Below are 332804 nucleotides of genomic sequence, written 5' to 3'. Positions count from 1 at the left end.
TTGTGTTAAATTATATCTCGCGGGGTGGAGCAGCCCGGTAGCTCGTCAGGCTCATAACCTGAAGGCCGCAGGTTCAAATCCTGCCCCCGCAACCAAATCCCACACAGACCGCCATACACACTGATACAAAAAGCCCGCCTCGTGCGGGCTTTTGGCGTTTCCAGACGTGCGAGTTAATGCCTCAGCAGGTGTCCGCAATAGGGACAGGCGATGATCAATAGCCGATCTGCCTACATGCCCGTTCGAGTGTCTGAACCACGCGTTCGCCCCGGTAGGTCAAGCGTGCATAGTCCTCGGATCAACCCATTTATCGGTTCTTAAGCAAAGAATGACAGCTTAGCTCCAATCGGTGGTGAGGGTGCATTCGTGGTAAATGGTTTGATGTCGCGGGTTCGCATTCAGACGAAGGTGCTCGTACTTTTGGCGCCATTCGTCATTAGTCTATGCGCAGTGGGACTGACGGGGTACTACGCGTCCAGCCTTCTCGAGGGACGCATGGAGATCTCCAACCATGTTTTGCAGTCCCTGAACGGGTTCAAACATGTTTCTTCCAGCATGACCGGCTTTCTGATGAAGCCGTCGCAGGAAGCTCGTGATACCGCGCTTGCCGACGCCCGAGAGCAACTGACAAACCTGCAGCAGACGATCGAGAGGCTAAGGCCGACGACCGATGTGGGGCTTCTTGACCGGGCGCTTGATCAGTCGCAAATCATACCGCAAAAGATCGAAGCGATCTGGCAAATCGAAACGGGACAGCAGAAAATTCTGAGCGATGTGGACGCTGCTTCCGCGGCACTTCTTGACCTGCAAGGGCAGGTTGGCAAGCGCTCGTTCATGCTGATGGCCAGTGCGAAAAAGATGGAAAATGCCAACAAGAGCGGCCTGAGCAATTCCGTCTCCATCAGCGCCGCCGCCGGTATCGCGACAAAACTTCGCAATGACTATGCGAGCGTGACGACGCCGGCTGACAAAGTTGGCCTGTTAGCCAAATATGCCCCCGATTTGCAAAAGGCAAAGGAACAGCTTTCTCCTGCTGTAGGGACCGACAAACAAGCCATCGCCGCCCAGTATGCCGCTGCTGTGGATGCTGTCGCCAACGCTTCGAAGGTGTCGCCTGACACTTTGGATGTCCCAGCAACGGATGCCGCCGTCGCCGATCTTGCTGCAACTGGCGACAGTCTCAAGACGATTGGCGACGATCTGATGCGGACCTCCGTGTTGGCGCTTGCCGCGTCGGACAAAGATATCTCTCAGGCGACCAATGTCGGCAACGAACTGCGCGCCATCGTTAACAGCAATAATGAGATCCGCGTCGGCTTCGCCGAACTCGCCGGCAATCCAGACGACGCGCGAGTGAAGAAAGTCCAGCAGTCGATCTACATGTATCAGACCGAGCTCGGCCGTCTCGCCGGCGTGGTGAACGACGATCCGGTCTTTGCCGAGATTCCGAAGAAGGCTCAACCCGTCCTCGATCTGCTTGCGGCGAACGCGGCAGCGCTTTCCGAAGGTGCGGTGCGCAAACTGGCTGAGTTCGACAGCGCTGCGGGGCAGATCGACAACACCTGGAACCTGCTTGCTCAATTCGCCGAGACGCAGAGGCAAAATGCTGGGCAGGATCGTCAACAGGCCAATAGGATATCCGGAGGCGCGATTGTCATCGGCATCCTGATTGCTATGACCGCGGGTGCCGCACTGGTCGTCACCCTGAAGGGACCGATCACCCAGATTACCGCAGCGATGCGCAAGATCGCAGAGGGACGGCTCGATACCACAATCACCGGCGAGGCACGGGGCGACGAAATCGGGGAAATGGCTCGTGCGCTTTCCGTCTTCAAACAAAATGCGCTGTCGAATGTCGAAATGGAACAACAGGCCGAGATCGCGCGCAGTGATGCGGAATCTGAGCGCGCCCGCAACGAACTCCAGCGACGTAGCGCCAAGGTCCAGGTTGACGCCGCAATCGAGGCGCTTGCAGAGGGGCTCACGCGGCTGTCGCGCGGGGAGTTGAATTTTTCGATCGATACGCCCTTTGCCGCCGAACTCGACCGGATCCGCACCGATTTCAACATGTCGGTGGCGGGTCTCAGAGAGACGCTCTGCGATATCCGCGAGACGTCTTCCCTCATCAACGACAATGGCCGACAGATGGCGGAAGCCGTTGATGACCTGGCCCGTCGAACGGAGAAGCAGGCGGCTGCACTTGAGGAAACCGCAGCGGCAGTGGAGGAGATTTCTTCCGCCGTCAACACCTCGTCAGGACGGGCAGCAGCAGCGCTTGCGCTTGTCCAACGCGCCAAACAGGGCGCCGACGCCTCGGCTTCAGTGGTCCAAAACGCGGTTTCGGCCATGGGACGGATTGAGGACGCGTCGGGCAAGATCGTTCAGATTGTCAGCGCCATCGACTCCATCGCTTTCCAGACCAATCTCTTGGCCCTAAATGCGGGAGTCGAAGCGGCGAGAGCGGGTGAGGCCGGCAAGGGCTTTGCTGTCGTGGCACAGGAGGTGCGGGAGCTGGCGCAGCGATCGGCTCGTGCAGCCAAGGAAATCGGCGAGCTCATCAACAATTCCGTCCGCGAGGTTGCGTCCGGCTCTGAATTCGTCGGCCGCACCGGCGATGCGCTGATGGAGATTTCCAGCGAGATCGTCCACATCGTCGGCCATATTGAACTCATTGCCTCGTCAAGCCGCGAACAGGCAACGACACTCCATTCGATCAACGCGTCGGTCAACGATATTGATCGTATGACGCAGCAAAATGCGGCGATGGTGGAAGAGACGAATGCTGCTACCCAACAGCTATCGTCCGAGGCGCTTGCACTTACCGACATGATTGCACGCTTTCGGCTTGAAGGCCGCGAGAGCCCGGCTTCAAGAGGGTACGAGGCTGCGGCATGACGGCAGCATGTATTCGCAAAGCACTTGCTTTGAGATGCATGGTTTCCGATCAGAAAGCTGATGAGCGATACGTTTCCCTTGATCAGTTTTCAGGCGCACGATAGTTGCTAAATTAGCAATATTCTAATATACGTGGAGCCGGCGTTTTAATATTTTCGCAGCGGTAAGCAACGTCCCTCAAATTTGCGGGCGTTTATTATCCTATTCAGCAGGGCGTTCAATTTCATGAAGTAGATTAGAGATTTATAGGGGGGAGGAATAATGGGAAAATGGGGATCTTCTCTGCTGACGACTCCGCATGGAAGGCGTCGTCTTCGGTTTGCTATCTCGGGATTGCCACCGCTCTGCGCAGTGGTGCTCTTCGCAGGCGTCGCGTCCGCGCAGGCGCCGACTGAGGAGCAGCGCAATGCGATCAGGGCGGAATGCCGTTCCGATTTCATGGCGCAATGTTCCGGCGTCACGCCGGGCGGGATGGAGGCACTCACCTGCCTGCAACAGCATAGCGCCACACTTTCAGCCGGCTGTAAGAAAGCTGTGTCGGCGGTTAGCAAACCGAAGTCGACATCGGCGGAGCCGTCTCCGGCCGCGCCGGCAACCACCGGAGCGGTCACCCCGGCGCCCGCGACCGGCGCGCCGGCGCATCAGCCGACGCAGGCGCAGCGCAACGCCGTCAAATCAGCCTGCCAACGCGATTTTATGGCGCAATGTTCCGGCGTGACGCCGGGCGGCGCAGAGGCGCTCAGCTGCTTGCAGCAGCACAACGCCGCTCTGTCGGCACCGTGCCAGCAGGCCGTTGCTGCGCTCGGAGGGGCAGCCGGATCAACCCCGGCCACCGGCGGCGGCGCTGCGGCGGTCGCGACCACGCCTGCTCCTCAGGCCATGATGCCGGCCTTCTCGCCACGCGAGGAACTGATGATCCTGCGTGAAACCTGTGGATTGGACTTCCGGGCCTTGTGCCGGATGGTGCCGCTCGGCGGAGGGCGGGGTATCGCTTGCCTCCGGGACAATCTGCAACGCGTATCGCCGGCCTGCCACAGAGTGTTGACTTCGGGATTATAGCCTGGTCAGACCCCGATCTGTGAAAGCGGTAATCCGAACAGTATCGCGCTTCAGCGTCATTCGGTGAGCGCAACGCGGTAAAGACCGGCAGGTGGCCGGTCTGGCACATGCACAGTTCGCGTCTGCACACTTCATCTCCGGCCGGAATCGGTTCGGCACCTGCATATCCGATGAAATCAATGACGGCACATATGAAAGGCATTGTCATGTCATCGACTTTCTGTTTCCCGCGATTGAAGCGGATGCTTGTTTATACCTCGCTCGCTGCCGGCCTGGCGCTGCCAACGAGCGCTTGGGCGGATGATGCAAAAGCCCTGCTCAAGACGATGTCCGATTTTCTGGCGGCGCAGAAGACGATATCCTTTACCTATCAATCGTCGCTCGAAGCCGTGACGCCCGAGTTCGAGAAGCTCCAGTTCGTCAGCTCCGGGACAGCCAACCTGACCCGTCCAGACAAGCTGCGTGTCACCAGAACCGGCGGTTTTGCCGATCTCGACGTCAGTTTCGACGGTTCGTCGCTGACAGTGCATGGCAAGAACCTCGACGCCTATGCCAAGATCGATGGCAAGGGTTCGCTCGACGAACTGATCGACAGGCTTATGACCGCGGGGGTCGAAGCGCCCGGCGCCGATCTCCTGTCCTCCAACGTCTATGATGTGCTGATGTCTGAGGTGACCGATGCCAAGCACATTTCCAGTGCTTTCGTGGATGGCGTCGAATGCGCATACCTGGCCTTCCGGACGCCTGAAATCGACTGGCAGATCTGGATCCAGACCGGCTCGCAACCGATACCGCGCCGTTACGTCATCACCAGCAAGCACGTCGTCCAGGCGCCGCAATACACGCTCGAAATCAGCGATTTCAAAAGCGGCGCCGATGTCGCGGCCGTTGCCTACAGCATCGAGGTTCCGGCCAATGCGAAGACGGTCGATCTCAGCGAGCTGCAATCGCTTGATGAGCTTCCGGCGCCTGCCGATACGGGAGAGGTGAAATGACCTATAACAAGCTGTTCTTCGCTCTCGGCCTCGCCGGCGTTCTGACATTCACCGATTTTCGCATCGAGGGGCAGGGATTTCTGCCGTTGTCGATCGGCTTCGCCACGCCGGCGGGCGCCGTCATCGGCAGGCCGCTGACGCCGCTCTCTTATGCGGGCGTGGCCCGCCGGACGACGCGGCGGGTCGTCACACGCACGACGACGACCATCGCCGTGCTTCCGGCGGGCTGCCGCTATGGTCCCTATTATGGTGGCTATTATTATCGATGCGGCGCGTATTATTACGCCAAGAGCGGCAACGTTTATGTGCAGGTGATCGTCCAATAATGCTGCGCGCCTACCGGACGTTCGATATCTCCGCCTCCGTCGCGCTCGCGGCCGTGTTTGCGGTCGCTCCGCGCCGTTTCAAATATTCCTCGAGGCGCTGCAGCAGGACGTAGAAGGACGGTACGAAGAGCACGGCAAGGCAGGTCGAGGCGATCATGCCGCTGAAGACCGATATGCCGATCGACTTGCGGGCCGATGCGCCGGCGCCCGTCGCCAGCACCAGCGGCAGGACGCCGAGGATAAAGGCGAAGGACGTCATCAGAATTGGCCGGAAACGCAGCCGGGCGGCCTCGACGGCCGCATCCAGGATCTCCATGCCTTCCGCCCGCTTTTCCCGCGCATATTCGACGATGAGGATGGCGTTCTTCGATGCAAGTGCGATCAGCAGGATAAGGCCGATCTGCGTATAGAGGTTGTTGGCAACACCCGCTGCGGTGAGTGCCGCTACCGTGCCAAGAAGGGCGAGCGGCACGGCGAGTATGACCGCCAGCGGCAAGATCCAGCTTTCATACTGACCGGCGAGCACGAAATAGACGAGCAGCATGGCGAGCGCGAAGATGAAATAGATCTGCCCGCCCACGGCCTTCTCCTGATAGGAGAGCGCCGTCCACTCGAAGCCCGTGCCCGGCGGCAACGTCTGGTCGGCAATCTGTTCCATGACATCGAGCGACTGGCCGGAACTGAAGCCGGCGGCAGGGCCGCCGACGATGGTTGCTGTGGGGTAGAGATTGTAGAGGCTGATCAGGGAAGGACCTTGCGTCGTCGTGACATTGACGACCGTGCCGAGCGGCACCATCGTCCCGTCGCCGGCCTTGACCTTCAGATTGCGGATGTCTTCGGCGCTGACCCGGAAATCGGAAGCGGCTTGCGCATAGACCTGGAAGGTGCGGCCAAATTTGTTGAACTGGGTCACATAGCTCGATCCGACATAGCCGGAGAGAGCGGAAAAGACCTGGCCCACGGTAATTCCCAGCGTCTCCGCCTTGATGCGATCGACGGAAACGGCCAGCTGCGGCACGTTCGAGCGAAAAGGCGTGCTCAGCCTTTGCAGCGACGATTGGGCACTGCCGTTCCTGACGATCGTATCGGCAAGCGATTGCAGCAGCGGGTAGTCGGAAATGCCGTTCCTGATCTCGACCTGCATGGTAAAGCCGCTGGCATTGCCGACGCCCTGGATCGGAGGCGGCACGATCACCAGCGTCTTGGCCGTGAGCACGCTTTGCAGCGCGCCGTTCAGATGTTGGTAGATCGACAGCAGGTCCTGCCCCTTCTGTTTGCCGCGTTCATCCCAATCCTTCAGCACGACATAGGCGACGCCGGCATTCTGTAGGCTGGCATTGTTGTCGAGAACGGAGATGCCGCTGATGGTCAGCACCTGGTCGACGCCGGGTGTGGCTTCGGCGATCTTGCCGACCGCGTCCATGACAGCATCGGTGCGCTCCTTCGAGGCGCCGTCCGGCAATTGCGCATTGATCAGCACATAGCCTTGATCCTCGATGGGCAGGAATGCGGTCGGCAGGCGGGCGAGCCCCCAGGCGGCGACCGCGATCAGCACCAGTGCCGCGATCGCCATGATGCCGGCGTGGCGGGTCATCGATCCGATCAGCCCGGCATAGCCGCGCTCGCCTTTGTCGTAGACCTTGTTGAAGCCGCGATAAAGGATGTTGCGTTTTTCGGGCGGGACCGGTGGACGCAGCCAAAGGGCGCATTGCGTCGGTTTCAGCGTGACGGCATTGATCGCGCTGATCAGCGCGGTCGCGGCAATCACGAGGGCGAACTGCCGGTAGAGCTGCCCGGTCAGGCCGGGCAGGAAGGCGGCCGGAATGAAAACGGCCATCAGCACCAGCGTGATGCCGATGACCGGGCCGAGCAGTTCCTCCATCGCCTTCTCGGCGGCCTTTCGGCCGGACATGCCCGCCTCGATGTGCCGGGCGACACCTTCGACGATGACGATGGCATCGTCGACGACGATACCGATGGCGAGAACGATGGCAAAGAGCGTCGACAGGTTGACGGTGAAGCCCAATGCCGCCATGGCCGCGAAGGCGCCGATGATGGTGACCGGAACGGTGGTCGCCGGCACGAGCATCGCCCGCCAGTCCTGCAGGAAGACGAGAATGACGATGAGAACGAGAACGCCGGCCTCGATCAAGGTGACGTAAACCTCGTCGATGGAGGCCTCGACGAATTTCGTCGTGTCGAACGGTACATGATATTCGAGGCCCGGCGGAAAGCTCTTCGAGAGCTCTTCCATTTTCGCCCGCACGGCCTGTGCAACCGAGATCGCATTGGCTTCCGGCAGTTGGAAAATGCCGATGCCAGCCGCCGGCCTGCCGTTCTGCATGAAGGACTGGCTGTAGGTCTGGGCGCCGAGTTCGACGCGGCCGATATCGCGGATCCGGGTCACACGGCCGCCCTGTCCGCTTTCCACTTTGACGACGATATTCTCGTAGTCGGCCGCCTCGTTCAGCCGGCCATTGACGTTCAGCGTATATTGGAAGACCTGCCCCTTCGGCACCGGCGGAATGCCGATCTGGCCGGCGGCGACCTCCTGGCTCTGCTGCTGCACGACGCTGACGACATCCTGCGGGGTCAGGCCGCGCGCCTGCAGCAGGTTCGGATCCATCCAGATGCGCATGGCATATTGACCGGCGCCGAACACGGTGACGTTGCCGACACCTGGCAGGCGGGCGAGTTCATTCTGCAAGTTGATGACGGCGTAGTTCGACAGGAACAGGCTGTCATAACGGCTGTCTGGTGAGGTCAGGCTGACGAAACCGAGGATCGCCGTCGACTTCTTCTGCGTCGTCACGCCCTGAAGCTGTACCGCTTCGGGAAGCGACGACATCGCTATGGCAACGCGGTTTTGTACCAGGACCTGAGCCTGGTCGGGATCCGTGCCGATGGCAAAGGTCACGGTCAGCGAGTAAGTGCCGTCGCTGGCGCTGGTTGACTGCATGTAGAGCATGTCCTGCACGCCGTTGACCTGCTGCTCGATCGGCAGCGCCACGGTGTCGACCAGGGTCTGGGCGCTGGCGCCGGGAAAGCGCGTCGTCACTTGCACCGTCGGCGGAACGACATTCGGATATTGCGCCACGGGCAGTTGGATGAGGGCCACCGCGCCGATGAGCACGAAGACCAACGCCAGGACGTTGGCGAGTACCGGTCGCTCGATGAAGAAGCGCGAGATCATGCTGCTGTCCTCAGACGTTCAGATGAACCATGATGGCGAATTCATTGCGTGGTGGTCTTGGCCTTGGCATCGCCGGCGGCAGTTGCCGGCGGGTTCATTTCCATCTTCTCGGGCGTGACCTTGCTGCCGGGAATGGCCTGCTGGATACCTTGGGTCACCACCCAGTCGGCTGCATCGAGGCCTGACTCGATGACGCGGAGCGAACCTTCACGCTGGCCGGTCTTGACCTGCTTCTGCTCGATGACATCGTCCTTGCCGAGAACGAGCAGATAGCTGCCCAGCTGGTTCGTGCCGATCGCATCGTCGCGCACCAGCAGGGCCTTGTCGTTATGGCCGACCGGCACGCGGACCCGGACGAAGAGACCAGGCAACATGGCGCGGTCCTTGTTGTCGAACACGGCGCGCACCTGAAGCGTGCCTGTGGAGGCATCGAGCTGCGGCGATACGTAATCGAGATGGCCCTTGTGCGGATAACCTTCTTCCGTCTGCAGGCCGATTTCCGCCGGTATGGTTGGAAGGTCCGTCTGCTTGAAGGTGTGCCCCTGCTTTGCCAGGGTTTCCTTGATCGTCAACACCTGGGTTTCGCTGACGTTGAAATAGGCATAGAGCGGATCCAGCTGCACGATGCTGGCGAGTTTGGTGGGACCGGATACGCCGACCAGCGCGCCGATATCGACGAGGTGGTCGGTGACGGTGCCGTCGAAGGGGGCAAGCACTTCCGTGTATCCCAAGTTGATCGTCGCGAGCTCGAGATTGGCCTGGGCATTGAGGATGGAGGCATTCGCCTCGTCGAGCGTCGCCTTGGCGCTGTCGACTGCGGTCTGCGTGGTGACCTGTTGCTTCGACAGATTGAGCTGTCGGTCGTATTCCTGCTGCGCGCCGACCTGAGACGCCTGTTGCGAGGCGAGCGATGCCTTTGCCTGATCCAGTTGCGCCTGATAGGTGTCGCGCTCGATGCCGAAGAGCTTGGTGCCCTTCGTTACCGTCATGCCGTCCTGATAGTCGATGGATTGGATGTAGCCTTGAACGCGCGCCTCGATATCGACGGAATTGAGCGGCGCCGTGTTGCCGGTGAGCTCGAAATAGAGAGTGACCGGTTGCTGGACCGGCTGGGCGACGCGAACTGGAGGTGGTGGAGGAGCAACATAGGTGTTGCCGCTTTCCTCGCAGCCAGCAAGAATTGCCATGCCGGCGAGCGCCACAGACAGGCACAGACCCTGATACAATCTCACACGCATTGCCGCCGCCCCGATGTTGAAGAGCCCCAGTCTTCATGCGTGCCTCGGCGGAGACGACCCCTCTCCGAAAAGTTCCGGGCATGCGATATTATGTCGCGGCATTGCTAAAAATTGCAATAGCTGCTGGTGCACAATTGAACTGTGTTGGCATCGTCTTTTGGGAGACGTCAATACGACTACGGTTTCCCGAGCCGTTCGATGGCGGATTGCAGAGGGGCATCCGAAACACGGATCAGCCCGACATAGGGATTGGCCATATCCGAAACCAGAAAGATCGCGCCGGCGACGGACAGGGCGCAGACAAGCAGAATGGACAGCACCGTCGGATTGGCCGGCGCCTGCAGCCCGAAGGTCGTAAAAAGCAGCCCGAGCCAACAGACGAGAACGGCAAGGAAGGCCCAGGGTAAACCCTCCTTACCGGATTCGACCAGCAGCCAATGGGTCTCGGCCAGCATGCCGCTCACCTCAAGAGCGCGCGCCTGCAGAGAGCGCTGCACGGCATCCTTCGGCAGCAGGGATCGAAGGTCGCCCTGAACCGCTTCGATATCCTGATATTCTCCCAGCGCCTCGGCGGATGGCTCGTCGGTCGTCTCCGTCGTCCAGCCGCGGCTCAGCCGTTTCTCGATGAGTTCACGCAGCAATTGACGCGCCTTGTCGGTTTCCGGCCCGTATTGCGCCATGACGCGGTCAAGCAGGAGGACCCGCGCCGCCGCCGTTCTCATCTCCACTTCGGCATTGTCATAGCTCGACTTGGCGGATGCGATAAGAAGGCCGAGCGCCAGGGCCGACAGCGTTCCGACCACCGCGGTCGCCAGCCTGATGACATCCTTGGATTCCGCATTGAGATGATGATCCGGCAAGTGGGCGCGCACCATCAACCCGATCGATGTCGCCGTCGACAGAAAGATAAATACAAGCCCGCCAAGCAACAGTGAGCTCAAGTCCGGCCTCCGTATCGTTCACGATCCTGCAGCCACTATGATCGCCAAAATATGCAAATCTCCCGTTATCATAGCGGAAGACGGTCGAAGCTTGGAACTCTTTACTTTCCTGATCTTGCGGCCGGGCGTCATTGCTGGAAAATCAGCAGCACATAGGCCAGGAAAAGCACCAGATGGACGGCACCCTGCATGAGATGGGTGCGGCCGCTGGCAAAGGTGATGATGCTGACGGCAAGAGTGAGCAGGAGCATCACAAGATCTCCATGCTCGAGGCCGAGTGTCACGGGGTGTCCGTAAAGCTGACTGACAACAAGCATCGCCGGCACCGTCAGCCCGATCGTCGACAGCACCGAACCAAGGAAGATGTTGACGGAGCGCTGCAGATTGTTGGCGATGGACGCACGCACGGCGCTGATGGCCTCGGGCGTGGCGACGAGGACGGCCATGACAACACCGCCAAATGCGGTTGGAGCATGCAAGGTTTCGATAATGTAATCGATCGGCCGGGCAAGCTGTTCGACCAGAAAGACGACAGGACCCATGTAGGCGAAAAGCAGGATGGCATGAGGCCATACCGGCCCATGGCGAGGAGCACGTTCGCCGGGAGGTTCGTGACGGTTGCTGTCGTCGCTGAAATAGTCCCGATGGCGGCCGGCCTGAAGAAACAGAAACGTGGCGTAAAGGCCGACCGATATGATGCCCAGTATCAATTGCCGCGCCGCCGATGGATGTTGTCCGTCCGGGCCTGCAAGAAATGTCGGCATCACCAGGCTCAGGGTCGCCAGCGGTACGATGACTCCGAGATAGGCATTGGCGCCCTGCAGGTTATGCTGTTGTTCCGGTCGCCGCCATGCACCCAGCAGCAAGGACAGGCCGACCATGCCGTTCAGGATGATCATGACGACTGCAAACAGAGTATCGCGCGCAAGCGTGGGATTGTTTTCGCCGTGAAGCATGACGGCCGAAATCGCCATCACCTCGATCGAGGTGATGGCAAGCGTCAGAATGAGCGTGCCGTAAGGCTCCTTCAGCCGCTCCGCCAAGTGATCCGCGTGCCGCACTACCGACAGAGCGGAACCGAGGACGGCAGCGAACAGCCAGACAAAAACGACAGTGAACCAAAGCGGATCGGAAAGCTGTCCGAAGAGCTGCTCCTGGAAAACAAGAAACGCCAGGCTGGTCGCGACGCTGACGCCCAGGAACCATTCCTTGCGTAGCAGGCTGTTTGCGCCGACAGCGCGCAATGCCGGACCGTGCGTCATTGAAGCCACCCGTCTTCTGGCAAATGTCGCCGCAATGCGATCCCCAAGACCATTGTGTCCGTCCGCTGTCTCGCGCCCATCACGTGGGCAGGCGGAGACGAGGCTGCCTCAAGGCGAACCGAACCTCAAGCCAGATCGTGTGTCATTGACTAAAACTTGCAGGTCTCTCTCGTCTGATCATCCACTGACGGCGGCTCACGTCGCATCTTCCGTTATTCGCGGCCGGTCGCTGGGATTGCCGCGCCGGTGACGACGGCTGCGGCCGGCGAAATCAGGAAGGCGATGAGGCGGGCGATCGATTGCGGCGAGACCCAGCCGTCCGTCTTCGCATCGGGCATGGCCGCGCGGTTCTCAGGCGTGTCGATCGTCCCTGGCAGGATGCAGTTGGCGGTGACGCGGTCGTCGCGGCATTCGGCAGCGATCGCTTCGGTCAGCCGGATAACGGCGGCTTTCGAGGCGGCGTACGCGGCCTGCCTGGCGCCGGCCTTCAGTCCGGGTGCGGCAGCAACATGAACGATGCGGCCGTAGCCTGATGCCTTCATGGTCGGGAGAACCGCGGCGCTGATCGTCAGGGCGGTGCGGGCGTTTGCAGTCATCATCGTCTCCCATTGGGCAGGAGCGTCCGGTCCGACCGGCCCCATCTGGAAGCCGCCGACGGTGTTGACCAATGCGCTAACGCCGCCGAAACGCTTGACGGCCCGCGCAACAGCGGCGGCGCAGGAGGCGTAGTCGGTGAGATCGGTTCCGGCGATCGACAGAAACTCGGTGGAGGCGGGAAGAGTGGCGGCCAAGGCTTCCAGCTCGTCGCTCGAACGGTTCATGCAGACGAGTTTTGCGCCGGCGCCGGCAAGCTCACGGACAACGGCGCTGCCGAGGTTGCCGCCGGCGCCCGTGACAATCACGGCTTTCTGGTCGTTCATGATAGTTGATCTCCTGACGGTGCCGCTGCTGGACGATGCGCGCATTGTTGATCCAGGCTGCGCGCCAGCGCAAGCCCGCCGCAAGGCTTATGTCGACACGTCTTGCGGAACTGCCGGCGAGTTGCCGCGGGCAGCTTCGTCTATCATCACCCGATGGTCGTGCCGGCCGGCTGTCAGTGATATTTCGCCCGTTCGCGGCCGAGGATGACAGGCGCGTCGAGGCTTGAGATGGGACGGGTGACATCGCCCGGGATGTCGCCGGTGAGCTGGAGATCGAGATAGCGGGCGCAGCAGACTCGCAGGAAGGACGTGAAGTTTCCGAGATCATGTCCGGCATCGATCGATTCATGGTGCAGCCGGGTGATCAACTGAACGACATTCATGCCGTCGCGCCGCGCGATTTCCTCCAGCTTCGACCAGAAGAAGTTTTCCAGCCTGACGCTGGTGACCATGCCGTCGATGCGCAGCGACCGGGTGGTGCTTTCCCAGAGCCGTGCATCCGCCTTGATGAAGAGTTCACACATGTCGTCCTCCCGTGCCGCCTTTTTAGGCGGCGTTGGTTTCCAACAGGGCTGCGGCATCCAGCACAGCCATGAACTGGCGTAGCCATGAGGGATGCGCCGGCCAGGCCGGCGCCGTAACCAGATTGCCGTCCGAGACCGCATCGCTGATGGCGATGTCGGCATAGATGCCGCCGGCAAGTTCGACTTCCGGCCGGCAGGCGGGATAGGCTGAGCAGGTGCGGCCCTTCAGCACGCCGGCAGCGGCAAGCAGCTGCGCGCCATGGCAGATGGCGGCGACGGGTTTTCCGGCGTCGAAGAAATGGCGGACGGATTTGATGACGTCGGCATTGAGGCGCAGATATTCAGGTGCGCGGCCGCCGGGGATGACGAGCGCATCGTAATCTTCGGCCCGCACGCTGTCGAAAGTGGCGTTCAGCGCAAAATTGTGGCCGCGTTTTTCGGAATAGGTCTGGTCGCCCTCGAAATCGTGGATGGCGGTAGCGACGGTCTCACCGGCCTTTTTGCCGGGGCAGACGGCGTCGACCGTATAGCCGCAGGCAAGCAGCGTCTGGAACGGCACCATCGTTTCGTAATCTTCGGTGAAATCACCCGTAATCATCAGGATCTTTGAGGCTGGCATCGTTTCCTCCCTTTGAAACCAACAGGCGGAGAGTAGCAAAGCGCGAGAGGCAGAGGGTACTATGGGAATACTACAGACGAAATTCCCTGGAACAGGATGATTTTAGGTCCGGTTGGCCCACAATCTGAATCCCGTTCTAAATTAGCTAGTTAGAGGATGATGTCGCCCGAAAGCCGCTTACACTTTTCGGCATCATGCTCTAGACGGACCTTACTGTCACATCCGGGATGGCGCAGGCCTCGCCGCCGCCGAGGAGGCGGGAGCGGGTGAGGAAGCGCTTCTCGCGGCCGTTGTCGAGCGAGAACATGCCGCCGCGGCCGGGCACGACGTCGATGATCAGCTGCGTATGCTTCCAAGCCTCGAACTGGCTGGCGCTGATATAGACCGGCACGCCGCCGATCTCGCCAAGCTTGACGTCGCTGTCGCCGATCATGAAGTCATCGGCGGGATAACACATCGGCGAGGAACCGTCACAGCAGCCGCCGGACTGGTGGAAGAGGATATCGGGATGATCCCGCCTGATCTCGCCGATCAGAGCGAGTGCCGCGTCGGTTGCAAGAACACGCGGTTCGCCGTTGACGGTCGTTTCCATTGTTCTTCCTCCGAAGTTTCGGGAGGGGTTTGAGACCCTCCCGCCATGTTGCATCTCAGAAGAAGCCAAGGGCTTTCGGGCTGTAGCTCACCAGCATGTTCTTGGTCTGCTGGTAGTGGTCGAGCATCATCTTGTGGGTTTCGCGGCCGATCCCCGATTGCTTGTAGCCGCCGAAGGCGGCATGGGCCGGGTAAGCGTGGTAGCAATTGGTCCAGACGCGGCCGGCCTGGATCTCGCGGCCGAAACGGTAGCAGCGATTGGCGTCTCGGCTCCAGACACCGGCGCCGAGGCCGTAGAGCGTGTCGTTGGCGATTTCGAGCGCCTCCTTCTCGTTCTTGAAGGTCGTGACCGAAACCACCGGTCCGAAGATCTCCTCTTGGAAGACGCGCATCTTGTTGTGGCCCTTGAAGATCGTCGGCTTGACGTAATAGCCGTTCGCCAGTTCGCCGCCGAGATCGTTGCGCGAGCCGCCGGTCAGAACCTCCGCACCTTCCTGCTTGCCGATATCAAGATAGGCGAGGATCTTTTCCAGTTGCTCCGACGAAGCCTGGGCGCCGATCATCGTCGCGCTGTCGAGTGGGTTGCCCTGCTTGATCGCCTCGACGCGTTTGACGGCCTTTTCCATGAAGCGGTCGTAGATCGATTCCTGGACGAGGGCGCGGCTCGGGCAGGTGCAGACTTCTCCCTGGTTGAGGGCAAACATCGCAAAGCCTTCGAGCGCCTTGTCGAGGAAGTCGTCGTCATCAGCCATCACATCGGCGAAAAAGATGTTCGGCGATTTGCCGCCGAGCTCCAGCGTCACCGGAATGAGGTTCTGGCTGGCATATTGCATGATCAGCCGGCCGGTCGTCGTCTCGCCGGTGAAGGCGATCTTGGCGATGCGGGGGCTGGTCGCCAGCGGCTTGCCGGCTTCGAGGCCGAAGCCATTGACGATGTTGAGCACGCCGGGCGGCAGGAGATCACCGACGAGTTCGGCCCAGAGCAGGATCGAGGCAGGCGTCTGCTCGGCGGGCTTCAGGACGACGCAGTTGCCGGCGGCAAGCGCCGGAGCGAGTTTCCAGGTGGCCATCAGGATCGGGAAATTCCAGGGAATGATCTGGCCGACGACGCCGAGCGGTTCGTGGAAGTGATAGGCGATGGTATCATGGTCGATCTCGCCGATCGAACCTTCCTGAGCGCGGATGCAGGAAGCGAAATAGCGGAAGTGGTCGATCGCCAGCGGAATGTCGGCCGCCATGGTTTCGCGGATCGGCTTGCCGTTGTCCCAGGTCTCGGCCTGGGCAAGCAATTCCAGCTTGTCTTCCATGCGCTGGGCGATCTTCATGAGGATATTGGAGCGCTCGGCAGCAGAGGTGCGGCCCCATTTTTCCTTGGCCGCATGGGCAGCGTCGAGCGCAAGATTGATGTCTTTTTCATTCGAGCGGGGAATGTCGCAGAGCTTGCCGCCGGTGACGGGCGTAACGTTTTCGAAGTATTTGCCTTCGATCGGCTCACGCCATTCGCCGCCGATATAGTTGCCGTATTTCAGTTTGAACGGCGACTCGACGATTTTCTGATGAAGCATGTCATCCTCCCTTGATGATCCAGGTTCCCAAGCGAACCAGTGGGAGGAAAATGAATATGTTTTGGCGCAGGGACTAGGGTGGGTCTTCCATACCGCAGTGCACAGTGTCGCAGAGCTGCGACAGCATCGGGTCGCGAGTGCCGCAGCGGCGGAACCCTTGAGGCTGATCAGTGGAGATCGAGCTTCTTCATCTTCCTGTGCAGCGTAGCGCGGCTGATGCCGAGCGCGGTCGCCGCCCGTGAGACGTTGCCGCCGGCGCGCGACAGCGCCCGAAGCAGCGCTGCCTTCTCCGCCTCGATGATCTCATCCTGCTGCGAGACGCCAGCCTCATGCAGGGCATCGGCGGCCGGAATGCCGGCGGCGATGCGTCTGTCGTCCAGCTGCAACGCGATGCGGGCGGCGCGCGTCGCGCCGAGCACCAGATCGTGCCTGTCGACGGCGAGCAGAGCGGCGGCGGAATTGGCGCCGGCCGGGACCATGAGGAAACGGGCGCCTGTAAAGGCCGAACGGAAGAGGTTGAGCTCGATGCGCATCGCCGCATCGCGCACGGTTTGCGTCAGGATCGCCAGCGTCATCTCGTTGACGTCTTCGCGGCAGGTGGAGATATCAAGCGCCGCGGCTAGCCGGCCACGATGATCGCGGATCGGCGCCGTCGTGCAGCTGAGGCTGGTGTTCGAGCAGAAAAAATGCTGATCGCGGAATATGGCGACGGCACGCTCGTCTGCAAGTGCGGTGCCGATGCCGTTGGTGCCGATGCTCGCCTCTGTCCAGATCGAGCCGGTCCAGAGGCCGAGTTCGCGGAATTCCTTGTCGTCGCCGGCAGCTCCCCGGCGCTCCAGCGCGATGCCGTTCTTGTCGGTCAGAAGCAGGCAGCAGCCGGCTTTGCCGACGGTGGTAAAGAGACGATCGAGCTCTCCCGTCGCGCTGGCGATCAGCTGTTCGGATTGCTCGCGTGCATTGCGGAATTCCTGATCGGTAAGGCGCAGCGGTGCCCGTTCGTCCTCGGGCGCGAGCTGGTGCATGGTCATGCATCGACGCCATGAGGCGACGACCGGAGAACTGGCTGCGGCGGAATCGCGCTGGGCAGACGTGTAGACGTGCTCGGCGTGCGCTGAGTGTTCGTGCATCGGCTCCTCCCACCGAAGTTCAGCATAGTCTGATGGAAAAGCGGCCGGTTTGCAATTGCAAGTGTCGACGGCCATCCCCCCTTCGCCCCGGCAATCAGGGCACAATGCTGGAAAGCGTCAGCGATCTTTGCACGACATCATCCGTCATTTCATTGATCTAGATCCGGTTCGAGATCATCGGCATCGACCGCAACAGCCAGGCCTCGATGCCGCGCGCGGCCGCCCGGCCGGTCGCCAGGCAGGCGGTGAGAAGATAACCGCCTGTCGGTGCTTCCCAGTCGAGCATTTCGCCGGCGACGAAGGTGCCCGGCAGCGCCTTCAACATGTAGCCTTCGTCGATGCCGCTCCAACAGATGCCGCCGGCCGAGGAGATCGCTTCGGCGATCGGGCGGGTTTCGATCACCGGCACCGGCAGGGCCTTGATCAGGCCGGCCAGGCGTTCGGGATCTGTCCGGTCGCGCTCGGGCGCGAATTCGCGCAGCAGCGCGGCCTTGACGCCGTCGAGGCCGGCGCTCTTGCGCAGGCGGTTTGAAAAGCTGGATTTGGGGTCCTGCCGCGCAAGATCGTGGCGCAGCCTTTCGATGGTGCGGCCGGGTGCGAGATCGAGCGTCAGGACGGCGCTGCCATGGTTCAGCAGTTGGTCGCGGAGGCTGGCGGTATGGGCATAGATCAGGCTGCCCTCGATGCCGCTTCCGGTGATGACGAATTCGCCGGGAAGGGTGCCGGCCTCGGAGGTTGCGGTGACCGATTTCACCGGCTCGCCGGCGAAACGCTCGCCGAAGTTTTTGCTCCAGTCGACGACGAAGCCGCAATTGGCGGGTTTGAAAGCCTCGATCTCAACGCCCCTTGCCGATAACAAGGGTAGCCAGCTTGCATCGGAGCCGAGGCGCGGCCAGCTTGCGCCACCGAGCGCCAGCAGGGCTGCGTCACAACGGATGATGCTGCGCCCTTCGGGCGTTTCGAAGACATAGCCGTCTTCAGCAAAACCGATCCAGCGATGGCGCGTGCGCAGCGTGACGCCCTGTGCTTCCAGCCGCCTGAGCCAGGCGCGCAGCAAAGGCGAGGCCTTCATCACCTTCGGGAAAACCCGGCCGGATGAGCCGACGAAGGTCTCGGTCCCGAGGCCTGCGGCCCAATCCCTGATATCATCTGGGGTAAAGGCATCAAGGGCGGCGCGTAGATGGACGGAGGCGGGGCCGAAACGCGTGGCGAAACGGGCATAATCCTCGGAATGGGTGATGTTGAGACCGGATTTGCCGGCCAGCAGGAACTTGCGGGCGAAGGTCGGCATGGCGTCGTAGACCGTCACCGCATGACCGGAACGGGAAAGCAGTTCGGCAGCCGCGAGACCCGCCGGGCCGCCGCCGATGATGGCAATCCGCTTCTGGTTCATAGAGGTCTTCGCCCGATTCTGTCTGCATTGAGTTTTGGCGCGGGCGCGGATCGCCTGCAAGGGCTGAGATCAGTGGTGCGGATGCGTGCACTGGCCGTGGTCGGCGAGAACCTCGATGACGCGGCATTGATCGACGCGGCCGTGGCCGCAGCCTTCCACCATGGTTTCCAGCTCGGCCTTCAGCGCCTTCAGGCTGCGGATGCGCTGCTCGACCTCGATGAGGCGGGCCTTGGCGATGGCGTCGGCCGAGGCGCAGGACTGGTGCGGATCATCCTGCAGGGTGAGCAGCGTGCGGATCGCCTCGATCTCGAAGCCGAGTTCGCGGGCGTGGCGGATGAAGGCGAGGCGGCTGACATCGGCCGGTTCGAAGGAGCGCTGGTTGCCCTCGCTGCGGCTCGGGGCGGCGAGCAGGCCAATGCTTTCATAGTAACGCACTGTCGGCACCTTGACGCCGCTTTGGCGCGCGGCTTCGCCGATCGTGATCTTTTTCATGATTTTCCTCTTGCACCTCTAGTCGCTAGAGGATGTAGGAGGGATGCTTCTGTTTGACAAGGAAGCGGATCATGGCTGAGAGCGAGACACGATACCGGGTCGGCGGCATGGATTGCGCCGCCTGCGCAACCAAGATCGATACCGCGGTCAGACGCGTGGCGGGTGTCGCCGATGTTTCCGTTTCGGTGATGGCGGGCACGATGACCGTCCGGCATGACGGCAGCAGCGATCTCAAGGCGATCGAGAAGAAGGTGACAGGGCTCGGCTATTCCGTCGCGCCGCTTGCCGGAAGCGCGGCACCCGCGCAGGAAAACGGTGCGCGGCATCGTCACGACCATCAGCATGACCATGGTGATCACGCGGGCCATGACCATGACCATGACCATGACGGCCATGATCATGTAAGTCATGACCACTCGCACGATCATGGCGCGAAGGAAATCGAGGGCCTGCACGGGCACGACCATGCGCCGATGGCCGGTCCCTGGTGGCAGAGCCGGAAGGGCCGGCTGACCATCCTTTCGGGTGTCGCACTCGTTGCCGCCTATGCCGTCGGCCATCTGGTGCCGGCGATTGGTTCTTACGCCTTCATCGTCGCCGTGCTGGTCGGCCTGGTGCCGATTGCACGGCGCGCCGTCATGGCCGCTTTCTCGGGAACACCGTTTTCGATCGAGATGCTGATGACCATCGCCGCCGTTGGCGCCGTCATCATCAATGCCGGCGAGGAGGCGGCAACCGTCGTGTTCCTGTTCCTCGTCGGCGAGCTGCTGGAAGGGGTGGCGGCGGGCAAGGCGCGCCAAAGCATCCAGTCGCTGGCGGCCCTGGTGCCGAAGAATGCGCTGCTCGAAGACAATGGCCAGACGCGGGAAGTGCCGGCGGAAAGCCTTGCCGTCGGCGCCGTCATCATGGTGCGTCCGGGGGACCGGATCTCGGCGGACGGCATCATTGTTTCCGGCGAGAGTGCGATCGACGAGGCGCCGGTGACGGGTGAGAGCACGCCGGTGCGCAAGGGTGTCGATGCCGTTGTTTTTGCCGGCACGGTGAATGGCGATGTGCTGCTCCGGGTTCGCGTCACGGCGGCGGCGGCCGACAATACCATCGCCCGAGTCGTCAAGCTGGTGGAGGAGGCGCAGGAATCGAAGGCGCCGACCGAGCGTTTCATCGACCGCTTCTCGCACTATTACACGCCCGGCGTGGTCGTGGTCGCAGCATTGGTTGCCATCGTTCCGCCGCTGCTGTTCGGCGGGTCGTGGGGCGAATGGATCTATAAGGGTCTCGCCATCCTGCTGATCGGCTGCCCCTGCGCGCTTGTCATCTCGACGCCGGCGGCAATCGCCGCTGCGCTTTCGGCGGGGGCGCGGCGCGGGCTGCTGATGAAGGGCGGCGCGGTGCTGGAAACGCTCGGCAAGGTGACGATGGTCGCCTTCGACAAGACAGGCACGCTGACCGAGGGCAGGCCACAGGTGACCGACATCATTTCCTTCGGATTGAAGGAGGCGCAGGTGTTGTCGCGCGCGGCGGTGCTGGAGCAGGGATCCAGCCATCCCTTGGCCCTGGCTATCCTCAACCGCGCCAAGGCGGACGGCGTTCCCGTGCCGCCAGCCTTTGAGCTGGAAGCGCTGCCGGGCAAGGGTGTCAGCGGCAAGGTCGGCGGCGAGACGCTGGACCTGTTGTCGCCGCCGGCTGCCCGTGCGCTCGGGGCGCTCAGCGCGGAGCAGGATGCACGCATCACGGCGCTCAACGACGAGGGCAAGAGCGTATCGGTGCTGCTTGTCAACGGTATCGCGGCCGGCCTGATCGCCATGCGCGACGAGCCGCGCGAGGATGCCGAGGCCGGGCTCGCTAGCCTCAAATCGGCAGGCGTCAAGGCGATGATGCTGACGGGCGACAACAAGCGGACGGCGGCAGCCGTGGCCGGCATGCTCGGCATCGACTGGCTCGGGGAGATGATGCCTGAGGACAAGCAGCGTGTCGTCGGCGAATTGAAGCGCCAGGGCTTGATCGTCGCCAAGGTCGGCGACGGCATCAACGATGCTCCGGCGCTGGCCGCTGCCGATATCGGCATCGCCATGGGCGGCGGCACCGATGTGGCACTGGAGACCGCGGATGCCGCCGTGCTGCACGGACGCGTCGGCGACGTGGCGCGGATGATCGAACTTTCCAAACGCACGATGGGCAACATCCTGCAGAACATCAGCATCGCGCTGGGGCTGAAGGCGGTGTTCCTGGTGACGACGATCATGGGCATTACCGGGCTCTGGCCGGCGATCCTCGCCGATACCGGTGCCACCGTGCTGGTGACGATCAACGCGCTGCGGCTGCTTCGGATAAAGATATAAGCATTCCCCGACTTCATCCTCCGGCGCCCGTCACCGGCGGGATGTCCCATCGACGATTCGGGCCTGATCTCGAACCGAAATCTTTGGACCGGTCATAGGTCGGCTCCCCTCGTGGGGCTTCTCCACAGCCTGCTGTCTTTAAGCTTTGGTTATCCATGTTCTTCACAGGAATGTAGCGATTTCAAACCTGTCGTAACGCAATGCACAAACCATCCGTTGACGCGAATTTGGATTGGCGTACTATATCTAGTGTTCGAGGTTCCATCGATTCGTAGGGAGCGATGGCTAAGACGGGAATACGGTGCGTTTCGCCATGACGGCGCAACAACGCCGGAGCTGCCCCCGCAACTGTGAGCGGAGAGCAACTGTCCGATTTCAGGTCACTGAGGCATGAGGCCTTGGGAAGGCTGGGGCAGGGTGCTTTGACCCGTGAGCCAGGAGACCTGCCTCGAACAAAACGTCCACGGGCGGGGTGTCCGGAAGGTCGCGTTTGCATGGCTGCGGGGATCTCCGCATCGCGTTGCGCAGGCCCGAACCTCCGCCCCTGAAACCTTCGCATTGAGCCACTTCGGGGTGAAGTCATGTCAGTATCTCAATTCAGGCCGCCACCCGCGCAATATAAAGGGCACGTCGCGCCCGGCGGCTGAACGAGCCGCATAGCTGCAAAATACAGAGCCTTTTCGACGGATATCGAGAGATTTCCGATCGATGTCCTGCGTCCCAATCGCGTCGTCACGAGGAATACTATGACCATTACCGTCTACAGCAAGCCTGCCTGCGTCCAGTGCACTGCCACCTACCGCGCCCTCGACCGTCTGGGTGTCGATTATGACATCGTCGATATCTCGCAGGATGCCGAAGCGCTCGATCGGGTCCGCAGCCTCGGCTACATGCAGGCGCCTGTCGTCATCGCCGGCGAGCAGCACTGGGCGGGCTTCCGCCCCGACATGATCAGCGCGCTCTCCTGAGTGAGGACAAGCGGTGGGGTTGATCGTCTATTATTCCAGCCGATCCGAAAATACCCATCGGTTCGTCGCCAAGCTCGGACTGCGCGCGGCGCGCATTCCGACCGGTGGCGTTGACGCGTTCCATATCCACGAACCCTTCGTGCTTGTTGTGCCGACTTATAGCGGCGACGGCGGCAAGGGTGCCGTTCCCAAGCAGGTGATCCGTTTCTTGAACGATGCGGAAAACCGAGGACACATCCGCGGCGTGATCGCCGCGGGCAACAGCAATTTCGGCGAGACATACGGGCTCGCCGGCGACGTGGTCTCGCGGAAATGCCTGGTGCCGTATCTCTACAGGTTCGAGCTCATGGGCACGGAAGACGACGTCGCCAACGTCAAACACGGGATGGAACGATTTTGGACACGGGAACAACTCTGACGCGGGATGCGGGCGCAAAACCGCATAACACTTTTGCTCATCCCGCCGGCGAACGCCCTTTGAAAGCGGCGGAAACGCTCGACTATCACGCGCTGAACGCCATGCTGAACCTCTATGACGAGGATGGGCGGATCCAGCTCGACAAGGATCGTTTGGCGGCCAAGCAGTATTTCCTGCAGCATGTGAACCAGAACACGGTGTTCTTTCACAATCTGAGGGAAAAGCTCGATTACCTCGTGACCGAGGGTTATTACGAGCAGGAGGTTCTCGACCAGTATTCCTTCAATTTCGTGCGAGACCTGTTCGACCAGGCCTATGCCAGGAAATTCCGTTTCCCGACCTTCCTCGGCGCCTTCAAATATTACACCAGCTATACGCTGAAGACCTTCGACGGAAAGCGCTATCTCGAGCGCTACGAGGACCGCATCTGCATGGTGGCGCTGGCGCTTGCGCGCGGCGACGAGGGCCTTGCCCGCGACATGGTGGACGAGATCATTTCCGGCCGTTTCCAGCCGGCGACGCCGACCTTCCTCAATGCCGGCAAGAAGCAGCGCGGAGAGCTGGTTTCCTGCTTCCTGCTGCGCGTCGAGGACAATATGGAATCGATCGGCCGGTCGATCAATTCGGCGCTGCAATTGTCGAAGCGCGGCGGCGGCGTGGCGCTGTCGCTGACCAATATCCGCGAGGCCGGCGCGCCGATCAAGCAGATCGAGAACCAGTCGTCTGGCATCATCCCGGTGATGAAGCTGCTCGAAGACAGTTTTTCCTATGCCAACCAGCTCGGGGCGCGGCAGGGCGCGGGTGCGGTCTATCTCAACGCCCATCACCCCGACATCATGCGCTTCCTCGATACCAAGCGTGAAAATGCCGACGAGAAGATCCGCATCAAGACGCTGTCGCTCGGCGTCGTCGTGCCCGACATCACCTTCGAGCTCGCCAAGAACAATGAAGACATGTACCTGTTCTCGCCCTATGACGTGGAACGCGTCTATGGCGCGCCTTTCACCGAGATTTCGGTGACGGAAAAGTACCGCGAGATGGTGGCGGATGCCCGCATTTCAAAGAAGAAGATCAAGGCGCGCGAATTCTTCCAGGTGCTTGCCGAAATCCAGTTCGAGAGCGGCTACCCCTATATCATGTTCGAGGACACGGTGAACCGGGCGAACCCGATCGCCGGACGCATCTCGATGAGCAATCTCTGCTCGGAGATCCTGCAGGTGAGCGAGGCGAGCGACTATAACGACGACCTCTCCTACAAACATCTCGGCAAGGATATTTCCTGCAATCTCGGCTCGTTGAACATCGCTGCGGCCATGGATTCGGCCGATTTCGGCAAGACGATCGAGACGTCGATCCGGGCGCTGACGGCCGTTTCCGACATGAGCCACATTTCCTCGGTTCCCTCGATCGAGAAGGGCAATGACGAGAGCCATGCGATCGGCCTTGGCCAGATGAACCTGCACGGCTATCTCGCCCGCGAACGCATCTTCTACGGCTCGGAGGAAGGCGTCGATTTCACCAACATCTATTTCTATACGGTCACCTATCACGCGATCCGCGCCTCGAACCTCTTGGCGGTCGAACGCGGCACAAGCTTCAAGGGCTTCGAGAATTCGAAATATGCTTCCGGCGACTATTTCGACAAATATACCGACCAGCTCTGGGAGCCGGCGACGGAGAAGGTCAGGGCGCTGTTCGAGACGGCGGGCATCCATATTCCGACAAGGGAAGACTGGGCCGCGCTGAAGAAGGCGGTCATGGCCTCCGGCCTCTATAACCAGAACCTGCAGGCGGTGCCGCCGACAGGCTCGATCTCCTACATCAACCACTCGACCTCCTCGATCCACCCGATCGTCTCGAAGATCGAAATTCGCAAGGAAGGCAAGATCGGCCGCGTCTATTATCCGGCACCGTTCATGACCAACGACAATCTCGATTATTATCAGGATGCCTACGAGATCGGACCGGAGAAGATCATCGACACCTATGCGGCGGCGACCCAGCATGTCGACCAGGGGCTGTCGCTGACCTTGTTCTTTCGCGACACGGCGACGACGCGCGATATCAACAGGGCGCAGATCCATGCCTGGAAGAAGGGCATCAAGACGATCTACTACATCCGCCTTCGCCAAATGGCGCTGTCCGGCACTGAGGTGCAGGGCTGTGTGTCTTGTACGCTGTGAGTTGATTTCGGCCGCGAGCCTTTAAGCAAATGGCCCCCTCATCCGCCTGCCGGCACCTTCTCCCCGATGGGGAGAAGACATTTGCGGCAGGCGCGACATCCCCTCTCCCCTGGGGGAGAGGGCAGGGTGAGGGGGCTCCGAGCGCCATCAGATCTATTGAGGACATAATCACCATGAACATCGCCGTAAAGCCGATCAGCCGCGTGCGCGCCGTCAACTGGAACCGTATCGAGGACGATAAGGATCTCGAAGTCTGGAACCGGCTCACCGGTAATTTCTGGCTGCCGGAAAAGGTGCCGCTTTCGAACGACATTCCTTCCTGGGCGACGCTGACGCCGGTCGAGCAACAACTGACCATCCGCGTCTTCACCGGGTTGACGCTGCTCGACACGATCCAGAATGGCGTCGGTTCCATAAGGCTGATGGAAGATGCGGCAACGCCGCATGAGGAGGCGGTGCTTTCCAACGTCTCCTTCATGGAGGCTGTGCATGCGCGCTCCTATTCCTCGATCTTCTCGACGCTGTGCTCGACGCCCGATGTCGACGATGCCTATCGCTGGTCGGAGGAGAATGAATTCCTGCAGCGGAAATCGGCGCTGATCATGGAGCAGTACGGCTCCGGCGATCCGCTGAAGAAGAAGGTCGCGAGCGTCTTCCTCGAAAGCTTCCTGTTCTATTCCGGCTTCTACCTGCCGATGTACTGGTCGAGCCGCGCCAAGCTCACCAACACGGCCGACATGATCCGCCTGATCATCCGCGACGAGGCGGTGCACGGCTATTATATCGGCTACAAGTTCCAGCGCGGGCTGGAGCGGCTCGGTGATGAGAGAAGGCAGGAGATCAAGGATTTCGCCTTCGAGCTGCTGCTCGAACTCTACGATAACGAGGCCAGATATACCGAAGCGCTCTATGACGGCGTCGGGCTGACCGAGGACGTCAAGAAGTTCCTGCACTACAATGCCAACAAGGCGCTGATGAACCTCGGCTATGAGGCGCTTTTCCCGGCTGATGCCTGCAAGGTCAACGCGGCGATCCTGTCGGCACTTTCGCCGAATGCCGACGAGAACCACGACTTCTTCTCCGGCTCCGGCTCCTCCTATGTCATCGGCAAGGCAGTGGCGACCGAGGACGAGGACTGGGATTTCTGAGGTTTGATCGCCGTCTCCCCCTTATCATTTGCTTCCCTATCGCCCACATTCAGCTGAAACTAAATTCAGTACTCGCCGATATGGCGCAGCAGGAGTTTTTGATGTCGTCTCTTTTGGACAAGGCCGGGACTACCGTCGAAGCGGATGATGGCGTCTGGCCGATCCGCAGGAGACGGATCCTCGACTGGCTGGTGAACGAGACGCGCGGCGAGCGGTTCATCGACAACATCCTGGTGGAGATGTGCGAGAAGCTATTGGCTTCAGGGGTGCCGGTGGCGCGCGCGACATTGCATTTCAGGACGAACCATCCGCAATGGATTGGCGCCCGCATCCTCTGGAAGGAGGGTCTGACGGAGGCGAAGATCAACACTTTCGCCTATGGTGTCGAAAATACCCCGGAGTTCCTGAAAAGTCCCGTCAATGCGATCCATCAGGGTGCGGAGGAGGTGCGCAAACAGCTGGAAGATACAGCCGACGGCGACGAGGATTCATTCTACCAGGAACTGCGCGACGACGGTCTCACGGAGTATATCGCCTGGCCGGTCGAGCATACGTTCGGCAAACGGCACGTCGCGACATTTTCCACCAGCCGGCCGGGCGGTTTTACGAATGATCATATCGATTCCCTGCGCGACCTGCTGCCGGCCCTGACCCTCGTCAGCGAAATCCGGCTGAAGAACATCATGGCGCGCACGCTGCTGCAGACCTATGTGGGACCGCATGCGAGCGAGCAGATCCTGTCGGGTGTTACGACGCGTGGCAGCGGCGCGACCGTCGGCGCGGCGATCATGATCTGCGATCTGCGCGACTTTACGGCGATTTCGGATCTCTGGCCGCGCGACGACGTCATCCATCTGCTCAACGATTATTTCGACGCTATGTCCGACCCGATCGAGCGCTATGGCGGAGAGATCCTGAAGTTCATGGGCGACGGCTTGCTGGCGATCTTCCCGCTGAGCAAGGAAACGGCCTGTCATGATCTGCTGCAGGCGATCCGTGAGGGCCAGGAGTTGATGGCGCAATTGAACCAGCAGCATGCGAGCAATGGGCGCGAACCGCTGCGCTACGGCGTCGGCGTGCATGTCGGCGATGTCATGTACGGCAATATCGGCTCGCGCCGGCGGCTGGATTTCACCGTCATCGGGCCGGCGGTCAATGTCGCCTCGCGGCTGGAAAGCCTGACCAAGGAGGTCAAGCGTCCGGTGCTGCTATCGCGGGCCTTCGTCGAAATGGCGGGCTGCGCGGAGGAGATGGACAGTCTCGGCACCTTCCCGCTGCGCGGGCTCGGCGAACCGGTCGATGTCTTCGCCTTTCCAGAGGGCAGGTAGCTCAGACCCCTCGCTTGTTTCCCCAAAGCAGCACGTGCAGTTGAGGCAGCACGCGGGCTGCAAACCATTGGTCCGCCGTCACCTTGTCGACAAGCCAGTGCATCCGATCCATCACACCGTCGATATCAATGCGGGCGTAGTCATCGTCGGGCGGCGGCGGGGTGTGGTTGCCGGGTTGGAGGAACAGGGGAATTTGCGGATAGCGCTCACCTGCCCGTCGGGCGAATGCGTAGTCGGCATCGTCGAAGACGACGATCTTCAGGACGATCTCGGGGCCGCTGGCGGCTAGGTGAAGACAGTGGTCCACCTGGTCCCAATCCGTCGGCATGCCGCTGGATGGCGGTTTGGGGCTGATGACCAGGACGTCGAGATCGCGAAACCAGGCCTGGGCTATGCTTCCCTGCGTTTCCAGTGCAAAGCGGTATCCTTGGGAATGGCCAAGTTCGATCAGCGGCCTTAAGGGTTGTATCGCCGGATTGCCTCCGGAAAGGGAAACCGTCAGTGGCTTTGCCCCGGAGAGTTCGGTGACCTTATGCCAGATCGCCTCGGGGGACATCGGAATCCATTGATCGCGGAACGCGCTGTCGACCGCGTGCAGGCTGTCGCACCAGGAACATCGATAATCACAGCCGCCTGTTCTGACGAACACCGTCGGCAGCCCGATCAAGGCGCCTTCACCCTGGATGGTCGGGCCAAAGATCTCGCTGACGCGAATGGTTCCGCCACTCACGGTCTGTACTCCGCCCAGGTTTTCGGCGTCTCGCTGACGCGAACGGAGGATGTCTCCGGGAAGCGCTGCTTGCACCAGTCGTAAAAGTGCCTTGCCAGGAACTCGGAGGTGACTTTCGAATGGCCGAAGACGTCGTTCAGGTGCCGATGATCGAAGGTTTCGTCGATATAGCGCTTGAGCGACGAGAGGTCGTGGTAGTCACGAACGAAGCCGTCATCATTCAGGCTTTCGGCGGAGAGCTCGATGACCACAATGTAGTTGTGGCCGTGGAGCCGAGCGCATTGATGGTCGGCGGGCAGATGATCCAGCTGATGGGAGGCGGAGAGGTGAAACTCCTTGGTGATGCGGTACATCAACGCGCCTCCGTCGCCGAATATTGGGACAGGGCCGCTTTCCAGAAGTCCCGGTCATCGTACTCCGTCGGATCGGGAACGCCGGCCAGATGGAAGGCCTCGCGGCGTTCGACGCAGGTTCCGCAGCGCCCGCAGTGGAGCCTGCCGCCCTTGTAGCAGGACCATGTTTCCGAAAACGGCGTGCCGTGTTTTTCGCCGTCAACCACGATCGCCGCTTTGGGAACATCGACATACGGTGCAAGCAATTTCACGCTGGCATAACCCTCCAGCGCTTCGTTCTGCATGCGCTGGAAGGCGTCGATGAAGCCCGGCCGACAGTCGGGGTAAATGAAGTGGTCGCCACCATGCACGGCGACGGCAACGGCATCTGCCTTTTGCGCTGCCGCCAGACCGAAGGCGATGGCCAGCATGATGGCGTTGCGGTTCGGGACGACCGTGGCTTTCATGGTCTCCTCGGCATAGTGGCCGTCGGGAACCTCGACATTGTCGGTCAGGGCCGATCCGCTGAGATGGCCGCCGATGCTGGCAATGTCGATAATATGATGGGGAACGGAAAGGCGTGCGGCACACTTCGCGGCGAATTCGAGTTCCTTGCGATGCCGTTGGCCGTAGTCGAAGGAGATTAGGCCGATAAGCTGTTTTTCCGCGGCTATCCTGTGGGCAAGCGAAACGGAGTCCAGTCCGCCGGAGCAGACGACGATGGTTTTCATATTTTGGATCCCTTGTTTTGACCGGGTGGGCTGCGACCGGATTACGCGGTGCTTCTAGGACAAATCACGCGTCATGCAAACAGTTTTAAGAGGTCGGCCGTCACAGCCGAGCGGTTAACCGACCGGAAAGTTGATCTGCGGCGGCAGCAGAAGCTGCAGATCTTCGGCGTCCGGATTGTTGATGCGCTGCAGCAGCATGCGGCCGAGATCCTCGCCGGCGGCCGTCAGGTCCTCGTGGATCGTGTCGACCTTCGGCTGCAACTGGCTGAGAAGGCGGGACGTCTCCTTGGCGACGATATCGTAATCGATGGCCAGTAAACGGCCGGCATCGCTCATGCCGCTGATGACGGCGAGCGCCGAAACTTCGCCGGGACAGATGAAACCGTCAGGAGCATCCGGGGCATCAGCGCGGCCGCGAATGAAGTCGCGCAGCACACCCGCCGGTGTATCGAGATCGATGGCCTCAGGGATCTCATAGGCGATGCCTGCTTCGCGCACCGCCGTCATGAAACCATGCAGAATATGCTGGCAGAAGGTCAGCCGTTTCGGCGGCAGGATCACCGCCACCTTTCTGCGGCCCTTGGCGATCAGCCGGCGCGTCGCCTCATAGGCAAAGGTGAAATTGTCATAGTCGACATAGGGGTGCGGCGTCGAAAATTCGGTGCGGCCGTGACAGATGAAGGGAAAGCCGGTTTCGAGCAGGAGGCGGACACGGGCATCGAGCGGTTCGGTGCGTGTGAAGATCAGCCCGTCGGCGAGGTGGTTACGGATAATGTATTCGGCGGCTTCGACGTCGGTCGTCGACAGGAAGTTCGGGGCGACGACTAGATGGTAGGCGGTCTCTTTCAGCGCCTTGGCGATGCCGTACATGATCGAGGTGCTGAAGCCGACCACCTCCTCGTGCGAATCGAGCAGAATGGCGATGACGTTGGTGCGGCCGGTCTTCAGACGCTGCGCGGCCCGGTCGGGGAGATAGCCGATCTCGCGGGCGATACGGTGCACGCGTTGACGGGTCTCCAGCGAAATCTGCGGCGCGTCGGAAAGCGCCCGTGACACCGTCGTCACGGCAAGACCGGCGATCGTGGCGATCGTTCGCAAGGTCGGCTTGCCGCGCCTGTGTGCGATATCGAAATTTTCGCCGCGTTGCGGCCGGGACGGTTCGGTCACCCTGAGCTTTCCATGGTGGATTTGCCGACACAATAACACGATGAATCCGGCACGCAATCAACGAATGAAAACGTTTTAAATTTTTACGTTTTGTTAATCTTACAGAAAATATCTATTAGTTTCAATGCCATGGCGAAATAACCATATTTTTCTCGACAGTCGAGAAAGGACTTGACGATCAAAGAGTTATAACGTTTTAAATTAGCAACCGCGCGGAGGAGCGCGGTCGTATGTCGACCGCCACAATGGGTGGAAAACATCGGGCGGCAGGGAGGGTCCCGCCGCCGATTTGCAAATGGGAGGAAATTCATGCGCAAGTTTTTGAGCTCGGCAGCGATTGCTGTCGTGATGATGGCCGGCCTGAGCGCAGCGCAGGCAGCCGACGTGAAGGAAGTGCAGATGCTGCACTGGTGGACGTCGGGCGGCGAGGCAGCGGCGCTGAACGTTCTGAAGCAGGATCTGTCGAAGGAAGGTTTTGCCTGGAAGGATGTTCCGGTGGCCGGCGGTGGCGGTGACGCGGCGATGACGGCGCTGAAGGCGATGGTGGCGGCCGGCACCTATCCGACAGCCTCGCAGATGCTGGGGTATACCGTGCTCGATTATGCCCAGGCCGGCGTCATGGGTGACCTGACGGAGACGGCGAAGAAGGAAGGCTGGGACAAGTCGGTGCCGGCGGCGCTGCAGAAATTCTCGGTCTATGACGGCAAGTGGGTCGCAGCCCCGGTCAACGTCCACTCGGTCAACTGGCTGTGGATCAACAAGGCGGTGATGGACAAGATCGGCGGCACCCAGCCGAAGACCTTTGACGATCTGATCGCCCTGCTTGACAAGGCCAAGGCCGCCGGCGTCATCCCGCTCGCCCTTGGCGGCCAGAACTGGCAGGAAGCGACGATGTTCGATTCCATCGTGCTGTCGACCGGCGGTCCGGAGTTCTACAAGAAGGCCTTCAACGACCTCGATGAAGAGTCGCTGAAGTCCGAGACGATGAAGAAGTCCTTCGATAATCTGGCGACGATCGTCAAATATGTCGATCCGAACTTCTCCGGCCGCGACTGGAACCTCGCCACCGCCATGGTCATCAAGGGTGACGCGCTGGTGCAGGTGATGGGCGACTGGGCCAAGGGCGAATTCGTCGCCGCCAAGAAGACGCCGGATACCGACTTCCTGTGCTACCGCTTCCCCGGCACCGACGGCAGCGTGATCTACAACTCCGACATGTTCGGCATGTTCAACGTCCCCGACGACCGCAAGGCGGCGCAGGTGGCGCTGGCAACCGCAACGCTGTCGAAGAGCTTCCAGTCGGCCTTCAACGTCGTCAAGGGTTCGGTGCCGGCTCGTACCGACGTTCCCGATACCGACTTCGACGCCTGCGGCAAGAAGGGTATCGCCGACCTGAAGGCTGCCAATGAAGGCGGCACGCTGTTCGGCTCGCTGGCGCAAGGCTATGGCGCACCGCCGGCGATCGCCAATGCCTATAAGGACGTCGTCTCGAAGTTCGTCCACGGCCAGATCAAGACCTCCGACGAGGCCGTGACCCAGCTGGTCCAGGCGATCGACGACGCCCGCTGAGATCAATTGTGATGACAATGCTTCCCCGCGTGACCCGCGGGGAAGCTTCAGGCTCCGCGCCGATCATGCAGGATGATCATGCCCGGACGATATCGAGGAGCCATCATGCGGGGAGGAGATGACATTCCATGAGCACAGTTGCGACCACCGATCCGGTTCTGACGCCGCGGCAATCGACGGGTATCTCGTTGCGCGGCCGGCTGCAGGATGCGCTGCCGAAGATCGTGCTGGCGCCGAGCTTCGTCATCACCATCATCTTCGTCTACGGCTTCATCATCTGGACGGCCTATCTGTCCTTCACCAATTCCAAGACCTTTCCCTCCTATGCGCTGACCGGTGCACGCGCCTATCAGCGGCTGTGGCGCTGGACCTTCGAGAGCGATCCGCCGTCTTCCTGGTATACCTCGATCACCAACATGGCGATCTTCGGCTTCCTCTATGTCGGCATCTGCCTGGCGCTCGGTCTCTTCCTCGCCATCCTGCTCGACCAGAAGATCCGCGGCGAGGGGCTGCTCCGGCCGATCTTCCTCTATCCGATGGCGCTCTCCTTCATCGTCACCGGCGTTGCCTGGAAATGGTTCCTCGACCCCGGCCTCGGCCTGGAACAGACGCTGCACTACTTCGGCTGGACGAGCTTCCACTTCGACTGGATCAAGAACAAGGACTTCGTCATCTACACCGTCGTCATCGCCGGTGTGTGGCAGGCATCCGGCTTCGTCATGGCGATGTTCCTGGCGGGCCTGCGCGGCATCGACGGCGAGATCATGAAGGCCGCCCAGATCGACGGCGCCTCGCCCTTCCAGCTCTACCGCCGCATCGTCATTCCATTGCTGCGGCCGATCTTTCTGTCGGCCTTCATCGTGCTCGCCCATATGGCGATCAAGTCTTATGACCTGGTGGTGGCGCTGACCTCGGGCGGGCCGGGCGGCTCGGCCTGGCTGCCGTCCAACTTCATGTATGAATACACCTTCAAGCGCAACGAGATGGCCGTCGGCTCGGCCAGCGCCATCATCATGCTGATGACCATCTCGGCGATCATCGTGCCCTATCTCTATTCCGAACTGAAGGAGAAGGCCCGATGAGCAGCGTGACCTCTCCGGCAATCGCAACCCCGCAGGCCAGCGACAACAGCAACAACAACAGCAACAGCCGCTGGATCGGCCGCACCGTCATCTACGGCCTGCTCGTGATCTTCGCCATCCTCTACCTGATGCCGCTCTTCGTCATGCTGACCACCTCGTTCAAGACCATGGACGAGATCCAGAACGGCAACATGCTGGCGCTGCCGCAATCCCCGACCTTCGATCCCTGGATCAAGGCCTGGGGCGAGACCTGTGTGGGTCTGACCTGCGCCGGCATCAAGGGCTACTTCTGGAACTCGATCAAGATGGTGGTGCCGGCCGTCGCCATCTCCACCATCATGGGGGCGCTGAACGGTTATGTGCTCACCAAATGGCGCTTTCCCGGCCACACGCTGGTGTTCGGGCTGATGCTGTTTGCCTGCTTCATCCCGTTCCAGTCGGTGCTGCTGCCGATGGCGACGATCCTGGGAGCGCTCGGCCGCTTCGGCATGACGCTGCAGAATGCCACCGGCTTTGCCTTTGGCTTCGGCAATCCGACGGTCAATCTGGTCTTCGTCCATGTCGTCTACGGCCTCGGCTTCACGACGCTGTTCTTCCGCAATTTCTACGAGGCCTTTCCGACCGAGCTGGTGCGGGCCGCCCAGGTCGATGGCGCCAGCTTCTTCCAGATCTTCCGCCGCATCATGCTGCCGAACTCGCTGCCGATCATCGTCGTCACCGTCATCTACCAGTTCACCAATATCTGGAACGACTTCCTGTTTGCCTCGGCCTATGCCGGCACCGGCGATTCCATGCCGATGACGGTGGCGCTGAACAATGTCGTCAACACCTCGACCGGGGTGGTCGAATACAATGTCAACATGGCGGCGGCGATGATCGCCGCCGTGCCGACGCTCATCGTCTATATCCTCGCCGGCCGCTACTTCGTGCGCGGTCTGATGGCGGGCGCTGTCAAAGGGTAATCCATGGCCTTCCTCGAAATCTCCGGTCTGAAAAAGCGCTTCGGCGCCGTCGACATTCTCAAGGGCATCGACCTCGAACTCGACAAGGGCGGCTTTCTCGTGCTGGTCGGCCCGTCCGGCTGCGGCAAGTCCACCCTGCTCAACACCATTGCCGGGCTGGAGACGATCACCTCGGGCGATATCAGGATCGACGGACGCGACATCAGCGGCCTGCATCCCTCCAAGCGCGACATCGCCATGGTGTTCCAGTCCTATGCGCTCTATCCGAACATGACGGTGGCGGGCAACATCGCCTTCGGCATGGAGATCCGCGGCGTGCCGAAGGACGAACGTGCCAAGGCGATCAAACAGGTCTCCGACATGCTGCAGATCGGCCATCTGCTCGACCGCAAGCCGAGCCAGCTGTCGGGCGGCCAGCGCCAGCGCGTCGCCATGGGGAGAGCCTTGGTGCGCAACCCGCAGGTCTTCCTGTTCGATGAACCGCTCTCCAATCTCGATGCCAAGCTGCGGGTCGACATGCGCACCGAGATCAAGCGGCTGCATCAGCGCATGGGCACCACCTTCGTCTATGTCACCCATGATCAGATCGAGGCGATGACGCTGGCGACCAAGATCGCCGTGCTGAAGGACGGCGTGCTGCAGCAGTTCGGCACGCCGGCCGAGATCTATAACAGCCCCTCCAATATCTTCGTCGCCGACTTCATGGGATCGCCGGCGATGAACCTCTTGACCGCCACCGTCGAAAACGGCGCCGGCGGGCTCGAAGTCTCGCTGGAGCGGCCGAATGCCGCCCCGCTCAAGCTCCCCGTCATGGCTGGCAACAATGGCCTGACCACCTATACCGGCAGACAGGTGATCTTCGGCATCCGCCCCGAGGCCTTGACCGATCCGGATGGCGCCGACCGCAAGGCGCGCATGCTGAGCGAGGGCGACTGCCTGATCGAAGTCGTCGAACCGGCCGGCTCCGACACCTTCGCCGTCACCAAGCTCGGCGGCAAATCCGTCGTCGCCCGCCTGCGCGCCGATGCCGGCATTGCACCTGGCCAGACAACCCGACTGGCCTTCAATCTCGATAAGGCCGTGTTCTTCGATCCAGAAAGCCAGGCGAGGATCGGGTGATGGCCGTCAGGCGGCCGTCACGCTTGTTGTCACCGGTGCGAAACGCGTAGAAACGACTTCGACGGTGATCTCGCCGGTGAAGCCCGTCGCCTCCAGCCAGAAGCCTGATGTGCCGCCCTGCAATGGCACAGTGGCCGGGCCGACGATCCTTGCCGGGCCGTGCACCTTCAGCGAAATGCTGTCATTCATGAAGGGCAGGCGCTGGCCGCTCTGGTCGAGGGCGCGGATGATGACGCGTGTGCTGTCGCGTTCGCGGGCTCTGAGCGTCGAACTGTCGGCAACGACCTCAAGTGTCGTCGGCAACGGATCGGCCGCCAGCGTCAGGCTGGCCACCGGTTTGCCGTCGATATAGCCGGTGAAGGTGCCGTCGATCCATTCGAGACCCCAGGTGCCGAGCTCATCGGCGGTGAAGTGGCGATGGTCGAGCACGACGGGCGGATGCGGCAGATGCGGGTAGTTTTCGCGGTCCGGGCCGATGCGTTTGGAAAGCGCGCCATATTGCAGCTCCACCTCGTCGCAGTTGGTCAGGATGATCAGCGGCAGCACGCCGCCGATATTGCGTTCGCCACGCGCCCAGAAGGTTGCCGGCTTCATGACGATCTCGTCTGATGGATCGCACTGGCTGATATAGGCATAGGCCGCGAATTTCGGCTCGCGGAACATGTCCATGACGCCGTGATAGCAGATGCGGTCGCCGGAGCCGAAATCCTTGTGCGTGTTGTAGTCGAACATGCACCAGCCGATGGCGCCGGATATATCGGCATCGCCGTAGGCGGCGTTCAGCACGTCCAGGTGCCGGCGTACATGCTCGGCCTGGCGCTGCTCCTGATCGTAAATCTTCGTCGGGTGCATGTGGCCGTTGAACTCGGTGATGAGGTACGGCACCTTGTGGGACAGTCCGGTATTTTCCTGCTGGCCGCGCAGCGTCGTGCGAGGGCGGTTGGCGCCCGGCAGTTCCTCGTTGCCGAGGATGAAGTCGTTCATCGTGTAGACGTCCTCGAGCAGTTCGCTCTCGGTGATATAACGCACGCCGCCGGTCTGGCGGGTGCTGTCGAGCTCGCGGGCGAGCCGGTTGGTCTCGGCGTAGAAATCGTGATTGTCCTGCGATTCATTGATGCGCACGCCCCAGATGATGATCGAGGGGTGATTCCAGTCGCGCTCGATCATGCGGCGGACGTTCTCGATCGATTCCTGCTGCCAATCGGCATCGCCGATATGCTGCCAGCCGGGGATTTCCTCGAAAACCAGCAGGCCGATCGTGTCGCAGCGGTCGAGGAACCATTTCGACTGCGGATAATGCGAGGTGCGGACGATATTGCACTTCAGCACCGTCTTCATGATGTCGGCGTCGCGCTCCTGGGCGGAGCGGCCGGCGGCATAACCGACATAGGGGAAGGCCTGGTGACGGTTGAGGCCGCGCAGCTTCAGCGGCTTGCCGTTCAGGAGAAAACCTTCCGGCGTGAATTCGGCGGTGCGGAAGCCGAACCGCGTCGAGACACGGTCGGAGCCGTGCTCGGTCCTGAGTTCGACGGTGACGTCATAGAGTGTGGGATCGGTGATGTCCCAGAGGGTGATGCCGGTGAGGCCGCCGAAGGAGAGCGTGGTGCGGCTGCCGATCGTTTCGGTGGCGGCGGTGGCGACCACCGTGCCGTCGGCCTGCTTCAGCGTGGCGGTGACGGTCGCCGAGAAGCTGCGGCTCTCGGGATTGGCGATATCGACGCGCACGGTTGCCGATTTCTCCGGGCGAAGAACGTCCGTGGTTTCGATCTTGAGATTGCGGATCGACACCGGGTCGGTGACCTTCAGCCAGACGTCGCGGTAGATGCCGGCATAGGTGAGATAATCGATGCGGCCGCCGAAAGGCGGAATGGCCGGGTTCTCGCTGCCGTCGATCTTGACGGTGACGAGGTTCTCTCCCCTGGCGAGCCTGCCGGTGAGGCGGGCCTCGAAGGGCGTGTAGCCGTCCTTATGGGCGACGATTTCCTCGCCGTTCAGATAGACGACGCTGTCGGCCATGGCGGCATCGAAGACGAGCGAGACCTCGCGCCCCTCGAACTCCGGCAGCCAGCGCAGCACCTTCTGATAGGTGAAGGCGCGCTGGTAGCTGGTCTCATCGAAATAGTTGAAGGGCAGTTCGACGGCGGTGTGCGGCAGGCTGACCGATTTGGCGGCATCGAAAGTTTCGAGCAAACGCTGGCCGAAGCCCTCATGGAAACTCCAGCCTTCATTGAAGGAGACGACGGAACGCATTTCAGGCTCTCCAGCTTACGGCATCAGGGACATTGCGGCGCCTTTCGGCGCGTGAAAATCTGGTCATCGGTATTCCTCCTCGATGCAATGGATGTGTGCCGCTATGCGGTCGAGCCCCAGCGGGCGGTGCAGGTGAGTGTGATGCTGTGCGGGCCTTCGATCTCGGCGTCATGGCGTTCGATCAGTTCGACGACGGCATCGATGAAGGCGACGTGGTCGAGGCTCAGCGTGGTGAGGTCGTTGCAATCCCAGGCGGCCATGGCGATGCCGTCCTGGCCGACGATGGCGATATCGTCAGGCGTGTTCTTGCCGATCACCCGGCGGGCGGCATCGCGTGCGCCGATCGCCATGACGTCGTTGCCGCAGATGATGGCATCGACCTTGTCGCGGTGCAGCAGCAGCACGGCTTCCTTGAAGCCGGAATCATAGGAATAGTCGCCGAAGGCCTGCGCCTCGAAAGAGAGGCCGCGCTTGGCGAGCGCATCGGCGAACCATTTGCGCCTGAGCTTGTCGATCCAGCTTGAATTGGTGCCGGAGAGGTAGGCGAAACGCTTCTTGCCGTCGCGGACGATCTTGTCGATGATCTCGTCGGCGGCCCCAGAGCCGTCGATGCGGATGCTGGAGACGTTTTCGTTGTCGAGCGGCTCGAAGGAGACGATGATCGGCTTCGTCGTGTGAAAGATGTCGACGGCATCCTGCATCGACACCATGTCGGAAAAGACGACGACGTGATCGACCTGATAGGTGGAGGCGAGGCGCATCAGCTGCAGCCGGTCGGAATGATCGGCGCAGCAGAGGATGATCGGCAGCAATTGTCTTGCCTGCAGGCGGTGGACGAGAAGCTGCTGTTCCTCGGCTTCGCAGGGGTTGCCGATCGCATTGACGACCAATGCGACGAGGCGCGAGCGCTGGTTGTTCAGCGAGCGGGCGATCGCATTCGGCTGGTAGCCATGTTCACGGGCGACGGCGAGGATGCGATCGCGGGTGGCGCTGCCGATGCGTGAATCCGGGGAGAAGGCGCGGGAAATGGTGGCGGAGGAGACGCCGGCGAGTTTCGCCAGTTCCTTCGAAGTGATCCGCCGTCTGTTCATTCCGCTCATCTTCAGCGCCTATCAGGCGACGATCCTGACGGAAGCGCCGTCGGCCGCTGCCGATTCCTTGATTGCATCCCATAGCCTAGCGAATCTGAGGCCCATTTCAACGGAGCCGGAGTTTTCCATCTTTCCCGCGCGAATGGCGAGGAAATTTTTCATCGGATTGCCGAGAATCTCGGCCTCCTCGCGCGGCTCGGCGCTCCGCCCGACGCTGATCTCGCGCCAGCCGCCCCAGGCATCGATGCGCACGATCGCCTTCGAATAGAAGAAGGTGATGTAGGAAGCGCAGCCCGGAGGGCCTTCGCCGGCGGCTGTCAATGTCGTCAGCGCGCCGTTTTTCAGCCGGGCGGAGACGGCGGTGGCGATGTCGACCTGCCTGCCGTGGTTGTTCATGTAGGCCGAAACGCTGTCGAAATCGGAATTGGCGAGCAGGCAGACGGTGTTCATCATATGGGCGCCGGTATCGAACATGAAGCCGCCGCCTGAAATTTCAGGCTGCTGCTTCCAATGACCATGATAGTTCGACGACCAGCTTTCCCAGATCATGCCCGATATGGCGATCAGTTCGCCGAATTCGCCGGCGAGCGCCCGCCGGCGCGTGTCGAGCACCAGCGGCGAGAGGCCGCCCTGGAAGGCAGTGACGATGGTGACGCCGCTCTTCTTCTGCGCGGCGATCAGCCTCTCGGCCTCGGTGACTGTCGTCACCATCGGCTTTTCGAGGAAGAGGTCGAGGCCGGCCTCGGCAACGGCAGTTGCCTGCTCGGCATGGAAGGCATGCGGGGTGGAGATGTAGACGATGTCGAGTTCGTCCCGGCACTGGCCGAGCATCTGACGATAGTCCTCGAAGCTCTTCGGTTCGGGGGCGCCAGCGGCGAGGCAGACGTCGAGCAGGCGCTGGCGCGAAGCCGCCGTGGTGTCGGCGAGTGCAGCAAATTCGATCTCCGGCATCTTGACCCAACTCGTGGCATATTCCGCCGCCTTCAGGCCGGCACCGATGACGCCGAGGCGCAATTTCCCAGTCATGAAATTTCCTCCCTGATTGCATTTGTGCACACGATTACACAAACGTTACGGTGATGGCAATATCTAATTAAATAAGTAATATCAGTGTATTAATACCCAATAACGAATCTTTTTAAAAACCGTCTTGTCAGCATTGGGAATGCGTGTACATTTTCGCGGTCGGTGCTGGAGGGCGCCGTGTCTCTAAAAAAGGGAGGACTTCCGTTGAAGAAGATGGTTCTTGGCGGCCTGTGCGCCGTTCTGCTGAGCGCGGTTTCGACGCTGGCGCAGGCTGAAACAATCCGAATTGCAAATCACGGTCAGGCCGGCATCGACGCGATGAAGTCGACGGTCGAGCGGATCGAAAAGAAATATGGCGTCACCGTCGAGGTGATCGAATATCCGGCGCCGGACAAGGATTACCTGACGAAACTCCTGACGGAGCTTGGCGCCGGCAACGCCCCCGACCTGTTCTCCATCCCGACGACGGCCGCCGTCGCCGACATGGTGGAAGCCGGCTACCTCGCGCCGGTGACCAAGGAGTTCAAGGCCTGGGATGGCTACGCCAAACTCTATGATGTCGCCAAGGAGCTTGCCGTCAGCCCGGATGGAGAGACTTATGTGATGCCGTTCATGCTCGGCATCCAGGAAATCTATTATCGCAAGGACGTACTCGAAAAGGCCGGCATCTCGACCGAACAGCCGAAGACCTGGCAGGAGCTTCTCGATCGTGCCGCCGAAATCAAGCAGAAAACCGGCGCCTATGGCCTGCTGTTCCCGGCCGGCGTTTCCTGGGGAAGCGGTGCCTTCGACGAAGGCTTCCAGCACCTGCTCGTCGGTTCGAAGACGCCGCAGCTCGTCGATGCCGACGGCAAGCTCGATCTGAATGGCGAAGGCATCAAGGATGTCTTCAACGTCTACAAGGAACTGATCGACAAGGATCTGATGCCGACGCAGCCGCTGCTCGGACCCGAGCCCTGGGTCGTGCCGAAGTACCAGATGTTCCCGGAAGGCAAGCTTGCCGCCACCACCTGCGGCTCCTGGTGCTATATTTTCGACTGGGGCCGCGAGAGCAAAAATCCGATTCCCGACGTGACGAAGGTGGTCGGCACCTGGACAGTACCGGGCCAGAGCAGCGGCCAGTATGTGCTTGCCAATCTCGCCGCGCCGTGGGCGGTCAATTCCAAGTCGGCCAACACCGAATTGGCGATCAAGGCGCTGATGGAGATCGGCTCGATCGAGACACAGGTTTCCTACGCCGCCCGCATCGGCAATATTCCCGCCAGCAAGGACGCGGCCGACAATGCCGAGTTCCAGAAGCTGACGGAACTGGTTCCGATCCATGCGGCGGCCGGGAACGGCGTGTTCCTGAAGCAGGCCTCCGGCTTCGGCACGGTCTCCGAAGGTGTGGCGCGGGCCACCGAAGCGCTGCTGCGCAAGGAAACCGACGCCGCCGGCGCCCAGAAGATCCTTGTCGACTACGTCAAGGAAACGCTCGGCGACGACATGGTCAAGTAAGCCTCCGCTTTCTTTCCCAGCGAACGGGGACGCGGCGACATCGCCCGCGTCTTCCCCTTTTCATTCGATAAGCCGGCTTCATTCGACAAGGTTGTGAGCTTCCATGGCCCGAAACTCTCATGAAAAGCGCGCCGAGCGGCAGTGGCTGCTGATCCTGCTGCCCTCGCTGGTGCTGCTTCTGGCCTTCGTCATCTATCCGGCCCTCTATTCCATCTATCTGAGTTTTACCAATGAGGCGCTGACCGGGGCGGCGGCGCTGCGGCCCCGCTTCGTCGGTCTCAGGAATTATACGCGGCTCCTCAACGACGCGAAGTTCTGGAACGCGCTGTTCGTCACCTTCGTCTTCGTCATCGGTTCGGCAGTGATCGGCCAGTTCGTGCTTGGGCTGATCTCGGCAATGGCGCTGCGCCGGCCGATCCGCTTCCGGCGGCTGTTCTCGTCGATCATCCTGTTGCCGAATGCCGCCCCTGAGGTCGTCGCCGGCTTCATGTGGATCTCGATGCTGGCCGGCGGCGACAATGCCACGCTCAGCCGCATCGTCAGCTTTTTCGGTGTCGCGCCGGCCGACTGGCTGCAGGTCTTCCCGCTGTCGATGATTATCGTCGTCAACACTTGGCGCGGCATCGCCACGGCGATGATCCTCCTGACCGCGGGCCTCAGCACCATACCGGGGGAGATTTACGAGGCGGCCCGCATGGATGGCGCCACACCGTCGCAGATGTTTCGCCGCATCACCCTGCCGCTGATGATGCCGACGATCCTGCTCTACATGCTGATCTCGGCCGTCTCCACCATTGCCGTCTTCGGCCTCGTCTATGCGCTGACGCGCGGCGGGCCGGGCGGGGCGACCGAGGTCGTCAGCATCTATATCTATAACCAGTCCTTCACGGCCTTCCAGCTGGGATATGGGGCGGCGGTCGCGGTCGTCGCGCTCGTCATCTCGCTGATATTGGGCATCGCCTATGTCCGGGCCATGAAGGTGGAGGTCTGACATGGCCGTCGTTTCCCCGAGCGAGACCGCAAACAAAGGCCGCTCCGACCTCATCGCCTATGCGACGCTGTCGCTGATCTCGATCTTCTGCGCGGTTCCCTTCTTCTGGGTGCTACTCGCCTCTCTCGACGGCAATGCGCAGCTTTTCCTGCACTGGCCGGAGCAGTGGACCTTCGCCAACTATATCAAGGTCTTCACCAAGGAGGACGGGGCGAAGTGGCTGTTCAACTCGCTCTTCGTGGTCGGCGGTGCGACGCTGCTGGTCATGGTGCTTGCCGGGCTCGGCGGTTATGCGCTGTCACGCACCAGGGCCTGGTGGAAGCTGCCCTTCCTCTACGCGATCCTGCTCATCCGGGTGCTGCCGCCGACGGCGCTGGTCGTGCCGCTCTACAAGTTCCTGCTGACGCTGAACAATGCGGAAGCGGCAGTGCTCAGGCCGATCTTCGGCAGCTATGCCCGCGACATCATGCGCTGGACCGGCTTTATCGACGGTTATCTCGGGCTGATCCTGGTGCTGGCGACCATGCAATTGCCGCTGGCGCTCTGGATCATGAAGACCTTCTTCGACGGGCTGCCGAGGGATTACGAAGAGGCGGCGCTGATGGATGGAGCGACACTGATCCAGCGCATCCGCCGGGTGCTGATCCCGCTGGCGCTGCCGGGGCTTGCGGCCGCCGGGCTGTTCGCCTTCATGTCGGCCTGGGGTGACTTCCTTCTGCCGCTGATCTTCCTGTCGTCACCGGAACTGCAGACGCTGCCGCTCGGTCTCTTCCGGGCCTTCCTGCGCATCAACGAGATCGATTACGGCCTTCTGACGGCTTTGGCCTTCATCTACCTGCTGCCTGCCGTCGTCGCCTTCGGTTTTGCGCGGCGCTTCCTCGTCCAGACATTCTCGGGCGGCGTGAAGGGCTGAGATCAAGAAAGAGAAACAGATGATCAATCTCAGAAACGTTCGCAAATTCTACGGCGCGCTCGAGGTCATCAAAGGCGTCGACATCACAGTGGAAGACGGCGAATTCGCCGTCTTCGTCGGCCCGTCGGGCTGCGGCAAGTCGACGCTGCTGCGGATGATCGCCGGCCTCGAAGGCATCGACGACGGAGACCTCATCCTCAACGGCAAGCGTATCAACGACGTGCCGCCCGACAAGCGCGGCATCGCCATGGTGTTCCAGTCCTATGCGCTCTATCCGCATATGAGTGTTGCCGAAAATATCGGCTTCTCCCTCAGCCTGAAGAAGGTGCCGGAGGCGGAAATCCGCCGGCAGGTCGAAGCCGTCGCCGAGATCCTGCAGCTGACCGACTATCTCGACCGCCGCCCTGCCGCCCTTTCCGGCGGCCAGCGCCAGCGTGTGGCGATCGGCCGGGCCATCATCAAGAAACCGGCGCTGATCCTGTTCGACGAGCCGCTGTCGAACCTCGATTCGGCGCTACGCGTGCAGATGCGCGCCGAGCTGCAGCGTCTGCACCGCGAGCTGAAGGCAACTGTCGTCTACGTCACCCACGACCAGGTGGAGGCGATGACGATGGCCGACCGCATCGTCGTGCTGAACAAGGGCCTGGTGGCACAGGCGGGGGCGCCGATGGCACTCTACCATCAGCCGGAGAATGAATTTGTCGCGACCTTCATCGGCTCGCCGAAGATGAATGTCATCCCGGTCACCGCGACGCAGGCATCAGCGGGCAGGCTGCATCTCGACAGCCCGATCGGGCTTTCGCTCGATCTTGCCGATGCGAACGGGGTCGTGCCGCAGGGCGAGGCCAAGCTCGGCATCCGGCCGGAGCATTTGAAGATCGCGCCGGAGGGGCGGGGAAATTTCACCGCCGAGGTGGTCATCGTCGAGCGCCTCGGCGTCGAGACCTACATGACCGTCGGCTCGCCGCAGCAACCGATCGTGGTGCGCGCCGAAGGCGATATCGCGGTGCGGCCGGGCGACCGCGTGCCGCTGATGGCCGATCCGGCTGCCTGCCATCTGTTCGATTCCGCCGGCCGAGTGATCCGTCCGGCAACTGCCTGACACCTGAACCATCGCCCAAACATCGAGGAATGCCATGACAATCAAGATCACCATCTGGAACGAAGGACGCCACGAACAGCTCCACAGGGAGGTCCAGGAGATCTACCCCGACCGTATCGACGGCGCGATCGCCGCCGGTATTGCCCATCCGGATTTCGAAATCCGCCGCGGCACGTTGGATGATCCCGATGAAGGCCTGCCGGACAGCGTGCTCGATGATACCGACGTGCTGCTCTGGTGGGGGCATATGGCGCATGACGAGGTCAGCGACGGGCTGATCGACCGCGTGCAGCAGCGTGTGCTGAAGGGCATGGGCCTGCTGGTCCTGCATTCCGGCCATCATTCCAAGCTCTTCCGCCGGCTGATGGGCACCAACGCCAACCTTTCCTGGCGCGAGACGCCGGATGGCGACCTCGAACGCGTCTGGGTGGTCAATCCCTCGCATCCGATCGCCGAGGGACTGCCGCCCTATTTCGAGGTCAATGCCTCGGAAATGTACGGCGAGCCCTTCGATATTCCGCAGCCGGACGAGCTTGTGTTCATCTCCTGGTATTCCGGTGGCGAGGTGTTCCGCAGCGGCTGCACCTTCCAGCGCGGGCGCGGGCGCATTTTCTTCTTCAGCCCCGGCCACGAGACCTACCCGATCTATCACGACAAGATCGTGCATAAGGTGATCTCGAACGGCATCCGCTGGGCGCAGCAGAAACACACAGATGGCCGCATCCTGGAAAACTGGCATCGGGCCGAGCCGCTGCATGGGCGTCCCGACAGCTGAAGGCCTGATCTATGGATATTGTGCGCCGGTCGTCTTGATATAAATCGAATAGACCGAACGCGTCGCGGTGATGAAGAGCCGGTTTTTCTTGGGGCCGCCGAAGGTGAGGTTGGACACCGTCTGCGGCACCCTGATCTTGCCGAGCAGCGTTCCCTCGGGCGAAAAGCAGTGGACGCCGTCGGAGGCGCTCGTCCAGAGATTGCCTTGGACATCGAAGCGGAAGCCGTCGGGATTGCCGACGTCGAGGCTGCAGAAGTAACGGCTATTCGCAAGCCTCCTGCCATCGATGACGTCGAAAACGCGGATATGGCGCGGCACGTCATGTTTTGCCGAGCCGGAATCGGCAATATAGAGCTTCGTCTCGTCGGGCGAGAAGGCAAGGCCGTTCGGCTGGATGAAATCTTCGACGACGGCGTCTATCGATCCGCTTGCCGGATCGATCCGGTAGACGTTGCGGGTCGGCTGCTCGGGCTCGGCCTTGTGGCCCTCGTAATCCGACAGGATGCCGTAAGTCGGATCGGTGAACCAGGCCCCGCCGTCGGAGTGCACGACGACGTCGTTCGGCGAATTCAGCCGCTTGCCCCTATAGCTGTCGGCGAGAACGGTGATGGTGCCGTCCGTCTCGGTGCGGGTGACGCGGCGGCCGCCATGTTCGCAGGAGACCAGCCGGCCCTGCCGGTCGCGGGTATTGCCGTTGACGTAGTTGGATGGTGAACGGAAGACGGAGACCGTTCCATCCGGTGTCCATCGCATCATCCGTTCATTCGGGATATCGCTCCAGAGAAGGCAGTTCAGGTCGGAAAACCAGACCGGGCCTTCCGTCCAGCGGCAGCCGGAATAAAGCTCCTCGAGGGTGGCGCTGCCGATGATCATTGCACCGAAGCGTTCGTCGCGGATCTCATAAATCGGATTGTCGCCCATGCCGGTTTCCTCCCTGAATGCTGCCGTTCTTTTCCTAGCGGCAAAAACCTGGAGGTGCCAGAGCCCGGCGACGGAATTGCCGGGCTCTGCCTTTCTCAGAGGGCTGCGACCGGATGCGGCGAGCCGTCGTAGGCGCCCCAGATCGACTGATCGAAGCAGATGACCGAGCCGGTCATCAGGCCGGATTCGGAAGACGACAGGTAAGCGCAGGCGCGCGCCACCTCGTGCGGATCGACGAGACGGCCGAAGGGCTGGCTTGCCTCCGCCTTCTCCAACCAGTCGGCCGGTGCCTCGTGATATTCGCGCTGGATCCGGTCCTCGCCTTCGGAGGCCATCCAACCGATGTTCAGACCATTGACGCGGATGCGGTTGCGCAGCAGCGCGTAGGCGGTGTTCTTCGTCAGCGTTTCCAGCGCGCCCTTGGAGGCGCAATAGGCGGCGATGAAGGGCTGGCCGGCTTTGGCCGACATCGAGCCGATGTTGACGATGGTGCCTTCGATCTTTTCGCGGCGCATGACCTTTATCGCTTCCTGCATCAGGAAAAACGGCGCGCGCACATTGACGGCGAACATGGCGTCGAAGAGCTCCGGGCTGGTATCGAGAATGGTGCCGCGATCGGTAATGGCGGCGGCATTGACCAGCGCGTCGACACGGCCGAAGGCCTCATCGCAGGCGCGCACGACATTCTGCGCCTCCTCGACCTTGCCGAGGTCGGCCTTCATATAAACGACCCTGGCGCCGGTCACGTCCGAAATCTCCGCGGCCTTCGCATTACCTTTGGCTTCGTTGCGGCCGCAGATGACGATACCCTTTGCGCCGCGCTCGGCGAAGAGGCGGGCGATGGTGGCGCCCAAGCCTTGCGTGCCGCCCGTAATGATGGCGATCTTGCCGTCGAGACGGCCGTGGTCTGTGCTCATGTGGTTCCTCCGTTGTGATGATGTGCGAATGGCCTCCCGCGGATGCGGGAGGCTTGTGTCAGTACGGATACAAGAGACTTACGCTTCCAATCAGCTCAGCTTCTTCTGCGCCTGCGCCGCAAGTGCTGCGGTAAAGGCCTCGTCGCTCCAGCCTTCCTTCAGCGCCTCGTGCATCAGTTGCGCCTGTGTCTTCGGCGCCAGTCCGCCGAGCGGCGGGTCGCGGTCGAGATTGGTCGGGAAGGAATAACCTTCGGCGCAGGCGGCGACGGCGTTGGCGGTTTCATCAGGCGAGAGCTTTTCCTGCAAGCTCTTCAAGGCGGGAAACAGCCTGGCGCTCATCTTCTCGCGGTTGACGGTTTCCATCGCCCGGCCGAAGGCGGAGGAGACTTGCAGGAGGTTGGCGACACGCTTGATGTCGGCCGAGCGGTTGGTGCCGGCGGCATGGAAAAGGGCGGGATTGAAGAAGACGACGTCGCCTTTTTCGAGCGGCATCTGGACATGATGGGTTTCGAAATAATCGCGGAACTCCTGCCGTTTCAGCGCGAGATAACCGGGCACATAGGTTTGGCTGTGCGGCAGAAAGAGCGTCGGGCCGCTTTCGAGCGGCATGTCGCAATGGGCGACCGCGCCCTGCAGTGTCAGTACCGGCGAGAGCCGGTGCACATGCGCCGGAAACTGCTCGATCACCGCAGACGACTGAAACCCGAGATGGTAATCGCGATGCGCCGACTGCGCCGCGCCGCCCGGATTGACGCGATTGACCTGCGCCGTCATCTGGTAGCTCGGGCCGAGCCAGGCTTCGCTTGCCAGCGCGATGATGGGATTGCCGTAATATTCGGCGAAATTTGCCGGATCGGCGAGGCAATGTTTTTCCAGCGAATTCCAGATGCGATCGTTGGCGCCAGGCTTGGCGAAGTGATCGCCGCCGCCGGTCGCGGTGCGGTGCTGCTCCTCGATGATCGCATCGAAGATCGTGCTGGCGCGGTCGATGATGCCGGTGTCTTCGTAAGCGCGCTTGAACACGACGACCCCAGGACCTTCGCTGAAGACCTCGCAGATTTCCGCCAACACGGCGCGCCGGCCTTCCGGCGTTGCGGCGGCTGCCATCACCTTGCGGCTGTCATAGATCAGCACGTTTTTTTCGACCGCAGACGCTGCGGGGTAATCGGCAAGCACCGTCGTTTTTTCCGCAAGGTCGCGAAAATCGTCGAGATCGCAGGCCTCTTCGCTCAGCCAGACGCGGTCGGCGCGCAGTGTCTGCGGGTTGTCGGTTTTCATGGCGGGCTCCTCCCTCTTTCCGATGGAGGCACTATACGCCGCGATGCCAGGTGATATAGATCAGAAATCCATCAAAAAACCATCAGGCCCGGCCATGGTCCATCTCTTTCTCGTCAAGGACATCGCCTTCCAGGCAGGCCTGAGCACCGCGACCGTCGACCGGGTGCTGAACGGCAGGCCGGGCGTGCGCCGGCAGACGGAGATGCGGGTGAAGGCGGCGATCGCTGAGCTGGAGAAGCAGCAGGCGGGGGCGATGGGCAGCGGGCGTGTGCTGGCGATCGATATCGTCATGGAGACGCCACAGCGTTTCAGCGATGCGGTGCGCACTGCCTTCGAAGCGGAGATGGCGGCCTTCCTGCCCGGCGTCTTCCGCTGCCGGTTCCATTTCGCCGAGGTGATGAAGCCGGCCGAACTGGTGCAGCTTCTCGATCGCATCCGGCTGCGTGGTACGCACGGCATTGTGCTCAAGGCGCCTGACGTCGCCGAGGTGGCTGCCGCGGTTGCCCGGGCGGATGCGGCGGGCATTCCCGTGGTGACGCTGGTGACCGACCTGCCGAATTCGGCCCGCATCGCTTATGCCGGCGCCGACAACCGGGCGGCGGGAGAGACCGCCGCCTATCTGATCGGCGAATTCCTTGGAGACCATGGCGGCAAGGTGCTGGTGACTCTGTCGAGCGGGCGGTTCCGCGGCGAGGAGGAGCGCGAAATCGGCTTTCGCCGCAGCATCCGCGCCCATTATCCCGACATCGGCATTACCGAAATCAGCGAGGGGCACGGCACCGATGCCGCCACGGGAACGCTTGCGGCGGCAGCGCTTGCCGCCGATCCCGCCATCAACGCCGTCTATTCGATCGGCGGTGGCAACCGGGCGGTGCTTTCGGCCTTCGATGCGGCCCAACGTCCCGTCCGCGTCTTCGTCGCCCATGATCTCGATGCCGATAATCGCGCCCTGCTTGCCGCGCGTCGGATCGGCTTCGTGCTGCATCACGATCTCAGAACCGATGCGCGCTCGGCCTTCAGGGCGATCATGAGCCGGGCACAAGCGTCGGGGCGGGCGGTTTCGCCCTCGCTTTCAACGGTCGAAATCATCACGCCCTACAATATGCCCGCGGGCGATTGAGCCAATTGACTTTCCTTCCGTGCCGAATTCGGGCTACAGCTCAGACCAAGCACGAGTGAAGGTGAGCGCCATGGATTACAGCGACGTCAGCACGATTGCAGCCTGGGTGACCGAGCAGGGACTGAAGGGTGTTTCCGAAGCCGAGCTCATGACCGGTTTCTGCGCGGCCTGTCGTAATGCCGGCCTGCCGCTCGACCGTGGTCTGGCGCTGATGGATACGTTGCATCCGGTGCATGAGGGCCGTGCTTTCCGCTGGGACAGCGTCGAAGAGATCCAGACAGAGTTCGAATATGGTCCGACGAGCTCGGGGGAAGCGGCGTCGAACTGGCAGCGTTCGGCTTTCTATCATCTTTGGTCTCGCAACGAGCGGGAGATCCGCCGGCGTCTCGGTTTCGGCGATCCGATCGATTTCAGCCTGCTCGATACGATCGCTGAAGCCGGCCACACGGATTTCGTGGCGATGATGCATCGTTTTTCCGAGGCTGGCACGATCGGCGAGATGGATTGCTTCTTCTCGCATTTCGCGACGAAACATCCTGAGGGCTTTTCCGATCACGACCTTGCCATCCTGCGCAAGCTGGTGCCGGTGTTGGGGCTGGCGATCAAATGCATCGCGCTTGGGCGCATCGCCCGCACCATCGCGGAGGTCTATCTCGGCGAGGACGCCGCGCGCCAGGTGATGGAAGGCAAGATCAGCCGCGGCAAATCGGAGCGGATTTCCGCAGCACTCTGGTTTTCCGATCTGCTGAACTACACCAAGATCTCCGACAGCGTACCGCCGGAGGAGATCATCCCGCTGCTCAACGACTACAGCGAGGCTGTGATCACGGCGATCCACGCATCCGGCGGCAACGTGCTGAAGCTGATCGGCGACGGCGTGCTGGCGATCTTCAAGGGCGAGGTTCCGGCGGAGGCTTGTTCCGCGGCCCTACGCGCCGAATCCCTTCTGCGGGAAAAGCTCGGCACGTTGAATGATGAACGCCGGGCGGCCGGCCGGGCCGCGACCGACGTCTATATCGGCCTGCATATCGGCGACGTCTTCTACGGCAATATCGGCAGCCAGGACCGGCTGGACTTTACCGTCATCGGCCCTGCCGTCAACGAGGTCAGCCGCATCGCCTCGATCTGCCGCTCGGTCGATCTCAACCTCTTGATGTCCTCCGATTTCGCCTCGGCGATCCCGGAGGAGGAGCGCGCGACACTCGCCTGCATCGGGCGTTACGCATTGCGCGGCGTACAGCGCGCCCAGCAGCTCTATACGCTGGAAAGCGCCCGGCTGAACGGCTGACCGCGGCAGAATCGGCAAGGACTATCGCAGCAGACCCTGACCGCCGTCGATCCAGATCGGCGTGCCGGTGATGTGTCGGGCGCGGTCGGAGGCGAGGAAGAGGATGGTTTCGGCGACGTCCTCGCTCTTGCCTGCCCTGCCGCCGGCGATCGGGATATCCCCCTGCGGCCAGATGACCGGCACCTCGGTCTCTTCGCGATGGCGGCTGTTCGTGTTGGCGCCGATATTGGTCTCGATCTCGCCGGGGCAGACGGCATTGACGCGAATGCCGTGCCGACCAAGTTCGAGGGCGAGCTGCTGGACCATGGCGACCTGGCCGGCCTTGGTTGCGGTGTAGGCGGTGGCGCCCGGCGTGGTGAAGGTACGGGTGCCGTTGATGGACGAAACGACGACGATCGAACCGCCGCGGCGCTTCAGATGCGGAACCGCCAGATGCAGGGTCAGATAGGTGCCGCGCAGATTGACGGCGATGGTCTTGTCCCATTCATCCGGCTGCAGATCATCGATCGGCGCCCAGACTCCGTTGATCCCGGCATTGGCGACAACGATGTCGAGGCCGTCGAAGGTGTTGGTCAGTTGCTTCACGGCGCCCCGCATTTGAGCTTCGTCGCTTGTATCTGCCGTCAACGCCATCGACTGGCCGCCGGCGGCCTCGATCTCGGCGCAGGTTTTCTCGACTTCTTCCGCTGTGCGGCTCAATGCTGCGACCCTTGCTCCCTCGGCGGCAAGCCGCAAGGCGGCGGCTTTGCCGATGCCCGAACCGGCGCCTGTCACCAATGCGATCTTTCCTTTCAGTTCCATGGGCTCTCCTTGCCGTTTTGCCGGTAAGCCAATGTTCGGCGCGGTTGTTTGGTTCCGCAAGGAGCGCCGGTCGTTCGGGCTATCTGAGGAGGCTGTGGTTCAACGCCCATTTCTCCGGCCCATGGACGGCGGCAAAGAGCAGGCCGGCGAGGAAGGTAAAGTGATCGATGAAGAAGCCGAACTCGGCCTGGTTCTGCTGCCAATGGGATGGGCCGTGGAAGGCGAAGGCGAGGAAGATCACATAGATGCCTGCGAGCAGGCTGGCCTCGGTGAAGAAGGCTCCCGATATGAGGGCAAGCGCCAGCGCGATCTCGAAGAAGGCGGCGACCCAGGCCAGGAATGTCGCCATCGGAAAGCCTGCGGCGGTGATATAGCCCGCCGTCGCGGCGATATCGGCGAATTTGAAGCCGGCGGCCATGAAGAACACAAAACTGAAGATGATGCGCGCGACGATGATTGCGATTGCTCTGGCCATCATGAAATCTCCTCTTTGAGTTTCCACTATGACGGAGGAGACACGCGATATCCTACACGGTGAACGAAAAAAGGCCGCTTTGAGCGGCCCAATCACTTTGAGTGGCGCATAATCCTTTCCGAAAATCGGTTCCGATTTTCGGGGTTATGCGCTCTCACCACTCGGCGAAGCTGCCGTCGGCGTGCCGCCAGATCGGGTTGCGCCAGCGATGGCCCTCCTTGGCGCGTTCGATGACATAAGCCTCGTCGACCTCGATGCCGAGGCCGGGACCCTGCGGGATCGAAACGAAACCATCGGCATAGTGGAACACCTCCTTGTTGGAGATGTAGTCGAGGATGTCGTTGCCCTTGTTGTAGTGGATGCCGAGGCTCTGTTCCTGGATGAAGGCGTTGTAGCTGACGGCATCGACCTGCAGGCAGGCGGCGAGCGCGATCGGGCCGAGCGGGCAATGCGGCGCCAGCGCCACGTCATAGGCTTCGGCCATCGCCGCGATCTTGCGGCATTCGGTAATGCCGCCGGCATGGGAGAGATCCGGCTGGATGATGTCGACATAGCCGTCGGACAGAACCTGCTTGAAGTCCCAGCGCGAAAAGAGCCGTTCGCCGAGCGCGATCGGCGTCGAGGTATGGTTGACGATATCGCGCAGCGCTTCCTTGTTTTCCGAAAGCACCGGCTCCTCGATAAACATCAGCTTGTAGGGATCGAGCTCCTTGGCGAGAACCTTCGCCATCGGTTTGTGCACACGGCCGTGGAAATCGACGCCGATGCCGATATGCGGGCCGATCGCTTCGCGGATGGCGGCGATGGTTTCGACTGCCTTCTCCACCTTCTCGTTGGTGTCGACGATCTGCATCTCCTCGCAGCCATTGAGTTTGATCGCCTTGAAACCGCGGGCAACCACCTCCCTGGCATTGTTGGCGACATCCGAGGGACGGTCGCCGCCGATCCAGGAATAGACCTTGATACGATCACGGAGCTGGCCGCCGAGGAGCGAATGGATCGGCTGGCCGAGCGCCTTGCCCTTGATGTCCCAGAGCGCCTGGTCGATGCCCGAGATCGCGCTCATATGAACGGCGCCGCCGCGATAGAAGCCGCCGCGATACATCACGGTCCAGTGGTCCTCGATCAGGAAGGGATCCTTGCCGATCAGATAGTCTTCCAGTTCGTGGACGGCCGCCTGAACAGTCAGCGCCCGGCCCTCGACGACCGGTTCGCCCCAGCCGACGATGCCCTCGTCGGTCTCGACCTTCAAAAACAGCCAGCGCGGCGGCACGATATAAGTGGTGAGTTTGGTGATCTTCATCGCTGTCTTTCAGTCTCTTCCCGGGTTTGCGATCGGCATGTCCGCAGGTGGTGATCCATCATTTCGTTCTGCCGATCGCCTTTTCGGCGGCGGCAAGGTCGCGCACCGCAAGATCGAGCATGCGGTTGGCGCATTCGCGGGCGCCCGCCTTGTCGCGCATGCGCAGGGCCTCTACCAACTGGCCGTGAACGATGACCGCATCCTCGCGATTCTCGACGGCGATGTTGGAGGCATGCAGCGCATATTTCAGCGCCGCATGGATGGCGCTCGACAGGCGGCGGAAGACCTGGTTGTGGCTGGCGGTGAGCAGCACCGTATGGAACATGACATCGGCCTCGGTGAAGCTTTCCGGGTCGCGGGCACTGTCGCGCATCTGCCGCCAGGCCTTGTCGAGATCGGCGATCTCCTGGGCGCTGGCCCGCTCGGCGGCATATTCCGCAGCTGCCGGCTCGATGGTGCGGCGGGCTTCGAGAATGCAGCCGAGCAGGTCGAAATCCTTGATGTAAGGGCCGATCCACTCGAGCACGTCGGCATCGAGTATATTCCAGTCGTCCCGGTCGCAGACGGTGGTTCCGACCCGCGGTTTGCCGCGGACGAGGCCCTTTGATTCCAGCACCTTCAGCGATTCGCGAATGACGGTGCGGCTGACGCCGTAGAGCTCGCACAGGTCGTTCTCGCGCGGCAGCGGCGTGCCTGAGGGATAGCGGTCCGCGCAGATATCCTGAGCGATCGCCGCCGTGACGTTGCGGCCTACGCGCGGTCGGCGCTTTTCGGCCGCGTCCTGTCGCTCGATTGTTTCCAACTCACCTCTCCGCTCTATCTCCGGCGCGAAGCAATCGAACCTCATTATCCGAATTCGATCCGCTTTGCGACGCTTCCTCCCGGCCTCTCGTCAATAATCCTATTATTCCAATCATCATACATTGGCAATTGACTGGTATGATGATTTATCATAATTCATAGGGCGCTGCCGGGGAGGCAGCTGCTCGGTTTTTAGAGTTCAGGGAGAGAGACATGCGCTTGTTCAAAGCAGCCATCCTGGCTGGCACCTTCGCCATTCTGGCGGCCGGCTCGGCATTTTCCGCAGACGTCAAGATTGGGTTCATCGTCAAGCAGCCCGAGGAGCCGTGGTTCCAGGACGAATGGAAATTCGCCGACCAGGCCGCCAAGGAAAAAGGCTTCACCGTCGTCAAGATCGGCGCCGAAGACGGCGAGAAGGTGCAGTCGGCAATCGACAATCTCGGCGCCCAGGGTGCGCAGGGCTTCATCATCTGCACGCCCGACGTCAAACTCGGCCCCGGCATTGTCGCCAAGGCTGAAGCCAACCAACTGAAGCTGATGACGGTCGACGACCGCCTCGTCAGCGCCGATGGCAAGCCGTTGGAAGACGTACCGCATATGGGCATTTCTGCCACCAAGATCGGCGAGACCGTCGGCCAGGCCATCGTCGACGAAATCAAGAAGCGCGGCTGGGATATGAAAAATGTCGGTGCGGTGCGGGTCTCCTACGACCAGCTACCGACTGCCGTCGACCGCGTCGAAGGGGCGATCTCGGTGCTGAAGTCCGCCGGCTTCCCGGCCGAGAACATCTATGACGCGCCGCAGGCAAAGACCGACACGGAAGCGGCGCTCAATGCGGCAACCACCGTTCTCAACAAACATGCTGATGTGAAATATTGGGTCGCCTTCGGCCTCAACGACGAAGCCGTTCTCGGCGCCGTCCGTGCCTCCGAGTCGGTCGGCATTCCGGCGGCCAACGTCATCGGTGTCGGCATCGGCGGCGCGGAATCGGCGATCAACGAATTCAAGAAGCCGGCTGCGACGGGCTTCTTCGGCACCGTCATCATCTCACCGAAGCGTCACGGCTATGAGACGGCGCTCAACATGTATGACTGGATCGCCAACGGCAAGGAGCCGGCAAAACTGACGCTGACCGCCGGTTCCCTGGCGCTGCGCGGCGATTACGACAAGGTTCGCAAGGATCTTGGCATCGAGTGATCGTCCTTTGAGGATGATGTATGCCCGGCGGCCGCTCAGCGCCGCCGGGTCTTTCTCGACGGAGCGACGATGGCTTTCCTCGAATTCAACAATATTTCCAAGGGTTATCCCGGCGTGCAGGCGCTGGCGGATGTTTCCTTCCCTGTCGAGAAGGGCGCCGTCCACGGCCTGATGGGCGAAAACGGCGCCGGTAAATCGACGCTGATCCGGGTGCTGTCAGGCGACCAGGCCGCCGATAGCGGCACCATCCTCATCGACGGCGAGGAGCAGAAATACGGCTCCGTCCGCGACGCCTTCCATGCCGGCGTCATCGTCATCCATCAGGAACTACAGCTCGTTCCGGAGTTGACGGTCGCCGAAAATCTCTGGCTTGGGCGCTTTCCGGCCAAGGGCGGCGTCATCCATTCGAAGACGTTGATCGAGACGGTGCGCACGAAGCTGGAAGAGATCGGCATCGAAGTTGATCCCGCGGCCAAGGTTGCCTCACTTTCGATCGGCGCGCGGCAGATGGTCGAGATCGCCAAGGCCGTCATGCTCGATGCACGGGTAATCGCGCTCGACGAGCCGACCTCCTCGCTTTCCTCGCGCGAAAGCGAGATCCTGTTTTCTCTCATCGAGACACTGAAGGCGAAGGGAACTGTCATCCTCTATGTCTCGCATCGTCTCGACGAAATTTTCAGGCTTTGCGACAGCCTGACGGTGCTGCGCGACGGCAAGCTTGCCGCCCACCATCCTCAAATCGGCGAAACGACGCGCGAACAGATCATCTCGGAAATGGTCGGACGCGAGATCAGCAATGTCTGGGGATGGCGCGAACGTCCGCTCGGCGCCGTTCGGCTAGAGGTCAAGGGCCTGTCGGGGCCGAGGCTGCGCCACCCGATCAGCTTTTCGGTCCGCCAGGGCGAGATTCTCGGCTTCTTCGGTCTGATCGGCGCCGGCCGCAGCGAGATGGCGCGGCTGCTTTACGGCGCCGATGCCCGGCATCAGGGCCAAGTGACGATCGACGGCGTCGCCGTTTCGCCGAACAATCCGAAAGCGGCGATCAATGCCGGCATGGTGCTGTGCCCCGAGGACCGCAAGTTCGACGGCATCGTCCAGGGCCGATCGATCGAAGAGAATATCGCGATCTCGTCGCGCCGGCATTTTTCGCCCTTCGGCATTCTGAGCCTGAGACAAGAGGCGGCGCTCGCCGACCAGTTCATCGCCAAGCTTCGGGTGCGAACGCCGTCGCGCAAGCAGGACATCATCAATCTCTCCGGCGGCAACCAGCAGAAAGTCATTCTCGGCCGCTGGCTGTCCGAGCAGGGCATCCAGGTTCTCGTCATCGACGAGCCGACGCGCGGCATCGACGTCGGGGCGAAATCGGAAATCTACGAAATCCTCTACGAGCTTGCCGCCGGCGGTATGGCGATCGTGGTGATTTCAAGCGAGTTGCCCGAAGTCATGGGCATCTCCGATCGCATCATGGTGATGTGCCAGGGCAGGGTGGCGGCCAATGTCGCCCGCCAAGATTTCGACGAGCGCAGCATCCTGACGGCGGCGCTCCCCGACAAGAATGCCGCAGGCACCATTTAAGACTGGGAACACGGACGATGCATTCGGTGAAAAAAATCCTTCTCGGCGAACAGGGACTGGTGGTGATCTTCACTGCTGCCTTCGTGATCGTCTCGCTCTTCGTGCCGAACTTTCTGACCGAGCGAAACATGCTGGGGCTGCTTCAGTCGGTCGTCACGATCGGCATCGTCGCCTGTACGATGATGTTCTGCCTGGCGTCTCGCGATTTCGACCTTTCAGTCGGATCGATCGTCGCCTTCTCCGGCATGATCGCGGTGATGGTCTCGAATGCGACGGGCTCCATTCCCCTCGGGCTGCTCGCCGCCTTGCTGTGCGGCGCCCTCGTCGGCTTCGTCAACGGCATCGTCATCGCCCGCTTTCGCATCAATGCGCTGATCACCACGCTGGCGACCATGCAGATCGTGCGCGGGCTGGCGCTGATCGCCTCGGATGGTCGCGCCGTCGGCATCAACGATCCTGCCTTCTACCAGCTTGCCCTGTCGCGTTTCCTGACCGTGCCGACGCCGATCTGGATCATGCTGATCCTTTTCATCCTCTTCGGTTTCGTTCTCAACCGCACCGTCTTCGGCAAGAACACCCTGGCGATCGGCGGCAATCCCGAGGCCTCGCGGCTTGCGGGCGTCAACGTCGTCAACATGCGCATCTGGATCTTTGCGCTGCAGGGTCTCGTCTGCGGCGTTGCCGGCATCCTGCTTGCCTCGCGCATCACCTCCGGCCAGCCGAATGCAGCGACGGGACTCGAACTCTCGGTGATTTCGGCCTGCGTTCTCGGCGGTGTTTCGCTGGCCGGCGGCAGGGCGGCGATGAGCGGTGTGATCGTCGGCGTGCTGATCATGGGCATTGCCGAAAATGTCATGAACCTCTTGAATATCCAGGCATTCTATCAATATGTCGTACGTGGGCTGATCCTGCTGATCGCGGTGCTGCTCGACAATTTGAGGTCTTCAGCTGCGGGGCGACGCGGATGAACCAAGGAAGAGCCGGCGACGAAATCGAATTGCGGCACGGCGACCTCGTCGTCCGGGTCAGCCATCGGGGTGCCGCCGTCACCGCCGCAACATATCGGGACGTGCCCTTTCTCGTTGCGGCCGGCGGGCCTGAAGAAACGATGGCGAATTTCGCGATGGTGCCGTTCGGCAACCGCGTGGAAGGCAATGTCATGTCCTTTGCCGGTCGCGACTATACCTTCCAGCCGAATACTGCCGATTCGCTCTATCGGCATGGCGATGGCTGGCTCAGCCTCTGGCAGCTTGAAGACTCGAGCCCGGAGCACGCGCAGTTCTGCTTTTCCCGGGGCGCCGACAGTGTTTCACCTTATGCCTATCTCACCCGGCAGGAGATCCGTCTCGCCGGCAATGCGCTGGTGCTGACACTTTTCGTGGAAAACCGGGGCGAAACCGCTCTTCCCTTCGGGCTCGGTCAGCATCCCTTCTTCGCGCGGACGCCAAAGACGAGGCTGATGATTGCGGCCGATCGTTACTGGAACGAGCGACCCGACCATCTTCCCGATATGCCCGGCTCCGTGCCCGATGATTTCGATTTCAGGTCCGGCAGGCTGTTGCCGCAGAAATGGATGAACAATGCCTTCGAGGGTTGGAACGGACGGGCTGCTATCACCTGGCCGGAACTTGGAATTCAGGCGGCGCTCGAAGCCGATGGTGCGCTCGATCGCTTCATGCTCTATATGCCCGTCACCCGCGGCGACTTCTTCTGCCTCGAGCCGATGAGCCACTTGCCGAACGGCCACCACCTGCCCGATTTCGGTGGGCTCAGGCGGCTTGCGCCGGGGGAGGCTCTTGCCGGCACGGTGACGATCCTGATGTCGGAACTGCCGGTTCAATCGGAGGTGAGATAGATGGGCAGCCGCCTGCATGGCAAGAACATCCTGATCACGGGTGCCGCGCAGGGTATCGGTCTTGCGATGGCAAAGGCTTTCATGCGGGAGGATGCCGCCGTTTTTCTCGTCGATCGCGATGCGGCGCGGCTGGCGAAGGCAGCGAAAGCGCTTCAGAGCAGTGGCGGCCGGCTTGGTTATCTGCCGGCCGACATTACCGATGCCGGAACGATCACGACGTTGGTGGCCCAGGCGAAGGAAGAGATCGGAGAGCTGAACGCGCTCGTCAACAATGCCGGGGTGAATGTCTTTGCCGAACCACTCGAGACGACGGACGAGGAATGGAACCGCTGCTTCGACATCAATCTCAAGGGCGCCTGGAACTGCTGCAAGGCGGTGCTGCCCGGCCTGATCGAACAGGGCGGCGGCGTCATTCTCAACATTGCCTCGACGCACGCTTTCACCATCATCCCGCACACATTTCCCTATCCGCTGGCAAAACACGCCCTGCTCGGGATGACGAAATCCCTGGGTCTCGAATATGCGGCCCGCAATATCCGCGTCAACGCACTGGCGCCGGGCTATGTCTCGACACAGAAGGTGATCGATTACTGGAACAGCTTCCCCGATCCGGAAGCGGCAAAGGCCGAAACGATGAGGCTGCATCCCGGCGGGCGCATCGCGACACCGGAGGAGATCGCCATGGCGGCCGTGTTCATGATTTCGGACGAATGCCCGTTCATGAATGGCACTTGCCTGACGATCGACGGTGGTCTCAGCGTCTTGCAGCATCCCGGCTGAAAGGGCTTCGATTTTCGCTGATTTTTACAGGCCTGTCGTCTTCTCCGGATAGAGCATTATATTGCCCTTCGGGAAGGCTATTTGATCTCCCGCGGGCATGGAGCGGCGCCCTGCCGCTTGCTCGAAAGCACAATCGAAACAGGAGGACGGCATGCAGATCAATCGTACGGCTTCGGCCCATTGGACCGGTGGCCTCAAGGACGGCAAAGGCCTGATCTCGACGCAGAGCGGCGCCCTGAAGGACTATCCCTACGGCTTCGCAAGTCGCTTCGAAGGCATTGCCGGCACCAACCCGGAAGAACTGATCGGCGCAGCCCATGCCGGTTGCTTCACCATGGCGCTGTCGTTGATCCTCGGCGAAGCCGGCTTTACCGCCGAGCATATGGAAACCTCCGCCAAGGTAACGCTGGAAAGCGTCGAGGGCGGCTTTGCCATCACCGCCATCCATCTTTCGCTCTCTGGCCGTATTCCCGGTGCCGATGAGGCGACCTTCACCGAGCTTGCCAACAAGGCCAAGGCCGGTTGCCCTGTGTCCAAGGCGCTCGCCTCCGTTCCGATCACGCTCGACGTCAAGCTCGCCTGATTTCCGGCCGCCGATGAGGTGCCGCGCGCGTTTCGCGTCGCGGCACTTTTCAAGTGCGCCCGATCGCCATCGTCCATCTGCTTCAGAAAATCCCTCACACGACCAAATGGCCGTCCTGCCGAGAGCTGTACTGCGCTCAGGGATGTTGACAAGTGACGCCTGATATTTTACGACTGACGAAATTCAAAATTCGTCAGTCGTAATTCGAGGCATCGAAAATCATGGACGAGATTGCGGAAAACACGCTCGACATCACTCGGCAGGAGAATGTCACCCGCATTCTTGATGCGGCCGAGCGGCTGTTTCGGCATTATGGCTACAGCAAGACGACGGTGGCCGACATTGCCCGCGATCTTGGCATGTCGCCCGCCAATATCTATCGTTTCTTCGCCTCCAAGGTGGAAATCCACCAGGCGCTCTGCGGGCGCATGCTCGCCACCGCGTATCAGATCGCCTACGACATCCGCCATCAGCCGATCAGCGCCAGTGAGCGGTTGCGCCGCTATGTCGAGACCCAGCATCAATTGACGCTGGATCTGATGCTCGATGAGATGAAGGTGCATGAGATGATCATCGTCGCGATTGAGCGCGACTGGCACGTCATCGAAAAACATATCGACCGCGTCCATGATCTCATTGCCGAAATCATTGCCGAAGGCATTGCCGCCGGCGAGTTCGTCGAGCAGGACCCGGTCGTTGCCTCGCGCTGCTTCGGCGCGGCGACGATCAATCTCTGCCATCCGCAAATGGTGGCCCAATGCCTTGCCAAAACCAACCGCGCAAGCGTCGACGAACTGATCGACTACGTGATCAGGGCGCTGAAGAAATAATGGACGGCAGCCGCCGTCGAGACCCCCGAAACGATCCAGGAGTGCGGAAGATGTTTTCGCTCAAGACCCTCAGCTACCGCATGCCGTCCGTCACCAGTCTCGCGCTCGTCGGCGCGATCGGCATCGGCGTTTCCGCGTGCTCGGAAGAGAAGGCTGAGGTCAAGCAAGTCGTCCGGCCGGTGAAGGTCGTCGAGATCGCCAAGGCCAGCGACACGCGCAAGCTCGATTATTCCGGCTCGGTCAAGGCGCGCACGGAGATGAACCTCGGTTTCCGCGTCGCCGGCAAGATCACCGAACGCCTCGTCGATATCGGCGACCGGGTGACACCGGGCGATGTTCTTGCCCGCGTCGACGCCACGGATTACCAGCTGGCGGTCAGGACGGCCGAAGCCAATCTCGCCGCGGCCGAAAGGGGTGTCGAAACCACCGATCTCGTCAACAAACGCGCCGAGCAGCTTTTCGACAAGAGTGTCGCCCCGAAGTCGCAGGTTGAACAGGCCTCACTCAGCCATGACCAGGCGATCTCGCAGCGCGATGCCGCCCTTTCGGCGCTCGACCAGGCGAAAAACCAGGTGAGCTACACCGAGCTCAAGGCCGGTCAGAACGGCATCGTCACCGCGATCAATGCCGATACCGGCCAGGTCGTCGGCTCCGGCACCGCCGTCGTCACCGTTGCCGTCGACGGCGAGAAGGAAGTGCAGATCGCGGTTCCGGAAAACGACATTGCCGAATTCAAGCCGGGCAAGACAGTCAAGGCCAGTTTCTGGGCCGACGACAGGCTGGTGCTCGACGGCAAGGTGCGGGAGGTTTCCGGTAGCGCCGACCAGCAATCGCGCACCTTTGCGGTTCGCGTGAGCTTGCCGAACGATCCGCAGGTGCTACTCGGCATGACGGCGACGATCGAGGCCAATGTCAGCAATGGCAACAGCTATGTCTCGATCCCGCTCAGCGCGCTCGCCGAGAAGGACGGCAAGAAGATGGTCTGGACCGTCGATCGCGATACGTCGACTGTGCATGGCCGCGACATCAAGGTCGCCGATTTCACCGGCGACGGCGTGCATGTGATCGAGGGCCTCGACAGCGGCGATCTCGTCGTTGCGGCCGGCACGCAGTTCATGAGCGAAAACCTGAAGGTGAAGGTGCCGGACCAGCAGTCGGCCCTGGCCGCCACGGACCAGACCGTCCGCTGATCGGGCCATAGGATAGGGAATAAGACCATGGACGCCACCACCACCGAGAAGCGGCCCTTCAACCTGTCGCGCTGGGCAATCGGACATCCGAGCATCGCCCGTTTCCTCTTCGGGCTGATCATCATCACCGGCGTGCTCGGGCTGATGCGCATGGGCCAGCGCGAGGATCCCGAATTCACCTTCCGCGTCATGGTCGTTCAGGCGATCTGGCCGGGCGCTTCCATACAGGAGATGGAAGATCAGGTCGTCAACAAGATCGAGCGCAAGCTGCAGGAAACTCCGCATATCGACTGGGTCAAGTCCTATACGCGGGCGGGCAGTGCGATCATCACCCTGCAGGTCAAGGGCGATACGAATTCGAAGGATGTGGCGGACGCTTTCTACCAGGTGCGCAAGAAGGTCGGCGACATCTCCAGCGAGCTGCCGCAGGGCCTGCTCGGCCCCTATTTCAACGACGAGTTCGGCGACACGTTCATCACACTGCATTCGATCAGCGGCGACGGCTATTCCTATCCGGAACTGAAGAAATTCGCGATCCAGGCGCGCGACATGCTGCTGACGACGCCGGGCGTCGAGAAGGCCGTGATCATCGGCGACCAGCCTGAGAAGATCTATATCGACGTCTCGTCCAAGGCGCTCGCCGAGCGCGGCCTGACGATCCTCGATCTGCAGAATGCCATCAAGGGCCAGAACAATGTCGATCCGGCCGGCTCCGTCGATACCGGCTTGCGCTCGGTGCGCATATCCGTCGAAGGCGACGTGAAGAAGGCGACCGATATTCGCGAGCTGCGCCTTCGCGCCGGCGGCCAGGTGACGCGGCTTGGCGATATCGCCACCGTCAGTTCCGGGCTCGAAGATCCCTATCAGCGCAAGTACCGTTTCAACGGCCACGAGAGCGTTCAGGTCGGCGTCGTCATGGCCAAGGGCTTCAACGTCACCGATGTCGGCAAGGATGTGGAGGCGACCTATCAGCGCTTCGAGGAGGCGCTGCCTTATGGCGTCTCGGTCGATCAGATCGCCAACCAGCCCGACGTGGTGACGGACGCGATCAGCGAATTCATGCATGCGCTCGGCGAAGCCCTCGTCATCGTGCTGGTTGTCTCGTTCCTGTCGATCGGCTGGCGTTCGGGCCTCGTCATCGCCATCGCCATTCCTCTGGTGCTCGCAGCCACCTTCGCGCTGATGTACGAACTCGGCATCGACCTGCAGCGCATCTCGCTCGGCGCGCTGATCATCGCGCTCGGCCTGCTCGTCGACGATGCGATGATCGTCGTCGAGATGATGGAGCGAAAGCTGGAGGAGGGGCTCGTCAAGATCGAAGCGGCGAGCTTCGCCTATTCCTCGACCGCCTTCCCGATGCTGACGGGTACGCTGATCACCACGGCCGGCTTCATCCCCGTCGGCTTTGCCGCATCGACGGCCGGCGAATATGTGCGGTCGCTGTTCTATGTGGTCGGTATCGCGCTGGTGACCTCGTGGTTCGTCGCGGTCTACTTCACGCCGTGGCTCGGCTATATGATCCTCAAGCAGCGCCATCACGCCGGCGAGCATCACGATGCCTTCGACACCGGCTTCTATCGCCGGCTGCGCGGCACGGTCGGCTGGGCGGTGCGCCACCGGGTCATCGTGCTGCTTCTGACGCTCGGCACCTTCGTCACCAGCCTCTGGGCCTTCCAGTTCATCCCGCAGAATTTCTTCCCGCAGTCCTCGCGGCCGGAAATCCTCGTCGATCTCTGGCTGCCCGAGGGCACCAGCATCAAGGAAGTCGAGGTGCAGGCAAAGGCGCTCGAAGCCAAGATGATGGACGACCCCGACAAGAAGTTCATCGCCACCTATATCGGCGAAGGCGCGCCGCGTTTCTTCCTGCCGCTCGACCAGCAGCTGCGCAATCCGAACTTCGCCCAGTTGCTCGTCATGGCCAATGACGAACCGGCGCGCGAGCGGCTGATCACCAAGCTGCGGACGATCCTTGCGGAAGACTTCCCCGACATTCGCGGCAAGGTCGACCGCCTCTTCCTCGGCCCACCGACTGGCTGGCCCGTGCAAATGCGCGTCATGGGGCCGGACCGCGGGGAAGTCAGGGCGATCGCCGATCAGGTGAAGGCGCGTTTCCAGGCCAATCCGATGCTCGGCGCCATCCATGACGATTGGCTGGAGCAGGTGCCGGCGATGAAGTTGGTGATCGACCAGGATCGCGCCCGGGCACTCGGCGTCACTTCGCAGCGCGTTCGCCAGATGTTGCAGACTGCCATGTCGGGTGCGGCGCTCGATGATTTCCGCGACGGCGAGGAGACGGTCTCGATCGTCGCCCGCGAGCCGGATGCCAGCCGTTCGCTGCTGTCGGCGGTCAACTCTGTCTATGTGCCGACGGACTTCGGCGGCTTCGTGCCGGTCTCGCAGGTCGCCAAGGTCGTGCCGGTCATGGAGCAGGGCATCGAATGGCGGCGCGACCGCCTGCCGACGATCACCGTGCGTGCGACGCTGCCCGACGATGTGCAGCCGAACGATGTGGTGATGAAGATGTATGCCGACATGAAGGACCTGCGCGACAGCCTGCCGGCCGGCTATAAAGTCGAGATCCAGGGCGGCGCCGAGGATGCGGCGGAAAGCCAGATGTCGATCGCCGCCAAGGCGCCGATCATGCTCGCCGTCATCATCGTGCTGCTGATGATACAGCTGCAGCATTTCGGCAAGGCGATGCTGGTGCTCGCCACCGGGCCGCTCGGCATTATCGGTGCGGCGGCGGCACTGCTGATCAGCGGTGCGCCCTTCGGCTTCGTGGCGATCCTCGGGGTCATCGCGCTGCTCGGCATCATCATGCGCAACTCGATCATCCTGGTTGACCAGATTGACCAGGATATCAAAGCCGGCATGCACCGGCAGGAGGCGATCGTCGGCGCGGCCGTGCGGCGTTTCCGGCCGATCATGCTGACGGCGCTGACCGCCGTGCTGGCGCTTATCCCGATCTCGCGCGGCGTCTTCTGGGGTCCGCTCGCCTACGCGATGATGGGCGGCATCCTGGTTGCCACAGTGCTCACCATTCTGGTTCTGCCCGCCGGTTACGCCCTTTTCTTCGGCCGGGAGCCGAAGGCGAAGGACGAGCCAGGCCAGCATGCCGACGCCATCCAGGAAGAGGCGGATGACAGGCATCCGCCGGCGTTGGCAGCAGAGTGAGGACGGCGCGGCGAAAGCCGCGCCGTTTTCCTTGCAGGCCCGCAGATCCCGACCAAGATGCACCGCTGTTGAACCCGTAGAGCCTGGTTGGAAGGCTTTGAACGGTTTTCATGCTGCAGCCCGCCCTGAACCTGCGCGCCGATTCCATTGCCGCCTCGAAAAAGCTAAGCTGGGAAAGCACGCCGGGAGTCCAGTCGCGATCCCGGTCATTCATCGACGGGGCAGGGCACGACCATGGCCGATTACCATCTGGAAGCAAGCTGGAGCCCGATCGAGGGCAGCTTTGGGCGCTTGACCTTCACGCTGTTCAATCTTTCGGCCGAGCCGCTCTCCGGCTTCTCGCTGGCCTACACCTCGGAAACGCGCGTTGCCGACAAACATGTCTGCGATGGCGGCAGCCTCAAACGGCAGCTCGCGCATTTCCACGAATTCCTACCGAGCGACGGCCTGAGCGTGGCGCCCGGGGGGCGCTGGCGGTTCACCGTCGAGGGCCTGACCAGAGAGCCGAAACATGTGACATCAGGTATCAAATCGGCCTATCTGACACTTGGCGACGGGCGCCATGTTCCCGTCGGTTTCGGCGATCTCATGCTCGAAGGCCGGGAAGGCGGCGTGGCGCCGCCGCTTCTGCCGCCGGGTCGGGCCGAGGAGCCCTATGCGCTGCTGCCCTGGCCGCTGGCTCTCGGGCTGAAGGCAGGAGAGCTGCCCGTCGTCCTTTATTCGGCCGAGCGGACGCGGCCCGATGCGGTCAAGGCGCTCGCCCTGGTTCTGGAACTCTACCAGCGGCTCTATCCGGCCGACAACGTCCCGTTCTCCCTCAGTGCCGTCAAAGGCGGACGGGCCATTCGTTTCGTCACCGAATCCTCGATCGCCGCCTTTGCCTATGAATTGCGTTTCACCGCGCATGAGATCGTTCTGTCGAGTGCCGATGCCGCTGGGCGGCAATACGGGCTGATCAGCCTGGCGCAGCTGCTGCATGGCGGCCGCGCCGATCGTGAGAGCTTCAAATTCCCCAATTTCGGCACGATCGCCGACCAGCCGCGTTATGACTGGCGCGGTTGTCATCTCGACGTGTCCAGGCAGTTTTATCCGGTGGCCGATATCATGCGGCTGATCGATATTCTCGCCTGGAACAAGCTCAACATCTTCCACTGGCATCTGACCGACGACGAAGCCTGGCGGCTGGAGATCAAGGCCTATCCCGCACTGACGGAGATCGGCGCGCGGCGCGGGCCTGATGAAGTGCTCATGCCGCAGCTCGGCGACGGGGCGGAACCGCGCTCCGGCCATTACACCCAGGACGATGTCAGGCGGATCGTTGCGCATGCGGCCTCTCTGCACATCGACGTGGTGCCGGAAATCGATATTCCCGGCCACAGCAGCGCGACGCTGCTGTCGTTACCCGCGCTTGTCGACGGGCAGGAGGCGCCGGACAGCTACCGCTCGGTGCAGGGTTATCCCAACAATGCCCTCAATCCGGCTGTCGAATTCACCTATGAATTCCTCGGCAAGGTGTTCGACGAGATGGTGGCGCTGTTTCCCAGCGAATATCTTCATATCGGCGGCGACGAAGTGGCGCAGGGCTCCTGGCTTTCCTCGCCGCTCTGCAAGGCATTGATGGAGCGGGAGAAACTTGCCGGCACCGCCGAGCTGCAATCCTATTTCCTGAAACGTATCAAAGCCATGCTGTCGGAGCGCGGCAGGAAGCTCGCCGGCTGGAACGAGGTCTCGCATGGCGGCGGCGTCGAGCGCGACGGCACGCTGCTGATGGCCTGGGAAAAGCCTGCCGTCGGCATCGAGCTGGCACAGGAAGGCTACGACGTGGTGATGACGCCGGGCCAGGCCTATTATCTCGACATGGCGCAGGCCGAAGCCTGGGCCGAACCCGGCGCGGGCTGGGCGGGGTTCAGCCCGCCGGAACACACCTATGCTTATGAGGCCGAGGGCGAGCTGCCGGAGGCGCTGCAGCAGAAGATGCGCGGCATCCAGGCCTGCATTTGGACCGAGAACTTCCTGTCCCGCGCCTATTTCAACCGGCTGGCTTTTCCGCGCCTTCCGGCCGTTGCCGAGGCTGCCTGGACGCCTTTGGCGCGCAAGGACTGGGATCGGTTCGCAGCGATCGTGCGGATGTGGCCGGTGCTTTAGGGAGTCCTCTGGATTTAGGCCGCCTCGGCCTTCAACCCCAGCAGGGCTGCGCCGATCAGGCCGGGCTCGATGCGGCATTCGCTGCGCACCACCAGCGGGCGCTCGAACTTGCGCAGGATGCGGGCGCGCACGGCGTGGTCGAGTTCAGCCAGCAGCGGCTCGACATTGGAAAGCCCGCCGCCGACCGGGACGATGGTCGCGCCGGTGATGTTGATCGTTAGCGCCAAGGGCGAGGCGACGAGATCGACATAGACGTCGATCGTGCGTGTCGCCTTCTCCTCGCCCTGGCGCCACTGGGCGATGATCTCCTCACTGGAAAGGTCGAGATTGTGCAGCGTCTGATGCAGCCGCTCCAGGCCGCGAGCGCCGCCGACGGTGTCGACGCAGCCCTTCTGGCCGCAGCCGCAGGCATAGGCGGGAATGGCGACGGGTGGATTGCCTGCTGCGGATGCGATGATCGGCCCGTGACCCCATTCGCCGGCAAAACCGCCGGCCTCATTGACGAGGCGTCCGTCGGCAACCAAGCCGCCGCCGACGCCGGTGCCGAGGATGGCGCCGAAGACGATGCGGTGGCCGCGGCCGGCGCCGAGGCCGGCTTCGGCCATGGCGAAACAGTCGGCGTCGTTGGCAATCAGCACCGGAAGGCCGAGCTCGGTTTCGAGGTCGGCCGCGAGCGTGCGGCCGTGAATGCAGGGAATGTTGGCGCAGATCAGGCGCTGGGTATCGGGATCGACGACGCCGGCGATGGAAAGCGCGATGCGGCTCGGCCGTTCGCCGGTTTCAGCGATAATGTCGCGCAGGGTCTCGACGAAAGCGGCGAAATCATCCTTCGGCGTCGGGCGGCGGCCGAGGGGAACGATGTCTGTCTCGGAGCGGGCGATGCCCCCTTTGATGGCGGTGCCGCCGATGTCGAATGAAATGATCATTGCACTCTGCCGTTTCTCTGGTCTCCGCGTCTGCTTGCATTGTTGGCGGGGAATTTCAAGCGCTCATTCGGCGGCGGTGTTGGCTGCTTCAGGGGCGTGCCGTGTGGCACCCCGCTGTTCTGTCGGATATCTCGCCCACGGGTGGGGCGATTGGATAGCCGGGATCGGCTCCGATCGCAGCTACAATTTCTAACCCGCAAGTCATTCAATTGGCATATTGCATCGCCAGAATCCGGCCCTACACTTTCATCAACCGCCGGATCCACGATCATCGATACGAGAGAAAACAGTACCATCCGAAGACCACGTCCCAAAGGCCGCCGCCTCTCATCCATTTTACGGCAGATGGCCGCCGACCAGAGCCGTGAGCGGATCTCGATCGGTGATCTATTCGACACGATGGGCGACAGGGCGATCAGCGCGTTGATGCTGATCTTCGCGCTGCCGAACGCCTTTCCCACGCCGCCCGGCACTTCGGCCGTGCTCGGCGCGCCATTGGTCTTCCTGGCCGCGCAATTGACCTTCGGGCTGAAACCCTGGCTGCCGAGGGTGATTGCCGACCGTTCGATGCGGCGGGAGGATTTCGAGAATATCGTCGGCCGCATTCACCGCTGGCTCGCCTGGGCCGAGCGCATGCTGAAGCCGAGGCTTGCGATCTTTGCCGAGCCGCCGGCGGAATATCTCGCCGGGGCCGCATGTCTGCTGCTGTCGATCGTGCTGCTGCTGCCGGTCCCGCTCGGCAACATCCTGCCGGCGATCACGATCTCGGTCTTCGCTTTCGGCATATTGGGCCGTGACGGTCTCTTCGCGCTCATCGGCTTCGTGATGACGGCCGTGTCGCTCGTCATCGCCGGCGGGGTGATCTACGGGCTGGTGAAGGCGGCGATCTATCTCGTCGTGCAATGGTTCGCCTGAGTGGGGTTTGGCTAAGTGCGGGTTGCCTAAGCGGGGTTGCATGAGCGGAGTTTGCATCGGTGATAGCGGTTATTTGGCGGGGCTCTTTGCAACAGGCTCGACATTTGCCGGAATTTTGTTTTGATCTGGCGCGATACAAATTCAAATCATGTTCGGCGGCGGCACGCCGGCTCACTTTGCGCGGTAGGCATTAAATGGCAAAAAGATCAGAGACCCCTGCACGGCTCGACGATGCGGCTCGGGCTGGCTGGCTCTATTACGTCGCCGGGCGCACGCAGGATGAAATCGCCGCTGCGATGGGCATCTCGCGCCAATCGGCGCAGCGGCTGGTGTCGCTGGCGGTCGCCGAGCGCCTGATCAAGGTGCGGCTCGATCATCCGATCGCCGCCTGCCTGGAACTCGGCAGTCAGTTGCGCCGGAAATTCGGGCTGAAACATGTTGAGGTGGTGCCGAGTGATCCCGCGTCGTCATCGACGACGGTCGGTATCGCCGAGGCGGCGGCCGCCGAGATCGAGCGGTGGCTGAAACGGCCGGAGCCAATCGTCCTCGCCATCGGCACCGGCCGCACGCTGAAAGCGGCCGTCGACCAACTGCCGGCGATCGAATGTCCGAATCACCGCATCGTTTCGCTGACCGGCAATATCGCCCCGGACGGGTCGGCGGCCTATTACAACGTCATCTTCAGCATGGCCGATGCGGTGAAGGCGCGGCACTATCCGATGCCGTTGCCGGTGCTCGTCACCTCGGCGGAGGAACGGGAGCTGCTGCACGGCCAGCAACTGGTGCGTTCGACGCTCGACATGAGTGCGCAAGCCGATGTTACCTTCGTCGGCATCGGCGAACTCGGCATCGACGGGCCGCTCTGCGTCGACGGTTTTCTCGAGAAGGACGAGATGATGGAGCTGATGCGCGGCGGCGCGGTCGGCGAGATCTGCGGCTGGATCTTCGATGTCGACGGCAGGTTGCTCGACAACCCGATCAACGAGCGCGTCGCGTCGGCGCCGATCCCGTCCCGCGACGCGTCGATCGTCATTGGACTGGCCAAGGGCAAGCGCAAATTCAAGGCGATCAGGGCTGCCATTGTCGGCCATCAAATCAATGCTCTGATCACCGATGAAGAAACTGCTGAGTTTTTGCTCAGGAATTGAGCAAAAAATATTCTAGTTAAATCAATGAGATGACTATCGCCTTCGGCATCGCAGCAACGATTGCCGATTGACATTCTTTGTTGATTGTTGAGTAATTGCCCATGAGCAAAGCGAATGCTCACACTCCATCTTCTGGGAGGAAGATATGACATTGAGAACTTTTCTGCTGGGCGCCTGCTCAGCACTGGCGTTTGCCGGCATGGCTTCGGCCGAGACGCTGACAATCGCGACCGTGAACAACGGCGACATGATCCGGATGCAGAAGCTGACGGATGATTTCAAGGCGAAGAATCCCGGCATCGACCTTGAATGGGTAACCCTCGAAGAAAACGTGCTGCGCCAGAAGGTCACGACCGACATCGCGACCAAGGGCGGCCAGTACGACGTCTTGACGATCGGCACCTATGAAGTTCCGATCTGGGCAAAGCAGGGCTGGCTGGTGCCGCTCGACAATCTCGGCGCCAACTATGACGTCGACGACCTGCTGCCGGCCATCCGCAGCGGCTTGACCCTGGACGGCAAGCTCTATGCGGCGCCGTTCTACGGCGAAAGCTCGATGGTCATGTACCGCAAGGACCTGTTCGACGCCGCCGGCCTGAAGATGCCCGACGCCCCGACCTGGGACTTCATTGCCGACGCTGCCCGCAAGATCACCAACAAGGACAAGGAAGTCTACGGCATCTGCCTTCGCGGCAAGGCCGGCTGGGGCGAGAACATGGCCTTCCTGACGGCCATGTCCAACTCCTTCGGCGCTCGTTGGTTCGATGAAAGCTGGAAGCCGCAGTTCGATCAGCCCGAGTGGAAGGACACGCTCGACTTCTATGTCAAGCTGATGAAGGATGCCGGCCCTCCGGGCGCCTCCTCCAACGGCTTCAACGAGAACCTGGCGCTGTTCCAGACCGGCAAGTGCGGCATGTGGATCGATGCGACCGTTGCTGCATCCTTCGTCAGCAACCCGAAGGAATCGACCGTCGCCGACAAGGTCGGCTTCGCGCTCGCTCCGGATAAGGGCCTCGGCAAGCGCGGCAACTGGCTGTGGGCCTGGAGCCTCGCCATCCCGGCAGGTTCGCAGAAGGCCGAAGCGGCCGAGAAGTTCGTCGCCTGGGCCACGAGCAAGGATTACACCAACCTCGTTGCCGAAAAGGAAGGCTGGCTGAATGCACCTCCTGGCACCCGCAGCTCGCTCTATGCGAATGCGGAGTATCAGAAGGCGGCCCCCTTCGCCAAGACGACGCTCGACTCGATCAACTCGGCCGACCCAAGCAAGCCGACTGTCAAGCCGGTCCCCTATGTCGGCGTCCAGTTCGTGGCGATCCCGGAATTCCAGGGCATCGGCACGGCGGTCGGTCAGCAGTTCTCGGCAGCCCTTGCCGGCCAGATTTCGGTCGACCAGGCCCTGCAGAGCGCACAGCAGCTCGCCACCCGCGAAATGACCAAGGCCGGCTACATTAAATAAAAGCCTCCCGAGCAAGAGGCGGATCCTTGACAATCCGCCTCTCTGGGCCGCCGATTGCCCGAACTGCATCGGCGGCCTCTTTTTTCAGACAAAGCTGCCTTGCGGCCGCTCCCCGCTTCAGTCCAGATCGGTGATTGCCATGGCGACCTTACATACCCGCTCCGCTGCGCGCCTGATGATTGCGCCCTCCGTGCTGCTGCTCTTTGCGTGGATGATCGTCCCGCTGGCGATGACGATCTATTTCTCGCTGCTGAACTACAATCTGCTCAGCCCCGGCATGGAAAGCTTCGTCGGTTTTCTGAACTACGAATATTTCCTGTCCGACCCGGCCTTTATCGCGGCGCTGATCAACACGCTGCTGCTCGTCGCCGGCGTGCTGTTGATCACCGTCATTGGCGGCATCGCCTTTGCACTGCTGCTCGACCAGCCGATGTACGGCCAGGGCATCGTGCGGATCCTGGTGATCGCGCCGTTCTTCGTCATGCCGACGGTGGCAGCCCTGGTCTGGAAGAACATGTTCATGAACCCGGTCAACGGGTTGTTTGCCCATCTTGCCAAGGCGCTCGGCCTGCAGCCGATCGACTGGCTGGCCAATGTGCCGCTGTTTTCCGTCATTCTCATCGTCGCCTGGCAATGGCTGCCCTTTGCCACCCTCATCATGCTGACGGCGCTGCAGTCGCTCGATGAGGAGCAGAAGGAGGCGGCCGAGATGGACGGCGCCGGGCCGATCTCGAAATTCATCTACATCATCCTGCCGCATATGGCGCGCGCCATCACCGTGGTGATCCTGATCCAGACGATCTTCCTGCTTTCGGTCTTCGCCGAAATCCTCGTCACCACCAATGGCGGGCCGGGTACCGACAGCACCAACCTCACCTATCTCGTCTACGCCCAGGCGCTGCTGCAGTTCGATATCGGTGGCGCATCGGCCGGCGGCATCGTGGCTGTTATCCTCGCCAATATCGTTGCGATCTTCCTCGTGCGCCTCGTCGGCAAGAATCTGGAGGCTTGAGATGGCCAGAAAAGTCACAACGAAGCGCAAGCTCATCGTCACCGCAATCGCCTGGACGCTCGGCATCCTGATCTTCTTCCCGATTCTGTGGACCTTTCTCACCAGCTTCAAGTCGGAAGCCGACGCCATCGCCTCGCCGCCGCAGTTCCTGTTTTTCCATTGGACGACGGAAAACTATGCCGAGGTGCAGAGCCGGTCGAACTATCTCAGCCACTTCATGAACTCGGTGATCATCTCCTTCGGCTCGACGCTGATCGGCCTGATCATCGCCATTCCGGCCGCCTGGGCCATGGCGTTTTCGCCGACCAAGCGGACCAAGGACGTGCTGATGTGGATGCTGTCGACCAAGATGATGCCGCCGGTCGGCGCACTGATCCCGATCTATCTGATGTTCCGCAATTCAGGTCTGCTTGACACGCGCACCGGCCTGGTGATCGTGCTGACGCTGATCAACCTGCCGATCATTGTCTGGATGCTCTACACCTATTTCAAGGAAATCCCCGGCGAGATCCTCGAAGCGGCGCGCATGGACGGGGCATCGCTGATGAAGGAGATCGTCTACGTGCTGACGCCGATGGCGGTGCCCGGCATTGCCTCGACGCTGCTTTTGAACATCATCCTGGCCTGGAACGAGGCGTTCTGGACGCTCAACCTCACCGCTTCGAAGGCGGCGCCGCTGACGGCCTTCATCGCCTCCTATTCCAGCCCCGAGGGCTTGTTCTATGCCAAGCTGTCGGCGGCATCGACGATGGCGATCGCGCCGATCCTGATCCTTGGCTGGTTCAGCCAGAAACAACTCGTCCGCGGCCTGACCTTCGGCGCTGTGAAATAAGATAAAGGGAGAGAAACATGGGCAGCATTACCCTTCAGAAGGTTTCGAAGGTCTTCGGCGAAGCCAAGGTCATCCCGTCGATCGATCTCGACATCAAGGACGGCGAGTTCGTCGTCTTCGTCGGCCCGTCGGGCTGCGGCAAGTCCACCTTGCTTAGGCTGATTGCCGGGCTCGAGGACGTCTCCGGCGGCAAGATCGTCATCGACGGCAGGGACGCCACCGAAAAGGCGCCCTCGGAGCGCGGCCTGGCCATGGTGTTCCAATCCTATGCGCTCTATCCGCATATGAGCGTGCGCAACAACATCGCCTTCCCACTGAAGATGGCGGGTGTCGACAAGGCGGAGATCGACCGCAAGGTGACGGATGCCGCCCGGGTGCTGAACCTGACCGACTATCTCGAACGCAAACCGCGCCAGCTGTCCGGCGGCCAGCGCCAGCGCGTGGCGATCGGCCGCGCCATCGTGCGCCAGCCTTCGGCCTTCCTGTTCGACGAACCGCTGTCGAACCTCGATGCGGCACTGCGCGTCAACATGCGCCTCGAAATCAGCGAGTTGCACCAGCAGCTGAAGACGACGATGGTCTACGTCACCCACGACCAGGTCGAGGCGATGACCATGGCCGACAAGATCGTCGTGTTGAACAGGGGCAATATCGAGCAGGTCGGCTCGCCGCTCGAGCTCTATAGCCGCCCGCGCAACCTGTTCGTCGCCGGCTTCATCGGCTCGCCGAAGATGAATTTCATCAAGGGCCAGAATGCGGCCCAGCTCGGAGCCCATACGATCGGTATCCGTCCCGAGCATGTGCTGCTGTCGATGGAGAGCGGCGACTGGAAGGGCAGGGTCGTGGTCGCCGAACATCTCGGCTCCGACACTTTCCTGCATATCGATGCCGAGGGCATCGGCATGGTGACGGCGCGCGGCAGCGGCGATTTCGCGGCCAAGGCGGGCGATACGGTCTATCTGACGCCGGACCGTTCACGCATCCATAAATTCAACGAGGGCGGCCTTGCCATCTGAGCAGGCGGCCGGGGGGCAGGCATGCGAGCCGGACGATGACGCCCGGCCGTCTCGGCAAGACCTTCAAGAGGACTGAAACATGACGTGCAAATTATCGCTGGCAACGCTTTCGGATGTGGCCCGCACGGCGGCTATCCCTGGATATGACAGGGCATCGCTGAAAGCCGGCATCGTGCACTTCGGCGTCGGTAATTTCCACCGCGCCCACCAGGCGATCTATCTCGACGATCTCTTCAATGCAGGCACGGATCACGATTGGGCGATCGTCGGCGCCGGCGTGCTGCCGTCGGATGCCGCCATGCGCGAAAAACTTGCGGCGCAGGATTTCCTGACGACGGTGGTCGAGCAGGACAACAACAAGACGGCGGCGCGCGTTACTGCGCCGATGATCGACATCCTGCCGGTCGGCGATGCGAGCGCCATCATCGCCAGGCTCGCCGATCCCGAGATCCGGATCGTCTCGCTGACGATCACCGAGGGCGGCTATTTCATCGACGCATCGGGCAGGTTCAATCCGGCTCATCCGGCGATCGCTGCCGACGGACAGAATCCCGATGCGCCGAAGACGGTGTTCGGCCTGATCGTCGCCGGCCTGAAGGCGCGCAAGGCCAGGGGCATCGGACCGTTCACCGTCATGTCCTGCGACAACATTCCCCACAACGGCGTTGTCACCGCCAATGCCGTCGTCGGCACGGCCGCACTTTCAGACCCTGCCCTTGCCGACTGGATCAGGGCGAATGTCGCCTTCCCGAACGCCATGGTCGATCGCATCACGCCGGCGACCAGCCAGCGTGAGGTCGATTTCCTCCGCGACAATTTTGGGATCGAGGACAATTGGCCGGTTTATTGCGAGGAATTCAAGCAATGGGTGCTGGAGGATAAGTTCACTGCCGGCCGGCCGGCGCTGGAAAAGGTCGGGGTGACCTTCGTTCCCGATGTCACGCCCTACGAGCATATGAAGATCCGCATCCTCAACGGCGGGCATGCCGCGATCGCTTATCCGGCGGCGCTGATGGATATTCATTTCGTTCACGATTCCATGGAAGAGCCGCTGATCCGCGCCTTCCTCGCCAAGCTCGAAAAAGATGAGATCATCCCGATCGTCCCGCCGGTGCCGAACACGTCGCTGACGGATTATTTCGCCCTGATCGAGCACCGCCTGCTCAATCCGAAGATTGCCGACACCATTCCGAGACTGGCGCAGGACGGCTCGAACCGCCAGCCGAAATTCATCCTGCCGTCGACGCTCGACAATCTGCATCAGGGCAGGGACGTCGTCGGCCTGGCGCTGGTTTCAGCACTCTGGTGCCGTTATTTCGCCGGCAAGACCGACAGTGGCAAGGATATCGTCTTCAACGACGCCAGTGCCGATCGCCTGCATGCGGCGGCGCTGAAAGCCAAGGACGATCCGTCAGCCTTCCTCGCCTTCGACGATATTTTTGGCGAAGTGGCAAAATCCGAACTTTTCCGCAAGCGTTTCGCCCATGCACTCAAAACCCTGTGGGAAAAGGGCACGCGGGAGACGCTGCAACTCTATCTCGACGGCAAGCTCGCAGTGTAAGGGAATGGGATGGCGGCACGCTGTTGTCACCATCCATCCGGCCTTGCGAGCAAAGCGGGACGGTCATGCGTCCGAATTGAACTCAGGTTGGGTCTTCCATGGCTGATGCTGAAACACGGCTGGTCATCTTCGATTGCGATGGCGTGCTTGTCGACAGCGAGCCGATTTCGATCAGCGTGCTCGTCGGCGCCATGAACGATCTCGGCGTCTCGATCACCGAGGACCAGGCCTATGAGCGGTTTCTCGGCCGTAGCCTGTCGACCCTCATCGATACGCTCGAAACCGAATTCAACGTCCATGCCGGCGAGGAATTCCTCGAGCGCATCCGCACCGATCTCTATGCCCGTTTCCGCACCGAGTTGAAGCCGATAGAGGGTGTCGCCGCGACGATCGACGGACTTGGCGTGCCCTGTTGCGTTGCCTCGTCCAGCCAGATGGAGCGAATCCGCCTGTCGCTGTCGGTGACCGGACTTCTGGGCAAGCTGCCCGACATCTTCAGCGCGACGATGGTCAAGCGCGGCAAACCGGCGCCCGATCTTTTCCTGCATGCGGCGCGTGAAATGCGGGTCGAGCCGGCACATTGCCTTGTCGTCGAGGACAGCCCGGCCGGTATTGCTGCCGCCAAGGCGGCGGGCATGACGGTCTTCGCCTTCACCGGTGGGTCCCACGCCAATTTCGCCGGATACCGCGCCGAACTCGATCGTCTTTCGCCTGAGGTGGTGTTTGACGCCATGCCGGATTTGATACACCTTGTCCGCAACCATAAGCTGGACGGGACCAAGATTTGATGCGTGATCATGTGGTTGCGGTGGATATCGGCACGGGCAGCGCGCGCGCCGGCGTCTTCGACGCACGCGGCCGCCTGCTCGCCAAATCCGAACATCCGATCGTGATGAACCGGCCGCGTGAAAACCATGCCGAGCACGATTCCGAAGATATCTGGTCGGCCGCCTGCACGGCAGTGCGCAGGGCGATGGAGCAATCCGGCATCGCCGCCGCGTCGGTTGGAGCGATCGGCTTCGACGCCACCTGTTCGCTGGTCGTCCGCGACGTCGAGGGACGTCAGCTCAGCGTTTCCACCGGCGGCGAGCGGCGTTTCGACACGATCGTCTGGCTCGATCACCGGGCGCTGAAGGAAGCCGATTTCTGCACGGCGACGGAGCACAGGGTGCTCGAACATTCCGGGCATGTGATGTCGCCCGAGATGGAAATGCCGAAGCTGATGTGGTTGAAGAAGAACCTGCCGGCCACCTGGGAAAAGTCCGGCTACTTCTTCGATCTCGCCGATTTCATGACGTGGAAATCGACCGGTTCGCCTGCCCGTTCACGCTGCACGCTGACGGCGAAATGGAATTATCTCGCCCATCTCGAAAAGGGCTGGCAGCAGGATTTCCTGGAGCGGATCGGCCTCGAGGACCTTCATGAGCGCGGCCATCTGCCGGACGAGACCACGCCTGTCGGAGACAGTGTCGGGCAGTTGACACCGGAAGCGGCGGAAGCGCTGGGGCTGACGACGGATTGCCATGTCGCTGCCGGGATGATCGACGCTTATGCGGGTGCACTGGGCGCGCTCGGCGGCTATGCCGCCGATCCTGTAAAACGCGAGCAACAGCTGGCGCTGATTGCCGGAACGTCGAGCTGCATCGTTACCTTCTCCCGGGAACGCAAGCCGAGCCATGGCATGTGGGGACCCTATTACGAGGCGGTCTTCCCGCAATCCTGGCTGGTGGAGGCCGGGCAATCGGCGACCGGCGCGCTGCTCGACCACATCGTGCGTATGCATGCGGCCGGCGGCGAGCCGACGGCGGCGCTGCATCAGAGGATCGTCGCGCGCATCGCCGAATTGAGGGCCGAGGAGGGCGATGCCTTCGGTGCGCGGATTTTCGTGCTGCCGGATTTCCATGGCAACCGCTCGCCGCTCGCCGATCCGCATGCCGTCGGCGTCGTCAGCGGGCTGACGCTCGATACGTCCTTCGACGGGCTCTGCGCGCTCTATTGGCGGTCTGCGGTGGGGATTGCCCTCGGCATCCGCCATATCCTGGAAATGATGAAGGAATATGGCTACATGCCCGATACGCTGCATATTGCCGGCGGGCATGTGAAGAACCCGGTGCTGATGGAGCTTTACAGCGATGCGACCGGCTGCAAGGTCGTGGTGCCGAAAATGAACGAGGCGGTGCTGCTCGGCACGGCGGTCGCCGCATCCGTCGCCTGCGGTTTGTACAAGGATCTGGCGGCGGCCGGCGAGGCGATGTATCCAGGTGGCGACGAACGGCTTCCCGACAAGGCGAAACAGGCGCTCTACGACCGCGACTACCGCCGTCTTCTCGCCATGCACCGCCATCGCGCCGAACTGGAAACGATGCTATAGGGCGCCGCTCGTCTTTTGAGACGCGCTAAGGACCTCAGTGGTTTGCGGCCTCGCCGAGCACGGTCGCGAATTCCATCATGCGGCGACGGCGAAGGGCCGCTTCTTCTCCGACTTCGAGGATAACGGATTCCGACAGGCAATCGAGCAGCGCGATCAGCGGCGGAAGGTTGTCGAGATCGGGCGCGCGCGCTGGCGGCAAGGGCAGCATGACGTTCGACTGGTCCGCCATCCAGTCCGCCTGTTGCGGCGAAATGAGCACGACCTTATAGCCGTAACGCCGCGCCGTCCTGGCCAGCAGTCGCGCCTTGGCGAAGCGGCGACAGTCGATAATGACAAGCAGCGCGTCATCGACCGCCAGCCGGGCGAAGAGCTCGGCAAAACGGTTGTCGGCGGCGTCGAGCGTGCGCACGCCGTCGCGGGCCTGTGTCAGCCGCTGGCAGAAATGATTGGCGAGGCTCGCGAGCCGCGCATGCGTGGCGATTGATACTTCTCGGGCCGTGCTGATCAAGCCGACGGCTTCTGACCAATGCGGCTGCGCCGTCAGATGATAGATATGATGGAGCGCCTGGATCTGTTCGGCAACCAGCACGGCGAGCGGTTTGCCCTCCGCGGCGTCCTGATGCAGCTCGCTCATGGCGCTCTGCAATTGCGCCGGCGACGTGGTCACGGTCTCGCGAATCTCGACCTTGACGCTGTCCAACCCTTGATAGCCGAGCGCGCGCAGGAACCGGCCGACGGTCATCGGCGAGAGATCCAACCTGTCAGCGACGGATGCAGCTGTCTCGAACGGCAGGTCATTCAGGTGTTCGGTGAAATATTTCGCGATACGGCGTTCGGCTGGTGTGCCGTTTTTTGCGTATTGCCTGAGTTTTTGCACAAAGTCTTCCACATCGGCCTCCCCGTCTTCCCTCAGAGGCGTTCCGTGGATGCGCTGTTGCGACCCCTTGTCTTTGCAACTATTTCGGAAGCTGCTTCTCAGGCCCGTGCGTATTTCATATACGTCACAATATTATATTAGTATTTAGTTTTCGACAAGTTTTCTATTACTGCATGTAATTTTATTCTCTTGTCGGCGACCCCCACCTTTCCTACATCTTGCGCGCAACCGGAGACGCCTGAGACATGATTCTTGACGCCGCTCGACTATCGCTCACCAATCTCTTCGCGGCGGAAACGCGCTCGGTCTTCTGGAAGGTGCTCGGCCTGACGATTCTCGTGCTCGTCGGCCTCTGGTTTGCGCTGCGCGGGGCCTTCGTGGCCTTTCTCTTTCCATGGCTCACGAGCTTCTTTCCCGATGTGCCGGATTGGGCGGGGTGGTTCGCTTTCGTCTTCGCGATCCTTGCCGGTATCGGCCTCGCCCTGATGCTGGCGCTGTTGCTTTCGCCGGTCACGGCGCTGATCGCCGGCCTGTTTCTCGACGATGTCGCCGACGTCATCGAAAAACGCGACTATCCCGGGGATGCGCCGGGCACCGCCATGCCGCTCGGTCCGGCGATGGCAAGCTCGATCAAGTTCCTCGGCGTGGTGATCCTCGGCAATATCGTCGCCTTGCTGCTGCTGTTCATCCCCGGGGTCAATCTGGTCGCGTTCTTTCTGGTGAACGGCTATCTGCTCGGACGGGAATTCTTCGAATTCGCCGCCATGCGATTCCGTTCGCCTGAGGAGGCACGGCTCTTCCGCGCCAAGCATGCTTCCACCGTCTTTCTCGGCGGGCTGGTGATCGCCCTTTTCCTGGCGATCCCCTTCGTCAATCTTCTGACGCCGCTCTTTGCCGCCGGCATGATGGTGCATCTGCACAAGCTGGTTTCCGCCAGGGATGTCGCGTTGCACCACCCCTGAGGCTCAGCCCGGCAGGGCGGCGGTGTCGTACATCGCCGCGAATTCGGCGCTCGGCGGGATCGGCTTGATGATGTCGATCAGGACGCCGTTCGGATCTGCGGTGATGAAATGCCGCTGGCCGAAATCCTCGTCACGGATCTCTCTCAGTATAGGCAGGCCGGCGCTCCGGCAGGCGGCATAGATCGCATCGACGTCGGCGACCTCGAAATTAAGGAGCAGGCCGGACACCCTGCCGCGGGCCATGGCCGGGATGGTTTCGTGGCTGCCGTCAAGGATGGCAAGCGCGATATGCTCTTTCTCTATCGATTGCAAGTGAACGTACCAGTCGCTTTCGAACAGCGCCTTGAAGCCGAAATGCCTGCAATAGAAGCTGGCAGTGCCGGCGACATCGCCAGTCATGATGACAGGATAATAGCTCGTCGATTTCATCTTTTTCCTCCATCTTTCCATTTACATACATTCTGTATGTTTTTCCATTAGCATACATTCTGTTTGTATGTAAAGAAAACGCATGAGCCGCAGCAATCGCGAGAGAACGGAACAGACGAGGCAGGCGCTGATCGATGCCGGTCGGCGTCTTTTCGTCGAGAAGGGTTATGCCGAGACCGCGACGCCGGAGATCGTGGCGGCGGCGGGTGTGACGCGAGGCGCGCTCTATCATCATTTTGAAGACAAGAAGGCGCTTTTTCGCTCGGTGATCGAATGCGAGGCGCGCGCAGTGGCCGGGACGATCGAGGCGCATTCGGCGTCGCACGACGCGCCGCGTGCCGCGCTGATCGCCGGTGCCTCGGCCTATTTCGACGCGATGATGGCAGAAGGGCGCACACGGCTGCTGCTGATCGAGGCGCCTGCCGTTCTCGGCCTGCCGGCGACCGCGACGATCGACGCAGAAAATGCGGAAGCGACGCTGCGGGCAGGGCTTGCAGCCATGCTTCCGCAAGCCGGTGCTACGCTCGCACCGCTGACCTTGCTGCTATCGGCAGCCTTTGACCGCGCGGCGATCGCGATCGAGGCGGGTGGGGAAAGGCGGGAATACGAGCAGGCGATCGCTGTTCTACTCGACGGCCTCGCCGATCACCTGCGGCGGTAGCGTGACCAGCGCCGCCGGTATATCCGAACTCTTCTCCGGCGACTTACAGAGATCGGCGATGATACAGCGTTCGCATTCGGGGCGGCGCGCCTTGCAGGTGTAGCGGCCGTGCAGGATCAGCCAGTGATGGGCGTGATAGAGGTAATGTTTCGGGATCACCTTCATCAGCCGTGCCTCGACCTCATCGGGCGTCTTGCCGGGGGCGAGCCTGATGCGGTTGGCGATGCGGAAGATGTGCGTATCGACGGCCATCGTCGCCTGGCCGAAGGCCATGGAAAGCACGACATTGGCGGTCTTGCGGCCGACGCCCGGCAATCTGACCAACTCCTCGCGCGTCTCAGGCACCTTGCCGCCGAATTGCTCGACCAGCATCTGTGAGAGCGCGATGACGTTTTTCGCCTTGTTGCGATAGAGGCCGATCGTCCTGATATAGTCGCGCAGCCGTTCCTCGCCGAGATCGAGCATCTTTTCCGGCGTATCGGCAATCCTGAAGAGCGCGCGTGTCGCCTTGTTGACGCCGACATCGGTCGCCTGCGCCGAAAGTGCCACGGCGACGACGAGTGTGAAGGCGTTGGTGTGTTCGAGCTCGCCTCTCGGTTCCGGCCGCTGAACGGAGAAGCGGCGGAAGATCTCCTCGCGCTCGGCCAGTGAATAGACCGTGCGCACCGCTGCCGCCGGTTTGCGGCGGGCGATCACATTCGCACCCTGAGGCATCTTGGTAACGGATTTGAGTTTCGGATTTGCCATGGAAACTCTATACTCAGCAGCCATGATGGAAAGCAACGCCGACAGCTCCAACGAGCAGCCTGTTTTCGCCGCCGAGCTCTTTCCCCACCGGTCACTTGGCCGTCGGGGCTTCAAGGTGCTGCTTGCTTTGTCCGGCGCCGTCTGCTTCCTCTACGGCATGTTCTTCGTCGTGACAGGCGCCTGGCCGATCGGCTTCTTCTTCGGACTGGATTTCGTGCTTTTGTACGGCGCCTTCTGGCTGAATTACCGCTCCGGGAAAGCGCGCGAACAGGTGACGGTGTCGCGCATGGACGTGTCGGTGCGCAAGTTTGCACCATCGGGACGGATGGTGGAGCATCATTTCAATCCGTTCTGGGCGCGTTTCCTCGTTCGCCGGCACCAGGAGATCGGCATCCTCTCCATGCATATCTTCGGCGAGGGGCGGCGCACGGATATCGGATCCTTCCTCAATCCCGACGATCGGGAAAGCTTCGCCAAGGCCTTCAAGGGCGCACTCGCGAGGGTCAAGCAGCGGATCTGAGACTATCCGGCGGATGCGCAAGAATCGGGTGGTTTGCTCACCCCCTATTGACTATCTCCTTGTGACAAGGAGAAAGACGATGAATATGATTGCCAACCTTCAGACAGACATCACGCCTGACGGCCCTGATTATGACATTGTCCGTCGGGTAATCGAACTCATCACCGAGGATTACCGCGATCAGCCTTCGCTGGAGGCGATCGCGGCGCGGCTCAACCAGTCGCCGACCCAGCTGCAGAAGACCTTCACCCGCTGGGCCGGCCTGTCGCCCAAGGGCTTCCTGCAGGCGGTGACGCTCGACCATGCCAAGCGGCTGCTGCGTAGCGAAGACATGCCGTTGCTCGAGACGTCGATCGAGGTCGGCCTCTCCGGGCCGAGCCGCCTGCACGACCTTTTCGTCACCCATGAGGCGATGTCGCCCGGCGAATGGAAGGCCAAGGGTGGCGGCCTCACCATCCGCTACGGCTTCCACATCTGCCCCTTCGGTGTCGCGCTGATCATGGTGACCGACCGCGGCCTTGCCGGCCTCGCCTTCAGCGATTCCGGCGACGAGAAGGCCTGCCTCGAGGATATGACCTGCCGCTGGCCGAACGCCTCTTATGTCGAAGACCTGCAGGCGACGGTTCCCTATGCGGCCCGCATCTTCGAACCCGGCAAATGGTCCTCGGAGCAGCCGCTGCGCGTCGTGCTGATCGGCACGGACTTCCAGGTGCGCGTCTGGCAGAGCCTGCTGAACATCCCGTTCGGCAAGGCCGTGACCTATTCCGATATCGCCAACGATATCGGCCGGCCGACGGCGCAGCGCGCCGTCGGTGCGGCGGTGGGGGCTAACCCGATCTCCTTCGTGGTGCCATGCCATCGGGCGCTCGGCAAGAACGGCGCATTGACGGGCTACCATTGGGGCCTCACCCGCAAACGGGCGATGCTCGGCTGGGAATCGGCGCACGCCTGATGGCTTCCCGGGCGGAGCGGCGGGCCGTTCAACCCCCGACCCGTTCGTCTTGCTCCGCTCGCTATCGCTCCTGCGCTTCTCCCCACTGGGGAGAAGGCGCGGACGGCGATGTCTCCGCCAGTTCCAGCAATGCCCGCGCAGCCCTTTCGTCGGTGATCAGCGTATTGCAGCCAATGCGCTTGATCGTGGCGCGGATCGCCACGGCCCGATGAGCGCCGCCGGAAGAGAGCACGATATGTTTGGCCTCCTTCAGCGTGTCGAGATCGACGGACATGACGCGCCGATTGATCGAGTGGTCGACCGAATTGCCGTCCTTGTCGAGGAAGTTGAACATGGTGTCGCAGACGCAGCCAGCATCGATCAGTTCCTGCAACTCGGCCTTGGAGATCCAGCCCTCCGACAGTGAGGTCGAATGCGGGCCGATATCGCCGCAGCTGACGATCGCCAGATCGAGGTTCTCGGCGAGACGATAGATCGTGTCCAGCCCGCATTTTTCGATCAGATTGCGCTTGGTCTCGATGGAATCGACGAGAAGCGGCGCCAGGAACATGTAGCATTCGGCGCCGAGCTGATTTGCCAGCCGCCATGTGTAGTCGATCGGGTTGGTCTGGTGCACGGCGACGATGCCGCCAAGCAGCGACACGACCTTGCAATTGGTGCGGCGCGGCGGCCGGAAGCTTGACAGCGAGGCGGTCATGGTGCGGCCCCAGCCGACGCCGATCGTATAGTCGTCGGGAATGGCTTCGGAGAGGAACTGGCCAAGCGCCAGGCCGACATTTTTCGCCAGCGAATTCACATCACAGCTGATCGGTGCGGGTACGACGATCGCCTCGTCGAGGCCGTAGGCGCGCTCCAGCTTCACCGAAAGTTCAACGCAATCGCCGATCGAATCGTTGATCCAGATCTGGACTTCGCTGCGTTTCATCGCCTCGTCGAGCAGGCGGATCACGGTGGTGCGGCTGATGCCGAGCTGTTCGGCCACGTCTTTCTGGGTGAGGCCCTCGTTATAATAGAGCCATGCCGCCCTCAGCCGCAGCGAGGATGCTTCGGAATAGGCCGTGTGCGTGCCGCGTTTGAGCTTGACCACATCTCCTCCGCAGGATGCCCGCCCTCAATCCCCCATGGGATGAAGGGCCGTAACGACGCTTTTGTTGGGGGATAATGACGGGTGTGACACTTATGTCAATTGAAATGCACAAATGTCCTTGACTTTTCCTTGGGTGAGTGGCGATAGTCCGGGTGACACAAGTCGTTCTTGTCCGTCGAGGAGGACATAGTGCGGGCATGCCGAAAGTCACGACCGGCCTTCCAGCCGCAGGCGGCATCGCTTGCGTTCGAGCCGTCGTTCGTTGGCGGCTGGAACACGGCGACTGTCCTTCACGTTTATAAATCATCCGTGACGGATGCGCGCATTTTCGCCTGCAGCATGCAAACAACCTGCCGGTAGATCACCTTTGCCGGGCGGAACTCGCGCCGGTCGCAGCCCAAGTTCAACAAGGATTATTGACCATGACATCCAAGCTTGACCAACTTCGCGAGATTACCACCGTCGTCGCCGATACCGGCGACATCGAGGCCGTCGCCCGCCTGAAGCCGGTTGATTGCACGACGAACCCGAGCATCGTGCTGAAGGCACTCGGCACGCCCATGTTCGCCGACGCCATCAAGGAAGCCGTCGCCTGGGGCAAGAAGCAAGGCGGCAATCCCGAAGCCGTTTCATCCGCCGTCGCTGATCGCCTCGCCATCTCCGTCGGCGCTGCGCTTTCCAAGCTTGTTCCGGGACGCGTATCGACCGAAGTCGATGCCGACCTTTCTTTCGATACACAAGCTTCGATCGACAAGGCTCACAGCATCATCGCCGGGTACAAGGAACGCGGCATCGAGAAGGATCGCATCCTGATCAAGCTCGCCTCCACCTGGGAAGGCATACGCGCTGCCGAAGTGCTGCAGAAGGAAGGCATCGATTGCAATCTGACGCTTCTCTTCTCGAAGGCACAGGCCGTTGCCTGCGCCGACGCCAAGGTGTTCCTGATCTCGCCCTTCGTCGGCCGTATCCTCGACTGGTACAAGAAGTCGACGGGCAAGGATTACACCCCTGAGGAAGACCCGGGCGTCATTTCGGTTCGCGACATTTACAATTATTACAAGGCCAACGACATCAAGACGATCGTCATGGGTGCTTCGTTCCGCAGCGCTGGCGAAATCGAAGCGCTGGCCGGTTGCGACCGCCTGACGATCGCTCCGAACCTGCTCGACGAACTCTCCAAGGACGAAGGCAAGCTCGAGCGCAAGCTTTCGCCCGAGATCATCAAGCCGGCTGCGAAGATCACCGTCGACGAGAAGACCTTCCGCTGGCTGATGAACGAAGATGCGATGGCGACGGAAAAACTCGCCGAAGGCATTCGCGCCTTCGCCAAGGATCTGGGGACGTTGCGGACCATGGTGCAGAAGGAACTGCAGCTCGCCGCCGCCTGATCGGCACGGCATGCAATCGGAGGCGCGGCTGCCGGCTGGCAGGCGCGCCTTTTTCGTGCTGTTATCAAGGGTATATGCTGTCGGAGACCGATATGGCGGATGAGGAAAGGACGAATTCGCTTGCGGCATTTGTCTACAAGCATGCGAGCTTCATCATCGCCACTCTTGCTGGACTGGCGGTCTTCCTGGCTGTGACCTCGCGTGAGGTCAGCGCCGGCAATATCCTGTTCGGCTGGAATGTCAGCGCCGGCGTTTTTGTCGCGCTGAGCTGGCGCAAGATGCTGCGGGCGACGGTTGACAGCATCCGAAAACGCTCCGCGGATCTTGATTTCTCCGATACCGTGCTCTTGGCTCTTTCGATCGGTGCCGCACTTGCCAGCATCGCCGGCATCGGCATCGAGCTTCATTCGATCAAGGAGGCGGCACGTGACGTCGCGCTGGCACGGGCAAGTGCGGCGATTTTGACGATCCTGATCTCCTGGTTCTTCCTGCATACGCTCTTCACCATCCACTATGCCCATTATTTCTACGGCGGGGCGGACGAGGAGGGCGGGCTCAAATTTCCCGATGGGATCGAAGAGCCCGGCTACTGGGATTTCCTCTATTTCTCCTTCACCATCGGCGTTGCCGCACAGACGGCGGATGTCGCGGTCAGTTCGACCAGCATGCGCAAGCTGACGCTGTTGCATGCCGTGCTGTCGTTCCTCTTCAATACGACGATCCTGGCGCTGGCGATCAATGTCGGGGCAAGCCTGCTATAATGCATCTTGCCAGAGCGGCTGCGAGGATCTGAGGAGCCGAAGGCATGAGCGGGCCGCGCCGCCTGCTCTTCAAACCGGAGGGTATGATGGAAAGCGCCTCAAGCCGGTCCCGACCGGCCGATTTCGTTCTGCTCCTCGGCAGGTTTCTGCTGGCGCTGATCTTTCTGCATGAGGGCTGGTCCCTTGCGGCAGATCTCACTGCGACCATCGACATTTTCGCAAAACTGGGGCTGTCGACGCCGATGGCACTTGCTACCATCGCCCTTCAGATCGGCGCCGGCCTTTCCGTCGCGGCAGGTTTCCTCACCCGGCTTGGCGTACTGGCGCTGGCGCTCTTCTGCCTGGCGACCGCCTTGCTCTTCCATACGAATTTCGCAAGCCAGAACGAGTTGCTGCATTTCGAGAAGGACCTGGCGATTGCCGGCGGCATGTTCGTGCTTTCGGCTTCCGGCGCGGGATCGATATCGATCGACAGGCTGCTCAGAAAGAGGGCCTCGATGCATCCCTGGCTCAGGGCAGCGTTGTCGTAAATAGCGAGGTCCGCCGCGCTTGCCTGAACTTCGCGGGCGCTTCGCGGCGCAATAAAACCGAATAAAACCGAACAAACAGCAGCGCCGATGCGGGCTAAACTTCTGGCGACAGGTCAGGAGTATGCCAGTGATGTCATCAGTGCAAAGCAACCAGCAAAAGCCAATTCTCGTCTTTCTCGGCAAAGGCGCTGCCTGCGGTATCGTCTCGAAGCTGAATGAGAACGGATATGCCGCGACGGCTGTGTCTTCCATACCGGAGCTCTTCGACGCTTTGCGCTCGGACCGATATTGTCTGGCGGTAACGATGCGGGCGGATATCGACCTGGTGCGAAACATCAAGCCGATACCAGTCATCAATCTGGAGGTGTTTTTCCATGCCATCAAGCCGACAGCAAAGTCGGTTCCTTCCTCGAAAGAATTCGACAGCGATGCCTTTCTGAGAAGGATCGCGGCGCTCACGGAGTCAAAGACAGCCAGGATTGCTGCGGTCCAAAGAACGCCAACTCTCAATGAGACGGTGATTGCAGCCGCGGCGAAGGCATCCCGGTGGCGTGCCGCCACATCTCTGCTTCTAAGTCGCCGCGCCTCGCCCCGCGCAGAGCGAGCCGACTAGCGGTGGCCGAATTCCCGTCGCAGAACCGGACTTCGCTGGGCCTGGATCCGGACCATCCGGCCCCGCCTTGCCGACCGATCACGCGCCTTGCGGACGGATCTCATCGGCGTCGTTCCATCGGGTTTCGTCGGTTTGAAGGCGTCATTCCAAAACGCGAAGTCTTCACTTGGTGCGGGTGTCTTTTGATGTTCCAGCTATTGGGGGCGGCCTCGGCAAGCGGGTACATCATTACGGCACTGTTTCTGCTCGTGGCGATCGGTCGTCTCGCCAGAAACGCCCTTCACAAACTCACCGCCCGGCTCCCCAAGCGTTCCGCGTTGAAGCACTATGCGACGGCGAGCCTCTCGCTGTTATTCTTTTGTCTGCTGGTCATCCGCGTCTGTTTCGTCGCCACGGTTATCATCGACAGCACAATCCGAGATGACCATGTGAAAGTCAGTGGCGATCCCGAATGGCAGTTTTGATACCGGGCGCCGTGTCGGCGACGTTGGCATCCCTGTTCGCAACATTTCGCAACATTATCGAACATAGCATTGCACGAGACCTGATAAGGCGGAGCCGTATCGGTGTGGCAGCTGATATCGTACGGAGAAAAATGCCTGGCGACACGACATTGGAGATTTTAACCACCGTGATCGATGGCGGATGAGGCCGCCTGATTGATAAAGGCGGAAACGTGATAATTTCGCGCCGACAGGACTCCTGGCAAGAGAGCAAATGACGATGGCATATGAAATGGCAGTTCCCAATCAGGCTCATATCCTCATCGTCGAAGACGATTCCGCGATCGCCGATATGCTGGTGGACCTCGTCCGGACCAGCGGCTTCGAAGCCTTGTCGGTGGAGAGCGGCGCGGCCATGGACCGAATGATGGCGCGACAGCAATTCGATCTCATCGTCCTCGATGCGATGTTGCCGGGGGAGGACGGCTTCAGCATCTGCAGGCGGCTTCGCGCTTCGCGCTCGGTGCCGATCCTGATGCTGACGGCGCTCCAGGAGGATATCGACCGCATTCTCGGCCTGGAGCTCGGTGCTGACGACTATGTCACGAAACCATTCAACTCACGCGAGCTGCTGGCCCGGATCAAGAGCATTCTCCGCAGATCATCATATGCGCACCATCACGAGGAAACGCTTGGGCCTATGACGTTTTCGGGATGGCGCATCGATCCGAAAAGCCGTCAACTTCTCGACGCGGACGGCGCGCAGGTTTCCCTGACAACCGCGGAGTTCGATATCCTCCTGGCCTTCTGCTGCAATCCCAATAAGGTTCTGACGCGCGAACAGCTTTTGTCGATGACACATGCAGGGTCGGCAGGGCCGGTGGAACGCAGCATCGACGCCCACATCAGCCGGGTCAGGCAAAAAATAGAGCCAAATCTGAAAGACCCGACGTTCATCAAGACTGTACGCTTGGGGGGCTATCTTTTCGCATCCAAGGTAGAGCGTCTCTCGTGAGAAATTTCCGGCGCGCTTCGATCCAGAGCCAGATCCTCATATTGGCGACCTTTCTTGTCGTGCTGGTTTCCGTCGTGGCGACCGCGATGGAGCCCTATATCTACGGCCGTCATGATCGCGGCTTTCAAAACGGCCTGTTTGCCGGCAGGGCGGCGATGGTCGCCGAGCAATTTGCACAGGCAAGGTCAGTCGAGGACGAAGCCGCGGTTCTCAAGAGAGCAGCGGCACTCGGCGTTGAGGTCGAAAAATTGTCCCTGGATCAGCCGCTTGCCGGCAAACAGCCGATGATAGCTGCAAGCGAGATCGTGGCGCGCATCGACGCGCTGCTCGCCGACAATATTTTCGCGGCATTTCATCGTTTCGTCATGGGTCCATCGCATCCAGACGTGCTGACTGTCGGAATTGACGACAGGCGTGCTCTCATCTTTCAACTGCCGGTTTTTCCCAGCTATCTGTGGTTCGTTCCGGCAGCTGCAAGCGGATTTTTGAAAATCGTCATTCCGTTGGTGCTGCTCGCATATTTCAGCAGCCGGCTCATTACCGAACCTCTGAGGCGCTTTGCCGCCGCTGCCAAACGCGCGAGCATGGAAGGCAGCCTGGAAAAGCCTTTCGAACCGGATGGTGCAGCCGAGATCCGAAGCCTGGCGGAATCGCTCAACGTCATGAGCGACCGGATCCAGAGCATGGCGGAGGATCGAACAAGAGTGCTGAGCGGCGTGGGCCATGATCTCAGGACACCGCTGACGCGATTGCGGATGCGTGCCGAGCGTTCCGCAGAGCCGGAACTTCGCAGCCTGATGCTCGCCGATATCGCCACTTTGAATTTCATGATCGACGAGTGCCTGGCCTATTTCAAAGATCCCTCGGTGAGGGCGGTCGATCGAAAGGTCGATATCTCAAGCCTGCTGCAGACGATTGCGACCGATTTCTCCGACACCGGCGTCGATGTGCGGTTCATCGGTCCGCGGCGATTGGCGTTTGTCTGCAAACCTCAGGCGCTGACCCGCGCGATGACCAATCTGGTCGAAAACGCGTCCCGTTATGCAACGCAGGTCGACATCGAGTTGCAAGGCCGTGACGATGGCGGGATCCGGATAGAGGTGAGGGACAATGGTCCCGGTCTGACGGACGAGCTCAAGGCGAAGGTTCTGGAGCCATTCTTCAAGGGGGACAAATCGCGGCAGATCGCCGCCGCAGGCGGTTCCGGGCTTGGGCTTGGTCTTCCGATCGCCCAAGGGATCGTCACCAAAGCGCATAACGGACAATTGACGTTGTTGGACGGGAAACCACGCGGCCTGGTCGTCGTGATCGATCTGCCCGCTCGTCAGGTGATCCAGCCCGAAGGCTCGCCGTCGATCCCTTCATCACACTGACTGCCGGCCGACCGACGGCGTGGTCATGCGTCGCGTCGCGCTGCTTGGTCGCAAAGAGGGTTTGCGAACATTTCCGCATATCATAACAAACACAGCAACATCCGAATTCCATAAAACCGGTGCCAGCAGATGCCGTTCGGCATTTCCAAAGCTGGAGCCAAGCCATTGATAAAAAATTTGAAAATCGGCGCCGCACTGATGCTCGCCTGCTTGAGCGTTGCCGCATGCACGACCCCTGACCCGACGGTGTATTCCGGACTTGCTTCGGCATCACAGCTTCGACCGAACATTGAGGATAAGACCGGCCGCGTGCCATATCGCTATCAGACGAATGTCATCTGGAGCCAGTACAACAGGATCATCGTAGATCCCGTTACGGTCTATAACGGCCCTGACAATCAGTTCGGCAAGGTTTCTGAAAAGGACAGGATTTTCCTCGCCAGTTACATGCAGCAGCAATTCACGGAAAAATTGAAGACACGCTTTGCCGTCGTCAGCACCCCTGCTCCGGCAACGCTCAGATTGCATCTGACGCTGACGGGCGCGAAGGCAACAACTGCGGTGCTCGGAACGGTCACGCGCATCGACGTCGCCGGCGGATTGTACAACACCGTCCAGGCGGCGCGCGGCCGAGAAGGCTCGATGACCGGTTCGGTGAACTATGCCGTGGAGATCTATGATGCTGCGAGCAATCGTCTCCTGTCTTCCTATGTCACCAAGCAATATCCGAATGCGATGAATATCGGTGCAAGCTTCACGGCGATGGATGCCTCGATGGTCGGCGTCCGGAAAGGCGCCGACGCGCTCCTTGCGGAGTTGAAATAGCCGGATGGGTCAATGAGCGTGGACATGTTCTACGTCCACGCTCATTGCCGCTGCGTTTCCGCTCACAAGATCGCCTGGCCGGCCATCAGCGCAAGGACGAGGAAAATCAGGAAGATCACCAGCGCGATGCCGAAAAGAACGCGGGCGATCGTCGCGGTTGCTGCCGATACGCCGGAGAAACCGAAGAAGCCGGCGACGATCGAAATCACGAAAAATATCAGAGCCCATTTCAGCATGGCGTCATCCTTTGCGTTTTGCCTGGGAAGACGCAGCAACCGGGAAAATGTTCCAGATCGTCGGAATGGAATGGCTCTGATCTTCGGCCTGCCCCTCCCGGTGCTGCTGATGGGTGTAACGTCGAATTTCGTATCCTTGCCTTCTCCCGATCAGCCGTGATTGATCATCACGTGGCGCACGGCGGTGTAGTCCTCCAGCGCGTAGACCGACATGTCCTTGCCGTAGCCCGACTGTTTGAGGCCGCCATGCGGCATCTCGTTGACCAGCATGAAATGGGTGTTGATCCAGGTGCAGCCATATTGCAGGCGGGCGGCGGTCTTCATGCCGCGGCCGATATCCCTCGTCCAGATGGAGGAGGCGAGGCCGTAATCGCTGTCGTTTGCCCAGGCAACGGCATCGTCGGCATCGGAGAAGCGGGTGACCGAGACGACCGGGCCGAAGACCTCGCGGCGGACGATCTCGTCGTCTTGCAAGGCGCCTGCTATGACGGTCGGGGCGAAGAAGAAGCCTTTGTCGCCGGAAACCTTGCCGCCAGTGGTGATCTCCATATGCTTGTGTTCGGAAGCGCGGGCGACGAAGCTTTCGACACGGTCGCGCTGGCGCCTGGAGATCAGCGGCCCGATCTCATTTTCGGTATCGTCGGCCCGGTTGAAGCGGATGCTTCCGACGGCTGAGGAGAGATCGGCGACGAAATTGTCATAGATCCTGGCGTCGGCATAGATGCGGCAGGCCGCGGTACAGTCCTGACCGGCGTTGTAATAGCCGAAAGTGCGGATGCCGGCGACGACGGCATCGATATCGGCGTCGTCGAAGACGATGACCGGCGCCTTGCCGCCGAGTTCCAGATGGGTGCGCTTGACCGTCTTGGCGGCGGCCTGCAGCACCTTCTTGCCGGTGGCGATATCACCTGTGATCGAGACCATGCCGATCTTGGCATGGTTGATCAGGGCGTTGCCGACGCTTTCGCCGCGCCCGAGAATGACGTTGACGACACCTTCGGGAAGGATGTCCGAGAGCAGTTTCGCCATCTTCAGCGAGGTCAGCGGCGTCTGTTCCGAGGGCTTGAAGACGACGGTATTGCCGCCGGCGATCGCCGGCGCCAGCTTCCAGGCCATCATCATCAGCGGATAGTTCCACGGCGCGATCGAGCCGACGATGCCGATCGGATCGCGGCGGATCATCGAGGTGTGGCCGGGCAGGTATTCGCCGGCGGCCGGGCCGTGCAGGTTGCGCACGGCGCCGGCGAAGAAGCGATAACAATCGACGATCGCCGGGATTTCGTCGTTCAGCACCGCATTGATCGGCTTGCCGCAGTTCAACGCTTCCAGAGTCGCGAAGCCGACAGCATCCTTCTCGATGGCGTCGGCGATCTTCAGCAGGTAGCCGGAACGCTCGCCCGGCGTCGTTTGCGACCAGCGTGCGAAGGCCTTTTCGGCAGCATCGACGGCGGCATCGACCTGGGAAAGCGAGGCTTCGGCAAGGTCGATCACCGTCTCGCCTGTCTTCGGGTTGAGGATGTGTTCTTCCGTCTCCGTGCCCTTTTCGAAGCGGGACCCGATCAGCATTTGGGTATCCATGATGTTCTCCCTTTTATTTGCCGGCGCCGGCGATCTGGTCGCCGTCGCGGGTGAGGTAGTAGGCTGCCAGGATCGGCAGGAAGGTGACGAGCACCACGAGCATGGCGACCACGTTGGTGACCGGGCGCTGGCGCGGGCGGATGAGTTCTTCGAGCATCCAGATCGGCAAGGTTGATTGCTGGCCGCCGGTGAAGGTGGTGACGATGACCTCGTCGAAAGACAGGGCGAAGGCAAGCATGCCGCCGGCAAGAAGAGCGGTGCCGATGTTCGGCAGGATGATATGGCGGAAGGTCTGGAAGCCGTCGGCGCCGAGATCCATCGAAGCCTCGATCAGCGAGCCGGAGGTGCGGCGGAAGCGGGCGACCGCATTGTTGTAGACGACGACCACGCAGAAAGTGGCGTGGCCGAGCACGATGGTCCAGACCGAAAACGGGATGTCGAACAGGCTGAAGGCGGAGCGCAGCGCAATGCCGGTGATGATGCCGGGAAGGGCGATCGGCAGGATGACCAGCAACGAGATCGCCTCGCGGCCGAAGAATTTCGTCTGGCTGACGGCCGCAGCACAGAGCGTGCCGAGCACCAGCGCGATCGCCGTGGCGATGACTGCGACCTGTACGGAGAGGCTGAGCGCCGACCAGACATCCGGCCGGTTCCAGGCAACGGGGAACCATTGCAGGGTCAGCCCCGGTGGCGGCCATTGATAGCTCTTTTCCTCGGTCGTGAAGGCATAGACGAAGATCAACAGGATCGGCAGATGCAGGAAGAGCAGTCCGACGGCTGCGGCGATCTTCAAAGCCAGCGGCGATGTCTTGAGGTCAGAGCGCATCGAAGGCCCCCATCTTCTTGGCGAGCGACAGGTAGAGCGCCATGATGACGATCGGCACGACGGAGAAGGCGGCCGCCAGCGGCACGTTGCCGGCCGTTCCCTGCTGGGCATACACCGCCTGGCCGATGAACAGCCTGGACGAGCCGATGATCTGCGGGATGATGTAATCGCCCAATGTCAGCGAGAAGGTGAAGATCGAACCGGCGACGATGCCGGGCAGCGCCAACGGCAGCAGCACGGTGCGGAAGGTCTGGCGCGGCGTGGCGCCGAGATCCGCCGAGGCCTCGATCAGGTTGCCGGGCACGCGCTCCAGGGCCGCCTGCGTCGGCAGGATCATATAGGGAAGCCAGATATAAACGAAGACGATGAAGGTGCCGAGGTAGCTCACCGACAGCGAATTGCCGCCGATGACGGGCAGATTCAGGACGGCGTCGAGCAGCCAGGAGAGATGGAGCTTCTCAAAGATCCAGGTGAGGATGCCTTCCTTGGCGAGGATCAGCTTCCAGGCGTAGATCTTGACGAGATAGCTCGACCAGAGCGGCAGCATGACGCCGAGATAAAAGAGCGCCTTCCATTTGCCTTGCGCATAACGCGCCGCGTAATAGGCGATCGGAAAGGCGATCAGGGCGGAAGCGACGGTGACCAGCGCCGCCATGACGACGGTGCGGATGATGATGTCGAAATTCGCAGGATTCAGCAGCTGGGCATAGGTCGAGAGGGTGAATTCGTAATTCACCAGGCCGGAGAAATCGTCGATCGAGAAGAAGCTCTGCAGAAGCAGGGCGATCAGCGAGCCGATATAGATGATCCCCAGCCAGAGCAGCGGCGGCGTCAGCATCAGCAAGAGCAGCAGCTTCGGGTGCCGCCAGAAGGCATCCGACAATTGGCCGAAGAAGCCGCCGCGCCCCGGAAGGATCGATGTCTTGCCGCCTGACATGGTGAGCGCCGTCATGCCGCATCGTCCATATAGTGGATATCGGCCGGCTGCCAGGCGAGGTGGATGCCGGCTCCGACATCCGGCACCGGCGTGCCTGCCGGCAGCATGACATGCAGCCGGCTGCCCTTGAGGTCGACGCTGAGACGCGTGGCTGCGCCGAGGAAACTTGCGTTTTCGACTTTCGCCTCGACGCCGTCGCCTGTCAGCCGGATCGCCTCGGGACGCAGGCTTGCCCAGCGTTTCTCACCGCCGAGCAAGGCCATGAGATCGGGCGCGATGACGTTCGAGGAGCCGACGAAATCGGCGACGAAGCGGGTCTTCGGGCAGCGATAGATATCCTGCGGCGTGCCTTGCTGGACAATGTTGCCATCGTTGAAGACGGCGACGCGATCGGCCATCGACAGCGCCTCGCCTTGATCGTGGGTGACGAAGACGAAGGTGATGCCGAGCGCGCGCTGCAGGCTCTTCAATTCCTCCTGCATCTGCTCGCGCAGCTTCAGGTCGAGCGCGCCGAGCGGCTCGTCGAGCAGCAGCACTTTCGGCTTGTTGACCAGCGCGCGGGCGAGCGCCACGCGCTGCCGCTGGCCACCGGACAGCTGACCGGGGCGGCGGGCGCCGTAGCCCGGCAGCTTGACGAGTTCCAGAGCATCGCCCGCCGCCTTCATCCGCTCCGCCTTGCCGACACCCTTGACCATCAGCCCATAGGCAACATTGTCGAAGATATTGAGGTGCGGAAAAAGCGCGTAGTCCTGGAATACGGTGTTGACGTTGCGGCGATAGGGCGGAACGCCGTCGGCCGTCTCGCCGAAGATCTGGATATGGCCCGATGTCGGCTGTTCGAAGCCGGCGATCAATCTCAGGCAGGTCGTCTTGCCGGAGCCGGAAGGTCCGAGCATGGCGAAGAATTCGCCGGGCGCGATCTCGAGATCGACGCCGTCGACGGCGCGAACCTGGCCGAAATGGCGCGATACCTGCTGGAAGCGGACGGCTGACGTCATGGGAGTTCCGGGTCCTGTGTGTTCAGAGAGAGGCTCGGTCTTGGTCAATAAAGACCCGGCCCCAAACCCCTCCCCCACAAGGGGGAGGGGCTTAACCTGCCGTACCCTTTCGCAAATACCTTGGTGTTTCGGCAGGATTCGGCGGTGCCGCTCAACGCCCTCTCCCTTGTGGGAAGGGAATCTTATGCGCGCGGACCGGCCCTGTTCATCGCCCGCCGATCACGCCGATATAATCCGACACCCAGCGATGATAGGGCACGCATTCGCTCTGCGTCGCGCATTTGGTCACGGGCGTCTTCCAGAACTTGATCTTGTCGAAATGATCGAAGCCGTTGGTGGCGCAGCCGGTTTCACCCATCAGTTCGTTGCCCTTGCAGGCGGCGGGAACCGAGGGCACGGCGCCGAACCAGGCGGCGGCATCGCCCTGGACCTTGGCCTTCAGCGAATGTTCCATCCACATATAGGCGCAGTTCGGATGTTCGCTGTCGGCATGCAGCATGGTGGTGTCGGCCCAGCCGGTAACGCCTTCTTCCGGAAAGGTGGAGGCGATCTTCTGCTTGTCGGCCTGCAGCAGGTTCACCTGGAAGGGCCAGGAGCCGGAAGCGACGACGCCTTCGTTCTTGAAGTCGTCGATCTGGATCATTGCGTCGTGCCAGTAGCGCGAGACGAGCTTGCGCTGGCCGCGCAATAGGTCGAGGGCGGCCTTGTACTGGTCCTCGGTCAGTTCGTAGGGATCCTTGATGCCGAGATCCGGCTTGTGGGCCATCAGATACATGGCGGCGTCGGCGATGTAGATCGCGCCGTCATAGGCCTGGACGCGGCCCTTGTTCGACTTGCCGTCGGGCAGCGTCTGCTCCTCGAAGACGACGCCCCAGCTGGTCGGCGCCTTGTCCTTGAAGGCATCGGTATTGTACATCAGCACGTTCGGGCCCCAGAGATAGGGCACGCCGTAATGGACGCCGCCGACCGTATACCAGGGGCCATTCTGCAGACGCTCGTCGACGGTCTTGAAGCTCGGGATCAGATCGGTGTTGATCGGCTGGACGCGTTTGCCGGCGATGAGGCGCAGCGAGGCGTCGCCGGATGCCGTGACAAGATCGAAACCGCCTTCGTTCATCAGCGAGACCATTTCATCCGAGGTGGCGGCGGTCTTGACGGAAACCTTGCAGCCGGTCTCCTTTTCGAAATCGGTGACCCAGTCATAGTTCTTGTCGGTTTCGCCGCGTTCGATATAACCGGCCCAGGCGACGATGCTGACCGCACCTTCGCCCTTGCCGAGCGCCTTCAGCGGTTCGGCGGCGATCACCTGCGTCGCGAAGCTCAGGCAGGCAAGCGCTGCCGTGCAGGATTTCAAGAGATTCGTCATCATCGTCTCCCGGTCTGATGCCACTTCTGTGGCGGTTTGTTCCCGGATGAAAAGGTGACGCGAAAAGGTCGCTTTCGCAAATTCATTTATCAGAAGGGCGTTATCGGAAATTCCGATATCAGCGGATGCGGCCGGAACGCAGGCTTTCGGCGATGCCGACGAAATCGCGCGCCGCCTGCGGCAGGCTGGAGCCCTTGCGCCAGACCATGCCGACCTGGACGACCGGCAGCGAACCGGAGACGTCGCGGCTCTCGATGCGGTCGCCTTCGAGCGACCATGGTCGGTAGACGAGATCGGGAAGCAGCGCCACGCCGGCGCCCGTTGCGACCAGGCTGCGTACTGCCTCCACCGAGCGGGTGCGGAAGGCGACATGCGGGCGGGCGCCGAGTGCCGAGAGCAGTTTGCCGGTATTCTCCTCGATTTCGTCGACCGTCAGCATGATCAACGGTTCGCGGGCGATGTCGGCGACCGAGATGATGTCGGCCGACACCAGCGGATGGCCCATCGGCAGCCACAGTCGATAGGGCGAGGTTTCGAGGATTTCCGCCTGCAGCGCCATGCGGTCGCGCAGGTTTGAGATCACCATGACGGCGACATCCAGTTCGCCGCCGACCAGGAGATGTTCGAGGTAACCGCCATTGTCCTCGATAGCGCTGACCTCGATGCCCGGGCAGGCGCGTCGGTATCGCGCCAGGAGATCGGAGAGGACGTAGCCGGCGACGAGCGAGGTGACGCCGATGTTCAGCGTGCCGGAAAGGGTGCTTTGCTGGCCGGAGAAGCTGGTCCGCGCATCGGAGACGGAGGCGAGGATCTTTGTCGCGTGGCGCAGGAACTGATGGCCGTTATGGGTGATCGTCAGGCCGCGCGGATGACGCTCGAAGAGTTCGACGCCGAGGTCGGTTTCGAGCTCCTTCAGCGCTTCCGTCACCGAGGATTGCGAGATCGAAAGGTTCTGCGCGGCGCGCGTCACCGACCCCTGTTCGGCGACGGCGACGAAATATTGAACCTGGCGAAGCGTGAAAGCCATGGGCGTTTAGAGCATGGCGAAACAGGCCGTGGCAAGCGGCCTAAAAAAGTGGACCTTTTTTGGTGTTTTTCCAAAATGGCGCAGGCTTTGCGCGCCCACTTAAACTTTCTGAAACGTCATTTCCTTAGCGTTCTCAGCACTAGTCCTGCGTTGGAGTTTCAGATGGCGGAGCAGTTGGCGTGAAGGCCTTACTGCGCATCTTCCGGCCCTCCCGGAAATTGGCAATCATCATCGGTGGAGTCGCTCTTCTGGCGGGCGTTTCCGGCGGTGCGGCGGTCTATGTCGGCAAGGACAGGCTGATCGGCGCTGCTGGTGGCGGCTACGGGCTCGAATGCAGCGACGTCAACCTGGTGACGATCCGCAAGCAGAACCACGTCTGGGTGCGCAAATACATCAAGACCGAACCGACCGACGGGATGACGCGCGTCAGGACCGCGCTTCGTGTCGCCCAGGCCGTTTATGCCGCGCAGAAGCCGGATCTGGTGCAGGTGGTGGTGCTCGACGAGAACGGCCCGACGTTGCGTGCCGACATTCGCGGCCGGGCGATCGGCGCCGATGTCGTCTATATCCCGCATCCCGATCAGACCGTTCCAGGCCTTAACGACAAGTCCTATACGGCGCGCTATTATGACGGCAAGGCCAGCGAAAACGGGCTGTTCTTCGGCGAGCGCATAGACATGCCGTCCGAGGAGGTCGCCATGATCAGCGCCGCCTTCAAGGATCCCGAGGATTGCGTCGACCCGGTCGCGGTCGGCTCGACGAAGAACGGGGAAAAAGCCAGGGAAACGAAGGCTGCCGGCGGCGGCCATGGTGCCGCACCGGCGGGCGAAAGCGAAGCTGCGCCTGCCGCAGAGGGCGGGAGCGCCGATGTGGTGGCGGAGGCCCCGGCCGAAGAGCCGCCGGAAACCGCGCCTGCCAAGAAACACTGATTAAACGGCATGAAAAAGCGGAGCGCCGGCTACAGCGCCGCGCGTCTTTCAGACGCGCAAAGGACGCTGTCGCACTTTGAATGGCTGCATAATTTTATCCGTAAATCGATTCCGATTTAAGGAATTATGCAATGGCACTCCGCTTCGTTTCTCTGCGTCTTTTTCCGTCAGTCGGCCTTGTTGCGGCGGGCCGGGAAGAGGATGACGTCGCGGATCGACGGCGCGTTGGTGAGAAGCATGATGAGGCGGTCGACGCCGATGCCGAGGCCGCCGGCCGGCGGCATGCCCTGATCGATCGCGTCGAGGAATTCCTCGTCCAGTTGCTTTTCCTTCTCGCCGCGGGCATGCGCCTGTTCGAGCTGCTCGACCATGCGGCGGCGCTGCTCTTCGGGATCGTTGAGTTCCGAGAAGGCGTTGCCGAGTTCCCAGGCGTTGCAATAGGTCTCGAAACGTTCGACGAGGCGCGGCTCGCCCGGCACTTCCTTGGCGAAGGGCGAGATGTCCTTCGGGAAATGCGTGACATGCGACGGCTGAATCAGTGTCGATTCAACCTTTTCCTCGAAGATGAAGGCGAGGCATTCGCCCCAGGTCCAATCCTTCTCGACCGCGAAGCCGGCAGCCTTGGCGGCGGCGCGTGCCTCGTCATCGGTCTTGATGGCGCGGAAATCGATGCCGGTGGCTTCCTTGACGGCATCGGGCATCGGCACGCGCTTGAACGGTCCCTTGAAGGAGATCCGCTTGTCGCCGAAGTCGAATTCCGTCGTGCCGTGAATGGAGAGCGCCAGGGTCTCGAACAGCCGCTCGACGAGGTCCATGACGTCCTCGTAGTCGGCATAGGCCCAATAGCATTCCATCATGGTGAATTCGGGATTGTGCCGGGTGGAGACGCCCTCGTTGCGGAAGTTCCGGTTGATCTCGAAGACCTTGTCGGTGAGGCCCGAGACCAGCGTGCGCTTGAGGAACAGTTCCGGCGCGATGCGCAGATACATGTCGAGCTTGAGCGTGTTGTGATGCGTCTTGAACGGCTCGGCGGTGGCGCCGCCATAGACCGAATGCAGCATCGGCGTCTCGACTTCCATGAAGCCGTCATTTTCCATGAAGCGGCGGATGCCGGAGACGATCTTCGAGCGCTGCTGGAAGCGGAGCTTCGAATCCTCGTTGGTCATGATGTCGAGATGGCGCTTGCGGTACCGCAGCTCGATGTCGGAGAGGCCGTGCCACTTCTCGGGCATCGGCAGCAGCGACTTCGTCAGCATTTCGATCTTCTGCGCATTGATCGTCAGCTCGCCACGCTTGGTGCGGCGGACGATGCCGGTGACGCCGATGATGTCGCCGATGTCGATCATCGGCAGCAGGGCGCGGGCCTCCTCGCCGGTGACGTCCTTGTGCGAGAAGATCTGGATCTTGCCGGAGGCGTCATGGATATCCATGAACATGCCGGAGTTGCGCGAGGAATAGACGCGGCCGGCGACGGTGACGACATCCTGCGTCTCTGTATCCGGCTCCAGGCTCTCGTATTTCGCGGTCAGCTCGGCATTGCCCATCGTCCGATGGAAATGCGCCGGATAGACCTCGCCGATCTGTTCGCGCAGCAGCTTCAGCTTCTGGGCGCGCACCTCAGTCGCGTCGGAGGAGAGGGTGTTTTCGGTCTTGTTGTCAGCCACTGTCGAAATCCTCTGACTGTTCTTACTTCGAGCCGACGAGGGCGGCGACCGCCTGTGCGGCGAGCTTCAGGCGCTGGCGTACGACGGAGCGGCCGAGGATCGCCATGGAATCAAAGAGCGGCAGGGACCGCGACGAGCCGGACACGGCGACGAAGAGCGGCGAGACCACGACCTTCAGTTTCTTGCCCATGCGGTCGGCGATCGCGCGCAGCTCGGCCTCGATCGTCTCGACATTCCATTCCAGGATCTTTTCGAGATCCGGCTGAACGGTGTTGAGGATCTCGAGGATCTCCTCCGGCGGCGACTTGATCTTGGCAAAGTCGGAAGGCTGCAGGCCGAGATCGGACTTCAGCAGGAAACCGGCGAGATCGGGCAGCTCGCCGAGCTTGGAGATGCGCGTCTGCGACAGCCGCAGGCCTTGCTTCAGACGATCGTTTTCCATCGCCCAGCTCAGCACGCGCGCCTGGAATTCTTCTTCCGACAGCTTCTCGCGGATCCAGCGGCCGTTCAGCCAGTCGAGCTTCTGAATATCGAAGATCGCACCGGCCTTGGAGAGGTTTTCCGGGTCGAATTTTTCGGAGAGCTCGTCTATCTCAAGCAGCTCTTCGCCTTCGGCGATCTGGATGAAGAACAGGCCGAGGAAGTTCATCAGCGCTTCCGGGATATAGCCGAGCGCGGAGTAATAGGAGATCGAGGTCGGGTTCTTGCGCTTCGACAGCTTCGATTTGTCGGCATTGCGCATCAGCGACAGATGCATGAAGACCGGCTGATCCCAGCCGAAGTAGCGATAGAGCAGGATGTGCTTCGGCACCGAAGCCAGCCATTCCTCGCCGCGCGCCACATGGGTGATCTTCATCAGATGGTCGTCGATGACGTTGGCCATATGATAGGTCGGCATGCCGTCGGCCTTGATGAGGACCTGCATGTCGACCGAATCCCACGGAATGGAGACATCGCCGTAGACCCCGTCCGTGAAGTCGCATGAGCCTTCGGCCGGAATCTTCATGCGGATGACGGTCGTTTCGCCGGCGGCCATGCGCGAGGTGACCTCCTCGACCGTGAGGTTGAGGCAGAGACCATCGTACTTCGGCGGCTTGCCGGCGGCGCGCTGGGTTTCGCGCATCTGCTCCAGCCGAGCGGGCGTGCAGAAACAGCGGAAGGCATGGCCCTTGTCCAGCAATTCCTGCCCGTAAGGCTGGTACATTTCCTTGCGGTCGGATTGGCGATAGGGGCCGTAGGGGCCGCCGATATCCGGGCCTTCCTTCCATTCCAGCCCGCACCATTTCAGTGCGTCCAACACCTTCGTTTCGAATTCCGGGGTCGAGCGCGTCGCATCGGTATCCTCGATGCGCAGGATGAACTCGCCGCCGTGCTTCTTGGCGAAAAGATAGTTGAAGAGAGCGATGTAAGCGGTGCCGACATGCGGCTCGCCGGTCGGCGAGGGAGCGATGCGGACGCGGACGCCGGTGGCTGTCCCGGAAACTGTCATTGTGTGTGCCCGTCAATGAATGCCGGACGGCTTTCATGGGGAAAGCGACGTTCGGCCGGAAGGATGCAGATATCTTCATCGGCAAACCGGCCGGAAAAGGGCATGCGCCCGCACTCTCCGCCGATCGTCCGTTCGGCTGGCCTTAGGCCATATTCAACCGGGCGCGTCAAGAAAAACCAGTTTGCAAAGGCCTGATGGCGGCGGGTGAGGGCGCGGCGCTTCGGCCGCGCCCTCCAGCCCAAGCCTCAATGGGCGGCGTCGCGTTTTCGCTTGCGGGCGTTGCGCGCGAACATGTTCAGCACCTCGACCAGCGCCGAGAAGGCCATGGCGGCGTAGACGTAGCCCTTCGGCACGTGGAAGCCCATGCCTTCGGCGATCAGCGTCGTGCCAATCATCAGCAGGAAGGCGAGCGCCAGCATGACGATCGTCGGGTTCCTCTCGATGAAGTTGGCCAGCGGGGTCGCCGCAACTAGCATGACGGTGACGGCGGCGACGACTGCGATCACCATGATCGGCAGATGCGGCGTCATGCCGACGGCGGTGATGATGCTGTCGACTGAGAAGACGAGGTCGAGCAGCAGGATCTGGCCGATGGCCGATGCAAAGCCGGTCGTTGCCGACGTGGCGATGAAATCCTCCTGATGGTCTTCCGGGTCGACGGTATGATGGATTTCCTTGGTGGCCTTCCAGACGAGGAACAGGCCGCCGGCAATCAGGATCAAATCCTTCCAGGAGAAGCCATGGCCGAAGGCTTCAAATAGCGGTTCGGTCAGTTGCACGATCCAGGCGATGGTGCCGAGCAGAGCCAGGCGCATGACGAGCGCAAGGCCGATGCCGATCTTGCGGGCCTTCTCCCGGTGCTCGGGCGGCAGCTTGTTGGTGAGAATGGAAATGAAGATCAGGTTGTCGATCCCGAGAACGACTTCCATCACCACCAGCGTGATGAGCGCCACCCAGGCGGCCGGATCCTGAATGAGCGTCATGATTTCCTGCATCAGCGTATATCCCTTTTGCGTCATATGGATAAATGACGCTCGCAATGTAATGACGCCGGCCTGCCAGACAAGCGCCGCAAGGGGGTATACGAAAGTGATGTGACTTTTATTCCTTGATCGGCAACCAGATTTCGGTGACGCCCATGCCGGTATAGGGATCGAAGCGCTCGTCGTAGCGTTCGAACATGTCGGGTATCTCGCCGTGCTCCAGGCCGGATGTCGGCCACCATGCGCCAAAAATCCGGTTCATCGTCGCCGGAATGCCCGAGACATGGCCGCGATGGCTAAAGACGACGTAACGCTGGCCGGGAAGCTTGAGCGTTGCAAAATCCGCCGGCAGATCGCCAGCATCGGCGATTTCGGCTGCGGCCATATAGCGGAATTTCTCCGCTTCGCCGGTGATATGCGTGCAGATGCCGTAGGCGACGTTGCCCTTCTGGCCGGGGATATGACCGAAATGGGCATTGAACTTCTGCCAGAGGGAGGGGATGGCGGCATTGCCACCATAGGGATAGATTTCCTGCAGGCCGGCAAAGAGCATCGGCGGAAGGGTTTCGAAGCGGGGCGGTTCGAGGTCGTTGAGGTGGGCGGGGTCCATTCTGATCGGCTCCAGCAAGATAAGGTTACGGGCGTGTCCCTGTCTGCGCACCGCATCCGGCGTCATGCCGAATTGGTCGCGGAAGGCACGGGTGAAAGCCTCGTGCGAGCCGTAGCCCGCGCAAAGCGCAACCTCGAGAATGGTCGATGAACCGCCGACCAAGGCCGGCACGGCGCGGCTGAGGCGCCGCCCTCTGATATAGCTGCTGATCGAGTGGCCGGTGACGAGCCCGAAGACGCGCGACAGATGGTAGCGCGACAATCCGGCGGCTTCCGATATCTCTTCCAGCGATATATCGCTTTCGAAATGGCTCTCTATGAACCAGATCGCCCGTCCAACGGCGCTCATCCTCACTCCCCTGGTTGCGGCTTCTTCCTTAAAGAAAAGCCGGCAGCCGGGTTTGATCGCAGTTGCGGACTTTTGGCCGATGGAGGCGGGCAGTCAAGGAGGCGGTCAGTCGGTCTTGTGTCGGGGCGCACCGTAGGCGGCCATGAAGACCCGGATGGCGCCGCGGATGACGCGCTCGATTTCGTCGCGAGACGGCGGTTCTTCCATGCTTCCGAACAGCCGGAGCTTGAAGAAGCTGCCGCTGGCGAGATCGAGAAACTGGCCGGCGGCCAGATCGATGTCGTCGATCTCAAATCTGCCTTCGGCGATGTGCCGCTCCAGGAAGTCGCGCATGATGGTGCGCAGGTTTTCCGGACCCTTGAAGAAGCGTTGACAGAGAACCGGCATGCGGTCGCGAACGCCGAGAACGGTGCGCATCGCGTTGATGACCTTTTCATCGGTCATATGGGTGACGAAGCTTATCCCGAATTCATACAGGCCGGCTTCGGGATCGTCATGTTCGGCAAGCGCCGTGCGCACGGCCGCCACGAAGGCGGCGCGCTCGGCCTCGATCATCGCCGAAAACAGTTCTTCCTTGTTGGTGAAATAGACGTAGAGCGTTCCCTTGGAGACACCGGCCTCGCGCGTCACGTCGTTCATGCTGGCGGCGTCGAAACCCATTTTCATGAAGACACGCTTGGCGCCGGCGAGAATCTGCTGGCGCTTGGCCGGATCTTCGCCTGCAGCAAATCGGCCTCCGGGCGCGGGAGGGCTGAAGACGGCGGCGTGGTCGGGGTTCAGCGTCATGTCTCCTTAACCGTGTTGACGGTTTCGTATTTTCTTTAAAAGAAATCGAACCGATTGGTTCTATACATCTTGATATGACGGTAAAACAGGTTTAAGTCAACTGAACCGAACCGTTCAGTTCGATTATTTACTCCAAGATCGGTAAAGTGGCCATGTCGAGCAACCAGAAGAGCAATGTCGCGCGGATTGTCAGCGAAAACGCCGAGACCGAAGAGGTCAAGGCCGAGGTCGCAGCTGTTGCGGAAGCTCCGACGGCGGAAGCCCGCGAAGTCCCTTCCACTCCCGCCCAGTCGGCGCCGGCCTCGGTCGCCGCACCTGCGGCTGCGAAGAAACGCCGCAGCCCGGTGCTGCCGATCGTCGTGCTCGCCCTTCTCGCGGGCGGCGGCTGGTATGGTTATGAATGGTGGACGAACGGCCGCTTCATGGTGTCGACCGACGACGCCTATATCGAGGGCGATATTGCAACGATTTCGCCGAAGGTCACGGGCTACGTCGCGAAGGTGAATGTTGTCGCCAACCAGGAAGTCAAAGCGGGCGACGTGCTTGCCACGCTTGATAACGGCGACTATCAGAACGCCCTCGACCAGGCCCAGGCCCAGATCGCCACCGAACAGCTTTCGCTGCAGCGTATCGACGCGCAGATCGAAGGCGCCAATGCGAGCCTCGTGCAGGCGCGGGCGCAGAAGGTGGCACTCGAAGCGGCCGTTCGCGGTGCCGAGATCACCCAGAAGCGCCAGAGCGAGCTTCAGGCGAAGTCGGTCGGCACTGCCGCCGATCTCGACAACGCCAACATCGCTCTCGATCAGGCCAAGGCCAATCTTTCCGGCGGCGATGCCAACATCGTGGTTGCGCAGGCCAATGTCACCATTCTCCAGGCCCAGCGCAAAGAGGCTGAAGGCTCGGTCCGTTCGCTCGAGATCTCGCGCGACAAGGCTGCCCGCGACCTTTCCTTCACCGTGCTGAAGGCGCCTTATGACGGCATTGTCGGCAACCGCTCGGTCCAGGAAGGCGATCTCGTCTCGCCCGGCCAGCGCCTGATGGCGCTCGTTCCGGTGCGCCAGCTCTATATCGACGCCAATTTCAAGGAAACGCAGATCCAGCATCTGGTGGCGGGATCGAAGGTCAACGTGCATGTCGATGCCTATAGCGATCATCCGATCGTCGGCACCGTCGAATCGATCTCGCCGGCATCCGGCTCGGTCTTTTCGCTGCTGCCGCCGGAAAATGCGACGGGCAACTTCACCAAGGTGATCCAGCGCGTGCCGGTGCGCATCGCGCTGCCGCAGGATGCGCTCGATAGCGGCCGTCTGCGCGCGGGCCTGAGCGTCGTCGTCGACGTTGACACCCGTACGGCGCCGAGCAAGTAAGCCTTCAGGAAAGGCAGAGGTGATCTGATGGCCGGCAGCGCGACAGCAACGGCGGGGACGATGCCGGCGGCACCCGCCCATGCCGACGAGCGCATGGACCCGAAGAAGCTCATCGCCTTCTTTGCGATGGTGCTCGGCATGTTCATGTCGATCCTCGACATCCAGATCGTCTCGGCCTCGCTTGCGGAAATCCAGGCCGGCCTTTCGGCCGGCAGCGACGAAATCGGCTGGGTGCAGACATCCTATCTGATCGCCGAAGTGATCATGATCCCGCTGTCCGGCACGCTGGCGCGCATCATCTCGACGCGTTACCTCTTCGCGATCTCGGCTGCCGGCTTCACCATGGCGAGCGCGCTGGCGGCGACGGCGACGAATATCGACCAGATGATCGTCTACCGGGTCATCCAGGGCTTCATCGGCGGTGGTATGATCCCGTCGGTCTTCGCAGCCGCCTTCACCATCTTCCCGCCGTCGAAGCGCAGCATCGTCTCGCCGATCATCGGTCTGATCGCGACGCTGGCGCCGACCATCGGCCCGACCGTCGGCGGCTACCTCAGCCACGCCTTCTCCTGGCACTGGCTGTTCCTCGTCAACATCGTACCCGGCATCATCGTCACGATCGTCACCTGGAACTTCATCGATTTCGACAAGCCGGAACTGTCGCTCTTCAAGAAGTTCGACTGGTGGGGGCTGATCTCGATGGGCGTCTTCCTCGGCGCGCTGGAATATGTGCTCGAAGAGGGCAATTCGAACGACTGGTTCAACGACAGCTCGATCACCATCGCAGCGGTCGCTTCCGGCGCTGCCGCCATCATCTTCTTCTATCGCGCCTTCACGGTGGAATTCCCCGTCGTCGACCTCAAGGCCTTTGCGAACCGGAATTTTTCCTTCGGCTCGGTCTTCTCCTTCGTCATGGGTATCGGCCTCTATGGCCTCACCTATATCTACCCGGTCTATCTCGGCCGCATCCGCGGCTATGATTCGCTGATGATCGGCGAGACGATGTTCGTCTCCGGGCTTGCGATGTTCTTCACCGCGCCGATCGCCGGCCGGCTGTCGACCAAGATGGACCTGCGCCTGATGATGGTGATCGGCTTCGTCAGCTTTGCCGCCGGCACCTTCATCATGATGCATCTGACGGCGGATTGGGATTTCTACGAACTCTTCATCCCGCAGATCCTGCGCGGCTTCGGGCTGATGATGTGCATGGTGCCGATCAACAACATCGCGCTCGGCACGATGCCGCCTTCGCGCATTCGCGGCGCGTCCGGCCTGTTCAACCTGACCAGAAACCTCGGCGGCGCCGTCGGCCTTGCCGTCATCAACACCGTGCTCACCAACCGGCAGGACGTGCACTACGAGCGGCTGCGGGAGAATATGGATTGGGGCAATCCGGCGGCGGTCGACCAGATGAACAACATGGCCGCCAATTTCAACACCTACGGCATGGATGGCGCCTCGGTCGCAGTCAAGCAGATGGTCGGCCTTGCCACCAAGCAGGCGATCATTCTCTCCTTCAGCGACGTATTCCTGATCCTGACCGCGCTTTTCCTGGCGATGATCCTCGGTGTCGCCATGATCAAGAAACCCGCGCCGCAAGGCGGGGGAGGCGGTGGCGGCCACTGACCTCCGGCCTGCCGCCCCTTGAAAAGGCCCTCTTCGGAGGGCCTTTTTGTTGCTGTTTTCCGGCCGTCGTGTCATCAGGCGAATGATCGCCGGTCGGATCGATCCGAATCGGGTAGGCCATGCCGGAAAACCACGCGGAAACCGGCCCGTTCGATTTTTTGATTTACGTACATCAAAATTGGCGCTAATGGTCTCGTCAGGAGGAATGATGAGACCAACCGTTCACGATATCGCCGCCGCCGCCGGTGTCAGTCTGGCGACTGTCGACCGGGTTCTCAACCAGCGGCCCGGTGTGCGCCACGTCACGCGGGAAAAGGTCGAGACCGCGATCCGCGAGCTCGGTTATGTCAGAGACGTCGCCGCCGCCAATCTTGCCAAAGGGCGCACCTATCCGCTGGTCTTCATCCTCCCGGCCAGCGACAACTCCTTCATGCACGGGCTCAATGCCGAGATCCGCCAGGCAGTCCTCCGATCGTCGGCCGAGCGCACCGATATCCGCACGATCGAGGTGCCGGCCTTCGATCCCGCAGCGCTTGTCTCGGTGCTCGAGGAGCTTTCCCGGGAAAAGCCCTGTGGCATCGCACTGGTTGCGACCGATGCGCCTGGCGTGCGCGCCGTCGTCGACAGGCTGGTGCGCGAGCGTTTTCCCATCGTCACCTTGGTTTCCGATCTCACCGGCTCGCTGCGCCATCACTATGCCGGCGTCGACAATATCGCCGCCGGGCGCACGGCGGCTCGCCTGCTCGGCCGATTCCTCGGACCGAAAAAAGGCGAGATTGCCGTGCTTGCCGGCTCCATGCTGGTGCGCGACCATCGCGAGCGGCTGGAGGGCTTCACCGCCGTCATGGCCGAGGAATTTCCCGATCTGGCGATTCTGCCAGTCCTCGAAGGCCGCGACGACCCCGAGATCGCCCATATGCTCGTTGCCGACGCGCTTTCCAGGAATGCCGGCATCATCGGCGTCTACAGCCTTGGCGCCGGCAATCGCGGCCTCATCCGGGCGTTGAAGGAGAAGGCCGTCGATCGCGTGCTGACGGTGATTGCCCACGAACTGACCGCCCACACGCGTGCAGCCCTGATCGACAATACGATCGATGCGATCCTCAACCAGGACGCCGGCCACGAGGTACGCAGCGCGATTCGCGTGCTGAAAGCCAAGGCGGACGGGCTGGCCGTCATCGAGGCGCAGGAGCGCATCCGCCTCGACATATTCCTGAAAGACAATCTGCCGTAACGGCAAAGGGAGAAATACCACATGTATCTGGGTCTCGATCTCGGAACCTCCGGCGTCAAGGCGATGCTGATCGATGGTGATCAGAAGATCGTCGGCTCGGCCAATGGTTCGCTCGACGTCTCGCGTCCGCATTCCGGCTGGTCGGAGCAGGAGCCAGCCCACTGGGTGCGGGCCACCGAGGAGGCTGTCACCGGCCTCAAGGCGAAACATCCGAAAGAGTTCGCCGCGGTCAGGGGCATCGGCCTTTCCGGCCAGATGCACGGGGCGACGCTCATCGATGCCAGCGATAAGGTCCTGCGGCCCTGCATCCTCTGGAACGATACGCGCAGCTATGTAGAGGCCGCGGCGCTCGATGCCGATCCGCGTTTTCGCGCGCTGACCGGCAACATCGTCTTCCCGGGCTTCACGGCGCCGAAGCTCGCCTGGGTCCAGAAGCATGAGCCCGATGTCTTCGCCAAAATCGCCAAGGTGCTGTTGCCGAAGGACTATCTGCGTCTTTGGCTGACCGGCGAATATATTTCGGAAATGTCGGATTCGGCCGGCACGTCCTGGCTCGACACCGGCAAGCGCGCCTGGTCGTCGCAACTGCTCGCCGCCACCAACCTTTCCGAGGCGCAGATGCCGGCGCTTGTCGAAGGCACCGCGCAGGCCGGCAAGCTGCGGTCTGAACTGGCGGCGCAATGGGGTATTTCCGGCGATGTCGTCGTTGCCGGCGGCGCGGGCGACAATGCAGCCTCGGCCTGCGGCATGGGCACGGTCAGCGATGGCGCCGCTTTCGTCTCGCTGGGCACGTCGGGCGTGCTTTTTGCCGCCAACGGTTCCTATTTGCCGAAACCGGAAAGCGCCGTGCATGCCTTCTGCCACGCGCTGCCGAACACCTGGCACCAGATGGGCGTCATACTGTCGGCGACCGATGCGCTCAACTGGCATTCCGGCGTGACCGGCAAGTCGGCCGCCGATCTTACCGGCGAACTCGGGGAGACGCTGAAGGCGCCCACCGGCGTCACCTTCCTGCCCTATCTCTCCGGCGAGCGCACGCCCCACAACGATGCCGTCATCCGCGGCGCCTTCATCGGCCTCGAACATGAAAGCAGCCGTGTCGTGCTCACCCAGGCGGTGCTCGAAGGCGTCGCCTTCGCCATTCGCGACAATCTCGAAGCCCTGCGTTCGGCCGGCACCGGCATATCCCGGGTCACGGCAATCGGCGGCGGGTCGCGCTCGCGTTACTGGCTGGCCTCGATTGCGACCGCGCTCGGCGTTCCCGTCGACCTGCCGGCCGACGGCGATTTCGGCGCCGCCTTCGGTGCAGCCCGCCTCGGCCTGATCGCGGCAACGCGGGCAGATCCCATTGCCGTCTGCACGCCGCCGGTAACGGCCGGAACGATCGAGCCGGTGTCGGCGCTGAGCGGCGCTTACGAGGATGCCTACAAGCGCTATCGGGCGCTCTATCCGGCGATCAAGTCGCTGGCGCATTGAGATCGAGGCGCCCCCTCACCCTACCCTCATTCGAGGGAGCCGCGACGTTGCCACAAGTTTCTTCTCCCCGCCGGGGAGAAGGTGCGGCAGGCGGATGAGGGGGCCTCTGGCATAGACTAACAATTCAGAACTTCGAAAAGATACGAACCCAAGGAGACCCAACATGAGCACCGGATTTTTCGGCGATATCCAGAAAGTGAAATACGAAGGCCCCGACAGCACCAATCCGCTGGCCTTCCGCTATTACCAGCCGGACGAGATCGTCATGGGCAAACGCATGGAAGACCATCTGCGCTTTGCGGTGGCCTATTGGCACACCTTCACATGGCCGGGCGGCGACCCCTTCGGCGGCCAGACCTTCCTGCGTCCCTGGTTCGAGGACACGATGAAGGCCGCCAAGCTCAAGGCCGACGTCGCCTTCGAATTCTTCTCGCTGCTCGGCTCGCCCTACTACTGCTTCCATGACGCCGACGTGCGTCCGGAGGGCAAGAATTTCGCCGAGAACACCAAAAACCTCAACGAGATCGTCGATTATTTCGCCGAGAAGCAGGCCGCAACCGGCACCAAGCTGCTCTGGGGCACGGCGAACCTCTTCTCTCACCGCCGTTACATGTCGGGTGCGGCGACCAATCCGGATCCAGATGTCTTTGCTTTCGCAGCCGCGACGGTCAAGACCTGCATCGATGCCACGCAGAAGCTCGGCGGCGAAAACTACGTGCTCTGGGGCGGCCGCGAAGGTTACGAGACGCTGCTCAACACCGATATCAAGCGCGAGCTCGACCAGCTCGGCCGCTTCCTCAACCTCGTCGTCGAATACAAGCACAAGATCGGCTACAAGGGCACGATCCTGATCGAGCCGAAGCCGCAGGAGCCGACCAAGCACCAGTACGACTATGACGTCGCGACCGTCTACGGCTTCCTCAAGAAGCACGGCCTTGAAAACGAGGTGAAGCTCAATATCGAGCAGGGCCACGCAATTCTTGCCGGCCACTCCTTCGAGCACGAGCTGGCGCTTGCCAATGCGCTCGGCATCTTCGGCTCGATCGACATGAACCGCAACGACTACCAGTCCGGCTGGGATACCGACCAGTTCCCGAACAATGTTCCCGAAATGGCGCTGGCCTATTATCACGTTCTGGCAGGCGGCGGCTTCAAGACCGGCGGCACCAACTTCGACTCGAAGCTTCGCCGTCAGTCGCTCGACCCGGCGGATCTACTGATCGGCCATATCGGCGGCATGGATTGCTGCGCCCGCGGTCTGAAGGCCGCTGCTAAGATGATCGAGGACAAGGCTCTGTCGCAGCCGCTCGCCGATCGTTATGCCGGCTGGGAATCCGCCGAGGCGCAGAAGCTCTTCCGCGGCGAGTATTCGCTGGATGAGATCAGCCATTATGTCGAAAGCCACGACGTCAACCCGCAGCCGAGATCCGGCAAGCAGGAGCTGCTGGAAAACGTCGTCAATCGTTACGTCTGATAAAGCGCGCCGGCGGTCATCGGCCGCCGGCGCAGCCCTCTCCGGCCGGAAGCCTATATGGATTTACCGTTTCAACCAGTTGCGCGACGGCGCCGAGACGGAGTTTCGAACCACCAGATCCGGCCTCAGCAGGATTTCCGTTTCGGTCGGCCGGCCATCGGACAGCAGTTCCAACAGCAGCGCCATTGCCTGTTTGCCGATTGCCGTTCTCGGCTGGCGGATCGTGGTCAGTGGCGGGGATATGAAGACGGCCTGCGGCACGTCGTCGAAACCGGTCACCGAGAAATCCCGCGGAATGTCGTAACCCCGCGCGCCGAGCCCGACCATGACGCCGATCGCCGTCTGGTCGTTGACGCACATGAAGGCTGTGGGAAGCGTGTCACGCATGAAAAGCTGTTCGACCGCATGCCGCCCGCTTTCGATCGTGCCGTCGCCTTCGAGCACGATCCTCAAGTCGGGCGGGATGCCGGCGGCGTCGAGACCGGCATCGTAACCCATGCGGCGCCTGGTATAGGCAAGCCGGGTGCGTGAATCGCCGATGAAGGCGATCTTGCGATGCCCTTCGGCCAGCAGCAGATCCACCGCTTTCCTGGCGCCTTCGGTATCGTCGACACCGACATAGGGAATGCCGCCGTTGAAGACAGGCTCGAAAACGCCGACGCTCGGCGGCAGCCGCGCGGTCATCGTCTGATGCCCGAAGGGCAGGATGCCGGTGAAGAGGATCAATCCGGCCGCCTGGTTGGAATTGAAGAATTTCAGATATTCGAGGCCGCGCTGGGCGTCGTTCTGCGTGTGGCCGATCAGGATGCCGTAGCCATGCGCGCGCGCCTCGTTCTCCAGCCCGACGAGAATGTTGGAGAAATTGGGATCGCCGATATCCGGCGCCACCACCAGGATCATGTTGGAGCGGCCAAGCCTCAGGCTGCGCGCCATCGCATTGGTCGTATAACCGGTGATGGCGATCGCCTGGTTGACCTTGAGCCGTGTGGAGTTGGCGACCTTCTCGGGCATATGGATCGCCCGGGACACCGTCGCAATGGAGACCTCGGCGATCCGGGCGACGTCTTCGATGGTTGCGGGCGTGGAATTCGACACTGGGCTCTGCCTTGGGGCTGTCTTCGCCGAGACACTACACAGACTTGTCGAGAGGTCAAAGGCAGGCTTCAACTGATCTGTGTAAATCAACGATGTAAACCTTTACACGATGTATGTAAAGGTTTACATAGGGTCCAGAGCGGATGGAGAGCCGCTTTGGGGAGGATCAGATGACCGTGGAAGCCGCCGACACCGCACCCGTGGTGCTGTCCGCCAGGCGCATATGCAAATCCTTCAGTGGGGTGCAGGTCCTCTTCAGCGTGAACTTCGATCTTCGCGCCGGCGAAATCCATGCCCTGATGGGTGAAAACGGGGCCGGCAAATCCACGCTTGTCAAGGTATTGTCCGGTTTCGAACAGCCGAGTTCCGGCGAGATCCTGCTCGACGGCAAGCCCGTCGTCCTGCCGCCCAATGGTGCTGCCGAGGCGCTCGGCATCGTCATCATTCACCAGGAATTCAACCTCGCCGACCACCTGACCGTAACGGAGAGCCTCTTCCTCGGGCGAGAAGTCACGCGCTTCGGTGTGCTCGACCGCAAATATATGCGGTCGGAGACCCGCAAGGTTCTCGACGTGCTCGGTTCGCATGTCGACGAGAACGCATTGATCAGCACGCTTTCCATCGCCGACAAGCAGATGGTCGAAATCGCCAAGGCGATCAGCCGCGATGCGCGGGTGGTGTTCATGGACGAGCCAACCGCGGTGCTGTCGCGGGAAGAGACCAGCATGCTCTTCAAGCAGGTTCGCAAGCTGCGCGACCAGGGCACGAGCTTCGTCTTCGTGTCCCACAAGCTCGACGAGGTGATGGAATTGACCGACCGCGTCACCGTGCTGCGCGACGGCCAATGGATCAAGACGTCGCCGACGTCCATTCTGGACGGGGAATCGATCGCCCAGCTGATGGTCGGCCGCGAACTTTCCAGCCTCTATCCCGCCAAGGTCGAGCCCGATATCGACGAGGAGGTCGTTCTCAGCGTCGATTCGGTGTCGACCGGTTATGTGAAGGATGCGAGTTTCGAGGTGCGCAAGGGCGAAATTATCGGTTTCTCCGGCATGATCGGCTCCGGCCGCACCGAACTGATGGAAGCGATCGCCGGATTGCGGACCCGTCTCGAGGGCGAGGTGGTCATCAAGGGCGAAACGGTTCCCTCCGGCGACGTGCATGCCGCCAATCGCTGCGGGCTCGCCTATATGACCAAGGACCGCAAGTCGAAGGGCCTGCTGCTGCGCTCCGGCATGGTGACCAATCTGACGCTGCAATCGCTCGGAAGGCATGCGCGTCACGGCTATCTCAGCCCGGGAAGCGAGGCGGCCGCCATGGCAAAGGCCAAACGCCGCTTCGACATCAGGGTTCGCGACGGCAATATCGTCGCCGGGCGCATGTCGGGCGGGAACCAGCAGAAGCTGCTGCTGGCCAAGGTCATGGAGACCGATCCTGATATCATCATCATCGACGAGCCGACGCGCGGCATCGATGTCGGCACCAAGCAGCAAATCTATCATTTCATTTCGGCGCTCGCCCGGGACGGGCGGTCGATCATCGTCGTGTCGTCGGAGATGCCGGAGGTTATCGGTCTCTGCACCAGAGTGGCGGTGATGCGCGAAGGGCGTATCGTCGGCATGCTCGAAGGAGACGAGATTTCCGAGCAGGAGATCATGCGTTACGCCGCCGGGCTCAAGAAGAAGGCGGCCGCCTGAGGCTGAAGCAGGGCTTCGCCGATCAGGACGACAGATAAGATGCCCAGAAAATATGGGACGGGAGGTTGGTTTTGGAAATGAGTGTCAACGAGGAGACCAGGGAAATCCGGCGCCGATCCTGGCGGGATGTCGACCTGCGTGCGGTCGCGCCCTTTGTCGCCCTGGCCCTGCTCCTGATCGTCGGAGCCCTGGTCAATCCCAATTTCATCGGCATCACCAACCTTGCCAATGTCGCGACGCGTAGCGCCTTCATCGCCATCATCGCGGTCGGCGCGACCTTCGTGATATCAGCGGGCGACCTCGATCTGTCTGTGGGCTCCATGGTGGCCTTCGTCGCCAGCCTGATGATCCTGCTGATGAATTCGGGCGCCGTCGAAAACCCGGCTTTGATGCTGACGGTCGCGGTCGCCTTCACCATCGTCGCCGGCGCGCTCTGCGGCCTGGCAAACGGCCTGATCACCACAGTGGGCAAGATCGAGCCGTTCATCGCGACGCTCGGCACGATGGGCATCTATCGCGGCCTGACGACATGGCTGTCGCAGGGCGGCGCCATCACGCTTCGCTCCGCCGATATCCAGACGCTCTATCGTCCTGCCTATTTCGGCAATATCGCCGGCGTGCCGATACCGATCGTGGTGATCCTGGCGGTGACGGCGGTTGCAGCCTTCATCCTCTATCGCACCCGCTACGGGCGCCATGTCGTCGCAGTGGGATCGAACAGCGATGTCGCCCGCTATTCGGGCATCGCGGTCAACCGCGTCAGGACGATTGCTTTCGTCATCCAGGGACTGTGCGTAGCCATTGCCGTGCTGCTCTACGTTCCGCGTCTCGGCTCGACCTCGGCGACGACGGGCATCCTGTGGGAGCTGCAGGCGATCACCGCCGTCGTCGTCGGCGGCACGGCGCTCAAGGGCGGCGCGGGCAGGGTCTGGGGCACGATCTGCGGCGCCTTTATTCTCGAACTCGTCGGCAACATCATGCTGCTTTCGAATTTCATCAGCGAATATCTGATCGGCGCCATCCAGGGTGCGATCATCATCATTGCCATGTTCGTCCAGCGCTCGCTGGTGCGCAAATCATGAATTGACCGGGCTGACAGGGCGTCCGGTCCCGATATGGAAAAGTCCCTGAAGTTAGTGGGAGGAAATAGCATGCGTAGATTGATGTTGGGTCTCGCGGTTGCGGCGGTGACGTTCGCCGGCGCCGCTCACGCCCAGGACAAGAAATTCACCATCGGCGTCTCCATTCCGGCGGCCGACCACGGCTGGACTTCGGGCGTGGTGTTCCATGCCGAGCGCGTCGCCAAGCTGCTGATGGCCGAACATCCCGGTCTCAACGTCATCGTCAAGACCTCGCCGGATGCCGCCAGCCAGGCGAACGCCGTGCAGGATCTCGATACGCAAGGCATCGACGCCCTCGTCATCCTGCCGTCGGATCCGGATCCGCTCGTCAACGCCATCAAGGAAGTCAAGGGCAAGGGCAAGTTTGTCGCCCTCGTCGACCGTGCGCCGAGCAACAACGACAATTCCGTGCGCGACCTCTATGTCGCCGGCAACAACCCGGCTCTCGGCGAAGTCGCCGGCAAATACATCAAGGACAACACGCCTGATGCCGAAGTGGTCATCATCCGCGGTCTGCCGATCCCGATCGACCAGCAGCGCCAGGACGGTTTCGACAAGGGCATTGCCGGCTCGAACGTCAAGGTTCTCGACCGCCAGTACGGCAACTGGAACCGCGACGATGCCTTCAAGGTCATGCAGGACTACCTGACGAAGTACCAGAAGATCGACGTCGTCTGGTGCCAGGACGACGACATGGCCGTCGGCGTTCTGCAGGCGATCGAGCAGGCCAAGCGCACCGACATCAAATATGTTGTCGCCGGTGCCGGCTCCAAGGATATGGTCAAGAAGGTCATGGACGGGGATAAGCTGATCCCGGTCGACGTCCTCTATCCGCCGGCAATGGTCGGCACGGCGATGGAACTGACGGCGGCAGCCCTTTACGATCAGGTCCCGGTTCACGGCAGCTATATCCTCGACGCGACGCTCGTCACCAAGGAAAATGCCAAGGACTTCTACTTCCCGGATTCGCCGTTCTGATCCATCGATTGGAGACATGCGCCCATTCGTAAGGATGGGCGCATTTTTAATGCTTCCACACAGTGTGCGGCCGAAAATGCTGCACGTACCTCTTGCCCGCCAAAGCCCATCATGATTAGCTCGCGGCCATACCGCATATGGCTTTGCGCCAAATCCGCTGGCAAGGGCGAGGAGGCGCCTTGCGCCCGCAAAATAGCGTGCTACAACACTTCAGAAACGTTTACGGTCCATATTCAGGGAGGAATCTGACATGAAGACGATCAAGGGCCCGGGCCTTTTTCTTGGCCAGTTCGCGGGCGATACTGCCCCTTTCAACTCCTGGGACGCCATCACCAAATGGGCGGCCGACATCGGCTATAAGGGTGTCCAGGTGCCGACCTGGGCCAGTCAGCTGATCGATCTGAAGAAGGCTGCCACGTCGAAGGATTATTGCGACGAATTCGCCGGCAAGGCGCGCGAAAACGGCATCGAGATCACCGAACTCTCCACCCATCTGCAGGGCCAGCTCGTCGCCGTTCATCCGGCCTATGACGAAGCCTTCGACGGGTTCGCGGCACCGGAGGTGCGCGGCAATCCGAAGGCGCGCCAGGAATGGGCTGTCGAGCAGGTCAAGATGGCGCTGACGGCATCCAAAAATCTCGGCCTCAAGGCGCATGCGACCTTCTCCGGCGCGCTTGCCTGGCCGTTCATCTATCCCTGGCCGCAGCGCCCTGCCGGTCTGGTCGAAACGGCCTTCGACGAACTCGCCCGCCGCTGGACGCCGATCCTCAACCATGCGGACGAAAACGGCATCGACGTCTGCTACGAGATCCATCCCGGTGAAGACCTGCATGACGGGATCACCTTCGAGATGTTCCTGGAGCGCGTGAAGAACCATCCGCGCGCCAACATGCTCTATGACCCCTCGCACTACGTCCTGCAGTGCCTGGATTATCTCGACAACATCGACATCTACAAGGACCGCATCAAGATGTTCCACGTCAAGGATGCGGAGTTCAATCCGACCGGGCGCCAGGGGGTCTACGGCGGCTATCAGGGCTGGGTGGAACGCGCCGGCCGGTTCCGCTCGCTCGGCGACGGCCAGGTCGATTTCGGTGCGGTGTTCTCGAAGATGACCGCCAATAATTTCGACGGCTGGGCCGTGGTCGAATGGGAATGTGCGCTGAAGCATCCGGAAGACGGTGCCCGCGAAGGCGCCGAATTCGTGGCCGCCCATATCATCCGCGTCACCGAGAAAGCCTTCGACGATTTCGCCGGCAGCGGCACGGATCAGGCGGCGAACCGGCGGATGCTGGGGCTTTCCTAAAACAGGGCATCTGGTGGGTGCCCCTCACCCTAACCCTCTCCCCGTAAACGGGGAGAGGGGAGTTGCCGCACCAGCCGTCGAGATGGGCGTAAACATCGCGGCATATCCCCTTCGCCCCGTTTACGGGGAGAAGGTGGCGGCAGCCGGATGAGGGGCATGCGTCCGCACCAAGTTTAAATTTCAGGAGGAATTAATGGCAATCGAAGCATCATCCGAACAGACACGCGAGCCGCGCATCCGGCTCGGCATGGTGGGCGGCGGCGCGGGCGCGTTTATCGGCGCCGTGCACCGTATCGCTGCGCGCATCGACGATCAGTACGATCTCATCGCCGGCGCGCTGTCGTCGACGCCCGAGAAGGCCGTGCAGTCCGGCCGCGACCTCGGCCTCGATCCGTCGCGGACCTATTCCAGCTATCGCGAGATGGCGATCCGCGAGGCGAAGCTGAAGAACGGCATCGAGGCGGTGGCGATCGTGACGCCGAACCATGTGCATTACGATGCGGCCAAGGAATTCCTGAGACGCGGCATCCATGTCATCTGCGATAAGCCGCTGACGTCAAACCTGGCCGATGCGAAGAAGCTGAAGAAGATCGCCGACGAGAGCGGTGCGCTATTCGTGCTGACGCATAATTACACCGGTTATCCGATGGTCCGCCAGGCGCGCGCGATGATCGCGAACGGCGAACTCGGCGATATAAGAGTCGTTCAGGCCGAATATCCGCAGGACTGGCTGACGGAAGCGGTCGAGCAGACCGGCCAGAAACAGGCCGCCTGGCGCACCGATCCGGCGCAATCCGGCGTCGGTGGGTCCACAGGCGATATCGGCACGCATGCCTATAATCTTGCCGCCTTCATATCGGGCCTGGAACTCGACAGCCTTGCCGCCGATCTCGACAGCTTCGTCCCGGGCCGCCGGCTGGATGACAACGCCCATGTCTTGCTGCGCTTCAAGGCGAAGGGGTCGGAGAAGCCGGCCAAGGGCATGCTCTGGTGCAGCCAGGTGGCGCCCGGCCATGAAAACGGCCTGATGGTGCGCGTCTACGGCACCAAGGGCGGACTGGAATGGACCCAGAAGGACCCGAACTATCTCTGGTACACGCCTTTCGGCGAGCCGAAGCGGCTGATCACCCGGGGCGGTGCCGGTTCGGGCGCGGCTGCCGGCCGTGTCTCGCGCGTGCCGTCAGGGCATCCGGAGGGCTATCTCGAAGCCTTTGCGACGATCTATACGGAAGCGGCGCATGCCATCAACGCCCGCAAGAAGGGCAAAGCTGTCGACAAGGCGGTGGTCTACCCGACGGTCGATGACGGCGTGAAGGGCGTGGCCTTCGTCGAGGCTTGCGTCGCATCTTCGAAGAAGAACGGCGCCTGGGTCAAGGTCTGAATTTAACGTTCCCAGTCACTCAATGAAAAACGCCGAGGCGGGCTCGAGTCGCCTCGGCGTTTTTGTTTATTCTCGATCAGGCCGCAGCCGTGCGGCCACGCTTCAGCAGGTTGTCGACGCTCAAGGGTCCGGCGCCTGCCGCCACCAGATAAAGAAATACGAAGCAGAACAGGATTGCCGCGACGCCGCCGTTCTGCGCGGGATAGATGCCCTTCGACGCATGCCCGATGAAATAGGCGAAGGCCATCAGGCCCGAGAGCACGAAGGCGGCGATACGGGTCTGGAATCCGACCAGCACCAGGAAGCCGAGGGTGAGTTCGAGAAGACCGGCAACCCAGGACAGCGAGCCGACGGGAGGCACGCTTGCCGCAACCGGAAAATGCAAAATCTTCTGCGTTCCGTAGCTAAAAAGCACAAGTGAGGAGATGATGCGCAGCAAGCTCAACAGATGCGGCTGCAGCAGATGGATCGAAGAAAGCATTGGATTCCTTTCCTGTTTGTGATGTCTTGGCTGTGCAACGATCGCGGGCGCGCCGGCAAGTCACGACTTCTGACGTTCACGTTATGGGAGCAGTCCGCGCCGGAAAGTGCCGCAGGTCAGGGCGACCGAATACTGCAGTCGCCGCCGCTTCGCGGCCGTACTGTAACGTTGCAGTTTTTCTGCGTCCGGGCCTGTACTTTGCTTTTCGGCTTGGCTAAATCCGAACCCAAACGGTTCACCCACACGCCGAGAACGGGATTTACAGATGATCGATCCGAAAAAACTCGCAGACCGCTTTCCAGGCGATTTCACTTTCGGCGTTGCCACCGCCGCCTTCCAGATCGAAGGCGCCAGCAAGGCAGACGGCCGCAAGCCGTCCATCTGGGATGCCTTCTGCAATATGCCGGGTCGCGTCTATCATCGCCATAATGGCGACGTTGCCTGCGATCACTACAATCGCCTGGAGCAGGATCTCGATCTCATCAAGGATATGGGCGTCGAAGCCTACCGGTTCTCCATTGCCTGGCCGCGCATTATCCCCGACGGCACGGGTCCGGTGAACGAGGCCGGCCTCGATTTCTACGACCGGCTGGTCGACGGTTGCAAGGCGCGGGGGATCAAGACCTTTGCGACGCTCTACCACTGGGACCTGCCTCTGCTGCTCGCCGGCGACGGCGGCTGGACGGCGCGCTCGACCGCCTATGCCTATCACCGCTATGCCAAGACGGTGATGAACCGCCTTGGCGACCGCCTCGATGCCGTCGCGACCTTCAACGAACCCTGGTGCATCGTCTGGCTGAGCCACCTTTACGGCATCCATGCTCCGGGCGAGCGCAACATGCAGGCCGCCCTTCACGCCATGCACTACATGAACCTTGCCCATGGCCTCGGCGTCGAGGCGATCCGCTCGGAAGCCCCTGATGTGCCTGTCGGGCTCGTGCTCAACGCCGCCTCGATCATCCCTGGCTCCGACAGCCCCGCCGATCTTGCCGCCGGCGAGCGTGCGCATCAGTTCCACAACGGCGCCTTCTTCGATCCTGTCTTCAAGGGCGAATATCCGAAGGAATTCGTCGAAGCGCTCGGCGACCGCATGCCCGTCATCGAAGATGGCGACATGAAGCTCATCAGCCAGAAACTCGACTGGTGGGGCCTGAACTATTACAAGCCCGAGCGAGTCACTGATGATGCCGATCGCAAAGGCGATTTCCCCTGGACGGTGGAGGCGCCGCCGGCAAGCGACGTCAAGACCGATATTGGCTGGGAAATCTATGCGCCGGGCCTGAAGCTCTCCGTCGAGGACCTCTACCGCCGCTACGAACTGCCGGAATGCTACATCACCGAGAACGGTGCCTGCGACAACACCGATGTCGTCGATGGCGAGGTCGATGACGCGATGCGCCTCGACTATGTCGGTGAGCACCTCGATGTCGTCGCCAACCTCATCAAGGACGGCTATCCCCTGCGCGGTTATTTCGCCTGGAGCCTGATGGACAATTTCGAATGGGCGGAAGGCTACCGCATGCGCTTCGGCCTCGTACACGTCGATTACGAGACCCAGCAGCGCACGGTGAAGAAGAGCGGCAAATGGTATCGCGACCTTGCGGCTCAATTCCCGAAGGGCAATTACAAAGCGGGTTAGCGCCATTCCTCGCGCGGGCAGTTGATAAGGCGCCTCTTGAACTCGAACTACCGGCCGGCACGGCAAGCTGACACTGCCTGCCGTCAATGTCACGGCGGCCGACGGCACGCATAAAAATAGATTGTCAGAAACGTACAACAGGCGGTTGCTTAAACGTTTTTGAACCCTTGACTGGCAAAGTCTAACGGTCAGGGAGTCGTAATGCAGACAGTCGGAAAGTCGCAAAGCAAGGGATCGGGAATAGGCCGCCACATCGCCGTCACCGGCGTGCTTTTCTCCTTCGCGGTCGTCGTCGCCGTCGTCACCATCATGGTGCTGACGGCGCTTGAACGCGTGGCCGAAAATGCCAATCTCCTCGATGACGAGCGCTCGCGCGAAACGACGATCGGCGCGGTGAAGACTTTCGAGGATCAGCTCGGCGCGACACTCGACGATTATGCCGCCTGGGACGACGCTGCCGTCAACGTCTACGCGCCTGACGGTATGGACTGGACGGTGAGCAATTACGGCGAGATGTCGCTCAACAGCTCGCTGTTCGACATGGCGATCGTCATCGATGACGCGAAGAAGGCGATCATCGCCTATCGCGACGGCAAACCGATGGAGGAGCCGCTCACGGATTTCTTCGCGCCGTCGCTCTGGACCCTGCTCGACACGGTGAAGGCGGCCGGCCCGGCAGATCGTCCTCAAGCGGTCGGTTTCGTCACCACCAAGCGGGGCATTGCCGCTGTCGGCGTGGCATTGGTTCGGAAGAAGTCCGGTGCGCTTGACGTGCCCGCCGGCCAGCACCGCTATCTCGTTTTCGCCCGCCACCTCGATGACGACAGGGTGACCGCTCTCGGCCAGACCTATGTCATTGGCGGGCTGAGGCTGGCGCCGCCCAGCTTTGCGGCCGACTATCGCGTCCCGATCGTCGATCCGACGGGGGCAACGCTCGGCAAGCTCGTCTGGACCTCGCGTTCACCCGGCGAAATCGCCTATGCGCAGGTGCGGCCGATGGTCATCCAGGCGCTCGGCCTCGTCGGACTGTTTTTCGCGGTACTGCTGGTCATCGGCTTGCTTGCCGGCCGCCGCCTGAAGGCAGAGGAAGGCAGCGCCCGCGAGGAGGCGTTGCGCGACAGGCTGAGCGGCCTTTCCAATCGCGACGGGCTCGGGCTCGCCGTCGATCGTTTTGTCGTCGAAGCACGCCAGACCAGGCGCAACGTGCTGCTCCTCTATCTCGACCTCGATGGCTTCAAGGAAGTCAATGACAGCTATGGCCACGGCACCGGCGACCAGTTGATCCGTGCGGTCGCTGCCGGGCTCGAAGTGCTCATTCCACAGGATGCGGTTCTGGCGCGCATTGGCGGCGATGAATTTGCGATCGCCTTTCTCTCCGACAGCGAGAATGCCGCCGCACTGCAGCTTGCCGAGCAGATCCTCGATTTTCTTGTCGAGCCATTGGAGATCGGGCGCCGCGTCGTCGTCGTCGGGGCCAGTATCGGCATCGCCATGTCACCCTTCGGTTCGATCGGCCGGGAGGAGCTGGTGCGCCGCTCCGATCTTGCCATGTACAAGGCGAAGGAGGCCGGCCGCGCGCGGATGACGCTCTACGATCCGTCGATGGATGCGGATCGAGAGCAGCGCAACGCGCTGGAACTCGATCTCCGGATCGCCATCGAAAGCGGTGACCTGACGCTCGCCTACCAGCCGCTGATCGATGCGACCACCCAGGCGATGACCGGCGTCGAAGCACTGGTGCGCTGGAATCGCCCGGGCCACGGTCCTGTTTCGCCCGAGCTGTTCATCCCGATCGCGGAGACCAGCGGCCTCATCGAATCGCTTGGCCTGTTCGTGCTGCGCAAGGCATGCGAGACGGCCAAGCAATGGCCGGAACTCAACGTTTCGGTCAACGTCTCGCCCGGCCAGTTCCGCAATCCCGCCTTCAGCGACTATGTGCGTTACGTGCTGAAGCAGACGGAGATCGAAGCCAGCCGCATCACGCTCGAGATTACCGAAGGCTACATGATCCAGAATCCGCAGCGGACCCGCCAGTCGATCGAACGGCTGAAGGGGCTGGGGGTCAAGGTGGCGCTTGACGATTTCGGCTCTGGATTCTCCTCGATCGGTTATCTCAGGCAGTTCGGCTTCGACCGCATCAAGATCGACCGCTCGCTGGTCATGGGCGTCAACGAGGATAAGCGCCAGCGCGAGATGCTGCAGGCGACAGTGGCGCTTGCCCGTTCGCTCGACATTCCGGTGACGGCCGAAGGTATCGAGACCGAGGAGCAGGCGATCGCCATGCGCCTTTTCGGCTGCGACTGCCTGCAGGGCTATTTGTTCGGAAAGCCTGTTACAGCAGACCTCATCACCAAGATGCTGAGCGAGCGACGGGCAGCGGAGCCGACAGGCCGGCGTCGTATCGGCGCAGCCTGACCGGCGGCCTGATCTTCAGAAAGCAAATTTGATTCACACAGAATCCGGCTCAGCTGCCGATATGCCGCTGGCCGCGCTTTTTGGCGAGGGCGATCTGGTGCTGCCGCTGACGGTAGCGCAGCCGGTCTTCTTCCGTGCGCTTGGGATAACAGTGGCTGCAGGAAACGCCTTCCTCGTAGAGCGGCGAGGTGATCTCCTCTGATGTGATCGGGTTACGGCAGGCATGGCACAACCTGTGTTCGCCTTCCGTCAGCCCGTGCTCGACGGAGACGCGCTCGTCGAAGACGAAGCAGGCGCCATCCCAGAGGCTTTCCTCCTGCGGCACTTCCTCCAGATATTTCAGGATGCCGCCCTTCAGATGATAGACCTCGTCGAAGCCCTCAGCCTTCATGAAGGCCGTGGCCTTCTCGCAGCGTATGCCGCCGGTGCAATACATGGCGACCTTCGGCTTGTTGTGCAGGCCGGGATTGTTGCGCACCCAATCCGGAAATTCACGGAAGGTCTTGGTCTTCGGATCGAGCGCGCCGCGAAAGGTGCCGATTGCCGTCTCATAATCGTTGCGGGTGTCGATGACGATCGTATCGGGATCGGAGATCAGCGCGTTCCAGTCCTTGGCGGCCACATAGGTACCGACCACCTTGTTGGGGTCGATATCCTCGACGCCCATGGTGACGATTTCCTTCTTCAACTTCACCTTCATGCGCAGGAAGGGCATTTTCGAGGCGCGGCTTTCCTTGTGCTCCAGGCCCGAAAATTCCGCCTGGGCGCGCAGGAAGGAGAGCACGGCGCCAATCCCGGCATCCGGTCCGGCGATCGTGCCGTTGATGCCCTCATGCGCCAGAAGCAGCGTTCCCTTGACGCCGTTTTCCTCGCAAAGCGCCTGCAGCGGTGCCTGCAGGCTGGCAAAACGCGGCACGGAAACGAAATGGTAGAGGGCCGCCACGAGGAACGGGCTGGTGTGTGTGAGGCTGTCGGTCATAGGCCTGGAAATACAGAAAATCGGCGGGCCACGCAATTGCCTTCGCCAGAGGCGATTTCGACAGGTGGCGGACTACGCTCGCGCCTGCCATTCGGAAAACGGCCGCACGCCGAAACTCCGGTCGGGGATGGCGTCGAGAATGCTGATGAACTCGATCGAGTGCCCGTCCGGATCCTTGAAATAGATCGACAGCGCCGGCATCCAGCCGAGAACCACCGGTTCCGTTGCCGGTTCACCGTTAAAGCCGAGAGGCTCCACGCCCTTTGCCTTGAGCAAGGCGGGAGCCTGCAGCACACTATCGGCGGTCATGCGGAAGGCGATATGCAGCCGCATCTTCAAGGGTCCGGTTCCGGTTTCCCAAAGGCCCAGCATGCCGGTCTTCCGGTCGTCCACCCAGAGGAACGTGACTTTGCGCTCCTCGAACGATGCTGCGGGCTCTAGCCCGACGACATCGCGGTAGAAATCCGTAGAGGTCTTGAGATCGGCAACGGTCAGATGGGTCTCGTAGAGTCCGAGCACCTTCGGCATAGCGGCATTTTCGGCGGTCATTTTTTCCTCGCAGCGTCAGGTCTTTGCTTGTTCGACCACCGGAGGCTAGGACCTCAAGACTGGTTGAGGTCAATGGGTTTGCCCATGATATTTCAGATGCGCTGAGGCATTCGGAAATGCAGCGTTCGCAAGCACTGCCGGTGTCGCCACCTATCGATTCCCGGCGGCCAGCCAGAGAAGCTCGATGCGGTCGGCTTCCTCGTCGGGATCATCGGTGAAGACGATTTCGGCTTTGACAAGCGCCTGCCGCCGGTCTTCCTGTTGGCGGAAGATGATGGCGTCAAGCAGGTGTGCGAGATCGTCGTTGCGGGTGAAGAGCTGCGGTTCGGCCTCCACCAGTTCGGAGAGCACGGCGAGATCGTGTATATGGCCGAGATCTTCGACAAGTTCCGTGGCGGCATCGCGCTTGGCCTTCATCGCGCCCGGCCAGACGTCACGCAGAAGAGCATGGTAGAGCCGATAGTCGTAGGCGCGCTTGCGCAGATCGTGGAAATCGTCGGCCGATGCCTCGCCGTGGCAGGCAGCAAGCGCGGTCTTCGCCTTGCGCGCGGTGCGGCGCCAGCTCTTTGCCAGCATGCGGGCATTCTTGCGGTGGCTGCCGTCGAAGGACACTTTATCCAGGGCTGCGATCGCCGCCGTCAGGACGGCAGAGGTTTCCGTCAGCCGCTGCTCCAGGCCGCTTTCGGCTTCGGCCATCCAGTCACGGCGTCCTTCGAGAACAGTGACGATGCGGCCGAGCGCCTCGCTTTCCTCGTTCCCCCGGGCTGATTGTTGGAGATATTGTGCGGTGCCGATGAGGGCGGCAGCGTCGCGGATCGCCGAAAGCGACACTGCGGCATCGCGCAGCCTCGTGTTTTCCTGGGCCTGGAAATCCGGCACCTTGCGACGAACGAGGCGGTAGAGCGAGCGCAGTCGTTTCAGGCTCTTGCGGAAGGAATGGATTGCCTCATCGGTGCCGTCCGGCCGTTCCTCGACAAGCGTAATGGCACGTTCCAGCTGCTGTGTCGCGACGCTGCGGAACGCGTTCGTGAAATCGGCGTCAGGCCGAATGCGATAGGCCATGCCTGTCGTGCTCATATTCTGTGGCAAGGGCCTGGTTGGAATAGCGGAAATCGCCGGTCACCTCGCGGCCAAGCCAGCTGGGTAGGGCCGGATTGTCGGTTTCCGCCGTCATCTCCACCTCGGCGATGACAAGCCCACGATGCTCGCCAGTAAAGACGTCGACCTCCCAGACGAAACCCTGATGTGGAACGCGGTAGCGCGTCTTCTCGATGACGATGCCGATCGCATTCTGCAGCAGCTCTTTGGCATCGGCGATCGGGATGTCGTATTCGAATTCGTCGCGGGTAATCGTGCTGCGGCCGATCTTGATCGTCAGCTTCGCTTTCCTGTCGTCGAGGATGCGCACCCGGACGGAACGGTCGTCCATCGAAGCGATGTAACCCTGCCGGAGAACAGACTTCGTCTCGACGGCGGAACGCCATCCATCGCTGCGTACAAGAAACTTCCGCTCGATCTCTTTCGCCATATCGGTGAACCTTTTGTGACGATTGCGGCACGGTAGACCAATTTCCACGCATTTCCTACCCATCTTGTCATATGGTCTGGTTTTATCTCGACAAGGGTCGGCGGGGGCGTTATTCGGGATCCGAATTCAATCGTTTCAAGGAAGTCGCACGACCATGGGCGAGAAAACAGAAAAGCTCCTTTCCATCCTGAAACTCCAGCCGGTCGTTCCGGTCTTGATCGTCGACGATGCCAAGTCGGCGGTATCGCTGGCCCGGGCGCTCGTCGCGGGCGGCCTGAAGGCGATCGAGATCACCATGCGCACGCCGGCGGCACTCGATGCCGTGCGCGCCGTCGCAGCCGAGGTCGAGGGCGCCGAAGTCGGCGCCGGCACGATCCTGAATGCCGCCCATTGGCAAGCCGCCGTGGAGGCCGGTTCGAAGTTCATCGTCAGCCCGGGTACGACACAGGAACTGCTCGATGCCGCTGCCGACTCCGATGTGCCGTTGCTTCCGGGGGCTGCGACCGCCAGCGAAGTGATGGCTTTGCGCGAAGAAGGCTACCAAGTGTTGAAATTCTTCCCGGCGGAGCAGGCCGGTGGCGCGGCCTTGCTGAAGGCGCTCTCTTCACCGCTCGCCGGCACGCTGTTTTGCCCGACCGGCGGCATTTCGCTGAGGAACGCCAATGATTATCTCTCGCTGCCGAACGTCATCTGCGTCGGCGGCTCCTGGGTAGCGCCGAAGGAACTGGTCGCGGCCGGCGACTGGGCTGGCATTACCAGGCTCGCGGCAGAAGCGGCGGCACTGAAGGCCTGAGTTTCGGTAGGGGTGGGGTCGGCCTTCGGGCATAATCCCCACTCCTCAATTTGTATTTCACCCGTCGCAAACCTATGTACCTCTCCAGCTTCAAACAGGGAGATGACGAGGAATGTTCGACGCAAAGAAGCTTCTCGACCAGTTCTTGGGTTCGCAGGTGCCGGGTCTCGGCGGTTCGGTCCGCGACAGGGCGGGCGACGCCGTTCAGACGGCTAAAAACAACCCGCTGGCGACAGGCGCGATTGCAGCCGCGCTTCTCGGCACCAAGACCGGCCGGGGTATTGCCGGCAATGCATTGGCGATCGGCGGTCTTGCCGCCATTGCCGGCCTCGGCTACCAGGCCTACAAGAATTACCAGGCGGGGCAGGCGCCCGCAGCCCCCTCGGATGCGCCCTCGGCCAACAATCCGGTTCTCTTGCCGCCGCCCGCCGAATCCGGTTTCGGACCGACGTCGCCTGCCGGCAGCAATGAATTCGTGCTGGTGCTGATCCGCGCGATGATCGCCGCCGCCAAGGCCGACGGCCATATCGACGATGCCGAACGCGCCCTCATCATGGACAAGGTCAAGGCCGCCGACGTCAGTGGTGAGGCCGCGGCCTTCATCGAGCGCGAACTCGCTTCGCCGACGGATATCGATGCGCTGGTGGCCGCGGCGAGGACCGAAGAACAGCGCGTCGAACTTTACACCGCCTCGCGGCTCACCATCGAGCCGGATTCGCGCGCCGAGCGCGGTTATCTCGATCTGCTCGCCGGCCGCCTCGGTCTTGCCGACCAGTTGGTCGACCATATCGAGGCGACGGTGTCCTCCGCCAAGGTGACCTTGTCACAGTGACAAGCAGGCCGGTTGCCTTTGTCGGGCGGCTGGCCTATCCACTCCTAGACAAGGGGAGTGAACATGCGCGATCTAGCAAATTTCAACGGTTGCCCGGCGCCGACGCCGGTCACGCTCAAGGGTCGTTTCGTCACCGTCGAGCCCTATCGGCGCGCGGAACATCTCGAGGCGCTGTGGGACGGGCTCGGCGGTATGGGCATCAACCCGCTGCTTCTCTATTTCGCGCAGGACGATTTCTCCGGTATCGACGATTTCGCCAACTGGCTGGAAGCCGTCCACACCAAGTCCGGCTGGCTCACCCATATCTTCCGTGACAACGCCACCGGCAAGATTGTCGGCATGGCGAATTACATGCGCGCCGACCCGGCAAACGGCGTCGTCGAGATCGGCGGAGTGGCGCACGGCGCCGAGATGAAGCGGTCGCCGCTTTCGACCGAGGCGCATTATCTGATGGCCAAGCACGTGTTCGAGGATCTCGGCTACCGCCGCTACGAATGGAAATGCGACAATAAGAACGAGGCGAGCAAGACGACGGCCGCGCGTTACGGCTTCAGCTTCGAAGGCGTCTTCCGCCAGCACATGATTTCCAAGCATCGCAACCGCGATACCGCCTGGTTCTCGATGATCGATGTCGAATGGCCGATGATCAACGATGCCTTCGAGGCCTGGCTTTCGCCTGAGAATTTCGACGCCGCCGGCAACCAGATCCGCCGCCTGCAGGATATCCGCGCCGATCTCGAAAAGGAAAGGCTCGTATGAGTCCGGAGAGCCGCTCGCAGGCGACAGCCGCCGGCATCATCCTGCTTGGTGCCGCCTTGGTCATCTATTTCCTGCCGACCATCGTGCTGTGGATCGGCAATTTCTCGCCGACACTGGCGATTGCCGTCGGCGTCTGCCTGATCATGGCGTTCTTCGCGGTGTTCTGGCTGCGGGCGCGCTATCAGCGCGGCAGAGAGAAATAGGGCTACAGCTCTACCCCTGCAGCGAGGCCCCGAGCAGCAGGGCGCCCATCAGCATGACGAGCACGGCGCCGAGGATTTCGATGGCGTTGCCGACCCAGATCGAGGCGGTCGAGCCGCGTCCGGAGAGTCGGACGGCCGCCCCCTTGGCCGTGACGGCAAGTGTGGCAAGCAGGGAAACGGTGATCGCCGTGCCGAGCGACATGGCGGCGACGGAAAGCACGCCGCCGAGATAGAGCCCGTTCAGCAGCGAGAAGGTCATGACCAGCAGTGCGCCCGAGCAGGGGCGCAGACCGACGGCAACGATCGCCGACCAGGCCTCGCGGGCGCTGAACCTGTCGCCGGCGAGCAGGGCCGGATCAGGCACATGGGCATTGCCGCAGGTCTCGCAGGCCATGCCGGGAACGAAGGTATGGCCGGCGTCGATGGCCTGTGCCTTGCCGTTGAAGGCATAGACCTGGCGCTCGGCCGCATTGTCCTTCCAGTCGAGCATCATGCTGACCGGGCCGGCGGACGTCGCCATCAGCCGGCGGCGCGGCATGTTGCCCACCATCGAGCGCAGTTTGCGGAACAGCAGCCAGCCGCCGAAGAGGATGACCATGACGAAGCTTGCGATTTCCATCGCATGGGTCGCCGCCGTCAGCGTGATACCGGTGCCGCGCAGCACCAGCCAGGCGCCGCCGACCAGCGCTACCGCCATCACGCCCTGGACGAAGGCCGAAATGAAGGAAATCACGACGCCGCGTTTCAACTCGACCTCGTTGGCGATCATGTAGGAGGAGATGACCGCCTTGCCGTGGCCGGGGCCAGCGGCATGGAAGACGCCGTAGGCAAAGGAGAGGCCGATCAGCGATGCCAGCTGCCACGGGTCCTGGCGCATGGCCTTCAAGGCACCGGTCAGCGCCCGGTAAAAGGCCTGCTGCTCATAGTTCACGTAGAGCAGAAGCGGTGCGAGCGGCCCGCCGGTCGGCTGGAAGCTCGGCTCCGCCGTGCCGATGCCGAGCGGCGATTGCGCATGGGCGAGGCTTGCCGCCGTCAGCAGCGCGAGAGCTGCAGCGGAAAGGGTGAGGGGTAACCGTTTCGTCAGCATGTGACCTCCAGCCGGGTGGCGAAGAGTTTGGACATGTTGGTGCCGGTGGGATCGTTGAAGAAGGCGTCCGTCAGTGACTGCTTGTTTTCCGAGATCACCTGGTCGGCATCAGGCCTTACCACCTGATGCTTGCAGGCCTTGAAACCGTCGCCGACCGTTGCCAGTTCACCGTCTGTGGGAAAATCGATCGAGGTATAGAGCGTCGGGTCGTAGACGCCGAAGGTGAGCCTGCCCTTGAGTGGCATCTTCTCCACCGGCTTCACCGCAAAGAACATCAAGAGCTGGCCGTCCTTGTAGTCGACATGGATGATGTCGGGCTTCTGGACGGTGATGTTCTTCCCGTTGATCGTCAGGTTCATGTAGTAGTCGTAATCGGCGAGCGATTGCTTCACCGTCTTTCCGACCTCGGCGAGTTCGTTCGGCTCCAGCTTCAGATCGGTGTTCTTGTCGAAATCCATGACGACGGAGGAGGAGAAGACCTCGTCGAAGCGCCAGACATTGCGCAGTTCCTCGACGCTGCCGTCCTTGCCGGCCACAACTTCGAGACGCGCCTCCACAAAGATGTGCGGATGGGCAAAGGCGGCGGCCGGCGCCAGCGAAAGAAGCGCGGCCATCAATATCGTCGAATGTTTCATCTGTTCCGCTGCCCTGTTCGGTGACCCTGACTTCTTGCCAGAAATTGGGACGGAATTGGGACCGGGTTAGTGGTGGCTGGCGCGGACGGAATGTCGCATCCGCCCCATTATGGATGTTTCTTGAACCAGTTGTGCAGGTAGTCGACGAAGATCCTCACTTTGGCCGGCAGATAGCGCCGATGCGGATAGACGGCGTAGATGCCGCGGTCGGTCGGGAGGTAGTCGTTGAACAGCGTCACCAGTGCGCCGCTCTCGATCGGCTTGCGGGCGATGAAATCCGGGATGAGGGCGATGCCGATGCCGGCGAGCGCTGCGCGCAATGTCGCATGCGGGCTGTTGACCTCGATCGGTCCGCTGACGGCGACGGCGAACGAGGTGTTGTCGGGATTGTGGAAGCGGATGCTTGCCTGGGTGCGCGCATTGGTGTCGACGATGAAGGGGACGTTGGAAATGTCGCTGGGGTGCTCGAGATCGGGATGGCGTTCGAGAAATTCCGGGGTGGCGCAGAGATGGACGCGGAAATCCGAGATCTTGCGGGCGATCATGCCGGAATCCTCGAGTTTGGTGACGCGGATCGCCACGTCGAAACCTTCCTCGATCAGGTCGACGAACCGGTCGTCGGCGGCGATCTCCAGCGAAAGGTCCGGGTTCTCCTTGGCGAAATCGATCAGCGACTGGCCGACATCGGCATCGACGAAGGTGCGCGGCACCGAGATGCGAAGCCGCCCTTTGAGCTGTGCATTGTTTTCACGCACGAGATCGGCGAGGTTGTCGATCTCCTTCAGGATATCGGAGGCGGTGCGGTAGTAGGTATGGCCAGCCTCGGTCATTGAGAACTGCCGGGTGGTGCGGTTGAGCAGCAGGGCGCCGAGCTCATCCTCCAGTTCGCGCACATATTTGGAGAGCAGCGCCTTCGAGCGGCCGGTGCGCCGCGCCGCGGCGGAAAAGCCTTCGGCCTCGACGACATCGATGAAGGCCCGTATGCGTGTCAAGGTGTCCATGGCTGTTCCCGAAGCTGTTTCGGAATGTTGAACAAATTGGGCGATTTTGTTCAATTATTTTTTTGGCCCCAGATTAAAAAATCGCTTGATTATGAAGGCGAATATTCTTATTTCCCACTCAGCCCAAAGTCGCACGTGCCCATGGGTGTCCGCCGAACCCTCGAATTGGTGAGGAAATCGGTAAGGTACCTGGAATTAACCCCTCCAGTCGCTATTCCGGCCAACCGGAAAATGCGAGGACGCCTGAAGCAACGACGGTGCGGGCCTTTTTGTTCTCTCCCTGCTTTCCATCAGCGGGGGTTACTGAAGAGGCACACCATCATTGCCGGAAGTGCGGTTGGGATTCTCCCTCCAATCCATGGCAGACAAAGCCGAACTTACACCGCGTCCGCGGCGTTGGTTCACTATCCGCGCATCGAGCGCTTGCTATGGTTCCGGGGTCTCCACCGGCTGGTTCCAATGCGAGCTATCGTATGCCCTTTGTCCTCCGGTTCATGCCGGAGCTCTGGAATTGGAAGAGGGAATCGATATGACCACCCAGCGCATCCGCGACTTTCTCGCAACCCGACGTCCCGACGGTCCCTGCCTCGTGGTTGACCTCGACGTCGTTCGCGACAATTTCCACGCCTTCCGTCACGCCATGCCGGACAGCGCCATCTACTACGCCGTCAAGGCCAACCCGGCCCCGGAAGTGCTGAAGCTGCTTGCAGGCCTCGGCTCCAATTTCGATTGCGCATCCGTAGCCGAAATCGAAATGGCGCTCGAAGCCGGTGCGACCGCCGCCCGCATCTCCTACGGCAACACGATCAAGAAGGAACGTGACGTTGCCCGCGCGCATGCGCTCGGCGTCAGCCTCTTTGCGGTCGACAGCCACGAGGAAGTCGAGAAGATCTCGCGCGCCGCTCCCGGCGCCCGCGTCTTCTGCCGCGTGCTGACCGATGGCGAAGGCGCTGAATGGCCGCTGTCGCGCAAGTTCGGCTGCGTTCCGCAGATGGCCGTCGACGTTCTCGTCTACGCTCATCAGCTTGGCCTGCAGTCCTACGGCGTCTCGTTCCATGTCGGTTCCCAGATGACCAAGGTCGATGCCTGGGATTCGGCGCTCGCCGATGCCAAGCGTGTCTTCGTATCGCTTGCCAAGCAGGGCATCCACCTGCAGATGGTCAACATGGGCGGCGGCTTCCCGACCAAGTACCTGCGCGACGTTCCGTCCGCAGAAGCTTACGGCAAGTCGATCTACCAGGCGCTGCGCACGCATTTCGGCAACCAGATCCCGCAGACGATCATCGAGCCGGGCCGCGGCATGGTCGGCAATGCCGGTGTCATCAAGGCGGAAGTCGTTCTGATTTCGAAGAAGTCGGACAATGACGATGCCCGCTGGGTCTTCCTCGACATCGGCAAGTTCGGCGGTCTCGCCGAGACGATGGACGAAGCCATCCGCTATCCGATCCGCACGGAGCACGACGGCGACGAGATGGAGCCCTGCGTCATCGCCGGCCCGACCTGCGATTCGGCCGACGTGCTCTACGAGAAGAACCTCTATCCGCTGCCGATCTCCCTTTCGATCGGCGACGAGGTCCTGATCGAAGGCACCGGCGCCTATACGACGACCTATTCGGCGGTCGCTTTCAATGGTTTCGAACCGCTGAAGGCCTACGTCATCTGAGGTCGTTTCCGCCGGCCCCGTAACCAGCTGGGGCGGCAACTTCACAATTTTCCTTCATCGCCGCTGATAACGGTATTGGGTACGGGAGGCCAAGATGGCCGCTGTTCTTGATTCTGTCCGCGCATTCTTTGCGCCCACCACTTTCACCATCGACGCCGAGAATCCCTCGGATGTCGTTGCTCGCGAAAACCTGCTCGACCGCGTCATGGGCGCGGATCGCCGCAAGAAATCGTCGGAGAAGATCCGCCGTAACCGCGTCCCGGCCGAGGGTCTTGCGCTCGTCGCGCGTGACCGCGACGGCCGGATCATCGGTACGGTGCGGCTCTGGAACATCGAGGCCGGCGTCAATGACGAAGGTACGCCGATCAATGCGCTGCTGCTCGGGCCGCTTGCCGTTGCCTCGCAACATGGCGGCAAGGGCATCGGTGCGGCGCTGATGCGGGCTGCGATCCTTGAAGCGAAGAACCGCGGGCATGGCGCCGTCCTGCTCGTCGGCGATGCTGCCTATTACGAGCGTTTCGGCTTTTTTGCCGAAAAGGCTCGCCATCTTGTCATGCCGGGTCCGTTCGAACGCTCGCGCTTTCTTGCGCTCGAGCTCACGGAAGGCTGGCTTGACGGCGCGGCCGGCATGATCGTCCCCTCGGGGCGCATGCTGGCCAGCGCGCCGGTTCGCCGCGCGGCCTGAGCTGTGTCGATGGGTCGGTCGGGGTTGGACGTCCTTTCGCCGTCCGGCAATATCCGCGCCGCTTGACCATGGAGGCAGGCGGGCCTGTCGTGGTTGCGGCGCGGATTATTCTTTTGGGCGCGAGCCCAGCTGCGGTCACCTGGGTAAGCATCGCGCGCGGAAACACAATCGCGTGAAAAGTGCCGCAGTCACGCGAACATGGCGCGGCGATATCCTATCTTGCGCCAGATGATCCGTCTTCTCTCCCTTCTGCTTCTCTTCTGCATGCCGCTTGCAGCGGCGGAATTGGCGGTTGCCCAGAGCACGGCTTCCACCGCCGGTGGGCTTGGGCCGCGTCTCGATCGAGTGGCGACCGATCCTGCGATGCGGCCTCTAAAGACGGTGATTGTTGCTCGCGATGGGCGTGTGCTTACCGAACGCGGATTTCATGGTCATTCGCCGGCGGAATCGACCAATATCAAATCCGCTTCGAAATCGATCATTTCGGCGCTGGTCGGTATCGCCATCGACAAAGGCCTGCTTTCGGGGCCGGATCAGAAGATCGCGCCGATCCTGAAGGTCGATCTCCCGCTAACGCCGGATCCGCGCCTCAACGACATCACCATCGGCAATCTTCTCTCCATGCAAGCCGGGCTCGATCGCATGTCGGGGGCGAACTACGGCCGCTGGGTTTCCTCGCGCAACTGGGTACGTTTTGCGCTCTCGCAGCCTTTCGTCGATCAGCCCGGTGGCGAGATGCTCTATTCCACCGCGTCCACGCATCTGCTCTCGGCCATTCTCACGAAGGTCAGCCGGCGGTCGACGCTGGCCTTGGCGCAGGAATGGCTCGGTCCGGTCGATGGTTTCCGCATCGGCGCATGGGAGCGCGATCCGCAGGGCATCTATCTCGGTGGCAATCAGATGGCGATGAGCGCCCGGTCCCTGCTTGCCTTCGGTGAACTCTATCGCAACGGCGGCAAGACTGCCGACGGCCGCCAGATCGTATCTGCCGACTGGATCTCCCAGTCGTGGCAGCCTCGCACCAACTCGCGCTTCTCCGGCGATGCATATGGCTATGGCTGGTTCACGCGGCAGATCGGCGGCGAAGAGGTGCATTTCGCCTGGGGTTACGGCGGGCAGATGCTCTACATCGTCCCGTCGCTCGATCTCACCGTCGTCATGACTTCGGAAGAGAGCGGTCCGTCTGCCCGAAACGGCTACCGGGATCTGTTGCATGGTCTGTTGGCTGATATCATCGGCACGGTGCGGGCCGCCTGACGGCAGCATCCCTTGAATTGTGCTGCAGCGGAAAAACCGCGATCGTTAAAGTCTTAGCGAAGCCTCCAATCAAACCGCAAAGCGCTTGCTGTAGCTTCCCCGCCAGAACTTCGGGAAAGCGCCATGTTGCTGGATCTCAGGACAATCTATTTCATTGTTGCCGTGAGTTGCTTCGTACTGGGCATTCTCCAGCTTGCAGCCTATGCGACCGGTCGCTTTGAGCGGTGGCCGCTCTGGTGGGGCTTGAGCAACCTTCTTGTCGGCATCGGGTCTTTCCTCGTCGCGTTGCGCAATCTCGTTCCCTATTCGGTCTCGATCGACGGCGGCAATATCGTCACCATCGCCGGCTACATGCTGATGTTCTTTGCCGTACGCGTGTTTTCGGGGCGAGCGCTCGACCAGCGTTCTTTCTGGTTGGCCATCTTGCTCGTCAGCGTGCCTGTCGTGCTCATCGTCAGCGATCCCTCGGCGGTATCGGCGAGGCTCCTCTACGTCTCGGTCATCTGCTGCCTCTGTGATCTTGCCGTCGCAAGGGAGGCAATCAGCATTGTCCGGCGCGAGAGGCTTTATTCGGCAGCCCTGCTTGTCGGCCTCTATGTCTGCACTGCCGCGATCTTTGCGGCTCGCAGCATTCTCGCGGCGACCGGCGAGATCGGCGGGCCGGATCCTTTCGGCGCCAATGTGGTCCATAGCTGGATGGCGGTATCGGCGGTCGCGTTCATCATGCTCCGCAGCATGGCGATGGTGCTGATGGCCGCCGAGCGCAGCCGAAATCAGCTGATGGAACTCGCGCACCACGATCCGCTGACCGGCGCGCTCAATCGCGGCGGCCTTGCGCAGCGTCTGCCCGCTCTCGGTTCTCAGCCGGCATCGCTGCTCATCATCGATATCGATCATTTCAAGCAGTTGAACGACCGGCATGGCCACGCCGCCGGCGACGATATCCTGCAGCTTTTCGCCCGTGTTGCGAGAGGCATCATGGGGTCCGGCGATCTGCTCGCCCGTCAAGGCGGGGATGAGTTCCTGGCGGTGCTGAAAAATATTTCCTGCGAAGATGCGGTGGCGATTGCCGAGCGCATCCGTCTCACCTTCGCCGCCGCCGTCATGCAGCGGCCGGATCTGGCGATCTTTCCGACGCTCAGCATCGGCGTTGCCGCGCGTCGGGAAAACGATGAAGATTTTGAACGGCTGATGCAGAAGGCGGATGAGGCGCTCTATCGTTCGAAGCGCGAAGGCCGCAACCGGGTCGAAGCCTTCGGAGAGAATCAGCAGGCCGCGTAGGATCGGGCGAATTCCCCATCTCAGAGCGACCCTAGATATTCTGATCCATCGTCTCGGCCGGGATTTCGTCGGCGCGGTGGACGCGCACGAGCGTTGCCGGCACGCCGGCGACCGTGCAATGGGTGGGCACCGGCTTCAGCACGACGCTGCCGGCGGCGACCTTGCTGAAGGCGCCGATTTCGATATTGCCGAGGATCTTGGCGCCCGCGCCGATCATCACGCCGTGGCGGATCTTCGGGTGGCGATCGCCGGTCTCCTTGCCGGTGCCGCCGAGCGTGACGTTCTGCAGGATCGACACTTCGTCCTCGATGACAGCCGTTTCGCCGATGACGATGCCCGAACCATGGTCGAGCATGATCGACGCGCCGATCGTTGCTGCCGGATGGATATCCGGGCCGAAGACCAGCGAAACCAGATTGGCGAGCCAGCTGGCGATCTCCGGCCGGCCGGCGATCCACAGCGCATGGGCGATGCGGTGCGTCTGCAGCGCATGAAAGCCCTTGAGATTGAGAAGTGCGTGCAGAAATGTCGTGCAGGCCGGATCGCGTTCGCGCACGGCGATGAGATCGGCCTCGACCTGCCGCATGATATCGTCGTTCAATGTGGATCGGATGAGATCGAAGATATCCCCCGTTTCCACCTGCGCCACCGAAAGCCGGGCGGCCAGCACGCGGGCGATGATATCCTCATTGCCGGCGGTGTCCGTCACCTGCGCGGCCAGCAGCCGCTGCAATATCGGTTCGCGTGCGGCAAGCTCGGCCGCTTCGGCGCGGATCACCGCCCAGACGGATGCGCCGCCCAAAGCCTGCGTCTGTTGCTCGGCCAAACCGAGGCCGGTTGATTTCGGCATTTCCGTTTCCTCTGTCAGCCAGGCGCCGGCGCAAGCGCTTGCTGCGTGGTTCATGTTTCGCCCGGGCAAGGCATTTGGCAAGCTTTATTCTAGTTGCTGGACGGTTGCAGGGCCGGTGTCAGCGTCGGACGCCGGCGCCAATGATAGAGCACATCCGGCTCTCTTTCCTCGTTATCGGCACCGTCGGTCTCCTCCTCGGCGGTAAAGCCGTGTTTCTCGTAGAAAGCGCGTGCACCGATATTGCGCCGGAACGTCCAGAGCCTGATCTCGTCCATCTCCTCCTTGGCGCGGCCGAGAAGCAGAGAGCCGATGCCCATGCCCTGAAAGCCGGGAAGGATGTAAAGCTGCTCTATCCAGTTGTCGCCATAGGCGATGACGCCGACCAGCCGGTTGGCCATGGCAGCACCTAAGATGGTGCAGTTCGGCAGCAGATGCATGCGCCAATACTGCTCTTCTTCGGCCGGCGTATGCAGGTCCGGCAGCCAGGGCAGCCGCTGCCACAAGGAGACACGTCTGATACCGGCGGCCGCCTGCATGTGGTCGGCCGCGAGCGCCACGATGTCCGGCTCGATCGAAATGTCATTCATCGCCGGCTATGTGGCCTCAAGCCGAAATATCGATGACGCCGCAATCGCCGGCTTCGGAGGCGAAGGCAAGCAGCTTGCCGTTTTTGCTCCAGCTCATCGCCGTGATCGCCCCCTTGCCGGGGCGGCGCAGCAGCGCCTCCTTGCTGTCGGCAATGCGCACGGCCAGGATCATGCCGTCGATGAAGCCGATGGCGAGGATGTCCTCGAGCGGATGGAATTTTACGGCGGTCGCCATGATATTGGCGCGGGTGCCGAGTTCCAGCGGTGCCTTGCCCATCGGCCCGTCCTTGCCCTGGAAGGGCCAGACGATTGCCGCCGGCGCGCCCGAAGAGGCGAGCCATTTGCCCTTGACCGACCAGGAGAGCGATTTGACCTTGGCGGGGTAACCGGTCATGCGCATGTGGCGGGCCTCAGCGCCGGGCTTGATGTCGAGCTTCCAGCCGTGCAGCGCGTTTTCCTGCATCGAGGTGACGAGGAAATTACCATCCGGCGAGAAGGTGACGCCGGTATGCGCACCCTTCCATTCCAGATCGACCGGCTTGGCGTTCATGCCGATCCAATGCAGCGACACACCGTTGTAGCGCGCGGCCGCAATCCGCAGGCCTTTCGGCGCAAAGGCCAGGCCTTCGACCGTGCGCTCTTCGGGGAATTCCTTGGTCGTGCCGTCGGCAAGGCGGACGAGCGAACTCTTGCCGTAGGAATAGGCAACGGCACCCTGCGGGCCGGCTGCGACCTGCGAAATCCACTTGCGCGGCGCGGTGGCGATCTCGCTGACGCTACCGTCGGCGGCAATGCGCAGCACCTTACCGTCCTCGCCGCCCGAGATCAGACTCTCGCTATAGGGATCGCGGATGACGGTGAGCATGCCCTGATGGGCTTCGGAAACCCTGTCGCCGCCGTCCAGCCGGTGGAATGTACCGTTTGCGGTTGCGAAGAAGGGAACATCACCTAAAAATTCGACGGCCAGAACGTGGCCGTCGAGATCAAGCGGTGCAACTGTCGGCATCAGGCGGCTGCCTCACAGGCCTTGAAGGAGGCTTCAAGCTTTGCGCGATCAAGATCGCGGCCGATGAAGACGAGACGGCTCTCGTGCTTCTCGCCTTCCTTCCACGGCCGCTGGTGATCCCCCTCGATGATCATGTGCACGCCCTGAACGACGTAGCGCTCGGGATCGTCCTTGAAGGCGATGATGCCCTTGAGACGCAGAATATTAGGCCCCTGTGTCTGGGTAATCTTCTGGATCCAGGGGAAGAAACGCTCCGGATTCATCTGGCCGCCGCGCAGCGACACCGACTGCACGGTGATATCGTGGATCGCCGACATCGCACCATGATGATGATCGTGGTGATGGTCATGACCGTGATGATCATGATGATCGTGGTCATGATGGTGGTGGTCGTGATCACAATCGGGGCCGCAGACATGGTCGTCATGGCCGTGCTCCAGGAAATGCGGATCGTTTTCGAGCGCGCGCTCCAGGTTGAAGGCGCCCTGGTCGAGCACGCGGGCGAGATCGACGCCGGAGCGGCTGGTCTTGTAGACGCGGGCGGCCGGGTTGATGGCGCGGACGATGTCCTCGATCACATCAAGTTCTTCCGGGGTCACGAGGTCGCTCTTGTTGATGATGACGACGTCGGCGAAGGCGATCTGGTCTTCGGCTTCGCGGCTGTCCTTCAGACGCAACGGCAGGTGCTTGGCGTCGACGAGGGCGACGACGGCGTCGAGCTCGGTCTTGGCGCGCACATCGTCATCCATGAAGAAGGTCTGGGCGACCGGGACCGGATCGGCAAGGCCCGTCGTCTCGACGATGATTCCGTCGAAGCGGCCGGGGCGGCGCATCAGGCCTTCGACGACGCGGATCAGGTCGCCGCGCACCGTGCAACAGACGCAGCCATTGTTCATCTCGTAGATTTCCTCGTCCGACTCGACGATCAGGTCGTTGTCGATGCCGATTTCGCCGAACTCGTTGACGATGACCGCATATTTCTTGCCGTGATTTTCGGACAGGATGCGGTTGAGCAAGGTCGTCTTGCCGGCGCCGAGATAACCGGTGAGCACGGTAACGGGAATAGGCTTCTGGGTGGAGATCGCGTCGGTCATGAGAACCTCTAGGATTAGGCGTGCGGCCGAGCGGCTGGGATCGGCTGCTTGAACGGTTGGTCTCATATAATGGCTTGGGCGTGGCAGTTCAAAGGGTTTTATAATGTTATAAGATCACATCGTCTGGCCGGTGCAGGTGACGCATCTTCATCGGAGTTGCGTGACGTCGAATGCATCGACATCTTCGAGCAATTCCGCCAGTCCCTTCACCGCGTGGGTAATCAGCGCTTCACCCTTTTCTGCCGTCGCGGCCGCGGCGTTGCCTGCTGCGCCTGCGGTATTGAGATCCGACATCTTCCAGCCGAAGGCGTGCGGCCCGTAGGCGCGCAGATGTTTGAAACGCGCGGCAAACTCCGTCTGCCGCGAGGAAAAGTCCGCCGCCTTCGCCATATCAACCTTGTCGGGATGAAGCGCCAGCATCACCGAGGTCTCGATATCGCCGCCATGGATACCGATCGCCTTTTCCTCCTGCGCGACCACGCCGTCGGGCACGCCGAAGCGGGTCCAGCTCGTCGCCACCGCCAGCATGGCAAAGCGGATCCGCGCCTCGGTCGCGACGATTGATATCAAGGGCGAATTGCCGCCATGGGCGTTCAGCATCACGAATTTGCGGATGCCCTGCTTCGCCAAGCGTTCAGCGATGCCGAGCCAGCGGTTCACCGCTTCGTCGAAAGCCAGCGACTTCGTTCCTTCAACATCCATATGCTCTATGGAATAGCCGACGGATTCGGCGGGCAGAAAGGTGACCGGCCGGCCGGCAGGCAAGGCCATCTTCAATCGTCCGGCGATACCTTCGGCAATCAGCGTGTCGGTTTCAAAGGGCAGGTGAGGGCCGTGCTGTTCATGGGCGCCGAGCGGCAGCACGGCGATCAGACGGCCTCCGTCCGGGGCAAAGGCCGGGTTGCTGTCCTCGAAGCGCGGCGAAGGCGTCATCATCCGGTCGTAGCCTCTTGTTTATGACGAGATCCTGGGCAATGTCATATCGCAGCGGCGCCGGGGCTTAAAGATCAAAGGGATGGCTATGGGAAAGAAGCACAAGGACGGCAAAAAGAACAAGTCCAAGAAAAAGGACCAGACCGAGTATTCGCTCGTCGATCTCTCTCCGGCGCTCACCCAGGCGGCGCGTTCCATGCGTACGGTGCTGTCGCGCAACCTGCTTGAAAGCGGCCTCTATGCCGGCCAGGACGGCGTCATTCTCGCGCTTGCCGAGAGCGACGGCATGACGGCTGGCGGCCTTGCCCAGAAGCTCGGCGTCAAGGCGCCGACGATGACGCGCACGATCGGCCGCATGGAGGCGCAGGGCTTCCTCGAGCGCAAGCCCGATGCCGAGGATGCCCGCCTCACCAAGGTCTATCTCACTGAACTCGGCCGCGGCAGCGTGCAGGGGATCGAGATGGCGGCTTCGGCCTGCGACAAGCTGGCGACGCAGGAGTTTTCCGAAAAGGAAATCCGCAATCTCGTCCGCCTGCTGAAGGCGATCGATGCCAATCTGCAGGCCGAAGCCATTCATATCGAAGAACCGGACGAAGACTGAAATTTCCCTGAAAGACGAATTGCTTCCGCCGATTAAATCTTTTAATTAAACATTTTAAGGGCCGCGCCGGCTTCCGGCGGGGTCTTGCCTGTCTTGCGTGCTGCCTGGAGGAGGACACGTGGTCCAGAAAATCAAGCTTTCGACAATCGCCGAAACACTCGGCATTTCAACGGCGACCGTATCGCTTGCCTTACGCGACAGCCCGCTCGTCGCCGGCAATACCCGGGAGAAAATCAAGGAACAGGCGCGCGCGCTCGGCTATATCTACAATCGCCGCGCCGCCAGCCTTCGCACCTCGCGCTCCGGCATTATCGGCGTCGTCGTCCACGACATCATGAACCCCTTCTATGGGGAGATCCTGAAGGCGATCGAAAGCGAGCTTGACCGCAGCCGCCACACCTTCATCCTGTCCAACCATTACGACAATGTCGAGAAGCAGCGCACCTTCATCGAGACGCTTCTGCAGCTCGGCGGCGACGGCGTCATCATGTCGCCGGCGATCGGTACGCCGCCTGAGGACGTGCAACTGGCGGAAGAAAACGGCATGCCGGCGATCCTGGTCGCCCGCTCGATGGAAGGGCAGGACCTGCCGACCTATCGCGGTGACGACAGCTACGGGATCTCGCTTGCCACCAATCACCTGATCGGCCTCGGCCACCGCTCGATTGCCATGATCGGCGGCACGGACCAGACATCCACCGGCCGCGATCGTTACCAGGGTTATGTCAATGCGCTGCGCAAGGCCGGCATCGAGGTCGATCCGAACCTGCGCATTCCCGGCCCGCGCTCGAAGCAGGGCGGGTTCGAGGCCGCCGTACATTTCCTGTCGCTGCCGCAGAAGCCGACGGCGGCCGTCTGCTGGAACGATCTCGTGGCGATCGGTCTGATGAACGGCATTGCGCGCGCCGGCCTGGTGCCCGGACGCGATATTTCCGTCACCGGTTACGACGATCTCGAGGAAGCCTCGATCGCCACTCCGGCGCTGACGACTGTTTGGAACGGCCAGACCGAAGTCGGGCGCCTGGCCGCCCGGGCGCTGCTCGATCGCCTTGCCGGCAGCCACGAGCCTGACGGCATGCATCTGATCAAACCGGAAATGCGCATTCGCCAATCCACCAGTCCCCATCGGCCCCGCGCTTGAACCAAGACCGTCATCCAAGAGGAAAAGCCATGTCCCGCATTGCCATTCTCGTCCCTGGGAAGATACACGAGCGTGTTCTCGAAAGGCTGAAGGATCGTTTTGATATCATCGCCGTCGCACGCGAGGAAAGGCTTGCGCTTGAGGGCGAGACCGCCGGCCGTATCCGCGGCGTCGCCGTTTCCGGCCCGTTTCCGGGCGCTTGGATGGACCAACTGCCTGGAGTCGAGGTGGTCGCCAATTTCGGTGTCGGTTATGACGGCGTCGATGTGAAACATGCTGCCGAGAAAGGCATCGTCGTCACCAATACGCCTGATGTCCTGAACGACGAGGTCGCCGATACGGCGATCGGCCTGCTGCTGAATACGGTCCGCGAGTTGCCGCGGGCCGAAGCCTGGCTGCGGGCGGGCAACTGGAAGCCGGGCACTGCCTATCCGCTGTCGCGCTTCTCGCTCAAGGGCCGCCATGTCGGGCTTTATGGTCTTGGCCGCATCGGGCTCGAAATCGCCAAGCGGCTCGAGCCGTTCAAGGTGAAGATCAGTTATCACACGCGGTCGCGCCATGCCGATGTGGCCTACGATTATCACCCGACATTGAAGGGGCTGGCGGAAGCGGTGGATACGCTGATCGCGATCGTTCCGAAGACGCCGCAAACGCACAAGACGATCGATGCCGATATTCTGGCCGCACTCGGCCCGAACGGCATTCTCGTCAATGTCGGTCGCGGCTGGACGGTGGACGAGCAGGCGCTGAGTGCTGCCCTCGCTTCCGGCGCGCTCGGAGCGGCCGGCCTCGACGTTTTCTATGAAGAGCCGACCGTGCCGGCCGACTTGCTGGAGCCGGCCAATGCCGTGCTGCTGCCGCACGTCGCCTCCGCGTCGGTGCCGACGCGCAATGCGATGGCCGATCTCGTCGCTGACAATCTCATCGCCTGGTTCGAGAACGGTGCGGCGCTGACGCCGGTGCCGGAGACGCCGCAGAAGGCTTAGGCGTGTCGCATCGACTCTGCGGCCGGCTCAAGCGCGCTGTCTAACGCACGGCGCGTCGGCGCCGCAGCATCAGGCGATTGCCTGCGCGGGGATGGCTGGCAGCTTGCCGGCGGCATAGGCGCGGACGGCGTCGCCGAAAGCGGCGAACAGCTTGTTCGAAGGCTTGTCGGTTTCAGCCCAATATTCCGGATGCCATTGCACGCCGACGGCGAAGGCCTTGGCGTCGATGACGGAAACGGCTTCCACCGTGCCGTCCTCGGCGGTCGCTTCCACCTGCAGGCGCGGGGCGGTCCTGGCAATCGCCTGGCGATGCAGGGAATTCACGCGGACCTCGCCCGGGCCGAGAATGCCGGCGATGCAGGATCCTTCCTTGACATGGACGCTCTGGCGAACGGCGTACATGCCGTCCCGGTCGACGCCTTCCGGCCGGCGATGGTCCCAGATGCCGGGCTGCTCCTGGATCTCGCTTGCCAGCGAGCCGCCGAGGGCGACATTCAGCTCCTGGATGCCGCGGCAGATGGCGAGCATCGGGATGGCGCGGTCGATGGCGCGGCGGATGAGCGGCAGGCTGGTGGCGTCGCGGGCAGGGTCGAAAGGGCCGTCCTTGTCACTCGCCTCGGCGCCGTAGAGCGAGGGATGAACATTGCTGGCCGAGCCGGAAACCAGCAGGCCGTCGACGCGGTCGAGAATCGCGTCGGTATCGTAGCCTTCCTCGAAAGCGGGGATGATGAAGGCCATGACGCCCGCCGCATTCAATGCAGCACGCAGATACTGATGCTGCGCGGCGTGCCAGGTGGCGCCGTCGAAGCTACGGATATCGGCAGGAATGGCAACGATCGGTTTCTTCATATCAGCCCCGGTCAAAAATCTTATGCTGGTCATTTCTGCCGCCAGAACAGCCGTCAAGTCAACGTTTGGCTGTATCAGCCAGGCAAATTGCGGCGGAGGCGGTGCCGCCGCTGGCGTTTGCCGCTAAGCCGCTGATTCTGATGGGTACGTGTGCGCCGTCCTATTGCCATCTTGATGCCAAAGGCTAATAGACTAAAGCTTGAATCGCGGCCACTGCCATGCTTAGCTTTGCCCTCGCTGCGGGTAGGGGTGAAGACTGGCCGCGCAGTGCCATCTATATGGGAGGTTTTTGATGGATCGTCGTTCGTTTTTCAAGAAGGCGGGAACCGCCAGCGCCGGTGCGGTCGCCGCAACGGCATTGGCAGCGCCTGCGATCGCGCAGGAGAATCCGAAGATCGCGTGGCGCATGACATCGTCGTTTCCGAAGAGCTTGGATACGATCTATGGCGGAGCCGAGGATATCGCCAAGCATGTTGCCGCCGCCACCGACGGCAATTTCACGATCCAGCCCTTTGCGGCCGGTGAAATCGTGCCGGGCCTGCAGGCCGTCGATGCCGTCGCCGCCGGTACGGTCGAGGCAGCCCACACCACCTCCTATTATTTCGTCGGCAAGGACCCGACCTATGCCATCGGAACGGCCATTCCGTTCGGCCTGAACAGCCGCCTGACCAATGCCTGGTATTATGAAGGCAACGGCAACAAGCTGATGAACGAATTCTATGCCACACAGGGCATGTATGCGCTGCCGGCCGGCAATACCGGTGCGCAGATGGGCGGCTGGTTCCGCAAGGAAATCAATACGCTCGACGACCTCAAGGGCGTCAAGATGCGCATTGCCGGCCTTGCCGGCCGTGTCATGGAAAAGGTCGGCGTGATCCCGCAGCAGATCGCCGGCGGCGACATCTATCCGGCACTGGAAAAAGGCACGATCGATGCGGCCGAATTCGTCGGTCCCTATGACGACCTGAAGCTCGGCTTCCACAAGGTGGCGAAGTACTACTATTATCCGGGCTGGTGGGAAGGTGGCCCGACGGTGCACGGATTCTTCAATCTCGAAAAATGGAGCAGCCTGCCCAAGCATTATCAGGCAGCCCTGACCGATGCCTGCGCCTTCGCCAACACCAATATGCTGGCGAAGTACGACACGAAGAACCCGACGGCGCTGAAGCAGCTCGTTGCGGAAGGCGCGACGCTGCGCCCGTTCAGCCAGGAGATCATGGAAGCATGCTTCCAGGCTGCGACCGGCATCTACAGCGAAATCTCGGGCACCAACCAGTATTTCAAGAAGATCTACGACGATCAGACCGCCTTCAAGCGGGATGCCTATCTCTGGATGCAGCTTTCGGAATACACCTTCGACACGTTCATGATGATCCAGCAGCGGGCTGGGAAGCTTTAAGCTTTCCGCCGGCAAGCTCGGCAGTTGAGATGAACGCAATGGCAGAACCCCGGATTCCGTCCGGGGTTTTGTTTTTCTGGGCTGCTATTTGGCAGGTGGCGGCGGTGCTCCGGGCAGGCCGTTCAGTGGCGGCAGGGTCAGGCCGGGGATCTGCGGTGAGCCGTTGCCGCCGCCGCCCAGCGGCGGCAGGCCGAGCTGGCCGCCGAAGCCCGGGACTTCGATCTTGATCGAGTTCGGATCGACCTTCGGGCCGCGATCCAGCCAATAGGTTACCGATTGCGGCCAGAAAATCACGATCGCCACCAGGATCAGCTGCATGCCGACCCAGGGGAGTGCGCCCATGTAGATATCCGAGGTCTTGACGTCTTTGCTGGCGATCGAGCGCAGGTAGAAGAGCGCGAAGCCGAAGGGCGGGTGCATGAAGCTCGTCTGCATGTTGACGCAGATCAGCACGCCGAACCAGATCAGGTCGATGCCGAGACTGGAGGCGACGGGGGCGAGCATCGGGATGACGATGAAGGCGATCTCGAAGAAATCGAGGAAGAAGGCGAGCACGAAGATGAAGATGTTGACGAAGATCAGGAAGCCGACCGGGCCGCCTGGTATGCCCGACAGCATGTGCTCGATCCAGCGCGAGCCGTCCATGCCTTGGAACACAAGGCTGAAACAGGTGGAGCCGATGAGGATCATCACCACCATCGAGGTGATATGCGTGGTCGATGTCATCGCCTCGCGGATCAGCGGCCAGGTGAGGCGACGATTCATGGCGGCGAGCAGCATGGCGCCGACAACGCCGAGCGCGCCGGCTTCGGTCGGCGTCGCAAGGCCCATGAAGATCGTGCCGAGCACCAGGAAGATCAGCACGATCGAGGGCACCATGCCCATCAGGACCTTCACGAGCAGCGCCCAGTTGAAGTCGCCGCGCACCTCTTTCGGCAGCGGCGGCATCGACTTCGGCCGAATGATCGACATCACCAGGATGAAGAGCACGAAGATCGTCACCTGCAGGATCGAGGGACCGATCGCGCCGAGATACATGTCGCCGACCGACCTGCCGAGCTGGTCGGCGAGAACGACGAGCACGAGCGAGGGCGGGATCACCTGGGTGATCGTGCCCGAGGCGGCGATGACGCCGGTGGCAAGGCGGGGACTGTAGCCGTAGCGCAGCATGATCGGCAGCGAGATCACCCCCATGGTGATGACGGAGGCGGCCACCGTGCCAGTGATGGCGCCGAGCACGGCGCCGACGAGGATGACGGCATAGGCGAGGCCGCCGGGTATGCCACCGAAGAGCTTGCCGGTGCCTTCGAGCAGATCCTCGGCCAGCCCGCAGCGCTCCAGCACCGCGCCCATGAAGGTGAAGAAGGGGATGGCGAGCAGCAGGTCGTTGGAGACGATGCCGAAGAAGCGCAGCGGCAGAGCCTGCAGGAAGACCTCGCCGAAATGGCCGGTGACGATGCCGATAATGCCGAAGAACAGGCCGACGGCGGCGAGCGAAAAGGCGACCGGAAAGCCGTAGAGCATGAAGATGACCATGCCCAGGAACATGGCCGGCGGGATAATGCCGAAATCAAACAAATCCGTTTCTCCCAGCCCGCGCTACTGCAGCGGCTTTTCGTATTTCATATCGATGCTGATATGGCCGGTAAGGGCTGCGATCCGCTTGATCAGTTCGGAAATGCCCTGAAGTGAAAGCAACCCGAAACCGGCGACGAGGACCAGCTTGACGGGCCAGCGGATCAGCCCGCCGGCATTGCCCGATATTTCCCCCTGCTGGTAGGAAAGCGCGAAGAAGGGCCAGCAAATCCAGGTGAGGAAGATGCATGCGGGAAGGAGGAAGACGATAAGGCCGACAATGTCGATCCAGATCTTCGCCCTGTCGGAAACCGAGCCATAGATCAGATCGACGCGGACATGCTCATTGTTGCGCAGCGCATGCGAGGCGCCGAGCATGACGACGAAGGCGAAGAGATACCACTGGATCTCAAGCCAGCCGTTCGAACTGTAGTTGAAGGCATAGCGGACGATGGCGTTTCCGGCGCTGATCAGACAGCAGAACAGCACCATATATTCGGAAATTTTGCCCATGAACTGGCTGATCGAGTCGATCAGCCGACTGGCGGCCAGAAGTACCGACATTTTCTCCCCTTGTTCTTATCCTGCCGGTTTTCCGGCAGTTTTCCCTTTGCAACCGATGTAGACTACGGCCTTTGAAATTGGAAGGATAAATGGCTGGCCTTGGAGTATAGTCTTATCCGCGCCGGTCGTGCTTTAGGAGCGTCGAATATTTCGACAACCCAGGCGTGGATAAATTATTTCAATAAACTCGCGAGAAGGATGCATTATCTCGCGTAGGCTGTGCTGTTCATCCTCTGGTTTTAGAAAATTTGACCAAATGTTTGATTCCATTGAAATCAATTTTTAAAGGGTTGGGCTTAGAATTCCCGCGCACAGGGAAAGTGTGGATGAAGCCAGATAACCCGAACAGGGTCCCTATAGATGTGTATCTGTCGTTTGTGAGTTCCCTTTCCGGGAATCGCATGACGCTTCTTGCTGGCGTGATCGTGCATGTCGCCACGTGCCTTGCCGTTGCCGCCAAGACGCAGTTCTTCGTCTATATCCCGCTGGCGGCCGCCTTCCTTCTGGTCTTCTGCGTTCGCATGGTCATCTTCCGGCAGTTCGATTGCGTCGACAAGGAAAGCCTGTCGCGCGCCGGAATAGAGCGTTGGGAGCGGATCCTGGTTGCCGGTGCGGCCTGCACCACCGCCTTGCTTGGCATCGCCAGCGGCTATGCCATCTTCGTCGTGCACGATTCCTTTGCGGAGCTTGCCTGCATTGCCGTCACGATGGCGACGATGGTCTCCGTCGTCGGCCGCAATTACGGTTCACGCCTGGCGGTCGACCTTCAGACCTTCTCCTGCTGTCTGCCGATGATCGTCTGCAGCCTGTTGGCGCTGGATTTTTATCGCGGCCTGCTGTCGATCTTCCTCATTCCCTTCTGGCTGACGACGCGGGCGATGGCAAACGGCGTGCGCGAGTTCCTCTATGAGAATGTCATCGCGCGCCGGGAAATCACCATCATCGCCGACCGCTTCGATACGGCGCTCAACAACATGCCGCATGGCCTGGTCATGGTCGATGCCGAAAACCGTATCCAGGTCGTCAATCGCAAGGCCTGCGAGCTTCTGAAGATCGGTGCGCCGGAGCGGTTGAAGGATCGCGACCTCGGCGCCGTGCTGCGCTATGGCGCGCGCTACAGCTTCATGGACGCCTCGCAGCCGGAGCTGATCCTGCGTCAGCTCACCCAGGTTGCCGAAGGTAACCTGTCGCGCACGCTCATTCATTTCCCCGAGGGCCTGTCGCTCGAATTTTCCGCCAGCCGAAGGGCCGATGGCGGCGCCGTGCTGATCTTCGAGGACGTGTCGAGCCGGGTGAAGGCAGAGCAGAAGATCATGCACATGGTCCGCTTCGATGCGCTGACCGGCCTGCCGAACCGCGAATATTTCGGGCAGCTTGTGCAGGAGTATCTCGGCAAACATCAGAGGAAGTCCGGGCCGCTCGGCTTCATGGTCCTCGATATCGACGAGTTCAAACATGTCAACGACATGCGCGGCCACGTCACCGGCGACCATCTGCTCTGTGCCATCGCCGCCCGCATCAAGCAGGCCTCCGGCAATGCCATCCTCGGCCGGCTGATGGGAGACCAGTTCATCCTGTTCTTCCCGCATGCCAAGGAGCCGGCTTCGCTCGACATCGAGATTCGTCGCGTGCACGCCGCGATCCAGGGTCATTATGAGGTCGACGAGCTGACCTTCCTCGTTTCGCTCAGCGCCGGCTACGCGATCCTTGAAAGCACCGCTTTTGCGATGGATGAATGGAGCGTCAAGGCGGATCTGGCGCTGTTTGAAAGCAAGTCGCGCTTCAGGGGCGGCATATCAGGCTTCGAGCGGGAGATGGACGGCCGTTATATCGAGCAGCAGAAGCTGAAGGCGGATCTGCGCGACGCAGTGTCGGCGCAGGCGCTGCATCTGGTCTTCCAGCCGATGTTCCGGGCCGACGGCTCACGCATCGAATGCGCCGAGGCATTGGCGCGCTGGGTGCATCCGGAGAAGGGCTCGATCCCGCCCGACGTCTTCATCCGGCTCGCCGAAGATATGGGCATCATCTCCGACATCACCCGTTTCGTCCTGTTCAAGGCGTGCAGCGAATGCATGAACTGGCCGGACCATATCGCCGTCTCGGTCAACCTCTCGGCGCGGGACCTGCGCGATGCCGACATCCTTGCGGTGGTTGCCGATGCGCTTGCGCATTCCGGCCTCGATGCGGCGCGGCTGCATCTCGAAGTCACCGAGAGCTGCCTGATAGACGAGCCGGCGGCGGTACGCGCCATCCTGGCGGAGCTCAGGGCTCGCGGCATCACCATTGCCATCGACGATTTCGGTACCGGCTTCTCCAGCCTCAGCTATCTCGACACGCTGCCGCTCGATATCGTCAAGATCGATCGCTCCTTCGTGCGTAACATCGTCGAGGATACCCGCCGGCTCAAGCTGTTGCGCGGCACCGTCCATCTCGCCCGCGAACTGGGCCTGAAGATCGTCATCGAGGGCGTCGAGACCGAGGAGCAGCTCGCACTGCTCAACAAGCACCGCAGTGCCGATCTTGTGCAGGGCTACGTTTTCTCGCAGCCTGTGCCTTCCCAAAATATCCCGCTGCTGCAGCAGGGCATCGGCCGCCGCGTCGTTCAACGCCGTCGCAACAAAGTCGCCTGAGCGCTCTTCATCGGCCGATTTTCTCCACTGAAAGTCACGCGCCGCGTTAACCTTAACAATTTAAAAACGGCCGAAATTATCGGATTTCCTTGCCTAAATTTCACTGGCGTATGATTAATGATCCGTTAACGAGCGGATCGAGAAATGTCAGAAACACTGTTCAAGCGTAGCGATTTCAGCACAAAGATTTTGGAAATTTTGGATCATGTCGAGTATCGCCGCGTCGAAAGCAGCGAAGACATGGAAGAGGTGGAACGGTTGCGCTACAAGGCCTACAAGGCCCATGACGTGCTGGCGCTCGCCCCGAAGGGGCTGCTTGACGATAGCGATTTCGACAGCCACGCCTATATTTTCGGACTGTATTATTATGGTGAGCTGGTCAGTACGATCCGGGTTCATTATGTGACACCCGAGCATCGCCTCAGCCAGTCCGGCGGCGCCTTCCCCGAGGCGATGGACGAGCTTCTGGATGCAGGACTGACCCTGATCGATCCGGCGCGTTTTGCGGCCGACCCCGAGCTCACCGCCGATCTGCCCTGGATCCCTTATCTGACGCTGAGGCCGACCATCGTGGCGGCAGCGTATTTCCGTGCGGACCGCGTTCTTCAGTTCGTTCGGCCGCCGCATGCGGCTTTTTACAAGCGGGTCTTCTACGCCGATACGGTCGTTCCCGGCCGGCTGGCGAAGAATTACGGGATCGACATGACGCTGATGGCGACGAATGTGATCGAGGTGGGGCGCAAGCTGTTGACGCGTTATCCCTTCTTCATCTCCAGCGCCAGCGAGCAGCGCATGATGTTTTCGCGCAATCCCAACGACACCTTGCCGCCGCTCACCATCATTCCGACGGCACGCTTCGTGCCGCAAGGCGAGCTCGGCACCGACCTGCCGCTGTGATTTGTCCTTGCCCCGACGGAGGGACGATGTCCGCGGGGCCGATGAATTGGGCGACGAATGCAGAGATATCAGCCGCTCTTCGGGCTCTTTCCGGGCCTCTGACATAGTGGTTGTCAGCCGCGCCTGCGGCATTCTCATGCATTGCGCTTTCGCCTGTCATTGTGTAATCCCTGCACGTAGGGACTTCCCTCGCAAGAGCGGGGGAATCAGGCAGCGCAGAGGCATTTCAGGGAGACGATATTTATGGCCGAACATCATACCGGACCGGTCGAGACCGGCGCGCCGATGGATTACAAGGAACATGAAAAGACCTACGACATGTTCATCGCCGGCGCGAAATACGGCTCGATGCTGCTCATCGTCCTCCTGCTTGCAATGACAGCCGGTTTCTTCGGCGGCGCCGGTCTTTTGGGCGGCCTCTTCGTCTTCATCATTCTTCTCGCCATCGGCATCGTCCTGCTCCGCTAATCGCGTAGATTCGGAGGGTCAGAGCGTCCTTTGTGCGTCCGAAAGGTGCACGGCGCTCTGAGGGAGGAGAGCTTCTCCGAAGCTTTGTGAACTAGGTGCTTGGCCCGCGCAGGCTAGCCTGTGGCGGTCCGGCTGACCCGGAGGAGGGGGCAGTTGGGCAATATTGTTTTTGTTGCGAGAGAAACTGAGGGCGAGGAGACGCGTGTCGCCGCCTCCGCCGAGACCGTGAAGAAAATGAAGAGTTTCGGCTTCGACGTTGTCGTCGAAGCCGGCGCCGGTGCGGCTTCGCGCATTCCGGACGGGGAGTTCGGGGCTGCTGGGGCCAGGATCGGCAGTTTTGCCGATGCGGCCTCCGCCGACGTGGTGCTGAAGGTGCGCCGTCCCAGCGGATCGGAAATCTCAGGCTATAAAAGCGGTGCTGTGGTCATCGCCATTATGGATCCCTACGGCAATGACGAAGCGATCGCGGCTCTGGCAAGTGCCGGGCTTTCGGCTTTCGCAATGGAGCTGATGCCGCGCATTACCCGCGCCCAGTCCATGGATGTGCTTTCGTCCCAAGCCAATCTCGCCGGCTACCAGGCCGTCATCGAGGCGGCTGGTGTCTATGACCGCGCCATGCCGATGATGATGACGGCGGCCGGCACCGTCCCTGCCGCCAAGGTCTTCGTCATGGGCGCCGGCGTCGCCGGTCTCCAGGCGATCGCGACCGCGCGTCGTCTCGGCGCGGCGGTCTCAGCCACCGACGTTCGCCCCGCCGCCAAGGAGCAGGTCGCTTCGCTCGGCGCCAAGTTCATCGCCGTCGAGGACGAGGAATTCAAGGCGGCGGAAACGGCCGGTGGCTACGCCAAGGAAATGTCCGCCGACTATCAGGCGAAACAGGCGGCTCTGGTAGCCGAACATATCGCCAAGCAGGATATCGTCATCACCACCGCGCTGATTCCCGGTCGTGCGGCGCCGCGGCTCGTTTCGCGCGCCATGCTTGCCGGGATGAAATCAGGGGCGGTCGCCGTCGACCTTGCGGTCGAGCGCGGCGGCAATATCGAGGGCGTCGTCGCCGGCGAGATCGCCGATGTCGAAGGCGTCAGGGTGATCGGTTTCGCCAATATGCCGGGCCGGGTTGCGGCCAGCGCCTCGGCGCTTTACGCCAAGAATCTCGTCACCTTCCTCGAGACCATGGTCAACAAGGAAACCAGCCGCGTCGTCGTCAATCTCGATGACGAGCTGGTCAAGGCGACGATGCTGACCTATGCCGGCGACGTGGTTCATCCCGCCTTCGGCGGCGCGAAGAAGGGAGACATCTGATGGCCAGTGAAGCAATGGACAGAGCGCTGGAGCAGCTCGACCAGGCGGTGACCGCCGTCATCACGGCGGCGGCCCAGGCACCGGAAGCGGCAAGTGCTGCGACCGGCGGGGCGATCGATCCTTTCGTCTTCCAGCTCGCCATCTTCGTATTGTCGATCTTCGTCGGCTATTACGTCGTGTGGTCGGTGACGCCGGCACTGCATACGCCGCTGATGGCCGTCACCAATGCGATCTCCTCCGTCATCGTCGTCGGCGCGCTTCTGGCGGTCGGCATCTCCACAAGCGGGCTTGCGACCGGCTTCGGTTTCGTCGCCCTCGTGCTCGTCTCGGTGAACATCTTCGGCGGCTTCCTCGTCACGCAGCGGATGCTTTCGATGTACCGCAAGAAGGACAGGTAAGGGACCGATGACCAATATCGCAGCCTTTCTCTACCTCGTCTCCGGCGTTCTCTTCATCCTGGCGCTGCGGGGCCTGTCGCATCCGGCCACCAGCCGCAAGGGCAATCTCTACGGCATGATCGGCATGGGGATCGCAATCCTGACGACGCTCGTGCTGGCGACGCCGAATTTTGGCGGCTTCGTGCTGATCGTCCTCGGCCTCGCCATCGGCGGCAGCGTCGGCGCCTATGTCGCCCGCACCATCGCCATGACCTCGATGCCGCAACTCGTCGCCGGTTTCCATTCGCTGGTCGGCCTTGCGGCCGTACTGGTCGCGGCCTCCGCACTCTATACGCCTGCCTCCTTCGGCATCGGTGAGATCGGCCACATTCACACCGAGGCGCGTGTCGAAATGGCGCTCGGCGTGGCGATCGGAGCGCTGACTTTCACCGGCTCGATCATCGCCTTTCTGAAGCTCGACGGACGCATGTCCGGCAAGCCGATCCTGCTGCCCTACCGGCATGTGATCAATGCCAGCCTGCTGGTGCTGATCGTGCTCTTCATCATCGGGCTTGCCGCCACCGAAAGCCATTTCGACTTCTGGGCCGTCGTGGCACTGTCGCTGGCGCTCGGCGTTCTGCTGATCGTGCCGATCGGCGGGGCCGATATGCCCGTCGTCGTCTCGATGCTGAATTCCTACTCGGGCTGGGCCGCGGCCGGGATCGGCTTCACGCTCGGCAATCTGGCGCTGATCATCACCGGCGCGCTTGTCGGCTCCTCCGGCGCGATCCTCTCCTACATCATGTGCAAGGGCATGAACCGCTCCTTCGTCTCCGTCATCCTCGGCGGTTTCGGGGGTGAGACGGCCATCGGCGGGCCGGACACATCCGACAGGACGGTGAAGCTCGGCTCGGCCGAGGATGCAGCCTATCTGATGGCGAATGCTTCAAAGGTCATCATCGTGCCGGGATACGGCATGGCGGTCGCCCAGGCCCAGCATGCATTGCGTGAGCTCGCCGACAATCTGAAGAAAAACGGCGTCGAGGTGAAATATGCGATCCATCCGGTCGCAGGCCGCATGCCCGGCCACATGAACGTGCTGCTCGCCGAAGCCAACGTTCCCTATGACGAAGTCTTCGAGCTCGAGGACATCAATTCGGAATTCGCTCAGGCCGATGTCGCCTATGTCATCGGCGCCAATGACGTCACCAATCCGGCGGCGCGCGACGACAAGACCTCGCCGATCTACGGCATGCCGATCCTCGATGTCGACCGGGCAAAGACCTGCCTCTTCGTCAAGCGCTCGCTCGGCTCGGGCTATGCGGGTATCGACAATACGCTGTTCTATAAGGACGGCACGATGATGCTGCTCGGTGACGCGAAGAAGATGACCGAGGATATCAACAAGGCGATCGCGCATTGATCGACAAAGATGCAGCCGCCCTCGGGGCGGCTGTTCGATTTGCGGCAGACCTGGCTAGTTTCCTCAGGTCTCGCCCGGCACCAGCGTCATCTTCTCGACGCCGATCGCCAGATTCAAACCTTCCTGCGCCTGAACGTTCAACGGCTGCAGCACGAAGGCCTTGTCGGTGCCGCCGGCGATGACCTTGGCGCCGGCGCCTGCACCGATGCTCGCATCGGCGCCGATCCCGTAATATTCGCCGGCGAGGGCGAATTGCGGGATATCCGTGCCGGTCTTTGCCAGCACCTGCCAGATCATGACGCTCTTGCCGGTCTGGCCGATATCGAGCCCGAATTTCTCGATCTTTCCGGCATAGACCGCCTTGGCGCTGCCGGATGCCGGTGTGTAGGTGCAGATGAGGTTCTTCTGCGAGGTGACGATCAGACCCTGGCCGCCATCCGATCCGCAGACCAGACGGCCAAGCGTGACATAGTTTTCCGCGCCCGCCGGGCTCGCCCAGGCAGCGGCCGTCAGTGCCGCGGCTGCGATCATGATTTGCTTGAACATGGCCTTTCTCCTTTGGAACGACCTGTCCGAAACGGGTGGAAATAGCGATTGTTCCGGGCGCAGATTCAAAGTGACAGCGCGTCTGCAGAGACGCGCAGCGCTCTATTCCCGCTCCAGCGTGGCGCGTTGCGCCGTCAGCACCCACAGCAGACCTTCGGGGCGGAAATCGATCTCAACCGTGCCGCGGAAGGCGGAGGCGGCATGGGCTTTGATCACGGTCGTGCCGAAGCCCGAGCGTGATGGCTCGGTGACCGTCGGGCCGCCTTGCTCCTCCCAGGTGAAGCGGAGCAGGGCATCCGGCTTGTCTTCCTCCCTGATATCGCGCCATTCGAAGCGGACGCGGCCTTGCGGCACCGAGAGCGCGCCGTATTTCACCGAATTGGTGGCAAGTTCATGCAAAGCGAGGCCGAGATTCTGCACGGCATCCGGCTTCAGCACGAAGTCTTGCCCGCTGATGTCGATCTGCTCGCGCGATTGCGGGAAGGCCTGCAGATGAATGTCGACCACCCGTCGCAGCGACACCCCGCCCCATTGCTCGCTGGTCAGGAGCTCGATCGAACGCACCAACCCCTCGAGGCGGTCGGCGACGGCGGCGCGGAAGGTCTCGACGCTGTCGGACTGCTTGGCGAGCTGGCGCATCATTGCCTGGGCTAGCGTCAGAAGATTCTTGGTGCGGTGGACGAGCTCATGCATGACGAAACGCAGTCGGTCCTCGGTCTGGCTGCGATCGAAAGAGGCATTCGAAAGAGCAATCGCCACCTGGTTCGCCTCGATGACGCTGGTCTCGACCGGCGAGACGATATGGCCTTCGCCCATGCGGTTCGCCATTTCGGCGATATCGCGGATGGTGGTACGCACCTGCCTTGCGACGGCATAGGCGCCCAGCACGGCGACGAGCACCAGGGCGACGCCGCCGATGATGAGGAAACGCCAGGTGCTAAGGATCGAAGCCTGGGCGATCGGTCCCCAGATCACTGTCTTCCACGACCAACCTGGGATTTGGGCATAACCGAGGAGCATGTGCGGCAGGATCGCCTCGTCCCGGAAGACGCCACGCGGCGCGGTGAGTGCGGGCAGGATGCGCGGATCGAAAGCCGTGCCGGGTTCTAGATTGGCGGGGCCGGTGGCCGCGACGACATGGCCGCTGTCATCGATGACGGCAGCCGACCAGCCGGTTGCAAGACCCTCGGTGGTCACGAGCTTGCGCAGATCCTTGGCATCCTGGGTAATGATGAGGGCAGCAACGGGATCGTTCTTCCGCGGCAGGGTGACGTTATAAACCCAATCGCCGCTGGTCCGGCCGCGAAAGACGTCCGATGCTTCGATGCGACCGGAAGCCATGACCGCCTCGAGGGCAGGCATGTTCGCCGTCTTGTCGAGCGGTGTGCCGAATGCCCGGCGTGTGTTCAACAACTGCTGGCCGCTGCGATCGACGGCGATGACGAAAAGCGTATTGTCTCGAAGGGCCGTTTCGGTGCGTTCGTGGAAGGCGGCGAGATTGCCATTTTCCAGCTCCGGCGAGCTGGAAAGCAGCCGCAGCGTCGTTGCCATATCCTGAAGCTGGCGATCAATGATGCGCGAAAGGGCGAGCGCATCCTGGGCCGTCTCGCGCCTCAGCGCCGAGCGCTGGTTGTCTTCCAGCTGCAGCAGAAGCAGCGTCACAAAGGCGAAGATCGGCAGTGCGATCGCCACCGCCATGGCGACGAGGTAGGTGCCGATCGAGGCTTTGGGAAAGAACAGTGCGACGATCTTCATCTGCCGCGCCACATGACGTGGGCTACGGCATAATTCCTTAAATCGGATCGATCTAACGGTACAATTATGCAGCCATTCACAGGGTGACTGCATCCTTTACGCGCCTGAAAAGACGCGCGGCGCCGGAATGCGCGTGGCCCGCAACGGTTTTCGCTTGCGGCCAGGAAAGCAAAGATCCGCATCTCTCGCAAACCGCCCCCAACACGTGTTCGAACGCCCGATAGCGGGCTATCGAAGCAGCGCCATGTTAGGGGGAGCAAGAGCAGGTTGCAACATGGTATGACACGCGATCGACGGTGACGGACGCTTTTTCCGGCGTCTCTTCTGAAGGAGGCGCGCGGCTGCTTTTTTTGGCGGGGATCGCTTCCGCCGCCCGGCGCGACACAATCTCACATTGACGATATCGGCAGGGTGCTTCCGCAAGATTCGTTTGAATCTTCAGGGCTTTGGCCGGCGCCCCGATGGGCGGTGCGATCGGCAGGGGCTGCTACGGGCGGCCGATGTTTTCGGGCCGCCCGATTCATATCCTTAGCCGGCTGGGGCAACGCCGACTCGGGCAAGACCGTCGCGTGCCGGCTGGTATTTGGGATCGAGGCCGATCGCGTGGCGATAAGAGCGGGCGGCCTTCGCCTTATCGCCACGACGTTCGTAGACGAGCGCTTGGTTGGCCCAGGATTCGGCGAGGTTGCCGTTGAGCTCGATCGCATGGTTGAAATCGGCAAAGGCGTTGTCGTCGTCGTTCAGCGCGATATAGGAAATGCCGCGGCCATTATAGGGTTCGGCAGAATTCGGCGCGAGCGAGATGGCTTTCGAGAAATCGTCGATCGCCTTGTCCTGCTGATTGCGCTTCTGATAGATCAGGCCACGATTGTGATAGGCGCGGCCATCGGTGGTGCCGAGCTGGATCGCCTTGTCGAAATCGTTGAAAGCCTGATCGTCCTGGCCAGCCATGCGATAGACATTGCCGCGGCCGATATAGGCGACGTCGTAGCTCGGATTGATCTGCAGGGCGGCATTGTAATCGCCAATCGCCTGAGCCTGCTGGCCCATGTTGCGATAGACAAGGGCGCGGTTGGCGTAGGCCTGGAAAAACCGCGGGTTGATCTGCAGCGCCGTGTTGAAATCGTTCAACGCTTGGCGGAACTCGCCGGCGCGGCCATAGGCGGAGCCGCGGACGTTGTAACCTTCTGGATCTCTCGGATTGGCATTGATAACAGCCGTCAGCGAAGCGATGTTCTCTTCCGAACCTTGCGCCTTGTCGATGCGGATCACGGCATCCGAGGTGTTGGTCGTCTCGCAGCCGGCGAGGCCGAACATCGCCGCCAGCGCCAAGGCGGGCAGGAATGCGGTTTTCTGCAAGCGCAAAGCGCGGGACGGATTGAAGGTGTTGACAGCCATTCGGGCTCGCTTTCCCCATGCGGCATATCCGGTGCGCGGATATGCGATCTTCAGCGGCAAACTAAAAAGGCGGCGGCGAACCCATCGCCCCCGCCACAATGCATCTGAAAACGTCGAAAAAACGACGGCAACGCTCAGCGTGCGACCAGACCTTCGCGCTGGGCGCGCTTGCGGGCCAGCTTGCGAACGCGACGAACAGCCTCGGCCTTCTCGCGAGCACGCTTCTGCGACGGCTTCTCGTAGTAGTCGCGCATCTTCATTTCGCGGAAAATGCCTTCGCGCTGCATCTTCTTCTTGAGAGCGCGGAGAGCCTGATCAACATTGTTATCGCGGACAAGTACCTGCACGAGAATCACGTTCCTTTGGTTGGTTGATGCCGGAGGCGGCGCAGCGGCCAGAGGCAAAACAATAACGTTCGCGCGGCCGCAGCCTTGCGATTGGTGATGCGGAATAGCAGATCGGGTATGGGAAGTCCAGATGGATATGGGAGGCAGGTGGAAAAATCACGCCTGCCCCGAATCCGCTCACGATCCGGCCGTTTCGGGCGCGGCTTCATCCAGCGCGGCGATGGCTTCCTTGAGAGCCGTCCTGACCCGGAGGCGGTCGGCCGGCTCCAGCCGGCTCATATCCAGATGCAGGTCAAGGCCGGAGAGATGCTCGCTGAGAACACGGCTCTTGTGATCCGCGCCGAGCGTCAGCCCATCCACCGCATAGGGCACGATTTCGCGCTGGATGCCCTTCATCGTGATCGGCGGCAGGGGATGGGCGTCGACGATTTCGTTCACCAGCGCATAGGTTTCGTAGCTGATGACGATCTCTCCTCCCTGGGCGATCGATTGCAGCCGGGCCGCGAGATTGGCCTCCGCCCCGATAATCGTATAGTCCATACGGTCATTGCTGCCGAAATTGCCGACATTGCAATAGCCGCTGTTGATGCCCATGCGGACGACGAAGGGCTCTTCGGTGCCGTTTCTGCGCCATCTGTCCTTGAGTTCGCCGAGACGGTGCTGCATGGCGACGGCCATGCGCAGACAGGCTTTGGCGTCCTCCTCCGGTCCCTTGGTTTCGGGATCGCCGAAGAAGACCAGCATCGCGTCGCCGATGAACTTGTCCACCGTGCCGCCATGCTCCAGGGCAATATTCGACATTTCGGTCAGATATTCGTTGAGCATCTCCGTCAGCGCTTCCGGCTGCAGGCGCTCGGTCGTCGCCGTGAAATCCTTGATGTCGGAGAAGAAGATCGTCAGGCGCTTGCGCTCGGTATGCACGACCACGTCCTTCTGTCCGGAGAAGATGCTCTTGTAGATCTGCGGCGAGAGATAGCGCGATATCTTCAGCGAAACGCTGGCGAGAAACTCGTTCGCCGCTTCCAGATCCTGGTTGGCGCTATGGATCGCGCGCGCCTGCTGCCGCTGGAGCAGAATGAAGCTGATGCCGATGATGGCGACGAAAAGAAAATAGCAGAGCAGGTATTTGAAGGCGAAGACGTTGCCCGCATAAGGCTGCCGGATGATGACCTCCTGAATGCCGCGCACATCGCCCACCTTCCAATCAGTCTTCGGGCTTTCGGGATGGCTATTGTGGCAGGCAACACAGGCCTGGCCCATGACGACGGGGGTGATGAACCGCAAGGTGTCGGTCAATCCGACGCGGGTGAGATCGTTCAGCGTCTGCTGCGGATTGGCGCGCAACGCGGCGAGCGATTTCTTCTCGAAGTCGTCGAGCTCGTGAGAGGCGCGGCTCTTGAACGGCAGGTCGGAGACGAAACGGTAGGTGATATTGGCCTGCTGTTCCTTAATGACGTCGCCGAGCTCCAGGGACAATGTGGCCGGCAGCGGAATGGCGCCTGGTATATTCGCGTAGTTGTGAGAGACGATCGTGCCTTCGGTCGCGCCGCTGGCATGGGCGGCCAGCACGCGCCCCACGACATTGGCGGAATAGTAGGAGCGGATGCTCGATATCAGCGAGCTCATGTCGCGCGCCTGACGCCGCAGGGTGTTTCCGGAGAGATCGCTGATATCGAGCCAGACGGCCAGCGGCAGCCCTGCGAGCATTACCAGCACGACGACAATCAGCCAGTGGCCGCTGCGACGCGCGGCGGTTTCGGAAATCACGGCGACCTCCATCGCTCTCGAAAGCATCCGATTTTTCGGTCGCTACAAGAACATTTCGCCGCGCGCCGAGCAAGGTCGAAGCCTTGTCATCCAAGCAAAAGCACGGCCAAAATTGGAGGTGTGTTGGTATTGAAGAGGTTTGCAGGCCGCCGGCCGGAAAACGAAATGCGGGAGGCGGAAAAGACACTGCTCGGGATGCATGTGCGAATGGCGTTTGGACTGAAAGCGGCGTAGCCTGTCTGACGGCAGGTTCGGTCCGCTCTACCCTGTCTGCCGTGGGAGGGGACGCCCGGTGAGATGATGACGCGCGTGCAGCAAATCGGTGTCGTTATCGGCCTGGCGATCGTGGCTGCGCTGACGATCCTCCGGGCCGGCGATCCCGGGATTTTCAAGCTGATCCGCGGCGTGACGTTCGACGAGTATCAGCGGCTGGTTCCCAGAACCTTCGAGCCGATGCCGGTCCGCGTGATCGACATCGACGAGGCATCGTTGCGCGAATTCGGCCAATGGCCATGGCCGCGGGACCGGATCGCCCTGCTGGTGGACCGGCTTTCGCAGATGGGGGCTGCGGCCATCGCCTTCGATATTCTGTTCGCCGAGCCGGACCGGCTGTCGCCGCGCAACGTTGTCCGCGAGGTTGCCGGCGTCGATCCTTCCCTTGCCGAGAAGCTGCCTGACAATGACGAGATATTCGCCAGCGCAATTGCCGAGAAACCCGTCGTCCTCGGCTTCGGTCTTTCCAACGAGGGCAATTACCGGCCGCCTGTCAAGGCGGGCTTTGCCTTCACCGGCGAAAGCCCCGTCTCGGCTCCACCCTATCTCCGCGCCTCGACACCACTCAGGCCGCAATTGGAGGCCAAGGCGGCGGGGCTGGGTCATATCAGCCTCAACCCCGGCAATCCCTCGCCGGTGGTGCGGGCGGTGCCGCTGTTTCTGACCGACGGCACGCAGCTCTATCCGAATCTGGCGATCGAGGCCCTGCGCGTGGCGCAGGGAGTGTCGACCTATGTGCTGTCAGGCGCGCCCGATCGCGCCGGCATCATGACATCGGCAAAGATCGGGGATTTCGTCGTGCCGCTGACGGCGGCGGGCGAACTCTGGCTCTATGTCAGTCCCGACCGGGCCGAGCGGTACATATCCGCCCGGCAGGTGCTCGCCGCCGAAGGGGCCGCTCCCGAGGTCGCGGCCGCCATCGACGGCAGCATCGTCTTCGTCGGCACGTCGGCGGCCGGGCTGCAGGACATTCGCGTCACCGCGCTCGGCGAGAACGTTCCCGGCGTTTCGCTGCATGCGCAGGCTGTGGAGCAGATCCTCTCCGGTCATTACCTGTCGCGGCCCGACTGGGCGGACGGCCTGGAAATCCTGATGATTGCCGTGCTCGGATGCCTGCTCGTCGTGGTGACGACCTTCGTCAGCCCGGCGGTCGCGCTGATCTGCGGCCTGCTGATCACGGCAATGGGGTTGGTGGCGTCCTGGCTCTCGTTTCTCTATGCAGGACTTCTCTTCGATCCGCTGGCTCCAATCGTCAGCGGATCGATCATCCATTTTGCCGCGACCTCCTTCCGGATCCTGGTGATCGACCGGGAGCGGCGGGCGGTGCGGCGGGCCTTCGGCCATTATCTTTCTCCGTCGCTGCTGCATCGCATCGAGCATACCCGCGACGCGTTGCGCCTCGGCGGCGACGACCGCGAGCTGACGGTGATGTTCGTCGATGTCAGGAGCTTTACCGAGATCAGCGAGCGGCTGGCGCCGACGGATGTCGTCGCGTTCCTGAACACGTTGCTCGATGCGCTGAGCCGCCATGTGGTGGCCAATGAAGGCACGCTCGACAAGTTCATCGGCGATTCGATCATGGCATTCTGGAATGCGCCCGTCGATGTGGCCGATCATGAGACCAAGGCGGTTCGCGCTGCACTTGCCATGCGCGAGACGCTGGCCGAATTGAATGCCGGCGACGCCTTCGGCTTCGGGCCCGAACAAAAGGTCGGGATCGGCATCGGCATTCATACCGGCCTTGCCTGCGTCGGCAATATGGGCGCCAAGACCCGCTTCAACTATTCGGCGGTCGGCGACGCCGTCAACGTCGCGGCGCGGCTGGAATCATGCTGCAAGGAGGTTGGCTTCGATATTCTGATATCCGACAGCACGGCAAAGTCGGTGCAGGGGATGGCGCTGATCGAGGCCGGCGCCATTCCGCTCAAAGGCAAGAGCAGCCGAACGCAGATCCTTGCCGTCGTCGGCGACGAACGTGTTGCCGCATCTGCCGAGTTTGCAGCACTTGTTGCCGTTCATCAGCAACTGATGCAGGCCCTGCTTTCGCATTCGAAGAACACCCGCAAGCTTATCGGCACGGCAAAGCTCAGGGCGGTGCAGGTGATCGACGGCCTGGCGGAATTCTATCAACGAATATCCGGCAGGACGGATCATTTTCGCGAGGCGCCCGATGGATTGGAGAAGAGTGCGGCCGACTGAGGGCGTCAGCGGTTGCGATTGAGGCCCCAGCCCTTGCCATGGTTCCGATCCCTGTTGTGATCCCGATCTTTATCGTGATCGCGGTCACGATCCCGATGATCCCCTCGATCGTGATAGTCGTGATCATCGTGCTGATCGTGATGTTCATGCCGGCCACGGCCATCATGCTTATCGGGTTTATCCGGTTTGTCGTGATGCGGCTTGTCAGGCTTGTCGGGCTTGTCGGGCGTGGCCGGCCGCTCTTTCTGCGGCTCGGCCTGCCGCTGCGGCGGATCTTGTCGCTGCGGATTGGGCGCCGGCTCGGTTGAAGACGGAGGCGAGGGCCGGTTTCTCTCTTTTCTGTCCGGCGCGACGGAGGCCACATTGCAGCCGCCGAGCATGCCGATGCCGCCCGAAAGTCGCTGATTGCCGGAGAGGAAGGGGAGGGCGCGCGGATTTCCGAGCGTCTCGAGAACACTGGGATCGACCCGGCGTGCCGCCGACATATTGCCGTTCGGCTTGGCCACCACGCAATCGCAGCGCTGCTGCAACTGCCGGCAGCCGCCCGGGCCGCAAAACTGGGCCGCGCCGTTCAGCAGCACGACGGCGGTCGTGCCGTCAGGGCCGACGTAGAAATCGAAAGCGGTGCCGCGTACGCCGATCGTGCCGGCCGGCGTCAGGATCTGGTAGGCCGAGGAGTTGGAACTGCCGCTGACCCAGCGGAACGTCCCTTTTGCCGCTCTGATGGTCAGTTTCTTGACCGATTGGGAATCATCGAAGACATATTTGTCGATGACAACCGACGAACCCCAGCCGACCGCGAGCTTCGTGCCGTCACGAAACAGGAACTGGCCGAGCCCCGATTGCGATGTCTTGATGCGCTCGTTGCGATGAACTTTGGTGTCGACCTCGATCGGGCCGCTTTGTCCCGTCACCTCGGTCTTGATGACGACAGCCTGGCCGACCGGCTCGGCGGCGGGTGCCGGCCATGCGCTGCTTAACGCGACGCAAAGCGTCGCGACTGATACTGAGCGCCAACCCCACATGATACACATACCCCAGAACATGCGATGATTAGCATTTTAGCAATTGCTTGTCTTCTCACCCTGTTGGGCTAGGACGGAGGAGGCAGAGCATGGCGTCGACCGAAAACCGCGCAGTTTTTCGCCATCATGTCGTTTAGTGTCAAAAGCAAAGCTCTCGCGCGTCGCAAAAGAACCGTTGTGCCGCATTTGGATTTGCGATTTGTATGGGCGCGGAGAACAGCCCCTTGCCCGAAGGAGAAGAAGGCGGATGCGGAAATATTCGGTTTTTGCCGTGGCGCGGGAGGCCCTTCGTGGCCACAAGGGCTGGGAGAAGCAGTGGACTTCGCCTGAGCCGCGCGCTGAATACGACGTCGTCATCATCGGCGCCGGCGGCCACGGGCTGGGTGCCGCCTACTACCTCGCCAAGGAACACGGCATCACCAATGTTGCGGTGATCGAGAAGGGCTGGCTCGGCGGCGGCAATACCGGGCGCAACACCACCATCATCCGCTCGAACTATCTCTATGAAGAGAGCATGCAGATCTACGAGCATTCGATGAAGCTCTGGGAAGGGCTTTCCCAGGAGCTCAACTACAATGTGATGTATTCGCCGCGCGGCGTGATGATGCTTTCGCACAATATTCACGACCAGCAGTCCTTCAAGCGGCATATCCATGCCAACCGGCTCTACGGCATCGACAATGAATGGCTGACGCCGGAGCAGGCGAAGGCCTATTGTCCGCCGCTCGATATCTCGGCCAGCGCGCGCTACCCGATCAACGGCGCAGCACTGCAGCGCCGCGGCGGCACGGCGCGGCACGACGCGGTCGCCTGGGGTTATGCGCGAGCGGCCTCGGACCGCGGCGTGCACATCATCCAGAATTGTGAAGTGACCGGGATCCGGCGCGGTGCGGACGGACGGGTGACCGGGGTCGAGACCTCGCGCGGTTTCATCGGCGCCAAGAAGGTCGCCGTGTCGGCGGCCGGCCATACGACAACTGTCATGCAGATGGCCGGCGTGCGTGTGCCGCTGCAATCGAGCCCGCTGCAGGCGCTGGTCTCCGAGCCGTTGAAGCCGATCTTTCCCTGCGTCGTCATGTCAAACACGGTGCATGCCTATATCTCCCAGTCCGACAAGGGAGAGCTGGTCATCGGCGCCGGCACCGACCAGTATAATTCCTATTCCCAGACCGGCGGGCTGCAGATCATCACCCACACGCTCGATGCCATCTGCGAGCTCTTCCCGATGTTCCGGCGCGTCAAGATGATGCGGCAATGGGGCGGCATCGTCGACAATACGCCGGATCGTTCGGCGATCCAGTCGAAGACGCCGGTTCCCGGGCTCTACGTCAATTGCGGCTGGGGCACCGGCGGTTTCAAGGCGACGCCAGGCTCGGCCAATCTCTTCGCGCATCTGATTGCCCGCGACGAGCCGCATAAATTCAATGCCGGGCTGACGCTGGAGCGTTTTCGCAGCGGCCGGCTGATCGACGAAGCAGCGGCGGCGGCGGTGGCGCACTGATGACAAATGTTATGGCTGAGCCTCGGACGCTCACTCCTTTCGTCGCTTACCCCCTCATCCGCCTTTCAGGCACCTTCTCTCTGCTGGGGAGAAGGGGAGGAGAAGGAAATCCCACATGCTGCTGATCCATTGCCCTTACTGTCAGGAAGAGCGTTCCGAGCTCGAATTCCGCGGCGCGGGTGACGCGCATATCGCGCGGCCCGCCGAGATCGCCTCGATCTCGGACGAGGAATTCGAGGCCTACTTCTTTCTGCGCGACAATCCGAAGGGGCTGATCTTCGAACGTTGGCGACACATTCACGGCTGCGGGCGTTTCTTCAACGCGGCGCGAGATACGGTGACCGACAAGTTCATCGTGACCTACAAGGCGGGCGAGCCGAAGCCTGAGATCGGGGCTGCGGCCAGGCAGCATGGGCCTGTCGAGACATATGAAGCCGTGGAAGGAGAGGCGCAATGAGCGGCGTGAACCGTATCGCCGGCAAGGGGCGCCTGACACCGGCCAAGACCGCCCGCTTCAGCTTCGACGGAAAGAGCTATACGGCGCTCGAAGGTGATACCGTCGCCTCGGCGCTGATCGCTAACGATGTGCATCTTCTGGGACGCTCGTTCAAATATCACCGGGCCCGCGGTATTCTGTCTGCAGGGGCCGAGGAGCCGAACGCGCTGATCGACGTCGCCCGTGATACGGCGCGCAAGCAGCCGAACGTGCGCGCCACCGTGCAGGAAGTTTTTGACGGCATGATCGTCAACTCCCAGAACCGCTGGCCCTCGCTCGCCTTCGATGTCGGCGCCGTCAACAATCTGATGTCGCCGTTCTTCGCCGCCGGTTTCTACTACAAGACCTTCATGTGGCCGCGCGCCGCCTGGAAACACGTCTACGAACCGCTCATCCGTCGCGCCGCCGGCCTCGGGGTCGCGCCGACGGAAGAGGATCCGGACCATTATGCCAGCCGCTATGCCCATTGCGACGTGCTGGTGGTCGGCGCCGGCGTTGCCGGGCTTTCGGCTGCGTTGGCTGCGGCTGAGACCGGTGCCCGGGTGATCCTTTGCGACGAGCAGGCGGAAGCCGGCGGTGCGTTGCGCTACGATGCCGGCGTGACGATCGACGGACAGGACGGCTATGCCTGGGCCCAGAAGGCCGTGGCGCGGCTGAAGGCGATGGACAATGTCGAAGTGCTCACCCGCACGACCGCCTTCGGCTACTACAACCACAATTTCGTCGGTCTTGCCGAGCGTGTCACCGACCATATCGCCAAGCCCTCCCACGATCTGTCGCGCGAGCGGCTCTGGCAGGTCCGGGCCAAGCGGGTCATCCTCGCCACCGGCGCGATCGAGCGGCACATGGTATTTCCGAACAACGACCGGCCGGGCATCATGCTCGCCTCGGCGGGGCGGATGTATCTCAATCATTACGGCGTCGCCGTCGGCACCAAGGTCGGCATCTACACGGCGCACGATTCAGCCTATGAAGCGGCTTTCGATCTGAAACGGGCCGGTGTTTCGATCGCCGCCATCGTCGACAGCAGGCAAGCGCCGGGCGCGGCGGTGCTGGAAGAGGCGCGTGCGCTCGGCATCGATGTTCTCACAGGCCAGTCTGTTATCAACACCGCGGGACGGCTGCGCATCTCATCGATGACGGTGGCGCGCAACGGCGGCGGTTCATCGCGCAAGATCGCGGTCGATGCGCTCCTGGTTTCGGCCGGCTGGACGCCGTCCGTCCATCTCTTCTCGCAGTCGCGCGGCAAGGTGGCCTTCGATGCCGAAAGCCAGCGTTTCCTGCCCGGCTCTTACGCGCAGGATTGCCTTTCGGTCGGTGCCTGCAACGGCACCGACGACCTGCAGCGGACGATCGAGGAATCGCTTGCCGCCGGCGAGCTGATGGCGCAGGCCACCGGCAAAAGCAGCGGCGAGAAGATCGCAATTTCGGCCGAGCAGGCCTATGACTGGACGGGCGGCATGATCGGCGCTGCCGAAGGCGCCGGTCCGAAGACCAACGCCAAGGCCTTCATCGATTTCCAGCACGACGTCTGCGCCAAGGATATCCGCCTTGCCGTGCGCGAAGGCATGCATTCGATCGAGCATATCAAGCGCTTCACGACCAACGGCATGGCCTCGGACCAGGGCAAGCTCTCCAACATGCATGGCCTGGCGATTGCCGCCGAAATGCTCGGCAAGGAAATCCCGCAGGTGGGGCTCACCACGTTCCGTGCGCCCTATACGCCGGTCACCTACGGTACGCTGATCGGCCATTCGCGTGGTGAGCTGTTCGACCCGACGCGCAAGACGCCGCTGCACGATTGGGAGGAGGCCCATGGCGCGGTCTTCGAAGATGTCGGCAACTGGAAGCGCGCCTGGTTCTATCCGCGGGCTGGCGAGACCATGCATCAGGCGGTTGCACGCGAATGCCGGACGGCGCGCGAGTCGGCCGGTATCTTCGACGCCTCGACGCTCGGCAAGATCGAGGTGGTCGGTCCGGATGCGGCGAAGTTCCTCAACCTCATCTACACCAATGCCTGGGATACGTTGAAGCCCGGTAAGGCCCGCTACGGCATCATGACCCGCGAGGACGGCTTCGTTTATGACGACGGTGTCGTCGGACGCCTGGCGGACGACCGTTTCCATGTCACGACGACGACCGGCGGCGCGCCGCGCGTCCTGCACCACATGGAAGATTACCTGCAGACGGAATTCCCGGATCTGAAGGTATGGCTGACCTCGGTGACCGAGCAATGGGCTGTCATCGCCGTGCAGGGGCCGAAGGCGCGCGAGATCGTCGCGCCGCTGGTCGAAGGGCTCGATCTTTCGAACGAGGCCTTCCCGCATATGAGCGTTGCCGAGTGCACGGTCTGCGGGGTGCCGGCGCGGCTCTTCCGCGTCTCGTTCACCGGCGAAACCGGCTTCGAAATCAACGTGCCGGCCGACTACGGCCAGTCGGTGCTCGAAGCGGTCTGGGCCAATGCCGAACCGCTCGGCGCCTGCGTCTACGGCACGGAGACGATGCACGTGCTTCGCGCCGAGAAGGGTTACATCATCGTCGGGCAGGACACCGATGGAACCGTGACCCCCGATGACGCCGGACTTTCCTGGGCGGTTTCGAAGAAAAAGACGGATTTCGTCGGCATTCGCGGATTGAAGCGGCCGGATCTCGTCAAGGACGGGCGCAAGCAGCTTGTCGGCCTCGTCACCAAGGACCCGAAGCTGGTGCTCGAAGAAGGCGCGCAGATCGTCGCGAGCCCGAACGAGCCGAAGCCGATGACCATGCTCGGCCACGTCACATCAGCTTACTGGTCGGACAATTGCGACAGGTCGATCGCCTTTGCACTCGTCGCCGGCGGCCGGGCGCGGATGGGCGAAACGCTCTATGTGCCGATGCCGGATCGGACGATCGCCGTCGAAGTGACGGATCTGGTATTCTTTGACAAGGAAGGAGGCCGGATCCATGGCTGAAGTCGCAATTCGCAAACCGGCGCTTGCCGGCCGTCTCGGCGGCTCCGCAACGGTGCGGCTGACGACCGCACCCGCTGCCAGCCGGGTGGCGCTGCGCGCGCCGGCGGAATCGCTCGCAGCACTTTCCGCTGCTCTCGGCCTGTCTGTGCCGGCCGCCCCGAAAACATCCGGCCGGGATGGCGCCCGCTCGGCGCTGTGGATCGGGCCGGACGAATGGCTTGTCATCGATGAGGACGGCGCCGACCTGATGGCGGCATTTTCCGGTGCCGGCGCGCTGCATTCGGCGACCGACGTGTCCCACCGCAATGTCGCGATCATCGTCTCGGGACCGGGTGCGGAGGCAACGCTTTCGGCCGGCTGCCCGCAGGATCTGTCGCTTGCTGCCTTTCCGGTCGGAGCCGCATCGCGCACGATCCTGGGCAAGGCGGAGATCGTGCTTTTCCGCACGGAAGAAGACACGTTCCGGGTGGAATGCTGGCGGTCGTTCTCGGACTACGTCTTCGGCCTGCTGAACGAGGCGGCTCACGACGCCGGGCATTGAACCCGCGCCAATCCCGGCTGGGTCAGCCTTCATTCAAGGGGTAGGCCAATGCTGCACCATGCTTCTCTCGGCGTTTCCGATATTGAACGGTCGGCGGCATTTTACGATACCACGCTGGCCGCGCTCGGTTACTTCAGGGTCTGGGACGATATCCGGCCGGGGCAAACGGGGCAGGCAATCGGCTATGGCCTTGCCGGCGGCGGGGACAAACTGGCGATCAAGCATCGCCCGGATGACCAGCGTCCAGCCGGACCCGGTTTTCATCTGGCGTTTGCCGCCCCGAACCGCCAGGCGGTCGATCGGTTTCATGCGGCGGCCATCGCGCATGGCGGCGGTGACAATGGCCGGCCCGGCCTGCGGCCCCATTACGGTGAGCACTATTACGCGGCGTTCGTCACGGATCCCGACGGACATGCTCTCGAAGCCGTGTTTAGAGCCTTTCCGGGTTAGATTGCAGCATTCTGTTGGCTGAAACGGAGTCGGATGGTCGACCGGCCGGCGCGCGTCGTAGCCCAGCTCTACGGCCAAGCCGGCCGGTCGATCAGCCGGCCCGTTTCAGCCAACCCTCCCGCAGATTTGCGGGGCAAATCTGCAAGACTTAAGAATCGCCGGACGCACCTGTTGCTTCGCACAGCGAAGCGGTGCGGCCGGTGGGCCGGGCATCTTTCCGTCAGGATCAAAGGCGACCGGCTCGGACGTACCTTTGGGTATGCCCGTCGCCAATCGCCTTTGATCCTGACGAAAACCTGCTCCGGCAGAATGCTGCAATCTAACCCGGAAGGGCTCTAATTCGGCCGAGTAGCAAAAGCAGTTTTGCTCAGACGTCCTCGGGGCGGTCCTTCGGGTCGAATTGGATGATGGTGATCCATTTTGCCGTCAGCGCCGGCTTCTTCTCGTTTTCAATCTCGATCGAGACGTCATAGGTGGTCATCAGCATGCCGGCGCCGCGGAAGCGGGCCTCGGAGAGCAGGAAGCGGCCGCGGACGCGGGCGCCGCTCTTCACCGGCGTCATGAAGCGGACGCGCTCGAAGCCGTAGTTGATGCCCATGGTCTGCTCGCGCACTTTCGGCAGGCAGTTGTAGTTCATCGTCGACAGCAGAGACAGTGTCAGGAAGCCGTGGGCGATGGTACCACCGAAGGGGCTCTCGGCTGCCGCGCGTGCAGGATCAACGTGAATGAACTGATGATCGTCGGTCGCCGCCGCGAAGGCGTCGATCATCGACTGGTCGACGGTGATCCAATCCGATAGGCCCGTTTCCATGCCGATCAATCCCCGCACGTCGGAGAGTGAAATTTCCGTGACCATAAATTCCTCGTGAAACAAGCCGTCGCGGCAAAGCCTTATCGCGCATTTATGACGATTGCGACAAGGATTTGCGCAAGCGAAGGCAGGCGGTCAATTTTCTACGAAAAAGGCGACGGAGCGCGGCTCGACGGCTGCACTCTTGCCGACTTTCTGCGCTCCTTCAGGCGTCAACTGGCGCCAGCCCGGTTCGCCCCGGGAAGGGAGCGTGAAAAATTGGCGGCTCCCCGAGCGGTTGAAAAGCACGGCAAGCCGGGTCTGCCTGCCGCCGGCGGAGCGGTCCTCGGTCGACAGAAGCATGCCGAGGGTGGAAAGCGACGGCGTCTCCCATTCGGCAACGGTCATCGGCTCGCCGGAGAGCGAAATCCATTCGACGTCGCCATTTCCTGACAGGAAACCCGCTTCGGAGAAGACGGTGAAGCGGCGGCGCAGTTCCGCAACGAAGGCGGTGTGGGCGATGAGATTCCCGTCCAACGCGTTCCAGTCCAGCCAGGTGATCTCGTTGTCCTGGCAATAGGCGTTGTTGTTGCCGTGCTGGCTGCGGCCGCCCTCGTCGCCTGCCGTCAGCATAATGCTGCCGCGGGTGGCAAAGAGGGTTGATATCAGCGCCATCACGTCGTCACGGCGACGCTTGCGGATGGTGGGATAGAGGGTTTCCCCCTCGACGCCGTTGTTCCAGGAGTGGTTTTCGTTGTGGCCGTCGCGATTGTGTTCGCCGTTGGCATCGTTATGCTTTCCGGCGTAGGAGACGAGATCGATCAGCGTGAAGCCGTCATGGGCGGCGAGGAAGTTGACGCTGCGCGTTTGCCTGCCGTCGTTGCGGGAGAAGATGTCGGAGGAGCCGGCGAGTGCGGTTGCCAGCGCGCCGGTCTTCCAATCGTCGCCGCGCCAGTAACAGCGCAGGTCGTCGCGGACCCGGTCGTTCCATTCCAGGAATGACGCCGGGAAATTGCCGAGCTGATAGCCGCCCGGGCCGATATCCCAAGGTTCGGCGATCATGATCCGGTCGGCAAGCACATCGTCGGCGAGGATCGCGGCAAGCGTTCCGCCGTCGCGCTCGAAGCCCGTTGCGGTGCGGCCGAGCACGGGGGCGAGATCGAAGCGAAAACCGTCGACGCCGGCGTTGAGCACGAAATGGCGCAGGCTGTCGATGACGAGGCGGCGGACCTCGAGATGATCGCAGGCAAGCGTGTTGCCAGTGCCTGTGTCGTTGATGAGCTCGCCCGGCCAATTCTGGGCGTGGCGATAATAATGCAGATTGTCGAGGCCGCGCAGCGACAGCGTCGCGCCGTAACGGTCGCTCTCGCCGGTATGGTTGAAGACGAGGTCGAGGATGACGGCGATGCCTTCGGCATGGAGGGCCGCGACCGTCTCGCGCAGCTCCGTCATGCCGCCGGGGACAAGCCGCGGATCGAGCGCCATGAAGGCGACGGGATTGTAGCCCCAGCCGTTGGTGAGGCCGAGCGGCGGCAGGTGGCGCTCGTCGATCCAGGCGGTGATCGGCATCAGTTCGACGGCGTCGACACCGATCCGCTTCAGGTGTGCGATGACGGAGGGATGAGCAAGGGCTGCAACCGTGCCGCGCTCTGCCTCCGGCACGTCGGGATGGAGAATGGTGAAGGGCCGCACCGCCACCTCATAGATAAAGCCGCCCGGATTGAAGAGCGGCTTGCTGACCAAGGCGGGTATATCGGCAGTGACGATCGCCTTCGGCATCAGATCCTGGCTGTCTTCGCCATAGATGCCGAGACGGGGATCGTAGCGGAACGGCCTGTCGATCTCCTTGGCATAGGGATCGAGCAACAGTTTGGAGGGGTCATACCAGAGACCGTTATCGGGCGCGTAGATACCATCGGCGCGATAACCATAGCGCGCGCCGGCCTTCAGCCCGTCGACAAAGAGACGATGGATGTGATTGCTGTCGCGCGCCATCGGCAGGCGCGCGAATTCCCTGTTGCCGTCATCTTCGAAGAGGCAGAGTTCGATCTGTGCGGCATCATGCGACCACACCGCAAATTCGACGCCGGTCTCGAAAACGATCGCGCCGGCTTGCGCCGCACTGCTTCCCCGCATGTTCCCCCCGGATCAGGTGATCACGGTTGGCGCGTCGCGTCCCGTGCGTTCCCGAATGCTGGCAATGCTTTCGGCGGCCGCGATCAGATCGGCGAGCGCTTCCTGCGTTTCGATGTTGTGGCGAGTCGAATCCGGCTCGTAACGCTCGATATAGACACGCAAGGTTGCGCCAGACGTGCCAGTGCCGGACAGGCGGAAGACGACGCGGGAGCCGCCCTCGAAGAGCACGCGGATACCCTGATGTTCGCTGACCGATTTGTCGATCGGATCGTGATAGGCGAAGTCGTCTGCCTTCTCGACCTTCAGGCTGCCGAAGCTCTTGCCGGCCAGGGTGGAAAGCTGGCTGCGGAGATTGTCGACCAAGCCGTTTGCCGCATCGGTGTCGAGGCCTTCATAGTCATGGCGCGAATAATAGTTGCGGCCGTAGGTCTGCCAGTGCTGGGTGACGATATCGGCGACACTCTCGCCGCGCACGGCAAGAATGTTCAGCCACAGCAGCACGGCCCAGAGGCCATCCTTTTCGCGGACATGATTGGAGCCGGTACCGGAGCTTTCCTCACCGCAGATCGTCGCCATGCCGGCATCGAGCAGGTTGCCGAAGAATTTCCAGCCGGTTGGCGTCTCGTACATACCGATGCCGCGCTTTTCGGCGACGCGGTCGGCAGCACCCGATGTCGGCATCGAGCGGGCGATGCCGGCGAGGCCGCCGGAATAGCCGGGGGCGAGATTGGCGTTGGCGGCAAGGATCGCCAGGCTGTCGGACGGCGTGACGAAGATGCCGCGGCCGATGATCAGATTGCGGTCGCCGTCGCCGTCGGAAGCGGCGCCGAAATCGGGCGCATCATCGCCCATCATCTCGTCGAAGAGTTCCTTGCAGTGAACCGGGTTCGGGTCGGGATGATGGCCGCCGAAATCCGGCAGCGGCATGAAGTTGCGCACGGAGCCCGACGGAGCGCCGAGACGATTTTCGAAGATTTCCTTGGCATAGGGGCCGGTGACGGCGCTCATCCCATCGAAGGCAATGCGGAAGCCGAGGCTGATCAGGTTGCGGATGGCGCCGAAATCGAACAGTTCTTCCATCAGTGCGGCATAGTCCTCGACCGGGTCGATGACCGAGAGGATCGTGCCGCCGGGAAGCTCGTCCTTGCCGATGCGGTCGAGATTGACGTCGGCGAAATCGGCGATCTTGTAGCTGTCGATCGTCTTGGAACGCGCATAGATCGCGTCGGTGATCTTTTCCGGCGCCGGGCCGCCATTGTTGATGTTGTATTTGATGCCGAAGTCTTCGGTCGGGCCGCCGGGATTGTGGCTGGCGGAGAGGATGATGCCGCCGAAAGCCTTGTATTTGCGGATGATGTGGGAGGCGGCCGGCGTCGACAGGATGCCGCCCTTGCCGACCATGACCTTGCCGAAGCCATTGGCAGCGGCCATCTTGACGGCCTTCTGGATGACTTCGCGATTGTAGTAGCGTCCGTCGCCGCCGATGACGAGGCACTTGCCCTGATAGCCTTCCAGCGAATCGAAGATCGACTGGATGAAGTTCTCCGCATAATTCGGTTGCTGGAAGACTGGAACCTTCTTGCGCAGGCCCGACGTGCCGGGTTTCTGGTCCAGATAGGGCGTGGTGGGTACGGACTTGATCATTTTAGGTCACATGCCTTTCGAGACGAGGCTTGAATAGAGGGCAGCGTAGCGTTCGGCGCTCTTCTCCCAGGAGACATCCGATTTCATGCCCTGCTTTTGCAATTGGGTCCAGAGTTTTCGGTCCTGGTAAAAATGCATCGCACGGCGGATTGCCTGTAGCATGCCTGTTTCTGTCACGGGGGCAAATTGTATGCCGGTTGCGACTTTCGCTGCAAGTGCGGCGTGATTGGCGTCGATCACCGTGTCATTCAATCCGCCGGTGCGGGCGACGATCGGCACGCAGCCGTAACGCAGCCCGTAAAGCTGGGTCAGGCCGCAGGGTTCGAAGCGCGAGGGGATGATGATCGCATCGCAGCCGGCCTGCATCAGGTGCGACATCGGCTCGTTATAACCGATCGAGACGCCGATGCGGCCGGGATGGCGGCTGGCGGAGGCGAGCAGCGCGCCTTCAAGCGCCGCTTCACCGGAGCCGAGCACGACGAGCTTGCCGCCCATGGCGACGATCTCATCGGCGACGTTGGCGACGATATCCATGCCCTTCTGCCAAGTGAGACGGCTGATGACGCAGAAGATCGGGGCGTCGTCATTGTCGAGATGGAAGAATTCGGCGATCGAGCGACGGTTCTCCTCGCGGTTCTTGAGCGTCGTCGGGCCGTAATGGGTGTGGACGACGGGATCGGTCGCCGGGTTCCAGACATCGGTGTCGATGCCGTTGACGATGCCGTGCAGATTGTCGATGCGGCTGGCGATGACGCCCTCGAGCCCCATGCCGAATTCCGAGGTCAGGATCTCATCGGCATAGGTCGGGCTGACCGTCGTGATCGCATGAGCGGTTTTGAGGCCGCCCTTGAGGAAGCCGACAGTGCCGTAATATTCGATGCTTTCGGTGGCAAAGGCATGGGCGGGCAGGCGCAGGCCGGGAAAGATCTCGGAACCGAACTGGCCCTGGAAGGCGATATTGTGGATGGTCAGCACGCTCGGCAGTTCCGGCGTCGGGTAATAGCGCATATAGACCGACGTCAGCGCCGCCTGCCAGTCGTGGGTGTGGACGAGATCCGGCCGCCACCCGGGCATCAGGCCGGCGGCAATCTCGGAGGCGGCAAGCGACAGAGCGGCAAACCGGCGCCAGTTGTCCGGATAGTCCTTGCCGAGCGGATCGAGATAGGGGCCGCCCGGCCTGTCGTAATAGGCCGGCGCATCGAGGATGAGCAGATCGAGGCCTTCGTGCTCAACCTCGAGCACCGTCGCCCGCTCGCCGAGCAGGTCGGCGAATTCGAGCCTGGCGACCGGGTTGCGAATGACCTTCATGACGGCGGGATAGCCGGGCAGAAGGGTCTTGGTCTCGACCCCGAAGGCTTTGAGAGTAATCGGCAGGGCGCCTGACACATCGGCCAGGCCCCCTGTCTTGATCAAAGGGAAGACTTCGGACGAAACCGAAAGAACTTTCATAAGTCAGATATCCAGCTTGTCGATCATCGGTTGCGTGATCAGGCAGATGCCGCTTTCCGTCCGCCGGAAACGCTTGGCGTCGAGCTCGGGATCCTCGCCGACAACCAAGCCTTCCGGAATGACGACACCATGGTCGATCACCACATTCTTGAGCTGCGCGCGCCGTCCGATCTTTACGTTCGGCAGGATGACGGCGCCTTCCATCTTGGAGAAGGAGTTGGCCCTGACACCGGTAAAGAGCAGGCTGTTGTTCAGGCTGGCGCCGGAGATGATGCAGTCGCCCGATACGACGGAGGAGGTGGCCGAGCCGCGGCGATCCTCGTCGTCATGGACGAATTTCGCCGGCGGCGTGATTTCGGCGTAGGTCCAGATCGGCCAGGACTTGTCGTAGATGTCGAGCTCCGGAACGATCGCCGTCAGGTCGATATTGGCCTGCCAATAGGCGTCGATCGTGCCGACGTCGCGCCAGTAAGGCTCGTGCTCGAAATCGGACCGGACGCAGGACTTGGCGAAGCGGTGGGCGACCGCCTTACCGTTCTTGACGATATAGGGGATGATGTCCTTGCCGAAGTCGCGGCTCGAGTTCGGATCGGCGGCGTCGCGGCGCAGCGCATCGAGCAGGAACTTGGTGTGGAAGACGTAGATGCCCATCGAGGCGAGGGCGAAATCCGGCTTGTCGGGAATGGGCGGAGGATCGGCCGGCTTCTCGACGAAGGCGATGATCTCGTCCTTCGCGTTGACGTGCATGACACCGAAGCCGGTCGCTTCCATGCGCGGCACTTCCAGGCAGCCAATGGTGACGTCGGCGCCGGAATCGACGTGCTGCTGCAGCATCCATTCATAGTCCATCTTGTAGACGTGGTCGCCGGCAAGCACGACCATGTATTCGACGCCGTAATCCTGGATGATGTCGATGTTCTGATAGACGGCGTCGGCGGTGCCCTCGTACCATTGCGTCTCGGAGACGCGCTGGCTGGCGGGCAGGATGTCGAAGCTCTCGTTGCGCTCGGGGCGGAAGAAGTTCCAGCCACGCTGCATGTGGCGGATCAGCGAATGCGCCTTGTATTGCGTGGCGACGCCGATGCGGCGGATACCGGAATTCAGGGCGTTCGACAGGGCGAAATCGATGATGCGAGCCTTGCCGCCGAAATAGACGGCCGGCTTGGCACGCCGGTCGGTGAGTTCCTTGAGACGGCTTCCCCTACCGCCCGCCAGAACATAAGCCATTGCATCGCGGGCAAGTGGCTGAACGCGTTTTTCTACCATTTTCTCCTCCCACCAGTCACTAATTTTCAGGTTCAAGCATGATTGTCGCCAAGGGCGGCAAGGTGATCGAGCAGGTGATGTTGCCGCCGGCATCGACGGCCTGCACGCGCCCGCCATTGCCCTTGCCGCTGCCGCCGTAGATGTCGGCATCGGTGTTCAGGATTTCCCGCCAGCGGCCTGCGGACGGCAGGCGGATCGAGTAGTTCTCGCGGTAGACAGGGGTGAAATTGGTGATGACGGCGACCGGCTTCTGGCCCGGCGCCTTGCGCAGCCAGGCAAAGACGGAATTCTGATGGTCGTCGGCGACCAGCCATTCGAAGCCTTCGCCTTCGCAGTCACGCTCATGCAGAGCCGGCTTGCTGCGATAGGTGAAATTGAGGTCGCGCACCAGGCGCCGCATGCCCTCGTGCATACGATACTGAAGCAGGTTCCAGTCGAGCGACTTCTCCTCGCTCCACTCGCTCCACTGGGCGAATTCCTGGCCCATGAACAAGAGCTTCTTGCCGGGATAGCCCCACATATAGGCGTAGTAGGCGCGCAGATTGGCGAATTTCTGCCAGTCGTCGCCCGGCATCTTGGCGATCAGCGAACCTTTTCCATGGACGACCTCGTCATGCGAGAGCGGCAGGACGAAATTTTCCGAATAGGCGTAGAGCAGGCCGAAGGTCAGCTCGTTGTGATGGTGCCCGCGGTAGATGGGATCCCGGCTCATGTAGCTCAGCGTGTCATGCATGAAGCCCATGTTCCACTTGAAGCCGAAGCCCAGGCCGCCTTCATGTACGGGCTGCGAGACCTTCGGCCAGGAGGTCGATTCCTCGGCGATGGTCATGACGTTGGGATGCTGGCCGTAGATGCGGATGTTGAGATCCTGCAGAAAGCGGACCGCCTCGAGGTTCTCGTTGCCGCCATATTCGTTGGGGATCCATTCGCCGTGTTTGCGCGAATAATCGAGATAGAGCATCGAGGCGACGGCATCGACGCGCAGGCCGTCGAGATGGAATTTTTCGGCCCAGTAAAGCGCATTGTTGACGAGATAGGAAACGACCTCGGTGCGGCCGAAATTGTAGATCGCCGTGCTCCAGTCGGGATGGAAGCCCTTGCGCGGGTCTTCGTGCTCGTAGAGTGCGGTACCGTCGAACCAGCCGAGGCCGTGTTCGTCGGTCGGGAAATGCGCCGGCACCCAGTCGAGGATGACGCCGATGCCGACCTTGTGGCAGCCGTTGACGAAACGGGCGAAACCTTCCGGTTCGCCGAAACGAGCGGTCGGCGCGTAGAGGCCGGTCGTCTGGTAACCCCAGGAGGGGTCATAGGGGTGCTCGGTGATCGGCAGGAACTCGATATGGGTGAAGCCCATATCGGCGCAATAGGGGATGAGGCTGGAGGCGAGCTCGTCCCAGGACAGCATCGTGCCGTCCTGCCGGCGCTGCCAGGAGGCGGCATGCACCTCGTAGATCGAGATCGGCTGGCGGCGCTTGTCGGTTTCGCGCCAGTGCTTCAGATGGGCTTCGTCTTCCCACTCCTGCTCCAGCTCGGCGGCGGTGATGGAGGCGGTTTTCGGCCGGAGCTCGCTGCGGCGAGCGAAGGGATCGGCCTTCAGCGGCAGCAATACGCCGTCCTGGCCGCGGATCTCGAACTTGTAGGCAACGCCGATCGGGACGTCGGGGGCGAATATTTCCCAGATGCCGCTATCGGAACGGAAGCGCATGACGTGGCGACGGCCGTCCCAATTGTTGAAATCACCGACGACGGAGACGCGCTGCGCATTCGGGGCCCAGACGGCGAAATGGATACCCTGGGCGCCATCATGCTTGATGAGATGGGCGCCCATCTTGTCGAACAGGCGCAGGTGCGAGCCCTGGCGGGCAAAATAATCGTCCATCGGCCCGAGCACCGGACCGAAACTGTAAGGATCGGTGACAGCCCATTCGGCATCGCCGCGCCGGGCGCGATAGCGCACCGGCTGGAGTTTCGTAAGGGAAACCGGGCCGGCGAAGACGCCGTCGGCATGGAGCTGTTTCAACTCGCCGATGACGCTGCCATCGAGCGTCATGGCGGTCACTTCCTCGGCGCCCGGGATGAAACACCGGGCGACGAAAACGTCGCCGGCCTGGTGCACACCGAGGACGGCAAAGGGATTGGAATGCGAGCCGGCAAGGATCGCCGCGATTTCATCTGCCGAAATTTCCCAGGAGAGCTTTACTTCAGGGACGGTTTTCGGCGTTTTCATCCGGCTCTCCAGATTTCGTCTGCATATTGCCTGATCGTACGGTCGGAAGAAAACCAGCCCATCCGCGCCGTATTGTTGATCGTCTTTGTGTACCAGGCGGACTGGTTGGTCCAGATCTCGTCGACTTCGCGCTGGGCCTGGGCATAGGCGTCGAAATCGGCAGCGACCATGAACCAGTCGTGCGAATAGATGCCGTCGATCAGCGCCGTGTAACGGTTGCGGTCATCGGGCGAGAAGACACCGGAGCCGATGGCGGCGAGCGCCTGGGCGAGCTCGCGCGATCCCTCGATGATGGCACGCGGATTGTGGCCGTCGCTGCGGACCTTCGACACCTCGTCGGCCTTGAGGCCGAAGATGACGATGTTGTCCTCGCCGACATTGTCGCGCATCTCGACATTGGCGCCATCGAGCGTGCCGATCGTCAGTGCGCCGTTGAGGCCGAACTTCATGTTGCCGGTGCCGGATGCTTCCATGCCGGCGGTCGAGATCTGCTCGGACAGGTCGGCGGCCGGAACCATGACTTCGGCGAGCGAAACATTGTAGTTCGGTACGAAGACGACCTTCAGCAGACCGCGGACCGACGGGTCGTTGTTGATCGTGCGGGCGACGTCGTTGATCAGCTTGATAATCAGCTTGGCATTGTAATAACTCGGCGCCGCCTTGCCGGCGAAGAGTTTGACGCGCGGCACCCAATCCAGCTCCGGATGCGAGCGGATCTGGTCGTAGAGCGCGACGGCCTCGATGATGTTCAGCAGCTGGCGCTTGTATTCGTGGATGCGCTTGATCTGGATGTCGAACATCGCCGAGGGATCAAGCTTCACGCCCATGCGGCTGGCGACGAGATTGGAGAGCGCCACCTTGTTGGCCCGCTTCACCGCGGCGAACTTCTGCTGGAAGGTCGGGTCGGAGGCGAACTTGTCGAGCGGCGTCAGCTTCTCGGCATCGTCAAGGAATTCGTCGCCGATCGCCTCGCGGATCAGGCCGGTGAGACCGGGATTGCATTGCTGCAGCCAGCGGCGCGGCGTGATGCCATTGGTCTTGTTGTTGATGCGATCGGGATAGAGCTTGTGCAGGTCGGCGAAGACCGTGACCTTCATGAGGTCGGTGTGCAGTGCCGAGACGCCGTTGATCGAGTGCGAGCCGACGAAGGCGAGGTTGCCCATGCGCACGCGGCGGTCGCCGCTTTCATCGATCAGCGAGATCGAGCGGATTTCCCCATCGGTGAAATTCTTGCCCTTGCGCGCGTCGATCAGGATCTTGGCATTGATCGCATAGATGATCTGCATGTGGCGCGGCAGCAGACGCTCGAACAGCGGCACCGACCAGCTTTCCAGCGCTTCGGGCAGAAGTGTGTGGTTGGTGTAGGAGAAGGTATGGCGGGTGATTTCCCAGGCTTGGTCGAAATCCATTCCGTGGACGTCACAGAGCAGGCGCATGAGTTCGGCGACCGAGACGGCGGGATGGGTGTCGTTCAGCTGGATTGCCACCTTGTCCGGCAGCGAGGTGAAATCGTCATATTGCTGCAGATGGCGGCGCAGGATGTCCTGCAGCGAGGCTGACGAGAAGAAGAATTCCTGGCGCAGGCGCAGTTCCTGACCGGCCGGGGTGGCGTCGGCGGGATAGAGAACCCGGGTCAGGCTTTCGGCCTTGTTGCTTTCACGCAGCGCTCCGATGTGGTCGCCGGCGTTGAAGGCATCGAGCAGGATCGGATCGATCGGCTGCGCCGACCAGAGGCGCAGCGTGTTGACGCGCTTGCCGCGCCAGCCGACGGCCGGCGTGTCGAAGGCGGCGGCGATGACGCGCTCGGCCGGTTTCCAGACGTAGCGCGGCTGGTCGTCATGGGTGGTGATGAATTCGACGGCGCCGCCGAAGCCGATTTCATAGGAGCTTTCGCGGCGCTCGAACTCCCAGGGATTGCCGTGGGCGAGCCAGTTTTCCGGCAGTTCCACCTGCCAGCCGTCGGCCATCTGCTGGCGAAACAGGCCGTGGACATAGCGGATGCCGTAACCATAGGCGGGCACGTCGACGGTTGCCATGCTTTCCATGAAACAGGCCGCCAGACGACCGAGGCCGCCGTTGCCGAGTGCGGCATCCGGCTCCAGCCCGGCGATGACGTTGACGTCGACGCCGAGCGAGGCGAGGGCATCGCGCACCTCCTCCATCAGGCCGAGGTTCGAGACGGCGTCGCGCATCAGGCGGCCGATCAGGAATTCGAGGGAGAGATAATAGACGCGCTTGGCGCCGGTCGCATAAACCTCGCGGGTGGAGGCCATCCACCGATCGATGATGCGGTCGCGGACCACCAGGATCGTCGCCGTCAGCCAGTCATGCGGCTTTGCCACCTTGGCGTCCTTGCCGATGCGGTAGGTCAGGCGTTCGATGATTTCTTCGGCGAGAATTTCCGGCCTTGAACTGCGGGGAGCGGGAGAGGGGATAACCGGCTTGGAAACGGTATTCATGGTCAGATCTCGCCAATTTTAATTTGGTTTCAGGATGTTATGCCTGATTTAATCGATTTGTCGCCTGTGCTCCGACAGTTTATGCATCGTTAGGAAGCACTTGCAACAAAGGATTTGGACAAACGAAAAATTTGCGAAACCTTCATATTCACGGGGCTTGAGGGTATTGATTTCAATCGCTTTTCCCGATCAGATGGGTTGGACGAGAATAACGAAAAGCCGCGCCGGTTTGTTCCGGAGCGGCTTTTCCTTTGCCCTTTTTCGTAGCGGTATGCTCAGTTCGTCAGACGTGTCAGCTGAGCGGAGGCTTTCGCACCGATCGCCTGAAAGGCCGCAAGGAGGTCTTCCATTTTTTCAGCCTGGAAATAATGGGAGTCGTCGGAGGCGCAATAATGCAACAGCGCCTGTCCGCCTGCGGGTGCCATAAAGGCAATCGTATAGATTTCGATGCCTTTAGATTTCGCGTCGTCGCATGTCTTCTTCGTCGCGGTGTCGTAGGAACGGCCGCCGCCGCTATCATTGTTATTGTCGCCGTCGGTCATAAAGACGATGTACTTCTTGGGCACTTGCCCGGTCTTCTGCCGGTGGGCGGCGTCTTCGGCGTCATTGCCCGCGGCGTTCTTGGCGGTGAGAGACGTGTAAGCCGTGTTCACTGCGCCGCTGGAATTCGTGCCACCTCCCGACTGAAGCGCGTTGACATAGCTCGTGACAGCGGCAGTTCCCCAGGCGAGGCTGCTGGCGGGGTATTCAACAATATCATAGGATACCGCGCCTGTGCGCACATATTCGGCATTGGGATCCGCGCTATCGAGCTGACCAAAGAGTTTGTCGGCGGCGAGCTTCAGCGCTTCTATCTTTGTGTAATAACGCGTACGCGTGCCGGTGCAGGTGTCGTAGATTGTCTTACCGTTTTTGTTGGGGTGAGGGTTGCATTTGTAGGTGTACGATTCCGTCGTGAGGGTCGCGGTATCCTCTCCCATCGACCCCGACTTATCGAGTGCGAGGAACATAGAGATCGAGCCCTGGGTCTGTGAGTGACCACCGACCGTCGTGCCTGACGTCGAGAGATGCTGCGTGCTGAAGCCGACCGCCTGCATCAGCGGGTTGACCGTGAGGTCGTAACTCGGTGAAACCGTCACCTGATAGGATGTCGACTTGCCCGATGTCGTCGTCTGGACACTGACGCTCGTCGTGTTCTTGATATCGGTGCCGCTCTGCAGGTAATTCGCCATTTGCCCGGCAACGAAATTCTGCGCAAAGGCCTCGGCCTGCGACGTTTGGATCGTGCCGTTCGCCAGGGCGGTGGCGGTCGCGAGCGCCGCCGAATCAGCGGCCTCCTGCAACTGCTGCTTCGAGAGCAGCATATCGCCCACCTGGATCGCCATGCCGGCTGCTCCGAAAAGGACGGGCAGCAGGATAGCCGTCATCATACCGAAATTACCGCCACGGTCGCTCAACATGCGACGCAGGCAGGGATGCAAAAAGGAGGTGCTCATCATGTTCACCCAACTGGAAACCCTGTGAGGTGATATTAGGCACGTCTCTCCTTTCCGCGGGCCTTACGGCGTCAATAGAATTTTAACGAATCGGCGGATTTTTCCAGTTTTGGGATTATTTCAGCGGGATGACGTCGACCGCCTGGACAGCGCGCTGGCCGCCATAGCTTTTCAGCACGCCGATGACGGGAACGACGTCGGAATAGTCCCGGCCATAGGCGACGACGATGTGGTCCATGCCAGCGGGGATGTTGTTGGTCGGGTCGAGTTCGATCCAGCCGATCGTCTCGCCGCACCAGATCCGCACCCAGGCATGCATGGCGTCGGCCCCTTCCAGCCGCTCCTTGCCGGGTGGCGGGATGGTGCGCAGGAAGCCGGAGACGTAGCCGGCCGGAATGCCGAGGCTTCGAAGCGCCAGGATCATGATGTGGGTGAAATCCTGGCAGACGCCGCGCTTCAATCGGAACGCCTCGAGCGGTGTCGTGTCCACCGTCGTCGCATCGGGATCATAGGTGAAATCCTTGTTGATGCGGGCACAGAGCGCATGGGCGATCTGCATGGCTGTCAGCGTCGGCAGGGCACAGCCTCGCGCATAGTCGCTGATTTCGCGTGCCTGGGTGAGGCGCGGGCTGTCGCCAAGGAAGTGGTGCGGCGAATCCGGTGCCAACGACCAGATGCCTGATATCTCCTCCGGCAGGTCGGCAAGCAGCGGCGAGAAATCGGCGGCGATCGGCTGGCTTTCCACCTGCACGCGGGCCTGCATGCGAATGTCGAGTGTTTCGTGCGGCGCACGCAGCATGAAGGAGGTGGCGGGATGATGGAAGAAATCGACGAAATGCGCCTGCTCATCCGGCGTCGGCGAGACGGTGATCGAGCCGGCGACCAGGCGCTGGCGGTTGGTCAGCGACAGCGGCATCAGCCGCATGACGTGGCGGGCGCCGGAGGCCGGCACGTCGTAGCTGTAACCCATGCGGAGAGTGAGATCGTAGAGCATTGATGTCACCCGAGATAGGTCTGGGCGAGCAGATCGGAAAGCTGTTCCAGTTCGCGTTCGAGCCGTTGATAGACCTCGACACCCATGCCCTCCGGGGTCATCACCGCCAGGCCGGAATGGAGCCGCATCGCTTCGCGGTAGAAGGGTGACATCTGGCCGTTGATCAGGGCATTGGGCAACTGCTCGACCTCGTGGTGGATCTCGTTCACCTGGAAGAGGACCGAGCGCGGGTTGAGGGGGTCGAGCGCCAAGAGGTCGGTGACCGTCAGCCGCGCCGTGTTGACGTTGTAGCGGCGGCGGTGGGTCATGACGCTGTCGCCGATCTCGAGCAGCATGTCGAGGGCGCCGTCCGGCGCTTCCGGGCCGGACATGTGGCCGAGCAGGCGCGTCATGTGCAGGCCGCGCTCGATATAGCGGCCGAGCGAGAGGAAGCGCCAGCCGGTGAAGCGGTACATGTTCTCGTGCACAAGGCCGGCGAAGCCCGCGAGCTTGCGCAGAAGGATCGTCATCGCATGGCTGGCGTCATCGCCGGCAGAGACGGTGACGTGAAAGCGGCGGGCGGTCTTGGCGAGGTCGTTGAGGGCCAGCCAGCCGTCCGGCGAGAAACGGTCGCGGATGTTGCTTGCCGAATAAACGGCGCTGTCGATGTTGCGCAGGAGCGTTTCCGGCACGGGTTCGGCGGTATCGATATCGACGGCCGTCAGATATTCGGAGACATCGGCTAGCAGCGGCTGGCTTGGATCGGCGGCTTCGGCGAAACGTGCATGCCAGGCGCGCAGGATGCGCAGCGCCCCTTCGGCGCGTTCGATGTAACGGCCGAGCCAGAACAGATTGTCGGCCGCCCGGCTCGGCAAGCTGCCCGGCATGTTGCGGGTGAAGCTGCCCTCGGCCGGCAGCAGCGTGTGGCGTTCGACCGGCTTGTCGCTGACGATCCAGACGTCGGCGGCCGCGCCGCCCGACTGCATGGCGATCGCCGCGACATCGGCGCCGGAGCCGATACGGGCAAAACCGCCGGGCATGATCTGCCAGCCGTTTGCCGTGCGGGCGGCGAAAACGCGCAGCGACATCGGCCGCGGCACGAGCTTGCCGTCCACCCAGGCGGGCGTGGTCGAGAGCGTGACGACTTCCTGGCCGACCAGTTTCGGGCCGTCCGAACTCAGCCAGTCGGTGATGGAATCCTTGGCCGTCGCACGCAGCGACGAGCCGAGCACGGATTCGCCGTTGTCGTCGAAGAAGGGTGCCCGGGAATAGGCCGGGCCGATCACCATCTTCTCGATGTTTTTTGCGACGTGCTCGCGCTCTTCCTTCTGGCCGCACCACCAGGTGGCGATCGAGGGGAGGTGCAGATCCTCGCCCAGCAGGCGGCGACAGATGGTCGGCATGAAGGCCAGAAGCGCCCGGGTTTCGAGAACCCCGGTGCCGAGCGCATTGACGATGGTGACGCTTTCGGCGCGCAGCGCTTCCACGAGGCCGGGCGTGCCGATATGCGAATTCTGGTTCAACTCCAGCGGGTCGGCAAAGGCCGAATCGAGACGGCGCCAGAGCACGCCGATCGGCTTCAGGCCGGCGACGGTGCGCACCATGACGCGGCCCTTGACGACGGTGAGGTCCTCGCCCTCGAGCAGCATGAAGCCGAGGTAGCGTGCGATGTAGGCGTGCTCGTAATAGGTCTCGTTGGCGGGGCCGGGCGTCAGCACGGCGATGCGGTCGTCGCCCGAATGTTTCATGCCCTGCAGCGCGTCGCGGAAGGCGCCGAAGAAGGAGGCGAGGCGGTGGACCGGCGTTTCGGCGTAGATATCCGAGAAGGCCCGGGTCGTCGCAACGCGGCTTTCCAGCGCGAAGCCGGCGCCTGACGGCGCCTGCGTCCTGTCGGCCAGCACCCACCAGTTGCCGTCAGGTCCGCGGCCGATCTCGAAGGCGCAGAAATGCAGATAGTGGCCGGAACCCGGCCGGATGCCGGCGAGCGGTCGCTGGAATTCGGGATTGGCGGCGATCAGTGCCGGCGGCAGGACGCCTTCCTCCACCAGCCGGTTGTCGCCGTAGATATCGGCAACGATCGCCTCCAGCAGGTCGGCGCGCTGGACGAGGCCCGCCGACAGCGTCTGCCATTCGCGCTCATCGATCAGCACGGGGATGTGCGAAATCGGCCAGGCGCGTTCGCCGGTGCCCTTGCTGCCATAGGCGCGGTAGAAGACGCCGGCATCGCGCAGGTAGCGGTCGGCGCGGGCGAAGCGCTCGGCGAGATCCTTTTCCGGCATTGCGCTCAGATGCGAGAGGAAACGCTGCCAGACGGGGCGGACCACGCCTTTGTTGTCGACCATCTCGTCAGCGGTACCAGGAAGCGGCGCATAGTCGAAGGCCGCATCCTTGATGCGGTCCTCTGCCTCTCCCCTGCGTTCCACTGCCGGCCTCTTACCCATCAAAACCCAAGCCCTAAACCCCCGGCCCTCACCTCAGCCTTAAATTCCGGCGGGCCGCCGCAGATCCAGCGTCAGCGGGAATTCAAGCGAACCCGTCTCGGCGCGCGGGATATAGCCGCCCGCCGTATGTCCCCACGGCTCGAAGCGGGCGAGCCGCCTTGCTTCCGCCTCGTTGCCGTTGACCGGGAAGGTGTCATAGGTCCGGCCGCCCGGATGGGCAACATGATAGATGCAGCCGCCGATCGAACGCTTCGACCATGTATCATAAATGTCAAAAGTCAAAGGTGTGTTGATCGGCAGGACGGGATGCAGGCCGGAGGCAGGCTGCCACGCCTTGTAACGGACGCCGGCGACCGACACGCCCGACGTGCCGGTTGGTGTCAGCGGCAGGGTGCGGCCATTGCAGGTGACGGTATAGCGCGCCGTATTGCTGGTTTCGAGCCGCACCTGAAGGCGTTCGACAGAGCTGTCGACGTAGCGCACGGTGCCGCCCGGCGCGCCTTCCTCACCCATGACGTGCCAGGGCTCCAGCGCCTGGCGCAGTTCCAGCTTCGAGCCCTCATATTCGACTTCGCCGCAGAAGGGGAAGCGGAATTCAAGCTGGGCCTTGAACCATTCCGGGCTGACGTCGAAGCCGTTTTCGCGAAGGTCGGCCAGCACGTCGAGGAAATCGGTCCAGACGAAATGCGGCAGCATGAAACGGTCGTGCAGGGTCGTGCCCCAGCGGACGAATTTGCCGTCGACGGGATTGACCCAGAAGCGGGCGATCAGTGCCCGCACCAGCAATTGCTGGGCAAGCGACATGCGGGCATTCGGCGGCATCTCGAAGCCGCGGAACTCGATGAGGCCGAGCCGTCCGGTCGGGCCGTCGGGCGAGAACAGCTTGTCGATGCAGATCTCGGCGCGATGGGTGTTGCCGGTGACGTCGGTCAACAGGTTGCGGAAGAGGCGATCGACGAGCCAGGGCAACGGCTGCTGGCCGCGGCCGGGGGCAGCGATCTGCGCCATGGCGATCTCCAGCTCGTAGAGGCTGTCGTGACGGGCCTCGTCGATGCGCGGCGCCTGGCTGGTCGGCCCGATGAACATGCCGGAGAAGAGGTAGGAGAGCGAGGGATGGCGCTGCCAGTGGAGGACGACGCTCTTCAAGAGATCGGGACGGCGCAGGAAGGGACTATTGTTCGGATTGGCGCTGCCGACGACGACGTGGTTGCCGCCGCCGGTGCCGGTGTGGCGGCCGTCGATCATGAACTTGTCGGCGCCGAGACGGGTGGCGCGCGCCTCTTCGTAGATCGCCGTGGTGATATCGACGCACTCCTTCCAGTTCGATGCCGGATGGATGTTGACCTCGATGACGCCGGGATCCGGGGCGACGCGGATGACGTTGATGCGCTCATCCTGCGGCGGCGGATAACCTTCGATATGGACGGGAAGCTTGAGTTCGGCGGCGGCGTTTTCGGCAGCGGCAATCAGCTCGAGATAGTCTTCGATGCGTTCGACCGGCGGCATGAAGACGCAGAGCCTGCCGTCGCGCGGCTCGACCGACATGGCGGTGCGCACGGCGCCGCCGATTTCACCGAGCGTCTGTTCGATGCGGCCGCGATTGCTCTCGTCGGCGTGGAAGGAGGCTTCCGGCATGGCGCGACCGGCCGGCACGAAAACATCGGGCAGCGGTTCGCGCGGGATGGTCGGATCGGCGGGGTGGATATAGGGATAACGCGCCGGGGGAACATAGGGCAGCGTGCCGAGCGGCAGGCGGTAACCGATCGGGCTGTCACCCGGAACGAGGAAGATCTTGCCGCGGCGAGTGCGCCATTTCTCGCTGATCCAGACGCGTGTTTCGGCCGCCCTGGCGTTCCATGCCTGAACCGGAAGGAGGTAACCTGTGGGGACGGTGAGGCCACGGGCAAAGACGCGAGCGATGCGGTTGCGCTCCTCGGGATCTTTCAGTTTCGAATTCGCGGGATCGACATTGTCGGGAAGATTGCCTTCCTTGATAATCCAGTCGGCAGTATCCTCATAGGCCGGCTGCACCATGTCAGGCTTGATCGCCAGTTCCTTGGCGATCGCCGTCAGGAGCTTTTCGGCATCCTCGGCCGCAACACCGGTATCCTTGCCTTCGGCGGCGACCAGATCGAGGTTCTGCCAGATCGGCTTGCCGTCGCGGCGCCAGTACAGCGAGAAGGTCCAGCGCGGCAGACTTTCGCCCGGATACCATTTGCCCTGGCCGTAATGCAGGAAGCCGCCGGGGGCGAAGCGTTCGTGCAGCCGGCGGATCAGGCTGTCGGCCTTTTCGCGCTTGGTCGGGCCGACGGCGGCGGTGTTCCATTCCTCGGACTGGAAGTCGTCGATGGAAACGAAGGTCGGCTCACCGCCCATCGTCAGATGCACGTCCTCGGCTTCGAGGACGCGATCGACCTTCTCGCCGAGTTCGTTGAGCTCGTCCCAGCTTTCATCGGAGAAGGGCTTGGTGATGCGCGGATGTTCGGCAACGCGTGAGACCTTCATGTCGAAGGCGAACTCGGTTTCGGCCTCGCCGAAATAACCGCCGGAGATCGGAGCGGCGTTGCGGTAATGCGGCGTGGCGGCAAGCGGGATATGGCTTTCGCCGGTCAAGAGGCCGGAGGTCGGATCGAGGCCGACCCAGCCGGCGCCGGGCAGATAGACTTCCGCCCAGGCATGCAGGTCGGTGAAATCGACTTCGGTGCCGGAGGGCCCGTCGAGCGCCTTCAGGTCCGGTGTCAGCTGAATGAGATAACCGGAAACGAAGCGGGCGGCCAGGCCGAGATGGCGAAGGATCTGCACGAGCAGCCAGCTGGTGTCGCGGCAGGAGCCTTTGGCGCTTTCCAGCGTCTCCTCCGGCGTCTGCACGCCGGTTTCCATGCGGATGACATAGCCGATCTGCCGCTGCAGACGGGCATTCAGGCCGACGATCATATCGACCGTCGGCTGACCGGGCGACCAGTCGAGCGTCGGCAGCAGCGCCTTCAGGCGCGGGCCGGCCGGCTCCGGCGTCATGTAGATCGACAGATCCTCCTGGATCGTTTCCGGATATCCGAAGGGCCACTTGGTCGCCTCTTCCTCGACGAAGAAGTCGAAGGGATTATAAACCGTCATGTCGGCGACGAGATCGACCTCGATCTTGAACTCCGTCACCGGATCCGGAAAGACGTAGCGGGCAAGGTAATTGCCGTAGGGATCCTGCTGCAGGTTCACGAAATGGTTGGAGGGCGTGATCTTCAGCGAGTGGCTGAGCACCCGTGTCTTCGAATGCGAGGCAGGTTTCAGCCGGATGATCTGTGGGCCGAGGCGGACCGGCTTGTCATAGGTGTAATGCGTCAGATGATAGATGCTGGCTTTGATCGACATATTTCTCTTTTTATCCGGCTCGCATCGTCGTGCGGCTTGCTGTTCCCGAAAATCAGTGTGTGCAATGCAGCGAAAGAAAGCAAGGTGGAAAGGTCAAACGAGCCGAAGGCTTTTACGCTGCCTTGGCGAAGGTGACGGCCGCCTTCAGGCCCTTGCCGTCCGTACCCGGCTCCAGCGTCAGGTCGGCATTGAAAAGATTGGCGATTTCTTCGACGATCGGCAGGCCGAGGCCGGCGCCGGGCGCGCCGGAATCATGGCCGCGCGAAAAACGCTGGCGTACCGCCTCCAGCTTCTCGCGCGGAATGCCGGGGCCATTATCCTCGACTTCGAGGCGGATCGTCTCTGACGCAGCGATAATGCGGACGGTGACCTCAGCCCCGTTGCCGGCATAGGCGATGGCATTGCCGGCGAGGTTGCGCAGCATTTCGCCGATCAGCAGCGGCTCGGCGCGGATCATCGCCGGGCTCTCGCCCTCGAAGCCGAGATCGATGCCGGCGACGGCCGCCGTCGGGATCTGCTCGCCGGTGATTTCCTGGGCGATTGCGGCAAGATCGATGGCGGAGGCGGTCAGCGCTTCCTTGGCTGTGGCGGCGTCGATCTTGGCCATCAGGAGCAACTGGGCGAGGATGCGCTCGGCATGCGCCACCGCCTGATCGCCCTTCAGCGCCGCCGCCTGCGCCTCATCCAGCGAGCCGGCGCGGGCGGAAAGAGCAAGCTGGGTGCGGATGATCGCCAGCGGTGTGCGCAGCTGATGGCTGGCATTGCCGGTGAAATGGCGCAGTGCATCGAGCGCCGATTGCAGCCGGACCATGAAGGAATTGACCGTATCGACCAGCGGCTCGACCTCGCTCGGCACAGTCTGCTTGATCGGATGCAGGTCATCGGGGCTGCGTTCGCCGATGGCGTCGCCGAGCTTATAGAGCGGGCGGAGCGCCACCGTGACCGAAATCCAGACGATGACGGCCGCGCCCGCAATCATGAAGGCGAGGCGCAATGCCGAGCGGACGAGGATTGCCCGCGCCAGCTGGCGGCGGGCGATGGTGGTTTCGGCGACCGTTACCACGAAGGGCACGGAGCGGATGCCCGTCGAGGCTGAGCGTTCGAGTGTGGCGACACGGATCGGCTCGCCGCGGAAGGTGTCGTCGGCGAAGGCGGCAGCATTGGGCGGCGTCTTCTTCAGGACCGGCAACGACTGGTAGCCAGTGATGAATTGGCCCGGCGGGCCGTCGACGCGATAGAAGACGCGATCCTGCGCGGCAGAGGTCAGCATTTCAAGCGCGACATAGGGGATATCGACCTGCAGCGTGCCGTCCTCGGCGACGACGACGCGTTCGGCGATCGCCAGCGCCGAACCGGCGAGCACGCGGTCGGAGACGATGTTCGAGGTCTGGACCGCCTCGCGATAGGTATCGGCAAGCGCCAGCGTGCCGATCACGGCGGTGGAGACGAGCAGCCAGAAGAGCAGCCGGCGCCGGAGGGAATAGGCGGCTTTCATGAGGCCTCGGGCAGCTTGTCGAGATAATAGCCGATGCCGCGGGCCGTCTTGACGGTCAGGCCGTGCGGCGAGAGACGCTTTCTCAAGCGGCTGACATATTGCTCGATGGCGTTTGCGGAAATGTCGTCGTCGAAGGCCGTCAGCGACTGGATGATCGCTTCCTTGGCGACGACCTTGCCGGCCCGCATGAAGAGGATTTCGAGCAGGCCGAGCTCGCGGGCGGGAATATCGAGGGGTGCGGCGCCTGATGAAAAGGTGCGGGAATTGAGATCGAAAGAAATGCCGCCGAAACCGACGGTCGCCGAACGCAGCCCCGCCTGGCGGCGCAGCAATACCCGCACACGCGCCTCGAATTCGGCGATGTCGAAGGGTTTGATCAGGTAATCGTCAGCGCCGAGGTCGAGGCCCTTCACCCTTTCTTCCGGCGTGCCGCGCGCCGTCAGGATGAGGACGGCAGCCTGGTTCTGGCGGGCGCGCATGGCACGCAGCACGTCGAGCCCGTCCATCTCGGGCAGGTTGAGGTCGAGAATCACCAGATCGAAATTTTCCGCAGCAATGACCGCATTGGCGGATGCGCCGTCATGGACGACATCGACGGCGTGGCCTGTGCCGCGCAAGATCGCCGACAGGCCGTCGGCCAGCGCGATATTGTCTTCGGTGAGCAGGATGCGCACGAATGTCCCCCTGTTTTTCAAAGGAGATTACAGAGGTGGCGGAGCGATGTCACAGCGATTTTGCAGCTTACAGCGCAGCGGGTCCTTCAGACGCGCAAAATACGCTGTGGCACTTTAATCCTCGCATCGAGCTTTGCGAAAATCGATTCCGATTTCCGGCCGATGCGCCACCGAATGCCGGGAAAGACTGGCGTCAGCTCCCGGTCATTTCGATTCGTTCGCGCTGCGTCATTGCGGCGTTGAGGAGTTTCCGGAAGCGGGGATCGTCGCGGATGTTGTCGAGATCAGAATCATTGTCGAACCATTTGATATGGTAGACGGAGCTGTTCGGCAGCAGCTTCTCGAGAAGGTCGATCGCCTGGTCGGCGTCGCCGAGGACGGAATAGACGCAGGCGAGATTATACTGGGCGACGATGTCGTCGGGATCGATGGCAATCGCGCGGGCCGCCCAGTCGCGGGCTCTCGTCACATCGCCCATATGGGCAAGCGCCAGCGCGCCACGATGGGCGGGGCCGGAATTTTCCGGATTGAGGTTCAGCGCGCGTTCGGCGCGCAGCAGGCCGAGGCGCGCCCAGTTTTCCGTGTCCAGCACACGGCCGAGCGAGCGGTAGGCGGACATCAGGTGGATCGGCGAAACATAGTCGTCAGGGCGGATCTCGGCGGCGCGGGTGAAGTATTGAACCGATTCGGCAAAGTTGCCGTGCATGAAGAAGAACCGGGCGTAGTGGAAATTCGCCTCGAAGAGGTTGGGGTCGAGCGCCAATGCACGTTCGAAGGCCGCCGCCGCCCTGTCGTCATAGCCGCTCTGATGCAAGGCGAGACCATGGGAGGCGTGAGCCTCGGGAAGGTCGGGATCAAGTTCCAGGGCGCGGGCGCTCATCTCGAGAATGCGCCTCAGCGGCACGTCGTCTGGTGCCCAATCACGGATCGCCGCATCGCAATCGGCGATGCCGGCATAGGCGCGGGCATAGTCCGGGTCGAGCTCGACCGCCTTGCAGAACATCCGCCTTGCAAGCTGCAGATAGGATTTGGTCCAGGTGTGGGAGAGCTGGCGGCCTCTGAGGTAATAGGTATAGGCCTCGACATTGGCGGTCGGCTCATTGGCGATCGCTTTCTTCTCTTCCGGCAGCAGACGCACCTTCAACTGGCCGACGATCGCGTGAGTGATCTCGTCCTGAATGGCGAAGATGTCGGTCAGGTCGCGGTCGTAACGCTCGGCCCAGAGATGGTCGCCATTGGCGGTGTCGATCAGCTGACCGGAGATGCGCACGCGATTGCCGAAGATGCGCACGCTTCCCTCGAGCACGTAGCGCACGCCGAGTTCCTGGGCGAGCCGCTTCACTTTTACCGATATGCCCTTGTAGGTGAAGATGGTGTTGCGCGGCACGACGTGCAGGCTGGAGATCTTGGAGAGATCGGTGATGATGTCTTCGGTGATGCCGTCGGAGAAATAGTCCTGGTCGGCATCGCCGCTCATATTGGTGAAGGGCAGCACCGCAATGAAGCAGGTGTTGCGGTTCTGCGCGACCAATTTCGCCGAGGAGGGCGGCGCCAAGCTGACAGTATAGACCTGAACGGGCTGCCTGATGTTCTTCAGCGTATGTTCGCCGATGAACTCGAAGCCAAGATTGAGGCGCGAGCCGACCTGATCGCGCACCGAGGCGGACACGGCGATGCCGCCCGGCGCTGCGATACGTTCGAGCCTGGCGGCGAGATTGACGCCATCGCCGAATATGTCGCCGTTCTCGACGACGACGTCGCCGAGATTGATGCCGATGCGGAATTCGACGCGCTCGTCCTTGGGCACGCTCTCGTTGCGGGCCGCCATGCTGCGCTGGATCTCGGCGGCGCAGGCGACCGCATTCACCACGCTCTGGAATTCGGCAAGGATGCCGTCGCCGGTGAGTTTGACGATCCGGCCCTTGTAGTCGGCAATACGAATATCGACCAGTTCGCAGCGATGGCGGTTCAGCGCCTGCAACGTGCCGGATTCATCGATGCCCATCAGTCGGCTGTAGCCGACGACATCCGCAGCGAGAATAGCGCTCAGTCGTCGTTCCATGACCCCTCCCAGGATCTTCCCAGTTTAGTCTAGCTTTTTATAGAGTTTTTGTTGCGCGGAGTCGTCCCCCGAATAAGAAATTCGGGCGGCTTCGACGTTTTGACGCGGCAGCGCGACCATATAAGGTCGCCGATCTTCATCAATACTCTGAACGGGTGAAGGATGGCGTTCGGCGCTAATCCTTTGTGATGAAAAGGTAATTCTAATCGAAGAAATTCGGGTTTATTTCATCGGTCGATACTTCGGGGGCGGCACTATAAAAGTGGCCGTCGAGCGGTTTGGGGCTTGAAGCGGAGCCAGGGGTTGGGCCGGAAGACAATTGCGAGGGGTATCCGCCGTATGATTGTGATTCGCGGCTGTTTCGGTGGTTGCGATGAGGCCGGCGCCGGCTATTGTGGCGATGTTTCATGCGCGGCGGAGATTTTGGATGACAGGTTCGGCCCGGAATTTTCTGGAGTTTCACGATATTCCGGAGGCCGGGCTCCGATCGATTGTCGCTCGCGCTGGCGAACTCGCCAAAAGCTGGGATGAGCGCACCGTGCCGCAGAGCCTTGCGGGCAAACGTGTCGCGCTGATTGCCGACGATAGTGGCTGGCGTAATACCACTGCCTTTGATCTCGGCATTCAGGCAATGGGCGGTATCTGCGCGCATGTGCCGATCGGTTTCGATGTTAGGGAGGAGACCGGCGACCTTGCTGGTTATCTCGGCAACTGGTTCGATATGCTGGTGATCCGCACCAAGGCGCTTGCGACATTGAAGGTGACGGCGGCAGTCTCGCCGGTGCCTGTCATCAATGCGCGCACAGGCTCCAACCACCCTTGCGAGACGCTCGGTGACCTTGCCTATATTAGGAGCCGGCGCGGCTCGATCGACGGGTTGAAGGTCGTTGGCGTGGCGGCGGACGCAAATATCCTCCGCTCCTGGGCCGAAGCCTCGATTGCGCTGCCGATAGAGGTTGTGCAGGTCTACCCCAAATGCTGGCACATCCGTGACGCTGCACTGCTCAACGGGCGTTTCCGTGTGAGCGCCGATATGGGCGAGCTATCGGACGCCGACGTCGTCATCACCGATTCATGGCCGGGCGATGCCGACTCGGAGGCGCTCGCCGGCTACCGGATCGGCGCCGACCTGCTCGATCGTTTGTCGGAGGATGCGATCTTCCTGCCGTGCCCGCCGGTCAGGCGTGGCCAGGAGGTGACGGCCGAAGCGATGGAGCATCCGCTCTGCCAGAGCCACATCGCCAAAGCCTTTCTGCTGCACGCGCAGAATGCGCTGATGGAGTGGGTCGCCGCCTAGTCGGCGGCCTTGCTCCTCCCGGCGCGCTCAGGCATTGTTGCGGCATGAGGAGAGTTTTCATTTTGCTGCTGGCCTTCTGGCCGGGCTTCGCGCTCGCCGATCAGGCCTTCTATCCGGCGAAGTCGGGTCAGGCCGATGCGGCGGTGCTGACGGTTTACTCCTCGCTCGACGAGCCGCTGGCGCGGCCGATGATCCGCGGTTTCCAGGATGCCAATCCCGACGTTGCGGTCAAATACGAGGATATGCTGACCGGCGACATCTACGACCGGATCGTCAAGGAGACGGATGCAGGCGAGAAGACGGCGGATTTCGCCTTTTCCTCGGCGATGGATCTGCAGGTGAAGCTTTCCAACGACGGATATGCGCAGGTCAGCAACCTGCCGATGAGTGCAGCATGGCCGAAATGGGCGAACTGGCGCAACACCGCCTATGCGCTCACCTTCGAGCCGGCGGTGTTCGTCTATCACAAGCCGAGCTTTGTACATGAGCCGGTGCCGAGTTCGCGGGCGGAATTCGTCGACTATCTGAAACGCAAGGGCAACAAGGTCTATGGCCGGATCAGCACCTACGATATCGAACGCTCCGGGGTCGGCTTTCTGTTCATGGCGCGCGACCAGGAGCAATTCGGCGACATCTGGTCGGTGATCGGGGCGATGGGGGCTGCCGGCGTCAAGCTCTATTCGACGAGCTCGGCAATCCTCGAGCGCGTCGCCGACGGGCGCTTCGTGCTCGGCTACAACATTCTCGGCTCCTATGCAGCGGACTGGGCCTCGCGCTATCCCGATGTCGGCATCGTTCTGCCGAAGGATTACACGGTGGTGATGTCGCGGATCGGGCTGGTGCCGCAGGCGGCCGCCGAGCCGGAGCTCGGGCGGCGGTATCTCGCCTTCTTCATGTCGAAGGCGGGTCAGACGATCATGGCGCGGGAGCTGCAGATCCCGGCCGTCAGTCCTGAGGTGGCGGGGGAGAATACCGCCAATACGCTGCAGGAGCTGCTGGGCGCCCAGCTTCGGCCGGTGCCGGTCAGCCCCGGGCTGATGGTCTATCTCGACCAGGTGAAGCGGGCACGGCTCATCGCGCATTGGAATGAGGTCTTGCGCGCGCAGTGAAGGTGTTCCGCTTCCAGCTGCTTCGTCCTTTGAAGCTGGAAATCGGACTGCCGTCCGCCAATTACGGCAAAAAAGTGTCCGCTGCTGCTGGATATCTTGCCGATGTCAGCTAAATGACAGCTTGTTGTGGTGCCTTTGGCTACTTCTTCTCCGTGGAGGCGGAGAGCTGAAGCCTTGGGAGGTATTCCGCTCGTCATTCAGGACACTTGTGTCCGCTGATCAGCCATCCTCCCGATTCCCTGGAGAATAACGGGCGGTTTGCTCAGCCGCCGACGGAGGACACATCGTGAAGCATACGTTCATCGCAACCCTTTTTGCAGCTGCTATCGCGCTGCCGGCCTATGCGGCCGACTACACCATCATCGCGCCGGCCGCACCCGGCGGCGGCTGGGACCAGACGGCTCGTTCGCTGCAGACCGCGCTGCAGCAGGAGAAGATCTCCGGCAACGTGCAGGTCCAGAACGTTCCGGGCGCCGGCGGCACCATCGGCCTCGCGCAGTTCAGCAGCCAGGCTGCAGGCAACCCGAATTCGCTGATCGTCGGCGGCTATGTGATGGTCGGCGCGATCCTCACCAACAAGTCGCCGGTGACGCTCAAGGACGTTACGCCGATTGCCCGGCTGACCGGCGAGTACGAAGCCGTCGTCGTTCCCGCCGCATCCGAGATCAAGACCATGGCCGATCTGGTTGCGGCGCTGAAGAAGGATCCGGGTTCGGTTTCCTGGGGCGGCGGTTCGGCCGGCGGTACCGATCACATCACCGTCGGCCTGATCGCTAAGGCGTCCGGCGTTGATCCGACCAAGATCAACTATGTCGCCTTCTCCGGCGGCGGTGAAGCACTCGCCGCCATTCTCGGCGGCCAGGTCACGGCCGGCGTCTCGAGCTACAGCGAGTTCCAATCGCAAGTGAAATCCGGCACGCTCCGCCTTCTCGCCGTTTCCAGCGACAAGCGTATCGACGGCGTCGATGCCCCGACGCTGAAGGAAGCCGGCACCGACGTCACCATCCAGAACTGGCGCATGGTTGCGGCTGCCCCCGGCCTGTCGGCTGAACAGGTCGCCGCCGTCACCGCCGATTTCGAGAAGCTGCATAGCTCGGCCACCTGGCAGGAAACCCTGAAGACCAAGGGCTGGGCCGACACCTATCTGTCCGGCGACGCCTTCAAGGCGCAGCTCGAAAAGGACGTCTCCGCCACCGAAGGCATTCTCAAAGAGATCGGACTTGTTCAATGAGCGAGGATAACACCTCCTCGGCAACCGAGCGCCGCCCTGATTGGGTGGCGTTCATCATTGCCGTTTTCCTCTTCGTCGTCGCCGGCGTGATGGCCTGGGATGCCTCGCATCTGAAAACGATCGCGCAATACGACCGCATCGGCCCGGCAACGGTGCCTGAAGTGGTGGCGTTCGGGCTCTTCTGTCTTGGGGTCTGGACCGTCGCCGAAGCCTGGCGCGGCGAGTTTCCGGAACGCGACCGGCAGGAAGTGGCGCCGGTCATCTGGATCGTCGCCGGTCTTGCCGCCCAGATGCTGCTTCTGCGCACCGCCGGCTTCTCGATTGCCACCGGTGTGCTGTTCGCACTGACGGCGCGCGGCTTCGGCAAGCGCAAGCTCTGGATCTCGCTGCCGTTCGGCATCGTTTTCAGCTTCGTCGTCTGGGCGATCTTCTCGCAGTTGCTGCAGCTGACGCTGCCGGCCGGCCCGCTCGAACATCTGTTCTTCTGACCGCGCCAGGCGCTGTCAGCTCTTTTGATTTTGCGCGGCGCCTGACCCCGAAACCGCAGGGTCGGGAATGCCGCTTGGGACACCAAGATGAGCACATTCGAATTTCTATGGCAGGGTATCCTGGTTGCGATGCAGCCGATGAACCTGGTTTATGCGCTGGTCGGCGTCACCCTCGGCACCGCCGTCGGCGTGCTTCCCGGTATCGGCCCGGCCCTTACCGTGGCGCTGCTGTTGCCCGCCACCTACAAGCTCGATCCCGGCGGTTCGCTGATCATGTTCGCCGGCATCTACTACGGCGGCATGTATGGCGGCTCGACGACCTCCATCCTGCTCAACACGCCGGGGGAAAGCGCCTCGATCGTCACCGCGCTCGAGGGCAACAAGATGGCGCGCGCCGGCCGCGGCGGACCGGCGCTGGCGACGGCGGCGATCGGCTCCTTCGTCGCCGGCCTGCTCGCCACGCTCGGGCTTGCCTTCATCGCGCCCTATATCGTCAAGCTGGCGCTGGTCTTCGGACCACGCGAATATTTCGCGCTGATGGTGCTTGCCTTCGTCACCGTCTCCTCGGCCTTCGGCGATTCGGCATTGAGGGGTCTGACCTCGCTGTTCATCGGTTTTGCGCTTGCCATGGTCGGCATCGACCAGCAGACGGGCCAGGCACGGCTTTCCTTCGGCATCCCCGACCTGCTCGACGGAGTCGAGGTCACGACGCTGGCGGTGGCCATGTTTGCCATCGGAGAGACGCTCTACATCGCCGCGCAGGGCAACCGGATCGCGGAGAAGGTCGAGGCGGTCAAGGGTTCGCTCTGGATGAACGCGCAGGATTGGTCGCGCTCGTGGAAGCCGTGGCTGCGCGGCACGCTGATCGGGTTCCCGATCGGTGCGATGCCGGCGGGCGGCGCCGAAATCGGCACCTTCCTCTCCTATGCCACTGAAAAGCGGCTGGCAAAGAACCCGGAAGAGTTCGGCCATGGCGCAATCGAAGGCGTGGCCGGTCCCGAGGCGGCGAACAACGCCTCGGCCGCCGGTACGCTGGTGCCGCTTCTGACGCTCGGCCTGCCGACGACGGCGACGGCGGCGATCATGCTTGCCGGCTTCCAGCAATACGGGCTGCAGCCCGGACCGCTGCTGTTTGCCACCAATCCGCAACTCGTCTGGGGCCTGATCGCCAGCCTGCTCATCGCCAATGCGATGCTCCTGGTGCTGAACCTGCCGATGATCGGGCTCTGGGTGCGGCTGCTGACCATTCCGAAACCGTGGCTCTACGCCGGCATCCTGCTGTTTGCAACGCTTGGGACGATCGGCGCCAATCCGTCGGTGTTCGAGCTCGGCATGCTGCTCGCCTTCGGCTTGCTCGGCTATGTGATGCGGCTCTTCGGCTATCCGATTGCGCCTGCCGTCGTCGGCCTGATCCTCGGGCCGCTGGCCGAACAGCAGCTGCGCCGTGCGCTGGCGATCAGCCAGGGCGACGTCACGACGCTGGTGATGTCGCCGATCGCGGCCGGTCTGCTCATCGTTGCGGCGGCCGCCTTCCTCATCCCGCTGATCCTGCGGCTGCGCGGCAGGGGCCAGGTGCTGTCGCAACTGGCGGCAAACGAAGACTAGCGCATCGGCCCGAAAATCGGAATCGATTTTCGGAAAACACGATGCGGGGATTGAAAGTGTTAGAGCGTCCTTTGTGGTCCGAAGAGACGCGGCGCTCTAAGAAGAAAAAGACGACCTTACCCCTCCCTCGAGGCCGGCCATGGAGACATGCGCCGGCCTCTCGTTTTTGCATGGCTGAGGTGATTTTCTGAGCATTGTGGAGGTATGGGCGCGATGCCATCTATAGGTAGTCAATCATAGAGCAAGAGGAAAAGGACAATGTCCGCCATCCGCAATTCAGTCCGTACAGGTTTCTTTGGCCGCGCCTTTGCCGTGCTGGGCGCCGCAAACGCCGTCAGCGCCGCCGTTGAAGCCGGCCGCCGCCCGCGTGCCAGCGACCTCAAGGAACTCGGCATCGACCCGGCCTCCTTCGGTCCGGCTTCCCGCTAAGGCCTTCAAGCCATGCATGAATGAATTAGCCCGCAACCGGATGGTCGCGGGCTTTGTTTTTAACCGCAAGGCTGTTGCGCACTGCGCTTCCTGCATCGTCAGGCGTGAAGCTCCTCCCGCTCGGCGCCGTGCTCCTCCACTCGTTCGCGCCTGTTGTGGCGGATGGACGACCAGAGCGACAGCCCGATCAGGGCCGCGCCGCCGAGCCCGGTGATAACCTCGGGGATGTGCATCAGGGTCTGCGCATACATGATCACCGACAGGATCAGGATGGCGTAGAAGGCGCCATGCTCGAGATAGCGGTATTCGGCAAGCGTTCCCTTCTCCACCAGCATGATCGTCATCGAGCGCACATACATGGCGCCGATGCCGAGGCCGATCGCGATGACGAATAGGTTCTGAGTCAGGGCAAAGGCGCCGATGACGCCGTCGAAGGAAAAGCTCGCATCCAGCACCTCCAGATAGATGAAAGCGCCAAGACCACCCTTGGCGGCAGCGCTCATCGTCTGCTGCGAAGCATCGAGCAACTCGCCAACGACCTCGACCGCGAGGAAGGTGAGCAGGCCGTAAATGGCGCAATGAACGAAGACGCTAGCCTCCTCGCCGCCGATCAACCAGGAGAAAACCAGCATCAGCGCCAGCACGAAAGCGATCTCGATACCTCGGATGGTAGCCGAGCGTGCCATCACCTTTTCCAGGCCGCGAAACCAATGGATCTTCTTTTCATGGTCGAAGAAATAGCTGAGGCCGACCATCATCAGGAAGGTACCACCGAAGGCTGCGATCGGCAGATGCGCGTCGTTCATGATGCGGGCATATTCCTCGGGTTCGCGGGCAGCCAGCACCAGCGCGTCCCAAGGGCCGATCCGCGCCGCGATCGCGACGATCGCCAGCGGAAAGACGATGCGCATGCCGAAGACGGCGATGATGATGCCCCAGGTGAGGAAGCGCTTCTGCCAGACGGGCGTCATCTCCTTCAGCTTGTTGGCATTGACGATGGCATTGTCGAAGGAGAGCGAGATCTCCAGCACGGCAAGCACCGTGCAGATGAAGAAGACAGTTGCCATGCCGCCGATCGTGCCGGTCGTCTGCCAGCCGAGCACGGCGCCGAGAACGAGGCCGAGGGCAGTGACGATGAAAGCCCAGCGGAAATAGCCGAGCGAGGATTGAGGGACTACGGGCTGATTCATGGCCGCACCTCGTGGCCGCAAATCGTGTTGAAGAGGGTGGATATATTGGAAAGACGCGGCACGCCACAACGGGCATGCGGGTCAGGCATGGTGAGTTTGTTCATCGATGAAAAATCCGCCGGCTAAGCTGCAGGCGGTACCGACATCACGAGAGCGCCGTAAAAACTCTCGCCAGAGGGGCCCGGCACCAAAGTTCCCCGTCAGCCGATGTCTGGAAGGCTGCGGGATAGGCTCTAGTTAATGAACTTCCCCGGCCAGTCAAGGCTCCGGGCACACCGGAGATCAGGCAATTTTTTTTGGAACCATCCCGATGCCCGCCCGTTAGGCTCTGGTTGAGCTTAAAAAAGGAGGCCGATGATGCACACTTCGACCCATATTCCCGACAAACGCACGGAGGCATCCGACCGCATGAAGCGGGCGAAGCCGAACCGCATGCAGAAGGCGCAGGTGCTGCCGCCGCATCATGTCGACCTGACGCTGACGCCCGGTGTCTATCACGACATTCATGTGCCGGCCCATGTTACCGGTGCGGATCTTTCCAAGGGTGGCCCGGACATCAAGAGCAATGCAGAGACCAAGAAATAACCAGCATTCCCGCCTCTTTGGCGCGCTGACGGTCGATTTGAAACAGGGTGAGAAACATATGACGATCAACTTTGTGCCCCGCGAGATCTTCATCCGGCACGAAAAAGAATGGCAGGCCATACGCGAGGCGGCGGACGAGCGCATTCGGATCGGCAAACGGCAGAAGCCGCTTGCCTCGTCCATCGGCGACGCGACGCCGGTTGAGAAAAACGATCTTTCGGCCGCATGCTCCGAATAACCGACAGACAGTCACGCTGACACAAACGCCCGGCATGATGCCGGGCGTTTTTTCTATCGATGTTCATCCCGGTCGACCCGCTGTCCGGAATTATAGCCGAAGTGTTGTTCGAGTTTGCCGAAGGCGAAGAGCACGCAGATGGCGGCAATCGTCGTGAAGAAGGCGATCGGCCAATAGCCGAAGCCCATGGCGAGGCCGATCGCGCCGGAGAGCCACATGCCGGCGCCGGTCGTCAGCCCGTGCACCCGGCCTCTTGCAAAGACGATCATGCCGGCGGCAAGGAAGGCGACGCCGGCGGTCACCGCTTCGATGACGCGCAGCGGATCGATGCGCACCTGCTCATCATCGGCGAAACCCGGCATGTGCACGGCCTCGATCGAGATGATGGCGAAGAGGGCAGCGGCAAGACTGATCAGGATATGGGTTCGGAAGCCTGCCGGGCGGTCGCGGGCCTCGCGTTCGAAACCGATCAGTCCGCCGAAGAGGATGGCGCCGATCAGGCGGGCGAAGATGACAGGATAGTGGATGCGTGACGCCGGTATCATGTCGGCGATGATGAGATCCATGGAGTTTCCCCAGAACATACGGAATTTTTCGCTGGCTAACGTATGAGCGCGGGATTTGTTCAGCTTTTTCCCCTCACGCGTTTCGGCCGCCACGCTGGCCTCCCCGATAGGCGCCGACGCTTGTATGCCATTCGAGGGAAAGATCGGCGGATCAAGCATCATCCTGCCGCCGCGCCAACCTTTCAGAAAGGATTGGGCGGCGATAATTGCGGCCTCACAGGAATCGGACAGATGGCCAAGACAGCGACACGCGGCCGCCGCAAGGCGCCGGCGAGAGGAAAGAGCAGAGCACGCAGCAGCGGTGGCGGATTGCTGCCCTGGGCGGTGATCGGCATTGCCGCGATCGGCGGCATCGTCGCCCACGACAATTGGAAGAGCATCCAGCCGATGCTTGCAAGGCAGGCAACGCCGGTCACGCGGGAAACGGCGGAGCTGAAACCTTCAGTCAGGAAGGACGTGCCGGCGAAGCAGGTGGCGCTGGCCACACCGACGCCGAAAGCTGCACCGCCGGTGCAACAGTCGCAACCGTTACCGCCAGCCGCGATCCCGACGCCGGCGATCCAGCCGATAAAGGCGGTGCCGTCGCCCGCCTCCCCGGCCGTGTCGGAAACCGGGACGGTGGCCTTCGGCTATTGCGGGCAGGGCGCCCATATCAATTGCGTCGGCGATGGCGGTGTCTTCTGGTACAAGGGCGAGAAGATCGTGATAGCCGACATGGCAAGCCCTGTCGTCGACCAGGCGCGTTGCGACGGCGAACGCCGGGTGGCCTTTGCCGCCAAGTCGCGGCTGCTGGCGCTTCTGAACGCCGGACCGTTCACGATGAATGCCGCGGGCAAAGCCGAGCCTTCAGGCGCGCCGCGCGTCGTCTCGCGCGACGGGCGCTCTTTCGGCGCACAGCTGATCAATGAGGGGCTGGCACGCAAGCCGGGGGCTGCCGGCGCCGCCTGGTGCGCCTAGACCGGTTCAGCTTTTAACGGAAGCGCCGAACCGCTCGATCCTTTTGTTTTTCGCATTCCCGGCAAAAGCGCTTCGCGCTTTGCCTTGGAAAACCGCTTCGCACTTTTCCTGGAACTGCTCTGACGGGGACTATTTGCCCTTCTTCACCAGCTTGCCGCCGGTGCGGAAGCTGCCGGTAAAGGAGGAATCCTTGCTTTCGGCGGTGCATTCGATTGCGATCGGCTTGCCGGAATAGGGATTGCCGAAGGTGCAGAAGCCAGCGACCTTGACCTCCCCGGTCATCTTGTTGCCGACACCCGTGGTGACGAGGCTGAGCGGCAGGCGGGCATTGCCGTTGGATGCGGGTTTGATGCCGGCGCCGTCGCCCTGGAAGCCGAGCGCCTTGCCGTCAGAGGTGAAGATGAAGGTCACCAGGCCATTGGCCAGCGTGACGCTGGCAAGCTCGTTCTTGCAGCCTTTGGTGGCGTCGAATTTGGCGACAACAAGCTTGGCGCATTTGCCGGAAAGGGTAATGACGCCGGGTGCGCCCGGAAACGTCTCGGGAGCAACTGGTGCTGCAGAGACCGGCAAGGTGAAGGCGGCGGAAAAAATGGCGGCGGCTGCCGGTGCGAAAAATCTCATTCTCTGTCTCAACCCCATCTGTCTGCGACGGCGAATCGGCCATGCGTTGGATAATCAGGCATTGGCACCGTTCTGTGACTTATTTTGGTCTTGTCCGGCGCTGTTCGGCGTCGAACGGGGCGTTAGGGATTTTTGAAATCATCCCAGAGGATCGCCACCGCAGCCGCGAATATCGTGGTCGGAATCAGCCAAAACTTGATGCTGATCGGTTCGACGACATGAAACTGCATATAACCGAAACCGAAGAGGCCAGTCCCAACCAGGGCGAGGCCGAGGATTATCGATATCGCTTTCCGTGTCCGCGTTCTTTGCGCCATACATCCCCCCAATTTCCCACGTGTGCGGGTGACCGCACAGCCGACTGAAATCCGCCCGGACATAATCCGAGTTAAAAAGCCCTTGCGCCCGTAAAGTGTCGGATTGGGAGCGCATGCCAGCCGCAAGAACGAAAAATCCCCGAAGCGGGGATTTATCAACGATGTCAGGGGGATCGGATGGTGGGCGTGACAGGGATTGAACCTGTGACCCCTACGATGTCAACGTAGTGCTCTCCCGCTGAGCTACACGCCCATCCGATGGCGGCGCATAGATCACAAAACCTTTGGAGCCGTCAATAGGCTTTTTTCAGTTTTGTGACGCGCCGCCCGGCAAGCCTTACGCGGCAAGCATTTTGTTGACCTCGTCGACGAGGTCGCGCAGGTGGAAGGGCTTGGAAAGGACCTTGGCATCCTTCGGCGCCTTCGAATCGGGGTTCAGCGCCACGGCGGCAAAACCGGTGATGAACATCACCTTCAGGTCGGGGTCGAGCTCGGTAGCGCGGCGCGCCAGCTCGATACCGTCCATTTCGGGCATGACGATATCGGTCAGCAGCAGGGAAAACGGCTCCTCGCGCAGCCGGTCATAGGCGCTGGCGCCGTTGTCATAGGAAAGGACCTTGTAGCCGGCCTTTTCGAGCGCTTTCACCAGGAAGCGGCGCATGTCATTGTCGTCTTCTGCGAGAAGTATCTTCTGAGTCATTAATCCAGACCGCTGATCAATAAGTTTTGGTGGGCTGCCAGCCGTTTACACTAGTCTTGAGCCGGTAAACAACCGGTGAATTGCCTGTGCGTGATTGCCATCCCTTCTACATAGTATGGACTTGAGGCCGGGCAACTGGCAACATGGGCGCAGCAGCCAGTTCATGACATGGTAAAGAGGGCCGAAAGTGCCGGAAATACGCGAATACGAGCTTTTTGAGGTTCATGAGCCCGTGTCGCAGACCATTCCCTTCGTCTACAACTCCCCTCATAGCGGCCGCATTTATCCACCGGAATTTATTGCCCAGTCGCGGCTCGAGGGCATCGCCATCCGCCGTTCCGAGGATCACTATGTCGACGAGCTCTTCGGCTCTGCCGTCGCACTCGGCGCGCCGCTGCTCGCAGCCAACTTCCCCCGCGCCTATCTCGACGTCAATCGCGAGCCCTACGAGCTCGATCCGCGGATGTTCGACGGGCTGTTGCCGCCCTATGCCAATGTCAATTCGCTGCGCGTCGCCGGCGGGCTCGGCACCATTCCGCGCATCGTCGCCGAAAATATGGAAATCTATGCACGTCGTCTTCCTGTGCAGGAGGGGCTCGACCGGGTCGAAGCGGTCTATAAACCCTATCATGCGGCGCTGCGCCGGCTGATCGCGCGGACGCATGTGCAGTTCGGCTTCGGCGTGCTGATCGACTGCCACTCGATGCCCGGCAATGTGCGCGTCGCCGGCAACGTTGGGCGGCCTGATTTCATCATCGGCGATCGTTACGGCACCAGTGCTTCGGCCGAGCTTTCGCGGGCGGCCATCGCCATTCTCGAGGAAATGGGCTTTGCAGCAATCCGCAACAAACCCTATGCCGGCGGCTTCATCACCGAACATTACGGCCGGCCGTCGCGGGGCCTGCATGCACTGCAGATCGAGGTGAACCGGGCGATCTATGTCGATGAAGTGACGCTGGAGAAACGCGAGGATTTCGCCGCAGTTGCCGATGCCGTCACCGCCTTCATGCGGCAGATGGCGGATTACGTCGAGAAATTCGCCGGCGATCGGGCGCTGGCCGCCGAATAAATCTCTTTTTCGATTTCGCTGCTGCCAGGCCTAGTCCTCCCTGGCCAAAAAAAACCGCGCTTGTGAGCGCGGCTAAGTCTAGGGAGGAAACACCCAAGGAGGGTATTTACAGTCAGAAGACTGTACGGAAGAAGCTACTATTGCATTGCACAAATGTCAAGCAATATATTGCGCTGCGACATCTTTGGGCAGTTAGATTGAAATTGCCTGCTACGTTTGCATTCCCGTTGCTTTTCGCTATGAAAAGCGCCACTCCCGCCAGCCAAACGGATAAATCATGCTTCCTGACCGTTCGTTCTTCAACCGCCTGGCGGAAGCCGCCCGAGCCGAGACGCTGCCGCGATTCCGCTCCGGTCTCGATGTCACCAACAAGCTCTCCTCCGGTTTCGATCCGGTGACGGAGGGCGACCAGGCGGCCGAACTCGCCATCCGGGCGCTGATCGAGGAGAGTTTTCCCGGTCACGGCATTCTCGGCGAGGAACACGGCAATGTCGGGCTCGACCGCGAATATGTCTGGGTGATCGATCCGATCGACGGTACGCGCGCCTTCATATCAGGCGTGCCGGTGTGGGGAACGCTGATCGGTCTGCAGAGAGAGGGCCGGGCGATCATGGGCATGATCGAACAGCCCTTTACCGGTGAGCGTTATTTCGCCGACCAGAACGGCTCGATCTATACAGGACCGGAGGGCGAACGGCGGCTGGTGACGCGCCAGTGCGACGCGCTGTCGAACGCCATCCTGTTCACAACCTCGCCGCATCTCTTTGCCGGCGAGGAGATGGAAAAATACCGCGAGATCGAGAGCCAAGTACGGCTCTTCCGCTACGGCTGCGACTGCTATGCCTATGCGCTGCTTGCCGCCGGCCATATCGATCTCGTCGTCGAAAACAGCCTGAAGCCCTATGACGTCGGCGGCATCATTCCCGTCATCGAAGGGGCGGGCGGCATCATCACCACCTGGGACGGCGGACGGCCGGAAAATGGCGGCTCGATCATCGCCGCCGGCAGCCGGGCGGTCTACGAGCAGGCGATCGCCATCCTGCAGCGCTAATCCGGATCAGCCCTGCTGATCCTTGATCAGCCTTGCTAATCGCCCGGTCAGCAACAGCGGTCGGGTCACGTGCCGAGGGCGGCGACGTCCTGGTTTTCTTCGGCGTCGCTGCCGGGAATGAAGGCGTGGAAGGCGGCAAGAGCGGCGGCGCGGTAGGTATCCCGTTCCTGGAAGATCTCGTGACGGGCGCCGTTGATTGGCACCAACTGGCCGGCGCGGAAATAACGCGAGAGCCGCTCCTGCGCCGTGTAGGGCACGACACCGTCCCGCGTCGGGGCGATGACGATGGTCGGGATGGTGATCGAGAAGAGATGGTCGGGCGAGGTGACCCGGTCCATCGTGCGAAAAGCCTCGATCAGCCAGCGGGCTGTCGGCGGCCCGAGCGTCAGTTCCGGATGGTCCTTCATCATCGCGACGTTGCGCTCGAAGCGGAGTTCGTCGGAGGTCAGCGGATTGTCGCGGAAATCCGGCTCCTTCAGTTTCGAGGTCAGCGGCAGAAAGCCCAGGCCGATGGCGTTCAGCGTGCCGGCCACAGCGCGGATGACACCGGGCGAAGCCGCTTGGCCGGTCAGGCCGATGAAGGGCGCCGACAGCACCATCCGGTCGATACGGGTGGTGAGATAGGGCGCGGCCGAGAGCGCGATCAGCCCGCCTGTGGAATGGGCGAGCAGGTAGAAGGGCAGGCGGGTATCCGGCAGCACCACCTTTTCAAGGAAGATGTCGAGATCACGCTCGTAATCGGCAAAGCGGCGGATGTGGCCGTGGTTGCGGTGCTTCAGCAGCCTTGACGAACCGCCCTGGCCGCGCATGTCGAAAGTCGCCACCCAGAGGCCTTTGGCCGTCAGGTCGCGGATCGTCTCGAAATATTTCTCGATATATTCGTTGCGGCCATGAAGGATGACGACCGTGCCCCTGGCCATCTGGGCGCTCGAGCGGAAGACGGCGTAACGCAGCCGGTGGCCGTCATGGGTTTCGAAGAACCCCTCGGTGCGGTTTTCCGGGGCGGGATTGTCGGGCGTCGAATAGAGAACCTGATCCATGACCTTGCCAATGCGCCGCTGCTGACTGCTTCGCCTATCAGGGATAGCGCATGGTATCCGCCTTGGAAAGCGGTGCGCCCGCAAGGCGCGGGAAAAGGGCCGGCAGGAGCATGAGGGTGCTCGTGGCCGGCCGAAGTTGAGACTGAAGAAGAAGGGACGATGCACTTCAGCCATCGGGACCAGATTCACCCGACGCTGAAATTCCTAAGCGAATGCGCCTGAACGCGTGCCGAACCGGTCGTTCATGCGGGGTTCACTGGCCGATCAAGGCGATTCCCAAAAGGTCTTGAACTCGTCAAATCCCATCACCATCTCCTTCCTGCGGGCGCCGGAAAGGGCCCGCGCAACCGTCCCGAGGCCGCCAAAGATGGGGTTTCAGGGGCATTTCATCGCAACACGTCGCTTCCACAGGAGGACATCATGCGTCACGTAGACTTCTCTCCCCTTTATCGTTCGACCGTCGGTTTCGACCGGCTCTTCACCATGCTCGACAGCCTTGCCCAGCCGGAGCAGGCGCAGACCTATCCGCCCTATAATATCGAGCGCACCGGTGAAAACACCTATCGCATCACCATGGCGGTCGCCGGTTTCGACGAGACCGAACTTTCGATCGAAGCCCATGCCCATGTTCTGTCCGTGAAGGGCGAAAAGAACGAGGAACCTGCCGAAGGTGGCGAATTCCTCTATCGCGGCATTGCCAAGCGCGCCTTCGAGCGCCGCTTCCAGCTTGCCGACCATGTCGAGGTGACTGCCGCTTCGCTGAAGAACGGCCTGCTGCACATCGACCTTCTGCGCAATATTCCCGAGGCCATGAAGCCCCGCAAGATCGCGATTGCCGCAGAACCGGTTGAGGCTCCGAGGGCCATCGAAGCGCAGATCATCAACGGCTGATCGATCCCTTACGGGTAAAACGGACGGCGCTCCCATCGGGGCGCCGTTTTTTATTTGTCGCCCAAAGCGCGCCGCGATCCTTCAGATTCGCTCCTCGCGCTTTAGCTCCTTATTTTTGCGCGACCTGCTCTATGCCGGGCTGGCTGCCTCGTCCATTTCCTTTTCCGTTGCGCGGCGGGCCGCGGCGGCGGCGTATTTCTGGGCGATGACGGCGCAGACCATCAGCTGGATCTGGTGGAAGAGCATCAGCGGCAGCACGATCGCGCCGATCGACTGGCCGGCGAAGATGACATTTGCCATCGGCACGCCGCTGGCAAGGCTCTTCTTCGAGCCGCAGAAGGTGATGGTAATCTGGTCGGGCTTGTTGAAACCGAGCCAGCGGCTGCCGAACATCGTCAAAACAAGAACAAGTGCCAACAGCACGATGTCGGCTGCGATGACGACGGCGATATCGGCGATCGAGAAAGTGTGCCACAGGCCTTCGACCACCGCCGTGCTGAAGGCGAGATAGACGACCATCAGGATGGAGCCGCGGTCGACAGGCATCAGGATCTTCTTCTTGGCGCGGATCCAGTCGCCGATCCAGGGCTGCAGGATCTGGCCGACGATGAAGGGGGCAAGCAGCTGCAGCAGGATCTGCTCCAAGGCGTCGAAAGAGAAGCCGCCATGGCCGCCGACGGAAAACAGCAAGCCGACGAGCAGCGGTGTCAGGAACATGCCGAAGATGTTGGACGCCGAGGCCGAGCAGATGGCGGCAGGCACATTGCCGCCGGCCATCGAGGTGAAGGCGATCGACGACTGCACCGTCGATGGCAGCACGCAGAGGAAGAGAATGCCGAGATAAAGCGGCTGCGGCAGGATCGTGTCCGGGATCAGTCCGAGCGCCATCCCGAGCAGCGGGAAGATGCCGAAGGTCGTCAGCAGGATGACGAGATGCAGCCGCCAGTGCAGCAGGCCTGCTATGACGACGTCGCGCGAGAGGCGGGCGCCATGCAGGAAGAACAGCAGGGCGATGGCAAGATCGGTGGCGATGCCGAAATAATCCGCGAATGTGCCGCTCGCCGGAAACAAGGAGGCGAGGATGACGGTGCAGACGAGCAGGATGGTGAATGTATCGGGCAGAAAGCGGCGCATGGCGGTCTCGCGGCGTGATAAAAACAGTCGTTGTTCTGTCGTCCATTATGATCCAGGATGCAAGAAATAACAGTTATCGAGAATCTGGATCATGCTGGACCTTTCGCAATTGCGCAGTTTCGTCGCCGTCGAACAGATGGGCAGTTTCACCCTTGCTGCGGAGAGGCTTGGCCTGGGGCAATCGACGGTCAGCCAGCATATCCAGCGGCTGGAGACGGCCCTGGGGCGCAAGCTGCTGGCGCGCGACACGCATAAGGTGATGCTGACCGGCGATGGCGAGGCGTTGCTCTCGCATGCGCGCGCCATGCTTTCGATCGAGGGGCAGGTGCAGTCATTGTTTAAGAGCCACAGCCTGCGCGGCAGCCTGCGGCTCGGCGTGTCGGAGGACTTTGTCACCAGCCAGTTGCCGGCGGTGCTGGAAGATTTCGTTCGTTCGCATCCCTCCGTCGATCTGGAACTGACGGTGGCGCTATCAGGCGTTCTCTACGAGATGCAGGATAATGGTGAGATCGATTTGGTGCTCGCCAAGCGCCGGCTCGGCGATGCACGCGGAAAACTCGTCTATCGCGAGCCGCTCGTCTGGCTGGCGCGCGATCCCGAGCGCGTGCTCGCCTCCGGCCCTCTGCCTCTGATCGCCTTTCCGCCGCCGAGCGTCACACGGGTGATCGCCCTGGAAGCGCTCGGGCGAAACGGCGTGCCGTGGCGGATCGTCTGCACCTGCGGCAGCCTGAGTGGGTTGACGGCGGCGGCGCGGGCCGGGATGGGCGTGCTGGTGCAGCCGCGCAGCATGGCACCATCAGGCCTGAAGGAGATTGCTGCGGGAAAACTTCCGGCGCTAGAGGACGTCGAATTCGTGCTGGTGCCGCGCAAGGGAGCGGATCAGGCGCTGGTCTCAGCACTTTCCGACGATATTCTGCAAAAGGTGAGGGGACTGAAATCGGCGTGAAGCATTGCCAATCGGGGCAATCAGGCAACCAGGCACTTCAGGAAACCATCCACATCCGCTTCCGTCGTCGCGAAGCTGGTGACGAGACGGATCAGGATTTCGCTTTCGGAAACGAGCTCGGGCGTTGCCGCCGGAACCGGCCATTCGTAGAATTTCGCGCCCTTTTCCTCCGCGGTTTTCGCAGCGCTTTTGCTGATAACGGCAAAGACTTCGTTGGAGGCGGTCGGCCAGGCGAGGCGGGCGGCGTTGCTGTCTCTGATGCCGGCGCGCAGCCCGTCGGCCATGCCGTTCGAATGGCGGGCGAGATCGAGCCAGAGACCGTTTTCGAAATAGGCATCGAACTGGGCGGCGATGAAGCGCGACTTGGAAAAGAGCTGGGCGGCGCGCTTGCGGATGAAGGGCATTTCCCGGGCCTGATCCGGATTGAAGAAGACGATCGCTTCCGCACACCAGCAACCATTCTTGGTGCCGCCGAAGGAGAGCATGTCGACGCCGCGCTTCCAGGTCATTTCGGCCGGGGTGGCGCCGAGCGCGATCAGCGCATTGGCGAAGCGGGCGCCATCCATATGGAGCGGCAGATTGCGTTTTTTTGATATGGCGGCGATCTCGCCGATCTCCGGCAGCGAATAGACGGTGCCGATCTCGGTTGCCTGGGTGATCGTCACCGCGCTGGCGCGGCCATGACGGAGGGCGTCTTCGGGATAATGCGCGATCTTTGCCGAGAGCCCGGCCGGATCGATCTTGCCGGCTTCGCCGTCGACGGCAACGAGGCGGGCGGAGCCGGAGAAGAATTCCGGCGCGCCGCATTCATCCTCGATCACATGGGCTTCCGAATGGCAGAAGGTGATGCCGCCGGGGCGCTGGACGCTTGCCAGCGACAGCGAGTTGGCGGCCGTGCCGGTGGCGACGAAAAAGACCGAAACCTCGCGTTCGAAAATCTCGGAAAAGCGGGCTTCGACCTTCCTGTCGAGGTCGCCGGCGCCATAGGCGGCGGCAAAACCGGCCGATTCCGTCAGCAGACGTTCGGCAATGGATTGATGGGCGCCGGCCCAGTTATCGGAAGCAAAGAACATGGGGGAAACCGTTGGGGAAGGATAAGGTTGGCAAGTCCGCAGCGGACATTACGCCAAAGCTTCACAGGATCAAGGTTGTCGCCCGTGACACATCACAGAAATTGAACTACGCAATCAATAAACAAAATAGTGTGGCTTTGCGTAATTTTATTTCGCCATGCCGACTGATCCGGCAATCTTCAGTCGCAAATTGATGTTTTTTGACAGAGCGCTCTTGCGGAGCCGAATGCTTTCTGGCATAGAACTGATGAATTAGGACAGTGTTGCTGTCCTATTTTGGCCTTTGTGGCCGAAGAGGCGCCGAAAGCCCTGGAACAGACCGGCTTTCACGCTATAGTTCTTCCGAGCGTCAAAGCCTTGCCGGCGGCGCGCGGAGGCGAATGGCAGGCGCGGAACGCGACGGTTTGCTTTCCTTTGAAGCAGATGTCTGCGGCCGATCTTCACACTGCAACAGCGCTGTCACGCGCCGAACCTATCTTCGGGTTGCGGCGCATGACGAAAAGCCGCCCGCGGCCCCGCGGGCTTCGACAGGAGGAAAGATGATGACGAAGACGCCATCCATGGAATTTGACCGGTTTGCTGCTGCCGAGGTGCGCGCGACGGCCAATATCTCCACATCCGCCTCCGGCCTGCCGAAGAAACAGGGCCTCTACGATCCGCGCAACGAACACGATGCCTGCGGCGTCGGCTTCGTCGCGCATATGAAGGGCCAGAAGTCGCACCAGATCGTCAAGGACGGCCTGTTCATCCTCGAGAACCTGACGCATCGCGGCGCCGTCGGCGCCGATCCGCTGATGGGTGACGGCGCCGGCATCCTGGTGCAGATCCCCGACCGTTTCTTCCGCGAGGAGATGGCCGAGCAGGGCATCACCCTGCCGCCGATCGGCGAATATGGCGTCGGCCATATCTTCATGCCGCGCGATGAAAAGCAGATCGAGCACTTCAAGAAGGTGATCCAAGACGTCATCACCGAGGAAGGCCAGGTCTTCATCGGCTTTCGCGACGTGCCGGTCGACAATTCCTCGCTCTCCAAGGCGCCGGCGATTGCCGCAACCGAGCCGCATCATGTGCAGGTCTTCATCGGCGCCGGCGAGGATGCCGAAAACAACGACGAGTTCGAGCGCCGGCTGTTCACGCTGCGCAAGGTGATCTCCAACCGTATCTATGATGAGTTCGACGGCGAGGAGAGCAATTTCTATCCGGTGTCGCTGTCGTCGGCGACGGTGGTCTACAAGGGCATGTTCCTGGCCTATCAGGTCGGCGTCTATTACAAGGACCTGTCGGATCCGCGCTTCGAAAGCGCGGTCGCCCTGGTGCACCAGCGTTTCTCGACCAACACCTTCCCGTCGTGGAAGCTCGCGCATCCCTACCGCATGGTCGCCCATAACGGCGAGATCAACACGCTGCGCGGCAACGTCAACTGGATGGCGGCGCGCCAGGCGTCGGTCTCCTCGCCGCTGTTCGGTGAGGACATTTCCAAGCTCTGGCCGATTTCCTATGAGGGTCAGTCGGATACGGCCTGTTTCGACAACGCGCTCGAATTCCTGGTGCGCGGCGGTTATTCGATGGCACATGCGGTGATGATGCTGATCCCGGAAGCCTGGGCCGGCAACCAATCGATGGCGGCCGACCGCAAGGCGTTCTACGAATATCATGCCGCTCTGATGGAGCCCTGGGACGGTCCGGCTGCCGTGGCCTTCACCGATGGCAAGCAGATCGGTGCTACGCTCGACCGCAACGGCCTGCGGCCGGCGCGCTACCTCGTCACCGATGACGACCGCGTCATCATGGCGTCCGAAGCCGGCGTGCTGCCGGTTCCGGAAGAGAAGATCATCCAGAAGTGGCGCCTGCAGCCGGGCAAGATGCTGCTGATTGACATGGAGGAAGGCCGCATCATCTCCGACGACGAGGTGAAGTCGCAGCTGGCGACGGCGCATCCCTATCGCAGCTGGCTGAACCGCACCCAGCTCATCCTCGAAGATCTGAAGCCGGTGGAGCCACGGGCGCTGCGCCGCGACGTGTCGTTGCTCGATCGCCAGCAGGCCTTCGGCTACACGCTCGAGGATACTCGCATCCTGATGTCGCCGATGGCGACGACGGGCCAGGAGGCGATCGGCTCGATGGGCACGGATACGCCGATCTCGGCGATGTCGGAAAAGCCGAAGCTGCTCTACACTTATTTCAAGCAGAACTTCGCGCAGGTGACCAACCCGCCGATCGACCCGATCCGCGAGGAACTGGTCATGAGCCTGGTGTCCTTCATCGGGCCGCGGCCGAACATTCTCGACCACGAGGGCGCGGCGAACGCCAAGCGGCTTGAAGTGCGTCAGCCGATCCTGACCAACGGCGATCTCGAGAAGATCCGCTCGATCGGTCATACGGAAGATCGTTTCGACACCAAGACGCTCGATTTCACCTATGATATCGAGCGTGGCGCCGAAGGCATGCCGGAGATGCTCGACCGACTCTGCGAGCGCGCGGAAGCGGCCGTCAAGGGCGGCTACAACATCATCGTGCTCTCCGACCGCCAGATTGGCCCGGACCGGATCGCCATTCCGGCGCTGCTGGCGACGGCGGCCGTACACCATCACCTGATCCGCAAGGGGCTCCGCACCTCGGTCGGTCTCGTCGTCGAGACCGGCGAACCGCGCGAAGTGCATCATTTCTGCCTGCTCGCCGGCTACGGCGCCGAGGCGATCAACCCCTATCTCGCCTTCGACACGCTGCTCGACATGCATGCCAAGGGCGAATTCCCGAAGGAAGTGGATGCTTCCGAAATCGTCTACCGCTACATCAAGGCGGTCGGCAAAGGCATCCTCAAGGTCATGTCGAAGATGGGTATCTCGACCTATCAATCCTATTGCGGGGCGCAGATCTTCGATGCGATCGGCCTACAGTCGGAACTCATCGACAAATATTTCTTCGGGACCGCGACGATGATCGAAGGTGTCGGCCTCGAGGCGATTGCCGCCGAAACCGTCGCCCGCCATAACGCGGCCTTCGGCAAGGATCCGCTTCTTGCGACGACGCTCGACATCGGCGGCGAATATGCCTACCGCATGCGCGGCGAAAGCCACGCCTGGACGCCGGATGCAGTCGCTGCCCTTCAGCATGCGGTGCGCGGCAATGCCGAGGATCGCTACCGCGAATTCGCCGAGATGGTGAACAATTCAGCGCTGCGCATGAACACGATCCGCGGCCTCTTCAGGATGAAGAGCGCCGAGGCGCTCGGCCGCACGCCGGTTTCGATCGACGAGGTCGAGCCGGCGGCCGATATCGTCAGGCGTTTCTCGACGGGAGCGATGTCCTTCGGCTCGATCTCCAGGGAGGCGCATACGACGTTGGCGATCGCCATGAACCGGATCGGCGGCAAGTCGAACACCGGCGAGGGCGGCGAGGAATCCGACCGCTACATGCCGCTGGCCGACGGTTCGATGAACCCGGAACGTTCGGCGATCAAGCAGATTGCCTCGGGCCGCTTCGGCGTCACCACCGAATATCTCGTCAATGCCGACGTGCTGCAGATCAAGGTGGCGCAAGGCGCCAAGCCTGGCGAAGGCGGCCAGCTGCCGGGTCACAAGGTTGACGCGACGGTTGCCAAGACCCGCCACTCGACGCCGGGTGTCGGCCTGATTTCGCCGCCGCCGCACCACGACATCTATTCCATCGAAGATCTGGCACAGCTGATCTACGATTTGAAGAACGTCAACCCGACCTCGGATGTCTCGGTCAAGCTCGTCTCCGAAGTCGGCGTCGGCACGGTCGCCGCCGGCGTCGCCAAGGCGCGCGCCGACCATATCACGGTCGCCGGCTTCGACGGCGGCACGGGTGCATCGCCGCTGACTTCGCTCAAGCATGCCGGCAGCCCCTGGGAAATCGGCCTTGCCGAGACCCAGCAGACGCTGGTGCTGAACGGCTTGCGCTCGCGTGTCGCATTGCAGGTGGACGGCGGGTTGAAGACCGGCCGCGACGTCATCATCGGGGCGCTGCTCGGCGCCGACGAGTTCGGCTTCGCCACCGCGCCGCTGATCGCGGCCGGCTGCATCATGATGCGCAAGTGCCATCTCAACACCTGTCCGGTGGGCGTGGCAACCCAGGATCCGGTGCTGCGCAAGCGCTTCAAGGGCACGCCGGAGCACGTCATCAACTACTTCTTCTTCGTCGCCAACGAAGTGCGCGAAATTCTCGCCTCGCTCGGCTTCACCCGGCTCGACGAGATCATCGGCGCTTCGGAGCTGTTGGAGAAGGACGAGATGCTGGCGCACTGGAAGGCCAAGGGCCTCGACTTCAGCCGCATCTTCCACAAGGTCGATGCCGCCAAGGAGGAGACCTTCTGGACGAGCCGGCAGCAGCACCCGATCGACGACATTCTCGACCGTGTGCTGATCGAGCAGGCACAGCCGGCGCTGACCGCCAAGACACCCGTTGCCTTCGAGGTCGGCATCAAGAACGTCGACCGTTCGGCGGGCGCGATGCTCTCCGGCGAGGTCGCCAAGCGCTTCCGCCACCGCGGGCTGAAGGAAGACACGATCAATGTCACACTTCGCGGTACGGCGGGGCAGAGCTTCGGCGCCTTCCTGGCGCGTGGCGTCACCTTCAACCTGATCGGCGACGGCAACGACTATGTCGGCAAGGGGCTTTCGGGCGGCAAGATCATCATCCGCCCGCCGGAGAATTCGCGGATCGTGGCCGAGAACTCGATCATCGTCGGCAACACCGTGCTTTACGGTGCGACCGAGGGCGAATGCTACTTCCGGGGTGTGGCGGGCGAACGTTTCGCTGTGCGCAATTCGGGTGCGATCGCCATCGTTGAGGGTGTCGGCGACCATGGCTGCGAATATATGACCGGCGGCGTCGTCGTCGTGCTTGGCGCCACGGGCCGTAACTTCGCGGCCGGCATGTCCGGCGGTGTCGCCTATGTGCTCGATGAAACCGGCGATTTCGCCAGCCGCTGCAACATGGCGATGGTCGAACTCGAGCCGGTGCCCGAGGAGGACGACATGCTGGAGAAGCTGCATCATCACGGCGGCGATCTCATGCACAAGGGACGTGTCGACGTTTCCGGCGACATGACGCGCCACGACGAGGAGCGCCTCTACCAGCTGATCTCCAACCATCTGCACTATACGGGTTCAACCCGCGCCAAGCAGATCCTCGACAGCTGGGCCGACTACCGTCCGAAGTTCCGCAAGGTCATGCCGGTCGAATACCGCCGTGCGCTCGAGGAAATGGAGCGCAGCCGGATGGGCATCGCCGCGGAATGATTTGCACTGGGACATCCGTCACCTGCTGACCGCAGGTGACGGATGACGAAAATATCTCGATGACTCCGATCATGCCGACAGCGAAACCTGTCCAGATCGCACGGATGTCTTCCAGGGGATATGCGCCAATGACGGTCAAGAGAAGCAACTTGCCCCGGATACCGGGACTGACGATAGACAGATTGGCTGCGGTGAGGCGGTCATGAGGGTAAGGGACGAAAGCATGGGTAAGGTAACAGGGTTTCTGGAAATCGACCGGCAGGTAGCGAAGTATCAGCCGGCGTCGGATCGTATCCGTCATTTCCGCGAGTTCACGATCCCGATGTCGGACCCGGAAGTGCAGAAACAGGCCGCGCGCTGCATGGACTGTGGCATCCCCTATTGTCACGGCCCGACCGGATGCCCGGTTCACAACCAGATTCCCGATTGGAACGACCTCGTCTACAACAACAACTGGGAAGCGGCGATCCAGAACCTGCATTCGACCAACAACTTCCCTGAGTTCACCGGCCGCGTCTGCCCTGCACCCTGCGAGGAAGCCTGCACGCTGAATCTCGAGGATGCGCCTGTTGCCATCAAGACGGTCGAACAGGCGATCGCCGACAAGGCCTATGAGCTCGGCTTCATCCGGCCGCAGCCGGCGACGGTGCACACCGGCAAGAAGGTCGCCGTCATCGGCTCCGGCCCCGCCGGCATGGCGGCCGCCCAACAGCTCGGCCGCGCCGGCCACGAGGTGCATGTCTACGAGCGCGAGACAAAGCCGGGCGGGCTGCTGCGCTACGGCATCCCCGATTTCAAGATGGAGAAGAACTTCATCGACCGCCGCGTCGAGCAGATGAAAGGCGAGGGCGTCACCTTCCATTGCGGCGTCAATGTCGGCGTCGATGTCAAGGTCGAGCAGCTACTCGCCGATCATGATGCCGTTCTTTACTGCGGCGGCTCCGAGACGCCGCGCGAGGCGGGCATTCCCGGCACCGAGCTTGCGGGCGTCCACGATGCGATGCCCTATCTCGTCCAGCAGAACCGCCGCGTCGGTCGCGAGAACATCGACAGCGTCGGCTGGCCGTCGGACCCGATCCTTGCCGGCGCCAAACATATCGTCGTCGTCGGCGGCGGCGATACGGCTTCGGACTGCGTCGGCACGGCGTTCCGCCAGGGGGCCGTCAAGGTCACCCAGCTCGACATCCGGCCGCAGCCGCCGGAGAAGGAAGACAAGCTTGCCGTCTGGCCGTTCTGGGCGACGAAGATGCGCACCTCCTCCTCGCAGGCCGAAGGCGCCGTGCGGGAATTCCAGGTGGCCACCCTCGAGTTCGTCGGCGAAGACGGCGTGCTGACCGGCGTCAAGTGCTGCGAGGTCGATGAACGCCGGCGGCCGGTTCCGGGCACGGAATTCGTCATCCGGGCCGATCTCGCCTTCATCGCCATCGGTTTCCGCGGCCCGTTCACATCAAGCGTGCTGAAGGAACTCGAAGGCAAGCTGACGCTCAACACCGACAAGCGCGGCTCGACCAACGTCGTCGCCAACGACCGCGACTACAAGACGTCGATCGACAAGTTCTGGACGGCCGGCGACGTGCGCCGCGGTCAGTCGCTGGTGGTCTGGGCGATCCGTGAAGGCCGCCAGGCGGCGCGCGCGATCGACGAGGCATTGATGGGCTCGACCGTCCTGCCGAACTGACCGTCGGCCGCTCACACCTTCAAGAAGACAAGAACTCCGCCCTATCGGCGGAGTTTTTTCATGGAGCGCCGCGCGTCCGCCAGGACGTGATGCGACCGCTTACCGCGGAACCGTGCCGCAAGCCTCGGGCAACGGTAAGGACATCGATGTCAGCGGCCGGAGCGATTTCAGACGAACGACAGCGACGCCTTCTTCGGCCTATCCGGCTCCAACCATTATTATCTGAGCTGGCCGTAGGCGGCGACCTAGACCGGAACGGAGCGAAAGGCTGCTTCACGCACAGCGCGTTGCCGACTGATCTACGATCTAGACTAGAGCTAGCCGAATTGCAGGACGCTGTTACGCAGGAGATGTGCTTTTATGCTCGCCGAAGAGCAGCTTGTAACCGCAAGCACAATGCCGCCCGCCGCGATTGATCGCTGATCCAGCGCAGCAGAGCGGGCGGTCTCTTTATTTGACCGAGACTTCGGCCGGCGCCTTTGCGGCAGGCAGGCGGTAATCGTCAACGCGGCCGGGAGGTGCTGGCGTCATTTCGCCCTGCTCGACCAGGAGGTCGCGCGGCGACCGCGTCAAAGCCACAGGCGGCGGCCTGGCGCCGAGAAGCTCGGCGCCGCCGTCGAGATTGGGATCGGAGAGGCTGATCGGCACGGTATGTTCGACCGGATTGGCGGGGAGGCCGAGGCCGGGCAGATTGCTGGAGTCGAGGCGAATTAGGTCGGGGCTTGCCTGGGTGCCGAGAAGACGCCGGGCCGGCTTTTCCACATAGAAGGCGAGCTTTCGCCGGCCGGCTTGCGTAAGATTAATGCCGTCGGAGGTGCGCAGGCGCACCTGCTGGCCGTTCACATCCGAACCAGTGACGATGAAGGTGCCGTTTTCGTCGACGAAACCATCCCAGATGTCGACGAATTCGCCGCCGATGCTTTCAACCTGGTTGCGGTAAAGCTGATTCATCTGGACGGCATCGGCCGTCATCGAATCGGACTGGAAAGCGGGAAGGCCGACCCAGAGCAGCGGGATCTTGCGGGCGGTGACCTCCTTGCCGAAGGAAAGGACACGGCGGCGATATTCGGTAAACCAGCCATCGGTGCGGAATTTTTCCTTGGCGGTGTCGGTCACCATCTGCTGGCGGTCGTTGGCGCCGATCATGACGACGACCATCGCCGGCTTCAGCTCGTCGATCATCTTCGGCAGCTGTGCCGGCCAGTCGTAATAATCGTCACGAACCAGGCCCGAGGAGACGTTGCCGCGGGCTTCGACGACGACACCGGGCGAGGTCTCGAAGGCGGCGGTGAGGCCGTCGCCGAGGCCGCTCGCCAGGAAATCGCCGACGATCAGGATCTTACGGGCGTCGCCGAGCTTCTGCACCGCCGGCTCCTCCTGCACGGGAGCGCGGACCGGCGGCGCGGTGCGGGTATTGACGATGGCTTTCTGCGCCGGCGGGCGCTTGCGCTGCTGGCGTCTCGGCTGCTGGACATCAGGCGCCTGCGGTGCGTCGTCGAGATAGCGCCGGCCGAGGAGGAAATCGAGGATCGACCGGCGCTGGTAGCGCTGCTCCTGGGCTTCGGCAACCTGCATCGGCGCAAGCGCGCCAACGAATAGCGAAGCCGCCGTCAAGGCGAGCATGAGCCAACGGATTGGGGTGCGATCAGTTTTCTTCGTCATGGGCAGTTCCGCATCTGCCGGCATCTTGCACGTGGGGTAGGCCAGCGTCCACTCTCGCTATCTAGGTCAAGGTTCTGGCTGTTGTAGAGCAGCATGCCGAAAAGTGTGTGTGGTTTTCGGGCGGTGTCATGCCCTACTTTCTTGATCCAAATGCGGGTTCAGCTTCCCGGCGGATTCGGCCGGGATCATCCCGATCTAGCGACGCAGCGCGTTCAGAAGCGGCAAGGAGGGCTCGCCGTCCGGCTGCATGCCGATGCGCTCCTGCACGGCTGATATCGCCGCCTTCGAACCCGAGCCGAAATTGCCGTCGACCTCGCCATTGTAATAGCCGAGTGTCTTCAGACGCGTTTGCAGCTCGAATTTCTCAGTGATATCAAGGGCGCCGTCCGGGCGCGGCCAGCGCTGCTGCATGCCGCCGTAGCCGGCGATCTGGTCGGCCAGCAGGCCGACGGCAAGCGCATAGCTGTCCGAGGCATTGTAGTTCTTGATGGTGAAGAAGTTGGCGGTCATCAGGAAGCCGGGGCCACCGGCTCCGGCCGGCATCTTCAGCATGGCTTTGGTGCCGCCGTCGCGGAAGGCCTTGCCGTTCGGGCGTGTCAGGCCGAGCGCTGCCCATTGGGCCAGCGTATGGGTCTTGCCGGCCTGCTTGGCCGCGGCCGCGGGAACGACGACCTCGTAGCCCCAGGTCTTGCCGGTGTCCCAGCCGTTCTTCATCAGGAGATTGGCCGAAGTCGCCAGCGCATCCGGCACCGAGTTCCAGATATCGCGATGGCCGTTGCCGTCGGCATCGACGGCATAAAGCAGGTAGCTTGTCGGGATGAACTGGGTGTGGCCCATGGCGCCGGCCCAGGAGCCGGTCATTTCGCGAGCCGGCACGTCACCGTTCTGCAGGATCTTCAGCGCGGCGACCAGCTGCTTCTTAGCGAATTTGGCGCGGCTCGGATCGGCATAGGCCAGCGTTGCCAGCGCGCGCGGCACATAGTGCAGCCGGTCGTCCTTGTCGAGAATCGCGCCGTAATTCGATTCCATCGACCAGATGGCGAGCAGAATGGTCTTGTCGACGCCGAATCGCCGCTCGATCGCATCGAGTGTTCTTGCGTGTTTGGCGGCCATCTCGCGGCCGATCTTGACCGTGTAGGGATTGACGCGGGAATCGACATAGTCCCAGATCTTCGAGGTGAATTCCGGCTGATAGGCGGCCTTTTCGAGCACGGTCGGATCAGGCTCGCTCACCCCGGAAAAGGCCTTTTGATAAGTTGCCTTACTGATGCCACTCTGAGCGGCTGTTTGGTAAAAATCCGCGATCCATTTCTGGAACCGGGAATCAGCTCTAGCGTTGTCGGGGACCAGCCCCACCTGGGCGGCGACAATGAGGGCGAGAGCAAGACCACGAAGGGAGTTTTTGTGATTCTGGGTCATCGACAGTCGTATCCGTCATCTTCAGTTTCCGGGGACAGCGAGGCATCATGTCCGCGCCAGAACCAAGACTACAGGAACGGAGTCAACAAATTCTTTACCATAGCGAACCGCTGCGGTCACCATTGCAAAACAGTAGCAATTCTATACTAGTTAAGGCTAAAAAGCCCTATTTCCAAAGCGATATGATCGAAGCAGGAGGCCGGTGTGGCTCAACACAACAAAGTTCGTAAAGCAGTATTTCCGGTGGCCGGATTGGGGACGCGATTCCTGCCGGCGACAAAGGCTGTTCCGAAGGAAATGTTGACCGTCGTCGACAAGCCAATCATTCAGTATGTCGTCGATGAGGCGATCGAGGCCGGGATCGAACATCTGGTGTTCGTCACCGGACGCAATAAGCACGTCATCGAAGACTATTTCGACATCCATTTCGAGCTGGAACAGACGCTGCGCGAGCGCGCCAAGAAGGCGGAGATCACCCTTCTGGCCCAGCAATTGCCGAAGGCCGGCACGGTGAGCTTCACCCGACAGCAGGAGCCGCTCGGCCTCGGCCACGCCGTGTGGTGCGCCCGCGAGATCGTCGGCGACGAGCCCTTCGCATTGCTGCTGCCCGATATGATCATGAAGGGCGACAAGGGCTGCATGAAGGGCATGATCGACCTTTACGCCCAGAGCGGCGGCAATATCATCGCCGTCGAGGAATGCGCGCCCGACCAGGCGCATAAATACGGCATCGTCGGCGTCGGCGAAGCGATCGGTGACGGCTTCCGCATCACCGGCATGGTGGAAAAGCCTGCCAAGGGGACGGCGCCTTCCAACTTCTTCATCAACGGCCGCTACATCCTGCAGCCGGAGATCTTCAAGATCCTCGAAACCCAGGAGCGCGGCGCTGGCAACGAGATCCAGCTCACCGACGGCATGCTGAAGCTGCTGAAGGAACAGGATTTCGCCGGTTACCACTTCCGCGGCGCGACCTACGACTGCGGCGCCAAGGACGGCTTCATCCTGGCAAACGTCGCCTTCGCTCTCGAACGCGCCGATATCCGTCCCTCCGTCGAAGGCGGCTTCAGGGAATTGCTTGCCGGCCTGAAGTAAGGGCTACGCCTGGATTATGAAGTGACAGAACGCCGCGCATCCGGGCTGGATGCGCGGCGTTTAACGTTTCAGCTTGAGGCCGACGCCGGCACGAAATTGCTGCGAGTCGGTGCCTTCCTTGCGCGTCGTCAGCTCGTAGCCGAGTGTGCTGGTCAAATCGAGATAGCGGTTGATGTTCCAGGTCAGGCCGGTCGCGGCGGTATAGACGAGCTCGTCGTTGATGGTGCTATCCGTGGGATAGTCGCGCCATATTACCCCGCCGATCATCGTCCCGACCAGATTGTCGCGCAGCTGGTGGGTGAGCGTCGTCGTCAGTGCGTGCGAGACGTAGCCGCTCTCACCGGCAGTCGTTGAGGGCTGAATGCTGGTTTGCAGGTCGAAATTGACGTCGGTTCCGCGGATCGGCGACCAGAGCAGGCTTGCATCGAGTGTCGCCGTATCGATCGAGGACAGGCGGCTGTCTTCGAAATCGGCCTGCTCGTAACCGACGCCGACTTCACCCTTCAGTTTCTCGCCGAGATCGACTTCGACGCCCACCTTGGCGCCATAGCTGTGCCCCGAGCGCTCATAGCCGGCCGAGTCGCGCGTTTCGTCATAGATCGTGCGGCCGATGTTGGCTTCGATGAAGGGGATGAGCGCGGGGGACAGCTCGTAGCCGACGCGGCCGCGCAGCGTACCCGTCGTCTGGTCGCGATCGCTGAGGGTGACGGTCGTGCCGTTCGAAAGCTTGGCATCCGAATAAATCGAGCGGGTCATGGCAAGGGCCGTCGTCCCGCGTAGAATGCCGAAATCGCGCTGGACGGAGGCGCCGGCCGAAAATTCCTGTACATCAGACTGCTGCGCGGCATTGGCGATGGCGTCGGGATCGTCCGTATCCTCGCGGTAGAAATTGTAACCGGCGGTCAGGTGCGCCGTGGTGTCGTCGGGAAGATCGAGCCTGAGGTCGCTGTTGATCTTGAAGGAGGGCTGTTCTTCGCCCTCGCCACTGATATTCCTCTGATAGGCACCTTCCGAGGTTACGGACAGTTGATGGCGGCCCCAGTCGGAGGTCAAGGTCGCTGCTGCGTCTGTTTCGAAAAAGGCGCGCCGCTGTCGGGTATTGCCGTCCTTGGTGGTCTCGGTGTTGATGCTCTGGGTGACGCTCGGGCGGAGCACGAACGTGCCGATCGGGATTCCCGGCGTTTCCTCCGTCGAGGCGCTTGTGGCAGCCCTGCGGCGCGGCAGCGTCTCGTCGAGCGGCGCTTCGCGGGTGTTCAGCCGGCGTATGTCCTCGTCGAGGATGGAGCCGGTAATGTCGTCGCCGGCCTGCGCATCCGGTATGGCTGGCCTCTGCTGGGCATCGTCGGCATTCGCGGTCGCACCATTTGCCGCAGTCGCGGCGGCACCGTCGGTCTCGTCATCGAAACCGGTGGCGGCGGCGTTGTTAGTGGTGCTGTTGTCCTGATTGGCCGCGGAGCGGCTGTTTGCCATCCCTGCCGGCTGTGCGGCGGACTGCGCAAGGGCTGCCGTCTGGGCAAGAATCAGGCCTCCGAACGCGGCAAAAGAGACGGCACGGCTCATGGCGCGGAGCGGCGTCACACTGCTCGTCTGTTTTGGCTGGCCCATGCAATTCGCGCCTGACATGCTTTCGGTTCTTACCCAAAGGTAAAGCCTTGTGGTTAATCATTCGTTGCCGTCAGCGGGCGCCGTTCACATTTCGGAAAGAGTGCGGGGTGGACTTGGAAAGTGAAAAGGTCTAACGCAACTTCATGAACAGAAGAGCGATAAACCTCGTTGAAAACAGCGTGCTCGAATCGGCAAAACGCACGATAGAGACCGAAAGACGCGGTCTTGAAGCGCTGGAACGGGCCCTTGACAATGGCTTGGCCGATCCTCTGACACGGGCCGTCGAAGTCATCGGCGACATCTCCGGCCGCGTCATCGTCACCGGCGTCGGCAAGAGCGGCCATATCGGGGCCAAGCTCGCGGCGACATTCGCTTCAACCGGGACACCTGCCTTTTTCGTGCATGCGGCCGAAGCCAATCACGGCGACCTCGGCATGATCGAGCGCGACGATGTCGTGCTGGCGATTTCCAAAGGCGGCGAGAGCGCCGAGCTCAAGAGCATCATCTCCTTCACCCGGCGCTTCTCCATTCCGCTGATCGCAATCACCTGCAGCGACCGTTCCTCGCTGGCGACCGCCGCCGATATCGTCCTTCTGGTGCCGAACGAACAGGAGGCCTGCCCCAATGGGCTGGCGCCGACGACCTCGACGCTGATGCAGCTTGCGCTCGGCGACGCGCTGGCAGTGGCGCTCCTGGAAGCGCGCGGCTTTACCGCCACGGATTTCCATGTCTTCCATCCCGGCGGCAAGCTGGGCGCCAGCCTGATGCATGTCGCCGATATCATGCATACCGGCGAGCAGCTGCCGCTCGTTGCCAAGGGCACGCCGATGCCGGAGGCGATCACGGTGCTGTCGCGCAAGCATTTCGGCTGCGTCGGCGTGTTGGATGAGGATGGCCGGCTTTGCGGCATCGTCACCGAAGGCGATATGGCGCGCAATCTGACCCGCAATCTGGCCGAGCTCGCGGTCGACGATATCATGACCAAGACGCCAAAGACGGTGAAGCCGACGATACTGGCGACCGCGGCGCTGGCGCTGCTCAACCAGCATCATATCGGCGCGCTGATCGTCATCGACGACGACCGCCGGCCGGTCGGACTGGTGCATTTCCACGACCTGCTGCGCATCGGCGTCGCCTGATCAAGCTCGTTCGATCAGGCTCGTTTGATCAGATGGGCTCGACCGTCAGGTCGCGGCCGTTGCTTGAAACCACCTTCACCTGTGTTCCCACCGGCAGATCGGGTCCCATCACCTGCCATAGCGTATCGTCGAGGCGGATGCGGCCGCGGCCTTCGCGGATCGGTTCGTGCAGCGTCGCCGTGCGGCCGACGAGGCTCGCGCCGCGCTGATTGAGGAAGGGCTCGTCGGTCGTTGCATTGCGCAGCGTCAGCCGCCGGCCGGCGAAGGTCGTGGCAACGGCGAGCAGCGCAAACAGGATCGCCTGCAGTTCCCAGACCCAGAAGGCGCTGTCCCAGAAGAGCAGCGACAGCGCGCCGACGATCAAGGCGGCAAGGCCGATCCAGACCAGGAAGAAGCCGGGTACGATCATTTCCGCGGCGAGCAGCACGAGGCCTGCGACCCACCAGCTCCACGGACCGAGTTCGGCGATGATCTTCGCCAGCATGGCTTATCGCTCCTGATCGGGATTGAAAGGATTGGGAGTCGACGGATTGATCGGCGGCGTCGAGCGCGCCGGTGCGGGGCGCGGACGCGGCGGCAGCGGCGGCGGGGTTGCCGGGCTGTTGCCGGCATCGCCGAAGACCTCGCGGGCAATGGCGCCGATGCCGCCGAGCGAGCTCAAGATGGAAGAGGCTTCCATCGGCATCATGACGATCTTGGAATTGGGCGCCGAACCGATCGAGGTGAGCGCTTCGGTGTATTTCTGCGCAACGAAATAGTTGATCGCCTGGATGTCGCCGGCGGCGATCGCCTCGGAGACCATTTTCGTCGCCTTGGCTTCGGCTTCGGCCAGGCGTTCGCGGGCTTCTGCGTTGCGGAAGGCGGCCTCGCGCTGGCCTTCGGCCTGGAGAATGGCGGATTGCTTGGCGCCTTCGGCTCGGAGGATCTGCGCGTTGCGCGAGCCTTCGGCCTCCAGCACCTGCGCCCGCTTCTCGCGCTCGGCCTTCATCTGGCGGGCCATCGCGTCGACGAGGTCGCGCGGCGGCTGGATGTCCTTGATCTCGACGCGGGTGACCTTGATGCCCCAGGGATGCACGGCCTCGTCGACGACGCGCAGCAGCCGGTCGTTGATCGCATCGCGGTTAGAGAGCAGTTCGTCGAGATCCATCGAACCCATGACCGAACGGATATTGGTCATGGTGAGATTGAGGATGGCGTTTTCGAGGTTGGAGACCTGATAGGCGGCCTGAGCGGCGTTCAGCACCTGATAGAAGGAGACGGCATCCGCCGAAACCGAGGCATTGTCCTTGGTGATCACCTCCTGGGTCGGCACGTTCAGCACCTGTTCCATCACGTTCAACTTGGCGCCGACGCGCTCGATGAACGGGGTGATCAGGTTGAGGCCGGGCTCCAGCGTGCGGGTATACCGCCCGAAGCGCTCGATCGTATAGCGGTAGCCCTGCGGCACGGTCTTGATCCCGGCAAAGAGCACGAGGATGACGAAGATGACCAGCACGATGACGACAATGTCGAAGCCGCCGAACAACATGAAGAATTCCTCCTATCGGCGCATGCGCCCATACACTGATGTGGTGGGGTAGCATGTTCTTTGCGAGGAAGAAATGCCGTATGGATGCTACACATCCGTGTGAGGTGGAGGTTTCCTCTCGGTTGGGTTATTTGGATCTTCGCCAGCTATCCGTGCGGCGATGCTTTCTGAAAAGATCTCTCAGGTCCAGCCCTGCAATTCGCGGCGCACGACCTTTTCCAGCACCTTCATGCCGTCCTCGCCGTCGTTGAGGCAGGGGATATGCGCGAACTTCTCTCCCCCGTTCTCATGGAAAGAATGGGCAGCCTGCTCGGCGATCTCCTCGAGCGTCTCCAGACAGTCGGAGACGAAGCCCGGATTGATGACGGCGATGCGCTTGACGCCGTCCTTGGCGAGCTTCTCCACCGTCTTGTCGGTATAGGGCTGCAGCCATTCCTCCGGCCCGAAGCGGGACTGAAAGGTGACCATGAAGTTTTCCTCGGTCAATCCGAGCCGCTCGCGCAGCAGCCGGCCGGTCTTCTGGCATTGACAGTAATAGGGATCACCCTGCTTGAAATAGGACATGGGGATGCCGTGGAAGGAGGCGAGCAGCATCTCGGGCTTCCAGTCGAGCGTCGAAAGATGTCTTTCGACGGAACTGGCGAGTGCCTCGATATAGGTCTCGTCGTCGTGATAGTCGGGCACGGTGCGCAGCGCCGGCTGCCAGCGCATAGAGAGCAGCTTCTGGAAGGCCTTGTCGTTGACGGTGGCGGTCGTTGCCGCCGCATATTGCGGATAAAGCGGGAAGAGCACGATACGGTCGCATCCCTCTTGCTTCAGCGCGTCGATGCGCGAAGCGATCGACGGCGTACCATAGCGCATCGCCCAGTCGACTTTGACGCTATCAAGATCCTTCAGGCGCTCGGCCATCAGCTCCGACTGGTTGCGGGTGTAGGTGCGGAGATAACTTTCGTTCTTCTCCTTATTCCAGATCAGCTCATAGGCCTTGCCGACCTTCTGCGGGCGGGTGTTGAGCACGATGCCGAACAGGATCGGGTACCACTTCCAGGGCGACCATTCGATGACGCGGCGATCGGTCAGAAATTCCCTGAGATAGCGGCGCATCGACGTGTAATCGGTGCCGTCGGGCGTGCCGAGATTGACCAGCAGGACACCAACCTTGCCTGATTTTACGGCCGGATGGTCCGCCGGGCGGAGTGAAATATCTGCTGTCATTCTGGCCCCAACGCTTTTTTTGTCTCGTCAGCTCATACGCAGCCTGGAGATCGTGGTTCACCCTATAGAAAGAAAAGCCGGCCCGGGAAACCCCGGACCGGCCAGTGGCATCGGGACAAATCGTCTTACTTGGCGGGAACCTCGATCTCCTTGCCAACCGTCAGGTGGCGTGGGTTCGGCTTGCCGTTGGCATCCGACAGCTTCCGCCACAACGTGCCGTCGCCATAGAAGGTTACGGCGAGATCCCAGAATGTGTCGCCGGCGGCAATGACGTGGGTGGACGGCGTCGTTGCGGCAGGTGCGGAGGCTGCCGGCGCCGGTGCGGGTTCCGCTGGTGCCGGAGCGGCAGGTGCCGGTGCAACGGGTGCGGGAGCCGGCTCTGTGGATGGAGCAGGAGCAGCCGGTGCAGCAGGCGCCGGTTCGGAAGCGGAGGGGGCCGGCGCTGCCTGCGCCAGTTCCGCGATGCGGCCATCCGTGTATGGCTTATAGGGCGAATGCGCGGCGACGTATGCCGCGGTCACATCGGCAAGATCCGGGCCGAAATCATAGGCGTTCTGGCCCTCCTTGAAGATCGAATAGCCGTCGCCGCCGGCCCGCATGAAGTTGTTGGTGGCGAGTTTGTAGGTCTTGGCCGGATCGATCGGCGCGAAATTGGCGCCGTCCTTCACCTGAACATCGCTGACACGGCCGCCGGCGGGCTTCGACGGGTCGAAGGAGAATTTCAGGCCGGCGACCTGCGGAAAGCGGCCGGCGCTCTGGTCGATCTGGCTGACGCCGTTTTCGAGCGCCTTGACGACGTCTGCGCCGGTCAATTCAAAAGTGGCGAGCGTGTTCTGGAAAGGCAGGACGGTGATGACCTCGCCCTGGGTGACCTCGCCGCCGTCGATCGACGCGCGCAGGCCGCCACCGTTCTGGACGGCGATGGTGACACCCTGGTTCTTCGTACGGTCGAGCATGGCGTCAGCCACCAGATTGCCCATCGAGCATTCCTTGACGCGGCAGACCTTGCGATCGCCCTCGATCGGGCTTTCGGAGGAGCCGATGACCTTGTTGCGCAGTTCCTCGATCGGCTTTGCCAGTTCGGCGATGCGGGTAATGACAGCCGGATCGGGCGTGAAGGTGGAATCGATCAGGATTGGATCGCCCTTGGCATCCTTGACGACGCCGTTGTCGTCGAAATTGACGACGAGATCGCCGAGATACTTGCTGTAGGAAGCGGCCTGGACGACCGGCACCTTGTAGCCGCCGGGATTGTCGACCATCGTCGGATAGGGGCCTTCGGCCTTCGGGTCGGTGTTGGAGAGCAGGCTATGGGAGTGGCCGCCGACGACGACATCGACGTCCGGAATCTTGGCGATCAGGGCGAGATCGCGGGGATAACCGACATGGGTCAGCGCGATGATCTTGTTGACGCCCTGGCCCTTCAGATCCTGGACGGCTGACGTAATGGCCTGGACGTCATCTGATATCGTGACGTTCGGACCGGGGGAGGACAGCTCGGGGGTATCATTGGTTACGGCGCCGACGATGCCGATCTTCTGGCCGCCGACATCGAGCACCAGCGAGGGCTTGATGCGGTCGCCGAGCTTGGAGGCAGCCGTCGCCTTGACGTTCGCCGTCACGACAGGGAACTGCACCTTGTCGAGGAAGGTCGCAAGCCCGTCCTCGCTGTCGTCGAATTCATGATTGCCGACGGTCATGGCGTCGAACTTCATCAGGTTGAGGAATTCGGCTTCGGCCGCTCCCTTGTAGGTCGTGTAGAACAGCGAGCCCTGGAAATTGTCGCCGGCGTTCAGGAGGACGACGTTCTTGCCGGATAGCGCCTGACGGCGCTGGTCGATCGCGGTCTTCAGGCGGGCAGCACCCCCGAAGCATTCCTTCTTGCCTTCCTCCTCGGCCGAGCAGGTGGAGTCGAATTTGTTGATCGATTCGATGCGCGAATGGAAATCGTTGATATGAAGAATATTAAGTTCGTAATCCGCAAAGGCGGCACCCGCGCTCAGCGCCAGCATGGACGCGGTCAAAAGACCGAAGCTGAAAGACTTCGTCATCCCTGTTCTCCTGATTGAGGCGAAAGATTCCCCTGATCCCTCGCCGTTCCCTTTCATTGTGCGCCGGGGCGATTGCCCGGCCTTCGGATTGTTCCATCAGACGATGTGCAACCGCAAGAGAAAGCTGGGCCAGGCAGGGCGCTTTCCAAGGGGACAGGGCAAAAAAGCCGGGCTGCTTATCCCTGGCATTCGCCATCGGCCGCGTTTCGGTAGAGTTCGTGTACGGCCTCGGCAATATTCGGAACTGTCGCCAGCGCGATGACCAAACAGAAAAGGGCAAAGAGGCGATGAAAGCGCCGGCCGGTCCGGTAGACCAGAAATGCGCCCGCACCATAAATCAGGATTGCCGGTACGGCGAAGATCAGCACCTGCAGCGGCCCGTCGCAATCGGGAGCGGCGATGCCCTGGGCACGATAGACATTGGCCGGCAAAATAACGGCAAGTGCCGCAAGCGGCATTGCAAGCAGCAGAACGAGGTAAAAGGCGAAGGCCCGCATGGTGTGCCTAGCCTATCGCCTCATCTTTCAGCCGCGGCGGGAAAGCGTGAACTGTGCGCCGGAATCGGAGGTGCAGTTCAACTGGCTCGGATTGACGAGAGCGCAATTGACCTTGGACTGGGTCTTGCGCACCAGCGAGGTCATGTTGATCTCGACCAGGGTCGGCGAAGTGTTGATATAGGTGCCCGAGGCGAGAAGCTGGTTGCTATCGGTGGTGCGGGTGGTGAAAGTGCCGCCCTGGAAGGTGGAAACGATGCCGTTCGGATCGCTCCAATTGCCTTCGACGCCGGTGGCGACGGGTGCGGTTGCAACCGGCAGGCGACGCGGCTCCGATGAAACACAGGCGGCAAGAGCGGCGGCTGCGCCGACAAGAACGAGACCAGTTCTGATTTTCATAAGGCTTCTCCCGGCGAATCGGCGCGGCGGACACCCGCCAAGTTCGGGCAAAACATGGCGCGCGCCCGGCTTGAAGGCAAGCCTTGGAGGGGCAGCGGCCAGCATTTAGACAGCAGGCGTTACAAAAATGCCCGCCTTGCGGCGGGCATTGTCAAAGCCGAGGAACTGATCTCAGCGAACCAGAATGTTCCGGAACTGCCACGGATCCTTGGTGTCGATATCTTCCGGGAAGAGGCCCGGACGGCCGTCGAGGGGTGTCCAGTCGGTGTAGTGACCTTCGACCGGGCCGAGATAGGGCATCTGCACTTCGAGGCAGCGCTTGTAGTCGATCTCGTCGGCTTCGACGATGCCGGCTGTCGGGTTTTCCAGCGCCCAGACCATGCCGGCGAGAACGGCTGATGTGACCTGCAGGCCGGTGGCGTTCTGGTAGGGCGCGATGCGGCGGGTTTCTTCCAGCGACAGCCGCGAGCCGTACCAGTAGGCGTTCTTCTCATGACCGTAGAGCAGGACGCCGAGTTCGTCGATGCCGTCCTCGAGCTCGTCCTCGTCGAGAACGTGATGGACCGGCTGCGGGGTGCCGCCATTGCCGAACATCTCATGCAGCGAGAGCACGGCGTCGTTGGCCGGGTGGTAGGCATAGTGGCAGGTCGGGCGGAAGGTCACTTCGCCGTCCTTGTCGCGCACGGTGAAATAGTCGGCGATCGAGATCGACTCATTGTGGGTGACGAGGAAGCCATATTGCGGGCCGGGCGTCGGGCACCAGGTCCGCACGCGGGTGTTGGCGCCCGGCTGTTCCAGGTAGATCGCCGCCTTGTTGCCCTTCTTGTGCTTCTTGGCATTCTTCGGCATCCACTCTTCATGGGTGCCCCAGCCGAGTTCGGCCGGCTGCATGCCTTCGGAGATGAAGCCTTCGACGGACCAGGTGTTCCAGAAGACGTTGAGCGGCTTCGGATGCTTGGTGCGCTGGGTATCACGCTCGGCGATGTGGACGCCCTTGACGCCGAGCTTCTTCATCAGCTTTGCCCAGCCTTCGCGATCGTGCTGGTCCGGCTCGTCGAATTTCAGGCCGGTGTCGTTGGCGAGGTTGACGAGCGCCTGCTTGACGAACCAGGAGACCATGCCCGGATTGGCGCCGCAGGTGGAGACGGCGGTGGCGCCGCCCGGGTTCTTCGCCTTTTCCTTGCGCACGGTTTCGCGCAGCGCATAGTTGGTGCGGTCGGCATTGCTCATACCCTTGTCGAAATAGAAGCCGAGCCAGGGTTCGACGACGGTGTCGACGTAGAGCACGTCATGCTTGCGGCAGAGCTTGATGAGGTCGAGCGAGGAGGTGTCGACCGAGAGGTTGACGCAGAAACCCTGGCCTTCGCCTTCCGTCAGCAGCGGCTTCAGCAGTTCCTTGTAATTCTCCTTGGTGACATATTCCTTGATATGGCGAACGCCATGCTTCTTCAGGATCTCCATGTCGGAGGGCTCTTCGCGCGGGTCGATGACGACCATCCGGCTCTTGTCGAATTTGAAATGGCGCTCGATCAGGGGCAGGGTGCCGCGGCCGATGGAGCCAAAGCCGATCATCACGATCGGACCGGTAATTTCGGCATATACCGGATAGTTCTGTTCCGTCATTCTTTTCTCCTGTGGAAGGCGACGAAGGCGTTCAGCCCGAAGAATTATTTGAAATTGCCGCAGAGAGTGCGAAGTGACCGGCTCTAATCACAAAACGACGTCACAATAAAGAGCGTTGACGGGGAAAGGCCAAATATCGGTCGGCGATGGAGGCCGGCGCGACTATCCACGATCGGTTCGCGTAGATTCAGCGCTTCAGGATTTCCAGCCCTTCGACCACCGTCGTTACGGCAAGCTCGGTGATTTCGTATTCGGCGATGCCGTGGATGGTGAAGGGATCGGCGGCGACATAGGCCTCGATCGCGGCGCGCTCGCCGATCGCCAGGATGACGCCACCGGTGCGCGGCACCTTGCGGCCGGAGGCGAGGAACCAGCCCTTCGCATAACCCCCCTTCACCCAGGCCATATGCGGCTCCATCTGCCCGTCGGCTTCATCGTTGGACTTGAGATAGGTGAGGGAGAGAATGAACATGGTCAGTGCCTCAGAAGGTTTGCGCGGATCAGGCCACGCAGCGAGTTGCCGATATAAAGCGTGCCGGCATCGAGATCGGCAAGCGTGAGGCGGCCGACGCGGGCCTTGCGCTGGCAGATGAGTTCGGTGCGCAGCACGCCGGCGAGCAGGCCGCAGGAGATGGGCGGGGTGCGCAGAATGCCGCTCCCGTCGTCGAGGAAGATCGAGGTGATGGTGCCCTCGCAGACTTCGTCGTGCTCGTTCAACAGGATGACTTCATCGGCCTCATCAGGCCCATATTCGGCGCGGGCTCTCTCGTAGACGGCACGGCGCGTGGTCTTGACCCGCAGCAGCCTGTCGGCGGAATCCAGACGGGTCTCGGCGAGGCGGACGATCCAGGTGGTATCGGGCGCCAGTGGCACGAAAGCGGCGCTCGTCACCTCGATGCGGCCTTGCGCGTCGAAGGTCAGGCGGATGCGCAGCGGACCGGTAGCGCCTGCAACGGCTTGGTCGAGCTTGGCCGCCGCGTCGACCGGTTGCGGGAAGCCGAGGCGACGGGCGGAGCGGGAAAGCCGGGCGAGATGCAACTGCCGCCGGATGAAGCCCTCGCCCGGCTGCCAGCGCAGCGTCTCGATCAACGAAAAATCGATCATCGTGCAATCCATTGATCGCCGACAGCGAAGCGGGCCTTGAGCAGGCATTCCTCATATTCGGCCTCGGCGGTCGAATCGAAGACGATGCCGCCGCCGACATTGAAGACGGCCCTGCCGCCCTCAAAAAGCGTGATGGTGCGGATGGCGACGGAAAAACGCATGGCGCCGGCGGGCGAGATCATGCCGATTGCGCCGCAATAGGCGTCGCGCGGGGCATCCTCGAGCGCATGGAGAATTTCCATTGCCCGCATCTTCGGCGCGCCGGTGATCGAGCCGCAGGGAAAAAGCGCGGAAAAGATGTCGCGGATCGAAAGATCGGGGCGGAGCCTTGCCTGCACATGGCTCACCATCTGGTGGACGGTCGGATAAGTCTCGATGTCGAAAAGCTTCGGGACGTCGAGCGTGCCGACTTCGGTGATGCGGGAGATATCGTTGCGCAGGAGATCGACGATCATGCGGTTTTCCGCCTGCGTCTTGATATCGCGGCGCATGGCCTCGATGATTTCGGCATCCTCGGCGGCGGTGGCGCCGCGTTTCGCCGTACCCTTCATCGGATGGGTCTCGATCCAGCCCTGTTCGTCGGTGCGGAAGAAAAGCTCGGGCGATCGCGAGAGGATGACCGGACCGCCGAGATCAACCAGCGCGCCGTATTTGACCGGCTGGCGTTCGATCAGCGACCAGAAGGCGGCACGGGGATCGCCGTTCCAGCGGGCTTCGACCGGCATGGTAAGGTTCGCCTGATAGGCGTCGCCGAGCCGCAGATGTTGGTGGAGTCGGTCGAAGCGCTCTTTATATATATCGAAATCCCAGGCAGCTTTCGGAGCAGTGAGGAATTCCTCGTTTTCGAGACGCTGTTTGGGCTGGGCAAGCGGATGCGCATCCGGCTGCGGCGCATCGAAGACGCCGAAGCAAAGCAGCGGTGTTTCGCGGTGTTCCCCAGCGAAGGGGGCGAGTTTCTCCTCAAAGAAGTATCCGACCTCGTAGGCCATATAGCCGGCAAGCCATTTGCCCTCGGCCTTGGCCTGCTCCATCCGGGCAAGGCCCGCAAATAACTCGGCGCACGTGCTGGCAACGATGATCTCGGCCGGTTCGGCGAAAAGCATCACCTGCCCGGTCGTGTCGTCGCGGAAGAGGATGTAGGGTTGGTCAGCCACGCGCCGCTTTCAATTTGTTCTGCTCCTCATTGCTCAAAATCCAATGGGAGCGTGAGGCATTTTTCCGCTTCTCCCCACGGGGGAGAAGATGCCCAAAGGGCAGATGAGGGGGCGGAGCGGAGCGACGTCCTGAGCACATGCGAAGGAGAGGTTCAGCCGTGTCGCCCCCCATCCGCCTGCCGGCACCTTCTCCCCGAGGGGAGAAGAGACCCGTTGCTGCCCTTCCGCCTTTGGAGAAGAGATCTCAGCCTCTATCCAACGCTTCCAACTCGTCGATCAGCCCTTCGATCATCGACAGGCCCTGGCTCCAGAACGACGGATCGGTGGCGTCGAGGCCGAAAGGCTTCAGCAATTCCGAGTGATGCTTGGTGCCGCCGGCCCTCAGCAGTTCGAAATACTTCTCCTGGAAGCCTTTCTCGGCCTTCTGGTAGACGGCATAGAGCGAATTCACCAGGCAATCGCCAAAGGCATAGGCGTAGACATAGAAGGGCGAGTGGATGAAGTGGGGGATATAGGCCCAGTAGGTCTCGTAACCCTCCGAAATGTTGATCGCCGGCCCGAGGCTTTCCGACTGGACGGAGAGCCAGAGTTCACCGATGTCGTCGGCTGTCAGTTCGCCTGATTTGCGGGCGGTGTGGAGCTTGCGCTCGAATTCGTAGAAGGCGATCTGGCGCACGACCGTGTTGATCATGTCCTCGACCTTCTGGGCGAGCATCGCCTTGCGCTCGCGCGTGTCGGTGGTCTTTTGCAGAAGCGCGCGGAAGGTCAGCATCTCGCCGAAGACGGACGCGGTTTCGGCAAGCGTCAGCGGCGTCTGGCACATCAGCGCCCCTTGCGCACCGGCGAGAACCTGGTGCACGCCGTGCCCGAGTTCATGGGCAAGCGTCATTACGTCGCGCGGCTTGCCCATATAATTGACGAGCACATAGGGATGGGCCGAGGGAACCGTCGGATGGGCGAAGGCGCCTGGCGCCTTGCCGGGACGGACCGGGGCGTCGATCCATTGTTCGTCGAAGAAGCGCTTGGCGATGGCAGCCATCTCCGGGGCGAAATTGCTGTAGGCCGAAAGCACCGTGTCCTTTGCCTCCGGCCAGGAGATGATGGCGCTGGAGGTTTCCGGCAGCGGCGCGTTGCGATCCCAGAAATTCATCTGCTCCATGCCGAGCCATTTCGCCTTCATCTTGTAATAGCGATGCGAAAGGCGGGGATAGGCTTCACGGACGGCCGCGGCCAGCGCATCGACGACCTCGCGCTCCACCCGGTTTGCCAGGTGGCGACTGTCGGCGATGTCTTCGAAGCCGCGCCAGCGATCGGCGATCTCCTTGTCCTTGGCAAGCGTGTTGGTGATCAGCGTGAAAGTGCGGATATTCGCCTTGAAGGTTTCGGCGAGCGCCATGGCCGCTTTGCGGCGGGCTTCAGGGTCCTTTTCCTGCAGCCTGTTCAGCGCCACTTCGAGCGGTACTTTCTCGCCATCGATGTCGTAGCGAAGCTCCGCCATGGTTTCGTCGAAGAGGCGGTTGAAGGCGGCGGCCGATGTCATCGACTTCTCGAGGAAGAGCTGTTCCAGCCTGTCGTCGAGCTGGTAGGGCTTGTCCTTCCTGAGATCGAGCAGCCAAGGGCGATAGTGTCCGGCGGCGGGATCATTCGCCATGCAGGCGTCGACCACCGCGTCGTCGATGCGGTTCAGCTCCAGCGCGAAAAACAGGAGGTGGCCGGAAAATTCGGTGATCTTGGCCTGCACATCGCCGTAGAGCTTGCCGTTTGCCGGGTTGGTGGTGTCGGAGAAATAGGTGAGGCCGGCAAAGGAGCCGAGGCGGCCGATGATATCGTCAAGCGCCTCATATTCCTTCAGCGCCGCGCCGATGCCCTCGGCACCGGTCTTCGTCGCGGCCTCAGCGAGTTTGCCCTTCCATTTTTCTTCAAAGGCGATTGCCGCCTTGCCGGCCTTTTCCATGTCGGCGACGAAAGCGGTGGAGGTGGCGGAAGGGTAGAGATCCTGCAGCTTCCAGACCGGCAGATCGCCAAGCGCCGGATCGGCGGCCCCAGCTGGCGCTGCTGCCGACAATAGAAGGCTGGCGTGCGGGAGCTTGATTTTCATGGGTGCAATTCCTCTCCACTTTCATAACAGGTCTGATTGTCTAGCGCATCGGCCCGAAAATCGGAATCGATTTTCGGAAAGCACGATGCGCAGGTTCAAAGTGTTACAGCGTCCTTTGCGCGTCTGAAAAGACGCGCAGCGCTGTAAGCGTGAGAAGCCCCCGCATCAAGGGACTTTCGGCGCATGAAAGGCGTCGCTTCGGCACGAAAATGACCCGTTCCAATCGTTAAAATGCAATTGTTTCTCAAAACTGGATGTTCAAGCCTTTCTGTCAGAGTGCGCTTTATGGTTTCGCATGAAGTGAGGCGACAATGACCGGTTACAATGAGCTCAAGGGAGCAGGGCAAATCCTCGTGGTCGAGGACGACCCGGTGCAGCGCCGCCTGCTCAAGAACGCAATCGAGCGTCACGGCCATGTCGTGCACCAGGCGGAGAACGGCCGTATCGGCCTGGAAATGGTCAAACGCGACGGCGGCCTTTTCAACGTCATCGTGCTCGACCTGATGATGCCGGAGATGACCGGCCTCGAATTCCTCGACGCGCTTCACGAGTTCGGCACGCAGATCCCGGTCATCGTGCAGACGGGTCAGGGCGGCATCGAAACGGTGGTGCAGGCGATGCGCGCCGGCGCCTTCGATTTCGTCGTCAAGCCGGTCTCGCCCGAACGCATCGCCACGTCGATCTCGAACGCGATGAAACTCGACCAGCGCGAGGTGAAGGCGCGGGCCGGACGCCGGTCGCGCTCAGGCTCGGTCGGCTTCGACGACATCGTATCGGCAAGCCCGGCGATGATCCGCGTCATCGATCTAGCCCAGCGGGCGGCCCAATCCAACATTCCCGTCGTGCTCGAAGGCGAATCCGGCGTCGGCAAGGAACTGGTGGCGCGCGCCATCCAGTCCGGCGGCGACCGCTCGAACAAGCCCTTCGTCACCGTCAATTGCGGGGCGATCCCGCATAATCTCGTCGAGAGTATTCTCTTCGGTCACGAGAAGGGCGCGTTTACCGGCGCGACCGAACGCCATATCGGCAAATTCATGGAAGCCGACGGCGGCACCATTTTCCTCGACGAGATCGGCGACCTGCCGCTCGAAGTCCAGGTGAAGCTCTTGCGCGCCGTGCAGCAGGGCGAAATCGAGACCGTCGGTGCGCGCACCGCGCACAAGGTCAATGTCCGCCTGATCTCGGCGACCAACAAGGATCTGATCGAGGAGGTCAAGAACGGCCATTTCCGCGAGGATCTCTACTATCGCCTCAATGTCTTCCCGATCACCATTCCGGCGCTGCGCAAACGCAAGGAAGATATTCCGAATCTGGTGCGTGTCTTTGCCGATCGCTTCTCCAGCGAACAGAAGAGCGGCCGCCGCATGACGGTGAACTCAGGCGCGCTGGCGCTGCTGACCGCCTATGACTGGCCGGGCAATATCCGCCAGCTCGAAAACGCGATCTTCAGGGCCGTCGTCCTGGCCGAAGGGCCGGAGCTGACCGAGGCGGACTTCCCGCAGATCGCCGCCCAGCTTCCGGAATACGAGGTGGTGGATCACCTGGCGCTGGTTGCCGACAATACCGGCCTCGATCCCGACGATAGCTATGGTGAGGAGTTCCGGGCGGCGATATCGGGGGAGGTGCACCACCACCGCCTGTCCGAAGCCTCGGAAAACGCGATCGCCAGCGTCAATCCCGCCGGAGATGTGCGCAAGCTTGCCGATGTCGAGGAAGAACTCATCCGATTCGCACTCAAATTCTATCGCGGACAGATGAGTCAAGTGGCACGGAAGCTCGGCATTGGCCGATCCACACTTTATCGCAAGCTCAAGGATTACGGTATCGATCCCGATAATCCCCAGAAAGATGCGGCTTAAGCGCTTTTTGTTAAGACTAAGGCAACCACGATTTGTTACCGGTCATAAACCACTTGTTAGTGGCTCGTTCACTATGTAAAGAAAAGGTTGATCATGTGTGGCATTTTTGCCATCGTGTGACCGCATTTGACAGTCATCTGAGACAGTACGGGACATTGTCTGTCTGACGGGGATCGAGTTGCCGAATCTGAATGGGAATTCTAAGCCTTCGCGCTTGAGCTGGCGTTCGTTGGGCGCCAACATTTGCGGAAAGGCAATAAGGACGGTAGCGGCCGCCCTTCTTGCGCTTGCGGTTTCCTCACCGGTATTCGTTGGTACACCTTCGCAGGCAGCGGGCGACACCCGCAGCCTGAAGCTCTATTTCATTCATACCGGCGAAAAAGCCGTCATCACCTACAAGCGCAACGGCAAGTTCGACCCCAAGGGTCTGGAGCAGCTGAACCGCTTCCTGCGCGACTGGCGCAAGAACCAGCCGACGAAGATGGACCCGCGCCTGTTCGACCTGATCTGGGAAGTCTATCGCCAGAGCGGTTCGAGGGACTATATCAACGTCGTCTGCGGTTTCCGTTCGCCGGGAACCAACGAGATGCTGCGCGGCCGCTCGCGCAATTCCGGGGTCGCCGAAAAGAGCCAGCATATGCTCGGCAAGGCGATGGATTTCTTCATTCCCGACGTCAAGCTGGCGACGCTGCGCGCCATCGGCATGAAGATGCAGGTCGGTGGCGTTGGTTTCTATCCGAAGTCGGGCTCGCCCTTCGTGCACATGGATGTCGGTGGTGTTCGCGCCTGGCCGCGCATGAGCCGCGACGAGCTGGTCCGGCTCTTCCCCAACGGCAATACCATTCATATTCCGGCTGACGGCAAGCCGCTACCGGGCTACCAGCAGGCGATGGCCGACTATAAGCGCCGCGCCAGCGGCACGCAGATAGAGATCGCCAGCGCTTCCGAATCGGCGCCAAAACATAAGACGCTGTTTGCCGCGCTGTTTGGCGGCGGAGCGGACGAGCAGGAAGACGAGTCGGATGATTCGACGCCTGTTGCCGTCGCCAAGGCGACGCCGCCGAAGGCGGAGCCCGCCCCGGCTGAGCCCGCTCCGGTCGAGCCGCAGCAGACCGAAGTCGCCGATCTGAACGCGCCCGTGCCGCAGGTTCGCCCCGCATTCAGCGGTCAGCCGGCCGGCAGCGAAGTGGCGAGCGCGCTCGTCGCACCGCCTTCGGGTAATGCCGCACAGCAGGCTCTTGCGGCGGCCCTTCCGGCCGACCAGGCGCCGCCGCAGCAATTCGCCGATCTCAGCGCCTACAGCATTCCGGTTCCCTCGCTTCTCGGCCCGCGCCGCGCGCCCGGCGACGCCGAGGTCGCGTCCGTCGATCCTAGCGTGCTGACGGGTGCGAACGGATTGCCGGTTCCGACGCCGATCGAACGCCCCTCCGTTGCCGAGAACCTGCTTGCCGCCGCCGATGCCGATCCGGAAGCAGATGCCGACGAAGCCGATCAGGACGCGCTGTCTCCTGCCGTCGCCGATGCGCTCGAGCAGCAGCGGAATGAGGGTGAAAGCGAGATCGCGTCGAAGGGGCCGGTCACGGTGGAGCAGGCGATCAACGCCGCGATGACGCAAAAGCCGGCTGCAAAGCCGCCGCTCGAGCTTGCAGCTTTGGCGCCGATGACCAAGTCGGCAAGCTTCGGCGATGGTTTCGACGAGCCGGCCGCCGAAAGCGCCGTGGCACAGGGCCTTCCCACCAAGGGTGGTCGCCCGACGCACAAGGAAGCCGCAGCAGCGGATGCCAGCCGCACGACGGTGCGCACCGAGCCGAAGCTGACGGAAAAGATGATTTCGCAGTGGGCGCTTACCAACGCTCGGCTCGAAATGGCTTCCAAGCAGGTCAAGGCGCCGCGTTTCGTCAGCCAGACGATGCGCGCCCAGCCGACCGCCGTCTACGCCGAGGGCTTCAATATCAAGACCGCCTCGGTCGACCCGGCCCGCTTCAGCGGCACGGCTGTGAACTTCATGGAAGTGCGCAAGTTCAACACGAATTGAGCCGGCCAATCACGGAAATATCGAAAAACCGCCGGAGCGATCCGGCGGTTTTTCTTTTGGCTGCTTCGATCGGGCAAGATGGCCGTTTGGCCAAGCGGATTCTACGCAAAAGAAAAGCCGCCGGGCGAAGGCCCGGCGGCTTGGTCGACATCAGTATGCCGGCGGATCAGCCTTCCGGCGGCGCCTCGATCATCCCGAGCGCGTGCAGATAGGTGTCGAGGATTGCTTCCTCTTCCATGCGCTCCTGCTCGTCCTTCTTGCGCAGCGCCACGACCTTCTTCAGGATCTTGGTGTCGAAGCCCATTCCCTTGGCTTCGCCATAGACGTCCTTGATATCGTCGGCGATGGTCTTCTTTTCTTCTTCCAGCCGTTCAATGCGCTCGATGAAAGCGCGAAGCTGATCGCGGGCGACGCCATGAGCATCAGACATCGTGTTCTCCTGATTTTCCGGTGATTAATTTTGGATGCACGTGACTGCCGCGAAGCGGCGTCACGGTCAAGCCTGTTCGGGGCAAGCCGGGCTATTTGTGTGGGTTGTTCAGTTCAAAAGCAGCCTTTTGCACAGGCGAGGCCTCGTTCTGGTGAAGATTCTTCCAGTCTTCATAGGGCATGCCATAGACCATCTCGCGCGATTCGTCCCTGGTAACGGCGACACCTTCGGCCTCGGCGGCTTCGCGATACCAGTTCGACAGGCAGTTGCGGCAGAAGCCGGCCAGATTCATCAGATCGATGTTCTGAACGTCGCTGCGTTCACGAAGATGTGCGACGAGGCGGCGGAAGGCGGCGGCCTCGAATTCGGTCTGCTGTTCCTTGCTGAGCGTGGTCATTTCGCTCTCCTTCGTTCAATAGGGACCGGTGCGTGAGAGGTGGACGTCGTATCCGTGCAAGGCGGGATCGGCATTCATCGCCGCAAAGATCGGCGCCAGGCGTCCGGCCCATGCCGATATGCCGGCGTCGTCTCCCATCAGATCCTGGCGCACCTCGAGCAGCGCGTGCGGAATGCCCGTAATCATGCAGTGGCGGTACATGGTATCGCCCTTCAGCGCCCCGTCATAGGGTTCGTTGTCACCGACCACGAGATCGGGATCGGCGCGCAGCATGTCAAGCAGCGGGCCGACGGCGCGATGATCGCTGTCCCAGAGTACGGCGGCGTGCCAGGGGCGGGGAGTACCTTTCCAGGCCGGGGTGAAGGAGTGCAGCGACAGCACCAGCGGAGCCCGGCCGGTGGCATTCGCCACGCTGTCGATCGTTGCGGCCACGGCATCGTGATAGGGGCGATGGAAGGTTTCGATGCGGTGGTCCCACTCTTCCTGGGTGATCGGATGGTTGCCGGATATGACGGCGCCGTCTGATATTTTCATGATCAGCGTCGGATCGTCCTCGCCGCGGTTCGGGTCGATCAGCAGGCGCGAGAAGCCGCCGAGCACGGCGGGCACGCCGAGTCTTGCCGAAAGCTGCCGCGTCAGGCCCTCGATGCCGATGTCATAGGCGATGTGGCGGGCAAAAGCCGCGTCGGGCAGTCCGAGCCGGCCATATCGCGCGGGGAGGCGGTTCATCGCGTGATCTGCGAGGATCACCATGCCTTTGTCATGTTTGCCGGATAGGATTTCGAAGGATTGGAAGTCGTCCATCAGGGAATTGCCGTTCGTCATTGCGCCGTCGGGCGCAGTGATCGCATGCACCTGCGGCGGGTTCAAGCGCGGCAGGTGGGGAGAGGTCGAGCCGCACCCTCGACAGGCGGTATATGAAAGGAAATATAATCGATTAGCATTGCGTTGACTTTCGCTTGACGGCGGCGCAAGAAGACACGGATACGAATAACCGTGGAGCTATTTGGGAGCCGTGTTGATCCAAGCCGCGCCAAGTTTCCTCACGCGGTCCGGGCCGCTGGTCCGTCTCGCTCTGTTCGCTCTTGCAGCTGCCATGCCGTTTTTTATCGCAGATGCCGCACGCGCCGATTTTCGCGTCTGCAACGGAACACAGAATCTCGTCGGCGTCGCCATCGGATACCGGGCCAAGGATGGCTGGGTGACGGAGGGCTGGTGGCAGGTGCCGGCAACGACCTGCGCTACGTTGATCGAGGGAGAATTGCAGTCGCGCTATTATTACCTCTACGCAGAGGACGCCGCCCGGGGGGGACGATGGACGGGTGACGTGCAGATGTGCGTGGCGGAAAACGAATTCAAGATCACGGGTGTGCAGGATTGTTATGCCCGCGGTTACCAGAAAATGGGATTCAAGGAATATGATACGGGCCGCCAGGGTAGCTGGATGGTTCAGCTCTCCGACACCCCAGGGACGCAAGAAAGCCAGAATTGATGAAGCGCAATCGCAAAATTAAAATCCTCGCCACCCTCGGGCCAGCCTCCTCCGAGGAATCGATGATCGAGAAGCTGCACCAGGCCGGTGCGGATGTCTTCCGCATCAATATGAGCCATGCGAGCCACGACCTGATGCGTACGCTCATCCAGCGCATCCGCTCGGTCGAGGCGCGCTCCGGCCGGCCGATCGGCATTCTCGCCGACCTGCAGGGGCCGAAACTGCGCGTCGGCAAGTTCGTCGACAGCAAGGTGGACCTGAAGCCCGGCCAGACCTTCACGCTCGACAACAACGAAGCGCTTGGCGATCAGAACCGCGTCTATCTGCCGCATCCGGAGATCCTGGAATCGGTGCAGCCCGGCCACCGCCTGCTGATCGACGACGGCAAGCTCGCTCTGCGCGCAGAAAAATGCGACGGCAAGAGCATCGTCACGACAGTTATTTCGGGCACGCGCATTTCCGACCGCAAGGGCGTCAGCCTTCCCGACACGCTGCTCGGCGTCGGCGCATTGACGGATAAGGACCGCGCCGACCTCGACGCCGTGCTCGCCACCGACGATGTCGACTGGGTGGCACTGTCCTTCGTCCAGCGTCCGGACGACCTTGCCGAAGTGCGCAAGATCGCCCGCGGCCGTGTCGGCCTGATGTCGAAGATCGAGAAGCCGCAAGCTCTCGAACGCATCGAGGAAATCATCGAGCTTTCCGACGCGTTGATGGTCGCCCGCGGCGATCTCGGCGTCGAAATGCCGCTCGAATCGGTTCCCGGCATCCAGAAGCAGTTGATCCGCGCCTGCCGCCGTTCGGGCAAGCCGGTGGTCGTCGCCACCCAGATGCTGGAATCGATGATCTCGGCGCCGGTGCCGACGCGCGCTGAAGTTTCCGACGTCGCGACCGCCGTCTTCGAAGGTGCGGATGCCGTCATGCTTTCGGCCGAATCGGCCTCGGGCGACTACCCCGTCGAAGCCGTTTCGACGATGGCGTCGATTGCCACCGCCATCGAGCGCGAGCCGCATTATCCCGGCATCATCTATGCTCAGCGAGCCCAGCCGGAAGCGACCGGCGCCGACGCGATCTCGCTTGCCGCCCGCCAAATCGCCGAGACGCTGAAACTGTCGGCAATCGTCTGCTACACCTCGTCGGGCACGACAGGCCTTCGCGCTTCGCGCGAGCGTCCGCAGGTGCCGATCCTGGCGCTGTCGCCGATCATCAAGACGGCGCGCCGGCTTGCCATCGTCTGGGGCCTGCATTGCGTCGTCACCCATGATGCGACCGATCTTGACGACATGGTCAATCGTGCCTGCCGCATCGTCGCCGACGAAGGTTTCGGCAAGCCGGGCGATCGCATCATCATCTCGGCCGGCGTGCCGCTCGGCACGCCCGGCGCCACCAATATGATCCGCATTGCCTATATCGGCTCCGACGGCCAGAGCGGCGTCTGATCCGATCGTGTCCCTTCGAAAGCCCGCTGCCTCAAGAGGCGGCGGGCTTTTTCGTTGAAGGGCCGGCATTGCCAAGGTTGGCGACACGTGCAAATTTCGAACCTAGCGCTGGAATTGCTCCAGGTTCGGAGGGATCATCATGGATATCGTCACGCTTCTGGCTTTTGCAGCTGTTTCCTTCGTCGGCATCGCGACGCCGGGGCCGACGGTGCTGCTGGCATTGACCAACGGTTCGAGGCACGGCCTGCGCCGGGCGATTGCCGGCATGATCGGCGCGGTGCTGTCCGATTTCGTGCTGATCGGCGCCGTCGCGATCGGGCTCGGTGCGCTGCTGGCGGCATCGGAATTCTGGTTCTCGATGCTGAAATGGGCGGGTGCTGCCTATCTCACCTTTCTCGGTATCATACTGCTGCGCTCGAAGGGCACGATCGACGCGGCGTTGAAGTCCGGGGCGCCTGCGGGTGCGACATCGCCCTTCTCGATCGGACTGAAAAGCTTCATGGTCGCGGCGACCAATCCGAAGGGCTATCTGTTCTTCTCGGCCTTCCTGCCGCAGTTCATCGATCCGGCCCTGCCGCAGGCAACGCAATATGCGCTGCTTGCGCTGGTCTTTGCCGCACTCGATTTCCTCATCATGTTCGGCTACGCCTTCTTCGGCTCGCAAGCGGTGCGTTTCCTGAAAACCTCAGGCGCCATGTGGCTGGAGCGAGCCTGTGGTGGTGCGCTGCTGGCGCTTGCCGGTTCGCTGGCCTTCTACCGCCGGGCAACTGTCTGAGTTCAGGATCGGGCCAGGGATAGATGGCCGACGCGATAGGCCTGCGTTTGCTCGTCAATCTCGGGAATCTCTCGCCAGAGCCTGAAGCGCACCCGTGTCCAGTTCGTCGGTTCGAAGGCGGAGACCGAGGCGAGCGCGCCGGCTGTCGCAACGTCGGCTGCAGCCTCTGCGCTTTCGGCGCGGCGGATATCGGCGAGCAGCGCGTAAGGCTCCATCCGCAGGATATCGCGTGTGGCGAACCTGGCTGAGGCGATATCGGACGAGATTTCTGCCTGCCAGACGATCCAGGTCCTCACCTGCGGCCAGCCGAAGGCGCTGGTGAGAGCCTCGAACCCGGGGCCGCAGAGGAAGTCGCTTGCTCCTTCCGGCTTCTGCCAGAGATAGAAGGGCGCGTAGAGATTGTCGCGGCTGCCGAACTCCCCCTTGCGAGCGCTGAGATAGGCTTTGAAACCGAGATTGGGAAAGCCGTCGAGCAGCGGACCCTTGTCGCGGATGCGGCGATCGATGATCGACATGTCGTAATCGGCGGGCAGGGTGAAGGCGTATTGCATGGCGATCATGACCGTCTCTCCACCGGTTGCAGCCATTCGACGACGCTGCCGTTTTCCGTGGGCTGGACGCTGATATAGCTGAAGGGGCTGTCATCGGCGGCGCCATGCCAGTGACGCTCGCCGGGCGCAAACCAGACGGCATCGCCGGCACGCAATGCTTCGATCGGGCCGCCGTCGTTCTGCGCCAACCCATGACCTGAGAGCACATAGAGCAATTGACCCCTGGGATGGGTGTGCCAACGGGTGATGGTGCCGGGATCGAGCGTCGCCCGCATCGCGGTGTTCTCGCCATCGGCGCTGCCTTCGAGCAGCATCTCGACCCAGAAGGGCGCCGTCGCGACGCCCTCTGGCGAGCGGACCGCCTTGCCGGAGCGTCTAACAGTCATGATCTTCGGGTTCGAAACGCTCATTGCCGGCCTCCGACCGCACGCAGCCGCCAGTCGGGGTCGGTCATCTGGGCGATGCCGTCGCCGAAGGACCAGTCTTCCGGGGCGCTGGTGCTGATGACGATCATCACATCCTCGGGCCGAAGGCCCGGCGATTGCGCCAGGAGTTCGGCGAGCCGCCGATAGAGCGCCGCCTTCATCTCGGCCGTGCGAGGCCTGCCGATCGTGATGGAGATGTAGACGAAATCGGCGGAGCGCGGGCCGGAGAGGTAGGTGCGGTCGAAGATCAGCTCGTTCTCGTCATGCTGGTGTATAGTCTGGAAACGGTCGTTTTCGGGCACGTCGAAGGTCTCGACCAGTGCACGCTGGATGCTGTCGGCTAGCGCCGTGAGATAGTCCGGCGACTTGCCTTTGCGAAGAGAAATGCGAACGAAGGGCATCGGGATCTCCATGGTTAGGGCCGTCTGTCGGCCTTGACAGCAGAACCATCGCACGGCACGATGATACTGAAAATCAGAATTTTATGGATTAATGATCCTGAAAAATAGGATTATAAGATGCGGCGGACGACCTTCGATCTCGATGTGCTTCGAACCTTTTCGACCGGCATGGAGCTCGGTAATTTCGCCAAGGCGGCCGAGCGGCTCGGGCGGTCGACCTCGGCAGTGAGCGCGCAGCTGAAGAAGCTGGAGGAACAGGCGGGCACGCCGATCTTCCGCAAGGCCGGGCGCGGGCTGGCGCTGACCGATGCCGGCGAGACGATGCTCGGCTATGCCAGGCGGCTGCTGGAACTCAACGACGAGGCGGCTGCGGCTGTTCACAGCGTCGAGCTGGAGGGCTGGGTGCGGCTCGGCCTGCAGGAGGACTTCGGCGAAAGCCTGTTGCCGGAGGTGCTCGGCCGCTTCGCGCGTGCCCATCCGAAGGTTCGCATCGAAGCGCGGGTGGTGCGCAATGCCGAGCTGCTCGAGCGTGTCACATCAGGCAAGCTTGATCTGGCGCTTGCCTGGAGCGATGGCACGCTGACCGCCCATTGCGAGCGGATCGGCGAGGTGCCGATGCGCTGGATCGGACCTGCCGAGGGGCCGCCGGGCTGGCAGGCCGCAAGTGGTGAGCCGATGCCGCTTGCCTCGCTGGAGGCGCCGTGCCTGTTGCGGAGCGCAGCAACCAGGGCGCTTGATGCGGCGGGCATTTCCTGGCGGCTCGCTTTCGTCAGCCCCAGCCTGGGCGGTCTCTGGGCCGCGACGGCGGCAGGCCTCGGTCTCACCATCCGCACGCCGATCGGTCTGCCGGCGAAGGTGCGGCCGCTGGCGCCCGAGACGGTCGGCCTGCCCGATTTGCCGAAGCTCGGTCTGATCCTGCACCGGGCGGAAGCCGAGCCGCAGCCGGCGGCGGCACGCCTTGCCGAGCTCGTACTGCAGTCGGTGCATGGTGCGTTGCGCGAGGTGCTGGCCTGACATCTCCGCATTGACCCTTCGAGCGCGAGCCTGTAGCTTCGCACCGCTATGAAGACGATCACCCTCAATATCGCGACAATCTTCTTCTTGAGCCTCTAAAGGCTCTGCCTTCGGGCATCAGAAGATGCGGCTACTGACCAGCCTTCGCGGCTGGCTCGTTGCCGTTGTTGTAACCACCCTGCGTCTGGCCAAGGAAAGAGCCGGCAGGTTTGGCGATAGAGAGAGCTTTCATGACATCAGCTGTTTACCCGCCGGCGCTGAGCGCTGCGCAGATCGAGCAATTCATCGAAGACGGCTTCATCAGGATCGACGACGCTTTTCCCCGCGCATTGGCCGAGGAAGCTCGTGCCATCATGTGGCGCGATATTCCCTTCGATGCCGATGATCCAAGCACGTGGACGCAGCCCGTCGTGTGGCTTGCCGGTTATGGCGGCGGACCGTTCGAGAAAGCCGTCAATACGCCGGTATTGCATCTGGCCTTCGACCAGCTCGTCGGCAAGGGACGCTGGCAACCACGCGATGGGCTTGGCAGCTTCCCGGTCCGCTTTCCCCATCCCGATGATCCCGGCGATGCGGGCTGGCATGTCGACCTCAGCTTCCCCGGCGAGGATGGCGATCCGAACGAGCAAAGGGACTTTTCGGCATGGCGGGTGAACATCACCTCGCGCGGGCGGGCGTTGCTGATGCTCTTCCTGTTTTCGGATGTCGGGGAGGAGGATGCGCCGACCCGTATCCGCGTCGGTTCGCACAAGGATATCGCCCGCCTTCTGGCGCCGGCGGGCGAAGCGGGAATGGCGCATCTCTGGTTGGAACATGTCGGCGAAGAGCGACCGCTGGCCCTGGCGACAGGGCCGGCGGGCACGGTCTATCTCTGCCATCCGTTCCTGATCCATGCTGCGCAGATGCATCGCGGCGGGGAGCCGCGTTTCATGGCGCAGCCCGGCCTTGCGCCTTGCGAACCGCTTCGCCTCGAACGGCAGGACGGCGCCTATTCGCCGGTCGAAATCGCAATCCGCGGGGCGCTTCGGGAGCATTAGCAGAGACGGGATGCATCCGGCCGCGCAAACCGGCTGCATGACATCTGCAGTTTCCATCTCCAGGCGGGCGGCTGGCGGTCGCCCGCGCGCTATCTAGCCGAAGCGTTCGAGCGCCATGGCGAAGATATCAGCGTCGACGTTGCCACCTGAGGTGACGGCGACGACCGTGTCGCTTTCCAGCGCCTCGCCATGGAAGAGAGCGGCAGCCAGCGCCACGGCGCCGCCGGGCTCGACGACGATCTTCAGCCGTGTGAAGGCGAGCGCCATGGCGCGCAGCGCTTCCTCGTCGGTGACGACGATGCCGGCGCCGGCGAGACGCTTGAGGATCGGGAAGGTGATGTTGCCGGGCTGCGGCGTGACGATCGCATCGCAGATCGAGCCTGATACCGAGGCGTTGCGTTCGATCCTGCCGGAGGCGAGCGAGCGGGTGGTGTCGTCGAAATCCTTCGGCTCGCAAGGGCGGACGCGGAAGCCGGGGGCACTGGCTTCCAGGGCGAGCGCGATTCCGGAGGTCAATCCGCCGCCGCCGCAGGGAACGAGAACTTCGGCTGATGTCACGCCTTCCTCTTCGGCCTGTTCGGAGATTTCGAGACCGGTCGTGCCCTGGCCGGCAATGACAAGCGGTTCGTCGAAGGGTTTGATCAGCGTCAGGCCGCGCTCGGCCGAAAGTTTCGCGCCGATCTCGTCGCGGTCCTCGTTGACGCGGTCGTAAAGGACGACTTCGGCGCCGAAGGCGCGGGTGTTCGCGATCTTCAGCTTCGGCGCATCACTCGGCATGATGATGACGGAGGGGACGTTGTGCAGCTTGGCCGCAAGCGCAACACCCTGGGCGTGGTTGCCGGAGGAGAAGGCGATGACGCCCTTCGAGCGCACCGCCGGATCGAGCCCGGAGACCGCCGACCAGCCGCCGCGAAACTTGAACGAACCGGTATGCTGCAGGCATTCCGCCTTCACGAACAGACGCCGGCCGGCGATCTCGTTGAGGAAGGGGGAAGAGAGAAGCGGCGTGCGTCTGATATGACCGCGCAGGCGGGCGCGGGCTGCGACAATCATTTCAATGCTGGCCATGCGGGAATCTTTCTGCTTGCGGGTTCGCTCATGCATAGGGCGCGGCCAGCCAATTGTGAACGGCGACTTTGTCACGGTGACATGAATATGGCGATGCTGCCTTTGCGGCTCTTGGAGCCGCATCGTGCCTGGTCGATCAGGCGATCCGCCGTCGTCAGTAACCGTTCGCCGACCCCTCCGCCGCGCGGCTGTCCATGGCGCCGTTATACCGGGCGCCGCCACCCTTTTCGATGGCGGCAAGGCTTTTGCCGCCGACGAGGATGCCCGCGGCTTGGCCCCATTGTGGCGCGTCATTGCCGCCATCGAAACTGTAGCCCATGGCGGCGAGCGTCTTTTCGGTATCGGGCGAAAGCGCATAGGGTTCGAGATAGATCTTGTCGGGCTGCCATTGATGGTGCACACGCGGAGCATTGACCGCCTGGCTGATATCCATGCCGAAATCAACGACGTTGAGGATCGCTTCCAGCGTGATGGTGATGATGCGCGAGCCGCCGGGGCTGCCGATCACCATGAAGGGTTTGCCGTCCCGGGTCACGATCGTCGGGCTCATCGAGGAGAGCGGCGTCTTCTTCGGGGCGATGGCATTGGCCTCGCCCTGCACCAGTCCGTAGAGGTTCGGCACGCCTGTTTTGGAGGTGAAATCGTCCATCTCGTTGTTGAGCAGGACGCCGGTGCCCGGCGCCACGACGGCGGCGCCGAAGGAGCCGTTCAGCGTATAGGTGACGGCAACCGCGTTGCCCTCGTCGTCGATGATCGAATAATGCGTCGTCTCGGTGCTTTCCTTGCCGCCGAGCGGTTTGAGGTTCGCCGAGGTGCCGGCCTTGTACGGATCGATCTTGGCGGCGATTTCCAAGGCATACTTCTTGTCGAGCAGTTTCGTGACCGGGTTTTCGACGAAATCGGGATCACCGAGTGCGGCATTGCGGTCGACATAGGCATAGCGCATCGCCTCGACCATGATGTGTACGGTTTCGGCCGAATTGTAGCCGAGATAGGAGAGCGGATAGCCTTCGAGAACATTGAGGATCTCGCAGATGATCACGCCGCCGGAGGAGGGCGGCGGCGAGGAGATGATGTCGTAGCCGCGGTAATTGCACTCGATCGGCTTCAACTCGCGCACGGCATATTGCTCGAAATCCTCCTTGGCGAGAATGCCGCCCTGGGCTTGGCTCGCCTTGACGATCGCTTCGGCGGGCGCGGCCTTGTAGAAGGCGTCGGGACCTTTTTCGGAGATGCCGGCCAGGACGGCGGCAAGGTCCGGCTGCAGGAGTTTCTCACCCGATGCATAGGGCTTGCCGTCGGGTTTCAGGAAGATCTTCGCTGCCGCCTCGTCCTTGGCGAGGCGTTTGGCGCTGCCGGCGAAACTTGCAGCGTCGCCCTGTTCCAGCGTGAAGCCCTCTTTGGCGAAACGGAGTGCCGGCGCGATCAGATCCTGGCGCGATTTCGTGCCGTATTTTTCGCGTGCGGTCTCCAATCCCATGACGGAGCCGGGTACGCCGACGGCGAGATAACCGTCGAGGCTGGCGCGCGGCACGATATCGCCCTTGGCATCGAGATACATGGTCTTCGTTGCGGCAAGCGGCGCGCGTTCGCGGAAATCGAGGAAGGTCTTCGTACCGTCTTTCAGGCGGATGGTCATGAAACCGCCGCCGCCAAGATTGCCGGCCGAGGGATAGACGACCGCCAGGGCATAACCGACGGCGACCGCCGCATCGACGGCGTTGCCGCCGCTCTTCAGCACCTCGACGCCGACATCGGTCGCCAAATGCTGGGCGGTGACGACCATGCCGTGCTCGGCTTCGACTGGTGCGGGCGAGGCGGCGAAAGCCGAGGTCAGGCCCAGCGACAATGCTGATATGACGGAGATCGTCCCGATATGCAGGCGGCCCATGATTTCCCTCCTATGGACAATGATGGAAAACATATGGGGCTGCGGCAGTTCGCGGCAATGCAAGGGATCAGCTTTAGGTGAGAAGCTCGGCGAGTTTTCTGTTGGTCTCGTCGTCATCGAGGGGCGTATAGACGATGAGCTTCATCTCCGGCCGGTTCGTCAGTGTCAGCCCGGTATGCTCGAAGGACATGCGGCCCTTGACGGGATGGTCGATACGCTTGATGCCGGACAGCGGGCTGATGACCTCGTGGCGCTGCCACCAGTCGCGAAATTCGTCGCTTGCCTCTTTCAGCAGTGCGATCAGCCGTTCAAAATCCGGATCACCGGCATAACGCGCGCTGTCGGCGCGGAACGTCGCCAGCGAGACGCGGGCAACCGATTCCCAATCGACGAGCAGCCGGCGATGCGCGGGGTCCGCGAAGAGACGGTGCATGATGTTGCGTTCGTCGCGGTCGAGCGTGTCATAACCGCCGAAAAGCACGTCGGCGGCACGGTTCCAGGCAAGCACGTCCCATCGACGGCCGAGCACATAAGCCGGCTGGTGGGTCAGATTGGCGAGCATGCGCTGCAGCGGTTCGTCGACGCATTCGGGAGCAGACGACGTTGGTTGTGGCGCCTGGCGATTGTTGAGGGTGAAGAGGTGCCGGCGCTCGGCCTCGTCGAGGCGCAGCGCATCGGCAAGGGCGTTGAGGACCTGCACGGAAGGCCTGATGTCGCGGCCCTGTTCCAGCCATGTGTACCAAGTGGTGCCGACGCCGGCGAGCATGGCGAGTTCCTCGCGCCTCAGACCCGGCGTGCGCCGTCGAAATCCCTCCGGCAGGCCGACCTCGGAGGGCGTCAGCCGCTCGCGGCGGGAACGCAGGAAGGCCGCGAATTCGCGGCGGCGGGCTTCGAATGTGTCGGCTCTATGGTCCATGGCAGTAATCATATCAGTATCGATACCAGGATAAAACTGGAACTGGTTGCCGTTTCCAGGCCACGCATGATGCCGGTGTCGCAGGTGCTTGAAGCGCCTGCAGCCCGATCAATTCAAGGAGCAGCATCATGTCTTTGCAGCATGTGGTCGTCATCGGAGGTTCTTCCGGCATCGGCCTCGCCACGGCGACATTACTTTTGAAACAAGGATATAGGGTCACTATTGCAGGCCGTGACGGCGAAAAACTCGCGGCGGTCAAGGCTTCGCTCGATGGTAATCTGCGCAGCCTGGTGCTCGATGCGACGCAGCTTTCCACGCTCGGGGAGGCTTTTGGCGGGATCGGCGCGTTCGACCATCTGGTGCTGGCGATGGGCAGCGGCCATGGCGCCGGACCTTTTGCATCGCTCGATATGGCGGATCTGCTTGCCGGGTTCCAGACCAAGCTCATTCCGCATGCCGCGGTAACCCAGGCGGCGTTGCCGCTGTTGCAGCCGGGCGGCAGCATCACTTTCGTTTCGGCGGTCAGCGCGCAGGCCGCGATGCCCGGTACGGTTGGGCTTGCTGCCGTCAATGCCGGCATCGAGGCGATGGTGCCGGTGCTGGCGGCCGAGTTGAAGCCGTTGCGTGTCAACGGCGTTTCCCCTGGGGTCGTCGATACGCCTTGGTGGAGTTTCCTGCCGCCTGAGCAGCGCGGCAGCGTCTTTGCGGATTTCGCAGGCCGCACGCCGGTCGGCCGTGTCGGCAGGCCGGAGGATATTGCGGAGGCGATCGCCTTCCTGGTCGGAAACACCTTCATGAGCGGCCATATCATCACCTGCGATGGCGGCGTGCGTCTTGGCGCCTGAGGCAGGTAAATTCAAACCGGAGAGGTCATGCGCCGTGCAGGGCGCCTGGCCCCAATGGCGACACGGCTGCGACCTTTCGATCACGTGATGCGGCGGCAAGCCTTTCCTCGGCGCTGCGGGCGATTGCCTGCAGGTCGCGCGGCTTGCCTGATATCTTCTCCATGGCGGCGATGACGACATCGGTTGCGAGGTAGTCCGGCTTATGGCCGACGCCGCGAACGGTGATGAGTTCGGAGCCCGATATGTCGCGGGCAAGGCCGCGCGAATGCAGGTGCTCCCAGACGATCTCGTCGCGGTCGCCTGTTATGATGACGGTCGGCGCGGTGATCTGCGAGTAGAGCGGCGACTGTTCCTTCACATAGGCCAGCAGTCTTTTGAAATCGGCGGCGTTGTTGTGGAAGGCGCGGGGCCGCAGCACCAGTGACGGGCCGGTTTTTTCGATATAGTCGGCCGGGCGCGGATTGGGGCGGAAGACGTTCAGCGTGCCGCGCTCCAGCCGGCTCAGCCCGAGCGGCACGACGATCGCATGGTTGAAGAGCCAGCCGACGACCGGCACGGTTGCGACATGATAATACCAGTCGATGCCGCCCGGCCATGGATGGGTGGCGGGTGCGAGGAACAGCAGGCCTGATGTCTTATCGGGATGGCGCAGGCCGAAGGCGGCGGTGATCGCGCCGCCGAAGGAATGGCCGACAATGATCGCCTTCTCGATGCCGCGCTTTTCCATCAGCCTGGCGATCGCATCGGCCTGGCCGGAGGGAACGGCGTTCTCAGGGCCGCCGCGCTCGGAATAACCGTGACCGGGACGATCGACGAACAGCATTTCCGCCCGGCCTTCGAGTGCTGCGCGAAAGGCGACGACCTGGTCGAGCAGATTGCCGCTGGCGCCATGAATGAAGACAAGCGGCGGCAGATCCGCATTTTCGGGACGCTTGATGTGGACGGCATTCATGCAGTAGCCGCCGACATCCGTCAGTTCGCCGATATTGGGATAGGCGTGTTCGAATTGCCGCGCCTTATAGGATGAGTAACCGATGGCGGCGGCGAGCGGGGCGAGAAGAGCGGAAACTTCTGCAAGCATGATGTTAACAACGAGCGACAGTTGCGGGATGAGCTGCGGGCGAACAAACCGCTACATCATTCCCTCTATATTCCAAAATTGCGCGACGTGATCCGACGTCAAGATGTCAGCCCGGGAATCAGGTGCGGTTGCCGGCGAGTTTTTCGGCAAGCGTGTTGACCTGTTCCTGCGCGGTGCGTTCGGCGGGATAGACATCGAGGAAACGCTCCCAGGCCTTCAAGGTCAGTTGGTCGTTGCCGGAATTGCTGAGAATCGCCGCCATGCCGGAGAGTGCGCCGAAATGGCGCGGCTCGAGATCGAGCACACGTTCGATGTCGGACATCGACTTGCGATAATTGCCCATGACGAAATTCAGCGTGGCGCGGCGGTTCCAGCTTTCGGCATAATCGGGCTTCAGCGCGATCGCCTCGTCGAGGAAGTCGAGGGCAGCCGGATTGCGCTTTTCCTCGATCGCCTTGTCGGCCCACTGCATCAGCAGATTGATGGTGGCGCTGCCGGAATCGTTCCATTCCATGCGGATTTCATTGGCGATGCTGCTGGCCTTGTCGGGGTCGCGCTCACGCTTCAACTGGCTGAAGAGCTGGTCGAGGTGCTGCTTCGGCGAACTGCTGACATCCGTCTGTTCGACGATGACGTCCTTTTCCGCGGCGGTGGCCGGAAAAGTGGCGGAGAGGAGAATGAGGGCGAGCGGCAGCGCCGCTGATGTCAAAGCAAAAAAGCGCATGGCGGACATATTAGCCCGCCAACGCCGAAGATCAAACAAATTTGACGTGATCACCATAGTGACCCACCGGATATATCCGCCGGCGCAAGCTCACGCGGCGCGGCGATCCGGATGCGCGAAATCAGCCCTGACGAGCCTTGTAGCGCGGGTTCAGCTTGTTGATGATGTAGATGCGGCCCTTGCGGCGAACCAGACGGTTGTCACGGTGACGAGCCTTGAGCGACTTGAGCGAATTCTTGATCTTCATTTTTCTGATCCGCGATCTCTATGGGGGAATTCACATTCGCCCGTATCTTTAACAATCAAAAGCGCGCCATCGGGCGCGCTCTTTAGGTGGGGGAGCAGATACCTCTTCACCTTTTCCATGTCAACCGCATGAAGGTGTTTTTCCCAAGGCGTCGCGGTGTTTTCTCAAGCCGAAACCGGTGATTTCGGCGTCAAGGTGGTGACGTGGCCCATCTTGCGGCCGGAGCGCCACTCGGTCTTGCCATAGAGATGAACCAGCGTATCGGGACGCTGCAACCAGTCGGGAACGGCAAGGATATCGTCGCCGATCAGGTTCTGCATGACGCAGTCGGAATGGCGCTCGCCATTGCCGAGCGGCAGGCCGGCGACGGCGCGGATATGCTGCTCGAACTGGCTGACGACGCAGGCGGCTTCCGTCCAGTGACCGGAGTTGTGGACACGCGGCGCCATCTCGTTGGCGATCAGACCACCGTCGGGCAGCACGAAGAATTCGATGCCGATGACGCCGACATAGTTCAAGGCGGCGAGGATCTTTTCGGCCGATCGGCGCGCAATATCCGCCGTCGTTGGCGAGATCGTAGCGGGAACCGTCGAGGTGTGAAGGATGCCGCTGCGGTGGACATTCTCGGCGGGATCGAAGCAGACGACCGTGCCGTCGGTGGCCCGCGCGGCGATGATCGAGACCTCGCGCTCGAAGGCGACGAAACTTTCGAGGATGAGTGGCACGCCGCCGAGCGCGGAATAGGCGCCATCTGCGCTGTCGGCGACGGAGCGGAAAACCATCTGGCCCTTGCCGTCATAACCGAGACGGCGCGTCTTCAGCACGCCCTGACCGCCGAAATCCTTCAGTGCCATCTCGAGATCGGCCTGGCTGTCGACCGCATGGAAGCGGGCGGTCGATATGCCGCAGCCATTGAGAAAGCGCTTTTCGACGAGGCGGTCCTGGGCGGCTTCCAGTGCCTTCGGCGGCGGATAGACGGACACGCTCGCCGAGAGCGTCTCGGCAGCTGCGACGGGCACGTTCTCGAATTCGTAGGTGACGACATCGCAGATATCAGCGAGTTCGGCGAGTGCCGCCGGATCGTCATAGGCGGCGGTAATCTGCCGGTTGGCGAGCTGGGCGGCCGGGCAGTCCGCCTGCGGCTCGAGGATGACCGTGCGAAAATTCAATCTGGCGGCGGCAATGGCCAGCATGCGGCCAAGCTGGCCGCCGCCGATAATGCCGATCGTTCTTGCCGTCATAGGTCGTCCATCGGGTATTCGGCGACGGCAGCACTCTGGCGCCCGCGCCATTCGTCGAGCCGGTCGGCGATTTCTTCGTCGGAAAGGGCAAGGACGGCGGCGGCGAGAAGGGCGGCATTGACCGCGCCGGCCTTGCCGATGGCGAGCGTGCCCACCGGAATGCCGGCCGGCATCTGCACGATGGAAAGAAGGCTGTCCTGGCCGGACATGGTCTTTGACTGGACCGGCACGCCGAAGACCGGCAGCGGCGTCATCGATGCGGCCATACCCGGCAGGTGGGCAGCGCCGCCGGCGCCGGCGATGATGACCTTGAAGCCCTCCGCCCGCGCTCCCTTGGCGAAATTGACCAGCCGGTCGGGTGTGCGGTGCGCCGAAATGATGCGCGCATCGTAAGGGATCTCAAGCGCCTCCAGCGTGTCGGCGGCGTTCTTCATGGTCTCCCAGTCGGACTGGCTGCCCATGATGATGGCGACGGGCGGTCTGTCTGTCATCGTTGCTGCTATTCCCTCTCAGGCGATGATGTCAGGGATGATCTGATCTTCCAGCTTGGAGAGCCTGTCCTTGATGACGAGCTTCTTCTTTTTCATACGCTGGATCCGCAGAGCATCGCATCCGGTCTGGATCATGGCGTTGATCGCGGCGTCGAAATCCTCATGCTCCTGGCGCAGACGCGCCACTGTGAGCCTGATTTCCGCCTGTTCCTGATCGGCCATATGCAATCCCCGTTATCGTGCTCGGACGTTGTCCGATCTGCCGATGATTTCCGCAAGCTCCTATCACCAAATACAGGTAACGGCTAGTTAGTCTTGATCATGAAATTGCCATCCAGTCTTCATCTTTTGGCCTTCGACAAGCCTTCAAAAATATGTCACAGTCCCCGCCGTTGACACCTTGATCCCCGACGATGTTGGCCGGGGAGGGTAAGAGGAAGGAAGGGTCATATGACTGTTCAAGCTCATCTTGAGTCACTCCAGAAAAAGCATGTTGCTCTCGAGGAGGAGTTGCACGCGCTCAGAACATCTCCCTCTATTTCCGATACGGAACTTGCCGAATGCAAGCGCCGCAAGCTGCGCATCAAGGACGAGATTCAGCGTCTTAAGTCATCCGTCCACTGATCTTCCCAAGGGTCGCCGGACGATCATCTTGCGCAAAGAGGTAAATCCATCCATTCCGCCTAAAATCAGCAAGAACCGGTGATCACACACTCGATTTGCGCCAGTCCGATGCCCGCCGCATCGCGGCTGGCGCTTTTGGTTCGTCAAGCTTCAAAGGGGCTGATGATCCGTGTCGAGTTTCCGGCCGGCATAATTTTACCTTGAAGCGGAACTGCTCGGGATAAAATTATGCAATTCAAAGTGATAAAACGTCCTCAGAGACGCGTGACGTGCATCAGGCCCAGAATTGATCAAGCCATAAATTGAGCGTGTCGAAGCCGCGGTTGTTGACCGCGTAGATGCGCTTCGTGCCTTCGGATGTCACCGAAACAAGATTGCTGTCCAACAGCGCTTTCAGGTGTTGCGAAACGGCGGGGCGGCTGATCGGCAGACCCTCGGCGAGCTCATTGACCGTCCGTGGTGCGCGGCGCAGTTCCTCCAGCAGAAACCGCCGGTTCGGATCGGCAATCGCAGAGAAAGGGTCCGTGTTCGACATGGCGGGAACGCTACGTCAAACCGGGCGCTCCAGCAAGGAAATTGTGCATTGCAGCGTGCGGCAATTCAAAGTGCTGCAGCGTCCCTCGCGCGTCTCAAAAGAAGCGCGGCGCTTCAGGGTTTTACCAACCAAGGCCCTCGCGCACGATCAGGAAGGCAGCGATCAACGCCATCGCATACATGAAGGGATAGAAGATCTGTGGCCTCATGCGGCGCACGCACCATGCGCCGGCAAAGGTGGCGAGCGGGGCGAAGGGCAGGAGCGTCGCGGAGGTCGCAAGGTTCTGGGTGTCGAGTTGGCCGAGCGCGAAATAGGGGATCAGCTTGATGGCGTTGAGGATCGCAAAGAAGCGCACACTGGTGCCGGTATATTCGCGTGGCTGCAATTTGAGCGGCAGGGCATAGATCTGGAAGGGCGCGCCGCCGGCATGGGCGACGAAGCTGCCGTAGCCGGAAAATGTGCCCCAGAGGCTGGCGGCCACCGGCCGCTGGCCGCGCGGCGGGACCACCTTGCCGGCGCCCGGGCCGAAATTATTCCAGAAATAGCGCAGGCAGAAGAGGATGGTCACCGCGCCGATGACAATGCGCAGCATGCTGCCCGGAACGAGTGCCGAGGTGGCCCAGCCGAGCGCGATGCCGAAGACTGCGCCCGGCAGCATGATCTTCAGCGTCGCCCAGTCGCCATGCTTGCGCCAGATGACGAGCGAGATCATGTCCATGAAGACCAGGATCGGCAGCAGGATCGCCGCCGCTTCGACCGGCGAGACGACGAGGGCGAGGAAAGGCAAGCCGATCAGCGACAAAGCGTCGCCCATGCCGCCCTTTGCGAGGCCCACCAGCAGAACCGCGGGCACGGCGGCGTAGTAGAATGACAAATCCTGCGGCATGCTTTCGACGTCCTCCTCTTGCAAGCCTCGTCTAACGGAACTACTCACACAAAACGAGTGCGGATCCCTCATTTCGAAGGGGAATTCGCCGGAAACGGAAAGACCTCATGACCGAACCGGAAAACCGCTGCCGCCTTGTGCTCATCGCACCTGATATTGCCGATGCCGATGAACAGGCAAAGATCGTCGCCGACGCGCTGAAGGGCGGCGACGTCGCTTCGGTGATCGTGCCGCAATACGGGCTCGACGATGGCGCCTTCCAGAAACATGCCGAAAAGCTGGTGCCGCTGATCCAGGATGCCGGAGCGGCTGCGCTGATTTCAGGCGACAGCCGCGTCGCAGGCCGGGCGAAGGCCGATGGCCTGCATCTTTCCGGCAATGCGGAGGCGCTTTCGGAAGCGATCGACAAACACGCGCCGAAGCTGATCATCGGCGGCGGCAACGCGGCTGACCGCCACCACGCGCTGGAGATCGGCGAAGTCAGGCCGGACTATATCTTTTTCGGCAAGCTCGACGGCGACATCAAGCCGGAGGCGCATCCGAAGAATCTTGCGCTCGGCGAATGGTGGGCCTCGATGATCGAGATTCCCTGTATCGTCATGGGCGGCACCGATCCGGCCTCGGCGCTTGCCGTTGCCGAGACCGGCGCGGAGTTCGTGGCGCTGCGGCTGGCGGTCTTCGGCGAGCCCGGCCGGGCGCCGTCGATCGTCGCCGAAATCAACGCGTTGCTTGACGAAAAAGCGCCACGGTTTGAGGATTGAAATCGCCCTCATGCCGATCCCGCCCGTCCCCCTTTTGAAATTTGCCCTTGCCAGCGTGGCGGCCTTGGTTGCTGCCGGGCCGGATGTCGCTTTGGCGCAGGCGCCGGACAGCGTCATCAGCCAGCCGGGCACGGCGCCGGCATCGACCTTCCGCACCGACCGGCCCACTGGCCCGGATGTCAAGCCCTCCGATGGTGTTGGCGTGTTCGACCGTATGGGCGCGAAGCTGCCGGACCTGCCGCCGGAAAAGGATTACAAGGGGCCGATCGACGAGGCTTACGGCGCCTTCCAGCGCGGTTATTACCTGACGGCAATGGACAAGGCGCTGCCGCGCGCCCAGCTCGGCGATCCGGCGGCGCAAACGCTGATCGGCGAAATCCTCTCGCAGGGCCTCGGCGTCAAGAAGGACGTGAAGAATGCCGCCTTCTGGTATGGCAAGGCGGCCGAAGGCGGCGATGCGGCAGCCATGTTTAAATATGCGCTGATCCTGATGGAAGGCCAGGGCGTGCCGCGTGACAAGGTCAAGGCCGACGACTACATGCGCAAGGCGGCCGAGGCCGGCAATCCTTCAGCGGAGTTCAACTGGGCGCAGCTTCTCATCGCCGACAATCCCGGCGAGAAGGGGCTGAAGCTTGCGCTGCCGTTCTACGAGAAATCGGCCGAGCAGGGCATTGCCGATTCGCAATATGCGGTGGCGCAGATCTATGCGACGCTGAAGGACCTGCCGGAGGAAAAGAAGCAGCTCGCCCGCGAGTGGATGGCGCGTGCGGCGCGCGCCGGCTTCGACACCGCCCAGCTCGATCTCGGCATCTGGCTCGTCAATGGCGTCGGCGGACCGAAGGATTACGTCAAGGGTTTCGAATGGCTGAAACTTGCCGCCAATGGCGGCAATGTCGTGGCGCAGAACAAGCTCGCCCATCTCTACATCAACGCCATCGGCACGCCGCCCGATCCGATCGAGGCAGCGAAGTGGTACGTGCTGTCTCGGCGTGCCGGGCTTGCCGATCCGTCGCTTGAGGATTTCTATCTCGGTATCGAGGACGATCAGCAGAAGGCGGCGATCGAGGCCGCCAACAAGTTCCGGCGGCGATAGCGGCCCGACGCGACGCGCTTTAAAAAAGCGCGTCGGCGAACAGATCTTCGTCGTTTTCGGCTTTGGCGGTCTCGGTGGGGGCGGGGGCGGGAGCGCTGTCCGCGGCCGCCGGGATGATGTCGCGATGAATGCTGCGCTCCTGGACCATCGTGTAGTACTTGAAGATCGTGCGGTCGAGCGGCGCGATCGTCTCGGCGAGATCCGAGATATCTTCGATATCGCTGCCGGCGATGCCGTCGAGCAGATCGGCGCAGCGGCCAAGGACTTCGCCGAGATCATGCTGGAAATCGAGCTTGCCGATCAGCAGGCTGATCTTCGTGGCGACCTCGCGGCCGTTCTCGGCGAGCACTTTCAGTTCATCTTCCATCACGTTGGCCGCGGAGCGGATGTTGCCGACGGCTGACGTCAGGCTCTCCCCGAGGTTGCCGGCCCCGGCGCCGGCAGCGGGGGCGACGCGTCCGGCCGCGGCTTCGAGCGCCGGCAGGCCGTTGACGATGGCGTCGGCGGAATCGTCGAGCTTGCCGGCGAAGATGCGCAGCTCGGCGGTGACGACGTTGATCGACTTGCCTTCCTCGCCGAGACGGCTACAGCGCAGGTTGGTATTCAAGGCCATATAATGGATGTCGGTCTTGACGGCGCGGATATTTGCGATGGCTTCGGAGAGCTTGGCGGCCGTGCCGATCGTCGACTGGCTCACCTGGTCGGCCTGGCGGCTTGCCGTGTCGACCTGCTTGACGATTTCGTGAGCGGCCGAAACGCTGGATTCGAGCGCGCGCATGAAGTTGCCGCCGGCTTCGCCGCTCTGCCCGCTCATCTGATCGCGAAGCTTGAGGATCTCCCGCATGTCGTGGCCGAAACTCGCGATCGTCTTGACGACATTCTCTGAATCCCGCTGGAAATTGGCGCACATGTCGCGCATCTGCGCTGCGGTTAGATGGTGAATGACGTTCTGAAGGCGCTGGCGGGCGCCGGCGTCGAGCCTTGCGCCATCCTCGCCGGCAAAGAAATCGTCGAGCGACGAAAATGTGGCCTGCACATGCTCGATGCGCTGGCGGGTAATGTCGCCGATCTGCAGGGCAGACAGCGTCGAGCCGACCTTGCTCTGGACATCGCGGGCAATCGCGCCGACCTCGCGGGCGATGACGCCGAGATCCTTGCGGTGTGCGGCGATCTTGGCGGCATCATCGCGCAGGGCTGCGGCGACGGCCGGAACGGTCTCGGCATAACCCTTGGAAACGCTGGCGCCAAAGGAGGCGGCGAGCTTGACCTCCTTGTCGAGGCTATCGAGATGCGTGGCGAAACGGTTGACTTCGTCGGTGCCGGAATAGATGCGTTCGAGGATCTCCTGGGCGAAGCCGGCGAATTCGGCAAGGCCGGCACCGGTGATCTTCACGGTCACGGCGAAGGTTCTGAGATAACGCATCGTCTCCTGCATGTCGGAAACGTGCTTGCGCAGTTCCCTGCCGGTATGCGCCAGCGAGACCAACGCCTGCTGACGGTTTTCCTCGGTGACGGGCAACGCCTTCAGGCTCTCCACCGTGGCGCGGAGATCGGCGGTGGTATCGCTGGCTTCCTTGTTGTCGAGCGCCGTGGTCACACTCTCAAGCGAGTTCAACAGGCGGTTGAGGACATCCATCACCGACAGCAGTACGGTGCCGCCTTCGAGAAAACGCTCCTCGACCTGGTTGCGGGCGGATTCCAAGGTCCGGCTGATGTCCCGCCCCGACGAGTAGGCTGCAGCGTTCGGCGATACCAGAGCGTGTGCCAATTTTATACCTTTTCTTAAAATACAGGCAATTCGATTCTATTTTTACGGGCAGGATGGAAACGTCCGGTAAACGCGCCGGACTCGCCAGCGTTGTGATTAACGAAAGATGTCGATGCGACCCAGGGCAAAGTGTCAGGGCCGAGAAATGCAATTTAACACGCTGTTTTTACTTTATTTATTTCTAATTTTTGAGAAAAAAATACAACTTATCTCGGATGAGAATTGGGAGTCTCGGGACTCGTTATACGGCAGTTTCCTACAACCGCTGTTTACCCCGCATTAACGCTGCCATGAGAGTCCTTTTAGGGTCATCAAGTATTTCTCTGGCCCAGGAGGCGGCATTGGATACTCCGAAGCAATATTACGAATCTATAAATTTGCCGGATGTGCTCAGCATTCGCAACGTTTCAGAACTATATTCCAAGCTTACTGATGAATTTCATAGTCGTGATTCAATCATCATCAGCATTCCGGAAGGCGCGGAAGCGGATCTGAGTTTCGTTCAACTCATCGAATCCTCGCGCTGCCAAGCAAAATCCCAAGGAAAGACGTTCAAACTTTCTTCGCCGGCCAGTGGTTCGGTCCTGAAGGTACTTGAGCGCGCCGGTTTCATCGAATCTTTCGATCAAGAAGATGCAAATTTCTGGTTGCATAAAGAGGTAACGTTATGAGTGCAAATATCCTGACCGTCGACGATTCCGCCAGCATTCGTCTGACTACCAAGGTCACGCTGACCAATGCCGGCTATAGCGTCACCGAGGCAGTCAACGGGGCAGAGGGCCTCGCGACGGCCAAGGGCAGCACCTTCGATCTGATTGTGACCGATCTCAACATGCCTGTCATGGACGGGCTGACGATGATCGAGGAGCTGCGCAAGCTGCCGGCGCAGGCCGGCGTTCCGATCATCTTCCTGACGACGGAATCGGATGCCGATCTCAAGGCGCGTGCCAAGGCCGCCGGCGCCACCGGCTGGCTGACCAAGCCGTTCGACCCCGAAAGTCTGGTGAAAATCGTGAAAAAGGTTCTCGGACGATGAGCACGATCGATCCTGTCGCCGTATTCCGCATGGAGGCCGCCGAATGCCTCGAAGCGATCGAGGCCGGTCTTCTCGACCTGACCCACCAACTCGACAACAAGGATCTCGTCGACGCCGTGTTCCGCGGTCTCCACACGCTCAAGGGCTCCGGCGCGATGTTCGGTTTCGAGGCGCTCGCCGCCTTCACCCATCATTGCGAAACAGCCTTCGACCGCGTCCGCAAGGGTGAAGTCGCAGCGACCAGCGAACTCGTCGCCGCCGTTCTCGCCGCCCAGGACCATATGCGTGCCCTTGTCGACCAGCCGGACGCCGATCACGGCGATACCGGACATAAGCTTCTGGCGCAGCTGCAGGCCGCCGTCGGCGGCAAGGCGGCAGCGGTAGCTGCCCCTGTGGTCGCCGTTCCCCCACCCGTGGCCGTGCGCGAGGCACCGGCGAAGAGGAAGAACAGCTGGCGCATTCACTTCAGCCTGCCCGCCAATTCGATGGCCAACGGCACCAATCCGCTCGGCCTGCTGGACGAGCTGCGCGATCTCGGCGAATGCACCGTGCGCGCCAATAGCTCGGCTATTCCGCCGCTCGACGAGCTCACTCCGACAGAACTCCATATCTCCTGGGACGTGACGCTGGTGAGTGACCAGGACCGTTCGGCGATCGACGACGTCTTCATCTTCGTACTCGATGATATGGAACTCAGCGTCGAGGAAATCGACGCGCCGGCAGCGGCAACGGTCGCGGCCATCGAGGAAAAGACAGCATCTGCAACTGCCGCCGCATCGACGGCGCCCGTTCCACCGGCCGCCGTTCCGGAATTTCGTCCTGTCGAGGCGGTTCCGGCCAAGCGCGAGGCGCCCGTTGCCGTCAGCCAGGCGAAGGCGGCCGAGAACGTCCGCGTTCCGGCCGAACGTCTCGACGAGCTGATGGACCGCGTCGGCGAACTCGTCATTGCGCAATCGCGCCTCAGCCAGCTCGCCAGCGCCAGCACCGATATCGCGCTACGCTCCGTCTCGGAAGAAATCGAACGCCTCTCTGGCGAATTGCGCGACACGATGATGGTGCTGCGCATGGTGCCGGTCGCCACCCTCTTCTCTCGCTTCCGCCGCCTCGTCCACGATCTCGCCCGCGAGACCGGCAAGGTGATCGAGCTGGTGACGGAGGGCGAGAGCACCGAAGTCGACAAGACGGTCATCGAGCGCCTGGCCGATCCGCTGGTGCATCTGGTGCGCAACTCGATCGACCACGGCCTCGAAACGCCGGCCGATCGACTTGCCTCCGGCAAGACCGAAGCCGGCACGGTGACGCTTTCGGCCCGCCAGGCCGGTGGCGAGGTGATCATCTCGATCAAGGACGACGGCCGCGGCATCAATCGTGACCGGGTTCGCGCCAAGGCGGAATCTTCCGGCCTCATCCACCCCGGGCAGCCGCTTTCCGACTCCGAGCTGCTGCAACTGATCTTCGCCCCCGGCTTCTCGACAGCCGCGGCGATCACCAATCTGTCCGGCCGCGGGGTCGGCATGGACGTGGTCAAAAAGACGGTCGAAGCGCTTCGCGGCGCAATCGACATCGTCAGTGTGCCCGGACAGGGTTCGGAAGTGTCGCTGCGCATCCCGCTGACGCTTGCCATCATCGATGGCCTGCTGGTGCGGGTCGGTTCCGGCCGCTACGTCATCCCGCTCTCGGCGGTCGAGGAATGCCTCGAACTGTCGCTCGAGGAAGATCTCCGTTCGCGCGGCCGCAGCTTCATCTCACTGCGCGACAGCCTGGTGCCGTTCCTGCGCCTGCGCGATCTCTTCCGCACCGGCACCAAGCCCGACGTGCACCAGAAGGTCGTCGTCATCTCGACCGGCACCGAGCGTGTCGGCCTCGTCGTCGACCAGATCATCGGTGACCACCAGACGGTCATCAAGTCGATGTCGAAACTGCACAATAACGTTGCGACCTTCTCGGGCGCCACCATTCTCGGCGACGGCAGCGTCGCTCTCATTCTCGACGTCGGGCACCTGGTTGCCGCGGGTCAGCAACAGGAGGCGCAATTGCGTGTAGCAGGATGAGTGCAACAGCAGCAGCCGAACGATTTGACAATCACTGGAGCTATGCCGAAGAGGTGGAGGTCCTGACCTTCGATCTCAACGGCGAAACCTTCGCGCTGGAAGCGGTCATCGTCCAGGAAATCCTGGACCTGCTTCCTGAGACAGCGGTCCCGGGCAGCCAGCCCTTCGTCGCCAGCGTCATCAACTTTCGCGGCAAGGTCATTCCGCTCGCCGATCTGCGCCTCGCCTTCGGGATGGAAGCGGCAGAAGCGACGATCGACAGCCGCATCATCGTCATCGAGATCGATCTGCAGGGCGAGCAGACGCTCGTCGGCCTCAGAACCGACAAGGTGAACGAAGTGACGACGCTTGCAAAGACCGCGAGCGAGGCACCACCGAGCGTCGGCATGCGCTGGCGCGCCGACTACATCAATTGCCTCGTGAAGAGGGGCGGAGAATTCATCATTCTCCCTAATCTGCAGGCGATTTTCTCATCGAGGCACGATGCGGCGGGAGCCGTTAATTGACGCCGGATGAATTCAACGAGGGGTTTGGACCATGCGACTGACAATCAAGACGAAACTGGTGACCGCGTTCACCTTCATCATTCTGATGCTCATGGGCACCGCCGCTTACGGTGTCCTCAGCCTTGGATCGCTGAACGATACGATCGATAAGCTTCTCTCCGGCCCGGCAGCCCGCCTCGATCTCGCGCAGCAGATCAACATCGCCCAGCTCGAGGCCATCCGCCAGCAGAAGAACCTGCTCACCGCCCGGACCGCGGACGAGTCGGCCGGGGCAATCGCCAAGGGCAACCAGGCCCGCAAGGAATTCGCCGACGCCTTCAGCCATGTGCTGGCGCTGGCAACGGAAGAGGGCAAAGTGCGCTGGGCACGCATCGCCGAGCTGTCCAAGACCTTCAATGCGGCCGACGATCAGATCCGCGAATATGTGAAGGCCGGCAATGCCGAAGGCGCAAATGCCATCTCCGTCTCGACGGCCCGGGCCGCTGCCAACGACATCGACTCGACACTCAGCGAAATCCTGGCGCTTGAAAAGCAGCGTATGAAGGCTGCCGATGACGGCGCCGAAGCGCAGTACACGACGACCCGCACGACGATGATGGCGGTCGCCGCCGTCGCGCTGCTGATCGCTGCTCTCACCGCCTTCTGGATCGCCAGCACGATCAGCAAGGGACTTAGCCGCGCCAACACCGTGGTTCGCGAGGTGTCGGAAGGCGATCTGACGAAGATGGCCGATATCACCAGCCATGACGAAATCGGCGAGCTTCTGGGTAATGTCAATACGATGATCGAACGCCTGCGCGGCGTCGTCGCCGACGCATTGTCGGCTGCCGACAACGTCTCTTCCGGCAGCCAGGAACTTTCGGCGAGCTCGGAACAGGTCTCGCAGGGCGCCACCGAACAGGCGGCGTCGGCTGAAGAGGCGTCGGCCTCGATGGAGCAGATGGCCGCCAACATCAAGCAGAACGCCGACAACGCCGCCCAGACGGAAAAGATTGCCCGCCAGTCGGCCAAGGACGCGGAAGCCAGCGGTGAAGCGGTGACGCGTGCCGTCGACGCCATGCGCACGATCGCTCAGAAGATCGGCATCGTCCAGGAGATCGCCCGCCAGACCGATCTCTTGGCTCTCAACGCGGCTGTGGAAGCAGCACGTGCCGGCGAACACGGCAAGGGTTTTGCGGTCGTCGCCTCCGAGGTTCGCAAACTCGCCGAACGCAGCCAGTCGGCCGCCGCCGAAATCAGCTCGATGTCGAGCGATACGGTCAAGGCCGCCGCCGATGCCGGCGACATGCTTGGCCGGCTGGTGCCCGACATCCGCAAGACGGCAGAGTTGGTCTCCGAGATCAGTGCAGCCTGCCGCGAACAGGATATCGGCGCTTCGCAGATCAATGAGGCGATCCAGCAACTCGACAAGGTGACCCAGCAGAATGCCGGCGCCTCCGAGCAGATGTCGGCGACCTCCGAGGAGCTCGCCTCCCAGGCCGAAGAACTGCAGGCCTCGATCGCCTTCTTCAAGGTCGATACGGCGGGTAGTGCGCGGCCCGGCGCCCAGAAGGCACAGCCAAAGGCTTCGGCCAAGGTGGCCAAAGCCCCGGCCACTGTCCGCAAATCCGCCCCGCAAGGCCATGGACAGGGTCGCGGCCAGACGGTTTCGGCTCAGCAGCAGCGTCTCAAGGGCTTTGCTCTCGACATGTCGATGGGTGGTCCAGACGCCAGCGACGACGACTTTAGGGAGAGCGCATAAGCGCTCCTGCCCTCAATGTGATCCCTCGGGCTGCTCCGGCGGCCCGAGGAGGGAATATCCCCCAACGCATGTAGGCGTTGGCGCTGCGATGGATAGATGTCCGGCTGCCGGGAAGTGAATGTAATCGCTTTTCCCCGTTTCAACACATCAGTTCCAAGCTCGACGTCCCGCCAAGGGGACATGTCTCTCTCCATTCGTTTTGACCGCAAATCGGGGGTATCACATGCGTTTCACCATTAAACTCAAACTGGGTCTTGCCTTCGGCATCATGACGCTGCTGCTAATCGGCATCGCGGTTTATGGAAGCCTCAGCCTCGGCACTTTGAACGAGGCGAGCAGCAATATGATCGACGGCCCGATGCGCCGCCTGGAACTGGCGCTGAATGCCAATGTCGCCGAAGTCAACGCCATCCGCGCTCAGAAGAACGCGCTGCTTTCCACGGATCCCGACGCGGCCGCCGCTTTCTACAAGGAAGCCGATCAGAACCTGCAGGCCATGTTCGATGCTGTCGACGCCGGTTTTGCCATCGCCACCGCTGAAGGCAAGCCTCATTGGGAAAAGCTGCGGACGGTCGGTGGGAAATTCCGTGAAAAATCCACTGAGTTGCAGCAACTTGACGCGAAGGGCGACAAATCAGGCGCGCTGGCGCTTTCACTCGGCGACCTTCGAGCGATGACCAATGACATGGGCGATGCAATCGCCGCCCTTACGGAGATCCAGCGCAAGGGCATGCAGGCAACCAACCACTCGAACACCGATCTTTATAATTCGACCAAGCTGATCCTCACTGCTGCTTCCGGCATCGCCGTGCTCGTCGCACTCGCCGCCGCATTGTGGATCACGCTCGGAATCAACAACGGCTTGCGGAAGATCACGACCGTCGCAAACGCCGTCGCAATCGGTGATCTCAACCAGAGGGTCGACGTCAAGACCAATGACGAGATCAAGGATCTCATCAACACGGTCAATACCATGACCGCCAATCTGCGCGCCACGGCAGCCCTTGCCGACCAGATCGCCATGGGCGACCTCAGCACCGACGCCAAGCCGCTTTCGGACAAGGATACGCTCGGCATCGCGATGCAGAGCATGATCTCCAACCTACGAACCACCGCCGGCATCGCCGATCAGATCGCAAACGGCGACCTGACGGTGTCTCCGAAGCCGCTCTCCGACAAGGATGCGCTGGGCCTCGCCCTGGAGCAGATGGTCGAGCGCCTGCGCGGCGTCGTCGCCGACGCAATCTCCGCGGCCGAGAACGTCTCGTCCGGCAGCCAGGAGCTTTCGGCAAGCTCCGAGCAGGTCTCGCAGGGTGCCACCGAACAGGCGGCTTCCGCCGAAGAGGCTTCCGCTTCGATGGAAGAGATGGCCTCCAACATCAAGCAGAACGCCGACAACGCCGCCCAGACGGAAAAGATCGCCCGTCAGTCGGCCAAGGATGCGGAAGCCAGTGGTGAAGCCGTCTCCCGTGCCGTCGACGCCATGCGCACGATCGCTCAGAAGATCGGCATCGTCCAGGAAATCGCCCGGCAGACCGATCTGCTGGCTTTGAACGCCGCAGTCGAAGCGGCGCGCGCCGGTGAACACGGCAAGGGATTTGCGGTCGTCGCCTCCGAGGTTCGCAAACTCGCCGAACGCAGCCAGTCGGCGGCCGCCGAAATCAGCGCCATGTCGAGCGATACCGTGACAGCCGCCCAGGAAGCCGGCGAAATGCTCGGCCGGCTGGTGCCCGATATCCGCAAGACGGCCGAGTTGGTCTCCGAGATCAGCGCCGCCTGCCGCGAACAGGATATCGGGGCGGCCCAGATCAATGAAGCGATCCAACAGCTCGACAAGGTGACGCAGCAGAATGCTGGCGCTTCCGAGCAGATGTCGGCGACCTCCGAGGAGCTCGCCTCCCAGGCCGAAGAGCTGCAGACGTCGATCGCTTTCTTCAAGGTCGATACGGCCGGCAGTCGCCGTGACCGCGCCCCGGCGGCAAAACTCGCCGCCCGCAGCCGGGTTCAGGCGGCACCACGCAAACCGGGCGGCAAGACGCCGGCCAATACGGTCGCCGGCCAGCAGGCCCGCGTGAAAGGATTTGCCCTCGACATGTCGATGGGCGGTCCCGACATGGCCGATGACGAGTTTAGGGAGAGCGCATAGCGCTCCCTTGGAGAAAGCGCATAGGTGCTCTCTCCGTTTGCAACTGTCGTGGGCCAGCCAACATGGCCCGCGACGCAGGCTTCCGGTGCTCGAGGGGATAGGCACGGAACCTATTCATTTCTTTCCGTTGGATGCTTTTGCCTGATGGAATTTCTTTGCTGCATGACGCCGCGCCACCTGGACCATATTTATTGCTTCGCTCTCTGAGAGGAATATTGAGATGCGTATTACGATCAAACTTAAGCTCGCGGCCGCATTCGGCTTTGTCATATTGTTGCTGGTGGGTAGCGCGGTTTATGGAATCATCAGCCTCAGCTTGCTGAACGACGCTGTTGGCGACCTTGTTTCCGGGCCTGCAAAAAGGCTGGAACTGGCTCTGGAGGCGCAAACTGCCGAGCTCGATGCCGTCCGCTGGCAAAAGAACGCGCTTCTGGAAATGGATTCCGAAATCGTCAAAAAGGATTATCAGAATTCGGCGAGAAGCGTGGATGAAATGCTCAGCTTCGCGACAAGCGGCCTACAGCTCGCAACTGCTGAAGGCAAGCCGCTCTGGGACAGGTTGATCGAACTGGCCAAGCGCTTCGATGAAGGCTCCAACAAAGTAGCCTCCATTCAACAAAGCGGCGACAGAGCGGCGGCCGTGGCCCTTTCCTCAGGGGAGGTTCGCGCCCTCGTCGCGGAAATGGAAGAGGTTTTCGGGAAACTCGTTACGCTTCAACAGAAGTCGATGGCGCAAGCCGATAGCGATACCGATGCTCTTTATAGCTCAACAAAGAACATGTTGATCGGTATCGCAATCGGGGCTTCCCTTATCGCCTTCGCCGCCGCGCTTTGGATCGCGCTCGGTGTCAACAGCGGCCTGCGCAAGATCATGAACGTTGCCAGCGCCGTCGCCATCGGCGACCTGAACCAAAAGGTCGAGATCAGGACCAACGACGAGATCAAGGATCTGGTCAACATGATCAACACCATGACGGACAACCTTCGCGTCACCGCCAACATTGCGGCACAGATCGCTGACGGCGATCTGACGGTGTCTCCGAAGCCGCTTTCGGAGAAGGATACGCTCGGCATTGCGCTCGACCAGATGGTCGAGCGCCTGCGTGGCGTTGTCGCCGATGCGGTCGCGGCCGCCGAAAATGTTTCGGCCGGCAGCCAGGAACTGTCCTCGAGCTCCGAACAGGTGTCGCAGGGCGCCAGCGAACAGGCGGCTTCGGCCGAAGAGGCGTCGGCCTCGATGGAGGAGATGGCCGCCAACATCAAGCAGAACGCCGACAACGCCGCCCAGACGGAAAAGATCGCCCGCCAGTCCGCCAAGGATGCGGAAATGAGTGGCGAAGCGGTGTCGCGCGCCGTGCAGGCGATGCGGACCATTGCCGAGAAGATCAGCATCGTCCAGGAAATTGCCCGCCAGACCGATCTTCTGGCGCTCAACGCCGCCGTCGAAGCGGCGCGCGCCGGTGAACACGGCAAGGGTTTTGCGGTCGTCGCCTCCGAGGTTCGCAAGCTTGCCGAACGCAGCCAGTCGGCCGCCGCCGAAATCAGCTCGATGTCGAGCGATACGGTCAAGGCCGCCCAGGACGCTGGCGACATGCTCGGCCGCCTGGTGCCCGACATCCGCAAGACGGCCGAACTGGTTTCCGAAATCAGTGCGGCCTGCCGCGAACAGGATGTGGGCGCCTCGCAGATCAACGACGCGATCCAGCAGCTCGATCGGGTGACGCAGCAGAATGCCGGCGCGTCCGAGCAAATGTCTGCGACCTCGGAAGAGCTCGCGAGCCAAGCCGAAGAACTGCAGGCCTCGATCGCCTTCTTCAAGGTGGATACCGCAGGCGCCCGCCAATCCCGCGTGCCCGCTGCCAGGGCGACTGTCCGCAGCTCGGCGCCCGCCGGCCGCAACCTCGGCACCAGGAAACTCGCCGCCAACAGCGTCGCCGGTCAGCAGGCGCGGGCAAAGGGTTTTGCTCTCGATCTCTCCATGGGCGGTCCCGATGATGGGGACGTCGAATTTAAGGAAAGTGCATGATCATGGCCACGACATCCCTGGAAGCGCAATTCGTGACCTTCAGCCTCGGCGAGGAGATCTTCGCCGTGCCGGTCGAGGTGGTACGGGAAATCCTCGACTATGCGGAAGCTTTCAAGATTCCGAATGGTCCCGACTATCTGCTCGGTCTGCGTGACGTGCGCGGACAGGGCGTGCCGACGATCGATCTTCGATTGAAGCTCGGCATGACGAAGACCGTGCCGACGCCGCACACACGCGTGCTCGTCCTCGACGTGCCGATGGAAAGCCGGCTGCTGACGCTCGGCCTCGTCGCCGACCGCGTCTTCGAGGTGACGCCGTTCCGGCGCGAACAGATCGAGGCGGCGCCTGATATCGGCGTGCGCTGGCGCTCGGATTATATTGCCGGCGTCGTTCGCCGTGAAAACGGTTTCGTCGTCATCATCGATCTTGCCCGGTTGCTGTCGCACGAGGACGCCTCGGCACTGCAATCGGCGGCCTGACCCGCGCATCAACTGGGAGTACGGCGTTCTATGAGTATGGCAGCGGTGGAAACCCAATTGCCGGGGGACCGGATCAGCAAGCGCAATTTCGACAAGCTTGCCCGGTTCATCTACGACTATAGCGGCATCAAGATGCCGCCGACCAAGCTGACGATGCTCGAAGGGCGGCTGAGGCGCCGCCTTCGCGCAACCAACCATTCGACCTTCGACGATTATTGCGACTTCCTGTTCAATCACGACGGCCTCGCCCAGGAAACCGTCTACCTGATCGACGTGGTGACGACGAACAAGACCGACTTCTTCCGCGAAGCCAAGCATTTCGATTACTTGCAGAGCGTGGCGTTGCCGGCGATCGCCAATAGCGGCGTGCGGACCATCCGCACCTGGAGTTCGGCCTGCTCGACAGGGGCGGAACCCTATACGATGGCGATGGTGTTGGCGGAATTCACCGAAGGCCGCAACGACGTCTCCTACAGCGTGCTTGCCACCGACCTTTCCACCGACGTGCTACAGACGGCGCGCCGGGGCATCTACCCGGAAGACCTCATCGCGCCTGTGCCGCGTGACCTGCAGCGCAAATACGTGCTGACGGCCAAGCAGCCGGATCGGCGGGAGGTGCGCATCACGCCGAAATTGCGCAGCAAGATTGGTTTTGCCCGCATGAACCTGATGGACGAGAAATACCCGATCGGCGAGGCGATGAACGTCATCTTCTGCCGCAACGTGCTCATCTACTTCGACAAGCAGACTCAGGCCGGCGTGCTCAACCGCCTCTGCGACTGCCTGGCGAAGGGCGGCTACATGTTCATCGGTCATTCCGAATCGATTACCGGCTTCGACCTGCCATTGAAACAGGTCTCGAATACGGTGTTTCAGCGCATCTAGAGCATGTCCGTTTTCTTCCAATCACGGGCGTGCTCTATCTCTTTGTGTCACTAAAGAGTTAGAGCATGATGTCGTCCGAAAATTGCCAATTCTTTTCGGCATCATGCTCTAGGAGCATTCATGGCTAAAAAAATCCGCGTTCTGATCATCGACGATTCTGCCAGCGTCCGTCAGACACTGACCCATGTCTTGGAGCAGGATCCCGATATCGAGATCATGGCGGTCGCATCCGACCCCTTCGTGGCGGCGCGGAAGCTGCTGGAGGAGATCCCCGACGTCATCACGCTCGATGTGGAAATGCCGCGCATGGACGGCATTACCTTCCTGCGCAAGCTGATGTCGCAGCGGCCGATCCCCGTCGTGATGTGCTCGTCGCTGACGGAAGCGGGTTCGGAAACGCTGATCCAGGCGCTGGAGGCCGGCGCCGTCGACGTCATCCTGAAATCGAAGATCGGCGCCGCCGACAGCCTTGCCGACGATGCGATGCGCATTCGCGAAGTCGTCAAGAGCGCCTCGCATGCGCGGCTTACCACGGTGCGTCGCGCCGCCGGAACCATCCGCTCGGCTTCGGCGGAAGGGCCGGCCAAGAAGCTGACGGCGGACGTGATGCTGCCGCCGCCGACGGGGCGGGCCATGGCGAAGACGACGGAGATGGTCGTCTGCGTCGGCGCCTCCACAGGCGGCACCGAGGCGCTGCGCGAATTCCTGGAGGAACTGCCGGCCAATGCACCCGGCATGGTGATCGTCCAGCATATGCCGGAGAAATTCACCGCCGCCTTCGCCAAGCGGCTGAACGGGCTCTGCGAGGTCGAGGTCAAGGAAGCCGTCGATGGCGATCCGGTGCTGCGCGGCCATGTGCTGATCGCGCCAGGCGACAAACACATGCTGCTCGAACGCCAGGGTGCGCGCTACTATGTGAGCGTGAAGACCGGACCGCTGGTGTCGCGCCACCGGCCTTCGGTCGACGTGCTTTTCCGCTCGGCGGCGCGCTCGGCCGGCTCGAATGCCATGGGCATCATCATGACCGGCATGGGCGACGACGGCGCGCGCGGCATGCTGGAAATGCATCAGGCCGGCGCCTACACGGTGGCGCAGGACGAGGCGAGTTCGGTTGTCTTCGGTATGCCGAAGGAGGCGATCGCCAAGGGCGGTGTCGACCGTATCCTGCCGCTCGATCAGATAGCTCGCGAAGTGCTGATAACGCAGCAGAAATTCTGAGATGAGTTTCGAGGGAAACCACGTAAAACGGGCGGTCCCGGAAGATGGCGCGGATTTAATCCGTTCAGCATAATCGGCGGTTTCCGGTGTCGCAGCGCAGCCATGCGCGCCTCCCCTTGAAATTTCCCTGATTTTGTGGTCTTGAGGCCGCCAATCTTTGCAGCGCCGCCTGTCATGCATGTTCAGGGACATTTCCCGCCCCCGGCAGTGCGCGCCCCGTATCAGTCCCAAGGAAAAATGCGCCGATGGCCCGTTCAGCTCTTCTCAATGTCATGGTTCAGGCTGCCCTCAAGGCAGGAAAATCGCTGGGACGTGATTTCGGCGAAGTGCAGAACCTGCAGGTTTCGGTGAAGGGACCCGGCGATTTCGTTTCCACTGCCGACCGCAAGGCCGAAAAGATCGTTCGGGAAGAACTGCTCAAGGCGCGTCCCACCTATGGCTTTCTCGGCGAGGAAAGCGACGAGATCAAGGGCACGGACGGCGCGCACCGCTGGATCGTCGACCCGCTCGACGGCACGACGAACTTCCTGCACGGCATTCCGGCCTTCGCTGTTTCGATCGCGCTCGAACGCAACGGCGAGATCGTTGCCGCCGTCGTCTTCAATCCGGCGACCGACGAGCTCTATACAGCCGAGCGCGGTGGCGGCGCCTTCCTCAACGACCGGCGCCTGCGCGTCGCTGCGCGCCGCGTGTTGTCGGATTGCGTCATCGGCTGCGGTGTGCCGGCGCTCGGCAAGCGTAATCACGGCAAGTTTCTGGTCGAGCTTCGCCACGTGATGGGCGAAGTGGCGGGCATCCGCCGCCTGGGCTCGCCGACACTCGATCTCGCCTATGTCGCCGCCGGGCGCTTCGACGGTTTCTGGGAAGCGGAGCTTGCGCCCTGGGACATGGCGGCCGGCATCCTGCTCATCCGTGAAGCCGGCGGGTTCGTCACCGATTGGGACGGCGGGACGGCCATTCTGGAGAGCGGCGCGATCGTCGCCGGCAACGAACTCATCCACAAGGCGCTGATCGAAGTCGTCAAGCGACCGATCCCCGCCAAGTAAGCGAACGAAAATCCGGCTGTTGTAAAGTCACGGTTTTCGCCCCGGCATACTTCAATTCGGCACAATGTTGCTCTAGTCTCCGCCAGCAATGACTCCGGAGGCAGCGACCCTATGGAAAATGTGAATGTGGCGGAGATCGGCTCCACCGAAAAGACGGCCGGCGGTTATGCCTACAGGCTTTCGAGCCCCATGCCCTTCCTCTGGACGATGCTGCTTTTCCTGGTCATCGTCGGCTTTATCGCCGCCATCCTCTTCCGCCAGACGCAGACCGCCTTCATGCACAATCCAGGCCTCAACGGCCTGATCGTCGGCGTTCTCGCGGTCGGAATCATCCTTGTTTTCAATCACGTGCTGGCGCTTCGCCCCGAAGTGCGCTGGTTCAACTCGTTCCGCGCCGCCGGCAGCGCCGACAAGGTCAGCCGCAATCCGCGGCTGCTTGCGCCGATGCGGGCGCTGATCGGCAGCCGCAAGACCTCGGTCGCGCTGTCGACGACGGCGCTGCGCTCGATCCTCGATTCGATCGCCACCCGCCTTGACGAATCGCGCGACGTTTCGCGCTACCTGATTGGCCTCCTGGTCTTCCTCGGCCTGCTCGGCACCTTCTGGGGCCTCATCGGCACGATCGGTTCGATCAGCATCGTCATCCAGTCGCTCGATGCCGGCTCGAACGGAACGGGGGATGTACTTTCGGCGCTGAAGGAAGGGCTTTCCATGCCGCTTTCGGGCATGGGCCAGGCCTTCTCCTCCTCGCTGCTCGGCCTCTCCGGTTCGCTCATTCTCGGTTTCCTCGATCTGCAGGCCGGCCGCGCGCAGAACCGCTTCTATATGGAACTGGAAAACTGGCTGTCCTCGGTCACAGATGTCGGCTCCGATCTTGCCCCGGCCCTCGACGCCGTTTCCGGCGCCTCCTCGGACGACATGCGCGCGCTCTCCGATTATCTGCGCAAGGTCTCCGAAGAGGGCGGCACCGGCAGCCAGCGCTCCGTCGCCGCCATGGCGAGCCTTGCCGAAGGCATTCAGGGCCTCGTCAAGAACATGCGCAACGAACAGCAGATGCTGCGCGACTGGATCGAGGCGCAGCAGGACGAGGCGAAGGCGATGCGCCGCACGCTTGACCGGCTGGCCGAACGCATCGGCGTGCAGGAGCGCGCAGGCGAGAGAGGCGAGCGCACGCGCGACCGCGCCAGCCAGACAGAAAAGAGCGAGGGCAAGTAAGCCATGGCTCTTGCCCGCAACCGCCGCCGCGAACGCACGGTGGATTATTGGCCGGGTTTCGTCGACGCGCTGTCGACGCTGCTCATCTCGATCATGTTCCTGCTGACGGTCTTCGTCGTCGGGCAGTTCATCCTCAGCCGCGAGATCACCGGACGCGACGAGGTGCTCAATCGCCTCAACAGCCAGATCAACGAGCTGACGCAGCTACTCGCGCTCGAAAAGGGCAGCAACCAGGATCTTCAGGATTCGGTCGCCAATCTGCAGGCCTCGCTTGCCAGTGCCGAAGGCGACCGTTCGCGGCTGCAGGCGCTGCTGAATGCCGGTTCGGGCGGTCAGGATGCAGCGCAGAAACGGATCGGTGCGATGACGCAGGAGCTCGACGAGCAGAAGCAGGTGAGCGAGCGGGCGCTCAGCCAGGTCGAACTGCTGAACCAGCAGATTGCAGCGCTTCGCAGCCAGATCGCCGCCGTCGAAGCTGCCCTTCAGGCGTCGGAGGAGAAAGACCGGGTCTCGCAGACCAAGATCGCCGACCTAGGCAGCCGCCTGAACGTCGCGCTCGCGGCGCGCGTGCAGGAACTGAACCGCTACCGTTCCGACTTCTTCGGCCGCCTGCGCGAGATCCTTTCGGACCGCGAGAATATCCGTATCGTCGGCGACCGGTTCGTCTTCCAGTCGGAAGTGCTGTTTCCCTCGGGCGGCGCCGATCTCAATCCGGAGGGGCAGACGGAGATGGCAAAGCTCGCCGCCGCCCTTCTCGATCTCGCCAAGGAAATTCCGCCGGAGATCAACTGGGTGCTGCGCGTCGACGGCCATACCGACAATGTGCCGCTTGGCGGAACGGGCCGCTATCGCGACAATTGGGAACTTTCCTCGGCGCGCGCGATCTCGGTCGTCAAGTTCCTGATCGCGCAAGGCGTGCCGGCCGACCGGCTCGTTGCCGCCGGCTTCGGCGAGTTTCAGCCGATCGCGCCAGGCGATACGCCGGACGCGCGCGCTACCAACCGCCGCATCGAGCTGAAGCTCACTGAGAAATGATTACAGCCGCGCCTCCTTTAGCCGGCCGGCGAGAAAATCGCGGACGGCGGGGCTGTCACTGAGGCCGATCGCTGTCATATAGGCGCCGGCCGCCGCGGTATCGTCGCCGGCCTGCGACAGAAGAAAGGCGCGCACCGCCCAGTAGGGCTGGTAGCTGGCGACAGCGCTCGGATCGAGCTGGTCGAGCCGTTTCAGGCCAGCGGCCGCATTCAGCGCCCTGCCGATCACCGCAGCCTGGCTGACATGTGCACCCAGCGTGGGTTTCATCATCACCAGCGCCGCGTAGAGTGTTGTCAACGCCTGCCAGTCGGTCTTTCCCGACAGCCGGCGCGCCGCATGCACGGACTGGATCGCCGCCTGGCACTGGAAGGGGCCGAAACGGTTGAAACTCCCGGCCTTGCGTAGCAGCGAATCCGCCTCGGCGATCATGATTGCGTTCCACGCAGCGGTATCCTGTTCGTCTAGCGGCACATATCGACCATCGCTGTCGCGCCGGGCGTTGCGGCGGGCTTCGCAGTGAAGCATCAACGAGAGGAGACCGATTGCCTCCGGTTCGTCCGGCAGTACCGCAAGAAGCGCTCGGCCGAGCCAGATCGCTTCGCCGGCAAGCGAATGGCGCTCTTCTTCGCCGTCGAGGCCGTCCCAGCCGAGGCCGTAGGCGGCGTAGATCGCCGAGAGCACCGCGGCGAGCCGCCCGGGCAAGGTGGGACGCTGCGGAACGGCGAAGGGAATGCCGGCATCCCGAATCTTCGCCTTGGCCCGCACCAGCCGTTGGCTCATCGTATCCGGCGAAATGACGAAGGTTCGCGCGATGGTTCGCGCCTCGATGCCGAGAACGGTCTGCAGCATCAGCGCCGTATGCACGGAGCTGTCGATGGCGGGATGGGTACAGGCAAAGAGCAGCTTCAGCCGCTCATCGGGAAAGACGGCCTTGCCGGCCTCGTTCATGCGTTCCTCTGCTTCTTCGAAGGCAATCAATATCGTCGTTTGCGCATTGACCTCGACGGTGCGGTGGCGGGTGGCCTGCATGAGGTTGCGGCGTGCAGCCACCAGCAGCCAGGCTTCCGGATTGCCGGGAATGCCGCGCTCTGGCCAAACGCGAAGGGCCGAGGCCAGCGCTTCCGACAATGCGTCTTCCGCCGCCGGCACGTCGCGCGAGCGGGCGGCGAGGAAAGCGATCAGCTTGCCGTAGGATTGACGCGCCACCTTTTCGGCAGCGCGCCCGGCATCAGGCGGCATCGTCGCCTCACATCTGCAGGCGCGGGCGCACCTCGACAGAACCCTTGTCGGAGATCGGAACGCGGGTCGCCCATTCAAGCGCGGTGTCGATGTCGGGGACGTCGATCAGATAGAAGCCGCCGAGTTGTTCCTTGCCTTCCGGATAGGGGCCGTCCTGAACATCGTGTTCCCCGCCTTTGCGGCGTACGATCGTGCCGGTCTCCGGGCCGGTCAGCCCGGCGCCGCCGGTCATGATCCCTGCCTGAGCAAGCGCCTTGCTGTAGGCGACCCAGCCATCTCGATAGGCCGGATCGCTGCGGCGCTCGAAATCCTCGGCGGCTTCGCGAATGATGAGAGCATATTGCATGGAAAACTCCTGATCTCGTTGTTGGCGTTGATCCGGGCATGCCGATATCGGGGACCGATATCCCGAGAGCTGTAAAGCCCGGCGGAGCGGAGGGCCGTTCCAAAACAATGAGGCGCGGCCATCGGTCGTTTCGACATGGTTTTCAAAAAATATGCGAAAAAGAAAATGGCGCCGAAAAATCACCAGCAAACGGGCAGACTCAAGGGTGCCGGCGCTGCTCAAAGGCGCGAAAGGGCAGGAGCTGCGTTGACGCCGCCCCTGCCGATCTGATCAGGATTCGGCCTTCGTCTGATCGACGATTTCGGCGCCGGGTGCGTTCTTCTTGATGGATTCGATGGCGTTCACGGCCGACGCCTTCGCCTTGTAGCCCTCGGACGAGAACATGGCTTCGCCGTTCGATGCCTTGAAGCGGAAGCGGAACTCGCCGGCCTTATCCTTATAAACTTCGAATTTATACATGGATGTCTCCCGAAACGCTGAATTGCAACCATCAGCGTAGCGGAGGCTAGATCAAAATGGCGAGCTTTTCCACTACCTTAATTTGAATTGAATTGCTTAGCGTCCAATTGTCACCATTTCCATTGGACGCTAGCAAAGGAGAGGCCGGACGCTTCGCCGCGACAACAAGAGATTTCAGGCCGGGCCGGCCTAAAATCCGAATCCTGTTCGCGATGGAAGAGGCATGATGCTCCGGCATCACTCCATCTGGATATTCGCCCCCTTGACGACCGGTCCCCATTTGGCGAGTTCGGCCTTCACATGGGTGGCAAGTTCTTCCGGCGTCGAGCCGACGATGGTGGCGCTGAATTCTTTCATCCGTTCGGCAACGGCCGGGTCGGCGAGCGCCTTTTTGGCCGAAGCATTGAGGCGCAAGACCACCTCGTCCGGCGTCTTGGCCGGGGCGAAAAGCGCGTTCCATGTATAGGTCTCGTAGCCTGGTATGCCCGACTCGGCGACCGTCGGCACATCGGGGAAGGAGGGCGCGCGCTGGGCCGTCGTCACCGCCAGCGCCCGCAGCGTACCGGCCTTGATGTGGCTCGATGAAGAGGGCAGGTTGTCGAACATGATCGGCACCTGGTTGCCGATGACGTCGTTCAATGCCGGGCCGGCACCCTTATAGGGGATGTGCTGCATGCTGACGCCGGCCATGGACTTGAAGAGTTCGCCGGAAAGATGCAGCGGCGTACCGTTGCCCGACGAAGCGTAACTGTATTTGTCGGGCTCGGCCTTCAACAGCGCGATCAACTCCTGCACGGTCTTTGCCGGCAATTCCGGATTGACGACCAGAACGTTGGGCACGATGACGAGCAGCGAGACCGGCGCGAAATCCTTCTCGGGATCGTATGGGGTCGATTTGAGGATCAGCGGGTTGAGGGCGTGGGTTGCGACCGTGCCCATCAGAATGGTGTAGCCGTCGGGTTCAGCGCGGGCGACATTGCCGGCGCCGAGATTGCCACCGGCGCCGGCGACATTCTGGACGATCACCTGCTGGCCCAGATCCTCCGACATCTTCTGCGCGACGATGCGGGCAACGACATCGGTCGAGCCGCCGGCCGCGAAGGGCACGACCATGGTGATCGCGCGATCAGGAAAATCCGCGGCAGCGGCAGTTGCGCCGGCGGCAAAGGTCGCAAGCACACTGAAACCGAGCACAAGGCCCGCACGTCGCGTCATATCGGAAAGCGCCATTCCCATCTCCTCCCAAGAATTTCTACAGCGATATCCCCACCCCGGGGAATGAAGAGGGTAGGGCAGACCGCGCGAAAGGCAACCGCGGAGAGGTGCTGCGAGGTTCAGACTTTAGTCGCTTTTGGCAGGAGAGATGCGCGCCGGCTATTTGGCGGCGGCGAGTACATCCTCGTTGGCGGCGTCGAATTGCAGCCGTGCCAGCCGCGCATAGATACCGCCATGGCGGATCAGGCTCTTATGCGTGCCCTCCTCGACGACGCGGCCCTGATCCATGACCAGGATGCGATCGGCTTTCAGAACCGTTGCCAGGCGATGGGCGATGACCAGCGTCGTGCGGCCGTCGACAAGGCCGTCGAGGGCTTTCTGCACCAGCGTCTCGCTTTCGGCGTCGAGGGCGGAGGTCGCTTCGTCGAGCAGCAGCACAGGCGCGTTCTTCAGGATGGCGCGGGCAATGGCGATGCGCTGGCGCTGGCCGCCGGAGAGCGTGATGCCGCGTTCGCCGACTTCCGTCTCGTAGCCCCTATCCAATCGGGCGATGAATTCGTCAGCCTGGGCGGCAAGGGCTGCGGCGCGGACCTCGTCACGCGAGGCGCCGGGACGGCCGAAGGCGATGTTGTCATGGATCGAGGCGGCAAAGATGGTGACGTCCTGCGGCACGATGGCGATGCGCTGACGCAGCTCGTCGGGCGTGGTCAGCTGGGCGTCGACCCCGTCGATCTTCACGCTGCCCTGCTGCGGATCGTAGAAGCGCAGCAGCAGCGAAAAGACGGTGCTCTTGCCGGCACCGGAAGGGCCGACGATGGCAACGGTCTCGCCCGGCGTGATGGCGAAGTTTAAGCCATGCAGCGCCGATTTGCCGGGGCGTGAGGGATAGGCGAAATGCACGTCTGCGAATTCGACGCGGCCGCGGCCAGGGGACGGAAGCGGCTGCGGAGTGGCGGGGGCGGCAATCGGCGAAACCTCGTCGAGAAGTTCGGTCAGCCGGTCGGCAGCGCCGGCTGCCTGCGAGAGTTCGCCCCAGACCTCCGACAGCGCGCCCAGCGAACCGGCGGAGATGACGGCATAGAGCAGAAACTGGCCGAGCGTGCCGGCAGAAAGGGTGCCGGCAAGAACGCTATGGGCTCCGACCCAGAGCACGGCGACGACGCTGCCGAAGATCAGCGTAATGGCGATCCCCGTCAGCAGCGCGCGCGAGCGGATGGCTGCCCGGGCGGCGTCATAGGCGGATTCGACGGCGGTGCCGTAACGCGTCGCTGCGGCATCCTCGCCGTTGAAGGCCTGGACGGTGCGGGTCGCGGCGATCGTCTCGTTGGCGAAGGCGGAGGCGTCGGCGAGCGTATCCTGGGCGGCGCGCGAGCGCTTGCGCACCGAGCGGCCGAAGGCGACGAGCGGGAAGACGATCAGCGGGATCGCTCCGATGACGAGGCTCGAAAGCTTCGGCGAGGTGACGATCATCATGCCCATGGCGCCGATACAGAGGATGAGGTTTCTGAGCGCCACCGAAGCGGTGGCGCCGACGGCGGACTTGATCTGAGTCGTATCGGCAGTCAGGCGCGAGACGATCTCGCCGGACTGGTTGACATCGAAGAACGAGGGCGACAGCCTCGTCACATGGGAGAAGACATCGCGGCGTAGATCGGCGACGATGCGCTCGCCGATGGTGATGACGAAATAATAGCGCAGCGCGCTCGCGACCGCGAGGACGATGGCCATGACCATAAGCATGGCGAAGTAGCTGTTGATGAAACGGCCGTCGGAATGAGTGAAGCCGTGATCGATCATGCGGCGCACGGCAAGCGGCAGCGCCAGCGAGGTGACGGCGGCAAGCGCCAGCGACATCAGCGCGCCGGCCACCATGGCGCGATAACGCATGACATAGGGCGTCAGCCTGCCGAGCGGTCGCAGCGACCGACTTTTGTTTTCTTCAGCCCGTGCCTGCTCTGCCAAATCGTCTCCGATCGCCCGCAGGACCCGCGCAATGCGGCCTGTTGGCTCTTGTTATCTAGGCGTCCTTCATGTATAGGCACCGCATCCTAATGGGAAGCCGTAGCCATCACGACTGCGGCTTCATTTATTCAATCGGTTCGTTGGCCGCAACTGCATGCGGCAAATTGAACTCCGGTATCGCAGGAAGATTGTTATGAAGGCAGGCATCCATCCCGAATATCACATGATCAAGGTGGTCATGACCGATGGCACCGAATACGAAACCCGCTCGACCTGGGGTTCGGAAGGCGCTGTCATGAACCTTGAAATCGATTCCAAGTCGCATCCGGCCTGGACCGGCGGCAGCCAGCAGCTCATGGACCGCGGTGGCCGCGTCTCCAAGTTCAACAAGCGTTTCGGCGGCCTCGGCCTCTAATCGCTTCTGCCCGACGGAATTCGAAGAGAGCCCGGTTTCGCCGGGCTTTTTTGCGTGTGCAGTGGCTTACAGCGCCGCGCGTCTTGCCAGACGCGCAAACGGCGCTGGAACAGTTTGAATTATGCAGTCGGCATGCCGGCGTTCGACGACAACAAAAAACCGGCCGCGCAGGACGCAGCCGGTCTCTATCGAATTCTCGCAGATCCGTTCAGTTGTTGCCGAAGGCGGTCTGCAGCAGGGAAAGCTGAGCCTGGACGCTGTTCTGGTTGTCATGAACGATCACGGCTTCGGATGGGCGGTAGATCTCGCGGTCGAGCAGAGCAATGCGGTTCTGCAAACGCAGTGAGCGCTCGACGAGATCGCGGAAGGATTCCGGCAGGTCGCCCCAGCCGGGTGCTGTGCGGTCGACGTTGAAGCCGTCGAGGCGGACCTTGTTCTTTTCGGCCAGCACCTGGTCACGGGACATTTCGCCATTGTTGACGGCGCGCTGCAACAGCAGCCAGGAGGCCATCTGCATCAGGCGGGTGGTGAGACGCATCGATTCCGCGGCGTAAAGAACCGAGGCCATCCGCGGCAGAACCTTGGAGGCTGCGCGGCCCTGGCCGTCGAGATAGGCGGCGGTCTCTTCGACTAGCGACATGCCTTCCGCATAAAGTGCCTTGAACTGCGAGGATGCAGCGGCGCGGCCCGCAAAACTGATCGTGTTCAATCCAACTTCCGACATCGCAATAGTCCCTGTTGCACGCAGCTACTTTATATTCAGGTAACGCCGACACCGACGGAAAAGTTTCCAGGCCCGGTCTTTATGACTTTAAGATGGTATCATTAGCCCAAATGCGCAAGCCGTTTCTTAAGAAAGGGTTAATCTCCACAGTTTCGTGGAAACGCGCCGGCATAGGAAAAAGAAGAGCCGCAAAAGCGGCTCTCAAGGTAAAACAGGGAGAAAAATCAGACCAATTCACCGCTTGGAAAACTGTCTGAGATCCAGAGAAAATCCGGATGAATATAGTAATACCTTATAAAGCTTAATATTTTATTAACACTGTACCGAAGTAAGACTTGAGGCAGGCTCATTTATCCGCCTATAGCCTTGTTTTTCGGGGTTTACCGGATCACGAGCGGAAGAAGCTTTCCGCCGCCTGCCGCCCGGAAGCCTTGCGCGCGGCTTCGGCTTCGAGACGGGCGATCTCCGTCTTCAACAATTCCACCCGCGCCTTCAACTCGTCCACCGAAAGCATGGAGAGATCGGCGCCGATCTCATGGGCGAGTTTCTTCTGCGGCCGGTCGTCATCGATGAAGCTCATGGTTCGTCCTCCGTTTTGCTGTTCTGTCAAAGCAATTCCGGACGCAAAACCGCTGCGCACTTTTGCTGGAACTGCTCTAACCGAACTTTACAGCAGGATCGCCGCTTTCGGGAGACTTTCCGGTGTCGGCAGCCTTGCCGGCGCCGCGATCGGCAAGCGACATGCTCTGTGGTGTCAGCATCGGCGAGGTGCCGGTCGGGATCGTCGTATAGGCGTCGCGGTCGCTGACGGGGACGGCGGCGCGGATACGGCTCCTGATGATGGCATAAACGGTGATCAGCACGTGAGCGATGGCGGTGACAAGGAAAAGCGCATGCGGGGTGATCACCGACATGACGGGGCCGCCGATCGTCGGGCCGATCACCGTGCCGATGCCGTAGAGCAGCAGCAGGCCGCCAGAGACCTTGACGAAGTCCTCCGACGCCGCGAAGTCGTTCGCATGGGCGACGGCGATCGGATAGAGCGTATTGGCCACCGCGCCGTAAAGGACAACGAGCCCGATCAGCAAGCCGGCGGATGTCGGGTGGAGAAAAAAGATCAGCAGGCCGGCAACGGCGGCGATCCCGGACATGGCGGCGAGCACGTAGCGCCGGTCGATACGGTCGGAAAGCCGGCCGGCCGGCAGCTGCATCATGGCGCCAGCGAAGATGGTGGAGCTCATCATGATGGCGATGCTGGTGTCGGAGAGGCCGGCGCCGGCGCCGAATACAGGAGCGAGCGTGCCGTAGGCACCGTTGGCGATGCCGACGAGCAGGATGCCGAGGCAGGAGACCGGCGAGTTGCGATAGAGGGCCGGCAGATCGAGGCGCACCGCCTTCAACGGCTGCGGCGAAGCGGCCGTCGATAGCGTCGTCGGCAGCATGGCGATGCAATAGAAGATACCGCAGATCATGAACAAGACAGGCGTGCGCACATCCTCGAGCGGGATCATCATCTGGCCGCCGACGACGCCGAGCAATGTGATGCCGATATAGAGCGAGAAGATCGCACCGCGGCTCTCGTTGCTGGCGCGCTCGTTCAGCCAGCTTTCGATGATCATCGAGGTGCCGGCGGTGGAGAAGCCGGTGACGGCGCGCAGGATCACCCACCAGATCGGATCGATGATGATGCCGCTGACCAGCGCGATGATGGCGATGATCGAGATGAAGCCGGAAAAGGCGCGCACATGACCGACGCGGCGCACCAATTTCGGCGCCACCAGGCAGCCGATGACAAAGCCCCCAGCCCATGACGTACCGAGCAGACCAAGCGTCGTCGTGGCATAACCTTCGAGATTGCCGCGCACGGGAAGCAGGATGCCCTGCAGGCCATTGCCCATGAAAAGGAAGAGCGTGCCAAAGAGCAGCGCAGCGACGGACAGCAGATTTCTCTTCATTTCCCCAGACTCGGTCTTAAGCGATTTGCATGGACATAAGGCAGGAGCGGCGTCAGCCCAGCCTCAAGATGATTGATTGTGCCCCGGAATGTCTTTACGGCGTGTCGAGATTCTCTTGTTCGCGCGGAAAAATGTCCGTCCTGTGACATTCCGAAAAACGGAAAAAATAAAGCATGACAAAGCTGATAGCCTTGCTGCTCATCCTTGCCATGGCGATACAGCTGATCAAGCCGCTCGGGCTTCCCGGCCTGAGGCGACGGATGGATTTCTGGAAGATCGCGCTGATTGCTTTTGCCGTCTGGGCATTGGCACTGCTTTCGCGCGACTTCCTGATGTAATCCCTGGTTACCTGGGGTACGGCGCGATCTGCGACCGTCAGTCTTGCAAGCCGATTTCTCCGCGCATGACGGGAACGCAGCTTCCCGAGATGACGACATCGGTGACGATGCCGCCTGATTTCACCACATCGAGGGCGATGATGCTGCGGCGGCCCATTTCGACACCTTGCTCGATGGTGATGCGGACATTCATATCGCGATCTGGCGCAAGCGAGACGAGATAGGCGCCAAGGGCGGCGGAAGCGCTGCCCGTCGCCGGATCCTCGGGCACGTTGTCGAGGGGCGCGAACATGCGAGCGCGGATATGCCAGGGATCATCGGATGTTCTGACATAAAGAAAGAGCGAGAAATCGTGGCCGTTCGTCGCCTGGCGGCCAGCCGCCCCCTGGAAACCGGCAAGGTCCGGACGGGCAGCGGCCAGTGCTTCGAGCCCGTTCAGCTCTGAGACGGCGAAGTTCAACCCGACGGACGCAAAGACCGGGGCATGGGTGGTGCTGACGATGACACTGGGATCGATCGAGACGCAGCGCGCAATGGTTTCTGCGGCAATGGTATCGCCGATCGTCAGCGATTGCGGTGCGCGGATGGCGGCAGCAACAACCTTTCCGCCGCTGCGTTTCAGGCTGACCTCGACGATGCCGGCCTTTTCCTCGAAGCGCAGCGTATCGCCGACCGGCTTGCCGAAGATCTTCGCCTGCTGGCCGAGCACATAGGCGGTGCCGACATTCGGATGGCCGGCGAAGGGTATTTCCATCGTCGGGGTGAAGATGCGCACATGAGCGGAGTTTTGCGGGTCTTCCGGCGGCAGCACGAAGGTGACTTCGGAATAGTTGAACTCGGTGGCGATCTTCTGCATCGCCGCATCGCTGAGACCGCGCGCATCGGAAATGACGGCAAGCGGGTTACCCTCGAAACGGGTGGAGGTGAAGACATCGACAGTGACGTAGGAGAGGGTGTTCATGGCGGCTCCCGTTGTGGCAGGCCGCTATGAATAATCACGGTTTTTCAAGGAACGAAGCGGTTTCTTGTCGCCGTGACAATGAGAGGGCAGGAAGCTGTGTTTGCCGCTCCCTGCCCAAATCTCAAGCTTGAAAAATCAGGCTGCCTTTTCCAGGTCTTTCTTCCAGCTGCCCTTGGCGGCGAGGCTGTTCATCTCGGCGCGGTGGGTGAACTCGCGCTGGCCGGCGGCGACGTTTTCCTGTTTGCCGTTCCAGGCCTTGAGCGCGCTGTCCTGCAGGGCGCGGCCGTAGGAGAAGGTAACGAACCAGGGCAGGTCGGCTGTGGCATTGATGGCGGAAAGATGCGCACTCGCCTCTTCGGTCGACTGGCCGCCGGAGAGGAAGGCAATGCCGGGAACCGCTGACGGAACCGTGCGCTTCAGCACCTGCACGGTACGTTCGGCGACTTCCGCGACCGAGGCTTTGCGGGCATTCTTACCGTCGATCACCATGTTCGGCTTCAGGATCATGCCTTCGAGGCTGACGCGGGCATCGGCCAGTTCCTCGAAAACGATGCGCAGCGTGGATTCGGTCACTTCGGCGCAGCGGTCGATAGTGTGGTCGCCCGGCTTGCCGTCCATCAGGCATTCCGGCTCGACGATCGGGACGATCCTGGCCTCCTGGCAGAGTGCGGCATAACGAGCAAGCGCCTGAGCGTTGGCGCGGACGGAACCGCGGGTCGGCAGCGTCGATGAGATGGCGATGACGCCGCGCCATTTGGCGAAGCGGGCACCGGCTTCATAATACCGGGCAAGGCGCTCGCCGAGACCGTCTAGGCCTTCGGTGATGGTTTCGCCAGGATACTTGGCCATCGGCTTGGCGCCGGTATCGACCTTGATGCCGGGAATGGAACCGGCAGCGCGGATGATATCGACGAAAGGCGTGCCGTCCGCGGCCTTTTGGAAGAGCGTCTCTTCGTAAAGGATGACGCCGGAGATATATTTCTTCATCGCCTCGTCGGAGCGGAAGAGCATCTCCCGGTAGTCGCGACGGCTCGTTTCGGTCGATTCGAGATTGATCGTGTCGAAACGCTTCTTGATGGTGGAGGTCGATTCATCAGCTGCGAGCAGTCCCCGGCCGCCCGTAACCATCTGCACTGCAATGTCTTCCAGTCGTTCGCTCATCTCGTTCTCTCCACAGCATTAAACATCGGCGATTAAGAATATAGGACGGCGATAACAGAAGTTTATAGAGAGGAAAATGGAAGGCTAAGTCATTGAAACGATTGAAATCAATTCAATCGTTTGAAAATCTGGGATTTTTTCCGCGCGCTGAGCAAAAGACCGCGGAAAGCGCTTGGCCTCCACGGTCTATCCACATGTAAAACCTGTCAAATCAGGTTTTGCGATTATCTGCCGTTGAGGACGGCGACGCCGGGAAGCTCTTTGCCTTCCATCCATTCGAGGAAGGCGCCGCCGGCGGTCGAGACATAGGTGAAGTCGTCGGCAACGCCGGCATGGTTCAGGGCTGAGACGGTGTCGCCGCCGCCGGCAACCGAGGTGAGCTTGCCGGCGGCGGTGCGCCCCGCGGCGTATTTCGCGGCAGCAACGGTTGCGGCATCGAAGGGTTCGATCTCGAAGGCGCCGAGCGGGCCGTTCCAGACCAGGGTTGCAGCGCGCTCGATCCAGGCGTTGATGGCCTCGACGGATTTTTTGCCGACATCGAGCACCATGGCATCGGCGGGAATAGCGTTGATATCGACCGTCTCGTTGGCAGCACCTGCCTTGAACTCGCGGGTGATCACGCCATCCTCCGGCAGGATGATGGCGCAGCCGGCGGTCGCCGCCTCGATCATGATCTGCTTGGCGGTTTCGGCGAGATCATGTTCGCAGAGCGACTTGCCGACATTGGTGCCGCGGGCGGCGATGAAGGTATTGGCCATGCCGCCGCCGATGACGAGCGCATCGACCTTCTTCACGAGGTTCATCAGGAGGTCGATCTTGGTCGAGACCTTGGCGCCGCCGACGATCGCGACAACAGGACGAGCGGGATCGCCGAGGCCTTTTTCCAGCGCCTCCAACTCGGCCTGCATGGTGCGGCCGGCATAGGCCGGCAGGTGGTGAGCAAGGCCCTCGGTCGAGGCATGGGCGCGGTGGGCGGCGGAAAAGGCGTCGTTGACATAGATATCGCCATTGGCGGCAAGCGCCTTGGTGAAGTCGGCGTCGTTCTTTTCTTCGCCCTTGTGGAAGCGGGTGTTTTCCAGAAGCAGGATATCGCCGTCATTCATCGCGGCGACGGCGGAGGCGGCGGCCTCGCCGATGCAGTCGGAGGCCGTCAGCACGGCATGATCCAGCACTTCCTCGACCGAAGGGGCGATCAGCGACAGCGAGAGATCAGGCGAAGGGCCATCCTTCGGCCGGCCGAAATGGGCCAGCAGGATCACCTTGGCGCCCTTCTCAGACAGTTCGAGGATCGTCGGCGCCACGCGCTCGATGCGCGTCGTATCGGTGACCTTGCCGTCCTTGACCGGAACATTGAGGTCGACGCGGACGAGAACGCGCTTGCCGCGGATGTCGGTGAGGTCGTCAAGGGTCTTGAAAGAAGGCATGGGCAGATCCAGTCTTGGTTGGCGGAAGTTGCGCCGACCATAGCAAGGATCATTCGAGACGCAAGGCGTTCAACGGCCGTTTTCGCGTGTGCCTTCGTCGCGTCCGGCCGCCGTTTTCGGCGCGCTTTCGGCAGCCTTGGTTTCGCGGTTCCGGCGCCCGTTCAACCGGTCGCGGATGCGCTGGATGATGTCCTTGAGGTTGATGAAGATCGGCAGCGTGATCGCCGGCTCGACGGCTTCGAGCGACATGCCGACGGAGGTGATGTGGTCGTGCTCGTCGAGATCGCGGACGATGAGGATGATCGAGCCGAGGCGGACGCGGTCGGCATAATCGGCCTTGCCGCCCAGGCGCTGCCGCATCAATTCGGCGATCGTCAGGCCCTTTTCGGATTCGTTGAGCAGGCCGGGTCCATAGGCGGCGTCGAGATCGGCGGCGGGGCGGGCGGGGGAGAGCGCGAAGGCTCCGAAGAATTCGGCATCGTCGTCATCGACAGGCGCACGGCTGGCGAAGAGCCGGTCGAGCAGGCGGGAATAGCTCGGCACGATGAAGAGATAGACGAGATCGTTCTCGCGCAGCCGCCCGGCATATTGATAACGCATCGACTTGCCGTCGCGGATGACGAGCGAGGGTGTCGCCCAGCGCGGAATACGCTCGCCCCGCAGCACCGGACTATCCTTGATGACGCGGTAGGAGAGCAGTTCGTGGTTGGCAGCCCCCGGCAGGTCGACCTCGACCTTGTCGACGGCGCCGATGCGCGGCGGAATGATCAGACCGAGCTTCTTGGCGACGGGCTTGATCGTCCAGCCCTGGAGGAGCAGCGAGACCAGTACGATGATGAAGGCGGTATTGAAATAGATCTGGCCATTCGGGAGCCCGCCGAGGATCGGCATGATGGCGAGCAGGATGGAAACGGCGCCGCGCAGGCCGACCCACGCGACGAAACCGATTTCCTGCTGCGTGTAATCGAAGGGAAGCAGCGACAGCCAGACCGCCAATGGCCGGGCGACGAAGATCAGGAAGAGGGCGAGCAGGATGGCCGGCACGATGATGACCGGAAATTGCGATGGCGTGGCGAGCAGGCCGAGGACCAGGAACATGATGATCTGCGCCAGCCAGGTCATGCCGTCCTGGAAGCGCTTGATGGTGCCGATCGCCTGCATCTTGCGGTTTCCGGCATAAATGCCGGCGACGTAGACGGCGAGGAAGCCGCTGCCGCCGACCGCGCCGGTGAAGGAGAAGACGAGAAGGGCGAGCGCCAGCACGAAGATCGGCGTCAGGCCACGATCGGTATCGAGCTTGCTGACGATCAGCACGATCATCATGCCGCCGAGTAGGCCGAGGATGACGCCGAGGCCCATCTGCTGCACGAACATGGCGAGCATGCCGATATTGATGCCGGCGTAACGCTCGCCGCTCGCCAGCACCTCGACGAGGGCGATGGTGAGGAAGATCGCCATCGGGTCATTGGTGCCGGATTCGACTTCCAGCGTCGAGCGCACCTTGTCGCGGATGTTGATGCCGCCGATGCGCAGCAGGAAGAAGACGGCGGCGGCATCCGTCGATGCGACGATCGAGCCGAGCAGCAGACCTTCCAGCCAGGTGAAGTTCAAAAGCCACATGGCGGCAAAGGCAAAGAGCGAGGCGGTGATCAGCACGCCGACCGAGGCGAGCGCCAGCGAGGGCACGGCCGCCAGCCGGAAGGCCTGCATCGGCGTGCCGAAGCCGGAATCGAAAAGGATGACGGCCAGCGCGATGGAGCCGAGAATATAGGCGAGATAATTGTTGCTGAACTCGATGCCGAGGCCGTCAACGCCGGCGGCAAGGCCGATCATCAGGAAGAGCAGCAGCAGGGGCGCGCCGAAGCGGAAGGCGAGCAGGCTGGAAAAGGCGGCAAGAAGCACGAGCGCCGTCGAGACCAGCACCACGATATAGAACGCTTCCATGCCCACCCCTTTCCATCGACTGCTTCGCGAATACGGCCACCCCGGACCGATCCGTCCCGTTTCAACCCCTCCACACGCGCGGCGATCCATCAGTAAACGGCAAAACGCCAGAGAAGGGTAGGCCTTGCGGCTTAACCTCGTCGCGATGCTGCATCATGCTGCTGAACGGTTGCCGGACGGCCAACCGATACGGAATGCTACGGGAGAAACTCTCTATAAAGAATGTATAGGAAAATCAGGCGAGAGCAGGGCAAAAGAGCCGGGCACGGATTTTTCCTGCCGGCATCTGCGAATGGCAACAGGATAAGACACGCTCCCTCCTTTCACGCGGCCCGTTTGCGCTGTCCAATGACGGGAAGAATGGATTGCAGGCGCGAATGCGGAGAGCGGGGAAATTGAACGCGGAGATTTTTCGATATCGGGTGGAAATGCCGGCCGCCCAGCGAGAGCAGCCGGCTGTCGTTTCGTGCCAGAAGCGCCGGCTCTTGCTCTGCTATCCCAACGTTGCCTGAAGTATGACGATGGCGAGAAACGAGAGGCCAATGAACGCGGCAACCCAGATGACCAGACGATTGGCCTTTGCCAGCACGGCAGGCCTGACGTCCCGCTTGGGGTGAAACCGCTGCCGCCGTTTGAGGCTGGTGTGGGACAAGCGTTTTTGTGCTTCTGCCATTGATCACCTCCACTTGGCTCATTCTAGCCATTGTGCAGCGCTACGCATTTCCTCAATCTAGCACGCCAAGCCAGCGGATTGCCAACTCGCTCAGTCTTCTGTGTCCTCGCCCTCGTCGGTCAGATCCGCGACCGGGACCAGGAATACGACGAACTCGTCCTCGATCGTCCGTTCAGGATCGTCGTCGAATTCATAGGCGTGCTCGACCTCGCTTGCTTCCTCGGCTGTCGCCTTGCGCAAGCTCAGGGCCGCTTTGCGGTCCCAAAGAGGCTTGCCTTCGGATTCCAGGATGGTCAGGTCGTCGCGAAAGTCTTCCGCCTCGAAGAAATGCGTCGCTTCCTCACTGTTTTCCGAGCGGAAACTGGCAACGGCACGGCCGGCGATTTCAACGGTAAAGTAATCCATTCATCTCTCTTTATCTCCCCGAGACGACGATGCGGCTGCAGGGGTTATGGATGACGCCGTGCCGGCTTGGGAACCGAGCCGGTACTGACGGCCTGTGCATATCGAATGCCCAAGGCCGCTCATCCTACCAGATCCGGTGCTGGAAATGGGAAATGATGCGGCGTGAGCATGTATAGCAAAAAACGGCCCGGTTTCCCGGGCCGCTTACAATAGTCAATCGTCAGGCTCTTAGATGAGCTTGGCGAAGGCGACGGCCGTATCGGACATGCGGCTGGAGAAGCCCCACTCATTGTCGTACCAGGACAGGACGCGCACGAAGTTGCCTTCCATGACCTTGGTCTGATCGGTTGCGAAGATCGAGGAGTGGCTGTCGTGGTTGAAGTCACGGGAGACGAGCGGCTCGTCGGTGTAGCCGAGGATGCCCTTCAGCTTGCCGTCTGCAGCAGCCTTGATGGCTTCGTTGATTTCGCCGACGCTGGTCGCCTTCTTGGCGACGAACTTGAAGTCGACGACGGAAACGTTCGGGGTCGGAACGCGGATCGAAGTGCCGTCGAGCTTGCCCTTCAGATGCGGCAGAACGAGGCCGACGGCCTTGGCTGCACCCGTCGAGGTCGGGATCATAGAAAGGGCGGCCGCGCGGGCGCGATACAGGTCCTTGTGCATCGTGTCGAGCGTCGGCTGATCGCCGGTGTAGGAGTGGATGGTGGTCATGAAGCCGTGGTCGATGCCGACGGCGTCGTCGAGAACCTTCACGACCGGCACCAGGCAGTTGGTGGTGCATGACGCGTTGGAGATGACCAGGTGCTCCTTGGTGAGCTGGTCATGGTTGACGCCGAAGACGACCGTCAGGTCGGCGCCATCGGCAGGAGCCGAGACGATGACGCGCTTGGCGCCGGCCGTCAGATGAGCTGCGGCCTTGTCGCGGGCGGTGAAGATGCCGGTGCATTCCATCGCGATGTCGACGCCGAGTTCGCGGTGCGGGAGCGTTGCCGGATCCTTGATCGCCGTGACCTTGATCGGCTTGCCGTTGCCGACGATGATCATGTCACCCTCGACCTTCACCGTCGCCGGGAAGCGGCCGTGGATCGAGTCGTAGCGCAGCAGGTGGGCGTTGGTTTCGACCGGGCCGAGATCGTTGATGGCAACGACTTCGATGTCGGTGCGGCCGGATTCGACGATGGCGCGAAGGACGTTACGGCCGATGCGGCCGAAACCGTTGATGGCAACCTTGACTGTCATGTGCATTCACTCCCGATAGAGTAGGGCCCGATAAGGCAGGGCCTGGAATTGAGGAGATGGAGAGCGCCTCAAGGCGCCCTCATTAAAGCTTTGCTTCGGCGGCCGCAACGACGGCGTCGGCGGTGATGCCGAAATGCTTGTAGACGTCCTTCACCGGGCCGGAAGCGCCGAAGCTCTTCATACCGATGAAAGTGCCTTCCGGTCCGATGAACGCATCCCAGCCTTCGCGAACCGCGGCTTCAACAGCGATCTTGACCGGCGAATTGCCGAGGACTTCCTTGCGGTAGGCGTCCGGCTGCTCGAAGAACAGTTCCGTGCAGGGAACCGATACGACACGGACGGTCACGCCCTTGGCTTCAAGCGCCGTACGAGCAGCAACGGCGATTTCGACTTCCGAGCCGGAGGCGAAGATCGTCACCTTGGCGTCGGCATTGCCGGCCAGCGTATAGGCGCCCTGTTCGCAGAGGTTCTTTTCGCTGTATTCGGTACGGGCGGCGAGCAGGTTCTGGCGCGTCAGAGCAAGGCCCGAAGGACGGTTGTGCGTCTTGATGGCGATCTGCCAGCATTCCGCTGTTTCCGTGGCGTCGGCAGGCCGGAAGACCATCAGATTCGGGATGGCGCGCAGACCGGCGAGTTGTTCGACCGGCTGATGCGTCGGGCCGTCTTCGCCGACGCCGATCGAGTCATGCGTCAGGACGTGAATGACGCGAATGCCCATCAGCGCCGCCAGGCGGATCGGCGGGCGGCAATAATCCGAGAAGATCAGAAAGCCGCCGCTATAGGGAATGAGACCGCCATGCAGCGCAATGCCGTTCATGGCAGAGGCCATGCCGTGCTCGCGGATGCCCCAATGCACGTAACGGCCGGCGAAATCCGTCGGTGTGATCGAGTGCATCTGGCTAGTCTTGGTGTTGTTCGAGGGTGTCAGGTCGGCGGAGCCGCCGAGCGTTTCCGGCAGGAAGCCGTTGATGACCTCGAGTGCATCTTCCGAAGCCTTGCGGGTCGCAACCGTCGGCTTGGTTTCGGCGACCTTCTTCTTGTATGCGCTGATCGCGGCGTCGAAGCCTTCCGGCAGTTCGCCTGCCATGCGGCGCGTGAATTCGGCCTTGGCGGCGGCGTTGGCGAGAGTTTCCTCCCAGGCCTTGACGATATTGTCAGAGCGAGTGCCAGCTGCGCGCCATGCGTCCAGGACGTCGGAGGGGATGACGAAGGGCTCGTAATCCCAGTTCAGCGCCTTGCGGGTGGCGGCGATTTCCTCGGCACCGAGCGGGTTGCCGTGTACCTTGTGGGTGCCCTGCTTGTTTGGGGCGCCAAAGCCGATGATCGTCTTGCAGGCGATGAAGGTCGGGCGGTCGGACTTGTGGGCGGCTTCGATCGCCTCGGCGATGGCGGCCTGATCGTGACCGTCGATCTCGATGGTGTTCCAGTGAACGGCCTTGAAGCGAGCGATCTGGTCGGTGGAGTCCGACAGCGAAACGGCACCGTCGATGGTGATCGAATTGTTGTCCCAGAAGAGGATCAGCTTGTTCAGCTTCAAGTGGCCGGCAAGCGCGATCGCCTCATGGCTTATGCCTTCCATCAGGCAGCCGTCGCCATTGATGACATAAGTGTAGTGGTCCTGCAGGTCGGAGCCGAACTCCTCGCGCAGCTTGCGCTCGGCAATCGCCATGCCGACGGCATTGGCAATGCCCTGACCGAGCGGGCCGGTCGTCGTTTCGATGCCGGTCGCGTGACCATATTCCGGATGGCCGGCGGTCTTCGAACCGATCTGACGGAACTGCTTCAGATCTTCAACCGTCATGTCGGGATAGCCGGTCAGATACAGCAGCGAATAGAGCAGCATCGAGCCATGGCCGGCCGATAGCACGAAGCGATCGCGGTTCGGCCAGTGCGGCTTCTTTGGATCGAAGCGCAGATATTTGGTGAACAGGACCGTTGCCACGTCAGCCATGCCCATCGGCATGCCCGGGTGGCCGGAGTTCGCCTTTTCGACGGCGTCCATGGCGAGAAAACGGATCGCATTCGCCATCCGGTCGTGTTGTTCGGGAGAGGTCATGGCTTTTCCGCAAGTTCCGGGTGTCGGGGGATGGCCTCGAGCCTCCAAGACCATCGTGTGAAAGCGGCAGAGACATAGCAGTTGGAACGGGCAAGTCAATAAATGGCAGGCTAAATCCGGGCGGACAGCGGCGATTTTTGACATTTGATCGCGCGATTATACAAATGACGAATCTGCTGCGGCGAGCACGTGTAAAGTGCTCATCCACAGGATAGGCCGGTGGGCAAGTGACAGGATTTATTGACGGGCCGTTTGCGAGCGGCATATCCTTTTGAAATCACAGGATCGGCGCGGCGTGCCGATTCGCGGATTCTGTGCGGGAATCGGAAAGACATGATGCCCACAGGCAAAACCATGGAAGCAGCGCTCAACGAATTGAGACAGGCGATTTCGAGCCTCGAAAACGCCGTCGACATGCGCGTCGAGCGGCAGCGCGAGCAGGGTGAGATCGAGGGCGAGGTACGACGCGTGCACGCCGACCGCTCCCGGCTGGCGCAGGAGCTCGATCAGGCCGAATTCCGCGCCAACCGGCTGGAAGAGGTCAATCGCGAGGTATCCCGGCGGCTGGTGACGGCCATGGAAACGATCCGCGCGGTTCTGGATCGCTAGAACAGGATGATTTTGGGCTGTGGCCCAAAATCTGAATCCTGTTCTAATTTAAAAAGTTAGAGCATGATGTCGTCCGAAAACCGCTCACACTTTTCGGCATCATGCTCTTATAGAAAGAGTTTGGTATGGCGCAGGTGACGGTAACGATCGACGGCAAGGCCTATCGCATGGCCTGCGAGGAGGGGCAGGAGGAGCACCTGTCCGATCTCGCCACCCGTTTCGACGGCTATGTCGGCCACCTCAAGGGACAGTTCGGTGAAATCGGCGATCTGAGGATCACGGTCATGGCCGGCATCATGGTCATGGACGAGATTGCCGAGCTGACGCGCCGCGTCGCCGGGCTGGAATCCGAACTCGAGTCGCTGCGCGGCAACCGCGACACGGTGCTTGCGGCCACCGCGCGCACCGAAGAAAACCTTGCGGCAGCACTCAGTGAGGTTTCGAGCCGCATCCGTGGCATCACCGACAAGCTGAACGGCCGCTCCGCCCCGGACCTGAACTGATCTCAATTAAATCAGGACGGTCTGCCACCGCCACTGGCGCGGCAGCGCAAACGTCCTTATATATCGCGATGCGGTCTGCGCCTCTCGACAGGAACCACAATCCCTGGGGCCATACTCGATCCAAAGGGAGCTGTCCCTGGCCAGGCCCGTGGGCCTGGACACACGGCGCCCACCTACGTTTGTAGGCACCCAGGATCGTAAACATCCATCGGTGGTCGTGGATCGCACCTTCCCTTTCATCGTCGGCAGGGACGTCGCATCCGGCGGGCGAACGCCGACCAGGCCCTTGTTGACGAAGGTGAGGCCGCCGCCGACAGCGGAATTTTCGGCCATTGCGACGGCCGGAATGGTGGCGGATGCCGCGAGAGCCGCGGCAAACAGCCGCGATGCTATGGTCTGACATTCTTCATGGAGATACCCTCTCGGTCAAAAGCGCTCTCAAAACGGGCTCAGCCCGCAGGCTGGACACCGCTTCAAATGACACCCCGCCTTGGATTCGATTTCCCGATGGCAGAACACGCCTTGGATTTCGTCGCCCCATATCCCCGTCAGACGGTCTATGACGGGATCATAATATCTGGATGACGCTTTTCGGCGAAAAGGCCATGCCGCGAGGATGCCGGGCTTTCGCCTATCCGTATTCCAGATCGTGGTTCTATCGGACCGGATAAGGCCCTTCGACAAAGGTCTGGTCATGGTAGCCTTTCGAGCCGACATCTAGCGCCAAAGGGCTTCGCCATTCCCTATTCTCGCGTAGGCAATCCAACACGAAACGGAAATCATATCGCGGCTGCCAGCCGAGTTCCCGCTTTGCGCGCGCGTTGACATAGACACGGTCAAGCGCCGGAAACATCTTCCAGCCGCGTGATGCATAGAGGGCGCTCGCACCCGGAAACAGGCGTTCGACGACATCAGGCGCATCGCGTCTGATCTCGGCGAGATCGCCTGATGAAAACGGCGTTGTGGCGGAGATGATGTAGCGGCCGAAGCCGATGGCCGGAGCTTTTTCGAGCGCCAGTAGATGGGCGCCGGCCACATCGCTGATATCGACGCGGCGATGAAGAAGCTCGTTGGCCTGGGCATTCTCCGGCGAATAGCCGTTGCGAATATCAGCATCGTCGTCGTTTTCGGGAAAGAAACGCGATGTCCTGAGAATGACAACCGGCAGGCCGGATTTGCGGGCGAAGAGTTCGCACACGCCTTCGGCGGCGAGTTTGGTGACGCCGTAGATGTTTTTTGCGACCGGAAGCACGTCCTCCGTCACCCATGCCGCCGGTTCGCCGGCAGCCGGCGTCAATGCCGCGCCGAATGTGCTGGTGGTGCTGGTGAAGACGAAGCTTGCGACGTCTGCGGCGACGGCTTCTTCGAGCAGGTTCAGCGTCCCGGCGATATTGATGTCGAGGAAATCGCGATTGTCGTGGGTCGCCACATGCGGCTTGTGCAATGTTGCGGCATGGATGACTTGGCTGATACCAGACATTACCTGCCGGACGAAGGCGCGATCACCGATCGAGCCGACCATATCGGTGAAAGCCGAGGGCTTGATATCGATGCCGCGCACCCAGCGGCTTTGCGCCCTCAAAGTGCGCATCAGCGCCTCGCCGAGATGGCCGGCACTTCCCGTCACCAGTATCGTCATCACATCGTCTCCTGAGCGTTTCGGCGGCCGACGCTATAAAGACCGAGGTTTCCGGACAACGCATAAATTATGCATGGGAATGCAGGAAAGCTGCAGGCTCAGCCGATGGTCGTGACAAGGCGGCCGGCGCTGCCATCGGAAAGCATGATCCTTTCCCAGCTCACGTGCCCGGCCGCAATGGGCAGCTGCGCATTGCCGTTGGCGCCGGTCTCGAGAATCAGCGACGAGAGCCTGCCTGCATGCCAGCCGCGCTCCTCCAGCGACTGCTCGGCCGCGGTGATTTCGGCGGAAGCGTAAGAGAACAGAGAACGGCCGAGAAAGGCAGCGAGCGGCGCCCGCCATTCCGCCTGCCGCGGGCGGGAGGCTGATAGCAGCCGGTGGGTGCGGTCGCAGATCAGATGCACTGGGCGAACGGAATCCTCGACCAGCCGCTTCAGCGCCGCATCGACTGCCGCATGTCGAGGCGCAGCGAAAATCCGTTCCAGCTTGACGGCCTGTTCGGATGAGAGGGCGAGCTGATCGCGCTCCCAGCGTGAGACCGTCGCCTGGTTGACGCCGAGGAGTTCGGCGAGATGTTCCTGCTTCATGCTGCGCAACAGCCGCATGCGGCGTATGCCGGCCCCTGTTATCATCATCTGTCCTGTCCCATGCTTTGCCGCCAGCATAGGGCTGTGGCGGGCCGGGCGACAAGGCGGTTGGACAGTCGGCATTTTATTCGGGCTGGCCTTCGAGATCGCTTCTCAGCCGGTCGAGTATAGAGAGCGCATGGCCGGCATAGGCGCTGATCCAGCGGTCGTAGATGTGCTTGATCGGCAGGCTGTTTAAGTGGTTCCAGCGTTCGCGGCCCTCCTTCCTGGCGATGACCAGGTCTGCCTCCTCCAGCACTTTCAGATGCTGCATCACCGTGCAGCGGTCCATCTGAGGAAACATCTCGCAGAGAGTTCCCGTGGTGCGGGGGCCATTCTTGAGCAGATCGAGGATTTCGCGGCGGCGATGATGCGCCAGCGCTTTGAAAACAGGGTCGTCGGTTGATTCGCTTGACATGTTATATTTTTATAACATAATGAAGCCAAGTACAATGGAACAAGCACAATGGAGAAGAGGAGAAGTGCCATGTCTCTCGGAATCCGCATTTCCGGCCGTATCGGCCGCCCCGTGGCGGAGGTATTCGACGCCGTCGTCAACCCGAAGAAACTCAACAGCTATTTCACCACGATCGGCGGGGCGAGCGCGCCGCTCGTCCAGGGCACGACGGTGACTTGGTGGAAGGATGCGCCAGTCGAAGTGATCGAACTCGTGCCGGAAAGCCGTATCGTGCTGCGATGGGACGGCGGCACCGGCGAAGATGAGGCAAGATACAAGACGCTGGTGGAGATGAACTTCAAGCCGCTGGAGGATGGCGGCACGCTGGTGACCATCGCCGAGACCGGCTGGCGCGAAGACGATGCCGGCCGGCGCGGCACCTATCTCAACTGCGAAGGCTGGACGCAGATGCTTTGCTGCATGAAGGCCTTCGTCGAATATGGCATCAACCTGCGCGAGGGCATGTTCCTCAGCGAAATGAAGGGTGAGCCGGCCAGCGCATCTGACGCTTGACGAAGCATTGGTTTGCAGGAGATCGGCGGCGCAATCGTCGCATCCGCCAATATCACCGAGACTTCGCTTGCCTGTCACACTGCGGGTGCTAATTTCCGGATTCGATACTTCATTTCGGTTTCCAGGAGATTCATATGCAGCTTGGCATGGTTGGTTTGGGCCGCATGGGCAATTATATGGTCCAGCGCTTGATGCGAGGCGGTCACGAATGCGTCGTTTACGACGCCAGGCCGGAAAGCGTCGCCGATCTCACGGGCCTCGGTGCGACCGGCAGTGGTTCTCTCGAGGAATTCGTCTCGAAGCTCACCCATCCGCGGGCGATCTGGCTGATGCTGCCGGCGGCGATCGTCGACAAGGTGCTGGCGAGCCTGGTGCCGCTGCTTGAGAACGGCGATATCGTCATCGACGGCGGCAACTCTTATTACCACGACGATATCCGCCGCGGCGCCGAACTCATCACCAAGGGCATTCATTATGTCGATGTCGGCACCAGCGGCGGCGTCTTCGGCCTCGAGCGCGGCTATTGCTTGATGATCGGCGGCGAGAAAGGCATCGTCCAGCATCTTTCCCCAATCTTCGCGACATTGGCGCCCGGCCCCGGCACGACGGAAGCCTCGCCGAACCGGAGCGCCAAAGCGGCGGCGGCCAGCACCGCCGAACAGGGTTACCTGCATTGCGGCCCACATGGCGCCGGCCATTTCGTCAAGATGGTGCATAACGGCATCGAATACGGTCTGATGGCCGCCTATGCCGAAGGCCTCAATATCCTGAAGCACGCCAATATCGGCGCTGCCTCGCACGAGGTCGATGCGGAAACCGCCCCGCTCGCCCATCCGGAGCACTTCCAGTACGATCTGAACCTGCAGGATGTTGCCGAAGTCTGGCGCCGCGGCAGCGTCATCACTTCCTGGCTGCTCGATCTCACGGCCGATGCGCTGCATGCCGATCCGGCACTATCGAAATATGCAGGCCGCGTTTCCGACAGCGGCGAAGGCCGCTGGACGATCATGGCGGCAATCGACGAAAGCGTGCCGACGCCGGTGCTGAGTGCGGCGCTCTATGGCCGCTTCTCCTCGCGCGACAATGACGAATTCGCCAACAAGGTGCTGTCGGCGATGCGCGCGGGCTTCGGCGGCCACGTGGAAAAACCGGTCCCGAAATCCTGAAGGCCGGCGGTTTCACTCGCCGTTCCGACAAAGCCGTCATCCTGACATAGCGAGCGCGGCGCTTCGTTCGAGGGCGGCGATGTCGGTATCTCCTAGCCATCGGTATGGTTTTCCTACTGCTTGCTGGCGGCAACGGTCACGGGTATCCATTGCAAAATGTTGGGGCTGCTTCATCCAGGCGGCCGACTTTTCATCGGAGGCGGTCATGAAGCGTGGCATGGCAGGGGGCTTGAAGGCCGTCCTATTCGGCATATTGGCATTGCTTGCGCTTTTTTCGGCGGTTTCGCCTGGCTTTTCCCAGACGCCGCCGGCGCAAGTGCCTGCCGCGGCCACCCCGCCGGCGCAAGTGCCTGCCGCGGCCACCCCGCCGGCGCAGGTGCGTGAGATGATGGAGCTCATGCAGACGCCCGAGGTCAAGCAGTGGATGTCGACGCAGATGGCCGCGACGCCTGCGGCCAACGCAGCGTCTGAAAACCAGATGTCGGTTCTGTCAGGTCTGCTGCAGCATGCCCGCCGGCATGTCTCGATGGTCTCCGATGCGGCGATGACGCTGCCCTCGCAGGTCGGCAATGCCTCCTCACTGTTCTTCGGTGAAATCGCCGTCACCGGCTGGCCGCGGATGGTGGCGCAATTCCTGGCGATTTTCCTGCTCGGCGCGATCGTCGAAAGCATTGCCCGTTATGCCTTCCGCCGCCGTCGCCGCCGGCTGATTGAGATGGAGGGCATGCATCTGGCGCCGCGCGTCATCCCGGCGCTGATCTTCGCGGCGGCGACCATGCTCACGCTTCTCAGCCTCAGCTGGCCGCCGTTCAGCCAAAGCATCGCGATCGTCTGCGTCGTCGCGCTCATCGTCCAGCGCTTTACGATCTGCCTCGGCGGCGTGCTGGTCGATCTCATCGGGCTGGCGCGGGCCGACGAAGAACGGCAGGGTATCACCGGTCCGATCATGCCGGGACGTGACGTCGCGCTCTTCTGGTATCGCCGCTGTGCGACCTTCGTCATCTATTTCATCTTCGGCTGGGCGGCGATCCAGTCGATGGAACCGCTTGGCTATACCTCGAGCGCCCGGCTTCTCGTCGGCTATATCCTCGGCATCGGCCTGTTGCTGATCGCGATCGAGGCGGTCTGGTCACGGCCGCACAAGGACGAGAAGCGCGATCACGGGACCTCCTGGGCGCTCACCGTCTATTTCCTGTTGCTGTGGAGCATCTGGGTTGCGGGCTTCAACTGGCTGCTTTGGCTCGGCATCTATGTGCTGCTGCTGCCGCGCGTACTCGCCGTTTCGACGCTTGCGGTGAGATCGCTGCAGCAGACCGAAGCGAGCTTCTTGGCCACGCGCCGGATTGCGACGGTGCTGCTCGACCGGGGCGTGCGGGCATTGATCATTGCCGTTGCCGCCATCTGGCTTGGCCATATGCTCGGCGTCGGCGCCGATACGATGGCCGCGGGCGACACGATGGTCGACAAGATCGCGCGCGGCGTCATCGGCGGCATCGTCATCCTGTTGGCCGCCGACCTGCTCTGGCATGTCATCAAGGCCTATATCAACGGCAAGCTGCTCGATTCATCCGTGGATGGCGGAACAACGGATGAGGAGAAGGCCAAACGCGCGCGGATACATACGCTGTTGCCAATCTTCCGCAATATCCTTGCCGTGGTGATCGCCGTCATCGCCGTGCTGATGGTGCTGTCGGGCCTCGGTATCGAGATCGGGCCGCTGATCGCCGGCGCCGGTGTGGTCGGCGTCGCTGTCGGCTTCGGCGCCCAGACGATCGTCAAGGACGTCATCAGCGGCATGTTCTATCTCTGGGACGATGCCTTCCGTATCGGCGAATATATCGAGAGCGGCAGCCACAAGGGCGTGGTCGAGGCCTTCAGCCTGCGTTCGGTGAAGCTCAGGCACCATCGCGGCCCGCTGACGACGGTGCCGTTCGGCGAACTCGGGGCGGTCAAGAACCTCAACCGCGACTGGACGATCGACAAGATCAGCCTCAACGTCAAATACGACACCGATCTCGTCAAGGCGAAGAAGGTGATCAAGCAGATCGGCCAGACGCTGCTCGAAAATCCGGAATTTGGTCCGCACATCATCGAGACGCTGAAGATGAAAGGTGTCGAACAATTCGGCGAATTCGCAATCGAAATCCGGCTGTCGATGATGACGAAACCTGGCGAGCAATTCGTCATCCGCCGCAATGCGCTGGCGATGATCCGCAATGCCTTCAAGGAAAACGACATCGAATTCGCAGTGCCGACCGTGCAGGTGGCGGGCGATCGCGACGCGGAGGTTGATGCCGCCGTGGCGCGCTACGCCGCGCATGCACGGGCGGGCAGCGAGCCGGCGGCGTAAACCCTCACATCGCCCCGGCGGCTGCAATCAGCAGGCCACCGATGATCGCCATGTTGGTTTTCCAGGTATTGATCGCGCTGTCGCGCGCCGTACCCTGCATGTCCCAGAAATTCAGCAGCATGATGGTGGCGGCAAGGGTGAAGACGATGAGGCCGAATGCCGCCGCCGCGACGAAAAGTCCCAGCATCAGCAGGAGGCCGGCCGCGATCTGGAACAGGCTGCCCGAGAGCAGTACCCATTTTGCAAAGGGAACGCCGCGGGCTTCGATTGCCGCGGTCAACGGCACGATGACGAAAAAATGATGAATCCCGCCCGCGACATAGAGGCCGCCCAGCAATAGGCGTCCGAGGACAAGCATCATGAGGGCCGGACTATCCTGCATATCGAACCGTTCTCCCGGATCTCAAATCCCATCGTAGGGCCAAGTTCTTTCGAAGCTTACGAAAATGCAATGTGCCGCGACGCCGGCCTGCGCAAATTCGCCCCAATTGAGGATGATTGAGGCGCAAAGGGCGGGGCGGGGTAGCGGCGGCATGGCTTCATAGAGCTTCCATGCCTCCTATGTTACGTCTTTCAAAAATGATTCCCGCCACGCTAGCAGTTGCGACAGGTACGAGATGTCGGGTCACGGCAATTTGGAAAATATAGAAGAATCGGACGGCGGGTTTTCTTTTCGCGGGCTATTCAGACGGTACAGAACGCCGCTGACGGCCGCGGCGACACTCGTGGTCTTCTGCCTTGTCGGTTATGCGATCATGCAGCTGACCAACGAGGTGCGCTACGATGACGTCGTCGACGCGCTGGCGGCAACCCGGCCGAGCGCCATCCTGCTTGCTCTGTTCTTCACGGGGCTGAGTTTTCTCTCGCTGATCTTCTACGACCTCAACGCGATCGAATATATCGGCAAGAAACTGCCTTTTCCGCATGTGGCGCTGACGGCGTTCAGCGCCTATGCGGTTGGCAATACCGCCGGCTTCGGCGCGCTTTCAGGCGGTGCGATCCGTTACCGTGCCTATACGCGTCTCGGGCTCTCGCCGGAGGATATCGGCCGCATCATCGCCTTCGTCACGCTGTCCTTCGGTCTCGGGCTTGCGGGCGTCGCGGCGATCGCCCTCATCATCATCGCCGACGAGATCGGCCCGCTCATCGGTGTCAGCGCCTTCCTCCTGCGATTGATCGCCGGTTCGATCGTCGCCATCCTGGGCGCGGTGATGATCATCGGCCGTGACGGGCGCGTGCTTGATCTCGGCCCTGTGGCAATCCGCCTGCCGGATTCGCGCACCTGGTCGCGCCAGTTCCTCGTCACCGCCTTCGATATCGCCGCCTCGGCGTCGGTGCTCTACGTGCTGCTGCCGCAGACGGCAATCGGCTGGCCGGTCTTCCTCGCCGTCTATGCCATCGCCGTCGGTCTCGGCGTGCTCAGCCACGTTCCGGCCGGCCTCGGCGTGTTCGAGACCGTGATCATCGCGTCGCTCGGCAGCGCGGTGAACATCGATGCCGTGCTCGGATCGCTGGTGCTCTACCGGCTGGTCTACCATGTGCTGCCGCTGCTGATCGCCGTGCTCGCGGTGTCGGCGGCGGAGCTGCGTCGTTTCGTCGACCATCCGGCCGCCTCCAGCGTGCGGCGCATCGGCGGACGGCTGATGCCGCAGCTGCTCTCGGCTCTTGCGCTGCTGCTCGGCGTCATGCTGGTGTTTTCGAGCGTCACGCCGACGCCGGACCAGAACCTAGAATTCCTCTCCAACTATCTGCCGCTGCCGATGGTCGAAGGGGCGCATTTCCTCTCCAGCCTGCTGGGGCTGGCGCTCGTCGTCGCCGCACGCGGCCTCGGCCAGCGGCTCGACGGCGCCTGGTGGGTGGCGGTGTTCTCGGCTGTCGCCGCGCTGACCTTGTCGCTGTTGAAGGCGATCGCGCTGGTTGAAGCCGCTTTTCTCGCCTTCCTCATCTTCGGGCTCTTCGTCAGCCGCCGGCTCTTTACCCGCCATGCCTCGCTGCTCAACCAGGCGCTGACGGCGTCCTGGCTGATGGCGATTGCCGTCATTGTCGTCGGCGCCGTCGTCATCCTGCTCTTCGTTTATCGTGACGTCGAATACAGCAACCAGCTCTGGTGGCAGTTCGAATTTACCGCCGAGGCGCCGCGCGGGCTGCGCGCCGTGCTCGGCATCACCATCATCTCGTCGGCGATCGCCATCTTCAGCCTGCTTCGGCCGGCGGCCTTCCGGCCGGAACCGGCCACGGACGAGGCACTGGCGCGTGCCGTCGAGATCGTCATGAAGCAGGGCAATGCCGACGCCAATCTGGTGCGCATGGGCGACAAGAGCATCATGTTCTCGGAAAAAGGTGACGCCTTCATCATGTATGGCCGGCAGGGCCGCTCCTGGATCGCACTGTTCGACCCGGTCGGCGAGCATCGCGCCGTGCAGGAGCTCGTCTGGCGTTTCGTCGAAGCGGCGCGCGCCGCCGGCTGCCGGGCGGTGTTCTATCAGATCTCACCGGCGCTGCTTTCCCATTGCGCCGATGCAGGCCTTCGCGCCTTCAAGCTTGGCGAACTGGCGGTTGCCGATCTCAGGACCTTCGAGATGAAGGGCGGCAAATGGGCGAACCTTCGCCAGACGGCAAGCCGCGCCCAGCGCGACGGGCTGGAATTCGCCGTCGTCGAGCCGCAGGACATAGCCTCGGTCATCGATGATCTCGCCGCCGTTTCCGCCGCCTGGCTCGAGCATCACAACGCCAAGGAAAAAGGCTTCTCGCTCGGCGCCTTCGATCCCGATTACGTTTCATCGCAGCCGGTCGGCATCCTGAAAAAGGACGGCAGGATCGTCGCTTTCGCCAATATCCTTGTCACCGAATCCAGGGAGGAGAGCACGATCGATCTGATGCGCTTCTCGCCGGACGCACCGAAGGGCTCGATGGACTTTCTCTTCGTGCAGATCATGGAATATCTGCGCGGACAGGGTTTCACCCACTTCAATCTCGGCATGGCGCCTCTTTCCGGCATGTCGAAACGCGAGGCGGCGCCCGTCTGGGACCGCATCGGCAGCACTGTTTTCGAACACGGCGAGCGCTTCTATAACTTCAAAGGCCTTCGGGCATTCAAATCAAAGTTTCATCCGCACTGGCAACCGCGCTATCTTGCGGTCTCAGGAGGGGGCAATCCGATGATCGCGTTGATGGACGCGACATTTCTGATCGGGGGCGGATTGAAGGGGGTAGTGAGAAAATGATCAGGACAATCCTTCTTGCCACGGCATGCGCCTGCATGCTCGCGGCCGCACCGGCTAATGCCGCCGAGGAAACCAAGCAGAGCTTCGAAACCGGGCTCATTCCGTCGCCGCACATCTTCCTGCCGGAAGGAGAGGTGAAAGGCACGGTGATGCTGATCTCGGATGCCGCCGGCTGGGGCGACTATGAGAAGGCCGAGGCCGACAGGCTGGTCGCCGAAGGCGCCGTCGTCATCGGCATCGACTTTCCCTCCTACATCCAGGCGCTCAGCCGGTACGACGTCAGCCTCAACGACGGCTGCATCTACATGGTCTCGGATATCGAATCGCTGAGCCAGCAGGTGCAGCGCGCGACCGGCAACAGCGCCTATCATCTGCCGATCGTCGCCGGCATCGGCGAGGGCGGAGCCTTGGCGCTGGCGATCGCGGCGCAAACGCCGGATGCGACGATCGGCCAGACGCTTGCCGTCGATCCGGTCGCCGGCATTCCGCTCACCCAGGCACTTTGCACGCCGGCTTCCAAGCAGGTGGTTGGTCAACGCACAGTCTATGGACTCAGCGACGGCGTTCTGCCGGACCCTGTGATCACCGTCTTCACGCCTAATGCCAACAAGGATGGCCGGGCGCATGCCGAGGCATTGAAGAAGGCCCATGCCGAGATAGAAATCCGCGATTCCACCGATGATGCGCAGACGGTGTTTGCCGATACGCTCGACGATCTCGTCACTGCCTCCGGTGCCTTCGGCAACCCGCTCGGCCTGCCGTTGGCGGTGCTCGAGGCGACGCCCGCCTTCGATACGATGGCGGTGATCTATTCCGGCGACGGCGGCTGGCGCGACATCGACAAGGAGGTCGGCGGCACGCTGCAGAAGGAAGGCATTCCTGTCGTCGGCGTGGATTCGCTCCATTATTTCTGGTCCGAGCGTAAGCCGGAGGAGACAGCCGGCGATCTTTCGAAGATCATCGACTTCTACCGCAAGCAGTGGAAGGTGAAGCATGTGCTGCTCGTCGGTTATTCCTTCGGCGCCGATGTCGTACCCGCCACTTATCAGCTCCTCAAGCCGGCTGAAAAGTCGGCGGTGGCGCAACTGTCGCTGCTGTCGCTGTCGCACGAAGTCGACTATGTCATTTCCGTTCTCGGCTGGCTCGGCCAGAAGACGGAAGGGGCGGGAGGCGATCCCGTCAGCGATGTGAAGAACATCGATCCGAAGCTCGTGCAATGCATCTACGGCAAGGACGACGATGACGATGTCGCCTGTCCGGCGCTGAAGGATAGCGGCGCCGAAGTCATCGAACTGCCCGGCGACCATCACTTCGACGAGAATTACGACCTTCTCACCAAGACGATCATCGACGGGCTGAAGAGGCGACTGCAGGACTAGAGCAATTCCAGGAAAAGTGCGAAGCGGTTTTCCGTCCGGAATTGTGTAAACAAAAGTTAGAGCGGTTCTGCGCTTCTGCGAAAAGCCGAACCGCTCTAAAGCGCAGCGCGTCCGATAGGACGCGCTGAGGACGCTGATTATCAGCGCATCAGCGTCTCTTCGCTCCAGCCGAGTTCGGCGAGTTCTGTGCCACGGAACCGCGCATCGTCGGCGACGATGAACTCGTCGAGTTGCGGCGGAGCGACGCTGGTGCCGGAAAGCATCGCATGCACCTGGCCGCGATGATGGGTCTGATGCTGGAAGAGGTGGGCGAGCACGTCTTCCATCCGCTCCTCCTGGATGCGAGCGCCGCGATGGAGGCGGACGGTGGAGACCAGCTTCTCCGGCGTCAGGGCCTCGCAAAGCGCTATCAGGCGCTGATCGACCTTCGCCTGCGCCTCTGCCAGCGAGGAAACGTCATCGAAGGGTTCGTCGACCTCGAAGGCCTGGAACCCGAGCGTGCCGCCTTCCAGGCCATCGACATAGAACCAATCGACCGTGATGATATGGTTCAAGGTTTCCTTGAGCGAGGGAAAGAAGCTGGTGCGCGGGGCCTCGAATTCACCGGGCTTCAATGCCGCGCAGGCCTGAAGCAGACGGCGGTTGGCAAGCGCATTGTTATAGGCAAGTTTGCGAAACGGCCTGACGGGATCGAAGGTCGGCATAGGCACATCTCCTCTTCACACGTGCTGGAATGTTTGCGTCAGTCCTCGTCATCGAGATTGCCGTCCCGCCAGACGAGGTGACGGGGCGCGGCGGGCAGGTTCTCGATTTCATCGGCGATGAAATAGGGCGGGATGTCGAGCGCGGTCAGGGCCGTGCGCGTCGCCGACACCCATTTGAATTCGAGATGATTGTCGCCGTCTTCGACGCGATGGATGATTTCGTGTGACTGAAAAGGGAAGTCCGGCGGAATCTCCATCAGATAATAGAGGCCGAGCTCATGCCAGTCGCGCTGCTCATAGTGGAAAAAATTCTCGACGATCCAGAGCAGGCGGGAGACGGTGACGTCGACGCCCAGTTCTTCCATCATCTCCCGTTTCAGCGTCTCCTCCGACGTCTCGCCTATTTCCGCCCTGCCACCCGGAAAGGTCCAGAAGGGTTCATGCACGGCGCGATGAACGAGCACATGGCCATTGCGAAAACCGAGGCCGGCGATGCGATAGTTGAAACGCTCGGCGCCCGCATTCAGGCGGATGAGAGTGCGCTTGGTCATGCCATTCTATCCAAGATCGATCACGACGATTTCCGGCGGCACGCCGAAGCGCACCGGTGCAATGGAACAGCCGAGGCCGCCGGACACGATGATATTACGCCCCTCCTCAACCATATGGCCATAGGCGTAGCGATTGCCGTAACGCGAGGGCACGACCGGCGAACGGCCCAGCAGCCGGATCTGTCCGCCATGCGTGTGGCCCGATAGCGTTAGCGAGACGCGCTCTGGCACGCGCGGGAAGATATCGGGTTCATGGGCGAGCAGGATGACAGGCGCATCGTCGGTCACCTGAGCCATCGTTCCCTCGAGATCGTCGAGGCCGAGCATATGCGTGCGGCCCCACTTCCGGCCGGGCAGCAGCGCCAACTGATCTTCGAGGCCTGCGAGCCAAAAGCCGCGGCCATCCTTTTCGAGCCGAACGGCGCGGTTGCCATAGACCGGGATTCCGACATCGGCGAGAGCCCGGTGTCCGAATGTTTCCATCCCGCCGTTCTTCTGGGCGGTGCGGTCCTCCCACCAATCGTGGTTGCCCATGACCGCATGGACTCCGAGAGGAGCCCGCAAGGTGGCGAGCGCCTTCGACCATTGGCCCGAATGCACGTATTGGGTCACCATGTTCATGCCGGCGGCATAATCGCCGAGCAGAATGGTCATATCGCCTTCGAGTTCATTTGCCCTGTGGCAGATCGCGGCAATGCGACTTGCCGACATCCAGGGTTCGCAGGCGTGCAGATCGGCGAGCGCGACGATGCGGAGCTTCAGCCCCGGTGTCCATCCCGGCGGTGTCAGCCGGTAGCGGGTGATGGCGAGCCGCGCGAGCGGTTCATAGGCGAAGGCATAACCACCGAGTGACATGACGCCTGCGACACCGCCGCCGAGAACCTTGAAAAATCCGCGGCGGGTGATCACTCAGTTATCCTCCTGAAACAGCCGGAACTGCGCAGCCTCCATATCCTTAGGTGGTTGCATTCCCAGATGTTTCCACGCGATTGCGGTCAGAACGCGGCCGCGTGGCGTGCGCTGAATGAAACCCTGCTGGATCATGTAGGGCTCGATGATGTCCTCGATCGCGTCGCGCGGCTCGGAAAGGCCGGCGGCAATGGTTTCAATGCCGACTGGGCCGCCGCCGAAATTGACCGCGATCATGTTAAGGTAACGTTTGTCGAGCTGGTCAAAGCCGACATTGTCGACCAGCAGGCGGGTCAGCGCCTCGTCGGCGATCTCGCGGGTGACGGCCTCTGCCCTTGCCACCTCGGCAAAGTCGCGCACGCGCCGCAACAGCCGGCCGGCGATGCGCGGGGTGCCGCGGGCGCGTCTTGCGATCTCGCGGGCGCCCTCTTCGGTGATCGGCAGGTTCATCAGCCGCGCGCCGCGGCGCACGATGAGTTCCAGTTCCTCGACGGTGTAGAAGCTCAAGCGGACCGGAATGCCAAAGCGGTCGCGCAGCGGCGTCGTCAACAGTCCGAGGCGAGTGGTGGCTGCCACCAGCGTGAATTTCGACAGGTCGATCTTCACCGAGCGAGCTGCAGGGCCTTCCCCGATGATCAGGTCGAGCTGAAAATCCTCCATGGCCGGATAGAGGATTTCCTCGACGGCGGGGTTGAGGCGATGGATCTCGTCGATGAAGAGCACATCTCGCTCCTCGAGGTTGGTGAGCAGGGCGGCGAGATCGCCAGCCTTGGCGATCACGGGACCCGACGTCGAACGGAAGTTGACGCCGAGCTCCTTCGCCATGATCTGCGCCAGCGTCGTCTTGCCGAGGCCGGGCGGGCCGACGAAGAGCACGTGGTCCAGCGCTTCGCCACGGTTTTTCGCCGCCTCGATGAAGACCTTGAGATTGGCGCGCGCTTCCGCCTGGCCGGTGAACTCGTCCAGCGATTGCGGGCGCAAGGTGATATCTAGGTCTTCGCCCCGCTTTTCCGGTGATATCAGGCGGGCGGGTTCGCTCATGTCAGAAGCTCCATACCTGGCACAGTCTTGAACGCGTGCCGGTCAAATGTCTTGGTCGCCTGGCATCCCTCATCCGCGGCGCGGTAGCCAATCAAGGCATCGGCAAAATCTGCGTTTCGCGTTTCCACGGCCCTCAGGGCCTTGATCACCAGGGTCTGGTTCTCGATGTCCAATCCTCTGACGCGTGTCAATTTGCCGATTGCCTCGACAACATCCTTTTTCTTGAAGCCGAACCGGGCGCGCAACGCCCAATCCAGTTCCAAGAGATTCAGAAGCGAGAGAAATCCACGATAGTCCCTGCCGATACCTTCACCGAACTTCAGCGCGGCAGCCCTTTGCTCCGGATCGTCGTCGACAATAAGCCTCAGCAGGACGTTTGTATCCACACCATACGCAATCATGCGGCGACATCCGATTTCGACCGCGTGGCTTCGTCGACCACATCGCTGCCCGCAGCATCGGTCACCGTTGCGTCGATCTCCTCCAGGGAAGCACGTCCATTTGGAGGCGATCCGAGAAGGCCTGCGAGATCGTTGAAGTTGATCGATTTTGGTGTGATCACGACCTCTCCGTCGATGATGGAGAAAACAAGCTGATCGCCGGGCTGAAGACCGAGAGCATCCCGCAGTTCCTTCGGAAGCGTTATCTGGCCTTTGGGTGAAAGCGTAAATTCTCCCCACATCGATCAGTAGTCCTATTTTGGTGAGTGAGTCGGAAAATTTGTCATTTGTCGGAAAATCGACAGTTTATCCTACTCTACCGCGCCAGTTCCTTCAATCCCAATCGGATCAGCTTGGCGCTGTCTGCACCATCGCCTGCCGTCTTCATGGCTGCGGCAATCGCATTCGCCGCCTGGTCGCGGGAATAGCCGAGGTTGGTCAGTGCGGAAACCGCATCGGCGACAGGTGCTGCCGCGACACCTTCGCCGAGTTCCTGTTTGAGGCCGATATTGATCGCTTCGCCGGCAAAGGCCGGCGCCCGGTTCTTGAGCTCGGTGACGAGGCGCATCGCCACTTTCGGACCAACGCCCGGTGCGCGGGAGACGGCGGCGCGGTCCTGTAGGGCGATCGCATTGGCAAGTTCGCCCGGCGTCAACGTCGACAGCACGGCGAGTGCCACCTTGGCGCCGACGCCCTGGACGCTCTGGAGCAGGTTGAACCATTCCCGCTCCAGCGCGCTCATGAAGCCGAAGAGCTTCAACTGGTCCTCGCGCACATAGGTCTCGATGAACAGCACGCAGGCCTCGCCGGCCGAGCCGAGCTTGGACAGGGTGCGGGCCGAACAATGGGCGACGTAGCAGACGCCGTGCACATCGACGAGCACATAGTCTTCGCCGATCTCGTCTATGGTGCCTTTCAGCTTGCCGATCATGGGTCGCGGTCTCTCAGCAGATGGGAACAAGTCAAGTATAGATTAACCGGCCAGTGCCTGGCGCATCCTGTTACTGCCGCGATTATGCGCGTGGCAGATGGCGATCGCCAGGGCGTCGGCAGCATCGTCGCCCTTGAATTCGACTTTCGGCATCAGGATCTTCAGCATCATGTGGATCTGGTGCTTTTCGCCATGGCCGACGCCGATGACGGCCTTTTTTACGGCGTTCGGGGCATATTCCGAAACCGGCAGGCCGGCACGCGCCGGCACCAGCATGGCGATGCCGCGGGCCTGGCCAAGCTTCAAGGTCGCCACCGCATCCTTGTTGACGAAGGTCTGTTCGACGGCGGCTTCATCCGGCTTGTAGCTATGGACAATCTCCGCCAGGCCGTCGTGCAATTGGCAAAGGCGGGAGGCAAGGTCCATGTCGCCATCGGAGGTCACGGTTCCAGACGCGACAAACCGCAGGGAATTGCCCAGCGTGTCAATGATTCCCCAGCCGGTGCGGCGAAGTCCGGGATCAATACCGACAATGCGAATCGTATTTTGCATGGTTCAACCTATAGCGATCGCGAAATAAGTGCCATCGATATGTGAACAAAACAAAAACACTCCCGGATTTAGGCCCCGCTATTTACCGCGAATTAAAACAGATGCCCGAATTCTAGTCGTCAATACGAGAGGGGCGTCTTTTCACGAAGATTAAGCCCCCGATGTTCTGTTTACAGGTCAGTCGATCGGGCATGCGCTGCATGCCAGGCCGGCAAGCGCGTTCAGAAGGGGTTCGTCGTACATGGCACAGAGATTTCAATCCCTGTCCTTCAAGGTCATCGTCACATTCATTCTGCTGACCGTGCTGTCGATCGCGGTCATCGACGTACTCGCCTATTTCGCCAGCAGCCGCATCTCCGACGAGCAGGCGCTGAAGGCCAAGGAAAGCGTGCTGATCTTCCGCGGCGACATGCTGCAGGACCAGCTGGCGCAGCTTGAAAACCAGGCCAACTCGATTGCGCGCATCGAGGCGCTGCAAATGTCGATCACCAGCCTGAAGAGCGGCTGGAAAACCATCGAGAAGACCTCGGGCGACGCTCGTGCCGAGCTGAAGAAGGTTTTCATATCGAACAATCCCAACCCGGCCGACCAGCGCGAGAAGCTTATGAAGCCGGAAGGGCCGAGCGGCTTTTATTATTCGAACCATGAGAAGACGCAGGGCGAAGTCGCCCGCGACCTCGAGGATACCGCCTTCAGCGACCTGCTGATCGCCGATCTCGAGGGCACGGTCCTCTATTCCTATAAGAAGGAGGACGATTTCGCCGAGAACCTGAAGTCGGACGCCTGGAAGGCAACCGGCGCCGGCATCGCTTTCGCCAAGGCGATCGAGAATACCGCCAAGGCGACCGATGATGCCGCGCCGACAGGTTTCTCCGGCCTTCGCGTCGATGCCGGCAGCGGCAAATCGGCGATCTTCTATGCCGTGCCGATCATCAAGCTCGGAGCGGCCAAGGGCATCATCCTCTTCAAGGTGCGCGACGACATCGTCACCGGCATCCTTGCCAAGGGCATCGTCCAGGGCAGCACGGCACGGGCGGCGATCGTCTCCGGCGATGGATCGGCTATCGGTCTCGATGCGGCCGGCAAGCTTGCCATGCTCGATGCCACACCCTTCACCTTCATCCAGAGCGCACTTGCCAGTTCGGCGATGACGGTTGCCGATTTCAACCGGGCGGATGGTGCCGCCCGTGCCTATGTCCGCGGCATCGACTATCGCGGCGACCGCTTCCTGGTGGTCGAGAGCGTGCTGCTCAGCGAACTCAATGCCGGCTCGATCGAGATCGCCACTCTGCTGACGATGATCGGCATCGGCGTGCTCGTCGTCATGGCGGTCGCGACCGGCCTCGTCACCAATTTCCTGTTTTCGCCGCTTGCGCGCCTTGCCGGCGTCACCCGCGATGTCGCGGACGGCAAACTCGACAGCGAGATCGGCAGCCTGAACCGCAAGGACGAAATCGGCACGATGGCCAACGCGCTCGCCCGCTTCCGGCAGTCGCTGATCGAAGGCCGCGAGCTCGAAGCCGCCAGTGAAGAGACGCGCCTGCAGGCCGAGCACGACCGCCAGCAGAATCTGGCCGAGCGCGAGGCAGAGGCGAAGACGCTGCAGCAGGTGGTCGAGGCGCTCGACGAGGGCCTGCATCATCTGGCGAACGGCGATCTCGCCTACCAGATCGATACACGCTTCCCGAACGAGCTCGAAAGCCTGCGGGTCAATTTCAACGAAGCGCTGGCGACGCTCAGCGAAACCATGACGGCAATCGGCGGCAACTCGATGGCGGTGCGCGCCGGCTCCGAGGAGATGCGCACCGGCGCCGACGAACTTGCCGGGCGCACCGAGCGCCAGGCCGGCTCGATCACCGAAACGGCGAATGCGATCAGCGCCATCACCCAGTCGGTCCGTCAGCAGATCGAGCGGGCCGAACAGGCCGAGCGCATCGCTCGCGACGCCAAGAAGGAAACGACGGGCTCCGGCCAGATCATGCAGGAGACGATCGCGGCGATGGAGGCAATCCAGGCTTCCTCGCGCCAGATCAACACGATCATCTCGGTCATCGACGACATCGCCTTTCAGACCAACCTCCTGGCGCTCAATGCCGGCGTCGAGGCGGCGCGCGCCGGTGAATCCGGCAAGGGCTTCGCCGTCGTCGCCATGGAAGTGCGCGAGCTCGCCCAGCGCTCATCGAGCGCGGCGAAGGAGATCTCCAACCTGCTGCAGAAATCGACGCATGAGGTCGAAAGCGGCGTTACGCTGGTGGAAAGGGCGGGCGTTGCTCTCACGGGCATCGGCGCCCATGTCGAGGCGATCAACGGACAGATCAACGAGATCATGGGCGCGACCCGCGAGGAGGCCAATACGCTGCGTGAGATCAATAGCGCTGTCGCCGAACTCGACGCGATGACGCAGCAGAACGCCTCGATGGTCGAGGAGACGACGGCGGCGATCCACCGGCTGGCGACGGAAGCCCTGGAAATGGACCGCCAGCTCGGCAATTTCACGCTGCCGCAAGGCCACCACCAGCCGAGCGCCGAGGTGCATGTGCTGCGCCGTCACCGCTAAGCTATCGCTTCCAGCATCTGGCAGGGTCGCGCTCGCGCGGCCCTTTTTGTTTGCGCGCATGGTTTGGAATGGCGCGAGGGCGAACCTACATAGGCTGCATCCTTCAACTGCCCGGCAGGTTTTCCATGGTTCCCTTCTCCATACTCGACCTTTCCCCCGTTGCCGAAGGCAGCACCGTGCGTCAGTCCCTCGAAAGTTCGGCGCGGATGGCTGAGAAGGCCGAGGAGTTCGGCTACAAGCGCTTCTGGCTCGCCGAACATCACGGCATGCCGGGGATCGCCAGTGCCGCCACATCAGTCGTCATCGGCCATGTCGGGGCTGCGACCAAGCGCATCCGCATCGGCTCGGGCGGCATCATGCTGCCCAATCATTCGCCGCTCGTCATCGCCGAGCAGTTCGGCACGCTGGAGGCGCTTTTCCCCGGCCGCATCGATCTCGGCCTCGGGCGCGCGCCGGGAACGGATATGCGCACGGCACAGGCGCTGCGGCGCAACCTCGAAGCCGGCGCAAACAGCTTCCCCAACGACGTGGTGGAATTGCAGCAACTCCTTGGCACGCCGGTCGAGAACCAGGCGATCCTCGCCGTTCCCGGCAATGGCTCGCATATCCCGATCTGGCTGCTCGGTTCCAGCCTTTACAGTGCGCAGCTCGCCGCCATGCTCGGGCTTCCATATGCCTTCGCCTCGCATTTCGCACCCGACATGCTGCTCGATGCGATCGCCATCTACCGTGACCGTTTCCAGCCTTCGGCGACACTCGACAAGCCCTATGTGATGGTCGGCGTCATGGGCGCGGTGGCGGCGACGGACGAGGAGGCGCGGTACCATTTCACCTCCGCCCAGCAGCAGTTCGTCAATCTGCGCCGCAATGTCCGCGGGCCGTTCCCGCGTCCGGTGGCCGATATGGAGGACTTCTGGTCGCCGATGGAGAAGATGAATGTCGAACACACGCTGCGTTATGCCGTCGTTGGCTCGCCAAAGACGGCCGAAGCGAAACTGACGGAGTTTCTGCGGGAAACAGAGGCCGACGAGGTGATCATCTCGATGCCGATCCATGACATCGAGGCGCGGCTGAAATCGGTGGAGCTCTTCGCGGGGCTGGGGAGCTTCATGCGAGCCGCCGCTTAGGATCTACACAAGGATCTTGCCCGCAAGAAAAAATCCGGCGTTGCGGCCGGGTTTTATTTAACGCGTGTCTGAGGAAACTCAGGCGGAGAGCTTCGCCAGCACTTCTTCCGAGACTTCGAAGTTGGAATAGACGTTTTGCACGTCGTCATCGTCTTCGAGCGAGTCGATGAGCTTCATCAGCGACTGGGCTTTTTCCTCGTCCACCGGCACGTTGTTCTGAGCACGCCAGATGGCCTTGACGGTTTCGGCTTCGCCGAGGCTCGATTCCAGCGCCTTCGCCACTTCGCCGAGGGCTTCGAAGCCACAAGTGATGTAGTGGCCGTCTTCGTCGGTCTCGACGTCGTCGGCGCCGGCTTCGATCGCGGCTTCCATCACCTTGTCGGCATCGCCGACGGAAAGCTTGTAGGTGATTTCGCCGACATGGTCGAAGGAGAAGGAAACGGAACCGGTTTCGCCGAGAGCGCCGCCGGCCTTGGTGAAGATCGAGCGGACGTTGGAGGCGGTGCGGTTGCGGTTGTCGGTGAGCGCCTCGACGATGATCGCCGTGCCGCCCGGGCCATAGCCCTCGTAACGGACTTCATCGTAGTTTTCGCCGTCGGCGCCGGCTGCCTTCTTGATGGCGCGGTCGATATTGTCCTTCGGCATGGACTGGGCCTTGGCGTTCTGGATCGCCAGGCGGAGGCGGGCGTTCATCGTCGGGTCGGGCAGGCCGGCCTTGGCGGCAACGGTGATTTCGCGTGCGAGCTTGGAGAACATTTTCGACCGCACGGCGTCCTGACGGCCCTTGCGGTGCATGATGTTTTTAAACTGTGAATGGCCAGCCATGGCACCCCTGTTCACGTCTCATTGTTCGGAATGGGCCGCCTTATAAGAGCGAAACGGCACCCGTTCAAGGAAAAAGCAGTTCGGAACAAAGGCGAGGGGATGACGTTTCAATCGAACTCCACCCAACGAAAGGAACGGTCATGGCAAGTCTCAGCGAGGCGCAGGAACATCCAGCACGTCAGCTCTGGGATCAGGTCAACGATGTTCATGCCGGCATGCTCGGAATTTCGGGGCTGGACATGCACATGCAGCCGATGGCGCCGCATGCCGATCCCACCACCAATACCATCTGGTTCTATACCAAGACCGATGCCGACATCGTGCGCGCCATCAAGCCCGGCAGCCGCGCACATTTCTGTGTCATCGGCAAGGATCACGATTATCACGCCTGCCTTGCCGGCGTGATCGAAGTGCGCCCCGACCCTTCCAAGATCGAGGAGTACTGGAGTTCGATCATTGCCGCCTGGTACGACGGCGGCAAGAAGGACCCCAAGCTCACCATGCTTTCCCTCCACGTCGACGATGCCGAGATCTGGGTTTCCACAGGCAACAAGCTGAAATTCGGCTGGGAAATCGCCAAGGCCAATCTCGACGACGACAAGATGCCGGATGTCGGCATCAAGCGTCATCTGCAATTCGCCTGACGCGCAAGGCTCCTGCATAATTCTTAAATCGGAACTGATTTAAGGATAAAATTGCAGCAATTCACAGTGCTACAGCGTCCTTTGCGCGTCTAAAAGACGCGCGGCGCTGCAGGAGGGAAACCGCCGGGCCTTTTACCGCACGCCCTTCAGCACATAGATCAGCGGTTTTTTCGGCAGCGTGCGCATCGAGACGGTGATGCTGTCGTCGGGCGCATAGGCGACGTCGAAATCCTTGCCGAACATCGAAACGAAGGCATCGACCGGCGGGCCGCGGCGGTGCATCGGCAGGATCAGCGACGAGCGCAGCCGCTTGATGACGCGGCTCATGCTGTCGGCGCCCATGGTCAGGCCGCCATCGACCGGCACCATGACGACATCGAGGCGGCCGATCTCGATATAATGGGTATCCGTCAGTTCGTAATGCAGGTGGCCGAGATGGCCGATGCAGAGGCCGGCGATCTCGAAAATGAAGATGGAATTGCCGTTCTCCTGCGAGCCGCCGAGGCCGTAGCTGAAGCGGATATCCGTCGGAACATTGCGGATATAGGCATCGCCGACGACGAGATCGATGTCGGCCTTTTCGCCGGGAACGTCGCTCCACCCATGCAGAACATGTTTGATGCCGGGATCGGGAGTCAAGGTGAAGTGGGTGGTGTGCGCCTTGTTCATGGTCACCACATCGGGCAACGTCGCCGGCCTGTACCAGCCGTTATAGTCTGTGGCGATGATGATGCCGCCGGGCGTGTCGATTTCGAAGGTGGAATGGCCGAGGAAGGTGAATTTGACGTCTTCGCCCTCGGAGACAGCAGGTATCGGCGGCGGGGCGCCGGAAAAGCTTGCAAAGGTCGCCTTGGGGAGAGTCTGCGCGATCGCCTGGCATTGGCTGACGGGCGTTCGCTGCTCCTGTGCCCTGGCAGGACCCGGCGCGGCGAAGGCTGCAAGGCATGCGATAGCGAGGACAAGATATTGCGGCTTCATGCCACCCCTCCGGCGCTTTCACAGAGAGCGCCGCACGTCCGAAGGGCGCGCTAACGACGCTCGATCACTTTGAATTGGCGGCCGGAGAATGCGGCAAGTGGTCGCAGGGGTCTAGACTGGGGATGCTCACAATTGCGTGTTGGTCGCGGGATGAATTACCGCCAGAACTCCGGCACCGTCTCGGCCAACCGCGGTCCGAGCCGGAGCGGCCCGATCTTTTCGGCCAGTCCGGTGCTGTCGGAAATCTCGACGCCGACGCCGCAGATCGTCGCGGGGCCGTTGGCTGCTTCCATGCGGCCCTTCGGCATCTTGGAGATGAAGCGGTTGAGCGGCTCCTCCTTGTCCATGCCGAGGGAGGAGTCGTAATCGCCGCACATGCCGGCATCCGACATATAGGCCGTGCCGCCGTTCAGGATCTGCGCATCGGCCGTCGGCACATGCGTGTGGGTGCCGACGACGAAGCTGGCGCGGCCGTCGACGAAGTGGCCGAAGCACTGCTTCTCGCTGGTCGCTTCCGCATGGAAATCGAAGATGATCGCATCGGCCTGCTCCTTCAGCGGGCAGGCGTCGAGGATCGCCTCCGCCGATTTGAAGGGATCGTCGAGTTCCGGGTGCATGAAGACCCGGCCCATGACGTTGGCGACGAGCACACGCGCGCCGTTCCGGGCATAGAAAAGGCCGGAGCCGCGGCCGGGCGTGCCTTGCGGATAGTTGGCCGGCCGCAGGAATTGATCGTGCCGCCCGGCAAAAGCAACGGCTTCCTTCTGGTCCCAGACATGATTGCCTGTCGTCACCACATCGGCGCCGGCATTGATCGTCTCCAGAAAAATGTCCTCGGTGATACCGAAGCCGCCGGCGGCGTTCTCGCCGTTGACGACGACGAAATCGAGCTTGAGGTCGGAGATCAGGCCGGGGAGGCGGTCCCAGACCGCCGTGCGTCCCGTCTTGCCGACCATGTCACCCAGAAAAAGCAGCCGCATTCCCTATCCAATCCAAGAGGCAAAAAAGCGAAGGCCGCTTTCTGTCAGGATGGCATCCAGGCTTATGTCGTGCGGCTCAGCGGGCACATGTGCCACTTCCTGGCAGTCGAATGCAATGCCGATAAGCTTCGGATGCAGGCCTTTTTGCCTTAGCCGGCTGATGGCGCGGTCGTAGTGGCCGGCGCCATAGCCGATACGGTGGCCGCGGACATCGAAGGCCGAAAGCGGCACCAGCATGATTTCGGGATCGAGAATGGCGGCATCGGCGCCGGGGCCGACCGTACCGAAACCGGTATCGACAAGCGGCGCATCTTCGGCCAGCTCGCGAAAGACGATGGTCTGCCGGTCGAGGATCGCCGGTACGCAGAGCCGCGCACCGCGCACGGCAAAGCGTGCCATCAGCGGCCTGAGATCGGCCTCCGAACGGATCGGCAGGAAGCCGGAGATGATCGTACCCAGCGCAAAACCAACGGCCTCGCCGGCATGATCGGCCATCGCGAGACTTTTGGCGGCACGTTTTTCGGCGGGGATGGCGTCGCGTGCGGACAGCCGTTCGTTGCGCAGCTGCGCTTTCAATTCTTTCGCGGTCATTCGATCTGCCGGTTCTGAGAGATTTGGCCGAGCATAGACGGCTGGATCTCCGATGCAAATGCCGGATGCGACAGCATCACGCCGGTTTCACGCCTCGCCCGCCGGCGGCTGCGGATCGTCAGACGACGATGCTTGTCGGTATCGTCGCGGCGGCGATGGAGAAGCCAGCGATGTCGGGAATGGCATTGACCCCGGCCTGCCGGTTCTGCTGCAGATCGCGCATCGCCTTTTCGAGCAGCTGTTTGAGTTCGCGCACAACCGCCTTGAACGCTTCCATCGTTTCGCGATCACCAGCCGAGATGTTGGAGAATTTCGGGGCATCCTCGGCAACGCTTTCATAGGCTTTGCGGGCGTTGGCTGCGGCGTCCGGTTCCTGCGAGCCGGTCTCGCCGGTCCGAGTGTCTCCTGAGATATCCGTCAGCGCGGCATCGGTCCCGCTGGTTGCGACCGCCGCTGTATCCACCGGAACCGCGGTTGCCGGACTGCCGGTCGCGACTGATGATGCGAATTCGGAGGCGGCGGTGCCGACCTGGCGCGCCAGTTCGACGGCCAGCCGGGTGACCACCTCAGGCGGCATGTTGGAACTGCGCAGCATCTGCAACTGCTGCTGTGCCTCTTCGAGCTTGCGTTGCGCCTTCGCCTTGGCTTCATCCCCCGAGTTCGCCAGGGTCTGGCGCATCTGCTGCAGCGCCTGAGTGGTGCGCTGCAGCTTGAGTACACCCTGACCGGCCTCGCTTCCGGCGACCGATGTGGCTGCCGTCGAAGGCGCGCCGCGCAAGATGATGGAGGCAGACATGGTTGCGACCTGCATGGACAATCCCCCGATTTTCAATTCGGGCTCCCGATTGCAATTCGGCGCATTCTGCAACGTCAGGCTTGTGTGGACCTGTGTCTGCGGGACGTCGGCAATACAGCGGCCAGCCGCTGCATCGTCTCTTCGAACAGAGAGGTTCCCCCGGGCATCCAGCCGAGCGCGCGGATTTTCGCTGTGCTCATGGGGTTGAGCGCCGCCCTGTCGGCAGGAGCCGGCGGCGCGTGTCGACAGCTCGTCTCGCGGCGAATAGCGGAAAGGATATCGTGCGTGTCGATCGCGATGTCCGAGACGTTGAAGACCTCGCCGGAGATGCGGGTGCTTTCCGTCTCCAGCATCAGCCGTACCGCCCGCCCGAGGTCGCGGCCGTGAACCTCCGTTCCCACGCGGGCGACAACCGGTTGGCCGGCGAGGTAGTCGGCGATGAGTCCGTCCCATTTGTTCGGCGAGAGATCGCCATAGACGCCGGTCGCCCTCAGGCTGACGCCGGCAAAACCGGGTGCTGCGAGGTGGGCGAGTGCGCGTTCGGCATCGAGCTTGACCTGGCCGTAGAGTGTTTCGGGCTTGGCCAGCATCGTCTCCGCCAGTTCGGTTCCCCCGGGATGTTCGCCATAGGCGGCGCGGCTGGACAGGAAGATGCAGCGGCGCGTGCCGGCGCGTTTGGCGGCTTCGAAAAGCCGGACGGTGCCGTCAAGGTTCAACCTGTGGAAGGTCTTGGGGTCGTCACCCTCTCCGCCGCGATACTTGCCCGGAACATGGCTTAAGGCGGCATGGACGAAGAAATAGGCATCGTCAAAAGCGTCGATCTGATCCTTGTCGGGATCGAGCGAAAGCGCTGCGAACTCGACCGGGCGGGAGAAGAGGCGGGGCAGCGGCGCGCGGCGCCCGCCAACGATCACCTGATATCCGGCGGCCAGCAGTTCCTCGACGACATACCGGCCGACGAGACCCGTTCCGCCAGATACCAATACCTTCATGCTGCCCCTTCCGGATTGTTCAGCGCCGTGATCTCAGGCACATCATCGTCATCGTGGAAACGGTGCCACAGATCGATCAAAGGTTGTAGTCGCGCTGCCTTGGGATGATCCTTTTCCCACGGTTTTTCATACTGGTAATGCAGGACCGAAATGCTCTTCCAGTCCCAAAGCTCCGGCATGGTGAACCATACATATTGCAGCATGTTGAAATAAACCGGCAGGCCGTGCCAATCCGGGAAGAACGTCTCAAGAAACGTCTGATCGGTGCGCCGCCAGAAAGCGTCCGGCCTGTCGAGCCTTTCGAGCATGTGCCGGAATGTGTCACGCGAGGGCGTGGCGACGAAGACGCCGGAATTCATGCGGCGGAAGTCGGCGAGGCTTTCATAGACATTGGGGGCGGCGGAAAATTCCGGATAGAGGAAGAGCCTGTCGACATTCTTCAGCACGAGCGCGTCGGCATCGATGAAGACGCAACGCTCGTATTCGACGAGCTGCCACAGCCTGAGCTTGCAGAAATTGTCGAGCGGCGAATGGAAATCTGGCTTGCGGCCCTTGGTAAAGGGGGCTGCGGAATGGAGCTGGCGACGCGCATGGCGTTCGTTGAAGGCGTCGGAGAGCGGCAGGTGCTGGACCTCGATCAGGCGACAGTCGAGCGCTTTCAGGGGGGCGAGGGCGCCTGCATCGACGCCGCCGGTGTGGAGGACGACGATGTCGGCGCTTGTGCCCGTGCGACGAAGCGAATTTGCCAGGGCGGTGGCGCCCATGGCGTAGTCGGCATTGGTGACGAGGGTGACATAGGCGAGGTTTGAGGTAAAAGTCATCGCTGCAGGGGCTTCACCATAAGATATCGCTCATGAAACCGACTTCAGTCGCTTGCCTTCCGGATCGTGATTGATCGTCGCGGCGATGTCCTTGGTCCAGGCGGAGACGGCCGGAACGCGCGAGCGGTCGACGCGATAGGCGAATTTCTTCGCCACGTCGACGATCTCGCCGAGCAGGCCCGCTTCCAGCGTGATCGGTTCGAGGCCGAGATTGCGGAATTTTTCGTTCCGGACGATCAGATCGTTTTCAGCGGCTTCCTTGCGCGGGTTCGGCAGCCAGGCAATCTGGGCGCCGCTCATCCTGGCGATCATCTCGGCGAGGTCGCGTACCCGGTGGGTTTCCGTCATCTGGTTGAAGATCTCGACGCGCGCGCCGCGCGCCGGCGGGTTCTCGAGCGCCAGTTCGATGCAGCGCACCGAATCCTGGATATGGATGAAGGCGCGGGTCTGGCCGCCGGTGCCGTGCACCGTCAGCGGATAGCCGATCGCCGCCTGGATGAGGAAGCGGTTCAGCACCGTGCCGTAATCGCCGTCATAGTCGAAACGGTTGATGAGCTGCGCGTGGCGGCGCGTCTGCTCGGTATGCGTGCCCCAGACGATGCCCTGGTGCAGATCGGTGATCCTGAGGCCGTCGTTCTTGGCGTAGAACTGGAAGAGAAGCTGATCCAGGCACTTGGTCATGTGATAGATCGAGCCGGGATTGGAGGGATAGAGGATCTCCTGGCTGGCCGTCTCGCCGCCTGTGGTTTCGATGCCCACCGGCAGGTAACCTTCGGGGATCGCCGCGCCGACCGTCGAATAACCGTAGACGCCCATGGTGCCGAGATGAATGAGATGGGCGTCAAGGTTAAGTTCCGTCAGCGCGTTCAGCAGGTTATGCGTGGCGCTGACATTGTTGTTAACGGTGTAGTTCTTGTGACGGTCGCTTTTCATCGAGTAGGGCGCGGCCCGCTGTTCGGCGAAATGGATGACGGCGTCCGGGCGGTGCTCGGAAAGCCAGTTCTTCAGAAGTTCGTAATCCCTGGCGAGATCGATCAGATTAAAGTGGATGCGGCGTCCGGTTTCGGCATGCCAGATGCGGGTGCGCTCCTGGATCGAATCCATCGGGGTCAGCGACTGAACGCCAAGTTCGGTGTCGATCCAGCGGCGTGAGAGGTTGTCGAGGATATGAATGTCATGCCCGGCATCGGAGAGATGCAGCGACGTTGGCCAACCAATGAAACCGTCTCCGCCCATAACCGCAATCTTCATCACATCGTCTCCTGATCGGTCGCTCACTATCGGGAATAGTTAGGAATTATGACAATCATTCAATGCCTGCCGGCCGGGCATTCAATGCTTGCCTGTTGGGAAGCGTTGCGCCAAAGAGGGCACCTCAGTTTGGAGAAAATTATGACGGAACGCCCTTTTTCCATTTCGGGAGAGTTGACGGAGGCCGGACATCGCCTCGTCCAGCGGGTCTATTATGAAGATACGGACTTCTCCGGCCTGGTCTATCACGCCCGTTACCTGCATTTCCTGGAGCGTGGCCGCACCGACTATCTGCGCTGCCTCGGCGTCGAGCAGCGCGAGCTCGTCAGCGCCGACGAGGAGGGCCTCGTCTTCGTCGTCCACCGCATGGAGATCGACTTCAAGAGCCCGGCGCGCATGGATGATGTGCTGACGATCCTGACGCACACGGAAAAGGCCGGCGGCGCCAAGATGGTGCTCAATCAGCAAATCCGCTCCGGCGAGACGCTGCTGATCGTCGCCAAGGTGATTATCGCCGTCATCAACGCTCGGGGGCGCCCGAGGCGACTGCCGGAAACACTGGCGGCGAAATTCCTGGAAGGCAGCACGCCGCTATAGCCACGAATCGCCCAGATTTCAGGCTTGTCAAAACTTGAACTTTATGTGAAGGAATTCCCCCGCCGCAGGATGAGCGCTCTTTCGGCAGCCGGACCTTGCTCCGGTCAAGTAATCCATGGACGAAAATCTTCCAAAACCAGGCTTACTGTCACAGTCCGGCACTAACGATCTATTAACCATAATAGTGTCTTACTGGGAAAGTCAGAGTTTGTGCGGTGCACGCCTTCCTTTGACCAAATTTGACGGCAAGAAGGCGGAAGATGAGCTTGGAAGTTTGACCAGGGCTTTGGGCGGCGGCCGCCGGAACACTTCTTGCGAGATCACTTTGTGCCGCCCGGTCTAGCACCGGGCGTTTGGATTCGGGGATTTTGGATCAATGGAACAAGTAGGATTGGCAGCAGCAACGGCGGACGTCAGCCTCTGGTCGCTTTTCATGCAGGCCGGCATCGTCGTCAAGCTCGTCATGCTCGGGCTCATCGCGGCCTCGGTGTGGACGTGGGCGATCGTCATCGACAAATACCTGGCTTATGGCCGCGCACGGCGCCAGTTCGACAAGTTCGAGCAGGTCTTCTGGTCGGGCCAATCGCTGGAAGAACTCTACCGTTCGCTGTCGGAACGCAACAATACCGGGCTGGCTGCGATCTTCGTGGCGGCCATGCGGGAGTGGAAGAAATCCTTCGAACGCGGCGCCCGCTCGCCGATCGGCCTGCAGATGCGTATCGACCGCGCGATGGACGTCACGCTCGCGCGTGAGACCGAATATCTCGGCGCCCGCCTCGGATCGCTCGCGACCATCGGCTCGGCCGGTCCGTTCATCGGTCTCTTCGGCACGGTCGTCGGCATCATGACCTCATTCCAGGCGATCGCCGGTTCGAAGTCGACCAACCTTGCGGTCGTCGCGCCCGGCATCGCCGAAGCGCTGCTTGCCACCGCGATCGGCCTTGTCGCCGCTATCCCGGCGGTTATCGCCTACAACAAGTTCTCTGCCGATGCCGGCAAGCTTTCGGGCCGCATGGAAGGTTTCGCGGATGAATTCTCCGCCATACTTTCGCGCCAGATCGACGAGAAGCTGCAGCCGCGCGCTGCCGCTCAGTAACCAACGGAGTATTCTGACATGGGTATGGCTGTTGGAGGCAATGGCGGCGGGGGCGGCGGACGCCGCCGTCGCGGCGGTCGGAACAGGGCCGTGATCTCCGAAATCAACGTGACGCCGCTCGTCGACGTCATGCTCGTGCTTCTGATCATCTTCATGGTCGCGGCACCGATGATGACCGTCGGCGTGCCGATCGACCTGCCGGAAACGCAGGCCAAGGCCCTGAATTCCGAGACGCAGCCGATCACCATCTCCGTCAAGAACGACGGCGAGGTGTTCCTGCAGGAAACGCCGATCCCGGCTGCGGAGATCGCCGCCAAGCTCGAGGCGATCGCCACCACCGGTTATAACGAACGTATCTTCGTGCGCGGCGACGCGACCGCGCCTTACGGCGTCATCGCCGACGTCATGGCCCGTATTCAGGGCGCAGGCTTCAAGAATATCGGCCTCGTGACGCAGCAGAAGAAGGACCAATAGCGCTCAAAATGAAGGCCAGTGTCATCACATCTGCTGTTTTGCATGGCCTGGTGCTAACCTGGGCGATGGTGTCGCTCAGTGCCCCGGAATCCTTCAAGGTGGAGGATTTCGAGGCGATGCCGGTCGATCTCGTGCCGGTGGAATCCATCACCCAGATGCAGCAGGGCGATAAGAAGGCTCCGAAGAAGGAGACTTCCGCGCCCGTGCCGACGACGCGGCCACAGATCGCACAGCCGGCCGAGAATGCCGGCGACAACAATGTCGACCTGAAGACGCCGCCGGTCCCGAATGCCAAGCCGAGCACCACCGAGGCTGCGGCAGCGAATTCGAGCGAAAAGCCGATGCCTAAGACCGATCCTGTCCCAAACGATGTCAAGGACATCGTCAAGGAGGAAACGGAAGTCGAGCAGCCGAAGGAGGTCGCCTCCATTCCGCCGCCGAAGCCGGTCGAAGTGACGCCGCCGAAGCCGGAAGAAAAGCCACCTGAGGAGCAGGCCAAGCCCGAGGAACCGCCGAAGCCGGATGCGGAAGCATTGCCGGACAATGTGCCGACCCCTGTTGCCAAGCCGCAGGTGAAGCCGCCGGAACCACAGAAACCCGCAGAAAAGCCACCGGAAAAGACCCAGGACCAGCCGAAGGCCGCCGAAATACCGACCGAAAAGAAGAAGTCGGATCAGAAGCAGGAGACGGCGAAATCCGCCTCATCGATGAAAAGCGATTTCAATGCCGACGAGGTTGCGGCGTTGCTGAACAAGACGGACCCTTCCGCCGGTGGCGCCAAGCGCTCGACGCAGGAGGCATCGCTCGGTGCGAAGAAGAGCAACGGTGGCTCCAAGCTATCTTTGAGCGAGATGGATGCGCTGAAGAGCGCCATCGCTGGCAACTGGTCGGTTATTCCTGGCATGGAAGGCATGAGCGACGTACGCATTAAGGTGCATATGAAGCTTGATCAGGACGGCAATATCGTCGGCGAACCCGACGTAGAGGCGGTCGGTGGTGACAATGAATCCACTCGACGGGCGCTGGCCGGGGGGGCCTATCGCGCCATCATGAAATCGGCACCCTTCTCGTCGCTTCCGAAAGACAAATATGATGCCTGGAACGAAGTCGTGGTCAACTTCGATCCCAGCGATCTAGGAATTTAAATGCTGAAAGGCCTTTACTCCATGAACAAGTTTTCCTTCATCCGCGCTATTGCGGTCGCTGCTGGTCTCATGACCATTGCGGCGTTCGCCTCGCCTGCAAATGCTC

General features: G+C 61.9%; 304 protein-coding genes, 2 tRNA genes, 1 other RNA gene and 1 riboswitch (1 of these 308 only partly in view). Of the genes, 150 read left to right on the top strand and 157 right to left on the bottom strand.

From position 1 onward, the window contains the following. Nucleotides 1-18: 18 nt before the first annotated feature. The 5 genes from FHT69_RS27825 (at nt 19) to FHT69_RS27805 (ending at nt 5275) form a co-directional block, all read left to right on the top strand. Nucleotides 19-95: transfer RNA gene (locus FHT69_RS27825), tRNA-Met, on the top strand. 271 nt (nt 96-366) lie between these two features. Further along, a complete protein-coding gene (locus FHT69_RS27820) occupies nt 367-2895 on the top strand; it encodes a methyl-accepting chemotaxis protein (RefSeq protein ID WP_047620012.1) in 2529 nt (842 codons plus the stop codon). A gap of 261 nt (nt 2896-3156) precedes the next feature. Continuing rightward, complete coding sequence (locus tag FHT69_RS27815) at nt 3157-3954, top strand: hypothetical protein (RefSeq protein WP_028759156.1); 798 nt, start codon at nt 3157-3159, stop codon at nt 3952-3954. A 206-nt stretch (nt 3955-4160) separates the two neighbouring features. Next, on the top strand, nt 4161-4949 hold the full coding sequence (locus FHT69_RS27810) for a DUF2092 domain-containing protein (protein WP_183906233.1): 789 nt from the start codon (nt 4161-4163) through the stop codon (nt 4947-4949). After that, nucleotides 4946-5275: a hypothetical protein gene (locus tag FHT69_RS27805; RefSeq protein WP_183906232.1), complete on the top strand. Its 330-nt coding sequence runs from the start codon at nt 4946-4948 to the stop codon at nt 5273-5275. Before FHT69_RS27810 ends, FHT69_RS27805 begins: the two co-directional genes overlap by 4 nt. A gap of 10 nt (nt 5276-5285) precedes the next feature. On the opposite strand, the gene FHT69_RS27800 is transcribed toward FHT69_RS27805, so the two are convergent. The 12 genes from FHT69_RS27800 to FHT69_RS27745 all read right to left on the bottom strand — a co-directional run bounded on the left by FHT69_RS27800 (nt 5286) and on the right by FHT69_RS27745 (nt 19140). Further along, complete coding sequence (locus FHT69_RS27800; RefSeq protein WP_183906231.1) at nt 5286-8468, bottom strand: efflux RND transporter permease subunit; 3183 nt, start codon at nt 8466-8468, stop codon at nt 5286-5288. A 41-nt stretch (nt 8469-8509) separates the two neighbouring features. Continuing rightward, nucleotides 8510-9706: an efflux RND transporter periplasmic adaptor subunit gene (locus FHT69_RS27795; RefSeq protein WP_028755602.1), complete on the bottom strand. Its 1197-nt coding sequence runs from the start codon at nt 9704-9706 to the stop codon at nt 8510-8512. A gap of 176 nt (nt 9707-9882) precedes the next feature. Continuing rightward, nucleotides 9883-10647: a DUF4239 domain-containing protein gene (locus tag FHT69_RS27790; RefSeq protein ID WP_183906230.1), complete on the bottom strand. Its 765-nt coding sequence runs from the start codon at nt 10645-10647 to the stop codon at nt 9883-9885. Between the two features lie 128 nt (nt 10648-10775). Continuing rightward, complete coding sequence (locus FHT69_RS27785; protein ID WP_047620005.1) at nt 10776-11909, bottom strand: calcium:proton antiporter; 1134 nt, start codon at nt 11907-11909, stop codon at nt 10776-10778. Nucleotides 11910-12121: 212 nt separating this feature from the next. Continuing rightward, nucleotides 12122-12829 (bottom strand): SDR family NAD(P)-dependent oxidoreductase, encoded by a 708-nt coding sequence (locus FHT69_RS27780; RefSeq protein ID WP_047620003.1) that lies wholly within the window; start codon nt 12827-12829, stop codon nt 12122-12124. A 173-nt stretch (nt 12830-13002) separates the two neighbouring features. After that, on the bottom strand, nt 13003-13353 hold the full coding sequence (locus FHT69_RS27775; protein WP_028755606.1) for a ribbon-helix-helix domain-containing protein: 351 nt from the start codon (nt 13351-13353) through the stop codon (nt 13003-13005). A gap of 22 nt (nt 13354-13375) precedes the next feature. Next, nucleotides 13376-13972: a DJ-1/PfpI family protein gene (locus tag FHT69_RS27770; RefSeq protein ID WP_028759016.1), complete on the bottom strand. Its 597-nt coding sequence runs from the start codon at nt 13970-13972 to the stop codon at nt 13376-13378. Nucleotides 13973-14171: 199 nt separating this feature from the next. Beyond that, the gene (locus FHT69_RS27765; protein ID WP_028759017.1) at nt 14172-14564 is read right to left on the bottom strand and encodes a DUF779 domain-containing protein; all 393 of its coding nucleotides are present in this window, start codon (nt 14562-14564) and stop codon (nt 14172-14174) included. A gap of 55 nt (nt 14565-14619) precedes the next feature. Continuing rightward, a complete protein-coding gene (adh, locus tag FHT69_RS27760; RefSeq protein ID WP_048338614.1) occupies nt 14620-16128 on the bottom strand; it encodes an aldehyde dehydrogenase in 1509 nt (502 codons plus the stop codon). 167 nt (nt 16129-16295) lie between these two features. Next, a complete protein-coding gene (locus FHT69_RS27755; protein WP_028755610.1) occupies nt 16296-17255 on the bottom strand; it encodes a helix-turn-helix domain-containing protein in 960 nt (319 codons plus the stop codon). A gap of 157 nt (nt 17256-17412) precedes the next feature. Next, a complete protein-coding gene (locus FHT69_RS27750; RefSeq protein WP_183906229.1) occupies nt 17413-18648 on the bottom strand; it encodes a TIGR03862 family flavoprotein in 1236 nt (411 codons plus the stop codon). 69 nt (nt 18649-18717) lie between these two features. Continuing rightward, nucleotides 18718-19140 carry a MerR family transcriptional regulator gene (locus FHT69_RS27745; RefSeq protein WP_028755612.1) on the bottom strand — a complete coding sequence of 141 codons (423 nt, stop codon included), beginning with the start codon at nt 19138-19140 and terminating at the stop codon, nt 18718-18720. Between the two features lie 71 nt (nt 19141-19211). Here FHT69_RS27745 and FHT69_RS27740 point away from each other — a divergent pair, with 71 nt between their 5' ends. From FHT69_RS27740 to FHT69_RS27715, 6 genes are all read left to right on the top strand, one after another. Then, complete coding sequence (locus FHT69_RS27740) at nt 19212-21479, top strand: heavy metal translocating P-type ATPase (protein ID WP_183906228.1); 2268 nt, start codon at nt 19212-19214, stop codon at nt 21477-21479. Between the two features lie 239 nt (nt 21480-21718). Next, nucleotides 21719-21945, top strand: a riboswitch (cobalamin riboswitch). A gap of 280 nt (nt 21946-22225) precedes the next feature. Then, nucleotides 22226-22447, top strand: a complete 222-nt coding sequence (gene nrdH / locus FHT69_RS27735; protein WP_018243700.1) for a glutaredoxin-like protein NrdH — start codon at nt 22226-22228, stop codon at nt 22445-22447. A 13-nt stretch (nt 22448-22460) separates the two neighbouring features. Beyond that, a complete protein-coding gene (gene nrdI / locus FHT69_RS27730; protein WP_028755614.1) occupies nt 22461-22865 on the top strand; it encodes a class Ib ribonucleoside-diphosphate reductase assembly flavoprotein NrdI in 405 nt (134 codons plus the stop codon). Then, complete coding sequence (gene nrdE, locus FHT69_RS27725; protein ID WP_183906227.1) at nt 22844-25048, top strand: class 1b ribonucleoside-diphosphate reductase subunit alpha; 2205 nt, start codon at nt 22844-22846, stop codon at nt 25046-25048. Before nrdI ends, nrdE begins: the two co-directional genes overlap by 22 nt. A gap of 173 nt (nt 25049-25221) precedes the next feature. Continuing rightward, complete coding sequence (gene nrdF / locus FHT69_RS27720) at nt 25222-26196, top strand: class 1b ribonucleoside-diphosphate reductase subunit beta (RefSeq protein WP_183906226.1); 975 nt, start codon at nt 25222-25224, stop codon at nt 26194-26196. 101 nt (nt 26197-26297) lie between these two features. Further along, the gene (locus FHT69_RS27715; protein WP_028755617.1) at nt 26298-27524 is read left to right on the top strand and encodes an adenylate/guanylate cyclase domain-containing protein; all 1227 of its coding nucleotides are present in this window, start codon (nt 26298-26300) and stop codon (nt 27522-27524) included. A 1-nt stretch (nt 27525) separates the two neighbouring features. Here FHT69_RS27715 and queE read toward each other — a convergent pair whose 3' ends face one another. The 4 genes from queE to FHT69_RS27695 all read right to left on the bottom strand — a co-directional run bounded on the left by queE (nt 27526) and on the right by FHT69_RS27695 (nt 30484). Continuing rightward, entirely contained in the window at nt 27526-28254 is a 729-nt protein-coding gene (gene queE / locus FHT69_RS27710; protein WP_183906225.1) for a 7-carboxy-7-deazaguanine synthase QueE, read from the bottom strand. Next, the gene (queD, locus tag FHT69_RS27705; protein ID WP_028755619.1) at nt 28251-28607 is read right to left on the bottom strand and encodes a 6-carboxytetrahydropterin synthase QueD; all 357 of its coding nucleotides are present in this window, start codon (nt 28605-28607) and stop codon (nt 28251-28253) included. The genes queE and queD overlap by 4 nt, the downstream gene beginning before the upstream one ends. Next, on the bottom strand, nt 28607-29317 hold the full coding sequence (queC, locus tag FHT69_RS27700; protein WP_028755620.1) for a 7-cyano-7-deazaguanine synthase QueC: 711 nt from the start codon (nt 29315-29317) through the stop codon (nt 28607-28609). The genes queD and queC overlap by 1 nt, the downstream gene beginning before the upstream one ends. 114 nt (nt 29318-29431) lie before the next feature. Beyond that, nucleotides 29432-30484, bottom strand: a complete 1053-nt coding sequence (locus FHT69_RS27695) for a substrate-binding domain-containing protein (protein WP_028755621.1) — start codon at nt 30482-30484, stop codon at nt 29432-29434. A 309-nt stretch (nt 30485-30793) separates the two neighbouring features. On the opposite strand from FHT69_RS27695, the gene FHT69_RS27690 reads away from it, so the two are divergent. The 4 genes from FHT69_RS27690 to FHT69_RS27675 all read left to right on the top strand — a co-directional run bounded on the left by FHT69_RS27690 (nt 30794) and on the right by FHT69_RS27675 (nt 35216). After that, nucleotides 30794-32053 (top strand): ABC transporter substrate-binding protein, encoded by a 1260-nt coding sequence (locus tag FHT69_RS27690; protein WP_028755622.1) that lies wholly within the window; start codon nt 30794-30796, stop codon nt 32051-32053. Between the two features lie 128 nt (nt 32054-32181). Continuing rightward, complete coding sequence (locus FHT69_RS27685; RefSeq protein WP_183906224.1) at nt 32182-33135, top strand: carbohydrate ABC transporter permease; 954 nt, start codon at nt 32182-32184, stop codon at nt 33133-33135. Then, nucleotides 33132-34097, top strand: coding sequence for a carbohydrate ABC transporter permease (locus tag FHT69_RS27680; protein ID WP_183906223.1), 966 nt, complete (start codon nt 33132-33134; stop codon nt 34095-34097). The genes FHT69_RS27685 and FHT69_RS27680 overlap by 4 nt, the downstream gene beginning before the upstream one ends. Nucleotides 34098-34100: 3 nt before the next feature. Beyond that, nucleotides 34101-35216 carry an ABC transporter ATP-binding protein gene (locus tag FHT69_RS27675; RefSeq protein ID WP_028757118.1) on the top strand — a complete coding sequence of 372 codons (1116 nt, stop codon included), beginning with the start codon at nt 34101-34103 and terminating at the stop codon, nt 35214-35216. Between the two features lie 6 nt (nt 35217-35222). Here FHT69_RS27675 and FHT69_RS27670 read toward each other — a convergent pair whose 3' ends face one another. The 3 genes from FHT69_RS27670 to FHT69_RS27660 form a co-directional block, all read right to left on the bottom strand. Next, nucleotides 35223-37466 carry a glycoside hydrolase family 2 protein gene (locus tag FHT69_RS27670; RefSeq protein ID WP_183906222.1) on the bottom strand — a complete coding sequence of 748 codons (2244 nt, stop codon included), beginning with the start codon at nt 37464-37466 and terminating at the stop codon, nt 35223-35225. A 101-nt stretch (nt 37467-37567) separates the two neighbouring features. Beyond that, nucleotides 37568-38566 carry a LacI family DNA-binding transcriptional regulator gene (locus FHT69_RS27665; protein WP_047616168.1) on the bottom strand — a complete coding sequence of 333 codons (999 nt, stop codon included), beginning with the start codon at nt 38564-38566 and terminating at the stop codon, nt 37568-37570. Between the two features lie 12 nt (nt 38567-38578). Beyond that, nucleotides 38579-39583 (bottom strand): Gfo/Idh/MocA family protein, encoded by a 1005-nt coding sequence (locus FHT69_RS27660; RefSeq protein WP_183906221.1) that lies wholly within the window; start codon nt 39581-39583, stop codon nt 38579-38581. A gap of 204 nt (nt 39584-39787) precedes the next feature. Here FHT69_RS27660 and FHT69_RS27655 point away from each other — a divergent pair, with 204 nt between their 5' ends. The 5 genes from FHT69_RS27655 to FHT69_RS27635 all read left to right on the top strand — a co-directional run bounded on the left by FHT69_RS27655 (nt 39788) and on the right by FHT69_RS27635 (nt 44861). Further along, a complete protein-coding gene (locus FHT69_RS27655; RefSeq protein WP_047616172.1) occupies nt 39788-41080 on the top strand; it encodes an ABC transporter substrate-binding protein in 1293 nt (430 codons plus the stop codon). A 103-nt stretch (nt 41081-41183) separates the two neighbouring features. Then, complete coding sequence (locus FHT69_RS27650) at nt 41184-42071, top strand: carbohydrate ABC transporter permease (RefSeq protein ID WP_127430697.1); 888 nt, start codon at nt 41184-41186, stop codon at nt 42069-42071. A 1-nt stretch (nt 42072) separates the two neighbouring features. Then, the gene (locus FHT69_RS27645) at nt 42073-42984 is read left to right on the top strand and encodes a carbohydrate ABC transporter permease (RefSeq protein WP_132575793.1); all 912 of its coding nucleotides are present in this window, start codon (nt 42073-42075) and stop codon (nt 42982-42984) included. Between the two features lie 19 nt (nt 42985-43003). Then, a complete protein-coding gene (locus tag FHT69_RS27640) occupies nt 43004-44086 on the top strand; it encodes an ABC transporter ATP-binding protein (protein ID WP_127430699.1) in 1083 nt (360 codons plus the stop codon). Between the two features lie 34 nt (nt 44087-44120). Next, nucleotides 44121-44861: a ThuA domain-containing protein gene (locus FHT69_RS27635; protein ID WP_127430700.1), complete on the top strand. Its 741-nt coding sequence runs from the start codon at nt 44121-44123 to the stop codon at nt 44859-44861. 9 nt (nt 44862-44870) lie between these two features. On the opposite strand, the gene FHT69_RS27630 is transcribed toward FHT69_RS27635, so the two are convergent. The 3 genes from FHT69_RS27630 to FHT69_RS27620 all read right to left on the bottom strand — a co-directional run bounded on the left by FHT69_RS27630 (nt 44871) and on the right by FHT69_RS27620 (nt 47977). Continuing rightward, nucleotides 44871-45782 carry an SMP-30/gluconolactonase/LRE family protein gene (locus FHT69_RS27630; RefSeq protein ID WP_183906220.1) on the bottom strand — a complete coding sequence of 304 codons (912 nt, stop codon included), beginning with the start codon at nt 45780-45782 and terminating at the stop codon, nt 44871-44873. A 95-nt stretch (nt 45783-45877) separates the two neighbouring features. Next, nucleotides 45878-46699, bottom strand: a complete 822-nt coding sequence (locus tag FHT69_RS27625; RefSeq protein WP_127430702.1) for an SDR family oxidoreductase — start codon at nt 46697-46699, stop codon at nt 45878-45880. Between the two features lie 90 nt (nt 46700-46789). After that, nucleotides 46790-47977 (bottom strand): phytanoyl-CoA dioxygenase family protein, encoded by a 1188-nt coding sequence (locus FHT69_RS27620; RefSeq protein ID WP_183906219.1) that lies wholly within the window; start codon nt 47975-47977, stop codon nt 46790-46792. A gap of 94 nt (nt 47978-48071) precedes the next feature. Here FHT69_RS27620 and FHT69_RS27615 point away from each other — a divergent pair, with 94 nt between their 5' ends. Together FHT69_RS27615 and FHT69_RS27610 are read left to right on the top strand one after the other, a co-directional pair. Then, the gene (locus FHT69_RS27615) at nt 48072-49097 is read left to right on the top strand and encodes a LacI family DNA-binding transcriptional regulator (protein ID WP_183906240.1); all 1026 of its coding nucleotides are present in this window, start codon (nt 48072-48074) and stop codon (nt 49095-49097) included. A 70-nt stretch (nt 49098-49167) separates the two neighbouring features. Beyond that, nucleotides 49168-50385, top strand: a complete 1218-nt coding sequence (locus FHT69_RS27610; RefSeq protein ID WP_063475265.1) for an adenylate/guanylate cyclase domain-containing protein — start codon at nt 49168-49170, stop codon at nt 50383-50385. Nucleotides 50386-50406: 21 nt separating this feature from the next. Here the strand turns inward: FHT69_RS27610 and FHT69_RS27605 are convergent, their stop codons facing one another. The 4 genes from FHT69_RS27605 to FHT69_RS27590 form a co-directional block, all read right to left on the bottom strand. Beyond that, nucleotides 50407-51186, bottom strand: coding sequence for an SDR family oxidoreductase (locus FHT69_RS27605; RefSeq protein ID WP_047616659.1), 780 nt, complete (start codon nt 51184-51186; stop codon nt 50407-50409). Between the two features lie 79 nt (nt 51187-51265). Continuing rightward, complete coding sequence (locus FHT69_RS27600; RefSeq protein WP_063475378.1) at nt 51266-51661, bottom strand: DoxX family protein; 396 nt, start codon at nt 51659-51661, stop codon at nt 51266-51268. A gap of 154 nt (nt 51662-51815) precedes the next feature. Next, a complete protein-coding gene (dgoD, locus tag FHT69_RS27595; RefSeq protein WP_047616194.1) occupies nt 51816-52964 on the bottom strand; it encodes a galactonate dehydratase in 1149 nt (382 codons plus the stop codon). A 58-nt stretch (nt 52965-53022) separates the two neighbouring features. After that, the gene (locus FHT69_RS27590) at nt 53023-53766 is read right to left on the bottom strand and encodes a FadR/GntR family transcriptional regulator (RefSeq protein ID WP_047616196.1); all 744 of its coding nucleotides are present in this window, start codon (nt 53764-53766) and stop codon (nt 53023-53025) included. Nucleotides 53767-53978: 212 nt separating this feature from the next. Here FHT69_RS27590 and FHT69_RS27585 point away from each other — a divergent pair, with 212 nt between their 5' ends. The 10 genes from FHT69_RS27585 to FHT69_RS27540 all read left to right on the top strand — a co-directional run bounded on the left by FHT69_RS27585 (nt 53979) and on the right by FHT69_RS27540 (nt 67094). Beyond that, nucleotides 53979-54962 carry an arabinose ABC transporter substrate-binding protein gene (locus tag FHT69_RS27585; RefSeq protein WP_063475266.1) on the top strand — a complete coding sequence of 328 codons (984 nt, stop codon included), beginning with the start codon at nt 53979-53981 and terminating at the stop codon, nt 54960-54962. A gap of 69 nt (nt 54963-55031) precedes the next feature. Beyond that, complete coding sequence (araG, locus tag FHT69_RS27580) at nt 55032-56537, top strand: L-arabinose ABC transporter ATP-binding protein AraG (RefSeq protein WP_063475267.1); 1506 nt, start codon at nt 55032-55034, stop codon at nt 56535-56537. 17 nt (nt 56538-56554) lie between these two features. Continuing rightward, entirely contained in the window at nt 56555-57505 is a 951-nt protein-coding gene (araH, locus tag FHT69_RS27575) for an L-arabinose ABC transporter permease AraH (RefSeq protein WP_047616201.1), read from the top strand. After that, nucleotides 57502-58392, top strand: coding sequence for an aldose 1-epimerase (locus tag FHT69_RS27570; RefSeq protein ID WP_097543060.1), 891 nt, complete (start codon nt 57502-57504; stop codon nt 58390-58392). Before araH ends, FHT69_RS27570 begins: the two co-directional genes overlap by 4 nt. Beyond that, nucleotides 58393-59172, top strand: a complete 780-nt coding sequence (locus FHT69_RS27565; protein WP_047616204.1) for an SDR family oxidoreductase — start codon at nt 58393-58395, stop codon at nt 59170-59172. 151 nt (nt 59173-59323) lie between these two features. Beyond that, nucleotides 59324-59755 carry an OsmC family protein gene (locus FHT69_RS27560; protein ID WP_047616206.1) on the top strand — a complete coding sequence of 144 codons (432 nt, stop codon included), beginning with the start codon at nt 59324-59326 and terminating at the stop codon, nt 59753-59755. Between the two features lie 221 nt (nt 59756-59976). Next, nucleotides 59977-60585, top strand: a complete 609-nt coding sequence (locus FHT69_RS27555) for a TetR family transcriptional regulator (protein WP_047616208.1) — start codon at nt 59977-59979, stop codon at nt 60583-60585. A gap of 50 nt (nt 60586-60635) precedes the next feature. Then, nucleotides 60636-61775, top strand: a complete 1140-nt coding sequence (locus tag FHT69_RS27550) for an efflux RND transporter periplasmic adaptor subunit (RefSeq protein ID WP_183906218.1) — start codon at nt 60636-60638, stop codon at nt 61773-61775. 27 nt (nt 61776-61802) lie between these two features. Then, the gene (locus FHT69_RS27545; RefSeq protein WP_047616212.1) at nt 61803-64949 is read left to right on the top strand and encodes an efflux RND transporter permease subunit; all 3147 of its coding nucleotides are present in this window, start codon (nt 61803-61805) and stop codon (nt 64947-64949) included. A gap of 234 nt (nt 64950-65183) precedes the next feature. Beyond that, nucleotides 65184-67094, top strand: coding sequence for a beta-N-acetylhexosaminidase (locus FHT69_RS27540; RefSeq protein ID WP_168332552.1), 1911 nt, complete (start codon nt 65184-65186; stop codon nt 67092-67094). A 14-nt stretch (nt 67095-67108) separates the two neighbouring features. Here the strand turns inward: FHT69_RS27540 and FHT69_RS27535 are convergent, their stop codons facing one another. Further along, nucleotides 67109-68020, bottom strand: a complete 912-nt coding sequence (locus FHT69_RS27535) for an ROK family protein (protein WP_063475271.1) — start codon at nt 68018-68020, stop codon at nt 67109-67111. 345 nt (nt 68021-68365) lie between these two features. Between FHT69_RS27535 and FHT69_RS27530 the strand changes: the two genes are divergently transcribed. The 9 genes from FHT69_RS27530 (at nt 68366) to FHT69_RS27490 (ending at nt 78331) form a co-directional block, all read left to right on the top strand. After that, the gene (locus tag FHT69_RS27530) at nt 68366-68935 is read left to right on the top strand and encodes an exopolysaccharide biosynthesis protein (protein ID WP_244604804.1); all 570 of its coding nucleotides are present in this window, start codon (nt 68366-68368) and stop codon (nt 68933-68935) included. A 194-nt stretch (nt 68936-69129) separates the two neighbouring features. Beyond that, nucleotides 69130-70083, top strand: a complete 954-nt coding sequence (locus tag FHT69_RS27525) for a sugar-binding transcriptional regulator (protein WP_047616217.1) — start codon at nt 69130-69132, stop codon at nt 70081-70083. Nucleotides 70084-70228: 145 nt separating this feature from the next. After that, complete coding sequence (locus tag FHT69_RS27520) at nt 70229-71539, top strand: sugar ABC transporter substrate-binding protein (protein ID WP_183906217.1); 1311 nt, start codon at nt 70229-70231, stop codon at nt 71537-71539. A gap of 139 nt (nt 71540-71678) precedes the next feature. Next, nucleotides 71679-72551 carry a carbohydrate ABC transporter permease gene (locus FHT69_RS27515; RefSeq protein WP_047616221.1) on the top strand — a complete coding sequence of 291 codons (873 nt, stop codon included), beginning with the start codon at nt 71679-71681 and terminating at the stop codon, nt 72549-72551. A 1-nt stretch (nt 72552) separates the two neighbouring features. Beyond that, nucleotides 72553-73383, top strand: coding sequence for a carbohydrate ABC transporter permease (locus FHT69_RS27510; RefSeq protein ID WP_018483649.1), 831 nt, complete (start codon nt 72553-72555; stop codon nt 73381-73383). Nucleotides 73384-73400: 17 nt separating this feature from the next. Then, the gene (locus tag FHT69_RS27505) at nt 73401-74399 is read left to right on the top strand and encodes an ABC transporter ATP-binding protein (protein WP_047616223.1); all 999 of its coding nucleotides are present in this window, start codon (nt 73401-73403) and stop codon (nt 74397-74399) included. A 79-nt stretch (nt 74400-74478) separates the two neighbouring features. Continuing rightward, nucleotides 74479-75960, top strand: coding sequence for a mannitol dehydrogenase family protein (locus tag FHT69_RS27500; protein WP_097595192.1), 1482 nt, complete (start codon nt 74479-74481; stop codon nt 75958-75960). Nucleotides 75961-76058: 98 nt separating this feature from the next. Further along, nucleotides 76059-76748: an HAD family hydrolase gene (locus FHT69_RS27495; protein ID WP_047616227.1), complete on the top strand. Its 690-nt coding sequence runs from the start codon at nt 76059-76061 to the stop codon at nt 76746-76748. Next, nucleotides 76748-78331 (top strand): FGGY-family carbohydrate kinase, encoded by a 1584-nt coding sequence (locus FHT69_RS27490; RefSeq protein WP_183906216.1) that lies wholly within the window; start codon nt 76748-76750, stop codon nt 78329-78331. The genes FHT69_RS27495 and FHT69_RS27490 overlap by 1 nt, the downstream gene beginning before the upstream one ends. Before the next feature lie 34 nt (nt 78332-78365). Here the strand turns inward: FHT69_RS27490 and FHT69_RS27485 are convergent, their stop codons facing one another. Then, on the bottom strand, nt 78366-79220 hold the full coding sequence (locus tag FHT69_RS27485; RefSeq protein WP_047616230.1) for a MurR/RpiR family transcriptional regulator: 855 nt from the start codon (nt 79218-79220) through the stop codon (nt 78366-78368). A 233-nt stretch (nt 79221-79453) separates the two neighbouring features. Here FHT69_RS27485 and FHT69_RS27480 point away from each other — a divergent pair, with 233 nt between their 5' ends. After that, nucleotides 79454-80170, top strand: coding sequence for a sulfate transporter family protein (locus tag FHT69_RS27480; RefSeq protein ID WP_183906215.1), 717 nt, complete (start codon nt 79454-79456; stop codon nt 80168-80170). 3 nt (nt 80171-80173) lie between these two features. On the opposite strand, the gene FHT69_RS27475 is transcribed toward FHT69_RS27480, so the two are convergent. Further along, on the bottom strand, nt 80174-80599 hold the full coding sequence (locus tag FHT69_RS27475; RefSeq protein ID WP_063475275.1) for a VOC family protein: 426 nt from the start codon (nt 80597-80599) through the stop codon (nt 80174-80176). A gap of 82 nt (nt 80600-80681) precedes the next feature. On the opposite strand from FHT69_RS27475, the gene FHT69_RS27470 reads away from it, so the two are divergent. Then, nucleotides 80682-81260 (top strand): TetR family transcriptional regulator, encoded by a 579-nt coding sequence (locus FHT69_RS27470; protein ID WP_183906214.1) that lies wholly within the window; start codon nt 80682-80684, stop codon nt 81258-81260. Here FHT69_RS27470 and nth read toward each other — a convergent pair. Beyond that, entirely contained in the window at nt 81225-82031 is an 807-nt protein-coding gene (gene nth, locus FHT69_RS27465; RefSeq protein WP_174824461.1) for an endonuclease III, read from the bottom strand. The genes FHT69_RS27470 and nth overlap by 36 nt on opposite strands. Between nth and FHT69_RS27460 the strand changes: the two genes are divergently transcribed. Both FHT69_RS27460 and FHT69_RS27455 read left to right on the top strand, forming a co-directional pair. Further along, nucleotides 82030-82527, top strand: coding sequence for a DUF2244 domain-containing protein (locus FHT69_RS27460; RefSeq protein ID WP_183906239.1), 498 nt, complete (start codon nt 82030-82032; stop codon nt 82525-82527). The two genes, nth and FHT69_RS27460, sit on opposite strands and share 2 nt — an antisense overlap. A 79-nt stretch (nt 82528-82606) precedes the next feature. Continuing rightward, a complete protein-coding gene (locus FHT69_RS27455) occupies nt 82607-83479 on the top strand; it encodes a bifunctional helix-turn-helix domain-containing protein/methylated-DNA--[protein]-cysteine S-methyltransferase (RefSeq protein WP_183906213.1) in 873 nt (290 codons plus the stop codon). 61 nt (nt 83480-83540) lie between these two features. Here the strand turns inward: FHT69_RS27455 and FHT69_RS27450 are convergent, their stop codons facing one another. After that, complete coding sequence (locus FHT69_RS27450) at nt 83541-84566, bottom strand: sugar-binding transcriptional regulator (RefSeq protein ID WP_063475277.1); 1026 nt, start codon at nt 84564-84566, stop codon at nt 83541-83543. A gap of 422 nt (nt 84567-84988) precedes the next feature. Here FHT69_RS27450 and tal point away from each other — a divergent pair, with 422 nt between their 5' ends. The 8 genes from tal to FHT69_RS27410 all read left to right on the top strand — a co-directional run bounded on the left by tal (nt 84989) and on the right by FHT69_RS27410 (nt 91514). Continuing rightward, nucleotides 84989-85954, top strand: a complete 966-nt coding sequence (tal, locus tag FHT69_RS27445; RefSeq protein WP_047616243.1) for a transaldolase — start codon at nt 84989-84991, stop codon at nt 85952-85954. A 92-nt stretch (nt 85955-86046) separates the two neighbouring features. Next, the gene (locus FHT69_RS27440; protein ID WP_183906212.1) at nt 86047-86715 is read left to right on the top strand and encodes a DUF1345 domain-containing protein; all 669 of its coding nucleotides are present in this window, start codon (nt 86047-86049) and stop codon (nt 86713-86715) included. 83 nt (nt 86716-86798) lie between these two features. Beyond that, nucleotides 86799-87245 carry a DoxX family protein gene (locus tag FHT69_RS27435; RefSeq protein ID WP_183906238.1) on the top strand — a complete coding sequence of 149 codons (447 nt, stop codon included), beginning with the start codon at nt 86799-86801 and terminating at the stop codon, nt 87243-87245. A gap of 121 nt (nt 87246-87366) precedes the next feature. Next, on the top strand, nt 87367-87858 hold the full coding sequence (locus tag FHT69_RS27430; RefSeq protein ID WP_047616244.1) for a hypothetical protein: 492 nt from the start codon (nt 87367-87369) through the stop codon (nt 87856-87858). 2 nt (nt 87859-87860) lie between these two features. Then, nucleotides 87861-88322 (top strand): hypothetical protein, encoded by a 462-nt coding sequence (locus FHT69_RS34365; RefSeq protein WP_246780761.1) that lies wholly within the window; start codon nt 87861-87863, stop codon nt 88320-88322. 253 nt (nt 88323-88575) lie between these two features. After that, entirely contained in the window at nt 88576-89316 is a 741-nt protein-coding gene (locus FHT69_RS27420; RefSeq protein ID WP_047616246.1) for a response regulator, read from the top strand. Continuing rightward, nucleotides 89313-90689, top strand: coding sequence for an ATP-binding protein (locus FHT69_RS27415; RefSeq protein ID WP_047616247.1), 1377 nt, complete (start codon nt 89313-89315; stop codon nt 90687-90689). The genes FHT69_RS27420 and FHT69_RS27415 overlap by 4 nt, the downstream gene beginning before the upstream one ends. A 165-nt stretch (nt 90690-90854) precedes the next feature. Further along, nucleotides 90855-91514 carry a DUF3313 domain-containing protein gene (locus FHT69_RS27410; RefSeq protein ID WP_174824462.1) on the top strand — a complete coding sequence of 220 codons (660 nt, stop codon included), beginning with the start codon at nt 90855-90857 and terminating at the stop codon, nt 91512-91514. A gap of 62 nt (nt 91515-91576) precedes the next feature. Here the strand turns inward: FHT69_RS27410 and FHT69_RS27405 are convergent, their stop codons facing one another. From FHT69_RS27405 to FHT69_RS27375, 7 genes are all read right to left on the bottom strand, one after another. After that, entirely contained in the window at nt 91577-91750 is a 174-nt protein-coding gene (locus tag FHT69_RS27405; RefSeq protein ID WP_003566688.1) for a DUF1328 domain-containing protein, read from the bottom strand. Nucleotides 91751-91900: 150 nt separating this feature from the next. Beyond that, nucleotides 91901-93328 (bottom strand): gamma-aminobutyraldehyde dehydrogenase, encoded by a 1428-nt coding sequence (locus FHT69_RS27400; RefSeq protein ID WP_047616249.1) that lies wholly within the window; start codon nt 93326-93328, stop codon nt 91901-91903. Nucleotides 93329-93341: 13 nt separating this feature from the next. Next, complete coding sequence (locus tag FHT69_RS27395) at nt 93342-94154, bottom strand: ABC transporter permease (RefSeq protein ID WP_097543068.1); 813 nt, start codon at nt 94152-94154, stop codon at nt 93342-93344. Then, nucleotides 94144-95106, bottom strand: a complete 963-nt coding sequence (locus FHT69_RS27390; RefSeq protein WP_097543069.1) for an ABC transporter permease — start codon at nt 95104-95106, stop codon at nt 94144-94146. Before FHT69_RS27390 ends, FHT69_RS27395 begins: the two co-directional genes overlap by 11 nt. Then, a complete protein-coding gene (locus FHT69_RS27385; protein WP_097543070.1) occupies nt 95103-96089 on the bottom strand; it encodes an ABC transporter ATP-binding protein in 987 nt (328 codons plus the stop codon). Before FHT69_RS27385 ends, FHT69_RS27390 begins: the two co-directional genes overlap by 4 nt. A 205-nt stretch (nt 96090-96294) precedes the next feature. Beyond that, a complete protein-coding gene (locus tag FHT69_RS27380; RefSeq protein ID WP_183906211.1) occupies nt 96295-97455 on the bottom strand; it encodes an ABC transporter substrate-binding protein in 1161 nt (386 codons plus the stop codon). A gap of 118 nt (nt 97456-97573) precedes the next feature. Continuing rightward, nucleotides 97574-98482 carry a LysR family transcriptional regulator gene (locus FHT69_RS27375; protein ID WP_047616258.1) on the bottom strand — a complete coding sequence of 303 codons (909 nt, stop codon included), beginning with the start codon at nt 98480-98482 and terminating at the stop codon, nt 97574-97576. 179 nt (nt 98483-98661) lie between these two features. On the opposite strand from FHT69_RS27375, the gene FHT69_RS27370 reads away from it, so the two are divergent. Then, on the top strand, nt 98662-99411 hold the full coding sequence (locus FHT69_RS27370) for a hypothetical protein (protein ID WP_047616260.1): 750 nt from the start codon (nt 98662-98664) through the stop codon (nt 99409-99411). 167 nt (nt 99412-99578) lie between these two features. On the opposite strand, the gene lysS is transcribed toward FHT69_RS27370, so the two are convergent. The 5 genes from lysS to FHT69_RS27345 all read right to left on the bottom strand — a co-directional run bounded on the left by lysS (nt 99579) and on the right by FHT69_RS27345 (nt 105291). Continuing rightward, a complete protein-coding gene (gene lysS / locus FHT69_RS27365; RefSeq protein WP_097543071.1) occupies nt 99579-101075 on the bottom strand; it encodes a lysine--tRNA ligase in 1497 nt (498 codons plus the stop codon). A 22-nt stretch (nt 101076-101097) separates the two neighbouring features. After that, entirely contained in the window at nt 101098-102564 is a 1467-nt protein-coding gene (gltX, locus tag FHT69_RS27360; RefSeq protein WP_183906210.1) for a glutamate--tRNA ligase, read from the bottom strand. A gap of 245 nt (nt 102565-102809) precedes the next feature. Further along, a complete protein-coding gene (locus FHT69_RS27355) occupies nt 102810-103559 on the bottom strand; it encodes a TerC family protein (protein ID WP_183906209.1) in 750 nt (249 codons plus the stop codon). Nucleotides 103560-103665: 106 nt separating this feature from the next. Further along, nucleotides 103666-104505, bottom strand: coding sequence for an AraC family transcriptional regulator (locus tag FHT69_RS27350; protein ID WP_047616266.1), 840 nt, complete (start codon nt 104503-104505; stop codon nt 103666-103668). Between the two features lie 105 nt (nt 104506-104610). Further along, nucleotides 104611-105291, bottom strand: a complete 681-nt coding sequence (locus tag FHT69_RS27345) for a TetR/AcrR family transcriptional regulator (RefSeq protein ID WP_047616269.1) — start codon at nt 105289-105291, stop codon at nt 104611-104613. Nucleotides 105292-105443: 152 nt separating this feature from the next. Between FHT69_RS27345 and FHT69_RS27340 the strand changes: the two genes are divergently transcribed. From FHT69_RS27340 to xylA, 5 genes are all read left to right on the top strand, one after another. Further along, the gene (locus FHT69_RS27340; RefSeq protein WP_063475291.1) at nt 105444-106658 is read left to right on the top strand and encodes an HlyD family secretion protein; all 1215 of its coding nucleotides are present in this window, start codon (nt 105444-105446) and stop codon (nt 106656-106658) included. A 27-nt stretch (nt 106659-106685) separates the two neighbouring features. Continuing rightward, nucleotides 106686-108284 carry a DHA2 family efflux MFS transporter permease subunit gene (locus FHT69_RS27335; RefSeq protein WP_047616274.1) on the top strand — a complete coding sequence of 533 codons (1599 nt, stop codon included), beginning with the start codon at nt 106686-106688 and terminating at the stop codon, nt 108282-108284. A 208-nt stretch (nt 108285-108492) separates the two neighbouring features. Next, nucleotides 108493-109518, top strand: coding sequence for a LacI family DNA-binding transcriptional regulator (locus FHT69_RS27330; RefSeq protein ID WP_047616276.1), 1026 nt, complete (start codon nt 108493-108495; stop codon nt 109516-109518). 21 nt (nt 109519-109539) lie between these two features. After that, nucleotides 109540-110994 (top strand): xylulokinase, encoded by a 1455-nt coding sequence (gene xylB, locus FHT69_RS27325; RefSeq protein WP_047616278.1) that lies wholly within the window; start codon nt 109540-109542, stop codon nt 110992-110994. 163 nt (nt 110995-111157) lie between these two features. After that, the gene (gene xylA / locus FHT69_RS27320; protein WP_047616280.1) at nt 111158-112468 is read left to right on the top strand and encodes a xylose isomerase; all 1311 of its coding nucleotides are present in this window, start codon (nt 111158-111160) and stop codon (nt 112466-112468) included. A gap of 63 nt (nt 112469-112531) precedes the next feature. On the opposite strand, the gene FHT69_RS27315 is transcribed toward xylA, so the two are convergent. Next, nucleotides 112532-113563, bottom strand: coding sequence for a LacI family DNA-binding transcriptional regulator (locus FHT69_RS27315; protein WP_047616282.1), 1032 nt, complete (start codon nt 113561-113563; stop codon nt 112532-112534). Between the two features lie 170 nt (nt 113564-113733). On the opposite strand from FHT69_RS27315, the gene FHT69_RS27310 reads away from it, so the two are divergent. From FHT69_RS27310 to FHT69_RS27290, 5 genes are all read left to right on the top strand, one after another. Then, complete coding sequence (locus tag FHT69_RS27310) at nt 113734-115260, top strand: sugar ABC transporter ATP-binding protein (protein ID WP_063475292.1); 1527 nt, start codon at nt 113734-113736, stop codon at nt 115258-115260. A gap of 77 nt (nt 115261-115337) precedes the next feature. Further along, the gene (locus FHT69_RS27305; protein ID WP_047616285.1) at nt 115338-116342 is read left to right on the top strand and encodes an ABC transporter permease; all 1005 of its coding nucleotides are present in this window, start codon (nt 115338-115340) and stop codon (nt 116340-116342) included. 69 nt (nt 116343-116411) lie between these two features. Next, a complete protein-coding gene (locus FHT69_RS27300; protein WP_063475293.1) occupies nt 116412-117359 on the top strand; it encodes a substrate-binding domain-containing protein in 948 nt (315 codons plus the stop codon). A gap of 250 nt (nt 117360-117609) precedes the next feature. Continuing rightward, complete coding sequence (locus tag FHT69_RS27295; RefSeq protein WP_062939707.1) at nt 117610-118665, top strand: sugar phosphate isomerase/epimerase family protein; 1056 nt, start codon at nt 117610-117612, stop codon at nt 118663-118665. Between the two features lie 193 nt (nt 118666-118858). After that, nucleotides 118859-120046, top strand: coding sequence for a Gfo/Idh/MocA family protein (locus FHT69_RS27290; protein WP_127430722.1), 1188 nt, complete (start codon nt 118859-118861; stop codon nt 120044-120046). 76 nt (nt 120047-120122) lie between these two features. On the opposite strand, the gene FHT69_RS27285 is transcribed toward FHT69_RS27290, so the two are convergent. Beyond that, nucleotides 120123-120527, bottom strand: a complete 405-nt coding sequence (locus FHT69_RS27285) for a DoxX family protein (protein ID WP_127430723.1) — start codon at nt 120525-120527, stop codon at nt 120123-120125. Nucleotides 120528-120792: 265 nt separating this feature from the next. Between FHT69_RS27285 and FHT69_RS27280 the strand changes: the two genes are divergently transcribed. Together FHT69_RS27280 and FHT69_RS27275 are read left to right on the top strand one after the other, a co-directional pair. Continuing rightward, the gene (locus FHT69_RS27280; RefSeq protein ID WP_183904145.1) at nt 120793-122166 is read left to right on the top strand and encodes a GH1 family beta-glucosidase; all 1374 of its coding nucleotides are present in this window, start codon (nt 120793-120795) and stop codon (nt 122164-122166) included. 201 nt (nt 122167-122367) lie between these two features. Next, complete coding sequence (locus FHT69_RS27275; RefSeq protein WP_183906208.1) at nt 122368-124581, top strand: putative bifunctional diguanylate cyclase/phosphodiesterase; 2214 nt, start codon at nt 122368-122370, stop codon at nt 124579-124581. 49 nt (nt 124582-124630) lie between these two features. Here the strand turns inward: FHT69_RS27275 and FHT69_RS27270 are convergent, their stop codons facing one another. The 4 genes from FHT69_RS27270 to FHT69_RS27255 all read right to left on the bottom strand — a co-directional run bounded on the left by FHT69_RS27270 (nt 124631) and on the right by FHT69_RS27255 (nt 127637). Next, nucleotides 124631-125560 (bottom strand): rhodanese-related sulfurtransferase, encoded by a 930-nt coding sequence (locus FHT69_RS27270; RefSeq protein WP_063475296.1) that lies wholly within the window; start codon nt 125558-125560, stop codon nt 124631-124633. Nucleotides 125561-125632: 72 nt separating this feature from the next. Then, complete coding sequence (locus tag FHT69_RS27265) at nt 125633-126109, bottom strand: VOC family protein (RefSeq protein ID WP_047616302.1); 477 nt, start codon at nt 126107-126109, stop codon at nt 125633-125635. 150 nt (nt 126110-126259) lie between these two features. Further along, nucleotides 126260-127171, bottom strand: coding sequence for a CHAD domain-containing protein (locus tag FHT69_RS27260; RefSeq protein WP_183906207.1), 912 nt, complete (start codon nt 127169-127171; stop codon nt 126260-126262). Next, nucleotides 127149-127637: a CYTH domain-containing protein gene (locus FHT69_RS27255; RefSeq protein WP_047616306.1), complete on the bottom strand. Its 489-nt coding sequence runs from the start codon at nt 127635-127637 to the stop codon at nt 127149-127151. Before FHT69_RS27255 ends, FHT69_RS27260 begins: the two co-directional genes overlap by 23 nt. 154 nt (nt 127638-127791) lie before the next feature. Here FHT69_RS27255 and FHT69_RS27250 point away from each other — a divergent pair, with 154 nt between their 5' ends. The 4 genes from FHT69_RS27250 to FHT69_RS27235 all read left to right on the top strand — a co-directional run bounded on the left by FHT69_RS27250 (nt 127792) and on the right by FHT69_RS27235 (nt 130224). Continuing rightward, complete coding sequence (locus FHT69_RS27250) at nt 127792-128430, top strand: 2-dehydro-3-deoxy-phosphogluconate aldolase (protein ID WP_183906206.1); 639 nt, start codon at nt 127792-127794, stop codon at nt 128428-128430. Nucleotides 128431-128542: 112 nt separating this feature from the next. After that, nucleotides 128543-129262, top strand: coding sequence for a tellurite resistance TerB family protein (locus FHT69_RS27245; protein ID WP_183906205.1), 720 nt, complete (start codon nt 128543-128545; stop codon nt 129260-129262). Between the two features lie 63 nt (nt 129263-129325). Next, on the top strand, nt 129326-130021 hold the full coding sequence (locus FHT69_RS27240; protein ID WP_063475297.1) for a GNAT family N-acetyltransferase: 696 nt from the start codon (nt 129326-129328) through the stop codon (nt 130019-130021). Then, entirely contained in the window at nt 130018-130224 is a 207-nt protein-coding gene (locus FHT69_RS27235; protein ID WP_047616314.1) for a hypothetical protein, read from the top strand. The genes FHT69_RS27240 and FHT69_RS27235 overlap by 4 nt, the downstream gene beginning before the upstream one ends. 10 nt (nt 130225-130234) lie before the next feature. Here FHT69_RS27235 and FHT69_RS27230 read toward each other — a convergent pair whose 3' ends face one another. From FHT69_RS27230 to FHT69_RS27220, 3 genes are all read right to left on the bottom strand, one after another. Beyond that, nucleotides 130235-131311, bottom strand: coding sequence for a nickel/cobalt transporter (locus FHT69_RS27230; protein ID WP_063475298.1), 1077 nt, complete (start codon nt 131309-131311; stop codon nt 130235-130237). Further along, on the bottom strand, nt 131305-131946 hold the full coding sequence (locus FHT69_RS27225) for a DUF1007 family protein (RefSeq protein WP_047616317.1): 642 nt from the start codon (nt 131944-131946) through the stop codon (nt 131305-131307). The genes FHT69_RS27230 and FHT69_RS27225 overlap by 7 nt, the downstream gene beginning before the upstream one ends. A gap of 107 nt (nt 131947-132053) precedes the next feature. After that, complete coding sequence (locus FHT69_RS27220; protein WP_047616318.1) at nt 132054-132947, bottom strand: LysR family transcriptional regulator; 894 nt, start codon at nt 132945-132947, stop codon at nt 132054-132056. Nucleotides 132948-133476: 529 nt separating this feature from the next. On the opposite strand from FHT69_RS27220, the gene odc2 reads away from it, so the two are divergent. The 4 genes from odc2 (at nt 133477) to FHT69_RS27200 (ending at nt 137833) form a co-directional block, all read left to right on the top strand. Then, nucleotides 133477-134610, top strand: a complete 1134-nt coding sequence (gene odc2 / locus FHT69_RS27215; RefSeq protein ID WP_016737287.1) for an ornithine/lysine decarboxylase — start codon at nt 133477-133479, stop codon at nt 134608-134610. Between the two features lie 94 nt (nt 134611-134704). After that, nucleotides 134705-135295, top strand: a complete 591-nt coding sequence (locus tag FHT69_RS27210; protein ID WP_028757641.1) for a GNAT family N-acetyltransferase — start codon at nt 134705-134707, stop codon at nt 135293-135295. Nucleotides 135296-135523: 228 nt separating this feature from the next. Continuing rightward, the gene (locus FHT69_RS27205) at nt 135524-136552 is read left to right on the top strand and encodes a serine hydrolase (protein WP_183906236.1); all 1029 of its coding nucleotides are present in this window, start codon (nt 135524-135526) and stop codon (nt 136550-136552) included. A 123-nt stretch (nt 136553-136675) separates the two neighbouring features. Continuing rightward, complete coding sequence (locus FHT69_RS27200) at nt 136676-137833, top strand: GGDEF domain-containing protein (protein WP_063475299.1); 1158 nt, start codon at nt 136676-136678, stop codon at nt 137831-137833. Nucleotides 137834-137864: 31 nt separating this feature from the next. Here the strand turns inward: FHT69_RS27200 and cysE are convergent, their stop codons facing one another. From cysE to FHT69_RS27175, 5 genes are all read right to left on the bottom strand, one after another. Beyond that, entirely contained in the window at nt 137865-138683 is an 819-nt protein-coding gene (cysE, locus tag FHT69_RS27195) for a serine O-acetyltransferase (RefSeq protein ID WP_063475300.1), read from the bottom strand. An 89-nt stretch (nt 138684-138772) separates the two neighbouring features. Continuing rightward, entirely contained in the window at nt 138773-139270 is a 498-nt protein-coding gene (locus tag FHT69_RS27190) for a GNAT family N-acetyltransferase (protein WP_063475301.1), read from the bottom strand. Between the two features lie 16 nt (nt 139271-139286). Continuing rightward, nucleotides 139287-140276, bottom strand: coding sequence for a WD40 repeat domain-containing protein (locus FHT69_RS27185; RefSeq protein ID WP_047616329.1), 990 nt, complete (start codon nt 140274-140276; stop codon nt 139287-139289). Further along, complete coding sequence (locus FHT69_RS27180) at nt 140276-141370, bottom strand: CobW family GTP-binding protein (RefSeq protein ID WP_047616331.1); 1095 nt, start codon at nt 141368-141370, stop codon at nt 140276-140278. The genes FHT69_RS27185 and FHT69_RS27180 overlap by 1 nt, the downstream gene beginning before the upstream one ends. Nucleotides 141371-141517: 147 nt before the next feature. Then, nucleotides 141518-142306 (bottom strand): creatininase family protein, encoded by a 789-nt coding sequence (locus FHT69_RS27175; protein WP_097595177.1) that lies wholly within the window; start codon nt 142304-142306, stop codon nt 141518-141520. An 85-nt stretch (nt 142307-142391) separates the two neighbouring features. On the opposite strand from FHT69_RS27175, the gene FHT69_RS27170 reads away from it, so the two are divergent. The 3 genes from FHT69_RS27170 (at nt 142392) to FHT69_RS27160 (ending at nt 145031) form a co-directional block, all read left to right on the top strand. Further along, complete coding sequence (locus FHT69_RS27170; protein WP_168332561.1) at nt 142392-142904, top strand: MarR family winged helix-turn-helix transcriptional regulator; 513 nt, start codon at nt 142392-142394, stop codon at nt 142902-142904. A 118-nt stretch (nt 142905-143022) separates the two neighbouring features. Continuing rightward, the gene (locus tag FHT69_RS27165; protein ID WP_003590238.1) at nt 143023-144045 is read left to right on the top strand and encodes a LacI family DNA-binding transcriptional regulator; all 1023 of its coding nucleotides are present in this window, start codon (nt 143023-143025) and stop codon (nt 144043-144045) included. 29 nt (nt 144046-144074) lie between these two features. Continuing rightward, on the top strand, nt 144075-145031 hold the full coding sequence (locus tag FHT69_RS27160; RefSeq protein ID WP_097595176.1) for a 2-hydroxyacid dehydrogenase: 957 nt from the start codon (nt 144075-144077) through the stop codon (nt 145029-145031). A gap of 69 nt (nt 145032-145100) precedes the next feature. Here FHT69_RS27160 and FHT69_RS27155 read toward each other — a convergent pair whose 3' ends face one another. After that, nucleotides 145101-145880, bottom strand: coding sequence for a gamma-glutamyl-gamma-aminobutyrate hydrolase family protein (locus tag FHT69_RS27155; protein WP_183906204.1), 780 nt, complete (start codon nt 145878-145880; stop codon nt 145101-145103). 292 nt (nt 145881-146172) lie between these two features. On the opposite strand from FHT69_RS27155, the gene FHT69_RS27150 reads away from it, so the two are divergent. Continuing rightward, on the top strand, nt 146173-147279 hold the full coding sequence (locus FHT69_RS27150) for a TRAP transporter substrate-binding protein (protein WP_018243590.1): 1107 nt from the start codon (nt 146173-146175) through the stop codon (nt 147277-147279). 84 nt (nt 147280-147363) lie between these two features. Here the strand turns inward: FHT69_RS27150 and FHT69_RS27145 are convergent, their stop codons facing one another. Then, entirely contained in the window at nt 147364-148857 is a 1494-nt protein-coding gene (locus FHT69_RS27145; protein WP_183904136.1) for a TRAP transporter large permease subunit, read from the bottom strand. Nucleotides 148858-148878: 21 nt separating this feature from the next. Next, nucleotides 148879-149418 (bottom strand): TRAP transporter small permease subunit, encoded by a 540-nt coding sequence (locus FHT69_RS27140; protein WP_063475307.1) that lies wholly within the window; start codon nt 149416-149418, stop codon nt 148879-148881. Between the two features lie 326 nt (nt 149419-149744). Between FHT69_RS27140 and FHT69_RS27135 the strand changes: the two genes are divergently transcribed. From FHT69_RS27135 to FHT69_RS27110, 6 genes are all read left to right on the top strand, one after another. Then, nucleotides 149745-152048 carry a putative bifunctional diguanylate cyclase/phosphodiesterase gene (locus FHT69_RS27135; protein WP_047616347.1) on the top strand — a complete coding sequence of 768 codons (2304 nt, stop codon included), beginning with the start codon at nt 149745-149747 and terminating at the stop codon, nt 152046-152048. A 144-nt stretch (nt 152049-152192) separates the two neighbouring features. After that, nucleotides 152193-152945: an N-acyl amino acid synthase FeeM domain-containing protein gene (locus tag FHT69_RS27130; RefSeq protein WP_047616349.1), complete on the top strand. Its 753-nt coding sequence runs from the start codon at nt 152193-152195 to the stop codon at nt 152943-152945. 243 nt (nt 152946-153188) lie between these two features. Next, nucleotides 153189-153413 carry an aa3-type cytochrome c oxidase subunit IV gene (locus tag FHT69_RS27125; protein ID WP_047616350.1) on the top strand — a complete coding sequence of 75 codons (225 nt, stop codon included), beginning with the start codon at nt 153189-153191 and terminating at the stop codon, nt 153411-153413. Between the two features lie 153 nt (nt 153414-153566). Then, nucleotides 153567-154715 carry a Re/Si-specific NAD(P)(+) transhydrogenase subunit alpha gene (locus tag FHT69_RS27120; protein ID WP_063475308.1) on the top strand — a complete coding sequence of 383 codons (1149 nt, stop codon included), beginning with the start codon at nt 153567-153569 and terminating at the stop codon, nt 154713-154715. After that, complete coding sequence (locus FHT69_RS27115; protein WP_003542949.1) at nt 154715-155113, top strand: proton-translocating transhydrogenase family protein; 399 nt, start codon at nt 154715-154717, stop codon at nt 155111-155113. The genes FHT69_RS27120 and FHT69_RS27115 overlap by 1 nt, the downstream gene beginning before the upstream one ends. A gap of 7 nt (nt 155114-155120) precedes the next feature. After that, on the top strand, nt 155121-156515 hold the full coding sequence (locus tag FHT69_RS27110) for an NAD(P)(+) transhydrogenase (Re/Si-specific) subunit beta (RefSeq protein ID WP_063475309.1): 1395 nt from the start codon (nt 155121-155123) through the stop codon (nt 156513-156515). 63 nt (nt 156516-156578) lie between these two features. Here the strand turns inward: FHT69_RS27110 and FHT69_RS27105 are convergent, their stop codons facing one another. The 5 genes from FHT69_RS27105 to FHT69_RS27085 all read right to left on the bottom strand — a co-directional run bounded on the left by FHT69_RS27105 (nt 156579) and on the right by FHT69_RS27085 (nt 162340). Next, nucleotides 156579-157061, bottom strand: a complete 483-nt coding sequence (locus FHT69_RS27105) for a DUF992 domain-containing protein (protein ID WP_168332544.1) — start codon at nt 157059-157061, stop codon at nt 156579-156581. A gap of 102 nt (nt 157062-157163) precedes the next feature. Next, the gene (locus FHT69_RS27100) at nt 157164-158816 is read right to left on the bottom strand and encodes a sensor histidine kinase (protein ID WP_063475310.1); all 1653 of its coding nucleotides are present in this window, start codon (nt 158814-158816) and stop codon (nt 157164-157166) included. Nucleotides 158817-159344: 528 nt separating this feature from the next. Continuing rightward, on the bottom strand, nt 159345-160214 hold the full coding sequence (locus FHT69_RS27095; protein WP_047616361.1) for a tetratricopeptide repeat protein: 870 nt from the start codon (nt 160212-160214) through the stop codon (nt 159345-159347). A 134-nt stretch (nt 160215-160348) separates the two neighbouring features. Then, nucleotides 160349-160561 carry a 30S ribosomal protein S21 gene (gene rpsU, locus FHT69_RS27090; RefSeq protein WP_003585885.1) on the bottom strand — a complete coding sequence of 71 codons (213 nt, stop codon included), beginning with the start codon at nt 160559-160561 and terminating at the stop codon, nt 160349-160351. 177 nt (nt 160562-160738) lie between these two features. After that, the gene (locus FHT69_RS27085) at nt 160739-162340 is read right to left on the bottom strand and encodes an adenylate/guanylate cyclase domain-containing protein (protein ID WP_168332560.1); all 1602 of its coding nucleotides are present in this window, start codon (nt 162338-162340) and stop codon (nt 160739-160741) included. 288 nt (nt 162341-162628) lie between these two features. On the opposite strand from FHT69_RS27085, the gene FHT69_RS27080 reads away from it, so the two are divergent. After that, nucleotides 162629-164800, top strand: a complete 2172-nt coding sequence (locus tag FHT69_RS27080) for a CHASE2 domain-containing protein (protein WP_168332559.1) — start codon at nt 162629-162631, stop codon at nt 164798-164800. A gap of 5 nt (nt 164801-164805) precedes the next feature. Here the strand turns inward: FHT69_RS27080 and FHT69_RS27075 are convergent, their stop codons facing one another. Next, the gene (locus tag FHT69_RS27075; RefSeq protein WP_127430731.1) at nt 164806-165825 is read right to left on the bottom strand and encodes a FecR domain-containing protein; all 1020 of its coding nucleotides are present in this window, start codon (nt 165823-165825) and stop codon (nt 164806-164808) included. A 247-nt stretch (nt 165826-166072) separates the two neighbouring features. On the opposite strand from FHT69_RS27075, the gene FHT69_RS27070 reads away from it, so the two are divergent. The 6 genes from FHT69_RS27070 (at nt 166073) to FHT69_RS34835 (ending at nt 172103) form a co-directional block, all read left to right on the top strand. Next, a complete protein-coding gene (locus tag FHT69_RS27070; protein ID WP_183906203.1) occupies nt 166073-167326 on the top strand; it encodes a sarcosine oxidase subunit beta family protein in 1254 nt (417 codons plus the stop codon). Nucleotides 167327-167441: 115 nt separating this feature from the next. Continuing rightward, nucleotides 167442-167783 carry a sarcosine oxidase subunit delta gene (locus tag FHT69_RS27065; RefSeq protein ID WP_063475313.1) on the top strand — a complete coding sequence of 114 codons (342 nt, stop codon included), beginning with the start codon at nt 167442-167444 and terminating at the stop codon, nt 167781-167783. Further along, a complete protein-coding gene (locus FHT69_RS27060; RefSeq protein ID WP_183906202.1) occupies nt 167780-170773 on the top strand; it encodes a sarcosine oxidase subunit alpha in 2994 nt (997 codons plus the stop codon). The genes FHT69_RS27065 and FHT69_RS27060 overlap by 4 nt, the downstream gene beginning before the upstream one ends. After that, nucleotides 170766-171314 (top strand): sarcosine oxidase subunit gamma family protein, encoded by a 549-nt coding sequence (gene soxG, locus FHT69_RS27055; protein WP_183906201.1) that lies wholly within the window; start codon nt 170766-170768, stop codon nt 171312-171314. The genes FHT69_RS27060 and soxG overlap by 8 nt, the downstream gene beginning before the upstream one ends. Before the next feature lie 48 nt (nt 171315-171362). After that, nucleotides 171363-171764, top strand: coding sequence for a VOC family protein (locus FHT69_RS27050; RefSeq protein ID WP_183906200.1), 402 nt, complete (start codon nt 171363-171365; stop codon nt 171762-171764). Nucleotides 171765-171797: 33 nt separating this feature from the next. Then, entirely contained in the window at nt 171798-172103 is a 306-nt protein-coding gene (locus FHT69_RS34835) for a hypothetical protein (protein ID WP_409527536.1), read from the top strand. 28 nt (nt 172104-172131) lie between these two features. Here the strand turns inward: FHT69_RS34835 and FHT69_RS27045 are convergent, their stop codons facing one another. The 14 genes from FHT69_RS27045 to FHT69_RS26980 form a co-directional block, all read right to left on the bottom strand. Continuing rightward, nucleotides 172132-172620, bottom strand: coding sequence for a MaoC family dehydratase (locus FHT69_RS27045; RefSeq protein WP_028756868.1), 489 nt, complete (start codon nt 172618-172620; stop codon nt 172132-172134). A gap of 90 nt (nt 172621-172710) precedes the next feature. Continuing rightward, nucleotides 172711-174690: a glycogen debranching protein GlgX gene (gene glgX / locus FHT69_RS27040; RefSeq protein WP_183906199.1), complete on the bottom strand. Its 1980-nt coding sequence runs from the start codon at nt 174688-174690 to the stop codon at nt 172711-172713. A gap of 12 nt (nt 174691-174702) precedes the next feature. After that, complete coding sequence (locus FHT69_RS27035) at nt 174703-176334, bottom strand: alpha-D-glucose phosphate-specific phosphoglucomutase (protein ID WP_028756866.1); 1632 nt, start codon at nt 176332-176334, stop codon at nt 174703-174705. 6 nt (nt 176335-176340) lie between these two features. Beyond that, the gene (glgA, locus tag FHT69_RS27030; protein WP_063475318.1) at nt 176341-177783 is read right to left on the bottom strand and encodes a glycogen synthase GlgA; all 1443 of its coding nucleotides are present in this window, start codon (nt 177781-177783) and stop codon (nt 176341-176343) included. 3 nt (nt 177784-177786) lie between these two features. Continuing rightward, nucleotides 177787-179049, bottom strand: a complete 1263-nt coding sequence (glgC, locus tag FHT69_RS27025) for a glucose-1-phosphate adenylyltransferase (protein WP_028756864.1) — start codon at nt 179047-179049, stop codon at nt 177787-177789. A gap of 19 nt (nt 179050-179068) precedes the next feature. After that, nucleotides 179069-181276: a 1,4-alpha-glucan branching protein GlgB gene (glgB, locus tag FHT69_RS27020; RefSeq protein ID WP_183906198.1), complete on the bottom strand. Its 2208-nt coding sequence runs from the start codon at nt 181274-181276 to the stop codon at nt 179069-179071. Further along, nucleotides 181273-183735 (bottom strand): glycogen/starch/alpha-glucan phosphorylase, encoded by a 2463-nt coding sequence (locus FHT69_RS27015; protein WP_183906197.1) that lies wholly within the window; start codon nt 183733-183735, stop codon nt 181273-181275. Before FHT69_RS27015 ends, glgB begins: the two co-directional genes overlap by 4 nt. Before the next feature lie 275 nt (nt 183736-184010). Beyond that, nucleotides 184011-185231: a TadE/TadG family type IV pilus assembly protein gene (locus FHT69_RS27010; RefSeq protein WP_063475321.1), complete on the bottom strand. Its 1221-nt coding sequence runs from the start codon at nt 185229-185231 to the stop codon at nt 184011-184013. A gap of 115 nt (nt 185232-185346) precedes the next feature. Further along, on the bottom strand, nt 185347-186225 hold the full coding sequence (locus tag FHT69_RS27005) for a transglutaminase domain-containing protein (protein ID WP_063475322.1): 879 nt from the start codon (nt 186223-186225) through the stop codon (nt 185347-185349). A 5-nt stretch (nt 186226-186230) separates the two neighbouring features. Next, nucleotides 186231-188645 (bottom strand): circularly permuted type 2 ATP-grasp protein, encoded by a 2415-nt coding sequence (locus FHT69_RS27000; RefSeq protein ID WP_047616384.1) that lies wholly within the window; start codon nt 188643-188645, stop codon nt 186231-186233. Between the two features lie 39 nt (nt 188646-188684). Further along, nucleotides 188685-192011, bottom strand: coding sequence for a DUF2126 domain-containing protein (locus tag FHT69_RS26995; protein ID WP_183906196.1), 3327 nt, complete (start codon nt 192009-192011; stop codon nt 188685-188687). A 112-nt stretch (nt 192012-192123) separates the two neighbouring features. Beyond that, nucleotides 192124-193506 (bottom strand): sensor histidine kinase, encoded by a 1383-nt coding sequence (locus FHT69_RS26990; protein WP_063475324.1) that lies wholly within the window; start codon nt 193504-193506, stop codon nt 192124-192126. Next, nucleotides 193503-194180 carry a response regulator transcription factor gene (locus FHT69_RS26985; RefSeq protein WP_025570656.1) on the bottom strand — a complete coding sequence of 226 codons (678 nt, stop codon included), beginning with the start codon at nt 194178-194180 and terminating at the stop codon, nt 193503-193505. Before FHT69_RS26985 ends, FHT69_RS26990 begins: the two co-directional genes overlap by 4 nt. A 193-nt stretch (nt 194181-194373) precedes the next feature. Beyond that, nucleotides 194374-196242, bottom strand: coding sequence for an adenylate/guanylate cyclase domain-containing protein (locus tag FHT69_RS26980; protein ID WP_183845185.1), 1869 nt, complete (start codon nt 196240-196242; stop codon nt 194374-194376). Between the two features lie 427 nt (nt 196243-196669). Between FHT69_RS26980 and FHT69_RS26975 the strand changes: the two genes are divergently transcribed. From FHT69_RS26975 to FHT69_RS26950, 6 genes are all read left to right on the top strand, one after another. Further along, complete coding sequence (locus tag FHT69_RS26975; RefSeq protein WP_183906195.1) at nt 196670-197539, top strand: ornithine carbamoyltransferase; 870 nt, start codon at nt 196670-196672, stop codon at nt 197537-197539. Between the two features lie 62 nt (nt 197540-197601). After that, nucleotides 197602-198648 (top strand): ABC transporter substrate-binding protein, encoded by a 1047-nt coding sequence (locus FHT69_RS26970; protein WP_029868252.1) that lies wholly within the window; start codon nt 197602-197604, stop codon nt 198646-198648. 286 nt (nt 198649-198934) lie between these two features. After that, on the top strand, nt 198935-199879 hold the full coding sequence (locus FHT69_RS26965; RefSeq protein WP_025570433.1) for a Bug family tripartite tricarboxylate transporter substrate binding protein: 945 nt from the start codon (nt 198935-198937) through the stop codon (nt 199877-199879). After that, a complete protein-coding gene (locus FHT69_RS26960) occupies nt 199876-200367 on the top strand; it encodes a tripartite tricarboxylate transporter TctB family protein (RefSeq protein WP_183906194.1) in 492 nt (163 codons plus the stop codon). The genes FHT69_RS26965 and FHT69_RS26960 overlap by 4 nt, the downstream gene beginning before the upstream one ends. Before the next feature lie 87 nt (nt 200368-200454). After that, entirely contained in the window at nt 200455-201972 is a 1518-nt protein-coding gene (locus FHT69_RS26955; protein WP_025570437.1) for a tripartite tricarboxylate transporter permease, read from the top strand. Nucleotides 201973-202230: 258 nt separating this feature from the next. After that, entirely contained in the window at nt 202231-202401 is a 171-nt protein-coding gene (locus FHT69_RS26950; RefSeq protein ID WP_088930351.1) for a hypothetical protein, read from the top strand. 98 nt (nt 202402-202499) lie between these two features. Here FHT69_RS26950 and FHT69_RS26945 read toward each other — a convergent pair whose 3' ends face one another. Continuing rightward, nucleotides 202500-203591, bottom strand: coding sequence for a DUF475 domain-containing protein (locus FHT69_RS26945; RefSeq protein ID WP_025570439.1), 1092 nt, complete (start codon nt 203589-203591; stop codon nt 202500-202502). A 354-nt stretch (nt 203592-203945) separates the two neighbouring features. On the opposite strand from FHT69_RS26945, the gene FHT69_RS26940 reads away from it, so the two are divergent. Together FHT69_RS26940 and FHT69_RS26935 are read left to right on the top strand one after the other, a co-directional pair. After that, nucleotides 203946-204176, top strand: a complete 231-nt coding sequence (locus FHT69_RS26940; RefSeq protein ID WP_025570441.1) for a hypothetical protein — start codon at nt 203946-203948, stop codon at nt 204174-204176. A gap of 58 nt (nt 204177-204234) precedes the next feature. Continuing rightward, entirely contained in the window at nt 204235-204414 is a 180-nt protein-coding gene (locus tag FHT69_RS26935) for a hypothetical protein (RefSeq protein ID WP_183845188.1), read from the top strand. A gap of 53 nt (nt 204415-204467) precedes the next feature. Here FHT69_RS26935 and FHT69_RS26930 read toward each other — a convergent pair whose 3' ends face one another. Continuing rightward, the gene (locus tag FHT69_RS26930; RefSeq protein ID WP_029868307.1) at nt 204468-204980 is read right to left on the bottom strand and encodes an MgtC/SapB family protein; all 513 of its coding nucleotides are present in this window, start codon (nt 204978-204980) and stop codon (nt 204468-204470) included. Between the two features lie 231 nt (nt 204981-205211). On the opposite strand from FHT69_RS26930, the gene FHT69_RS26925 reads away from it, so the two are divergent. Beyond that, complete coding sequence (locus FHT69_RS26925; protein WP_029868308.1) at nt 205212-205937, top strand: hypothetical protein; 726 nt, start codon at nt 205212-205214, stop codon at nt 205935-205937. Between the two features lie 129 nt (nt 205938-206066). Here FHT69_RS26925 and FHT69_RS26920 read toward each other — a convergent pair whose 3' ends face one another. The 4 genes from FHT69_RS26920 to cpdR1 form a co-directional block, all read right to left on the bottom strand. Next, nucleotides 206067-206558: a hypothetical protein gene (locus tag FHT69_RS26920; protein WP_245294586.1), complete on the bottom strand. Its 492-nt coding sequence runs from the start codon at nt 206556-206558 to the stop codon at nt 206067-206069. A gap of 122 nt (nt 206559-206680) precedes the next feature. Continuing rightward, nucleotides 206681-206875, bottom strand: a complete 195-nt coding sequence (locus FHT69_RS34710; protein WP_028755908.1) for a hypothetical protein — start codon at nt 206873-206875, stop codon at nt 206681-206683. A 178-nt stretch (nt 206876-207053) separates the two neighbouring features. Beyond that, a tRNA-Val gene (locus tag FHT69_RS26915) sits at nt 207054-207128 on the bottom strand. A gap of 84 nt (nt 207129-207212) precedes the next feature. Then, complete coding sequence (cpdR1, locus tag FHT69_RS26910) at nt 207213-207575, bottom strand: response regulator CpdR1 (RefSeq protein ID WP_003542883.1); 363 nt, start codon at nt 207573-207575, stop codon at nt 207213-207215. Nucleotides 207576-207762: 187 nt separating this feature from the next. On the opposite strand from cpdR1, the gene FHT69_RS26905 reads away from it, so the two are divergent. Next, nucleotides 207763-208644, top strand: a complete 882-nt coding sequence (locus tag FHT69_RS26905) for an N-formylglutamate amidohydrolase (protein ID WP_025570459.1) — start codon at nt 207763-207765, stop codon at nt 208642-208644. 277 nt (nt 208645-208921) lie between these two features. Continuing rightward, nucleotides 208922-209695 (top strand): histidinol-phosphatase, encoded by a 774-nt coding sequence (gene hisN / locus FHT69_RS26900; RefSeq protein WP_028755893.1) that lies wholly within the window; start codon nt 208922-208924, stop codon nt 209693-209695. Between the two features lie 65 nt (nt 209696-209760). Here the strand turns inward: hisN and FHT69_RS26895 are convergent, their stop codons facing one another. Continuing rightward, nucleotides 209761-210735: an alpha/beta fold hydrolase gene (locus FHT69_RS26895; protein WP_183906193.1), complete on the bottom strand. Its 975-nt coding sequence runs from the start codon at nt 210733-210735 to the stop codon at nt 209761-209763. A 420-nt stretch (nt 210736-211155) separates the two neighbouring features. On the opposite strand from FHT69_RS26895, the gene FHT69_RS26890 reads away from it, so the two are divergent. Continuing rightward, nucleotides 211156-211626 carry an Hsp20 family protein gene (locus FHT69_RS26890; RefSeq protein ID WP_028755891.1) on the top strand — a complete coding sequence of 157 codons (471 nt, stop codon included), beginning with the start codon at nt 211156-211158 and terminating at the stop codon, nt 211624-211626. A gap of 129 nt (nt 211627-211755) precedes the next feature. Here the strand turns inward: FHT69_RS26890 and FHT69_RS26885 are convergent, their stop codons facing one another. Next, a complete protein-coding gene (locus FHT69_RS26885) occupies nt 211756-212760 on the bottom strand; it encodes a bile acid:sodium symporter family protein (protein WP_028755890.1) in 1005 nt (334 codons plus the stop codon). A 91-nt stretch (nt 212761-212851) separates the two neighbouring features. Between FHT69_RS26885 and FHT69_RS26880 the strand changes: the two genes are divergently transcribed. After that, nucleotides 212852-213706, top strand: coding sequence for a LysR substrate-binding domain-containing protein (locus tag FHT69_RS26880; protein WP_028755889.1), 855 nt, complete (start codon nt 212852-212854; stop codon nt 213704-213706). A 20-nt stretch (nt 213707-213726) separates the two neighbouring features. Here FHT69_RS26880 and FHT69_RS26875 read toward each other — a convergent pair whose 3' ends face one another. Beyond that, entirely contained in the window at nt 213727-214779 is a 1053-nt protein-coding gene (locus FHT69_RS26875; protein WP_028755888.1) for a threonine aldolase family protein, read from the bottom strand. 539 nt (nt 214780-215318) lie between these two features. Here FHT69_RS26875 and gltB point away from each other — a divergent pair. Beyond that, nucleotides 215319-220043 (top strand): glutamate synthase large subunit, encoded by a 4725-nt coding sequence (gltB, locus tag FHT69_RS26870; RefSeq protein WP_183906192.1) that lies wholly within the window; start codon nt 215319-215321, stop codon nt 220041-220043. A gap of 223 nt (nt 220044-220266) precedes the next feature. Further along, complete coding sequence (locus tag FHT69_RS26865; protein ID WP_028756675.1) at nt 220267-221721, top strand: glutamate synthase subunit beta; 1455 nt, start codon at nt 220267-220269, stop codon at nt 221719-221721. A 450-nt stretch (nt 221722-222171) separates the two neighbouring features. On the opposite strand, the gene FHT69_RS26860 is transcribed toward FHT69_RS26865, so the two are convergent. Together FHT69_RS26860 and FHT69_RS26855 are read right to left on the bottom strand one after the other, a co-directional pair. Continuing rightward, nucleotides 222172-223407, bottom strand: coding sequence for an SGNH family hydrolase (locus FHT69_RS26860; RefSeq protein WP_028756674.1), 1236 nt, complete (start codon nt 223405-223407; stop codon nt 222172-222174). Between the two features lie 171 nt (nt 223408-223578). Further along, nucleotides 223579-224802: a lytic murein transglycosylase gene (locus tag FHT69_RS26855; RefSeq protein ID WP_028756673.1), complete on the bottom strand. Its 1224-nt coding sequence runs from the start codon at nt 224800-224802 to the stop codon at nt 223579-223581. Nucleotides 224803-225006: 204 nt separating this feature from the next. On the opposite strand from FHT69_RS26855, the gene galU reads away from it, so the two are divergent. Beyond that, a complete protein-coding gene (galU, locus tag FHT69_RS26850) occupies nt 225007-225894 on the top strand; it encodes a UTP--glucose-1-phosphate uridylyltransferase GalU (RefSeq protein ID WP_003542870.1) in 888 nt (295 codons plus the stop codon). A gap of 60 nt (nt 225895-225954) precedes the next feature. Here galU and FHT69_RS26845 read toward each other — a convergent pair whose 3' ends face one another. After that, nucleotides 225955-227499, bottom strand: coding sequence for an outer membrane beta-barrel protein (locus FHT69_RS26845; protein WP_028756672.1), 1545 nt, complete (start codon nt 227497-227499; stop codon nt 225955-225957). A 143-nt stretch (nt 227500-227642) separates the two neighbouring features. Between FHT69_RS26845 and FHT69_RS26840 the strand changes: the two genes are divergently transcribed. Next, nucleotides 227643-228638, top strand: a complete 996-nt coding sequence (locus FHT69_RS26840) for an SIS domain-containing protein (protein ID WP_028756671.1) — start codon at nt 227643-227645, stop codon at nt 228636-228638. Nucleotides 228639-228666: 28 nt separating this feature from the next. On the opposite strand, the gene FHT69_RS26835 is transcribed toward FHT69_RS26840, so the two are convergent. The 11 genes from FHT69_RS26835 to FHT69_RS26785 form a co-directional block, all read right to left on the bottom strand. Further along, on the bottom strand, nt 228667-229122 hold the full coding sequence (locus FHT69_RS26835) for an NfeD family protein (protein ID WP_028756670.1): 456 nt from the start codon (nt 229120-229122) through the stop codon (nt 228667-228669). A gap of 3 nt (nt 229123-229125) precedes the next feature. After that, nucleotides 229126-230166 carry an SPFH domain-containing protein gene (locus FHT69_RS26830; RefSeq protein ID WP_028756669.1) on the bottom strand — a complete coding sequence of 347 codons (1041 nt, stop codon included), beginning with the start codon at nt 230164-230166 and terminating at the stop codon, nt 229126-229128. Between the two features lie 180 nt (nt 230167-230346). Beyond that, the gene (gene hemH, locus FHT69_RS26825) at nt 230347-231381 is read right to left on the bottom strand and encodes a ferrochelatase (protein ID WP_028758602.1); all 1035 of its coding nucleotides are present in this window, start codon (nt 231379-231381) and stop codon (nt 230347-230349) included. A 125-nt stretch (nt 231382-231506) separates the two neighbouring features. Continuing rightward, a complete protein-coding gene (locus FHT69_RS26820) occupies nt 231507-233432 on the bottom strand; it encodes a bifunctional UDP-sugar hydrolase/5'-nucleotidase (protein WP_168332536.1) in 1926 nt (641 codons plus the stop codon). 176 nt (nt 233433-233608) lie between these two features. Beyond that, entirely contained in the window at nt 233609-233929 is a 321-nt protein-coding gene (locus FHT69_RS26815; RefSeq protein ID WP_028756666.1) for a hypothetical protein, read from the bottom strand. 27 nt (nt 233930-233956) lie between these two features. Continuing rightward, nucleotides 233957-234325, bottom strand: coding sequence for an outer membrane lipoprotein Omp10 (gene omp10 / locus FHT69_RS26810; RefSeq protein ID WP_028756665.1), 369 nt, complete (start codon nt 234323-234325; stop codon nt 233957-233959). 171 nt (nt 234326-234496) lie between these two features. Further along, complete coding sequence (locus FHT69_RS26805; RefSeq protein WP_028758600.1) at nt 234497-235948, bottom strand: homospermidine synthase; 1452 nt, start codon at nt 235946-235948, stop codon at nt 234497-234499. A gap of 187 nt (nt 235949-236135) precedes the next feature. Beyond that, nucleotides 236136-236420, bottom strand: a complete 285-nt coding sequence (locus FHT69_RS26800) for a YciI family protein (protein WP_132575510.1) — start codon at nt 236418-236420, stop codon at nt 236136-236138. A 2-nt stretch (nt 236421-236422) separates the two neighbouring features. Beyond that, complete coding sequence (locus FHT69_RS26795; protein ID WP_132575512.1) at nt 236423-237052, bottom strand: aminotransferase class IV family protein; 630 nt, start codon at nt 237050-237052, stop codon at nt 236423-236425. Continuing rightward, on the bottom strand, nt 237049-238155 hold the full coding sequence (locus tag FHT69_RS26790; RefSeq protein WP_210304352.1) for an aminodeoxychorismate synthase component I: 1107 nt from the start codon (nt 238153-238155) through the stop codon (nt 237049-237051). The genes FHT69_RS26795 and FHT69_RS26790 overlap by 4 nt, the downstream gene beginning before the upstream one ends. A gap of 295 nt (nt 238156-238450) precedes the next feature. Next, on the bottom strand, nt 238451-240304 hold the full coding sequence (locus FHT69_RS26785) for a M3 family oligoendopeptidase (protein WP_097543095.1): 1854 nt from the start codon (nt 240302-240304) through the stop codon (nt 238451-238453). Nucleotides 240305-240615: 311 nt separating this feature from the next. Here FHT69_RS26785 and FHT69_RS26780 point away from each other — a divergent pair, with 311 nt between their 5' ends. Beyond that, entirely contained in the window at nt 240616-242163 is a 1548-nt protein-coding gene (locus tag FHT69_RS26780) for a sigma-54-dependent transcriptional regulator (RefSeq protein WP_183906191.1), read from the top strand. Nucleotides 242164-242341: 178 nt separating this feature from the next. Then, nucleotides 242342-244198, top strand: a complete 1857-nt coding sequence (locus FHT69_RS26775; RefSeq protein WP_183906190.1) for a DUF882 domain-containing protein — start codon at nt 242342-242344, stop codon at nt 244196-244198. Nucleotides 244199-244364: 166 nt separating this feature from the next. Here FHT69_RS26775 and FHT69_RS26770 read toward each other — a convergent pair whose 3' ends face one another. From FHT69_RS26770 to FHT69_RS26760, 3 genes are all read right to left on the bottom strand, one after another. After that, complete coding sequence (locus FHT69_RS26770) at nt 244365-244628, bottom strand: DUF2312 domain-containing protein (RefSeq protein WP_008533181.1); 264 nt, start codon at nt 244626-244628, stop codon at nt 244365-244367. Between the two features lie 91 nt (nt 244629-244719). Further along, the gene (locus tag FHT69_RS26765) at nt 244720-245025 is read right to left on the bottom strand and encodes a DUF1244 domain-containing protein (protein ID WP_028755995.1); all 306 of its coding nucleotides are present in this window, start codon (nt 245023-245025) and stop codon (nt 244720-244722) included. A gap of 15 nt (nt 245026-245040) precedes the next feature. After that, nucleotides 245041-245829 (bottom strand): N-formylglutamate amidohydrolase, encoded by a 789-nt coding sequence (locus FHT69_RS26760; protein ID WP_183906235.1) that lies wholly within the window; start codon nt 245827-245829, stop codon nt 245041-245043. A 202-nt stretch (nt 245830-246031) separates the two neighbouring features. Between FHT69_RS26760 and FHT69_RS26755 the strand changes: the two genes are divergently transcribed. The 3 genes from FHT69_RS26755 (at nt 246032) to FHT69_RS26745 (ending at nt 248731) form a co-directional block, all read left to right on the top strand. Next, nucleotides 246032-246517: a DUF1036 domain-containing protein gene (locus tag FHT69_RS26755; protein WP_017967841.1), complete on the top strand. Its 486-nt coding sequence runs from the start codon at nt 246032-246034 to the stop codon at nt 246515-246517. Further along, on the top strand, nt 246517-247956 hold the full coding sequence (pyk, locus tag FHT69_RS26750) for a pyruvate kinase (RefSeq protein ID WP_028755993.1): 1440 nt from the start codon (nt 246517-246519) through the stop codon (nt 247954-247956). Before FHT69_RS26755 ends, pyk begins: the two co-directional genes overlap by 1 nt. Before the next feature lie 139 nt (nt 247957-248095). Continuing rightward, complete coding sequence (locus FHT69_RS26745) at nt 248096-248731, top strand: LysE family translocator (RefSeq protein ID WP_183906189.1); 636 nt, start codon at nt 248096-248098, stop codon at nt 248729-248731. 2 nt (nt 248732-248733) lie between these two features. Here FHT69_RS26745 and FHT69_RS26740 read toward each other — a convergent pair whose 3' ends face one another. The 3 genes from FHT69_RS26740 to FHT69_RS26730 are packed head-to-tail and all read right to left on the bottom strand — an operon-like array spanning nt 248734 to nt 250108. Next, nucleotides 248734-249291, bottom strand: a complete 558-nt coding sequence (locus FHT69_RS26740) for a DUF4865 family protein (protein WP_047616422.1) — start codon at nt 249289-249291, stop codon at nt 248734-248736. Beyond that, nucleotides 249288-249692, bottom strand: coding sequence for a cupin domain-containing protein (locus tag FHT69_RS26735; RefSeq protein ID WP_047616424.1), 405 nt, complete (start codon nt 249690-249692; stop codon nt 249288-249290). The genes FHT69_RS26740 and FHT69_RS26735 overlap by 4 nt, the downstream gene beginning before the upstream one ends. Continuing rightward, a complete protein-coding gene (locus FHT69_RS26730) occupies nt 249689-250108 on the bottom strand; it encodes a tautomerase family protein (RefSeq protein ID WP_028755989.1) in 420 nt (139 codons plus the stop codon). The genes FHT69_RS26735 and FHT69_RS26730 overlap by 4 nt, the downstream gene beginning before the upstream one ends. A gap of 117 nt (nt 250109-250225) precedes the next feature. Here FHT69_RS26730 and FHT69_RS26725 point away from each other — a divergent pair, with 117 nt between their 5' ends. Continuing rightward, entirely contained in the window at nt 250226-251122 is an 897-nt protein-coding gene (locus FHT69_RS26725; protein ID WP_047616427.1) for a LysR substrate-binding domain-containing protein, read from the top strand. 230 nt (nt 251123-251352) lie between these two features. Further along, nucleotides 251353-252159 carry a phytanoyl-CoA dioxygenase family protein gene (locus tag FHT69_RS26720; RefSeq protein WP_047616428.1) on the top strand — a complete coding sequence of 269 codons (807 nt, stop codon included), beginning with the start codon at nt 251353-251355 and terminating at the stop codon, nt 252157-252159. A gap of 93 nt (nt 252160-252252) precedes the next feature. Here FHT69_RS26720 and FHT69_RS26715 read toward each other — a convergent pair whose 3' ends face one another. The 3 genes from FHT69_RS26715 to FHT69_RS26705 form a co-directional block, all read right to left on the bottom strand. Beyond that, on the bottom strand, nt 252253-253227 hold the full coding sequence (locus tag FHT69_RS26715) for a threonine/serine dehydratase (protein ID WP_047616430.1): 975 nt from the start codon (nt 253225-253227) through the stop codon (nt 252253-252255). Nucleotides 253228-253381: 154 nt separating this feature from the next. Continuing rightward, the gene (gene ggt, locus FHT69_RS26710; RefSeq protein ID WP_183906188.1) at nt 253382-255118 is read right to left on the bottom strand and encodes a gamma-glutamyltransferase; all 1737 of its coding nucleotides are present in this window, start codon (nt 255116-255118) and stop codon (nt 253382-253384) included. 73 nt (nt 255119-255191) lie between these two features. Beyond that, the gene (locus FHT69_RS26705; RefSeq protein ID WP_183906187.1) at nt 255192-256046 is read right to left on the bottom strand and encodes a helix-turn-helix transcriptional regulator; all 855 of its coding nucleotides are present in this window, start codon (nt 256044-256046) and stop codon (nt 255192-255194) included. A 116-nt stretch (nt 256047-256162) separates the two neighbouring features. Here FHT69_RS26705 and FHT69_RS26700 point away from each other — a divergent pair, with 116 nt between their 5' ends. Next, nucleotides 256163-256879 carry an SDR family oxidoreductase gene (locus tag FHT69_RS26700; RefSeq protein ID WP_183906186.1) on the top strand — a complete coding sequence of 239 codons (717 nt, stop codon included), beginning with the start codon at nt 256163-256165 and terminating at the stop codon, nt 256877-256879. 25 nt (nt 256880-256904) lie between these two features. On the opposite strand, the gene FHT69_RS26695 is transcribed toward FHT69_RS26700, so the two are convergent. The 6 genes from FHT69_RS26695 to FHT69_RS26670 form a co-directional block, all read right to left on the bottom strand. Continuing rightward, nucleotides 256905-257960, bottom strand: a complete 1056-nt coding sequence (locus tag FHT69_RS26695; protein ID WP_028757203.1) for an alpha/beta fold hydrolase — start codon at nt 257958-257960, stop codon at nt 256905-256907. 118 nt (nt 257961-258078) lie between these two features. Next, nucleotides 258079-258693 carry a tetratricopeptide repeat protein gene (locus tag FHT69_RS26690; protein WP_028755487.1) on the bottom strand — a complete coding sequence of 205 codons (615 nt, stop codon included), beginning with the start codon at nt 258691-258693 and terminating at the stop codon, nt 258079-258081. 112 nt (nt 258694-258805) lie between these two features. Next, the gene (gene ykgO / locus FHT69_RS26685) at nt 258806-258931 is read right to left on the bottom strand and encodes a type B 50S ribosomal protein L36 (RefSeq protein WP_003582204.1); all 126 of its coding nucleotides are present in this window, start codon (nt 258929-258931) and stop codon (nt 258806-258808) included. 164 nt (nt 258932-259095) lie between these two features. Beyond that, nucleotides 259096-260172 (bottom strand): 5-(carboxyamino)imidazole ribonucleotide synthase, encoded by a 1077-nt coding sequence (locus FHT69_RS26680; protein WP_183906185.1) that lies wholly within the window; start codon nt 260170-260172, stop codon nt 259096-259098. After that, entirely contained in the window at nt 260169-260663 is a 495-nt protein-coding gene (purE, locus tag FHT69_RS26675) for a 5-(carboxyamino)imidazole ribonucleotide mutase (protein WP_183906184.1), read from the bottom strand. Before purE ends, FHT69_RS26680 begins: the two co-directional genes overlap by 4 nt. An 18-nt stretch (nt 260664-260681) precedes the next feature. Then, on the bottom strand, nt 260682-260885 hold the full coding sequence (locus FHT69_RS26670; RefSeq protein WP_017968168.1) for a YdcH family protein: 204 nt from the start codon (nt 260883-260885) through the stop codon (nt 260682-260684). Nucleotides 260886-261113: 228 nt separating this feature from the next. Between FHT69_RS26670 and FHT69_RS26665 the strand changes: the two genes are divergently transcribed. Next, entirely contained in the window at nt 261114-261287 is a 174-nt protein-coding gene (locus tag FHT69_RS26665; protein ID WP_003542831.1) for a YdcH family protein, read from the top strand. A 274-nt stretch (nt 261288-261561) separates the two neighbouring features. Here the strand turns inward: FHT69_RS26665 and FHT69_RS26660 are convergent, their stop codons facing one another. Further along, nucleotides 261562-261822 (bottom strand): ArsR/SmtB family transcription factor, encoded by a 261-nt coding sequence (locus FHT69_RS26660; RefSeq protein WP_017962043.1) that lies wholly within the window; start codon nt 261820-261822, stop codon nt 261562-261564. 121 nt (nt 261823-261943) lie between these two features. Continuing rightward, on the bottom strand, nt 261944-262708 hold the full coding sequence (locus FHT69_RS26655; RefSeq protein ID WP_132575528.1) for a sulfite exporter TauE/SafE family protein: 765 nt from the start codon (nt 262706-262708) through the stop codon (nt 261944-261946). Between the two features lie 107 nt (nt 262709-262815). Here FHT69_RS26655 and FHT69_RS26650 point away from each other — a divergent pair, with 107 nt between their 5' ends. Both FHT69_RS26650 and FHT69_RS26645 read left to right on the top strand, forming a co-directional pair. Further along, entirely contained in the window at nt 262816-263469 is a 654-nt protein-coding gene (locus FHT69_RS26650) for a thiamine phosphate synthase (RefSeq protein ID WP_028755491.1), read from the top strand. A 10-nt stretch (nt 263470-263479) separates the two neighbouring features. Continuing rightward, complete coding sequence (locus tag FHT69_RS26645) at nt 263480-264562, top strand: tetratricopeptide repeat protein (protein ID WP_047616447.1); 1083 nt, start codon at nt 263480-263482, stop codon at nt 264560-264562. A 19-nt stretch (nt 264563-264581) separates the two neighbouring features. On the opposite strand, the gene FHT69_RS26640 is transcribed toward FHT69_RS26645, so the two are convergent. Continuing rightward, nucleotides 264582-266330 (bottom strand): chemotaxis protein, encoded by a 1749-nt coding sequence (locus tag FHT69_RS26640; RefSeq protein WP_183906183.1) that lies wholly within the window; start codon nt 266328-266330, stop codon nt 264582-264584. 341 nt (nt 266331-266671) lie between these two features. On the opposite strand from FHT69_RS26640, the gene FHT69_RS26635 reads away from it, so the two are divergent. The 13 genes from FHT69_RS26635 (at nt 266672) to FHT69_RS26575 (ending at nt 281714) form a co-directional block, all read left to right on the top strand. Next, the gene (locus FHT69_RS26635; protein WP_028755494.1) at nt 266672-267001 is read left to right on the top strand and encodes an STAS domain-containing protein; all 330 of its coding nucleotides are present in this window, start codon (nt 266672-266674) and stop codon (nt 266999-267001) included. Continuing rightward, nucleotides 266998-267366 carry a response regulator gene (locus FHT69_RS26630; protein WP_028755495.1) on the top strand — a complete coding sequence of 123 codons (369 nt, stop codon included), beginning with the start codon at nt 266998-267000 and terminating at the stop codon, nt 267364-267366. The genes FHT69_RS26635 and FHT69_RS26630 overlap by 4 nt, the downstream gene beginning before the upstream one ends. After that, nucleotides 267363-269417 carry a chemotaxis protein CheA gene (locus FHT69_RS26625; protein WP_028755496.1) on the top strand — a complete coding sequence of 685 codons (2055 nt, stop codon included), beginning with the start codon at nt 267363-267365 and terminating at the stop codon, nt 269415-269417. The genes FHT69_RS26630 and FHT69_RS26625 overlap by 4 nt, the downstream gene beginning before the upstream one ends. Next, complete coding sequence (locus FHT69_RS26620) at nt 269414-269923, top strand: chemotaxis protein CheW (RefSeq protein ID WP_028755497.1); 510 nt, start codon at nt 269414-269416, stop codon at nt 269921-269923. Before FHT69_RS26625 ends, FHT69_RS26620 begins: the two co-directional genes overlap by 4 nt. A gap of 31 nt (nt 269924-269954) precedes the next feature. Continuing rightward, on the top strand, nt 269955-271664 hold the full coding sequence (locus tag FHT69_RS26615; protein ID WP_028755498.1) for a methyl-accepting chemotaxis protein: 1710 nt from the start codon (nt 269955-269957) through the stop codon (nt 271662-271664). A gap of 223 nt (nt 271665-271887) precedes the next feature. Next, on the top strand, nt 271888-273810 hold the full coding sequence (locus tag FHT69_RS26610) for a methyl-accepting chemotaxis protein (protein WP_028755499.1): 1923 nt from the start codon (nt 271888-271890) through the stop codon (nt 273808-273810). Between the two features lie 220 nt (nt 273811-274030). Next, the gene (locus FHT69_RS26605; protein WP_028755500.1) at nt 274031-275836 is read left to right on the top strand and encodes a methyl-accepting chemotaxis protein; all 1806 of its coding nucleotides are present in this window, start codon (nt 274031-274033) and stop codon (nt 275834-275836) included. Continuing rightward, nucleotides 275833-276315, top strand: a complete 483-nt coding sequence (locus FHT69_RS26600; protein WP_028755501.1) for a chemotaxis protein CheW — start codon at nt 275833-275835, stop codon at nt 276313-276315. Before FHT69_RS26605 ends, FHT69_RS26600 begins: the two co-directional genes overlap by 4 nt. Before the next feature lie 30 nt (nt 276316-276345). Further along, nucleotides 276346-277200 carry a CheR family methyltransferase gene (locus FHT69_RS26595; RefSeq protein ID WP_028755502.1) on the top strand — a complete coding sequence of 285 codons (855 nt, stop codon included), beginning with the start codon at nt 276346-276348 and terminating at the stop codon, nt 277198-277200. A 120-nt stretch (nt 277201-277320) separates the two neighbouring features. Further along, nucleotides 277321-278418, top strand: coding sequence for a chemotaxis response regulator protein-glutamate methylesterase (locus FHT69_RS26590; protein WP_028755503.1), 1098 nt, complete (start codon nt 277321-277323; stop codon nt 278416-278418). 245 nt (nt 278419-278663) lie between these two features. Beyond that, complete coding sequence (locus FHT69_RS26585; protein ID WP_097630729.1) at nt 278664-279464, top strand: inositol monophosphatase family protein; 801 nt, start codon at nt 278664-278666, stop codon at nt 279462-279464. Between the two features lie 111 nt (nt 279465-279575). Beyond that, entirely contained in the window at nt 279576-280679 is a 1104-nt protein-coding gene (locus FHT69_RS26580; protein ID WP_028755505.1) for a hypothetical protein, read from the top strand. Between the two features lie 3 nt (nt 280680-280682). After that, on the top strand, nt 280683-281714 hold the full coding sequence (locus FHT69_RS26575) for a peptidoglycan -binding protein (RefSeq protein WP_028755506.1): 1032 nt from the start codon (nt 280683-280685) through the stop codon (nt 281712-281714). Here the strand turns inward: FHT69_RS26575 and FHT69_RS26570 are convergent, their stop codons facing one another. The 5 genes from FHT69_RS26570 to FHT69_RS26550 all read right to left on the bottom strand — a co-directional run bounded on the left by FHT69_RS26570 (nt 281715) and on the right by FHT69_RS26550 (nt 286935). Continuing rightward, nucleotides 281715-282953, bottom strand: a complete 1239-nt coding sequence (locus tag FHT69_RS26570) for an RNA polymerase sigma factor (protein ID WP_097630730.1) — start codon at nt 282951-282953, stop codon at nt 281715-281717. A gap of 7 nt (nt 282954-282960) precedes the next feature. Then, nucleotides 282961-283299, bottom strand: a complete 339-nt coding sequence (locus FHT69_RS26565) for a YciI family protein (RefSeq protein WP_028755508.1) — start codon at nt 283297-283299, stop codon at nt 282961-282963. Nucleotides 283300-283569: 270 nt separating this feature from the next. Beyond that, nucleotides 283570-283758, bottom strand: coding sequence for a YegP family protein (locus FHT69_RS26560; protein WP_028755509.1), 189 nt, complete (start codon nt 283756-283758; stop codon nt 283570-283572). Nucleotides 283759-283995: 237 nt separating this feature from the next. Continuing rightward, nucleotides 283996-284988 carry a Bug family tripartite tricarboxylate transporter substrate binding protein gene (locus FHT69_RS26555; protein WP_097630732.1) on the bottom strand — a complete coding sequence of 331 codons (993 nt, stop codon included), beginning with the start codon at nt 284986-284988 and terminating at the stop codon, nt 283996-283998. A 144-nt stretch (nt 284989-285132) separates the two neighbouring features. Then, nucleotides 285133-286935, bottom strand: a complete 1803-nt coding sequence (locus tag FHT69_RS26550) for an ABC transporter transmembrane domain-containing protein (protein ID WP_063475341.1) — start codon at nt 286933-286935, stop codon at nt 285133-285135. A 193-nt stretch (nt 286936-287128) separates the two neighbouring features. On the opposite strand from FHT69_RS26550, the gene rpmE reads away from it, so the two are divergent. Further along, nucleotides 287129-287350 (top strand): 50S ribosomal protein L31, encoded by a 222-nt coding sequence (gene rpmE / locus FHT69_RS26545; RefSeq protein ID WP_028755512.1) that lies wholly within the window; start codon nt 287129-287131, stop codon nt 287348-287350. 208 nt (nt 287351-287558) lie between these two features. Here the strand turns inward: rpmE and FHT69_RS26540 are convergent, their stop codons facing one another. The 3 genes from FHT69_RS26540 to FHT69_RS26530 form a co-directional block, all read right to left on the bottom strand. Beyond that, nucleotides 287559-288074, bottom strand: a complete 516-nt coding sequence (locus tag FHT69_RS26540; protein WP_028755513.1) for a DUF1465 family protein — start codon at nt 288072-288074, stop codon at nt 287559-287561. A 388-nt stretch (nt 288075-288462) separates the two neighbouring features. Further along, the gene (locus tag FHT69_RS26535; protein ID WP_028755514.1) at nt 288463-288654 is read right to left on the bottom strand and encodes a DUF1192 domain-containing protein; all 192 of its coding nucleotides are present in this window, start codon (nt 288652-288654) and stop codon (nt 288463-288465) included. A 76-nt stretch (nt 288655-288730) separates the two neighbouring features. After that, a complete protein-coding gene (locus FHT69_RS26530; protein WP_028755515.1) occupies nt 288731-290029 on the bottom strand; it encodes an MFS transporter in 1299 nt (432 codons plus the stop codon). A 173-nt stretch (nt 290030-290202) separates the two neighbouring features. Between FHT69_RS26530 and FHT69_RS26525 the strand changes: the two genes are divergently transcribed. Then, entirely contained in the window at nt 290203-290367 is a 165-nt protein-coding gene (locus FHT69_RS26525) for a hypothetical protein (protein ID WP_088930352.1), read from the top strand. A gap of 37 nt (nt 290368-290404) precedes the next feature. Here FHT69_RS26525 and FHT69_RS26520 read toward each other — a convergent pair whose 3' ends face one another. The 8 genes from FHT69_RS26520 to tkt all read right to left on the bottom strand — a co-directional run bounded on the left by FHT69_RS26520 (nt 290405) and on the right by tkt (nt 300230). After that, nucleotides 290405-291328, bottom strand: a complete 924-nt coding sequence (locus FHT69_RS26520; protein WP_028755516.1) for a PhzF family phenazine biosynthesis protein — start codon at nt 291326-291328, stop codon at nt 290405-290407. A 135-nt stretch (nt 291329-291463) separates the two neighbouring features. Then, on the bottom strand, nt 291464-292489 hold the full coding sequence (locus tag FHT69_RS26515; protein WP_028755517.1) for a class I fructose-bisphosphate aldolase: 1026 nt from the start codon (nt 292487-292489) through the stop codon (nt 291464-291466). A 224-nt stretch (nt 292490-292713) separates the two neighbouring features. Further along, nucleotides 292714-293913, bottom strand: coding sequence for a phosphoglycerate kinase (locus FHT69_RS26510; protein ID WP_183906182.1), 1200 nt, complete (start codon nt 293911-293913; stop codon nt 292714-292716). Between the two features lie 69 nt (nt 293914-293982). Next, a complete protein-coding gene (locus tag FHT69_RS26505; protein ID WP_028755519.1) occupies nt 293983-295857 on the bottom strand; it encodes a potassium/proton antiporter in 1875 nt (624 codons plus the stop codon). Between the two features lie 493 nt (nt 295858-296350). Beyond that, complete coding sequence (locus FHT69_RS26500) at nt 296351-296530, bottom strand: hypothetical protein (RefSeq protein WP_028755520.1); 180 nt, start codon at nt 296528-296530, stop codon at nt 296351-296353. 90 nt (nt 296531-296620) lie between these two features. Continuing rightward, a complete protein-coding gene (locus tag FHT69_RS26495) occupies nt 296621-296935 on the bottom strand; it encodes a hypothetical protein (RefSeq protein WP_028755521.1) in 315 nt (104 codons plus the stop codon). 228 nt (nt 296936-297163) lie between these two features. Further along, on the bottom strand, nt 297164-298174 hold the full coding sequence (gene gap, locus FHT69_RS26490) for a type I glyceraldehyde-3-phosphate dehydrogenase (RefSeq protein WP_028755522.1): 1011 nt from the start codon (nt 298172-298174) through the stop codon (nt 297164-297166). Between the two features lie 82 nt (nt 298175-298256). Then, complete coding sequence (tkt, locus tag FHT69_RS26485; protein WP_028755523.1) at nt 298257-300230, bottom strand: transketolase; 1974 nt, start codon at nt 300228-300230, stop codon at nt 298257-298259. A 333-nt stretch (nt 300231-300563) separates the two neighbouring features. Here tkt and FHT69_RS26480 point away from each other — a divergent pair, with 333 nt between their 5' ends. From FHT69_RS26480 to ssrS, 3 genes are all read left to right on the top strand, one after another. After that, nucleotides 300564-300839: a DUF4164 domain-containing protein gene (locus tag FHT69_RS26480; RefSeq protein WP_012758879.1), complete on the top strand. Its 276-nt coding sequence runs from the start codon at nt 300564-300566 to the stop codon at nt 300837-300839. A gap of 125 nt (nt 300840-300964) precedes the next feature. Next, the gene (locus FHT69_RS26475) at nt 300965-301342 is read left to right on the top strand and encodes a cell division protein ZapA (RefSeq protein ID WP_028755524.1); all 378 of its coding nucleotides are present in this window, start codon (nt 300965-300967) and stop codon (nt 301340-301342) included. A gap of 69 nt (nt 301343-301411) precedes the next feature. Further along, nucleotides 301412-301570: non-coding RNA, 6S RNA (gene ssrS, locus FHT69_RS26470), on the top strand. A gap of 427 nt (nt 301571-301997) precedes the next feature. Here ssrS and FHT69_RS26465 read toward each other — a convergent pair. The 3 genes from FHT69_RS26465 to FHT69_RS26455 form a co-directional block, all read right to left on the bottom strand. Beyond that, nucleotides 301998-302981, bottom strand: coding sequence for an NAD-dependent epimerase/dehydratase family protein (locus FHT69_RS26465; RefSeq protein WP_063475345.1), 984 nt, complete (start codon nt 302979-302981; stop codon nt 301998-302000). 98 nt (nt 302982-303079) lie between these two features. Continuing rightward, nucleotides 303080-303616 carry a helix-turn-helix transcriptional regulator gene (locus tag FHT69_RS26460; RefSeq protein ID WP_063475346.1) on the bottom strand — a complete coding sequence of 179 codons (537 nt, stop codon included), beginning with the start codon at nt 303614-303616 and terminating at the stop codon, nt 303080-303082. A gap of 76 nt (nt 303617-303692) precedes the next feature. Next, entirely contained in the window at nt 303693-304025 is a 333-nt protein-coding gene (locus FHT69_RS26455; protein WP_063475347.1) for an ArsR/SmtB family transcription factor, read from the bottom strand. Between the two features lie 69 nt (nt 304026-304094). Between FHT69_RS26455 and FHT69_RS26450 the strand changes: the two genes are divergently transcribed. The 3 genes from FHT69_RS26450 to FHT69_RS26440 all read left to right on the top strand — a co-directional run bounded on the left by FHT69_RS26450 (nt 304095) and on the right by FHT69_RS26440 (nt 308093). Further along, on the top strand, nt 304095-304577 hold the full coding sequence (locus FHT69_RS26450) for an SRPBCC domain-containing protein (RefSeq protein ID WP_063475348.1): 483 nt from the start codon (nt 304095-304097) through the stop codon (nt 304575-304577). 134 nt (nt 304578-304711) lie between these two features. Then, entirely contained in the window at nt 304712-305743 is a 1032-nt protein-coding gene (gnd, locus tag FHT69_RS26445) for a phosphogluconate dehydrogenase (NAD(+)-dependent, decarboxylating) (protein WP_063475349.1), read from the top strand. Nucleotides 305744-305948: 205 nt separating this feature from the next. Then, the gene (locus tag FHT69_RS26440) at nt 305949-308093 is read left to right on the top strand and encodes a mechanosensitive ion channel family protein (protein ID WP_183906181.1); all 2145 of its coding nucleotides are present in this window, start codon (nt 305949-305951) and stop codon (nt 308091-308093) included. A 4-nt stretch (nt 308094-308097) separates the two neighbouring features. Here FHT69_RS26440 and FHT69_RS26435 read toward each other — a convergent pair whose 3' ends face one another. Next, nucleotides 308098-308475, bottom strand: coding sequence for a DoxX family membrane protein (locus tag FHT69_RS26435; RefSeq protein WP_028755532.1), 378 nt, complete (start codon nt 308473-308475; stop codon nt 308098-308100). A gap of 235 nt (nt 308476-308710) precedes the next feature. Between FHT69_RS26435 and mprF the strand changes: the two genes are divergently transcribed. After that, on the top strand, nt 308711-311317 hold the full coding sequence (gene mprF, locus FHT69_RS26430) for a bifunctional lysylphosphatidylglycerol flippase/synthetase MprF (RefSeq protein WP_063475351.1): 2607 nt from the start codon (nt 308711-308713) through the stop codon (nt 311315-311317). Further along, a complete protein-coding gene (locus FHT69_RS26425; RefSeq protein WP_063475352.1) occupies nt 311314-312696 on the top strand; it encodes a virulence factor family protein in 1383 nt (460 codons plus the stop codon). Before mprF ends, FHT69_RS26425 begins: the two co-directional genes overlap by 4 nt. A 140-nt stretch (nt 312697-312836) precedes the next feature. Here FHT69_RS26425 and FHT69_RS26420 read toward each other — a convergent pair whose 3' ends face one another. From FHT69_RS26420 to ruvC, 8 genes are all read right to left on the bottom strand, one after another. Then, nucleotides 312837-313400, bottom strand: a complete 564-nt coding sequence (locus tag FHT69_RS26420) for a DinB family protein (protein ID WP_063475353.1) — start codon at nt 313398-313400, stop codon at nt 312837-312839. 38 nt (nt 313401-313438) lie between these two features. Further along, on the bottom strand, nt 313439-313951 hold the full coding sequence (locus FHT69_RS26415; RefSeq protein WP_028755536.1) for an NUDIX hydrolase: 513 nt from the start codon (nt 313949-313951) through the stop codon (nt 313439-313441). Between the two features lie 6 nt (nt 313952-313957). Continuing rightward, nucleotides 313958-314860 (bottom strand): metallophosphoesterase, encoded by a 903-nt coding sequence (locus FHT69_RS26410; protein ID WP_028755537.1) that lies wholly within the window; start codon nt 314858-314860, stop codon nt 313958-313960. Next, nucleotides 314861-315901 carry a Holliday junction branch migration DNA helicase RuvB gene (gene ruvB, locus FHT69_RS26405; protein WP_003552548.1) on the bottom strand — a complete coding sequence of 347 codons (1041 nt, stop codon included), beginning with the start codon at nt 315899-315901 and terminating at the stop codon, nt 314861-314863. It abuts the gene before it with no gap. Continuing rightward, nucleotides 315898-316302 carry a PIN domain-containing protein gene (locus tag FHT69_RS26400; protein WP_049810847.1) on the bottom strand — a complete coding sequence of 135 codons (405 nt, stop codon included), beginning with the start codon at nt 316300-316302 and terminating at the stop codon, nt 315898-315900. Before FHT69_RS26400 ends, ruvB begins: the two co-directional genes overlap by 4 nt. Continuing rightward, the gene (locus FHT69_RS26395) at nt 316299-316583 is read right to left on the bottom strand and encodes an AbrB/MazE/SpoVT family DNA-binding domain-containing protein (protein WP_028755538.1); all 285 of its coding nucleotides are present in this window, start codon (nt 316581-316583) and stop codon (nt 316299-316301) included. The genes FHT69_RS26400 and FHT69_RS26395 overlap by 4 nt, the downstream gene beginning before the upstream one ends. A gap of 74 nt (nt 316584-316657) precedes the next feature. Further along, a complete protein-coding gene (gene ruvA, locus FHT69_RS26390; RefSeq protein ID WP_028755539.1) occupies nt 316658-317272 on the bottom strand; it encodes a Holliday junction branch migration protein RuvA in 615 nt (204 codons plus the stop codon). A 42-nt stretch (nt 317273-317314) separates the two neighbouring features. Then, the gene (gene ruvC / locus FHT69_RS26385; protein WP_028755540.1) at nt 317315-317824 is read right to left on the bottom strand and encodes a crossover junction endodeoxyribonuclease RuvC; all 510 of its coding nucleotides are present in this window, start codon (nt 317822-317824) and stop codon (nt 317315-317317) included. Nucleotides 317825-318065: 241 nt separating this feature from the next. On the opposite strand from ruvC, the gene FHT69_RS26380 reads away from it, so the two are divergent. Continuing rightward, nucleotides 318066-320381, top strand: coding sequence for a methyl-accepting chemotaxis protein (locus FHT69_RS26380; protein WP_047616505.1), 2316 nt, complete (start codon nt 318066-318068; stop codon nt 320379-320381). Nucleotides 320382-320506: 125 nt separating this feature from the next. Next, nucleotides 320507-321508 carry an LLM class flavin-dependent oxidoreductase gene (locus tag FHT69_RS26375; protein WP_063475354.1) on the top strand — a complete coding sequence of 334 codons (1002 nt, stop codon included), beginning with the start codon at nt 320507-320509 and terminating at the stop codon, nt 321506-321508. Between the two features lie 78 nt (nt 321509-321586). Here the strand turns inward: FHT69_RS26375 and FHT69_RS26370 are convergent, their stop codons facing one another. Then, nucleotides 321587-322333 carry a YebC/PmpR family DNA-binding transcriptional regulator gene (locus FHT69_RS26370; RefSeq protein ID WP_047616509.1) on the bottom strand — a complete coding sequence of 249 codons (747 nt, stop codon included), beginning with the start codon at nt 322331-322333 and terminating at the stop codon, nt 321587-321589. 140 nt (nt 322334-322473) lie between these two features. Between FHT69_RS26370 and FHT69_RS26365 the strand changes: the two genes are divergently transcribed. Continuing rightward, nucleotides 322474-322977, top strand: a complete 504-nt coding sequence (locus FHT69_RS26365; RefSeq protein WP_028756321.1) for a pyridoxamine 5'-phosphate oxidase family protein — start codon at nt 322474-322476, stop codon at nt 322975-322977. A gap of 132 nt (nt 322978-323109) precedes the next feature. Here FHT69_RS26365 and FHT69_RS26360 read toward each other — a convergent pair whose 3' ends face one another. The 7 genes from FHT69_RS26360 to FHT69_RS26330 form a co-directional block, all read right to left on the bottom strand. Continuing rightward, complete coding sequence (locus tag FHT69_RS26360; protein WP_063475355.1) at nt 323110-323955, bottom strand: MBL fold metallo-hydrolase; 846 nt, start codon at nt 323953-323955, stop codon at nt 323110-323112. Nucleotides 323956-324110: 155 nt separating this feature from the next. Continuing rightward, nucleotides 324111-324935 (bottom strand): TIGR00282 family metallophosphoesterase, encoded by an 825-nt coding sequence (locus FHT69_RS26355; RefSeq protein ID WP_047616736.1) that lies wholly within the window; start codon nt 324933-324935, stop codon nt 324111-324113. Nucleotides 324936-324938: 3 nt separating this feature from the next. Next, a complete protein-coding gene (locus FHT69_RS26350; protein WP_063475356.1) occupies nt 324939-325526 on the bottom strand; it encodes a 5-formyltetrahydrofolate cyclo-ligase in 588 nt (195 codons plus the stop codon). 118 nt (nt 325527-325644) lie between these two features. Then, nucleotides 325645-326337, bottom strand: a complete 693-nt coding sequence (locus FHT69_RS26345) for a hypothetical protein (RefSeq protein WP_063475357.1) — start codon at nt 326335-326337, stop codon at nt 325645-325647. A 59-nt stretch (nt 326338-326396) separates the two neighbouring features. Continuing rightward, complete coding sequence (locus tag FHT69_RS26340) at nt 326397-327314, bottom strand: NAD-dependent epimerase/dehydratase family protein (protein ID WP_047616740.1); 918 nt, start codon at nt 327312-327314, stop codon at nt 326397-326399. Further along, the gene (locus FHT69_RS26335; RefSeq protein WP_047616519.1) at nt 327311-328135 is read right to left on the bottom strand and encodes a glycosyltransferase; all 825 of its coding nucleotides are present in this window, start codon (nt 328133-328135) and stop codon (nt 327311-327313) included. The genes FHT69_RS26340 and FHT69_RS26335 overlap by 4 nt, the downstream gene beginning before the upstream one ends. Before the next feature lie 30 nt (nt 328136-328165). Continuing rightward, on the bottom strand, nt 328166-329386 hold the full coding sequence (locus FHT69_RS26330; RefSeq protein ID WP_047616521.1) for an NAD-dependent epimerase/dehydratase family protein: 1221 nt from the start codon (nt 329384-329386) through the stop codon (nt 328166-328168). A gap of 141 nt (nt 329387-329527) precedes the next feature. On the opposite strand from FHT69_RS26330, the gene ybgC reads away from it, so the two are divergent. The 5 genes from ybgC to tolB form a co-directional block, all read left to right on the top strand. Continuing rightward, the gene (gene ybgC, locus FHT69_RS26325) at nt 329528-329983 is read left to right on the top strand and encodes a tol-pal system-associated acyl-CoA thioesterase (protein ID WP_132575568.1); all 456 of its coding nucleotides are present in this window, start codon (nt 329528-329530) and stop codon (nt 329981-329983) included. A 376-nt stretch (nt 329984-330359) separates the two neighbouring features. Further along, nucleotides 330360-331079 carry a protein TolQ gene (gene tolQ, locus FHT69_RS26320; RefSeq protein ID WP_047616526.1) on the top strand — a complete coding sequence of 240 codons (720 nt, stop codon included), beginning with the start codon at nt 330360-330362 and terminating at the stop codon, nt 331077-331079. 18 nt (nt 331080-331097) lie between these two features. Next, nucleotides 331098-331553 carry a protein TolR gene (gene tolR, locus FHT69_RS26315; protein ID WP_003542730.1) on the top strand — a complete coding sequence of 152 codons (456 nt, stop codon included), beginning with the start codon at nt 331098-331100 and terminating at the stop codon, nt 331551-331553. Between the two features lie 8 nt (nt 331554-331561). Further along, entirely contained in the window at nt 331562-332698 is a 1137-nt protein-coding gene (locus FHT69_RS26310) for a hypothetical protein (protein ID WP_132575570.1), read from the top strand. Nucleotides 332699-332719: 21 nt separating this feature from the next. Further along, nucleotides 332720-332804 carry the 5' portion of a Tol-Pal system beta propeller repeat protein TolB gene (gene tolB, locus FHT69_RS26305; RefSeq protein ID WP_063475381.1) on the top strand. The gene runs 1226 nt beyond the window's last position, so only the first 85 of its 1311 coding nucleotides appear in the window; it begins with the start codon at nt 332720-332722; its stop codon lies off the right edge, out of view.

Origin of the sequence: Rhizobium sp. BK008 (genome assembly GCF_014197345.1) — a bacterium.
Classification (GTDB): Bacteria; Pseudomonadota; Alphaproteobacteria; order Rhizobiales; family Rhizobiaceae; genus Rhizobium; species Rhizobium anhuiense.
The sequence above is the reverse complement of the archived record's forward strand: the minus strand, read 5'-3'. Positions and strand labels throughout refer to the sequence as shown.

Bases quoted from the DNA above. Each gene is read 5' to 3' on its own strand.
- FHT69_RS27815 (WP_028759156.1), top strand. From the start codon at position 3,157: ATGGGAAAATGGGGATCTTCTCTGCTGACGACTCCGCATGGAAGGCGT.
- FHT69_RS27810 (WP_183906233.1), top strand. From the start codon at position 4,161: ATGTCATCGACTTTCTGTTTCCCGCGATTGAAGCGGATGCTTGTTTAT.
- FHT69_RS27805 (WP_183906232.1), top strand. From the start codon at position 4,946: ATGACCTATAACAAGCTGTTCTTCGCTCTCGGCCTCGCCGGCGTTCTG.
- FHT69_RS27800 (WP_183906231.1), bottom strand. From the start codon at position 8,468: ATGATCTCGCGCTTCTTCATCGAGCGACCGGTACTCGCCAACGTCCTG.
- FHT69_RS27795 (WP_028755602.1), bottom strand. From the start codon at position 9,706: ATGCGTGTGAGATTGTATCAGGGTCTGTGCCTGTCTGTGGCGCTCGCC.
- FHT69_RS27785 (WP_047620005.1), bottom strand. From the start codon at position 11,909: ATGACGCACGGTCCGGCATTGCGCGCTGTCGGCGCAAACAGCCTGCTA.
- FHT69_RS27780 (WP_047620003.1), bottom strand. From the start codon at position 12,829: ATGAACGACCAGAAAGCCGTGATTGTCACGGGCGCCGGCGGCAACCTC.
- FHT69_RS27775 (WP_028755606.1), bottom strand. From the start codon at position 13,353: ATGTGTGAACTCTTCATCAAGGCGGATGCACGGCTCTGGGAAAGCACC.
- FHT69_RS27770 (WP_028759016.1), bottom strand. From the start codon at position 13,972: ATGCCAGCCTCAAAGATCCTGATGATTACGGGTGATTTCACCGAAGAT.
- FHT69_RS27765 (WP_028759017.1), bottom strand. From the start codon at position 14,564: ATGGAAACGACCGTCAACGGCGAACCGCGTGTTCTTGCAACCGACGCG.
- adh (WP_048338614.1), bottom strand. From the start codon at position 16,128: ATGCTTCATCAGAAAATCGTCGAGTCGCCGTTCAAACTGAAATACGGC.
- FHT69_RS27755 (WP_028755610.1), bottom strand. From the start codon at position 17,255: ATGCACGAACACTCAGCGCACGCCGAGCACGTCTACACGTCTGCCCAG.
- FHT69_RS27750 (WP_183906229.1), bottom strand. From the start codon at position 18,648: ATGAACCAGAAGCGGATTGCCATCATCGGCGGCGGCCCGGCGGGTCTC.
- FHT69_RS27745 (WP_028755612.1), bottom strand. From the start codon at position 19,140: ATGAAAAAGATCACGATCGGCGAAGCCGCGCGCCAAAGCGGCGTCAAG.
- FHT69_RS27740 (WP_183906228.1), top strand. From the start codon at position 19,212: ATGGCTGAGAGCGAGACACGATACCGGGTCGGCGGCATGGATTGCGCC.
- nrdH (WP_018243700.1), top strand. From the start codon at position 22,226: ATGACCATTACCGTCTACAGCAAGCCTGCCTGCGTCCAGTGCACTGCC.
- nrdF (WP_183906226.1), top strand. From the start codon at position 25,222: ATGAACATCGCCGTAAAGCCGATCAGCCGCGTGCGCGCCGTCAACTGG.
- FHT69_RS27715 (WP_028755617.1), top strand. From the start codon at position 26,298: ATGTCGTCTCTTTTGGACAAGGCCGGGACTACCGTCGAAGCGGATGAT.
- queD (WP_028755619.1), bottom strand. From the start codon at position 28,607: ATGTACCGCATCACCAAGGAGTTTCACCTCTCCGCCTCCCATCAGCTG.
- queC (WP_028755620.1), bottom strand. From the start codon at position 29,317: ATGAAAACCATCGTCGTCTGCTCCGGCGGACTGGACTCCGTTTCGCTT.
- FHT69_RS27690 (WP_028755622.1), top strand. From the start codon at position 30,794: ATGCGCAAGTTTTTGAGCTCGGCAGCGATTGCTGTCGTGATGATGGCC.
- FHT69_RS27685 (WP_183906224.1), top strand. From the start codon at position 32,182: ATGAGCACAGTTGCGACCACCGATCCGGTTCTGACGCCGCGGCAATCG.
- FHT69_RS27680 (WP_183906223.1), top strand. From the start codon at position 33,132: ATGAGCAGCGTGACCTCTCCGGCAATCGCAACCCCGCAGGCCAGCGAC.
- FHT69_RS27675 (WP_028757118.1), top strand. From the start codon at position 34,101: ATGGCCTTCCTCGAAATCTCCGGTCTGAAAAAGCGCTTCGGCGCCGTC.
- FHT69_RS27670 (WP_183906222.1), bottom strand. From the start codon at position 37,466: ATGCGTTCCGTCGTCTCCTTCAATGAAGGCTGGAGTTTCCATGAGGGC.
- FHT69_RS27665 (WP_047616168.1), bottom strand. From the start codon at position 38,566: ATGAGCGGAATGAACAGACGGCGGATCACTTCGAAGGAACTGGCGAAA.
- FHT69_RS27660 (WP_183906221.1), bottom strand. From the start codon at position 39,583: ATGACTGGGAAATTGCGCCTCGGCGTCATCGGTGCCGGCCTGAAGGCG.
- FHT69_RS27650 (WP_127430697.1), top strand. From the start codon at position 41,184: ATGGCCCGAAACTCTCATGAAAAGCGCGCCGAGCGGCAGTGGCTGCTG.
- FHT69_RS27645 (WP_132575793.1), top strand. From the start codon at position 42,073: ATGGCCGTCGTTTCCCCGAGCGAGACCGCAAACAAAGGCCGCTCCGAC.
- FHT69_RS27640 (WP_127430699.1), top strand. From the start codon at position 43,004: ATGATCAATCTCAGAAACGTTCGCAAATTCTACGGCGCGCTCGAGGTC.
- FHT69_RS27635 (WP_127430700.1), top strand. From the start codon at position 44,121: ATGACAATCAAGATCACCATCTGGAACGAAGGACGCCACGAACAGCTC.
- FHT69_RS27630 (WP_183906220.1), bottom strand. From the start codon at position 45,782: ATGGGCGACAATCCGATTTATGAGATCCGCGACGAACGCTTCGGTGCA.
- FHT69_RS27625 (WP_127430702.1), bottom strand. From the start codon at position 46,699: ATGAGCACAGACCACGGCCGTCTCGACGGCAAGATCGCCATCATTACG.
- FHT69_RS27620 (WP_183906219.1), bottom strand. From the start codon at position 47,977: ATGAAAACCGACAACCCGCAGACACTGCGCGCCGACCGCGTCTGGCTG.
- FHT69_RS27615 (WP_183906240.1), top strand. From the start codon at position 48,072: ATGGTCCATCTCTTTCTCGTCAAGGACATCGCCTTCCAGGCAGGCCTG.
- FHT69_RS27610 (WP_063475265.1), top strand. From the start codon at position 49,168: ATGGATTACAGCGACGTCAGCACGATTGCAGCCTGGGTGACCGAGCAG.
- FHT69_RS27605 (WP_047616659.1), bottom strand. From the start codon at position 51,186: ATGGAACTGAAAGGAAAGATCGCATTGGTGACAGGCGCCGGTTCGGGC.
- FHT69_RS27600 (WP_063475378.1), bottom strand. From the start codon at position 51,661: ATGGCCAGAGCAATCGCAATCATCGTCGCGCGCATCATCTTCAGTTTT.
- dgoD (WP_047616194.1), bottom strand. From the start codon at position 52,964: ATGAAGATCACCAAACTCACCACTTATATCGTGCCGCCGCGCTGGCTG.
- FHT69_RS27585 (WP_063475266.1), top strand. From the start codon at position 53,979: ATGCGCTTGTTCAAAGCAGCCATCCTGGCTGGCACCTTCGCCATTCTG.
- araG (WP_063475267.1), top strand. From the start codon at position 55,032: ATGGCTTTCCTCGAATTCAACAATATTTCCAAGGGTTATCCCGGCGTG.
- araH (WP_047616201.1), top strand. From the start codon at position 56,555: ATGCATTCGGTGAAAAAAATCCTTCTCGGCGAACAGGGACTGGTGGTG.
- FHT69_RS27570 (WP_097543060.1), top strand. From the start codon at position 57,502: ATGAACCAAGGAAGAGCCGGCGACGAAATCGAATTGCGGCACGGCGAC.
- FHT69_RS27565 (WP_047616204.1), top strand. From the start codon at position 58,393: ATGGGCAGCCGCCTGCATGGCAAGAACATCCTGATCACGGGTGCCGCG.
- FHT69_RS27560 (WP_047616206.1), top strand. From the start codon at position 59,324: ATGCAGATCAATCGTACGGCTTCGGCCCATTGGACCGGTGGCCTCAAG.
- FHT69_RS27555 (WP_047616208.1), top strand. From the start codon at position 59,977: ATGGACGAGATTGCGGAAAACACGCTCGACATCACTCGGCAGGAGAAT.
- FHT69_RS27550 (WP_183906218.1), top strand. From the start codon at position 60,636: ATGTTTTCGCTCAAGACCCTCAGCTACCGCATGCCGTCCGTCACCAGT.
- FHT69_RS27545 (WP_047616212.1), top strand. From the start codon at position 61,803: ATGGACGCCACCACCACCGAGAAGCGGCCCTTCAACCTGTCGCGCTGG.
- FHT69_RS27540 (WP_168332552.1), top strand. From the start codon at position 65,184: ATGGCCGATTACCATCTGGAAGCAAGCTGGAGCCCGATCGAGGGCAGC.
- FHT69_RS27535 (WP_063475271.1), bottom strand. From the start codon at position 68,020: ATGATCATTTCATTCGACATCGGCGGCACCGCCATCAAAGGGGGCATC.
- FHT69_RS27530 (WP_244604804.1), top strand. From the start codon at position 68,366: ATGGCCGCCGACCAGAGCCGTGAGCGGATCTCGATCGGTGATCTATTC.
- FHT69_RS27525 (WP_047616217.1), top strand. From the start codon at position 69,130: ATGGCAAAAAGATCAGAGACCCCTGCACGGCTCGACGATGCGGCTCGG.
- FHT69_RS27520 (WP_183906217.1), top strand. From the start codon at position 70,229: ATGACATTGAGAACTTTTCTGCTGGGCGCCTGCTCAGCACTGGCGTTT.
- FHT69_RS27515 (WP_047616221.1), top strand. From the start codon at position 71,679: ATGGCGACCTTACATACCCGCTCCGCTGCGCGCCTGATGATTGCGCCC.
- FHT69_RS27510 (WP_018483649.1), top strand. From the start codon at position 72,553: ATGGCCAGAAAAGTCACAACGAAGCGCAAGCTCATCGTCACCGCAATC.
- FHT69_RS27505 (WP_047616223.1), top strand. From the start codon at position 73,401: ATGGGCAGCATTACCCTTCAGAAGGTTTCGAAGGTCTTCGGCGAAGCC.
- FHT69_RS27500 (WP_097595192.1), top strand. From the start codon at position 74,479: ATGACGTGCAAATTATCGCTGGCAACGCTTTCGGATGTGGCCCGCACG.
- FHT69_RS27495 (WP_047616227.1), top strand. From the start codon at position 76,059: ATGGCTGATGCTGAAACACGGCTGGTCATCTTCGATTGCGATGGCGTG.
- FHT69_RS27490 (WP_183906216.1), top strand. From the start codon at position 76,748: ATGCGTGATCATGTGGTTGCGGTGGATATCGGCACGGGCAGCGCGCGC.
- FHT69_RS27480 (WP_183906215.1), top strand. From the start codon at position 79,454: ATGATTCTTGACGCCGCTCGACTATCGCTCACCAATCTCTTCGCGGCG.
- FHT69_RS27475 (WP_063475275.1), bottom strand. From the start codon at position 80,599: ATGAAATCGACGAGCTATTATCCTGTCATCATGACTGGCGATGTCGCC.
- FHT69_RS27470 (WP_183906214.1), top strand. From the start codon at position 80,682: ATGAGCCGCAGCAATCGCGAGAGAACGGAACAGACGAGGCAGGCGCTG.
- FHT69_RS27460 (WP_183906239.1), top strand. From the start codon at position 82,030: ATGATGGAAAGCAACGCCGACAGCTCCAACGAGCAGCCTGTTTTCGCC.
- nth (WP_174824461.1), bottom strand. From the start codon at position 82,031: ATGGCTGCTGAGTATAGAGTTTCCATGGCAAATCCGAAACTCAAATCC.
- FHT69_RS27455 (WP_183906213.1), top strand. From the start codon at position 82,607: ATGAATATGATTGCCAACCTTCAGACAGACATCACGCCTGACGGCCCT.
- tal (WP_047616243.1), top strand. From the start codon at position 84,989: ATGACATCCAAGCTTGACCAACTTCGCGAGATTACCACCGTCGTCGCC.
- FHT69_RS27440 (WP_183906212.1), top strand. From the start codon at position 86,047: ATGGCGGATGAGGAAAGGACGAATTCGCTTGCGGCATTTGTCTACAAG.
- FHT69_RS27435 (WP_183906238.1), top strand. From the start codon at position 86,799: ATGATGGAAAGCGCCTCAAGCCGGTCCCGACCGGCCGATTTCGTTCTG.
- FHT69_RS27430 (WP_047616244.1), top strand. From the start codon at position 87,367: ATGCCAGTGATGTCATCAGTGCAAAGCAACCAGCAAAAGCCAATTCTC.
- FHT69_RS27420 (WP_047616246.1), top strand. From the start codon at position 88,576: ATGACGATGGCATATGAAATGGCAGTTCCCAATCAGGCTCATATCCTC.
- FHT69_RS27405 (WP_003566688.1), bottom strand. From the start codon at position 91,750: ATGCTGAAATGGGCTCTGATATTTTTCGTGATTTCGATCGTCGCCGGC.
- FHT69_RS27400 (WP_047616249.1), bottom strand. From the start codon at position 93,328: ATGGATACCCAAATGCTGATCGGGTCCCGCTTCGAAAAGGGCACGGAG.
- FHT69_RS27395 (WP_097543068.1), bottom strand. From the start codon at position 94,154: ATGCGCTCTGACCTCAAGACATCGCCGCTGGCTTTGAAGATCGCCGCA.
- FHT69_RS27390 (WP_097543069.1), bottom strand. From the start codon at position 95,106: ATGACGGCGCTCACCATGTCAGGCGGCAAGACATCGATCCTTCCGGGG.
- FHT69_RS27385 (WP_097543070.1), bottom strand. From the start codon at position 96,089: ATGACGTCAGCCGTCCGCTTCCAGCAGGTATCGCGCCATTTCGGCCAG.
- FHT69_RS27380 (WP_183906211.1), bottom strand. From the start codon at position 97,455: ATGACGAATCTCTTGAAATCCTGCACGGCAGCGCTTGCCTGCCTGAGC.
- FHT69_RS27375 (WP_047616258.1), bottom strand. From the start codon at position 98,482: ATGGCTTTCACGCTTCGCCAGGTTCAATATTTCGTCGCCGTCGCCGAA.
- gltX (WP_183906210.1), bottom strand. From the start codon at position 102,564: ATGACAGTTTCCGGGACAGCCACCGGCGTCCGCGTCCGCATCGCTCCC.
- FHT69_RS27355 (WP_183906209.1), bottom strand. From the start codon at position 103,559: ATGCAGGAAATCATGACGCTCATTCAGGATCCGGCCGCCTGGGTGGCG.
- FHT69_RS27350 (WP_047616266.1), bottom strand. From the start codon at position 104,505: ATGAGCGCCGTTGGACGGGCGATCTGGTTCATAGAGAGCCATTTCGAA.
- FHT69_RS27345 (WP_047616269.1), bottom strand. From the start codon at position 105,291: ATGACGCTGAACCCCGACCACGCCGCCGTCTTCAGCCCTCCCGCGCCC.
- FHT69_RS27340 (WP_063475291.1), top strand. From the start codon at position 105,444: ATGTCGAGCAACCAGAAGAGCAATGTCGCGCGGATTGTCAGCGAAAAC.
- FHT69_RS27335 (WP_047616274.1), top strand. From the start codon at position 106,686: ATGGCCGGCAGCGCGACAGCAACGGCGGGGACGATGCCGGCGGCACCC.
- FHT69_RS27330 (WP_047616276.1), top strand. From the start codon at position 108,493: ATGAGACCAACCGTTCACGATATCGCCGCCGCCGCCGGTGTCAGTCTG.
- xylB (WP_047616278.1), top strand. From the start codon at position 109,540: ATGTATCTGGGTCTCGATCTCGGAACCTCCGGCGTCAAGGCGATGCTG.
- xylA (WP_047616280.1), top strand. From the start codon at position 111,158: ATGAGCACCGGATTTTTCGGCGATATCCAGAAAGTGAAATACGAAGGC.
- FHT69_RS27310 (WP_063475292.1), top strand. From the start codon at position 113,734: ATGACCGTGGAAGCCGCCGACACCGCACCCGTGGTGCTGTCCGCCAGG.
- FHT69_RS27305 (WP_047616285.1), top strand. From the start codon at position 115,338: ATGAGTGTCAACGAGGAGACCAGGGAAATCCGGCGCCGATCCTGGCGG.
- FHT69_RS27300 (WP_063475293.1), top strand. From the start codon at position 116,412: ATGCGTAGATTGATGTTGGGTCTCGCGGTTGCGGCGGTGACGTTCGCC.
- FHT69_RS27295 (WP_062939707.1), top strand. From the start codon at position 117,610: ATGAAGACGATCAAGGGCCCGGGCCTTTTTCTTGGCCAGTTCGCGGGC.
- FHT69_RS27290 (WP_127430722.1), top strand. From the start codon at position 118,859: ATGGCAATCGAAGCATCATCCGAACAGACACGCGAGCCGCGCATCCGG.
- FHT69_RS27285 (WP_127430723.1), bottom strand. From the start codon at position 120,527: ATGCTTTCTTCGATCCATCTGCTGCAGCCGCATCTGTTGAGCTTGCTG.
- FHT69_RS27280 (WP_183904145.1), top strand. From the start codon at position 120,793: ATGATCGATCCGAAAAAACTCGCAGACCGCTTTCCAGGCGATTTCACT.
- FHT69_RS27275 (WP_183906208.1), top strand. From the start codon at position 122,368: ATGCAGACAGTCGGAAAGTCGCAAAGCAAGGGATCGGGAATAGGCCGC.
- FHT69_RS27270 (WP_063475296.1), bottom strand. From the start codon at position 125,560: ATGACCGACAGCCTCACACACACCAGCCCGTTCCTCGTGGCGGCCCTC.
- FHT69_RS27265 (WP_047616302.1), bottom strand. From the start codon at position 126,109: ATGACCGCCGAAAATGCCGCTATGCCGAAGGTGCTCGGACTCTACGAG.
- FHT69_RS27260 (WP_183906207.1), bottom strand. From the start codon at position 127,171: ATGGCCTATCGCATTCGGCCTGACGCCGATTTCACGAACGCGTTCCGC.
- FHT69_RS27255 (WP_047616306.1), bottom strand. From the start codon at position 127,637: ATGGCGAAAGAGATCGAGCGGAAGTTTCTTGTACGCAGCGATGGATGG.
- FHT69_RS27250 (WP_183906206.1), top strand. From the start codon at position 127,792: ATGGGCGAGAAAACAGAAAAGCTCCTTTCCATCCTGAAACTCCAGCCG.
- FHT69_RS27245 (WP_183906205.1), top strand. From the start codon at position 128,543: ATGTTCGACGCAAAGAAGCTTCTCGACCAGTTCTTGGGTTCGCAGGTG.
- FHT69_RS27240 (WP_063475297.1), top strand. From the start codon at position 129,326: ATGCGCGATCTAGCAAATTTCAACGGTTGCCCGGCGCCGACGCCGGTC.
- FHT69_RS27235 (WP_047616314.1), top strand. From the start codon at position 130,018: ATGAGTCCGGAGAGCCGCTCGCAGGCGACAGCCGCCGGCATCATCCTG.
- FHT69_RS27230 (WP_063475298.1), bottom strand. From the start codon at position 131,311: ATGCTGACGAAACGGTTACCCCTCACCCTTTCCGCTGCAGCTCTCGCG.
- FHT69_RS27225 (WP_047616317.1), bottom strand. From the start codon at position 131,946: ATGAAACATTCGACGATATTGATGGCCGCGCTTCTTTCGCTGGCGCCG.
- FHT69_RS27220 (WP_047616318.1), bottom strand. From the start codon at position 132,947: ATGGACACCTTGACACGCATACGGGCCTTCATCGATGTCGTCGAGGCC.
- odc2 (WP_016737287.1), top strand. From the start codon at position 133,477: ATGACCACCCAGCGCATCCGCGACTTTCTCGCAACCCGACGTCCCGAC.
- FHT69_RS27210 (WP_028757641.1), top strand. From the start codon at position 134,705: ATGGCCGCTGTTCTTGATTCTGTCCGCGCATTCTTTGCGCCCACCACT.
- FHT69_RS27205 (WP_183906236.1), top strand. From the start codon at position 135,524: ATGATCCGTCTTCTCTCCCTTCTGCTTCTCTTCTGCATGCCGCTTGCA.
- FHT69_RS27200 (WP_063475299.1), top strand. From the start codon at position 136,676: ATGTTGCTGGATCTCAGGACAATCTATTTCATTGTTGCCGTGAGTTGC.
- cysE (WP_063475300.1), bottom strand. From the start codon at position 138,683: ATGCCGAAATCAACCGGCCTCGGTTTGGCCGAGCAACAGACGCAGGCT.
- FHT69_RS27190 (WP_063475301.1), bottom strand. From the start codon at position 139,270: ATGAATGACATTTCGATCGAGCCGGACATCGTGGCGCTCGCGGCCGAC.
- FHT69_RS27185 (WP_047616329.1), bottom strand. From the start codon at position 140,276: ATGCCGACAGTTGCACCGCTTGATCTCGACGGCCACGTTCTGGCCGTC.
- FHT69_RS27180 (WP_047616331.1), bottom strand. From the start codon at position 141,370: ATGACCGACGCGATCTCCACCCAGAAGCCTATTCCCGTTACCGTGCTC.
- FHT69_RS27175 (WP_097595177.1), bottom strand. From the start codon at position 142,306: ATGATGACGCCTTCGCCGCGCTTCGAGGACAGCAACCCGGCCTTTGCC.
- FHT69_RS27170 (WP_168332561.1), top strand. From the start codon at position 142,392: ATGGGAAAGAAGCACAAGGACGGCAAAAAGAACAAGTCCAAGAAAAAG.
- FHT69_RS27160 (WP_097595176.1), top strand. From the start codon at position 144,075: ATGTCCCGCATTGCCATTCTCGTCCCTGGGAAGATACACGAGCGTGTT.
- FHT69_RS27155 (WP_183906204.1), bottom strand. From the start codon at position 145,880: ATGAAGAAACCGATCGTTGCCATTCCTGCCGATATCCGTAGCTTCGAC.
- FHT69_RS27150 (WP_018243590.1), top strand. From the start codon at position 146,173: ATGGATCGTCGTTCGTTTTTCAAGAAGGCGGGAACCGCCAGCGCCGGT.
- FHT69_RS27140 (WP_063475307.1), bottom strand. From the start codon at position 149,418: ATGTCGGTACTTCTGGCCGCCAGTCGGCTGATCGACTCGATCAGCCAG.
- FHT69_RS27135 (WP_047616347.1), top strand. From the start codon at position 149,745: ATGAAGCCAGATAACCCGAACAGGGTCCCTATAGATGTGTATCTGTCG.
- FHT69_RS27130 (WP_047616349.1), top strand. From the start codon at position 152,193: ATGTCAGAAACACTGTTCAAGCGTAGCGATTTCAGCACAAAGATTTTG.
- FHT69_RS27125 (WP_047616350.1), top strand. From the start codon at position 153,189: ATGGCCGAACATCATACCGGACCGGTCGAGACCGGCGCGCCGATGGAT.
- FHT69_RS27115 (WP_003542949.1), top strand. From the start codon at position 154,715: ATGGCCAGTGAAGCAATGGACAGAGCGCTGGAGCAGCTCGACCAGGCG.
- FHT69_RS27110 (WP_063475309.1), top strand. From the start codon at position 155,121: ATGACCAATATCGCAGCCTTTCTCTACCTCGTCTCCGGCGTTCTCTTC.
- FHT69_RS27105 (WP_168332544.1), bottom strand. From the start codon at position 157,061: ATGTTCAAGCAAATCATGATCGCAGCCGCGGCACTGACGGCCGCTGCC.
- FHT69_RS27100 (WP_063475310.1), bottom strand. From the start codon at position 158,816: ATGAAGATCGTCGCACTGTTCTTTCCCAAAGCCTCGATCGGCACCTAC.
- FHT69_RS27095 (WP_047616361.1), bottom strand. From the start codon at position 160,214: ATGGCTGTCAACACCTTCAATCCGTCCCGCGCTTTGCGCTTGCAGAAA.
- FHT69_RS27085 (WP_168332560.1), bottom strand. From the start codon at position 162,340: ATGGAGGTCGCCGTGATTTCCGAAACCGCCGCGCGTCGCAGCGGCCAC.
- FHT69_RS27080 (WP_168332559.1), top strand. From the start codon at position 162,629: ATGACGCGCGTGCAGCAAATCGGTGTCGTTATCGGCCTGGCGATCGTG.
- FHT69_RS27075 (WP_127430731.1), bottom strand. From the start codon at position 165,825: ATGTGGGGTTGGCGCTCAGTATCAGTCGCGACGCTTTGCGTCGCGTTA.
- FHT69_RS27070 (WP_183906203.1), top strand. From the start codon at position 166,073: ATGCGGAAATATTCGGTTTTTGCCGTGGCGCGGGAGGCCCTTCGTGGC.
- FHT69_RS27065 (WP_063475313.1), top strand. From the start codon at position 167,442: ATGCTGCTGATCCATTGCCCTTACTGTCAGGAAGAGCGTTCCGAGCTC.
- FHT69_RS27060 (WP_183906202.1), top strand. From the start codon at position 167,780: ATGAGCGGCGTGAACCGTATCGCCGGCAAGGGGCGCCTGACACCGGCC.
- soxG (WP_183906201.1), top strand. From the start codon at position 170,766: ATGGCTGAAGTCGCAATTCGCAAACCGGCGCTTGCCGGCCGTCTCGGC.
- FHT69_RS27050 (WP_183906200.1), top strand. From the start codon at position 171,363: ATGCTGCACCATGCTTCTCTCGGCGTTTCCGATATTGAACGGTCGGCG.
- FHT69_RS34835 (WP_409527536.1), top strand. From the start codon at position 171,798: ATGGTCGACCGGCCGGCGCGCGTCGTAGCCCAGCTCTACGGCCAAGCC.
- FHT69_RS27045 (WP_028756868.1), bottom strand. From the start codon at position 172,620: ATGGTCACGGAAATTTCACTCTCCGACGTGCGGGGATTGATCGGCATG.
- glgX (WP_183906199.1), bottom strand. From the start codon at position 174,690: ATGCGGGGAAGCAGTGCGGCGCAAGCCGGCGCGATCGTTTTCGAGACC.
- FHT69_RS27035 (WP_028756866.1), bottom strand. From the start codon at position 176,334: ATGATCAAGTCCGTACCCACCACGCCCTATCTGGACCAGAAACCCGGC.
- glgA (WP_063475318.1), bottom strand. From the start codon at position 177,783: ATGAAAGTTCTTTCGGTTTCGTCCGAAGTCTTCCCTTTGATCAAGACA.
- glgC (WP_028756864.1), bottom strand. From the start codon at position 179,049: ATGGTAGAAAAACGCGTTCAGCCACTTGCCCGCGATGCAATGGCTTAT.
- glgB (WP_183906198.1), bottom strand. From the start codon at position 181,276: ATGAAAACGCCGAAAACCGTCCCTGAAGTAAAGCTCTCCTGGGAAATT.
- FHT69_RS27015 (WP_183906197.1), bottom strand. From the start codon at position 183,735: ATGAATACCGTTTCCAAGCCGGTTATCCCCTCTCCCGCTCCCCGCAGT.
- FHT69_RS27010 (WP_063475321.1), bottom strand. From the start codon at position 185,231: ATGAGCACCTCCTTTTTGCATCCCTGCCTGCGTCGCATGTTGAGCGAC.
- FHT69_RS27005 (WP_063475322.1), bottom strand. From the start codon at position 186,225: ATGCTCTACGATCTCACTCTCCGCATGGGTTACAGCTACGACGTGCCG.
- FHT69_RS27000 (WP_047616384.1), bottom strand. From the start codon at position 188,645: ATGGGTAAGAGGCCGGCAGTGGAACGCAGGGGAGAGGCAGAGGACCGC.
- FHT69_RS26995 (WP_183906196.1), bottom strand. From the start codon at position 192,011: ATGTCGATCAAAGCCAGCATCTATCATCTGACGCATTACACCTATGAC.
- FHT69_RS26990 (WP_063475324.1), bottom strand. From the start codon at position 193,506: ATGAAAGCCGCCTATTCCCTCCGGCGCCGGCTGCTCTTCTGGCTGCTC.
- FHT69_RS26980 (WP_183845185.1), bottom strand. From the start codon at position 196,242: ATGGAACGACGACTGAGCGCTATTCTCGCTGCGGATGTCGTCGGCTAC.
- FHT69_RS26975 (WP_183906195.1), top strand. From the start codon at position 196,670: ATGACAGGTTCGGCCCGGAATTTTCTGGAGTTTCACGATATTCCGGAG.
- FHT69_RS26960 (WP_183906194.1), top strand. From the start codon at position 199,876: ATGAGCGAGGATAACACCTCCTCGGCAACCGAGCGCCGCCCTGATTGG.
- FHT69_RS26955 (WP_025570437.1), top strand. From the start codon at position 200,455: ATGAGCACATTCGAATTTCTATGGCAGGGTATCCTGGTTGCGATGCAG.
- FHT69_RS26950 (WP_088930351.1), top strand. From the start codon at position 202,231: ATGTCCGCCATCCGCAATTCAGTCCGTACAGGTTTCTTTGGCCGCGCC.
- FHT69_RS26945 (WP_025570439.1), bottom strand. From the start codon at position 203,591: ATGAATCAGCCCGTAGTCCCTCAATCCTCGCTCGGCTATTTCCGCTGG.
- FHT69_RS26940 (WP_025570441.1), top strand. From the start codon at position 203,946: ATGATGCACACTTCGACCCATATTCCCGACAAACGCACGGAGGCATCC.
- FHT69_RS26935 (WP_183845188.1), top strand. From the start codon at position 204,235: ATGACGATCAACTTTGTGCCCCGCGAGATCTTCATCCGGCACGAAAAA.
- FHT69_RS26930 (WP_029868307.1), bottom strand. From the start codon at position 204,980: ATGGATCTCATCATCGCCGACATGATACCGGCGTCACGCATCCACTAT.
- FHT69_RS26925 (WP_029868308.1), top strand. From the start codon at position 205,212: ATGGCCAAGACAGCGACACGCGGCCGCCGCAAGGCGCCGGCGAGAGGA.
- FHT69_RS26920 (WP_245294586.1), bottom strand. From the start codon at position 206,558: ATGAGATTTTTCGCACCGGCAGCCGCCGCCATTTTTTCCGCCGCCTTC.
- FHT69_RS34710 (WP_028755908.1), bottom strand. From the start codon at position 206,875: ATGGCGCAAAGAACGCGGACACGGAAAGCGATATCGATAATCCTCGGC.
- cpdR1 (WP_003542883.1), bottom strand. From the start codon at position 207,575: ATGACTCAGAAGATACTTCTCGCAGAAGACGACAATGACATGCGCCGC.
- hisN (WP_028755893.1), top strand. From the start codon at position 208,922: ATGCTTCCTGACCGTTCGTTCTTCAACCGCCTGGCGGAAGCCGCCCGA.
- FHT69_RS26895 (WP_183906193.1), bottom strand. From the start codon at position 210,735: ATGGATCAGGTTCTCTATTCGACGCCCGACAATCCCGCCCCGGAAAAC.
- FHT69_RS26890 (WP_028755891.1), top strand. From the start codon at position 211,156: ATGCGTCACGTAGACTTCTCTCCCCTTTATCGTTCGACCGTCGGTTTC.
- FHT69_RS26885 (WP_028755890.1), bottom strand. From the start codon at position 212,760: ATGCGCCGCTTTCTGCCCGATACATTCACCATCCTGCTCGTCTGCACC.
- FHT69_RS26880 (WP_028755889.1), top strand. From the start codon at position 212,852: ATGCTGGACCTTTCGCAATTGCGCAGTTTCGTCGCCGTCGAACAGATG.
- FHT69_RS26875 (WP_028755888.1), bottom strand. From the start codon at position 214,779: ATGTTCTTTGCTTCCGATAACTGGGCCGGCGCCCATCAATCCATTGCC.
- gltB (WP_183906192.1), top strand. From the start codon at position 215,319: ATGATGACGAAGACGCCATCCATGGAATTTGACCGGTTTGCTGCTGCC.
- FHT69_RS26865 (WP_028756675.1), top strand. From the start codon at position 220,267: ATGGGTAAGGTAACAGGGTTTCTGGAAATCGACCGGCAGGTAGCGAAG.
- FHT69_RS26860 (WP_028756674.1), bottom strand. From the start codon at position 223,407: ATGCCGGCAGATGCGGAACTGCCCATGACGAAGAAAACTGATCGCACC.
- FHT69_RS26855 (WP_028756673.1), bottom strand. From the start codon at position 224,802: ATGACCCAGAATCACAAAAACTCCCTTCGTGGTCTTGCTCTCGCCCTC.
- FHT69_RS26845 (WP_028756672.1), bottom strand. From the start codon at position 227,499: ATGGGCCAGCCAAAACAGACGAGCAGTGTGACGCCGCTCCGCGCCATG.
- FHT69_RS26840 (WP_028756671.1), top strand. From the start codon at position 227,643: ATGAACAGAAGAGCGATAAACCTCGTTGAAAACAGCGTGCTCGAATCG.
- FHT69_RS26835 (WP_028756670.1), bottom strand. From the start codon at position 229,122: ATGCTGGCGAAGATCATCGCCGAACTCGGTCCGTGGAGCTGGTGGGTC.
- FHT69_RS26830 (WP_028756669.1), bottom strand. From the start codon at position 230,166: ATGTTGTTCGGCGGCTTCGACATTGTCGTCATCGTGCTGGTCATCTTC.
- hemH (WP_028758602.1), bottom strand. From the start codon at position 231,381: ATGACAGCAGATATTTCACTCCGCCCGGCGGACCATCCGGCCGTAAAA.
- FHT69_RS26820 (WP_168332536.1), bottom strand. From the start codon at position 233,432: ATGACGAAGTCTTTCAGCTTCGGTCTTTTGACCGCGTCCATGCTGGCG.
- FHT69_RS26815 (WP_028756666.1), bottom strand. From the start codon at position 233,929: ATGCGGGCCTTCGCCTTTTACCTCGTTCTGCTGCTTGCAATGCCGCTT.
- omp10 (WP_028756665.1), bottom strand. From the start codon at position 234,325: ATGAAAATCAGAACTGGTCTCGTTCTTGTCGGCGCAGCCGCCGCTCTT.
- FHT69_RS26805 (WP_028758600.1), bottom strand. From the start codon at position 235,948: ATGACGGAACAGAACTATCCGGTATATGCCGAAATTACCGGTCCGATC.
- FHT69_RS26800 (WP_132575510.1), bottom strand. From the start codon at position 236,420: ATGTTCATTCTCTCCCTCACCTATCTCAAGTCCAACGATGAAGCCGAC.
- FHT69_RS26795 (WP_132575512.1), bottom strand. From the start codon at position 237,052: ATGATCGATTTTTCGTTGATCGAGACGCTGCGCTGGCAGCCGGGCGAG.
- FHT69_RS26790 (WP_210304352.1), bottom strand. From the start codon at position 238,155: ATGCTTTTCGCCGAACCGGCCGAGATCATCGTTGCCAGCACGTGCGCC.
- FHT69_RS26785 (WP_097543095.1), bottom strand. From the start codon at position 240,304: ATGAAAATCAAGCTCCCGCACGCCAGCCTTCTATTGTCGGCAGCAGCG.
- FHT69_RS26780 (WP_183906191.1), top strand. From the start codon at position 240,616: ATGACCGGTTACAATGAGCTCAAGGGAGCAGGGCAAATCCTCGTGGTC.
- FHT69_RS26770 (WP_008533181.1), bottom strand. From the start codon at position 244,628: ATGTCTGATGCTCATGGCGTCGCCCGCGATCAGCTTCGCGCTTTCATC.
- FHT69_RS26765 (WP_028755995.1), bottom strand. From the start codon at position 245,025: ATGACCACGCTCAGCAAGGAACAGCAGACCGAATTCGAGGCCGCCGCC.
- FHT69_RS26760 (WP_183906235.1), bottom strand. From the start codon at position 245,829: ATGGACGACTTCCAATCCTTCGAAATCCTATCCGGCAAACATGACAAA.
- pyk (WP_028755993.1), top strand. From the start codon at position 246,517: ATGAAGCGCAATCGCAAAATTAAAATCCTCGCCACCCTCGGGCCAGCC.
- FHT69_RS26745 (WP_183906189.1), top strand. From the start codon at position 248,096: ATGGATATCGTCACGCTTCTGGCTTTTGCAGCTGTTTCCTTCGTCGGC.
- FHT69_RS26740 (WP_047616422.1), bottom strand. From the start codon at position 249,291: ATGATCGCCATGCAATACGCCTTCACCCTGCCCGCCGATTACGACATG.
- FHT69_RS26735 (WP_047616424.1), bottom strand. From the start codon at position 249,692: ATGAGCGTTTCGAACCCGAAGATCATGACTGTTAGACGCTCCGGCAAG.
- FHT69_RS26730 (WP_028755989.1), bottom strand. From the start codon at position 250,108: ATGCCCTTCGTTCGCATTTCTCTTCGCAAAGGCAAGTCGCCGGACTAT.
- FHT69_RS26725 (WP_047616427.1), top strand. From the start codon at position 250,226: ATGCGGCGGACGACCTTCGATCTCGATGTGCTTCGAACCTTTTCGACC.
- FHT69_RS26720 (WP_047616428.1), top strand. From the start codon at position 251,353: ATGACATCAGCTGTTTACCCGCCGGCGCTGAGCGCTGCGCAGATCGAG.
- FHT69_RS26715 (WP_047616430.1), bottom strand. From the start codon at position 253,227: ATGGCCAGCATTGAAATGATTGTCGCAGCCCGCGCCCGCCTGCGCGGT.
- ggt (WP_183906188.1), bottom strand. From the start codon at position 255,118: ATGGGCCGCCTGCATATCGGGACGATCTCCGTCATATCAGCATTGTCG.
- FHT69_RS26705 (WP_183906187.1), bottom strand. From the start codon at position 256,046: ATGATTACTGCCATGGACCATAGAGCCGACACATTCGAAGCCCGCCGC.
- FHT69_RS26700 (WP_183906186.1), top strand. From the start codon at position 256,163: ATGTCTTTGCAGCATGTGGTCGTCATCGGAGGTTCTTCCGGCATCGGC.
- FHT69_RS26695 (WP_028757203.1), bottom strand. From the start codon at position 257,960: ATGCTTGCAGAAGTTTCCGCTCTTCTCGCCCCGCTCGCCGCCGCCATC.
- FHT69_RS26690 (WP_028755487.1), bottom strand. From the start codon at position 258,693: ATGTCCGCCATGCGCTTTTTTGCTTTGACATCAGCGGCGCTGCCGCTC.
- ykgO (WP_003582204.1), bottom strand. From the start codon at position 258,931: ATGAAGATCAAGAATTCGCTCAAGTCGCTCAAGGCTCGTCACCGTGAC.
- FHT69_RS26680 (WP_183906185.1), bottom strand. From the start codon at position 260,172: ATGACGGCAAGAACGATCGGCATTATCGGCGGCGGCCAGCTTGGCCGC.
- purE (WP_183906184.1), bottom strand. From the start codon at position 260,663: ATGACAGACAGACCGCCCGTCGCCATCATCATGGGCAGCCAGTCCGAC.
- FHT69_RS26670 (WP_017968168.1), bottom strand. From the start codon at position 260,885: ATGGCCGATCAGGAACAGGCGGAAATCAGGCTCACAGTGGCGCGTCTG.
- FHT69_RS26665 (WP_003542831.1), top strand. From the start codon at position 261,114: ATGACTGTTCAAGCTCATCTTGAGTCACTCCAGAAAAAGCATGTTGCT.
- FHT69_RS26660 (WP_017962043.1), bottom strand. From the start codon at position 261,822: ATGTCGAACACGGACCCTTTCTCTGCGATTGCCGATCCGAACCGGCGG.
- FHT69_RS26655 (WP_132575528.1), bottom strand. From the start codon at position 262,708: ATGCCGCAGGATTTGTCATTCTACTACGCCGCCGTGCCCGCGGTTCTG.
- FHT69_RS26650 (WP_028755491.1), top strand. From the start codon at position 262,816: ATGACCGAACCGGAAAACCGCTGCCGCCTTGTGCTCATCGCACCTGAT.
- FHT69_RS26645 (WP_047616447.1), top strand. From the start codon at position 263,480: ATGCCGATCCCGCCCGTCCCCCTTTTGAAATTTGCCCTTGCCAGCGTG.
- FHT69_RS26630 (WP_028755495.1), top strand. From the start codon at position 266,998: ATGAGTGCAAATATCCTGACCGTCGACGATTCCGCCAGCATTCGTCTG.
- FHT69_RS26625 (WP_028755496.1), top strand. From the start codon at position 267,363: ATGAGCACGATCGATCCTGTCGCCGTATTCCGCATGGAGGCCGCCGAA.
- FHT69_RS26620 (WP_028755497.1), top strand. From the start codon at position 269,414: ATGAGTGCAACAGCAGCAGCCGAACGATTTGACAATCACTGGAGCTAT.
- FHT69_RS26615 (WP_028755498.1), top strand. From the start codon at position 269,955: ATGCGACTGACAATCAAGACGAAACTGGTGACCGCGTTCACCTTCATC.
- FHT69_RS26610 (WP_028755499.1), top strand. From the start codon at position 271,888: ATGCGTTTCACCATTAAACTCAAACTGGGTCTTGCCTTCGGCATCATG.
- FHT69_RS26605 (WP_028755500.1), top strand. From the start codon at position 274,031: ATGCGTATTACGATCAAACTTAAGCTCGCGGCCGCATTCGGCTTTGTC.
- FHT69_RS26600 (WP_028755501.1), top strand. From the start codon at position 275,833: ATGATCATGGCCACGACATCCCTGGAAGCGCAATTCGTGACCTTCAGC.
- FHT69_RS26595 (WP_028755502.1), top strand. From the start codon at position 276,346: ATGAGTATGGCAGCGGTGGAAACCCAATTGCCGGGGGACCGGATCAGC.
- FHT69_RS26590 (WP_028755503.1), top strand. From the start codon at position 277,321: ATGGCTAAAAAAATCCGCGTTCTGATCATCGACGATTCTGCCAGCGTC.
- FHT69_RS26585 (WP_097630729.1), top strand. From the start codon at position 278,664: ATGGCCCGTTCAGCTCTTCTCAATGTCATGGTTCAGGCTGCCCTCAAG.
- FHT69_RS26580 (WP_028755505.1), top strand. From the start codon at position 279,576: ATGGAAAATGTGAATGTGGCGGAGATCGGCTCCACCGAAAAGACGGCC.
- FHT69_RS26575 (WP_028755506.1), top strand. From the start codon at position 280,683: ATGGCTCTTGCCCGCAACCGCCGCCGCGAACGCACGGTGGATTATTGG.
- FHT69_RS26570 (WP_097630730.1), bottom strand. From the start codon at position 282,953: ATGCCGCCTGATGCCGGGCGCGCTGCCGAAAAGGTGGCGCGTCAATCC.
- FHT69_RS26565 (WP_028755508.1), bottom strand. From the start codon at position 283,299: ATGCAATATGCTCTCATCATTCGCGAAGCCGCCGAGGATTTCGAGCGC.
- FHT69_RS26560 (WP_028755509.1), bottom strand. From the start codon at position 283,758: ATGTATAAATTCGAAGTTTATAAGGATAAGGCCGGCGAGTTCCGCTTC.
- FHT69_RS26555 (WP_097630732.1), bottom strand. From the start codon at position 284,988: ATGGCGCTTTCCGATATGACGCGACGTGCGGGCCTTGTGCTCGGTTTC.
- rpmE (WP_028755512.1), top strand. From the start codon at position 287,129: ATGAAGGCAGGCATCCATCCCGAATATCACATGATCAAGGTGGTCATG.
- FHT69_RS26540 (WP_028755513.1), bottom strand. From the start codon at position 288,074: ATGTCGGAAGTTGGATTGAACACGATCAGTTTTGCGGGCCGCGCCGCT.
- FHT69_RS26535 (WP_028755514.1), bottom strand. From the start codon at position 288,654: ATGAGCTTCATCGATGACGACCGGCCGCAGAAGAAACTCGCCCATGAG.
- FHT69_RS26530 (WP_028755515.1), bottom strand. From the start codon at position 290,029: ATGAAGAGAAATCTGCTGTCCGTCGCTGCGCTGCTCTTTGGCACGCTC.
- FHT69_RS26525 (WP_088930352.1), top strand. From the start codon at position 290,203: ATGACAAAGCTGATAGCCTTGCTGCTCATCCTTGCCATGGCGATACAG.
- FHT69_RS26520 (WP_028755516.1), bottom strand. From the start codon at position 291,328: ATGAACACCCTCTCCTACGTCACTGTCGATGTCTTCACCTCCACCCGT.
- FHT69_RS26515 (WP_028755517.1), bottom strand. From the start codon at position 292,489: ATGAGCGAACGACTGGAAGACATTGCAGTGCAGATGGTTACGGGCGGC.
- FHT69_RS26510 (WP_183906182.1), bottom strand. From the start codon at position 293,913: ATGCCTTCTTTCAAGACCCTTGACGACCTCACCGACATCCGCGGCAAG.
- FHT69_RS26505 (WP_028755519.1), bottom strand. From the start codon at position 295,857: ATGGAAGCGTTCTATATCGTGGTGCTGGTCTCGACGGCGCTCGTGCTT.
- FHT69_RS26500 (WP_028755520.1), bottom strand. From the start codon at position 296,530: ATGGCAGAAGCACAAAAACGCTTGTCCCACACCAGCCTCAAACGGCGG.
- FHT69_RS26495 (WP_028755521.1), bottom strand. From the start codon at position 296,935: ATGGATTACTTTACCGTTGAAATCGCCGGCCGTGCCGTTGCCAGTTTC.
- gap (WP_028755522.1), bottom strand. From the start codon at position 298,174: ATGACAGTCAAGGTTGCCATCAACGGTTTCGGCCGCATCGGCCGTAAC.
- tkt (WP_028755523.1), bottom strand. From the start codon at position 300,230: ATGACCTCTCCCGAACAACACGACCGGATGGCGAATGCGATCCGTTTT.
- FHT69_RS26480 (WP_012758879.1), top strand. From the start codon at position 300,564: ATGATGCCCACAGGCAAAACCATGGAAGCAGCGCTCAACGAATTGAGA.
- FHT69_RS26475 (WP_028755524.1), top strand. From the start codon at position 300,965: ATGGCGCAGGTGACGGTAACGATCGACGGCAAGGCCTATCGCATGGCC.
- FHT69_RS26465 (WP_063475345.1), bottom strand. From the start codon at position 302,981: ATGACGATACTGGTGACGGGAAGTGCCGGCCATCTCGGCGAGGCGCTG.
- FHT69_RS26460 (WP_063475346.1), bottom strand. From the start codon at position 303,616: ATGATGATAACAGGGGCCGGCATACGCCGCATGCGGCTGTTGCGCAGC.
- FHT69_RS26455 (WP_063475347.1), bottom strand. From the start codon at position 304,025: ATGTCAAGCGAATCAACCGACGACCCTGTTTTCAAAGCGCTGGCGCAT.
- FHT69_RS26450 (WP_063475348.1), top strand. From the start codon at position 304,095: ATGTCTCTCGGAATCCGCATTTCCGGCCGTATCGGCCGCCCCGTGGCG.
- gnd (WP_063475349.1), top strand. From the start codon at position 304,712: ATGCAGCTTGGCATGGTTGGTTTGGGCCGCATGGGCAATTATATGGTC.
- FHT69_RS26440 (WP_183906181.1), top strand. From the start codon at position 305,949: ATGAAGCGTGGCATGGCAGGGGGCTTGAAGGCCGTCCTATTCGGCATA.
- FHT69_RS26435 (WP_028755532.1), bottom strand. From the start codon at position 308,475: ATGCAGGATAGTCCGGCCCTCATGATGCTTGTCCTCGGACGCCTATTG.
- mprF (WP_063475351.1), top strand. From the start codon at position 308,711: ATGTCGGGTCACGGCAATTTGGAAAATATAGAAGAATCGGACGGCGGG.
- FHT69_RS26425 (WP_063475352.1), top strand. From the start codon at position 311,314: ATGATCAGGACAATCCTTCTTGCCACGGCATGCGCCTGCATGCTCGCG.
- FHT69_RS26420 (WP_063475353.1), bottom strand. From the start codon at position 313,400: ATGCCGACCTTCGATCCCGTCAGGCCGTTTCGCAAACTTGCCTATAAC.
- FHT69_RS26415 (WP_028755536.1), bottom strand. From the start codon at position 313,951: ATGACCAAGCGCACTCTCATCCGCCTGAATGCGGGCGCCGAGCGTTTC.
- ruvB (WP_003552548.1), bottom strand. From the start codon at position 315,901: ATGAGCGAACCCGCCCGCCTGATATCACCGGAAAAGCGGGGCGAAGAC.
- FHT69_RS26400 (WP_049810847.1), bottom strand. From the start codon at position 316,302: ATGATTGCGTATGGTGTGGATACAAACGTCCTGCTGAGGCTTATTGTC.
- FHT69_RS26395 (WP_028755538.1), bottom strand. From the start codon at position 316,583: ATGTGGGGAGAATTTACGCTTTCACCCAAAGGCCAGATAACGCTTCCG.
- ruvA (WP_028755539.1), bottom strand. From the start codon at position 317,272: ATGATCGGCAAGCTGAAAGGCACCATAGACGAGATCGGCGAAGACTAT.
- ruvC (WP_028755540.1), bottom strand. From the start codon at position 317,824: ATGCAAAATACGATTCGCATTGTCGGTATTGATCCCGGACTTCGCCGC.
- FHT69_RS26380 (WP_047616505.1), top strand. From the start codon at position 318,066: ATGGCACAGAGATTTCAATCCCTGTCCTTCAAGGTCATCGTCACATTC.
- FHT69_RS26375 (WP_063475354.1), top strand. From the start codon at position 320,507: ATGGTTCCCTTCTCCATACTCGACCTTTCCCCCGTTGCCGAAGGCAGC.
- FHT69_RS26370 (WP_047616509.1), bottom strand. From the start codon at position 322,333: ATGGCTGGCCATTCACAGTTTAAAAACATCATGCACCGCAAGGGCCGT.
- FHT69_RS26365 (WP_028756321.1), top strand. From the start codon at position 322,474: ATGGCAAGTCTCAGCGAGGCGCAGGAACATCCAGCACGTCAGCTCTGG.
- FHT69_RS26360 (WP_063475355.1), bottom strand. From the start codon at position 323,955: ATGAAGCCGCAATATCTTGTCCTCGCTATCGCATGCCTTGCAGCCTTC.
- FHT69_RS26355 (WP_047616736.1), bottom strand. From the start codon at position 324,935: ATGCGGCTGCTTTTTCTGGGTGACATGGTCGGCAAGACGGGACGCACG.
- FHT69_RS26350 (WP_063475356.1), bottom strand. From the start codon at position 325,526: ATGACCGCGAAAGAATTGAAAGCGCAGCTGCGCAACGAACGGCTGTCC.
- FHT69_RS26345 (WP_063475357.1), bottom strand. From the start codon at position 326,337: ATGCAGGTCGCAACCATGTCTGCCTCCATCATCTTGCGCGGCGCGCCT.
- FHT69_RS26340 (WP_047616740.1), bottom strand. From the start codon at position 327,314: ATGAAGGTATTGGTATCTGGCGGAACGGGTCTCGTCGGCCGGTATGTC.
- FHT69_RS26335 (WP_047616519.1), bottom strand. From the start codon at position 328,135: ATGACTTTTACCTCAAACCTCGCCTATGTCACCCTCGTCACCAATGCC.
- FHT69_RS26330 (WP_047616521.1), bottom strand. From the start codon at position 329,386: ATGAAGATTGCGGTTATGGGCGGAGACGGTTTCATTGGTTGGCCAACG.
- ybgC (WP_132575568.1), top strand. From the start codon at position 329,528: ATGACGGAACGCCCTTTTTCCATTTCGGGAGAGTTGACGGAGGCCGGA.
- tolQ (WP_047616526.1), top strand. From the start codon at position 330,360: ATGGAACAAGTAGGATTGGCAGCAGCAACGGCGGACGTCAGCCTCTGG.
- tolR (WP_003542730.1), top strand. From the start codon at position 331,098: ATGGGTATGGCTGTTGGAGGCAATGGCGGCGGGGGCGGCGGACGCCGC.
- FHT69_RS26310 (WP_132575570.1), top strand. From the start codon at position 331,562: ATGAAGGCCAGTGTCATCACATCTGCTGTTTTGCATGGCCTGGTGCTA.